The organism is Pseudomonas sp. (assembly GCF_035277045.1).
Taxonomy (GTDB): Bacteria; Pseudomonadota; Gammaproteobacteria; order Pseudomonadales; family Pseudomonadaceae; genus Aquipseudomonas.
Window position 1 is genome coordinate 284,482 of sequence record NZ_DATELE010000276.1, and the last position, 455,270, is coordinate 739,751.

The following is a 455,270-nucleotide window of genomic DNA, read 5'->3' on the forward strand; positions in this document are numbered from 1 at the left end:
ACTGGTTGCGCGGCGCCGGACTTCTGGTCATTCTCGATCATGGCAATGGTTACCTGAGCCTGTACGGCCACAATCAGAGCCTGCTCAAACGCGCCGGTGACATCGTCAAGGCTGGCGATGCCATTTCCACCGTTGGCGACAGTGGTGGGCAGGACAACGCAGGCCTGTACTTCGCAATCCGCCAGCAGGGCCGCCCCAGCGACCCCGCGCAATGGTGCCGTGCCCAGGGATAGGCACTTCCTACATTTGACGGCGTAGCGCAGTCCGTTACTGCGCCGAGGCTCCACGCGGAGCGTCTACAGGATCAGGAGTTCGTTCGACATGCTGCAATCGCCCCGCCTCACCTCACTGGCCCTGACCATCGCCCTGGTCGTCGGCGCGCCCCTGGCCATCGCGGCCGAGCCCGCCGCCGCGCCCGCGCAGGCCGCGCCGGCCGCAAGCGCCAAGGGTCCGCTGCCACTGGACGAGCTGCGCACCTTTGCCGAGGTCATGGACCGGATCAAGGCAGCCTACGTCGAACCTGTGGATGACAAGACCCTGCTCGAGAATGCCATCAAGGGCATGCTCAGCAACCTCGACCCGCACTCGGCCTACCTGGGCCCCGAGGACTTCCAGGAGCTGCAGGAGAGCACCAGCGGCGAGTTCGGCGGCCTGGGCATCGAAGTCGGCCAGGAAGACGGCTTCGTCAAGGTCGTCTCGCCCATCGACGACACCCCGGCCTCGCGAGCCGGCATCCAGGCGGGCGACCTGATCGTCAAGATCAACGGCCAGCCGACCCGCGGCCAGTCGATGACCGAAGCTGTCGACAAGATGCGCGGCAAGATCGGCGAAAAGATCACCCTGACCCTGGTGCGTGACGGCGGCCAGCCGTTCGATGTGACCCTCGCCCGCGCGGTGATCCAGGTCAAGAGCGTCAAGAGCCAGCTGCTCGAGGACAACTACGGCTACATCCGCATCACGCAGTTCCAGGTAAAGACCGGCGAAGAAGTCGGCAAGGCCCTGGCCAAGCTGCGCAAGGACAACGGCAAGAAGCTGCGCGGCCTGGTGCTCGACCTGCGCAACAACCCGGGCGGCGTGCTGCAGACCGCCGTGGAAGTGGCCGACCACTTCCTGACCAAGGGCCTGATCGTCTACACCAAGGGCCGTATCGCCAACTCCGAGCTGCGCTTCTCGGCGGACCCTGCCGACGCCAGCGAAGGCGTGCCACTGGTGGTGCTGATCAACGGCGGCAGTGCCTCGGCTTCGGAGATCGTCGCCGGTGCCCTGCAGGACCAGAAACGCGGCGTGCTGATGGGCACCGACAGCTTCGGCAAGGGCTCGGTGCAGACCGTGCTGCCGTTGAACAATGACCGTGCGCTCAAGCTCACCACCGCGTTGTACTACACCCCTAATGGCCGTTCGATCCAGGCCCAGGGCATCGTGCCGGACATCGAGGTGCGCCCGGCCAAGCTCACCGCCGAGACCGACACCGACACCTTCAAGGAAGCCGACCTGCAAGGCCACCTCGGCAATGGCAACGGCGGGGCCGAGCGCCCGACCAGCGGCGCCAAGCGCAAGGAACGTCCACAGGACGATGATTTCCAGCTCAGCCAGGCTCTGAGCCTGCTCAAGGGCCTGAGCATCACCCAGAACAAGTGATGCCAGCGATGCGTTATCTGCTGTTGCTGCTTGGCTTGTGCGCCGGCGCTGCCCTCGCGGCGCCGGTGCCGGCAACCAAGGCCTACCTGACCGTGATCATCGACGACCTTGGCCAGAGCACCGAGCGCGACAACCGCGTGCTCGCCCTGCCCGGCCCGGTCACCCTGGCGATCATGCCCGACACCCCGCACGCCAGCGACTTCGCCCGCCAGGGCCATCGCGCCGGCAAGACGGTGATTCTGCACATGCCGATGGACCCCGCCACGGGGCCCTACGCCTGGCACCCCGGCACCCCGCTGCCCGAACTCGCCAAGCGTCTCGATGCCGCCCTGGCCAAGGTGCCCTGCGCCGAGGGCATCAACAACCACATGGGCAGCCGCATGACCTCGCAGGTCGAGCCGATGGCCTGGCTGATGGCCGAGCTGCAGCGCCGTCACCTGTTCTTTGTCGACAGCCGCACCAGCGCCGCCACCGTGGCCGCGGCCCGCGCCCAGGCCATCGGCCTGGCGCAGGTATCGCGGGATGTTTTCCTTGACGACGAACGCACCCCCGAGGCCATCGCCGGGCAGTTGCGCCTGGGCATCGAGATGGCCCACCGGCAAGGCTCGGCCGTGCTGATCGGCCACCCCTATCCGCAGACCCTGGAGGTGCTGGAGCGCGAGCTGCCGCGCCTGAAGAGCCTGGGCATCGAGCTCATCGCCCTGCCCCAGATGATCGCCGAACGCAGCAACCTGGCCATGCCCGCCCATGGCGCGCATGGCCTGTACCACAATCGCTGAACACCGCTCAGTCGAACGGTATCACCCCCTCGACCTGGCTCAGGCGCAACTCACCCCGGTAGATCGCCAGCAAGTCGTGCCCGGAAACCGCCGCGCGCAGTTGCGCCTCGCGGCCAAGGGTGCGCTGCGACCACAGCTTGAGGTGGCCTTTGACGAAGCCTCGGTCAGCCGCGTCGGCCTGTGGGTAGTGAAAATGTGCTTCCCACAAACCATCACCGCGGGCCTTGCCAGTCCTTGGCACCCGGCGAACTTCATACACATCCAGAAAGTCCGTCGCCGACAGCGGCTTGCGGTGCACGGTACGGGTGACCGTGACCTGCTGTTCTTCGACCAGGAAGCGCAAGCTTGCGGCGGTCGGGTGGCTGGTCGTCAGGTAGAGGCTGGTCAGCAAGTCACGCTGGACGCCTTGCAGGCGTTCGATGTTCTCCTCCAGCTGCCCGAGCAGCTCATCACCTGAGCCCGCGCGGGCCAGGGCCTGGGAGGCTTCTCGCAGTTTGTCGATATGCCCCTCGATGATCGAAGACAGGCCGATCGGCTCGTCAGAGCGGATGTAGCGCTTGGCAAGCCGTATGACCGACTCGATCTGCGACAGGACGGTACGCCCCTTGGCGATCGCTGCCGCGGCGTCGCCTGGGTTGGGCGATGGCACCTCGGCTGGCGGCTGCGCGGCGGCCTCTTCGATCCAGCGCGAACCTTGCCGGTGAAAGGTCTTGAGCACGGTGTTGCCCGCTGCCTCGCGCTGCTGGATCACCTGGGCGCCATCAACTTCGACTTCTTCACCGATGACACTGCGCCCGCGGCTGGTCTGCACCACGCGCCGGCGTCCTGGCCGGCGCTCGTAAAGCTGGGGCCGTGGCGCGTGCGCCTGGGCCAGCTCCTGCTCGCGCACCGCCTCGGCCAGCTCGTGCTCGGCCGCCTGGGTCAATGTCGCCAGCACCTCCCGGTACTGCTGCAGCCTGCTTGCCTTGATCGCGGGTCCCGCGGTATCGGCGATATACGCCGCTCGCGCGCTGGCGATGTTGTACTCCTCGACCACATCGCCCAAGACAGCCAGGCGGTCCGCCACCGGCAAGTCGAGACCATGGAGCTCGGCCTGCGCGCTGCCCGCGCTCCTCAGCTCGGTGCCGTCAAGGTAGGACTGGTAGCTCAACAGTAGCGCCTCATCCACGCCGGACAGCCGGTCCAGGCTCAGTTCGGCGATCTCGGTCAGCAGGCGAAAACGCAGGTCGACTTCGTTGAGCTTGCGCTGGTTCATGATGCCCGTGACGATAAGCTCCTTGTTGAGCCGCGCGCCGCCGTCGTCGCGGAAAACGATCTCGGTGTCCTTGAGGGTCTGCGGAAGGATCTCATCCAGGGCTTGCGACACCTGCAACAGTTCGCTGAGCAAGCCGACCTGCTTGTCGAGGATTCGCCGCGCGGCCTGGTATTGCGCCGTTTCAGACGGGCCTTCAGGCCGTGCCGCCAGGTTGTCGAGGAGGTGATCGCGGTCCAGCTTGTTGATGAAGTCCACGACGTCGTTGTAGTACGCCACGCTGCGGTCGATCAGGTCCTGGCGAATCTTGCTGCGCTGACGCTGGATCACCGGCGCGAGCGGCTGACTGGCGAAACGGGGTTCGCTCATCCGTGCCAGCAGACTGTCGAGCCGGCTATCGGCGGCGATCTGTGCACGGTGGTCATCCAGGTACTGCTCCTTGGCCTGCTCGACCATGGCCCTGGCTTCCACGATCTTCGCCTGCAGCGATGCCTGCAAGGCTTCCCCGTTAGGCTGGTCGGCGCTGCGCTCGCGCAAGGTCTCGAGCTTGCCCAGGTGCTCGACCTGGGCTTGCACCTTCTGGGCGCTGAGGACAGAGACCCCGGCCAGGATATTGTGCTGGCCGACCGTGGCGACTTCCTGGGCCTGTAGCGCCTCGAAGTCCTTCTGGTTGCGCTGGCGGATGGCGTCCACACGGTGCTTGGGCCCGCCCCCGTGCAAGCGAAGGCCAGCATCGACCCGCCATTGCCCGTGCTCGAACGCCAGCCACGGCCCCAACTGGCCAGCAGCGCCGACGATACGCACGCCCTGCTCGCTCAACACGACCTGATAGAACTCTCCTCTGAAGGCTGCGTGGTAAGTCATGTCGACCAGGTACAGGCCCTGTGCGCGTCCTGTCGTCACCGCCTGCAGCTCATTGACGGGCGTGCTGGAGCGCAATGCGCGAAGCGCCGTGCGCTGCTGGGCACTCAGGCTGTTGAAACCCTCCCTGCCGCGCCAGGAAAAGTCCAGGTGCAGTCCGGGCTGGCCCACGAACGCGCCGGGCAAGTACACCTTGCCCTGTACCGGTGGCGGCAATGCCCCGCGCACCGCGAGCGCCGGGCGGGCAATGGAAGCGGACGGCAGCTGCGTCCTGGGCAGGCGCACGTGCAGCAGGGCCATGCCGGTATTGAGCAGCAGGTCCAGCACCGCGTGCAGCCGCTGCGTACCGGTGCCCTGGGTGAGCAAGGGCAGATCACTGTCCAGCGCGGCGATGGCCTGGACCATCCAGGCCACGTTGGCCACCGGCCCACGCAGCACCAGCGTCAGCACGTCGAACAACAGCCAGGCGCCACCGGTCAGGATCGCCCAGCGGCTCTCGGCGTTCGACACCGACTCGCGCTCGGCCAGCTCAAGCAACAGCTGCCGGTTGGCCGCGTAAAGCCGGACATCCGCATCGGTGCGCCAGAACTGCGCGGCAAAGCTCGCAGGTCCTGACCGCCCAGGCGCCTGCTGGGTGTCGTCGATCGGCTGCAACCGGTGTGGCTCGATGAAGCCGCCATGATCGTAGACACGCCGCGCCGCAGGACTCATCCAGGTCAGGACTGACGCCTGCAACGCCCCCGGCGCGCCGATTGCCGCCATCATCGCATCGAGACTGGTGAATTCGAGCAGTGGCTGGCCGGCATACAATGGCCGGTATAGCAATACAACCTGCATTTCAGCACAGAACAGCACGAACATGCCGGCCACGCCGTCCACCTCGGCGGCGGGTTCGGCCCTGAACGCCAGCGGCATGAGCATGACCGCTGGCAACCGCGGGTCGATCCTGCCCCGGCAGTAGTCCGCCAGACATCGCCATGCGGCCAGGCCAAGGGTGCCCTGCAGCCTGGCCTGCAGACCGGCGAACAGCAGGCTGCTGCGCCATTCCCGGGCAAACTTCGGCAGCCGCGCGGGACGTGCCGGCCCATCGAGCTCCTGTGCCACATAGCGTGGATAGTTGCCACCGATATCGACCGTCTCGACCAGCTGGCGGATGTAGTCCGGCGTGAGCCAGTCCATGATCAGTTGCTGCTCACGGTGGCTGATCGCGCTCAGGACAGCGCCCTGCAGCGAGGCGAGATTGCCGATGGCGAATTCGGTCAGCGTCAAGGTCCTGTGTTCAATCGTCCCGCCGCCGGGGCCGGCGCCAGCACCTCCCGGCACGCCGCGTGCGGTGCTCAGGGTAAGCAGCAGGTCGTCGGAGAAGTAATTGGCATCATCGGGATGGTCCTCGAGCAATTGTTCGCGCAAGCGCTCCCGGGCATAACCGTGGAGGTCGAGGATGCCGTCCAGTGAGCTGCCTGCGCCGGACGCTGCCTGATCCACCGCCAGATCGAGCAGGGCGCCCTGATACTCGAACATGTCAGCGGCATCCGCATCAGCCAGCCAGTCAGGAACGGTGAGCGCCTTACCGCCGGCATTCGCGGCATAGCCTTCGATAAAGACCTGCGAGGGATCGCTCAGCGCCGCGAATGCCTGCTCCAGCGACGGCAGGCTGCCCCCGGGCGTGGAGCCGGCCGGATCCAGGAGTGCGAGCATCCCATCAAGCAAGGCAGCGCTCTGCACGGCGAAGACATCGCCTTGCAGTTCAAAGCGATTCCAGCTCATCGCATCGAAACGCACGCACTCAGCCATCTCCTGCTGCAAGGCGAGCGCGAAATCTTCGATCGAGGCGAAGCCGCGCACCACGCTCGAAGGTGCGCACCAGAGGATCACCGTGCGCTCGTCCCATTCGCCCATGACCAGCAGGTTCGGGAGACGCCGGGACTGACGCGTGCCATCGGCTTCGAAGACCACCTCCACCAGGAACACTGGCGGCGCCTGCACGCCAGCGGCGACCAGCCCTCGCACGCAGGCGCGCTCCTGTTCGTCCAGAGCTTGCAACGGCAGGTTGTGCAGCAACGCCGTGCGCAGCAACTGCTGCAACCAACGGTCGCGGCTGACCTGCGCGCTGCCTGACGCGCGCCAGTAGTCGACCTGGGCCTGGCGAAACAGCTCGGGCAGCAGGGCAAGCAGGTCGTTGAAATCAGTGCTCAGGTGGTCGAGGCGGATACGCACCTGTGCCAGGTCCAGCGTCTCATCGGCAGCCGTTGCCGCGTCGAAGCGTTGCGGTGGGTTCAGGCTAAGGCGATGGTCCAGGCCATCAGTGTCGCGCAAGTCCAGCCGGTTGCCGCTGAACAGCGCCTGCAGCAGCACATCGACCAGCGGCGCCACGCTCCAGCCGCCTTGGCCATTAGGTTGCATGAGGTACAGCGGCGCGGCGCTGGTCAGTGATGGATAGGAGGTGGCGATCAGCGGGTAACGGGCAACCAGCACGTGGAGGGCCTTTTGCGCGGTGATCTGGCGCAAGGTAGGCCGCGTGGCGAATTGCCCAGCGACGGCAGTCTTGAAATCGAAGGTCGTGGTGGCCATGGTCGGAGCGCTCATCTGCGAAGGGTGCGAGACGATAGGCGCGCGCCCTGGCGATTCTGCGTTAGATAAGCAACACCTCACCGTCCGCAGGGGGCGTTTCAGGTCGCCCCTGCAGAGCCCGCGCCCCCCCTCGATCAGCTATAGACCCGGCCCAACAACTGCCGGTGGCTCTCGAACTGGTCCATCACGTCACGCACGATCTGTTCGGGCGCAAAACCCATCAGGTCGTACTCCTGGCTGCCATCGTGCAGGTACACCTCGGCGCGGTAGAAGCGCTGGCGTACTTCGGGCTCGCCCTCGACCGGTGCTTCGGCTGGCGGGGCCAGGTAGCCGTCCAGGCTCACTTCATAGACGAAGGGGTTGCCCTCTTCCATCATCACCCGCAGGCCCATGGAGGAACGCGACTGGCCGAGGCGGCTTTCCACCTCGAAGCCCAGGGTCTGCAGCTGGACGACTGCTTCTCTCAGGGCCGGGCTGACGTGCTTGTCCATGAAGCGCTGGACCACCGCCTGGGTCGGCTGCAGCTCCATCTGCGTCAGGCGCTCGCTGAAACCGCGGCGGCCACGGGCAGCAAGCTCCGCACGCTCCTGCTCGACCAGGCTGTCCTGCTTCATGGCCTTGTACAGGCCGAACATGAACAGCACCAGCACCACCGAGAACGGCAGGCCGGCCAGCACCACCATGGTCTGCATGGCTTCGAAGTTGCCGGCGAACAGCAGCCCGATGGTCACCAGGGTGATCACCACCGACCAGAAGATGCGCAGCCAGTGCGGCGCGTCCTCGTCGACGCCGCCGCCTTTGCATGACAGGTTGGCCATCATCACCGCGCCCGAGTCGGCGGGCGTCAGGAACAGCACGAAGCCGACGAACACCGCCACCCCAACGATGATCTTCGCTGCCGGGAAATACTCGAGCAATTGGTAGATCGACATCGAGGGTTGTTCAAGCGCGGTCCGGCCCAGTTCCACCGCGCCCTGGTTGATCACCAGGTCCAGCGCGGTGTTGCCGAAGATCGACAGCCACGCCAGGGTGAAGCCCAGCGGGATCAGCAGTACCCCGGCCACCAGCTCGCGCACGGTGCGGCCCTTGGAGATACGCGCGATGAACATGCCGACGAATGGCCCCCAGGAAATCCACCAGGCCCAGTAGAACACGGTCCACAGCCCCAGCCAGCGCTCGGACTTGGCGCCGTCCGCCTCATACACGTACAGGTCGAAGGTCTTGAGCACGAAGCCGTTGAGGTAGTCGCCGACGTTCTGCACGAAGCCGTTGAGCAGGTCCAGGGTCTGGCCGAACATCAGCACGAACAGCAGCAGCCCGCTGAACAGCAGGATGTTCAGGTTGGACAGGCGGCGAATGCCGTTTTCCACGCCCGATACCGCCGCGATGGTGGCCACGGTGCTCATCACCAGGATCACCACCAGCAGGTTGGTCTTGCTGTGGTCCATGCCGAACAGGTACTCGAGCCCCGAGGACACCTGCATCGAACCGATGCCAAGGTTGGTCACCAGGCCCAGCAGCGTGACGAACATGCCGAAGATATCCACGGCATGTCCCGCGCCACCCCTGACCCACCGCTCGCCCATCAGCGGGTACAGCGCCGAGCGCAGGGCCAGCGGCTGGTTGTGGCGGTAGGCGAAGTAGGCCACCGACAGGCCGACCAGCGCATAGATCGCCCAGCCGTGCAGGCCCCAGTGCAGGAAGGTCAGCTGCATGCCATGGCGCGCGGCCTCCAGGCTCGCGGACCCGCCTTCCGGCGGATTGAAGTAGTGGTCCAGCGGCTCGGAGGCGCCAAAGTAGAGTAGCGAAATACCGATGCCTGACGAGAACAGCATGCCGGCCCAGGCGCCGTAGCTGAAATCTGGCTGGTCTTCCTTGCTGCCGAGCTTGAGCTTGCCGAAGTCGGAAAAGGCCAGGGCAATGACAAATACCAGGTAGCCGCAGATCACCAGCATGTAATACCAGCCGAATGTACGCGTCAGCCAGGCCTGGGCGACACCCAGTACCTGGCCCGCGGTTTCGGGAACGGCGATCAGCAAGGCAGTCAACAACAGGATCAGCAACGCGGAGGTGTGGAACACCGTGTTGTTGACCCGGACCCTCTCTGTAGGGGTCTTGGTCAGGGAAGCAGAACTCATGGCGCAAATGCTCCGGGCAGTGCGGGAGGTGGAGGCTAATCGGTCTCTGTCCTGTGCAATCGGAGCAATAGCCCTACTGCGCAGGGTGTTATAAAGACACCTTGAAAACCGTGATCCCGAATCAGAACGTTGCAGAAAACAGCTTCCGAGGCCTCGCCCCCAAGGCAGGCCGCGCAGTCCACGGACCATTCGGCAGAAACTGTCCAACGCCTCTATCGCACCCGTCAACGCCTTGTATTCCGGGGGTTTCACGATTTTTTGGAGTGTCAATTCGGCGCCATCGAGACCGCGTCAAGCGGTGTCAATGGCGCAAATTGTCGCAGAGCATATTCTTTGTTGATTGAACGTTCAATCAAAACAAAATAGACTGGTCTTCGCCGAGTCAGCCGCACGACGGCTGCCCGAAAGGCCTGAGGAGATGCAAGAGATGCCCAAGGTCGGTATGCAACCCATTCGCCGCCAGCAGTTGATCGAAGCCACTTTGCTGGCCGTCGACCAGGTCGGACTGGGGGATGCCAGCATTGCGCTGATTGCCCGTTTGGCCGGCGTGTCGAATGGCATCATCAGTCACTACTTTCGGGACAAGAACGGCCTGATCGCAGCGACCATGCGCTACATCATGAGCATGCTCAACCAAGGTGTGGCGGCGCGTCGCCAGGCTTTGACGGACGACAGCCCGCGGGCTCACCTGGGGGTGATCATCGAAGGCAACTTCGACGCCAGCCAGGTCAACGGCCCGGCAATGAAAACCTGGCTGGCCTTCTGGGCCTCCAGCATGCATCAGCCGTCATTGCACAGGTTGCAGCGGATCAACGACCACCGCTTGTTTTCCAACCTGTGCTCGCAGTTCCGCCGGGTGTTGCCGTTGAGCGAGGCACGCACGGCAGCCCGCGGGCTGGCAGCCCTGATCGACGGCCTGTGGCTGCGCGGAGCGCTGTCGGGAGATGCCTTCGACACCGGACAGGCGATACGGATCGCCTACGAATACATGGAAATACAACTGGCGAAGCAGCGCCCGGACACCGGTCTGGATGCCTCTGAACCACCGCGCGCGGCCCTGGCCCAACAGGCAGGCGCACGGCGCGGATAGCCAAAACACACTGCACTTGCGAGGACACTATGGCCCGTTTCGAAACGCAAAAACTCTACATTGATGGCGGTTACGTCGACGCTGGCACCGATGCCACCTTCGAGGCCATCAACCCGGCCAATGGCGAAGTCCTCGCCCAGGTGCAGCGTGCCACCCAGGCAGACGTCGAGCGCGCCGTCGAAAGCGCCGAGCGTGGCCAGAAAGTCTGGGCCGCCATGACCGCCATGCAGCGTTCGCGCATCCTGCGCCGCGCCGTCGACATCCTGCGTGAGCGCAACGACGAGCTGGCCTTCCTGGAAACCCTGGACACCGGCAAGTCGTACTCCGAAACACGCTACGTCGACATCGTCACCGGCGCCGACGTGCTCGAATACTATGCGGGCCTGGTGCCGGCCATCGAAGGCGAGCAGATCCCGCTGCGCGACAGCTCGTTCGTCTACACCCGCCGCGAGCCGCTGGGCGTGACCGTGGGTATCGGCGCCTGGAACTACCCGATCCAGATCGCCCTGTGGAAGTCCGCCCCGGCCCTGGCCGCTGGCAACGCGATGATCTTCAAGCCGAGCGAAGTCACCTCGCTGACCACCCTCAAGCTGGCCGAGATCTACACCGAAGCCGGTCTGCCCGACGGCGTGTTCAACGTGTTGACCGGCAGCGGCCGCGAAGTCGGCACCTGGCTGACCGAGCACCCGCGCATCGAGAAAGTCTCGTTCACCGGCGGCACCACCACCGGCAAGAAGGTCATGGCCAGCGCCTCGAGCTCCTCGCTCAAGGAAGTCACCATGGAACTGGGCGGCAAGTCGCCGCTGATCATCTGCGACGACGCCGACCTCGACCGCGCCGCCGACATCGCCATGATGGCCAACTTCTACAGCTCGGGCCAGGTGTGCACCAACGGCACTCGCGTGTTCGTGCCAGCTTCCATGAAGGCCGCCTTCGAAGCCAAGATCGTCGAGCGCGTGGCGCGCATCCGTGCGGGCAATCCGGAGGACGAGAACACCAACTTCGGCCCACTGGTCAGCTTCGCCCACATGGAAAGCGTGCTGGGCTACATCGCCAAGGGCAAGGAACAAGGTGCCCGCGTGCTGTGCGGCGGCGAGCGCCTGACCGAGGGTGACTTCGCCAGAGGCGCGTTCGTGGCGCCGACCGTGTTCACCGACTGCCGCGACGACATGACCATCGTCCAGGAAGAAATCTTCGGCCCGGTGATGAGCATCCTGTCCTACGAGACCGAAGAAGAAGTCATCCGCCGCGCCAACGACACCGAGTACGGCCTGGCCGCGGGCGTCTGCACCAACGACATCAGCCGCGCCCACCGCATCATCCATCAGCTCGAAGCGGGTATCTGCTGGATCAATGCCTGGGGCGAGTCGCCAGCCGAGATGCCGGTCGGTGGCTACAAGCAGTCGGGCGTCGGCCGTGAAAACGGCATCAGCTCGCTGGCCCAGTACACCCGGATCAAATCGGTCCAGGTCGAGCTGGGCGGCTACGCGTCGGTGTTCTAAGCCGCACGTCGCGCGCTTCAAGCTGCAAGTGATCGCCGGACGGCCCCGCGCCGCCGGCCTTTGCAGCTTCCATCCATCCCGCGGGCTTCGCGCTGCTGCCTTTTCTTGCCGCGTGCCGCTTGAAGCCTGCCGCTGCTTTCCAGGAGAAAGCCATGGAATATGACTACATCATCGTTGGCGCAGGCTCGGCCGGTAACACCCTGGCCACTCGCCTGACCGAAGACGCCGGCGTCACCGTACTGCTGCTCGAGGCAGGCGGTCCGGACTACCGCGCCGATTTCCGCACCCAGATGCCCGCCGCCCTCGCCTTCCCGCTGCAGGGCCGCCGCTACAACTGGGCCTACGAGACCGATCCCGAGCCGCACATGGACGGCCGCCGGATGGAATGCGGCCGCGGCAAGGGCCTGGGTGGTTCCTCGCTGATCAACGGCATGTGCTACATCCGTGGCAACGCGATGGACTTCGATGGCTGGGCAAAGCTGCCAGGCCTTGAAGACTGGACCTACCTCGACTGCCTGCCGTACTTCCGCAAGGCCGAGACCCGCGACATCGGCCCCAACGACTGGCACGGCGGCGAAGGCCCGGTCAGCGTGACCACGCCCAAGGCAGGCAACAATCCGCTGTTCCATGCCATGGTCGAGGCCGGCGTGCAGGCGGGCTACCCGCGCACCGAAGACCTCAACGGCTATCAGCAGGAAGGCTTCGGTCCGATGGACCGCACCGTGACGCCCCAAGGCCGTCGCGCCAGCACCGCCCGCGGCTACCTCGACCAGGCCAAGAAGCGCTCCACCCTGACCATCGTCACCCACGCTTTGAGCGACCGGGTGCTGTTCGAAGGCAAGCGCGCCGTTGGCGTGACCTACCTGGTGGGTGACAGCGAAGAGCGTGTCGAAGCCCGGGCGCGCAAGGAAGTCATCGTTTGCAGCGGCGCCATCGCCTCGCCGCAACTGCTGCAACGTTCCGGCGTCGGCGCCCGCGCCTTGCTGGAAAGCCTTGACGTCCCAGTGGTCCACGATCTGCCAGGCGTTGGCGAGAACCTGCAGGATCACCTGGAGCTGTACCTGCAGTACTCCTGCACCCAGCCGGTTTCGCTGTACCCGTCGCTGCTGTGGTGGAACCAGCCGGCCATTGGCGCCGAGTGGATGTTCAAAGGCACCGGCATCGGCGCCAGCAACCAGTTCGAGGCCGGCGGTTTCATCCGCACCCGGCCTGAGTTCGAGTGGCCGAACATCCAGTATCACTTCCTGCCCGTGGCCATCAACTACAACGGCAGCAACGGTGTGAAGGAGCACGGTTTCCAGGCGCACATGGGCTCGATGCGCTCGCCGAGCCGTGGCCGCATCCAGGCCAAGTCCAAGGACCCGCGCCAGCACCCGAGTATCCTGTTCAACTACATGGCCTCCGAGCAGGACTGGCAGGAGTTCCGTGATGGCATCCGCCTGACCCGCGAGATCATGGCCCAGCCGGCGCTGGACCAGTACCGTGGCCGTGAGATCAGCCCGGGCGAGCACGTGCAGACCGACGAAGAGCTGGACACGTTCATCCGCGAGCACGCCGAGACCGCGTTCCACCCGTCGTGCTCTTGCAAGATGGGCAGCGACGAGATGGCCGTGGTCGACGGCGAAGGCCGCGTGCACGGCATGCAAGGCCTGCGCGTGGTCGATGCGTCGATCATGCCGATCATCATCACGGGCAACCTCAACGCCACCACGATCATGATCGCCGAGAAAATCTCCGACAAGATCCGTGGCCGCCAGCCGCTGCCGCGCAGCAAGGCCAAGTACTACATGGCCAACGGTGCGCCGGTTCGCGGCAAGCCGATGCGTGAGGTCACGCAGGGCTGATCTGCAGTGCCCCGCGATCGGGCCCGAAGGGGCCGTGGACCTTGCCGCTGCGGTGTACCTGGTACACCGCATGCACAGGTTTTACGGACCCTTCGGGCCCGATCGCGGGACAAGCCCGATCCCACAGGTACATCTGCAGAAACGCTTTACAGGCTGCCAATTCATCAGGTTAGAATCGGTTGGCACGCGACCTGCTAGCACAGGTCCTCTTTCTGCCCCGCTGTACCGGAGTACTGCCCTTGGATGCCAGCACCATCAATAGCCTGTTCTTGATCGGTGCATTGCTGGTGGGGGCAAGTATCCTGGTCAGTTCGCTGTCCTCACGCCTCGGCATCCCGATCCTGGTCATCATCCTGGCCGTGGGCATGATCGCTGGCGTCGACGGCGGCGGCATCATCTTCAACAACTACCCGACCGCCTACCTGGTGGGCAACCTCGCCCTGGCCGTGATCCTGCTCGACGGCGGCTTGCGCACGCGGGTGGCGAGCTTCCGCGTGGCCTTGTGGCCGGCGCTGTCGCTGGCCACGGCTGGCGTGCTGATCACCACCGCGCTGACCGGCATGGTCGCCGCCTGGCTGTTCGACCTGAGCCTGATCCAGGGCCTGCTGATCGGCGCCATCGTCGGCTCCACGGACGCCGCGGCAGTGTTCTCGCTGCTCGGCGGCAAGGGCCTGAACGAACGGGTCACCGCCACACTGGAAATCGAGTCGGGCAGCAACGATCCGATGGCGGTGTTCCTTACCGTGACCCTGATCGACATGATCGCCAGCGGCCAGACCGGCCTGCACTGGAGCCTGCTGACCCACCTGCTGCGCGAATTCGGCATCGGTGGCGCGCTGGGCCTGGGCGGTGGCTGGGTGATGCTGCAGCTGGTCAACCGCATCAACCTGGCGGGCGGGCTCTATCCGATCCTGGTGGTCGCCGGTGGCCTGGTGGTGTTCTCGCTGACCAACGCCCTGCACGGCAGCGGCTTCCTGGCCGTGTACCTGTGCGGCCTGGTGCTGGGCAACCGGCCGATCCGCAGCCGCCATGGCATCCTGCACATGCTCGACGGCATGGCCTGGCTGGCGCAGATCGGCATGTTCCTGGTGCTGGGCCTGCTGGTCACTCCTCACGACCTGCTGCCGATTGCAGTGCCGGCCCTCGGCCTGGCGCTGTGGATGATCCTGATCGCCCGGCCACTCTCGGTGGCGGTCAGCCTGCTGCCGTTCAAGGCGTTCCATGGCCGCGAGAAAGGCTTCATCTCGTGGGTCGGCCTGCGCGGCGCGGTGCCGATCATCCTGGCGGTGTTCCCGCTGATGGCCGGCCTGCCCGATGCCCAGCTGTTCTTCAACCTGGCGTTCTTCATCGTGCTGGTGTCACTGCTGGTGCAGGGCACCAGCCTGCCGTGGATGGCCAAGCTGCTCAAAGTCACGGTACCGCCGGATCCCGCGCCGATTTCCCGCTCCGCGCTGGAGGTGCATGTCACCAGCGAATGGGAGCTGTTCGTCTATCGCCTGGGCGCCGAAAAATGGTGCATCGGCGCTGCCCTGCGCGAGCTGAAGATGCCCGAGGGCACTCGCATCGCCGCGCTGTTCCGCGGCCAGCAACTGCTCCATCCGTCGGGAAGTACCGTGCTCGAAGTGGGCGACCTGCTGTGCGTGATCGGGCATGAACATGACCTTCCGGCGCTGGGCAAACTGTTCAGCCAGCCGCCGCAACGTGGCCTGGACCTGCGCTTCTTCGGCGACTTCGTGCTCGAGGGCGACGCTGAACTGGGCGCCGTAGCCGCCTTGTACGGCCTGCAGCTCGATGGCCAGGACGCGACGATGCCGCTGGCGCAGTTCATCCGGCAGAAAGTCGGCGGCGCGCCTATCGTCGGCGACCAGATCGAGTGGAACAACACCTTGTGGACGGTCGCCGTCATGGACGGGAACAAGATCCTCAAAGTGGGCGTCAAATTCCCCGAAGGCACTCGACCCGGTCCTGGGCTGTTCCTTTAAACTCCGTTTTTTCGCCTCAGCGTCCAAGAATTTTCGCCTATGTCCTTGCGTGTCTCTCTCTGCGCAGCCCTGCTCGGGCTGTGCATGTCCCTCTCTTTCGCCAGTTGGTCGGCCGAAGCGCCCACCAGCGCCAGCATCCAGCAAAGCCTCGACAAGATCGCCGAACGCAAGCTTCCCGAAGCCGAGCAGAAGGCCGTGCAGCAGGTCCTGGAACAGACCTTGTCGCTGCTCTCCAGCAAGGAGGACAGCGAGCGCAAGCTGGCGACGCTCAAGCAGCAGCTCAGCGATGCGCCGCGGCTGATCACCGAGAGCCAGCGCGAGCTCGCCAGGCTCAAGGGCAGCAAGAGCGTGCCAGTGGCTCAGCGCTACGCCAGCACCAACATCCCGCAGCTCGAACAGATGCTCAGCGAGCGCAGCGCCCAGCAGGGCGAGCTGCAGAAGGCGCTGTCGGAGGCCAACAGCCTGATCATCAACGCGCAGACACGCCCCGAGCGGTCCCAGGCCGAGATCAGCAACAACCAGACGCGCATCCAGCAGATCAACACCACCCTCAAGCTTGGCAAGGACAACGGCAAGACGCTGACCGCCGACCTGCGCAACCAGCTCAACGCCGAGCTGGCCGCGCTCAACGCCCAGACCCTGCTACGCCGCCAGGAACTGGCCGGCAACAGCCTGCTGCAGGACATGGGCAATGCCCAGCACGACCTGCTGATCGAGCGCGCCACGCGCCTTGAGCAAGAGATCCAGGACCTGCAGACGCTGATCAACAGCAAGCGCCTTGCCCACTCCCAGCAGACGGTCACCGAGCAGTCCATCGAGGCGCAGAAGGCCGGCGGCAGCACGCTGCTGGCCAACGAGAGCGCGGCCAATCTCAAGCTTTCGGACTACCTGCTCAAAAGCACCGACCGGCTCAATGACCTGACCCAGCAGAACCTGCGCACCAAGCAGCAGCTCGACAGCCTGACCCAGGCCGACAGCGCGCTGGACGAGCAGATCAACGTGCTCAAGGGCAGCCTGCTGCTGTCCAAGATTCTCTACAAGCAGAAGCAGTCGCTGCCGCACCTCAAGCTCGACCGCGACCTGGCCGACCAGATCGCCGATATCCGCCTGTACCAGTTCGAGGTCAACCAGCAGCGCGAGCAGATCAGCAGCCCCAGCAGCTATGTCGACAAACTGCTAGCCGACCAGCCGCAGGAAAACGTCACCCCGCAGCTGCGCAAGGCGTTGCTCGAAGTCGCCATCACCCGCAGCGATCTGCTCGAACGCCTGAACCGTGAACTGAGCGGCCTGCTCAACGAGTCCATCACCCTGCAGCTGAACCAGAAGCAGCTGCTGAGCACGGCCCAGGGCTTGCGCACCACCCTGGACGAGCAGATGTTCTGGATCCCCAGCAACAAGCCGCTGGACTGGGAATGGCTGGCCAATGTGCCGCAGCGCCTGGCCACCCAGGTGGCCAGCCTGCCGTGGGTCTCGGGCATCAAGGAACTGGCCCAGGGCCTGAGCCAGCGTCCGCTGTTGTTCCTGCCACTGCTGTTGCTGATCGGCGCGCTGTTGTGGCGGCGCAGCTACCTCTACGAACGGCTGCGCAAGGTTCACCAGGACATTGGTCATTTCAAGCGTGACAGCCAGTGGCACACGCCCCAGGCAATCCTGGTCAACATCCTCCTGGCCATGCCCCTGAGCCTTGCCCTGGCGCTGTGCAGCTACATCCTGCAAAGCGATGCGCGTGGGCAGAACGCCAACCTCAGTGCCGCGCTGTGGCAGATATCCCAGGCCTGGCTGGTGTTCTACACCGCGTACCGGATTCTTGCCCCGGGCGGGGTCGCCGAACTGCATTTCCGCTGGCACAAGCCGCAGGTGGAATTCCTGCGCGGCTGGATCCGCCGCCTGGGCACCGTGGTGCTGGCGCTGGTCGGCGTTGTCGCGGTGGCCGAGCACCAGCCTTCGGCACTGGCCGACGATGTGCTCGGCATCGGCGTGGTGCTGGCGTGCTATGCGCTGATGGCCTGGCTGCTCAGCCGCCTGCTGCTCAGCAGCCCGGCGCACCGTGACACCTCGCTGTTCCGCCGGGCGGTCGGGGTGGCCTTCACAGCCCTGCCCATCGCCTTGTTCGTGGCGGTCTGCTTTGGCTACTACTACACCGCCCTGAAGCTCACCGACCGGTTGATCTACACCTTGTACCTGCTGCTGTTCTGGCTGGTCACCGAAGCCGCCTTCGTCCGCGGCCTGGCCGTCGCGGCGCGGCGCCTGGCCTACCAGCGGGCGCTGAGCAAGCGCCAGGCGTCCAAGGAAGGCCTGGACGGCGAGGTGCTCAGCGAAGAGCCGACGCTGGACATCGAACAGGTCAACCAGCAGTCCTTGCGCCTGATCCGCCTGGCACTGCTCGGCGGGTTCATCGCCGGGCTGTACTGGGTCTGGTCGGACCTGATCAGCGTGTTCGCCTACCTCAACAACATCATTCTCTACGAGTACACCAGCGGTACGGGCGCGGCGGCGAGCATGGTGCCGATCAGCCTTGGCGACTTCCTCGGCGCCCTGGTGATCGTCGGCATCACCTTCGCCCTGGCCGGCAACCTTCCGGGCCTGCTGGAGGTGCTGGTACTCTCGCGGCTGAACCTTGCGCAGGGCAGCGCCTACGCGACCACCACGCTGCTGTCCTACGTGATCGCCGGCATCGGCTTCGTCAGCACTTTGTCCACCCTCGGCGTGAGCTGGGACAAGCTGCAATGGCTGGTCGCCGCGCTGTCGGTTGGCCTGGGCTTCGGCATGCAGGAGATCTTCGCCAACTTCATCTCGGGCATCATGATCCTGTTCGAGCGCCCGGTGCGCATCGGCGACACCATCACCATCGGCAACCTGTCGGGCACGGTGAGCAAGATCCGCATCCGCGCCACCACCATCACCGACTTCGACCGCAAGGACATCATCGTCCCCAACAAGACCTTCATCACCGGCCAGCTGATCAACTGGTCGCTGACCGACACGGTTACCCGGGTGACGCTCAAGCTGGGCATCGACTACGGCTCGGACCTGGACCTGGTGCGCGAGCTGCTTCTCAAGGCAGCCCATGAGAACCCACGGGTGCTGAAGGATCCGGAGCCGCTGGTGTACTTCCTCAACTTTGGCGAAAGCTCGCTCGACCATGAGCTGCGCATGCACGTGCGCGATCTGGGCGACCGCAATCCGGTGCTGGACGAGATCAACCGGTACATCAACAAGGAGTTCAAGGCGCGCAACATCAAGATTTCCGTGCGCCAGGTGGAGGTGTTCCTGATGGATGCGCTGGGGCACAAGGAAAAGCTGATTCCACTCGAGAAAACAGATGGCACTCCACCGGCGTAGCTGAACTCAAACGAAGCATCTTGTGAGAGCGGTCTTTGTGCCGCTCCAACAAGGAGAACGAGCCTTGTCTTTAGACCTCCATCCAGGAGACGGCCTTTGAAAGCCCTCGATGAACTGACCTTCGACAACCGTTTCGCCTTGCTGGGCGATGCGTTTTCCACCCAGGTACTGCCCGAGCCGATCGCCGAGCCGCGCCTGGTGGTGGCCAGCGAGTCGGCCATGGCGCTGATCGACCTGGACCCGGCAGAAGCGCAGACCCCGATCTTCGCGGAGATATTCGCGGGCCACAAGCTGTGGCAGGAAGCGGACCCGCGGGCGATGGTCTATTCCGGGCATCAGTTCGGTGGCTACAGCCCGCGTCTGGGCGATGGCCGCGGCCTGCTGCTGGGCGAGGTGGTCAACGATGCCGGCGAGCACTGGGATCTGCACCTCAAGGGTGCCGGGCAAACCCCGTACTCGCGCATGGGCGACGGCCGCGCCGTGCTGCGCTCGTCGATCCGCGAATTCCTCGCCTCCGAGGCCCTGCAGGCATTGGGCATCCCTAGCAGCCGTGCCTTGTGCGTGATCGGCTCCAGCACGCCGGTCTGGCGCGAGAAACGCGAAAGCGCCGCCATGCTGCTGCGCATGGCCCAGAGTCATGTCCGCTTCGGCCACTTCGAATACTTCTACTACACCCGCCAGCCCGAGCAGCAACAACTGCTGATCGACCACGTGCTGACGCTGCACTACCCCGACTGCGCCGACGCCGAGCAGCCCTACCTGGCGATGTTCCGCGCCATCGTCGAGCGCAACGCCGAACTGATCGCCCGCTGGCAGGCCTACGGTTTCTGCCATGGCGTGATGAACACCGACAACATGTCGATCCTGGGCATTACTTTCGACTTTGGCCCGTTTGCCTTCCTCGATGACTTCGACGCCCACTTCATCTGCAACCATTCCGACGACAGCGGCCGCTACAGCTACAGCAACCAGGTGCCCATCGCCCACTGGAACCTCAGCGCCCTGGCTCAGGCACTGACCCCGTTCATCGAAGTCGAGGCGCTGAAAGAGGCGCTGGGACTGTTTCTACCGCTGTATGAAGCCCAGTACCTGGACCTCATGCGCCGCCGCCTGGGGTTCACCACGGCCGAAACGGACGACAAGCAGCTGATCGAGCGCCTGCTCAAGCTGATGCAGCCAGGCGCGGTGGACTACACGTTGTTCTTCCGCAGGCTGGGCGATCAGCCGGTGAGTGAGGCACTGAACCTGGTGCGTGACGACTTCGTCGACCTGGCAGGCTTCGACCAGTGGGCCCTCGACTACCAGGCCCGCTGCACGCGCGAGCCCGGCAACGCCGATGGCCGCCGCGAACGCATGCACGCGGTCAACCCGCTGTACATCTTGCGCAACTACCTCGCCCAGCGCGCCATCGAGGCTGCCGAGCGTGGGGACTACAGTGAAGTGCGGCAATTGCATGAAGTGCTGCGCCGGCCGTTCGAGGAGCAGCCCGGCATGGAGGCCTATGCCGAACGGCCGCCGGAGTGGGGCAAGCATCTGGAGATCAGCTGCTCGTCTTGAGTGCTCGCCAATCTAGTCCCTGTCCTCGAGCAACGCATGCAACTCCACGAACTGCTGCGTGAGCTTGTGCCTGGGCTCCAGGTGAATCAGCGGGCGGCTGGCGTGGTGCGATTCGCGCATCTTCACTGAGGTGCCGAGGTACACGGGCAGTACGGGCAGGCCTTCGGCGAGTAGTTCGTCGAGCATCTGCTGGGGCAGGCTGGCGCGGGACTGGAACTGGTTGACGACGATGCCTTCGACCTGAAGTTCTTCGTTATGGTCGTCCTTGAGCTCGTCGATCTCGGCCAGCAGGCCGTACAGCGCCTGACGCGAGAAACTGTCGCAGTCGAAAGGGATCAATACGCGATCGGCGGCGATCAGCGCGGATACGGCATAGAAGTTCAGCGCGGGCGGGGTGTCGATGTAGATCCGGTCGTAGTCCTCGTCCAGCTCATCGAGCAACTTTCGCAGCTTGTTGATCTTGTGCTTGGCTTCGAGCTTGGGCTGCAGGTCGGCAAGCTCGGCGGTGGCGGTGACCACGTGGAGGTTGTCGAACGGTGTCTCGTAGATGTCGACCTTGCTCTTCTTCGAGAAGGGCCCACTGGACAGCGACTGCTTGAAGAAGTCGGCGATGCCCATGGGAATATCGTCGCCGGTCAGCCCGGTCAGGTACTGGGTAGAGTTGGCCTGGGCGTCCAGGTCGATCAGCAGGGTCCGGTAGCCTTCATTGGCGCTCACCGCCGCCAGGTTGCAAGCGATGCTCGACTTGCCCACGCCACCTTTCTGGTTGAACACAACGCGCCGCATGGAAAGACCTCCGTGTGTCAGGAGTGTCCGAGTATGTGTTCAGCGTGATGGTTTAGCCAGTCCCTTCCGGCTTCTGGCCGCCCGTCAGCAGAGCCACGAACGCGTTGGCCATCGCCGAGGCCGAACCCTGGCGCCGCACCAGCCAGACAGCGGTCATCGCACCCTCGTCAAGCAGGGTCCGGTAGACCACGCCGTCGATCCGCATGCGCTGGTAGGAGGCCGGCAACACGGAGACACCAAGCCCGGCCGAGACCAGGCTGATGATGGTCATCACCTCGGCCGCCTCCTGGGCGAAGTGCGGGTTGAAGCCGGCCTGGCGCGCCAGGCTCAACAGCTGGGCATGCAGGCCACTGCCGTAGCTGCGCGGGAAGAACACGAACGGCTCGTTGGCCAATGCCGACAGGTGAATGCCCTGCTCGTTGCCCCCGGCCAGCGGGTGGGAGGCGTTGAGCACCGCCATCAGCGGCTCGCGGGACAACTCGGTGGCCACCACCCCTTCCGGCAAGGGTAGCGGGCGCATCAGGCCGACCTCGATCGTCTCGTCGAATACCGCATCGGCCACATCGCGGCTGCTCATCTCCTTGAGATTGAGGTGCACGGCGGGGAAGCGCTGGCGAAACGCGTGGATGGCCTTGGGAATGGTCGAGTTGAACGGGGCCGACGAGGTGAAACCGATTTTCATCTCACCCAGCTCGCCCAATTGCGCCCGACGCGCGACATCCGCCGCCTTTTCAACCTGGGCCAGCACCTGCCGCGCTTCCTCGAGAAAAAGCCGCCCTGCCTCGCTGAGCTCGACCCGACGATTGGTCCGCTCGAACAGCCGCGCCCCGATCTCCTGCTCAAGGGCCTGGATCTGCTGGCTCAACGGCGGCTGGGAGATGCCCAGCTGCTGCGCGGCCCGGCCGAAATGCAGCTCTTCTGCCACGGCGATGAAATAACGCAGGTGACGCAGTTCCATGATCAACCCTCACTAGGTCGTAAAACCTCTCAAACAGGTCGAACAATATATTGGAACTTATCATTAGCCAGCTATATGATTTTTTCACTGCATGTCCGGCCGCCGTGCCAAGGTATCCTTGTGAAAACTGCTGTAGCCCCCCTCTCCGCCCATGATCAACCTGCCTCGAGCCCTGCCCTGAACGATATCTGGATTGAAAAAGGCACCCCCGCCTTCCTCAGGACCGTCCTGGCCCTGTTCAGCGGCGGCTTCGCCACCTTCGCCCTGCTTTACTGCGTGCAACCGATGATGCCGCTGCTGTCGAAGGAGTTCTCGATCAACGCCGCGCAGAGCAGCCTGGTGCTGTCGGTCTCCACCGGCCTGCTGGCCGTCGGCCTGCTGATCACCGGGCCGATCTCGGACCGCATCGGGCGCAAGCCGGTGATGGTCTTCGCCCTGGTCTGCGCGGCGCTCAGCACGCTGGCCAGCGCCGTGATGCCGACCTGGGAGTTGGTGCTCGCCACCCGCGCACTGGTGGGATTGTCGCTCAGCGGCCTGGCGGCGGTGGCCATGACCTATCTCAGCGAGGAGATACACCCCCAGCACATCGGCCTGGCCATGGGCCTGTACATCGGCGGTAACGCCATTGGCGGCATGAGCGGGCGGCTGATCACCGGGGTACTGATCGATTTCGTCAGCTGGCACACGGCGATGCTGGTGATCGGCGGCCTGGCACTGGCAGCGGCGGTGGTGTTCTGGAAAGTGCTGCCCGAGTCGCGCAACTTCCGCCCCCAGGCGATGAACCCCCGCAGCCTGCTCAACGGCTTTACCATGCATTTCCGGGATGCCGGCCTGCCATGGCTGTTCCTTGAAGCCTTCCTGCTGATGGGCGCGTTCGTGACCCTGTTCAACTACATCGGTTACCGCCTGCTGGCCGCGCCTTACCATATGGACCAGGCGTGGGTCGGCCTGCTGTCGGTGGTGTACCTGGCGGGAATCTACAGCTCGGCGCAGGTCGGCGCGCTGGCGGACAAGCTCGGCCGGCGCAAGGTGTTCTGGGCGAGCATCCTGGTGATGGCCGGCGGCATGTTCCTGACTCTCGCCACGCCGCTGGCGCTCGTGGTGGTCGGCATGCTGGTGTTCACCTTCGGCTTCTTTGGCGCGCATTCGGTGGCGAGCAGCTGGATTGGCCGACGTGCCTTGAAGGCCAAGGGGCAGGCGTCATCGTTGTACCTGTTCTGTTACTACGCGGGGTCCAGCGTCGCGGGAACGGTGGGCGGAATGTTCTGGCACTACGGCGGCTGGAATGGGATCGGGTTGTTCATCGGCAGCTTGCTGGCCGTGGCGCTGCTGGTGGCGCTGCACCTGAGCCGGTTGGCGCCGAAGGGATAAGGCGCGCCGATCCGTTTCACGTCGCGCCTGCATGAATGCAAAAAAACCGGCCAAGGCCGGTTTTTTGTGGGTCACCGGTTTACTGGTGATATTGCGCAGACAGTTCGTGCACGGCGTTGATGAACGCACCGGCATGCTCTGGATCGACTTCCGGGGTGATCCCGTGCCCCAGGTTGAACACATGGCCGCTGCCTTCGCCGTAGCTGGCCAGGATCCGGCCCACTTCGGCACGAATCGCCTCGGGCTTGGCGTAGAGCACGGTCGGGTCCATGTTGCCCTGCAGCGCGACCTTGTCGCCCACGCGGCGGCGGGCATCGCCGATGTCGCAGGTCCAGTCCAGGCCCAGCGCATCGGCGCCGGCCTCGGCGATGCTCTCGAGCCACAGGCCGCCGTTCTTGGTGAAGAGGATCACCGGCACCTTGCGCCCGTCGTGCTCGCGGATCAGGCCGCTGACGATCTTGCGCATGTAGGCCAGCGAGAACTCCTGGTACGCCGCCGCCGACAGGTTGCCGCCCCAGGTATCGAAGATCTGCACGGCCTGCGCGCCAGCCTGGATCTGCCCATTGAGATAGCTGGTGACCGACTGCGCGAGCTTGTCGAGCAGCAGGTGCATGGCCTGGGGATTGTCGTAGAGCATCGCCTTGGTCTTGCGGAAGTCCTTCGACGAGCCGCCTTCGACCATGTAGGTGGCCAGGGTCCAGGGGCTGCCGGAGAAGCCGATCAACGGCACGCGGCCATTGAGCTCGCGGCGGATAGTGCTGACCGCGTCCATGACGTAGCCCAGGTCCTTGTGCGGATCGGGGATCGGCAGGGCTTCGATGTCGGCCAGGGTGCTGACGACTTTCTTGAAGCGCGGACCTTCACCGGTCTCGAAGTACAGGCCCTGGCCCATCGCGTCGGGAATGGTGAGGATATCGGAGAACAGGATCGCAGCGTCCAGCGGGTAGCGGTCCAGTGGCTGCATCGTGACCTCGCAGGCGAACTGCGGGTTCATGCACAGGCTCATGAAGTCACCGGCCTTGGCGCGGCTGGCGCGGTACTCAGGAAGGTAGCGGCCGGCCTGGCGCATCATCCAGACAGGGGTCACGTCCACGGGCTGCTTGAGCAGCGCACGCAGGAAACGATCGTTCTTCAGGGCAGTCATGTCGGCATCCGGCAGAAAAGTGCAGGCATTTTCTCAGACACCAACGGAAAAGGCACGGCGGTTGCCGTGCCTTTTGTCTATCGAACCGATTGGATCAATAGATTAAGCCTTCAGACTTCCAGGTAATCCAGAATCCCCTCGGCCGCATTGCGCCCTTCGAAGATCGCCGTCACCACCAGGTCCGAGCCGCGCACCATATCGCCACCGGCGAAAATCTTCGGGTTGCTGGTCTGGTGCTTGAAGGCGCCCTGCTCCGGCGCCACCACACGGCCCTGGCTGTCGGTCTGGATACCGAACTGCTCGAACCATGGCGCAGGGCTTGGACGGAAACCGAAGGCGATCACCACCGCGTCGGCCGGCAGGATCTCCTCGGAACCTGGAATCGGCTCGGGACTGCGACGGCCGCGGGCATCCGGCTCGCCGAGACGGGTCTCGACCACCTTCACGCCTTCAACCTTGTCTTCACCCACGATTGCGATCGGCTGGCGGTTGTAGAGGAACTTCACGCCTTCTTCCTTGGCGTTCTTCACCTCTTTGCGCGAACCTGGCATGTTCGCCTCGTCGCGGCGGTAGGCGCAGGTGACCTGCTTGGCGCCTTGGCGAATGGAGGTGCGGTTGCAGTCCATCGCGGTGTCGCCACCGCCCAGTACCACGACCTTCTTGCCCTGCATGTCGATGAAGTCTTCAGGCGACTTCTCGAAGCCCAGGTTGCGATTGACGTTGGCGACCAGGAAATCCAGTGCGTCGTGCACCCCTGGCAGGTCTTCGCCGGGGAAACCGCCCTTCATGTAGGTGTAGGTGCCCATGCCCATGAACACGGCATCGTATTCAGCGAGCAACTGCTCCAGGGTGATGTCTTTGCCAATCTCGGTGTTGAGGCGGAACTCGATGCCCATGCCGGTGAAGACTTCGCGGCGATTGCTCAGCACGGTCTTTTCCAGCTTGAACTCCGGGATGCCGAAGGTCAGCAGGCCACCGATCTCCGGGTTGCGGTCGAACACCACCGGGGTCACCCCGGCGCGCACCAGCACATCGGCGCAACCCAGGCCGGCAGGGCCGGCGCCGATCACGGCGACGCGCTTGCCGGTCGGCTTGACCTTGGACACGTCCGGGCGCCAGCCCATGGCGAAGGCCGTGTCGGTGATGTATTTCTCCACCGAACCGATGGTCACGGCGCCGAAACCGTCGTTCAGGGTGCAGGCACCCTCGCACAAGCGGTCTTGCGGGCACACGCGGCCGCACACCTCCGGCAGGGTGTTGGTCTGGTGCGACAGCTCGGCCGCGGCCAGGATGTTGCCTTCCGACACCAGCTTGAGCCAGTTCGGAATGAAGTTGTGCACCGGGCACTTCCACTCGCAATACGGGTTGCCGCAACCCAGGCAGCGGTGGGCCTGCTCGGTCGACTGCTGGGGCTTGAAGGGCTCGTAGATCTCGACGAACTCTTTCTTGCGCTGGCGCAGCAGCTTCTTCTTCGGGTCTTTACGCCCGACCTCGATGAACTGGAAGTCGTTACTCAGACGTTCAGCCATTTTCAAAAACCTCTTAACCGCAGTTGCAAGCATCACGCTGCAAGCTGCAAGACGATCACTTAAGCCCGGCGAACTTCAGGCTGCTGTTTCCTGCAGCCTGATGCTCGCCACTTGCAGCTGTTCTTTACTGCGGGTTGGCACGGGTGCTGGACAGCAGTTGCTTGAGGTTGGCCGCCTTGGGCTTGACCAGCCAGAAGCGCCGCACGTAGTCGTCCAGGTTCTCGAAGAGCTCACGCCCCCATTCGCTGCCGGTCTCTTCCACGTATTCGCCAAGGACACGCGCCAGATGGCTGCGGTACGCCTCCATCGCTTCACCACTGATACGCTGGATTTCCACCAGCTCGTGGTTGAGCTTGTCGACGAAGCTATTGTCCATGTCGAGCACATAGGCGAAGCCGCCCGTCATGCCAGAACCGAAGTTGTAACCGGTCTTGCCCAGGACGCAGACAAAGCCACCGGTCATGTATTCACAGCAGTGATCGCCCGTGCCCTCGACGACGGCATGGGCACCCGAGTTGCGCACGGCAAAGCGCTCGCCCGCGGTACCGGCGGCGAACAGCTTGCCGCCCGTGGCGCCGTACAGGCAGGTGTTGCCGACAATGGCACTGTGCTGGGTTTCGAACGGGCTGCCGGCTGGTGGCACGATCGTCACTTTGCCACCGGTCATGCCCTTGCCGACGTAGTCGTTGGCATCGCCTTCGAGGTACAGGTTCAGACCGCCGGCGTTCCACACACCAAAGCTCTGCCCGGCCGTACCGTTGAAGCGGAAGGTGATCGGCGCCGACGCCATGCCCTGGTTGCCGTGCAAGCGTGCGATCTCGCCAGAGATGCGCGCGCCGATCGAGCGGTCGCAGTTGCAGATGTTCAGGCTGAACTCGCCACCGGACCGGTCGCGGATCGCAGGGAGGGCCATCTCGACCATCTTCTCGGCCAGCTCGCCCTTGTCGAACGGCGGGTTGCGGTCAACCTCGCAGAACTGCGGCTTGTCGGCCGGCACATGGGGACTGCCCAGCAGCGGGCTGAGGTCCAGGTGCTGCTGCTTCTCGGTTTCACCCGGCAGCATTTCCAGCAGGTCGGTGCGCCCGATCAGCTCTCCCAGGCTGCGCACGCCCAGCTTGGCCAGCCACTCACGGGTTTCCTCGGCGACGAAGGTGAAGAAGTTCACCACCATGTCGACGGTGCCGATGTAATGATCCTTGCGCAGCTTGTCGTTCTGGGTCGCGACGCCGGTGGCGCAGTTGTTCAGGTGGCAGATGCGCAGGTACTTGCAGCCCAGGGCGATCATCGGCGCGGTGCCGAAGCCGAAGCTTTCGGCGCCGAGAATGGCCGCCTTGATCACGTCGAGGCCGGTTTTCAGGCCGCCGTCGGTCTGCACCCGGACCTTGCCACGCAGGTCGTTGCCGCGCAGGGTCTGATGGGTCTCGGCCAGGCCGAGCTCCCATGGGGCCCCCGCATACTTGATCGAGGTCAGCGGCGAAGCGCCGGTGCCGCCGTCGTAGCCGGAGATGGTGATGAGGTCGGCATAAGCCTTGGCCACGCCCGCGGCAATGGTGCCGACACCGGCCTCCGCCACCAGCTTGACCGACACCAGCGCCTGCGGATTGACCTGCTTGAGGTCGTAGATCAGCTGGGCCAGGTCTTCGATCGAATAGATGTCGTGGTGCGGCGGCGGCGAGATCAGCGTCACGCCCGGCACCGCATAGCGCAGACGCGCGATCAGGCCGTTGACCTTGCCGCCCGGCAGCTGGCCGCCTTCGCCGGGCTTGGCGCCCTGGGCAACCTTGATCTGCAGCACTTCAGCGTTGACCAGGTACTCTGGGGTGACGCCAAAGCGGCCAGTGGCCACCTGCTTGATCTTCGAGCTGCGGATGGTGCCGTAGCGGGACGGGTCTTCGCCGCCCTCGCCCGAGTTGGAGCGCGCGCCCAGGCGGTTCATGGCCTCGGCCAGCGCTTCGTGAGCTTCTGGCGACAAGGCGCCCAGTGAGATACCGGCGGAATCGAAGCGTTTGAGAATGGCTTCGAGCGGCTCGACTTCTTCGACGGCCAGCGGCTGATCGGCCACCTTGACCTTGAGCAGGTCGCGGATCATCGACACCGGGCGCTGGTCGACCAGCGCTGTGTATTCCTTGAACTTGGCGAAGTCGCCCTGCTGCACGGCGGCCTGCAGGGTGTTGACCACGTCAGGGTTGTAGGCGTGATACTCGCCACCGTGCACGAACTTCAACAAGCCACCTTGCTGGATCGGCTTGCGCGCGCTCCAGGCTTCGGCGGCGAGCAGCTTCTGCTCGTTCTCGATGTCGACGAAGCGCGCGCCCTTGATGCGGCTGGCAACGCCACGGAAGCTCAGGCCGACCACTTCGTCCGACAGGCCGACGGCCTCGAACAGCTGCGCACCCCGGTAGGAAGCAACGGTGGAGATACCCATCTTCGACAGGATCTTCAGCAGTCCCTTGGAGATGCCTTTGCGGTAGTACTTGAAGACTTCGTCCAGATCGCCCAGCACTTCGCCGGTACGGATCAGGTCGGCCAGCACTTCATAGGCCAGGTACGGATACACCGCCGAGGCGCCGAAGCCGAGCAGCACGGCAAAGTGATGCGGGTCGCGGGCGGTGGCGGTCTCGACCAGGATGTTGCTGTCGCAGCGCAGGCCCTGTTCGGTCAGGCGGTGGTGAACCGCGCCAACGGCCAGCGATGCATGCACCGGCAGCTTGCCCGGGGCGATGTAGCGGTCGCTGAGCACCAGCTGGGTCTTGCCGGCACGCACAGCTTCCTCGGCCTGGTCGGCGATATTGCGAATGGCCGCTTCCAGGCCCAGGCCCTGCTCGTAGTTGAGGTCGATCAACTGGCGGTCGAAGCCTTCGCGCTCCAGGTTCATCAGCGAGCGCCACTTGGCGGGCGAGATGACCGGCGAGCTGAGGATGACCCGCGAGGCATGCTCCGGGGATTCCTGGAAGATATTGCGCTCGGCGCCCAGGCAGATTTCCAGCGACATCACGATCGCTTCGCGCAGCGGGTCGATCGGCGGGTTGGTGACCTGCGCGAACTGCTGGCGGAAATAGTCGTAGGGCGAACGCACGCGCTGGGAGAGGATCGCCATCGGCGTATCGTCGCCCATCGAACCCACGGCCTCCTGGCCCTGCTCACCCAGCGGACGCAGTACCTGGTCACGCTCCTCGAAGGTGACCTGGAACATCTTCATGTACTGCTTGAGCTGGTCAGCGTCATAGCTGGCCGGGCCCTGGTCGTCGCTCAGGGTCGCCTGGATACGCATGGCGTTCTGGCGCAACCAGCGCTTGTACGGGTGACGCGACTTGAGGCGGTTGTCGATGGCATCGGTGTCGAGGATCTGGCCGGTCTCGGTATCGACGGCGAAGATCTGGCCCGGACCCACGCGGCCCTTGGCGATCACGTCCTCGGGCTTGTAGTCCCACACGCCGATTTCCGACGCCAGGGTGATGTAGCCGTTGGTGGTGGTCACCCAGCGCGCCGGGCGCAGGCCGTTGCGGTCGAGCAGGCAGACCGCGTGGCGGCCTTCGGTCATGACCACGCCGGCCGGGCCGTCCCACGGCTCCATGTGCATGGAGTTGTATTCGTAGAAGGCGCGCAGGTCGGCGTCCATGGTCTCGACGTTCTGCCACGCCGGCGGAATGATCATCCGCACGCCGCGGAACAGGTCGATGCCACCGGTGACCATCAGCTCGAGCATGTTGTCCATGCTCGACGAGTCGGAGCCCACGCGGTTGACCAGCGGGCCGAGCTCTTCGAGGTCCGGGATCAGTTCGTTGGTGAACTTGGTGCGGCGGGCCACGGCCCAGTTGCGGTTACCGGTGATGGTGTTGATCTCGCCATTGTGGGCGAGGAAGCGGAATGGCTGAGCCAGCGGCCATTTCGGCAGAGTGTTGGTGGAGAAACGCTGGTGGAACACGCAGATCGCGGTCTGCAGGCGCTCGTCACCCAGGTCCGGATAGAAGGCGGCAAGGTCTGCCGGCATCATCAGGCCTTTGTAGATGATGGTCTTGTGCGAGAAGCTGCAGATGTAGTGGTCGCTGTCCTCGGCGTTGGCCACCGACGAACGGCGACGGGCGCTGAACAGCTTGATGGCGAATTCCTGGTCGCTCAGGCCATCGCCCGCGATGAACACCTGCTCGATCTGCGGCAGGCGCTCCAGGGCCAGGCGGCCAAGCACGCTGGTATCGATCGGCACCTTGCGCCAGCCCACCAGTTGCAGGCCGGCCGCGAGGATTTCGCGGTCCATGTTGGCGCGGGCGGCTTCGGCGCGCACCGGGTCCTGGTTGAAGAACACCATGCCGACGGCGTACTGCTTGGGCAGTTCGACGGCAAAGTGCTCCTGGGCCTTGGCCCGCAGGAACTGATCAGGCTTTTGCATCAGCAGGCCGCAGCCGTCGCCGGTCTTGCCGTCGGCGTTGATGCCACCGCGGTGGGTCATGCACGTCAACGCCTGCATGGCCGTTTGCAAAAGGTGGTGGCTCGGCTCGCCCGTCATGTGGGCAATCAGGCCGAAACCACAGTTATCCTTGAATTCTTCTGGATGGTACAGACCTGTTTTCATAGACACATTCTCACCAGGTTCGCCTCTCGATGTAGGCAAATCTCTTTTTAGTACAACCACTTACCATCCACGCCGATCAAATGCCAGCTTTTTGCGGTGGCCAATGGGAAACCATTGTTGCACAGCGTCGGGGAAGCTCACAAATTTTCATGTCGCATGACTGAAAACTTATGTCTCAATTATGAATGTTTTTAGCCGATTTCCGTGGTACGGCCTAGCTGGAGTCTGAAGCGTTTCAGCCTGGACTGCAACAGAGGCTTGTGGCCGGCAGTCTGGGACAGACAAGCCTGCCGCACGTTGGCGCAGCAGGCTTGACGAAATCAGGAGTCGCTCAGCAACTGGGCGGCGGGGGTGGTGCCGCCCGGAAGGGATCTCAGCGAGCTGTTGCCAGCTCTTGTTGGACGCTGGCGACAGTACGAGGCCAAGGTTTACCAGCCTGGACCTTGGCTGGCAAGGTTTTGATTGCAGCGAGTGCTGCATCGCGGCTGGCAAAGCTGCCGTAGGTGATCACATAGAGGGGCTTGCCCTGCAGGGTTTTCTTGAAGTAGCGGTACTCGCCGCCCTGCGCTTTGACGTAGGACTGAGCCGATGCCTCGGAGCTGGTACCCAGGATCTGCACCACATAGTTGCCCGGCTTCTGGCCCGCATACCAGCCGCCACCGGCCGTCGCTTTTTCGGCAGGCTTGGCGCTGGCAACCTGGGTCGGCGCCGGCGCAGGCTTGGCGGCAGGTGCAACCGGCTTGGCCGGTTGGATGGCGACCGGTTTTTCAACAGGTGCTACCGGCTGCGCGGGCGTCTGCGATGGCGCTGGGCCTGGTGCCATGCCTTGTGGCGGCGCGGTAGTAGTGACGGTCGGCGGCTGCAGCGCGGTCTCGCCGGCGGGGCTGCTTTCCTCGCCCTCGCCCATGCCCGCGGCCTGAGCCAACGGCTCGCGCATTACTGGCTGCGACTGCCCTACCAAAGGCAGCGGGGTTGGCTGCGAGGACCCGGAGAACTCAATGGCCGGATTGCCATTGTTTGACTGGGCATTGCCCGGCTTGCCTTCACCCAGCGGCAGCTGGGCCTGCTCGGCAGGGGCATCGGTCGGCGCGTGGTCGCCTTTCTTGGGCATCAGCACCGCTGCGGCAACAGCGACGACAACGACAGCGGACAGTGCCAGCACATGTTTCTTAGGCATATTGAACCCCATGGATGGTCGCTTGGCCGAGTTTCGGCTGGCGAGCATGGCTTCGATCAAGGTATCACGAGCGACCTGGTTGATTGCCCCAGGCCAGCCATCGGAATGTTGGTGGATCTCGGCGACCTGCTCACGAGTGAACACCTCGATCCCACGGCCAGCGCCATCCAGGCGCTGCTCGAGGTACTCGCGGGTCTCTTCCTCGCTGTAAGGGGCGAGCTCGATGACATGGATACGTTCCTGCTCCGCAGTGAGCTCATCCAGACCAGCGATCAGTGAGGGTTCGCCAAACAGGAACACGTGCGGACGCCCTTCAGGAGTGCCCGCCGCCAGCTCCAGCAACGCTTGGAGTGCCGACTCGTCGAGTTGTTCCGCATCGTCCACCAGCAAATAGACTTCCTGGCCGGTAAGCGCCAGCTGGACCACCTGGCTGAGAATCGGCGTGACTTCCGCCTGGGCAACCTTCAACGACTGGGCCACCTGACGCAGGACGCTTGCCGCATCGGTCGCGCCACGGGCGGAGACCACCACGCTCTGCACGGACTGCTTGTTGGTGCTGGCGACCAGGGCCTGGCGCAAGAGCGTCTTGCCACTGCCCAGGGGGCCTGTGACCACCAGCATCAGCTGGCTATAGCGCGCCAGGTGGTGCAACTGCCCCAGCACCGGCTTGCGCTGGGCCGGAAAGAACTTGAAGCCTGGGACTCGAGCCGCGAACGGGTCGTGGTTCAACTGGTAGTGGCCAAGGAAGGCCTCATCGGCATGCAAACTAGTCATCACGCTGTCACAACCTCAAAGCTGGGCCACAATCGCGCGGTAATCCGCGGCCAGGGTGGCCTGAAGAATCTCTTTCGGATAGTCGTCGGTGATCACGGCCTCGCCCAGCTGGCGCAACAGCACCAGGCGCAGGCGGCCATCGAGCACCTTCTTGTCGACCGCCATGTGCTCCATGAAATGCGCCGGGGTCATTTCCTGTGGGGGCACCACCGGCAGACCTGCATCCTTGAGCAGGCGAATACCGCGATCACGCGCAGGCTGGTCGATCCAGCCCAGGCGCATCGACATCTCCAGCGCCATGACCGTGCCGGCCGCCACGGCTTCACCGTGCAACCAGACGCCATAGCCCATGTGGGCCTCGATGGCATGGCCAAAGGTGTGGCCAAGGTTCAGCGTGGCCCGTACGCCCGACTCGCGCTCGTCCGCGCCCACCACCGCCGCCTTGGCGGCGCAGGAGCGACGAATGGCTTCGGTCAGCGCCGCGGTATCAAGATCGCGCAGCGCGGTCATGTTCGCTTCAAGCCAGCCCATGAAGGGCTCGTCGCAGATCAGGCCGTACTTGATGACTTCCGCCAGGCCCGCCGACAGCTCGCGCGCCGGCAAGGTGGCCAGGCTGGTGGTGTCGATCAGCACGGCGTTGGGCTGGTAGAAGGCGCCGACCATGTTCTTGCCCAGCGGGTGATTGATGCCCGTCTTGCCGCCCACCGACGAATCGACCTGGGACAGCAGGGTCGTCGGCACCTGGATGAAGTCCACGCCACGCTGGTAGCAGGCGGCCGCGAAGCCCGCCATGTCGCCGATGACGCCGCCGCCCAGGGCCACCACCGTGGTGCGCCGGTCGTGGCGCGCGGTGAGCAGTGCGTCGAAGATCAGTTGCAGGGTTTCCCAGTTCTTGTAGGCCTCGCCATCGGGGAGCACCACCGGCAGCACCGAGTAGGCGCCCAGGGTTCGGGCAAGACGCTCGAGGTAGAGAGGGGCCACGGTCTCGTTGGAGACGATGGCGACCTGCCGCCCGGCAATGTGCGGGGCCAGCAACTCTGGCTGGTCCAGCAGGCCTTCGCCAATGTAGATCGGGTAGCTACGTTCGCCCAGGTCGACCTTAAGTGTCTGCATGTATCCCCACAATGAACTAGGGCGCGGCATCGACGCTCGACCCGCGCGGTAACGTTGAGCCCCGCCTCGGCCTGGCAGGCCGCCGAGAATAGTCCCGGCTTAGCGAGGGGGCAACTGCTGCAAGCGATCCAGGATATCGAGCACCACCATGCGCGGCGGCCGTTCGTCGGTCTCCACCACCAGGTCGGCGATCTCGCGGTACAGCGGGTCGCGCGCCTCGAGCAAGGCCCGCAGCGTGGCCTCCGGGTTGGCGGTTCGCAGCAGGGGCCGGTTACGGTCGCGGGCGGTACGTCCCACCTGTTGCTCGACCGAGGCGTGCAGGTAGACCACGCGCCCGCCCGCGTGCAGCGCACGGCGATTGGCCTCGCGCATCACGGCTCCGCCACCGGTGGCCAGGACCACGCCATCGAGGCCGCACAGCTCGGCAATCATCGCCTGCTCGCGGTCGCGAAAGCCCGGTTCGCCTTCCTTGTCGAAGATCCACGGGATATTGGCGCCGGTTCGCAGTTCGATTTCCTTGTCGGAATCCTTGAACAACAGGCGCAGCTCTTTGGCCAACAGGCGCCCAATGGTGCTTTTGCCAGCCCCCATCGGCCCCACAAGTATCAAATTTCGCACAGAATCAACGACTCACAGCAATCGCCTGGTCATCCATGATACGCGGAGTCAGGAAGACCAGCAGCTCGGATTTTTTCTCTTGTAATGCATCGCGTCGAAACAGCCGCCCAACATACGGCAGATCGCCCAGAAATGGCACCTTGTCGACCACATTACTTTGCACGGTGGAGTACACGCCGCCGATCACGATGGTCTGCCCGTCGCCCACGCTGACCTTGGCGTTGACCTCGTTCTTGCGGATAGCCGGCACGTTGCCTTGGGCATTGAGGTAGTCGGGTTCGTCCTTGGTCACCTTGACCGCCATGATCACGCCATTACCGGGGGTGATCTGCGGAGTCACTTCGAGCGACAGCGAGGCCTCGCGAAAGGACACCGACGTGGCGCCGCTGCCGCTGGTCTCCTGGTAGGGCACCTCCGTGCCCTTGAGGATCCTGGCGGTTTCCTTGTCCGCCGTGACAACCTTGGGTTGGGAGATGATCTCGCCGTTGCCGCTTTTTTCCATGGCGCTGAGCTCAAGGTCGAGCAGCACGTCACTGCGCAACAGGCCCACCCCGAGGCTGGCAGTGGCTCCTTCGGCGCCGAGGTCGACGAACACATCGCCGCCCAGGCCGCTGCCGCCGGGCGCCAGTGACCGGCCCCAGCGCACACCCAGGCTGCGCTCGTAGTCGACATTGGCCTCGACGATGCGCGCCTCGATCATCACCTGGCGCAGGGGAACATCCAGGCGCGCGACCAGCTGGCGCAGTTCGGCGAGCCGCTCGGCGGGCTGGGTGGCCACCAGCGTGTTGGTGCGTGCATCGACGGTCAGGCTGCCACGCCCGGCAAGAATGCCATCGTCGGCCAGCGCGGCCAGCAGCAGCTCGGCCAGGTCACTGGCATTGGCGTGATGGATCGCCAGCAGCTCGCGCTGCAATGGCTGCGATTGCGCATCCTGCTCAACGCCGAGCCTGGCCTCGCGCGCCTGCTCGGCCAGCTCGGACGCGGGCGCCACCAACAGCACATTCCCCACCTCCCGCCTGCCAAGCCCCCTGCTGCGCAGCACCAGATCCAGCGCTTGCTCCCAGGGCACGTCCTGCAAGCGCAGGGTGATATTGCCTTGTACCGAGTCACTGGCCACCAGGTTGATCCCGGCGAAGTCAGCCAGTATCTGCAACACCGCGCGCACCTCGACGTCCTGGAAATTGAGCGACAGCGGTTCAGCCGCGGACGTCTGCGTCACCTCCATGGCCCGTACCGGCAGGATCGCCAGCAACATCAGCAGCGCGATTGCTTTCATGCTCATCCGTGATCTCCGTGACCGCCCTCTTCCTGAGGGCCAGGTACCGCGATTGTTCCAGCCAACCCTGCCCACCGACGTACGAGCGTTCGAGCACCTCGACCTGATGGTCGTCTATGCGGATCACACGCCCGTCCGCACGGCCCACGCGATCCCCTCTACGCACGCGGTGCACGGTGCCGTCCAGGCGTAGCAAGGCCTGGTGCTCGCCCTGGCTGGCCAGGCTGCCGACCATCTCCAGTTGCTCGAGCGGCACGCTGACCAGGGGATTGGCCGTGGCGCTACCGCTGCTACGCCGAAAAGGATCGATGACGGGCGCGCTGACGACCGCCCGCGCCGGTTCGGCGGCCAGTGAACGCGGAACCTCAATGGCGTCCTGGCCGGCATGGAACGTGTTTACCTGCAGGTGCATGCGCAGCAGACCGGGCTCACCCTTTACCGTGTCCAGGCGCAATTGCTGCACGCGCAACAGACGAAGCTGGCCTAGCCACTGGTCCAGCCAGACGCGCAGAGCCGGGTAGCGGCCGATGACTTGCAGCTTCAAGGGGACGGTCCGGTATCCCGGCTCGACGGTGCTCTTCAGCACATCCACCTGTTCGAACACCAGACCCTGCTCGTGACCCAGCCTGGACAGGTCCTCCAGCAGCTCAGCCATGTCGCCGCCCGCGGCTAGCCGCCAACGCGTGTCCTGAAGCTGCTGGCGCAGACGATCCAGTGAGGCCTTCACCGTGCCGAGCTGGCCCGCGCGCAGGGCTTTGCCCTCCAGCTCCTTATGCAGCCGGTGGGCATGCTCCGTGCCGCGGGCAAACTCCACACGCAAGGCATGCAGGCGCGCCACATAGCCAAGCCCGAGCACCACCAGCATCAGCAAGGCCAACAGCGAGATCCTGAAGACCGGTGGCCATCGGGACAGATGTTGCCAATCCGGGCGCCAACTCCAGTTCATGACCAGGGTGTCCGGATGTTCGCCGAGAGGCGGAAACCCTCGCCCTTGGGCTCGCTGCGCAACTGCTCCAGATCGACTTCGTGCAGCAGGCGTTCGCCCTGGAGGCCGCGTATCAGCTGAACAACCAACGTGCCCGAGGCAGCAAGGCCTTCGAGCTGGACCTGGTTACCGAGCAATTGCAGGCTGCTCAGGTACAACCCCTCCGGCATCACCTGTTCAAGCTGCGCGAGTAGCGCTGAAGCCTGTCCTTCACCCGCGCGCAGCCCGGCAAGCAGCGCCTGGTTTTCGTTCAGTTCGGCGTATGACTGCTCAAGCGCGGCTATTTCCGTTAATCGCCCGTCCATGATGACCAGCTCTGCCTGGGCGCGAGCATTGTCGCGCGCCTGCATCTGCAGGCGCTGGCGGCCGAGCTGATCGAGAAACACGACACCGCAAAGCGCCACGAGCATGGCACCGACCAGCGTGGCCTGGAACCGCCGGACCGCGGCAAGGCGCCGGCGCTCACGCCAGGGCAGCAGGTTCAGCCTCAGCATCAGCGCAGCCCTCCCAAGGCCAGCCCGCAGGCCATGGCCATCGATGCGCTCGCGGCAGCCAGGGCACCAGCATCAGGCAGGGCCGTCAGGTCCAGGCCCGCCAGCGGCTCTACCTCCCGGATACTGAGTGCCGGGCGCTCCTGCAGCAACGCCTGCACATCAATGTCCGCGGCACCGGCGCCCGCCAGCAGCAGCTCATCGACCTGCAAGCCCTGCACTGCGCATGTGAGCCAATGCTCGATGCTGCCTGGGGTCGAAGACGCCGCACCCGTACCGCCCAGCCGCAACTCCTGGCGCAACGGCAACGGCCCGTCATGCCAGGCATGTAGCGTCACGCGGTCGGCCTCCAGTTGCACCAGCACCTTCGCCGCGGCCGGCATGACGCGCCGCAGGGCCAGGCTATCGATGTCCACCAGCCGCGCCTGCAGACCGGCCGCGGCGAGCACCTGCTCCAGCGGGTCGAGGTGGCTTTGCCGACAGGCGGCGACCGCCACCTCCACACAATCCGGCTGCTCGGGGCTGGGGCCAAGCACCTGGAAATCGAGGGCGGTATCGTCGAGCGGAAAGGGAATGAACTGGTCGGCCTCGGCCAGCAATTGCGCTTCGATCTGGGTGTCATCCAGCCCCGCCGACAAACGGCGCACCTTGCTGATCACCTGCGAGCCCGGCATCGCCACGGCAACCCGCCGCTGGCTGCTGCCCGCTCGCTGGTGGGCCTTGCGCAAGGCGGCTACCACGGGCGCCGGATCGCTGATCCAGCCGTCACGAATGGCGGTCATTTCGAGTGGTTCGACGGCCCAGGCAGTGACCTGGCAACGTCCTCGCCGCCGCTGCAATTGCAGCAGTCGAATGGAATCGGGGGCTATTTCCAGCCCGAGAAGTGAACCGGCATCCCTGCCAAAGCGTCCAAGCATCGTTTTTCCCTTATTGGTTACTGCAAAATGTGGTGCCGATCGCGGGGCGTCTTGTCGACAGCCGCGATCAACGCACCTCCCCGCCGGTCACCCGGACCGAGGCAAAAATGCTTATACTGGCCAGCGTTTTTCCTTGTCCGCCGGCCCCGCGCGCAACCCACTTTTCAACCTGGACATCCCAAAGCCTTGATACGCCTGCTGAAGTTCTTCTGGTGGTCTTTCGTCGCCGTCATCTGTGCGCTCGTACTCGGTGTGAGTGGTGCGTTTCTGTATCTTAGCCCCACCCTGCCATCCGTCGATGCGCTTCGAAGCATCCAGTTGCAGATACCGCTGAGGGTCTACAGCAGTGACGGCAAGCTGATCGCCGAGTTTGGCGAGATGCGCCGCTCGCCGATCCGTTTCGCTGAAATTCCCCCACAGTTCATTCAGGCGCTTCTGTCAGCCGAAGACGACAATTTCCTCAACCACTACGGCGTCGATCCGAGCAGTCTGATGCGCGCGGCCACCCAGCTGGTGAAATCCGGGCATATCCAGAGCGGTGGCAGCACGATCACCATGCAGGTGGCGAAGAACTTCTTCCTCAGCAGCGAACGAAGCTTCTCGCGCAAGACCACGGAAATTCTCCTGGCGCTGCAGATTGAACGTCAGCTGACCAAGGACGAGATCCTTGAGCTGTACGTCAACAAGATCTACCTGGGTAACCGCGCCTACGGTATCGACGCCGCGGCGCAGGTCTACTATGGCAAGTCGATTCGCGATGTGAGCCTGGCGCAGATGGCCATGATCGCTGGCCTGCCCAAGGCGCCGTCGCGCTTCAACCCGCTGGCCAACCCGGTGCGCGCCAAAGAGCGCCGCGACTGGATCCTCGGGCGCATGTACCGCCTCGGCAAGATCGACGAGGCCAGCTACCAGGCCGCCCTGGCCGAGCCGCTGAACGCCAGCTATCACGTGCCGGCCCCTGAGGTGAATGCTCCTTACATCGCCGAGATGGCCCGTGCCGAGATGGTTGGCCGCTACGGCAGCGATGCCTATACCGAAGGTTTCCGCGTCACCACCACGGTGCCCAGCGACCTGCAGGGCATGGCCAACCGCGCCGTGCTCGACGGCCTCACCGACTATGATGAACGCCACGGCTACCGTGGCCCGGAAACGCGCTTCCCCGGCAAGACCCGCGCCGCCTGGGTGCAGGAAATGGCCCGCCAGCGTCCGCTCGGTGGCCTGGAGCCGGCCATCGTCACTCAGGTCGAAAAGACCGGCCTGACGGTTCTGACCCGCGCCGGCAAGGAAGAACAGGTTGCCTGGGACACCATGAAATGGGCGCGCCCCTACATCAACAGCAACAGCCAGGGCCGCGCGCCGCAGCAGCCTTCCGATGTTGCCCAGGTGGGCGACCTGGTGCGCCTGCAACGGCTTGAGGACGGCAGCCTCAAGTTCAGCCAGGTGCCGGGCGCGCAGAGCGCGCTGGTGACCCTCGACCCCAGGAGCGGCGCCATTCGCGCCCTGGTCGGCGGCTTCTCCTTCGAGCAGAGCAACTACAACCGCGCGATGCAGGCCAAGCGCCAGCCGGGCTCGAGCTTCAAGCCGTTCATCTATAGCGCCGCGCTGGACAGTGGCTACACCGCCTCCAGCCTGGTCAACGACGCACCGATCGTGTTCGTCGACGAGTACCTGGACAAGGTCTGGCGTCCGAAGAACGACACCAACACCTTCCTCGGCCCGATCCGCATGCGCGAAGCGCTGTACAAGTCGCGCAACCTGGTGTCGATCCGCCTGCTGCAGGCCATGGGCGTCGACCGTACCATCGACTACATCGCCAAGTTCGGCTTCAACAAGCAGGACCTGCCGCGCAACCTGTCGCTCGCCTTGGGTACCGCCACGCTGACACCGATGGAGATCGCCACCGGCTGGAGCACGTTTGCCAACGGCGGCTACAAGGTTGCGCCGTACCTGATCGATCGCATCGACAGCCGCAACGGCGAGACCCTGTTCACCGCCAATCCGCCCAGCGTGCCGCAGGGCAACCAGGACCAGGCCGGCATTGCCGCGCCGGAACAGCCCATCGACACCCACCTGCCTGGCGAGGCGCCGGACACCGGTGGCGAGGCGACTGGCGCGTTCCAGGTGCCTGCGGTCGCCGAGCGCATTATCGACGGACGCACCACCTACATCCTCACCAGCATGCTGCAGGATGTGATCAAGCGCGGCACCGGCCGCCGCGCCATGGCACTGGGCCGTGACGACCTGGCTGGCAAGACCGGTACCACCAACGAGTCCAAGGACGCCTGGTTCTCCGGCTACAACGCCGACTACGTCACCACCGTGTGGAGCGGCTTCGACCAGCCGGAGACCCTGGGTCGCCGCGAGTACGGTGGCACCGTGTCGCTGCCGATCTGGATGAACTTCATGGGCGCCGCCCTGAAGGACAAGCCCAGCCACACCCCCGCGCAGCCCGAGGGTATTCTCAGCCTGCGCGTCGACCCCATCAGCGGCCGCGCCGCCACCCCGAGCACTCCGAACGCCTACTTCGAGCTGTTCAAGGCCGAGGACTCGCCGCCGTCGGTGAACGAACTGGGCAACGGCGCGGCACCGGGCAGCCCGCTGCCAGCGGATGAAGCGGCGCCGATGGATCTGTTCTAGGCCTCACAGCGGTCACAAAAAAGCCCCGGTTCTTCAGCCGGGGCTTTTCATTTTCTGGGCATCCCCCGCTCCAGAGAGAAATGTCTTACATCCCCTTCGGAAGCGTCCGCTTTCCGCCCCTGGCCTGGAAATCCATCATCGCGAGATCGTGTAGCCGCACCGGCGCGCCTTCCCCCGGATCTGCAGGAAGCTCATCCCATGCGCTACTCATCAAGCTCGTATGCCGGCCCCGAACACCTCCAGGAGCACCAGCGCTCATGACTGGCACCGACCCTATCGCCGACCTCCTGGCCTACAGCCGCAAGGTCGCCAACAGCACCCGTAGCGATGCCGCCCCCAGCCCGGTCGTTGATTGCAAGCGCTCGATCACGCTGCTGCCCCTGCGCTACGGCATCATCGGCAGCCCGGACCCGCAAGGCGCAGCACTGCTCACTCCGGAGCTGCCACCCAACCTCGGCACCGCAGTCAGGCAGACACCGCTCGCGCACGCGCGCTACGCCGTGCGCTGCCTGCGCCAGGGCTACGTCTATGTCTTCGTCAAGCGCCGCGCCAAGGACTACGCCTGCGAAGCCACCTACCGGGTGCATCACAGCGGTCTGCTTCAGCCGGTGTTCCCTCACGAACCTGGCCAGGCTATTCCCGGGATCCAGAACCTTGGCCGCTGGACGATCACCGTGGTCGATCCCGAAGACATCGAAGAAGCCCGCCTGCTGTTCACGCACGACCCGCTAAGTCCCGACATGCTCGCTCGCTACCGCGACGTGAGTGCCTTCCGAGACCTGCTGCAGCGCTTCGACCTGCGCGTCCTGTCACACAGCTGCTCCTTCGCCGACGATGTGCTGGGACCCGACGCGCTGGACTCAACGGTCGCGGAATACCTGGCAGGCCAGAATCCCAAAGCTCGCGAGGCACTGGAGCGCCAGGCATTTCCACCCTTCCGTGATCCGCATGCGCCGGGGGAAGCCGCTCAGGACATGAGCGGTGTATTGGCCCAGTGCCGCCGCGAACTGATCGCCAGGCAGGGCTGCGCCGTCGTTCTCAACGATGCCGTGGGCATCGTTCAGGAGCTCAATGCGTGGCGAAACGACGCGATCGAGATCAACCGCGCCTGGCTACAGACGCCGGACAAGGACGGCATCACCAATGAACGCCGCTACGCCGTGGCGCAGGCGCTCGACAATATCAAGGAGGCGATGCAGAAGGGCTATATCGACAAAGCCGTCGATAACGCCGCAGCCAGGCTGAGATCGGCCCACTTCGACGCCCGGGACACCGCCCGCCTTGGAGTCAGCTTCGTTGACCTCGAACAGGAAGCGCAGCGCCATGATCCGCAGAGAGTGCGTGATCAGGCTACCCAGGAGTCACTGAACGCCTTTGATCGCTATCAGGTACTGCTCGACTGGGACGGCGCCAAGGCCAATGTCCAGGCCGAGTTCGCACGCAGGGACAAGCAGGCCCAGGCACTGATGGACCTGCGCTCGATCGATCACCTGGCCTGGCTGTCCAGCGACCTGCTCAAGGACGCGCTCGCCCTGTACGACCGACGCAATCCCGTCTGGGGCCAGGCGTTCACCGAACAGATGGGGCTGTGCCTGATCGGCATGAATGCCTGCGAGAGCGGTGCGTCCTACTTGGCGGGTTGGTGGTCGGACATCACTATCGACGAGCGCAACCTCGCCTGGCGTGCCCTGACCCGTAACAACGCGCAGATCGAGCAGGCCACCCGGCAAGCCTTGGCCAACGCGAAGGAAGACGAGCCGCTGACAGCCAGCACCATGCTCACGATGCTGGGCGCGCAGAACGCCAACTTCAAGATCGTCGCCGACCTGCTGGCCAAATCGGATGCCGCCGTCGAAGCGGCCATGGCGGACCATAGTCAGCCGTGGCTGGACCGCGCCCGGCTCACGCGCTCGCTGACCCTGTTTGCACAGGCGCATCAGTACCTGTTCAAACTGCTGCCCACCAACGCCGTTGATCGACACCTGCTGGCGCCCATGCTCGGGTTTATCCATGCCAACCTGGGCGAGGCAGTGACCCGTCTGCGGCTGCAGGACCTGGCTGCCGCGGGGGCGACCGCCAACGAAGCCCGGGTCGCGGGTCAAGTCAACTCGCACATCAACCGCGTCCGCGAAACACTGACCAACGACTTCCAGAATAGCGGCGGCGGGCAATTCTATAAGCTACGTGTGGGCGTGATCGTGGCGACCATCGAATCGGTTGTGTTGCTGACCAAGGCGGGCGGCGCGGATAAAGGTTCGAGGGAATATGCGGAGCTGACAGCCGCCGCGCTGATCACTGCAGCGGCAGGGCTTGAACTGGCAGCCACGGGAGTGGGGTATGTGGCTACCCGGTATGCGCCTTCCACCGTGGTGGGGCGTGGCGCATCCATCGTGCTGGGGGGGCTGAGACTATGGTCGGGGTCACTGACGTTGGTGTCTGGCGGTGTGTCGGCCGCTTTCTCATTCATGGACGCCGAGAATGCGTTCAGCAAACAACAATATACCCTCGCGACTGCATACCTGGCGCAAACCATCGTGACGCTGGGCATCACCGGACTGGTTAGTGCGCTCGCTTTATCTACCGCTGGCCCCTATTTGGAATGGCTATTGACTGTAACAGAAAGAAATCTGGCACGACGCGCCTTGCCATTTATCATTAGGTGGTCGGCAACTTTGGCAGCTCCCGAAATAACCGCCATCCTCGGTTTGGCGCTAGGGTGGGCCACTGTGGCGGGCGTAGTTACTGCGATTGCGATCTATATCATCGCTCCCGACGACCTCGAAAGCTGGTGTCGCCACAGTTCCTTAAGAGCACTCAGTACGAGCGGTTTATGGAAGCCTTTCACCGATCAGGAGAAAGAACTGAAAAGCCTGTACCAATCCTTCGCTACGGTTAAATAAAATGTACTTATTGGAACGCAGCATCTGGGCGGCGCAGAATGACGCGAAAGGACGGCAAGAAATGGGGCTGGATAGGGACAGCCTGCCATCTGCGCAAGACAATCTTCCTGGTATTGGTGATTGCGTGAGCGACCAACCATGTGCAAATCACTCACTCTACTCGATGAATGAAAACTACATCGAAGTCTATGCCGGCGCGCTCCAAAACAGGCGCGGCTTGATTACCTGCTTTTTTCTCCCAATTTTATTCGGCATCTGGCTTCTCGGATCCACCAGCATCCTGGCAAATACCATATGGTTCAACGGAATTCATTACTGGATGGAAATTCCCGCCACGCGAGATGACTACATTGCTACAGCTGCCCTCTCAGCCTTTGTTTGTGGAATGTGCTGGGTGGTCTATAGATTCTTATGGAAATTCATTCGCCTGGAAAATTTTGTTCAGCGCCGCTTGCTCATCCGCTTCAATCGTACTACTCGCCAGGTTTACCTTCATCGGCCACGATACGCTGGTGGAATCACAACATTGGCATGGGACCATACTTCACCCGAGCCCTTGGAGGGCAAGCCCGAGTGGCGAGGCATGGGCCTTCAACTACTTTTAACCTGGGAAAACGATAAAACAGGCCTACCCTTCTTTCATATGATGTTCGTTGGAAGGGTGGCTAATACTACCAGCGAGATCACAAACCTATGGGAATTTATCCGTCGCTACATGGAAGACGGCCCAGAGTCGGTACCCAGGCCCAAAAAGTTTGTGAGTAAGATTCCATGGCCTTGGCAGTCGCTCGAGGCTCCATGGAGCTATATGCGCCCGATATGGCGCGCGGGTCCGAAACGACAAGTATTGCTCTGGACCTTGCTCCTGGCACCCGTGATGCTCATCCATGCCACGATCCACTGGCTGTCGATGCTGCTGTGCTGGGAGCCGCGCTGGCCACGGATCATTCGCGAGGCGGGTAAACCCGGGGAACCCACGCCCCCCCTTTCGACCGCGGCGGACTGGCCGCCACCTCCTGCGCCCTTGAAACCCTTGCGAAGACGCAAGGCAAGAAAGAAAACCCCTGGGTCGCCGGAACCTGATGCTGCCAAGGGTAAACAAGTGCGTGCGAGCAAAATTCGCGAAAAAGCTGGCTCAAGCTCACAGCAAGGCAACGAGCACTCCCAATAACTAGACCCTTCATCTGTAGAACGCGCCTGTGCTGGTTCGTAAGCTGACGTCGCCACCGCGATGGTGCTCAGCGACGCGATCGCCATCGCGCTGCCAAGCAATCACGGCAAGCTGGTTCACGTCGCCATCTGCTCACTTGAAAGCGCCGAGGCGTCGCAGGCCTGACTGGAAAAAATGCACGTGAGCACGAGTGCTGGTGTTGCCGACGCAGTGCGCGCGGTCAGCATCGGTGCCGCCACCTTGCAGGGCGGCGCGGCCCACAGGATCCACAACCTCTGCATCAGCCCGGCCCATGCCCGCGCGGGCCAAGGAAGCCCTGCAGGGAATGCGCAAGCCCTTGAGCGGCCTTGGACCGGGCAAGTTCGACCTGCTGCTGAGCCTGGGCAGCTTGTGGTTCCAGCAGGACTGTTTGCGCAAGAGTTACGAGGCGCTGGCGAATGCTGCGGGAAGCGAGAAGCCCGAAGCAATTTATCATGTCGCGCCTCGCTGATCGTAATTGAAGACAAAATGGACAGGATGAGTAATAAGTGAAGACCAAGACGCCTATCCTCGACAAGCCTTGCCCTGGTTGGATTGCCGATCTTCCAAGCCCAGCAGACCAACCTACCGATACGCCAAGCTTAGGGCTAGACAATCCGAATCATCAGGATGGGGTGTTTCTCGAGATCAGAAGACAGTCATCGAAAGCACGAGGTTTTATGCTGTTTTTCCTGCCCATTATAATTTATCCGCCGATTATGGCGACATACTATACGATCTCAGGCTGGGAACACTCAAAACTTGATGACACCTTGTTATTAGTTATTCCCAGCATATTGCTTGCAGTATGGGCAACCTGTTATTTCTTAAGGCTCGAAATTTCTCCGCCACGCGACCTACCTATTCGAGTCAATCGGGCGCGCATGCGAATTTATGCTTATAACTTTAAATATCGCTGGTGGAACCCGTTCGAACGTCGTCAGGTAGTGGTGGCGGTTTATGAATGGTCCCAAGTCCGTGCTGAAAAGTGGAGGTTGCGTGGAATTAATGGCCAAGGAGGCATAACCATCATTTGGGGTGTAGAGCTCTCGATCGTCAAGCCGGGGACGAACGAAGTTATCGACCGCTTTCCACTATCTGCCATGGGTGCGGACGAGTTCGCTTGGGCGTACATCTGTACCTATATGCAACAAGGTCCAGACGCGCTACCGGTACCAGGCCCTCCTTACGACCACAATGACGTTCCCTGGTACAACCTTGCGCTACGACTAGCACCCAAAGTGCAATGGCCGAAAGAGATAGATATCGAATCGCGGACGGCACCAGAATAGAGCTGTATGACTCACTCCCAAGCACTGTAGGTTCGCTGTATGACGACTACTGCTCACCCTCGCACCTACAAAAAAGCCCCAGCTCTCACAAGCCGGGGCTTTTTCATTCACGTCACAACAGCTCAGCCGTTGAACACGTCATCCACGCTCTTGAGCGGGTAGTTCTTCGGGTACGGCAGGGTGGCCACGCCGGTCTCGATCGCGGCCTTGGCCACGGCATCGGATACCAGGGTGATCAGGCGAGCGTCCATTGGCTTCGGAATGATGTACTCACGGCCGAATTCCAGCGAATCAACGCCGTAGGCGTCGCAAACTTCCTTCGGCACCGGCAGCTTGGCCAGGTCTTTCAGGGCGTTGGCGGCGGCGATCTTCATTTCTTCGTTGATGCGCTTGGCACGTACGTCCAGGGCGCCGCGGAAGATGAAGGGGAAGCCCAGCACGTTGTTGACCTGGTTCGGGTAGTCCGAACGGCCGGTGGCCATGATCACGTCGCTGCGGGTGGCGTGGGCCAGTTCCGGGGAGATTTCCGGGTCCGGGTTGGAGCAGGCGAAGACGATCGGGTTCGGTGCCATCGACTTGAGGCCTTCGGCGCTCAGCAGGTTCGGGCCGGACAGGCCGACGAACACGTCCGCGCCGTCGAGGGCGTCAGCCAGGGTGCGCTTGTCGGTGGCGTGGGCGAACACGGCCTTGTACTGGTTCAGGTCATCGCGGCCAGCGTGGATCACGCCGCTGCGGTCGATCATGAAGATGTTCTCGACCTTGGCGCCCATGCTGACCAGCAGCTTCATGCAGGAGATGGCGGCAGCGCCAGCACCCAGGCAGACGATCTTCGCTTCTTCGAGGGTTTTGCCTGCGATTTCCAGGGCGTTGATCATGCCGGCGGCGGTGACGATCGCGGTGCCGTGCTGGTCATCGTGGAACACCGGGATGTCGCACTGCTCGATCAGGGTACGCTCGATCTCGAAGCACTCAGGTGCCTTGATGTCTTCGAGGTTGATGCCACCGAAGGTGATGGAGATGCGGCGCACGGTGTCGATGAAGGCTTGCGGGCTTTCGGACTCGACTTCGATGTCGAAGACGTCGATACCGGCGAAACGCTTGAACAGAACGCCCTTGCCTTCCATGACAGGCTTGGAGGCCAGTGGGCCGAGGTTACCCAGGCCGAGGATGGCGGTGCCATCGGAGATTACCGCGACCAGGTTGCCTTTGCCGGTGTATTTGTAGGCCAGCTCAGGGTCACGACCAATTTCGCGCACGGGCTCGGCGACGCCTGGGCTGTAGGCCAGCGACAGGTCACGGGCGGTGGAGGTCGGTTTGGTGAGCTCGACGCTCAGTTTCCCCGGGCGGGGCTGGGCGTGGTATTCGAGAGCGGCGGTTTTCAAGTCTGACATGGTGGGCATTCCGCTATTTAGCTGTTCTGACGGACCGCCGAGGATACGCAAAGTGCCGGGGAGCGACAAGACTGCCCGGTCACTAGTGTCAAGGCCTTGGACCTACGACTTTACGCTATGACCCATGCGGCGTAACGAAACCATTGTGTACAATTAAATTACATAATGTCTACATCTTTTGCGCAGCCATCACAGGAACGCGCGGCGCGGCGCAGAAGAAATCAGAACCCTAAGTCTAGTAGCGCTGAAGCATGCTGGGGTCGGTAAGTGGGAGCAGCCAGCGGCGCTGTCCGGGCTTGAGGCCTCCTTTGCGGGACCGGTCGAGCACCCAGCCACGCGCCTCCACCTGACGCCCTTTCAGCCCATCGAAGTACGCAGGCGGGAAAGCCCGCCGTAGACGCGCTGGGACCTGGAGCACCAGCGCAGTGTCGAGCTCGAGCCAGACCCCGCCCCGGTTACGCTCGATCTTTCGCACCTTGCCCGCGACCACGGCGAAACCCGACTGCCGTATGTCACCTGGCCGCTGCACCGGCGATCGCGCCCAGAGCCCTGCCCGCGCCTTGCGCGCGACCTGCTCCGCGCCATGCTGGCAGCTGGCCAGGCGCACGTTCGGCGCCACGGCCACGCGGTAGCCCAGCCCTTCGCTGAGCAGGACCGCTTCAAGATTGTCACCATTGCGCCCATAGAGATGTGCCAGGGTGCGCCCATACTTGTCCTTGGCTTCAACCCCACGCACAAGGCCGACTTTTCCATCGCTGGCCTTGACCAAGGCCTGCAATCGTCGCCGGGCGGCCTCGGCATAGGGCTCGCTGACGCGCCCCTTGCGACCGATCTCCGGGGCGTTGATACCGATCAGCCGGATACTGCGGCCATCCGTCAGGCGCACCGTGTCGCCATCGATGACCTGGCGCACGGCGACCTGCTGCGCACGCTCTGGCAGTGGGCAAAAGGCCTGGGCCGGCAGGTGCCAGATCGCGCCCACAAAAAAGGCGCCCACAAGGGGCGCCTTTTTCAGCAACAAGGCGAAGCCCGAAGGATTCGCCATGCGCATTCTTACTTCTTGGCACCGAACATGCCGAAGCGGTCGGCGAACTTCTGTACGCGGCCGCCGGTGTCCAGCACTTTCTGCTTACCGGTGTAGAACGGGTGGCACTGCGAGCACACGTCGATCGCCAGCGGCTTGGCCAGGGTCGAACGGGTTTCGAACTTGCTGCCGCAGCTGCAGGTGACTGCAACTACTTCGTAATTCGGGTGAATATTGTCTTTCATGGTCGCTTCCTCAGCTGCGTGCCGCCACCCAACACCATTGTTGAATACCGCACGTAATCAGGCGGCGAATAATACCAGAGCGTGGCGTCAGCGCAAGTTGTCGCTTGCACCGACCGTCGTCTGCTAGGCTCGCCGGGTTTCCGACAACCCTTCCAGAGAGCCTTCCGCGTGTCCGACGTCATCCTGCGACTAGCCCTGCCCTCGCCCCTGCGTCGCCTGTTCGACTATCGGGCCACGGCAAGCATGGCGCGCCAGGCCCTGACCCCGGGCATGCGCATCCGCGTGCCGTTCGGCCGCCGCGAGATGATCGGCGTGCTGGTGGAGGTCTGCACCGAGAGCGAGGTGCCGGCCGACAAGCTCAAGCCTGCGGTGGCCCTGCTCGACCCGGTCTCACCAGTGCCACCTGCCTTGTTCAAGCTGTGCCTGTGGACCGCCCAGTATTATCAGCACAGCCTGGGCGATACCTTCAGCTGGGCCTTGCCTACGCTGTTGCGCCAAGGCGAGCCGGCCGAGGCCCGGCAGGAGCGGTTCTGGCAGATCGCCCCCGGCGCGCGCATGGACGACCCCCGTATCGCACGCGCCCCGCGTCAGCGCGAGGCCCTGCAGACGCTTGCCCAGCACCCCCACGGCGTCGCCCATGCCGTGCTGACCAAGCTGGGGCTGAGCAAGGACAGCCTCGACCTGCTGCTCGCCAAGGACCTGGTGCAGGTCGAGGTGCGTCGCCACCTCCCCCAGGCCCGCCACGAGCGCTGGCTGGCCCAGCCGGAGCTGCGCCTGAACGAAGAGCAGCAGGCGGCGTTCAGCGCCGTGCGCTCAAGCTTTGGCAGCTTTCACGCCTTTCTGCTGGCAGGGGTCACGGGCAGCGGCAAGACCGAGGTCTACCTGCAGCTGATCCGCGAAACGCTGGAAGCCGGCAAGCAGGCCCTGATCCTTATCCCGGAGATCAACCTCGGCCCACAGACCCTGGCGCGCTTCGAGCAACGTTTCAACGCCCGCATCGCCCTGCTGCACTCGGCGGTCAACGACCGCGAGCGCCTGGACGCCTGGCTGGCCGCGCGCGATGGCGAGGCCGACATCATCATCGGCACCCGCTCGGCGCTGTTCACACCGATGAAAAACCCTGGGCTGATCATCATCGACGAAGAGCACGACGGCTCCTATAAACAGCAGGAAGGCCTGCGCTACCACGCCCGCGACCTGGCACTGGTACGGGCTCATCAGGAAAACATTCCGATCCTGCTGGGTTCGGCCACACCGTCGCTGGAAAGCCTGCACAATGCCCACACCGGCCGCTACGGCCTGCTGCGCATGAACCAGCGCGCCGGCGGCGCGCGCCAGCCACGCTTCCTGCGCCTGGACGTGAAGAGCCGCCCGCTGGACAGCGGCATCAGCGGCCCCTTGCAGCAGGCCATCGGCCAGACCCTGGCGGCCGGACAGCAGGTGCTGGTGTTCCTCAACCGCCGTGGCTTCGCACCGACCTTGCTGTGCCACGATTGCGGCTGGCTTTCCGAATGCCCGCGCTGCGACGCGCGCATGACCGTGCACCAGCGCTCCGGCGTGCTGCGCTGCCACCATTGCGGTTATGACGAGCGCCTGCCGCGCCAGTGCCCGCAATGCAATCATGTCGACCTGCGGCCTGTCGGCGCCGGGACCGAGCGCGCCGAAGAGCGCCTGCAGATTCTTTTTCCAGACTTCCCGGTGCTGCGCGTCGATCGTGACAGCACCTCGCGCAAGGACGCGATGCACAACCTGTTCACCACCATCCAGCGCGGCCAGCCGTGCATCCTGGTCGGCACCCAGATGCTGGCCAAGGGTCACCATTTTCCGCGGGTAACGCTCGTGGCGGTGCTGGATGCCGATGGCGGTCTGTTCTCCGGAGATTTTCGCGCCGCCGAACGCATGGCCCAGTTGATCGTCCAGGTGGCCGGCCGGGCCGGGCGCGCCGAAGAACCTGGCAAGGTGATCGTGCAGACCCATCTCGCCGACCATCCGTTGCTGGTCCAGCTGACGGAGCAGGGCTATTTCGCCTTTGCCGAGCAAGCCCTGAGCGAGCGCCGTGCCGCCGGCCTGCCGCCCTTCGCCCACCTCGCCCTGCTGCGCGCCGAGGCGCACAAGCCCGGCCAGGCCGAAAGCTTCCTGGATGAGGCCTGCGCCGCCGCCGAGCGACTGCTGGTCGAGCATGGGCTCACCGGGATCGAGTTGCTGGGGCCGGTCCCTGCACCGATGGAGCGGCGCGCCGGCAAGTTTCGCGCGCAGCTGTTGCTGCAAGCCAATGCCCGGGCTCCGCTGCATCGGCTGATCAGCGCCTGGTTGCTGCTGTTGGAGCAGTTGCCCTCTGGACGGCAGGTCCGCTGGTCGGTGGATGTGGATCCGGTGGATCTTTACTGACCGTGCGGGACCGCCGCCCGCCCTTCAAAGGTTGGCAACCCGCCCCCGGCAACGGATAATGCCCAGTTTTTCCACCTGCGCATCGAAGCGCCGCCGCGCTTGCGGTCGAAAGAGAAGCTTATGAAAGACACCATTCGCCAGCTGATCCAGCAAGCCCTCACCCAACTCGTCACCGACGGTGTGCTGCCTGAAGGGCTGACGCCGGCGATCCAGGTGGAAAACGCCCGGGACAAGACCCACGGCGACTTCGCCAGCAATATCGCGATGATGCTGGCCAAGCCGGCCGGCATGAAGCCGCGCGACCTGGCCGAGAAGCTGATCAATGCCCTGCCGGCCAGCGACGACATCACCAAGGTCGAGATCGCGGGCCCGGGCTTCCTCAACTTCTTCCAGAACACCCAGGCCCTGGCCACCCGCCTCGATGCGGTCCTGACCGATGCCACCCTGGGCGTACGCAAGGCCGGCGCGGCGCAAAAAGTGGTGGTCGACCTGTCCGCGCCAAACCTCGCCAAGGAAATGCACGTAGGTCACCTGCGTTCGACCATCATTGGCGACAGCGTCGCGCGGGTGCTGGAGTTCCTGGGTGACACGGTCATCCGCCAGAACCACGTGGGCGACTGGGGCACCCAGTTCGGCATGCTGATGGCCTACCTCGAAGAAAACCCGATCAGCAGCGACGAGCTGTCGGACCTCGAGAACTTCTACCGCGCCGCGAAAAAGCGCTTCGATGAGTCCGAGGAGTTCGCCACCCGTGCCCGTGGCCTGGTGGTCAAGCTGCAGGCCGGCGACGCGGAGTGCCTGGCCTTGTGGACGCGCTTCAAGGACATTTCCCTGTCGCACTGCCAGAAGACCTACGAGCTGCTCAACGTCAAGCTGACCATGGCCGATGTCATGGGCGAAAGCGCGTACAACGCCGACCTCGCCAATGTGGTCGCCGACCTGAAGGCCAAGGGCCTGCTGGTCGAGAGCCAGGGCGCCCAGTGCGTGTTCCTCGAAGAATTCAAGACCGCCGATGGCGAGCCGCTGCCGGTCATCGTGCAGAAGGCCGACGGCGGCTACCTGTACGCCACCACCGACCTGGCCGCCGTACGCTACCGCAGCAATGTGCTCAAGGCCGATCGCGCCCTGTACTTCGTCGACCAGCGCCAGGCCCTGCACTTCAACCAGGTGTTCGAAGTGGCCCGCCGCGCCGGTTTCGTCGGCCACCCGATGCAGATGGAGCACATGGGCTTCGGCACCATGAACGGCGCCGACGGCCGTCCCTTCAAGACCCGTGATGGCGGCACCGTCAAGCTGGTCGACCTGCTGACCGAGGCCAAGGAACGTGCCTACGCGCTGGTGAAGGAGAAAAACCCTGCGCTGGCCGAAGACGAGCTGCGTGCCATTGCTGAAGTGGTCGGCATCGGCGCCGTGAAATACGCCGACCTGTCCAAGCACCGCACCAGTGACTACAGCTTCAACTTCGAGCTGATGCTCAACTTCGAGGGCAACACCGCGCCTTATCTGCTGTACGCCTACACCCGCGTGGCCGGCGTGTTCCGCAAGCTGGGCAAGGGCTTTGACCAGGTCGACGGCCAGATCGTCCTCCAGGCTGCCCACGAGCAGGACCTGGCGGCGCGCCTGGCGCAGTTCGGCGAAGTGCTGAACAACGTTGCCGACAAAGGCACTCCGCACGTGTTGTGCACTTACCTGTACGACGTTGCCGGCCTGTTCTCGAGCTTCTATGAGAACTGCCCGATCCTGGCCGCCGAAACGCCTGAGCAACAGCAGAGCCGCCTGCGCCTGGCCGCCCTGACCGGTCGCACCCTCAAGCAAGGCCTGGAGCTGCTGGGCCTGGAAACCCTGGAGCGCATGTAAGTTGGCCGCCAAGAAGAAACCCGCTCCCAAGCGCGGCGCCAGCAGGCACCAGGCGCCCGCCAAGGCGCCGATTCCAGGATGGGTGTGGCTGGCCGTCGGTCTGAGCGTGGGCGCGTTCATTGTCTTTCTGATGAAGCTTGAGCCCGGGGGCGCCGATATCCAGCGCAGCCGGCCCGAGCAGCAAAAGGCCGAGAAGATCGCCGAGGCCAACAAGACCGCGCCCAGCCCACAGCAGCCGGTGAAGCCCAAGTACGACTTCTACACGCTGCTGCCGGAGTCCGAGGTCATCGTTCCGCCAGAAGCGGTACCGGAAAAAACCCCGCCCGTGCCTGCGCAACCGGTGACCCCGGTCACCCCGGCAGAGGCCGCGAAAATCGACACGGCGCGCGCCCAGGCAGCCCTCTCGGGCGAGACACCGCCGCCCGCGCCCCCGGTGATCAAGCCGGCCGCGACCACCCAGTTCTTCCTGCAGGCCGGCTCGTTCCGCAAGCAGGCCGATGCCGACAAGGTCCGCGCGCAGATCATCCTGCTCGGCCAGGCGGTCAAGGTGGAGTCGGGAACAGTGAAGGATGAAACCTGGTACCGCGTGCTGGTCGGCCCGTTCAGCAACCGCGAACAGCTGACCGTGGCACAGAAGCAACTGGCCGGCAGCGGCTTCAGCAACCTGTTGCTGCAGCAGCGGCAGATTCGCCAGTAAGCCTCGCGAAAAAGGCCCTGTCACCGAGAGGTGGCAGGGCCTTTTTGCATTCAGCGCCGCTCGTAGTTGCGCTCGGAAATCTGCGTGTTCAGGGTCAGGAAGTCATACAGCACGCCGACCAGGAACAGCCCGCCGGTGAACAGGTAGATCACGCCGGAGATCCACTTCGCCTGATAGAAGCGGTGCAGGCCAAAAATCCCGGTGAAGGTCAGCAGCAACCAGGCCACGTTGTAATCCAGCCGACCTGGCTGGAACCGTTTGTCGGCTTCGCGGTCCATGGCCGGGATCAGGAAAAGATCGATCAGCCAGCCAATCCCCAGCAAGCCAAGGGTGAAGAACCAGATGGTCCCGGTAACAGGCTTGCCGTAGTAGAAACGATGCGAGCCGGTGAAGCCGAAAATCCACAGCAGGTAACCGATGACCTTGCTGTGGGTATCGTGCTGCGGTGTCGCGGGTTGGTACGTATTCATCAATGCCCCTCGCGGGTTAGCTCGAAATTTTCTAACGAAAAATGTGACTTCTCACACTCAAGTCGACAGATGACTCCCGTCCAATCGACCAACGGATCATTTTTTGATCAAAAAGCTGTTATAAAGTTGCGCGCCAACAGACCAACACAACAATCAAGAGCTTTGCCTATGCCACCTTTGTTCAAGACCTGGCTGACACTCTGCCTATTATTGCCCCTGGCCGCCCACGCCACCAACCGTGAGCAACGTCTTCCCAACGGCTTCACCGGCTACAGCGTCAACGCGCCGGTCAAGCGCGCACCTGCGCAACCGATCAGCCAACGCGCTCGTCCGGCAAACGCGGCCAAGACGGCGAACCCACAGGTCGCCTCTGCCTCCGCCAAGCAAAGCAGCGCTGTGCTCAGCCGCGCCGTCAACATGCTCGGCACGCCCTACCGCTGGGGTGGCAGCACCCCGGCCAAGGGCTTCGACTGCAGCGGCCTGGTCAAGTACGCCTTCAACGACGTCCAGGACGTCGACCTGCCGCGCACCTCCAATGCCATGGCCCAAGGCCACGGCGTCAAGGTTGCACGCAAGGACCTCAAGCCCGGTGACCTGATCTTCTTCAACATCAAGAGCCGCCGGGTCAACCACGTGGCCATCTACCTGGGCAACGATCGCTTCATCCACGCCCCACGGCGCGGCAAGCGGGTCAGCATCGACACGCTGAACAAACCGTACTGGAAGAAGCACTACGTGGTCGCCAAGCGCGTGCTGCCCAAGGAGCAACCAGGCTCCCTGCGCCTGGCCAATCGCTAACCCGTCCTCAGAGCCGGGACATGCTCGGGGGCGATCAACCCCTGAGCCAGCAGGCTTTGCAAGCCTGCCTCCAGAGTCTGCATCCCTGCAGCCGCCCCGCCTTGCATCGCTGAGTGCAGCTGCGCCAGACGCCCTTCGCGGATCAGATTGCGCACGGCGGGCGTGGCCACCAGCACTTCCCTTGCCGCTAAGCGGCCTCCTCCGACACGCTTCACCAGTTGCTGCGCGACCACCATGCACAGCGACTCGGCCAGCATGGCGCGCACCAAGGCTTTTTCTTCAGCGGCAAAGACGTCGACCAGGCGATCGATGCTGCCCACCGCCGAGCGTGTGTGCACCGTCGCCAGTACCAGGTGACCGGTTTGCGCGGCACGCAGGGCCAGCCGGATGGTGTCGAGGTCGCGCAGCTCGCCGAGCATGATCACGTCAGGGTCCTGGCGCAGGGCACTGCGCAGGCCTTGGGCAAAGTCGTGGCAGTGGCGGCCGATCTCGCGCTGGTTGATCAGGCTGCGCTGCCCGCGGTGGATCATTTCAATGGGATCTTCGAGCGTGATGATGTGCAACGCGCGCTCACGGTTCAGCTGATCGACCAGCGCCGCCAGGCTGGTGCTCTTGCCGCTGCCGGTGGGGCCGCCGACCAGCACCAGGCCGCTGGCGCACCGTGCAATGAGTCGAAACACTTCTTCGAGTCCCAACTCGCTCAGCGAGGGTATCCGCGCGGGGATCACCCGCAGGCAGGCTGCCGGGCCATTGAGCTGTTCGTAGAGGTTCAGGCGAAAACGCCCAAGGCCGGGTAGCGCCAGGGCCACGTCGAGCTCCAGGGCCTGGCTGGGGCAGGATTGCCCGGCCGGTTCGAGCAATCGTCCCAGCCCCTCGCGCAGGTCGATGGCCACGAGTGGGGGCAGGTCAAGCCGCCGCAGCTCGCCATCCACGCGCAGCGTGGGTACTTCGCCTGCGGCCAGGTGCAGGTCGGAAGCCCCCGCCGCCACCGCATGGGCCAAGAGTTCGGTCACATCCATGAGACTCCCCAAAGGCTGCCAAGCAGGTAGAATGCCGCAGACTCCAGAAGCCCTTGGCGCCGATCAATGTCCACCATAGCAGACAACATTCTTGCCCTTGCCGCCCGCATCGACGCTGCGGCGTCAGCCGCCGGACGCGACCCGTCCACGGTGCGGCTGCTGGCCGTGAGCAAGACCAAACCGGCGTCCGCGGTGCGCGAGGCCTATGCTGCCGGCGTGCGCGATGTAGGCGAGAACTACCTGCAGGAAGCCCTGGCCAAGCAGGAAGAATTGTCCGACCTGGCCTTGATCTGGCACTTCATCGGCCCCATCCAGTCGAACAAGACGCGAGCGATCGCCGAACATTTCGACTGGGTGCATTCCGTGGACCGCCTGAAGATCGCTCAACGCCTCTCCGAGCAGCGCCCGGCGGGCCTTGCGCCGCTCAACATCTGCCTGCAGGTCAATGTCAGCGGCGAAGCGAGCAAGTCGGGCTGCGCGCCTGACGACCTGCCGGCACTGGCACGCAGTGTTGCGGCCCTGCCCGGCCTGCGCTTGCGGGGCCTGATGGCCATCCCGGAGCCCACCGATGACCGCGCCACCCAGGAAGCCGCGTTCGCCATCCTTCGCGAGCTGCAGGAGCGCCTCGGCCTTGGCCTGGACACGCTTTCCATGGGCATGAGCCACGACCTGGAGGCCGCCATTGCCCAAGGCGCGACCTGGGTGCGCATTGGCACCGCCCTGTTCGGTGCGCGTGACTACGGCCCGGCCTGAACCATGCTTTACTCACTCTTTCCCTCAAGGACCTGACATGAGCAAGACGCGTATTGCCTTTATCGGCGCCGGCAACATGGCCGCCAGCCTGATCGGCGGGCTGCGGGCCCAGGGCCTGGATGCCGCGCAGATCCGCGCCAGCGATCCGGGCGCCGAGACCCGTGCCAAGCTCCACGCCGAACACGGCATCGAAGTGTTCGAAGACAACGCCCAGGCCATCGACGGTGCCGATGTCATCGTCCTGGCGGTCAAGCCGCAGGTGATGAAGGCGGTGTGCCTCGCCCTGCAGCCGAACCTCGCCCCTCACCAGTTGATCGTCTCGATCGCCGCGGGTATCACCTGCGCCAGCATGAACGCCTGGCTCGGCGCGCAGCCGATCGTGCGCTGCATGCCCAACACCCCGGCGCTGCTGCGCAAGGGCGTCAGTGGCCTGTACGCCACCGCCGAGGTCAGCGAAGCCCAGCGCGAGCAGGCCGAGCAACTGCTCACGGCTGTCGGCCTGGCCCTATGGCTTGAGCAAGAGCAGCAACTGGACGCGGTCACCGCGGTTTCCGGAAGCGGCCCGGCGTATTTCTTCCTGATGATCGAGGCCATGACCGCCGCGGGCGAAAAGCTTGGGCTCCCTCGCGAGATCGCCTCGCAGTTGACCCTGCAGACGGCCCTGGGCGCTGCGAACATGGCCGTTGCCAGCGACGTCGACGCGGCCGAGCTGCGCCGCCGCGTGACCTCGCCGGCCGGCACCACGGAAGCGGCGATCAAGTCGTTCCAGGCCAACGGATTCGAACACCTGGTCGAGCAGGCACTGGGCGCTGCCGCGCAGCGCTCCGCCGAGCTGGCCGAACAACTGGGCAAATAAGGAGCTGTAGATGAATGCACTGTCTGGCGCCATGATCTTCGTGGTGCAAACCCTGGTCAGCCTCTACCTGGTAATCGTCCTGCTGCGCTTCGTGCTGCAACTGGTCAAGGCCGACTTCTACAACCCGCTGAGCCAGTTCGCCGTGCGCGCGACCCAGCCGTTGCTCAAGCCGATCCGCCGCATCGTGCCCAGCATTGCCGGCCTCGATACGTCGTCCCTGCTGCTGGCGATCATTCTCCAGGCGCTGTTGATGGCCTTTGTGCTGATGGTCACCTACGGCACCTTCGGCAATGTGCTGCCCCTGCTGATGTGGGCGATCATCGGCATCACCTCGCTGTTCCTGAAGATCTTCTGGGTGGCGATGATCGTCATGGTGATCGTCTCCTGGGTCGCGCCCAACAGCCATAATCCGGCCGCCGAGCTCGCCTACCAGATCAGCGAGCCGGTGCTGGCGCCCTTCCGCAAGCTGGTCCCCAACCTGGGCGGCATGGACATCTCGCCGATCTTCGCTTTCCTGGCGATCCAGGTCATCCAGTCGTTCGTCATGCCCCCGCTGGCCGCCTACGCCGGCATGCCGCAAGAACTGTGGCGCATGATCTGATCCTGCCTTTGCCACCGGCGGCCAGCTGTTGCTTGCCGCTGGGGGTAGCGGTCTTTAGACTTACGCCTCATTCACGCGTGAGCAGGGTCGATGTCCACTGTCTTTCCCGAAGATTCTGTCGGTCTGGTAACACCGCAACTGGCGCAGTTCGACGAGCCTCTGGCTCTGGCCTGCGGCCGTTCGCTGGCTTCCTATGAGCTGATCTACGAAACCTATGGCACCCTCAACAGCACGGCCAGCAATGCCGTGCTGATCTGTCATGCGCTGTCGGGTCACCATCATGCGGCGGGCTACCACAGCGTTACCGATCGCAAACCGGGGTGGTGGGACAGCTGCATTGGCCCGGGCAAGCCGATCGACACCAACCGCTTCTTCGTTGTCAGCCTGAACAACCTCGGCGGCTGCAACGGCAGCACCGGGCCCAGCAGCCCTAACCCGGCCACGGGCAAGGTCTACGGCGCCGACTTCCCGATACTGACGGTCGAAGACTGGGTGCACAGCCAGGCGCGCCTCGCCGACCGCCTGGGCATCGCGCAATGGGCCGCCGTGGTCGGCGGCAGCCTGGGCGGCATGCAGGCCTTGCAATGGACCATCACCTATCCCGAGCGCGTGCGCCACTGCGTCGACATCGCCTCGGCGCCAAAGCTGTCGGCCCAGAACATCGCCTTCAACGAGGTTGCCCGGCAGGCCATCCTCACCGACCCGGAGTTCCACGGCGGGTCGTTCCAGGACCAGGGCGTGATCCCCAAGCGCGGCCTGATGCTGGCGCGCATGGTGGGCCACATCACCTACCTGTCCGATGACTCGATGGGCGAAAAATTCGGCCGCGAGCTCAAGAGCGACAAGCTCAACTACGACTTCCACAGTGTCGAGTTCCAGGTCGAAAGCTACCTGCGCTACCAGGGCGAGGAGTTTTCCGGGCGTTTCGATGCCAACACCTACCTGCTGATGACCAAGGCCCTGGACTACTTCGACCCGGCCGCCAGCAACAACGGCGACCTGGCCGCGACCCTGGCCGGGGTCACGGCCCAGTACTGCATCATGTCGTTCACCACCGACTGGCGTTTCTCGCCTGCCCGCTCGCGGGAGATGGTCGATGCCTTGATGGCCGCGCGCAAGAACGTCTGCTACCTGGAGATCGACTCGCCGTATGGCCACGATGCCTTCCTGATCCCGACCCAGCGCTACATGCAGGGTTTCTCGAACTACATGAACCGCATTGCACTGTGAGGGCAGCATGAGAGCCGACCTGGAAATCATCCAACAATGGATCCCCGCCGGCAGCCGGGTCCTCGACCTTGGCTGCGGCAACGGTGAACTGCTGGCCTCGTTGCGCGACCGCAAGCAGGTCACCGGCTATGGCCTTGAGATCGACGCCGAGAACATCGCCGCCTGCGTCGCCAAGGGCGTCAACGTGATCGAGCAGGACCTGGACAAAGGGCTCGGCAATTTCGCCAGCAACAGCTTCGACGTGGTGGTCATGACCCAGGCCCTGCAAGCCGTGGAATATCCCGACCGCATTCTCGACGAGATGCTGCGCGTGGGCCGCCAGTGCATCATCACCTTCCCCAACTTCGGCCACTGGCGCTGCCGCTGGTACCTGGCGACGAAAGGCCGCATGCCGGTGTCGGACTTCATGCCGTATACCTGGTACAACACGCCGAACATTCACTTCTGCACCTTCGAGGACTTCGAGGCCCTGTGCAGCGAGCGTCACGCCCAGGTCATGGATCGCCTGGCCGTCGACCGTCTGCACCGCAGTGGGTGGGTCGGCCGGCTTTGGCCTAATCTTCTGGGAGAAATCGGCATCTATCGCGTCAGCAGCCCTGGCTTGCAGGAGCATCAGGTCGCGGTCTGACGCGCCTGACTGAGGAACCGGATCATGCGTCGCCTAGCCCTGTTTCTGTTCAGCCTGTGCCTGGCCCTGCCAGCGCTGGCGGCCGATGCCGCCCGGCCCGACCGCAAGGAAGTCTTTGGCGACGTCACGGTGCACTACAGCGCCTTTACCTCCAGCATGCTGCAACCCGAGGTGGCCACCGCCACCGGTCTGCTGCGCAGCAAGAACCAGGGCGTGCTGAACATTGCCGTGGTCAAGGACGGCAAGCCGGGCATGGCGGTGGTCAGCGGCACGGTGAAAGAGCTCACCGGGCGCAGCAGCCCACTGTCGTTCCGGCAGATTACCGACCACGGCGCCGTGTACTACATCGCCCAGTTCAAGATCGAGCAACCGCAGGTCCTGACCTTCGACCTGAACGTCGAAACCGGCGGGCTCGGCCATCAATTCAGCTTCAACCAGGAAGTCTTCCCAGGCCAATGATGAACCTTCAGCAACTCGTACTGGCCAGCCACAACGCTGGCAAGCTCAAAGAACTCCAGGCCATGCTGGGCGCGTCCGTGCAGCTGCGTTCGATTGGCGAATTCAGCGCCGTGGAGCCCGAGGAAACCGGCCTGTCGTTTGTCGAGAACGCCATCCTCAAGGCGCGCAACGCCGCGCGCATCTCCGGGCTGCCGGCGCTGGCCGATGACTCGGGGCTGGCAGTGGACTTTCTCGGCGGCGCGCCAGGCATCTACTCGGCCCGCTACGCCGATGGCCAGGGCGACGCAGCCAATAACGCCAAGCTGCTGGACGCCCTGAAGGACGTGCCCGAAGACCAGCGCGGCGCGCAGTTCGTCTGCGTGCTGGCCCTGGTGCGGCATGCCGATGACCCGCTGCCGATTCTCTGCGAAGGCCTCTGGCACGGGCGCATCCTCCATCAGGCCAGCGGCGAGCACGGTTTTGGCTACGATCCGTTGTTTTGGGTACCTGAGCGCGAGTGCTCCAGCGCCGAGCTGAGCCCGGCCGAGAAAAACCAGCTCAGCCATCGCGCTCGTGCCATGGCGCTGCTGCGCCAGCGTCTGGGCCTGGCATGACCGAACACCCTCTCATCCAGCCGCTGCACCCCGGCGCGGCTGGCTTCAGCACGCAAGCCCCGCGCGTGGCGCTGCCACAGCTGCCGCCGCTGTCGCTGTACATCCATATTCCCTGGTGCGTGCGAAAGTGTCCGTACTGCGACTTCAATTCCCACGCAGCGACGCCCGAGCTGCCGGAAGAAGCCTACGTTGATGCGCTGCTGGCCGACCTCGATCAAGAGCTGCCCGCGGTCCATGGCCGGCCAATCAGCTCGATCTTCTTTGGCGGCGGCACGCCCAGCCTGTTCAGCGCCCGCGCGCTGGGCCGGCTGCTGGCCGGTGTCGAGCAGCGCATCCCGTTCGCCCCCGATATCGAGATCACGCTGGAGGCCAATCCCGGCACGTTCGAGCAGGAAAAATTCAAGGCTTACCGCCAGCTGGGCATCAATCGCCTGTCTATCGGCGTGCAGAGTTTCCAGCAGGCCAAGCTGGAAGCCTTGGGGCGCATCCACAATGGCGATGAGGCCGTCCGCGCCGCGGGCATGGCGCGCGCTGCCGGCTTCGACAACTTCAACCTCGACCTGATGCACGGCCTGCCGGACCAGTCACTGGACGATGCGCTGGGCGACCTGCGCCAGGCCATCGACCTGGGGCCGACGCACCTGTCGTGGTACCAGCTGACCCTGGAACCGAACACGGTGTTCTGGAGCCAGCCCCCGGAGCTGCCCGAAGACGACATTCTCTGGGATATCCAGGAAGCCGGGCAGACGCTCATGGCCGAGCATGGATTCGTCCAGTACGAGGTATCGGCCTACGCCCAGCCAGGCCGCGCCGCACGGCACAACCTGAACTACTGGAGCTTTGGCGACTTCATCGGCATCGGCGCCGGGGCCCATGGCAAGCTCAGCCACCCGGACGGGCGCATCCTGCGCACCTGGAAGACCCGCCTGCCCAAGGACTATCTCAACCCGGCCAAGCCGTTCAAGGCCGGCGAGAAGCTGCTACCCGTGGACGAGCTGCCGTTCGAGTTCCTGATGAACGCCCTGCGCCTGACCCAAGGCGTGGACGCCGAGCTGTTCACCCTGCGCACCGGTCTGCCCCTGGAGCAGCTCACCGCCGCGCGCCGCGAGGCCGAACAAAGGGGCCTTTTGCAGGTCGAAGCGGATCGACTGGTGGCCACGCCGCGCGGCCAGCTGTTCCTCAATGACTTGTTGCAGTATTTCCTGACCTGAAGGATGACCCATGGACATGGTTTTTGATCTGCTCGCGACCGCCTCCCGCTGGAGCCGCGGTAACTTGTCGGAGATTTCGCTGGCGCTGGTGGGCTGTGTGCTGGTGCTGTTTGGCAGCGACATCAAGGGCTGGGCCGAGCAGCGCATGGGCGGGTTGACAGGTGCCCTGCGGGTGCCGGCGATGGCCTTGCTGGTGACGATCGGCAGCGGCGCGGCGCTGATCCATGCGACGCCGTGGGTGGTGAAGGGGCTGAGCCAGTTCAACAACTACGCGCTGGGTCCGGTGCTGCTGGTGGTGCTGGTGTTGATCGGCGTGGTAGCTGATCGGCGGGGTTGAACCCAGGCGCGCCGCCGTCGTGAATGGACGGCGGCACCCTGCGGTCGATCAGTCGACTTTCTCGAATTTCAAGTCCCACACGCCATGCCCAAGCCGTTCGCCGCGGCGTTCGAACTTGGTGTTCGGGCGCTCTTCAGGGCGCGGCACATAGGTACCGTCCGCTGACTGGTTGCGGTACCCGGGCGCTGCGTTCATCACTTCGAGCATGTGCTCGGCATACTGCTCCCAGTCGGTCGCCATGTGGAACACGCCACCTACCTTGAGCTTGCTGCGCACCAGCTCGGCAAAGCCCGGCTGGACGATGCGGCGCTTGTGGTGACGGCTCTTGTGCCATGGATCGGGGAAAAACAGCATCAGCCGGTCGAGGCTGTTGTCCGCCACGCAGCGGTTGAGCACTTCAATGGCGTCGCAGTCGTACACCCGCAGGTTTTTCAGGCCCTGGGTCAGCACGCCGTTGAGCAGCGCACCGACACCGGGACGGTGCACTTCGACACCGATGAAGTCCTGCTCGGGCGCGGCAGCGGCCATTTCCAGCAGGGAATGGCCCATGCCGAAGCCGATTTCCAGGGTGCGCGGCGCGGCGCGGCCAAACACCTGGTCGTAGTCCACCGGGCTGTCGGCCAGGGGCAGGATGTACAGGGGGCCGCCCTGGTCCAGGCCGCGTTGCTGGCCTTCGGTCATGCGCCCGGCGCGCATCACGAAACTCTTGATGCGGCGCTGCGGGCGCGCTTCGCCGTCGGGGGTGATCGGCGTTTCTTGCGATTCAGTCATCAGGGGCTCTTACTTGATCAGACCATCCAGCGGCGAAGAGGCGCTGGCATAGAGTTTCTTCGGCATGCGCCCGGCTAGGTAGGCCAGGCGGCCTGCGACGATGGCGTGCTTCATGGCCTCGGCCATCATCACCGGTTGCTGGGCGTGGGCAATGGCCGAGTTCATCAGCACGGCCTCGCAGCCCATTTCCATGGCGATGGTGGCGTCGGAGGCGGTACCCACGCCGGCATCGACCAGCACCGGCACCTTGGATTCCTCAAGGATGATCTGCAGGTTGTACGGATTGCAGATGCCCAGGCCAGTACCGATCAGGCCGGCCAGCGGCATGATCGCGATGCAGCCGGCTTCGGCCAGCTGGCGGGCGATGATCGGGTCGTCGCTGGTGTAGACCATCACGTCGAAACCGTCCTTGACCAGCACTTCGGCCGCCTTGAGGGTCTCGATCACGTTGGGGAACAGGGTCTTCTGGTCGGCCAGTACCTCGAGCTTGACCAGGTTATGGCCATCGAGCAGTTCACGGGCCAGGCGGCAGGTGCGCACGGCCTCGACCGCATCGAAGCAGCCAGCGGTGTTCGGCAGAATGGTGTAACGGTCTGGCGGCAGCACGTCGAGCAGGTTCGGCTCGCCCGGGTTCTGGCCAATGTTGGTGCGGCGCACGGCGACGGTGACGATTTCGGCGCCCGAGGCTTCGATGGCCTGGCGGGTTTCGTCCATGTCACGGTATTTGCCGGTGCCGACCAGCAGGCGCGACTGGAAAGTGCGTCCGGCCAGGGTAAAGGGCTTGTCGCTACGAACGTTGCTCATCGGTAATCCTCTGGAAGGGTGAAGGGGTTGCAGGTCGTTCGGCAGGGTCTAGCCGCCGCCGATGGCGTGAACTACTTCGACCTGGTCGCCTTCGTTCAACAGGGTGCTGTCGTGCTGGCTGCGCGGCACGATATCCAGGTTGAGCTCTACCGCCACACGGCGCCCGACCAGCTCCAGCCGGCCCAGCAACGCGGCGACGCTCTCGCCCTGGGGCACTTCGTAGGGTTCACCGTTCAGTTGAATGCGCATGCACACGGCCACCGTTGTTCTATGGGGCCCGCATTCTAGCCCCGATCACGGCTCGAACCCAAGGGCGGCCACCACCATTCGTCCCGGCATCCGCACCAGGACCGGCGAACTGCGCGGTCAGCCCAGGCGCCAGGCCGCAAGCCCGAGGCACAGCCAGCCCGCAAGAAAACACAGGCCACCGATCGGCGTGATGATGCCCAGCTTGCCGATGCCAGTCAGGGTCAACAGGTAGAGGCTACCGGAGAACAGCACGATGCCCAGCACGAACAGACCACCGGCCCAGCCGACCAGGCGGCCTGGCAGGTGCGCGGCCAGCAATGCCACGCCGAACAGCGCCAGGGCGTGCACCAGCTGGTAGGTCACGCCGGTCTGGAAGATCGCCAGGTAGTCGGCGCTCAGGCGGCCTTTGAGACCATGAGCGGCGAAGGCGCCGAGAGCGACACCGGTGAAACCGAAAAACGCGGCGAGCATCAAGAAGCTGCGAAGCATGGGACGACTCCTTGGAAGGGGTCTGTATAATGGCCCGTTCCATCAGTCCGGCCAAGCGATTGCCATGCTGTTATCCCTGATCCGCCGCCTCGTCCGTGCTTTCGCCTGGTTCGCCGCGGGCAGCATCGTTCTGGTCCTGGTGCTGCGCTGGGTGCCGCCACCCGGCACCGCGTTGATGGTCGAGCGCAAGATCGACTCCTGGTTCGACGGCCAGCCCATCGACCTGCAGCGCGACTGGGAGCCGTGGGACAAGATCTCCGATGACCTCAAGGTGGCGGTCATCGCCGGCGAGGACCAGAAGTTCGCCACGCACTGGGGCTTCGACATTCCGGCCATCCAGGCCGCTTTCGCCCACAACGAGCGCGGCGGGGCATTGCGCGGCGCCAGCACCCTCAGCCAGCAGGTGGCCAAGAACCAGTTCCTCTGGTCGGGGCGCAGCTGGCTGCGTAAGGGCCTGGAGGCCTGGTTCACCGGGCTGATCGAGCTGTTCTGGTCGAAGCAGCGGATTCTCGAGGTCTACCTCAACAGCGCCGAATGGGGTGAAGGGGTGTTCGGCGCGCAGGCGGCGGCGCAGCATCACTTTGGCATCGATGCCAGCCGCCTGAGCCGCCAGCAGGCCAGCCAGCTGGCGGCGGTGCTGCCCAGCCCGCTGAACTGGAGCGCCAGCCGGCCCAGCCCCTACGTGGCGCGGCGCGCCAGCTGGATTCGTCAGCAGATGAACCAGCTGGGCGGGACGGGCTACCTGGTGCAGCTGGAGCATGCGCGCGGCCCCTGAGAAATGAAAAAGCCGCTTGCCCCTTTCGGGGACAAGCGGCTTTTTTTGCAGCGCGACAATCAGACCGCGATCAACGCCTTCACCTTGTTCATCGCATTTTTTTCCAGCTGGCGAATACGCTCGGCCGACACGCTGTACTTGTCCGCAAGCTCATGCAGCGTGGCCTTTTCCTCGGCCAGCCAGCGCTGGTAGAGAATGTCACGGCTACGGTCGTCAAGGCCCTGCAACGCTTCGTGCAGGTTGCTGCTGGAGTTGTCGCTCCAGTCGGCATCCTCGAGCTGCAGCGCCGGGTCGTAGCGGTGGTCCTCCAGGTAATGCGCAGGCGACTGGAAGGCGCTGTCGTCGTCGGCTTCGGCAGCCGGGTCGAACGCCATGTCGTGACCGCTCAGACGGCTTTCCATCTCGCGCACTTCACGCGGCTCCACCCCCAGGCTCTCGGCCACACGATGGACTTCATCGTTGTTCAGCCAGGCCAGGCGTTTCTTCTGGCTGCGCAGGTTGAAGAACAGCTTGCGCTGCGCCTTGGTGGTCGCGACCTTGACGATGCGCCAGTTGCGCAGGATGAACTCGTGGATCTCGGCCTTGATCCAGTGCACGGCGAACGACACCAGGCGCACACCCATCTCGGGATTGAAGCGCTTGACGGCCTTCATCAGGCCAACGTTGCCTTCCTGCACCAGGTCGGCTTGCGCCAGGCCGTAGCCGGCATAGCTGCGCGCGATGTGCACGACGAAACGCAGGTGGGCCATAACCATTTGCCGAGCGGCCCCAAGATCCTGCTCGTAAAAAAGACGCTCGGCCAGATCACGCTCCTGCTCGGGCGTCAGCAATGGAATGCTGTTGACCGTGTGCACATAGGCTTCCAGGTTTGCACCGGGAACCAGGGCATAGGCAGGCTGCAACGAAGTGGTCATGCGAAAACCTCCGGACTCACTGAACTCGTGCCCTCAGGCACTGCCAACATTGACCGGGGAGCAATAGGCAAGTTCCCCAGGCGGGCCAATGCTGGCCAAAAAACATTATCGTGGCGCCAACTCGTTCAAATGACGGGCCACCGCGATCCATGCACCGATATACCCTAACAATACTGCTCCAATCAAGAGCGACAGACCATCGGACCCTGGCACACCTGCCAGTGCGAAATCACTGCCATACAGCCCCGAAAGCCCTACGACGGCATCATTGAGCCAGTTCAGGCCGAATGCCAGGATTCCCCACGCCAGCACGCCAGCGCCCAGTCCATAGAGCGCGCCCATATAGAGGAAAGGCCGGCGGACATAGCTGTCCGTGCCGCCCACCAGCTTGATCACTTCGATCTCGGTGCGGCGGTTCTCGATATGTAGACGAATCGTGTTACCAATTACCAAGAGCAATGCGGAAACCAGCAGGACGGTCAGGCCGAAGACAAACCGGTCACCGAGCTTGAGAATCGCCGCCAGGCGCTCGACCCACACCAGGTCCAGCTGCGCCATTTCCACCCGGGGCAGCTCTGCCAGGCGTTGACGCAAGGCCTCAAGCGCGGGCTTGTCGACTTCGCTCGGGGTCACCACCACCACGCCGGGCAATGGGTTGTCGGGCAGCTCACGCAGCGCCTCGCCCAGTCCCGACTGCTGCTGGAACTCCTCGAGCGCCTGTTCGCGGCTGACATAGTCCGCTTCGGCGACGCCCGGCATGCCCTTGATCTGCTCGCGTAGCGCCTCGCCGTCACGGCTGCTGGCATCGAGCTTGAGGTACAGGGAAATCTGCGCCGCGCGCTGCCAGGATCCGCCCAGGCGCTCGACGTTGTTCAGCAGCAGCGACAAGCCCATCGGCAAGCTCAGGGCCACGGCCATCACCAGGCAGGTAAAGAAGCTGCCGATCGGTTGCTTGCCCAGGCGGCGCAGGCTGTCGACCACGCTGGCACGGTGGCTTTCCACCCAGGCATTGAACAGGGTGCGGAAATCCGGGCCATCGTCATCATGACCGCCGCGCTTCTTGTGCTTCTGCGGTTGTTCATCGGCGGCCTTGGGCGCAACGCGCTCGGACACCTTGGGACTGCGTGTGCTCATTGCCCGGCCTCCCCATCGCCGATCAGTCGGCCGCGCTGCAAGGTCAGCATGCGGTGGCGCATGCGCGCGATGAGGGCCAGGTCGTGACTGGCGATCAGCACGCTGGTGCCCAGGCGGTTGATGTCTTCGAACACGCCCATGATCTCCGCGGCAAGGCGTGGATCGAGGTTACCGGTGGGCTCATCCGCCAGCAGCAGGGCTGGCCGGTGAACGATGGCGCGGGCGATGCCGACACGTTGCTGTTGACCGGTCGACAGGTCGCCGGGAAACAGCTCGGCCTTGTCGGCCAGCGACACGCGCTCGAGCGCCGAGTCGACGCGCTTGGCGATCTCGACCTTCGACAGGCCGAGGATCTGCAATGGCAGGGCGACGTTGTTGAACACTGTCCGGTCGAACAGCAGCTGGTGGTTCTGGAACACCACCCCGATCTGACGCCGCAGGAACGGGATCTGCGCGTTGCTGATCTGGCCCAGGTCCTGCCCTGCCAGCAGCAGCTTGCCGCTGGTCGGGCGTTCCATGGCCAGAAGCAAGCGCAGCAAGGTGCTCTTGCCAGCGCCGGAATGGCCGGTCACGAACAGAAATTCGCCCCGGCGCACCCGAAAACTCAGCTCATGCAGGCCTACGTGGCCATTGGGGTAGCGCTTGGCGACCTGTTCGAAGCGGATCATGGATGCTCCCGCTCGGCAAACAAGGCCTTGACGAAGGATTCGGCTTCGAACGTGCGCAGGTCATCGATACCCTCGCCCACGCCGATATAACGGATCGGCAGGCCGAACTGCTTGGCCAGGGCGAAGATCACCCCGCCCTTGGCGGTGCCGTCGAGCTTGGTCAGCGCCAGGCCGGTCAGCTCGACGCTCTGGTTGAAATGCTTGGCCTGGTTGATGGCGTTCTGCCCGGTACCGGCGTCGAGCACCAGCAGCACCTCGTGCGGCGCATCCGCATCGAGCTTGCCGATGACCCGGCGGACCTTCTTGAGCTCCTCCATCAGGTTGTCCTTGGTGTGCAGGCGACCGGCAGTGTCGGCGATCAGCACGTCGATGCCGCGGGCCTTGGCAGCCTGCACCGCGTCGAAGATGACCGACGCCGAGTCGGCGCCCGTGTGCTGGGCGATGACCGGGATCTTGTTGCGTTCACCCCAGACCTGCAGTTGCTCGACCGCGGCGGCGCGGAAGGTGTCGCCCGCCGCCAGCATGACCTTCTTGCCTTCGAGCTGCAGCTTCTTGGCCAGCTTGCCGATGGTGGTGGTCTTGCCCGCGCCGTTGACGCCGACCACAAGGATGACGAACGGCTTGGACTGGGCCTGGATCTGCAGCGGCTTCTCGACCGGGCGCAGCACGCCGGCCAGCTCGTCCTGCAACGACTTGTACAGCGCGTCGCTGTCGGCCAGCTGCTTGCGCGCGACCTTCTGGGTCAGGTTCTGGACGATGGCGGTGGTGGCCTCGACGCCAACGTCGGCGGTCAGCAGGCGGGTCTCGATCTCGTCGAGCAGGTCGTCATCGATGGCCTTCTTGCCCAGGAACAGGCTGGCCATGCCCTCGCCGATGCTGGCGCTGGTCTTGGACAGGCCCTGCTTGAGGCGGGCGAAGAAGCCGGCCTTGGTTTCCTCGGCACGAGGTGGGGCTGGGGGCTCGGCCGGAACTGGCGCGGCGACAGGGGCAGGAGCATCGACAGGGGCGGCGGCGACCACTGGGGGGGCTGCAGCGACGGGCGCAGCCGAGACCACGGCGGGCGCCACAGTCACCGGCTCGGCTGGAGCCACAGGAGGCACTGCCGGGACCACCGCAGGCGCGGCGACCGGTGCGGCACGCTCTGGAATGGCGGGCGGGGCGTGCGGCTCGAGGTCTTCCACGAACGCGACCGGCTCTTCACTGACCGGCAGCACCAGGTTGCTGACCGGCGCCGCGGCCGGCTCGATCACAGGCTCGATGACCGGTTCGGCGACGCGGGCGACGGCAGGTGATGGCGCCGGGGCAGGCGGTGGCGTCGGGGCAACAGGCGCCGGCGCCTCGGGGGCGATCACCTGCGGGGCGACAACAGGTGCCGGGGTGACGGGTGCCGGTGCAACCGGTGCAGATGGAATTGGCGCAGGAGCCGGCGCGGGCTCAGGGACTTCAGTCACCGGGCTCGGCGCCACAGGCGCGTGCACGGCTACCGGCGCGGGCGCTTCGCGCACGGCCTCGGCTGGCGCGGTCGCCTGTTCGGCAGGCACCTCGGCGGCTACCGGTTCGGGGGGCTGTGGCTGTTCGGCGACAGGTTCCTGCGGCTTCTTGCGGAACCAGCTGAACAGGCCTTTCTTCTCGCCAGCCGCGGCCGGCGCTTTCTTGTCGTCGTTGGAACCAAACATGGAGGACGGCTATCTCAGGGTAGCGATGCGCCACCAGCGGCGCACCGGGAATTCTTTCAACGCAGAACAGACTATTTCGAATCCGGCTGGTTCATGCGCAATATTTTGTCGTGAGGCCCTCGGGCCAGATCGGCGACAGGCATGGTCGCCAGGCAATCGGATCAGTATCCTAGCACCTCCAGGCCCGCCGACGCTAAACCCACGCGGGCCGTCCTACAGGTTAACAATTGTATGAATGCTCTAGCCCGCCGCGCTGCTGGCCTGCTGCTCAGCACACTTTGTCTGCCGTTCGCGGCCGTTGCCGCCGATCCGCAACCCACCCACGAGTTCATCCTCGACAACGGCCTCAAGGTGGTCGTGCGCGAAGACCATCGCGCACCCGTGGTGGTCTCGCAGATCTGGTACAAGGTCGGCTCCAGCTACGAAACCCCGGGCCAGACCGGCCTGTCCCACGCCCTGGAGCACATGATGTTCAAGGGCAGCGCCAAGGTGGGTCCCGGCGAGGGATCGCGGATATTGCGCGACCTGGGCGCCGAGGAAAACGCCTTCACCAGTGACGACTACACCGCCTATTACCAGGTCCTGGCCCGCGACCGCCTGCCGGTGGCCTTCGAGCTCGAAGCCGATCGCCTGGCCAGCCTGCGCCTGCCGGCCGACGAATTCAGCCGGGAGATCGAAGTCATCAAGGAAGAGCGCCGCCTGCGCACCGATGACAAGCCCAACCAGAAGGCTTTCGAGCTTTTCCGCGCGATGGCCTATCCGGCCAGCGGCTACCACACCCCGACCATTGGCTGGATGGCCGACCTGGAGCGCATGAAGGTCGAGGAACTGCGCCACTGGTACGAGTCATGGTATGCCCCGAACAACGCGACCCTGGTGGTGGTGGGCGACGTGACCGTCGATGAGATCAAGGGCCTTGCGCAGAAGTACTTCGGCGCCATCCCCAAACGCGCCGTACCGCCGGCCAAGCTGCCGGTGGAACTCGCCGAACCCGGTCTGCGCAAGCTCACCCTGCACGTGCAGACCCAGCTGCCGAGCCTGATCTACGGCTTCAACGTGCCAGGCCTGGCCACCGCCAAGGACCCGCGCACCGTGCACGCCCTGCGCCTGATCTCCGCACTGCTTGACGGCGGCTACAGCGCGCGCCTGCCCGCACGCCTCGAGCGCGGCCAGGAGCTGGTCGCTGGCGCCGGTTCCAGCTACGACCCCTTCACCCGTGGCGACAGCCTGTTCCTGCTCTCGGCAACCCCGAACGTGCAGAAGCAGAAAACCCTCGCCGATGTCGAGAAGGGCTTCTGGACGCTGCTCGACGAACTCAAGACCACGCCACCTTCGGCCGAAGAGCTCGAGCGGGTGCGCGCGCAAGTGATCGCCGGGCTGGTCTACGACCGCGACTCGATCAGCAGCCAGGCCACCACCATCGGCCAGCTCGAAACCGTCGGCCTGTCGTGGAAACTGATCGACAGCGAGCTGGACGAACTCAAGCAGGTCACCCCGAAAGACATCCAGGACGCCGCACGCACCTATTTCACCCGTGAACGCCTGAGCGTTGCCCACGTATTGCCCGAGGAGTCCGCTCATGAGTGACCGCCGCGCCCCACGCCATCCCCTGCTGGGCCTCGGCACCCTGGTGCCGGTGCTCGCCCTGGCCGTGTTCATGGCACGCCCTGCGCTGGCCGAGGTCGCCGCCGCCCGCCCCGCCAATACCCTGCAATCGCTGGCCGAGGTCGACGGCAAGGCGCCCAGCCGCCGCCAGCTGAACATCCAGCACTGGAACACCGCCGAAGGCGCCCGGGTGCTGTTCGTCGAGGCCCGTGAGCTGCCGATGTTCGACCTGCGCGTGACCTTTGCCGCGGGCAGCAGCCAGGACGGCACCACGCCGGGCGTCGCCACCCTGACCAACGCCATGCTCAACGAGGGCGTGGCCGGCAAGGACGTCACCGCCATCGCCCAGGGCTTCGAAGGCCTGGGCGCGGACTTTGGCAATGGCTCATACCGCGACATGGCCGTGGCCACCCTGCGCAGCCTCAGCGCTGCCGACAAGCGTGAGCCCGCGCTCAAGCTGTTCGCCGAGGTGGTGGGCAAGCCGACGTTCCCGCAAGACTCGCTCCAACGCATCAAGAACCAGTTGCAGGCAGGTTTCGAGTACGAGAAACAGAACCCGGCCAAGCTGGCGGGCAAGGCACTGTTCGCGAATCTCTACGGTGACCACCCCTACGCGAGCCCAAGCGAAGGTACCGCCCAGAGCATCCCGCCGATCACCCTCCAGCAGCTGCGCGCTTTCCATGCCAAGGCCTACGCCGCTGGCAACGCGGTCATCGCCCTGGTCGGCGACCTCAGCCGCGGCGAAGCCGAAGCCATCGCCGCGCAGGTCTCCAGCGCTCTGCCCAAGGGCCCGGCCCTGCCCAAGCCAGCGCAGCCGAGCGAACCCAAGGCAGGCAGCACGCACATCGACTTCCCGTCGAAGCAGACCCACCTGATGCTCGCCGAGCTCGGCATCGACCGCGCCGACCCGGACTACGCCGCCCTCTCGCTGGGTAACCAGATCCTCGGCGGCGGCGCCTTCGGCACTCGACTGATGAGCGAAGTCCGTGAAAAACGCGGCCTCACCTACGGCGTCTACTCGGTGTTCACCCCGATGCAGGTGCGCGGCCCGTTCATGATCAACCTGCAGACCCGCGCCGAGCTCAGCGAAGGCACGCTCAAGCTGGTGCAGGACATCCTGGCCGACTACCTCAAGACCGGCCCCACGCAGCAGGAGCTCGATGACGCCAAGCGCGAACTGGCCGGCAGCTTCCCGCTGTCCACCGCCAGCAACGCCAGCATCGTCGGCCAGCTGGGCGCGATCGGCTTCTACAACCTGCCCCTCACCTGGCTCGAAGACTTCATGCAGCAGTCCCAGAACCTCACGGTCGATCAGGTGAAGACCGCGCTCAACAAGCATTTGGCGGCCGACAAGCTGGTCATCGTCACGGCCGGCCCGAAAGTGCCGCAGAAGCCCCTGCCACCGCCTACTGAAAAACCCGCCGAGCAGCCGCTTGGCGTACCGGAGCATTAATGGCCAAGCCCTCCCAACCCGCCAGACCCAGCCAGGGCCAGGGTCACCTGCGCATCATCGCCGGGGAATGGCGCAGCCGCCGCCTGCCGGTTCCCGCCGGAGACGGCCTGCGCCCGACCCCGGACCGGGTCCGCGAAACCCTGTTCAACTGGCTCGCCCCGCACATCGAAGGCGCCCACGTGCTGGACGCCTTCACCGGTAGCGGCGCGCTCTACCTCGAGGCCCTGTCGCGCGGCGCGGCCGAAGCGGTCGCCCTCGACAGCAACCCCGCGGCCATTGCCAACCTGCGTGACAACCTCGAAGTGCTGCGCTGCCCGCGCGGCAAGGTCATCCAGAGCGACGCTCTGCGTTACCTGCAAGGTGACGTGAAGCAGCAGTTCGACCTGGTGTTCCTCGACCCGCCCTTCCACCAGGACCTGCTGGCCAACACCTGCAGCCTGCTCGAAGACCGCGGCTGGCTGCGTGACCACGCCTGGATCTACACCGAAAGCGAAGCGGCGCCTTCTTCGCTGCAAATGCCGGGAAGCTGGCGTCTGCACCGGGAAAAGAAGACCGGGCAGGTGCATTACGCGCTGTGGGAGCGTGGCTGACCGCTATCGTCTGAACGCTTGCCTGCAGCACTAAATACCTCAGGCAGGCGTCAACTTCCCTCGAGACTGCTCCGACTTTCATAACCCAGGAGCAGTCTCGTCATGCCTTCATACCCGTTGGAAAGCCAGCTCCCAGCCCCCTCCCCGCCACCCCTCCATCGCTTCACCCTCGACAACGGATTTGCCGTCTACCTGCGCGAAGACCATCGAGCACCCTTGGTCAGCGCGCAGCTGTGGTACCACGTCGGTTCAAGCTACGAACACGTCGGCCACACCGGCCTTTCCCATGCCCTGGAACACCTGATGTTCGAAGGCAGCAGCAAGCTCGGACCTGGGCAGTACTCCGCCCTGATCACTCGGCTGGGCGGTGAACCCAATGCGTTCACCAGCCGCGACGCCACGGTGTTTCCGGTCACCTTGCCCGCCAGCCGCCTGGAGATCGCGATCGAAGCCATGGCAGATACCATGGCAACCGCGAGGATGGGCCAAGTGGCCTTTGCCCGCGAGCTGGAGGTTATCAAGGCGGAACGGCGCTCGAGGATCGATGGCATGCCGTTTGCCCTGGCACAGGAACGTGGCCGGGCCCTCGCCCACGGTGATAACCGCTACGCGACGCCCATCATCGGCCACGCTGAAGACCTCGCGCAGATGACCCTCGCAGAAGTATTGATCTGGTACAAAAGCTGGTACCACCCGAACAACGCCACCCTTGTGGTGGCTGGCGACATCGGCCCTGAGCGCCTGCGGACACTGGTCGATCGCCATTTTGCCGGGCTGCAGGCCAATACCCTGCCACCCAGGGAAACGCCCAGGGAAAGCGTCTCGCTGGAGGAACGTACCCAGACCGTGACGATGTCTGGCATGCGTCCAGGCGTGATCATGACCTTCAACACCCCCAGCCTTGCCACTGCCCGCAGCGCCAGGGACGCCCATGCGCTGCGATTGCTGGCCGCGCTGCTCACGATTGGCACCAGCTCACGGCTTTACAGTCGCCTGGTGCGCGGCGAAAGAGCGCTGCTGGCGGTCAGATCCGAGTATGACTACCTGCAACGTGGCGACGGTCTGTTCACGCTCAGCGCCTTTTCCAACGGCCCGCCTCAGGACGCGGTCGCGCTGATCTGGCGCGAGCTGGAACGGCTCGGGCAGACACCGCCCAGCGAGCAGGAAATCAAGCGCGCCAAGACCGCGGTGCTGACCGCTGTGCTCTTCGCACGCGATGACATCGCCCAGCAGGCGTCGGCTATCGGGACGTGCGCCAGCAGCGGCGTGGATCCGGACCTGCTGGACACCGAGCAGCAGGCGATCGAGAACCTCACGGGCGAGGACGTGCGGCAGGCAGCATCCGGCTACCTCACCCGAAACCGTCTGACGGTCACCTACATGCAGGACAAGGAGCGTTCGCATGACTGATCCAACCCACACCGCCCAACCTTCTCAGGCCCCTGCCGCCATCGAGGCGGACGTCCTGTTCGACAACCTCGTTTCAGCCCGGGGCATCGACTTCAACCAGTTCGAACCCATCACCACAGACGTGCAATCCTGGCAAACCGAGACCGGCACCCGAGTCACGTTCGTGCAGTCGCGCGGCCTGGCGACGGTTGACCTGGCACTGCGCTTCAACGCCGGCAGTCATCTCGATGGCGAGGCCAGCGGGCTGGCGGCCCTGACCCTGCATATGCTAGGACAAGGCACCCGGCACCTGGACACGGAACAATTCGCCGAGCGCATCGAACAGTTGGGAGTGCTGATCGATAAACGCGCGCGCCTGACCCACACCACGCTCAGCCTGCGCAGCTTGAGTGATCAAGCGCTGCTCGACCCCGCCATCGAGCTATTCACTGAAATGCTCGCGTACCCGGCACTGCACGCGGCTGACCTCGCCGTCACCAAGAGCCGCCTAAGGGCGTATCACAGCGCCCGCGAAGCCCACCCCGCGGGCCGCAAGCACATCGAAGCGTACGCCCATCTCTTTGCCGGGCATCCCTATGCCAATGCCCTGGGCAGTACAAAGGAGGGGGTGGAATCCATCACCCCAGACGATCTCAGGGCATTCCACCGGCGCGCTTATTCCGCGAACAACCTGACCCTGTCCTTGGTCGGTGATGTGTCGCGCACGCACGCCGAAGCCATCGTCGAGCGGATCACCCAGGCGCTGCCCCAAGGCTGGGCCGCCGCTGAGGTGCCTCCAGCCCCGGCCGCGCAAGCCAGGACCCTTCATGTGGAACAATCCGGCATCAGCCATTCGGCGTTGTTGGCCGTGCCGATCCGGATTACCTCCGATGATCCGGACTATCCGGCCCTGATGCTGGCGAACGTGGTCCTGGGGGCAGGTTTCGAGTCGCGCCTGATGCAGGAATTGCGTCAGCGCCGCGGCCTGACGTATGGCATAAGCTCCGAGCTGGCCCCGTATCAGGGAGGTGGTGTGCTGACCCTCGACTGGGAGGTCGCCGCGCACTATTCAGCGGGATCCCGGCAGCTTGTGGCAAGCATGCTTCGTGATCTGGCCGGGCTGGGACCGACGAGAGCCGAGCTGGACCGGGCCCGGCAGCAAGTGGCGGGCACACTGCTGCGCCGCGTGGCGCGCAACCAGTCGCTCGCTGCCGAGCTGGTCCAGCTCGGTCCGCAGTCACCGCCACAATTCGATGCCTATCTGCGCCGCCTGGCCGAGATCACGCCGCAAGCGGTGCGGGGGGTGCTGCAACGCCACCTCGACCTGGAAGGCGCTGTGTTCGTCAGCGTCGGGCCCGCCGCGCAGCAGCAACCGCTGCCGGCATTACCGGCAAGCGGCGCGTAGCGCAGGTACAGGGAAGGTGTTTCCATGGCATCCTAGGTGGGTCAACACGAGCCGCCTAGCATGCCAAGCCATAGCACCCAGTTCCGCCCCGCCACCGGCCTTGCCAACCCCCACCTGCAAACCTTGTGGGGGCCTCTGTGGCGCAAGATGCCCGACCTGCCACGTACCCGCGAGCGCTTGTGGCTGACCGATGGAGACTTTCTCGACCTGGACTGGCACGGCCCGCATGAGGCCGGTGCGCCGTTGGTCCTGGTACTGCACGGGCTGACCGGTTCGTCCGGCTCGCCCTACGTCAAAGGCCTGCAGCAAGCACTGCAACAGCGCGGCTGGGCCAGCGTGGCAGTGAACTGGCGTGGCTGCTCCGGTGAGCCGAACCTGCTCCCGCGCAGCTACCACTCGGGCGCCAGCGAAGACCTTGCCGAGGTCGTCAGTCACCTGCGCGCCCAGCGCCCGCTGGCGCCGCTGTATGCGGTGGGCTATTCGCTGGGGGGCAATATCCTGCTCAAGTACCTGGGCGAGCGCGGCGCGGCCAGCCAGCTGCAGGCCGCGGTCGCCGTGTCGGTGCCGTTTCGCCTGGATGAATGCGCCGACCGCATCGGCCTGGGCTTTTCACGGGTGTACCAGGCGCATTTCATGCGGGCCATGCTGGCGTACGTGAAGGACAAGCAGCGTCATTTCCAGCACCTTGGCCACCACGAAAACCTGGCCACCCTGGCGCGCCTGGGCGAGCTGCGCAACCTGCGCAATTTCTGGGATTTCGATGGCCGGGTCACCGCGCCGCTCAACGGCTTCGAGGACGCACACGACTACTACCGGCGCTCATCGAGCCGCTACTACCTGGGCGACAACCGCACGCCGACACTGATCATCCAGTCTAGCGACGACCCGTTCGTGTTCAGCCACAGCCTGCCCAACCCCGGCGAGCTGGCAGCGCAGACACAGTTCGAGCTGCACCCGCGCGGCGGCCATGTCGGGTTTGTCGATGGCAGCCTGCGCAACCCCGGCTATTACCTGGAGCGGCGCATCCCGCAGTGGTTGGTGGACGGGGTCTGATCAGTCGCCGGTAGCCACCCCATGGGCCGGATCATTGATCCACTCGCTCCAGGAGCCTGCGTACAGGCGCGCCAGCGGGTAGCCCGCCAGGCATAGCGCAAACAGGTTATGGCAAGCCGTCACGCCCGATCCACAGTAGGCCACGAGCTGTTCGGGCGAGCGGTCGGCCAGTTTCTCGGCAAAGCGGACACGCAGTTCCCCGGCAGGCAGAAACCTGCCGTCCGGTCCGAGGTTGTCGGTGAAGGCCGCGCACTGGGCGCCCGGGATATGCCCCGCCACCGGGTCGATCGGTTCGACTTCACCGCGAAAACGCGGCAAGGCGCGGGCATCGAGCAGGGTCAGGTCCGGTTTGCCCAGGCGCTTGGCCAGCTGCTTGGCATCGACCAGCAGGTTCATGTCCGGCGTGCCGACGAACGTCCCTTCACGTTTATGCGGCGGATCCAGGCTCAACGGCAGGTGCGCGGCATGCCAGGCCTTGAGGCCGCCATCGAGGATGCTCACGCCGTCGCGCTTGCCCAGCCAGGCCAGCAACCACCAGGCCCGGGCGGCAAATGCCCCAGGGCCGTCGTCATACAGCACCACCTGGCTGTCATTGTCCAGGCCAAAGCCGCGCAGGCGCTCCGCCAGCCGCTCGGCCGCAGGCAACGGATGCCGGCCGGTATGGCCCTTGACCACGCGGCCGCTCAGGTCGCGCTCCAGATCAGCGAAATGCGCGCCGGCGATATGCCCTTCGGCATAGCTGCGCTGGCCGTAATCCACGTCTTCCAGGGCAAACCGGCAGTCGAGGATCACCTGGCCGGGCGTGTCCAGGCGCTCGGCCAACTGCTGGGGGGTGATCAATTGCGCAAGGGGCATGACAATCTCCTGATGAATGAACCTCTCCTGAGTCTATAGTGCCTTGAGTCGGCATGCCTGACTTGGCCGGGCGCAGTCGCTGCGCTACCATCCGAGTCGCCAACGCACTCCAGCCAGGATCAAGCGATGAACCGAGTGTTGTACCCGGGTACTTTCGACCCCATTACCAAAGGCCATGGCGATCTGGTCGAACGTGCCTCGCGACTGTTCGACCATGTGATCATCGCCGTGGCGGCCAGCCCCAAGAAAAACCCCTTGTTCCCCTTGGAACAGCGGGTGGCCCTGGCGCGTGAGGTCACCCAGCACCTGCCCAATGTGGAGGTCATCGGCTTCTCCAGCCTGCTGGCGCATTTCGCCAAGGAGCAAGGCGCCAACGTCCTGCTGAGGGGCCTGCGCGCGGTGTCCGACTTCGAGTACGAGTTCCAGCTGGCGAACATGAACCGCCAGCTCGCGCCCGACGTCGAGAGCCTGTTCCTCACGCCGTCAGAGCGCTATTCGTTCATTTCCTCGACCCTGGTCCGGGAAATTGCCGCGCTGGGTGGCGACATCACCAAGTTCGTCCATCCCGTGGTGGCCGACGCCCTGACCGAACGCTTCAAGAAGTAGACCGTACGCGCCAACGCGAAGCGCCCGCGTGCACTGCGGGCGCGAATGCGGCACAATTGTGGCCATTGGTATAGAAATGCCCGGGCTCCCAGCCCCGGCCGGAGTCCCCATGTCCCTGATCATCACCGACGATTGCATCAATTGCGACGTCTGCGAACCCGAGTGCCCGAACGCCGCCATTTCCCAAGGTGAAGAGATCTACGTGATCGACCCGAACCTGTGCACCCAGTGTGTCGGCCATTACGACGAGCCGCAGTGCCAGCAGGTCTGCCCTGTCGACTGCATCCCGCTCGATGAAGCCCATCCAGAGAGCGAAGAGCAGCTGATGGCCAAGTACCGGCGCATCACCGGCAAGGCCTGATCCGCGGCGCCTGCGTGGCTACCGCTGGCAGCGCGGGCAGAACACGCTGGCCCGCTGCCCCAGCTTGACGTCGCGCAGCTCGGTGCCGCACACCTTGCACGGCTGCCCGCCCCTGCCGTAGACGAACAACTCCTGCTGGAAATACCCCGGCTGGCCATCGCCGCCAAAGAAATCACGCAGCGTGGTCCCGCCGCGCTCGATGGCATGGGCCAGGATCCGCTTGATCTCGACCGCCAGCTTGAGATAGCGGGCCCGCGAGATGCCTCCCGCCGCGCGTCGTGGGTCGATGCCCGCCGCGAACAGCGCTTCGGTCGCGTAGATGTTGCCGACGCCAACCACCACCGCGTTGTCCATGATGAACGGCTTGACCGACATGGCCCGCCCACGTGACAGCTGGAACAGCCGCTCGCCATCGAACAGGTCGGTCAACGGCTCCGGCCCCAGATGCGCCAGCAGTGCGTGATTGTGCGGGTCGTGGCTCCAGAGCATGGCGCCAAAGCGCCGTGGGTCGGTGTAGCGCAGGGCCAGGCCCGATTCGAGCTCGATGTCCACATGCTCGTGCTTGGCAGGCGCCAGCCCTAGCTCGACCAGGCGCAGATTGCCCGACATGCCCAGGTGGCTGATCAGCGTGCCCGCCTCGGCATTGATCAGCAGGTACTTGGCCCGCCGCTCGACGGTCACGATGCGCTGCCCCGACAGGCGCACATCGAGATCCTCGGGGATCGGCCAGCGCAGGCGGCTGTCGCGCACGATCACGCGGTTGACACGCTGGCCCTCAAGATAAGGGGCGATGCCCCGGCGGGTGGTCTCGACTTCCGGCAACTCTGGCATATCAGTGCCCGTTCATGTCTCTAAGGGTCTGTTTGAGGCTCTCGAAGTCATATTCCGACAAGCCTATGTAGTCGAGCACACAGGAGGCCACCGCGTTCCATTCGTGATCGATGTTCTGGCTGCCCAGCACCCGGTAGGAGGCGCAGATGTGCTCGGCCATCTTCAGCACCGCCAGCAGGTTTTTCAGCTGGGTGTTGCGCGAGGAATCGTCGCGGAACACCGCCAGGGCGTTGTGATGGTTGGCGATGGCCGCCGTGATGTGCTCGGGCAGACGCCAGGACTTGGCGGTGAAATAGCCGACCACCGAATGGTTGGTGTTGAAGACCTGGTTTTCAGTATCGACCACGCGGTGGTCGGGGCCCGCGCTGGCGTAGGCGTCTTCGAGCACCCGCATGTACTCGGGGAAGCGCTTGAGCATCAGCGGCACGCCACAGTCGTGGAACAGCCCCAGGGTGTACGCCTCGTCGACCGCCTGCAGGCCGGTGCGCTTGGCCAGGGTCAGGCAGGTCTGCGCCACGTCCTGGGCGGTGTCCCAGAAGCGGTTGAGGGTGACGATGGTTTCGTCGCTCATCTCGCCCTTGATGGACTGGGCGTTGATCAGGTTGATGATCGAGCGGCTGCCCAGCAGGTTCACCGCGCGCTGGATCGAGCCGATCTTGTTGTCCAGCCCGAAGTGCGGCGAGTTCACCAGTTTGAGCAGTGCGCCGGACAGGCCCGGGTCCTGGGAGATCAGCCTGGCGATGGTTTCCAGGTCAGGATCAGGCATGTACTGCTCGAACTGCAGGTCGACCATGATCTGCGGTTGCGGTGGGATGCTGATACCTTGCAAGGCTTGCCTGATCTGTTCAGCGGTGAGTTCCTGGGACATACGTGCACGCTCGGGGATGAGCGGCGATTTTAACCCGTTCGTCCATTCGGGGACCAAGCCCGCCGGAACTTTCTTTTGTGCTTTGCGGCCTCTTTTATCAGGCCTATTCAGAAAAGGAGCACATCCCATGAGCACATCCTTGAGCGGCAAGCGCGTCGCGATCCTGGTTACCGACGGTTTCGAGCAGGCCGAACTGACCGGCCCGCGCGATGCCCTGAAGCAAAGCGGCGCGACGGTCGACATCATCAGCGAGAAGGCCGGCAAGGTGCGCGGCTGGAACCACGACAAGCCGGCTGACGAGTTCGAGGTGGACACGACCTTTGACGACGCGAGCCAGAACGTCTACGACGCCGTCGTCTTGCCAGGCGGCGTGCAGAACTCCGATACCATCCGCCTGATTCCAGGCGCCCAGCATCTGGTCAAGAGCCACGACGCGGCCGGCAAGCCGCTGGCGGTGATCTGCCATGGCGGCTGGCTGCTGGTATCCAGCGAACTGGTCAAGGGCCGTCGACTGACCAGCTACAAGACCCTCAAGGACGACCTGCGCAACGCGGGCGCCGAGTGGGTCGACGAGGAAGTGGTGGTGGACGGCAACCTGATCAGCAGTCGCCAGCCGGACGACATCCCCGCCTTCAACCAGAAGCTGATCGAGGCCCTGGCAGGCTGACCGCGCTGTTTGTCGTTGGCCGCGCCGGGCGCGCGGCCAACGCGCTATACTCCCGCTCTTTTTTCCGGAGCGACGTCATGTCCCTGCCCAGCCTTCGCCTCAAAGCCAACGCCGACCGCCGCCTGCGCGCCGGCCACCTGTGGGTCTACAGCAACGAAATCGACGTCGCCGCGACCCCGCTACAAGGCTTTCGCGCCGGTGAGCAGGCGATCCTCGAAGCCGCCAACGGCAAGCCGCTGGGCGTCGTCGCCCTGAGCCCCAACAACCTGATCTGCGCCCGCCTGCTGTCGCGCGACGCCAAGCTCGCGCTGGACAAGTCCCTGCTGGTGCACCGCCTCAACGTTGCCCTGTCGCTGCGCGAGCGCCTGTTCGACAAACCGTGCTACCGCCTGGTCTACGGTGATTCCGACCTGCTGCCGGGCCTGGTGGTCGACCGTTTCTTCGACATCCTCGTGGTGCAGCTGGCCTCGGCCACCATGGAGCAGCACAAGGACGACGTCATCGCCGCCCTGGTGCAGGTGCTCAAGCCAAGCGGCATCCTGTTCAAGAACGACTCGGCCGCCCGTGATGCCGAAGGCTTGGGCCGCTATGTGGAAACCGTCTACGGCGAAGTGCCGGACTGGGTCGCGCTGGAAGAGAACGGCGTCAAGTTCGAAGCCCCGGTACGCGAAGGCCAGAAGACCGGCTGGTTCTACGACCACCGCATGAACCGCGCGCGCCTGGCGCCGTACGTCAAAGGCAAGCGCGTGCTCGACCTGTTCAGCTACATCGGTGGCTGGGGTGTGCAGGCCGGCGCGTTCGGCGCCAGCGAAGTGTTCTGCGTTGACGGCTCGGCCTTCGCCCTTGATGGCGTCGAGCGCAACGCCGCGCTCAACGGCATCGCCGACAAGCTCACCTGCATCGAAGGCGACGTGTTCGAAGCCCTCAAGGAGCTCAAGGCCGCCGAAGAGCGCTTCGACGTCATCGTTGCCGACCCGCCCGCCTTCATCAAGCGCAAGAAAGACCTGAAGAACGGCGAAGGCGCCTACCGCCGCCTCAACGAACAGGCCATGCGCCTGCTCACCAAGGACGGCATTCTGGTCAGCGCCTCGTGCTCCATGCACCTGCCCGAGGATGACCTCAACGGCATCCTCCTCACCAGCGCCCGCCACCTGGACCGCAACCTGCAGCTGCTCGAGCGTGGCGGCCAAGGGCCGGATCATCCGGTGCACCCGGCGATTCCGGAGACGCGGTACATCAAGAGCATTACGTGCCGGTTGTTGCCCAATAGCTGATTGACCGTACCGGGCCTGCTTTGCAGGCCATCGCGGCACAAGGCCGCTCCCACAGAGTTATGTGCAGAACGGCAGATTCCACGTGCCCGCCGCTGTCCCTGTGGGAGCGGCCTTGTGCCGCGATGTCCGCAAAGCGGCTCTGAAGGCCGTTAAAAGAAGAATATTCCTACATAACAGTCAGACCGGTCCGCACCAAGTCTGTCGATGGTCAGGGCTAACGTTCGTCTTTTCCGCCATCGAAAAGAAGAACAACAATGGACCCCAGATCTGTACTCCTTCTGCTCCTCATGAGCCTGTTGGGCGTATTCCCGCTCGACGTCATCCTCCCGTCCTTTCCAGCCTTGGCTACCACCTTCAGCGTCGATATCTCGAGCATCGCGCTATCGATCAGCGGTTTCGCCCTGGGCGTCGCTCTGTCCCAATCCATCATTGGCCCGTTGTCTGATCGAATGGGACGCAAGCGTCTATTGATGGCTGGTCTGTTTATCGCCATTGCGGGCGCATTGGGCTGCCTGCTGGCGACTGACTACCCGACGTTCATCGCCAGCCGTGTGCTCCAGGCCCTGGGATGTGGATGTTTCGTCCTCGGCCAAGCACTGGTCCAGGACGTCTTCACCGGCGCGCAACGCAACCGCATGCGGATTCTTCTGACGAGTGCCAGCGGCGTGTTCATCTCGCTCTCTCCGCTGGCCGGCAGCGCACTGCAACGTGGATTCGGCTGGACCGCAAGTTTCTGGGTGTTCATCGGCCTGGCGCTGTGGGTAGCCTGGCTTGCCTGGTCCCTGCTGAAGGATGTGCCTGATCCGCCGGAAGTCGGCGGCATTCTCGAAAGCTACCGGGTGCTGCTCAACGATGGCCGATTCATGGGTTACTCGGTACTGTCGGCGATGGCGTTTGCCTGTCACTTCAGTTTTATCGTCACGTCGCCCTTGTTGCTGATGCAGACGCTCGGGCTTTCCGAGTACGCGTTTTCCCTGGTGTTCATCGGTTACGGTATTGCCTACTTCCTGGGTGGATTCATCGCCAGCGCCGTGAATGGCAAACTCACCCCACATGCACAAATCGCGTTCGGATTGGGGTTGATCGGCTTTGGAGGTCTGGTGCTCTCATGCTGGCTGATGGTTGGACGCTTGTCCGTGACATCCATCCTCCTGCCAATGGTCATTTGCACGGCCGGCACCACCATCACCCGGCCTGCGGCCACTTCCTGCGCCTTGGAGCGCCATCCATCACGTGTGGGTGCTGCGGCGGCGCTCAACAACACCATACTGTTCACGAGTGGAGGCTTGGCCAGTGGTCTGATCGCACTGGCAGACGAAAGCCTGTCCTTGCACCTGGGGCTTGGTTTCATCGGTGTGAGCTTAGCGGGAGTGTTCATGGTGAAATGGCTGTCGTCCCGGGTTCCCGCCACTATCCCCTAACCGGCTGGTCCTGCGTCCTGGCGAGGGCGGAGCCCTCGCCGGGCCACATCACTAACGCGTTGTGCGATGCCGGCAGGGGACAAAGACAGTCACTCTCATAACGCCCGATGCTGGCCGAAGGCCCGGTACGGACGACGTTGCCGTTCAACCCTGGATTAGCGCCCAAACCACCCAACCATCCACATCACCATTCCTTCACCGCGCCAGCGGTGTAGAATCGGGCTATTCATCGCCAGACATCCCCGGCGGGTTTATGAGCTCTGGCCGATCACGCGGCGATCCCGCGGTGCTTCGGCCTCATCCGTGCCAGTGGCAACCGGCCTTCGGTGCAAAGGACAAGAGAAGCTCACTCCCCTTTTTGTGACCTGATTCAGCCGCCAGGAGTGCTTCATGCCTGATTACCGTTCCAAGACCTCCACCCACGGCCGCAACATGGCCGGCGCTCGTGCCTTGTGGCGCGCCACCGGAATGAAGGACGACGATTTCAAGAAACCGATCATCGCCATCGCCAACTCGTTCACCCAGTTCGTCCCGGGGCATGTGCACCTGAAGGACCTGGGCCAGCTGGTCGCCCGCGAGATCGAACGCGCCGGTGGCGTGGCCAAGGAATTCAACACCATCGCGGTCGATGACGGCATCGCCATGGGCCACGACGGCATGCTGTATTCGTTGCCGAGCCGCGAGATCATCGCCGACTCCGTCGAGTACATGGTCAACGCCCACTGCGCCGACGCGATCGTGTGCATCTCCAACTGCGACAAGATCACTCCCGGCATGCTGATGGCCGCCCTGCGCCTGAACATCCCGGTGATCTTCGTCTCGGGCGGTCCGATGGAAGCCGGCAAGACCAAGCTGGCCAGCCATGGCCTGGACCTGGTCGATGCCATGGTCATCGCCGCCGACTCAACCGCCAGCGACGAGAAAGTCGCCGAGTACGAGCGCAGCGCCTGCCCGACCTGTGGTTCGTGCTCCGGCATGTTCACCGCCAATTCGATGAACTGCCTGACCGAGGCCCTGGGCCTGGCCCTGCCGGGCAACGGCTCGACCCTGGCCACCCACTCCGACCGCGAGCAGCTGTTCCTGCGGGCCGGGCGCACCATCGTCGAGCTGTGCAAGCGCTACTACGGCGAGAACGATGAGTCGGTGCTGCCGCGCAACATCGCCAACTTCAAGGCGTTCGAGAACGCCATGATGCTCGACATCGCCATGGGTGGCTCGACCAACACCATCCTGCACCTGCTGGCCGCCGCCCAGGAAGCGGAGATCGAGTTCGACCTGCGCGACATCGATCGCCTGTCGCGCAACGTGCCGCAGCTGTGCAAGGTGGCGCCGAACATCCAGAAGTACCACATGGAAGACGTCCACCGCGCTGGCGGCATCTTCAGCATCCTCGGCTCGCTGGCCCGCGGCGGTCTGTTGCACACCGACCTGCCGACCGTGCACAGCCGCAGCATGGAAGAAGCCATCGCCAAGTGGGACATCACCCAGACCGACGACGAAGCGGTGCACCACTTCTTCAAGGCCGGCCCGGCGGGCATTCCGACCCAGACCGCGTTCAGCCAGTCGACCCGCTGGGAAACCCTGGACGACGACCGTGAGAACGGCTGCATTCGCAGCTTCGAGCATGCCTATTCGAAAGAAGGCGGCCTGGCCGTGCTGTACGGCAACATCGCGCTGGATGGCTGCGTGGTGAAGACCGCCGGTGTCGATGAGTCGATCCACGTGTTCGAAGGCAACGCGAAGATCTTCGAGAGCCAGGACAGCGCCGTGCGCGGCATCCTCGCCGACGAAGTGCAGGCCGGCGACATCGTGATCATCCGTTACGAAGGCCCGAAAGGCGGCCCGGGCATGCAGGAAATGCTCTACCCGACGTCGTACCTGAAGTCCAAGGGCCTGGGCAAGGCCTGCGCCCTGCTGACCGATGGCCGCTTCTCGGGCGGTACCTCGGGCCTGTCGATCGGCCACGCCTCGCCTGAAGCCGCCGCGGGTGGCGCCATTGGCCTGGTGCGTGACGGTGACAAGGTGCTGATCGACATTCCTAACCGCACCATCAACCTGCTGGTGAGCGATGAAGAGCTGTCGCATCGCCGTATCGAGCAGGACAAGAAGGGCTGGAAGCCTGTTGAAGTGCGTCCGCGCAAGGTGACGACCGCGCTGAAGGCGTACGCGTTGCTGGCGACCAGTGCCGACAAGGGTGCTGTGCGGAACAAGGCGATGCTCGACGGGTTGTAAGAGCGCTTTGAGGTTGGAAAACCGGCGCCTGGAGCGCCGGTTTTTTTATGAGTCTGGAAAGTGCGCCTCATCACTTATTCCATAAAGCTATAACCAAATTCAATCTAGGTATAAATCCCTGCGTTTTCAGGCTGTTACCATTTCCGGTTCGCAATCGCCCCCAGAGGCGGTGCTCACCTTTTCTGCGTTCCCGGAGCTTCAATGACCCTGCCGTTGTTCTTCAACCTGTTCGCCTTCCTGGCCCTGTTGCTAGGCCTGGCGAAAATCCCCCGCACCGACTGGAGCCTGGCGAAGAAGGTCCTGTTGGGCCTGGCCCTGGGCGTAGTATTCGGGGCAATCCTGCATGCGATCTACGGCGCTGGTCATCCGGTGCTCAAGGCGACCATCGGCTGGCTTGACCTGGTCGGTGTCGGCTATGTGCAGCTGCTGCAGATGATCGTGATGCCGCTGATCTTCGCCTCGATCCTGAGCGCGGTCGCCCGTTTGCACAATGCCTCGTCGCTGGGACGGATCAGTGTGCTGAGCATCGGCACGCTGCTGCTGACCACCGCGATCGCCGCGCTGATCGGTATCGTGCTGACCAACCTGTTCGGCCTCAGCGCCGAGGGCCTGGTCGCCGGCACCCAGGAAATGGCGCGCATGCAGGCCATCCAGAGCGATTACGCGGGCAAGGTCGCCGACCTCAACATCCCGCAATTGCTGCTGTCGTTCCTGCCGAGCAACCCGGTGGGCGACCTGGCGCGCGCCAAACCGACCTCGATCATCAGCGTGGTGATCTTCGCGGTCTTCCTGGGCATGGCCGCGCTGCAGCTGCTCAAGGACGATGCCGAGAAGGGCAACCGCGTGCTGGCCGCCATCGACACCCTGCAAGCCTGGGTGATGCGCCTGGTGCGCCTGGTGATGAAGCTGACCCCGTACGGTGTGCTGGCGTTGATGACCAAGGTCGTGGCCAGCTCGAACCTGGACGACATCCTCAAGCTGGGCAGCTTCGTGTTGGTGTCCTACCTGGGCCTGGCGCTGATGTTCGTGGTCCATGGCGTGATCCTCGCCGCGACCGGTGTCAGCCCGCTGCGCTTCCTGCGCAAGGTCTGGCCGGTGCTGACCTTTGCCTTCACCAGCCGCTCCAGCGCCGCCAGCATCCCGCTGAACATCGAAGCACAGACCTTGCGCCTGGGCGTGCCGGCGTCGATTGCGAGCTTCTCCGCCTCCTTTGGCACAACCATCGGCCAGAACGGCTGCGCAGGGCTGTACCCGGCAATGTTGGCGGTAATGGTGGCTCCGGCCGTGGGCATCGACACGTTCGATCCGCTGTGGATCGCCACCCTCGTGGCCATCGTCACCTTGAGCTCGGCGGGTGTCGCGGGCGTGGGTGGCGGCGCGACCTTCGCCGCGCTGATCGTGCTGCCGGCCATGGGCTTGCCGGTCGAGCTGGTCGCACTGTTGATCTCGGTCGAGCCGCTGATCGACATGGGCCGTACCGCGCTGAACGTGAACGGCTCCATGACGGCGGGCGTGGTGACCAGTCAGCTGCTCAAGCAGACGGACCGTGAGGTGATGGGCTCCGAGGAGCATGCGCAGCTCAGCCGCGGTTGATCGGCTCTAGCGGGCAACACTGAATCTGTGGGAGCGCCGAACCGCGGCTCCCACGGCTACAGAGGCGACCCTAAACGATTGTCCGCTTGTCCCAGACTTCGAAATGGTAGGCAGGCCCTTGCGAAGCCTGCGCCTCGCTCGACACCAGGTGCCACGCGTTCTTGTCGAACTCGGGAAACCACGCATCCCCTTCCGGGCTCAGCTCGACGCGGGTCAGGTACATGCGGCTGACCAGCCCGCTCTCCAGCGCCTGTCCATACAGCTGCGCGCCGCCGATCAGCATCAGCTCATCGACGCCCTTCTCCTGCGCCCACTGCTCGGCGCGAACCAGCGCGCTCTCCAGCGAGTCGAACACTTCAGCGCCTTCGAGCACCAACCCCGGCTGACGGCTGACCACCAGGTTCAACCGGCCCGGCAACGGGCGGCCCAACGAGTCCCAGGTCTTGCGACCCATGATGATCGGCTTGCCCAGGGTCGTCGCTTTGAAATATTTGAAATCCCCCGGCAAATGCCAGGGCATGCTGTTGTCGATGCCGATGACGCGGTTCTCGGCGAGGGCCGCGATCAGGCTGAGGGGAAGTGATGTTTTCATGCCGCCGAGGATAGCAAAGCCCGCCCCTGGATGCCTGGGTTATGCTTTCCCCTTGAACCGCTCAACGGAAGACCCTGTGACTGGACTGACCGAACTCGACAAGCGCTGGCTCACCGAAGCGGTGCGCCTGCGTGAGGACCATGCAGGACCCTTGGAAGACCAGCAAGCCAACCGGCACGCGCGCCAGCAGGGCGGCGATCTGGCCGCGCGCATACAACACCGCGCCCTGGCGCTGGCCGAACGCGATGGCATGACCGGTGCCCTGCAACACTGGAAACAGGGCGCGCGCCTTGCCGTGCTGGCCCTGATGCTGCTCGCGCTGCTCAGTGGTGCGGGCCTGGCCTTCGCCGCGCTGGGGGATGGCCAGCGTCCCGTCAATGTCTTCTGGGCACTGGGCAGCCTGCTGGGGCTGAACCTGTCGCTGCTGCTGGGATGGGCAGTGGGTTTCTTCTTCGCGGGCGAGCACGGCAGCGGCCTGGGGAAGTTGTGGCTGTGGCTCAGCGAGCGCTTCGCCCGCGATGCCAAGGCCGTACACCTGGCCCCGGCCTTGCTGGTGCTGTTACAACGCCGTCGCCTGAACCGCTGGCTGCTCGGCCTGCTGGTGCACAGCCTGTGGGTGCTGGCCCTGGGCACGGCACTGGTGATGCTGCTGACGCTGCTCGCCACCCGGCGCTATGGCTTTGTCTGGGAAACGACCATCCTGGGCGCCGACACCTTCGTCGGCCTGACCCAGGCCCTCGGCGCCCTGCCCGCCCTGCTCGGCTTCAACGTGCCGGACGTGGCGATGATCCGCGCCAGCGGCGACAGCCTGCCCTCGCTCGACATCGCCCGCCAGGCCTGGGCCGGCTGGTTGCTGGGCGTACTGCTGGTGTACGGCATCCTGCCCCGTCTGGTCCTGGCCCTGCTGTGCCTGTGGCGCTGGCGCCGGGGCCGCGCCCGCTTGAGTCTGGACCTCGGCCTGCCCGGCTACAGCCAGCTGCGCGAAAGCCTGATGCCCAGCAGCGAACGCCTGGGCGTACAGGATGCGGCCCCCGAGACACTGCCGCACTTTCACGCCGGCCAGCATGACAACAGCAACAGCGGCGCGCTGCTGGTGGGCCTGGAACTGGACGATCAACGCCCCTGGCCGCCGGCCTTGCCAGCGTCGGTCAAGGACGCTGGCATCCTCGACAGCCGCGAGTCACGCAACCGGCTGCTGGAACAGCTCAGCCGCTTTCCTCCAGCGCGCCTGGCCATCGCCTGCGATCCTCTGCGCTCGCCCGACCGCGGTAGCCTCGCGCTGCTCGCGGAGCTGGCGCGCAATGCCGGCGCCACCCGCGTCTGGCTGTTGCAAGCGGCACCCGGCCAGGCGCTGGACCCCGCGCGCCTGGGTGACTGGCACCAGGCCCTGGAGCAACTGGGCCTTGCCCATGCCGACGTGGCTCCGCTGGGCTGGCTGGAGCATGGACATGACTGAGCCGTTGAAACTGGCCGTGGTCGGCCACACGAATGTGGGCAAGACCTCACTGCTGCGCACCCTGACCCGTGACGTCGGCTTCGGTGAGGTATCGCACCGGCCCAGCACCACCCGCCACGTCGAAGGCGCGCGGCTGTCGGTGAACGGCGAACCACTGCTGGAGCTCTACGACACGCCAGGTCTGGAGGACGCCATTGCGCTGCTCGACTACCTCGAGCGCCTGGAGCAACCCGGCGAGCGGCTCGACGGCCCCGCCCGGCTCGAGCGTTTCCTCAAGGGTAGCGAGGCGCGTCAGCGCTTCGAACAGGAAGCCAAGGTGCTACGCCAGTTGCAGGCGAGCAACGCCGGGCTGTATGTGATCGATGCGCGCGAACCGGTGCTGGCCAAGTACCGCGACGAACTTGAAGTGCTCGCCGGTTGTGGCAAGCCGCTGCTGCCGGTGCTCAATTTTGTTGCCAGCAGCCAGCACCGCGAGCCCGAATGGCGTGATGCGCTGGCGCGCCTGGGCCTGCATGCCCTGGTGCGTTTCGACAGCGTTGCCCCGCCGGAGGACGGCGAGCGACGCTTGTATGAAAGCCTGGCGCTGCTGCTGGAAAATGCCCGGCCGGCCCTGCAGCGGCTGATAGACGATCAGCAGGCCCAACGCCTGACCCGCCGCGAGGGCGGCAAGCGCCTGGTCGCCGAGCTACTGCTCGACTGCGCGGCGTGCCGCCGCAGCGTCGATACCGAATCCACAGCCGAAGCCGCCGCTGTCGAAGCCTTGCGCAGCGAAGTACGCCAGCGCGAACAGCGCTGCGTCGAAGCCTTGCTCAAGTTGCATGGTTTTCGCCGCGAAGACGCCAATGCCGGCGACCTGCCGCTGCTCGACGGCCGCTGGGGTGACGACCTGTTCAACCCGGAAACGCTAAAGCTGCTTGGCGTGCGCCTGAGCGGCGGCGTGGCGGCGGGCGCGGCGGCCGGTGCCGGGGTTGATTTGCTGGTGGGCGGGCTCACCCTCGGCGCCGCCGCGCTGGCGGGCGCGATTGCCGGTGGCGCGTTGCAGACCGCGCGCAACTACGGATCGAGATTGATGGGCAAGCTCAAGGGCCAGCGCGAGCTGACCGTGGATGATGCCGTGCTGCGCCTGCTCGCCCTGCGTCAGCAACAACTGATGCACGCCCTCGACAGCCGGGGCCATGCCGCCCAGGACAGCATCCACCTCGATGCCACGCAAGAACAGGCCTGGCGCAAGGGCAAGCTTCCCGAAGCACTGGCCAAGGCCCGCGCGCATCCACAGTGGTCCTCGCTCAACAGTGGCGCGCGGGTGAACCAGGCGCAACGGCAGGAGCAGATCGAGGCGTTGGTGGACGAGCTCTGACGCCTTTGTGGAAGATTTGCTGTGCAGTTCAGGGGACCTACTTGCGCAGCAGGCGCAGGCCGTTGAACACCACCAGCAGGCTCACGCCCATGTCGGCAAACACCGCCATCCACATGGTCGCGAGGCCCGCAAAGGTTATCCCCAGGAAAACCGCCTTTATCACCAACGCCAGAACGATGTTCTGGGTAAGGATCGACGCAGTCTGGCGCGACAACCTGACAAAAGCCGGGATCTTGCGCAGGTCGTCATCCATCAATGCCACGTCGGCGGTTTCGATGGCCGTGTCGGTGCCGGCGGCCGCCATGGCGAAGCCGATTTCGGCACGTGCCAAGGCCGGGGCATCGTTGATGCCATCACCCACCATGCCGACCCGATGCCCTTGGGCGTACAGCGCCTCGATCGCCTCCAGTTTCTCTCCCGGCAACAGGTCGCCACGCGCCTGATCGATGCCGACCTGGGCCGCGATGGCGTCGGCGGTGTGGGCGTTGTCGCCAGTGAGCATCACCGTCTTGATGCCCAAGGCGTGCAGTTCGGCGACGGCCTGGCGGCTGCTGTCCTTTACGGTGTCGGCCACGGCGAACACGGCCAGGGGACCGGAGCGGTCGAGCAGCAGTACCACGGTCTTGCCTTGGCGCTCGAGTTGATCGAGCTCGGCTTCAAGCGCGGGTGAACACAGGCCCAGCTCTTCGACCAGCCGGTGGTTGCCCAGGTGATAGTCATGGCCGGCGATCACCCCGCGCACCCCGCGACCGCCCAACGCAGCGAACTCGCTGACCTCGCTGAGGGCCACCTGCTGTTCGGCCGCAGCCACCGCGATTGCGTGCGATACCGGGTGATCTGAACGTGTGGCCAGGCTGGCCGCCAAAGCCTGCGCACGGCCTTCGAAGGCCGGGTCCAGGAGCTTGAAGTCGGTCTGCACGGGCTTGCCGTGGGTGAGCGTGCCAGTCTTGTCCAGGGCCAGGAAGTCCAGCTTGCGCCCGCCTTCCAGATACACCCCGCCCTTGATCAGGATCCCCTTGCGCGCGGCCGCGGCCAGCCCGCTGACGATGGTCACGGGTGTCGAGATCACCAGCGCGCACGGGCAGGCCACCACCAGCAGCACCAAGGCGCGGTAGATCCAGTCGAACCACGCGCCCGCCGTGAACAGCGGCGGCAGGACCGCCACCGCCAAGGCCACGGCGAACACCGCCGGGGTATAGATGCGCGAGAAGCGATCGACGAAGCGCTGGGTCGGCGCCCTCGCGCCCTGGGCCTCTTCGACCGCCTTGATGATGCGTGCCAGGGTGGAATGACCGGCCGCGGCGGTCACGCGATATTCCAGGGCACCCGCCTGGTTGATGGTACCGGCGAACAGCTTGTCGCCAATGGCTTTTTCCACGGGCAGGCTTTCACCGGTAATCGGCGCCTGATCGACACTGGATTGTCCGCTGACCACCTCTCCGTCGAGGCCGATACGTTCACCTGGACGTGCCCGCACCAGCGCGCCGAGCGCCACGTCACGCACGTCGACTTCGCGCCACTGGCCATCGCCCTGCCGCACCGTGGCCCTGTCCGGCGTCAGCTGCATCAGGCCGCCGATGGCGTTACGCGCCCGATCCAGCGAACGGGCCTCGATCAACTCGGCGACGGTAAACAGCACCATGACCATCGCCGCCTCGGGCCACTGGCCAATCAGCACGGCGCCGGTCACGGCGATGCTCATCAACGCGTTGATGTTGAGGTTGCGGTTCTTCAGGGCGATCCAGCCCTTCTTGTAGGTACCCAGGCCGCAGCCCAGGATCGCCGCCAGGGCAAGCAGCGCCACCAGCCATTCGGGCACAAGGGCGGTGAAGTGCGCCACCTCCGCGGCCACCGCCGCCACGCCCGACAGTGCCAGCGGCAACCAGCGTGCCTGGGGCGCGGGGGCCAGCGGACTGACATCGTTGTCGGCCAGCGGATCGGCCTGCATGCCCAGGTCGCCGATCGCCTGTTCGATGGCCACGGTATCGGCCAGCGTATGGCGCACGCCCAGCACGCGATTGATCAGGTTGAACTCGAGCTGCTCGATACCCGCCATCTTGCCCAGTCTGTCCTGGATAAGGGTCTGCTCGGTTGGGCAGTCCATGGCCTGGATACGGAACCGGCTCAGCCGCGCGTCGCCACTGGCGGACTCGGTCAGTTGCACCAGGGCCGGTGCGGTGTGGCTGGAACAGCAGGCATGGGCTTGATGATGCGCGTGGTCATGATCATGATCATGGGAATGCGGATCGGGGCTGACAGGCTGGTTCATGGGTTCGTCCTTAAGAGTGCCTGTTGCCAAGTGAACACCCTGTAGCCACTATAGGGTCAAGGTTCTTGATGGAGTTTCGGCATGAAGATTGGAGAACTGGCCAAGGCCACCGACTGCGCGGTCGAGACCATCCGCTACTACGAGCGTGAACAGTTGCTGCCGGAACCGGCGCGCAGCGAGGGTAACTACCGGCTGTACACCCAGACCCACGTGGAACGGCTGACGTTCATCCGCAACTGCCGGACGCTGGACATGACGCTGGACGAGATTCGCAGCCTGCTGAGGCTGCGCGACAGCCCCGACGACCAGTGCGAGAGCGTCAACGCACTGATCGACGAGCACATCGAGCATGTGCAGGCGCGGATTGATGGCTTGCTCGCGTTGCAGGCGCAGCTGGTGGAGCTACGCCAGCACTGTCACCCCAAGGAGGCGCAGTGCTCGATCCTGCAGCACCTGGAAGTCAACGGCGCCGTGACCGCGCCGGAGGCGGAGCATTCGCATGTAGGAAGAAGCCACGGGCATTGAAGGCCGCTGGCCTCTTCGCTGGCAAGCCAGCTCCCACAGGTACGGCGCCACCTCTGGATACGACCCTGTGCCTGTGGGAGCTGGCTTGCCAGCGAAGAGCCCAGCGCTGGATTCAGCGATGTTCTTCTACGTAAGCTTGTATCAAACCGCCATCGGCGCCGTCATCGGGGCGTGGTGCTCGTACCCTTCGAGGCTGAAATCGCTCGGCTCGATCTTCTCCAGCCACTCAGGCGCGTACACGCCCGTCTCGGCAAACGCCGGCACGCGGTCACTGATGACCAGCTTCGGTGCTTCCAGCGGTTCGCGCTTGAGCTGCTCGTTGAGCATGTCCAGATGATTCTCGTACACGTGCGCGTCACCAATGAAGTAGGTGAACCAGCGCGGCGTGTAGCCGGTCAGCCGGCCGAACAGCGACAGCAGCGCGGCGCCTTCGGTGAGGTTGAACGGTGTGCCCAAGCCCAGGTCGTTGGAGCGAATGTAGAGGGTCAGGGAGATTTCCTTCGTCTCGACATTGGGGTGGAACTGATACAGCAGATGGCACGGCGGCAGGGCCATTTCATCGAGCTGGGCGCAGTTCCAGCCGTGGAACAGGATGCGGCGGCTGCCCGGGTCGTTGATGATGGTATCCAGGCACTGGCGCACCTGGTCGATCGCCTTGTACAGCACGACAAAGGCTTCACCGCCCTCCTCGTCCTCGGCAATCCTGCGGAAACCCTGCTGCTCGGCCAGGGCGATCGCGGCCGGGTTGCTCAGCGGCACGCGCTTGAAACCAGGCCACTGGCGCCACTGCACGCCGTAGATCTCGCCGAGGTCGTCGTGTCCCTGGCGGAACGGGTTGGCCAGCCACTGGGCGTTTTCATTGGCGTTCTGGTCCCAGACCTTGCAGCCCAGCTCGCGGAACTCACCGGCGTTTTTCACACCGCGCAGAAAGCCGACCATCTCGCCGATCGCCGACTTGAACGCCAGCCGGCGGGTGGTGATGGCCGGAAAGCCTTTCTGCAGGTCGAAGCGCAGCATGGCGCCCGGCAGGCTGATGGTGCGCACGCCGGTACGGTTGCCCTGCAGGGTGCCGTTCTCGATGACGTCCCGGACCAGATCTAGATACTGTTTCATGACTTACCTGTAGCAAAGACGGCAGGGGGATCGCCCCTGCCGTGGAAATCAGAGGGCCGGCTTGGCCGTGGGCGTGCGGTTGTAGGCCCACCAGATCAGGCCGATGCCGCCGAGGATCATCGGCACGCAGAGCAGTTGGCCCATGGTGAGCCAACCGAAGGCAAGGTAACCGAGCTGGGCATCGGGTACCCGCACGAACTCGACGATGAACCGGAAGATGCCGTAGAACAACGCGAACATGCCGGAAACGGCCATGGTTGGCCGCGGCTTGCGCGAGTACACCCAGAGAACCAGGAATAGTGCCACACCTTCAAGGGCGAACTGGTAGAGCTGCGACGGGTGGCGTGGCAACTGGGCCGGGTCGCTGAAAGGCGGGAAGACCATGGCCCACGGTACGTCGGTGGCCTTGCCCCAGAGCTCGGCATTGATGAAGTTGCCGATGCGCCCGGCGCCCAGGCCGATCGGCACCATCGGCGCGACGAAGTCCATCAGCTCGAAGAACGACTTGTTGTTGCGCTTGCCGAACCACACCGCCGCCAGCATCACGCCGATGAAGCCGCCGTGGAACGACATGCCACCCTTCCACACCTCGAAAATCAGGGTCGGATTGGCCAGGTAGGCATGCAGGTCGTAGAACAGCACGTAGCCCAGCCGCCCGCCGACGATCACGCCCATGGACAGCCAGAACACCAGGTCGGAGAGCTTTTCGCGGCTCCATGTCGGATCAAAACGGTTGAGCCGCCGCGAGGCCAGCAGCCAGGCCCCGCCGATGCCGATCAGGTACATCAACCCGTACCAGTGGATTTTCAGCGGCCCGATGGCCAGGGCCACGGGGTCGATCTGCGGGTAAGGCAGCATGGTGATTCCTCTCGTTTAAAGCAGAAAGCTCAGGCCGACGCTGAACAGCAGCGCGGCGAACAGGCGTTTGAGCAGGCGCGGCGACAGCTTGTGCGCCAGGCGCGCGCCGTAGCGGGCAAAAAACATGCTGGTCACGGCAATGCCCACCAGCGCAGGCAGGTACACAAAGCCCAGGCTGTGCGCTGGCAACTGCGGCTCATGCCAGCCCAGGATCATGAAACTCAGGGCGCTGGCCAGGGCGATCGGCAGGCCGCAGGCCGACGAGGTCGCCACGGCCTGCTGCATTGGCAGGCTGCGCCAGGTCAGCAGCGGCACGGTCAGCGAGCCGCCGCCGATACCGAAGATGGCCGAGGCCCAGCCGACCACCACGCCAGCCAGGGTCAGCCCGGGCTTGCCGGGAATACCGCGGCTGGCCTTGGGCTTGAGGTCCAGCGCCATCTGCACGGCGACCAGCAAGGCGAATACGCCGATGATCTTCTGCAGCATCGGCCCCTGGATCAGCGACGCGGTCTTGGCGCCGATGCCCGCGCCAATGAGGATGCCCAAGGTCATCCAGGCAACGATCGGCCATTGCACCGCGCCACGGCGATGGTGCTCGATGATGGCGTTGACCGAGGTGAAGACGATGGTCGCAAGCGACGTGCCCACCGCCAGGTGCGTCAGCACCGAGGGCTCGAAACCCTGCAAGGTGAAACTGAACACCAGCACCGGCACGATGATGATGCCGCCGCCCACGCCGAAGAGCCCGGCCAGCACGCCGGCGCAGGCGCCCAACAGCACATAGAGTGCGAACTCCATACGGCATCCCCATGAAAAACGATGCGGCATGGTAACGGAAGCGAGCACCGCGGCTCTAGTGAAGAGTCGGACAGGTTATGGATGGATGTGACGGCGGTGGTAGAGTCGGGTGAAAACACAGAGGCCTACCTATGTGCCTGATCGTATTCGCCTGGCGGCCTGGGCATGCCCTGCCGCTGGTGGTCGCGGCCAACCGTGACGAGTTCTATGCCCGCCCGACCCAGGCACTGGGGCCGTGGGAGGATGCCCCCGGGGTATATGCCGGCCGCGATCTGGAAGCGGGCGGCACCTGGCTTGGCATCGGGCCGGGCAGGCGCTTTGCCGCGCTGACCAATATCCGGGATCCGCTGCAACCCCTGGGTTCACGCTCACGGGGCGAACTGGTGGCGGGCTACCTGCAGGGCGAACTGGGTATCGAGGCGTATCTCGACCAGGTTGCGAGCCGCGGTGCGCTGTATTCAGGATTCAACCTGCTGGCCGGTGACACGGACCGGCTGGGGTACCTGAGCGCCCGTGACGTGGCGCCCCGGCTGCTCGAACCTGGGGTGTACGGACTGTCCAACGCCGGGCTGGATACCCCTTGGCCCAAACTGCTCAAGGCCCGCGAAGGGTTGCGCACGGTGCTGGACGATCCCCGGCCGCCGCGCCTGCTGGAGCTGCTGGCCGAGGGAGCGCAAGCACCCGATGCCGAGCTGCCGCAGACCGGTGTTGGCATTGCCACGGAGCGGCTGCTATCGAGTGTGTTCATCGCCAGCCAGAACTACGGAACGCGCGCGAGCACGGTGCTCATCGTCGATGCCGAAGGACGCCGCCGGTTGGTGGAACGCAGCTTCGGCCCGTTCGGCGGGCATCTGGGCGAGATCGACCTGTCAGTCTGACGCAGCCTGCTATCTGTGCTCTTCCCTGTGGGAGCGGCCTTGTGCCGCGATCGGGCGCGAAGCGGCCGTAGAACCTGCGACCGGGTGGGGTCTGACCTGTCGGAAGGCTTCAGAGCGTCTTGTCCGCCCCGGGACCAATCATCCGGGCCAGGCCGAGATTCTTCAGCGCCAGCTGCAGCGAGCTGTGGATAACTTGCGGGTTGTCATGGCTCATGGCTTCGGTCAGCAAATCGCGGGCCTTGCTCATGTTGATCTGACGCAGCATCCACTTCACCTTGGGCAGGTTGGTGGAGTTCATCGACAAGCTGTCAAAACCCATGGCCATCAACAGCACGGCGGCAGCGGGATCGCCGGCCATCTCGCCGCAGATGCTCACCGGCTTGCCTTCGGCATGGGCATCGCGCACCACGGCCTGCAAGGCCTGCAGCACCGCCGGGTGCATGTAGTCGTAGAGGTCGGCGACGCGCGGGTTGTTGCGGTCGACGGCGAGCAGGTACTGGGTCAGGTCGTTGGAGCCGACCGACAGGAAGTCCACCTGGCGGGCAAGCTCGCGGGTCTGGTACACCGCGGCCGGAATCTCGACCATCACCCCGACCGGTGGCATCGGCACGTCGGTGCCTTCGTCGCGCACTTCGCCCCAGGCCCGGTGGATCAGGTGCAGCGCCTCTTCCAGCTCGTGAATGCCAGAGATCATCGGCAACAGGATGCGCAGGTTGTTCAGGCCCTCGCTGGCCTTGAGCATGGCGCGGGTCTGCACCAGGAAGATTTCCGGATGGTCGAGCGTCACGCGAATGCCACGCCAGCCGAGGAAGGGGTTGTCTTCCTTGATCGGGAAGTAGGACAACGCCTTGTCGCCGCCGATGTCCAGGCTGCGCATGGTGACCGGCAGTGGATGGAAAGCCGCCAGCTGCTCGCGGTAGATCGCCAGCTGTTCCTTCTCGCTGGGGAAGCGCTGGTTGATCATGAACGGCACTTCGGTACGGTACAGGCCAACCCCTTCGGCGCCGCGCTGCTGGGCGCGGGCCACGTCGGCGAGCAGGCCGGTGTTGACCCACAGCGGCATGCGGTGGCCGTCGGGGGTGATGCACGGCAGTTCGCGCAGGGCGTCGAGGCCCTGGGCCAGCTGGCGCTCCTCCTCGACCACTTCGCTGTACTGCTTGCGCAGCACCTCGCTGGGGTTGGTGAAGACCTCGCCCTTGTAACCGTCGACGATCATGTCGATGCCGTCGACCTTCGAGTACGGCAGGTCGACCAGGCCCATGACCGTCGGAATGCCCATGGCCCGGGCGAGGATCGCGACGTGGGAGTTGCCCGAGCCCAGGACCGACACCAGGCCGACCAGCTTGCCCTCGGGCACCTCGCCGAGCATGGCGGGCGTGAGTTCCTCGCTGATCAGGATGGAGTTGTCGGGATAGACCAGCGACAGCTGACGGGCTTCCTGCAGGTAGGCCAGCAGCCGCCGGCCCAGGTCCTTGACGTCGGAGGCGCGCTCGCGCAGGTAGTCATCGTCCATCAGCTCGAAGCGGCTGACGTGCTCGGCCACGACCTGGCGCAAGGCCCCCTGGGCCCACTGGCCGGTCTTGATGACCTCGACCACCTCGCCACCGAGGGCGGCGTCCTCCAGCATCATCAGGTAGACGTCGAACAGCGCGCGCTCTTCGGGGCGCAGCTGCGTGGCCAGCTTGGCCGACAGCTTGCGCATGTCTTCGCGCACGCCTTCAAGGGCGGTGTTGAACAGCTTGAGCTCGGCGTCGATGTCATCGACGGACTTGTCCGGCACCACATCGAGGTCGGCGGGCGGCAGCATGACCACCGCGCGGCCCACCGCTGCGCCGGGCGAACCTGGCACCCCGACGAAGCGCGCCTCCTGGATACCCTTGCCCTGGCGGCCCAGGCCGCGGATCGAGCCAGTGGCCTCGGCGTGGGCGATAACCCCGGCGAGCTGCGCGCTCATGGTCACCAGGAAGGCTTCTTCACCCTCGTCGAACTGCCGGCGTTCCTTCTGCTGGATGACCAGAACACCCACCACCCTGCGGTGATGGATGATCGGCGCGCCAAGGAAGGACGCATAACGTTCTTCGCCGGTCTCGGCGAAATAGCGATAACGGGGGTGGCTGGCCGCGTTTTCCAGGTTGAGCGGCTCTTCTCGGGTGCCCACCAGGCCCACCAGACCCTCGTTGGAGGCCATGCTGACCTTGCCGATCGAACGCTTGTTCAGGCCCTCGGACGCCATCAGCACGAAACGGTTGGTCTCGGGATCAAGCAGGTACACCGAGCAGACCTGGCTCCCCATGGCCTCTTTCACGCGCAAGACAATGATCCCCAATGCCGTCTTGAGATCTTTGGCGGAGTTCACTTCCTGGACGATCTTGCGCAGCGTATTGAGCATGGCTGGGGGTCGAACTCCGTCGTCAGTCGCGCGTCAGCAGACGCGGGGCAAGCTCTTTAAGGGCGCGACGGTAGACCTCGCGCTTGAATGTCACCACCTGGCCCAGCGGATACCAGTAGCTGACCCAGCGCCAGCCATCGAACTCGGGCTTTGGCGTCAGGTCCATTCGCACCCGCTGCTCGTTGGACACCAGGCGCAGCAGGAACCACTTCTGTTTCTGGCCGATGCACAACGGCTGGCTATGGGTGCGCACCAGACGCTGGGGTAAACGATAACGCAACCAGCCGCGGGTGCAGGCAAGAATCTCGACGTCCTCGCGCTCCAGGCCCACCTCTTCGTTCAGCTCGCGGTACAGGGCATCTTCTGGCGACTCCTCGGGGTTTATGCCCCCTTGTGGAAATTGCCAGGCATCCTGGTTGATCCGCCGAGCCCATAACACCTGTCCGGCATCATTCGTGAGAATGATCCCGACATTTGGGCGAAAACCATCCGGGTCGATCACGGCAGCAATCTCGAAAACGCATGTCACCGCATTGTTCCACAAAGCCTGCGAGCGCAGCAACGCGCCGCCACAGCTTATGTGCAGCGAGTGAAGGCAAGATGACGCGGTCGCGGCGCCCGTGGCGCAAGAAGGTCCGCGTTCGGGTTGTTCAGACCGGCTTGGCGGCCATCAGCCCGGCAATGGCAACGAAGCAAAGCCCGCTGATCACCGCCAGCGCCAGGGTAAACCGCGGCCCCAGGGCTTCCCCCCGCCGCAGCCGGTTCAACCTTGCTACCAGCCACCACACGCTGAACGCTCCGAGGCTGTACAGCACGCTCGATCCCAGGATCCACGCCTGTCCTAGTGGCCAGCCGACCAGGTGCACCAGCCACCAGCCGGTGAACGGCATGCCAATGATGCACAGACCCATCAGCAGCCACCAGTACAGCCGAGGGCGGTGCAGCAGTCTGCCCTGGACGCCGGCGGCGCCCGACCGGCGCGCGCGCCAGGTCCACAGGGCCAGGCCCAGGGCGCTGCCGAGCAACAGCACGAGGCTGAGCACGTGCAGGGTCTTCAGCGTGGTGAGCAGGTCCATGTCATCGCGTCCTCGTGCGTTGCAGCAAGCTTAGCCGCTCAGCCCAGGAACAGCCGGTACGCCGGGTTGTCGGTCTCGTCCCAGTAGGGGTAGCCGATGGCCTCCAGCGCGGCGGGCACCAGGTGGCGCTCGTCGTCGGGCACCTGCAGGCCCGCCACCACGCGCCCGTCGGCCGCGCCGTGGTTGCGGTAGTGGAACATCGAGATGTTCCAGCGCCCGCCCAACTTGTTGAGGAAGTTGAACAGCGCGCCCGGCCGCTCGGGAAACTCGAAGCGCAGCACGATCTCGTCGACCGCCCCTTCCGAATGCCCGCCCACCATATGGCGGATGTGCAGCTTGGCCAGTTCGTTGTCGGTGAGGTCGATCACCGGGAAGCCTTGTTCGGTCAGCTGCCGGACCAGCGCCACGCGTGGGTCGTTTTCCGGGTGGGTCTGCACGCCGACAAAGATGTGCGCCTCGCCCTCGGCGTGGTAGCGGTAGTTGAACTCGGTGATCTGGCGCTTGCCGATGGCCTCGCAGAAGGCCTTGAAGCTGCCGGGGCGTTCAGGGATGGTCACGGCGATGATCGCCTCGCGGCCTTCGCCCAGTTCGGCGCGCTCGGCCACGTGGCGAAGGCGGTCGAAGTTGACGTTGGCACCCGACTCGATGGCGACCAGGGTCTGCCCGCTCACGCCATGAAGCTCGACGTACTTCTTGATCCCCGCGACGCCCAGTGCGCCCGCAGGCTCGGTGATCGAGCGGGTATCGTCGTAGATGTCCTTGATGGCCGCGCAGATTTCATCGGTGCTGACGGTGATCACTTCATCCACATGGTGCTTGCAGATATCGAAGGTGTGCTGACCGATCTGCGCCACCGCCACGCCGTCCGCGAACAGCCCGACCTGCGGCAGCACCACGCGCTCGCCCGCGGCCATGGCGGCCTGCAGGCAGTTGGAGTCGTCCGGTTCGACACCGATCACCCTGATCTCGGGACGCAGGTACTTCACGTATGCCGCGATGCCGGCGATCAGGCCACCTCCCCCGACAGGCACGAAGATCGCGTCCAGCTGGCCCGGGTGCTGGCGCAGGATTTCCATGGCCACGGTGCCTTGCCCCGCGATGGTGTGCGGATCGTCGTAGGGGTGGATGTAGACGAAGCCCTTTTCCTCGACCAGCTTGAGCGAATAGGCCAGCGCCTCGGGGAACGAGTCACCGTGCAGCAGCACCTTGCCGCCGCGCGAACGCACGCCCTCGACCTTGATCTCCGGGGTGGTCTTGGGCATCACGATGGTGGCCTTGATGCCCAGTTCGCGAGCGGCCAGTGCCAGGCCCTGGGCGTGATTGCCCGCCGAGGCGGTGACCACGCCACGTGCCAGCTCCTCGGGGCTCAGCTGCGCGAGCTTGTTGTACGCCCCGCGGATCTTGAAGGAAAACACCGGCTGCAGGTCTTCGCGCTTGAGCAGCACCTGGTTGCCCAGGCGTTTGCTCAGCTGCCCGGCGGCGTGCAGCGGGGTTTCGACGGCGACGTCGTAGACGCGCGAGGTGAGGATCTTCTTGACGTACTGTTCGAGCATCGGGAAAGCATCACTGGGCCGCGGGACGAGGCTTGCGAGTCTACCCCAGCGTCACGTCGGGCGACCACAGCAAAGCCGAGGTTTTACCGGCACTTGCCGGTATACTAGGCCGCTTTCAGAACTCCCGCCCCTTCCGGAGCCCGCATGACCCAGGACCAACTCAAACAGGCTGTCGCCCAGGCCGCTGTCGACTTCATTCTGCCCAAGCTCGATGCCAAGAGCATCGTCGGCGTGGGCACCGGTTCGACCGCCAACTGCTTCATCGACGCCCTGGCCCAGCACAAGACCGCCTTCGACGGCGCGGTCGCCAGCTCCGAGGCCACCGCGGCCCGTCTCAAGGGCCACGGCATCCCGGTGTACGAGCTCAACACCGTCAGCGAGCTGGAGTTCTATGTCGACGGCGCCGATGAAAGCGACGAGCGCCTGAACCTGATCAAGGGCGGTGGCGCGGCCCTGACCCGCGAGAAGATCGTCGCCGCCGTGGCCAAGACCTTCATCTGCATCGCCGACGCCAGCAAGCTGGTGCCCGTGCTGGGCGCTTTCCCGCTGCCGGTCGAGGTCATCCCGATGGCCCGCAGCCATGTGGCCCGCGAGCTGGTCAAGCTGGGCGGTGATCCGGTGTACCGCGAAGGCGTGGTGACCGACAACGGCAACGTGATCCTGGACGTGTACAACCTGCAGATCACCGATCCGGTCGGGCTGGAAAGCCAGATCAACGGCATCGTCGGCGTGGTGACCAACGGCCTGTTCGCGGCGCGGCCGGCGGACCTGCTGTTGCTGGGGACCTCGGAAGGCGTCAGGACCCTGAAGGCCTGAGTCGGCCGGTCCCGGCCAAAGGGCCGCTTCGCGGCCCTGAAAGTCCCCAGTTCAGTCCGCAGGCTTCCTGAACACATAGAACAGGTTCGGCTCGCTCACCAGGTAGATCGTCCCCGCCTCGTCCATGGCAATGCCCTCGGCCTGGGGCACGGTTCGCTCGAGCCCTTGATACCCCTGACGCAACGACAGGGTGCTCAAGGGCCGTCCCTTCACATCCAGTTCCAGCACCAGCCGCGATTCGTCCGACAGCGCCAGCAGGTGCCCGCTGCGTTCATCGAACTGCAGGCTCGACAGATCCCTCACGAACAACCGCGAATCGCGCCTGGCGTCCTGCACCACGTTAACGGCGTAAGGCTGGTCCGGGTCGCCGTGCGGAAAACCCCGCACCTCATAGATCAGCATCGGGTCCCGCTCCTTGGCCACGAACAGGCGCTTGCCCACTGAATCATAGGCCAGGCCTTCGAAGCCCTTGTTGCCGTTGAGACCGATGCCTAGCGTAAGCTGCTCCGCATCCTTGGCATCCACCACCGCCGTGTCGTCGCGCAAATGCACGAGGATCAGCCGCTGCTGGCGCTCGTCGGTGATCACATAGGTATCGGGCGCGACATACTCGATTGCCTCGGGATCTCCGAAGCCGGTCAAGGGCACGCGGCGCAGGATGCGCCCGTCCAGGGACAGCTCGATCAGTTCGGAGCGTGCATTGGTGACGGTGAACAGGCTCTTGCGGTCCGGATCGTAGGTCAGCGCGGAAACGTCGTCATCCAGCCCTTCGATCACCTGCGCCTGTATCACCGCCTGATAGCGGTCCAGCGCCAGGCTGTTTTGCGCCGGCTGCCACCAGGTCTTGAGATTGAACCAGGCACGTTCGAACAGACGGAACTCCTGCCCCGCCACCCCGCCCAGAATCAGGCCCGACAGGGCAACGAAGAGCAGGACCAGTGGTAGACGAAACACACGACGCATAACGGCGGACTCGGGGTTGAGGGGGACGAATCTAACCACGAAAGCGCTGAAGTAAAGCTTAATGCCACTATGCGAAAAATCTGATGGCTTCGTCAGTTCTTGCGAAAACGGTAGAACAGGTTCGGCTCGCTGACCATGTAGAGGTTGCCTTGCCCGTCCATCGCCACGCCCTCGGCGCGCGGCAAGGTATCGCCCAGGCCGTTGAACCCGCCCAGCAAGGTCATGAAACTGACCTGCTCGCCCTGCTCATCAAGCTCGAGCAGCATGTTGGAGTCCGCCGACAGCACCAGCAGATGCCCGGTCCGCGGATCGACGCTCAGCGCCGAGAGATTGCGCAGGTCAAGCTCGGTGCTGGGCAGGTCACGTTTTTCACCCACCAGCGGACCGCGGCCATCGCTGTCCAGGGTATAGAGCTTGGGCGGGCGCTCTTCACCGATCACGATGCGCTGGCGTGCCGGGTCCCAGGCCGCGGCCTCGAAGCCCTTGTTCTTCTCCACCGACTCGCCCAGGTCAAAGGGCTTGTAGTCGGCGCGATTGAGCGTGGTGGTGTGGGAATCAACCTTGACCAGGGTCATGTCGTGACGGCGTTCATCGACGATCACCAGCTGGCCGTCCTCAAGCACGGCCACGCCCTCGGGATTGCTCCAGCCAACCAGCGGGATCTTGCGTAGCACCTCGCCGTCCAGGGTCAGCTCGACCAGGAAGGGGTTTTTGCCCATGACGGCGAACAGCGTGCGCGTGCGCGGGCTGTAGGCCAGGTCCGAGGCCTCGTCGTCCTCCATGCCAGGCAGCACCTTGGCGTCGATGTCGACGTGATAATCCGGCAGCCAGATGCTTTCCTTCTGCGTCACCGGGCTCTCGAAGCCCTCCTGGATCCACAGCAGCCCGCGGTCATCCCAATGCATGGCGATCGCCACGCCGTAGCCGATTACCGCAGCAGCCGTCAGCCACAGCGGCCAGCGACGAAAGCGCCGGCGCTTGGGCGCGGCGGGCGTGGATGCACTGGGGGGAAAAGCCATGATAAGGGTGTTCCTGAGAGTTCTTGCCGGTCTTTTCAGCGAACTGCGCCGGCATGGGCACGAGAAAACAGCCAGAGCATTATCCGGGTGCTTTGTGAAAAAAGTGACAAAAATCGTCAGAAGGTAGCGAAAGGGATGACAGCCGAATGGCTGTCATCCCTCGTCAGGTCAGAAAACCTTGCTTTCGAAACGGCTGGCGCCTGGCAGCTCCAGCACGAGCTCGTCGCCCGGATTCAGCGGGCCGACGCCGGCGGGGGTGCCGGTCAGGATCACATCGCCCGGCTGCAGGGAGAAATGCGTGGCCATGTGCTGGATGATCGGCACGATCGGATTGAGCATCAGCGCGCTGTTGCCATCCTGGCGCACTTCACCATTGATGGTCAGGCGGATGCCGATGTCGGTGACGTCCTCGAAGGTGCCAGCGGCGATGAAAGGCGGCAGTACGCAGGCGCCGTCAAAGCACTTGGCCAGCTCCCATGGCAGGCCCTTTTCCCGCAGGCCGGCCTGCACGTCGCGCAGGGTCAGGTCCAGCGCCGGGGCAAAGCCGGAGATCGCATCGATGACTTCTTCTTCGGTGGGGTGCTGTGACAACGGCTTGCCCAGCAACACGGCGATTTCCGCTTCGTAGTGCACCAGGCCGCGATCGGTCGGGATGGTGAAGCCGCCCTCGAGCGGCACCACGCAACTGCCCGGCTTGATGAACAGCAACGGCTCGCTGGGGATCGGGTTGTTCAGTTCCTTCGCGTGCTCGGCATAGTTGCGCCCGATGCACACCACCTTCCCCACGGGAAAGTGAATACGCGTGCCGTCTACATACTGGTGCTGATAGCTCATTGCCGACTCCTGGCGCTGTGAAAACTGTTTTTATTCGGGGGCGAAGATCTTTCCTGGGTTCATGATCCCGTTGGGGTCGAACACCTGCTTGATGGCTTTCATGTAGGCGATTTCGGCGGGCGAACGGCTGTATGCCAGGTAATCGCGCTTGGTCATGCCCACGCCGTGTTCCGCGGAAATCGAGCCGTTGTAGCGCTCGACGATCTCGAACACCCACTTGTTGACCTTCGCGCAGGTGGCGAAGAACAGGTCCTTCTCCATCTGCTCTGGCTTGAGGATGTTCAGGTGCAGGTTTCCGTCGCCGATGTGACCGTACCAGACCACCTCGAAGTCCGGGTAGTGCCGGGCGACGATCTCATCGATGTCGCGCAGGAAGGCCGGGACTTTCGATACGGTCACCGAAATGTCGTTTTTATAGGGCGTCCAGTGCGAGATGGTCTCGGAGATGTACTCGCGCAGCTTCCACAGGTTCTGCAGCTGTGTCTCGCTCTGGCTCATCACGCCATCGAGCACCCAGCCTTGCTCGACGCAGTGCTCGAAGGTGGCCAGCGCGTCGCTCGCGACCTCCTCGCTGCTGGCTTCGAATTCCAGCAAGGCATAGAAAGGGCAAGGGGTATCGAACGGCGCCGGCACGTCGCCACGACCCACGACCTTGGCCAGCGCCTTGTCGGAAAAGAACTCGAACGCCGTCAGGTCGAGCTTGCCCTGAAACGCATGCAGCACCGGCATGATCGAGTCGAAATCAGGCGTGCCCAGCACCATCGCCGTGAGATTGCGCGGCGCACGGTCAAGCCGCATGGTGGCCTCGACCACGAAGCCCAGAGTGCCTTCGGCGCCGATGAACAGCTGGCGCAGGTCGTAGCCGGTGGCGTTCTTGATCAGGTCCTTGTTCAGCTCGAGCAGGTCGCCCTTGCCGGTCACGACCTTGAGCCCGGCGACCCAGTTGCGGGTCATGCCGTAGCGGATTACCTTGATGCCGCCGGCATTGGTGCCGATATTGCCGCCAATCTGGCTGGAACCCGAGGACGCGAAGTCGACCGGGTAGTACAAGCCCTGCTCCTCGGCGAACTGCTGCAACTGCCGGGTCACGACCCCTGGCTGGCAGGCCACGGTGCGGTCGGAGGCGTTGAAATCAAGAATCCTGTTCAGGTAGTCGAAGGACACGACCACTTCGCCATTGGCGGCAACGGCGCCGGCTGACAGCCCGGTACGCCCGCCTGACGGCACCAGCGCCACGCCGTGGGCATTGGCCCAGCGGACGACGGCCTGCACCTGCTCGGTGCTCTTGGGAAACACGATCGCCAGCGGGGCCGGCGGAAAATGCTTGGTCCAGTCCTTGCCGTAGGCTTCAAGCGAAGCGGCATCGGTAAGGACCTTGCCAGGGTCGACCAGGGTCATCAGCTCATCAAGTACCGCGGTATGGGTCATCGCTTGAACTCTCGAATGATTCATAGTCACCCTGAGCAGACTTCACCTGTCGGATCAGGCGCATCAGGAGACGCCTATGCTAGCATAGCGACCCCGCTATTCGAGCCGCAGGCCGATGCCGCGCTGCTTCACTTCCCTGCCATTTTTTCTCCGGGACACAGGTTTACGCAGATGAGCAAGACTTCTCTCGACAAGAGCAAGATCAGGTTCCTTCTTCTCGAAGGCGTCCACCAGAACGCGGTGGATACCCTCAAGGCTGCCGGGTACACCAACATCGAGTACCTCACAGGTTCCGTGCCGGAAGCCCAGCTGAAGGAAAAGATCGCCGATGCCCATTTCATCGGGATCCGTTCGCGCACCCAACTGACCGAAGAGATCTTCGACTGCGCCAAGAAACTGGTGGCCGTCGGCTGTTTCTGCATCGGTACCAACCAGGTCGACCTGGATGCGGCCCGTGAGCGCGGCATCGCCGTGTTCAACGCCCCGTACTCCAACACCCGTTCGGTGGCCGAGCTGGTCCTGGCCCAGGCCATCCTGCTGCTGCGTGGCATCCCCGAGAAAAACGCCTCCTGCCACCGTGGCGGCTGGATCAAGAGCGCGGCCAACTCCTTCGAGATCCGTGGCAAGAAGCTGGGCATCGTCGGCTACGGCTCGATCGGTACCCAGCTGTCGGTACTGGCCGAAGGCTTAGGGATGCAGGTGTTCTTCTACGACACCATCACCAAGCTGCCGCTGGGCAACGCCACCCAGGTAGGCGACCTGCACGAGCTGCTGGGCATGGCCGACATCGTCTCGCTGCACGTGCCTGAGCTGCCGTCCACCCAGTGGATGATCGGCGAGAAGGAAATCCGCGCCATGAAAAAGGGCGGCATCCTGATCAACGCCGCCCGCGGCACCGTGGTCGAGCTCGACCATCTGGCCGACGCCATCAAGGACAAGCACCTGATCGGCGCCGCCATCGACGTGTTCCCGGTCGAGCCGCGTTCCAACGATGAAGAGTTCGAAAGCCCGCTGCGTGGCCTGGACAACGTCATCCTGACCCCGCACATCGGGGGTTCCACTGCCGAAGCCCAGGCCAACATCGGCCTGGAAGTGGCCGAGAAGCTGGTCAAGTACAGCGACAACGGCACCTCGGTGTCGTCGGTCAACTTCCCCGAGGTGGCCCTGCCGGCGCACCCGGGCAAGCACCGCCTGCTGCACATCCACGAGAACATTCCGGGCGTGCTGAGCGAGATCAACAAGGTCTTCGCCGAGAACGGCATCAACATCTCGGGCCAGTTCCTGCAGACCAACGAGAAAGTGGGCTATGTCGTTATCGACGTCGACGCCGACTACTCGGACCTGGCGCAAGAGAAGCTGCAACAGGTCAAGGGCACCATCCGGTCCCGCGTGCTGTTCTGATTCTGGTTGCAGCATGAAAAAAAGGGAGGCCCGTACGGGCCTCCCTTTTTTTTCGTCTTCAGCTAAACATTGTTATGGAGCCGGGGTCAGAGGCTGCGTTCGGAATCCACCCCAAGAAGAAAAAGGTACCTTCATGCGTTCCACCCTACTCCTCCTCCTCGCCCTGATCGCCAGCCCCTGGGCCCAGGCAGAGCTGATCGACGAAGTGAACGACCGTGGAGAGCTGCGCATCGCGGTGCAGGCCGACACGCCGCCCTTCAGTTTCAAGGAAAACGACCGGCTGACCGGCTTTGCGATCGAGTTGGGACAGGTACTGGCCGACGAGCTGGATGTGCGAGCGGAATTCATCGAGACACCTGCCGATGAGGTTGTACCGGGCGTCGAGAGCGGCAAGTACGACATCGCCCTGGACCAGGTGAACGCCACCGAGCAACTCGATGGCCGCGTGGATGTGAGCCAGCCCTACCAGACCCCCGAAGACGGCAAGCCGTCGCTGGTGATCCCGTTCCAGAAGGGCAACCCTGCGTTTCGCAGCGCCGTGGACAATGCCCTGCAACGTATCAAGGACGATGGCCGCCTGACGGCCCTGCAACAGAAGTGGCTGGAGAAACAGGACAACGCGCCCGCGCAACCGTAGCCTGGCCCGTCAGGCCTCGAGACACGCCTGCGCCTGGACGAGCTGCAGTTCGCTGAATACCTTGACCCCCTCGCGGCGCAGCAAGGCCGCGGTCACGCCTTCGCCCGGCACCTTGGTACCGCTGAAGCTGCCGTCATAGGTCAGGAGATTGCCGCACGACGGGCTGCCGGACTTGAGCACGGCGACGCGAATGCCATGCCGACGCACCAGCGCCAGGGCCTGGTGCGCGCCTTTCAGGAAGGCCTCGCTGACGTCCTCGCCGAGTACCGTCAGCACCTGCGCTTCACCGTCGAGCACCGGCCCGCCCTGCCCGCCCGGTATCTCGGCGGGAGGGCGTGGCGTCGGCAGGCCGCCAGCGACCTCCGGGCACAGCGGCACTACCCGGCCTTCGGCCTGCCAGCGTCTCAGCAGGTCGGGATGCCCGCTGTCACGCCCGTCATAGCGCACCCGTTGCCCCAGCAGGCAGGCGCTGACCAGGACTTTCGACTGCTCAGAAGGGTTCATTGCCACGGCGCCGGAACCAGCCGGTCAACGACAGACGATCACGCTGTGCCGGCAGCACTTCGTGGGGGACCTCGCCAGACAGGAACACCACCAGGCAACCCGCGCAGGGCTGCACATCGTGCACCACGCCACTGGCCAGGCTCATGCGCAGCTGGCCACCATCGTCGGGCCGCCAGCCTTCGTTCAGGTAGATGATCGCCGAGACCATGCGCCGGTCATCGTCGCGGAAGCGGTCCAGGTGCTGGCGATAGAAGGCGCCCGGGGGGTACATCGCGAAATGGCACTCGAAGTCCTCGAGCCCCAGGAACAGCCCGCGGTTGAGCGCCTGGCGCAGGCTCTCCATGACCTCCAGATAGCGGTCGCAGACCTCGGCCTGGCCGGGCTCGATCCACTGGATATGATCACCGCGGATACGCTCGACCACCTCCTGGGCAGCACCGCGCCCGACACTGGCCGGCGCCAGCTCGCCCTCGGCGGCGCGCTGCAGGCATTCGGCCGCGAGCGCCAGGCTCAGGGCCTGGGGCAGGAACAGGTCGTGCTGCGACCAGCCATGGGTGGCCAGGTCATCGACGATACGCAACAGCGAGGGGTGATCAGGAGAGATGTGCATGGGGCGCATAGTATCCATCCGCCACATAAACCGACAGCGCCACTTGGCCGAGAGTGTGCAATGGTATCTCGACAAAGGCAGGCCCTGTTACGGACAATGGCTGCCTGCCGACAGGAGTCTTGAATGCGCCGTTCGTTTTGCTTGCTGTTGATGCTGTGCTGCACCATGCCTGTCTGGGCAGACAGCCTTGATCAACTCTACAAGGCCGCCGGCTGGCCCGACCAGCGCGCCCACTTCATCGATGCCGTCAGCGCCGCCCAGCAGCGCTATCGCAACAGCCTGCCGCCTGCGGTCTACCAGGCGCTGGTCACCAACAGCAACCAGCGCTTCCAGGCGCAGGCAATGGACCGTCGTGCCCAGGCGCAGCTGCGCGCCAACCTCAAGGACCCGCAGCCGGCGCTGGGCTTTTTCCAGTCGCCGCTGGGCCGCAAGGTGGTCGCTGCCGAATTGCTGGCCACCCAGCGCGACCAGCTGGCCAGGCATGCCGACGGCCTGCCCAGGATTGCCGCGAGTGACAACCGCCTGCTGACCATCGGCCACCTGGCGCAGGCCCTGCCGGCCCGCGAAGCGGGTGCCGAGGTCAGCCTAGCGATCGCAGGGGTCGCGGCCGACAGCCTCAGCTCGATGATCCCGGGCCTGTTTGGCGGCGGCCAGGCCCAGGGCATGCTCGAAGGCCAGCGCAAGCGCCTGATGGAGCAGATCGGCAACGACCTGAACAACACTCTGCTGTATGTCTACCGCGAGCTTTCGGACGACGAGCTCGAGGCCTTCGCCACCTTTGCCGAGTCCGCCCAGGGCAAGGCGTACTACCAAGCCGCCCTGGCCGCGATTCGCGCAGGCCTCGCGGTCGGCCAGAACGCCGCCGACCTGAAATGATCAGCCCAGGCGCTGGTCGATGAACGAGAAATAGCGCTCACGAATGCCGGGCAATTCATTGGCCAGGTGGTGGCGTGCCTCGGGCAGCATCAGGATCTGCGGATCGGCGAACTTGGCCCGCAGCACCTTGAGGTTGTAGGGCCAGTCCACCGTGCCGTCCGCCTCGCCTTGCACGATCAAGGGCTGGCGCAGGCTGCAGGGCGCCGACTCGATCCGCCTCACCCAGTTCACCAGCGCCCCGACCCAGGCCGTCGGCAATCGACGTGGCTGCAGCGGATCGGCCTGGAGAAACGGCAGGAACTGCGGATCGTTGCTGTTCTCGGTGAACCGGCGGTCGATGCCGCTGACGAAATGACGCAGCATTCGATAGCTCAGTTTCGACCAGTGCCAGGCGCGTGGGCGTACCAGCGGCGCCAGCAGGATCGCCTGGCCATCCACCGGGCTGCGGTCGCCTTCATGCAGCAGGTGATCGACCACGATCGCCCCGCCTGTGCTCTGCCCGCACAGGTGCCAGGGCCGTGGCAAGTCAAGCAGCCGTGCTTGCTCGAACAGCGCCTGCAGCATGTGCTGATAGACGAAGAAATCATCGATGCTGGCCCGCTCGCCGCTGGACAGGCCATGCCCTGGCAAATCGCAGGCGATGACCGCGAAGCCCTGGCCCAGCGCCCATTCGATCACATGGCGGTAGAGTCCCATGTGGTCGTAGAAACCATGCAGCAGAAACAGCGTTGCCACCGGCGCCTCGGGCAGCCACACCTGCCCGGCCAGGTCGAAGCCGTCGATCCGCAGGCCGCCCAGCCAGCTATCACCCGGCAGGTTGTAATAGCGCTGGTAGTTCAGCGCCTGGATCGACAACGGCTGGCGCGCCGCCAGCGGAGCAAGGCTGGCGCGCAGCAGGTCGGGGTGGAAAGACGCAGGCATGGGTAGGATCCGGGTTGCTCGAGCGTAAATTTTCAGCTGTGAGCGCCGCCATGGCAAGCTGGCAGGCGCGCCAATGCACACCACAGTTCCCCCTAAGGATTTTGCGCATACTGGCTGACGGGCGAATATCCTGCAAACCATGGTTCGAGCTCGAATGCACAAGGAGTCCCGATGAGACGCAGCCTGATCTTCATGGCCCTGGTCGCTACCGCGGCCGCTGGCGGCGGCTACTGGTATGTCCATGGCAAGCTGCCGCAGCGTGAGGGCGAGGTGCGGGTCGCCGGCCTGCAGGCGCCGGTGAGCGTGCGTTTCGACACGCGTGGGGTGCCGCATATCGACGCGCGCAACGAGCCTGACCTGTACCGCGCACTTGGCTATGTGCATGCCCAGGACCGGCTGTTCCAGATGGAAATCGTCCGGCGCCTGGCCCAGGGCGAGCTGGCCGAGGTGCTGGGCAGCAAGCTGCTGCCCACCGACACGCTGTTTCGCAGCCTGCGCATCCGTGAACAGGCCCAGCGCATGGTCGAGCGCCAGGACAAGCAGTCGCCTGCCTGGCTGGCCCTGCAGGCCTACCTCGAGGGCATCAACGCCTGGCAGGCGAGCCATCCCAAGCCCATGGAATTCGACCTGCTGGGCATCACCGCGCGCCCGTTCACCGCCCAGGACACCCTGAGCGTCGCCGGCTACCTGGCCTACAGCTTCGCCGCCGCCTTTCGGACCGAGCCTGCGCTGACGTTCATTCGGGACCAGCTAGGGCCTCAATACCTGTCTGTCTTCGATCTGGACTGGCAACCAGACGGCGCGTTGCAGCCGATTGTCCTGGCAGACGCCGACTGGCGCGGGCTGGAACAGCTGGCGCGGCTAAGCCATCAAGCCCTGGGCGACGCCGGCGTGGCGCAGTTCGAAGGCAGCAACGCCTGGGCGGTGTCCGGCAACCGCACCCGCAGCGGCAAGCCTTTGCTCGCGGGCGACCCGCACATCGGCTTCGCCGTGCCCGCCGTGTGGTACGAGGCCGAACTGACGGCACCGGGCTTCAACCTGTACGGCTACCACCAGGCACTCAACCCCTTTGCATCGCTGGGGCACAACCGCGACTTCGGCTGGAGCCTGACGATGTTCCAGAACGACGACGTCGACCTGATCGCAGAACGCGTCAACCCCGACAATCCCGAGCAGGTATGGGTCGATGGTCAGTGGCGGAAGCTGGAGCGCGAGGAGCAGCAGATCGCGGTCAAGGGTGAGGCGCCAGTCACCATAACCCTGCGCCGCTCGCCCCACGGCCCGATCGTCAATCCGGTGATCGGCGAGACCGCCGGCCCAACGCCTGTCGCCCTGTGGTGGGCGTTCCTGGAAACCGAGAATCCGATCCTGGACGGCTTTTACCAGGTCAACCGTGCCAACACCCTGGCCAGGATGCGCGCGGCGGCGGCGAAGATCCAGGCGCCGGGGCTCAACCTGGTCTGGGCCAACGCCGCAGGCGACATCGGCTGGTGGGCGGCGGCGCAACTGCCGGTGCGTCCTGCCGGGGTCAACCCGGCGTTTATCCTCGATGGCGCCAGCGGGCAGCCACACAAGGCCGGTTTTCATCCCTTCAGCGCCAACCCGCAGCAGGAGAATCCCGCCAGCGGGTACATCGTCTCGGCCAACTTCCAGCCGTCCGCGGCCATCCCCGTGCCGGGCTACTACAACCTTCCCGACCGGGGACGCCAGCTCGACCGCCAGCTGGCCAGTCCCGACATCCGCTGGGACGTGCGCAACAGCCAGGCGCTGCAACTGGATACGAGCACCGACTATGGACCGCGCACCCTGGCCCCTTTGCTCGGTACCCTGCGCACCATCGCCCAGGGCGATCAGGAAAAACAGCTGGTCGAACAGCTTGCCACCTGGCGTGGCGACTACCCCTTGGACTCGACCAGCGCCACGCTGTTCAACCAGTTCCTGTATGACCTGGCCTACAGCGCCCTGCACGATGAGCTGGGGGACACCTGGTTTGGCGTGCTGATCAGCACCCGCGCCATCGATGCTGCCCTGCCCCGCCTGGCGGCCGACGCCGCCTCACCCTGGTGGAACCGGCAAGGCAGCGCCGAGCACGGCGACCGTACCCAGGTGGTGCGCCAGGCCTGGCAACGCAGCCTGGCCCACCTGCGCGACACCTTCGGCGACGACCCGGCGGCGTGGCAATGGGGCAAAGCCCATACCCTGACCCACAACCACCCGCTGGGCATGCAGAAGCCCCTGAACCTGCTGTTCAACGTCGGTCCCTTCGCCGCCCCGGGCAGCCATGAAGTGCCCAACAACCTGTCGGCGAAGATCGGCCCGGCGCCCTGGCCGGTCACCTACGGCCCTTCGACACGCCGGTTGATCGACTTCGCCGAGGTCTCGCAGGCGCTGACCATCAACCCCGTCGGGCAGAGCGGCGTACTGTTCGACGAGCACTATGGGGATCAGGCGCGTGACTACGTGGAAGGCAGGTACCATAAGACACAAACGGGAGCCGGCACGCGCTTGCAACTGGTACCGGCAGGGTAACGTCTCACCGGGTCTCGGTCAGCGACTTCCTGCTGCAGTGGGCGCCAAGGATGGATCGCGCAAGCATGAAAAAGCCGGCGCATGGGCGCCGGCTTTTTCATGAACACAAAAGCTACATCAGAACGCCGGCAGCACCGCGCCGCTGTACTTCTTCTCGATGAAGGCTTTCACCTCTGGGCTGGTCAGCGCCTTGGCGAGTTTCTGGATGGCTTCGCTGTTCTTGTTGTCCGGACGGGCAACCAGGAAGTTGACGTAAGGCGAGTCGCTGCCTTCGATCACCAGCGCGTCCTTGGCCGGGTTCAGGCCCGCTTCAAGCGCGTAGTTGGTGTTGATCATGTCCAGGTCGACCTGGTCCAGCACGCGTGCCAGCATGGCCGATTCCAGTTCGCGGAACTTGAGGTGCTTGGGGTTCTCGGCGATGTCTTTTGGCGTGGCCAGGGCGTTCTTCGGATCCTTCAGGGTGATCAGGCCAGCCTTCTGCAGAAGGATCAGGGCGCGGCCGCTGTTGCTGCCTTCGTTAGGAATGGCGACGGTGGCGCCGTCCTTCAGCTCGTCCAGGCTCTTGACCTTCTTCGAATAGCCACCAAACGGCTCCACGTGGACGCCGATGACGGTTTCCAGGTGAGTGCCCTTGCCTTCGTTGAAGCTGGTCAGGTACGGCAGGGTCTGGAAGTAGTTGGCGTCCAGGCGCTTCTGGTCGACCTGCACGTTAGGCTGCACGTAGTCGGTGAAAACCTTGATCTCCAGGTCGATACCTTCTTTGGCCAGGGTTGGCTTGACCAGCTCGAGGATCTCGGCGTGCGGAACCGGAGTAGCGGCGACGACAAGCTTTTCAGCCGCCTGGGCGAAACCTGCAACCGACAGCGCGGCGGCCAGGGCAGTCAACAACAGAGCCTTTTTCATGGTAATCCTTTTGAAAGCTGGGCCATCGGATGACGGCGAAGTCGGTGCCAGCCGGCGTTGCGGCGGGCGTAGCGCGGAAGATACCGGTATTTTATATACCTTAAAAATATCTTTTATTTAGCTGTTTATTCCAAAAAGAGCTATGCACCGCGTGATTTGCTTATGAGCCCTGCCCGAAGGCTCTAGCGCGCCGATTTATCCAGCCCTGCCAAGGCATTTTCCAGCACCTCACGCAGGGCCGTGCGCGACTGGGGATGACGCCCTTGACCCAGTTGCTGCAGCCGTGTGGCAAGGCTAACCAGCGGATCGGCGTCTGGCAGGTTGAGGTGCTCTGGCAGCACCTGCTCGCCTTCACTCACCAACAGCGCAAAATGGATGACGTTTTCCAGCTCACGGGTGTTGCCCGGCCAGCTGTGGGCTTCCAGCGCCAGCTGCGCCGCGTCACTGATCAGCGGCACCGGGCGATCCAGCCGTGGGCTGTAGATGCCGACGAAATACTCGGCCAGGGGCAGGATATCGCCCACCCGCTCGCGCAGCGCTGGCAACTCAAGCTCACCTTCACGCAGGTAAAGGTACAGCCGCTCGTTGAAACGCCCGGCACGCACGGCCTGGGCAAGGTCGATGCTCGAGGCCGCCACCAGGCGCACATCCACCGCTTGCGGATGCGAGGCGCCGACGCGGGTCACCTCACGGTTTTCCAGCGCGGCCAGCAACTTCACCTGGATTGCCTGGGGCAAGTCGGCGATCTCGTCCAGGTAGAGCGTTCCGCCGTTGGCTGAACCGAACCAGCCGGCCCGGCTGCTGGCCGTGCCGCTGTGGGCGCCGGCACTGTAGCCGAACAGCTCGGCGTCGGCGTAGGTCGGGCTGATGGCGGCGCAGTTGACCGAGACAAACAGCCCGCCTCGGTCACTGGCGCGGTGGATCTGCCGGGCCAGCAACTCCTTGCCGGTCCCGGTCTCACCCCGGATGAGCACTGGCAAGGGTTGCGGCGCCAGCTGTTCGAGCGCCTGGCGCAGTTGCTGCGAGCGCGGGTCGACGAACACCAGGGCCTTGGCACGGATGCTCAGCGGGCTCTTGTCCAGTTCAGGGAAAGTCAGCAAGGGCTGGCCGAAGGTGCTGTGAAAGCTCATGACATACTCCCGCCCCGTACCACGCGGGGCCGGGCGTTCTATCCAGTGATGCGGATCGGTGGCCGGCTCAAGCGCGGCGCAGCGACCGCTGCTCTATCCGTCCCTGGAGGCGGAACAGGTACGCGAAGCCCTGCTCCCAGCGCTCGTGGCCAGACTTGATGTTGATATGCCCCGCGCGGCCCAGCACGCCAGCCTCCGCGCCCCAGACACGGGCCAGGTGCATCGCGCGCGGCACGCTGACGGCCGGATCGTTGTCGGAGCTGACCACCTGGCTTGGGAACGGCAAGGCCTGTTCGGGAATCGGCGCGAAATTGCGCAGCGCCGGCGCGCAGGCCGGCCGCTCTACATCCGCAGGGGCCACCAGCAGCGCGCCGCGTACCTGGTGTAGCAACGCCTGGCTGGCCTGCGCCGCCCAGTGAGCGACCGTGATGCAGCCCAGGCTGTGCGCGATCAGAATCACCGGCGACGGCTCGGCGGCGATCGCCTGCTCGAGTGCCCGCACCCAGTCGCGTCGCTGGGGCGTGACCCAGTCGAGCTGCTCGACCCGAGCGCTGTTAGGCAGGCTGCGCTGCCAGTGACTCTGCCAATGATTGTCTGGCGATCCTTGCCAACCCGGCACAATCAGGTAACGAATGGACTCATTGCGCATGGGGACGCCTCCTTTGAGGTCTGCGTGCTTGGGAACAAGTATAGGGAGCGGGTTATATTCGTAAAGGAATAAGAAGCTATTTATTAATAACCATTTTCACATTACACACGGATCCCCTGTAGGAGCTGCCTTGTGCTGCGATCGGCCGCGTAGCGGTCGTAAATCCTGCCACCAAGGTGTGTCAGATTAATTGCGGTGGCTGGATTGCGACCGCTACGCGCTCGATCGCGCGGTTCGGCGGCCCGACACAAGGCCGCTCCCACACACATACTTTGAACGTAATCGAGCTCGAAAAAAAAAAGGGCCATCCCCCTGCCAAGGAGAAATGGCCCTAAGCACTTGCCTGAGAACTGATGCTCAACGCGCCGTGATCACCGCCAGCTTGGTGATCCCGGCCCGTTCAATGGCCGCCATGGCGCGCGCCACTTCGCCGTAATTCACGCCGTCGTCGGCCTGCAGTTGCACGCGCAGCTCGGCATCCTTGGCCTTGGCGGCCTGCAGGTTGGTTTCCAGCAGGTCAGGCTGGATCTCGTCCTTGTTGATGAACAGCTTGCCTTCGCCGTCAATGCTCACCACCAGCGGGTCCTTCTGCTCGACCGGGGCCACGGCCTCGGTCTTGGGCAGGTTGATCGGAATCGCGTTGGTCAGCAGAGGCGCGGTGACGATGAACACCACCAGCAGCACGAGCATGACGTCCACCAGGGGCGTGACGTTGATTTCACTGAGGACTTCGTCGTTGTCCTGGGTCGAGAAGGCCATGTCAGGACGCCTCTTTCACAGGCTGGGTGAAACCGGCCTGGGCCTTGTTCACCGCAGGGTGGACCAGTACGCGGAAGGCACTCTTCTGCGCCAGGCTGTAGAAATCGTGGGCGAAATCATCAAGGTCGGCGGCGGTCAGCTTGAGGCGGCGCAGGAAGTAGTTGTAGACCAGCACCGCAGGCACCGCGACGGCGATACCCACGCCGGTGGCGACCAGCGCGGCACCAATCGGGCCTGCCACGGTTTCAAGGCTCGCCGAGCCTGCCGCGCTGATGCCCTTGAGCGCTTCCATGATGCCCCAGACCGTCCCGAACAGGCCGATGAAGGGCGAGGTGCTGCCGATACTGGCGACCACGGCGAGGCCGGTTTCCAGTGAGCGGCGTTCTCGTACGATCTGCTGGCGCAACGCGCGCTCCAGGCGGTCCTGGTGGTTGATCGCATGGGCCAGGTCAGCGGCATGTCCAGGCTCGCCGACGGCGATGGCAGCGTAGCCGGACTGGGCGACGCGTGCCGCGGGACCGGGTTGCTGGTGACTGACCTCGGCGGCCGAGTCCAGGCTCGAAGCGGCCCAGAACTGCTGGTGGAAGCGCTTGTCCTGGTTCTTGAGCCGCACGAACTGGACGACCTTGACCAGGGCCAGCGCCCAGGTGACAACGGAAAAACCGATCAACAGCCAGATGACTGCGCTTTCTACGGATTCAAGTGGGGATGCCAGTAAGCTCATGATGAATACTCTCTATGTTCGGTCGTTTGTCACGAATTAACGAAGCTTGAAATCGATAGGTACGCTGACCCAACCCATCTGGGCGACATCACCCTGCTTGGCCGGAACAAAGCTCCACCGCTTGACGGCAGCCAAGGCGGCATCGTCGAGCGCGGTGCGGCCACTGCTCTTCTGGATCTCGATCTTGCCCGGCTTGCCGCTGGGCAGTACCTGCACGCGAAGCTGGACGGTGCCTTCCCAACCCCGGCGCTGGGCCAGCTGCGGGTAGTCCGGGGCCGGGTTCTTCAGATAGGCCGCATTGGCCGACGCCGGGGTCACCGGGGCAGACGCAGGTGGCGCGGGCGGCGCCGGGGCTGCTACCGGTGGCGGCGGTGGCGCCTCGACCGGCTTGGGCTGCGGCACGGGTTTGGCGACCGGCTTGGGCACTGGCTTGGGCTTGGGTTTCGGCACAGGCTTGGGCGCAGGCTTGGCGGCCAGTTCATCGACCACCGGAGGCGGCGGCGGTGGCGGCTCGACCACCGGCGGTGCCGGTGCTGGCGGCGGCGGTTCCGGCGGTGGTGGCGCGGGCGCGGCAAACTCGATGGTCATCGGCGGGATTTCTGGCGGGACCACTGGCAGCGGCGGCGTCGGCGACTGGCTGACCCAATAGGCCACCGCGCCATGCAAGGCCAGCACCAGCAGCCCGAGCACCACCTTGTCGCGACGGCGCAGGCCGCTCAGGGGTGTGCGCTGCAGGCGCAGCTGCGCCAACGGCAGACGTAACGTGCGGCCAAGGTCGACCAGATCGCCACCCGGCGCCGGGCGCCATGGCTGGTCGTAGGCCTTGACGGCCGTCTGGACATTACCCATTGATCAACTCCTGGGGGTCGTGATGCAGGTCATGGTGGGCGGTTCAACGCCCTTCGCATGGCTGAATCATCGGTGTCAGACGCTTATCTCTGAAAGTAATGTTTCTTTTTGTTGTTAGCTTTTTTGGGAATATAAGATTTTGCTGATTGTGTCCAGGCCTTGCTATTCAAGGTCTGCAGCGCTATGCGGATAACGCAATGCTCGCGCGGCATCGAAAATATTCGCGCAAGGCATGCATTCGTCCCAAGACCCCGCCAGCAGGTAAAAAAAATCCCGGGACTGGCCCGGGATTGTCTGCTTAGAGGTCGCCGACCTTTTGCCACACCTTCGGCTTGAAGAACAATGTCTCACCTCGCGCCAGTCCGGTCAGGCTGTCATGGTCCTTCACCACCTCGGCCTCGATCAGCTCGCTCTGCCCTTCCACCTTCAGCGTCACCCGCGTGGTCGCCCCCAGCGGCCGGATATCACGTACCTGCGCCGCGTGATGGCCCTCCACTTCATGCCGCGACAGCGACACCTCGTGCGGGCGGAACAGCACGTGGTTGCCCTCGCTCAGGTGCAGGCGGTTGGAATCACCCAGGAAGTGGTACACGAAGTCGTTGGCCGGCTTCTCGTACACCTCGCCTGGCGAGCCGATCTGCTCGATCACGCCCTTGTTCATCACCACGATACGGTCGGCGACTTCCATGGCCTCTTCCTGGTCATGGGTCACGAACACCGACGTCAGGTTGATGTCCTCATGCAGCCGTGCCAGCCAGCGGCGCAGCTCCTTGCGCACCTTGGCATCCAGCGCGCCGAACGGTTCGTCGAGCAGCAATACCTTCGGCTCGACCGCCAGGGCGCGGGCCAGGGCGATACGCTGGCGCTGGCCGCCGGACAGCTGCTCGGGATAACGGTCGGACAACCAGTCGAGCTGGACCATGTTCAACAGCTCATGGACCTTCTCGGCGATCTTGCTCTCGCTCGGGCGTTCGCCCTTGGGCTTCATGCGCAGGCCGAAGGCGACGTTGTCAAACACGCTCATGTGGCGGAACAGGGCGTAGTGCTGGAACACGAACCCGACATTGCGATCACGCACGTCATGCCCGGACACGTCCTCGCCATGGAACACGATGCTGCCCTGATCGGGAGTCTCAAGGCCCGCGATGATGCGCAGCAAGGTGGTCTTGCCGCAGCCCGATGGGCCCAGCAGGGCCACCAGCTCGCCGCTGTGGATATCCAGGTTGATGGTGTTCAGGGCCTGGAAGGTGTTGAAGCGCTTGCTGACGTTACGAACTTCGATCGACATGATTATTCCTCCGCTGCGCTGTGGCGCAGGCGGTTAATGCGGGATTCGCTCCACTGCTTGAGCAGCAGGATGAACAGCGCCAGGATCAGCAGCAAGCTGGCAACGCTGAAGGCCGCGACATGGTTGTACTCGTTGTAGAGGATCTCGACGTGCAGTGGCAAGGTGTTGGTGACGCCGCGGATATGCCCCGACACCACCGACACCGCGCCGAACTCGCCCATCGCCCGCGCGGTACACAGCACCACGCCGTAGATCAGGCCCCACTTGATGTTGGGAACGGTCACGTGCCAGAACATCTGCCAGCCATTGGCGCCCAGCAGGCGCGCGGCCTCTTCTTCCTGGGTACCTTGCTCTTGCATCAGCGGGATCAGCTCACGCGCCACGAACGGCACGGTGACGAAGATGGTCGCCAGCACGATGCCCGGCAAGGCGAACACGATCTGGATATCGTGGTCCTGCAGCCACGGGCCGAAAAAGCCCTGCGCACCGAACATCAGCACGTAGACCAGGCCTGCGATCACCGGCGATACCGAGAACGGCAGGTCGATCAGCGTCACCAGGATGCTCTTGCCGCGAAAATCGTACTTGCTCACGCACCAGGCCGCGCTGACGCCGAACACCAGGTTCAACGGCACCGAGATGGCCACGGCGAGCAGGGTGAGTTTCAGGGCCGACAGCGCATCGTCTTCGAAGATCGCCTCGAAGAAGGTCCCGAAGCCCATTTTCAGGGCCTGGGACACCACGATGACCAGGGGCAACAACAGGAACAGCCCGAACACCAGCCAGGCCGAAACGATCAGCACACGGCGCGAGGTGGCGCTGCCACGGCGGGCGGCGTTGGCCGAAGCGGCCACGCCCAGAGTTGACGTAGACATTCTCAGGCCTCCTTCAAGGGGTTTCGATGCGCCGCTGCAACAGGTTGATCAGCAGCAGCAGGATGAAGGAAACCACCAGCATCAGCACGCCGATGGCCGTGGCGCCGGTGTAGTCGTACTGGTCGAGCTTGACCATGATCAGCAGCGGCAAAATCTCGGTCTTCATCGGCATGTTGCCGGCGATGAAGATCACCGAACCGTACTCGCCCACGCCACGGGCGAAGGCCAGGGCAAAGCCCGTCAGCCAGGCCGGCAGCAGCGCCGGCGCCAGCACATGGCGGAACACCTGCAGGGGCTTGGCGCCCAGGCAGGCGGCCGCCTCCTCGACCTCGCGCGGGATATCGGCCAGCACCGGCTGCACCGTACGCACCACGAACGGCAAGGTGACGAAGGTCAGCGCCAGGGTGATGCCCAGCGGGGTGTAGGCGATCTTGAAGCCCAGGTCGGTGGCGAACTGCCCTACCCAGCCGCCCGGCGCGTACAGCGCGGTCAGTGCGATACCGGCCACGGCGGTGGGAAGCGCGAACGGCAGGTCGATCATCGCATCGATGATCTTGCGGCCAGGAAAGGTGTAGCGCACCAGTACCCAGGCCAGCAGCGTGCCGATCACGCCGTTGATGATGGCGGCGAACAGCGCGGTGCCGAAGCTCAGCTTGAGCGCGGCGATCACCCGGGGGGCGCTGATGATGTGCCAGAACTGATCCCAGGTCAGCTGGGCGGCATGCACGAACATGGCGGCCAGTGGAATCAGCACGATCAGGCTGAGGTACACCAAGGTGTAGCCCAGTGTCAGCCCGAAGCCGGGTATGACAGGGGAGATACGACGTGACATAGAGGTCCCTGGTTGAACGCATGAGGCCCGGGATCAAGTCCCGGGCCCATGCTGGCTACTAAAGAGTGTTAAGCCCTGGGGGGCACCCGCTCACTGCGCCGTGTAGATCTGGTCGAACACGCCGCCGTCGTTGAAGAATTTCGGCTGGGCCGTCTTCCAGCCGCCGAAGTCCTTGTCGATGGTCACCAGGTCCAGTTTCGGGAACTGCTTGCCGAACTCGGCGGCGACCTTCTCGTCACGTGGACGGTAGAAGTTTTCTGCGGCAATTTTCTGACCGGCCGGGCTGTACAGATGTTTCAAGTATTCGGTGGCGATCGCGGTGTTGCCCTTTTTCTCGGCATTCTTGTCGACCACGGCCACTGGCGGCTCGGCCAGGATCGATAGCGAAGGGACGACGATATCGAACTTGTCGTTGCCGCCATCTTCCTTCAGCGCCAGGAAGGCTTCGTTTTCCCACGCCAGCAGCACGTCGCCCTGGCCGTTGTTGACGAAGGTGATGGTCGAGCCACGCGCGCCGGTGTCCAGCACCGGCACGTGCTTGAACAGCTCCTGCACGTATTCCTGAGCCTTGGCTTCGCTGCCGCCGGCCTTCAGGCCATAGGCCCAGGCGGCGAGGAAGTTCCAGCGGGCGCCGCCGGAGGTTTTCGGGTTTGGCGTGATCACCGACACGTCTTTCTTGATCAGATCGCCCCAGTCCTTGATGCCTTTCGGGTTGCCCTTGCGCACCAGGAACACGATGGTCGAGGTGTACGGGGTGCTGGCGTCCGGCAGGCGGGTCTGCCAGTTGTCGGGCAGCGTCTTGCCCAGCTTGGCGATCTCGTCGATATCGCCGGCCAAGGCCAGGGTCACCACGTCGGCGCGCAGGCCGTCGATCACCGCACGTCCTTGCTTGCCCGAGCCGCCGTGCGACTGCTGGATCTTCACCTTGTCGTCCGGGTGAGTCGCCTGCCAGTGCTTGATGAACTCGGCGTTGTACTGCTGGTACAGCTCACGGGTCGGGTCGTAGGACACGTTCAGCAGTTCGTAGTCCTTGGCGATGGCGGAACCGGCAAAAACGGCGCTGGCCAGGGCGGCGAGCGCATAACGGCGGATGGACATGGTGAAGCTCCCGATTGGCATTTTTTCTAGTTGGAAGTGATGCAGTCTCAGCCGGACTTGTTGCCAGGTTGTTGCAGGCGGAACTTCTCCTTGCGTTCGATCTGCACGACCTGGGCGTTATGCACGGTGATTTCCACCGCGCCGAAGCGCAGGTCGCGGAGTGCGCTCTGGATTTCGCGCAGAATGGTGGCTTCGTCCTGACCGTCGATGCTACGCAGAGATGCACTCATGCTCGTTCTCCTGTGAGTAAGGGTGCCGGGCAGAGTAGGTGAGGGGATAGCGCCTGGCGTGAGAGCCATAGTAGTGATGCGCGGATATTCTTAAAAATACTGTTTAAGAATTTTTATATAACCAAATAGTTTTATGCCTGCAGCCGGTGATGTTCGTCATTCTCCCCGGTGCAATTGCGCCACGGGCACCGGCCTGCCGAACCAGTATCCCTGACCCAGCTGGCAATCATGTTCCAGCAGGAACCGCGCCTGCTCCGCCTGCTCGATCCCTTCGGCATGCACCTGCATGTTCATGCTTCGCGCCAGGGCGATGATCACCCGCACGATCGCGATGTCATCCTCATCGCACGGCAGGCCCGCGACAAAGCCCTGGTCGATCTTCAGCTTCTGCACGGGAAGGCGCTTGAGCCGCAGCAGCGACGAGTAGCCGGTGCCGAAGTCATCGATGGCAAGGCGCAGCCCCAGTTCACGCAGGCGGTGCAGTTGTTCCAGGGAAGTCTCGGGGTCTTCCATGACCGCGCTCTCGGTCACTTCAAGCTCAAGCAGGGCCGGATCCATGCCGGTGTCCTGCAGCACGTCGGCCACCTGCCGGTAAAGCGCGCGGTGGCCGAACAGCCGGCTGGAGATATTGACCGCCACGAACTCCAGCGAACGCCCCTGGGCCTGCCAGTCGACCATCTGTCCACAGGCCTGACGCAGCACCCAGGTATCAATTTCGGCGATCAGGCCGGTGCGTTCGGCAATCGGGATGAACTCACCGGGCGGCACCAGGCCGCGCTGTGGGTGCTGCCAACGCACCAGCGCCTCGACGCCAACCATCCGCCCGCTGGCGAGGTCGTGCACAGGCTGGTAGAACACCCGCAGCTCCTGGTGATCAATTGCGCGGCGCAGCTCGGCCGCGGTCTCGACCCGGTGCTGGGCGTGGGCGGTAAGCTCCTCGGTGTAGAGCGCGTACCCTGCCCGGCCATTGCCCTTGGCCTTGAACAGCGCCGAGTCGGCATTGCGCAGCAGTTGCTCGGCGCTCAGGGCGTCGCTGGGAAACAGGCTGATCCCGATACTGGCGCTGATGAACAGGCGATTGCCTTCAAGCACGAAAGGCTCGCGCATGCCCTCGATGATGCCTTGCGCCAGGGCTGCTGCCTGGCCAACCTGCTGGCAGTTCTCGGACAGCACCCCAAACTCGTCGCCGCCCAGGCGCGCCAGGGTCATGCCGCTGCCCAGAAGCGCCTGCAACCGTTCGCCCACCTGCTTGAGCAACTGGTCGCCGATGTTGTGCCCCAGGCTGTCGTTGATGCTCTGGAAGTGGTCCAGGTCCAGCAGCAGCAACGCACAACCGCGCTTGCTGTTCTGGGCGCCAGCCAGGGCCTGCTCGGCGCGATCGCTGAACAGCAGGCGGTTAGGCAGGTCGGTCAGTGGATCGTGGTGCGCCAGGTAGGCCAGTTCGCGCTCCGAATGCTTGATCGCGCTGATATCGCTGAATACCGCGACGTAATGGCTGACAGCATTCTCGTCGTCGCGAATGGCACGGATCGTCTGCCATTGCGGGTAGATTTCGCCGCTTTTGCGGCGGTTCCAGATTTCCCCGCTCCACTCTCCTGTCTCGCCCAACGTGGCGTAGATCTGCTGGTAGAAGTCGATGCCATGGCGTCCGGACTTGAACTTGTTCGGCCGGTGACCCAGCACTTCGTCCTGCCGATACCCGGTAATGCGCATGAACGCTCGGTTGACGTGGACGATCACCCCGTCAAGCCGCGTGACCAGCACCCCTTCCAAGGTGCTGTCGAACACCGCGGCAGCCATGCGCAAGCGTTCGCGGTCGCTCCTGCGCAGGCAGGCGCCGACGCCGATGGAGTTGAGCAGGCGTGCCCGCGAGACAAAAATCAGCAGGGCACTGAGCACGGCCCACACGAAGGCACTGACCTGGTGACCGATCGCCAGGGACGCTGGATCCTCTGTCAGGGCGCGCAACACCTGGTCGCAAAGGACCAGCCACAGTACCGAAAGCATCAGGTAGAGCGCAGCCATGCGCAATGCGTCGCGAACAGGAACAGACATGTCGGGTGCATCAGTCCATGAAAAGGGGTGAAGCATTATAAAGGCTGAAACATCTCGTGACTTCCCACCAACAGGGCTGACTGGTTTTATTTCCCTGTGGGAGGATAATGCCCAAGCTGTCCCCCTACCCTGCCTTCGAGGGCCCCAACGCCTATGTGGTACTACGGTTTGCTCGACCTGTCGGCCTGGCAACTGCTGGCCGTCACGCTGGTCATGACCCACGTGACCATCGTCAGTGTCACCGTCTACCTGCACCGCTATTCCGCCCATCGTTCGCTGGAGCTGAACGCGGGGCTCAAGCACTTTTTCCGTTTCTGGCTGTGGCTGACCACGGCGCAGAACACCCGCGAGTGGACCGCCATCCACCGCAAGCACCACGCCAAGTGCGAAACCGTCGACGACCCGCACAGCCCGGTCATCAAAGGCCTGTCCACGGTACTGCGCAAAGGCGCCGAGCTGTACCGCGAGGAAGCGCGCAACCCCGACACGCTGCGCATCTACGGCAAGAACTGCCCCGAAGACTGGATCGAGCGCAACCTCTATTCGCGCTACAAGCACGCCGGTATCGCCCTGATGGCCGTGATCGACCTGCTGCTGTTCGGCACCATCGGCATCACCATCTGGGCCGTGCAGATGATGTGGATTCCCTTCTGGGCGGCGGGCGTGGTCAACGGTCTGGGCCACGCGGTGGGTTATCGCAACTTCGAGTGCCGCGACGCCGCCACCAATCTCGTGCCCTGGGGCATCATCATTGGCGGTGAAGAGCTGCACAACAATCACCACACCTACCCCAACTCGGCCAAGCTCTCGGTCAAGCGCTGGGAGTTCGACATGGGCTGGGCCTGGATACGCCTGTTCTGCCTGTTGCGTCTGGCCAAGGTGCAGCGCGTGGCGCCCATCGCCCACCGGGTCGCAGGCAAGGGCAGCCTGGACATGGACACCGCCATGGCGATCCTCAACAACCGCTTCCAGATCATGGCCCAGTACCGCAAGCTGGTCATCGGCCCGCTGGTCAAGCAAGAGCTGGCGCGGGTCGATCACTCAGTACGGCACCAGTTCCGCCGTGCCAAGCGGTTGCTGTCGCGCGAGACCAGCCTGCTCGAGGATCGCCATCACGTGCGTATCGAGTCGATGCTTGCCCATAGCCAGGCGCTCAAAACCATTTACGAGAAGCGCCTGGCGCTGCAGCAGATCTGGGCACGTACCAGCGCGAACGGGCACGATCTGCTGGCGGCCATGAAGGACTGGATACACGAGGCCGAGGCCAGCGGCATCCAGTCGTTGCGCGATTTTGCCGGGCAGCTCAGAACGTATTCCCTGCGTCCAGCCAACGCCTGACTGCCGTTGATCGACATGCCCCATGGCGGGGTATGTCGCCTGGAACTTTAGACCAGGCTTTTTACTCAAATCGGTTATCGCCCGCGTGGCGGGCCGGATCGCGCCGCACGCCCCTTCGCCGTGAGAAATACCGTGCAGATGGTCAAGACCGACTCCCCCTCCTTCCCCGGCGCCCAGCCGCCCGAAGCCGCCCAGACCCTGCTCGCGCTGCTGCATGCCCAAGGCGAGGTCGCCCGCCTGAGCGAACGCGAACGGCTGTACAGCTCGCTGCTCGACAGCGTCAACGCCGTGCTCTGGGCCTTCGACTGGGAAAGCCGCAAGGTGCTCTACGTGAGCCCAGCGTACGAGCGCATCTTCGGTCGCCCCATGAGCCTGGTGCTGGCCGACTTCAACGAATGGCGCGACAGCATTTACCCCGACGACCTCGACTTCGCCGAGCGCAGCCTGGCCCAGGTGCTGGTCAAAGGCGCCGTCGAGCAGCGCGAGTACCGCATCATCACCCCCGACGGCCAGGTACGCTGGCTCAGCGACAAATGCTTCATCAACCAGCAGAACGCGCCTGGGCAGCGGGTGATCATTGTCGGCATTGCCGAGGACATCACCGAGAAGAAGCGGCTCGAAGGCGAATTGCAGCGCCTGGCCACCACCGATGTGCTGACCCAGAGCAGCAACCGCCGTCACTTCTTCGACTGCGCCCGCGAAGCGTTCGACAAGGCGCGCGAAGAGGGCGAGCCGCTGTCATTCCTGTTGCTCGATATCGATGATTTCAAGCAGATCAACGACAGCTATGGGCACCTGGAAGGGGATCATGTGCTGCAGCGCATCGCCGAGAGTGGCAAGGCGGTGTTGCGCCGGGGCGATCTGTTTGGGCGCATTGGTGGCGAAGAGTTTGCGGCGGTGTTCCCCGGCTGTACCGCCCCTGTCGCCGAGCAGATCGCCCAGCGCTTGCAGCGCGAGATCCAGCGGTTGAGCTTCAGCCATGCTCAGCAGGTGTATGGCGTGACCGTCAGCCAAGGGTTGACCGGGCTCGGCGACCAGGACGAAGACCTCGACACCCTGTTCGCCCGCGCCGATGCCGCGATGTATCGGGCCAAGCGGCAGGGGAAGAATCAGATTATTCGGGGTTGATGCGGGTGTGGTTGACCTCTTTGCGGCCAAGCCGCTGCCTCCAGGTCGTGCCCCCTCCGACCAATGAGTTGTCTGATTGACCTGCGCCCCGGTGAGGGCTTCGCCCTTGATCGAAAACATCATGGACTTCTCATTTTGATTGACGCCCCTTGCGAACGCGAATAGCCTTGTTCCTGAGCGCGAAACCAGTGGCCTTCAGCGGCTATGACTGGCGTAGGAACCCCGGCGATGGCTGAAAATCGGCGTAGGGTGAGACCTCCACACCCCTGCTTGAGGGTGTGTATATGAATATCAAGCATGTAATTTAGGGCTACTGCTATCAGTAGCCCTTTTTATTTGCTTTCACAAAAGCGTATACCGCTTGTACAGAAGCGTCCCATGCCGAGCTGCCACCTCGATAGCCCCCTCAAGCGTAGTTGCAGCAGTGACTTCACCTATCGCTTGGGTGCGAAGTTCACGAGCCATTGTACGGAGATCGGGGAGGTCGCCATCAAGCCAGGTGGTCTGGCCCTTTACTTCAGCAATTTTGGGAAAGAGAGTTTCCGTGGTCAAACTTCGCCGCTCAGTTGTCGGTAACCGAGGCGTCAGTGTGCCATGCGTCCCCAACAATGCTTGCGTTGATGCTGTAGGACAAATCTGAATCTCTTATCTAAAGCTTTAGCGGTGATTACGTTCGGAAGTATCCTACAGGCCCTTCGGAAGCTTCCGTCTTGGCAGGAAAATACCCCAGGGTTAACGTCGTCGGGTCGCCAACTTTGGCGATCGGGTGTGAGAAGCCCGGCTGACTCCGACGAAAGCTTCCAGTTATGGTAGCCGGGCACGAGCAGACTTCGGTCTGGCCGTGGTTTCGTGGGCACGGTCTTCTCACCTCGCGTCCGGCTACCACCCAATCTGTGAGAAGGGTAGGTGTGTAGCTATCCACAGTTACTCACGAAGGCTACACAATGAAAAAGATCGTCCCCGATCCACCCGCCACTCTCATCAGCACTCCTTACTTCTCCATCCACTCCGAAATGATCCCCCCGGACGCCCTGGCCCACGCCAGCGAGTTGTTGCGCGGCGTCGAAGACACCCTCGACCAGTACCGACGCGGCGACGCAGCCGAGCCTCGCCTGAACATGCTCGCCAACGTGCTGCATTCGACCGAAATGGCCCGGGTGCTCATAGAGCACGCCCTGCGCAAGATCTGACCAGGAGTGATGGAATGAATGACGATGACATGACCTGCCCCACCGCAGGCCAGGAAGCGTTCCTGGAGCTGTACCGCATCCAGCCCGGCATCCCCTTCGATCGAGCCTTCGACGAACTGTCGATGCTGGTGGGCTGCATCCGCCACCTGACCTGCGAAGCCGAGATGGAGAAAGACGCCGTCTCCCTCAGCGCAGCACGCTACCTCAGCGCCTTCGCCAAGGCACTCATCAATGACATGGAGATTGCGCGACAACAGGTGCGGTGACTCGGTACCGGCCTCTCGCGGGCTGGCCCGCGATGAGGCCGGTCCGCCTTTCAGTGAGCATCTGCCAGCTGGACCTTGATCTCGTTCAGCAACGCCTGAATCAACCCGGCCGCATAGCGCTGCGCGCTGACAAGCTCGTCCTCATCACCGCTCCCATGGAATTGCGCATAAGCGACGGCGCCGACTTTCTCGAAGCCCTCACCGTGACGGTCATCGCAGAAGCGGCGAGTCAAAGCCGCCAGGCCTTCATCGATGGCATCCTGATGCAGTCCCGAGTGGATTCGCTTTACAAAAAGCCCGGCGACTGCCTTGACCGGGCCGGAATAGCGGATGACATGAATCAGGTCGGCCGCATCTTTGTTCTCTTGTCGTTGGTCCAAGGCTATAGCCTTCAGGATCACAAAGGCGGGGACATCCGCAAAACGGATCACGTCCACGGACAAGCCTCCACCATCGAGCAACGGAGCACCCACTTCTCGCTCCTCATACCAATCGTGCACAATTCCGGCGTGCCTGATGGTGAGTGCGGATACTGACTCTCCACACACGCTTACTGTCCTGCCAGGCGCTTCATTACCGGCATCCCGAAGTAGCTCGACAACTACTTCGATATGCTCATCCACCCTTCTGCGCCATCTCCATGACGCAGCCTTGCCATCTTCTACCCAGCGCACGAACCCGCGAGCTTTAAGTTGATCGGCCAGACTGCTGTATTCGTTTCCCGAGGCCAACACCTCCAGATTCAATACGACGTCCACATCAGACGTCCCTGCATGCATCGGCACATCCGGTGGTGCCTCTGGCGTCAGGTAACGTGGTACGAGCCCTCCTACGAGGCGCAACGTGTCCTTCAGATTCCCGAACGCGCTGAGCAACGTCAAAAGCGTCCTCTCGCATGCGAGGGTCACATCAACGTCGTACCCTGCCGCTGTGCGGGGTTTCAGTTCCTTGCCCATGACAACTCCAGATGGTTTCTTATGTGCTCGGCCAGTTCCTTGTTGCGTCCTCGCCCATTCAGCAGATCGAGATAAAGAATGTAGGGACTTGCGATGTAACCTGACTGCCCGGTGGGCTGATGCCGAAAGAGCAGGCTCGCCTCCTGGCGCTCCATGAGGGTGACGTTCCCCCCCTTCGTGACAGGCTTGAGGTTTAGCAGCTTTGCCATCACCTCCATATATCCAGCAGGCACTATGATTTCGGCGCCCTGGGTACTGGTGAGCAGTGGAGCTACTGCGTTGGCAGCTGCCGCGCCAGTGAACGCCCACGGAAAGTCCACGGAATGCTCAGCGAGCTGTCCAGCGAGATGGCTGATCAGTTGTGCTGGGTTCTCGACAAACGTATGCCACTTGGTTTCCGGGCTTTTGCGCCCTTGCCAATCCGTCGCCCATGCATCCAGAAGCTGTCGAGGCTGGGCAAGTTTTCTACGTTTGGTGGGACCGCCGCCTGCTTCGGCAGTCCATTCTCGAAGCTTGAGCTCCTGCAAGACGAGTGAGCAGGTGTATGGAGACGTATGGGCAAGTTGGGCGAGTTGGGCACCCGAAAGCCATTCACCCTCATGACTCAACAGTGCATGAACCACGTTTTCACGGGCCTCTGTAAACAGGTCGAGGGCTCGGTCTTTTCCTGCAGCCCGAGTCAGCTTTTCAATGTTGATCCGCCAATGACCATGCTGGAGATATAGGCTGCCCCCCACCTCATAGAAGGCAACACCCAGCGCTTTGAGCGCATGCTTGGCGCCGGGGCTAAGGGTACGTGCTGCCACCATGCCGATTGCGTTGCCGGCGGAGCCATGGGCAACCAGGCAAAGGTCAAGCCGCGAAACAGCTTCACGGATATCCCTGGGATACCCGTTAGCGATGACTTTGATGTAGACGTCAAGCGACTTGTCAGGGGTGGTGACTCTAAGCATTCCATCGACGACCTCAGATAGCCTGGAGGTCTTCGAGACCCTCGACAGATGCTCAGCGTCAAGGGAAACCTGCGCGTCAGGCCCTATTGCCTCAACCAGGCTGGCGGCGATCTCATCCAGCACCTGCTGCTCGGGCTCCATGACCCAGTTGCGTTGCCTGTTCATAACCTCCCCGGCCTCCCTCATTGCGGCTACGCCAAAGCGTGTCCGCCCGTAACCTTAGCCGAAACCATAACATTAGCTGCACAGCTAATAACGCAATTTTAGCTAAGGATAGGCTGTTTTCTAGCCACAGCTTGTGACCGAAGTCCGGCACATGACCCTAGATAGCACCAGGTAGCTACAGCGTTATCTTCACCAACCGCGCCAAGTCCCCTGCCTCAACCTTCAACAACCGCGCCGTCTTCCCCTCCGCCAGCCTTTCAACCCCCTGCCCCTCGGGCAGCCGCGCCATCTGCCCTGCCAGGTTCATCGCCAGGATCTCTCGCGAATACACGCCCCCACCCAGCTGGTAGATCGCCGCGATCAGTTCCCGCAGGGTCAGCGGCAACCGCCAGCGGGTCCGCAAGGCCGACCCGAACGCCGCGCCGAAGTCTTCGAGCGATTTGTTGATGTCCCGCGCCTCCAGCGCGCCTCCGGCCAGTTGCCACTCCTGCAGGCAGCGCAATACCGCCAGGTCACCCAGGCAATGCAGCAGCCCCGCGCAGTAGCAGCGCTCATGGTCGAGCCCCAACTGACGAGCCAGGCCGCTGGCGAACTCGGCGGTGCGCAGCGAGAGGTTCCAGTAATGCTCGGCATGCCGCGCCAGCTCCGGATCCCTGACCCGGGCGCTGCGCTTGAGGGTCAGGCCAAGGATGAGGTTCATGCTCTGGATGCTGCCGAGCTTGTTCAGCGCCTGCAGCAACCCGGTCACCGACCCTTCCCGGTGCAGCGCCGCGCTGTTGGCGGCGGCGATCAGCACGGCGGTGATCTGCGGGTCGTTGCGCACGTCGGCCTCGAGCACCTTGAGGTCCAGCCCGTGAGGATGCAGCGCGCGCTTGAGCGCGGCCTGCACATCGGCGAACAGCGGACCTCCGTCGGCGGTGGCGCGTTTCTGCTCAAGAAAGCGCGGCAGGGTGAGGCCCGGCAGCAAGGCTTGCACGGGGCAGGCGATCTGTTCGCCCACGTGCACCAGCAAGGCTTCCAGGCGATGGCGCAGGGAGTCCATGTTGAGCGGTTTGCTCAGGTACGCCGTGGGCGCCAACGGGATCGCCTCGCGCACGCTGGCCGTGTCGCTGCGGTTGCTCATGAGGATGAAGGGAATGACGGGCTTGCGCCCTTTGGCGCGCACGTTGCGCAACAGGTCGAGGCCATCGATGCCAGGCAGCTCGCGGGCAGCAATGATCAGGTCGGGCTGGCTGGCCAGGGCCGCAAGGGCCTGGGGGCCGTCGGCGCAGACCTGCAAACGGGCATCGCAGCGCACGCTGAGCAGCATCTCGCTGAGCATGTCACGCACCCAGGGGTCGCCCTCGGCGATCAGTACACAAGGGGGGATAGGGTCCGCAGCACTCATGGGTCAATCTCCAGGCAAGCCTAAACATGCAGTCCTGTGCACTTCCAAGGTAAATCCTGCGCCAACATTACCGCCCTTGCCTTGCCTTGGGCACAAAAAAACCCGCCGAAGCGGGTTTTTTTTAACGCGTCACAGCTCAGGCCAGTTCAGCGAAGCACTCTTCGATGATTGCCAGGCCTTTGTCCAGCTGCGCGTCCGGTGCGGTCAGCGGCACCAGGATACGCAGGACGTTGCCGTAGGTACCGCACGACAGCAGGATCAGGCCCTTCTCGCGCGCCTTGGCGACAACCTGGTTGACGGCAGCGGCGTTCGGGGTCAGCGAGCCTTTCGCGTCGAAGACTTCGACCGCGATCATCGAACCCAGGCCACGCACGTCACCGATGATCGGGTGTTTGTCCTGGATCTGCTTGAGGCCGGCAATCAGGTGCTCGCCAACGGCCTTGCTGCGGTCGAGCAGGTTTTCTTCTTCGAACACTTCGATCACGGCCAGGGCCGCGGCGCAAGCGATCGGGCTACCGGCGTAGGTGCCGCCCAGGCCGCCTGGCGCGATCGCGTCCATGTATTCGGCCTTGCCGCAGACACCGGCCAGCGGGAAGCCACCAGCGATGGACTTGGCGAAGGTGGTCAGGTCAGGCGCGACGCCCATCTGTTCCATGGCGAAGAAGGTACCGGTACGGCCAGCGCCGGTCTGGACTTCGTCAGCGATCAGCAGAATGCCGTGCTGGTCGCACAGGGCGCGCAGGCGCTGCATGAAGGCTTTAGGCGCGGTGATGAAGCCGCCTTCGCCCTGTACTGGCTCGATGATGATGGCAGCGATGTCACGCGGCTCCGCATCGTTCTTGAACACGCGCTCGATGGAGGCGATCGAGTCGTCGATGCTGATGCCGTGCAGCTCGTTCGGGAACAGCGCGCGGAACACGCCACCTGGCATCAGGCCCATGCCAGCCGAGTACGGAACAACCTTGCCGGTCAGGCCCAGGGTCATCATGGTACGGCCGTGGTAGCCGCCGGTGAAGGCGATCACGCCAGCGCGGCCGGTGGCGGCACGGGCGATCTTGACGGCGTTTTCAACGGCTTCGGAGCCGGAGGTGACCAGCAGGGTCTTCTTCTCGAAGTCGCCTGGGACCTTGGCGTTGATCTTTTCGCACAGCTCGACGTACGGCTCGTAGGCCAGTACCTGGAAGCAGGTGTGGCTGACCTTGGTCAGCTGCTGCTGCACGGCGGCGACGACTTTTGGATGCAGGTGACCGGTGTTGAGCACCGCGATACCACCGGCGAAGTCGATGAACTCGCGGCCTTCAACGTCAGTGACGGTGGCGTTGGAAGCGGTATCGACGAAGATCGGGTGGATCTGGCCAACGCCACGTGGGACGGCGTTGACACGGCGTTGCATCAGGGATTCGTTGGTCTTGCTCATATAGCCCTCATTGCGCCACGGCTCGGCGGCGCTTTTATTCGGGGGTGACTGGGATCCGACTGCACGCAGCATGCGTTGATCGACCGGCGCAATGGCCCTGGCCACCAGGTGACGCGGTATAAAAAAGGCCAGCGAGGCGTCGCTCTCGCGCCCCGCTGGCAGAGGTGAAACCTTAGCGTGTGATCAGATGCTCAGGCACAGGTACTTGATCTCGAGGTAGTCCTCGATGCCGTACTTGGAACCTTCGCGACCCAGGCCCGACGCCTTGATGCCGCCGAACGGGGCAACTTCGTTGGAGATCAGGCCGGTGTTGATGCCGACCATGCCGTATTCCAGGGCCTCGGCGACGCGGAACACGCGGCTCATGTCGCGGGCATAGAAGTACGAGGCCAGGCCGAACTCGGTGTCGTTGGACATGGCGATGACTTCGGCCTCGTCCTTGAAGCGGAACAGCGGCGCCAGTGGGCCGAAGGTCTCTTCTTTAGCGACGGCGGCGGTCTTGGGCACGTCGACCAGGATGGTCGGCTCGAAGAAGTTGCCTTCGATCAGGTTGCCACCGGACAGGACCTTGGCGCCTTTGCTGACCGCGTCCTGGATGTGTTCCTGAACCTTGGCGACAGCCTTGCCATCGATCAGCGGACCGGTGGTGGTGCCGTCTTCCAGGCCGTTGCCGATCTTCAGCTTGGCCACGGCAGCTTTCAGCTTCTCGGCGAACGCGTCGTAGACACCGTCCTGCACGTAGATACGGTTGGCGCAGACGCAGGTCTGACCGTTGTTGCGGTATTTGGAGATGATCGCGCCTTCGACGGCCTTGTCCAGGTCAGCGTCGTCGAACACGATGAACGGGGCGTTGCCACCCAGCTCCAGGGACACTTTCTTGATGTCCTTGGCGCATTCTTCCATCAGCTGGCGACCGATTTCGGTCGAGCCGGTGAAGGACAGCTTGCGCACGATGGAGTTGCCGGTCAGCTCGGTGCCGATGTCGCCAGCGCTGCCAGTCACCACGCTGAACACGCCAGCCGGGATACCGGCACGGGTGGCCAGCTCGGCCAGGGCCAGGGCGGAATACGGGGTCTGCGAAGCAGGCTTGAGCACCATGGTGCAGCCAGCGGCCAGGGCCGGGCCGGCTTTACGGGTAATCATCGCCGCCGGGAAGTTCCACGGGGTGATGGCAGCCGTCACGCCGATCGGCTGCTTGATGACGATCAGGCGCTTGTCTGGCTGGTGACCTGGAATGGTATCGCCATAGACGCGCTTGGCTTCTTCGGCGAACCACTCGATGAACGAGGCGGCGTAGGCGATTTCGCCCTTGGCTTCAGCCAGTGGCTTGCCTTGCTCGGTGGTCATCAGGCGAGCCAGGTCGTCCTGGTTCTCGATCATCAGCTCGAACCAGCGGCGCAGCTTGTTCGAACGCTCCTTGGCGGTCAGCGCGCGCCAGGCCGGCAGGGCCTTGTCGGCCGCTTCGATGGCACGGCGGGTTTCGGCGGCGCCCATCTTCGGCACGGTGCCGATGACTTCACCGGTGGCCGGGTTGGTGACCTTGATGGTCTGACCGCTGTCCGCATCCAGCCATTCACCGTTGACGAAGGCTTGCTGGCGGAACAACTGAGCGTCTTTAAGCTGCATGTCGGCTACCCTTGACAGCCCCGTGCCGGCACGGAGCGAATTATAGATTGTTGAAAGTCACACACTGGGCTGAAGTGTTCAGCACCCGTTTGAAATCTCAAACGAATCCTAGGGTCTGGTGGGGTAAAGGACAATAGTCTGTTCGAAAAAAAGAACGAACGGCAGGTGGCCCCACCCCAAGCCTGTCGGCCCACCCCCGCTTTATCATGGATCGGGGTGATCGTCAGCCCGCGGGAAAAACCGTTCGGTCATCGCCGCGTCGTTCACCCGCTCGGCCCAAGCCTCACGGTCGAACGGGTCGCCGGTACGCAGGTCGTACACCGGCTCGCCTTCCGGCTTTTCCACTTCGCGCAGCCTGACCTTCACGAAGTGATAGGTCTCTCCACGCACCTGTCTGATCGATTCGATGCGGAAATAACAGCCCGGGGTGTACAACACCTCGGCCTCCACCCCATGGAATGACAGGGGCGCCACAGGCACGCCGCTGTTGACCCCCTTGACCACCAGTTCATACACCACGGACGTGTCGTCGAACAAATGGACGAACCGGTCTTCGCCGATAACGGTCCGCGGCGCGACGAATGCTCGCAGCACATAAGGGTTTTCGGTAAACGAGGTAATATCGGTGCTCACCAGCACATCGCCTGCGACCAGCTCGCCATTGCGATAGCGAATGCCGCCGGTCAGGCGATGATTGCTGCCGCCACGCCAGAGCCGTATCGCAGTGCTGCGTGGCAATGGCTCCAGCGAATCGAACAGTGTGCGCAGATAAGCATGCAGGTCGCCATCTCCTGCGCTGATGCCCAAGGCCTTGCCATGGCGGAACAGGGCGTTCACCGGCACCAGGTCATCGCTATAGAGCTCCACCAGCTGGTTGCACAGCCGGTTTCCCTGGCGGTAAGTATAAAAGCGGTGACCATCGACCTCTACATACCGGTAGCCATGCGCGTCGAACTGGGCCTGTGCATCGGCCGCGAGCGTGGGCAAGCCGGCCTTCTCCAGTACCGCTCGCTGACGTTCAAGCACGAAGGCCGACAACTCCTGGCGCAGGGCTTCATTGTCTTGCATGTAGATATCCCAGAAAGGCGAGACCACCAGATCCAGGCCTGGCGTGACCACACCAGAGGGCGCAGGCACGTCCATCAATTGCCAGCGGCCATCCTCGACGATCCGCAGAGGCACGGTGGGCAGAAACGCGAACGGGTCTTCATCGTCCACTGCCAGCCAGTGTCGGGCCTCCGGGCTATAGCGAACGCGCAAGGTGAGGTCGCTCATCTCGATCCAGGTCGCGCCATCCTCCGTGACGCTGATGCCCTCCAGATGCCCTCGCGCAGTCTGCGGCGACGGGAGTATTCGATTGCCATCGAGATCGGGCAACTCGTCACCCTGGCCTTCGACCGGCCTCAACACGTCGGGGGTGGCCAGGCGTTCATGCGGTGGCGCCCGATACAGCAGTGCCCTGGCCCCAAGCCCTGCATCGATGATGCTGAACACGGTCACCACCGCATCAGCCACGGCCGACACGATTGCGTTCTGGCGCTGCGTAACCGAACGGGCGTCGAGCGCGGTCTGAACGTCCAGTACCAGGCGGGCCACCCCGGCACCCACCAACGCCAGCCCGATCGGCCAAGCCAGCGGCGCAACACCGCCAAATACCTGAAGAAAAGCGCCAAGATAGCCACGCCACAGCTCGCGGCGCAGTTGCGCGTTGGTAACCAGCACTGCCTGCTGGGACAGCGTATCGGCCTTGGCCCAAGCCTTGAATGTCACGAACAGGTCGTCGTTGAGCAGTGTTCCCTCACCAAATGGCCAGACCGGCGCCTGGGCAGGACCACTGCGCTGGCGAAGCACGAGCAGCTCCTGTTGCAATGGTTGCGCCATGGCATGCGGGTGTGCCCGGTACCATGACTTTACCCACTCGAGCGCGTCCGGCCCGGCCAGGCACCCATGGACCCAGGCCAGAAGGCTGGGGTGATCGGTAAAACCTTTAAGTGGCTGGGGCGCGGCGGGAATGTACAAAACGACGCGGCCGTCCGGCGCCTGCAAGGTAAACAGGTGAGCACGACCGTCCAGGACGAACTTTCGCACGGCAAGGACGCCGGTCACCGCCTCGGCGTGCAAGGCGGCCTGGGTCACCGGCTGCAGGGGGGCGAGGCCCAGGTATTGGCGCAGGTGCAGGCGGTCGAGTTCCGAGAGCTCACCGGCATCGCGCGCATCATCGATCTCGGCCAGCAGGCGAACCTTGGCCAATGCGGAGAAGTCCCTGCCCTGCTCGTTCCAGAACCGCTCCGTGCGCTGGCGGACGATGCCCGCGAAATCCAGTGCCCAGAAGTCGCTCATGACGTTGACCGCGTCGAGCGCCACCTGGTTGTGTTCGCCATACTGGCTGCCCCCTGCCCCTTGGGTATAGAACCCCGCGTACACCGGAAGCTCATCTGACGCTTGTTCGAAACCGCCCGCGAAGCGCTGGACTAGCAGCTCGGTGAACGTGATCGATTTCAGCGGCGGGCCCGCGTGCCGCCAGCCAGTGAACGTGGGCGCGCCGACCGCCGTTTCGAAGACATTCCACCAGACCTGGTCCGGGTCCAGGTGCCGGCCTGTGTGTTCCAGCAGATAGGCCTTTGCTGTGCTACGCGCCAGCCCATACAGGTCGGGCCACGCTTCCAGATACCGCCGCGCCATGTCCAGCACCGCCCGCGCCTCGCCCAACGAGCCCAGACTGCGCTCAAGCTGTTCCAGGTCAATCGCCATGGTAGAAGATCCTTTTCTTGGAATGGACCTGCATTGGGCAACGGCGGCCTGGAACGGTGGTGGTAGATAGGCGCTACCTAACTGCGGGCTTGCCAACGATCGCGATTACCCTCCTGGCCCCGTGACAAAAACGCCTACAGTTCAAGGCGATGGACGCCACCTTCCGAGATGGGTATCATTGCGCCCCGTTGCACTCGTAGCTCAGCTGGATAGAGTACTGCCCTCCGAAGGCAGGGGTCGTGGGTTCGAATCCCGCCGAGTGCGCCATATCGATGAAAAAGCCCAGGCATATGCCTGGGCTTTTTTGTTTGCACCGTTGTGACCTCAACGCCCGCCTCCCAGATCGATAAAGGTACCGGTGGCATACGACGCCTTGTCCGACAGCAACCACATGATCGCTTCGGCCACTTCCTCAGGCTGGCCGCCGCGGCCGAGGGGAATGCCCGGTTCCAGCTTGCTGACACGGTCGGGGTCGCCGCTCAGCGCATGAAAGCCGGTGTGGATGTAGCCGGGGCGCACGGCATTGACGCGGATGCCTTCGCCGGCAACCTCCTTGGACAATCCCAGCGTGAAAGTATCCAGGGCGCCCTTCGACGCGGCGTAGTCCACGTATTCGGCAGGTGAGCCCAGGCGCGCGGCGACCGACGAGACGTTGACGATGCTGCCGCCCTGCCCGCCATGGCGCTGTGACATGCGCCGCACGGCATGCTTGGCGCAAAGCATGGGGCCGACGACATTGGTCTTCATCATCTTGAGCAGGCGAAATTCCGACATGTCCTCGACCCGGCTCTGCTGGGCGATGGTGCCCGCATTGTTGACCAACGCGGTTAGCGGGCCGAGCTCATGATCGATGCGCTGGAACAGCTGCACGACCTCGTCCTCGACGCTGGCATCGGCGCGCACGACGATGGCCTCCGCGCCCAGTTCGCGAACCTGCGCCAGCACCTGCTGGGCCGCGGCGTCGTCAGCGTGGTAGTTGATGCAGATGCGATAGCCCTGGCGCGCCGCCAGCAATGCGGTGGCGGCGCCAATGCCCCGGCTGGCGCCAGTGATGAGGATGACCTTGTCCATCGACTTCCCCTTGGAAAGAGATGAAGCAAGGCTAGCGCCAGGGTGGCGGGTTGTACAACGGGTGGCCGTTCAACTTCAGCAAGACCGACCAGTGCTTCGCTGCCCTGTTGGTTGCTGTCGGGATCGCGAAGCGATCCCTTGTGGAGCGTGACCAGATCAGTAGAAAACAGAGTCTCCCATAGGCCCCGCTGAGCCGGGCCGGGGGTGGCGTGATGTATAAGAGGAAGGAATGGTTTTCTTGCCCGGCGCAGCCGGGCACTGTAGGAGCTGGCCTCGTGCCGCGAAACGAGGGCGAAGCCCTCGCCGGGGCACAGGACTACAAGATTGTGCAATTCTGGCAGGGGGCAAAGACAGTTGCTCAGGCCCCAAACCTGAACCGTGATACCGCGTAACAGCCCAGCTGTTTGACAGCAGCCGGGCTCGATGACGTTTTTCAATCGCCTCGATGCCGCTTTCATTCTTGCCGAGCCGCTGTCGTTGCACGATTCTGTATGCATGTGCCGTTACCCCGCACCCACCGCTTGCAGAGGCCTGTATGAAAAACGTGGAAGAACTGCTCAAGACCAAATCCCAGCACCACGAGGTCTACACCATCAGCCCGGACGACTCGGTGCTCGATGCGCTGAAACTGCTGGCCGAGGTCAATATCGGGGCCTTGCCTGTCATCGAGGATGGCCAGGTGGTGGGCATCGTCAGTGAACGCGACTACGCGCGTAAACTGGTGCTCAAGGGCCGCTCGTCCGCCGCGACGCCGGTGCGGGAAATCATGAGCGCGCCGGTGGTGACGGTCGAACCCAAGCACAACCTCGAGTACTGCATGAACCTGATGACCAACCGGCACCTGCGCCACTTGCCAGTGGTGAAGAACGGCGAGCTGATCGGCCTGCTGTCGATCGGTGACCTGGTCAAGGAAACCATCGCCGAACAGGCCAACCTGATCCTGCAACTGGAGCAGTACATCCGCGGCGAGTGATCAGTGGTATTGGCGCTCCAGTTCGTCGAGCTGGTGGTCGAAGGTGCGCAGCCGGGCCGACCAGGTGTACACGAGCACCTCAAGGTCGCGGTTGAGCACCGCGGTGCCGTGGCCGCCGCTTTGCTGTGAGTCGCACAGGTCCAGCTGATAGCGCTCGCGGGCCATTGCCGTGGCGACGTTGGACAGCTCACGGGCATTGCCGACCCAGCGGTGGTGATGGTCGTGGATCTTGCGGTCGAGCTCGCGGCACTGGCGTTTGAGAGCGTCCAGGCTCTGCTCCAGGGGCGTGCCTTGCAGCTCGCCCATGACTTCCTGGAAGGTGCGCCCGGGTTGCCAGTAACTGCCCCAGAAATACCGGTCGAACACCGTCTCGACCCGGCGCAGGGCGACCTTGGTGTTCCAGATCGCCACGAGGGTGCGGCCCTGAACCACTTCGCGTCGGTTCAGGTGCAGCTGTTGCCAGGCTATCCACGTCAGAATCGCCAGCGACGCGGCCGCGACCAGCGCGGCGGCGGCGTAGAGAAACTGCAGCGCCTGGCCCATCTGATGGGTGTGCCGGATACCGTAGAAGTAGCCGGTGGTCAGGGTGCCCAGGATCGTCACGGAGCACCAGAACGCGGGTGCATAGGGATCTTTCATTGCGCTATCCCCTTTGGTTTTCCTGAGCATAGCTGCGCCGAAATCACCCATCAGGTGCCGCTCGGCGATTATTTCCTGGGACGTCTCAACGCCTCGTTGAGCTGATCGAAAGGGATGGCCCAGTCAGAGTCTTCAATGATGGCTTCCTTGAGAAAAGCCCGCTGGCCTTCGGACCAGAAAGACGCGTCCACCAGCTTGATCTCGTTCTTGAGCGGCGAGTGGCTGGTGATGAACTGATCGATGCTGGTCGCGTCGTCAGGCAGGCCCAGTTGCTTGAACAGGTCGGAAAACTCGTGTTTCGTTGGTTCCATGATTCACTCCTCGGGCCAGGCCGGGCGTCCACGACGCCGGCCCGGCAGGTGGTTGACGATCATCAGCAGAGTTCGCGCACTTCGGCGTGGGGCACCAGCTTCAGGTACTGCTCCATGCTCATGTGGATCAGGTGATCGTGATCACCCGCCTCAAGGTAGACATCACCTTGACGGGTCAAGGTCGGGTCAAGGAGCATTTTTATTTTGCTGGCGTCGCCAAGCGGCGGAATGGCGCCTCGTTCACAGCCGTCGAACAGCTGTGGCAGGCCGCTTTCATGGGTCAGCTGCCACGCGCCGGTCATGCGCACCTTGCTCATGTCCAGATGGCGATTGGCCGGCAGGACGGCCATCAGGTAGTTGCCGCGCCGGTCGTCGAGCATCACGGACTTGGCGACGCGGTCGGCGGGCACCCCGGCCGTGCGCGCCGACTCAAGGCTGGTGGCCGAGTGCGGATGAGGAACGATGTCGTAGTCGCAGCGCGCCTGGTCCAGGCGCTGCTGCAGGTTGCTTGCGATTCGCATGATGCACCTCCAGTTTGCCCCCTCATGAAGTTTAGGCCGTTCGTGGCGCCGCACGGCTAAACTTCAGGGACAGCCTACTGACCGGTACCCCCAGGTGATCGCGCGCTGCTGCTGTCTGTTGCTGATGCTTGTGCTCGGCGCCGTGCCGGGTGGCCATGCAGCGCCCGGTGGCAGCGTGTGGGTGCTGGCCATCGACGATGCGATCGGCCCGGCCAGCGCGGACTACCTGGTGCGCGGCCTCGAACAGGCAGCGCAGCAGAACGCACAGCTGGTGGTGATCCGCATGGACACCCCCGGTGGGCTGGACACCTCCATGCGCCAGATCGTCAAGGCGATCCTGGCGAGCCCGGTGCCGGTGGCGAGCTACGTGGCGCCAGGCGGTGCGCGGGCCGCCAGCGCCGGCACCTATATCCTCTACGCGAGCCACGTGGCGGCGATGGCACCCGGCACCAACCTGGGGGCGGCGACGCCCGTGCAGGTGGGCGGACCGGGGACCAGGCCCGGCGCGCCCGAAGCACCTTCCTCCGATAAACAGACCATGCCGGAAAGCCAGGACACGATGACCCGCAAGCAGGTCAATGATGCCGCAGCCTATATCCGCGGACTGGCGCAGCTGCGCGGGCGCAATGCCGAATGGGCCGAGCAGGCGGTGCGTGAATCGGTCAGCGTGCCCGCCAGCGAGGCCCTGCGCCTGAAGGTAATCGACCAGATTGCCGCGGACCTGCCCGAGTTGCTGCGCCAGCTCGACGGCAAGACCCTGGTCGCGGCCGGCCAGCCGCGCCAGCTGCAGACGAGCGGCGCGGCATTGGTGGAATACGCGCCGGACTGGCGCACTCGCCTGCTCGCGGTGATCACCAATCCCAGCGTGGCACTGATCCTCATCATGATCGGCATCTACGGCCTGCTGTTCGAATTCATGAACCCGGGCTCCAGCGTCGGTGGCGTGGTCGGCGGCATCTGCCTGCTGCTGGCGCTCTATGCCTTGCAACTGCTACCGGTGAGCTATGCAGGGGTCGCGTTGATCTTGCTCGGGGTAGCGTTCATGGTCGCCGAGGCGTTCTTGCCGAGCTTTGGCGTGGTCGGCTTTGGCGGCATCGTGGCCTTCGTGGTCGGCGCGGTGATTCTGATCGACACCGACGTGCCGGGCTACGGCATTCCGTTGCCGCTGATCATCACCCTGGCGGCGCTGTCGGCGCTGCTGCTGGGCGGCGTGCTCGGCATGGCGCTGAAGGCGCGCAAGCGCGCCCTGGTCAGCGGCGACGCGGGTCTGGTCGGCAGTCTGGTGACCGTCACCGATGTGCTGCCCGGCAATCCGTTCTGCGGCTCGGTCCAGGCCCAGGGCGAACAATGGCAAGTCCAGTGCGCGACACCACTGCAGCCTGGCCAGCACGTGCGGGTGGTCGCCCGCCGCGGCGTGCTGCTGGACGTCAGCGCCTCATCGTCCGCGGTGTCGCAAGGAGAGTGAAATGTTCATGCAATTCGGTTTCGGCGCCGTGCTCGTGCTGCTCGGCATACTGCTGCTGTCGGCGTTTCGCATCCTGCGCGAGTACGAGCGGGGGGTGGTCTTCCAGCTGGGCCGGTTCTGGCAGGTGAAGGGACCAGGGCTGATCCTGCTGATCCCGGTCATCCAGCAAATGGTCCGGGTAGACCTGCGCACGGTGGTGCTCGACGTGCCGCCACAGGATGTGATCACCCGTGACAACGTCTCGGTCAAGGTCAACGCCGTGGTGTACTTCCGCGTGCTTGACCCGCAGAAGGCAATCATCCAGGTCGAGGACTTTCTCAACGCGACCAGCCAGCTGGCCCAGACCACGCTGCGGGCGGTGCTGGGCAAGCACGAGCTGGACGAGCTGCTGGCCGAGCGCGAGCGTCTGAACCTGGATATCCGGCAGGTGCTGGATGCCCAGACCGGTGCCTGGGGGATCAAGGTCGCCAACGTCGAGATCAAGCATGTCGACCTCAACGAATCAATGATCCGCGCCATTGCCCGCCAGGCCGAAGCCGAGCGTGAGCGGCGGGCCAAGGTGATTCATGCCGAGGGCGAGCTGCAAGCGTCGGAAAAACTGATGCAGGCCGCGCAGATGCTGGGCAAGGAACCTGGGGCGATGCAGCTGCGGTACATGCAGACGCTGGGCAGCATCGCCAGCGACAAGACCACGACCATCGTGTTTCCGTTGCCGGTGGATTTGCTGAAGGGGTTTGGAGAGAAGTAGCGGCAGAGGCGCGCCGGTGAAGACGCGCCTTGTCTTAGACCGGTGCGCGGCGAATGGTGGCCAGCAGCGTGGCGGCGCCGATGAACAGGCCGGCGAAGGTGCGGTTCATGCGGCGTTGCTGGCGAGGCGTGCGCAGCAGGCGCAGCACGCGGGCGGCAAGGCCGGTGTAGCCGGCCATCACCAGAAGATCGACAGCGACCATGGTGGCCGCGATGGTCAGGTACTGGGGCAGCAGCGCGGCATGCGGGTTGATGAACTGAGGCAGCACCGCGAGCATGAAGATCAGTGCCTTGGGGTTGCTGACGTTGACCAGGAAGCCACGGAACACCAGGCTCAACGGCTTGCCGATCGGGCGCACGGCCGTCTCGTCGGTCACGTCGGCTGGCAACGCGCGCCATTGCTTGACGGCCAGGTAGACCAGGTAGGCAACGCCGAACCATTTGATGAACTGGAAGGCGGTGGCCGAGGCGGCGAGGATGGCGCCCACGCCGGCGGCGATGATGGCAATCTGCAGGAGCAAGCCCAGTTGCAGGCCCAGGGCATTCCAGTAACCGCGCCAGAAGCCGTATTGCAGCCCGCAGGACATCGAAGCGATGGCCCCCGCGCCCGGTGACAGGCTGATGACCCAGCACGCGGCAAAGAAGGCCAACCAGGTTTCAAAAGACATCGCACACCCCGCCCAGTAAATATCTCGAAAAATATTAAGCCAGTGCGGGGGTGATGGCTAGCACGTGTATCCAGCGAGGAGGGTCACACCCCTCAGGACAACGCCTCAAGCTCCGCCTGCATCGCTTCGAGCGTTTCCAGCGCCTCCATCCAGCTTTCCTCAAGCGCCCCTTCACGCACCTTCAACTTGCTCTGGCGCCCCAGCAGGTCACGCAGCTCGTCCTTGCGCGCGGCTTCATACAGCCCGCTGTCGCCCAGCGCCGTCTCAATCTGCGCGAGCTGCACATGCACCTCACCCAGCTCGCGCTCGAGCTTGTCGGCCTCGCGCTTGTGCGGCGCCAACTGCTGGCGCAGCGCGGCGGCGGCCTGGCGCTGAGCCTTCTTGTCGGTCTTGTCGGGGTTGACCGTTGTAGTGCTCACCGGCGCGTTACGCTGGCGGTAGTCGATCAGCCAGCGGCTGTAGTCTTCAAGGTCGCCGTCGAACGTTTCAACCTTGCCGTCCGCTACCAGCAGGAAGTCGTCGGTGGTGCTCTTGAGCAGGTGACGGTCGTGGGAAACCACCACCACCGCGCCACTGAACTCCTGCAGGGCCATGGTCAGGGCCAGGCGCATCTCCAGGTCCAGGTGGTTGGTGGGTTCGTCGAGCAGCAGCAGGTTCGGCCGCTCCCAGGCGATCAGCGCCAACGCCAGCCGGGCCTTTTCCCCACCGGAGAAATTCAGTACTGGCTCGTCAATGCGATTGCCACGGAAGTCGAAACCGCCCAGGAAATCGCGCAAGGTCTGCTCGCGCTCCGCCGGCGCCAGGCGCTGCAGGTGCAACAGCGGGCTTGCCTTGTCGTCCAGCGAGTCGAGCTGATGCTGGGCGAAGTAGCCGACAGCAAGGTTCTCGCCGCGTACGAGGCGCCCGGAGATAGGCTCCAGCTCACCGGCAAGGTTTTTGATCAGGGTCGACTTGCCCGCGCCGTTAGGGCCAAGCAAGCCGATCCGCGCACCTGGGGTGAGCTGCAGCTTGACCTTTTCCAGGATGGCTTTGTCGCCGTAGCCCAGGCGCCCTTCGGACAAGTCGAGCAGCGGGCTGGAGATTTTCTGCGACTCGCGGAAGACGAAATCGAACGGCGAATCGACATGCGCCGCCGACAACTCTTCCATGCGCTCCAGGGCCTTGATCCGGCTCTGCGCCTGACGGGCCTTGGTGGCCTGGGCCTTGAAGCGGGCGATGTACTTTTCCATGTGGGCGCGCTGCGCCTGCTGCTTCTCGTACGCCTGCTGCTGCTGCGCCAGGCGTTCGGCGCGGGTGCGCTCGAAGGCGCTGTAGCCGCCGCGGTAGACGTTCAGCTTGCACTGTTCGACATGCACCACATGGTCGACCACGGCATCGAGGAAGTCGCGGTCGTGGGAAATCAGCAGCAAGGTGCCGGGATAGCCCTTGAGCCAGTCTTCGAGCCAGAGGATAGCGTCCAGGTCGAGGTGGTTGGTGGGCTCGTCGAGCAGCAGCAGGTCGGAGGGGCACATCAGGGCCTGCGCCAGGTTCAGGCGCATCCGCCAGCCGCCCGAGAAGTCGCCGACGCGGCGGTCCATCTGCTCGTTGGAAAAGCCAAGGCCGGCCAGCAGCTTGCGGGCGCGGGCGTCCGCGGTGTAGCCGTCGGCGCTATCGAGCTCGATGTGCAGGCGCGCCAGGGCGCTGCCGTCGTGGGCGGACTCGGCGGCGGCAAGCTCGGCCTGGACCTTGCGCAGGCGGATATCGCCGTCGAGCACATAGTCGACCGCCAGGCGATCAAGGGTCTCGATCTCCTGGCGCATGTGGGCGATGCGCCAGTCAGCGGGCAGCTTGCAGTCGCCGCCGTCAGGCACGAGCTCACCGCGCAGCATGGCGAACAGGCTGGATTTGCCGGCGCCATTGGCACCGATCAGGCCGGCCTTGTGGCCAGCGTGCAGGGTCATCTCGGCGCCGTCTAGCAAGCGCTGTGGACCACGCTGTAAAGTGAGGTTCGATAGTCTGATCATAATGGCCGCGGAGTCTACCAGCTTCCTCGGTCACTGGCGCGAGTTGAACCATGCACACCGACCTGTGGAATTACGCCTTGGCCTTGTACGCCCAGCCGGGTGTCGAGGCCGCCTGCCTGCGTTTGCAGGACGAGGGCGGAGATGTCTGCCTGCTGCTCTGCGGCGCGTGGCTGCAGGCCAGGCAGGTGACCGCCAGCGAGCCGCGTGTAGCGGCCTTGTTGGCGCTGGCGGGACCCTGGCAGCGTGACGTCATTGCCCCGCTACGCCAGTTGCGCCAGCAATGGCGCAAGCAAGCGGAAGACGACCCGCAACTGGCAGCGCTGCGCGCACGCGTGAAAGGGCTGGAACTCGAGGCGGAGCGCGGCCTGTTAGGCCGGCTTGAACAGCAAGCGGCCGAATGGCCCGGGGAGAGAAAGAGGTGCAGCGAGGATTGGCTGGCCCGGCTCATGCCGGGCGCTGCCATGGCCGAGGACGCGCTGCAGCATCTGCGCGTCTCGGCCCAGGCGCTTCAGGACGGCGAGGACGTCGACTGAGCCGCGGCGCTGGCGGGCGTAGCGCCGGTGGCGGTGGAGGCCGGTGTGGCCTCGCTGGTGTTCGTCGCTGCCGCGTTCGGAGCTGCAGGTTTGGCTGCTCGGGCGGTCGCACGCCTGGCCGGTGCCTTGGCGGCAGCTGGCTTGGCGGCAGGGTTTGTCGCGGCGGCTTTGGCCGGCGCCTTCGCCGCTGCAGGTTTGGCGGCGGATTTTGCAGCGGTGGTCCTGGCGGGCGCCTTTTGCCCAGCCGGCTTGTCAGCAGCCGAACTGGCCGGGGCCTTGGCAGCAGTAGACTTGGCAGCAGCGGCGCGGGACGAAGCCGGTTTCGCGGCGGGCTTGGCAGCGGCAGCCTTGGCCGACGCAGCGGGCTTGGCCGCAGTCCTGGTGGTTGACCTGGCAGCTCTGGCAGGCTTGGTCGCTGGTGCGTCAGCGGCCGCCTTGGCAGGTGCCTTGGCCGTGCGCTGCTCCAGCGCCTTGACCGTCGCTTCGCGCACCTTGCCAATGCCCTGGGCCAGCTTCAGGCTTTCCTGGGCATCGCTCTTGAGCTGCTGAATGTAGGTGCGGGTCTGCGACTGACGCTCCTTGAGCGAATCAAGCAACGTTTCGAGTTCATCCACCGTGGTCTTGGCCTTGGCCTGCGCCTTGGCTTTGCCAGCGGTGGCGGCATCCTGCACTTTCGTTCGGGACTTGTGCAGTTTTTCCTGAGCCTTGCCGCGTTGCTTTTCCAGCTTGGCCAGCAGTTTCTCTGCATCAGCCAGCGCTTGCGAGCAGGCCTCTTCCAGATGTTCGAGCAGGCTGCCCGACAGTTGCTGAAGCAGGTGCAACGGCGTACTTACTGGCTTCTTCTTGGCCGACATGGTTTACCTCCTGGCTGACGAGAATGCGGGTCATACTATGCTTGTGCAGCGGCCGCCGCTAGGGCATGGGACAGTGTTCGCAGCCCGGCGTTGCATGCCTGGGCAAAGTTGCTATCGTGCTGACTGCACGAACAGTTGCCGTGTCCCGCCATCGTCGTACCGGAGTTGACAGTGATCCGTTTCCTGCTAGTCGGCATCACCCTGATCGCGCCAGTTGCCATGGCTGAAACGCAGCCGGCGCCTGCCAATGGCCATGATCTTTCCTACAGTGTCGGCGCCAGCCTGGGCGAGCGCCTGCGCGAAGAAGTGCCGGGACTCGAGCTCGATGCGCTGGTCGAGGGCCTGCGCGAGGCGTACCGCCAGGAGCCGCTGAAAATCGACGCGGCGCGCCGGCAGGCCCTGCTCGATCAACATGACGAGCAAGCCAGCGCCGCTGCCACGCACGCTCAGGTCGAAAAGATGCGCGGCGAAGAAACGCGCTTCCTGGCCAACGAGCGCGCCCGCGCGGGCGTGCATGAATTGCCGGAAGGCCTCCTCTACAGCGAGCTGGCGAGCGGCAACGGCGCGCAGCCACGGGCCAAAGGCAGGGTGCAGGTGAGGTACGTGGGCAGATTGCCGGACGGCACGGTGTTCGATCAGAACCAGCAACCACAATGGTTCAGGCTGGACTCTGTGATCGAGGGATGGCAGGTGGCGCTGGAGCAGATGAAGACCGGCGCGAAGTGGCGGGTGGTCATCCCGTCGGCGCAAGCCTATGGTGCCGAGGGCGCAGGAGACCTGATCGCGCCCTATACCCCGCTGGTGTTCGAGATAGAACTGCTCGCCGTGGCCGACTGAAGCCGCTGTCAGGCCTCGACAGCGCCTTCTTCCTTGTGCGCGTTGTGCAGCACTTCGATCAGGCAGTCTTCGAGTTCGAAGCGTTCGTGCAGCAGGCTGCCCAGCTTGTTCAGCTTTTCGGCGAAGCGCTCGGCGTCGTTGCAATCACCCTTGTCGCAATGATCGTTGAAGGCCAGGGCGATCTGGGTGATTTCATGGATTCGCGGGCTGATCTGGTTGGCAAGCTCAAGGCCGCGCTGGTCGCCGAAAGACTTGGCCTCGCTGACCAACTGCTCGCTGATCTCGAAATGCCAGGCGGACACGTAGTCGACCAGGACCGCGCAGAAGTCACGGCTCTTGTCCTTGTCGGCGAAAGCGGTCCTGGCGTCGCGCAGAGTGCCAAATGCCTGCACCAGTTCTTCGCGCTCCTCCAGCCAGCGATCGATCAGTTCATGAACCCCACCCCAGCGTTCCTGTGCATTCTGGCAACTATCGAGCATGGCAATCTCTTCCCTTCTGGGTAATGCCGCCGCACCTCGCGCCACAACACTGCGGCCCAGAGGAAACGTGCGCGAAACGGCATCGAGCAGCTGTGTTTTTGGTATCCGTGCAGGGAGAGTATTCCCGCGCGCCGTGGCCTTCAAGGTACGCAGAGGACTAAGTTCATACAAGCGTTTAATACCTTCATCGGGCACCGCTTGTCGTGAGATGCCCGGCGGGGTTGAGCCAGGTCAGCCTTTGCCCGGATGCGCCAGAGCGCTGAATCGATACGCCAGCAGGCGCGACACGGGGAGGATCGCCAGCATCAGGAATGCCAGCAGGGTCCATTCGGGCAGGGTAAGGTCCAGAAAGCTCCAGTGAATAGACATGCACTCGGGACTGCCGACCAGCATCGCCTTTATGGCCTGGCACCACGGCAGGCTGTCGAGCACATGGCCGAACGCCGGCGTGCAGGTGTCTGCCATCGGCAGCGCCCCCTGCAACCACACCTGACGGGCCGCGACCAGCGCGCCAGCCGCGGCGAGCAGCAAGGACAACACCGTGTAGAGCCGTATGCCGAGCGCGCCAGGCGCATGGCAGACCGCGCACAGGCTGACCAGCGAAAAGGCCGCGAGGAAGAACCGCTGGCTGTAGCCGAGCGGGCATGGCGCCAGCCCGAAGCCGAGTTCGATGGCCCAGACCACGGCCAGGATAGCTGTCGAGGCCAGGAAAGCGGGAAGAAACGGTGAGTGGAAGCGCGCCGAGTGCATAAGGTGTCCCGGTCAGGTTGACATGGCTAGAGACGGTAGTGGAAAGCCAGGCTTTGTTTCAAGGCACTACAACCGAGACACGTCCTTATCTGAAAGGGGAAAAGGCTGAGGAGTTTGTAGGACGTTTCTGCCCTGAATACGGGCTTTTGTCAAAGCACAGAATCACCGGGCTTCGGGACAGGCCAGCCCGCGCCAAGGACGCGGGCTCGGGCCGTTCAGGCAGGGGTACCGTCAGGCAATGGCAGCGCCAGCAGGCGCTCGTCGAGCAGGCCGAGGCCTTCCTGGAACAACTGGTTGCTGCGCTGGGTATCGCCAAGGCTCGCGAGCAGGCGGGCGAGCTCGGCACAGGTCTCGGGATCACGTTGCAGGCGCAGACTGCTTTCGAGGTAGTCACGGGCCTTGCCCCACAGCCGGTTCTGCAGGCTCAGGCGGCCCAGCGTGAGCAACAGGCTAGGGTCATTGCCATGGTCCTTGAGCCATCCCTCGGCCGCTTGCAGCTGGCGCGCGGGGTCGTTGCCGCGAACCAGGCCGTAGAGGCGCGCGAGGTGGCTCTCGAACTGCTTCTTGAGCGCGGTGCGCAATACCTCTTCGGCTTCGCCCTGCGCGCCGAGCTGGCGCAGTTGCTCGGCATAGGCCAGCACCAGCTGGGGCTCCTGGCGCTGGGCCGAGGTGAGCTGCTGCCAGGCCCGCTCCAGCGACTGGCGAGCGCTCTGCCGATCCTCGCCCCGGGTCGAGGCCAGGTTCAGGTTTTCGCCCCAGGCGCGCTGCTCGAGCGCGGTGAGTTCGCCGGCCGAGAGCACCTTGCCCTTGCGCAGCTCGGGCAGCAGGCGGATCAGCGCAGGCCATTCGCCGCGCTCACGGTGCAAGCGCTGCAGCAGCCGCAGCACCTGGGTGTTATGTGGATACCGCTCCTGCATGGCCTGCAGGGTCTCCAGCGCCGCATCCATGTCGCCACGGTCCATCTGCAGCTGGGCATGGGTCAACGCCACTGCGAGCTCGGCCTGGGGCTGACGCTCCAGCGCACGCTCGAGCAACTGGTCGCTGTCTTCGGTACGCCCCTGCTCGTTGGCCGCGCGAGCGGCGCCGAGGTAGTACAAAAGGGGATGGCGCTCATGCTCCGCCGCGCGCTGCAAGTGCTTCTGGGCACTGGCCCAGCGGCCTTCGGCGAGGTCCAGCTGGCCTTGCTCGATGGCGATCCGCGTGCGACGGCTGCGATTGCGGCGCGACCATGGATTGACCGCGCCGGTGGAGGTCAGCACCAGGCCGATCAGGTAACGCGCGAGCAACAGGCACAGGACGACGGCCACCAGCGCACCCAGCGCCGCCCACAGACCGGACTGATAGCGAAAACCGCCGTAGGCGATCAGCACGTAGCCGCTGTGCTTGGCGATGGCGATCCCCAGTGCGGCAGCCACGGCGATCGCCACCACCGCCAGGAGGTACACGCGCTTCATGGCTTGGTCCCCTCTTCGACCCGCAGGTGGCGGCGCTCGATATAGGCCTGCACCGCGGTCAGGCTCTCGCTCAGGTCAGGCACCACCACCGAGACCGGTTCCTGGGCCAGGGCGTTGAGGCTGTCGAGCATGGCCTTGCTCTGCGGATTATCAGCGTTGAAGTTGGTCAGCAACACGCTGCGCGCATCATCCAGGGCCTGGGTGTAGACCTTGGCTTCACCATTGAGCGCGGCCCACTGGGCCTGCTCGATGGTCAGGCTCAAGGCCAGGCGCAGCTGGTTCAGCGACTGCCCGGACAGCAATGGACGGACATTTTCGTCGGCGTTGAAATCAATCTCGAAGTACTTGGAGATCTCGGCCCACCACTGCGACAAGCGGCTGGCGACGTCGCCATCGGCGGTCAGCGCGCCCACGGCATCGGCATTGGTGTCGAACTCGGGCGCCACGGCGCTGAGCTGCTGCACTTGCTCGCGCTGGGCGGCGAGCCTGAGGAACAGGCCGGTACGGTCGGGCTGCTTGACGCTATTGAGGGTAGCCAGGCTGCGGGCCAGCTGTTCACGCGCGGCGAAGGAAGCGGGGTCGCTCTGCTCGCGCAGGATCTCGTCGGCGCCCTCGACCAGCGCACGGGCGCTGCTGATGTCTTGCAGCGCCGAAAGGCGCAAGGTCGCAAGTCGCAGGAGGTGTTCGGCCTCGGCCAGGCGCCAGTCCTTGCGGCTGGCACCAAGAACGGTTTCCAGACGCTGGCTTAGGCGCTGCTGATCGCCCTGAAGCTGCGCCACCAGGCGGCGGCGGTCTTCGAGTTCGCTGGCCGGTGGCAGCGAGGACAGCTGCGCGGTCATCTGCTGCTCGCGCTGCTGCAGCGATTCGGTGCGCTCGTTGAGCACTTGCAGGTGCTGACCCTGCCCCTGCTCGCTGCCCTGCAGCTGGCGTACCTGCCAGACACCCCAGCCGCCGACCGCGACGCCGGCGGCGCCCAGCAGCAGTGCAAGCATTGCCAGGCCGTTGCCCGAGCGCCTGGCGGGCGCGGCAGAGGTCGGTTCTGACGCCTCGGGCGTCGTTTGCTGTTCATTGTTGGACAAGACAGTCTCGCTCACGTATCCATCCTTTGCATTGGGCGCCCGCTCTGGGCCCGGCGCCTTAAGGGGCAGGTGCAGCAGTCTGCTGCACGGCTGCCAGCAAGGCCGTGGCACTGGCACCACGGCAATCCACAACATGCTGCGCGCCAATGGCCCGAGCCTGGTCGGCGACTCGTCCACTGGGCACGAACAGCGGCAATCGCGCCAGCCGTGGCCAATCGGCGCCAGCCAATTGTTGCAAGTGTTCAAGACCTTGCCCACTGCTGACCACCAGGCCGTTCAGGCGTTCCGCCTCGATGGTGCGCACCAGGGCGTGGGCCGGGTAGCTTGGCAGTCGACGGCGATACAGTTCCAGATAATCGACCCTAGCACCTTGCTCGGCAAGACGCTCGGCGAGCCATTCGCGACCTCCCTCCCCGCGCACGATCAGCACGCGTGCGCCAGGACCGGCAATCGCCTGTCCCAGCGCAGGTAACGCCAGCAAGGCCTCGCTGTCATCGCCGCCTTCGGGAAAACGTGCTTCAAGGCCGCGCTCGGCCAGCACCTGGGCAGACGCTGCGCCCACGGTGAACCACGCCAACCCCGGCGCGTGCGGGCACAGGCGTGCCAGCAGGTCGAGCAAGGCCCGCGCCGCCGGCTTGCTGATCACGATGGCCGCCTGGTAGCGATCGAGCTGGCGGACCGCGTCGAGCTCGTGCTCGGCCAGTGGCCGGGGCTCGATTTCCAGCAACGGCAGGCTGCTGCTCTGGATCCCGGCATCAGCCAGGGTCTGGGCAAGCGCCGCGCAATCCTGGGCCGGCCGGGTCAGCAGCAGGCGCCAGCCGCTCACGGATGACCGGCCTCGCCGTAGACTTCCTTGAGGATGGCCTCGGCGCCTTGTGCCAGCAGGTCCTCGGCGACCTGCACGCCCAAGGCCTGGGCCTCGCCGCGCGGTGCGCGGGCCTGGGCCACCAGCACGGTGCCGCCGCTGGGCTGGCCGACCAGGCCGCGCAACCACAGCTGGTCGCCTTCAAGCACCGCGTAGCAGGCGATCGGCACCTGGCAGCCGCCGTTCAGGCGCTTGTTGAGCGCACGCTCGGCCACCACGCGGTCGGCAGAGTCGACATGGTGCAACGGCGCCAGCAAGGCATGGATTTCGGTATCGGCGGTGCGGCACTCGATGCCCACGGCACCCTGCCCGCCCGCGGGCAGGCTGTCATCGACGCTGAGGCTGTCGGTGATACGGTCCTCGAAACCCAGGCGAATCAGCCCCGCCGCCGCCAGAATGATCGCGTCGTACTCACCGGCATCGAGCTTGGCCAGGCGGGTGTTGACGTTGCCACGCAGAAAGCGGATCTGCAGGTCGGGCCGGCGCGCCAGCAGCTGGGTCTGGCGGCGCAGGCTGGAGGTCCCGACGACGCTGCCCGCAGGCAGGGCGGCCAGGTTCGGAAAGTGGTTGGAAACAAACGCATCGCGCGGGTCTTCGCGCTCGCAGATGCAGAACAGCCCCAGGCCTTCGGGAAAGTCCATCGGCACATCCTTCATCGAATGCACGGCGATGTCGGCCTGCTGCTCGAGCAGCGCGGTTTCAAGCTCTTTGACGAACAGACCCTTGCCGCCGATTTTCGACAACGGCGAATCGAGCAGCTTGTCGCCCCGGCTGACCATGGGCACCAGGCTCACCTTGAGGCCGGGATGTGCCTGCTCCAGACGGGCCTTGACGTATTCGGCCTGCCACAGGGCCAGGGCACTTTTGCGGGTGGCAATACGGATTTCACGAGTGGACATGAACAGCCCCGAACGAGAGAAATGCCGCCGATGATAACAGCTCCAAGGGCGTGCTCAGCAGATCCAGGTCAGGTGACGGCCATCCGTGGTCCGTCGTGGGCGATCACTCAGAGCCCTTGCATCATCTTGCGCACACCCGCCACGTGGCGCCGGCTGACGGTGAGAGCATCGCCTTCCAGGCCCCTGAGAAACAGCTGAAAGTGGCCCAGCGGGGTGCGTTGCAGGCGCTCGATGCGCTCGCGGGCGACCAGGGCGTTGCGGTGAATACGCACGAAGCGGTCGCCAAACTCGTCTTCCAGCGCCTTGAGCGGCTCGTCCAGCAGCACCTCGCCCGCCTCGTGGCGCAGGGTGACGTACTTGTGGTCGGCGATGAAATAGATGACCTGGGGCAAGGGAATCAGCTCGATGCCCTTGCGTGTTCGCGCACTGATGTGGCTGCGCGGCCCGGCGCCGCTTTCGACTGCCGGACGGGTGAGCGCCGCCAGTTGCGTGCGGTTGGGGCGTTCTGCCTTGCGCAGCGCGTCGCGCAGATGCTGGGGCTGGGCCTGCTTGGCTACATGGCTCATGGTGCTGTCCTTGAAGGACTCGTCGGTAAATTCGTCACCGGTACAAAACACCACCGCTGGCGGTGCTTCGCGCTCGCACAGCCGCGCGGCGACCTGCAGACCATCGAGCCCGGGCATGACGATGTCCAGCAGGACCACGTCGGGCTTGAGACTGTCGATCAGGGCCAGGGCTTCTTCACCGTTGGTAGCGCTTGGCTCCAGCACGGTGTAGCCCTCCAGCTCGCCGAGCAGGCGGCTCAGGCGCTCACGGACTTGGGGTTCGTCATCAACGATCAGGACATTCATATTGCGCTGGATTCCTGAGTGAGTCTCGCACAAGGTTAGCGTAGACAGATGAGGGTTCGACGCTCACGGCGATCCACGCTGAGACTCGTACGATGGCTAAAGATTCACTGGCGCGGCGGCAAATACCGCTGAGCCTCTGTCCAACTGTAGACGGTTGCCAGAGCGCTGCCGTTCAATCGGTAAATATCCTTTTGCAGAGCCCTCGCTTGTGTCACGCACCTGCCCTCGGCCTGCATTTCTCTCGACCGGCGTCCTGCGGCAAGCCGTGCAACCCTGCTATTATCGGCGCCACTTTTTTCTCACGCCTTCAACGAGTGAACCCATGAGCACCGACAAGACCAATCAGTCCTGGGGCGGCCGCTTCAGTGAACCCGTCGACGCCTTCGTCGCCCGCTTCACCGCTTCGGTCAACTTCGACCAGCGCCTGTACCGCCACGACATCATGGGTTCGATCGCCCACGCCACCATGCTGGCCAAGGTCGGCGTGCTCACCGATGCCGAGCGCGACACCATCATCGATGGCCTCAAGACCATCCAGGGCGAGATCGAGGCCGGCAACTTCGACTGGCGCGTCGACCTTGAAGACGTGCACATGAACATCGAAGCGCGCCTCACCGACCGCATCGGCATCACCGGCAAGAAGCTGCACACCGGCCGCAGCCGCAACGACCAGGTGGCCACCGACATCCGCCTGTGGCTGCGCGACGAGATCGACCTGATCCTGGCCGAGATCACCCGCCTGCAGCAGGGCCTGCTGGAGCAGGCCGAGCGCGAAGCCGAAACCATCATGCCCGGCTTCACTCACCTGCAGACCGCGCAACCCGTGACCTTCGGCCACCACCTGCTGGCCTGGTTCGAGATGCTCAGCCGTGATCACGAGCGTCTGGTCGACTGCCGCAAGCGCACCAACCGCATGCCCCTGGGCAGCGCCGCGCTGGCGGGCACCACCTACCCGATCGACCGCGAGCTGACCTGTCAGCTGCTGGGCTTCGAGGCCGTGGCCGGCAACTCGCTGGACGGTGTTTCGGACCGGGACTTCGCCATCGAGTTCTGCGCCGCCGCCAGCATCGCGATGATGCACCTGTCGCGCTTCTCCGAGGAGCTGGTGCTGTGGACCAGCGCGCAGTTCCAGTTCGTCGACCTGCCTGACCGTTTCTGCACCGGCAGCTCGATCATGCCGCAGAAGAAGAACCCGGACGTGCCCGAGCTGGTGCGTGGCAAGAGCGGCCGTGTGTTCGGCGCCCTGACTGGCCTGCTGACCCTGATGAAGGGCCAGCCGCTGGCCTACAACAAGGACAACCAGGAAGACAAGGAGCCGCTGTTCGACGCCGCCGACACCCTGCGTGACTCGCTGCGTGCCTTTGCCGACATGATCCCGGCGATCAAGCCGCGCCATGCCATCATGCGCGAGGCCGCGCTGCGTGGTTTCTCCACCGCCACCGACCTGGCCGACTACCTGGTCCGCCGTGGCCTGCCGTTCCGTGATTGCCACGAGATCGTCGGGCATGCCGTGAAATATGGCGTGGACACTGGCAAGGACCTGGCCGAGATGAGCCTGGACGAGCTGCGCCAGTTCAGCGACCAGATCGAACAGGATGTGTTCGCGGTGCTGACGCTGGAAGGCTCGGTGAACGCGCGTGACCACATTGGCGGGACCGCACCGGCGCAAGTGCGGGCAGCCGTGGTACGGGGCCGGGAGTTGCTCGGTTCGCGTTGAGCTTGCTGGGGCTGCGTTGCAGCCCATCGCGGCACGAGGCCGCTCCCACAGGTCCAGGCATCGACTGCGATACAAACTGTGGGAGCGGCCTCGAGCCGCGATGGGCCGCTTAGCGGCCCCCCGACCCCGATCAGCCGTATTTACGGCGCATCATTTCCAGAAACTGCGGCATCAGCGCTTCCTTGTCCGCCAGAATCGTCTTCATGTGCGGATTATCCCCAAGCCGCTTGAGCAACGCTTGCGCCTCCGGGAACCCGTCCAGCAGGTCGATCCCCAGCACCTTCTTGCCAACGGCACTCGCAAGGTCCACCGAGAAGCCGAACATCAGGTCTGCGAGGGTCAGCGCCTCTCCCGCCACATAAGGCGCGAATTTCCCATTGCGCTTGAGCGTGGCGAACCCCGCCAGCAGCTCGGTGCGAGCCTTCTCCTTCACCAGCGGTTCGACCTGCAGGCCAAAGAACGCCTCCGCATAGCAGGTACGCGCTGGCAGCTCGATGTACAACTCGATTTCCTTGAGCAGCTCACGCACCTTGGCCTGGCCAAAGGCGTCAGCGGGCAGCAGCGGCTTGCCGCCCTGGGTCTGCTCGATGTAATCGAGGATCACGCTGGTTTCACTGAGAAAACCGTGCTCGGTCTCCAGCACGGGGACCTTGCCGCGCGGGCTGACGGCCAGCGCTTGGGGGGTCTGCTCGGCGAAAAACAGTACCTCTTCGAAAGGCACGCCTTTTTCCAGCAGCGCCAGCTTGACCATGTTGTAGTAATTGCTGACCGCGAATCCGTGAAGCTTGAGCATGTAGACAGCCTCCAGGCCGTAAGGGGATGGCCGGGCAGTTATAGACCGGTTGCCCCTGCCCTGGCCAGCGTCATGCGCGCGGTCAATGGCGAGGCATTGACGAGCAAGGCGTGGCAAACTGTGCGTCCACCCACAGGAGTAGCGCCATGAGCGAGCCCACCGATATCGACAACGACGATGAAGAAGCCTTCGCCGAGGCAACCCTGACCGAGGCGATCGAGAACCAGATCGAGAGCGACAACCCGCCTGCCGCCAAGGCCACGTTCAACAAGCTCACCCTGGTCGGCTACGAAAAAGAGGACATCATCAACCTGATGGCCCACGTGCTGGCGTTCGAGATCGACGCAATGCTCAAGGAAGACCGGGCATTCAACACCGAGTGGTACGAAGCCGCGCTGCGCAACCTGCCAGAGCTTCCACCTGAGGAAGATCAAGGCAACGCCTGAAAACCCTGACTACACTGCAAGACCAGGCACCGGCACCGGTGCCCCGTCCTTGTCTGGAAGTCAGGAGTCATCATGTCCTTCACCCCCGATCTGATTGCCGAACTCGAAGTGCTTGCCCTGTTCAACCTGGACAACCACCAGGAGGGCATCAAGGTGCACACCACCGCCTCACCCGAGCTGGTGGCCGCTGCCCGGCGGCTGTACGAGAAAGAACTGACCGACCAGCCCGATGGCGGCTATCTGACCAGCCTGGGCCAGGACGCGGCCGAGCAGGCGCAGAAGCTGCTGATCATCCTCAACGTCGCCGAACGGAGCGAGCCCGCCGGCGCTTGAAAATTGGCGTCAATAAACAAATACCGCTTAATCCGACCGCGCCACTCAGGCTAAACTCGCCAGAGCTTTTCCGCCCTGCCTGAGTGCGCGATGACACACCCCCACGAAATCTGTCCCGACCTGGATGAAGGCATCGACCGCAAGGTGCTCACGCAACTGCGCGGGCGCTTCCTGCAGCTCAACCGGGGCCGGCTTGCGCGAGCGATGGCCGGGTTGTCGAGCCGGCAACAGCAGGTGCTGACCCTGCTGCCGCTGTTTTTTCACGTCAATCACCCGCTGCTGCCAGGCTATGTGTCTGGCGCTACACCCGCCGGCCTGTCGGGGTTTGAACCCGACCCCGGCATGCTGGCCGAAGCCCAGCGCCTGACGCGCTCGTTTTCCTACAAACCCCGTCACGGCCCGAGGCCGATCCATGGCCTGTACCTGATGGGCAGCCTCGGTACCCTGGCACAGGCCGAGCAGAGCGACATGGACCTGTGGGTCTGCCATGCCCACGACCTGGCCGACACCGAGCAAGCGGAGCTGCGCCGCAAGTGCCAGCTGCTCGAGACGTGGGCCGCGAGCCAAGGCACCGAGGCTCATCTTCACCTGATCGAGTCACGAGGCTTCGTGCAGGGTGAGCGCGATGGCGCTCTGGGCTCGGACGATTGCGGCAGCACCCAGCACTACCTGCTGCTCGACGAGTTCTATCGCACCGCCATCTGGCTGGCGGGGCGCACGCCACTGTGGTGGCTGGTGCCGGTGTCGCAGGAGGTGAACTACCACGCCTACACCCAGACCCTGCTGTCCAAGCGCTTCATTCGCGCCGAGGACAACCTCGACCTGGGGCACCTGGCACACATCCCGCCGGGCGAGTTCGTCGGCGCAGGGCTCTGGCAGCTGTTCAAGGGCATCGACTCGCCCTACAAGTCAGTGCTCAAGCTGCTGCTGACCGAGGTCTATGCCAGCGAGCATCCCCACGTGCGCTGCCTGAGCCTGACGTTCAAAGAAGCTGTTTTCGCCAACCAGCTCGACCTGGACGCGCTCGACCCCTACATCATGGTCTACCGGCGCATCGAGCAGTACCTCAAGCAGCGCGGCCAGCTCGAACGCCTCGAACTGGTGCGGCGCAGCCTGTACCTGAAGGTCGGCAAGAAACTCGTCGAGCCGGGCCGGCAGCGCGACGATTGCTGGCAGCGCAGCCTGCTACGGAGTCTGACCACCGAGTGGGGATGGGACGACAGCCAGCTGGCCATGCTCGACAGCCGCAGCCAGTGGAAGGTGCGTCAGGTGGCCAGCGAGCGCGGTGAACTGGTGGCCGAGCTCAACCACAGCTACCGTTTCCTCAACCAGTTCGCCCGTAACCTCAACGCCAGCAACCGCGCTGCCCAGCGCGACCTGAACGTGCTGGGCCGGCGCCTGTACGCAGCGTTCGAGCGGCGCGCGGGCAAGATCGAGGTTGTCAATCCTGGCATCGCTCCCGACCTTGCCGAAGACACCCTCACGCTGGTCCACTCGCCCAACCGCAAGGAACCGGGCTCGCATCACTGGGGGTTGTACAACGGCAACCTGGCGGTCCATGAGTGGGAGCACTCTCCTGCGCTCAAGCGCTGCCGCGAGCTGCTGGAACTGCTGGTCTGGGCCCACCGTAACGGGGTCATCGACAGCAGCACGCGCCTGGCGCTGCACCCCGGCGAGAGCGACCTGAGCGAGGTCGAGCTGTTCAACCTGCTGGGCAGCCTGCAACAGACCGTGCCGCTGCCACTGGCCACGGTCAGCGAGATCCGCCTGCTGCAACCCAGCGTACCCGTGGAGATTCTGCTGCTGGTCAACGTCGGCCTCGACCCGCTGCGCCATCATCGGGAACAGAACATCCTGATGACGACCGAGCGCACCGACTCGCTGAGCTATGCGGGGGTGCGCGAGAACCTGGTGCTGAGCCTCGACCAGGTTACCCTCAACAGCTGGAACGAAGTGCTGGTGCAGCGCTATGACGGCGAGCACGCGCTGATGCGCTGCGTGCGCGATTTTCTCAACGGCCTGGGCCGGCGCCCGCAGCGTCCGCGCCTGCGCGTGCGCTGCTTCTGCCACAACCGCGCGCAGGCCATCAGTGACCGCGTGGAGGAAGTTTTCGACACGGTGCAACTGCTGCACGACCAGGGGCTGAACTATCGCTACCTGCTGCAGGTGCAGCAGTACACCCACGTGCTGGAGCTGCAGCCCGGACAGGTAAGCCTGGTGACGCTAGAGGACCAGGAGGCCCTGTTGGCCTGCCTGGGTGAGGAACGCGGCGAGTACAGCCCGCTGTATCTCGATGCCAACGCCCTGCAGGACGGCGACCTGCCAGTGTTGCTGGAACAGGGCCAGCCGCAGTGCATCCAGGTGTTCTACCGGTTGCTGGACGGCTACGCCGATGTCCATGTGCTCGATGAGCACAACGCCTTGTGGCAGCAACGCGTGGTGCTGCACGACGAGCCCAGCCTGCTGTTGCCACTGCACCGGTTCCTGCTGTCGGTGGTGTTCCGCCACGACGCCCGGCAGGCCGTAGACAGCCTGCAGCAACGGTCGCTGGATATCCTGTACTACCAGTTGCTGCCGTCAGGCAACGGCAGGGCGCGCCGCCTGGAGCCGCGCCCGTCGCCGGGCACCCAGGCCGGTCAGCCCTTCTATGAGGTGCAGGCGATCGTGCAGGCGGGCGCGGATGATGAGGTGCACGTGACCTTGTACTGCAACCAGCAGGAGTTTTCGCAGCTGGAGCATGGCGACCAGCTATATGCCGTGGTCGCTCGCAAGATCATCGGGCAACGCCGGAGCGCGGAGCGTTACCGGTGCTACATCACGGACCTGGACCTGTCGGAGGTGCTGGGCGAGGACCAGGGTTCGACCGTGCTCTACCTGCGCTACAAGCAGCACCTGGAGCAGGCGCTCAACGAAGGTCTGGAGCAGGTATTGTCAGCCTGAGCGGGCGGTGATGCCGATACGCGGGGGCGGCGTCTTCAGAGGTCGAAATCACCGGCGGCTTCGGGCTGGTACTCGACCTCCAGCAACTTGAGCTTCAGGGTCTTGCCACCCGGTGCCGGCCAGTCGATCTGCTCGCCTACCGACAACCCCAGCAGGGCGCAGCCGATCGGGGCCAGGATCGAGACCTTGCCCTCGCCGCCCGCATCCTTCGGGTACACCAGGGTCAGGTGGTAGTCCTTGCCGCTGGCCTCTTCGCGGCAGTGCACGCGCGAGTTCATGGTCACCACGCCAGCCGGCACCTCTTCGTGACCGACCACCTGTTCGGCGCGGTCCAGCTCATCCTGCAGGGCGAGCACGCCCGGCGTCTGCTCGTCGAGGTTTTCGATCAGGCGCTCAAGACGCTGTACATCCAGTCGGGTGAGGATAAGGGAAGGCTTGGTGCTCATGATCCAGTCAGGCTCCTTTGCGGTGCAGGAAATGTCCCGGGCAGATAAAGCAAAACCCCGCCCAAGGGCGGGGTTTGCGTGGCAATCGGCGGCGCCGATGCAGGCTCGACACTACCACAGCACCGCAAATACACAAGGGGCTGGGGGGTCAGTGCAGCGCGGCTTCGCTGCGCCTGGCCCGCGCCTGCTGGCAGATCTCGCGGCGGCGCTGGTCATCGGCCGAACGCCACTCGCGAATGTGCTCCACCGGGCGTTGGCAGCCCGTGCAGACCTTGTGCTCGTCCAGCCGGCAGACATTGATGCACGGCGATGGCACCGCAGGGCTGACATTGCTGTAGAGCGGCTTGGGTGGCCGTGGCGTGGTGGTCATCTCAGATCTCGTCGAAGTCCAGCTTGGCCCCGGCGCGCTCCCAGACGATGCGCTCGAGCATCTCGCCCAGCAATTCCTCGCTCTTCTCGCAGGTCCACTTGCCGCTTTCTTCATCGAAGTCGAAGTGAAAACCACCGGAACGATCGGCCAGCCACAGCTGGCGCAGCGGCTCCTGCCGGCTGAAGATCAGCTGGCTGCCGTTCTCGAACCTGACGGTCAGCACGCCAGCGGAAATTTCCATGTCCAGGTCCAGGTCACTCTCATCGAACAGGTCTTCGAGGGCCTGTTGGGTCGCGTCGACCAGGTCGTGAAAACGCGCTTCGCTCAAACTCATTGCAAGAACCTCGAAAATGACTGCATACACGCAAGCCCGGCACGATACGAGCGCCAGGCCACGAATGCAAAGGATAACACCCGCCGCCCGGCGGGCCGGTGGCTGCATAGGCAAGCAGGCAGGCGCTCGGTATACTCGGGCGCAATACTGCTTATTTCAAAGGATTTCGCCATGAAGCGCCTGATTTCCTCCCTCGCGGCGCTGGTCGCGGTTGCCTGCCTTGTCTCGGCCTGCGGCCAGAAGGGCCCCCTGTACCTGCCCGACGACAGCAAGGACGGCAAGACGTCGCAACAGCACCAGCACTGATAAGGGATACACATGGACGCTTTCAACCACCGCGGCGGTCAACTGTTCGCGGAAGGCGTGGCCTTGTCGGCCATCGCCGAACAATTCGGCACGCCAACCTACGTCTACTCGCGCGCTCACATCGAAGCCCAGTACCGCAGCTATGCCGATGCCCTGCAGGGTGTTTCGCACCTGGTGTGCTTTGCCGTCAAGGCCAACTCCAACCTCGGCGTGCTGAACCTGCTGGCCCGTCTGGGCGCAGGCTTCGACATCGTCTCGGGCGGTGAGCTCGAGCGCGTGCTGGCCGCGGGCGGACGCGCCGACCGCGTGGTGTTCTCCGGCGTCGGCAAGACCCGCGAAGACATGCGCCGCGCCCTGGAAGTGGGCGTGCACTGTTTCAACGTCGAGTCCACCGACGAGCTCGAGCGCCTGCAAGTGGTGGCCGCCGAGATGGGCCTGCGCGCCCCGGTCTCGCTGCGCGTCAACCCGGATGTCGATGCCGGCACGCACCCGTATATTTCCACAGGTCTGAAAGAGAACAAGTTCGGCATCGCCATCGCCGACGCCGAAGAAGTGTACATCCGCGCCGCGCAGCTGCCGAACCTGGAAGTGGTCGGTGTCGACTGCCACATCGGCTCGCAGCTGACCACCCTCGATCCGTTCCTCGATGCGCTCGACCGCCTGCTCGACCTGATCGACCGTCTCGGCGATTGCGGCATCCACCTGCGCCACTTGGACCTGGGTGGTGGTGTCGGCGTGCGCTATCGCGACGAAGAGCCGCCGCTGGCAGGCGACTACATCAAGGCCATCCGCGAGCGCGTCGGCGACCGTGACCTGGCGCTGGTGTTCGAACCGGGCCGCTACATCGTGGCCAACGCCGGCGTCCTGCTGACCCGCGTGGAATACCTCAAGCACACCGAGCACAAGGACTTCGCCATCGTCGACGCGGCGATGAACGACCTGATCCGCCCCGCGCTGTACCAGGCCTGGATGGACGTCAGCGCCGTGCAGCCACGCGAAGGCGAAGGCCGCAGCTATGACGTCGTCGGCCCGATCTGCGAGACCGGCGACTTCCTGGCCAAGGACCGCGTGCTGAACCTGGCCGAAGGCGACCTGCTGGCCGTGCATTCGGCCGGTGCCTACGGCTTTGTCATGAGTTCGAACTACAACACCCGTGGCCGCTGCGCCGAAGTGCTGGTCGATGGCGACCAGGCCTTCGAAGTGCGTCGCCGCGAGACCGTGGCCGAGCTGTACGCTGGCGAAAGCCTGCTGCCGGAGTGAGTCCATGCTGCTGCGTTTTACCAAGATGCACGGGCTGGGCAACGACTTCATGGTCCTTGACCTGGTCAGCCAGCACGCGCACATCCAGCCCAAGCACGCCAAGCAATGGGGCGACCGTCATACCGGCATAGGTTTCGACCAGCTGCTGATCGTCGAGGCGCCGAGCAATCCGGAGGTGGATTTCCGCTACCGGATCTTCAACTCCGATGGCTCGGAAGTCGAGCAGTGCGGCAACGGCGCGCGCTGCTTCGCGCGCTTCGTGCTCGACAAGCGCCTGACCGCGAAGAAGCGCATCCGCGTGGAAACCAAGGGCGGCATCATCGAGCTGGACGTGCGCAACGATGGCCAGGTCTGCGTCGACATGGGCCCTCCGCGCCTGGTCCCTGCAGAGATACCCTTCGAGGCGCCCGCCCAGGCCTTGAGCTATCCCCTGGACGTCGCCGGGCAACGCGTCGACCTGGCCGCCGTGTCCATGGGCAACCCCCATGCCGTGCTGCGCGTCGATAACATCGCCACGGCACCGGTGCACGAGCTCGGGCCGAAGATCGAGCACCACCCGCGTTTTCCGCAGCGGGTCAATGTCGGCTTCCTGCAGGTGATCGACCGTCATCGCGCCAACCTGCGTGTGTGGGAACGTGGCGCCGGTGAGACCCAGGCGTGCGGCACCGGCGCCTGCGCGGCAGCCGTGGCCGCGATCAGCCAGGGCTGGATGGATTCGCCGGTGTCGCTCGACCTGCCAGGTGGCCGCCTGTCCATCGAGTGGGGTGGTCCGGGCAAGCCGGTGCTGATGACAGGCCCTGCGGTACGCGTGTTCGAAGGACAGGTCCGACTCTAGACGAGGCTCCGCCATGACCGACCAGCACCAGGCTACAAACGCGCAGGCCAGCGACCTCGATGATGAGGCGGTGGCACGCTACCTGCGCGCCAACCCGACCTTTTTCGCCGCGCGTGACGAGCTGCTTGGCGAGTTGCACATTCCCCATCAGCGCGGCGACAGCGTGTCGCTGGTGGAACGCCAGCTCAAGCTGCTGCGCGATCGCAACATCGAGATGCGTCATCGGCTGTCGCAACTGATGGACGTGGCCCGGGACAACGACCGGCTGTTCGACAAGACCCGCCGGCTGATCCTCGACCTGCTCGACGCAGGCACTCTCGAAGAGGTGGTGATGGCGGTCGAGGACAGCCTGCGCCAGGAGTTCAAGGTCCCCTTCGTCAGCCTGATCCTGTTCGGTGAAAACGCCACGCCCGTGGGCCGCTGGGTCAACAGTGCCGAGGCGCACCAGGCGATCGGCGGGCTGTTGGGCAACGGCAAGACGGTCAGCGGCAACCTGCGCGATCACGAGCTCGACTTTCTGTTTGGCGCCGACCAACGCAAGGAAGTCGGCTCGAGCGCCGTCGCGACCCTGGATCACCAAGGCCTGCACGGCGTACTGGCGATCGGCAGCCGCGACCCGCAGCACTATAAAAGCAGCGTCGGCACGCTGTTTCTGAGCTACATCGCCGAAGTCCTCGGCCGCGTGGTGCCGCGCTTTACCCAGACCCTGCGATCGGTGCGCTGATGAAGGGCCAGCTGGAGGCTTATTGCGCGCACCTGCGCAATGAGCGCCAGGTGTCCGTGCACACGCAGCTGGGTTACCGCCGCGACCTCGACAAGGTGCTGGAGTACTGCGCCAGCCAAGGCATCGGCAGCTGGAATGACCTGCAGGTGCAGCAGCTGCGCCAGCTGGTGGCGCGCCAGCACCATCACGGCCAGTCCTCGCGCAGCCTCGCCAGGCTTCTGTCGGCGGTGCGGGGCCTCTACCGCTACCTCAATCGCGAAGGGCATTGCCAGCACGACCCGGCCAACGGCCTGTCGCCGCCAAAGGGCGAGCGGCGCCTGCCCAAGACCCTGGACACCGACCGCGCCCTGCAGCTGCTCGACGGCGGCGTGGACGATGACTTCATCGCCCGTCGCGACCACGCCATCCTCGAGCTGTTCTATTCATCGGGCCTGCGCCTGTCGGAGCTGACCAGCCTCGACCTGGACCAGCTCGACCTCGCCGCCGGCCTGGTCCAGGTGCACGGCAAGGGCAGCAAGACCCGTGTCCTGCCGGTGGGCCGCAAGGCCCGCGAGGCCCTGGAGCAGTGGCTCAGGCTGCGCGGCATCAGCGCTCCGCTCGACAAGGCGGTGTTCGTCAGCCGCCAGGGCCGCCGCCTGGGGCCACGCGCCATCCAGCTGCGCGTGCAGACCGCCGGCGAGCGCGAGCTCGGGCAGCACCTGCACCCGCACATGCTCCGCCATTCCTTCGCCAGCCATTTGCTCGAGTCGTCCCAGGACCTGCGCGCCGTGCAAGAGATGCTCGGCCACGCCGACATCGCCACCACGCAGATCTACACTCACCTGGACTTCCAGCACCTGGCGGCGGTGTACGACAGCGCCCATCCACGGGCCAAACGCAGCAAAGGCAGCGACTCATGACCATCAAGCTGATCACCTTCGACCTGGACGATACCCTGTGGGACACCGCGCCAGTGATAGCCAGCGCCGAGGTCGTCCTGCGCGACTGGCTGGAGGCCAATGCACCGACCCTGGGCGGCGTGCCGGTCGAGCACCTGTATGCCATTCGCGAACGCCTCGTGCAGGCCGAGCCCGGGCTCAAGCACCGCATCAGCGCCTTGCGCCGGCGTGTGCTGTTTCAAGCGCTTGAAGAGGTCGGATACAGCGAGAAGCACGCGCAAGAGCTGGCCAACGAAGGTTTCGAGGTGTTCCTGCATGCCCGTCATCAGGTCGAAGTGTTCCCCGAGGTGCAGCCGGTGCTGGAGATCCTGCGCCACCACTACATCCTGGGCGTGGTCACCAATGGCAATGCCGATGTAGGCCGGCTGGGGCTGGCGGATTATTTCAGGTTTGCCCTGTGCGCCGAGGACCTGGGGATCGGCAAGCCCGATCCCGCGCCGTTCCTCGAGGCCCTGCGGCGTGCCGAGGTAGAGGCTGGCGCCGCCGTGCACATCGGTGATCACCCGGGCGACGACATTGCTGGCGCCCAGCGCGCCGGACTGCGCGCGGTGTGGTTCAACCCGCAAGGCAAGCCCTGGACCACCGACACCCCGCCTGATGCCGAGATCCAGCGGCTCTCGCAACTGCCTGACGTCCTCGCCCGCTGGCGCTGATACGGCCTGTGGGAGAGGGTGAGCCCGCTCCCACAGTGAAAAAACCACCGCGCCACCCACAAAAAAGCCCGCAGCGACGGCGGGCTTTTCTGCTCACGGCACCACTCAGATAGGGCGGCTGCCGTACTTGTTGTCCGGCTTCTTGGGCGGATCGGCGACCACGTTGGCCTCGACTTCCTGCACCTTGCCGCCGCGGGAAAGAAACTCTTCCATCGCCTTGGCCAGTGCATCGCGCTCCTTCTGCTTGGCTTCCATGCTGGGCATGTCGTCAACCGACACCGCAGCCTTGGCCTTGCCTTTGGCAACCGGGGTGGGGCTATCGTCGTCGCCAGCACCAGACTCTACGTCGTCAGCCGCGGTTTCGAGACCCTCGTCACCATCGTCTTCGTCGCCTACTTCGAGGTCATCATTTTCCAGATCGTCGTCGCTCATGTTCTACCTCATGACTTGCGAAAAGCAGATTAGTTATAGACCAGTGTTGCCGTAGACCGACAGTCACCAGCGAAAATTCAAAGGCCGTGGGTTGGCCACCGCCTGGGGCGCCCCTGCAGTGAGTGCAGAGGCACCGTGCAGGCCCCGCTCCTGGCAAGGCCCGACGAAAAAATATCAGCGCCACCGTGCCGGAATCGCGCCATGGCAACGCGCTTCCCGGCAAGCCTAGCAAAGGGTGGCGAAGTGTGCGGACAGGTCATCAGCACCCTTCGGCGCGCATTCTAGCGCGCCCGTGGAAAAAGCAAAGTCCCTAAAACGCCCGTCCGCCTGTAAGTTTTCTGCCCACAGTCGCGAAGCCCGTCGCGCCCCGCATGAACACTCGCTGCAAACCGCTTGCAGCCGGCCCTGCGGGTAAAATCCAGGCAAAAAAATGCCCGGCGAACCGGGCACATTTTCCAATGATGCTTACAGGTTGTAGCCACGCTCGTTGTGCTGAGCCAGGTCGAGACCCACCGACTCTTCTTCGTCGCTGACCCGCAGGCCCATCACCTTGTCCAGCACCTTGAGGATCACGTAGGTTACGATCGCGGTGTAGACCACGGTGAAGAGGACGCCCTTGGTCTGGATCCAGACCTGCGCGCCGATGTCCTGTACCTCGCCAAAGCCGCCCAGGGCGGGGGCCGCGAACACGCCGGTGAGGATCGCGCCGACGATACCGCCGACACCGTGCACCCCGAAGGCATCGAGCGAGTCGTCATAGCCAAGCTTGCGCTTGAGGCTGGTGGCGCAGAAGTAGCAGATGACTCCCGACGACAGGCCGATCACCAGGGCGCCCATGGGCCCGACGGTACCGGCGGCCGGCGTGATGGCGACCAGACCGGCGACCACACCCGAGGCAATGCCCAGTGCGCTTGGCTTGCCGTGGCCGATCCACTCGGCGAACATCCAGCCCAGGGCAGCGGCGGCGGTGGCGATCTGGGTGACCAGCATGGCCATGCCCGCGGTGCCGTTGGCCGCTGCGGCGGAACCTGCGTTGAAGCCGAACCAGCCGATCCACAGCATGGCGGCGCCCATCAGGGTGTAGCCCAGGTTGTGCGGAGCCATCGGGGTGGTCGGGTAGCCTTTGCGCTTGCCCAGCACCACGCACGCCACCAGGCCCGCGATACCGGCATTGATGTGCACCACGGTGCCACCGGCGAAGTCCAGCACGCCCCAGTCCCACATCAGGGCACCATCGCCGCTCCAGACCATGTGCGCGATCGGCGCATAGACCAGGGTGAACCAGACGGCCATGAAGATCAGCATCGCCGAGAACTTCATGCGTTCGGCGAAGGCACCGACGATCAGCGCCGGGGTGATGATGGCGAAGGTCATCTGGAAGGTGATGAACACCGCTTCAGGGAAGGCGGCGGTCAGGCTGTCCGGCGTAACGCCGCTCAGGAAGGCCTTGGAGAGGCCGCCCACGAAGGAATTGAGGTTGATCACGCCCTGTTCCATACCGGTGGTATCGAACGCCAGGCTGTAGCCGTAGACCACCCACAGGATACTCATCAGGCCGGTGATGGCGAAGCACTGCATCATCACCGAAAGCACGTTCTTGGAACGCACCATGCCGCCGTAGAACAGGGCAAGGCCCGGGATCGTCATGAACAGCACCAGTGCTGTCGCGGTCAGCATCCAGGCGGTATCGCCGGAGTTCAGCACAGGGGTTGCCTCCTCTGCCAGGGCAAGGCCGGGCACTGCGAGGGACAATAGGGCTCCTAGCCCTGCGAGCTTGCGCAGAGTCATGTTGTTTTCTCCTGGGGCTTTGGGGTTTGGTGAGGCTGTGTTGTCAGATCGCGTCGGTATCGGTTTCGCCGGTACGGATGCGGATCGCCTGCTCCAGATTGACCACGAAGATCTTGCCGTCACCGATCTTGCCGGTGTTGGCTGCCTTGGTGATGGCCTCGATCACCCGGTCCAGGTCCTTGTCGTCGATGGCGACATCGATCTTGACCTTGGGCAGGAAGTCGACCACGTACTCGGCGCCGCGATACAGCTCGGTGTGGCCCTTCTGCCGACCGAAGCCTTTGACCTCGGTGACGGTGATGCCTTGCACGCCGATTTCCGACAGCGACTCGCGCACGTCGTCCAGCTTGAACGGCTTGATGATGGCAGTGACTAGCTTCATGAAACTCTCTCCCGAAATGGTGGACTTGCCCCAGGAAAACAAACCCGTCTCAAGTCTAAGCGCAGCGCCTGGCTTTGTAACGCATCGTCGGCCGCAATCCCTGACCGACGCCGCAATCCGGCTGTGGCAAATGAACGTCCGGCTCCACCCGAGCACTGCCTGGTCACGACGGACTGCATCAGTGCATGGCTCGCAGAGGTCATTGCAGAATCCTTGCCAGGTTCCATAAAGCTCGATAAAACAGCGCGTTGCAGGATTTCCACAGGCTTGGCAAGACGCCAGCATGCAGACCATGCACAACTTCGGTGCGCCGCCGCCCCGCACCGTGCGCAAAAAGCGTGCAGCCCTGGGCACAATCACGCCCGTGCTACAATCCGGAGCCTTTCACTGATTACCGGAATGCCCGCACATGCTCGCGCCCAAAGCCCTACTCGACGCCCTGAGCGACCAGGCGTCGCGCCTGTTCAGTGGCGACACCGCCCAACCGCGTGCCGAGCTCGAAGGCCAGTTCAAGGCCCTGATGCAAAGCGCCTTCAGCAAGCTCGACCTGGTAAGCCGCGAAGAATTCGACAGCCAGATGGTCGTCCTGGCGCGCACCCGCGCTCGCCTCGAGGCGCTTGAAGCCCAGGTGGCCGAGCTGGATGCGCGGATGAACCCGCCTGCCACCGCGACGTCTCCCTCCCCTGTTGTCCCGCCCACAACCCCGTTTGCCTCGGAGTGATCCCCATGCAAGCGTCGCGCGACTATCCCGTGCTGCTGTTTTCCTACGGCACCTTGCAGGACAAGGCCGTGCAGCTGGCAAGCTTCGGCCGCGAGCTGACCGGCCAGGCCGACCGCATGCCCGGCTACCGCCAGGACTGGGTCGAGATCACCGATCCGGCCGTGCTGGCCACCAGCGGCAAGCGCCATCACCCCATCGTGTCGCCGAGCAGCGATGCGGGTGACAGTGTTGACGGGATGGTGTTTCAGATTAGTGAAGAAGAGCTGGCGGCGGCTGACCGGTACGAGGTGGCTGACTACGCGCGCGTGGCCGTGGAGCTCGCGTCCGGCCTGACGGCCTGGGTGTACGTCAAGGCCTGAAGCCGGCAGCCTGCGAAAGAACAATTGATCACACGGAGCGGTTGAACATGAAAGTCAGTGCACGCAATGTTTTCGAAGGGACCGTCAGCAGCGTCCAGCCGGGGGCGGTGAACGCCGAGGTCGAGCTGACCCTCGCGGGTGGCGAGAAGCTGGTGGCCGTGGTCACCATGGCCAGCCTGCACAACCTCGGTATCAATGTCGGCAAAACCGCCGTGGCCTTGGTCAAGGCGCCCTGGGTGGTGCTGATGACCGATGCGGCCGGCTACACGCTGTCGGCCCGCAACAGCCTGCCGGGCACGGTGGTGCGGGTCGGCGATGGGGCGGTCAACGCGGAAGTCGTGCTTCAGCTCGCAGGCGGCACCGAAGTGTTCGCCATAGTGACCCGCGACGCGGTGCAAGAGCTCGGCCTGGCGCCGGGGGCAGCGGCGACCGCGTTGATAAAGGCTTCGCATATCATTTTGGGTGTGAAGCACTGAGTGGGGCCATGCTCGTCTGCTATCGGTAAGCTGAGCGGAAATCAGCTGGCGGCGGGCCATAGCTGCCGGGCGATGGGATATGTAGAATCGAAAAATCGCTGAAATTCAGACCAAAAAAACCCGCCGGTGAAGGCGGGTTTTTTCTAGGCGTCAAACGCACTAGGTGAAGCAAAGGGCTCAGAGGCCAGTGAGCGGATCTTATCAAATCCTATCTCGATGTCAATGAAGCGACTCATCTTGCTACCATCACTCAAACCGCATCCGTATCCGCCTTGGCAGCCCTGGATTCAGCAGACAGCGGTGTTTCCAAAAGCGCCGCTGCGCTGATCGCCTTGATCACGGCTCTTTGAATCTCTGTGACTTTGGGTCTAGGCAGGTAGGTCGGAATGGGCTTGCCACGGTCCTTGATCTGGGAAAGCCTGTCCTTTGACACATGCGTTATGCACTCCGCCAATGCCCAGCGCTCACGTGTGTCGTAAAAACTTGTGATCGTAAAAAGTTCGCAGGGCACGGACACATGGACACCGCGATCTACGGCGTTTTTGTTACCGGACGAGGAAATAGGCACCACCAAAGTGCAGCCGTTAGGCAAGCGTCCATTAAGAACCACGACCATGCGACGCTTCCGGATTTCTGGTGAGATCAACCCGTTGTAAATCGGCGCAACTGGAGGCTGCGAGAAATCGCCAAAATCGCACTCCAGTACTTCTCCGACTTTCGGTGTGTACAACAGCCCCATGCGCACGCTTTCCATTCGATGACGCGATATTTTGCCAGACACGGGCACACCGCAGCGCAAATGCCGCATAAGGAAATACAAAGTTTGCCCATCTCGATGAGCGCTTTTCGGTTGAGCGAATCAAGACCGTCCCATTGCGCAGATCGACAGAAGCCGACCCAGTTGCCGGTCGTGAAGATGTGAGGACGGGATGAAAGATCCAGACGCAGTCTTTCCATTACGCCAAGCAATCTTTCCCCTACGCTCTCAGAGCCGCAGGACGCGGCCCTTTCCTCGATCATGGAGTGTTCATGTCCCTCGCCCTTGTTCACAGCCGCGCCCAGGTGGGCGTGCTGGCCCCGGCTGTCAGCGTTGAAACCCATCTGGCCAACGGCCTGCCTCACCTGACCCTGGTCGGCCTGCCGGAAACCACGGTCAAGGAGAGCAAGGACCGGGTGCGCAGCGCCATCATCAACTCAGGTCTGAATTACCCGGCGCGGCGCATCACGCAGAACCTGGCGCCCGCGGACCTGCCCAAGGACGGCGGGCGGTATGACCTGGCCATTGCCCTGGGGATTCTCGCGGCCAGCGGCCAGGTGCCGGTCAGCACGCTGAGCGAGTTCGAGTGCCTGGGTGAGTTGGCGCTGTCCGGTGGGCTACGGCCCGTGCAGGGGGTGTTGCCGGCGGCTTTGGCGGCGCGCGAGGCAGGGCGAGCCCTGGTGGTGCCCAGGGAAAATGCCGAAGAGGCGTGCCTGGCGTCGGGCCTGGTGGTGTATGCCGTGGGGCATTTGCTGGAACTGGTCGCCCACCTTGATGGACGCACGCCCCTGCCACCCTACTCGGCCAACGGGCTGATCCTGCGAAGCCGCCCTTACCCCGACCTCAGCGAAGTCCAGGGCCAGTTCGCCGCCAAGCGCGCACTGCTGGTGGCTGCGGCAGGCGCGCATAATCTGCTGTTCACGGGCCCGCCTGGCACCGGCAAGACGCTGCTCGCCAGTCGCCTGCCGGGGCTGCTGCCGCCGCTGAGCGAGGGCGAGGCGCTCGAAGTCGCGGCGATCCAGTCGGTCAGTGGGCATGCGCCGCTGAACAGCTGGCCACAGCGGCCATTTCGCCATCCCCATCATTCGGCATCGGGCGCGGCGCTGGTGGGCGGGGGCGGTCGCCCACAACCTGGCGAAATCACCTTGGCGCACCATGGCGTGCTATTTCTCGATGAGCTGCCCGAGTTTGAGCGGCGCGTCCTGGAAGTGCTTCGCGAACCCCTGGAGAACGGTGGATGGTATTCTCACACTTTCTCAGGTGCGACAGGAGGCCCGCGATGGCCACGGCATACGCCTATATTCGTTACTCGTCCAAAGCCCAAGGCGAGGCTGGCAAAGACTCCGTAGACCGTCAAATGGCCTCAATTCAGGCCATTACCAAGCAACAGGGCATTGAGCTGCTGCCGGAGAACATTTTTTCTGATACGGGGATTTCTGCCCATGATGGTAGCAACACAAGGAAAGGCAAGTTAAAGCACATAATCGAAATGCTTAATGACGTTCACATTAAGCCGGGTGATTTTATCTTTGTCGAAAGTATTGATCGGTTAAGCCGCCAAAGACTGTTACAAGCAAAAGAGCTTGTTAACGGCATATTAGAAAAAGGCGTGATATTAATCACGACAATTGACGGCCAAAGATATGAAAAGCCCAACGAAACCAACCGAATCGACGATTTACAGCAAGATATATTGCTCAGCGTAATAGCCAAGCGAGCGCACGAAGAAAGCCGCACAAAGTCTATACGCCGTAAATCCGCATGGAATAGAGCGAAGAAATTAGCTCAGGATGAAAAGGAAATTTTCAACGGACATAACCCACCCTATGGCATCCGATTCAATAGCGAGGAAAATAAATTCGAGATCATCGAAGAAGAGGCCAAAGAAATACGGGATATTTTTGAGAGCTTGCAGCATGTAGGTGTTTCGTTAACGATTAAAAAACTCAACGAATATTCAAAACGAAAATGGACTAACAAAAACGTCCAGCACCTTCTGCAAACCAAATACCCCCTTGGCGCTTATATGGCGCAGCGTCGGGACGAAAACAAAAGAAAAGTATTTGAGCGTTATGTAGAAAACTATTATCCACAAATCGTCTCATACGAGCTTTTTAACAGTGCCGTTCAGGCTATGAAAAAACGGGCCGATAGAAAGCATTATGGCAATCAAACAGTCGGAAGTCTGAACATTTTCAGGCATGTTATTAAATGCCAATGCTGCAATGCCTCAATGCTTTTTGAAAAACAGAGGAATCCCAAGGGAATAATTTACCCGTATTTTCACTGTTTCACCCGAAAAGAATTGAAGAATGGTTGTGATCAACCACGCTTCCGTTTCGACTTGGCTTTTGGCCTGCTACTGGAACTGATCTATCAAACGACCACCAGAGAAGACTTTGATCCGCATCCTTGGCAGTTACAGATACCCGACGGTGAGCCTCTAATGACCGAAGAACGAGCCATTGAGGAAGAAGACGCAACCACAAATTTCAGAGGTCTATTATTCAAGCTACTATCCAGCAAAACCAGCAAAGCCGCTGACAATAAAAAAGCCTACGAGCTAAATAATCTGCTATTGGAGCAAAAAAGCTACAAAGAGAACCTGCTCAAATCATTTTCGAGCTTTACCAGCGGAGTTATTCCGGCAGAGTTTTTAGAAGTAGTCAGTAAAACAGAACTGAAAATTAGCGAAACAGAATTAGCGCTATCAAAACTGCAAGCAGAGATAAATACCAAAAGAACAGCTATAAACATCTATTCCGAAAATGACATTATTGACCTTTATAGAACTGAACAGGGCAGACTGCGACTAAATCAGTTTTTCACAAACAACGATATCGTGTTCAAACTTCAATTTGAAAAGTCAACAAGGACGCTTTATGGAAAAATCTACCACGAAGGGAAATTCGTCGATTTAATTGCCAAGCAATTCAAATTGCACAACCCACTAAAAGAATATGGCATAGACAACCTGAACCAATACTTCAACTAAACTAAAAATATTATTGCGCCTAATGCGAAATTATTTTAAGGTCGTGTGACCGTAGACAAGGGAGCAAATGATGCGACAAAAAATTATCGAAATTCACAGCATTTCATCGGTTCAGGATTGGTATTTCGATTTGGACAATGGGAATGACCCGAATGATTACGAAGGCATTGTTTGCTTGGCATTAGTGACTACAATGGATCTCGACGATGAGAACCATAGAATAGAGAAGAAAGTTGTTCCGGTTGAATCACAAGACTTTTACAGCTTCCGAGTCGGAGAGATCTATAACCTGAAATGCGAGGCTTTGGTAAGGGGTAATCATATCCGTATGCGAAAGCCTAAATGATAGAGGTTTGCGCCGTGTTGGTTTAAATACCCATGGCGCTTTTTCGAGAAGTTATAGCTGCATATCTGAAAAGCCTTCGCTAAGTTGCCCCCCTACGGGGCTATTATCCCTGATATAGTAAAACTCCAACTTTTCGTCCGCACTTCATAAAGATGATGGTTTGCCAAGCTCATACCATTTAGTCCTACCTATACCTAACTTTTGCCATGGCTTTTCATTCGCCAAAATTATTCGCTCTTTTTTCTTTGCTCTGTAATAGTAAGTTGATTCAGGTATTCCCTCTTTTTCCCACGGCTTCCCATCCACATATATGAGATTGGCAGAGCTTTTCTGCCTTGACTGCTTTGCTCTTTCGCTTTTCAACTCGTTAAGTCTCTCCATCGAGAAGTTACGGTTTATAAAACGATAGACACTATCAGCGATGGTATCGACCTCTCTGCGTCCTAACTGGCATTCAAATTTGTTAAATTGCTCTGCCTGCTCATGAATCACTGACTGCAACTCTGCGGGATGATAGTGCTGCCAATTATTATATGCCCAGATTCGTAGGTTCTCGAACAGAGTGCAGTTCCTGCCAGATGCAAAACCATCCTCTATGTTTTTCTTCTTTTTGGCTTCGCGTTGTTTTTTGACGAGGTCTTTATCTACAAATTCATTAAGGTAGTCCAGGTCATAAGGTTGATCAGCGAATGATAGAACCTTAAAGGCAGATGAGTTGAATGGGTTCTTGGTCAGCAAGCCATTGTAATTCATGTCTGCGCCCACCCTGACAGCAAGTCCATGCTCTACATCCGAACAGTATTTAAGGGGTTTTAAACGCCCGCTCACGTCGATTTTGACCGATGTTTTTAGGATGTAGGTCATGTGAGAACGACCATTATCTATGTTTCTGACTATCAGGTGCGGCGCTGGCAAGCCTTTGTCAGTCCAGTCCATCACACTGGTATCGCTGTCCAAGTCCAGTATTATGAAATACTTATGAGTCAGAGAGTTCGGTTGTAAATAGGTAGATTTAAGGGCTGACTTTAAAGAACCAACGCGCTTACCAAAAGTATAGTTATTTGTGTGGTAGGGCTTGGCTGGAAGTTTCGACCTGTAAAGTTCAAGTGCTGTTTCGGTATCACGCATTTTCTCCTCTAAAATTATTATTATTTTAGGAGAAGATTACTTTTTACTCTTGCTACTTGATTCTTAAATGTTAAACTGAATAAGCAAACTGAAAATGTAGAAATTCAATAGCTTGGCGGCCTGCAATCTCTACTCCTTTATATAAACTAACATTTACCCCTTAAAGTGCAAATTTAAGGGGTTTGTTTTTATAAGCGGGTTAAAAACTGAGTAACTGATCATAGATCCAGCCTGATCAAATTCTCAGTTAAATGTCCGATGAAAAGCAGTCAATCGGGTTTGCCTTGCAGATCAGAGATAGGTATGATTGCTCACACTCTCTGGTTACCGGATTTTTGAAAATGGCTGTTGGACTCAACAAAAAAGAGATTAGTGGATCTGCTTCTCTCCGTGCCGTAACTTGCGAGCTTTCGCCTGCTCTCCCACCGAGTGGCGCACGCGTTACACTGAGCTATCCCGGAAAAATGGATGAATCTGTTATTCTGGAACATCGGCCTACTAAATATTTAAAGCTCAGCGAGAACAGCATAGATAATACTGATCTTATTCTGCCTAATAGTTTTATCTGGTCAGACAATTGGCTTGCATTGAGCCGCCTTGTGGCTGATCGACAGAAGGCAAAGCTAATTTACCTCGACCCTCCCTACGCGACGGGCATGGGATTTTCCAGTAGAACCAATGAGCATGCGTATGATGACTGCTTAACGGAAGCAGCATATTTGGAGTTTATGCGCAGACGCTTAATCATGATGCGTGAAATATTAGACGATGACGGGACAATCTACATTCACATAGGCCACCAAATGGTTGGCGAACTTAAATTCTTGCTGGATGAAATTTTCGGGCGCGATAAATTTATAAATCTTATCACTCGCAGAAAATGCAGCAGCAAGAACTCAACCAAAAACAACTTTGCCAACTTGAATGATTACATTCTATGTTACAGCAAAAGTAAAAATTACATCTGGAACAGACCGGTAAAAACACCAGATGCTGATTGGCTTGCCAAAGAATACCCCAAGGTAGATACAAAAGGTCAGTATAAACTTGTGCCAATTCACGCTCCCGGAGTTCGTCACGGCGCTACGGGTGGCGAATGGCGTGGAATGATGCCGCCTCCCGGTAAGCACTGGCAATACACACCTGAGAAGTTAGATATTTTAGATGCGGCTGGTGACATTCACTGGTCTAAAACTGGCAACCCTCGGCGCAAAGTATACCTTACGAGTGATAAATCTATTGGCTATACTGATTATTGGGAAGAGTTCCGGGATGCTCACCATCAGTCGGTTTTAGTGACAGGCTACCCAACAGAAAAAAATTTCAATATGATGAAACTAATAGTTGGAGCCAGCAGTAATCCGGGCGACTTGGTGATTGATCCATTCTGTGGTTCAGGATCAACTCTTCATGCCGCAAGTGTTATGCAGCGAGATTGGATTGGAATGGATGAATCGCTCTTCGCTGCGAAAACTGTTTTGAAAAGATTTTCCGCAGGTCGCGCGCCTATGGGGGACTTTATAAATTCCACCAGCAATGCTCAGGCAGAGCTGCCGTTATTCAATAACGAAACAGCCCGCCATGAGCTTGTATCAAACGAATTCAACTTCTATGTTGAAGCATTAACTGCGATAAACTCTAAAACCGAAGTGGCGGAGCTACAACAGGCGTATCGCGGCCTAAAAGCCAGTCAGGAGTGATCCTGGATGGTGCGGTTTTGAGTGTCGTGACTCTTACCGCACCGTCCCAAGAGTTATCTAAACGACAAGCCTCTATCCAAGTATCCTTGTGTGCCAAACCGGGGCCATCAGACAAGAAAATGATTCTAAATCTGTGGCCGAATTGGTTGCAAAAAGCTGATGCCTTGGAAACCTTATCTGCGTTTCCTCCCGTCCGGTCATCTGACTGAGCGCCCCCGCGTGTTGCGTCGTAGCGAGCAAAACCAATAGCGCAAACATTGTTACTATTGTCAGTGATTACGAAGTCACACGGGAAGTCGCCTTCGTACGTATCGTATAAGGTTCGCAGTTCAATATCTCTCCCCGCTCCTCTTGGCCCGCTAATATTAAAACGGCCTGAATAATACTCATTAAACCAGTCAAAGAACCAGCCTGTAAGTATGTATCCAGACTGACCGCGAGTATCGTATTCGCCTACGAGAGCGGCCAATGCCGATTCCTCTGCGGTCGAAAAACTGTTAAATTGTGCCTTAACTACATTAATGTCTTTGAAATATTGCCCATAATTCAAGACAAGCGTAGATGTCGCAACTTTTAACTTCTTCGCCATTTCGGTATCAACGATAGGGCAAACACATCGTCGGAAAATTTTCAGCAACGTCATTCGTTGCTTGGCATTATATCGTCCACCTCTGATACGTTCTAATAGTTCATCACTACTATTAGACGCGTTCGCCAACTGGCGGAATAGATCTATATCAGAGTGATACCGCCCAATTGAAATATTCAAGACCTCTGGAAATCTCGTTGCCAAATCAATTGGAGTAATGATTTGATGCGGATCTTGAGAGTAGTCGGACAGACTAAAAGCGTTGTTGATCATCCCTGCCTCCTTCAATGGAGGCAGCAGGATACCAAGCGCATCAAAATTTGTACAATCAAGTGTTTTTAGGATGCGAATGACCGAAGAGTGATTGATTGGGACTTCGGAAATGGATTATTTTTTCAATACCAAGAAAAGAAGCAAAAACAAACATCACTCCAAAGGGAGTGTGTTTGAAAAAATTAATGGTAGGTGACTGTTAAACTACTACCACGAGTTTTTAAATGGTCTGGTTATTGACCGTTTGACCTCCTCAGACTTAGGAAGGTCGGGAAAAGCATCCTTATACTCGTCTAATATTTTCAGCTGTTTATCTACCTCATCTTCGGCGTTTTTTGTATAGATTCTGTCTTCCGTCTGGTCGTTTGTGCTAACTCGTTCAAAGGCTTTTCGAGCCTGCTCCAAAAATTTGTCTTGTATGTCTTGCCTGCGCTTTGAAAAACACTCATCAATCCAGTTAACTACGCCTTCAACCAAGTCAGATAAATTGGCCTTGAATAGTTTCAATTGCGCTATTTGGGATGTGATCTGTGCTTGGATTCGTATCGACTCCGCATTATTTTTTGCGATGGTCTGCTGGCTCATTGACGAGCTACGGCGATAGGCTGCGGCTTGCTCATGTTCTTCGGCTGTGGACTGTTCTGCCAGCCTCTGGCGCTCTTGCGCGTTCTTGGCAGACTCATTTGCCTTAATAGCATAATCTCGGGCTTTGAAAGCCTGTTGTTTTGCCATTTCAGCATTTTTCAATGCCACATCTCTTTTCTCTTTTACCTGCTGATATAGGCTAAATTCACGCTCTGATTTAGGTTTTCTTGCTTCTCCGTTGATATACCTGAGCTTGCTCATATGCTCCTGAGTTTTTTCGTGTTTTTGGGCACGATAAAGCGTGTTTTTCAAAAGTTTGTTGTTGGTATGTGCATAAAACATATCTTGCAAATAGCCAAATAAAAGTTGGGATTCTAAATAGTCAGGCTTTTCGCTGATGTGATCTGTTCCTGGTCGAACCCTATCAAGGTAGGCATTCACCAATTTGATTTGTGTTTCACGTAAATCATAACGCCCGGTTTTACTGTTTTTCGTTGAGATGAAAAGGTGCGGGTGGTCGCTGTGCTCTGTTAGCTCTGAATCTTCATCGCCATGCAGAACGATAAAATGGATCGGGTAATTTGGAAAAGCGGCTTGATAAAAGTCCTTAATCAGATCAATGCGCTTTTCTGGGCTTATACCCTTCACCTCGTTTCGAGCAGGGAACTTGAAGAACGCTTCTTGGATGACTGCCTGATTTTTCTTGATCAGTGGTTTAGGGCCACGCTCTATCTCGTTATGGCAGTCGAGAAACTGCCTCGCTGTGTCGAGTTTCTGGCTTTTGCGCTTAATGTCGAACTGGTCAAGGTCGGATAAAAGCTGTCCCGTGTCTGCAACGCCTTGGACGTTTAGAATATTCTGAAAGGCTAATATGCTGCCTTCGTCAGTTTCCTTTTTACTGGCATTCTTGACTTTATTTTTTAGCTTTGTGCGCGTTTCTAATAGTTCAGTTCTATTATTCTTAACGACAGTTGGCGCTTCTGCTTCGTCTGCTATTGTGGCAAGAAGTGCCTCTCTCTTTTCCTTCGGATAATCGTCGAGCTTTATCGTTCCGGTTTCTGGTAGCCAGATTAGATTTAAGTGAGATTGTTCATCGAACCATTCCAGCTTCTTGGGCTGGCTTACAGGAATGCGCAGAGAGTGACGCAGACTTTTGAACAACTGGCGACGACCACCATGCCCATTGGTGGATTTTTTCTTGATCTCATTCGTGTAGTTCAGCGTTTTGAAAATCATTGAAGTTATTTTTTTGCCATTCATTTTATCCTCATGTTGATAGTTAATTTTGGAGTCCGCGCTGCTTTTGCTTCTGCCCTTCCGGCAAGGAACCCGTGCTTACTACCGCAAGCGAAGCGTCTTAACGAAGTTAAGTGTGGTGGTAAGCCCAACGGGTTAACCATATGCGGACTTAATCAGTTTAACATTTCAAAAATGGATCTCGGTCTGCTTTTGCTTTTAGCCGGACTTGTTCGGCTGGCCCTGACTTGTTAGGGCTGCTTTGGGCTGGATTTGTCCAGCCTGCACGAATGTGTTCGTGCTGCTTTGCTTTAAGGCGGAGCCGCAAAAGGTGCCCAAGCTCCGCTTGGGCGCGTTTTGGGGCTGAATCTATAAATGTGTGATATTCACCCCTACCATTGGAATCCGGTGAGATTGTCATCGCCCGAGCCAGGGACAAGGTCCGCTTTCCGGCGCGTTTCCAGCTGGTCGCTGCCATGAACCCGTGCCCTTGCGGTTACCTGGGCGATCCCACGGGACGCTGCCGCTGCAGCAACGAACAGGTGCAGCGCTATCGCAACAAACTCTCCGGCCCCCTGCTGGACCGTATCGACCTGCACCTGACCGTAGCGCGGGAAAGCACCGTGCTGTCCGAGCAGCCCAGCGGCGATACCAGCAGCAGCGTCGCTGAGGTGGTGGCCGCGGCGCGGGCGCTGCAGCAGAAAAGACAAGGCTGCGCCAATGCCTTTCTCGATCTCAAGGGGCTGCGTCGTCATTGCCCGCTGGGGGCCGACGATCAGCAATGGCTGGAGACGGCTTGCGAGCGCCTGACGCTATCCTTGCGCGCGGCCCATCGCCTGCTTAAGGTGGCCCGCACCCTGGCGGACCTGGAGCAGGTCGAGGCGATTGCCCGGCCGCATCTGGCCGAAGCCCTCCAGTACCGTCCAAGCGCCTGACGACCCCAGTGGTGCCGGTGGAAACAGGCAAACCAATTTCAACCCACGCTAGCCACCGGTTCGACGGCCAGTTCAGCGGCCAGGAAATCCAGGAATGCACGGGTTTTCAGCGGCACCCGGCGTGCCGAGGGATACACGGCGTTGATCGAGATCGGCGGTGCTTCCCAGTCGGCCAGCACCTGTACCAGTCGCCCCTCACGCAACGCCTTCTCGACGATGAACAGTGGCAGCAACGCAACGCCCATGCCCGCCTCGGCACCTTGGGCCAACAGGTCGCCGTTGTTGGCATGCAGCGGCCCGGTGACGTGCACGCGCTGGGTCTCGCTGCCTTTGCTCAGCTGCAAGCTGGCGCCGCCTTGCAGGTAGCCGTAGTTCAGGCACTGGTGGCGGATGAGGTCGCGCGGCGTTTCGGGCACCCCTGCGCGGTCGAGGTACGCGGGCGAGGCGACCATGACCCGAGGCGCTGGCGACAAGTGCCGCGCCACCAGGGACGAGTCCGCCAGGCTGGCGATACGCAAGGTGACATCAAAGCCGCCCTTGATCGGGTCGACCTGCTGGTCGCTTAGCACCAGCTGCAGTTCTACCTTGGGGTACAGGCCATGAAATCGCGGCAACAACGGGCCGAGGCGGCACAGTCCGAACGACATCGGGGCGTTCACCCGCAACACCCCATGCACCTCGGCCAAACCACTGCGGGCACGTTGCTCGGCCTCTTCGACCGACGCGATCACATCACGGCAGGCTTCGTAATATTCGCAGCCAGCTTCGGTCAGGTGCAGGCTGCGCGTCGTGCGCAGCAGCAACTGCACGCCCAAGACGTCTTCAAGCGCCTGGATCTGCTTGCTGACTTTCGAGCGAGGCACGTGCAGGTTGCGGGCTGCCGCGGCAAAGCCGTTGGCGTCGACAGTGGCGACAAAGGCGCGCATGCAGTCGATTCGGTCCATGAAGTGTTCCTTTTTGCGCCACTTGTGCGCGGCTGAATCAATAGTCGGAAAACGCGGCCTCGACCGCCTCGATCAATACTTCTTCGCTGAACGGCTTGCCCAGGCACGCCACCGCGCCGTAACGCAGCGACTCGCCCATCAGGGCGTCATCCCAGTGCGCCGACATGCAGATCACCGGCAAACGGCTGCCCCTGCGGGCAAGCTCACGCTGGACCTCCACGCCAGTCACCCCCGGCATGCGCAGGTCAACCACGGCGCAGCCGGCCAGGCGCGCCGGGGCCGAGGCCAGAAAATCCTCGCCCGACTCGAAAAGAAGGGTTTCGTAGCCCGCGGATCGCAGCAGGTTGGCCAGGCTTTTGCGAACAGACGCATCATCATCGACGATACACACCCGAAAGCGGTCTGGGGAGCCGGGTGTGTTCATGCAGTGCCCTGACCCTCGCGGGCATCGATCAGGCGGTGCATGGCGAGTAGCTCGACAAGCGACCGGGACTGCAGCTTGTTCATGATGTTTTTCTTGTGCACCTTGGTGGTCACTTCGCTGGTGCCGATCGCGTTGGCGATCTGCTTGTGCGACAGGCCCGTGACAACCAGGTCGAACACCTCCCGTTCACGCGGGGTGAGGCGAGCGTACTTTTCCCTGACCTGCCGCGCGTGCCGCCAGGCCTTGCCCGCGGCGACGGCACGCGGCCTGACCGTGTCGAGCAGCTCCAGCAGTCGCTGTTCGTCGAAGGGCTTGGTGAGAAATTCGACGGCACCGGCGCGCATGGCCTGCACGGTCATGGGGATGGTCGCGTAGCCGGTCATGAACACGATGGGCCACGGCCGGTCGAGCGTGCCCAGCACATGCTGCAGCTCCAGGCCGGTCGCGGCCGGCAGGTTGATGTCCAGCAGCAGGCAGGCGAAGGGATTGTCCCACTGCCCCTCGATCAGCTCTTCAGCGGACGCATACAAGCGATGAGGGATACCCTGCGACCGGAACAACCGGCCCAGCGCACCGCGCACCGACGGGTCATCATCGACCACCAGCACATGCACGGACGCGCCATCCTCGTCAGGCTCGATCGCTTCGGTATCAAGCGGCAATGGCTCGGGGAGGCCCTGGGCCATTGGCGACTGCCCAGGCGAAAGATCGGCGGCGAGGCGATAGCCGCGGCGCGCGACCGTCTGGATGACCTTCTTGTCGCCGAGCGTCTTGCGCAGGATCGAGATCTGCACCTGGAGGTTGTTGTCCTCCACCACGGTGCCCGACCAGACCTGACTGAACAACTCGTCCTTGGTGACCACCCTGCCCCTGGCGCGAACCAGCGTGGCGAGCACTTCGAAAGCGCGCCCGCCCAACGGCAGCGGCTTGCCGTCGAGAAACGCCTCGCGACGCTCCAGGGACACCAGTGCATTGCCTAATCGGATCATGATCTTCTCGGTTTCGCGGGCCAAAGCGGTAGCGCAGCCCCGTGCACTCTAGGCCAGCCTGGCGCTGCGTACAATTATGCCGAGGGATAGGTCCCCCTGGGCCCCGCATACGGCGTGGCCCGGGGCCGATTACGGTCACAATGGGGTCCGTTTCTGCCAAGCCGGCCGGGGCAGGGTCTGGCTGCAAACCCGATGGGTATACTCGCCCCCAGGATGTCGGCCGCAGGAGGAACCAGGATGTTGAACGAATGCCTCGTTTCCGGACCCGTTGATAATGATCCGTCGATCAACGAAGCCTGGTTGGCCCGCTGCACCATCGCCCCGCTCGCTCGCGAGGGTGATCTCAGCTACTTCCACTTGTGGGACGCACAGGTCGACAGAACCTGGATCGCGGTCAGGGCGCCGGTCGAATCCCCCGCCGCCTGCCAGCGGCTGGAGCGTGATTCACTGGTACGCCTGCACCCCGCCTGGGCAGTGATCCCTTCGGCACTGCTTCGCTCGGCGGAGGGCCCGTTGCTGATCTACCCGGCAGGCCGTTCGGTGGCTGACATCATCGACGGCGAATGCCCGCCCCTGCACACTTTCCTGCAACTGGCCACAAGCGCGGCCAACGCGCTGGCGCTGGCCCACCAGGGAAATGTTCTGCATGGCGCACTGCAGCCTCGGCACCTGTTCATCGAGGCGTCCAACCGGGTGAAGCTGGGCGGCTTCCGTGCCGATACTTCCGAACTGATCAGCGCCCACGGCTCACCACAGGTGGATTGGGCCTACCTGGCGCCCGAGCAGGTCTGCCCGCACGGCTCGGTCACCGAGCGCCGCAGCGACATCTACGCCCTTGGCGCCATCCTGTACCGAATGCTGGTGGGCGAGTTGCCATTGTCGGGACGTGACATCCAGCACTGGCGCCAACTGCATGCCGGGGTGCAGCCCAGAACGGCGGCCGAGGCCGCGCCCGAGGTGCCCGAAGCGATCAGCCGGGTTCTGGCCAAAGCGCTGGCCAAGGAACCCGATGCCCGCTACCAGAGCGCCCAGGCGTTGGCGGTGGACCTGAGCCACTGCCTGCGGCAATGGTCCGCCAACCAGGCCATCGAGGTGTTCAAGCCGGGCTGCGCCGACCCCACGCCGCCTACCAGCGAGCGGCTGCATGGCCGCAGTGGCGAGCTGAGAACCCTTGCGCAGATCTTCAAGGCCCAGCGTCGGGACAGCACCCCGCAGGCCGTGTTCGTCAGCGGCGCGACCGGCATGGGCAAGTCGAGCCTGGTGACCGCCGCGCTGCGCGAGCATGCCAATGGCTACTGGGCGGCGGGCAAGTGCAACAGCCTGGCGCAGGCAATCCCCTATGGCCCGTGGATCTCGATTCTTGAATCGCTGACGACGCAGTTGCTGGCCAGGGACAGCGCGGAGCTGGATGCGATCAGCCAGCAGATCCGCCAGCGCCGCGGCGGTACCAGCCGGCTGCTCGGCAAACTGGCGCCTGAGCTCAGACTGATCACCGGTCCCATGGCCGATTTTCCGGAAAAGCTCTCGCGGGTCGCGCTGGAGAAAGAGCTGCGGGCCGTGGTCGATTTTCTGCAGGTTTTCAGCGCCCCCGGGCAACCCTTGGTGCTGTTCTTCGACGATGTGCAGTGGGCCGATGACGCCACGGTGCACCTGTTGCGTGAGCTGATCGCCCGTCCACCGAAAAACCTGCTGCTGATATTCGCTCACCGCGATAACGCTGCGGATGTCGGCTGGCAACCCCACGTCGAGCTGGCCGCGTTGCCCGCGCCAGCGGTCCTGCGCCAACACACGCTGGACCTGCCGCCGCTGCCTGTCAGCGCGGTCGCGCAACTGATCTGCGAGCGCTACCACGTCGCACCCGACGAGGCGCGCCAGGTCGCCGGGCTGGTCCACGCGAAGACCGCCGGAAACCCTTTTTTCGTGATGCAGATCCTCACCGCCATGGTCGAGGACCAGCTTTTGAGCTTCGATACCCTGGCCATGCGCTGGTCCTGGTCGCTGGACGCTGTCGCCCAGCACCGCTATGCCGACAACGTCGCGGACCTGATGGTGCATCGCCTGGCGCGCCTGCCGGCCATCCAGCGTGATGTGCTGCGAATCGCTGGCGCCATCGGTGGCCGTTTCGAGGAGGGGCTGCTGCGGCGCATTCACACGCAAGGAAAGGAGGCCCTGAGCAGTCACTTGAAAGCCTTGGTGGACGCGGGCTTTCTGTCGGTTCGCCAGACCACCTTGAGCTTTACCCACGACCGCGTGCAGGAAGCCGCCTACCAGATCACACCAGAGCACGACCGTGCGCGGTTGCATGCGCGGATCGCACGGGCGATGCAACAGCCCCATGCCCGTGGCCTGCATGAGGCGGCGTTCGAGATCGCCAACCAGTTGCAGCATGCCGCGGGCGCGGGCTTCAGCGCCGAAGAGTGCGAGACGTTCATTGTCGTGCTGCAAGATGCCGCCGCGCAGGCTCGCGAGTCGGGCTCCTGTGAGCAGGCGGCTGGCTACCTTCAGACGGCCGAAGCCCTGATGCGCCTGGGCGCCGCGCCGTCGACCCGAAGCACGCACGCGTTCACGCTCGCCTGCCTCGCGGCGGAGTGCGAGATGCAACGCTCGCGAATGCACACAGCGCATACCTGGATCGAGGAGTGCCTGCAGCGGGCAGACTCCACGCTCGACCGCGCCAAGGCCTTGAAGCTTCGCGCACGCCTGGAAACCTTGAATTCCCGCTACGAGGGTGCGATCGCGGCCGCGCTCGAAGGCTTGAGCCTGCTGGGAATAACCCTTGCGCGCGGAAACGACCCGCAGCGGATCGAGGCTGAATACCGCAAGGTGCAAGCCTTGATCGAGCAGCGTGGTCACCACTGCCTCGAGTCGCTGCCCAAGGCCGAGTCCCAGGAGGTCATTGTTGCCATTGGACTGCTCGCGACCCTGTCATCCTCATTCTTCGTCCACGACGACATCCGCTTCCTGCACCTGACCAGGATCCTCGAGCTGTCCCTGACCCACGGGGTTGCGCCCGGCAGCACCTACGCGCTGGCCTGGTTTGGCGTGATGGGTGCCGAACATTTCGCGGCCTACCATGACGGGCATTCCTGCTGCCTGGCCGCGCTGAAGCTGATCGAGCGCCACGGTTTCGAGAGTGATCTCACCAGCGCCCTGCTGGCGCTCGACCAGGTCAGTGCCTGGACCGCGCCCATGGCATTCGCCAGGCGCACCGCGCAGGACGCCCTCGACTCGGCCCGCATGAGCGGTGACCTGGCGATGGGCTGTTATGCCTGCAATCACCTGGTTTCCGATTCGCTGGTCATGGGCCAGCCCTTGCAGGAGGTCGCCGGAGAAATCGTTCGTGGCTTGAGCAGGGTTCAGGGCCTGGGCTATCGGGACATCGAGGCGATATTGCTGGCCCAGCAAGCCTTTGTCCTGGCCATGGCCGACGGCGCAACCGCCCGTCGTGACCGCGGCCCACGGCAAGGGACCGTCAAAGATGCCGTATCGTCACCGACCACCGCGTTTTTCAGCGCGCTGTTCGCGGGCATGTCCGATTTCTACCTGGGCAATATCAACGAGGCCATGCGCTGCCTCGACCGCGCCCGTGCACTGGCGTGGGCCGCCCCGGCGCATATCAACCTCGCCGACTGCCACCTGTTCAGCGGCCTGACCCTGGGCAGCCCGGAAGCGCCAGGCACGCGTGAAGAAAAGCTCGAAAAACTCGCCCGGCTTCGCGCACGCTTCGCCCAGTGGGCGCACTTCAATCCGGTGACCTTCCGCAACAAGCTGCTGTTGATCGAGGGCGTCATTGCCAAGCTCGAGGGCGACGGGCTGGCGGCGATTCGCTGCTTCGATCAGGCGCAGATCGCCGCCAGCGCGGCGGGTTTCATCCATGAACAAGCCCTGGCCCACGAGCAGCTGGCCGAAGTCTGCATCCCCAGCGGGCTAATCTCGGGCGCCAACCTGCACCTGCGCATCGCGCGGGACTGTTTTCACCTCTGGGGCGCGGCGGGCAAGGTGCGCCAGCTCGAAGCCTTGCACCCCTTCCTGCGCACGCAGCCAATCCAGGAAACCTGCCGTTCCACCTCCCAGGCGAACCTGGACCTGGAGGCCGGTATCGAAGCCGCGCGTGCCATGTCCGAGGAGGTCCTGCTCGAACGGCTGATCGAAACCCTCATGGGGCAGTTGACCCAGCACTCCGGCGCCGACCATGGGGCGCTGCTGATTGTCAGTGGTGCCGAATTCCAGATGGGAGCCGTTGCCTACATCGATGATGCCGGCCTGCACGTCAGCATGGAGAACTGCCAGAAGTTCATGATCCAGGCGCCGCTGTCGATCATCAATACGACCATGCGCACCAAGAAACCGCTGCTGCTGCATGATGCGCTGTCCGAGTGCCCGGAAGCCTTCCGCCATGACCTGCGCGAGCGCAACGCCCGCTCGGTGCTGTGCCTGCCGCTGGTGATCCAGGGCGTGCTGATCGGCCTGGTGTACCTGGAAAACCGCCTGGTGCCGAACCTGTTTGGCAGCCAGCGCCTGGCCATGCTGGAGATCCTCGCGTCGCAGGCGGCGGTTTCGCTGCAGACGGCCAAGGTCTACACCCGGCTGGCCGAGGACAACCAGGCCCGTGCGCAGATGGAAGCGGAACTGCGGCGATCGCGCGCGGAACTGGCGCGAAGTTCGCACTTGCAAGTAATGAACGAGCTGTCCGCGTCGATTGCCCACGAGATCAGCCAGCCATTGCTCGGCATCAGCTCCAACGCCGCGGCCAGCCTGCGCTGGCTAAAGCGCGACCGGCCTGACCTCGACGAAGCCATCGCCGGGCTTGAGGACATCCGTGCCGACAGCGAACGCGCGGCCAGCATCGTCCGGGCCTTGCGCTCGCTGGCCAAGCAGTCGCCGATGCAGCTCGAGCTCATCAAGCTGGACGAGGTGGTGCTGGAGGTTGTGCGCCTGACGTCTTCAGATGCGCTGAGGTGCAAGGTGAAGGTGCAGACCGATCTGGAGCCCGGGCTCACGGTCATGGCCGACCCGGTGCAACTGCAGCAACTGGTCTTCAACCTCATCACCAATGCCCTGGAGGCGCTCGCCGGCTTTCGCGGCGACGGCGTGCTCCGGGTTTCGGCAGCCACCATCGACGGTGCCGTGGAGATTTGCGTGGATGACAACGGGCCAGGGATAGCCCCTGAAGAGCAGGAAAGGATGGTCGACGCGTTCTACACGACCAAGCCTCACGGGCTGGGAATGGGTCTGGCGATTTGTTGCTCCGTGGTGCAGGCCCATGGTGGAAGCTTGCAGCCGCAGGCATCGGACCTGGGAGGGTGCCGCATCCGCGTTGTGCTGCCCGTAGGGCCGGCTGCCTGAAAACGGGGCCGCCTGGCGGCCCCGTCATCATCAACGCGACGTCAGCGCCGAGTAGCTGTTCATCAGGTTGCGGTAGTTAGGGATGCGCTGCGACAGCAGGTTCCCCAGTCCTTCGATGTCGTTGCGCCAGTCGCGGTGCAGCTCACAGGCCACCGAGAACCAGTTCATCATCTGCGCCCCGGCCTGGGTCATGCGTGCCCAGGCGGCCTGCTGCACGGTTTCGTTGAAGGTGCCCGAGGCATCGGTGACCACGAAGACCTCGAAACCTTCAGCCAGTGCCGACAGCGTCGGGAACGCCACGCACACGTCGGTGACCACGCCCGCGATGATCAGCTGCTTGCGACCGGTCGCCTTGATCGCCTTGACGAAATCTTCGTTGTCCCAGGCGTTGATCTGGCCTGGACGGGCGATGTACGGCGCGTCCGGGAACATCTCCTTGAGCTCGGGCACCAGCGGCCCGTTGGGACCTTGCTCGAAGCTGGTGGTGAGGATGGTGGGGAGGCCGAAGAACTTGGCCAGATCGCCCAGCGCCAGCACGTTGTTCTTGAATTCGTTGGGCGAGAAGTCCTGCACCAGCGAGATCAGGCCGGTCTGGTGGTCGACCAGCAGCACGACGGCATCATCTTTGTTCAGGCGTTTGTAGTCTGGATTGCTCACGAGGGTGTCTCCTTGGTTTCAGATCAGTGCGAGTGTGTATCGTTATCCGTAGGTGCTATACCCAAGGATAGAAGAGGCTTAAGAATGGCCAGCGGCCGCCTCTGACCGTACGGCGAGTCGCCATGCCCTGGGGGGTTGACCCATGAGCCGGCTGAACGCGCGGGTGAAATGGGACTGGTCGAAAAATCCGCATTCAAGGCTGACATGGGTGATGGGTGCCTCGGTCGCCAGCAGCCGCTTGGCTTTCTCCATCCGCGCGCGCAGGCGCCACTCCTGGGGCGGCAGGCCGGTGGTGGCCTTGAAGGCCCGGGAGAAATGGCTGCGGGTAAGGTTGCACAGGCTCGCAATGCCGATGATCGGCAGGTCGCTGTGCAGCAACAGCTCCTTGGCCTGGCGAAGCCGGGCGGATGTCAGCGCGCCGGGCGCGGTGTGGCCATCTGCACAAGCGGCCCGGATGGGTTGCGGTGCCGGGTCATGGATCGCCTGAGGACGCATGTCGACTCTCCTGTTTCGTTGGAGTCAGTCTCGCTTCGGCGACATGACAATGTCCTGAGCCAATCCTTAAAAGTTCTTAAAGCCCTGCAGTGCCCGTAATCAGGGAGTTTTGTCCATGATCGAAGGGTATTTCGCGAAATGCTGGCCCAGCTGACTACTCCGCTAAATTAAGCTGCGCAAATTATTAACGCACTAGCTATCTCGAGCGATCAGGATTCAAGGCGGACGGTTATGGAGCAAGGTCACGCTCAAAAAACAGTGGTACTGGTTGTTTTCGATGATGTCCTGATGCTCGACCTGACAGGGCCGATGGACGCCTTCGCGATCGCCAACCGCTTTCTGCCCGAAGCCAGGCACTACCGCCTTCTCACCCTGGCGAGCCGTGACGGCACGATTCGCAGTTCATGCGGATTGAGGATGGTGGCCGACCTGTGTCTGGATGACGTGCCGCCGACGGTCGATCTGCTCCTGGTGCCTGGCGGCCCGGGCGCCTATGGCGTGGCGCTTGCCGAGATCGAGCGCTGGCTGCCCGCTGCCGCGCGCGGGGCGGCGCGGTTCGGCGCCATCTGCACCGGCGTGTTCGTGCTAGGGCGTGCCGGGCTGCTCGGCGGGTATCGCTGCACCACCCACTGGAACTATGTGGAGCGCTTGGCTCGACAGTTTCCCGAAGCCAAGGTTGAAACAGAGCAGATCTATGTGGTTGATCGAAACCTGATCACCTCCGGAGGGATTACCGCAGGCATCGACCTGGCGCTTGCCGTGGTGGCCGAGGACCACGGCCGGGCCCTTGCCCTTGAAGTGGCCAAGGTGTTGCTGGTCGCCAGGCATCGCCAAGGCGGGCAGACGCCTTATGGGCCATTGCTTGCGGCGGTACCCCGCGACGGGTCGCCCATCGCCCGGGTTCAGGCCTACATCGTCGACCACATCGACGAGGCCTTCACCGTGCGGAAAATGGCCGACCTGGTGGCGATGAGCAGCCGCAACTTCGCCAGGGCCTTTCAGCGGGACGTCGGCCTGACGCCGTTGCAGTACCTGCAGAATGCCCGTATCGACCATGCCCGCAAGTTGCTGGAAGCAGGCGATCAGCCCCTGAAGGTGGTGGCGGCACGTTGCGGTTTTGGCAGCGACCGACACATGCGCAAGGTGTTCTGCGAGCGGATCGGGATGACGCCCAATCAGTACCGGTCGCAGTTTGGCGGCAGCTGAAGGCAGTCAAGGCGTGGCCTGCGATTGTCTTCATTTGCGAATCAATGTTTCCCGGGACCGCTGGATTGTCCTTCATGCATGGCCACCGCAGACTAGCGGCCAGACGAACAACGCTGCCCACGCAGCTCATGGAGTACGAGCGATGCCACATGACGGCAGTCTTTTGCAAACCGCGGTGATCTTTCTGCTTGCCGCAGTCATCACGGTCCCGCTGGCCAAGCGCTTGCAGCTAGGCGCGGTCATCGGCTATCTGCTGGCGGGCGTGGCCATCGGGCCCCAGGCGCTGGGGCTGGTCCGCGATACCCAGAGCGTCGCGCGCATTTCCGAGCTGGGCGTGGTGCTGCTGCTGTTCATCATTGGCCTGGAGCTGTCGCCGCGACGCTTGTGGCTGATGCGCAAGTCGGTGTTCGGCGTCGGTCTGGCCCAGGTGCTGCTGACCGGCGGGGTGATCGGCGCGATCGCGCTGTTCGGTTTCGGCCAGTCGGTTCCCGCCGCCGTAGTCGTCGGCCTGGGGCTGGCCCTGTCCTCCACCGCGCTCGGGCTGCAGAGCCTTGCTGAAAGCAAGCAGCTCAACGCGCCGCACGGGCGTCTGGCGTTCGCCATCCTGCTGTTCCAGGACATCGCCGCGATCCCGCTGATCGCCTTGGTGCCCTTGTTGGCCGCCACTGGCCCGGACATCAGCCATGGCGACAGCCTGGAGCATGCCCTGAAGGTGTTCGCGAGCATCGCCTTGGTGATTGTCGGGGGCCGCTACCTGCTGCGCCCGGTGTTTCGCGCGGTGGCTCGCAGTGGTCTGCCGGAAGTATCCACCGCCACCGCCCTGCTGGTGGTGATCGGCACGGCCTGGCTCATGGAACAGGCCGGCATTTCCATGGCCTTGGGCGCCTTCCTGGCGGGCTTGCTGCTGGCCGATTCCGAATACCGGCATGAGCTCGAGTCGCAGATCGAACCGTTCAAGGGTTTGCTGCTGGGGCTGTTCTTCATGAGCGTCGGCATGGGCGCCAACCTGGGCCTGCTACTGGAAATGCCGGGTTTTCTGCTGGGCATGACGCTGTTGCTGGTGGCGGTGAAGCTGCCACTGCTGATGCTGGTAGGACGCCTGGGCGGTGGCCTGACGGCTGCCAGTGCGTTGCGCCTGGGCGTGGTGCTGGCGGCCGGCGGCGAATTTGCCTTCGTGGTCTTCAAGCTGGGCAAGGACCAGCAGCTGTTCGATGCCCAGACCTACGACCTGCTGTTGATGGCCATCACCCTGTCGATGGCCGTGACGCCGCTGCTGCTGCTTGGCTGCGCCCTCCTGCTGAAGCGTCCGCAGGCCGGCCGTGAAGTGCCCGAGCAGTACAAGGCCATCCAGGCCGATACCCCGCGCGTGGTGATTGTCGGCATGGGCCGCATGGGCCAGATCGTCTCACGCATCCTGCGCGCGCAGAAAATCCCCTTTGTCGCGCTGGATACCTCGGTCGATGCCATCGAAATGACCCGCAGCTTTGAAAAAGTACCGGTGTTCTACGGTGACCCGATGCGTCCCGAGGTGCTGCATGCCGCCAAGGCCGGTGAAGCCGAGTACTTTGTGATCACCATCGACGACCCCGACACCGCCATTCACATTGCCGAGCGGGTCAAGCGCCTGTATCCGCACCTCAAGGTCGTCGCCCGCGCGCGCAACCGCCAGCACGTGCACAAGCTGATGGACGTTGGCGCCGAGCCCATCCGCGAGACCTTCCATTCCAGCCTCGAGATGACCCGCCGCACCCTCGTCGGACTCGGCCTGAGCAAGGCCCAGGCCGCCGACCGCATCCAGCGCTTCACCCAGCACGACGAGGAAGTGCTCGAAGCCCAAGGCCGCGTACGCGACGACCGCGCCAAAGTACTGCAGACCACCCAGGAAGCGCGCGTCGAGCTGGCGCGGCTGTTCGAGGCGGATGCGCCGTAAACCTTCGCCGGGCCTCCCCGGCGCCGACAGACGGGGAGTTCGCAAAAATTTGCAGAGAACGACTTACGCAGGAGGGAGGGCCCATCAACCCATGCGATAACGAGTTGCCGTAAACTCCCCGCCTTGCCCTGCCGCTCGGTGAACGCCCCATGGAAGACCTCAACTCCCTCTATTACTTCACCCAGGTGGTCGAGCATGGCGGCTTTGCGCCGGCCGGGCGGGCGCTGGACATGCCGAAGTCGAAGCTGAGCCGACGTATCGCGGAGCTGGAGGAGCGGCTTGGGGTGCGTTTGCTGCACCGTACCAGCCGGCATTGTTCGTTGACCGAGATTGGCCAGTCCTATTACCAGCGCTGCCTGGCCATGCGGGTGGAGGCCGAGGGGGCGGCAGAGATCATCGAGCGCAACCTCAGCGAGCCGCGGGGCCTGGTGCGGATCAGTTGCCCGACAACCCTGCTCAACGCCTGGGTCGGGCCGATGCTGACGCGCTACATGCTCAAGTATCCGCGGGTGGAGCTGTTCATCGAGAGCACCAACCGCCGGGTCGATCTGCTGCACGAGGGCTTCGACGTCGCCCTGCGGGTACGCTTTCCGCCGCTGGAAAACACCGACATGGTCATGCGGGTGCTGAGCAACAGCACCCAGTGCCTGGTCGGCCAGCCGGCGCTGCTTGAACAGCTGCCCGAGGGCTTTGAGCCGCGACAGCTTGGGCAACTGCCCAGCGTGCACTGGGGCGGCGCCCAGCGCGAATACCAGTGGGAGCTGTTCCAGGGTGAAGACATGAGCACCAGCATCGTGATCCCGCACACGCCGCGCATGGTCACCGACGACCTGTTCGCCCTGCGCCACTTCGTGATTGCCGGCGTAGGCATCGCGCACTTGCCGCGCGTGGCGGTGCGCGAGGACCTGGCCGCGGGCCGGCTGGTGGAACTGCTGCCCGGCTGGCACCCGCGCTGTGGCATCGTCCATGCGATCTTTCCTTCGCGGCGGGGCTTGCTGCCCTCGGTCCGCTCGCTGATCGATCACCTGGCGGAGGAGTTCTCGGTCAGCGACATGGCCTGAGGCGCGACCGCCAGCACACCCATGCAAGACCCGGCCAGGTGCCTGGCGCAGAGTGCGCGCTCAACCGTCCCGGAGCGCTCATGTCTTTCGCACCATGCAGGCCACGCCACGCCTTGCTCGCCACCCTTGCCGCCCTCGGCCCGATGCAGGTCCTCGCCGATGAGCCTGGCTGGTCGCTGCTCAGCCGCAACTACTGGCTGCACAGCGACTACCGCACGCCCTCCGCCAGCGGGCAGAGCTACCGCCAGGAATGGGCCCAGGGCTTTCTGGGCGAGTTGCGCTCCGGCTTCACCGAGGGTCTGCTGGGCATTGGCGTGGACGCCCATGGATTCGTAGGCCTCAAGCTCGACGGCGGCCGCGGACACGCCGGTACCGGACTGCTGCCCCGCGACAGCGACGGCCGCGCCGAAACCGACTATTCGAGCGCTGGCGCCGCACTGAAGGTGCGCTTGGGCGAAACCCTGCTACGCCTCGGCGAAATGACCGTCGAAACGCCCGTGTTCGACACCGCCGACAAGCGTCTGCATCCGGAATACGCCACAGGCTGGCTGCTGGAAAACACCTCGCTGCAGGATCTGCGCGTGCAGGCCGGACGCTTCACCCGGTTCAGCAACCAGGACAGCAGCTCGGCCCACGAAGATTTCGACGGTTACGGGGCCAGCACGCGCGGGCATGCCATCAGCCTGGCAGGTGCCACCTATGCACCCACCGGCCCGGTCGGCGGTGCGCTGTTCGTCTCGCAACTTGACGACACCTGGCGCCAGGCCTACCTCAACCTGAACCTTGCCCAAGGCAACTGGCGCCTGGACGGCAATCTCTATCACACCCGCGACACCGGCAGCGCCAGCGCGGGTGAAATAGACACCCTGGCCTACAGCCTTGCGGCCAGATACATTCGCGGCGCCCAGGCGATTACCCTCGGCTATCAGCGGGTCGAGGGCGACACGCCGTTCGACTTTGTCGGCGGGGACTCGATCTACCTCGCCAATTCGATCAAGTACGCCGACTTCAATGGCCCCCAGGAACATTCCTGGCAGCTTCGCTACGACCTGAACATGGCCAGCCTCGGCGTGCCCGGCCTGAGCCTCATGACGCGCTATGTGAGTGGCCGGGGCATCGATGGCACCCATGCGCCGGTGCAGGGCGTGTACAGCGAAAACCAAGGCAAGAACGGCCGCCATTGGGAGCGCGACCTCGACCTGAAATACGTCGTCCAGCAAGGCGCCGCCAAGGACCTGAGCCTGTCGCTCTCCCACGTCAGCCATCGGGCCAACACCGCACAGGCGGGAGATGACATCGATCGTCTGTACGTGATCATCGAATACCCGCTCAAGGGCCGGTTCTGATCGCGCAATAAAAAGGGGCCTTGGAGGCCCCCTTCGTGGATCAGAACGCGAAACAGGAACAGCCCATCGTCCCCCAGAACCCCTGGAAGTCGCTGACCGGCACACTGGACTGGCGTGCCTTCTCATGGCTGTGGGCATGCACCCCGCACGGCCCGGAGCACTGGTGCACGGCCGCCGCCATCGGCGCGCCCGCGCGCCAGTGCCCCGGCACAAGGGCGACCGGCGACCACTCAGGCAATACCGGCACCGCCGCAGGCCCCAGCTTGTCGAACTCCGCGGCGCCGTAGACGACCTTGCCATCGACCACGGTCAGCACCGATTCAATGCTCTTGATCGCTTCCTCGTCGACGCTGAAATAATCCAGCGACAGCGCAGCCAGGTCCGCCAGCTGGCCTGCCTTGATCTGCCCTTTCTTGCCCTGCTCGCTGGAGAACCAGGCGCTGCCATGGGTAAACAGCTGCAGCGCGATTTCGCGGCTCAGGCCTTCGGGGTACAGCTCCATGCCGCCCACGGTCTTGCCGCTGACCAGCCAGTACAGCGAGGTCCACGGGTTGTAGCTGGACACCCGCGTGGCATCGGTGCCCGCGCCTACCGGCACGCCCTCGGCGAGCATGCGCTGGATCGGCGGGGTCTTTTCAGCCGCCTTGGCGCCGTAACGGTCGACGAAATACTCACCCTGGAACGCCATGCGGTCCTGGATGGCGATACCGCCGCCGAGGGCACGCACGCGCTCGATGTTCTTCGGGGTGATGGTCTCGGCGTGGTCGAAGAACCACGGCAGGCCATTGAACGGAATGTCGCGGTCGACCTTCTCGAACACGTCGAGCATGCGCGAGATGGACTCGTCATAGGTGGCATGCAGGCGGAACGGCCAGCGCTGCTCGACCAGGTGACGGACCACCGGCTCCAGTTCTTCTTCCATGGTCTGCGGCAGGTCCGGGCGCGGCTCGAGGAAGTCCTCGAAGTCGGCGGCGGAGAACACCAGCATCTCGCCAGCGCCATTGTGACGCAGGAAATCGGTGCCGCTGTGCAGCTTGACGCTGGACGTCCACTTCCTGAAGTCGTCCAGCTCTTCCTTGGGCTTCTGGGTGAACAGGTTGTAGGCGATGCGCACGGTCAACTGGCCGTTGTCGGCCAGCTCCTGGATCACCGAGTAGTCGTCGGGAAAATTCTGGTAGCCGCCACCGGCGTCGATGGCGCTGGTCAGGCCTAGGCGGTTGAGCTCGCGCATGAACTGGCGGGTCGAGTTGACCTGGTATTCCAGCGGCAGCGTCGGTCCCTTGGCCAGCGTGGCATAGAGAATCATCGCGTTGGGGCGGGCGATAAGCATGCCAGTCGGCTCGCCGCGGCCATCGCGCTGGATCTCGCCGCCCGGCGGGTTAGGCGTGTCCTTGGTGTAGCCCGCCGCCTTGAGCGCGGCGCGGTTGAGCAGCGCACGGTCGTACAGGTGAAGGATGAATACCGGAGTGTCCGGCGCGGCGCGGTTGATTTCTTCCAGCGTTGGCAGGCGTCGTTCGGCAAACTGGAACTCGTTCCAGCCACCCACCACCCTCACCCATTGCGGGGTTGGCGTGCGGTCGGCTTGTTCCTTGAGCATGCGCAGGGCATCGGCGAGCGACGGCACGCCTTCCCAGCGCAGTTCAAGGTTGTAGTTCAGGCCACCACGGATCAGGTGCAGGTGCGAGTCGTTCAGGCCCGGAATGACGGTGCGCTGCTTGAGGTCGATCACCTGGGTGGCGTCGCTGCGATGGGCCATGGCCTCGGCATCGGTGCCCACGGCCAGGAAGCGCCCGTCCTTGATGGCGACGGCGCTGGCCTTGGGGTTTTCGCGGTCGACCGTGTGCAGGCGGCCGTTGAACAGGATGAGGTCGGCGGTCATGGAACCTCCTTGTGTGGATGCATGGGCGGAACCGGCGGAGCCGGTGAAAGGCAGGGCTGACCAGAGCGCACCAGCGGCGCCGAGCACCGTGCTGGTGGCCAGGAACTCACGACGGCTCTTGCCGTTGGGATCCTGGCTCATGGTCACTGCGCCAGGAACGCGAGCAGGTCCTCGTTCAACTGCTGCGCATGGGTGACGGCGAAGCCGTGCGGGGCTCCGGCGTACACCTTCAGCTCGGCCCCCGGAATCAGCTCCGCGGCCTTCTTGCCAGTGGTCTCGAAGGGCACGATCTGGTCGTCATCGCCATGGATCACCAAGGTCGGTACGTCGATCCTGGCCATGTCCGGGCGGAAGTCGGTCTCGGAAAATGCCGTGACGCAGTCGATGGTGGCCTTGAGCGATGCCATCAGGGCAATGTTCAGGGTCTGGGTCTGGATGCCCTGGGACACGGTCTGGCCATGGTTCAGGCCATAGAACGGGCTGGCGAAATCGGCGATGAACTGCGCCCGGTCGGCGCGCAGGCCGGCCTTGATACCGTCGAATACTGAGGTGTCTACGCCTTCGGGATAGTCCGCTCGCTTGCCGAACATTGGCGTGACCGCACCGAGCAGCACCAGCCCGGCAACGCGCTCGCTGCCATGCCGGGCGATATAGCGGCTGACGTCGCCGCCGCCCATGGAGAAGCCCACCAGGGTGACGTCACGCAGGTCGAGGTGCTCGATCAGCTGGGCGATGTCATCGGCGAAGGTGTCGTAGTCGTAACCGGTCCATGGCTGGCTGGAGCGCCCGAAACCGCGGCGGTCGAAGGCGATGGCGCGGTAGCCGCGGCTGGCCAGGAACTCCATCTGCACATCCCACATGTCGGCATCCAGCGGCCAGCCGTGGCTGAACAGCACGGGCTTGCCGCTGCCCCAGTCCTTGTAATAGATCGAGGTGCCATCAGGGGTGATGAAGCTGCTCATATCGGTATCTCCTGAAAAAGAGGGAAATCTGATTCTAGTCACGGCGGCGCCCGGTCAGGCCCGCAGCCAGTTGGCGCAGCGGCGCGTCAGCCAAGGCATGATGTAGAACACCACGGGGAGGATGACGAACAGGTTGACGATCAGGTTGCCGGTCAGCATCCCGCCCAGCTGCGGGAAGCGTGCGAACAGCGGGGCCAGCAGGGGCGGGATCAGCAAGGTCATGGGGCAGATCACCAGGTAGGTCAGCACCGCTTGTTTCCAGCGCGGCGGTGGCGCGCTGTTGCCCGGCGGGGTGAACCAGAACTCGGGGTCGTTGTGCACCTGGGTGTGGTCGCCGTCCTCGAGCAGCGGCAGCACCTCGGCCACCAGCGCCTGGCGCTCGGCGGAGTTGACCCAGGCCTGCAGCTGGCCCGCATCGGCGAACCGCACCACCGTGGTGAAATGGCGGCCGGCGTCGTCCGGACGAATCACGTTGACGTCCAGGTGGCCCGGCTGCTGGCGTGCGGCATGCACCGCGTGCCTGAGCCACTGCTCGTAGGGGCCCAGCGCGCCAGGGCGCACCTTGTGCTGGATGACCAGGGTGACCACGTTGCGGTTGTCTTGAGTACTGGTGTTCATCTGCGTTTCCTGGGGCAGGTGCTGGCCAGTGCCCACTGTGCAGCAGCGGGCAGGCGCTGGATTGGACGGGTGTGCTGTTCAGGTCCGGCTTAGCGGCCGGCGGTCAGCGCGTTGTAGCTGGACATCAGGTTGCGGTAGTCCGGGATGTGGTTCGAGCACAGCGCGGCCAGGCCTTCGACGTCGTTGCGCCAGTCGCGGTGCAGCTCGCAGGCCACGCCGAACCAGGTCATCAACTGGGCGCCTGCGGCGCTCATGCGGTCATGGGCGGCGTCACGGGTCATGGCGTTGAAGGTGCCGGAGGCGTCGGTCACCACGAACACTTCGAACTCTTCTTCAAGGGCGGACAGCGCCGGGAAGGCCACGCACACCTCGGTAACGACGCCGGCGATGATCAGCTGCTTCTTGCCGGTGGCCTTGACTGCCTTGACGAAGTCTTCGTTGTCCCAGGCATTGATCTGGCCAGGGCGGGCGATGTAGGGCGCGTCCGGGAACAGCGCCTTGAGCTCGGGCACCAGTGGGCCGTTGGGGCCGGTCTCGAAGCTGGTGGTGAGAATGGTCGGCAGCTTGAAGAACTTGGCCAGGTCGGCCAGGGCCAGGACGTTGTTCTTGAACGCGTCGGGCTCGATGTCACGGACCAGGGACAGCAGGCCAGCCTGGTGGTCGACCAGCAGGACAGCGGCGTTGTTGATGTCGAGGCGGTTGTATTTGAACGAGGTCATGGTGTGGCTCCTGAGGTGGTGTTTCGCTGTGCTTGATTGCATGGGCACAGATTAGAAACTTCACCTTTGGAGCACTAGATAGCTGAATTTGCCTTTAGCGTTCTGTTTTTGGAACGATCAGAACGCCGCAGCTGGACGTGTGGCGCTCATCGCAGGATGAGCCCGCATCCAACAGAGGGGCGTGCCCAGTCAGAGCACCACGCGCAGGCACTGGCCGGCGTGGTACAGCGAGAAGCCGGTTTCATAGAAACCGGTTCGCAGCCCGGCTATGGAGACCGCCTTCATGGGCGAGAACGGAATCGGCAGGCTGTCTGGCTGGTCGTTGAGCAGAAACTGCGCGAAGGCCTTGCCGATCACGGTGCCGGTGGTATTGCCGCGCCCGTTGTAGCCGGTGACCGCGACCAGTCCCGGTGCCGGCTCGAACAGGCGCATGAGGTGATCAGGGGTGAAGTCGATGCAGCCGGTCCAGTGCATCTGCCAGTCGACCTTGCCCAGTTTCGGGAAATAGTGGCTCTGGATTCGGTCGGCCCAGCTGCGCACGAACCACGCCGGCTTGTTGTCGACGCGCCCGAGACTGCCCAGCAGCAGCCGGCCCTGGTCGTCGCGGCGGATGCTGCTGAGCACGGTGCGGGTATCCCAGGAGCCTTGGCCGTGGGGCAATACCTTGTCAGCGGCGGCGCCCGACAACGGTGCCGACGCCACCTGGTAGTAGTAACCGCGGAAATAGTGCTTCTGCAGGTTGCTCCATTCGCCCTCGGTATAGGCCCCGGTGGAGATCACCACCTTGTCGGCCTTCACCGAGCCGCGCGCGGTGTTTACCCGCCAGGCATCGCTCTCGCGCGTCAGGCCTTGCACCGCGGACTGCTGGAACAGCTGTCCGCCCAGGCGCACCACGGCGGCAGCCAGACCCTGGGTGTAGGCCATGGGGTTGATGGTGCCCGCGCGGCGGTCGAGCAGCGCGGCGGAAATCTTGTCGGTACCACAGTACTCCTGGCACTGGGCGCCGGTCAGCAGCTCGACATCGGCCCCACGCCGGCTCCACTGCTCGTGGCGTGCCTGCAGGTCGGCAAGGCCGGTGGCGTTGTGCGCCATGTGCAGGGTGCCCTTGTGCTGCGCCTGGCAGTCGATGCCCAGGCGCTCGATCATCGCGAACACCTCGCCCGGCGCCTCGCCGAGCACCTTGTTCAGGCGGCTGCCCTGCTGCTGGCCCAGGGTCGTCTCGACATCGTCGGGACGAATCCAGGTGCCCGCGTTGACCAGCCCGACGTTGCGCCCCGAGCCACCATGGCCAACCTTCCATGCCTCCAGCACGATGACCGACTTGCCCTGTTCGAGCAGGTGAATGGCGGCCGACAGGCCGGTAATACCGCCGCCGATGATGCACACATCGGCCCTGTGCTCGCCGGCCAGCGCCAGGCTGGCGATGGACGGTTTGGTGACGTGTTCCCACAGACATTCTTGTCGCAGTTCGGGCATGACCGGCTCCAGCTGTTGTTCTTTTTTAGCGGGTACATCCAGGCATCGGGTCGCCCCTTTTCGCGGGCAAGCCCGCTCCCACAGGTGCAAGGGTGGCTCGGAGCGCACCCGGTCTCTGTGGGAGCGGGCTTGCCCGCGAAAAGAGCGACGCGGTCAATCAGTCAAACACAATCCCCTGCGCCAGCGGCAGCTCGCGCGAGTAGTTGACGGTGTTGGTCTGACGGCGCATGTAGCCTTTCCAGGCATCGGAGCCGGACTCACGGCCGCCGCCGGTTTCCTTCTCGCCACCAAAGGCGCCACCGATCTCGGCGCCGCTGGTGCCGATATTGACGTTGGCGATGCCGCAGTCGCTGCCCGAGGCGCTCTGGAAGCGCTCAGCCTCACGCAGGTCGGTGGTGAAGATGCACGAGGACAGGCCTTGTGGCACTTCATTGTTCAGGCGAAGGGCTTCTTCGAAGTCGTCATAGGCCAGCACGTAGAGAATCGGCGCGAAGGTCTCGTGACGCACCACGTCGCTCTGCGCGGGCATCTCGGCGATGGCTGGGGACACGTAGTAGGCGTTCGGGTATTCCGAAGCCAGCTGGCGCTCACCGCCAAACACCTGGCCGCCTTCGTCGCGGGCCTTGGCCAGCGCACCTTGCATGGCATCGAACGACTGCTTGTCGATCAGCGGGCCGACGAGGTTGTCCTTGCGCGGGTCACCGATGCGCACCTTGGCGTAGGCCGCTTTCACGCGGGCAACCACTTCGTCCTTGATCGAGCGGTGCGCGATCAGGCGACGCAGGGTGGTGCAGCGCTGGCCGGCGGTGCCGACAGCCGAGAACAGGATGCCGCGCACGGCCAGGTCCAGGTCAGCGCTCGGGGCGAGGATCATGGCATTGTTGCCGCCCAGTTCGAGGATGCTGCGACCGAAGCGCGCCGCCACACGCGGACCCACTTCACGGCCCATGCGGGTGCTGCCCGTGGCGCTGACCAGTGCCACGCGAGCGTCGTCGACCAGCGCTTCACCCGCTTCGCGGCCGCCGATCACCAGCTGGGCCAGGCCTTCTGGCGCTTCACCAAATGTCTTCAGGGCTTTTTCGAACAGCGCCTGGCAGGCCAGCGCGGTCAGCGGGGTTTTTTCCGATGGCTTCCACACCACGGCGTTGCCGGTGACCAGCGCCAGGGCGGTGTTCCACGCCCATACGGCAACCGGGAAGTTGAAGGCGCTGATCACGCCGACCACGCCCAGCGGGTGCCAGGTCTCACGCATGTGGTGGCCAGGGCGCTCGGAGGCGATGGTCAGGCCGTACAGCTGGCGCGACAGGCCAACGGCGAAGTCGCAGATGTCGATCATTTCCTGCACTTCACCCAGGCCTTCCTGAGTGATCTTGCCGGCTTCGACCGACACCAGCTCACCGAGATCGGCCTTGTGCGCACGCAGCACTTCGCCGAACAGGCGCACCAGTTCGCCCCGGCGAGGCGCCGGCACGGTGCGCCAGGCTTCAAAGGCTTGCTGGGCCTGGGCAATGCGAGCGACCACCTGGGCCTTGTCTTCCAGCTTCACCGAGGCGATCTGGCTGCCGTCGATCGGGGTGTGTACAGGGTAGTCGCCCTGGGTGAAGGCCTGGGCCGGTACACCAAGGCGCTCGAGCAGTGCCGCAACCATGTTCGTCTCCTACATCGTGGGAATAAGTGAAATCCTGATGGGGATCAGTATTAATCCGATCACTCTGGCGCAACAAACGACCTTTATTCCGCATATCATTCCGCCAGGTAATGACTTTTTCCATCCGAGAGACCGCTATGTCCAAACGCCTGGTACCGTCGATGGCCGCCCTGCAGTGCTTCGAGGCCGCAGCGCGCCACCTGAGCTTCACCCGCGCCGCCGAAGAGCTGCACCTGACCCAGAGCGCCGTGAGCAAACAGGTCGCGCAGCTCGAAGAGATGCTGCGCCATCACCTGTTCCTGCGCATCCGCCGCCGCCTGCAACTGACGCCTGCAGGCGCCCTGTACCTGGCCGAGGTCAACAAGATTCTCACCCAAGTCGACATGTCCAGCCGTTACATCCTTTCCTACGGTGAACAGACCGAAGTACTGAAGGTAGCCACTCAGCCGAGTTTTGGCGTGCGCTGGCTGATCCCGCACCTCAAGGGCTTTGGCAAGCGTTTCCCGAACATCCACCTGGACATCCGCAACGAGATGGAGCCGTTCGCCCTGCTCCAGGCCACGGCCGACGTGGTGTTCTTTCATGGCCAGGGGACATGGCCCGGCGCGACCTGCATCGAGCTGTTCCGCGAGGAGGTGGTGCCGGTGTGCGCGCCGGAGCTGCTGCAGGCCCGCGCGTTGCAAGGACCCAGCGAGGTCGCCGAACTGGTGTTGCTGCAGAGCACTTCCCGCCCGGAGGCGTGGCATGAGTGGTTCCTCGAGCAGGACCTGCACACCGCCAACAGCTATCACGGGCCGCGCTTCGACACCTTCTACATGGCCCTGAGCGCAGCCCAGGCTGGATGCGGCGTGGCGCTGGTGCCGCGTTACCTGGTGGCGCGCGAGCTGGCGGATGGCAGCCTGGTGGTGCCGTGGAATCATGCGATGCGCAGCAGCGGTGCCCACTACCTGGCCTTCGCCGAGCATGCGGCAGAGGTGCCGAAAGTACGGGCACTGGTGGAATGGGTGAGGGAGCAACTGGCGATTGGCTGATAATTGATAAAAAAAGGAATGACACCTCTACTTTTTTTCGCTTGTGCGTCAAGTGCATTCCTCGCTTTCATGTAGTGGTCCCATTTACTTCAGGAAGCTTGCGATGCCCGCTCATGATTTCGTCAGCCCCGACAGCATTCGCGCGCAGTTCTCTGCCGCCATGTCGCTCATGTACAAACAGGAAGTGCCGCTCTACGGCACGTTGCTGGAGCTGGTGAGCGAAATCAACCAGCAGGTCATGGCGCAGCAACCCGAGGTCGCGCAGGCCTTGCGCTGGACCGGCGAAATCGAGCGCCTTGACCAGGAACGCCACGGTGCCATCCGCGTCGGCACCGCCGAGGAGCTGGCGACCATCGCGCGGCTGTTCGCGGTCATGGGCATGCAGCCGGTGGGCTACTACGACCTGAGTTCGGCGGGGGTGCCCGTGCATTCCACCGCGTTTCGCGCGATTCACGAGCGCTCGCTGCACATCAGCCCGTTTCGGGTGTTCACTTCGCTGCTGCGCCTGGAGCTGATCGACAACCTGCCACTGCGCGAGCTGGCCCGCGAGATCCTGGCCAAACGGCAGATCTTCACCCCCACGGCGCTCGAGCTGATCGCCCAGTGCGAGCGCGAGGGCGGCCTGGGCGCGGCAGATGCCGAGCGCTTCGTGGTCGAGGCGCTGCACACCTTCCGCTGGCACCAGGACGCCACGGTGACCGCCGCCCAGTATCAGCAATTGCACGACCAGCACCGCCTGATCGCCGACGTGGTGGCCTTCAAGGGCCCGCACATCAACCACCTCACCCCACGTACCCTGGACATCGACGCGATCCAGCGTGGCATGCCCGCCAAAGGCATCCCACCCAAGGCCGTGGTCGAAGGCCCGCCCACCCGCCGTCACCCGATCCTGCTGCGCCAGACCAGCTTCAAGGCCCTGCAGGAAAAGGTCGCGTTCAGTGATCAGCAGGGCAGCGCGGGCAGCCATACCGCGCGTTTCGGCGAGATCGAGCAGCGCGGCGCGGCGCTGACGCCCAAGGGCCGCGCGCTGTATGACCGGTTGCTCGATGCCACGCGGGTGAGCCTGGGCGGCGCGCCGACCGAGGCCAATGCCGAACGGTACATGGCGCTGCTCAAGGAGCACTTCGCGGCATTCGCGGATGATCTCGCGCAGATGCGTGAGCAGGGGCTGGCGTACTTCCGCTACTTCGCCACCGACAAGGGGCTGGACGCGCGTGAGCTGGCCGACCGTCCAGACAGCCTGGAAGGGCTGATCGAGGCCGGGCATGTGCATTACGAAGCGCTGGTGTACGAGGACTTCTTGCCGGTGAGCGCGGCAGGGATCTTCCAGTCCAACCTGGGCGGCGAGGCGCATGACTATGGCAGCAATGCCAACCGCGATGCCTTCGAGCAGGCGCTGGGGTTGAAGGTGCAGGATGAGCTCGCGCTGTATGCGCAGAGCGAGCGGCGGTCGCTTGAGGCGTGCGGTGAGGCGTTGGGGGTGGTTTTGGGTTGAGGCCAGGGGCCGCGTTGCGGCCCATCGCGGGACAAGCCCGCTCCCACAGGACTTGAGGCGCGGTACTGGACCTGTGGCAGCTGTCTTGTTCCCTGCCGGGATTGCACAACGCGACAGTGGTGTGGCCCGGCGAGGGCTTCGCACTCGCCGGGGCGCAGGGTCATCAGGGTGTGCGATGGTGGCAGGGGACAAGGACAGGGCCCCGGAAAACCTTCTAGCCTACCCGAAACCGGTCCACTTCCTGCCTCAGCTGCCCCGCCAACCCTTCCAGCTCACGCGCCGTGGTTGCCAGCTCATTGGCTACGTCACGCTGTTCACTGTTGGCCTGGGCAATGCTCTGCAGGTTACGGCTGAGCACCGTCGCTGTGCTGCTCTGCTCCTGGGTCGCGGTGCTGATCGCGGCGAACTGCTCACCCGCCGAGCGGCTCTGCTCGTCAATGCTGGCCAGCGCGGCGGCGACCTTGGCGTTGCGGTCGAGGCCTTCCTGCATCAGGCGGTTGCCCTGCTCCATGGTGCTGATGGCATGGCCCGTCTGCTCCTGGATGCTGGCGATCATGCCGGAGATTTCCTCGGTCGCCTGGCGGGTACGCGCGGCCAGGCTGCGCACTTCATCGGCGACCACTGCAAAACCACGGCCCTGCTCGCCAGCGCGGGCGGCCTCGATGGCAGCGTTGAGCGCCAGCAGGTTGGTCTGGTCGGCAATCGCCGTGATCACCCCGACGATGCCGCCGATCTCCTGCGACCGCGCACCCAGGGTGTCCATCACCTCGGCCGTGCCGCCCAAGGCCTTGGCGATCTGCTGAAGCGAGGCCGATGCTTCGTCCATGGCGCTACGGCCGATGCGGGTCTGCTGGACGTTGTCGCGGGCCATGCGCTCGGTGCTGCCCATGTTGTCGGCGATGTTCATCGAGGTGGCACTGAACTCCTCGACTGCGCCGGCCATGCTGGTGATCTCGCCAGACTGCTGCTCCATGCCCTCGCACGCGCCCAACGACAGGCCGGACAATGATCGCGCCCGCCCGCTCACTTGCTCGGAGGCGCCGCGGATATGCTCGACCATGGTCGCCAGGGCATCGCCCATCTGGTTGAAGCTGCGCGCCAGCTGGCCGATCTCGTCATTGCTGGTGACCGCCAGGCGCGCCTGCAGGTCGCCAGCGCCAAGCGCCTCGGCCTGGCGCACCAGGTCGCCCAACGGGCGCAGCTTGCGCCGGAGCAGCCAGAGGGTCGCCGCCACGGCCAGCAACATCGCCAGCAGGCTTCCGATGGCCAGGCGCAGGCCGACGCTCCACGTCACCGCACGGATCTGCGCCTCGGGCATGCTCGCCACCACCGTCCAGGGGCCTTCGGCGAACGGCATGGCGACGCTGTACAAGGTCGTGCCGGCGTTGTCCCAGAAGCTGCCGTGCCCTGGCCGATCGGCCAGGCCTGCGACCGAGCGCGCCGCTGCCGCCGCGTCGCTTGCCCCTGCGGGGGCGACCAGCCAATGTCCTTGCTCGTCGAGCAGCGCCAGCGAGCCGGTGTGGCCGATCCGGAAGCGCTGCAGGTTGGCCAACTGCGCGTTCTGCGCGTCGGTGTAGTCGAAGCCGACGAAGAGCACGGCGATCACTCGCCCGCCGCCATCGCGCACCGGCACGTAGCGGGTCATGTAGTTGCGCTCGAACAGCAGCGCACGGCCCACGTAGGCCTGCCCCGCTATCAGCCGTGCGTAGGCCGGGTGCTGGCGATCCAGCTGGGTGCCGATGGCGCGGCTGCCGTCCTGCTTGGTGAGCGAGGTGCTGATACGGATGAAGTCATCGCCGCTGCGCACGAACAGCGTCGCCACGCCCGCGGTCATCTGCTGGAATTCGTCAACCTGCTCGAAGACGTTGTTGAGCAGATGATCGCCCAGGTACAGGGCCGGGGTCGGCACGCCGGCCACCGTCACGCGCTGGCTGGGGTCCACCCGCAGGTTCGAGGCGAAACGCCGCTCGAACAGGCCGCTCAGGCGCTGGGTGTTGTCCTTGAGCGAGGTGTGGAAGGTGTCGAGCTGGTCGGCCAGCAACCTGGCTTCGCTGGCCAGGTGCTCCTGGCGGGTGGCGAGGTTGGCGCTGTCGAGCGAGCGCAGGGCGAACAGGGTGCTGCCGGTGATGACCACCGCGAGCACGGCGGCAAGGGCGATACCGAGCTGCGAGGCGATGCGGGCACGGGGTTGAGGCATGAAGGCTCCAGGCTGATTGCGCCTTCTTGGGGGGCGCTGGTGTCTTTGATTCGGCCTTGCAGGGGAATACTTGAGTGGCGGGTGCGGTTATTTGTGATAAGCCCCACCCGCAATGAGGCGCCACGATTGATGTTTGTGAATACCTGACCGAAGCCCCAGAATCGACGTCTCCCTCTGCCCACAGACAAGGTCCGTCCGTCCATGCATGTCGCCCCTGCCACCGAACTCAAGGCCCTGCTGCGCCTGGCCGGGCCGCTGATCGCCTCGCAGCTGGCGCACATGCTGATGCTGCTGACCGATACGCTGATGATGGCGCGCATCAGCCCGCAGGCCCTGGCCGGTGGCGGGCTGGGGGCGGCGAGCTATTCGTTCGTGTCGATCTTCTGTCTGGGCGTGATCGCCGCGGTCGGCACCCTGGTGGCGATTCGCAAGGGCTCGGGCGATCGCGACGGCGCGACCCGGCTGACCCAGGCGGGGCTGTGGCTGGCCTGGGGGCTGGCGGTCGGCGCGGGGCTTGTGCTGTGGAACATCCAGCCGGTGCTGCTGCACCTGGGGCAGAGCCCGGAAAACGTCGAGCTGGCGGGCCAGTTCCTGACCCTGTTGCCGCTGGCCCTGCCCGGCTACCTCAGCTTCATGGCCCTGCGCGGCTTCACCAGCGCATTGGGGCGCTCGACGCCGGTCATGGTCATCAGCCTGGTGGGCACGGTGCTCAACTACCTGTTCAACCATGCGCTGATCGAGGGGATGTTCGGCCTGCCCAAGCTGGGGCTGGTGGGCATCGGCCTGGTCACGGCGCTGGTCTCGACCGGCATGGCGATCGCGCTGGCGCTGCATATCCGCTGGCACCCGGCCTACGCGCCCTACCCGCTGCGCCAGGGCCTGAGCCGCCCCGACTGGCCGGCGCTGCGCGAACTCTGGCGCCTGGGCCTGCCGATCGGCGGCACTTACATGGTGGAGGTCGGCCTGTTCGCCTTCGCCGCGCTGCTCATGGGCGTGCTCGGCAGCACGGAGCTTGCGGCGCACCAGATCGCGCTGCAGATCGTCTCGACCGCCTTCATGGTGCCGACGGGGCTGTCCTACGCCGTGACCATGCGTGTCGGCCTGTACTACGGCGCGGGCAAGCTGCTGGCGGCGCGTAGCGCGGGACGGGTCGGCATTGCGTTCGGCGCGCTGGTGATGTCGGCGTTCGCCGCGCTGTTCTGGCTGCGGCCCGAAGCGCTGGTGGGAGTGTTCCTTGACCTGGACGATCCCGCTTTCGCCGACATCGTCACCCTGGCCGTGGGCCTGATCATGGTCGCGGCCTGGTTCGAACTCTTCGATGGTATCCAGAGCATCGCCATGGGCTCGATCCGCGGGCTGCAGGATGCCAAGACCACCTTCGTGATCGGCCTGGGCTGCTACTGGCTGATCGGCGCGCCCTGTGCGTGGCTGTTCGCCTTCAACCTGGGCGGCGGTGCGGTCGGGGTATGGTGGGGCCTTGCGCTGGGCCTGGCCTGCGCCGCGGTGAGCCTGACGCTGGCGTTCGAGTGGCGGATGCGCCGGTTGCTGGCGCGGGAATAGGGACTGGGGCTTGGGATCACGCCATACCTGTGGGAGCTGGCTTGCCAGCGAAGAGGCCGGAACAGACAGCACATCAGCCAGATCAGTGCTGGCTTATCGATTCGCTGGCAAGCCAGCTCCCACAGGTACAGCGTCGCCTGTCACAGGTTCATCACCCGCTGCTGCGCGTCGGCCTGCAAGAAGGCCAGTAGTTCCTCCACCGGCAGCGCCCGGCTGATCAGGAAGCCTTGCACCTGGTCACAACCATAGGCCCGTAGCAACGCCATCTGCTCGGGGGTCTCCACGCCCTCGGCCACCACCTGCAGGTTGAGGTTGTGGGCCAGGTTGATCATGGCGTGCACCAGCTTGCGGTTCTCTTCGCGCTTCTCCATGCCGCCGACAAAGCTGCGGTCCACCTTGAGCAAGGTGATCGGCAAGCTGTCCAGGTGCACGAAGGACGAAAAACCGGTACCGAAGTCATCCAGCGAAAACCGCACACCCAGGCGGCTCAAGGCATCCATGGTCTGCTGGACCAGGTCGTTGCGGCGCATCACCGCGGTCTCGGTAAGCTCGAACTCCAGCCAGCGGGCATCGACGCCGTTCTCGATGATCAATCGGCTCAGGGTCGCCAGCAGCTGGCTGTCCTGGAACTGGCGGAAACTCAGGTTCACCGCCATGTGCAGCGGCGCCAGCCCGCGTTCGCGCAGGGTCTGCATGTCGCGCAGGGCGCGGGCGATGACCCAGTAGCCCAGCGGCACGATCAGGCCGCTCTGCTCGGCAAGGGGCACGAACTCGCACGGCGGCAGGAGCCCGCGCTCGGGGTGGCACCATCGCACCAGCGCTTCGAGGCCGACGATGCGCCCCGTGGCCAGGTCAAGGCGCGGCTGGTAGTGCAGCTCCAGCTCGTCGCGCCGCAGCGCCCGGCGCAACTCGCTCTCCAGGTCCGCCAGGCTGCGCGCGCTGTGATTGATACGCTCATTGAACATGTGAAAGGTGCAGCCCTCGACGCCCTTGGCCTGCCGCATGGCGATATGCGCATGCCACATCAGCGGGTCGGCGCCGCATTGCGCGCGGGCATGGGCCACGCCGAGGCTGCAGCCCAGCAGCAGGCTCTCGCCATCGATCCAGTAGGGCTCGCCCAGGGCCTCGGTAATGCGCTCGGCCATCCACTCGGCCCGCTGCGGGTCGCGGCGGGTGTCGATCAGCAGGGCGAATTCGTCACTGCCCAGACGCGCGATCTGGTCACCCGCCTCCAGCTGACTCTTCAGTCGCCCCACCACCTGCAGGATCAGCCGGTCCCCGGCCTGGTGCCCGAGGGCGTCATTGGCATGACGAAAGTTGTCCAGGTCCAGGTGGCCCAGTGCAACGCCGCGCCCGTCGTGATCGGCCAGGCGCGCGGCGAGCAGGGTCTGGAAGCCCTGTCGGTTGGCAATGCCGGTCAGCGGGTCCTGCTCGGCCAGGCGCTGCAAGGTTGCCTCCAGCACGCCGCGCTCACGCACGTGGCGCAGGCAGCGTCGCACCACGTCGGTGCTCAACTGGGAACGCACCAGCCAGTCGCTCGCACCAGGCGGCGAGTGCTCAGGCTCGTGCTCGAGCAGCAGCACCATTGGCAGCACGCAACGCTCCGGCGCCGGTTGCAGCGCCGGCGTGGCCAGCACGATCGCCTGCCGGTCGTGGGCAAACAGGCTGTCGACCGCGTCCCAGCTGGGCGCGGTCAGCAGGACCGTGTTGCCGCCAAGGGGCAACAGGCACTCGCGCAGCACGGCAGCCCACGCCGGCTCATCGGCCAACAGCAGCAAACGCAACGGTTCGACGGGCGTTGACAAACAAGCTCCTTAGGACGTCTACACAGTCAGGATGACATTACGGGACCAAGGCAGAGCATCGTACCGCATGATTGCAAATGATTCTCACATTCATGCCATCCCAATGCCAGTACCTACGACAGATCATGTCGTGCATCCTGATCGAAAGTTGCCTGTCCGGCAAATCCGGATGTGCCTGCGACACGCGGTCAGACGGTTACGCCATAACAGGCCCATGCCTGCTAAAATGCCCGGCTATTTTCTGCACACCCCGGTTTTCAGCATGTCCCGACTCAATCCCCGGCAGCAAGAAGCCGTGAGCTACGTCGGCGGCCCTCTTTTGGTGCTCGCCGGTGCAGGCTCCGGCAAGACCAGCGTGATTACCCGCAAGATCGCGCACCTGGTCCAGAACTGCGGCATCCGCGCCCAGTACATCGTGGCCATGACCTTCACCAACAAGGCCGCGCGGGAGATGAAGGAACGGGTCGGCACCCTGCTGCGTGCCGGTGAAGGCCGTGGGCTGACGGTCTGCACGTTCCACAACCTGGGCCTGAACATCATCCGCAAGGAGCACCAGCGCCTGGGTTACAAGCCGGGGTTCTCGATTTTCGACGAGACCGACATCAAGGCCTTGCTGACCGACATCATGCAGAAGGAGTACTCGGGCGACGACGGCGTCGACGAGATCAAGAACATGATCGGCGCCTGGAAGAACGACCTGATCCTGCCGCCCGAGGCCCTCGAGAACGCCCGCAACCCGCGCGAGCAGACCGCCGCCATCGTCTACACCCATTACCAGCGCACGCTCAAGGCGTTCAACGCGGTGGACTTCGACGACCTGATCCTGCTGCCGGTGAAGCTGTTCGACGAGCACCCTGACATTCTCGAGAAGTGGCAGAACCGCGTGCGCTACCTGCTGGTCGACGAATACCAGGACACCAACGCCAGCCAGTACCTGCTGGTGAAGATGCTGATCGGCAAGCGCAACCAGTTCACCGTGGTCGGTGATGACGACCAGTCGATCTATGCCTGGCGGGGCGCGCGCCCCGAAAACCTGATGCTGCTCAAGGACGACTACCCCTCCTTGAAAGTGGTGATGCTGGAGCAGAACTACCGCTCCACCAGCCGCATCCTGCGCTGCGCCAACGTGCTGATCGCCAACAACCCGCATGCCTTCGAGAAACAGCTGTGGAGCGACATGGGCCATGGCGACGAGATCCGCGTGATCCGCTGCAAGAACGAGGATTCCGAAGCCGAGCGCGTGGCCATGGAAATCCTCAGCCTGCACCTGCGCACCGACCGGCCCTACAGCGACTTTGCGATTCTCTACCGGGGCAACTACCAGGCCAAGCTGATCGAGCTCAAGCTGCAGCACCACCAGGTGCCCTATCGCCTCTCGGGCGGCAACAGCTTCTTCGGCCGCCAGGAAGTGAAGGACCTGATGGCCTACCTGCGCCTGCTGGTCAACCCGGACGACGACAACGCCTACCTGCGCGTGATCAACGTGCCACGCCGGGAAATCGGCTCGACCACCCTTGAGAAACTCGGCAACTACGCCACCGAGCGTGGGGTGTCGATGTACGCCGCCAGTGAAGAGCTGGGCCTGGGCGAGTTTCTCGACAGCCGCTTCACCGAACGCCTGCAGCGCTTCAAGCACTGGCTCGACGGGGTGCGCCAGCGCGTCGCCCTGGAAGACCCGATTGCCGCGCTGCGCGGCATGGTCGCCGACATCGACTACGAAAACTGGATCCGCCAGAACACCTCCAGCGACAAGGCCGCCGATTTCCGGATCAGCAACGTCTGGTTCCTGATCGATGCCTTGAAGAACACCCTCGAGAAAGACGAAGAGGGTGACATGACCATCGAGGACGCCATCGGCAAGCTGGTGCTGCGCGACATGCTCGAGCGCCAGCAGGAAGAGGAAGAAAACGCCGAAGGCGTGCAGATGATGACGCTGCATGCCTCCAAGGGCCTGGAATTTCCCTACGTGTTCATCATGGGCATGGAGGAGGAAATCCTCCCGCACCGCTCCAGCATCGAGGCCGACACCATCGAGGAAGAACGCCGCCTGGCCTACGTGGGCATCACCCGCGCGCGCCAGACCCTGGCGTTCACCTTTGCCGCCAAGCGCAAGCAGTACGGCGAGATCATCGACTGCTCTCCCAGCCGTTTTCTCGACGAATTGCCGCCGGACGACCTGGCGTGGGAAGGCCTCGACGATGCACCGGTCGAAGTAAAGGCCGCACGCGGCAACAATGCACTGGCCGATATCCGCGCCATGCTCAAACGCTAGAACATCAACCTTTGCCGCGGTCCTGTGCCGTGGCCACCTTTGCTACATCGAGGAAATACCACAGTGGAAGCACTGCACCAGAAGATTCGCGAAGAAGGCATCGTGCTTTCCGATCAGGTTCTCAAAGTCGATGCGTTTCTCAACCACCAGATCGATCCGGCGCTGATGCAGCTGATCGGCGACGAATTCGCCCGCCTGTACGCCGACTCGGGCGTGACCAAGATCGTCACCATCGAGGCCTCCGGCATTGCCCCGGCGGTGATGGCCGGGCTCAAGCTTGGCGTGCCGGTGATCTTCGCCCGCAAACACCAGTCGTTGACCCTGACCGAGAACCTGCTGACCGCCTCGGTGTATTCCTTCACCAAGCAGACCGAGAACACCATCGCCATTTCGCCGCGTCACCTGAACAGCAGCGACCGCGTGCTGGTGATCGACGACTTCCTGGCCAACGGCAAGGCGTCCCAGGCGCTGATTTCGATCATCAAGCAGGCCGGCGCTACCGTTGCCGGCCTTGGCATCGTCATCGAGAAGTCGTTCCAGGGCGGCCGCGCCGAGCTGGATGCCCAGGGCTATCGCGTCGAATCGCTAGCCCGGGTGAAGTCGCTGGTGGGCGGGCAGGTCACGTTCATCGAGTGATGGGTGAGACAGGCAGCCCTGTGGGGGATTCATGGTCTAGTGCAAGCCTGCACTGAACCATGGAATCCCCCACACGTCAGCGCGTTGCCTGCAGGCCTGCCAGCAGCAGGCGCTGGTACAGCTCTTCCTTTAGCCCTTGCGGCTGCCACAGGCCCATGCGCGCCAGCTGCCGGGAGTACTCCTCGGGCGCTGGCGCATCCAGCGCGGCCTTGCCCAGTTCCAGCATTTCACTGAGCTTGAACTTGCTCTTGAGCCAGTTCAGCGCTCGCAACAGGTCGCGCTCTTCCTCGGTGAAATCACTCCCTAGCGGATATTCGGCAAACAGCCGTGGATGCGCCGTGCGCAACGCTTCCAGCCGCTGGGACGTATTGTCGGTGAAGCGTGCGTCGAGCGCGAAGTCGCGTGGCAGCTTGCCGGCCTCCTTGGCCTGGTCCATCAGCCCTTTCTGAAAACGTGAATCGCTGATCGCCAGCAATCGGGCGATCACCTCGCTGTCGGTCTGCCCGCGCAGGTCGGCGATGCCGTATTCGGTAATGACGATGTCGCGCAGGTGCCGTGGGATGGTGCAGTGGCCGTAGTTCCAGAGCAGGTTGGAACTGACTTCGCCGCCGGCCTCGCGCCAGCTGCGCAGCAGCAGGATCGAGCGTGCGCCCTCCAGGGCATGGCCCTGGGCGACGAAGTTGTACTGCCCGCCCACTCCGCTGAGCACGCGGCCATCTTCAAGCTGGTCGGCCACCCCGGCGCCCAGCAATGTCATGCTGAACACCGTGTTGAGAAAGCGCGCATCGCGGCGCTGGCGGCGCTTGAGGCGTTCCTGCCCGTACAGCTCGTTGATGAAGCTGATGCCGGTCATGGCGAACACGCGACGTTTCTCCAGTGGCATCTCGCGCAGTCGCTGGTAGAACGCGCGGGGCCCAAGGAAGAAGCCGCCATGCACCAGCACGCCCTGCTCGTCCACGGCCCGGCGCACCACGCCTGCCTCGGCCAGGGCCAGCAAGCCGTTGACGAACATTTCACTGCAGCCGTAGAGGCCTTGGGCGAATGCATCCACGCCGCCTTCCTGTTCGACCAGCGCTCGCCAGGGGCCCAGGTCCATGTCGTCGAGCAAGGCACGATAGCCCTGGTTGTCACCCTGGCGCGCGAGCAGCGCCGCCGCCACCGCATCGCCCATGGCGCCAATGCCGATCTGCAGCGTGCCGCCATCGCGTATCAGGGCGCTGGCGTGCAGGCCGATGAAATGGTCCTGGGTGCTGACGGGCATGTTCGGGGTGGAGAACAGGCGGCGCTGCTCGGGCGTGTCGATCAGGATGTCGAAGTCGTCGCGCGGCAGTTCCGAATCGCCCGGCATGTAGGGCAGTTCGGCATGCACCTGGCCGAGCACCAGGATGGTCTCGCCGGCCGCGCGGCGACGGGCGAGCATGGGCAGCAGGTCAAGGGTGATATCGGGGTTGCAGCTCAGGCTCAGGTGGTCAGGGCGCTCGGGGGTGTCGGCGACCAGCTGGGCGACCAGGTTCAGGCCTTTGGCGTTGATGTCACGGGCGGCGTGGCTGTAGTTGCTGCTGACATAGTCCTGCTGCGCTGCCGGACTGTTAAGCAGGCTGCCCGGTTGCATGAAGAACTGCTCGACGCGGATGTTCGCCGGCAGCGTGCCGCGCTGGAGGTCGGCGAGGTAGTCGAGTTCTTCATAGTCGGCGAAGACCCGCTCGACGAAGGGCTCCAGGAACCGCCGCTGCAGGCCGTCGCCCAGCGCGGGGCGTCCCAGACTCAAGGCGGTGTAGATCGTCAGGCGCCGCTCGGGCAGTGCGCGGATGCGGGCGTACAGGGCGTTGACGAAGGCGTTGGGCTTGCCCAGGCCAAGCGGCAGGCCCATGTGGACATGCGCAGGCAGACGCGCCAGCACCTCATCTACCGCAAGTTCGATCGAGCAGCTCTGGGCCATCTTGGTCTCCCGTGACATCCATGCGTGCAGGGGTTGGACCGGGGTGATGCCGGTTTTACTGCAATGGCGGAAAACGTCAGGCGGGTGCTGAACCTGTGGGGGATTTCAGGGTGCATGGCAAGCCTGTGGGAGCCTGGCTTGCCAGCGAACCCGGCGAAGCCGGGCCAGTCAACTCCGGTGTGAGCACTGGCCGCTTCGCTGTACTGGATCGGTCTTGCGAAACCGACCCCAGTTCAAAGCCCGGACATCTTCTGGATCGCGGCCTTCAGGTCTTCGTCCGAACAGTCCGCGCAGGTCCCTTTGGGCGGCATGGCGTTGATGCCGGTAATGGCCTTGGCCAGGATGCCATCGAGTCCGCCCTGATGATCGGCACGCTCTTTCCAGGCGGCGGTATCGCCTACCTTTGGCGCTCCGAGCAGCCCTGGGCCGTGGCAGGCCTGGCAGTGTTTGGCGATGATGTCATCCGGCGTCCTGGCACCCCCGGCAGCGGCCGTGGCGGTCACCGCCATGCCTTTGCATTCCTGCCCCTGGACACACACCTGGCCCACTGGCTCCAGGCGCTTGGCAAGCTCGTCGTTGGTCGCTGCGTGTGCGTTGAAAGCCCATAGGGCTACTAGCGCTGCTGGTAGGGCCAGCATGTTCTTGATCTGGTTCACGCGTACACCCTCATGGTGGCTAATCACGCCCGCGACCGCGGGTTTGCGGGCGTTGAGAAGTATAGCGAGAAGCCGGAAGCGGCGACACAACCACACACTTGCAATGGTTATTAGCGACAATCCGTCGCGCCGTGGTTCAGAAGTTGGCAGGCGTCGCGGCGCTGATCAGCCGGGCGGGCTCATCGAAGGGATTGCGAAAGCGATGCGGGCGCGAGCTTTCGAAGTAATAGCTGTCGCCTGCCTCGAGAATGAAGGTCTCCAGGCCCACGACCAGCTCAAGCCGCCCTTCGAGCACGATCCCGGTCTCCTCGCCATCATGGGTAAGCATCTCTTCCCCCGTGTCGGCGCCGGGTGGGTAGGTCTCGTTGAGAAAGGCGATGGCGCGGCTCGGGTGGGCCTTGCCGACCAGTTTCATGGTTACGGCGCCGTGCGAAATGTCGATCAGCTCGTGGGCCTTGTACACCACCTGGGCGGCGCTCTCGGGCTCGATCTCGGCGGAAAAGAATTCGACCATGGACATCGGAATCCCGCTCAGCACCTTGCGCAGGGAGCTGATCGAGGGGCTCACGCTGTTCTTCTCGATCATCGAGATGGTGCTGTTGGTCACCCCCGCCCGCTTGGCGAGTTCGCGCTGGGACAGGCCCTTCAGCTTGCGGATGGCGTGTAGTCGTTCACCGACGTCCAAAGCATGAGCCTCCTGATACGAACGGGTGGGGTCGAATGTGAACGATATCATGGCAATAGCGTTCAGAATTTACAACACACGCGGGCCCCAGCCCATTCGTCCTGCTGCGTTCAGTCGCCGCAGTAGTCCAGAGGTACTCGCTTGAGGTTGCAGAACATCTGGTAAGGGATCATGCCGGCCTGGAGAGCAACGTCGCTGGCCAGCACGTGCTTGCCCCAGAGCTCCACCGGGCTGCCGAGGCCGGCTTCGGGCACATCGGTCAGGTCGATGCAGAGCATGTCCATCGACACCCGGCCGATCAGCGGCGCGCGCTTGCCCGCCACCATCACCGGCGTGCCGGTCGGCGCCTGGCGCGGATAGCCATCGGCGTAGCCCATGGCGACCACGCCCACGCGCGTCGGCCGCGGGCTGACGAACCTGGCCCCATAACCGACGGGCTCGCCAGCAGGCAATTCGCGAACGCTGATGACCCGCGACTGCAGGGTCATCACCGGTTGCAGCCGCGCGGCCTGGGCCTGCGGTACTTCAAAGGGGGTGGCGCCGTACAGCATGATGCCAGGGCGCACCCAATCGCTGGGCACCTGCGGCCAGCCAAGCACGGCCGGCGAGTTGCGCAGGCTGCATTCGGCGGCAAGGCCCTGGCGCGCGGCCTCGAACACCGCCAGTTGCTCTTCGCTTGCGGGGCTGTCGAGCTCATCGGCGCGCGCGAAGTGGCTCATCAGCACGGTGCGCGCCACCTTGCCGCTGGCCAGCAAGCGCTGGTAGGCGTCGTGGTAGTCCTTGGGGTGCAGGCCGACGCGGTGCATGCCGGTGTCGAGCTTGAGCCAGACAGTCAGGGGCTTGTGCAACTGCGCTTGCTCGATCGCCTCGAGCTGCCACAACGCGTGCACCACGCACCACAGGTCGTGCTGGGCGATCTGCGGCAGCTCGCTGGCCTCGAAGAACCCTTCAAGCAGCAATACCGGCGACTTGATGCCCGCCGCGCGCAGCTCCAGCGCCTCCTCGATGCAGGCCACGGCAAAGCCGTCGGCCTCGGCTTCCAGCGCCAGTGCGCAACGCACCGCGCCATGGCCGTAGGCATCGGCCTTGATCACGGCGAGGGCCTTGGCATGGGTCAGTTCACGGGCAAGACGGTAGTTGTGGCGCAGGGCCTGGAGGTCGATGAGGGCACGGGCGGGGCGCATGGAGGCGGCCTTCTGGCAGTCTGGTCAGGGATGGAGACCCGGTACGGGCGGGCTAGTGCCCGCCGTACCGGACGAAAAAGCGTTTCTACATGCCGCCAGCGAGGCTCACGCGGTCGCTGGGCTGGCCTGCCTGGAGGGCTCCGGGTGTTGGCCGTAGCGATAGATATCGAGCCCCTCGGCACTGATCTCCGGCTTGCGGCGGGCAATCAGGTCGGCCAGCAGGCGGCCGGAGCCACAAGCCATGGTCCAGCCCAGCGTCCCGTGGCCTGTGTTGAGGAACAGGTTACGCAACGGTGTGGCCCCGACGATCGGCGTGCCGTCGGGTGTTGCCGGACGCAGGCCGGTCCAGAAACTGGCCGCGCTCAGGTCACCGCCGTGAGGATAAAGATCGTTGACGATCATCTCCAGTGTTTCGCGCCGACGCGGGTTCAGCGACAGGTCGAAACCGGCGATTTCGGCCATGCCGCCCACGCGGATGCGATTGTCGAAACGGGTGATGGCCACCTTGTAGGTTTCGTCGAGGATGGTCGAGGTCGGCGCCATGGCGGCGTCAGTGATCGGCACGGTCAGCGAGTAGCCCTTGAGCGGGTAAACCGGAGCCTTGATGCCCAGCGGCTTGAGCAACTGCGGCGAATAGCTGCCCAAGGCGAGCACATAGCGATCGGCGGTTTCCAGCTTGCCGTCGATCCACACGCCATTGACGCGGTCGCCGGCAAAATCCAGACGCTCGATGTTCTGGCCGAAGCGGAACTCGACGCCCAGCTGCAGCGCCATCTCGGCCAGGCGGGTGGTGAACAGCTGGCAGTCGCCGGTCTGGTCGTTGGGCAGGCGCAACGCACCGGCAAGGATGTCCTTCACCCCCGCCAGCGCCGGTTCGACGCGGGCGATGCCGTCACGGTCGAGCAGCTCATAGGGCACGCCGGACTGTTCGAGCACGGCGATGTCCTTGGCCGCGGCATCCACCTGCGCCTGGGTGCGGAAAATCTGCGTGGTGCCCAGGGTGCGGCTTTCGTAGGCGATACCGGTCTCGGCGCGCAGCTCGTCGAGGCAGTCGCGGCTGTACTCGGACAACCTGACCATGCGCTCCTTGTTCACGGCATAGCGGCTGGCGGTGCAGTTGCGCAGCATCTGCGCCATCCACAGGTACTGGTCGACGTCGCCGGTGGCCTTGATGGCCAGCGGGGCATGGCGTTCGAGCAGCCACTTGATGGCCTTGAGCGGCACGCCCGGGGCGGCCCAGGGCGAGGCATAGCCCGGCGAGATCTGGCCGGCGTTGGCAAAGCTGGTTTCCATGGCGACCGCTGGCTGGCGGTCCACCACGACGACTTCAAAACCTTGCCGCGCCAGGTAATAGGCACTGGCGGTACCGATCACACCGCTACCAAGCACCAGAACTCGCATGTTGTATCCCTCGCACGCGGCGCACCGCAGACTTTTATTGAAATGGCATGGATGGGCGCAGTATAAGGACGGTGCGCCAGTGCTTTTCACTATATAAAAGCCTATATTTGGCGAGAATTCTCGGCAGAATTGCCTTTTATGGAGGTGCATCCCCTATGAGAACCCAGCATCAAAGCAAGCGGGAACTGGACAAGATCGACCGCAACATCCTGCGTATCCTGCAGGCGGATGGCCGTATTTCGTTCACCGAGCTGGGCGAGAAAGTCGGGCTGTCGACCACCCCTTGCACTGAACGCGTCCGGCGACTGGAGCGTGAAGGCATCATCATGGGCTACAACGCCCGGCTCAATCCGCAGCACCTGAAGGGCAGCCTGCTGGTGTTCGTCGAGATCAGCCTGGACTACAAGTCCGGGGATACCTTCGAGGAGTTTCGCCGGGCGGTGCTCAAGCTGCCCCATGTGCTGGAGTGCCATCTGGTGTCGGGGGACTTCGACTACCTGGTGAAGGCGCGGATCTCGGAGATGGCGTCCTACCGCAAGCTGCTGGGCGACATCCTGCTCAAGCTGCCGCATGTGCGCGAATCGAAAAGCTATATCGTGATGGAGGAGGTGAAGGAAAGCCTCAACCTGCCGATTCCCGACTGAACCTCAGACCAGGACCTGCCGCGTGGTGGCGATGAACTGGTGCACCAGATGTTCCGCCGCGGGCTCGATCATCTGCACCGGCCGCTGGCCGCGCGGGCATGGCAGGCGCGGCGTGGTGCCAAACAGGCGGCAGATCATCGGGCGTTCCTCGTACACCGTGCAGCCTTGCGGGCCCAGATGAACGCAGTCCAGGTGATCCATCGCCTGCTGCTGCTCGGCCTCGGTCTTGCGCGGCAGGCGAGCCATTTCCTCGGTCGAGGTGGTGACCGGACCGCAGCAGTCATGGCAGCCGGGCACGCAGTCGAACGACGGGATGAGTTCACGCAGGAAGTGGATCTTGTGGCGGTTGCAGGACATGAAGGCGCTTGGTCGGAGGGTCGAGCCCTATTCTGCCTGAGTATCACTTGGCATAAAAACCTCGGTTAGAAACTGCGTGGCAACTGTCATGTCCCCTGCCGATAACGCACAACGCGGTAAGCCCATTTGCCCTGAATCAGACAGCCGCCTTATCCTGCATCGAATTTTCCCCAGGCCCCAGGATCCCTCATGACCCCACACGCCGCGTCCTACTACGCCGCCAGCAGCGTCCCGCAACCGGACTACCCGACCTTGCAGGGCGAGCTCGTCTGCGACGTGTGCGTCATCGGCGGCGGCTATTCGGGGCTCAATACCGCCATCGAGCTGGCCGAGCGCGGCTTCAAGGTCGTTCTGCTCGAAGCACACAAGGTCGGCTGGGGCGCGAGCGGCCGCAATGGCGGCCAGCTGATCCGCGGGGTGGGCCATGGCGTGGAGCAGTTCCTGCCGGTGATCGGCGAAGAGGGTGTCCGCGGCCTCAAGCTGATGGGACTGGAGGCGGTGGATATCGTCCGCGAACGCGTCGCGCGCCATGCCATCGCCTGCGACCTCACCTGGGGCTATTGCGACCTGGCCAACAAGCCGGACGAACTGCAGGGCTTCGCCGAGGACGCCGAGGCGTTGCGCGGTCTGGGCTATCGCCACGAATTGCGCCTGGTGCCCGCCGAACAGATCCGCAGCGTGGTCGGGTCGGACCGCTATGTCGGGGGCCTGGTCGACATGGGCTCGGGCCATCTGCACCCGCTCAACCTGGCCTTGGGCGAAGCGGCCGTGGCGAGCAGCCTGGGCGTGCAGCTGTTCGAGCACTCGGCTGTCACCCGAATCGACTACGGCGCCCAGGTGCAGGTCCACACCGCCCAGGGGCGGGTCCGCGCCGGGACGCTGGTGCTGGGCTGCAACGCCTACCTCAACGACCTCAACCGCGAGATCGGCGGCAAGGTGCTGCCCGCGGGCAGCTACATCATCGCCACCGAGCCCCTGGACGAAGCCCTCGCGCATCAGTTGCTGCCGCAGAACATGGCGGTCTGCGACCAGCGCGTGGCCCTGGACTACTACCGCCTTTCGGCAGACCGCCGGCTGCTGTTCGGCGGCGCCTGCCACTACTCCGGGCGAGATCCCAAGGACATCGCCGCCTACATGCGGCCAAAGATGCTCAAGGTATTTCCGCAGCTGGCCAATGCACGCATCGACTACCAATGGGGCGGCATGATCGGCATCGGTGCCAACCGCCTGCCGCAGATCGGCCGGCTCGCCAGCCAACCCAATGTCTATTACGCCCAGGCCTATTCAGGACACGGGCTCAACGCCACGCACCTGGCCGGGCGCCTGCTCGGCGAGGCGATCAGCGGGCGGGCCGGCGGGCGTTTTGACCTGTTCGCCAAGGTGCCGCACATGACCTTCCCGGGCGGCAAGCACCTGCGCTCGCCGCTGTTGGCGCTTGGCATGCTGTGGCATCGGCTGAAGGAACTGGTCTAGCCCCTCCAGAAAGGCTTGTCCCCTTCCCGGCGGGCTTGCAGGCGGGTCATGCCGATATCGCGCAGCTGCGCATCGTCGAGCGTCAGCAGGACACGGCGGGTTTTCCAGCGCCGCAGCATCACCGCCCAGCGGCCTGAAACGGGTTGCGGGCGAGTGTCCAGACTGTCGGCGGGCAAAGGAAGACGAAGGTCAGTCACGCTGTTCATGCACGGTGTCTCCAGGCAGTTTGTTTCTGGAGCCATGATGCTCGCCGCTGCCGCGCTCAATACAGATTCAACGCGGGCTTATTATTCCCATACAGAAGTGGCGTCCCAAGCGCTGAATGGAGTATTTTCGCCTTATCTGTACTGGTCCCTGGCTGAATGAAAACAGGAGTATGCCGTGACGCTCTACCTCAACCTGGCCGAACTGCTGGGTGCCCGCATCGAGCAGGGCTTGTACCGCCCGGGACAGCGCCTGCCCTCGGTGCGGGCGCTGAGCGTGGAGCACGGCGTCAGCCTGAGCACCGTCCAACAGGCGTATCGCCTGCTGGAAGACAACGGCCTGGTCTCGCCCCGGCCGAAATCCGGCTACTTCGTGCTCGAACCGCGCCATCTGCCCGCCTTGCCGGAGATCAGCCGCCCGGCGCAACGTCCTGTGGATATCTCGCAATGGGAGCAGGTGCTGGAGCTGGTGCGCAGCACGCCGCGGGCGGACGTGATCCAGCTTGGGCGCGGCATGCCCGACATCGACACCCCGACCCTCAAGCCGTTGCTGCGCAGCCTGGCCCAGCTCAGCCGGCGCCAGGACATGCCCGGCCTGTACTACGACAATATCCACGGCACCACGGCCTTGCGCGAACAGATCGCCCGGCTGATGCTCGACTCGGGCTGTCACCTGGCACCCGCCGACCTGGTGGTCACCACCGGCTGCCACGAGGCACTGTCCACCAGTGTTCGCGCGGTGTGCCAGCCGGGCGACATCGTCGCGGTTGACTCGCCAAGCTTTCATGGCGCCATGCAGACGCTCAAGGGCCTGGGCATGAAGGCGATGGAAATACCCACCGACCCGATCACCGGCATCAGCCTCGAAGCCTTGGAACTGGCGCTGGAGCAGTGGCCGATCAAGCTGATCCAGATCACCCCCAACTGCAACAACCCACTCGGCTACATCATGCCTGAGGCCCGCAAGAAGGCATTGCTCACCCTGGCCCAGCGCTTCGACGTGGCGATCATCGAGGACGATGTCTACGGCGACCTGGCCTACACCTACCCGCGGCCACGCACCATCAAGTCGTTCGACGACGATGGCCGCGTGCTCCTCTGCAGTTCGTTCTCCAAGACCCTGGCACCGGGCCTGCGCATCGGCTGGGTAGCGCCTGGGCGCTACCTGGAGCGGGTGCTGCACATGAAGTACATCAGCACCGGCTGCACCGCCAGCCAGCCGCAACTGGCGATCGCCGACTTCATCAAGGGCGGTCACTACCAGCCCCACCTGCGGCGCATGCGCACCCAGTACCAGCGCGGCCGCGACCAGATGAGCGACTGGGTGGCGCGCTACTTCCCCCCAGGCACGCGCGCCAGCCGCCCGCAGGGTGGATTCCTGCTGTGGGTCGAGCTGCCGGAAAGTTTCGACACCTTGCGCCTGAACCGGGCTTTACTGGGTCAAGGGGTGCAGATCGCGGTGGGCAGCATCTTCTCGGCCTCGGGCAAATACCGTAACTGCCTGCGCATGAACTATGCCGCTCAGCCAACGGCGGATATCGAAGCGGCGGTGCGCAAGGTCGGGGAAGCCGCTGTTCGTCTGTTGGCCGAAGCTGAAGACGCCGGGTAACTTTGCGCGGCCCCGCATGGTCCATATCCCAACGCTTTGCCCCACAGGACACCCCACCCTTGAGATTCCAGCGAGCTCTGCCCCTGCTGCTGGCGCTTGTGCTCGGCCTCACCGGCTGCGCCAGCGTCAGTGGCCCCCGCGACGTCAGCCAGGCCCTGCCCGCCAGCGAATCCGCCTTTGGCCGTTCGGTGCAACGCCAGGCCGAGCCCCACGAGGGCCGCTCCGGCTTTCGCCTGCTGCCCAACAGCAACGAGGCCTTTCGTGCCCGGGCCGAGCTGATCCGCCACGCGCAGACGAGCATCGATGTGCAGTACTACATCGTCCACGACGGCCTGAGCACTCGCGCCCTGGTGCATGAGCTGCTGGGTGCGGCCGACCGCGGCGTGCGCGTGCGCGTCCTGCTCGATGACACCACCAGTGACGGCCTGGATACCCTGATCGGCACCCTGGCCGTGCACCCGAACATCGAGATCCGGGTGTTCAATCCGCTGCACCTGGGCCGCAGCACCGGCGCGACCCGCGCCATGGGGCGGCTGTTCAACCTGTCGCGCCAGCACCGGCGCATGCACAACAAGCTGTTCCTGGTCGACAACAGCCTGTCGATTGTCGGCGGGCGCAACCTGGGCGACGAGTATTTCGACGCCGAGCCCAACCTCAACTTCACCGACATCGACCTTCTGGGGATCGGTCCCGTGGCGCAGCAGCTGGGCCACAGTTTCGACCAGTACTGGAACAGCGCGCTGAGCCGGCCGATCGGCGATTTCCTCTGGCGCCAGCCCGATGCGCGCGACCTGCGTGAAAGCCGCGCGCGCCTGGAGAACTCCCTGGCCGAGGCGCGGGTCAAGCACAAGGCCTTGTATGACCGGCTGATGGCCTATCAGACGCAGCCGCGCCTGGATGTGTGGCGCAAGGAGCTGATCTGGGCGCATGGCCAGGCGCTCTGGGATGCGCCCAGCAAGGTCCTGGCCCGCGACGAGCCCGATCCGCGGTTGCTGATGACCACGCAACTGGCGCCCGACCTCGACGCCGTCGAGCACGAGCTGATCCTGGTATCGGCGTACTTCGTACCCGGCCAGCCGGGCCTGCTGTACCTGACCCGCCATGCCGACGCCGGCATCTCGGTCAAATTGCTGACCAACTCCCTGGAAGCCACCGATGTGCCGGCGGTGCACGGCGGCTACGCACCGTATCGCAGGGCATTGCTGGAGCATGGGGTGCAGCTGTTCGAGCTGCGTCGCCAGCCCGGCGATCCCAGCGCCGGCAACCTCAACTTCCAGGGCGGCTCCGACTCGAGCCTGCACAGCAAGGCCATCGTGCTGGACCGGCGCAAGACGTTCATCGGCTCGTTCAACTTCGACCCGCGCTCGGTGCTGTGGAACACCGAAGTGGGCGTGCTGGTGGACAGTCCGAAGCTGTCCGAATACACCCGCGAGCTGGCGCTCCAGGGCATGGCCCCGCCGCTGAGCTACCAGCCGAAGCTGGTGAACGACCGGCTGGTATGGGTGACCGAAGACAACGAGCAGATGCACACCCTCACCACCGAGCCCGGCGGGCTGTGGCGCCGCTTCAACGCCTGGGTGAGCAAGGCGGTGGGGCTGGAGAAGATGCTCTGACCCCTGCCCCGTCGCGGCTACAGGGTCGCGGGCTCGAAGGCATCCCGCCGGCGTGTCAGCAGCACCAGCCCGAACGCCCCCGCCGCCATCACCAGCGGCAACGCATGCCCGCTGACCCACTGGCTGCCCGCCCCGGCCAGCAACGGCCCAAGCAGGCAGCCAATGCCCCACAGCTGCGCCACATGGGCATTGGCCCGCACCAGCGCATCGTCGCGATAGCGTTCACCGATCAGCACCAGCGACAAGGTGAACAGCCCTCCGGCACTCGCCCCGAACAGCACCCACAGCGGCCAGATGCCGGGCGTGTGCAGCAATACCGGGATCATCAGGCTGGAGCCGAGCAACATCAGCGCGCAGCCACTGAACAGCGTGCGCCGCGACATGTGGTCGGCCAGCGCGCCGATGGGCAACTGCAACACCGCATCGCCCACCACGACGGTGCTGACCATGAACAGCGCCACCTCGGTGGTGAACCCTTGCCGCAGACAGTACACGGGCAACAGTGTCAGGATCATTGCCTCGAAGGCCGCGAACAGCGCGATGGCCCAGGCGATCACTGGCAAGCGCCGGCAAAACCCGACCAGGTCGACGAGCGTCACGCTGCAGGCATCGGTCGTCGGGGCGCCGCCGCGTCCCAACAGCAGCAACGGCGCGCAGACCAGCAGGCTGGTTGCCGCCCAGAAGCCGAAATCGTCCTCCGAGCCGAGAAAGCCCAGCACCAGCGGACCTGCCAGCTGGCTCAGGGCGTAGCTGCTGCCATACAGCGCCACCAGCCGCCCGCGCCAATGCTCCACCACCAGCTGGTTGATCCAGCTTTCACCCAGGATGAACACCACCGTCAGCGACATGCCGATCAACAGGCGCAGACACAGCCACAAGGGATAGCTGGGCAGCAGCGCCAACAGGCCGATCGATAGCGCACCCCCCCACAGGCAGATGCGCATGGCGTTGGGCACGCCAACCCAACCGGCCAGGCGGCTGGAAAGGCTCGCTCCCACTAGCACACCGATGGCGGGCATCGCCGCCATCACGCCGATCGCGAAACTGCCATACCCCCAGTCTTCCAGGCGCAACGACACCAGCGGCATGCTCACGCCCAGCGCCAGACCGACGCTGAGCACCGAGGCCAGCACGGCAAAATAGGTTCCCCAACGCATCAAAGCCTCCCAGACCTTGCGCCGCAGAAATAAAACAGCCGGGACGGCAAATGCCGGCCCGGCTGTGTCAGCCTCGATCGGTCAGTCTTACAGCTTGATCCAGGTAGCCTTGAGCTCGGTGTACTTGTCGAGCGCATGCAGCGACTTGTCGCGGCCGTTGCCCGACTGCTTGAACCCGCCGAACGGCGCGGTCATGTCGCCACCGTCATACTGGTTGACCCAGACACTGCCGGCCCGCAGGGCACGCGCGGTCAGGTGGGCCTTGGAGATATCGGCGGTCCAGACGCCGGCGGCCAGGCCATACGGGGTGTCGTTGGCGATGGCAATGGCTTCCTCGGCGGTATCGAACGTCAGTACCGAGAGAACCGGGCCGAAGATTTCTTCCTGGGCGATCTTCATGGCGTTGCTCACGCCGTCGAAGATGGTCGGCTCGACATAGGTGCCGCCGGTTTCCTCAAGAATACGCTTGCCGCCGATCAGCAGCTTGGCGCCGTCGCTGTGGCCGGCCTCGATGTAGGAAAGAACAGTGTTCATCTGCTGGGTATCGACCAGCGCACCGACGGTGGTGGACGGGTCCAGCGGGTTGCCGGGCTTCCAGGCCTTCAGGGCCTCGACCACCATCGGCAGGAACTGCGCCTTGATCGAGCGCTCGACCAGCAGGCGCGAACCGGCGGTGCAGACCTCGCCCTGGTTGAAGGCAATGGCGCTGGCGGCAGCTTCGGCGGCAGCTTTGAGGTCGGGCGCATCGGCGAAGACGATGTTCGGGCTCTTGCCACCCGCTTCGAGCCAGACGCGCTTCATGTTCGACTCACCCGCGTAGATCATCAACTGCTTGGCGATTTTGGTGGAACCGGTGAACACCAGGGTATCGACATCCATGTGCAGGGCCAGGGCCTTGCCGACGGTGTGACCATGGCCTGGCAGCACGTTGAGCACGCCCGCCGGGATGCCGGCCTCGATCGCCAGCTGGGCGATGCGGATGGCGGTCAGCGGCGATTTTTCGGACGGTTTGAGCACCACCGAGTTACCGGTCGCCAGGGCCGGGCCGAGCTTCCAGCTGGCCATCAGCAGCGGGAAGTTCCATGGCACGATGGCGGCGACGACGCCCACGGGTTCACGGGTAACCAGGCCCAGCTGGTCGTGCGGGGTCGGGGCGACCTCGTCGTAGACCTTGTCGATGGCCTCGGCGGTCCAGCGCAGGGCGTTGGCCGCGCCTGGGATGTCGATGCCCGAGGAGTCGCCGATCGGCTTGCCCATGTCCAGGGTTTCGAGCAGGGCGAGCTCTTCGACATTCTGGCGCAGCAGGTCGGAGAAGCGGATCAGCACGGCCTTGCGCTTGGCCGGGGCCAGGCGCGACCAGACACCGGAGTCGAAGGTCGCGCGGGCATTTTCAACCGCGCGCTGGGCGTCGGCGGCGTCACAGCTGGCGACCTTGGCCAGGAAGCGGCCATCGACCGGGCTCAGGCACTCGAAGGTTTCACCGGAGGCGGCGGCGGTGTATTCGCCATTGATGAAAGCACGGCCTTCGATGTTCAATTGCTGGGCACGCTGTTCCCAGTCCGCACGCGTCAGGGTGGTCATACGAAACTCCTCGATTGTGTTGGTGCAACGCCGCACTGAGGACTCACGGGCGTTGTCGGAATTCGGGCCGTGCGACGAACGCGCACAAGCAAATGCCACCCTAAACCACCCGGCCTGAACTATCAATATATTTGACACAAACGGCTTAAAAGCCTACTCATGTGCATTTTATTAAACAATCAAGGCGGCGCCACCCATGAGCATCGACACCATCATAGACTTTGCCCACGCACTCACCGAGGCCGAACGCTACCGGCCGGCGGCGGAAAAGATCCTCAAGGGCGAGCCCGACCAGGTTGTGTATAACCATTACGCCAGCCCGTGTGGCCAGTTTGCCGCGGGCGTGTGGGAAGGCGCCGTCGGCCAATGGACCGTCAACTACACCGAACACGAGTACTGCGAAATCGTCCAGGGCGTTTCGGTGCTGCGCGATGAGGCCGGCGGTGCCAAGACCCTGCGCAGTGGCGACCGCTTCGTCATCCCGGCGGGCTTCAAGGGCACCTGGGAGGTGCTGGAGCCGTGCCGCAAGATCTATGCGATGTTCGAGCCGAAATGATCCTCGCGCGGGCATAAAAAAACCCGCATCCAATGGATGCGGGTTTTTTTCGGTCGCCAGATCAATTACTTGATCTTGGCTTCCTTGTACGCCACGTGCTTGCGGACGACCGGATCGTATTTCTTGATCTCGATCTTGTCCGGAGTAGTGCGCTTGTTCTTGTCGGTGGTGTAGAAGTGGCCAGTGCCAGCACTCGATACCAGACGGATCAATTCACGCATGATTGTCTCCCTTAAACCTTGGCGCCGTTACGGCGAATTTCGACCAGTACGACATCAATGCCGCGCTTGTCGATGATACGCATGCCCTTGGCGGAAACGCGCAGACGCACGAAACGCTTCTCAGACTCGACCCAGAAGCGATGATGCTGCAGGTTCGGCAGGAAACGACGACGGGTTTTGTTGTTTGCGTGGGAAATATTGTTCCCAGTTACCGGACCCTTACCGGTAACTTGACAGACTCTCGACATGCCTCAGCCCTCTAAAACCACATGCCCAACCCGGCATGGGTTGGCCGCTTAATCTCTCAGTCTTTGGCGCCAGGCGCCGTGTTTCGTTGGGGTCTTATCGACCGGATTCGCACAAGCGACAGGCCGAGCCCCTAGAAAAGAGCGCTGCTTTATACCAGAAAGACTACGCCACAACAACAGAAGATGTGTTTTGCCCCAAGGCAGAATGCGCGCGGCCAGCATAGCGACAAGGCCAGCGGACTGTCGACCGCTCGTCGCATGATTTGTAAAAAAGGGTGTGGTCATTTGCCGATCGGCACTCTAGGGTAGGACGTTTCCAGACTGCACTGGCAGATGGGCCATTGATCAGCCAAGGAGCCACCATGCGTGCCGCCGCCCTTCCCCTCTTGTTCACCACCCTGTTCGCCTCGGCGGCTGCCATGGCCGGTCCTTTGAGCGTGTGCACCGAAGCCAGTCCCGAAGGCTTCGACGTTGTCCAGTACAACTCGCTGACCACCACCAATGCTTCGGCCGACGTGCTGATGAACCGTCTGGTCGAGTTCGACGCCGCGCAGGGCAAGGTCGTGCCCAGCCTGGCGGAAAGCTGGGAGGTTTCGGCCGACGGCCTGGTCTACGACTTCAAGCTGCGCCCCGGGGTGAAGTTCCACACCACCAAGTACTTCAAGCCGACCCGCGCTCTCGACGCCGACGATGTGCTGTTCAGCTTCGAACGCATGCTGTTTCCGGCCCACGCCTGGCACAAGCTCGCGCCGGGCGGCTACCCGCACGCCCAGTCCCTGCAGTTGCCCGGCCTGATCAAATCGGTCGAGGCGCCCGACCCGCAAAGCGTGCGCTTCACCCTGGACCATGCCGACGCGACCTTCCTTGCCACCCTGAGCATGGGCTTTGCCTCGATCTATTCCGCCGAGTACGCCGACCAGTTGCTCAAGGCCGGTACCCCGGAAAAACTCAACAGCCAGCCGATCGGCACAGGCCCGTTCGTGTTTCAGCGGTTCCAGAAGGATGCCGTGGTGCGCTACCGCGCCAACCCGGACTACTTTGCCGGCAAGCCTGCGGTCGACCCGCTCATCTTCGCCATCACCCCGGACGCCAACGTGCGCCTGCAGAAGCTCAAGCGCAACGAGTGCCAGATCGCCCTCTCGCCCAAGCCGCTGGATATCGCCGAGGCAGGCAAGGACAGCAACCTGAAGGTCGAGAGCACCCCCGCCTTCATGACCGCCTTCGTCGCCATCAACAGCCAGCACCCGCCGCTGGACAAGCCTGAGGTGCGCCAGGCGATCAACCTGGCGTTTGACAGGCCGAACTACCTCAAGGCCGTGTTCGAGGACACCGGTACCGCGGCCACCGGCCCTTATCCGCCGAACACCTGGAGCTACGCCAAGGACCTGCCCGGCTACCCCACCGACCTGAAAAAGGCCCAGGCGCTGCTGGCCAAGGCCGGCCTGCCCGAGGGTTTCAGCACCACCATCTGGACCCGTCCCTCGGGCAGCCTGCTCAACCCCAACCCCAACCTGGGCGCGCAGATGCTTCAGGCGGACCTTGCCAAGGTCGGCATCAAGGCAGAGATCCGCGTGATCGAATGGGGCGAGCTGATCCGCCGCGCCAAGGCCGGCGAGCACGACTTGCTGTTCATGGGCTGGGCAGGCGACAACGGCGACCCGGACAACTTCCTCACCCCGCAATTCGCCTGTTCGGCCGTCAAGTCCGGGACCAACTTCGCCCGCTATTGCGACAACCGCCTTGACCAGCTGATCAGCGCCGGGCGCACCACCAACGACCAGAGCGTGCGCAGCCGCCTGTACCAGCAGGCCCAGGCGCTGATCCAGCAGCAGGCCCTGTGGCTGCCACTGGCGCACCCGACCGCCGCTGTCCTGACGCGTCAGGGCGTGGAGGGATACCAGGTGAACCCGTTTGGCCGCCAGGACTTCGCTACGGTCACGACGCCACGCTGAAACACCCCCGCTCGGCCATCGACAACGGCTCGCCCTCGCCGATGATGATGTGGTCGAGCACCCGCACATCAATGATGCTCAAGGCCTTCTTGAGCACCAGAGTGATGTTGATGTCGGCCGGACTGGGCTCGGTGTTGCCCGAGGGGTGGTTGTGGCAGTTATGTAACATGTAACGCAAAACGTTGCATGAGGCATGCGTATGCACCATAGACATCACCCTTCGTACGAAATACGTCGTTTTGTCCGTAACGATGAAATGTGCCCCTACCTCCTAAGAGATGGGGTACCACTCATTCTCCCCAGCCTATGGGTGGAGGAGCTCAGAATTTCGGTGCGGCCAAATACTGTCGAAAGCTATTTGAGAGACCTTTCAATAATCTACAGATGGGCAGGATCCGAATCTGTTGATATTGAAGAACGCTTCGGGAGCTTCAGAGGACTCACAACTTCAGAGCTAACTTCCGTTGCTCGAGAGCTCTGCTTCACAAAGCTCGGAGTGGCCAGCCGCTCAACATGCCTCCGGCGACTAGAGGCCGTAAGAAACTATATCAGATTCGTTTACAACTACAACATCGAAATCACAAAAATCTCGATTTTAGAGCAAGCTCAAGTAGAAAAAAATTGTGCTAATCAGATAAGAAACCTGACCAAGCGGGTGATACGTAATTCAAATCTGTCTCCTGAGGCTGGATGCTCTAATGACCTCACCCCATCAGAGCTGCAGGTCATTCTCCGCGCCATAAATCCCGGATCTCCCAACAATTGTTTTAAAGAAGAAAGGATAAAAGTCAGAAATTATGTACTTATTCTTCTTGCGTTAGAGACATTTGCCCGGCGCAGTGAGCTTGTTCTGCTCGAAACAACAGACCTAGATATAGGATTTGAGCCTACCGTAACGATCAAGAAGCCCTCGGCTACGAATCAGCTCAAAAGAAGAGATGGTGCGAGCATGAAAACACGGGGTCGAGTGATTCCAATTTCGTTGGATCTGGCGAACGCCTTGAGGTTTTATATCGACCACGTGAGAGATGACTTTCTCGTCCCTAAACGACCGACAACATCTCTGTTTTTAAGCGCTCGGGACGGAAGGCGAATGGCAGCGATGACTTTCAATCATATTCTGAAAAAGATCGCACAGATCCCAGAAATTGTTGAGTTAGGAACGCGAGTTCATCCTCATGGTCTGCGATCAACAGGTGCAACTAATACGAGGCGAAAAATCGATGAGCGAGGTGTGGCTTCCGGCATCGAAGTAGAAGAAGTAATGAGCTATTTGGGGGGGTGGGTTCAAGGTAGTCCGATGGTGCGACGCTACACACAGGCCGCTCTCTCAGAGAAGCTAGGAGCGATCGTTAGAGGTAATAAAAGCCTTTTGGATAGAGCACCTAAGCAATGAGTGATTTGATACTAAACCCAATAACATTGGTCGAGTGTGTTGCACTAACACATGGCTTCGAACCTGAAGACTTTCCGAAAACATTGATAACAGTCTATGGCCAGGTCGTAGATCTCATAGACGGTGCTGGCAACTGGACCGAAAATCTGCATTTCGAACACGTAGGCTATGTTTCTCGAAAAATCAAGTGGGCTGATCGTTTCCATCATAACGATTACGTGGAATGGATTATCCGTGGGTGGACAATAGATCGCTTGGAGCACAATCTAAACATTAAGGCTATCACAGCAATACACTCAAACATAGACACACTTAACATTAGCGGAACTACCAGCGATGAAATTGCTGAGCAATTATTTCAATGGTGCGAAAAATTGGTTATTGGCGGTGCCTTAAAGCTTGACCAAGTCCCAGCAGCAGCCGCAAGATCGTTGTATGAATGGGGCCTCGAAGAGGATCTATCAGGTTTCAGCGAACATCGCTTATTTTCTTTGTCTCAAGTTCGAAAGTTTCGAAACAGTACAGGAACTTTAGTTACTATACGAGACTCCCGGTTCGGCCCGTTCACTAGAACTGAGCTATCCTTCATAGAAGCAGCAATGAATGACTATGTCGAAGTCACAGCTACCGAAAGAGCAGCCTACTACCTGGCAAGAGATTGGGGGCTTCGACCAATTCAGATGGCGCTATTACATGTGTCAGACTACGGGACGGACGAACTCGGACCATTTATTTCTGTCCCATGCGTAAAGGGAACTAAGCGATCAATTCTCAGAAGAGCTAAGAGTAACTTTGTCAAGAGGTACATTGCTGACGACACTGCCGAGGCGATCCAATCTCAGATTCCAGTCGCCCATGAAGTTGCAGCTAGTATGCGAGCGAGAATTGGAAAGTTTTCCGGTGAAGAACAAGCAGCAAAATTGGAAACTCCTCTATTTCCAGCGAAAGGGCGCAGCGATTTGAGACTAGAGCGTTACTGCCGCGACCCAAAGGTTTTCAAATATTCTCTGCACTGCGATTCACATACTATTTCCAAACTGATGAGAGACCTAACGTGGAAGCTTCGCATCCCAAAAACTAAAACCGAAAAAGTAGAAAGCGATGACTACTATTTGAACATTACCGCTTATCGATTTAGGCGGACCAAAGGAACCAGCATGGTACTTGCCGGAGCTACGCCTGAAGACGTTGCGGAAGCACTAGACCACGTCAGCGTCGACTCCATAAAGTACTATTTTCGATACAACTTAGAACTTCATGACTTTATAAACCGCGCTCACTCTGAAAGTCCCGACATTGTGAGAGCGGTAGAGGCCTGGGGCGGCCGCTTGGACAACATGGGAGATCTCTTACCCAACGAAATAAAAATCGGCAGCCTTGGTAAATGCACGCGCGGATCGGCATGCCCTTATCACCCCACCGTGAGTTGCTATTCCTGTCAGAATTTCAAACCATCCAAAAATGCCGATCACAGACAGGCCCTGATTGACATCCAGAACTTTAAAAACATGATTAGGGATACGTCAACTGGTCCTATCAACCAACAATTAGAGACCGCAATACACGGTGCAAAATCAGTGATACTAGCCATTAAACATGAAGATCGGAGCACAGATGCAGCCTCTCGAAATTCTTGATAATCTACTTCGCAGCGCAGAATCAAACTTCTTGCATCTATCCAATAACGGTATTGTCTCAGGATCATTCAGCGACGAATTTTGGGGTTACAAAGGGCATCGGCTATTGTTCACAGAGATCGGATCAGGCCGAGTGACAAAGGACGCAAGTTATCCTTTGACAAAAGTCGCTGGACGGATAGCTCGATGTTATACAATTCGAAACATCCTTAACCAAATTTCACCTAGCTCAGCTATCTGCCATCTCAATAGCTTTCGATGGCTAGCACGCACGATTGGGAACAATGACCAAAGCTGGATAAACTTTACGCGAGCGAATCTAAATTCCACTGTACTTAGAATCAAGGCAGAACACAGCCTAGCCACGGCCTATAACCGAGCGTGCAGCCTTACAAATTTTGTTAACTATTTAAATAACTTAGTATATTGCCATAACGGCCGCGACTATCGTTTCATTGAAAGAATAATCCATTGGCGTCACGGAATAGAGAATCCTATACGCTCCACATTAGATATTACTTCAAAGGAGCACATGCTTAAAAGGGAAGCGCTTTACGAGGAGAACCTTCATTTGGCAATTTCTAAGGCCCGCTCATCAATTAAAGCGAACCCGCAATTAGAGCCTGCACCTGGATACGATCGGATACGGTTAGAATCCCTGTGCTTCGCTATGGCACTAGGACTGCGCATCGGCGAGGTGTGTAGTTTGCCGGAACGAACACTGACCAAGGATGACGAATCCGGACTTCATTATGCTTTGATAGCTACCGAAAAAGGAGCTTTACCCTCGGCGACGGCTTTGGCGGATATCTGGGTAGAGCCCATTAATGAGGCCTTTGGTTATCTACTGGATGCTTGCGAGGGGCCAAGAGCTCGAGCAAAAGAGATCGAGGTCTCAGGATTTTCTTTTGTGAAACGAATGCTGCTAAATTATCGAATACACAATCCCTTAACTATTAATAGAATCGCTCAACTCGAGACAGCTGAACTTTCTCAAACCGAGCACTTTTTCATCGATGAACTGGTAGCAACGTTTTCGGTATCGGCCAAAGAACTCTCAAGCGGCGGACGGAGATACAGTTGTGCTGTACCGCTACCACGAGAGGGGGCAGCCAAACTCATCGCATGGCTAGATAAACGCTTCGTCAACTGGGATTGGGCGAATTACTCAACATATTTTGGCGGATACAAGTTATTATGGAGTAGTATCTCAAAGTTCTCAGGCGCATCTAAATCATCTATCAATAAAGCAGACTGGTTTATCTCAGACCTACGGATCTTGCTAGATAAGATGACCGAACAGAGTATTTTTGACCCAGACCACCTGGTTAGTGACCGGGCCATGTGGTGCCACCAATGGCATGAGATAAAGCGAACCGCCCTTCAAAACACTGGCGGAAAATCATGCGTGGCGATAAATATCGATGTACTTACTGAGCAGCTAAAGACTCGATATGCAGGCTTTTTGTCCTCCCACTTCAAAGAAGAATTTGACAGTGAAGGAAACAAGTCATCTGAAGGGTATCAGGGGAACAACGTTCGATTGGGTATGGAAAAAAAATTAAGTGATCACCTAATCGTTGTCTGGGAAAATCACTTCTCGGGCAACTCTGAATTGGGAATTATCCCTCGGCCGATATTGCGATCAGACTACTACAACTACTTATCTGACAAAAGCGCAAAACTCACGGCATTTCAACGTCTTGGTATTTTAGATGAACAGGGTAAGACCTATTCATTTAGCCCTCACGCGATAAGAAGATGGGTTACTACAGCTATTTTACGATCAGGCCCATCTGAGACCGCAGTCGATTTATGGATGGGACGCGCACCGCGACAGACGAGGCATTATGATTATCGCACTGCCAAAGAGCGAGCTGAGTATGCCAGAAGTAAATATATGAGACTCAATGATTTGCCGAATGATTTCCTGGGCAGATCAGTGACCAAATGGCGAGAAAGTAAGATAGACGAGGAACAAATCGAGTTCCTCATCAACGACAAACTTAGAGCCCTCCACTACACGCCATGGGGCACATGCTCTCGCGAACTATATATATCCCCATGCGACAAAGGCCTAATGTGCGTCAGAGGATACGGCACCTCGAGTGCTTGTGCTTCCTTCCAAATAGATTACAACGACTTAGAGGCGAAAAACTCTATCATCGCGCTTCGAAGAAAATATGCTTCAATACTCAACTCGCTAGATGAAAATTATACCAACCTAACCACCTCGATTTTGACTGAGCTCAATAGTGCTGAACCTCTAGATCAGCATATTTCATTTGCGGCCGACATGGTCAGAAGCTGCAACACAATACTAGCCGAATATACAGAACGCGATTGAAATGACGACAGACAAAGACTGGCGAAAAAAAGCTCACACGATTTTAGACGAAGGCTTGGCGAGAAGGTCAACTTTTCGCATGACTCAAGACTCCTTTTCGAAAGAGTTAGGAATATCTCGACAAACCCTTTGGCGCGATAAATCCGTGATGGAAAAGTTTGAGCGATACAGGTTAGCATCAAGAGCGAAACCTCACAAAAAAGATAAGGATTCACGTATTGCTGAACTTGAATATATCGTTACTCAATTGAAAAACGAGAATGGAGTGCTGCTTTTGAACTTTGTTCTTGCATGCACAAAGCTTAGAGAGAACAATCATGATCCACGCTTATTTTTCAGCGAGGTAGCGATTGACATTCAGAAATATTTTCCTTCGCTCACGCCCGCTCAGCTATATGAGCGATTCAAACAAGACCCTTCGTAACTGCATTGTCCCTTACTTGAGCAAGATACAAGCGCGGCTTACCTATGAGTTCGTCTGGGCGAACAAAATTCCTCCGACGCCCTAAGTCGCGCTGGAGAGGATAACATTTGTCAAGCGGACATCAACCAACACATACTATAATTCTAGATTTTCCCATAGCCCTGAGGAGACAGTTCAGATGAAAAAAGCTTACGAGGTGCGCCAAACGGTATGCGGGGGCGAAGGCGAAATCGAGACCGAGGCTGGACCTCAGGCTCTTCATCCAGTTGAAATCGATATTAGGCTTGCAATCGCCGACTATCTTATCCGCCGAATTGCAGGAACAGGTGCAGGAAAAGAGGTATTCGACGCTCTGATACCTCGCTATGAAAGCAGATTCCCACATCATAAAATTCTCTCGAATTATTTGCTAACTCAAGAATATTTTGATGCTGTGGATGATAGTAGTACTTCTGAAACGCCTTAATGCTAGGTCCCACCCCAAGTGCTGATAGATCTCGAATCATTGCACCCCCACCAAGTCAGAGACTTTCTGGGTTTACACAGGGTGGCACAGGGATAACTCCAAGCAAAACTGCTAATCTAGCTTTAGATCTATAGGACTACAGCGAGCTCCATCTTCCTTTTTTGGGTTGAAGGTTTAAGCCGGGCTCGACGGGATGGGCAGGTCGCTGGTGGTTGATAGTAGTGACTCGCAGCAGCGTGCACTGCTCTGCGGCCTAATCGCCGAAGCGGCGACCCACACGGCTGACAGGGCCTGGATCTACAGCTATCTATAAGGTCAGGCAGGGCCTAGATGTCAAATAGCTACGTGGCGGCTGTCTACCGCAATTGGACTTCTGCCCTGGAACCTAGCCAAAGTTCCACCGTGGAACTTTTAGGTTGCCTGATGAGATGCCTCTACAGAAGCACCTCAGCGCTGGTCACCGGCGATGGATTACAGCGGTTGCGAGTTCTCGATCGGCTTACGGAGTAACCTTGGCGTTCTATAACAGCTTGTACATCATCTGAGTAGGTGACGATGAAGCGACCTGCATTGGGATGGCTGAGGCCGGCTAGTCACTGATACGGCAGTCCATTGAAACTACGTGGCAGACCAGTGAACGGCAAAATATTGATCTATTACTCATAGCCGCTCGACAGTCTCGAACTCCGGTCCGCGTGAAAGAGTCCAGTCCATAAATCGCTGAATTTTAAGGTCCGCATGAGTAGACAGCTCTTGCTAGGCTACACAACCACTCTCCCCTATAGGCCCGAAATTACGCTTAGCTTCTATTAACTTATATACTTACCACGTGTACGAGAAACAGCAGTAGCACAGTCAATGAGTTGCTTTTTTATCCGATTCCTTCTGCACATTAGCCCTATAAGCAAGCGAAGTTTTACCCCAAGTAGAACGCCATTCGACTAACCCGTATCCATGAGGCGTCGATTTTACGAATGCCGGCTCACACACCCGACCCTCGTCCTCATCTAGACCGACTCTAGGGCCTACAGCCAGCCCACATGGTTGCTCACTTTTTTTCAACTTCTCAACCATCGACAAGCTACTAGCAATTAGAAATCTGGCCTGCGAGATGGCGCTGAGCTCATACGCACGTTGATGAGCCCAGCGTTCTGTTGCCGTTCCCCAATCCATAATGGGCACGAATACCCAGTCAGGTTGGTAATTCCGAAGTAGATCTGAGGCTAACGGATTGGATTGAATATCCTGACAAATCAATATGATGCAGCGTCCCAAGCTATCGATGTCTGCCACAACAACCTCAGACCCTGCGTGATTTTTCTCCATAAGCAATCCTGTAGGGCCGGGCGTTAGACCAAGATCTTTAGCGCGGGTGATATCGAGGCCGGCCTGCCATATTTTCTTTTGCCGCCAAAGCTCGACGCCTAACCCATTAAGTACCCTAGCTTCGTTCCAGGGCAAATCATCTTGTGTCTCAACAGAATTGCCTGAACCAGCCATTAACAGTCGTGTCCGCACAGGTTTTGCAGCAACTAATTTTTCCAAGCGATCCGCTGCGGCGGAGTCAACCATTAATTCGCCTGACATGACAATATCCGCATAGCCAATCTCATCGAGAACGTTATCAATAATAGTCGCCGCGTCTAGACCTTCGGGAAGATTGAAATCTATATACGCACAGCCATTTGATTCCGTTTGAGTAACGATTAGGTGCTCATCTAATTGCGCGACAGGTATAAAGGCGACCCTTTCAGATCCTTGTGAACCGGGTGCTAGGCCTGCACCTTGGCTAAGAGATCTATCTATAACTCGTGTGCAGACCTGGATAGGCCTCTCGTCTATTGACATCTGTCTCGTTACAACTGAGAGAAATGCAAACTGATCAGGAAATGAATATCCACTGGAAGCAAAATCTTCCCGGGCAGAACGAAGCAATGGCCCTCTAGGCACTAACTGATGCATTTGAGTGCAGCAAAACACACCCTGCTCAGCTCTCGCATATACGAGTTTTCTTAACCAGTGATTAAGCGGTAGCTTCCCTAGCAGTTTCGCACGACTCAGCGTTCGAGGATGTATAGTTTCGAAAAAACTGTCTATCGCCCTCAAAATGGCAAAAATTCTGCCATTTTGAATTTTGTTGCTCTCGCCTTTCTGTAGATTCAGAAGGGCTTTATACGACTCCGCTCCGTCAGGCAAGTGAAGGCTTTCTTGTACTGAAACTTCAAACTCTGCACATGGAATTACAAAATTCTGTACCTCGGGGCCACTCCATTTACGTCCATGATCCCAATTTTCAATAAACAAGTCAGCGGGCGATAGCATTTAATTATTCATCCTCTTCCGGAGGTCGACCCAGATGCATATTCCGCATAAACAAGCGATTTTCCAACTCACTAGTATGGGTCTCAACATGCACACCAGCTCGATCGAATAGCCCAGTCAGAAGTTCAAATTCGTATTCTAAAGCGTTCCAATTTTTATCTTTTACCGTGCGACGACGACGAATTAATCCCTTTCGCACATTCGATGCCGCTTCGGAAAATGATGAACAAATAGGATAAGATCGCCCTCTGTCTTCATGCTTGCTAACAATAACCACAAGATCGCGAACAATTTTAAAAAACTCTAAAGCTTGTTCAGGGTATCGGCCATAATAGTTACCTAACTGTAAGCTTACTCGGCTATCGGTATTGAACAAAGCCTCACAAAATCGTACGGCCAAAGACTCACAGGAGCTTAGCAGGACAATACGGCTAAGAGATATGAAACGGATAATCAGATGCTGGGATAACCATGAATTTGAAGCTGCAGCCACAGCGTGCTCAGCTGCCTCGCGAGCACTCATGTATGGCCTGGGGAACTCCGCCAATTTCATATGAATGCTAAAGTTCATTCTTGACAGCAGGCCTGACACGTTTGCTGCCGACGAACTTTCAATAAGATCCAAGGCACCTATAAGCTCGCTACGGGCCGACTGATAAGACTTTTTCTGAATTTCGATTTCAGCCTTCAGACGCAGTATATCGGCATCAGCCGCGATAGCCTCCCCCATTTGATCTTCAGCTAGTTTAAGCCCAGATAAATCTTTTCTTAGCGCACTGACTTCTCCAATGGTACGCTTGAGAGCATCAGTGTTTTTAGTTTCAACATAAACCCATGCAGCCTTCCTTCTGAATTCAATTCTACGCAACTTTAGATTTATGGTAGATGATCCAGCTAACAAAATATCTAGCTCTTCAAGAAGCTCTAGTTGTGACTCGTGTTCTAAGCTATATCCGTAGAAATCCACCATATCCGCAAGTTTATCAACAAATAGCAAGCTCCATGCGGGGGGATTAGCTAGGACCAGCGCTCTGAGCAAGTCAACAGCCGACATCTTTATCGAAATAATTTCAGCCAGATCACCTAGGTTATCGGCTAGCCCATCACACGCTTTAACAAGTGCTTTAACGTAGTCTGGATCGATGTACTCTTCGTTAACTACAGACTCTACTGCGCTTTGAATTAATTGCTGAAGATCGGTAACTGCGGACTCTGGCTCACGTGCTTGCAAATTTTCTAGATATTCTTCGGTCGCGTGACGCGGTAGCAGCCTACGCTTAACCAGCTCGATAGCTTTATTCGTCAGTTCAGGAACCGGCAGCACTTGCCCCACAAGCTTGCTAGCAAGTTGGACGTAGTTCAATGTCAATTGATCGAACTTTGGATCGGACGCAACGAATGGGGCTAGGGTTTCATATGACGGGATATTATCAACAGCAAGAATTGCTAGATTTTTGAAATCATCCTGCACAGCAATGCTCGAGAACCCTCCTACTCTTACTAATTCGCTAACCGCACGGGCTTTTGCATCGCTAATTTCAGAAGAATCTCCGGCACCTCCTGTCACGCGCATAGGGACCGCCCGAAGAATGATTTCCTCGTTACGGCGCTCTCTAATTGCCGATGCCACCCTCGCAACACCGTCGATATTCTGGCGATTAAGCACAAAACATAAAGCGACTTCATCAGGCATTTGCATCGTACATATGCCAGCCACATCAGCAAAACCAGTTCGACTATCTATTAGAACCAAGTCATACTCGGATTTTGCCCAGAGTTTCAACCGCTCAAGCAGGGCGCCTCCAGCATATCTGTCGAAAAAATTCCCCCAGGAAAATCTCGAGAGCGCGTCTTCATAAAGTAGCTTGTCTTTTCCAACCCTTAGTCCACCAGCACTAAAGTAGTCTAACTTTAGTTTTCTATTGAACAGCCCTGGCCCTACCAATGGTCGCACACATTCAGCAAAGAGATTTCCCGTCTCAGCCTTGTTGAATAATCTTTGAACATCGTCGTTGCTTTCAGCTTGTTCGGCCTCAGCACTCCAGTCCCAAAATAAGTCCAACAGCCCGCGCGTATCTTTTAGTGACTTCGCTTCCGCAGCATCGTGGAGCCCACGAAAATAATATGCTAAGCCAGGCGCCTCCATATCCCAATCCATTACTAAAACGCGGAGACCATCCAGTGCGGACAAGAAAGCCACATTAGCAAGGCTCATCGTACGACCTACTCCACCTTTATAAGAGTAAAACGTAACGATTTTTGGCTTTACCATCCAAAGGCCCTCTCTGTGCGGCTGAATCCCGGCTGATCCTGCATATAAGGAGACGCGGAAAGCTTTATACTCTCAAATGCATGATTGACAGCTGCCCTAGACTTATTACGCTGCTCAGTTTCAAAAGCTTGAAGCATGCCAAGCTCCTCCAGCGACTGCTTACCGGGGGCGGTGATTGAATTTATTACAGCAGTGCCTACTTTCTTGGAATATACAATGCCTAACTCTCTTAGCCGCTTGAGCTTTCTGCTCACGGTTTCCTCAGCCTGTCCAACAGTAATGGATAACTCCTTATTTGTTTTAGGAGCTTCCAATAATGCTTTCAAATAAGACTCATGAGCTCTGTCAGTGAGAGCTTCAGTGAATTCAGAACTCACGCGTCGATCTAGGGATTGGGCAGCCAATAGCTGAGCTAGGTTAAGTTGGCCTATTTGATAAACTTCTTTAAGCAAAAAATCTGCCTTGCTGTTCGAGAGAATTACCTTTTTTGCCTCGTCTGAGCACTGTGCTAGAGCGCTCTGAAAGGCTTCCATAATGGCGTCATGAATTTCGCCAGCCTTCTGATTTGAGGCGCTTAGCAAGGCTTCTTCCAGCCAATCGGCAAGAATCGTTCCGGTTTGTCGGCTAAGGCCCAGAGCCTCTCTCGGATTGTGAAGCAGTTCCATAAGAACTTTACCGGCCGTCATAGCGCATTCCTCTTGGTCTAGAGCCACTATAGGCAAAAATCAACTAGCGATCAACGATGCAGGGCTGCTGGAGCTACCCTTTGATCCGAAGTCACCAGTGAGCCTGCATTTATGCCAAGAAACCCCTCAGCCTCTTGGGGTTCGTCGGGATTTTGACGCCGAATCGTTGATTCGTACTTGACATGACTATTTATTGTTTTGAAAGTTGTAAATACATCTTTCTACCAGGAAATGGCGGTAGCCCTTTTGAATCACCATGTGTCATCGCAGCGCTTTCGGACGCTGCCACGTCGAAAAAATGCAACATCGCCAGATGTTACAGTGCTCAGCCTCATGGGCGTGGAAGCCACGTCTATTGCCGCCCGGCAGATGTGCAACAATTTTCTTGACATATAACCTTTGAGGATCACCGCCGCGGCGTTGTGCGCAAGCGAGCGCCGCACCACCTCGCGCGGGTGGACGCTGGCGTGGTTGATGGTGCCGCGAAACAGGGTCTCGAAACCCAGTGGCTGGTGCTTGTTGTCCAGGAACAGGCAGCCAAAGACCTCGCTGGGCTCATGGCGCAGCATGGACTTGAGGTAGCGCCGTACCGCACTGGCGCTTTCCAGCGCGGGCTCCTTCACGATGATCGCATCCAGATGCCGCCGCCCGATCTCCAGCACCGCCTGCAACTGGCTGTACTTCACCGGCCCTACCCCCGGCTCGCGCAACACCTCGGCCCGGTCGGCCTCCAGAAACTGCCTCAGGCCGCCGAACCGCGCCAGCAGACCGCGAGCTAGGTCCACCACGTTCAGCCCCGCGACCCCTGACCCCAGGAACACCGCCAACAGCTCGGCATCCGACAGGCTTGCCGCCCCGCGCTTCATCAATTTCTCTCTCGGCCGTTCCGACGAAGGCCATTCCCTGATCTGCATTGCTGCTCCTTTTGGGTTACTGCGGCGCGTTTGAGCGCTGTGTTAATCTATTTCGTCCCGTTTACAGCGACGATCTGCCGCAGGCAGTCCTCGTCGCCGCGTGCTTTCACTGAACAAAAGGCAAAGCCTATGCAGCGGCTGTATCGCAAGCGCATCGTTCTCGGCGTGGGGGGCGGCATTGCCGCCTACAAGAGCGCCGAGCTGATTCGCCGACTCCTGGAGCACGGCGCGCAAGTGCGCGTCGTCATGACCCGTGGCGGCGCGGAATTCATCACCCCGCTGACCCTGCAGGCGCTGTCCGGCCACCCGGTGCACATGGACCTGCTCGACCCCGCCGCCGAAGCGGCGATGGGCCATATCGAGCTGGCCAAGTGGGCCGACCTGGTGCTGATCGCCCCGGCCACCGCCGACCTCATGGCGCGCATGGCGCAAGGCATGGCGGACGACCTGCTGACCACCCTGGTGCTGGCCACCGACGCCACCGTAGCCGTCGCCCCGGCCATGAACCAGGCCATGTGGCGCGACCCGGCCACCCAGGCCAACCTGACGCTGCTGCAGAGCCGTGGCATCAAGGTGTTCGGCCCGGCCTCCGGCAGCCAGGCCTGTGGCGACGTCGGCCTGGGCCGCATGCTCGAGGCCACCGACCTGGCCTGGTGCGCGGCCGAAAGCTTCAAGCGCCAGTCGCTGACCGGCAAGCACGTGCTGATTACCGCGGGGCCGACCCAGGAAAACATCGATCCGGTGCGCTACATCACCAATCATAGCTCCGGGAAGATGGGTTTCGCGCTGGCCGAGGCGGCGGCCGAAGCCGGTGCTCGGGTGACCCTCGTGACGGGTCCGGTACACCTGCCGACCCCCGACCGGGTCAACCGTATCGACGTGGTGAGCGCGCGGGACATGCTCGCGGCCTGCGAAGCGGCCATGCCGTGCGATCTGCTGATCGCCTCCGCCGCGGTCGCGGACTACCGTCCGGAAGTCGTCGCCGCGCAGAAACTCAAGAAAGACCCTACGACCGGCGACGGCTTGCTGCTGCAGATGGTGCGTAATCCGGATATCCTTGCCACCATTGCCGGTCGCCCCGACCGCCCGTTCAGTGTCGGCTTTGCCGCCGAGACCGAACACCTGCTCGATTACGCCACGCGCAAGCTCAAGGACAAGAACCTCGACCTGATCGTCGCCAATGATGTGGCCAACCCCAGCATCGGCTTCAACAGCGAGGAAAACGCCCTGACCGTGATCGACCGCCAGCAGCACGAAACCCTCTTTGCGCAGACCAGCAAGGGCAAGATCGCCCGCCAGCTGGTCGCCTTCATTGCCGAACGGCTCAACCAGGTCTGACACGTTTACATGCACGCTCTACAAGCCAAGATCCTCGACCCCCGCATCGGCGGCGACTTCCCGCTGCCGCAGTACGCCACCCCCGGCTCCGCCGGCCTCGACCTGCGCGCCATGCTGCAGCAGGACACCGTCCTTGAGCCGGGCCAGACCCTGCTCATCCCTACCGGGCTGTCGATCTACATCGGCGACCCGGGCCTTGCCGCGATGATCCTGCCGCGCTCGGGCCTGGGCCATAAACACGGCATCGTGCTGGGCAACCTGGTCGGCCTGATCGACTCGGACTACCAGGGCGAGCTGATGGTCTCCTGCTGGAACCGCGGCCAGACCCCGTTCACCATCGCCGTTGGCGAACGCATCGCGCAGCTGGTGCTGGTGCCTGTGGTACAGGCGCATTTCGACATCGTCGAGGCCTTCGACGAGAGCCAGCGCGGTGCTGGCGGCTTTGGCCATTCGGGCAGCCACTGAGCAGATCACACGACCGTTCGCGCCATGGATGGCGAACTCTCTGGGCAAACCGCCGTCCAAGCGTTCAGTTTTTGTCCGTCCAGACAGCCCTTGACCCTTGGAGCACCCAGAGATGAACGACATGGCCCAACTGCCTTCCGTGCTGCCTGACAGTATCTTTCGCGCCTACGATATCCGTGGCGTTGTGGGCAAGACCCTGACAGGGGAAACCGCCTACTGGATCGGCCGCGCCATCGGCGCGCAGAGCCTGGCCCAGGGTGAACCCAACGTCTCGGTCGGCCGCGATGGCCGCCTCTCCGGCCCCATGCTGGTCGAGCAGCTCATCAAGGGCCTGGCCGAGGCCGGCTGCCAGGTCAGCGACGTGGGCCTGGTGCCCACGCCTGCGCTGTACTACGCCGCCAACGTCCTGGCCGGCAAGTCCGGGGTGATGCTGACCGGCAGCCATAACCCGCCTGACTACAATGGTTTCAAGATCGTCATCGCTGGCGATACCCTGGCCAACGAGCAGATCCAGGCCCTGTTGACCCGCCTGCGCACCAACGACCTTACCCGCGGCGAAGGCCGTGTCGAAAAGGTCGAGATCCTCGAGCGCTACTTCCAGCAGATCACCGCCGACATCAAGCTGGCCAAGCCGCTGAAGGTGGTGGTCGACTGCGGCAACGGCGCTGCCGGGGTGATCGCGCCCCAGCTGATCGAGGCCCTGGGTTGCGAGGTCATCCCGCTGTTCTGCGACGTCGATGGCAACTTCCCCAACCACCACCCGGACCCGGGCAAGCCTGAAAACCTCGTCGACCTGATCGCCAAGGTCAAGGAAACCGGCGCGGACATCGGCCTGGCCTTCGACGGCGACGGCGACCGCGTGGGCGTGGTGACCAACACCGGCAACATCGTCTACCCCGACCGCCTGCTGATGCTGTTCGCCCAGGACGTGCTGTCGCGCAACCCCGGCGCCGAGATCATCTTCGACGTCAAGTGCACCCGCCGCCTGACCCCGCTGATCGAGCAGTACGGCGGCCGCGCCCTGATGTGGAAGACCGGTCACTCGCTGATCAAGAAGAAGATGAAGCAGACCGGCTCGCTGCTGGCCGGTGAAATGAGCGGGCACATCTTCATCAAGGAGCGCTGGTACGGTTTCGACGACGGCATCTACAGCGCCGTGCGCCTGCTGGAAATCCTCAGCAAGGCCGGCCAGGACGCCGAAACCCTGTTTGCCGCGTTCCCCAATGATATTTCCACGCCTGAAATCAACATTGATGTGACCGACGAGGGTAAATTCAGCATCATTGATGCGCTGCAACGCGACGCCGCCTGGGGCGATGCCAGCCTGACCACCATCGACGGTGTGCGGGTCGACTACGCCAACGGCTGGGGCCTGGTCCGCGCCTCCAACACCACACCGGTGCTGGTGCTGCGATTCGAGGCCGACAGCGACGCCGAGCTGCAACGTATCAAGGATGTTTTCCGCGAACAGTTGCTCAAGGTTTCCCCTGAGCTGCAACTGCCGTTCTGACCGTTTATCTGTTCCTTACAGGAGCCCTGCATGACCCTCGATCGCAATGCCGCTTCCCATGTAGCCGAGGTTTTGTCCGAAGCGCTGCCTTACATTCGCCGCTTCGTCGGCAAGACCCTGGTGATCAAGTACGGCGGCAACGCGATGGAGAGCGAGGAGCTCAAGACGGGCTTTGCCCGTGACATCGTGCTGATGAAGGCCGTGGGCATCAACCCGGTGGTGGTTCACGGCGGTGGCCCGCAGATCGGCGACCTGCTCAAGCGCCTGTCGATCGAGAGCCATTTCATCGACGGCATGCGCGTCACCGATTCGCAGACCATGGACGTCGTCGAGATGGTCCTCGGTGGCCAGGTCAACAAGGACATCGTCAACCTGATCAACCGCCACGGCGGCAGCGCCATCGGCCTGACCGGCAAGGACGCTGAGCTGATCCGCGCCAAGAAGCTCACCGTCTCGCGCCAGACCCCGGAAATGACCACGCCGGAAATCATCGACATCGGCCACGTTGGCGAAGTCGTCGGGGTCAATACCGATCTGCTGAACATGCTGGTCAAGGGCGATTTCATTCCGGTGATCGCGCCGATTGGCGTTGGTGCCAACGGCGAGTCGTACAACATCAACGCCGACCTGGTCGCCGGCAAGGTCGCCGAGGCGCTGAAGGCCGAGAAGCTGATGCTGCTCACCAACATCGCCGGCCTGATGGACAAGCAGGGCCAGGTACTGACCGGCCTGACCACCGAGCAGGTCAACGAGCTGATCGCCGACGGCACCATCTACGGTGGCATGCTTCCCAAGATCAAGTGCGCCCTGGAAGCGGTACAAGGTGGCGTGCAGAGCTCGCACATCATCGACGGCCGCGTGCCCAATGCGGTGCTGCTGGAGATCTTCACCGACAGCGGTGTGGGCACCCTCATCACCAATTGCAAACGCCACATCTGACAGTCGGGCCGCTCCGCGCAGGAGCTCCTGCCAGACAAAAAAAAGGCGACCCGCAAAGGTCGCCTTTTCTGCATTTCAGGCCGGTCAGATCCCGTACCGGGCCCGATACGCCTCCACAGCGGGCAGATGCTGCTTGAGCTGCGGGTCATCGGCGAGGAACTCCAGCACCTGGGTCAGTGAAATGATGCTGACCACCGGGATGCCGAAGTCGCGCTCGACTTCCTGGATCGCCGACAGTTCGCCATTGCCGCGTTCTTCGCGGTTCAGCGCGATCAGCACGCCAGCGGCCGTGGCCTGCTGCGCACCGATTATCTGCATGACTTCGCGAATGGCGGTACCGGCGGTGATCACGTCGTCGATGATCAGCACATTGCCTTCCAGCGGCGCGCCAACCAGGCTGCCGCCTTCGCCGTGGGCCTTGGCTTCCTTGCGGTTGAAGCACCACGGCAGGTCGAGATCATGGTGCTCGGCCAGGGCCACGGCAGTGGCCGCGGCCAGGGGAATGCCTTTGTAGGCCGGGCCGAACAGCACGTCGAAGGGGATCTTGCTGTCGACGATCGCCGCCGCATAGAAACGCCCGAGCTGGGCCAGGGCCGAGCCGCTGTTGAACAGGCCGGCATTGAAGAAGTACGGGCTGGTGCGGCCCGACTTGAGGGTGAACTCACCGAAACGCAGAACACCGCGATCGATGGCAAAACGAATGAAGTCGCGCTGATACGGCTGCATGAGAAGTCCCGAATACCACGGATTTAGCTAAATGAGTTGAGCTCGGGTATCATACACGCACGTGATTTTTGGGGCCATTTATGCGGATCATCAGTGTGAACGTAAATGGCATTCAGGCTGCGGCCGAGCGTGGTTTGCTCAGCTGGTTACAAGCCCAGAATGCCGACGTCATCTGTCTTCAGGATACCCGCGCCTCGGCCTTTGAACTCGACGACCCAGCTTTTCAGCTAGATGGCTATTTCCTTTATGCCTGCGATGCGGAAGTCCCTGCCCAAGGGGGCGTGGCTCTGTATTCGCGGTTGCAGCCCAAGGCAGTCATCACAGGCCTGGGCTTCGAGACAGCCGACCGTTACGGGCGTTACCTGCAGGCCGATTTCGACAAGGTAAGCATCGCGACATTGCTGCTGCCATCGGGAATGAACGGCGACGAGGACTTGAACCAGAAGTTCAAGTTGATGGACGACTTCGCCAAGTACCTCGACAAGCAACGCCGCAAGCGTCGCGAATATATCTATTGCGGCTCGCTTTATGTGGCGCAACAGAAGCTCGACATCAAGAACTGGCGCGACAGCCAGCAGTCGCCAGGCTTCCTGCCGCCAGAGCGTGCCTGGATGGACGCGATCATTGGCGACATGGGCTATGTCGATGCCCTGCGCGAAGTCAGCCGTGAAGGCGACCAGTACAGCTGGTGGCCGGACAACGAGCAGGCCGAGATGCTCAACCTGGGCTATCGCTTCGACTACCAGGTGCTCACGCCAGGCCTGCGCCGCTTCGTGCGCAGCGCCCGGTTGCCGCGCCAGCCGCGCTTCTCCCAGCACGCGCCGCTGATCGTGGACTACGACTGGACGCTGACCATCTGACGATGATCAACGGATACAAAAAAGCCGACTTCGCGTCGGCTTTCTTGTGTCTGGCGCAGGCTGACCGGTCAGTCGGCCAGCGATACGTTCTGCAGCTCGAACAGGTCGGTCATGCCTTTCTGCGCCAGCGCCAGCATGGCGTTGAGCTCTTCAGGCTGGAACGGCGCGCCTTCGGCGGTGCCCTGGACTTCGATGAAACCGCCAGCGCTGGTCATGACCACGTTCAGGTCGGTTTCGGCAGCCGAGTCCTCCAGGTAGTCGAGGTCCAGGACCGCTTCGCCCTGGTACATGCCCACCGAGACGGCCGCGATCATGTGCTTGAGCGGATCGCCGCCTTTCAGGCCACCACGTTTCTTGACCACGCGCAGGGCGTCGACCAGAGCGACCATGGCGCCGGTGATCGAGGCGGTGCGGGTGCCGCCGTCGGCCTGGATCACGTCGCAGTCGACGTACAGGGTGATCTCGCCCAGCTTGCTCATGTCGAGCGCGGCGCGCAGTGCACGGCCGATCAGGCGCTGGATCTCGAGGGTGCGACCACCCTGCTTGCCACGGCTGGCTTCGCGCTGGTTACGCTCGCCGGTGGAGCGCGGCAGCATGCCATACTCGGCAGTCAGCCAGCCTTGGCCCTTGCCTTTGAGGAAGCGGGGAACACCATTTTCGACGCTGACCGTGCAGACGACCTTGGTGTCGCCGAACTCGACCAGTACCGACCCCTCGGCGTGCTTGGTGTAGTTGCGGGTGATGCGGATCGAGCGGAGCTGATCGGCGGCGCGACCACTTGGACGTTTCATCTGGGATACCTGTACTGGGACTTGAATCTGCCGGGCATTATAAAGCCCCGCGTGCCGTGAGGACATGCCTATTGTCGCAGGGCCGTGCCCGACGGGGCCGTTGCGCAGCCTTTCGGCAGGTTTGTGGGCCCCCGCGATTGGGCGCTGGCACCGCACTGCGCTACAATCCTGCGCCTTGCAGCCCGACGGGCTCACCCTGTTCATCCGACTTCGCGAGGTAATCCCCCATGGTGCACAGCATGACCGCTTTTGCTCGTGTCGAGCGCGCTGGCAGCCAAGGCACCCTGGTCTGGGAGCTGCGCTCGGTCAACCACCGCTACCTCGAGCCGCACCTGCGCCTGCCCGAGTCGCTGCGCGAACTCGAAGGCCCGGTCCGTGAAGGCCTGCGCCAAGGAATCTCGCGCGGCAAGGTGGAATGCACCCTGCGCCTGAGCGAAGACAGCACCGGCAAGCCGCTGCAGGTCGACCGCGAGCGCGCCGCGCAACTGGTCGCCGCCGCCGAGACCGTGGCCAGCCTGATCCGCCAGCCCGCGCCGCTCAACCCGCTGGAAGTCCTGGCCTGGCCAGGCGTGCTGGTGGCTGATGCAAGCGATCCGCAGGCGCTCAACGCCGAGGCGGTCGCGCTGTTCGAGGAAGCACTCAAGGAGCTCAAGGCCGGCCGCAGCCGCGAAGGCGCGGAGCTGGCCCGGCTGATCAACGAACGCCTGGACAACATGGCCACCGAGGTCACTACCCTGCGCGCCCTGGTGCCGCAGATGCTGGCGGCCCAGCGGCAGAAGATCATCGACCGCTTCGGCGACCTGCAGGCCGAGCTCGACCCGCAGCGCCTGGAGCAGGAGATGGTGCTGCTCGCGCAGAAGAGCGATGTCGCCGAAGAGCTCGACCGCCTCAGCACCCACGTCACCGAGGTGCGCCGGGTGCTCAAGTCCGGCGGCGCGGCCGGTCGGCGCCTCGACTTCCTGATGCAAGAGCTCAACCGCGAAGCGAATACGCTCGGTTCCAAGGCCTTTGACCCACGCAGCACGCAGGCGGCGGTCAACCTCAAGGTACTGATCGAACAAATGCGTGAACAAGTACAGAACATCGAGTAAGGCCACCCCCACATGAATCACAGCAGCGGTACCCTCTACATCGTCTCCGCGCCTTCGGGCGCCGGCAAGACCAGCCTGGTCAAGGCCCTCACGGACGCCGACCAGAACATCCGCGTCTCGGTTTCGCACACCACCCGCGCCATGCGCCCGGGTGAGGCGCACGGGGTGAACTACCACTTCGTCGAGCACGTGGAGTTCAAGTCGCTGATCGCGATGGGCGATTTCCTCGAGCACGCCGAGGTGTTCGGCAACTTCTACGGCACCTCGCGCAGTGCCCTGCAGCAGACCCTGGACCAGGGCGTCGACCTGATCCTGGAGATCGACTGGCAAGGCGCCCAGCAGGTGCGCAAGCTGATGCCCCAGGCCCGCTCTATCTTCATCCTGCCGCCCAGCCAGCAGGCCCTGCGCCAGCGCCTGAACAACCGCGGCCAGGACAGCGACGAGATCATCGAAGGGCGCATGAAGGAAGCGGTCAGCGAGATGGCCCATTTTGATGAGTATGACTACCTGATCATCAATGATGAGTTCGCCGAGGCGCTGGAAGACCTCAAGGCGATCTTCCGGGCCAATCGGCTGGATCACAAAGTGCAGCAGCAGCGGCATCGCGCGCTGCTGGACCAGCTGCTGGCCTGATCCAGACAACATCGCGTTGCCCCTTTCGCTGGCAAGCCAGCTCCCACAGGTACAGCGCCACCATGGAAGGCGACGCAGTATCTGTGGGAGCTGGCTTGCCAGCGAAGGGGCAACGCGGTATTCGAGGCCTACACCCGCACCGGCACCGTCGCCTGCTGATGCAACGTGGCCCCGAGGAAGTACGCCGGCGCCCGCCACCGCGACAGCACCATCAGCACGATCCCCAACAGCGAAATGATCAGCGCGATCACGAACACCAGCCCCAGTCCGCCCACATGCGAGCCGCTGCCAAAGTCAGGTGAAGCGCTGTCGAGCGCCGTCTGCAGGAAGATCACCGACAGGATCGCGCCGCCCACCAGCGGGCACACGCCGCGCATCAGGAAATGCCGGACACTGTCGAACAGGCTGCGGCGGAAGTACCACACGCAGGCAAACGCCGTCAGCGAGTAGTAGAAGCAGATCATCATTCCCAACGCCGTGATGGTATCCGCCAGCACGTTCTCGCTGAGTGTACGCATGGTCACGTAGAACAGCGCGGCCGCGACGCCCGCGCAGATGGTGGCGTAGCGTGGCGTCTGCGAACGCGGGCAGATCCTCGCGAAGCGCTGCGGCACGGCGCCGTAATACCCCATGGCGAGCAGCGTGCGGGCGGGCGATACGAAGGTCGACTGCAACGAAGCGGCGGTACTGGCAAGCACGGCGATCGACATCAGGATCGCCAGCGGCCCCATCACCGGGCCGGCCAGGTGCGCGAACACGTTTTCCTGAATACGCGGATTGCCCAGCCCCAGGCCGATGTCACCAATGCCGGCGAATTGCAGCGTGGCAATGCCGGTCACCAGATACAGCCCGAGGATCAGCAACACTGTCATGGTCGCCGCCTTGCCCGGTACCTCCTCGCTGCCCACCGACTCTTCGCTGACGGTCAGGCATACGTCCCAGCCCCAGAAAATGAAGATCGACAGCGAAAGACCCGCGGTAAAGGCCGAGAACGACTCGACGCCGAAGGGGTTGAACCAGTCCAGGTCGAACTGCAACGGCGGCGGCGCGGTGGACTCGCCGAACGCCGCCATGGCGAACCCGATCAATACCACCAGCTGCAGCGCCACCAGGCCGTACTGCACCGTCATCGTCGTGCCCATGCCCCTACAGCAGATCCACACCGCCAGGGCGATGAACACGCAACAGGTGCTGATGTTGACAAGCAGGTTGTCGCTTAGCGCAGCCACCTCGTGGCTGCCCGTTATCTGCCCCAGAAACAGATAGAAAAAGTCGACCGCGACCCCGGCCAGGTTCGACAGCACGATGGTGGTGGCCGTCACCAGCCCCCACCCGCCGATCCAGCCGATCATGGGCCCGAAGGCCCGCGCCGACCAGGTAAAGGACGTGCCGCTGTCGGGCTCCGCCGCGTTGAGCTCGCGGTAGCCCAAGGCAACCAGCAGCATCGGCAGGAAGCCGACGATGAACACCGCCGGCAGATGGGCGCCGACCTCTCGTACGGTCGGGCCAAGGGCGCCGGTCAGGGTGTAGACCGGCGCGATGGTCGAAATGCCCAGCACCACGCTGGCCAGCAGGCCCAGGCGGCCCTTGGCCAGGCCTTTGCCGGAGGCCGTGCCGGTACTGCCCGCCTGCCCGTCCACATCGGGAGGGCGTGCGGCTTCAGTGTATTCGCTCATGAGTAGTTGCCATCGATATTGGTATTGTTTTGAAGGGCCTCCCGGGGGAGGCGCTTTCACTCATTGAAAGCTTGCTGCAAAAGGTCGAGTCTTCCCAGACCTTCGGGCGATGTCGGAATTCCTGCTGGTCGATTGCAATGAAGCGGCAAAGGGTAGGCCGAGGCGCGTCACGAGCGCTGGCGGCTGATGCTGTTGTCTTGGGAGATGTCCATCGTGGAGCGTGCGCGGGGGCCGAAGGCCTGCGCAGACCTGTGACATCCGGATGAATTGATTACCGGGTGCGGTTTCACTATAAAATGGCCCCAACGCAACAGACATTGGCATTTCGGCAAGCAGAGCGTGCGCCCATGCAATATCAGATCACCCATGCCGACCTCTCCCTGGTTCTCGCCCTTGAGCGCGGCCGATCCCTGGCCAAGGCCGCCGAGCTGCTCAAGGTCGATGTCTCGACGGTTTTCCGCTCGATCAGGCGGCTGGAGTCGGCGCTGGGCACGGCGCTATTCGTCAAGAGCCGCAAGGGCTACCTGCCCACCGATACCGCCAAGGCGCTGGCAGAGCAGGCCGAACGCGCCGAGCAGGCCCTGGACGCCGCACGCATCGCACTGACCTGCGGCGAGCAGGTGGTGAGCGGCACGGTCCGGGTGACCTGCACCGAAGCCGTGCTGCATAGCCTGCTGCTGCCCGCGCTGGCGAGCTTCATGCCGAGCTATCCTGCGCTGTCGCTGGAAATGGGCACCTCCAATACCTTCGCCAACCTCAGCCGGCGCGACGCCGACATCGCCCTGCGCCTGACCAATACTCCGCCGGAGCATCTGGTCGGCCGCTGCCTGGGCTCGACGTCCTATGTGATCTGCGGCCGCCCGGAGTTTCGCCAGCGCCTGGCCGAGTCGCCCACCAGCGTGCCGTGGATCGGTCCGGATGACGCCATGCAGGACCACCCGACGGTGATCTGGCGCAACCAGCAGTTTCCCGGCTTGACGCCGCGCTATCACTGCAGCGGCATGTCAACCATCGCCCAGCTCGTGACCACCGGGATGGGCGTGGCGGCATTGGCCGACTACATGGTGCAGGGCCTGCCAGGCGTGGAAGCGCTGAGCGGCCCGCTGCCCGGCTGCGATACCCAGCTGTGGTTGCTGACGCGCCCGGACTGCCGCGCACTGCGCTCGGTGCAGACCTTGTTCGAAGAACTGACCCCACGGCTGCGCGAGGCCATGTCGCGATAGGCCATCGCCGGTGGTTGTGCTGCAGGCCTCTAAGCCGGTATTGTCGGCCTCACGCTTATTGCAGCGCGGCCTGTGGCGACGGCGGAATTGAAATCAGTCCTTCCCTAATGGCTGGTGATTTTTTAAACTATCGAGTCCGCCCGCCCATCCTGGGCACTGCGCATATTGTATTTGCTACGAGGAAGACCATGGCCCGCGTAACCGTTGAAGATTGCCTAGAACACGTGGATAACCGCTTTGAGCTGGTCATGCTGTCTACCAAGCGTGCCCGTCAGCTGGCCACCGGTGGTAAAGAGCCACGCGTGGCATGGGAAAACGACAAGCCTACCGTCGTCGCCCTGCGCGAGATCGCCGAAGGCATCGTGACCCCCGAGTTCATCGCTGCTGAAGACATCGTCACCGAAGATCCGGTATTTGCCGCGTTCGAGGACGAGGCCAACGAGGCCGTCTGAGCCCATGCCTGGTCGACGTTGTGCGGCGCGGGTCCCCGTTCCTCGGCTGGAGGTGATCCTGTGCCGAGCATAGATGTCCTCGCCGATCGTCTGTCGGCCTATCTCGGCGCTGATCAGGTCAACCTGGTGCGCCGGGCCTATTTCTACGCCGAGCAAGCCCACGACGGCCAACGCCGTCGCAGCGGCGAACCCTATGTGACCCACCCGCTCGCGGTGGCCAGCATCCTCGCCGACATGCACATGGACCATCAGAGCCTGATGGCCGCCATGTTGCACGATGTAATCGAAGACACCGGCATCGCCAAGGAAGCGCTCAGCTCCCAGTTTGGCGAAACCGTCGCCGAACTGGTCGACGGGGTCAGCAAGCTGACCCAGATGAACTTCGAGACCAAGGCCGAGGCCCAGGCCGAGAACTTCCAGAAGATGGCCATGGCCATGGCCCGCGACATCCGCGTGATCCTGGTCAAGCTGGCCGACCGCCTGCACAACATGCGTACCCTTGAAGTGCTGTCGGGCGAGAAACGCCGGCGCATCGCCAAGGAAACCCTCGAGATCTACGCCCCCATCGCCAACCGCCTGGGGATGCACAGCGTGCGTGTCGAATTCGAGGACCTGGGCTTCAAGGCCATGCACCCGATGCGCTCCGCGCGCATCTATCAGGCCGTCAAACGGGCCCGCGGCAATCGCAAGGAAATCGTCAACAAGATCGAGCAGTCCCTGGCCCATTGCCTGGCCGTGGACAACATCGAAGGCGAGGTCAGCGGCCGGCAGAAGCACCTCTATGGCATCTACAAGAAGATGCGCGGCAAGCGCCGCGCCTTCAACGAGATCATGGACGTGTATGCGTTTCGCATCATCGTCGACAAGGTCGATACCTGCTATCGCGTGCTAGGCGCCGTGCACAACCTGTACAAGCCGCTGCCGGGGCGTTTCAAGGACTACATCGCGATCCCCAAGGCCAACGGCTACCAGTCGCTGCATACCACGCTGTTCGGCATGCACGGCGTGCCCATCGAAATCCAGATCCGCACCCGCGAGATGGAAGAGATGGCCAACAACGGCATCGCCGCGCACTGGCTGTACAAGTCCAGCGACGACGAGCAGCCCAAGGGCAGCCATGCCCGCGCCCGCCAGTGGGTCAAGGGCGTGCTCGAGATGCAGCAGCGCGCGGGCAATTCGCTCGAATTCATTGAAAGCGTGAAGATCGACCTGTTCCCGGACGAGGTCTACGTGTTCACGCCCAAAGGGCGGATCATGGAGCTGCCCAAGGGCTCCACCGCCGTCGACTTTGCCTACGCGGTGCACACCGACGTCGGCAACAGCTGCATCGCCTGCCGCATCAACCGGCGCCTGGCGCCGTTGTCCGAAGCCCTGCAAAGCGGCTCGACGGTCGAGATCGTCAGCGCACCGGGCGCGCGCCCGAATCCGGCCTGGCTCAACTTCGTGGTCACCGGCAAGGCGCGCACGCATATTCGCCATGCGCTCAAGCAGCAACGGCGTTCGGAGTCGATCAACCTGGGCGAGCGCTTGCTCAACAAGGTGCTCACCGGCTTCGACAGCAACCTGGACAACATCCCGTACGAGCGCATCCAGGCCATTCTGGTCGAATACCGCCTGGAGCTGGTCGAAGACCTGCTCGAGGACATCGGCCTGGGCAACCGCATGGCCTACGTGGTCGCCCGCCGCCTGCTGTCGGCCGAAGGCGAGCAGTTGCCCAGCCCCGAGAGCCCGCTGGCGATCCGCGGCACCGAGGGCCTGGTGCTCAGCTACGCCAAGTGCTGCACGCCGATTCCGGGGGATCCGATCGTCGGCCACCTATCGGCGGGCAAAGGCATGGTGGTGCACCTCGAGAACTGCCGCAACATCAGTGAAATCCGGCATAACCCCGAGAAGTGCTTGCAGCTCTCGTGGGCCAAGGATGTGACCGGCGAATTCAATGTCGAGCTGCGCGTCGAACTCGAACACCAGCGGGGACTGATCGCCCTGCTGGCGAGCAGCGTCAATGCGGCCGACGGCAATATCGAGAAAATCAGCATGGACGAGCGCGATGGCCGCATCAGCGTGGTCCAGCTGGTGGTCAATGTACACGACCGCGTGCACCTGGCCCGCGTGATCAAGAAACTGCGTACGTTGACCGGCGTGATCCGCATCACCCGGATGCGCACGTAGCCCGCCCACCGCAAGGAGTCATCATGACCAAGACCGTCATCACCAGCGACAAGGCACCCGCCGCCATCGGCACCTACTCCCAGGCGATCAAGGCCGGCAACACCGTGTACATGTCTGGCCAGATCCCGCTGGACCCCAAGACCATGGAACTGGTCGAAGGCTTCGAGGCCCAGACCGTGCAGGTCTTCGAAAACCTCAAGGCGGTGGCCGAGGCCGCGGGCGGCTCGTTCAAGGACATCGTCAAGCTGAACATCTTCCTGACCGACCTTGGCCACTTCGCCAAGGTCAACGAAGTCATGGGCCGCTACTTCGAGCAGCCTTACCCGGCGCGCGCCGCCATTGGCGTGGCCGCCCTGCCACGTGGCTCGCAAGTCGAGATGGACGCCATCCTGGTCCTCGAGTAAAGCCCCAGGTGGCGGGTTCGATGCCCGCCACCGACCTCTCCTAAGGCCTCTTCATGCGACAAGCACTGACCCTCTCGCTGGCAGCCCTTGTATTGGGTGGTTGCGCCAGCCATAAACCCGAAGACTACAACGGCACCTGGATCAACCAGGGCGCCATCGACGCAGCCGCCAAAGGCGTAGGCCTGCGCCAGGCCCTGGCCAGCAATGGCCCGAATTTCGAGTGGAACGTCGATACCGCCAACCAGCGCGCCATCTTCAGCAATGGCTTCGAGGTGGTTGAAGGCCGGCTCAGCGCCGTCGATGAACAATGGAACGTGGCGTTCGGCGGTGATCACAGCGAACAGCTCGGACTCGACGGTGATGAGCTGGTACAGGCCGCCGGGCAGGACACGCCCGAGCAACAGTTCGAGAAAGCCCGGGCACCGGCACCTGCGGGCGCTCCGGTCGGCAGCAGCTTCGAGAAAGCCCTCTACGGTGCCTACCTCGGGGGTGACTGGAAGATCGTCGAGGGACCGGGCAAGGGTGGCGTGGTGCGGTTCGCCGACAATGGCGGCGTCGACGGCCTGCCGAACCTGACGCGCTACGCGCTGTGCCTGGCAGGCGACTGCGCCAGCATCAGCGGCCAGTACGACAGCCTCTGGCTGGAGCGTAACCAGCAAGGCAACCCCTGGATCTTCACCCGTGATGGCGACACCCTGGAGATCTTCCAGGCGCTCAACAGCGCGCAGCCCAATGAGATGCCCCAGCTGAAGCCGGGTGCGCGGCAGTGGGTGCTGGAGCGCGATTGAGCTGGGCCGGGGCCCGCCGCAGCAGCTGTGAGGTCCGGCCCACGCCTGCTGCGCCCTGGACCGCTACTTACTTCCCGCCAAGAATCGCCGCGTAACCTTCCTTGAAGGTCGGATACCGCGGCACCCATCCCAATGCCCGCGCCCGCGCGTTGCTGCAGCGCTTGCTGCCGGTACGGCGGACACGCTGCTGATCCGACCACTGGGTAACGCCCATATGGCCGCGCAGCCAGTCCACCACCTCGGCGAGCGGTGCCGGCGCATCATCCACACCGATATAGCAGTCCTGCAACGCCACGCCCTGGGCATCCGCATGCAGCAGGAAAGACAGCAACCCCGCGGCGTCCTCGGCATGGATGCGGTTGCCATACAGCGGCGGCTCCTGCGCCACGCGATAGCCCTGGCGCACCTGGTTCAGCAAGAACTCGCGGCCCGGCCCATAGATGCCCGTCAAGCGGACCCGGGTCGCCGGCACGCCGCTCTGCACCGCCAGCCGCTCCGCCTCCAGCATCAGCCGGCCCGAATATCCCGCAGGCTCGGTCGCCGCGGTTTCATCGACCCACTCACCACCCTGTTGCGCATAGACACTGCTGCTGGATACGAACAGCAGGCGCCGCGGCCGCTGGCCATGTTCGTCCAGCCATCGCAGCACATTGCGCAGCCCATCGACATACGCCACCTGGTATCCCGCCTCATCGTGCTGGCTCGCGGCCACGCAGTAGACGACATAGTCAGGACAACGCTGCGGCCAGTCAGCCGGGCAAGCGGGGTCGGCAAGGTCCGCGGCAACCGGCAGCACACCTTCAGGCAGGTGCTCGACCGAGCGGCGCAAGCCGCTGACTTGCCAGTGACTGGCCAGCAACTGCCTGGCCAAGCGACCGCCAACATCACCACATCCGACGATCAACGCAGAAAGGTCCGACATTCAAATGCTCCCAAACCAAAGGTTCAGCCTAGCCGGACGGGGGGATGAACGGCCAGAAATGGTAAAAAAAAGTAACTTAATTGCTTCTGCTAACAAGAATTAATTGCAATAATGGCCGCCTCAATTTGTTCTCGGCCTGCCTCGAGGCCTGGAAGGACACCCTCTCTTCTTTTCATCAGGTCGGGCCAGCATGACACGCATTCAACCCTCCGCTTCGCCAACCACACCACGCGCCTGGCGCGCCATTGCCGCGCTCATGTTCAGCCTGGTGCTGGCCCCCGCCGCGATGGCCGATGAGCCTGTCGCGCCGGCAGCCAACTCGCCGACCGTGGCAGCCGCGCCTGCCGCGCCGGCCACCGATGCTGCCACCCCTGCTGCTGCCCCTGCTGACGCAGCCGCCCCTGCGGCACCAGTCGAAGGCGCAGCGCCAGCGGCCGACGAAAACGTGCAGGCCCTGGTCGAAGACACCTCCCTGGGCATGGCCCACGACCTGTCCCCATGGGGCATGTACAAGAACGCTGACATCATCGTCAAGATCGTGATGATCGGCCTGGCAATCGCCTCGATCATCACCTGGACCATCTGGATCGCCAAGGGCTTCGAGCTGCTGGGCGCCAAGCGCCGCCTGCGTGGCGAGATCGCGGTCCTGAAGAAGTCCGCGAGCCTCAAGCAGGCCAGCGAAGTCTCCAACAAGGAAGGCACCCTGGCCCACCTGCTGGTCCACGACGCCCTCGAGGAAATGCGTCTCTCGGCCAATGCCCGTGAGAAGGAAGGCATCAAGGAACGCGTGAGCTTCCGCCTGGAACGCCTGGTTGCCGCCAGCGGCCGTAACATGAGCAATGGCACCGGCGTGCTGGCCACCATCGGCTCCACCGCACCGTTTGTCGGCCTGTTCGGCACCGTGTGGGGCATCATGAACAGCTTCATCGGCATCGCCAAGACCCAGACCACCAACCTGGCCGTGGTCGCCCCCGGCATCGCCGAAGCCCTGCTGGCCACTGCCCTGGGCCTGGTCGCCGCGATTCCTGCGGTGGTCATCTACAACGTCTTCGCCCGCTCCATCGCCGGCTACAAGGCGCAGGTATCCGACGCTTCGGCGCAGGTGCTGCTGCTGGTCAGCCGCGACCTGGACCATCAGTCCAGCGAGCGCTCCGCTCCGCACATGGTGAAAGTGGGGTAAGCCATGGGCCTGCATCTTAACGAAGGTGGCGATGACCTCGCCGAAAACCACGAGATCAACGTCACGCCCTTCATCGATGTGATGCTGGTGCTGTTGATCATCTTCATGGTCGCGGCTCCCCTGGCGACGGTCGACATCAAGGTCGACCTCCCCGCCTCCACGGCCAAGCCCGCGCAGCGGCCGGACAAGCCGGTGTTCGTCAGCGTCAAGGCCGACCAGAAGCTGTACGTTGGCGATGACCAGGTTGCGCAAGCCAGCCAGCTCGGCGCGATGCTCGACGCCAGAACCAAGGGCGACAAGGAAACCACCATCTTCTTCCAGGCCGACAAGGGCGTGGATTACGGTGACCTCATGGAAGTGATGAACACCATGCGTGCGGCCGGCTACCTCAAGGTCGGCCTGGTCGGACTCGAGACGGCAGCCAAGAAATGACAAAGTCGCGGCATAATCTGGCGCGTTACAGCGGCAGCCTGGCGATCGTGCTGGGTCTTCATGCCGTCGCTGTGGTGCTCGCGCTCAACTGGTCGGTGCCCCAGGCCGTCGAGCTGCCTCCGGCGGCGATGATGGTCGAACTGGCACCGGTGCCTGAGCCAGCGCCGCCGCCACCCCCCAAGGTCGTCACGCCCCAGCCGCCTGCACCGGTCGAAGAGCCGCCGCTGCCCAAGCTGGTCGAGGCCCCCAAGCCAAAGATCGCGGTCGCCAAGCCGGTCAAGCCCAAGCCCAAACCGCAGCCGCCCAAGCCTGAGAAAAAGCCTGAGCCGCCGCAGGAAAAGCCCCCGGCCGAAGAAGTGGTCGATACGCCGCCAAGCACCGCGCCACCGCAGAAGTCCCAGGCACCGGCGCCTAGCATCGCGTCCAACAGCAAGGCGTTGCCGACCTGGCAGAGCGACCTGCTGCGCCACCTGAGCAAGTACAAGCGTTATCCCGAGGATGCGCGCCGCCGCGGCCTGCAGGGCATCAACCGCCTGCGCTTCGTGGTCGACGCCGAGGGCAAGATCCTGTCCTACTCCCTGGCTGGAGGCTCGGGCAGCGCGGCACTTGACCGGGCTACCCTGGAGATGATTCGCAAGGCCCAGCCGGTACCCAAACCGCCGCAGGAGTTGTTGAACAACGGCAGTATCGAAGTAGTAGCACCCTTCGTCTACTCGCTGGACAGACGCTGATACTTTGCTTCTGTCACGTCACAACAAGTCTGATAACGTGCGTCTATCGATTGCAGCCGCTATGCTGGGGCCGCAACTTCATGGACGCACGTTATGACCCTCACAGAATTACGCTACATCGTCACCCTCGCCCAGGAGCAACACTTCGGCCATGCCGCCGAGCGCTGCCACGTCAGCCAGCCGACCCTGTCGGTCGGGGTGAAGAAGCTTGAGGACGAGCTTGGCGTACTGATCTTCGAACGCAGCAAGAGCGCGGTTCGCCTGACGCCGGTCGGCGAAGGCATCGTTGCCCAGGCGCAGAAGGTGCTTGAGCAGGCCCAGGGTATCCGCGAACTGGCCCAGGCCGGCAAGAACCAGCTGACCGCCCCGCTGAAAGTCGGCGCTATCTATACCGTCGGCCCCTACCTCTTCCCGCACCTGATCCCGCAGCTGCACCGGGTCGCCCCGCAGATGCCGCTGTACATCGAAGAAAACTTCACCCACGTGCTGCGCGAGAAGCTGCGCAACGGCGAACTGGACGCGGTGATCATCGCCCTGCCGTTCAACGAAGCCGATGTCCTGACGCTACCGCTCTACGACGAGCCTTTCTACGTGCTGATGCCGAGCGAGCATCCGTGGACCCGGAAAGACAGCATCGACACGGCCCTGCTCAACGACAAGAGCCTGCTGCTGCTCGGCGAAGGCCACTGCTTCCGCGATCAGGTGCTCGAAGCCTGCCCGACCCTCACCAAGGGCAGCGAAGGCGCGCGGCACACCACGGTCGAGTCCAGCTCCCTGGAGACTATCCGTCACATGGTCGCATCCGGCCTTGGCGTGTCGATCCTGCCGCTGTCCGCCGTGCACAGCCACCACTATGCCCCGGGGGTGATCGAGGTGCGTCCACTGACGTCGCCCGCGCCGTTTCGCACCGTGGCCATTGCCTGGCGCGCCAGCTTCCCGCGGCCGAAGGCGATCGAGATCCTCGCCGACTCGATCCGCCTGTGCTCGGTCGCCAAATCACCGGCAGACCAGTAGGCCGGCCCCATGACCGAGTTGTCGAAGGTCGCCGTCACCGAACTCAAGGGTGTTGGCGAGGCCATGGCCGAAAAGCTTGCCAAGGTAGGCCTGGAGAATCTCCAGGACCTGCTGTTCCATTTGCCACTGCGTTATCAGGACCGCACCCGCGTGGTCCCCATCGGCGCGCTGAGCCCGGGGCAGGACGCGGTGATCGAGGGCGTGGTGAGTGGCGCCGACGTGGTCATGGGCAAGCGCCGCAGCCTCGTCGTGCGGCTGGGCGATGGCACCGGAGTGCTGAGCCTGCGCTTCTACCACTTCAGCACCGCGCAAAAAGACAGTCTCAAGCGCGACACGCATGTGCGCTGTTATGGTGAAGCGCGCCCAGGGGCGTCAGGACTCGAGATCTATCATCCCGAGTACCGTGTTCTCAATGGCGATGAACCGGCGCCGCCGGTCGACCAGACCCTGACGCCGATCTACCCGACCACCGAAGGCCTGACCCAGCAACGCTTGCGCGTGTTGTGCCAGCAAAGCCTGGCCATGCTAGGCCCCCGCAGCCTGCCCGACTGGCTACCGGCCGAAATGGCCAGCGACTACCAGCTGGCCCCGCTGGATGACGCCATCCGCTACCTGCACAACCCGCCTGCCGACGCCGACGTCGACGAACTCGCCGAAGGCCAGCACTGGGCACAGTACCGCCTGGCCTTCGAAGAACTGCTGACCCATCAGCTGTCGCAACAGCGCCTGCGCGAGAGCCTGCGCAGCCTGCGTGCGCCCGTGCTGCCCAAGGCCAGCCGCCTGCCGGGCCAGTACCTGGCCAACCTCGGCTTCAGCCCCACCGGGGCGCAGCAACGGGTCGGCGACGAGATTGCCTACGACCTCAGCCAGCAGGAGCCTATGATGCGGCTGGTGCAGGGCGACGTGGGCGCCGGCAAGACCGTGGTTGCCGCCCTGGCGGCCCTGCAGGCACTGGAGGCGGGCTACCAGGTGGCGCTGATGGCGCCCACCGAGATCCTCGCCGAACAACACTACATCACCTTCAAGCGCTGGCTCGAGCCCTTGGGCCTTGAGGTCGCATGGCTGGCCGGCAAGCTCAAGGGCAAGGCCCGTGTCAGTGCGCTGGAGCAGATCGCCGGTGGCGTGCCCATGGTCGTGGGTACCCACGCGCTGTTCCAGGAAGAGGTGAAATTCAAGCGCCTGGCCCTGGCGATCATCGACGAACAACACCGCTTTGGCGTGCAGCAGCGCCTGGCCCTGCGCCAGAAGGGTGTCGATGGCCGGCTCTGCCCGCACCAGCTGATCATGACGGCGACGCCCATCCCGCGCACCCTGGCCATGAGCGCCTACGCCGACCTGGACACCTCGGTGCTCGACGAGCTGCCGCCTGGGCGCACGCCGGTGAACACCGTGCTGGTCGCCGACAGCCGCCGCTTCGAAGTGGTCGAGCGGGTACGCGCCGCCTGCGCCGAAGGACGCCAGGCCTACTGGGTGTGCACGCTGATCGAGGAATCCGAGGAACTGACCTGCCAGGCGGCCGAGAGCACCTTCGAAGAGCTCGGCAGCGCGCTGGGCGAGCTGCGCGTCGGCTTGATCCATGGGCGCATGAAACCGGCTGAAAAGGCCGCCATCATGGCTGAGTTCAAGGCGGGTCAATTGCAGTTGCTGGTGGCCACCACGGTGATCGAGGTGGGCGTGGACGTGCCCAACTCCAGCCTGATGATCATCGAGAACCCCGAGCGCCTGGGCCTTGCACAGCTGCACCAGTTGCGCGGACGCGTGGGCCGGGGCAGCGCGGTGAGCCATTGCGTGCTGCTCTACCACCCGCCGCTGTCGCAGATCGGCCGTGAACGCCTGGGGATCATGCGTGAAACCAACGATGGTTTCGTCATTGCCGAGAAAGACCTGCAATTGCGCGGTCCGGGTGAAATGCTCGGAACACGCCAGACCGGCCTGCTACAGTTCAAGGTCGCTGACCTGATGCGCGATGCCGACCTGCTCCCCGCTGTGCGCGATGCCGCCCAGGCCCTGCTGGCCCGCTGGCCGGAGCACGTCAGCCCGCTGCTCGACCGCTGGCTGCGCCATGGCCAGCAATACGGCCAGGTGTGATGCCTGCCCTCGAACGGACCCAGCTCCCCGGCGGAGCTGATACCACTTTGCGATTGTTGGAATTTTTGGATACAGACCATGACTGAAGTTGCCTTTGACACCGCAACCCCACACGCTCCGTCTGTCATCCGGTTGCTGCTCGAAAAGCTGGGGATCGCCTACCGCGAGGTGCCCGAGCATGCGCAACTGCCCGCGGCCGCCAAGGTGCAGGCAGTGCTGCTGGACGACACGGTGGGGGCCTTGATGGTGCTCTTCCCGCAGAGCCAGTTGCTGGACCTCAAGCGCCTGGCCGAACTGACCGGTCGCTCGTTGGTGGCGGTGCCGCTGGCACGCTTGAAGCAAATGCTCGACAAACACGGGCTCAAGAGCCTGCCGGCCATTCCGGCGCTCACCAGCTCGCCTTGCCTGTACGAAGAAACCCTGCTCCGGGCCGACAAGCTGCTGATCCAGTCGGGCCAGACCGGCCTGTTGCTCGAGATCGAGCGCGACCCCTTCAAGAAGATGCTGAGCAAGGCCAGCGCGGGTGTCTTTGGCGAGAAGGTCGTGGACATCCGTCCCAACCTGGACCGACCGCACGATGACCGCGCGGAAATCACCCAGGCGGTCCGCGCCTTCACCGCGCGGCGCATCCAGCAGCGCCTGGAACAGACCATCGAGATCCCGCCGCTGGCCGACACCGCGCAGAAGATCATCAAGCTGCGCGTCGATCCCAACGCCAGCATCGACGACATCACCAGCGTGGTCGAAACCGACCCGGCCCTGGCGGCCCAGGTGGTGAGCTGGGCGGCGTCCCCCTACTATGCGTCACCGGGCAAGATCCGCTCGGTGGAGGACGCGATCGTGCGGGTGCTCGGGTTCGACCTGGTGATCAACCTGGCACTGGGCCTGGCACTGGGCAAGACCTTGAGCCTGCCCAAGGATCATCCGCAACAGGCCACGCCCTACTGGCACCAGTCGATCTACACCGCCGCGGTAATCGAGGGCCTCACCCGCGCCATCCCGCGCGCCGAACGTCCCGAGGCAGGCCTGACCTACCTCGCCGGCCTGCTGCACAACTTTGGCTACCTGTTGCTGGCACATGTGTTTCCACCGCATTTTTCGCTGATCTGCCGTCATCTGGAGGTCAACCCGCACCTGAACCACAGCTATGTGGAGCAGCACCTGCTGGGCATCAGCCGCGAACAGATCGGCGCCTGGCTGATGGGCCTTTGGGACATGCCCCAGGAGCTCACCACTGCCCTGCGCTTCCAGCATGATCCGTCCTACGATGGCGAGCACGCCGCCTTCCCCAACCTGGTCTGCCTGGCCGTGAGCCTCCTGCGTTCGCGTGGCGTGGGCTCAGGTCCCGAGATGCCGATTCCCGATGAGCTGCTCGAGCGCCTGAACCTGACCCGCGAAAAGGCAGAGAGTGTCGTCGACAAGGTGCTCGAGGCCGAAACGCTGCTGCGCGAGCTGGCCTCGCAATTCAATTCGCACTGAGGGCGATCAGGCCTTCTTTCTTGGCTTGAGATGCTTCATCAGGCCCTGGAACCAGATCACCAGGGCCGGGTTGCCCTTGATCTGGATATGCTTGTCCTGGATGCCCTGCATGAACGCCAGCTGCTTGTTGCTGGACTGCAGTGTGGCGAAGCCGTAGGCGGGATCCCTGAACGCGATGGCGAAGGCAGGCTGCGGATGCAGGCCGCTCTTGCTGGTGACACGCAGGTTGCGCACGAAAAAGTGCCGGGCAATCTTGCCGTCAAGCGTCTGCATCTGGAAGACCAGATCCTTGTCCTGCAACTGCTGCTGGAATGCCGGGTTGTTGCGGCTGGCCCGGGCCATCAGCAGACCCATGGCCCAGAGGAGAAAGCGAAACTTCATGCACGCGCCTCGACGAAAAAGTGACTGAGGCTGGCAGTCTATCCTGTTGTCGAACGGTTGCTAGCGCCTCATGGCACGACGGGCACGCAAGGTGCCCGTTCGGTATCAGGGTAAGGTCAGGAATTACTTCGCGCTTTTCTTCCTGGCGGCAGGCGTGGCGGCGCCGACGCTGTCCTTGAGGAACTTGCCCGGTTTGAAAGCGACGGTATTGGAGGCACGGATCTGCACGGGTTCACCGGTTTGCGGGTTCTTGCCAGTGCGCGCCCCGCGGTGGCGCCCGACGAAGGTGCCGAAACCGACCAGGGTGACGCTGTCCTTGTTGCCGAGCGCGCCGGTGATTTCATCAAGGATGGCATTGAGTACGGCGTTGGCCTTTTCCTTGGTGAGATCGGCCTTTTCAGCGATGGCTGCGGCGAGTTCTGGTTTACGCATGAGTGAAGCCTCTTGGACGGGATTTTTTGTTGTTATTGCCGTGCTGCCCAGCAGGACAGCGCTCAGGCACCGCAGGCTCTAAACTGCGGCAGACCGGAGTGAGAATGGCATGCCGCCAAGGGCCGCGCCAGTCTCTGGCCGGCCAATGTCGCGCCCAGAACAGAGTAAATCCGACAGAACGCCCGCCAATCAGGTCATCAGTGGCGGCAGCTGGCGATTCAACGCCAGCTTTTCCAGGACCGCAGTGCCGGTCAGCGCATAGCCGAGCAACCTGCCCTCGGCGTCATGGCACAGGACCTTGAGGTCCGCGCCCTCGCCCTCGACCTGCCAGGTACCGTCGTGCCCCTGGGCGGGCGGCGACACCACCAGCGGGCATGCCGGGGTTTTCACGGTGACCGGCATCGGCCCATAGGCCACGGTGCCCGGATTGCCGGCGAGGCTTTGCGCGAGGGCCCGCGCGCAGCCCATCAGTGGCATCACGTACAGCAGGTTCAGGCCATCGACCTCGGCGCAATCGCCCAAGGCGAAGATATTGGCGTGCGAGGTGCGCAGCTGGCGGTCGACGACGATGCCGCGATTGACCTGCAAGCCCGCGGCCGCCGCCAGCTCGGTACGTGGGCGCAGGCCGATGGCCGAAACCACCAGGTCGCAATCGACCACGCTGCCATCGGACAGGTGCGCCTCCAGGCCCTTGGCCACGCGCTGCAGACGGGTCAGCACCGGGCCCAGGTACAGGCGCACGCCCAGGCTTTCCAGGGCTCGCTGCACGGCGGCCGCGGCCGCGGGGTGCAGCAAGGTCGGCATGACCTGCTCGCACGGCGCCACCATCCGGACCTGGTAGCCGCCCAGGCTCAGGTCGTTGGCGAACTCGCAGCCAATCAGGCCAGCGCCCAGAATCAGCACCCGCTGCTTGCCGGCCGCTGCCGCCCGGAAGCGTGCGTAGTCTTCCAGATCGTTGATCGGGAACACCGCATCGGCGGCATCGCCCTCGAGGGGCACCTGCACGGTCTGCGCGCCCAGCGCCAGGACCAGGTCGCGATACGGCACGGCTTCTTCGCCAATCCACAGGCGCTTGTGGCCAGGATCGATGCCGCTGATGCGGGTATGGGTGCGGATCTCGGCCTTGAGCTGCTCGGCCATCGCGCCAGGCTCGGCCATGCACAGGCTGTCGGCATCCTTGTGTTTGGCGAAGCCGGTGGAGAGCATGGGCTTGGAGTAGGAGCGACCGTCGTCGGAGGTGATCAGCAGCAGCGGCGTTTCGCCATCGAGCTTGCGAAACTCGCGGGCCAGGTTGTAGCCCGCAAGGCCGGTACCGATGATTACCACGGGGGACGTCATGTCGTGCTTCCTCTGTACGGTTGGAGGCGATCAGCCGATGGCGATCATTTCGAAATCACTCTTGCCGACGCCGCAATCCGGGCACAGCCAGTCCTCGGGTACGTCTTCCCAGCGGGTGCCAGGCGCGATGCCGTCGTCCGGCCACCCTTCGGCCTCGTCATAGATCAGGCCACAGACAATGCACTGCCACTTCTTCATCACAGGTTCCTCGAACGACTCAGGCTTTGGGCGTGACCGCTCTACCGGGGGGCCATCACCAAGGGCTTTGTACTGGCCCTGCCAGCAGTATGCAAGCACTCGGGGCAACATGCTAAGCTCGCCGCCTCTCTGGCCTGTAACAGCATACCTAACGTGCCGTACGAAACCCCGCAAGCAGCCGCTGACGCGTGGCTGGCGTATCCACAGCTGGCTACCGACATCGACCAGCCGACCCGCGACTGGCTTTTCGACGAGGGCTCCCTGACCCGTCGCCTGACGCGCCTGTCCAACGATGACTTCTCGGTCACCCCGCTTTATGAGGGCTGGCAGCCGCTGCGCGATGACGAATGCCTGGCGCTCGGTCTGCCACCGGGCGAGCAAGGCTGGGTGCGCGAGGTGTATCTGCGCGGCCACGGCCAACCCTGGGTCTTCGCCCGCAGCGTGGCGGCCCGTGCTGCCCTGCTGCGTGGCGGCCTGGACCTCGAAGCGCTGGGCAGCCGCTCGCTGGGTGAACTGCTGTTCTGCGACCACGCCTTTACCCGCCACCCCATCGAGGTGTGCCGTTATCCACAGCCTTGGCTGCCCGCCGACGCGTCGCATGACGGGTTGTGGGGCCGGCGTTCGCGATTCGAGCGCGAAGGCCTGAGCCTGCTGGTGGCGGAGGTGTTCCTGCCCGCCCTCTGGCAGGCGGCGTGTGTTCCGGAGAGCCGCTGATGTACGTGCAACTGCTCAAGTCGCTCAACCGCCTGCATCCCCGGGCGTGGGACTTCATCCAGCTGAGCCGCATGGACCGGCCGATTGGTATCTACCTGTTGCTGTGGCCGACACTGTCGGCGGTGTGGATTGCCGCCTCCGGCGCGCCGACCCTGGCCAATGTGCTGATTTTCGGGCTTGGTGTGGTGTTGATGCGCGCCGCCGGCTGCGCCATCAACGATTTCGCCGACCGCAAGGTCGACGGGCACGTCAAGCGCACCGCCGACCGGCCCCTGGCCAGCGGCCGGGTCAAGCCCCGCGAGGCCCTGGCGCTGTTCGCGCTGCTGGTCGGGGTGAGTTTCCTGCTGGTGTTATGCACCAACAGCCGCACCGTGCTGCTTTCGTTCGGCGCCGTGGCGCTGGCCGCGTGCTACCCCTTCATGAAGCGCTATACCTACTACCCGCAGGTGGTGCTGGGCGCCGCGTATTCGTGGGGCATCCCCATGGCCTTCACCGCGGCGGGCAGTGAGCTTGCGCCCAGCGCCTGGCTGCTGTACCTCGCCAACCTGCTGTGGACGGTGGGGTACGACACGTACTACGCGATGGTCGACCGCGATGACGACCTGAAGATCGGTGTGAAATCCACGGCGATCCTGTTTGGCAAGGCTGACCGCAAGATCATACTTGGCTTGCAGATGCTGTCGCTCGCGTGCCTGCTGCTGGCGGGCAGCCAGTTCGAGCTGGGGGGCTGGTTCCACCTGGGGTTGCTGGCGGCGGCCGCGTGCTTTGCCTGGGAATTCTGGTCGACACGCCGGCTGGACCGGGACTCGTGCTTCAAGGCATTCCTGCACAATCACTGGGCGGGATTGCTGATTTTCGCGGGCGTGGTGCTCGACTACGCACTGCGGTGAATGCTGGGGCCGCGGAGCGGCCCCCACGGCCTCACCTCAAGGCTTGGCTACGTGCCATACGTCCTTCATGCCGTCCCCGGTCATGTCGCCTGCCTTCTTGTCCTTGATGAAGGTGTACAACGGCTTGCCGCCGTAAGCCCATTGCATCGCCCCATCATCGCGCTTCACCTGGGTCCACTTGCCCTTGGCGGCCTCGTCTCCGGGCTTGACCAGCAACGGCGGCCAGTTCTTGGCGCATTCGGCGTTGCACACCGACTTGTTCTGCATGTCCTTGTCGAAGGTATACAGGGTCATGCCCGCGTGATCGATCCACATGCCGTTCTTCTCTTCGGCGTGGTGGGCAGAGGCCACCCCCGGTAGTGCCAGCACAGCGAAAAGAGCCATCCAGTTCAACGTTTTTCGAGTCATTGGATTCACCGTTTTCTCGGGAGGTGGGATTTGAAGCCTAGCCTAGTCACCGATTGTTGCTACAACGGCCCCGTACCTGTCACACGACTGCAATAATTCCGTTATCTAATGCGGGCCAAGTCCCAGTTTCCAGGAGAGGTATCGAGCATGGTAGGCAGGAACATTCTGATCGTCGACGACGAAGCGCCCATTCGCGAAATGATCGCCGTCGCGTTGGAAATGGCCGGCTATGACTGCCTGGAAGCCGAGAACTCGCAACAGGCCCACGCCATCATCGTCGACCGCAAGCCCGACCTGATCCTGCTCGACTGGATGCTGCCAGGCACCTCGGGCATCGAGCTGGCCCGCCGCCTGAAACGCGACGAACTGACCGGCGATATCCCGATCATCATGCTCACCGCCAAGGGTGAGGAAGACAACAAGATCCAGGGCCTTGAGGTCGGCGCCGACGACTACATCACCAAGCCCTTCTCGCCCCGCGAGCTGGTGGCCCGGCTCAAGGCCGTGCTGCGCCGCGCGGGCCCCAGTGACACCGAAGCGCCGATCGAGGTGGGTGGCCTGCTGCTAGACCCGATCAGCCACCGCGTGACCATCGACGGCAAGCCGGCCGAGATGGGGCCTACCGAATACCGCCTGCTGCAGTTCTTCATGACCCATCAGGAACGCGCCTACACCCGCGGACAGCTGCTTGACCAGGTCTGGGGTGGCAACGTGTATGTCGAGGAACGCACCGTCGACGTGCATATCCGGCGTCTGCGCAAAGCGTTGGGTGAAGCGTACGAGAATCTGGTACAAACCGTCCGGGGCACCGGTTACCGGTTCTCCACCAAAAGCTGACCGCAGCCACGAGCGAGACGCTGCACGCCGCTGTACAAGGACCGTAAATTGAACCAGAACTGGCATGCGACCCTGATTCGTCACCTGTTACTGCTGATCGCTGCCTGCCTGCTCTGCGGCTTGATCACTGGCCATTACGGCTGGGCCCTGGCCGCGGGACTGGCGCTCTACCTGGGTTGGACCCTCAAGCAGCTGCTGCGCCTGCATGACTGGCTGCGCCACCACAAGCCCGACCAGCCCCCGCCCGACGGCTATGGCCTGTGGGGCGAAGTATTCGACAGCATCTACCACCTGCAGCGACGCGACCAACGCGTGCGCGGGCGCCTGCAGGCAGTGATCGACCGCGTTCAGGAGTCCACCGCCGCCCTGCGCGATGCCGTGATCATGCTCGACAGCGACGGCAACCTTGAGTGGTGGAACCGCGCCGCGGAAACCCTGCTGGGCCTCAAGACCCCCCAGGATGGCGGCCAGCCTGTGACCAACCTGGTACGCCACCCGCGCTTCAAGGAATATTTCGAGCAGGAAAACTACGTCGAGCCGCTGGAAATCCCCTCGCCAATCAACGACCGCCTGCGGGTGCAGCTGCATATCACCCGCTACGGTAACAACGAGCACCTGATGCTGGTGCGCGATGTCACCCGTATCCACCAGCTCGAGCAGATGCGCAAGGACTTCGTCGCCAACGTGTCCCACGAGCTGCGTACGCCGCTGACGGTGATCACCGGCTACCTGGAGACCTTGCTCGACAACGTCGAAGCGGTCAATCCGCGCTGGGTCCGCGCCCTTCAGCAGATGCACCAGCAGGGCGACCGCATGCAGACCCTGCTCAACGACCTGTTGCTGCTGGCCAAGCTCGAGGCCACCGACTATCCCTCGGACAACCAGCCCGTGGCCATCGACGCCTTGCTGCAGTCGGTCACCAGCGACGCCCAGGCCCTGTCCGGGCCACGCGACCAGCGCATCAGTCTGGACATGGAGCCAGGGGTACGTCTGAAAGGCAGCGAGGCAGAGCTGCGCAGCGCTTTCTCGAACCTGGTCTTCAACGCCGTGAAGTACACCCAAAACGGCGGGCAGATCCGTATCCGCTGGTGGACCGATGGCCAGGGCGCGCACCTGAGCGTGCAGGATACGGGCATGGGCATCGACGCCAAGCACCTGTCGCGCCTGACCGAGCGCTTCTACCGGGTCGATTCGAGCCGCGCCTCCAACACCGGCGGCACGGGCCTGGGCCTGGCGATCGTCAAGCATGTATTGCTGCGCCATCGCGCGCGCCTGGAAATCAGCAGCGTGCCCGGCCACGGCAGCACCTTCACCTGCCACTTCCCCCCGGTGCAGATCGCAAGCCGCCAGACCACCTGATCCACAGCCCTTTGCAATTGCGGCGCCAGCCGCTACATTGACGCTCTTGTGCCAGCGGATGCTGGCACCGCTTTTTTCCTTTTCCTGAAGACGGACCCCGTAAAACTCCATCATGGACCCTTCCCCTGGTATCAGCTTCTCCTCGCTTTTTGCCGATTTCGGCATGATTCTCTTTGCACTCTTCCTCGTGCTGCTCAACGGCTTCTTCGTTGCGGCCGAGTTCGCCATGGTCAAGCTGCGCTCGACCCGTGTCGACTCGATCGCCGAGCTGCACGGCTGGCGCGGCAGTATCCTGCGCAAGGTCCACAACCAGCTCGATGCCTATCTCTCGGCCTGCCAGCTGGGTATCACCCTCGCCTCCCTGGGCCTGGGCTGGGTGGGCGAGCCGGCCTTCGCCCACCTGCTCGAGCCGCTGCTCGCGGCGCTGGGCGTGAACACCCCCGAGGTGATCAAGGCGGTGTCGTTCTTTACCGCGTTCTTCGTGATCTCCTACCTGCACATCGTGGTGGGTGAGCTGGCGCCCAAGTCGTGGGCGATCCGCAAGCCCGAGCTGCTGTCGCTGTGGACGGCCGTGCCGCTGTACCTGTTCTACTGGGCGATGTACCCGGCCATCTACCTGCTCAACGCCAGTGCCAACGCTATCCTGCGCATTGCCGGGCAAGGCGAGCCAGGGCCGCATCACGAGCACCACTACAGCCGCGAGGAGCTCAAGCTGATCCTGCATTCGAGCCGTGGCCAGGACCCCAGCGACCAAGGCATGCGCGTGCTTGCCTCGGCCGTCGAGATGGGCGAGCTCGAGGTGGTCGACTGGGCCAACTCTCGCGAGGACATGATCAGCCTCGACGCCCATGCCCCGCTCAAGGAAATCCTCGCGATGTTCCGCCGGCACAAATTCAGCCGTTACCCGGTGTTCGACAACGTACGCGGCGAGTACACCGGTCTTCTGCACATCAAGGACCTGCTGCTGGAGCTGGCCGAACCCGACCATGTTCCCCAGAGCCTGGACCTGGCCGAGCTGATCCGCCCGCTCGAGCGTGTGTCCCGGCATATGCCGCTGTCGCAGTTGCTGGAGCAGTTCCGCAAGGGCGGCGCGCACTTCGTGCTGGTCGAGGAAGCCGACGGCAAGGTGATCGGCTACCTGACCATGGAGGACGTGCTCGAAGTGCTGGTGGGCGACATCCAGGACGAGCACCGCAAGGCCGAGCGCGGCATCCTGGCCTACCAGCCGGGCAAGCTCCTGGTGCGCGGCGATACCCCGCTGTTCAAGGTGGAGCGCCTGCTTGGCGTGGACCTGGACCATATCGAGGCCGAAACCCTCGCGGGGCTGGTCTACGAGACGCTCAAGCGCGTGCCTGAGGAAGAGGAAGTGCTGGAGGTCGAGGGCCTGCGCATCATCATCAAGAAGATGAAAGGGCCGAAGATCGTGCTGGCCAAGGTACTCAAGCTCGATTGACCTAAGGATTGCCGGCGGTGAAGTCCGGCAACGCGTCCAGGGGCCGCTCGAACTGGAACGGAATCGATTCCATCGCCAGCCCGACAGCGCGCTGCACCACGAAATGCAGGTGCGGCCCGCTGCTGCGGCCCGTATTGCCCGACCTGCCCAGCAACGCTCCTTGCGTCACCCGTTGGCCATCGTCCACCACTACCGAACGGTGCATCAGGTGCAGGTACACGGCCATGGTGCCGTCGGGGTGCAGGATTCTCACGAAATTGCCCGAAGGGTGCGTACCGCGCCCGACCTGGCGATTCTCGGTCTTGATCACCACGCCACCACGCGCCGCGATGATCGGCGTGCCTTCAGGCATGGCGATATCCATCGCATAGCGGCCTTCGCGAGTGAAATGGCTGTAGCCGCCCAGGGGGCCCTGGGACAGGCGGAACGGCCCGCCACGCCAAGGGTAGCGATAACGGAAGGCCTGTGGCTGCCGGGTTGATCCGGTCGCGGTGGCGGTGCGTGGAGAGAGCGCCTTGGCCCTTGAAGGAGGCTGATCGGAGTACGTCACCACGCCCCGCGCGTCGGTGGTCTTGTAAATGGTCACGGCGAGGCTTGGCGCCGAGGCCATGAGCAAGGCACAGAACAGCAGCGGATGGGCTGGCATGGTCTTGGCTGCCTGTTGGAGCCGGTTCGTCGAAGACTAGCAGGCAAGCCCAAGCAGGAAAGGCAGCTGGTCGGATCTTCAGAAGAGTGATGTGGCCCGGCGAGGGCTTCGCCCTCGATCGCGGGACAAGCCCGCTCCCACAAGGTGCCTGGCCTGGCAGCGCCGGGCCCTGTGGGAGCGGGCTTGTCCCGCGATCGGCCGCGAAGCGGCCGTGCCAGGCACAAGATTCAATCAGAGGTACGTCTACGCCCCAGGCACGAAGTGCTTCTGCGCGGTACCGCGGGCGATCAGGCGCGAGAGGTAGTCGAGCTTCTGCGCATCCTGGTCGACGAACTTGAAGGTCAGTTGCAACCAGTCGCTGTCAGGCTTGGGCTCGAGCGCGGCGACCGCATGCAGGTAGCCGTTGAGCCGGGCGATTTCCGCCTGCTCGCCCTGCTCGAGGTCCAGCACGGCGCCTTCCAGCACCTGTGGCAGCACTTCACCACGACGCACCACCAGCAGCGCCTCCTTGAGGCTCAGGGCCTTGATCACGCACGCCTGGGTGCCGCTGGACAGGCGCAGCTGCCCCTGGCCCCTGCCGGTTGGCGCAGCCGCTGGCGGCTTGGCCGCAGGGCGTGGGGCCGCAGCGGCCGGGCTCGCCTTGACCGACTCGGCGCGGCCACCGGTAAGCGCATTGAGCGAGTCGTTGGCGAACGCCGAGTTGACCCGTGCCGGGCCGTGGGCCATCAGGCTGTCGAGCTTGCCCGCGCGCGCCAGGGCTTTCTTGACCTTGGTCAGCAGCTGCTCATTGGTGAACGGCTTGCCGACAAAGTCCGAAACGCCGGCCTGGATGGCCTGGACCACGTTCTCCTTGTCGCCGCGGCTGGTCACCATGATGAACTGCAGCGCTTTCGTCGAGGGCTGTTCGCGGCACCAGGTCAACAGCTCAAGGCCGGACATCTCTGGCATTTCCCAGTCGCACAGGACCAGGTCGAAGCTTTCGCGCGCCAGCAGGGCCTGGGCCTTGCGGCCATTGACCGCGTCCTCGATCGCCATGCCCGGAAAGGCATTGCGCAGGCACTTCTTCACCAGGTCGCGAATGAAAGGCGCATCATCCACAACCAGCACATTGACTTTACTCATCGCCACTCCTCTTGAATCCCGGCTTCAATGCAAACGAAAACGCCCGGCCAGGGGCCGGGCGTCGAAGCTCGGGGGGCAGCTCTATTTATCGTCCGGAGACGCCGGAACATTAGCGATTTCGGCACCTGTTTCGCGATTGCCTTCGACCTCGGCCTTCATCCGCTTCAAACCCATGTGACGCACATCGGTACCGCGCACCAGGTAGATCACCAGTTCCGAGATATTGCGCGCGTGGTCGCCGATCCGTTCGAGCGAGCGCAGCGCCCAGATCACGCTGAGGACCCGCGAGATCGAGCGCGGATCTTCCATCATGTAGGTCACCAGCTCGCGCAGGGCGGTCTTGTACTCGCGGTCGATGGTCTTGTCGTACTGGGCCACCGACAGGGCCAGGTCGGCGTCGAAGCGGGCAAAGGCGTCCAGCGCATCACGGACCATGTTACGGACCTGATCGCCGATATGCCGTACCTCGACGTAACCACGCGGCGACTCGCCTTCCTCGCAAAGCTGGATGGCGCGGCGGGCGATCTTGGTCGACTCGTCGCCGATGCGCTCCAGGTCGATGACCGACTTGGAAATGCTGATGATCAGGCGCAGGTCGGAGGCCGCAGGCTGGCGGCGGGCGAGGATGCGCAGGCATTCCTCGTCGATGTTGCGCTCCATCTGGTTGATCTGCTCATCGACATCACGCACCTGCTGGGCCAGGCCCGAGTCGGCCTCGATCAGCGCGGTGACCGCGTCGTTGACCTGCTTCTCGACCAGCCCACCCATCGCAAGGAGGTGACTGCGCACCTCTTCGAGCTCGGCGTTGAACTGCTGGGAGATGTGGTGGGTAAGGCTGTCTTTGTTGATCATGCGTTCGCTCCGCGAAGAAGCTTCAAGCTTCAAGTTTGTCCGTGTCGTGCCTGGAGTTCATGCTCGCCGCCGTGCTTGCAGCTTGCCGCCCAAAGCTTGCCGCCGCCACTAGCCGTAGCGACCGGTGATGTAGTCTTCGGTCTGCTTCCTGGCCGGATTGGTGAACAGCGTGTCGGTGTCGCCGAACTCGATCAGTTTGCCCATGTACATGAACGCGGTGTAGTCCGAGACGCGCGCCGCCTGCTGCATGTTGTGGGTCACAATGACGATGGTGTACTTGGATTTCAACTCGTAGATCAGCTCTTCGACTTTCAGGGTCGATATCGGGTCGAGCGCCGAGCATGGCTCGTCGAGCAGCAGCACCTCGGGCTCGACGGCAATCGTGCGGGCGATCACCAGACGCTGCTGCTGGCCGCCGGACAGGCCGAGCGCCGACTCGTGCAGGCGGTCCTTGACCTCGTCCCACAGCGCAGCGCCCCTGAGCGCCCATTCCACGGCTTCATCAAGCACGCGCTTCTTGTTGATGCCCTGGATGCGCAGACCATAGACCACGTTCTCGTAGATGGTCTTGGGGAACGGGTTGGGCTTCTGGAACACCATCCCCACCCGGCGACGCAGCTCGGCCACGTCCTCGCCCTTGCGGTAGATATCGTGGCCGTACAGGTTGATCGCGCCGTCGACGCGGCAGCCATCGACCAGGTCGTTCATGCGGTTGAAGGTGCGCAGCAGGGTCGACTTGCCGCAGCCGGACGGGCCGATGAAAGCCGTCACGCGCTGCTTGGGAATGTTCATGCTGACGTCGAACAGCGCTTGCTTGTCGCCGTAGTACAGGTTCAGGCCAGGCACTTCGATGGCCACGGTTTCTTCGGCAAGGCGCAGGCTCTGCTTGTCGCGGCCCAGGGCAGACATGTCGATGCCATGGGTATGAGTATCGTGTTGCATCGTCTTACTCCGTTCGTAGCTGCAGGGCGAGCGCTGCATGCTGCAAATGTGGGCCAAGCGGCGCGCAGCGTGCCGCTTGTGGCTTATGCCATGTGGGTCAGTTGTCCAGCGCCTTGTACTTCTCGCGCAGGTGGTTACGCATCCAGACCGCCGAAAGGTTGAGCGTGGCGATGACCATCACCAGCAGCAACGCGGTGGCATACACCAGCGGCCGCGCGGCCTCGACGTTCGGGCTCTGGAAGCCGACATCGTAGATGTGGAAGCCCAGGTGCATGATCTTCTGGTCAAGGTGCAGGTACGGGTAATTGCCGTCCAGCGGCAGCGACGGCGCCAGCTTGACCACGCCAACCAGCATCAGCGGGGCAACTTCGCCCGCGGCGCGGGCCACGGCGAGGATCATGCCGGTCATCATCGCCGGGCTGGCCATCGGCAGCACGATCTTCCACAGCGTCTCGGCCTTGGTCGCGCCCAGGGCCAGGGAGCCTTCGCGCAAGGTCCGCGGGATCCGTGCCAGGCCTTCCTCGGTGGCGACGATCACCACTGGTACCGCCAGCAGCGCCAGGGTCAGCGAGGCCCACAGCAGGCCCGGGGTGCCGAGGGTCGGTGCCGGCAAGGCTTCCGGGAAGAACAGCCGGTCGAGCGAGCCACCCAACACATAGACGAAGAAGCCCAGGCCGAACACGCCATAGACGATCGCCGGCACGCCGGCCAGGTTGTTCACCGCGATGCGGATCAGGCGGGTAACCGGGCCCTGACGGGCATATTCGCGCAAGTAGACCGCCGCCAGCACGCCGAACGGGGTGACGATCACGGCCATGATCAGGGTCATCATCACGGTACCGAAGATGGCCGGGAAGATACCGCCCTCGGTGTTCGCTTCACGCGGGTCGTCGCTCAGGAACTCCCAGACCTTGGCGAAGTAGGTGCCAAGCTTGGTGACGGTGCCCATGGCGTTCGGCTGGTAGGCGTGGACGACCTTGTCGAGGTTGATCTCGATCTCGCGGCCGTTGCCGTCGCGCGCCACCAGGCTGTCGCGGCTGAAGTCGCGGTGCAGGCCACCCAGGCGCTCTTCGATCGCCTTGTAGCGGGCATTCAACGCTGCGCGCTCGGCCTCGATGTCAGCCTGCGCGGCGGCATCCAGCTTGCCGTCCAGCTCAAGCTTGCGGGTCTGCAGGCGCAGGCGTTCGAGGCCGTGGTTGATGGCGCCGATGTCTTTTTTCTCGAGGGTCTGCAGGTCACTGGCAAGCTTGCTGGTGCGCGCCAGGCGCGTCTTCAGTTCGGCCCAGGCGGCCTGGCCTTCGGCAACCACCTGGCCATTCTGCTTCACGCTGACCAGGTAGCCGTAGAAGTTGCCCCACTCCCGGCGCTCAAGCGCGATCAGATCAGCCGGTGTCTGCTGGTCGACCAGCCAGTCGCCGACCACCCAGCTGAAGTCGCTGCCGTTGAGGTCACGGTTGCCGACCTTGATCAGCTCGCGGGTCATGAATTCAGGGCCGTCGGCCGGCACCGGCAGGCCGGCGCCCTTCAGGCGCGCCAGCGGTACCTGTTCCTGCTGCACCACTTCGCCGACAACCACGTGGTCCGCCTGGCCGGGCACCTTGTAGGTGGCCTGGATCAGGTCGGCAGGCCAGAAGTGACCCAGGCCGCGGACGGCGATCACGGAAAGCAGGCCCACGGTCATGATGACGGCGATAGCGACCGCGCCACCGCTCATCCAGACACCGGGTGCGCCGCTCTTGAACCAGCCCTTGAGGGAATCCTTTTTCACGGATCTCTACCTTTCTATCAAAGCGACGAGTATTTCTTGCGCAGACGCTGGCGAATCAGCTCGGCCAAGGTGTTCATCACGAAGGTGAACATCAGCAGCACCAGCGCTGCGAGGAACAGCACGCGGTAGTGGCTGCCGCCGACTTCCGACTCAGGCATTTCCACCGCCACGTTGGCGGCCAGGGTGCGCATGCCTTCGAACAGGTTCATCTCCATGACCGGGGTATTGCCGGTGGCCATCAGCACGATCATGGTTTCACCGACGGCGCGGCCCATGCCGATCATCAGGGCCGAGAAGATGCCTGGGCTCGCGGTCAGGATGACCACGCGGGTCAGGGTCTGCCACGGCGTGGCGCCCAAGGCCAGGGAACCCAGGGTGAGGCTGCGCGGCACGCTGAACACGGCGTCCTCGGCGATGGAGTAGATGTTCGGGATCACCGCGAAGCCCATCGCGATACCGACCACTAGGGCGTTGCGCTGGTCGTAGGTGATCCCCAGGTCATTGGTGATCCACAGGCGCATGTCGCCGCCAAACAACCAGTTTTCCAGCAACGGGCTCATGGTCAGCGCGAACCAGCCGGTGAACAGGATCACCGGGATCAGGATCGCCGCTTCCCAGCCATCCGGCACCCGCAGGCGGATCGACTCGGGCAGGCGGCTCCAGGCAAAGCCCGCCACCAGGATGCCGATCGGCATCAGCAAGAACAGGCTGAACACGCCCGGCAGGTGGCCTTCGAGGAAGGGCGCCAGGAACAGACCGGCGAAGAAGCCCAGGATGACCGTGGGCATCGCCTCCATCAGCTCGATCACCGGCTTGACCTTGCGGCGCATGCCCGGCGCCATGAAGTAGGCGGTGTAGATGGCGGCGGCGATGGCCAGCGGGGCGGCCAGGATCATCGCGTAGAACGCGGCCTTGAGCGTGCCGAAGGTCAGTGGCGAGAGGCTCAGCTTGGGCTCGAAGTCGGTGTTCGAAGCGGTCGACTGCCAGACGTACTTGGGCTCGTCGTAGTTCTCGTACCAGACCTTGCTCCACAGCGCGCTCCACGACACCTCTGGGTGCGGGTTGCGCAGGCTCAACGGCTGCAGCTTGCCCCCTTCCTCGATGAGGATGCGGTTGGCACGCGGCGAGAACGCCAGCACACCGGCGCCTTCGGTGGCCTGCTCGACCAGCAGGGTACGGTGCGCGGTGCTGTGGAACACGCCGAGCTTGCCGTCGTTGTCCAGGGCGATGAAGCCCTTGCGGCGCTCCTCGGCGTCGATCTGGGCGATCGGCGCGCTGCCCATCTGGAACGAGCGGATGTGCTTGAAGCGCTGCTCGCCGTCCGGGTCGCGGGCCATGAACCACTGCTGCAGGCCACCCTTGGAGTCACCGAAGATCAGCGAGATACCGCCAACCAGCTGGGCGCTGGCAGTGATTTCGGTCTGGCCGTCTTCCATCAGTTTGTAGCGGCCATTGAGGCTCTTGTCGCGCAGGCTGTACACATCGGCCTGGGCGCGGCCGTTGATCACGTACAGCCACTGCTGGCGAGGATCGATGAAGATCGACTTCACGGCCTCGGTCATCTGCGGCAGATCGATACGATTCTGCTCGGTGCTGACCTCGCCGGTCATCATGTTCTCTTCGCGTGCGAGCGACATCACCTGCAGGTGCGACCCGGTGGAACCCGCGACCACCAGGGTCTCGCCGTTGACGTTCAGGCTCACGTGATCGAGCGGGCGGCCCTGGTCGTCCAGGTTGAAGAGTTCCTGGCCGTAGGGGAATCCGATGTTGGCGGTGATGGTCTTCTTGTTGTCCGGGTAGGTGATCTTGTAGGTGTGGTTGAACACCAGTGCCTGGCCATTGGTCAGGCCCACGACCACCAGCGGGCTGCCCGGCTGGTCGGTGCCGATCGAGCTGACCTGGGTGCCCGGGGGCAGCGGCAGGTCGACGCGCTTGAGCTCGGCGGCGGTCTTGGTATCGAAGAACAACGCCTGGCCCTTGTCGGACACACGCATCCCCACCAGGTTCTGCTCCTCAAGCGCAATCAGCAGTGGCTTGCCGGCATCCTGCTGCAGCCAGGCCGGCTCCATCACCTTCTTGCTGGTCAGCTCGGCGCCCTGGAACAGCGGGAGCACGACGTAGGCCAGGTAGAAGAAGATCAGGGTGATGGCTGCCAGCACGGCAAGGCCCCCCACCAGCACATACCAGCGGGTGAAGCGGTCCTTGAGCGCACGCATGCGACGCTTGCGTTGAAGCTCCGGCGTGTTGAAATCAATCCGCGCAGGAGGAGAGGTTTGGGTCATGGTGGAGTTGGCCAGATCATTCATGCGCACACCCTAGCGGTCCCGTATTACAAAAACATGACAATGCAGTGACGCACGAAAGCCCGCAGCACAGGGGACCTGGCCACGGACTGCATTATGTAAACGGTGGCCGGTTTCAACCAGCCACCGTCCTGTGACGCTTACTGCTTGGCGACGTTCGAAGACTGCTCCAGACCCAGGTCAGCCATTGCCTTGGCGGCAACCTTGGCTGGCAGTGGGATGTAGCCGTCTTTCACAACCACTTGCTGGCCGGCCTGGGACAGGACCAGCTTCACGAACTCGGCTTCCAGCGGGGCCAGAGGCTTGTTCGGCGCCTTGTTGACGTACACATAGAGGAAGCGCGACAGCGGGTAGGTGCCGTTCAGGGCGTTGGCTTCGTTGTCTTCAACGAACTCGGCGCCTTCCTTCTTGGCCAGTGGCACGGTCTTGACGCTGGCGGTCTTGTAGCCAATGCCCGAGTAGCCAATGCCGTTGAGCGAGCTGCTGATCGACTGCACGACCGAGGCCGAGCCAGGCTGTTCGTTGACGTTAGGCTTGAAGTCGCCTTTGCACAGGGCTTCTTCCTTGAAGTAGCCGTAGGTGCCCGACACCGAGTTGCGGCCGAACAGCTGCACGGGCTTGTTGGCCAGGTCACCGGTCACGCCCAGGTCGCCCCAGGTCTTGACGTCAGCCTTGGCGCCGCACAGGCGGGTCGAGGAGAAGATCGCATCGACCTGGGCCATGGTCAGGCCCTTGATCGGGTTGTCCTTGTGCACGAATACGGCCAGGGCATCGACGGCAACCGGAATGGCGGTTGGCTTGTAGCCGTACTTCTGCTCGAACGCCTGCAGCTCGACGTCCTTCATCTTGCGGCTCATCGGGCCCAGGTTGGCGGTGCCTTCGGTCAGCGCGGGTGGCGCGGTGGAGGAGCCGGCGGCCTGGATCTGGATGTTTACGTTCGGGTATTCCTTCTTGTACGCCTCGGCCCAGAGGGTCATCAGGTTGGCCAAGGTGTCGGAACCGACGCTGGAGAGGTTGCCCGATACACCGGTGGTCTTGGTGTAGGTCGGGATGGCTGGGTCGACAGCGGCTACCGCATTGGCGGCAGCAACGCCAGCGGCGGCGAAGGTCAGGGCCGCCATCAAACGCTTCAGTTTCATGCCTTGCTCCTAGCACAGATAGTTGGGTGTGTGATGAATCGGGGCCAAGTATCTGCAGGCCGCATGAAGACTCTATGTCTCAAATGTGACAATTGGATGAAAGGCCATCACCAGGAAAGTGGGTGGCCTTCACAGCCTGTCGCGAGGACCGATGGCAGAGGGATCTCAGCGTTTCCTGGCCAGCAGATAGAAGCCCACAAGCAGACCAATGGTGCAAATTCCGGCGACATAATAAGCCGGCGCCATCGGGCTGAACTTGAGCAGCGCCGTCACCACCATCGGCGTCAGGCCGCCGAAGATCGCGTAGGCCAGGTTGTAGGAAAACGAAAGTCCGCTGAAGCGCACCACCGGGGGGAAGGCCTTGACCATCACGTACGGCACGGCGCCGACGATGCCCACGCACAGGCCGGTCAGCGCGTACATCGGGAACAGCAGTTCGGGATGGCTTCCCAGGGTGTGGTAGAAGGTCCACGAGGTGGCCAGCAGCGCCAGGCTGCCGCCCACGAAGATCCGGCCCGCGCCGAAGCGGTCAGCCAGGGAGCCGGCAAGGATGCACCCGATGCTCAGCAGCACGATGGCCAGGCTGTTGGCGAGCAGCGAATCGGTCGGGCTCACCTTGTAGAGGGTCTGCAGCAGCGCCGGGGTCATCAGGATGATCACCACGATGCCTGCCGACAGCAGCCAGGTCAGCAGCATCGACAGCACGATCGCGCCGCGGTGGTCACGCAGCACCGCGCGCAGCGGCACTTCGTCGGCCAGGGCCTTGCGCGCCTGCATCTCGGCGAACACTGGGGTCTCGTGCAGCCAGCGGCGCAGGTAGACCGCGAACAGGCCGAACACCCCGCCGAGCAGGAACGGGATACGCCAGGCGTAGTCGGCGACCTCTTCGGCGCTGTAGACCGAGTTGATCAGCGTGGCGACCAGCGAGCCGAGCAGGATGCCCGAGGTGAGTCCCGCGGTGAGCGTGCCGCAGGCATACCCCGTGTTGCGTGCCGGCACGTGCTCGGACACGAACACCCAGGCGCCGGGCACTTCGCCGCCGATCGCCGCGCCCTGGATGACGCGCATCACCAGCAGCAGCACCGGCGCCCACAGGCCGATCTGCGCGTATGTCGGCAGCAGACCCATGATCAAGGTGGGCACAGCCATCATGAAGATGCTCAAGGTGAACATTTTCTTGCGCCCCAGCAGGTCGCCGAAGTGCGCCATGACGATGCCGCCGAGCGGGCGCGCCAGGTAGCCGGCGGCGAAGATGCCGAAGGTTTGCATCAGGCGTAGCCATTCGGGCATGTCCGCCGGGAAGAACAGCTTGCCGACCACGGTTGCGAAGAAGACGAAGATGATGAAGTCGTAAAACTCAAGCGCACCGCCAAGGGCGGACAACGACAACGTCTTGTAGTCACTGCGGGTCAGCGGCCGCGATGGCTGTTCGGTACTGCTGGGCACGGAGGTCATCGGTCTTCTCTTATGGTCATGCGGGCCGCCTGGGACGCGGCTTCTGGCGTGGGGACGGATGAAGATAGCAAATTGCGGCACGGCCCTCATAGCGGTACAAACCGTGCAGTTATTCATCCAGCCACGGTCGTCGCTGCCGATAGTGGTCTATATACTGGCCTCCGGCAGGAAAGGTTACGTCCCACGTGGGATGTTGTGCGCAAACGCCGGTCGGTATGCTCAGGCGATCTCGCCGCGTTTACCTCGGCCATCTGGCAGAAGGAAAACAGCGTAGTATGGTGCGGCTGAATCGTTTTTCACGGCGTGACTCCAGCGCCAACCCAAAAAGCGTCACGGGTCAGAGGCCCCTCGGCATGATTGAACTCGAACAAGAAGATCCTATCCCGCAAGGCGACCTGGCCTTGCAGATCACCGCGTTGCCTCGTGAAACCAATGGTTTCGGCGATATCTTCGGGGGTTGGCTGGTCGCCCAGATGGACCTCGCCGGCACCGCGATGGCCAGCCGCGTAGCCGGTGGCCGGGTGGCGACGGTGGCCATTGACCGCATGGCGTTCCTGGTGCCGGTAGCGGTGGGCGCGCAGTTGTCCTTCTATACCCAGACCGTGGAGATCGGCCGCAGCTCGATCCAGATGATGGTCGAGGTGTGGAGCGACGACCCGCTGTCCAGCGAATGGCGCAAGGTCACCGAGGCGGTATTCGTCTTCGTCGCCATCGACGGCAGTGGCCGCACCCGTTCCGTCCCTCGTCGCTGAGCGGCCCGCGCGCTAAACTCGTTGCCAGGCACAAGGTCCAAGGCCCCACGTCAAACCAACGAGAAAAGCGCATGGCTACCCCCAAGGTCGAAACGGAAAAACACGGCGAACTGAACTGCTGGCGCATCACCAGCGATCACGCCGAACTGCTGATTGCCCAACAAGGTGCTCAGGTGCTGAGCTATCAGCGCCTGGGCGAGCCACCGCTGCTGTGGCTGAGCGACCAGGCCCTCTTCAGGCAGGGCAGCGCCATGCGCGCCGGCGTGCCGGTATGCTGGCCGTGGTTCGGTAACTTGCAGCGCAATCCCCAGGCGGTGCAGGCCATGTTCCACGGCGAGCAGGCGCCGGCCCATGGCCTGGCGCGCTGCCGTGACTGGCAGTTGCTGGGCATTGAAGGTGACGGTGAGACGCTGCGTATCGAGTTTGGTCTTCCTGAGGCCCAGGCCGACCTGCCCGGCTGGCCGCACAATGTCGAGCTCAAGTTCGTCATCGAACTGGGCGAGACGCTGACGCTGACCCTTTCCAGCTACAACCTTGGCAATGACCTCGTGACCATCAGCCAGGCGCTGCACAGCTACTTTGCTGTCAGCGACGTACGTCAGGCGCGGGTCGAGGGTGTTGACGGGCTTGGCTATATCGAGACCCTGGCCGACTGGGAGCAGCGCCAGCAGCAAGGCGACCTGGGCTTTATCGGGGAAACCGACCGGATCTACCTGCAGGCGCCGCAGCGCCTGTCGATCGTCGATCCGCACTGGAAACGCCGTATCACCCTGCAGACCCGCGGCTCGCGCTCGGCGGTGATCTGGAACCCGTGGGCCGATCGGGCCCGCGAGCTGGTGGACATGGCGGACGATGGCTGGCAGCGCATGCTGTGCATCGAGACGGCGAACGTATGGGATGACGTGGTGACGCTCAAGCCTGGAGCGACGCATGCGCTGAGTGTGACCATCGGCAGCGAGGCGCTCTGACTGTCCAGGACGGCATCGCTAGCTATGCGAGCACTGCTACCTGTGGGAGCACTGCTACCTGTGGGAGCGGCCTTGTGCCGCGATCGGGCGCGAAGCGGCCGTAGGCATTACAAATCCGCCTCTTCCACCACTCTCACCTTACCTGCATCCAGCGCGTACGCCGCATCGGCCAGGTCATTGCTGACCTTCTCCACCTTGAGCGTGCCAATGACCCACAGCGGGGTGTAGATATCGTCGATCTTCAGCCCTTTCGGGTACCGCACCAGCACCAGCTGGTTCGGCGGCGGTGGCGGAACGTGGATGCAGGCGCCTGGGTACGGCACCAGGAAAAACAGCGTGCTGTTGCCCTTGGCATCGCTTTCCAGCGGCACGGGATAACCGCCCAGGCGGATCTGCCTGCCGTTCATGGCCGCCACGGTCTTGGTGGAATACATCACAGCCGGCAGGCCTTTGCTCTGCTTCAGGCCGCCCTTGTCGGTGAAGGTGCCCAGGGCTTCCGGGGAGTTGTGGTCGATTTCTGGCATCTGCTCCAGCGCACGCTGGTCCGACTTGGGCATCAACGCCAGCCAGTCGGTTTCAGGAAGCTCGGCGCGGGCCAGGCTGCTGGCCAATAGCAGGGGAACAAGGAAAAACGCACGCATGAAAAATGCTCGGCAACACAGGAAGGTTACCGAGCATTCTAGCGTGCAATCAGCGTTTCTTGATCAGCCCGTAGATCACCAGAAGCACGATGGCGCCGATCAGGGCCCCTAGGAAACTGGCGCCTTCGCCCGCCTGGTAGATACCCAGCGCCTGTCCACCATAGGTCGCGACCAGCGAGCCGCCAATCCCCAGCAGGATGGTCATGATCCAGCCCATGCTGTCGTCGCCTGGCTTCAGGAAACGCGCAAGCAGGCCGACGATGAGGCCGATGAAGATGGTTCCGATGATTCCCATGGGTATCCCTCTGAATGGAAGTGGACCGTGCCAAAGCCTGGTTAGCGCTTTGCCATACTGCCATTCAGAGGGCCCGCCAGGGCCAGAGGTTCAATCAGCCTGCGATCAGGCCTTCGACCTCGGCGATCTTCCGCTCGAGACTGGCCATGTCGGCGCAGCGCAGGGTCGCGTGGCCCACCTTGCGGCCGACCTTGAAGGCCTTGCCATAGTGGTGCAGATGGCATTCGTCGATGGACACGACCTTGTCCACCGCTGGCACTTCACCGATGAAGTTGAGCATGGCGCTCTCGCCGACCTTGGCGGTCGAGCCCAGCGGCAGGCCGGCAACGGCGCGCAGGTGGTTCTCGAACTGGCTGCACTCGGCGCCCTCGATGGTCCAGTGCCCGGAGTTGTGAACCCGCGGGGCGATTTCATTGGCCTTCAGGCCGCCGTCGACCTCAAAGAACTCGAAGGCCATCACGCCTACGTAGTTCAGCTGGTCGAGCACACGGGCGGCGTAGTCTTCGGCCAGGGCCTGCAGCGAATGCCCCTGGCTGGCCACCGACAGGCGCAGGACGCCGCTCTCGTGGGTGTTGTGCACCAATGGGTAGAAGCGGGTTTCGCCATCACGGGCGCGCACCGAGATCAGCGAGACTTCGCCGGTGAAGGGCACGAAGCCTTCGAGCAGGCACGGGACGCTGCCCAGCTCGGCGAAGGTGTCGACCACGTCCTCGGGAGTGCGCAGAACCTTCTGGCCCTTGCCGTCATACCCCAGGGTGCGGGTCTTGAGCACGGCCGGCAGGCCGATGCTGGCCACGGCGGCATCAAGGCCGTCCTGGGACTGGATGTCGGCGAACGCCGGGGTCGGAATCCCCAGGTCCTTGAACATGCTCTTCTCGAACCAGCGGTCACGAGCGATGCGCAAGGCCTCGGCGCTTGGGTAGACAGGCACGAACTGCGACAGGAAGGCCACGGTCTCGGCCGGGACGCTCTCGAACTCGAAGGTGACCAGGTCGACTTCGTCGGCCAGCTGGCGCAGGTGGTCCTGATCGCCGTAGTCGGCACGCAGGTGCTCGCCCAGGGGCGCCGCGCAGGCATCAGGCGCCGGATCGAGAAAAGCGAAGTTCATGCCCAGCGGGGTGCCCGCCAGGGCCAGCATGCGGCCCAGCTGGCCGCCACCGATTACACCGATTTTCATGCTCTTGACCTCAGGCCTGACGCGGATCTGGATTGTCCAGGACGGTATCGGTCTGCTCAGTGCGGAACTGCTTGAGCGCGGCGTGATACTCGGGGTACTTGGCGCCCAGGATGCTCGCCGAGAGCAAGGCGGCGTTGATCGCGCCCGCGCGGCCGATGGCCAGGGTGGCAACCGGCACGCCTGCTGGCATCTGCACGATCGACAGCAGCGAATCGACGCCCGACAGCATGGACGACTGCACCGGCACGCCCAGCACCGGCAGGTGGGTCTTGGCGGCGCACATGCCTGGCAGGTGGGCAGCGCCACCGGCACCGGCGATTATCACCTCGATGCCGCGCCCTTCGGCCTCTTCGGCGTACTGGAACAGCAGGTCCGGGGTACGGTGGGCGGAAACCACCTTCACCTCGTAGGGAATGCCGAGTTTTTCCAGCATATCGGCGGTGTGGCTAAGGGTGGACCAATCGGACTTGGAGCCCATGATCACGCCAACCAGTGCACTCATCGTCGAGCCTCTTCGCTTGTGCGCCCGCGGGCGCGTCAAAAAACAACAAGCCACGCGGGAGGACCGGCGTGGCTTGTTAGCTGATTCGGGGTCGGACGAGCCGACCGAAGGCCGCGCAGTATAACGTAACACGGTGCGCTTGAGGCCCCCCCGGCGACCAACTGTCAGGCCTTATTTTTCGGGGCTTTGGCTGACTTTCGAGTCAGGCGCCGTGGCGGTGTTGCCTTCGAGCTTGCGCCACAGCAAGCGCACGTTTGCCTTGCGCACAAGCGCGCAGCGGTAAAGGCGGATCTCCAGGGGCACATGCCACTGGCTGCCTCCGCAAATCACCAGCTCGCCGCGCTCCAGCTCACCGCGCAGCGACAGCCGTGGCACCCAGGCAATGCCCAGGCCTTCGAGCGCCATGCTCTTGAGGCTGTCGGCCATGGCGGTCTCGTAGACGGTGGTGTAGCGCAGGTTGCGCTGGCGCACCAGCAGGTTGACCGAGCGGCCGAGGAACGCCCCAGCGCTGTAGGCCAGCAGCGGCACGCTGCCCTCGCCCTCCAGGTCGAACAGCGGCCGGCCCTCGTCATCGGCCGCGCACACCGGCACCATCTCGGTGTGGCCCATGTGCAGCGACGGGAAGATTTCCGAGTCCATCTGCAAGGCCGCGTCAGGGTCATAGAACGCAAGCATCAAGTCGCAGCCGCCTTCGCGCAGGGCATGCACGGCGTCCCCGACGTTGGTCGCCACCAGGCGCGTGGCCAGGTTCATGCCGTCGTTGCGCAACTGCGCGACCCAGCGCGGGAAAAAGCCCAGTGCCAGGGAGTGGGCTGCGGCAACTTGGATCACCTCGCCCTGCCCGCCTTCAAGATGATGCAAGTGGCGCAGAACTTCGCCCAACTGGTCGACAACGGTCCGGGCAGTGACCAGGAAGAGCTGTCCTGCCTCGGTCAGCTCGATGGGCGTGCGGGAACGATTCACCAGCGTCAGCCCCAGGGCCGCCTCCAGGCTGCGGATACGACGGCTGAACGCCGGTTGGGTCACGAAGCGGCGCTCCGCCGCCTGGGAAAAACTGCGGGTCGCGGCCAAGGCGCTGAAATCTTCCAGCCATTTGCTTTCAAGGTTCACTGCACTCTCCCAGCGTGCACCAAAATGGAACACGCACGAATGTCGATTGGCGTCACATGAATCATTATGCCGTTTATGCATAGGTTAGTGACTAACAGCATTGGCCGCAAAATGGGCTCAGGCCTAGCATTGGCGGCATTCCGGCGTGTGCCGGGCCAAAACCGAGATGATATCCGTCATGTCCTCCGCTGCATCGTTCCGCGTCGAAAAAGACCTGCTTGGTACCCTTGAAGTCCCTGCCGATGCCTACTTCGGCATCCAGACTCTGCGCGCTGCCAACAACTTCCACCTCTCCGGTGTGCCGCTGTCGCACTACCCCAAGCTGGTCGTGGCCCTTGCCATGGTCAAGCAGGCGGCTGCCGACGCCAACCGTGAGCTGGGCCACCTGAGCGATGCCAAGCACGCTGCCATCAGCGAGGCCTGTGCCCGTCTGATCCGGGGCGACTACCACGAGCAGTTCGTGGTCGACATGATCCAGGGCGGTGCTGGTACTTCAACCAACATGAACGCCAACGAAGTCATCGCCAACATCGCGCTGGAGGCCATGGGCCATCAGAAGGGCGAGTACCAGTACCTGCACCCTAACAACGACGTGAACATGGCGCAGTCGACCAACGACGCCTACCCGACCGCGATCCGCCTGGGTCTGCTGCTCGGTCACGACGCCTTGCTGGCCAGCCTCGACAGCCTGATCCAGGCCTTCGCTGCCAAGGGCAAGGAATTCGACCACGTACTGAAGATGGGCCGTACCCAGCTGCAGGACGCGGTGCCGATGACCCTGGGCCAGGAATTCCGCGCCTTCGCCACCACCATGACCGAAGACCTGAACCGCCTGCGCAGCCTGGCGCCAGAGCTGCTGACCGAGATCAACCTGGGCGGCACCGCCATCGGCACCGGCATCAACGCCGACCCTGGCTACCAGATGCTGGCCGTGCAGCGCCTGGCCCTGATCAGCGGGCAGCCACTGGTTCCAGCCGCCGACCTGATCGAAGCCACCTCCGACATGGGCGCCTTCGTGCTGTTCTCGGGCATGCTCAAGCGCACCGCGGTCAAGCTGTCGAAGATCTGCAACGACCTGCGCCTGCTGTCCAGCGGCCCGCGCACCGGCATCAACGAGATCAACCTGCCGGCACGCCAGCCGGGCAGCTCGATCATGCCAGGCAAGGTCAACCCGGTGATCCCGGAGGCCGTCAACCAGGTCGCCTTCGCGATCATGGGCAACGACCTGGCCCTGACCGTCGCCGCCGAAGGTGGCCAGCTGCAGCTGAACGTGATGGAGCCGCTGATCGCCTACAAGATCTTCGACTCGATCCGCCTGCTGCAACGCGCCATGGACATGCTGCGCGAGCACTGCATCGTCGGCATCACCGCCAACGAACAGCGCTGCCGTGAACTGGTCGAGCACTCGATCGGCCTGGTCACCGCCCTGAACCCGTACATCGGCTATGAGAACGCCACCCGTATCGCCCGTATCGCGCTGGAAAGCGGCCGCGGCGTGCTGGAACTGGTGCGCGAGGAAGGCCTGCTGGACGAAGCGATGCTCAACGACATCCTGCGTCCGGAAAACATGATCGCTCCCCGTCTGGTTCCGCTGAAGGCGTAACCCACGGTTTGTTGCACCGCTCACCAGGTTTGAGGGACTAGACACCTCTCGACCCTTTGAGGCCCGAAGCGCATGCTTCGGGCCTTTTTTTTGGTGTCGCGCCGGCACTTGCGCGGGGGCGGGCCTCGTCGGCGCGTCGAAGCGCCGCGATCATGGGCAGCGCCGGTGCTACAGACGAGCGCCGCTTTGGTGCGTATAGTGCCCGCCCTCTCGCCCAGGCGGCGCCGTCCATGGCGCATGCCACGCCGGGCAGACGCACACTTCTATGCACTCAAGCGGCGAACCACGCCGTTCGCCAGCGGTTAAAGCGAGGAAAATTCCATGCTTGAAGTCATCAACGACTTCCTCTCGGGCAAGGTACTGATCGTGCTCATTGTCGGTCTGGGCAGCTACTTCACGATCCGCTCGCGTTTCGTACAATTGCGTCACTTTGTCCATATGTTCGCGGTATTTCGCAACAGCCTGCGCAGCGGCAACGGCCAGTTGAGCTCGTTCCAGGCCTTGATGCTCAGCCTGGCAGGCCGGGTCGGCGCGGGCAATATCGCAGGGGTGGGCATTGCCGTGACCCTGGGCGGGCCCGGGGCGGTGTTCTGGATGTGGGTCACCGCACTGGTGGGGATGTCCAGCAGCCTGTTCGAATGCACGCTGGGGCAGCTCTACAAGCGCTGCGACAGCGACGGTCAGTTCCGTGGCGGCCCTTCGTTCTATATCCAGCATGGCCTGGGCAAGCGCTGGCTGGGCATGATCATGGCCTTCCTGCTGCTGATGACCTTCGGCCTGGCCTTCAACGGCTTGCAAGCTCATGCGGTCACTCACTCGCTGAACGACGCCTTTGGTGTGTCCACCACCTACGCAGGCCTGGCCATGGCCGCGCTGCTGGGCATCGTGTTCATCGGTGGCATCAAGCGAATCGCCGCCGTGGCTGACCTGCTGGTGCCGATCAAGACCCTGGCCTACATCGCCGTGACCCTGTACGTCATCGTGCTGCAGTTCGATCAGGTGCCGGCCATGCTCATGACCATCGTCAAGAGCGCCTTCGGCCTCGACCAGGCCTTTGGCGGGCTGATCGGCACCGCGATCGTCATGGGCGTGAAGCGTGGCGTGTTCGCCAACGAAGCAGGCCTTGGCGGCGCCCCGAACGTCGCCGCGGTGGCCCAGGTCGACCACCCCGTCGCCCAGGGCGTGGTGCAAGCCTTCAGCGTGTTCCTCGACACCTTCCTCATCTGCACCTGCACGGCGCTGCTGATCCTGCTGTCAGGCTTCTACACCCCAGGCTTCGAAGGTGACGGCATTGCCCTGACCCAGAACTCGCTCGCCGCGGTGGTGGGTGACTGGGGCCGTATCTTCATCAGCGTGGCGTTGTCGTTGTTCGTGTTTACCTCGATCCTCTACAACTACTACCTGGGCGAGAGCAACCTGCGCTTTTTGATCGGCGAGAACCGCAAGGTGCTGGTGGGTTATCGAGTGCTGGTGCTGGTGTTGATCTTCTGGGGCGCCGTGGAAGACCTCGGCACGGTGTTCGCCTTCGCCGACATCACCATGACGATGCTGGCCTTCGTCAACCTGATGGCCCTGGCGTTGCTGTTCGGCATTGCCATGCGCGTGCTGCGTGACTATGACAACCAGCGTGCCGCGGGCATCGCGGAGCCGGTATTCGACGCCGCCAAGTTCCGCGACCTCGACCTCGACAATCGCGCCTGGCCGGAGCGCGACGCGCGCTGAGCCTGACCTGACCTGACCGCAAGACCGCCCCCAGAAATCACTTTGCGGGGGCGGCCTTGGGTTCCCTGAGAAAAGAGCCTTGATTTCCTGTAGGGGCGGCTTATGTCCCTGTGGGAGCGGGCTGGTCCCGCGATCGGCGGCGCAGCCGTCGTAAACCCGGCAACCGTGTTTCGTCTGATACAACGCGCAGTCAGGCTTTTACGACCGCTTCGCGGCCGATCGCGGGACTAGCCCGCTCCCACACTGCACCCCCACACGCCTGAACCCCCACCCCTCTTAGGCTTCAGGCGCTGATTTGGCCTTCCTCCTCCCCGCCTCCACATCGTCGGCGATCGCCTTGGCAAAGGCGCTCAGGAAATACGCTGACCAGAGCATGTCGCCATCGTTATCCACCATTCCGGCATGGATCAAGGTGTGCACGCACCCTGTCAGTGTCGAAAGCTGCTCCATGGCATAGTCGCCGGGCACCCCCGGATTGATGCGAAACAAGTCCATGGGCGGATTCTCGGTCGTGATGAAGCTCGTTTTCCCCGCAGTCCTGATGTCGTCGCTCATGCCGTCGCCTCCATGCACGTACATGCGTTGAGCTTGACCAGTGCATGCTCGATCAACGCCTTGGCCGTCTCTGCCGAATGCAGCACGTTCACCAGCATGCCCTGGCCTGGTTCGTTGAAATGCGAACGGCAGTATTCGTCGGTGGTTTCGTAGACGCCACGCAGGAGTTCGCTGGCGTAGGCCAGGGAATCGGGTGGGGTGAGGTCGCTGTGGATGGTGAAGTGAGGGGTGGTGATGATTTTGCGGGGTGGGTCGGGGACGATTTTTTTCATTGCGTAGTTCCTGATTTCGTTAGGAAGCTGCCACTTCACCATCTCACGGGTGAGGGTGGCAGCCGTACGCAGGGTGAGAAACCGAGGGAATCAGGAAAACTCGGCCAGACCGAGGTCTGCCCGCGCACGGCCGCCATTACAGACTTGCCGTTGATTCATCTACGGGTTCTCACACCCGGTCGTCGAAAAGTGACGACCCAGCGAAACTAGACCCGAAGAATGAGCCAGACAATCGGAAACGTCCGAAGCGCACGTAGGATACTTCCGAGAGCATTGAGAGCTAGAAACTTTTAGCACCGAAGCCTATGAAGCAAAGCTTCGGTTTCGGAGGGTGGCAGCCATACGCGGGGTGAGAGACCGGGGATCTTGGAACCCAGCCAGACCGAAATCTGCCCGCGCACGGCTGCCATGCAGCAGCCAAGAGACACTAGTTTCACCGTAGTGACTGATACAGCAGAAATTTCAGCAGGGTATCTCGGACATTTCCCAAGATTTGCAGCGCCCATGCGATTTCTGGGGCCGGGAGAAGCCGGGCCGGGGGCTGTGAGCACGTCGGTGGAAGGCAGAATCTCCCCAAAATGCCTTGGCTGCGCTGGGCAGGGCTTCCATAACCGAGCTGGCCGCGCCAGCTCTTGTGGGAGCACGCCTTGTGCTGCGATTCGAGGGCAGAGCCCTCGCCGGGGCGCAAAAAGATGGGTTGTTGCGGTACTGGCAGGAAACCCTGAACAAATCAGGTACTACCGCCAGGCTTTACGTAAACGCATCAACGCATCCGCGATCTGGGCTTCAGGCACGGCAGCGAAACCAAGCACCAGCCCCGCGCGGTTATCCACAGGCGTATCGCAGTCATCCAGCCAGTAGCTGCTCAGTGGATTCACCTCTACACCCGCCGCCTCAGCCCGAGCGACCAACTCCTGCTCACGCGCATAGTTATCCACAACCACTTTTACATGCAATCCGGCTTCAACAGCAGGCATTTCACCCAGCCCAGAGATATCCACAGGCCAGCCGGCCTTGAGCACATTGCGTCGGCTCAACGCGGCCCGTCGCATGCGGCGGATGTGTCGCTGGAAATGCCCTTGGGCCATGAACCGAGCCATGACGTGCTGGCTGCTGACCTCCGAATGCCGATCCGCAAGCGCCCGCGCCTGCGAGAACGCTTGCGCCAGCTGCGCGGGCAGTACCAGATAGCCCAGGCGCAACCCAGGGAAGGCAATCTTGCCAAACGTGCCGATGTAGATCACCCGCCCCTGCCGGTCGAGCGCGGCCAGAGGCGCCAGCGGGGCACCGCTGTAGCGGTACTCGCCATCGTAATCGTCCTCTATGACCCAGCTGTCGTTGCGCTCGGCCCAGTCAAGCAATGACAAGCGCCGAGCCAGGCTCATGGTCACGCCAGTCGGATACTGGTGCGCGGGTGTGACATATGCCAGGCGGCAATTCTCGAGATCTGCCAGTCGTCCACAGTCAAGACCGTCTTTATCCACAGGCACGCCCACCACATGGGCACCCGTCATCGCCAAGGCATGACCCGCCGCTCGATACCCAGGATTTTCCACAGCCACCCTGTCGCCTGGTGCCAACAGCAGCTGTGCACAAAGGCTGATGGCCTGCTGCGCTCCACTGGTGATCACAATTTGTTCAGCGCTGCAGGACAGCCCTCGAGACCTGCGCATGTAAGCAGCAACAAGCGCTCGCAGCTGAGGCTCACCCGCTGGATCACCATAGCCCAGATGCGCGGGATCCGGGTTACGCCAGAAACCCGCTTGCAGCTTGGCCCAGATCTGAAAAGGAAACAGATCAAAGGCGGGTACTCCTACTCGAAACGCCCGGGGGGCACCGGCTTTAGGTGACGCCAATTGATGTTTTTTCAAACGATCAAAAGGTGCGCTCATGACTCTATCACTGGATAAATCATCAGTGTTATCCAACGGAAATGTGGATAACACTGTTGATAAACCCAGGGATAACCCTGTGGACAGGTGTGTGGATAGTTTTGGGAGCTGACTCACATAAGTGCCGTCGCCGACTCGGCTTTCGATATAGCCTTCGGCGTACAGCTGGTCGTAGGCCCGCACCACGCTATTGCGGGACAGCATGAGAATCGCTGCGAGGTCCCGACTCGCCGGCAACCGGGTGCCGCTGCTCAGGCGCCCATCCAGAACCCGGACCCTCAGGGCCTGGTAGAGCTGGTCACTCAGTCCTCGGCGACGGTCAAGGACAATGCCCGCAGGGTCGAAAGGCAACGCAGTGGAACGTTCACTCATGAATTGGACCTGTCAAACGAGCACTGAATGGATCTTAACCTGAACCAATAGCCTGCCTAGCATGGAGCCATTCAACAAGAGACGCGGCCATGTACAACGCCAGACCCCATCAGGAACACGACCTGGAAAACCTCCACCGCCAGATGCTGCAGACGCGGCTCGCCGTGCTGGTCACCCACGGACAGCAGGGGCTGCTGGCCAGCCACATCCCCGTGCTGCTTGATCCCGCGGAAGGACCAAATGGCACGATTTACGCTCACCTGGCGCGTGCCAACCGGCAATGGCAGGACTTGGGCAATGGTGGCGAAACGCTGCTGGTGTTCCCAGGCCCCGATGCCTATGTCAGCCCCGGCTATTACCCAAGCAAGGCGCAGGACCCACGCACGGTGCCCACCTGGAATTACCTCGCCGTGCATGCCTATGGCCAGGCCGAGGTCATTCAGGAAGGACCCCGCCTGCTGGAGATCGTCAGCCGCCTGACCGATCGTCACGAAACAGGTCGCAACGATCCTTGGCAGGTCGCCGACGCGCCTGCCGACTACATTGAAGGAATGCTGCGCGCCATCGTCGGTGTGCGCCTGCCTGTCGACCGCCTGCAGGGCGCGCGCAAGCTCAGCCAGAACCGCTCGGCGGCCGACATCGAAGGCGTGCGCACGGGGCTGGCCGCCAGCGCCGATCCACTGGACAACCAACTCTCGGCGCACATGCGCCCGCTGTGAAGGAACCACCCCATGCCAGAAGTCACCATTCGCCCAGTCGGTCTCAATGATCACGCCGCCTGGCTGCCGCTGTGGCAAGCCTACCTGCGTTTCTATGAAGCTCGCCTGGCGGACGAGGTCAGCGCCAGCACCTGGCAGCGCCTGCTCGATCCCACCGAACCGACCCATTCCGCGCTGGCCTGGGTCGATGGCAAGGCGGTGGGCATGGTCAACTGGATCTATCATCGTTCCAACTGGAGCATCGAGAATTCCTGCTACCTGCAAGACCTGTACGTCGACAGCCAGACGCGGGGCCTGGGCATCGGCCGCCGGCTGATCGAACATGTGTATGCACAGGCCAAGGACCTGGGGTGCACCAAGGTGCATTGGCTGACCCATGAGACCAATGCCACGGCCATCGGCTTGTATGAACAGGTCGCCGAACGCCCAGGCTTCATCCAGTTTCGCAAAGCCATCTGAGCCAGGAGCCAATCATGAGTGATGCGTTACAGTGGAAACCCGCGAAGGTGCCGCAGCCCCAGACCCTCGCCGGCCGTTTCATCCGCCTTGAAAAGCTCGACCCGCGACGCGACATCGATGCGCTGTGGGAAGTGTTCCAGGGCGAGGAGGCGGATCCCGCCCTGTGGAAGTACCTGGCCTACGGGCCCTTCACCGACCGGGAAGGCTTTGGCGACTGGATCGACAGCAATGCCGCCAGCCGTGATCCGCTGTTCTTCAGCGTCATCGACCTGGCGAGCGGCAAGGCCCAGGGCATACTCAGCCTGATGTCGATCGTGCCGGAGCAGGGCCGGATCGAGATCGGTCATGTCACCTTTGGCGCGGCCATGCAGCGCACTCCCAAGGGGACCGAAGCCATCTACTTGCTGGGCAAGCTGGCCTTCGAGCTGGGCAACCGGCGCCTGGAGTGGAAATGCAACAACGACAATCTCCGCTCCAAGCGCGCGGCCGAGCGGTGTGGATTCACCTTGGAAGGGGTGTTTCGCAAGCACATGGTCATCAAGGACCTTAACCGCGACACCGCGTGGTACTCGATCACCGATGATGAGTGGCCCGCGATCGCGGCAGGCTTCGAGCGGTGGTTGAGTGAAGACAATCAGCGCCCGAGCGGGCAGCTGAGTACCCTGGAAAGCTGCCGCGCACTCTAGAAAAAAGGGGGAGCATTTGCTCCCCAGAGGTCAATCACTTCCAGACAAGAGCTTCGATCAGCCCTCGATTTCGATGAGGATTTCGCCCGGGTTCACCCGGTCGCCCTTGGCCACGTGAATGGCGGTGACCTTGCCGGAAATCGCCGCCTGCACTTCGGTTTCCATCTTCATCGCCTCGGTGATCAGCACCGCCTGGCCGACCTTGACCGTGTCGCCTTCCTTGACCAGCACATCGACGATGTTGCCGGGCATGGTGGTGCTGACATGGCCCGGGGCGCTGGCCTGCTTGCGCTTGCTGCTGCCGCCGCTGACGAACTCGTTGAGCGGCTCGAACACCACCTCTTCAGGCATGCCGTCGATCGACAGGTAGAAGTGACGCTTGCCCTCGGCCTTGACGCCGACACCAGTGATGTCGACGCGGTAGGTTTCACCGTGCACGTCGATGACGAACTCGGTCGGCACGCCTTCGCCACCGGCCGAAGCCACGGCGCCCGCCTCGGGAATCGGCAGCAGCACTTCAGGGGTCAGGGTGCCGGCCTCACGCTCCTCGAGGAACTTGCGCCCGATATCCGGGAACATGGCGTAGGTCAGCACGTCTTCTTCGCTCCGGGCCAGGGCGCCGATGTCGGCACGCAGCTTGGTCATCTCCGGCTTGAGAAGATCGGCCGGACGCACGTCGATCACCTCTTCGCTGCCGATGGCCTGGCGGCGCAGCTTCTCGTTGACCACGCCCGGCGCCTTGCCGTAGCCGCCTTGCAGGTACAGCTTCACCTCGTTGGTGATGGTCTTGTAGCGCTCGCCGGCCAGCACGTTGAAAAACGCCTGGGTGCCGACGATCTGCGAGGTCGGGGTCACCAGCGGCGGGAAGCCAAGGTCTTCACGCACCCGCGGGATCTCTGCCATCACTTCGGCCATGCGGTTGAGCGCGCCCTGCTCCTTGAGCTGGTTGGCGAGGTTGGAGATCATCCCGCCGGGCACCTGGTTGACCTGCACGCGGGTGTCGACCGCGGTGAACTCGCTTTCGAACTGGTGGTACTTCTTGCGCACGGCGTAGAAATACAGGCCGATCTCCTGCAGCAGCTCCAGGTCCAGGCCGGTGTCGAATTCGCTGCCCTTGAGGGCCGCGACCATCGACTCGGTACCGGGGTGGCTGGTGCCCGAGGCGAAGCTCGAGATCGCAGTGTCGATATGATCGGCACCGTTCTCGATTGCCTTGAGCTGGCACATGGCAGCCAGGCCGGCGGTGTCGTGCGAATGGATGAACACGGGCAACGACTGCTCGGACTTCAGGGCCTTGACCAGTTCGCCAGTGGCGTACGGGGTCAGCAGGCCGGCCATGTCCTTGATCGCCACCGAGTCGCACCCCATGGCCTCCATGGTCTTGGCCTGGGCGACGAAGGCGTCGATGGTGTGCACCGGGCTGGTGGTGTAGGCGATGGTGCCCTGGGCGTGCTTGCCGGAGGCCTTGACCGCTTCGATGGCCACGCGCAGGTTACGCACGTCGTTCATCGCGTCGAAGATACGGAACACGTCGATGCCGTTGACCGCCGCCTTGGCCACAAAGGCCCGGACCACGTCGTCGCTGTAGTGGCGGTAGCCCAGCAGGTTCTGGCCGCGCAGGAGCATCTGCAGGCGGGTATTGGGCAACGCGGCGCGCAGCTTGCGCAGGCGCTCCCACGGGTCTTCCTTGAGGAAGCGCACGCAGGCGTCGAAGGTCGCGCCGCCCCAGCATTCCAGGGACCAGTAGCCGACCTTGTCGAGCTTGTCGCAGATCGGCAGCATGTCTTCGGTACGCATGCGGGTAGCCAGCAGGGACTGGTGGGCGTCGCGCAGGATTGTGTCGGTTACGAAAATTTTCTTGGACATTATGGGTTCCTCACAGGCCTGCGTGGGCGGCAATGGCGGCGGCGATGGCCAGGGCCAGCTCTTCGGGTTTGCGCTTGATCGAGTAGTTGGTCAGTTCGGGATGGCTTTCGACAAAGCTGGTATTGAACTGCCCGCTACGGAATTCCGGGTTGCGCAGGATTTCCTGGTAATAGGCGGCGGTGGTCTTCACGCCTTGCACGCGCATGTCGTCCAGGGCCCGCAGGCCGCGGTCCATGGCTTCTTCCCAGGTCAGCGCCCAGACCACCAGCTTCAGGCACATGGAGTCGTAGAACGGCGGGATGGTGTAGCCGGTGTAGATCGCCGTGTCGGTCCGCACCCCGGGGCCGCCGGGCGCGTAGTAGCGGGTGATCTTGCCGAAGCTGGGCAGGAAGTTGTTTTTCGGGTCTTCAGCGTTGATACGGAACTGCAGCGCGAAACCGCGGTGCTGGATATCTTCCTGCTTGATCGACAGCGCCAGGCCCGAGGCGATGCGGATCTGCTCGCGAACGATATCGATGCCGGTGATTTCCTCGGTGATGGTGTGCTCCACCTGCACCCGGGTGTTCATCTCCATGAAATACACCTCGCCATCGGCGAGCAGGAACTCCACGGTACCGGCGTTCTCGTAGCCCACGGCCTTCGCCGCGCGCACCGACAGGTCGCCAATGTAGGCGCGCTGTTCGGGGGTCAGCTGAGGGCTTGGGGCGATCTCGATGAGCTTCTGGTTGCGGCGCTGGATCGAGCAGTCGCGCTCGAACAGGTGCACCACGTTGCCAAAGCTGTCGCCGAGGATCTGCGCCTCGATATGCTTGGGATTGACGATGCATTTCTCGAGGAAGACTTCCGCCGAGCCAAAGGCCTTGGTGGCCTCGGAAATCACTCGCGGGAAGGCTTGTTCGAGTTCCTCGCGGCTGTTGCACCGGCGAATGCCGCGTCCGCCGCCGCCGGAGGTGGCCTTGAGCATCACCGGGTAGCCGATGCGCTCGCCTTCCTGCAGGGCTTCATGAATGTCGGCCACGTTGCCTTCGGTACCTGGGGTGACCGGTACGCCAGCCTTGATCATGCTGCGGCGGGCTTCGGTCTTGTCGCCCATGCGGCGGATCACTTCGGCAGCCGGGCCGATGAACTTGACCCCGCGCTCTACGCAGATTTCCGCCAGCTCGGCGTTTTCCGACAGAAAACCATACCCCGGGTGCAGTGCGTCGCAACCGGTTTCCACCGCCAGGTTCACCAGCTTGCGCGGGTTGAGGTAGCCAGCCAGCGGCTCCGCCCCAATGCTGTAGGCCTCATCGGCACGCTTGACGTGCAGGGCGTGACGGTCGGCGTCGGAATAGATCGCAACAGAGCGAATGCCCATCTCGGCGCATGCACGCACGATCCGAACTGCAATTTCACCCCGGTTGGCGATCAGGATTTTTTTTATCACTTGGATTCTTCCCAAACCGATGGAACACACGAGCCGGTCATGCCGGTCGGCGCGTGGCCAGACGTCGCTGGCCAGTCGCATATTCACCCTAGCGCTGAAGAGAGATAAACAAAAATCAATATTTATTAGAGACTGCATAAGTAAAAACTTATACTTCTGTTACAAGGCATTGCCAGAGGGCTTGTTAAATGCGTAAGTCATTGATGCGTATGACATTACGTCAGTTGCAGATCTTCAATGAGGTTTGCGATCTGAGGTCGTATAGCCGCGCCGCCGAAGAAATGTCGCTGACGCAACCCGCTGTCAGCCTGCAGATCCGCCAGCTCGAAGAGCTGATCGGGCAGCCCCTTTTCGACTATGTCGGCAAGAAACTCTACCTCACCGAGGCAGCCGAAGCGCTGCAACGCGCCAGCCGGGATGTGTTCGGGCGTCTCGAGAACCTCGACATGCAGTTGTCGGACATGCAGGGCTCACTGCAGGGGCAGCTGAAACTGGCGATCGAGTCCAGTGCCAAGTACTTCGTGCCACACCTGTTCGCCGCCTTCAAGCAGCGTCACCCGGAGGTCAACCTGACGTTGACGGTGGTCAACCGCGCGCAGGTCATCCGCAGGCTCTCGGACAACCGCGATGACCTGATCATCATGTCGATGGTGCCCCAGGACATGGGCCTGGAGTTCCTGCCCTTCCTGAACAACCCGATCGTCGCGGTGGCACCACCGGATCATCCGCTGTGCAAGCTCGAGCGCTTGCGCTTGCAGGATCTGGAGCCTCATACCTTGCTGGTCCGCGAGCAAGGATCGGGAACGCGCAAGGCCTGTGAAGAGTATTTCAAGGAAAAGCGCGTGCATTTCACCCAGACGCTGGAGGTGGCGTCGGCTGACGCGCAGCGCGAGTGCGTGATCGCAGGGCTGGGCATTGCCTTGCTGACGCGCCATGCGCTGAACCTTGAGCTGGCCACTGGCATGCTGCGCGAGCTGCCTGTCGAGGAGCTGCCGCTGTACCGCAGCTGGTGCATGGTGCAGTCCAAGGCCAAGCGGCAGTCGCCGGTGGCCTTGGCGTTCCTGGCGTTCATTCGCAACGAACGGGCGCAGATCAGTGGGCTGGGCGAGCGTTTTTCAGGGATTTTGCCGCCGATACCTGCCACACCGTGATCGCCTGGAGATCGGGGTAGTCGGCGAGGTCCTGCAGCAGCTGGCGCTGCTCGCAGTAGCTTTCGATCGCGCGGCGGTATTCCATGCGGCGCTGGTCTTTTTCCTGCTGCTTGCGCGCCTTGGCGCCGGGTTGGTACGAGCCATCGAATTCACGAGCCATTGCCTGTCTCCCTGGTCGAGTGCGGGAGCTTCAGACTGGCGCGGGTATCTTACGGTTTAGTGCAAACGGGATGACAAGTCGGTGAAAATTGCAGGCAACGTGCCGGATCAGTCGTCCATCGCCTTGATCGACTTGGGCGACAGGCGAAGGCTGCGCAGGCTGCGCTTGACGCTTTTCAGGTGATTGACCAGGCTCGGACCGCGGGCCATGGCCACCCCCATCGCCAGCACGTCGATCACCACCAGGTGGGCGATACGCGAGGTCAGCGGGGTATAGATCTCGGTGTCTTCGTGCACATCGATCGCCAGGTTGACCGTCGAGAGCTCCGCCAGCGGCGTCTGGCTTGGGCACAGCGTGATCAGCGTGGCGCCGCTTTCACGCACCAGGTTGGCCGTGATCAGCAGGTCCTTGGAGCGGCCGGACTGGGAAATGCACACCGCCACGTCGCCTGGCTTCAAGGTCACGGCCGACATGGCCTGCATGTGCGGGTCGGAGTAGGCAGCGGCGGTGAGCAACAGCCGGAAGAACTTGTGCTGCGCATCGGCCGCCACCGCGCCAGAGGCGCCAAAGCCATAGAACTCGACCCGCTGGGCCTGAGCCATGGCGGTCACCGCACGTTGCAGGGCAGCGGCATCGAGCTGCTCGCGCACCTCCATCAGCGTGTGCAACGTGGTGTCGAAGATCTTCAGGCTGTAGTCGGCGACCGAGTCGTCTTCATGAATGGCGAACTGCCCGAAACTGGCTCCCGCGGCCAGGCTCTGGGCCAGCTTGAGCTTGAGGTCCTGGAAGCCGGAACAGCCAATGGCGCGGCAGAAGCGCACGATGGTCGGCTCGCTGATACCGACATTGTGGGCAAGATCAGCCATGGAACTGTGCATGACCGCAGCCGGGTCCAACAGCACATGATCGGCGACTTTGAGTTCCGATTTGCGCAGCAGGTGGCGCGATTGGGTGATGTGTTGCAACAGGTTCACGTGCTGGACTCGGTAATGATCGGCTGGCCGGGTGTAGCTTTCTTGTAGTTATACTACATGAGCGTCGACCCGCCCAGTTAAACGAGGAGCAACCCCTCGGTGACGCCATCTGGACCGGGCCCCGTGCAAATAATGCCCTGCGCGGAAATGCTTCTGAATGCTCATGTCCTCATCACCTGAGGATGATGAATATGCAGCATGTGCTGCCTATCACGTCACACAGGTACCCAAAGATGATAATTGAATCCAAAAACTGGACCGCGCAAATCGATCGCATGCCAAGCACCGAGGGCGGCACGTTCCGCATCCACGGAACCGTCGTCGTCGCACATCCAGGCATCGTCCCAGTGCTGTCGATGAGCAAGATCCAGGACAAATCTCTTGCATTGAACATTGACCTGAACCTGGAAACCCAGGACGGGAGCTTCTTGCAGGTTGTGACTGAAAAGGAAGTGGTGTTCGAGCTCAAAGTCGGTTACGACAACGTTCCGTATGCGACAGTGTTCCACGATGGCCAGATACTGGTCAGGATCATGGACATCAAGACCACTCACTGATGTGCTTGGTCGGCTTGCCTGGCGCCGTGCCAGTCAAGCCGATGAGCGGCCTGCCGGTACCGCAGGTTTTTCGCGAACGATGTTTGCCCCTGCACTGCCCCGCGCCCTAGAATGGCCGAATGCGCGAAGACGACCTTTCCCTACTGCTTAACTCCCTCAACGATGCCCAACGCCAGGCCGTAGCTGCCAAGGTGGGGCGTCAGTTGGTCCTGGCTGGTGCTGGCTCCGGCAAAACCCGTGTGCTTGTCCACCGAATCGCCTGGTTGATCCAGGTCGAGCATGCCTCTCCCCATTCGATCCTGTCGGTGACCTTCACCAACAAGGCCGCGGCCGAGATGCGCCACCGGATCGAACAACTGTTGGGCATCAATCCGGCCGGCATGTGGGTGGGTACGTTCCACGGCCTGGCCCACCGCCTGTTGCGGGCGCACTGGCAGGAAGCCGGCCTGAGCCAGAACTTCCAGATCCTCGACAGCGACGACCAGCAGCGCCTGGTCAAGCGGGTAATGCGCGAGCTGGGCCTTGATGAGCAGCGCTGGCCAGCCCGCCAGGCTCAGTGGTTCATCAACGGGCAGAAGGACGAGGGCCTGCGCCCGAAACATATCCAGGTGAACGGCGACCTGTTCCTGGGCACCATGCGCAGTGTCTACGAAGCCTACGAAGACGCCTGCCAGCGCGCCGGGGTCATCGATTTTTCCGAGCTGCTGCTGCGCGCGCTGGACCTGTGGCGCGACCAGCCTGACCTGCTCAGGCACTACCAGCGGCGCTTCCGTCACCTGCTGGTAGACGAGTTCCAGGACACCAACGCCGTGCAGTACGCCTGGTTGCGCCTGCTCGCCGCCGGGGGCGACAGCCTGATGGCCGTGGGCGACGACGACCAGTCCATCTATGGCTGGCGCGGCGCCAAGATCGAGAACATCCACCAGTACACCGCCGACTTCCCCGACGCCGAGCTGATCCGCCTGGAGCAGAACTACCGCTCCACCGCCGGCATCCTCAAGGCCGCCAACGCCCTGATCGTTAACAACAGCGGGCGCCTGGGCAAGGAGCTGTGGACCGACGTCGGCGAGGGCGAGCCCCTGAGCCTCTACGCGGCCTACAACGAACACGACGAAGCGCGCTACGTGGTGGAAACCATCGAAAGCGTGATCAAGGCCGGCGCCGCGCGTAACGAAGTCGCCATTCTGTATCGCTCCAACGCCCAGTCGCGGGTGCTTGAAGAGGCCCTGCTGCGCGAACGCATTCCATACCGTATCTATGGCGGCCAGCGCTTCTTCGAGCGCGCCGAAATCAAGAACGCCATGGCCTACCTGCGCCTGCTCGAGGGGCGCGGCAACGACGCTGCCCTGGAGCGGGTGATCAACGTGCCGCCGCGCGGCATTGGCGAGAAAACCGTCGAAGCCCTGCGCGAACACGCCCGCCACAGCCGCCTGTCGATGTGGGAAGCCATGTCCCAGCTCCTGGCCAACAAGGCGCTCAAGGGCCGGGCCGCCAGCGCCCTGGGCGCGTTCATCGAGCTGATCGAGAACCTCTCGGCCAAGGTCACTGACATGCCCTTGCACCTGATGACCCAGACCGTCATCGAGCAATCGGGCCTGATCCCCTATCACCAGGAAGAAAAAGGTGAAAAGGGCCAGGCACGGGTAGAAAACCTTGAGGAACTGGTCAGCGCCGCGCGCAACTTCGAGTCCGCCGAGGAAGACAGCGACCTGACACCGCTGTCGGCATTCCTGGGCCACGCCTCGCTCGAAGCCGGTGATACCCAGGCTGACGAGCACGAAGACAGTGTCCAGCTGATGACCCTGCACAGCGCCAAGGGGCTGGAATTCCCCCATGTGTTCCTGGTCGGCATGGAAGAAGGCCTGTTCCCGCACAAGATGAGCCTTGAAGAGCCAGGCCGCCTTGAAGAGGAACGGCGCCTGGCTTATGTGGGCATCACCCGCGCCATGCGCCAGCTGGTGATGACCTACGCCGAGACACGCCGGCTGTATGGCAGCGAGACCTACAACAAGGTGTCGCGTTTCGTGCGTGAGATCCCGCCTGGCCTGGTACAAGAGGTGCGCCTGTCGAACAGCGTCAGCCGGCCGTTCGGCAACACCGCGACCAAGGCCAGCAGCCTGTTCGCCAACGCCAGCATTCCCGAGACGCCCTTCAGCCTCGGCCAGCGCGTGCAGCATTCGCTGTTCGGCGAAGGCGTGATCCTCAACTTCGAAGGCTCGGGTGCCCAGGCGCGGGTGCAGGTGAACTTCGACGAGGGCAGCAAGTGGCTGATGCTCGGCTACGCCAAGCTCGAAGCCATCTGACCTTTCCTGGTCTCTGTCAGGCCTTTCCTACAGCCACTGAGGAAAGGCCTTCAGCATTTCCAGCACTATCCAGGCAAAAGCTGGAAACATTATGTTGCTGGTCATGCGTCCTGCAACCTGTGCACCATGACGCGCGTGCAATCCACAAAATGGGAATACCCTTCTATGCAACGTTTTCTTAGCATCGCCATGGCGCTGTGCATCGGCTTGACGCTGAGCATCGACGCCAATGCCAAACGCTTCGGCGGCGGCAAGAGCTCGGGCGCTGCCCCGACACACCAGACGCGCCAGGCCGCACCGGCCTCTCCGGCCGCAGCCCCGAACGCGCCAGGCCGCGCCCCTGCCGCCGCCAGCGGTGCTTCGCGCTGGCTGGGCCCACTGGCAGGCATCGCCGCCGGTGGCCTGCTTGCCTCCATGTTCATGGGTGACGGTTTCGAGGGCATGCAGATCCTCGACATCCTGATCATGGCGCTGATTGCCTTCCTGGTGTTCCGCTTCATTGCCGCCCGCCGCCGCCAGCAGCAGCCAAACGTGGCCGCTGCCGGTCATGCGCCGTTCCAGCGTGAAGCCCATGCCCAACCGGCCCAGCCTTCGATCTTCGGTGGCTCGGCCGCGGCCTCCGCCGCCCCGGTGATCAACGCCCCGGCCTGGTTCAACGAGCAGAACTTCCTGGCTGCCGCGCGCAACCACTTCCAGTCGCTGCAGCAGCACTGGGACGCCAACGAGATGGACAAGATCTCCGAGTTCGTAACCCCGCAGATGCTTGAATTCCTCAAGCGCGAGCGCGCCGAACTGGGTGACGGCTTCCAGTCCACCTACATCGACAATCTCCAGGTGCAACTGGAAGGCGTCGATGACCGCGCCGACAAGACCATTGCAACCTTGACCTTCCATGGCGTGTCGAAGACCTCGCGCTTCGACCAGGGCGAGCCGTTCAGCGAAAGCTGGAACATGGAACGTGCACAGGGTGAGAATCAGCCCTGGATGCTTGCAGGTATCCGCCAGAACGGCTGATCCTGAGACGTTGCACAAAAAACCCCGGGCCTGCCCGGGGTTTTGCTTTTAGCAGACCGGGCTACTAGGGTATAACCCGCACCGTGTGAACCAGGCAGAGAGGATGTGAACCGTGGAAGAAGTGATCGAACAACTGCGTGAAGCCAATGAACCCGTGCCGGTTCCCCTTGAGCTTCCTGACGAAGACCAGCTGGTAGAAATCGAAGAGCAGCTGTTCATCAATATTCCTTTCGTCTTCAAGGAATACCTGCTGACCGTCAGCGACGTGGTCTATGGCAGCCTGGAGCCGGTAACCGTCACCGACCCACAGTCCCATACCTACCTGCCTGACGTGGCGGCCAACGCCTGGGATGCAGGCGTGCCGCGCGACCTGATCCCGATCTGCCAGGACGGCGACGACTATTACTGCGTCGAAGAAGACGGCACCGTGGTGCTGTGGTCCGGCGAGGAAGAGATCGTCACCGAGGAAAGCTGGGAGTCGGTCTGGCACTGGGTGCGGGATGTGTGGCTGGAAAGCTGAGCGCGTTGCCAGTTGCTCGGTGGCCAGCGCCCGCATGCCTGGCCACCTGTTCCAGGGACTGGGTCAGTGACCCTGCTCCCGGTTGTTCTCGAGCGTCTCCAGCAAGGCGATCTGCATGCGCGTGTGCACGCGGATGAACCAGCGCCACAGAAGCGCCACCACGCCCGCCGCCACGACGGCGATCAGCAGCAGCAGCTCGTTGGTCGGCAGGATGCTCGCGGACAGCGCCGACAGCAGCAGGAAGATCACCAGCAGCGACAGCACCGGTATCACTTCGGCGATCACCCGCCGGACACGCTGGGTGTGGCGGCCCGCCATTTCCGGCTTGACCCCCATCTCGGCCAGCAACATCGACAGCGCCTTGAGCTTGCGGTAGGCCGCGATCAAAAACGGTAGCGACAGCAGCAGCGCCGCGCCCCAGATCAGCGCCTTCTGCTGGCTGATATCGGTTACCCACTCATTCAGGTAGGTGCCGATACGCTCCGCAAAGTACCCCCCACTGAAGAAGATCGCCACCACCAGCGCCAGGTTGACCCCGACCTGCAACAGGATGCGCCGGATCATCGACGCCAGCATGGCGCCCTCTCCGTGCGGCTGGATACTGCGCAACCACTCCCCGTACAGCGAAAGCACCCGCGACAGACGCCCTGGCATGACCCGGCCGAGCTTGATCGAAAGCGGGTCTGCCGCACGGATCAGGTAGGGCGTCAGCAAGGTGGTGATCGCCGACACCGCCACCGCGACGGGGTAGAGGAAATCGCTGGTCACCTGCAGGGTCATCCCCAATGCCGCAATGATGAACGAAAATTCGCCAATCTGTGAAAGCCCCATGCCAACCCGGAGCGAGGTACGTCCGTCGTTACCCGCGATGAACGCCCCCACGCCGCAGGAAAACATCTTGCCCAGCACCACCGCGAGGGTGATCACCACGATCGGCCAGGCGTAGTCGACCAGTACCTGCGGGTCGATCATCAAGCCGATGGCGACGAAGAAGATAGCGCTGAACAGGTCGCGGACCGGCTCGATCAGGCTTTCGATCTTTAGCAGCTGGCGCGATTCGGCCATGATCGCGCCGATCAGGAAGGCGCCCAGCACCATGCTGTACTCGAGCTTGACCACCAGCAGGCAGAAGCCGAAGCACAGGCCTAGCACGGTGATCAGCAGCATTTCATTGCTTTCGAACTTTGCCACGTAGGCCAGCAGCCTTGGCACCAGCAGGATGCCGATGACCAGCGCGACGATCATGAACAGCGACAGCTTGCCGACCGTCGAGAACACCTCGCCAGAGCTGACCGTGCCGCTGACGGCGATTCCCGAGAGCAGGGCAATGATGCCGATGCCCAGGATGTCCTCGACGATCAGCACGCCGAAGATCAGCTGGGCAAAGCGCTCGTTCTTCATCTTGAGGTCGTTGAGCGCCTTGACGATGATGGTTGTCGAGGAAATCGCCAGGATCGCGCCGAGGAACAGCGAGTCCATGGTGCTCCATTCGAACCAGCGGCCGATCTCGAAGCCGATCCAGATCATCAGGATGATTTCCAGGAACGCCGCGATGAATGCCGTGGCGCCGACCTTGAACAGCTTGCGCAGGCTGAACTCCAGCCCCAGACAGAACATCAGGAAGATCACGCCGAGCTCGGCGAGGGTCTTGATCGTGTCCTCGTCGTGGATCAGGCCAAACGGCGGGGTATGCGGGCCGATGATGAAGCCGGCCACGATGTAGCCAAGCACCACTGGCTGCTTGAAGCGGTGAAACACGATGGTGACCACCCCGGCGACCAGCATGATCACTGCCAGGTCCTGGATAAAACTGATGGCATGCACGGTGTGGTACTCCTTGTCTCAATGCACGGGAAAGACCGCTCCTCTGTAAGCCAGATCCTCGGCTGCCAGCGAGTACATACTGTTTTGAATGTAGGAAAGGCCCTACTACAAGGCCGTACTCAGGTTAACATCGCGACCCACCGCAAACGCCCGGTGCAATATGTAGAAACAGATCGGCCGTCCGGCACCCGGCAATGGCGCGATTCAAGTGACGGCAAGGCGCTGATCGGCGTCCCGTTTCAGGGTGCACCTATTCAGATGCATCCATCAGCAAGGGGAACAGAAGTGTCCGCAGATACCGGCCCCGTAACCGCGCAACCCTACCGTGAGCACACTATGGAACCTGGAAACGCCCAGTTGTCGATGACCGTCCTGATGACCCCGGACATGGCCAACTTTTCTGGCAACGTACACGGTGGCACGCTGCTCAAATACCTCGACGAGGTGGCCTACGCCTGTGCCAGCCGCTATGCCGGCACCTACGTGGTGACCTTGTCGGTGGACCAGGTGATCTTTCGAGAGCCGGTGCATGTCGGCGAGCTGGTGACGTTTCTGGCATCGGTCAACTACACCGGCACCACCTCGATGGAGGTAGGCATCAAGGTGGTGACCGAGAATATCCGCGAGCGCTCGGTCCGCCATTCCAACAGCTGCTTCTTCACCATGGTGGCCGTGGACGACAACCGCAAGCCGGTGCCGGTACCGTCGCGCCAACCCGAATCCAGTGAGGAAAAGCGTCGGTTCCTGCAAGGCAAGCAGCGCCGCCTGATCCGCCAGGAGCTGGAAAAACGTTACCAGGACCTCAAGACCGACGCGCTTTAAAGCGCCAGCCGCTGGGCCTCGAAACGCACCCGCGGGTGCGCGATGCGGTCCTGGGCGCGCACCAGCTGCAGCTCATAGCTGGCGCACGCCTGGGTTTCGAGCAGCACCTCATGGACCGCCGCCGCGGCGAATTCGAACGCCTGCAGCCAGGTGTCACCCAGTAGCACGCGCGCCAGGAACAGCCCCGACGTGAGATCGCCCACGCCCACCGGCTGACGTGGGAAAGCCAGCAACGGGCGGCGCAGGTGCCAGCTGCCTTCGCCAGTCACCAGCAGCATCTCGAAGGCGTCGGCGGCGCGCCCCGGGTAGGCCAGGTGCTTGACCAGCACGGCCTGGGGCCCGCGGGCAAGCACGCTGCGCGCCATGGCCACGCAGTCCTCGAGCGATTCGGCCTGCCTGCCGCAGAAGCTGTCCAGCTCCAGCTGGTTGGGGCACAGGATATCGGCCACCGCCGCCGCCTGCTGCAACAGGAAATCACTGACCTCGGCCGGGACGATGCAGCCCTTCTCGGCATGCCCCATGACCGGGTCGCACAGGTAGAGCGCCCGCGGATTGGCCTGCTTGATGCGCTTGACCCCCGCCAGTATCGCCCGCCCCTGCTCTGCACTGCCCAGGTAGCCGGAAAGGATTGCATCGCAGTCGCCCAACTCGCCAATGGTGGCGATCCCTTCGACCAGCGCAGGAATCTGCGCGGGAGCAAGCACCTCCCCCGCCCACTGGCCATACTGGGTGTGATTGGAGAACTGCACGGTATTGAGCGGCCAGACATTTACGCCTATCCGCTGCATGGGAAACACCGCGGCGCTGTTTCCGGCGTGGCCAAACACCACATGGGACTGGATTGAGAGCAGGTGCGGTGTACGTTTCATGCGTGATACCCGAAGCTGTAGGAAAATGTGCGGTGCGCAGTATGGCGTCAAACATGGCCTGTACGACAGGCCAGCAAGCCAGTTAAGCTGGATCGACCTGGTGGGAGCCTATGCAAATGTTGACCCTTGAGAACCTCTTCGTGCTGATGGTGCTGGCGACGGCGGGTGCGTGGCTATGGCACAGCCATGGATTGCGGGAGAAAGCGCTGGAGAGGGTCAAGCAGCACTGTGCCAAGCTCGAGCTTGAACTGCTCGACGGCAACGTGGCGCTCAAGCGCATCGGCCTGGTGCGCGATGCCAATGGCCGCAAGCGCCTGGCGCGGGTCTACGGCTTCGAGTTCACCGTGACCGGCGAGCAACGCCACCCGGGGACGGTGACCCAGTTCGGCGCTCATACGATGCAGATAGAACTGGCGCCCTACCCCTTTGAGATCAAGACACCACCCCACGCCGGCAACGTGATCGAGATGAACCAGTGGCGCCAGGAACACAACCGCTGGCGTCATTGATCAATCCGCGAGGCAGTCCTGCAAGCCCCGCCGCAGAGCCTCTGGCGTCCGCGGTTGATCGAAGATCAACTCGATTCGCGAGTCGCGGCGCCATGCACTTTGTTGCCAGGGGGTCGCCTGCCCATCCAGGGCGTTGAGCGATTGCCATCCCTGGCAGCTGTGGATAACCAGCTTGGCCCGCTTCCACTTCCACTGCCCCAAAAACTTATCCACAGAAGCTCGATCGAATTGTCGTGAAGGATGCCATTGCCAACCAATGCTCCAACCGCCGTCCCCGAGCTGTGAAATACAGACTGGAACCGCAGGATTTATCCACAGGGTGCCGGACGGGGCTGTATCCATTGAGGCCAAGGACTTATCAACAGGTGCGCGCATGTCCTGTTGATATCTTTTCAGCGGCATATTTTCCAGATTCATCCACCCTTGGTTTGTCCACAGGGTAGAAATATCGGGCAATGACTGACTTATCAACGCCCTCGCATAGTTATCCACAGACTCCGCTTTGTTGATAACTATCAGGGCCGCCATCTCCAGCGCCGCCCGCTGGGCGTCCGGCAATTGCTGGCCCGCTGCCAAGGCCGCGCCATCGAGCACTATGACCAAGGGCTGCACATCAAGAACCCCCGTCCACGGCGATTTTCCCAACTGCGCGATCAGTTCGGCGGGATGTCCCAGGCCGGAAGGTTCGATCAACAGGCGATCCGGGCGGGCCTTGCGCAACAAACGCCCCAATCCGACCTGAAAAGGCACGCCGTTGATGCAACACAGGCATCCGCCTGCGACCTCGCTGATGGCAACGCCGTCGTCAACGCCGCTCAGCAGCGCTGCGTCGAGACCGATTTGTCCAAACTCGTTGACCAAAACCGCCCAGCGCTCGCCCGCGGGTCGTTGAGCCAGCAGCTGCCGGATGAGACTGGTCTTGCCCGCGCCCAGGGGGCCGGCGAAGACGTGCGTGGGGATGTTCTGCAGCATGGGATGAATTCTTCGGGATTTTCCCCACTATGGCGCCTCAGGCCAGCCAGTCAAGGCTCAATAACAAGCGCCGCTCGCCCGCCTGCGACGGGGGCGAGCGATGGATCAATCCCGCGCCTTCATTACCTAGCCACTTCTCACCCTTGAGCAGAGCGACGTCACCCGCCTGCAAGCGGTGAATGTTATCCACAGGCTCCGGCATCGATGCCAGGCATTCAGGATCCACGGCCCCCGCCTGGAGCCATTCGCTGCCGCGGCCCGCATAGGTGCACAGCAGCCGCACCGGTACCTGGTCGACGTGAAAACGCGGGCACATCGGGTTGTCCAGCACACGCAAGCGCAGCCCCACACGCCTGGCGCCGAGCAAGCAGGCAAAAGCGTCGACGAGCCAGGCGACATCGGCGCAAAAGCCTTCATGGCCCTGCAGGTCCGTCGCGCCGGGAAGCACCCCTTGCAGCACCAGGGGTTGCGCTTCGTCGACCTTGATCACACGGTGGTCGGCCAGCGGCTTGCCCAGGCTCAGGGCAAGCAGGGCGAAGTCTTCGATCTGCGCAGGGAGGTGCCGCTGCCACACGGCCAGGTTGACGTCATCCTGGAGGATTTCGGTCATCACCTGAGTGGATTCGCCCGTCACCTGTCGACGCTGGGTCCCTCGCGCCACCACCCGCATCAGGCAGCATCCTCGTGTTGCCAAGCCTCGAAGGGATCGGCCAGCGTTTCCCAGCCCTGGCTACCCAAGGCCATCTCGCTATCAGTCAGCAGGCAGGCATCGAGATCATCGTAGAGTGACGGGAACACGATACCCTGGCCGATGAACACCAGCTCCTGTCTGCAATCACTGCCGTCATCTGCCCAGCGTCCAGCGAAGCCATGACGCATCATCCCGCCGGCCTGGGACCAGCTACCCGCCTCTTGAGGCTTGCTGGCAAGCCAGAAAAAACCCTTGGAGCGCAGCAGTCGGCCATTGACCCATGGCCTGTGGATAAAATCGAAGAAGCGCTGAGGGTGCAGCGGCCTTCGCGCCTGCCAGGTACCGGCTGCTATCCCGTATTCGTCGGTCTCGGCCACATGTTCGCCGCGCAGCACCTGTAGCCATCCTGGCGCCTGGGCTGCGTGCTCGAAGTCAAACAGCCCGGTATCGATAATCCGTTCCAGCGCTACCTCGCCCATCACCATGGGCACGATCTGGGCCTTGGCGTTGAGCCCGCGCAAGATCGCCATGAGCTCTTCCCGGTCGTGCTGGCTGATCAGGTCGATCTTGCTCAGCAGGATCACGTCTGCGAATTCGACCTGCTCGATGAGCAGGTCGCTGATCGAGCGCTCATCGTCCTCGCCCAGCGTTTCGCCGTGACTGGCGAGGCTATCGGCTGCCTGGTAGTCATGCAGGAAGTTCAGCCCATCGACCACCGTGACCATCGTGTCCAGGCGCGCCAGGTCTGACAGGCTACGTCCTAGCTCGTCACGAAAGGTGAACGTCTCGGCAACCGGCAACGGTTCGGATATGCCGGTGGATTCGATCAGCAGGTAGTCGAAGCGGCCCTCCTGGGCCAGTCGGGCAACTTCTGCGAGCAGGTCTTCTCGCAAGGTGCAGCAGATGCAGCCGTTGCTCATTTCGATCAGCTTTTCCTCGGCGCGGTTCAGGCTGACATTGCGCTGGACTTCACTGGCGTCGATGTTGATCTCGCTCATGTCGTTGACGATCACGGCTACCCGAAGGTCATCGCGGTTGCGTAATACATGGTTGAGCAACGTGCTTTTACCAGCGCCGAGAAATCCGGAGAGCACGGTAACGGGTAGGCGGTCTGGCATGGCGGTTCCTCATCGTGGCGACGCATTCGAACGATGCGATTGGCAATGTTATATTATAACGAAGCTATAACGCCAAGCAGTATTGGTCAAATCAGATGAAGGGCCACACCATGACAAATTTGCATCTCCCTGATATCGCTGTTCAGCCTGGTCGAATCGCGACGCCGCTGGACTGGGTAGGCATGCGCGGAATTGCCTTGCCCCTCCGCTTTCAGTCGGACACCGTTGCTGGGCATGCGGATGCGGCCGTGGACCTGGATGACAGCGGAGCACGTGGCATTCATATGTCGCGCTTATACCTCGCCCTTGAGGCACTCGAGCATCAGGAGCTGAGCCCTGCATTGCTGCGTCGGCTGCTGGAGAACTTTTTGGAGGGACATCAAGGGCTGTCGAGTTGCGCTTTTCTCGATCTATCCTTCAACCTGATGCTCAAGCGGCCAGCCTTGGTCAGCCCACTGGCGGGCTGGAAAAGCTATCCGGTCCGAGTAAAAGCACGTTTGGAACGCAAAGTGTTCCACGTGGAACTATTTGTGGAATTGCCCTATTCATCCACATGCCCGTGCTCGGCGGCACTGGCCCGTCAGTTGATCCAGCAACAGTTTTTGCAGGATTTCGCCAACCGCGCCCTGGACCATGAGTCGCTTCTAAAATGGCTGGGGACAAGCGAAGGAATTGTTGCCACGCCCCACAGCCAGCGCAGCAAGGCGTGCCTGGGCATTCGCCTGACTCACGCCCAAGACTCATTCCCCGTGGAAGAATTGATCAACCTGGCTGAAGCATCTCTTGCAACCGCGGTGCAGACCGCCGTGAAGCGTGCCGATGAACAGGCCTTCGCGCTCGCCAACGGGCAGAACCTGATGTTCTGCGAAGATGCTGCTCGACGACTGCATCAGGCGATACGCTCCCAACCGTGGATCGACGGGTTCAGTGTTCGCGTGGAACATGCCGAGAGCCTGCATGCCCATGATGCCGTCGCAAGCAGCCTGTGGAACTGGTAAGCGCAGACTCAGGTGCGTGGCTTGATCGAACCGCAGTCTGCACCTAGCCAGACTGCACGGGTATTCATGCTGCCCTGCTGCTGAACGCCTGACACGTTGAAGGTGCCGTTGACCCGTGTATTGAACTCGCGATCATTAAGGAAAGTCGCCTCGCCGTTTCCCTGAGCCTTGGGACAGCTGAACTCGAATTTCCAGACGTCGCCGTTACGCTCGGTGATGCGCTGGGTACATCCCGACTGTGGATCCTGCAGAGGGATGTCGTTGCTTTGGACCTGCTCGGGGGTCAGGCATGAACGCACGCCATTGCCCGCCAGGGTGATGCCCTGCCTGGACAGGACGCTCTCCATCTTGGCCCGCTGTTCGGGAGGCAGGTTCTTCAATTGGCCCAGCATGAACGCCATGTCCGGCAAAGGCTTGCCGTCCACTTCCATATTGCTGGTGGTCAATTCCCATAACCCCGGCTGCAGCATCTGCGCACTTGCCAATGGGCTGCAGAGAGCAATCATCAAGGCGAACACTGGCCGGCGAATATTCATCTGAAGCTCCTCGTAGTCCGGCCCCGCGCCGGTCACGAGGTTAGACGAGTATTTTCGCTTTCGGTTGCAACGGGTAGCAGGAACATGCTCTGTTAGCGGCAGTGCTCATCGACAGCAGGAAGTGTATGGATTATCACAGCCCCTACTTCTTTGGTTACCTCGTAGGCCTGGTACACCTGCTGGGCGGCATCGCCGCCCTGCATGCGGTGTTCACCGTACGGACCGCCCAAGGCGCGATTGCCTGGGCCCTGTCGCTGCTGTTCATTCCTTACCTGACGCTGGTCCCTTACCTGGTCTTCGGCGCCCGCTCATTCAATGCCTATATCAAGGCCAGGCGCCAGGCAAACCAGGAAATGCATGTAGCCATGGCCAGCCTTAACTGGCGGCCTTGGGTTGAGGAAGCCCTGGCGGCCAGGCAATCCGACTCTTACGCAGCGTTGCGGGCGTTACCCAAGCTGGGACGCATGCCGTGCCTGGCCAACAACCAGGTGCAACTGCTGATAGACGGCGACGCGACATTCAACGCGATTTTTGAGGCGATCGCGGGGGCACGCCAAATCGTTCTGGTGCAGTTCTTCATCATTCATGACGATGCGATCGGCCGTGAGCTGCAACGCTTGCTGCTGCGCAAGGCGGCCGAGGGCGTTCGTGTCTATGTCCTCTATGACAGCATCGGCAGCCATGCCCTTCCCGGTCGCTATGTCCAGGCGCTGCGCGATGGCGGTGTCGAGGCGCGAGCCTTTTCCACACGCCGGGGCTGGTTCAACCGGTTCCAGGTGAATTTTCGCAATCACCGAAAGATCGTGGTGACCGACGGACTGGTGGGGTTTCTCGGTGGGCTGAACGTGGGTGATGAGTACCTCGGTGGCAATCCCAGGTTATCGCCGTGGCGCGATACCCACCTGCAAGTCAGCGGTCCCGTGCTGGCGTGTCTGCAGGAATCCTTCGCTGAAGACTGGTACTGGGCCACGCGGCAATTGCCGCCGTTGATCCTTCAGGACACCTACCCCGACGATGGCGTGCTTTGCCAAGTGCTGGCCAGTGGTCCGGCCGATCCGCAGGAAACCTGCGCGCTGTTCTTCCTCGAAGCGATACACTCGGCCACCACGCGCATCTGGATCACCAGCCCGTATTTCATCCCCGATGAAGCGGTGTTCGCTGCGCTGCGCCTTGCGGTGCTGCGGGGGGTGGACGTACGGGTCCTGATTCCCTCGCGTCCTGACCACCGGATTGTCTATGCCGCCTCCAGCCTCTTCGCATTCGAGGCGGTGCGCGCCGGGGTACGCCTGTTCAGGTACGGGCCCGGCTTCCTGCACCAGAAGGTCGTGCTCATCGATGATGAAGTCAGCGCCATTGGCAGTGCCAACCTGGACAACCGCTCGTTTCGCCTCAACTTCGAAATCATGCTGCTGACCGTCGACCGGGCATTTGCCGATCAGGTCGAAGCCATGCTCCTGCACGACTTCGACCAGTCACGGGAAATCACCCATGAGGACAGCCGGGATACCCATCGTTTGCAGCAACTGGGGATGCGCATTGCCCGGCTCATTTCACCGATCCTCTAGGCGACCTATCGGTAGAGGTCTTCGCGGGTCCATGGCAGGTCATGGCGCCCATCGGGATAGGCCTTGACGGCCAGGATCTGGTGCAGGTTGATCCAGCCCTTGGAGAAGGCATAGGCGCAGCCGGCGAGGTACAGCCTCCAGATGCGCAGGGTTTTGTCAGGCACCATCGCCGACGCCTTGTGAAGCTGGTTTTCCAGCCGCTCGCTCCAGTGGTTCAAGGTCTTGGCGTAGTGCAGCCGCAGGCTCTCGACATCGACCACCTCAAGACCTGCTTCGCTCAGCTGCGCGCTGATCATCGACAGATGAGGCAGCTCGCCGTGGGGGAAGACATAGCTGTTGATGAACTCGCCCCCTCCCCGCCCCACGGGACGACCATCCACATGCCGGGCGGTAATCCCGTGGTTCATCACCAGGCCACCTTCGCGAACAGCCCCGAACAGGCGCTGGCAGTACAGCGCCAGGTTGGCATGGCCCACGTGCTCGAACATGCCGACACTGACGACCTTGTCGAAGCGGCCATCCTGCGGCAGATCCCGGTAGTCGAGAATCTGCAGCTCGACCTTGTCGGCCAGTTTTTCCTCCTTCACCCGCTGGCCCGCCAGCTTCAGCTGCTCCTTGCTGAGGGTGATCCCGAACACCTTGACGCCGTACTCGCGAGCAGCAAACCGCGCCAGGCCGCCCCAACCACAGCCCACATCCAGCAGGTACTCCCCGCCCTGCAAGCGCAGCTTGCGGCACAGGTGATCGAACTTGTCCTGCTGGGCCTCATCCAGGGTGTTGTCGGGTTCCTTGAAATAGGCACAGGAGTAAGCCATGTCCTGGTCGAGCCAGAGCTGATAGAACTCATTGGAGAGGTCGTAGTGATAAGCGATGGCCTCGGCGTCCGTCTGCTTGTCATGTGCCAGTCGCTCGGGATTTTCATCAACTTCATCAGTGAGCAAGGCTTCGCTGAGTTCATCGCACACCCGGATGGCCTCGCCAATACTGCCCTCCAGTTCAAGCTTGCCCTCGACGAACGCGGCCCCCAGCTCGTTCAGGCTCGGATGGGTCAACTGCTGGATGAGTTGTGGCTCCTTTATCAGGATGGTTACCAGCGGGCTGGGGCCCAGGTCGAAGTGATTGCCATCCCAAAGCTTGAGTCGCAATGGCAGTTGCAGGCTCTGCAACGCAGGTGGAATTTGCGCAAGCATGAACGAACCCTCCCAACGATCTCGGACGTATGCAGCAATGGTAGTTCATCCGTAAACGCTTTCCGGTGAGACACAAGCGATGAAATTCGTTTGAACCGATCCGCCGGCAGGCCACTCAGCTCTATAGCAGCCGCGATTCATCAAAGGTAACGAGTGGTTTATGGAGAGCTTCAACGCGCCGCCTGGCGACGACACGATCCCGGTTCTGGAAGAAGTCGCGAACGTTGTGAAACGCACTGTCACGACAGGTGTCACCACCGTCGAGAAGCAGGTGCATTCCCAGGACCATGTGGTGTCCGAAAGCCTGAAAACCTGCAATGCGTCCGTTGAAAGAGTGCCGGTCGGCACCGAGGTGGATGCTGCCAATCCTCCTCAGGTCCGCACCGAAAACGGCCTCACCATCATTCCTGTCCTTGAAGAAGTCCTTGTCGTCGAGAAACGCCTGGTTCTGAAGGAAGAGCTGCACATCAGGCAACACGTGGACGAAGCGCCCTCTACCGAGCACGTGACCTTGCGGTCGGAAACGGTAGTGCTCAAGCACCGCGCATTCACTGCCGCTGACCGGACAACAGAGCGTGCCGCCCTCCACGATCACCCTATTCCTACTAGCAACGAGAGAGAAAGATCCATGACTCATACACTGGTTGCAGCATTCGATACGTTGGCCGAAGCCCAGGCCGCCCAATCCCAGCTTCTGGCCCAGCGGGTGCCGCAAAGCGACATCGAACTGTCGTCGTCCGAGCTGCATGCCTCGGGCACCACCACTGGAGCAGCAGGTCATAGCGAGCCGCATGACGACTCGTTCGGGCACAAGGTCAGTCATTTTTTCCGCTCGCTGTTTGGCAGTGACGAAACGGATAGCGACAAACCCCATCGCTATGCCGAAGCCTACCCTGAGGCTTACCGCCGAGGCGCCGCCGTGCTGACCGTGACTGCCGCCACCGAGGTACAGGCAGAACTCGTTGAAGAAATCCTGGAGCATAATGGCGCGATCGATATCGACGAACGCGTGGCGGCCTGGAGCAGTGATGGGACCGGTTACCCTTCCCAAGGCGTGACGGCACACATCGCCGGTACCCATCTAGGGGCCGATCGCGCCGAAGTAGTGGATCGCCAGACCGATGGGCTCGCAGGCCGCACCTCCATTCCGGTGATTGAAGAACAGGTTCGCGTCGGTAAGCGTGAGCTCAATACCGGCCGTGTCCGGGTTGTCTCACGCATCACCGAGCGTCCGGTTGAAGAAACCGTGAACCTGCACGAGGAACATGCTGACATTCAGCGTCGCCCGGTTGATCGTCCAGCAACGGCAGGCGAGCTGAACAGCTTCAAGGCGGGTTCGATCGAGATCCAGGAAACCGCTGAAGAGGCCGTTGTGGAGAAGTCCGCACGGGTAGTCGAAGAAGTCACCGTGGGCAAACAGTCGTCCGATCACAAGGAGACAGTGCGCGAGACGGTGCGCCGTACTGATGTAGACGTTCAAAGCGAACCAGGATCGCTGCCTCACCAGGACACCCTGGGCAAGAATGATCCGCTTAAAAATCGTTGATTGCTGGACCCGGCAAGTGGCCGCGTGTCACACCGTGACAGGTGGCCAGACTCAACCAATCACTACGAGGAATCACCATGAGCCTTTTCGGTACCATCTTGGAAAAACTGGGCATTGGACATAAAGCCAAGGCCGACACCACAACGCCGGCCAGCACTCCTGATGCCGGCTCCGCCCCTGCCGCTCCAGCCGCCCCTACGGCGGCACCTGCGCCAACAGCGTCCGCCGCCGCGCCGGTGGATGTCGGCGCCAAGCTCGACGGCCTGGCCGCGCAAAGCGGTGAAAAACTGAACTGGAAGACCTCGATCGTCGACCTGCTCAAGCTGCTGGACATCGACAGCAGCCTGTCCAACCGCAAGGACCTGGCCAAGGAGCTTGGCTACACGGGCTCGACCGAGGACTCCGCCGCCATGAACATCTGGCTGCACAAGGCCGTGCTGACCAAGCTCTCGCAAAATGGCGGGCAGGTACCTGCTGATCTGCTGGACTGAATACGCGGTTTGCATAAACAAAACGCCCCGCAATTGCGGGGCGTTTTGTTTTGCCCAAGGTGCGGGCATTCGTCGATCAGGCGCTCGCCGGATGGATCGAACGCCAATGCTGGATCTGCTGCTGGATATTCCAGTGGATGATCTGCCCGAACAATGCCTCGATGAATTGCGGGTCGAACCCGGCGCTGGCCGCCCACTCAAGCCGTTCCTCAAGCATCGCGGCGACCCGCTCAGGGGCCGGGATGGCCTGTTCGTTGGCCTTGAATTGCACGGCGGCCTTGACGTAGCCCAGACGTTTTTCCAGCGCCTCGAAGATCTGGCGATCGTGAAAGTCGATACCAGCCCGGATGTCGGCAAGGCTGGTACAGGCTTCAGGCGATTTGAGTTGCGACATGATGATGGTCTCGAATCAGCTCAGCAATGGTGAAGGTCGGAAATGAAGGTGTCAGATAACGTCAAAACGCGGATGGACGATCCGTGCCGGCGTCTGGTGCTGTTGCGCCCTCCAGCGCTCGTCATCCAGGCGCTTGACCCGCCAGGGTTCTGGCTGCGACTCGGCAATGACCTCATCGATCAGAGCATCGAGCATGCTGTTGTCCTGATGATGCGGCGTGGTGATCAAGTGCGCGGTCTTGCCAGAAGTCGCCAGGCAATACTTGGTGGCGATCCTCGCCGACGGACACGGGAAAACCACGGTGATGGAATTGTCATTGCGCCAGGCAGGGATGCCAGCGGCTTGCATCCGGTCGACCGAATATTGCGCGGCGTCCAGGCTGTGCCTGACCCGACCGCGCCACTGGGCTAGCGAGTGAGTGCGCAGCGCCGCCCACATGATCAGAGGAGTATGGCCGTTGCGGGATCCGCTGATGGTCTTGTCCTTGGCCGAGATATAGTCGACCTCCACCGAGATGCGCTCGACGTTCTCGCGCTTGGCCACCACGATACCGCAGGGAATGGGCGAGCCGATCATCTTGTGCCCGGAGACGCAGATGGAGTCGATGCCATCAGCAAAGGTAAAGGCCTGGGGCTCGTCGACAAAGGGCAGGATCATCCCGCTAAGCGCGGCATCGGCATGCAGGTAGTAGTTCTGGCGGGCGATGCCCGCTTGCTGCAGACGCTGTTGAATAAGGGTGATGTTATCCACCGCGCCGCGCATCGTCGTGCCGATGTTGGCAAAGATGATCGGGTGGCGTTCCTGGTCCGCGGCGATCTTTGCCAGCAGATCGTCGTAATCGATCTCGCCGTTGGGCAATGATTCGACTGCCCGGCACTTGATGCGTAGCAGCTTGACGATTTTCGCCACCGAGTAGTGAGTGTCCTTCGAATAGTACAGGGTGCCATCGGGAAACAGTTCCCGCGCCAGGTAGCACCCGAACATGTTGCCCTCGGTACCGCCGTTGGTGACGTAGCCCCAGCTGTCTTCGTGACGGATGTTGAACAGCTTCGAGAAGTACGCCATGACGTCCTTTTCGAAGTCGAAGGAATTGAGCAGGTAGTTGCTGTGCTCGCCCCAGTCCCCGCAGTTGTTGATGGAGAAGCGCAGGAAGCGATGCAGGTCGGAGTAGTCGAAGTCGGCGTTTTCCGGGTAGCCGATATTGAAATACTGGTTCTTCAGGCAATGCTGCCAGAACTCATCCAGCCGCGTTTGATCGGCAGAAGACAATGTCATATCCAACTCCTTGTAAATCGACATGGCGGGCCGAGCCTGTTCCGGCACGGCCCGCGGCGGTGGGTCAGGCGGCCTTCTGGCGCGACTCCACGAGTGACCACCAGCTGGCCAGGGTTGGCGAACCGGCCAGCTCTTCAAAGCTCACCGCTACGCTGCGTGCCTTCAGCTCGGCGGCCAGCTTCATCACGTGCAGCGAGTCGAGGCCGTAGAAAATCAGGTTTTCCTCTGGATCGAGCTCTTCACCGTCCTCGATCAATTGCAGCAAGCGGGTCTGCAACCAGGTTCGGGTGGTTTCCACCGCCAGCAGGTGGCGCAGTTGCTTCTTGTCGATCTTGCCCACTGCCGTGAGCGGCATGACGTCGATCAGGCGAATGCGGTCGGGGAGCTTGTACTCGGCGATCCCCAGTTCCAGCAGATGGCGCCTGAGCGCCGGCGCCTTGAGTGCCGGGTTGCGCGACACGACGTAAGCGCAGCTTTTTTCACCCAGTGCCTCGTCAGGCATGGCGACAATGCCCGCGTGGGTGACATCAGGGTGCAGGACGATCAGGTTTTCGATCTCTTCCGAGGCGACTTTTTCGCCGCCGCGGTTGACCTGGTCCTTGATCCTGCCAACGACGCGCAGGTCCCCCGTGGGGGTCAGTTGCACGAGGTCGCCAGAGTAGTAGAAGCCGTCCTCGTCGAAGGCCTGGGCATTCTGCTCCGGGCTTTTGTAATAGCCGCAGAACGTATACGGGCCGCGCGTGGCAATCATGCCGGTCTCGCCGACCGGCACGGCCTGGCCGTGTTCGTCGACAATCTTGATCTCGTCGTCCGGGCTGATCGGCCGGCCCTGGGTGGTGAAGATCTGCTCGTCGCTGTCGTCCAGGCGGGTGTAGTTGATCAGCCCCTCGGCCATGCCGAATACCTGCTGCAGCTGGCAGCCGAGCACACCGGGCACCTGCCGGGCCAGGGAATCAGCGAACACCGCGCCGCCTACCTGGAGGTACTCGAGCGATTGCAATTGCTCACGGCGTTCTGGCGCCGCCTGCAGCCACAGGGCGACGGCGCTTGGCACCAGGGCAACGGTATTGATCTCATGACGCTGGACCAGCTCGAAGCAGCTCAGCGGCTCTGGATTGGCGGCCATGATCACGCAGCCGCCGGCATGGAACACGCCCAGGGCGCCCGGTGAGCTGAGCAGGAAGTTGTGCGCCGCGGGAACTGCGCAAAGGAAACGCGTATGGGCTGTCAGCGCGCAGATCTCGGCGCAGGCGCGGGCATTGTAGTGGTAGTCGTTGTGGGTACGCGGAATCAGTTTCGGCGTGCCGGTACTCCCCCCCGAGAGCTGGAACAATGCGACCTGGTCGGCAGCGGTCGGGGCAAACTCGACCGTCCGGCTGACCGGTTGCCCGATCCACTGCGCAAGACTGTTGCCAGCGCGAGACTCGCCCATCAGCAAGGTGACCCGCGGGCTCGAGCCAACCTGCTCGAAGAGCGGGACGTAGCTGTCATCGCGGAACAGCTCATGTTCACGCGAGGCGATCAGCACCTTGGGCAGGATTTGCCGGGCGTAGCCCGTGAGCTCCAGCTTGCGGTGGCTGAAGAGCGCATTGAGCGGCGCGATGCCGGCCTTGAGCAGGGCAAACAGCACGATGTAGAACTCGGCGACATTGGGCAGCTGCACCAGCGCCGTGTCGCCCTGCCCCAGCCCCTGCTCGGCCAGGCGCGAGGCCAGGTTTGACGACAGCTTGTCGAGCTCGCCATAGGTGAAGCGTCGCTCACCGCAGATGATCGCCAGCGCCTGCGGCTGGGCATGGCTGCGGTCGTGGAGAATCTGGGTCAGCGGCTGGTCGACCCAGTAGCCCTTGTCGCGATAGCGTTGGGCTCGATCTTGTGGCCAGTGGTTGAATTCAAGGGTCATGGTTTCACACGTCGATAGTTTCGGGTTGATGGAGCAATCCGCAGGCACGCAGCATGGTGCCCAGCTTGGTCTGGACTTCCGCCCATTCGGCGTCGGGCTGCGAGGCCTCGACGATGCCGGCGCCGGCGAACAACCTCACACGGTTGCGCTTGACCGTGCCGCAGCGGATGGTCACCACCCACTCGCCATTGCCCTGGGCATCGCACCAACCCACCATGCCGGTGAACAGGCCGCGCTCGGAAGGCTCGACAAAACGGATCAGCCGTCGCGCCAGTTCGGTCGGGAAACCGCATACGGCAGGCGTCGGGTGCAGGCGGCAGGCCAGTTGCAGGGCTGATACCGTCGGATCGGACAAGGTGCCTTCGATACGCGTCGACAGATGCCACAGCGCAGCGGTGCTGATCAGCGAGGGCCGCTGGGGCACATCGAGCTGCGTGCACAGTTCGCCAACGCGGGCGGCAATGTCCTGGGTGACGAACCCATGCTCGTAGTGATCCTTTTCCGACGCGGCGAGCCACTGGGCATTGCGCCGGTCGTCCTCGGCATCGGCCATGCGCCTGGCGGACCCTGCCAGCGGATTGGAGACGAAGCTCAAGCCGTCCTTGCGCACCAGCAGCTCCGGGCTGACGCCCAGCAACGTGGCGCCGTCGGCCATTGGCACGCGGAAGTGGTAGCCGCTGCTGTTCTGAGCGCGCAGGTTGCGCTGCATGACGTCCACGTCCACGTCCTGCGCGAACACCAGTTCACGTTGCACCGACAGCACCGCCTTGCGGACGTCGCTGTGGCGGAAGTTGACGATGGCATGCTCGACCGAACGCTTGAAGGCATGTTCGCCAGGAATGTTCCGCTGCTCGACCACCGCCGGCAGAGCGCCAGCGGTGCCTGGCTCGGCCCCGGCAGGGACACGCCACTGCGCGTGCTCCGGGACATACAGGCAAGAGGCCTCGGCGGGATCGAACGGGATGGCACCCACGATGACCGGGTTGCCCTGCCCTGCTCTTCGAGCCCGCTCAAAGGCTTGTTCGACAGTTTTCTGGAACAGGCTGCCGGCCTCGGCGCCATTGACCGCAGGTATGTCGACTCGCTGTAGCACACCGCTGGCGATCAACTCGCGATCACCCGAGGTGAAGGAAAAAAACCTTTCTCTATCAGGGGATTGGACTTCAGCCACGTCCTCGTCCCTAAGGATACCCGTTCTCATCTTGAGTGCAGTCTCCATGCGCGCTTGCAGAATTAAAAAGTGTAAATCTTAATCATTATCGTTTCTAATAGGGGACGACATTATGTTTGTCTTGTCAATCATGAGAGACGAGTGAGCCATGAGAGAGTTAACTTCAATGCAAGCCGCCTGCTGGATCGGGCGCACTGCTCATGCGGATCTAGGGAAGGTTTCAGCTCATCTGTACGCTGAGTTCGATGGTCGCGCCCTTGACCTTGAGCGGCTGCGCGAATCCCTCGAAAAGGTGTGCCTGCTTCATCCGATGCTGCGCCTGCGGCTCAGTCCCGAAGGGCTGCAAAGCGTTGTGCCCATGGATCAGTCGCCCGGGCTGGAGGTCGACGATCTACGCGCGATGAATGCCCAGGAGGTTGCGCAGCATCTGCTGCGCAAGCGCGACGAGTGGAGCCACCAACAACTGGACTTGCGCCACCGCCCGGGAGCTCGCTTCGGTGTCAGCCTTCTGACAGGCGACACATTCCGCCTGCATGTCGATACCGACATGATCGTCGTCGATCCCTCCAGCATGCGCACCGTGATCGAAGACCTCGCGGCGTTCTACGAAGCGCCCGAAACGCCACTGGCGGCGACGCCGACATTCTTCGACTGGTGGGACAAGGCACGTACCGACACCGCGCTGAAGGCAGCGCAGGAGCGTGACAGGCAGTGGTGGCGTGAGCGCCTGGACACTATCGCCCCGGCTCCCACCCTGCCGTTTCTCGATGAACAGCCCGCGCAGGCACGCAGCCACCGCCTGAACACCTGGCTCGGACCGGAGCAGCGCCAGGCACTGCAACGGCTGGCGCGAGAACGCAGGATGACCCTGTCGAACCTCATGCTAGGTCTGTTTGCAGCGGTGCTCGGCGCGCACACTGGTGATCGCCGGTTTCGCCTCAATGTCCCAAGCTTCTGGCGCTCGCCGCTGGTGGCGGGAGTGGAGCGTACCGTCGGCGATTTCGCCAATGTGCTGATGCTCGACGTGGACCTCGACACCGCTGGCCACCCTGCGGCGCTGTGCTCGCAACTGGCCGGTAAAATGATCGATCTGCTGGAGCATTGCGCCTATCCAGGCGTGAACCTGATGCGTGACCTGTCTCGTCATCACGGCTCGGCCCAACTGGCGCCGGTGGTGTTCACCGCGGCACTCGACATCCCGGGCGGCGACCTGTTCTCCGATCGCGTGCGGCGGGTCTTCGGGCCCCTGGAGTGGGTGATTTCACAAGGTCCGCAGGTCGCTCTGGATGCGCAGATCGCCTGCGCCGACGGCGGCATCCTGATCAACTGGGACATTCGCCTCGATGCCCTTCCCCTGGCCTGGGTATCCAGGCTGTTCGACAACTTCGTGGCGTTGGTGGGCGATGTTGCCAGGCATCCCGCGACACTCGACCAGCCACTTGCCTGTTCCACTGGCGAGCAGCCGCTGACCACGTTGCAGCAAGCCTATCTGCTCGGGCGCGGCACGCAGGTTCCACTCGGTGGCGTGGCCATGCAAGAGTTTCGCGAGTACCGCGGGCGCATGGACATCGCCTTGCTGCGCAGCCGCCTGGGCGAGCTGGTGCGACGCCACCCCAGCCTTCGCCTGCGCATCGATGCGCACAAGCGGATGCAGTACATCAGTGACCAGATGCAGGTGAACCTGGATGAGGTCGACCTGCGCGACCACCGCGTGGAAGACGCGTTGCGCGACATCGCGGGTCGCCGTGAACACTACGCGCACGCGATCTTCGAGCTTGATCGCGCGCCGTGGAATGTCACCGCGTTTCGCCTGGCGGATGGGCAGCTGGTGGTCTTCGCGCGGCTGGACGCGCTGATCCTTGACGGGCGCTCGATTGCCACCCTGATGCTGGAACTGTTCAGCAATAGCGGCAGCGAAGAGGCAGCTGACGACAGCGACGCTGCGCCAACGGACCTTGCCGTTCAACGCAAGGCGGACGCCGCCTACTGGAGCGCCAAGCTGGAACCCGTATCCGGTGCGCCACGCCTGCCCTGGACAACGCCACTGCATCAGGCCGGCACCTCCCGCTACGAACGCCAGAGCGTGCAAGTGCCCAGGCAGACCTTCGCGGCGCTGTGCAAGCTGGGGGCACGCCAAGGCCTGTTCAAGAACTCGGTGCTCATGGCCGTGGTGCTGGACGTGCTTTCGCACTGGGTCAACGAAGGCAGTCTCTGCGTAGCGGTGCCTGTTGCGCCGCAGACCAGCGCGGCATTCGCCAATCGCTCAAGCTTTATCGCGGTCAACTGGTTGCCGGGTGACGACACCTTTGCCCAGCGCGCGGCCAGGCTGCAGGTGGATGTTCTGGAAGGCTTGCAGCACCTGGCATTTTCCGGCGTCGACCTGGCGCGCCTGCTGTTCGAGAAACACGGTCCCGGCCCGGTGTTGCCCGTGGTGATCACCAACGGCTTCTCCTGGCCGGTGGTGCCGTCGGACAACCCCATGCGCCTGCACGGCGGACTGACCCAGACACCCCAGGTGGCCATGGATATCCGCTTCTCCACCGACCCCGAAGGGTCGTTGCTGCTCGACATCGATTTCGCACGCGAGGTCCTGGCTCCACGGCTGGCCCGCGACATCCTCCAGGCGCTGGACAAGGCGATCCGGCAAGCCGCCGCCAGCGAGAACCTGACCATCGACGCCGCGGCAATCATCGACACCGAGCACTACCGCCTGAACAGCCCGGCCAGCGACGCGTGCCGCGACGGCTTCCTCGCGCGGATCGCGAACAACCTGTTCGACCCCGGCAACAGCAAGACCGCGCTGATCAGTGGCGACCGTCACATCAGCTATGCCGCGCTCGGCGACGGCGTGGGCCGGATCATCGCGGCGCTCCAGGCGCGTGGGCTTGGGCAAGGCAATGTGGTCGCCATCTGCCTGCCGCGCAGCCCTGAGCACACCATGCTCACCCTGGCCTGCGCGCTGACAGGCGTGATCTGGGTGCCGATCGATGCATCGGCACCGGCGCAACGGCGGCAATACCTGCTGGATAACTGTCGGCCCGACCTGGTGGTACTGGCCGAGCCCGAGCCGATCGAGCATCCAGCGGCAACCTGCGCGGCGCTGCTCGCCGGACAAGCCGCGCGCCCGCACGACTTGACTGACCTGTCGCTGAGCGACGCCGCGGCCTACTACCTGTACACCTCGGGCACCACGGGCAAACCCAAATGCGTGGTCCTGAGCAACCGCGCCACGGCCAACGTGATCGGCAGCACCTTGGCGCACTGGGCGGTCAGCGAGCGCGACGTGTTCATGTCGGTCACCCCGCTGCACCACGACATGTCGGTGTTCGATGTCCTCGGATGCCTGACAGCCGGGGCCACGCTGGTCCTGCCCGGAGCGGGCGAGGAAAAGGACGCGGTGCGCTGGAACCAGCTGATCGCCCAGCATCAGGTGACACTGTGGTGCTCGGTCCCGGCAATCCTCGAAATGCTGCTGGCCTGCCGAGGCAGCAACCGCCTGGAGAGCGTGCGCCTGATTGCCCAAGGGGGCGACTACATCAAGCCGGCGACGGTTGCCGAACTGCGTGGACTACTGCCAGACGCGAGGCTGATTTCCCTGGGTGGGCCGACCGAGACCACCATCTGGAGCATCTGGCATGACATCACCGGCGATGACCAGACGCTGATCCCCTATGGCCGGCCTCTGCCTGGCAACCGTTACCTCGTGCTTGATGCGCGGGGAAACCATTGCCCGGCGGGCGTGGTGGGCCGCATTCACACCGCCGGGGTCAACCTGGCCCTGGGTTACCTGGAGGACGGCGAGCTGCTGCAGAACGATTTCATCACCGTCGACGATGAGCAGGGCCAAGCGGTCCGGGCGTTTCGTACCGGTGATTGCGGGCGGTACCGCGACGACGGCGTGCTGCTCTTCGACAGCCGGGTGAATGGCTACGTGAAGGTACGCGGCGTGCGCGTCTCGCTGCCGGATATCGAGATGGCGCTGAGCACGCATCCGGCGCTGCGCCAGGTACTGGTGGTCGATTACGTCGATCCGCGCCACGGCGAAGTGTCCCTTGGCGCGCTCTACGTCAACGCCCCGGGCGCAGCCGCGCCAGGCGTTGGCGAACTGCGCGAGCATGCCCGCCAGCATCTGCCGCAAACGCATGTGCCTTCGCGCCTGCTCTGCGTGGACGAGTTGCCGCTTTCGCAAAATGGCAAGGCTGATCGTCAGCGTGCGCGCGACATGCTCAGCGCACCCGCACAGGAAGATCGTGCGACCGCCACGGCGCCCAGCAAGGTGCTGGGCATCTACCTGAATGTTCTGGGCCGCCCGCCAGCCGATGGGGTTGATGCAGCGGTGGACTTCATCAGCCTGGGCCTGCGGCCGCAACACCTGAAAGCCATCTCGGCGCAGGTGCAGGAGCAGTTCGCCATCGCGCTGTCACCCGGGCAGCTGCTGCGCTGCCGCAACGCCCGGGACGTCGAGCAACTGCTCGCCGCCGCAGGCGCCTGAGCGCTCGCCCCGCTCGCCATGAACCCGGCGCGGTGCCGTCCAGTGCAACCGCGCCCCACTAAAATAGACGGCCCAAGGAGATGGATCGGATGAAGGACATACCCACTGTAGACATCGCTGGCATCGGCACCGGCCCGTTCAACCTCGGCCTGGCCGCCTTGCTGGGCAGGCACGAGGGCGTGAGCTCTGTGTTCCTCGACCGCAAGGCCGAATTCCGCTGGCATGAGGGGCTACTGTTGCCCGGCACCACGCTGCAGGTGCCGTTTCTCGCCGACCTGGTATCGATGGCCGACCCTACCCACCCATTGAGCTATCTGAATTACCTGCATCAGCATGATCGGCTTTACCAGTTCTACTACTACGATAACTTCCAGGTCCCGCGCCGCGAATACGATCATTACTGCCGCTGGGCCTCCGAGCAGTTGGCCGCCTGCCACTTCGGCGAAGAGGTCTGCGATGTCCGCTACGACCCCAGCGCCGGGCGCTTTTTGATCGAGAGCCAGTCTGTCTCTGGCTTCAGACGCCACTATCACAGCCAGCACCTGGCCGTCGGCGTCGGCACCACGCCCCTGCTGCCGCAATGGGCGCAGATCAGGACGTCGGCGCCGATCATGCATTCGGCGGAGTTCGGCAAGCGCCAGGCGCAACTGGCGCAGTGCCAGCAAGTCACGGTGATCGGTTCCGGACAAAGCGCCGCCGAGTGCGTGCTGGCCCTGTTCAACGAGCTGACGCCAGAGCGGGTCGCGGCGGGCGCATCGATTCGCTGGATCACCCGCTCGCCGGGCTTCCACCCAATGGAATACTCCAAGCTCGGCCAGGAGTGCTTCACCCCTTCCTACATGGAGTACTTCCACAGCATTCCACGCGAGCGGCGCCGCGACATCGTCGCCGGGCAAGGGCTGCTGTACAAAGGCATCAGTTTCTCGACCATCGGCGACATCTACGACCTGATCTACGAGCGCTCGATTGGCGGCGCCGACCCAGGCCTGACGCTATTGTCGAACTGCGAGGTCGAGCGCGTCGAGGATATCGGCGGGAGCCTGCGCATCGGCTATCGGCATCGCGAGCTGGATCAGACCAGCAGTTTGGGCGCGGATGCGATCGTTGCGGCGACGGGTTACGGGCATGCCTGGCCGGCGTGGTTCGAGCGCCTCAAGGGCAGTGTGCTGGCCACCGATGAGCAGGGCGACTGCATCGTGCAGGAGGACTTCACCGCGCGCCGTTGCGACGGCGGTGCCGGGCAGGTGTTCGTGCAGAACGCAGAGATCTTCCAGCATGGCGTCGGCTCGCCGGACCTGGGGATCGCTGCCATTCGCAACGCGACGATCATCAATCAGCTGCTGGGCCGCTCGCACTATCGCCTGCCCAAACGCTCGGCGTTCCAGCGCTACGGCATGCATGAAGCTTGAGCAGAGGGGGCTCTGAGCGAGCGTAGGCGCTGTTACCCTTCTCGTTGGCCGGCAGACCTCTGCCGGCCAACGAGGGCATGAACCGCCTCAGGTACGAATGTGTTCGACCCTCACAGCGGCTGCATCGCCGCTGGCGAACAAGGCCATCACCTGCTCGATCGCCCCACCCATGCGCGCCATCTGCTCCGAGCTGTAGCGATCGGTGAGGTAGGTGATTACCAGGCGCAACGAGCGTTTGCCCTCGATCAGGTTTTCCATGATCTCGAACTGGATACCGAACATGGACTGGTTCTTGTCCGGGTCGATCTGCCGGTAACGGATCCTGCCCGCTTCCGGCGTATCCAGGGCGCCGTTCAGCGCATTGTTGGCGTGGATCTGGATGTACACATCGAACAGCAGGCCGTCCTCGGGCGACATGCCCAATGCCTGCTGGATCTGCTCCATTGGCACATCGGCATAGGCCATGGAATCGTTGATCAGGCTGCTGACCTGCTCGATCAGCGCGCCAACCGCCTGCTGGGGATCGAACTGCACACGGTGCGCCACCATGGTGGTGAAGTAGCCGACCGTATCGTAATACGCAGGGTCGGTACGCCCCGAGGCCGAGGTGCCGATCACCAGGTCCTGCAGGTCGCCCATCTTGTGCAGGGCCAGCGCGATGGCGGTGTAAAGCACGCCAAACAGCGACGAGCGGTTCTGCCGGGCGAAACTGTAGAGGTTGTCGGTGAGGGCCTGGTCCGGCTTGATCTCGAACCATTGGGCCTTGGTGGACGAGGACGAGGCAGGCACGCTGGACGCGGGCCCGGCGGCCGGCAGCGCCAGGCCACGGGTGGCATCGCGCAGCATGCCGGTCCAGTAGGCAAGGTTTTGCTGGTTGATGCCGGCGGCCTGTGCCTGCACCGCGTACTCATGGAACGAACGCGCCGGGGCGGCCCAGATGGGGGCCTTGTCGGCGGCGCGGGCCTGGTAGGCCTGGGCCAGTTCTTCCATCATCACGTTCAGCGACCATTCATCGATGGCCATGTGGTGGACCAGCAACGACAGGGTTTGCCGCTGGCGGCGCGGGTCATGGAAGAAGCGCACGCGCAGCGGCAGCTCGCGGGTCAGGTCGAAGCGGTGGCTGGCTTCTGAGGCCAGGGTCGCGCCCTGGCTGTCGTGGCCGGACCAGAACCACTTGTACTGCCCCAGCTGCGCTACCGGGACAAGCTGCTGACAGGCTTCGCCGTCCTCGAAGTGAAAGGTGGTGCGCAGGCTGGCATGCCGCTCCACCAGGTCGCGAAGCGCCTGCTCGAAGACCGCTTCATCGACAGGATCAAGAAACTCCACGGCAAAGGGCAGGTTGAAGATGGTGCCGAAGTCGAAGGCGGCATAGGCGCGGCCAAGTGAAGCCTGGGCCAGGGCGAACGGCGCCTTTTGCAGCGCCTGCGTCGGCAGGCCGGCCGTCGGCGCCGCCTGGCCATGAACCTGCGCACGCGCGGCGAGCGCCGCGGCCGAGGAGGCACTGAAGAAATCGTTGAACTGCACGTCGATGCCATGGTTCGCCGACAGCTTGCCGATGATCCGCGTGGCCAGCAGCGAGTGGCCGCCAAAGTCGAAGAAATCATCGGTCAGGCGCATGCCCGACTCGCCCAGGGCCGCACGAAACTCGCCCAGGATGACGGCCGCGATGCCATCGCTGTTGCCAGACTCCTGAGCGGCCGCTACCGGTGCAGTCGCTGCCGCGGCCTTGTCGCCCTGCTCCGCCGTGCGCTGCAGCCAGGGCAGATGCGGGTCGCCGAGCGGGCGGCCCGCATAGGCGTCCATGGTCAGCCGGTAGAGATCGTCCTCCCGGCAGGTCTGGTCAAGCACCTGATGCAGCACGAAGGCCAGGATCAGGTCGCGCCCAGCGTGGATGACGAGCATGTTCAGCGGCGCCTGCTGCTCTGCGTCCCAAGGCTGGCGTTGCAGCGCCAGCAATTGCTCGGTGGCATCGTCGTCGGACAAAACCCGCAGTACCTCGATACAGGCCTGGGCATCGCTGCCGTGTACCTTGCGCAGTTCGCCATCGTCATCGAACCGATACAGCGCGGTGAGCGACGGCAGGTGGCCAATGACCGTCCTGAGCGCCATTTCGAGCCTGTGCGGATCGAAATCGGCCGCCAGTCGCCACGCGCTGAAATGTTTGAGCACTCGTTCGGGATAGTGCTGCTGCAGTAACCAGGCTTGTTCTTCGTGATGCGTGAGAGACAACTGCGACGCCGTATCTGGCTTGAGTTCCATCATGGAAAATTTCCCACCTTGAGAAGCTGAACAGTAAGAAGTAGGACGGCATCGGTGCCGACAGACCCATCCTCGGTCTAGGGATACGCCCGGGATCAATGAGCGGGAGGAGCTACCAGGGAGGCGCATTGCACGAGGTTCGCGAACGCCGTATGATCTAAATGGTAATCATACATATTCGCATTAGTCAAAATCTGCTCGCAGGTGCTGATGTGGGGAGAGGTGTCGTGGACAACGGATCGTTCGCGCTCAAGCAGCAACTGGAGCAGCTGTATATCGACCATCACAGCTGGCTGAACAGCCTGTTGCGGCGCAAGCTGGGCAACTCATCGGATGCGGCTGACCTGGCCCACGACATTTACCTGAATCTCATCAGGAAGGGCCGTGTGCCGTCGGCTCAGGACTGCCGTTGCCATCTCACGCAGATCGCCAAGGGCATGGTGATCGACCTGTACCGTCGCCGGCGCCTGGAGGCGGGCCATCTCGAGGAACTCAGGGAACAGGCGGAGCCCTTGGCGCCTTCGGAGGAGGTACGCGCACTGGCCGTGGAGACGCTGACCCAGGTCGACGCCGCCTTGCACAACCAGCCGGCCAAGGCGCGCCAGGCACTGCTGCTGCACAAATTGAGCGGCATGGGCCACCGTGACATCGCGGCCGAGCTGAAGGTATCGGTGTCTTCGGTCGAGAAATACATCGCCTCGGGCCTGCGGGCCTGCATGCCGTTCGTCCCCGGCCCTGGTCCGCGGAGCTAGCCCATTGAGGGTTTTGCCGCGTTGTTCGTAATACACAGTAAGCACCCCGTAACACGCCCGGACGCAAGGACATCAGGCATGCCCATGGCTGCCTGCCGGAGTTATTCAGGAGATTCGATGAGCGTTAACGATGCGAGCGAGGCGAAACCCGTGGCCAGTGCCACGGTATCTCAGGTATTGCAGCCGATTCGCGGGCGCCTGATGGTCGCCGGCACCCTGGCGGCCATCGGCGCCATGCTGACCATGGTGCCCTTGGCCGGCATCGCCCGGATATTCCAGCTTGCGCTGGGCCAGGGTGAGGTCCAGGGTCTCTGGGCACAGATCCACGACCAGGTCTGGCAAATGGTTGTGGTCAGCCTGGCCTGCCTGTTTTTGGGCATGACCCTGATCTCGCTGGGCGAGATGCTTGCCCACCTGGCCGACAACCGGATTACCGGCCATCTGCGGCTGGCCATCACCCGGCGCCTGGCCAAGGTGCCGCTGGGCTGGTTCACCAGCAGGGTGTCGGGGGAGGTCAAGCAGGCGATGCAGGACGACATCGACACCCTGCACAGCCTGACCGCGCATTTCTATACCACGCTGGGGCGGACCATCGGCGCGGTACTGATCGCCGTCGTGTACCTGTTCGCCATGGACTGGCGCATGGCGATTGTCTCGCTACTGCCCTTCCCGCTGTTTTTCCTGTTCGTCTCCCGGGCCACCAAGGCCAGTGCCGCGCACATGCAGGCATTCGGGGCGGGCATGGCGCGGATCAACAACGCGGTGGTCGAGTTCGTCGAGGGCATCCCGGTGGTCAAGGCCTTTGGGGTCGAGGGCAAGGCCCATGGCAGCTACCGTGAGGCAGTGGATGCCTTCGCGGCGGCATTCACTGACTTCACCCGGCCTCTGGTCAGCGCCATGGCCAACGCCCACGCGCTGATCACCCCCGTGGCCGTGCTCGGCGTGGTGCTTGCCTTCGGCACCTTGTTCGCCAGCCTGGGCTGGATCACCCCGGTGGAGATACTGCCGTTCGCCCTGGTCGCGCCCGGCATGTGCGCGCCGCTGCTGCTGATGAGCTATCTCACCCATGACCTGCACAACGCCACCGGCGCCGCCCAGCGTGTGCACGGCCTGCTGCACACGCCGGTGCTGGAAACCCTGCCCGCCAGCGCCTCGGCGATCCCCAGGGACGCCGAAATCCGGGTGGAACACCTGGACTACAGCTATGACAGCGGTACCGCGGTGCTCAACGACGTGAGCTTCACGCTCCGGCCCGGCACTGTGACGGCGATTGTCGGCGCTTCCGGCGCTGGCAAGTCGACGCTGGCGCGGCTGTTGCTGCGCTTTTTCGATCCGAGCGCCGGGCGCATCACCCTGGGCGGCGTCGACCTGCGACAAATCGATACCACGCAGCTGTACCGGCAGATCGGTTTCGTGCTCCAGGAAGTGCGCCTGATCCATGCCAGCCTGCGCGAGAACATCGCCTTGGGCCGTCCGTCGGCCAGCCAGGACGCGATCGAGGACGCGGCGCGCACGGCCAATATCCATCAACGGATCCTCGCCCTGCCTCGAGGGTATGACTCGGTGGTGGGAGAAGACGCGCAGCTTTCTGGCGGCGAGCTGCAGCGGGTGAGCATCGCCCGCGCGGTGCTCCTCGATCCGCCCGTGCTGGTGCTCGATGAGGCCACCGCGGCAGCCGATGCCGAAAACGAGGTGCAGATCCAGCACGCGCTGTCGCGCTTCGCCCAGGGCCGCACCGTGCTGGTGATCGCCCACCGCCTGGATACGGTCATGCACGCCGACCAGATCATCCTGATCGACAACGGCAGCATTCGTGAACAGGGCAATCACCTGCAGTTGCTCGCGCGTAACGGCCACTATGCCCGCCTGTGGGCCTTGGGTGGCTACCAACAGGCCAAGGAAAAGGCGCAATCCCCATGCTGAACACCTTCATCCACTTGCTGGGCGATGACGCACCCGTGCTGCGCCGCTATCTGGGGCTGACCCTGGCCTATGGCCTGCTCTGCGGACTGACCATCATCATCCTGATGCCGCTGCTCGGCAGCCTGCTGGGCGAGGATGCGCGCGGTGCCGGGCAATGGTTGTGCGTGTTGCTGGTCGGCGTGTTGCTGTGCTGGGCACTCCGGCGCACAGTGGAAAAAGCCGGCATCCGGGTCGGTATCGCCGTGCTCCAGCGTGGCCGTCATCGCCTCGGTGACCATGTCGCGCAGCTACCGGTCGGGTGGTTCAACGCGCACAACACCGCGCGCCTGAGCCATGTCACCTCCCAGGGCATGATGGCCCTGGCCCAGCTTCCAGCCCATGTGTTCACGCCATTGATCACTGGGGTGGTCACACCCGTGGTGGTGGTTGCGGCGCTGTTTGCCCTGAATGTGCAGATGGGCGTGATCGCCCTGCTGGCGCTGCCGATCCTGTTCGGTGTGTTTTTCCTGACCGCGCGCCTGGGACAGCGCGCAGACGAGCGCTTTCACGCGCACACCGCGCAAACCAGCCGGCGCATGGTCGAATTCGCCCAGGCGCAGTCGGTGCTGCGTGCATTCAACGGCGAGGACGGCGGCACGCATTTTCTCGAGCAGGCGATCACGCGCCAGCAACAGTCGGCCAGGCACCTGATTCATGTCTCCGCCATGTCGGTGGTCTCCAACACCTGGGCGGTGCAGGCGGTATTCGCCGCGCTGCTGGTTGCCGCCGCGCTGTGGCTCGGCGACCTGGCAGGCAGCGACCTGCCGGCCAGTTCAATGGTCGCGGTCATGCTGGCGCTGCTGCTGGCAAGCCGCTTCATCGATCCGCTGCTGGAGGTGGCCAGCTACAGCGAGGTGTTGCGCGGGGCACGCAGCCAGCTGGCAGTGGTGCGTGAGCTGTTCGCTGTCGAGCCGCTGCCGCAGCCGCAAGACCCGCAAGCGCCGGTCGATGGCGCGGTCGAGCTGCGTGAAGTGAGCTTGCGCTACGGCGATGACCTGCCTGAAGTGCTGCGCAAGGTGAGCCTGCGTATCGCCCCTGGCAGCATGACCGCCCTGGTCGGGGCTTCGGGCTCGGGCAAGACCAGCCTGATGCGGCTGATCGCGCGTTTCTTCGATGCCAGCCACGGCAGTGTCAGGGTCGGAGGCGTGGATGTGCGGCAGATGAGCAGCGCACAGCTGGCGGCGCAGATCAGCCAGATTTTCCAGGATGCCTACCTGTTCCAGGGCAGCATCGCCGACAACATCCGCATCGGCAAAGCCGACGCCAGTGATGCGCAGGTGATGGAAGCGGCGCGCCAGGCGGGCGTGCTGGAGATCATCGAGCGCCTGCCACAGGGCCTGGATACGCCGGTTGGCGAAGGCGGCGCCCGGCTCTCCGGTGGCGAGCGCCAGCGGATCTCCATTGCCCGGGCGCTGATCAAGGATGCGCCGATCCTGCTGGTCGACGAGGCCACCGCGGCGCTCGACGCCGAGAACCAGGCCGCGATTGCCGAGGCCCTGGCGCGTTTGCGCGGCAAGCGCACGCTGATCGTGATTGCCCACCAGTTGTCCACAGTGGCCATGGCCGACCAGATCGTGGTGCTCGACCAAGGCCAGGTTCGCGAACAAGGCTCGCACGCGCAGTTGAGCAGCAAGCCTGGCCTGTATGCGCACTTTCTTGCCCAGCGCCGCGCCGCGAAGGGCTGGCGGATCGGCGCCGGTCTTGCCAGCGAGGACCCTGCTTGAGACGTGCAGCCTTGCCGGTCCTGTTCACGCTGTTGTGCTGCCTGTCGCTGATGGTGGGGGTCAAGCAGGTCTCGTGGAGCGCCCTGCTCAGCTTTTCCGACGATGCCTGGCTGACCCTCACCGCCAGCCGCCTTCCACGCCTGGCCGCGCTGGTGCTGACCGGCGTCGGGCTGGCGATGTGCGGGGTGATCCTGCAGCAGATCGTGCGCAACCGCTTCGTCGAGCCGGCCACCTCTGGCGGGCTGGACGCGGCAAAGCTGGGCATCCTGGTGTCCCTGACCATGGTGCCGGCGATCGGAACCACGGGAAAGATGCTGTTCGCCCTGGCCTTCTGCTTTGTCGCCAGCCTGCTGTACGTGGCCATCATCCGGCATATCAAGCACAAGGGCACCGTGCTGATACCGGTGGTGGGCCTGATGTATGGCAGCGTGCTCAGCGCCATTGCCGAGTTCTATGCCTATCGCCACAACTTCCTGCAGAGCATGCAGGGCTGGCTGCTGGGGGACTTCTCCCGGGTCGTCCAGGGCAACTACGAGATCATCTACCTGATCCTGCCGATCGTCGTGCTGGTGTACCTGTTCGCCCAGCGCTTCACCGTGCTCGGCATGGGCGAGGGAATGGCCAGCAGCCTGGGCTTGAATTACACGGCCAACGCGGCGCTGGGCCTGATCCTGGTGGCGGTGACCGTGTCGGCCACGGTGATCACGGTGGGCGCGATTCCTTTCGTGGGCCTGGTGATTCCCAACCTGGTGGCGATGTATTTCGGGGAGAACCTGGCGCGCACGCTACCGATCGTGGCCGTGTGCGGCGCCTCGCTGCTACTGGCCTGTGACATCCTGGGCCGCCTGCTGATCTACCCGTTCGAAGTGCCCATCGGCCTCACCGCTGGCAGCGTCGGTGGCGTGTTGTTCCTTGTGCTGCTGATCAGGAAGTACACATGAGCGGCAGGGCAACCCGATACGGCATCTGGCTGCTGGTTCTGGCGCTGGCGCTGGGCTTCCTGCTGCTCGGCTCCGGCATGGACTTTTCCTACGTGATCCCCAAGCGCCTGACCCGCCTGGCGGCCATGGGCATTGCGGGGGTGTGCATTGCCTACGCGTCGGTGATCTTCCAGACCATTGCCGGCAACCGCATCCTGACCCCGGCGATCATGGGCTACGAGGCCATCTACCTGCTGTTCCAGGCGCTGCTGATACTGGTGCTGGGCACCCAGAGCCTGGTGCTGCTGGGCCGCAACGGCAATGTGCTGCTGTCCATCCTGCTCATGCTTGGGTATTCCTGGCTGATCCATCGGTGGCTGTTCCGTGACGGACGCAACAACGTCTACCTGCTGCTGTTGATAGGCCTGGTGCTGAGCATGGTGATGGCGACCTTCACCCAGTTCATCCAGCTGAAGATCAGCCCGGGCGAGTTCTCGATTTTCCAGGGCTTCAACTATGCCTCGTTCAACAAGGCGCAACCCGCGCAAGTGATCTACTCGGGCGTGCTGGTGGGGGCCGTGTGCCTGATCGCGCGACGCACCCTGCCGCTGCTCGATGTGCTGTCGCTGGGGCGTGACCAGGCAACGTCCCTGGGGGTCGACTACGTGCGCAGCGTGAGCCTTCAACTGGCGCTTATCGCCATCCTGGTCGCGGTGTCCACCAGCCTGGTGGGGCCGACCGCGTTCATGGGCGTGTTCGTTGCCAACATCACCTACGCGCTGGCACGCACCAACCGCCACCGGGTCACGCTGCCGATGGCCAGTGCCATCGCCATCGGCCTCTTCATCATCGCCCAGTACCTGGTCGAGCAGATGTTCAACTACCACACCTCCGTCAGCATTCTCATCAACCTGGTATGTGGCGTGTACTTTCTCGCGCTGATGGTACGCACACGAGGCATCGCATGATCTCCCTTAGCCATGTCTACAAGGCCTACGGCAACAAGCAGGTGCTGAACGACGTCAGCGTCCGGTTCCCGCAGGGGCAGGTGACGTCGCTGATTGGCCCCAACGGCGCTGGCAAGACCACCTTGCTGATGCTGATAGCCCGCCTGCAGAGCGCCACGCGTGGCGAGCTGGACCTGGGCGGGCGCAGCATCGCGTCGATCGCCCTCCGCGACTATGCCAAGCGCGTGGCAACCCTGCGCCAGGCACCGGAGTTCAACCTGCGCCTGACCGTCGAGGAGCTGGTCGCGTTCGGACGCTTCCCCTACAGCCGGGGCAACCTGACCGCCGAGGACCACCAGGCCATCGACCACGCCATCGCGTTTCTCTCACTCGAGCGCCTGCGCCTGTCCTACATCGACGAGCTCAGCGGCGGACAGCGCCAGATGGCGTTCCTGGCGATGACCATCGCCCAGCAGACCGACTACCTGCTGCTGGACGAGCCGCTCAACAACCTCGACATGAAGCACGCCGTGCTGATCATGCGTGCCCTGCGCCGCTTGTGCGACGAGCAAGGCCGAACGGTGATCCTGGTGGTTCACGACATCAACTTCGCCGCCAACTACTCGGACCATATCGTCGCCATGAAAAACGGCGCGGTGCATTGCTGCGGGCCGGTGAAACAGGTGGTCAACGAAACGCGCCTGCGCGAGCTGTTCGACCTGGATTTCGAGATCCTGCACAGCGAACAAGGCTTCGTCTGCAATTACTTCAATCCATCAACGTCAAGGGAGCTGATATGAGTGCTGGAACGATGAACAAGACCGCTGGCCTGCTGCTGGCAATGGCCATGACGGCAGCGTTGCAAGGCTGCGACAAACCGGTCGCCGAGGCCACCGCGCAGGTTGCGCCAGCGGCGCCTTACGAGCCCGTGAACATCAAGCATCCGCTGGGCACCACGGCGATCGACAAGCTGCCAGAGCGTGTCGTGGCGTTCGACATGAGTGAACTGGACAGCCTCGACCAGCTGGGCGCCCCGGTCGTCGGCATCGCCAAGGACTACGTGGCCGATTTTCTGGTCAAGTACCGTGACGACCCCAAGGTCGCCGATGTCGGCACCACCATCCAGCCCAACCTGGAGCGCCTGCATGCCCTCAAGCCCGACCTGATCCTGATCTCGCCATTGCAGGCGCAGAGCTACGCCGAACTGAGCCAGATTGCGCCGACGGTGTATGACGATGTCGACCTGACCAACAAGCAGGGCAACTTCATCGACACGGCGAAAAACCACCTGACCACCCTCGGGCGCATCTTCGGCAAGGAGGAACTGGCTCGCGAGAAAGTGGCGCAGATGGATGCCAAGGTCGAACAGACCCGGAAAGTGACGGAAGGCCGGCCTGAAAAGGCGCTGATCGTGCTGCATAACAATGGCGCGTTCACCTCGTATGGCGTGAAGTCGCGCTACGGCTTTGTCTTCGACACCTTGGGCGTGAAGCCGGCCAGCACCGATATCGAGGCTGGATTGCACGGCCAGCCGATTTCCAACGAGTTCATCCAGCAGGCTGACCCCGACATTCTGTATGTCATCGACCGCACGGCCGTGATGGAACGGCGTCCGGCGCTGAACCTGCAAACCCTGGAAAACCCCCTGCTGCGCCAGACCAAGGCCTGGAACAACGGCAAGGTGGTCTTCGTCGATGCCCAGACCTGGTACCTGTGCACCGCCAGCGTGACCTGCCTGAATCGCATGGCGGACGAAGTGGTGCAGGGCTACCAGGGCTGATCTGCCAAGCTAGGGTTGTCGCTGAAAGGGCCGGTGCCATCATGGTGCTGGCCTTTTTTTCAAATGCTAATGGTTTGCATTGAGGATTTAATACTTTGGTTCGGAAACCCTAGTGAACACTTTCACTACTTTGCGAATCGGAAGGAATCCAGCATGTCGGAACGCTGCAACCCAGGGCGTGTCAGCCAACAACCAGAAAAGACCGCGCCACATTTTGCGTTCAATCGCACGTTCACTGCCGTACACATGGCGCTGGTGCTCGGCCTGAGCGGAGCCTCCATGGCCGTGAGTGCAGCGCAACCCGACGAGCCGACCGAGCAGAACAGCCAGGAGGCTGGCCAGACCACCCTGGAACTCACTGAAACCCGGGTCGACAGCACCGCCATCGCCACCGACAACCTGACGCCGGAATACGCCGGTGGCCAGGTCGCCACCGGCGGCCGCGTCGGGCTGCTGGGCAACAAGGACTTCATGGAGACCCCGTTCAGCACGGTCAGCTACACGGACAAGTACATCCAGGACCTTCAGGCCAAGGACATCACCGATGTGATCGCCGCCACCGACCCCTCGGTGTTCACCAACGGCCTGAGCGGCACGCACGCCGAGAGCTATGCCATCCGCGGCTTCGCCTCCAGCGTCAGCGACATGACCGTCGATGGCCTGTTCGGCATGGCGCCTTTCTACCGCGCTTCGCCCGAGATGTACGAACGCATCGAAGTGCTCAAGGGGCCGTCGGCCCTGCTCAACGGCATGCCGCCCGGCGGTTCGGTGGGCGGCACGGTCAACCTTATCCCCAAGCGCGCGGGTGACACACCCCTGACCCGCCTGACTGGCACCTTCGAGTCCGACTCTCAGTTCGGCGGGCACATCGACGTGGGTCGGCGCTTTGGCGAGGACAATCAGTTCGGCGTGCGATTCAACGGCGTCTACCGGGATGGCGATACCGCCACCGAGCACCAGAGCAAGCGCAACGAGCTGGGCTCCCTGGCCCTGGACTGGCGTGGCGAGCGCGCCCGGCTTTCGCTCGACCTGTACAACAGCGACGATTTCATCAAGGGTCAGAACCGCGGGCTCAGCCTGGCACCCGGGTTGTCGGTGCCCAAGCCACCGAAGTCGGACACCCTGCTCAACCCCGACTGGGCCACTGTCGAGAGCAAGGACAAGGGCGCGATCCTGCGCGGCGAGTTTGACCTCAATGACTACGTGATGGCCTATGGCGCCATCGGCACCAGCAAGACCAACTACCAGTACAACGGTGCCATGTCCGCCCAGGTGATCAATAACGCGGGCGACATCACCACCACCATGGGCCAGCTGAAGTTCGAGATCGAGAAGACCTCCGCCGAGGTGGGGCTGCGCGGGCATTTCGACACGTTCGGCATCAACCACCAATGGTCGGTCAACGCCACCCAGTACACCGACAAGGAAAAGGACTGGGGGCGCAGGTCGATACCTGGCGCGGAGTGGACGACCAACATGTACCATCCGACCTGGGGGCCCAAGGCGCCGAAGTCCTGGCCGCTGATCATCCACTCGGAAAACAAGCTCAAGAGCTACGGCGTCGCCGACACCATGTCCATCCTGGACGATCGCATCCAGCTGACCCTCGGCGTACGCCGCCAGGAAGTGGTCACCGACACGTTCGACGTCACCACGGGTGCGCGCAACAAGCCCAACTACGATACCCACGCGACCTCCCCTGCGGGCGCGGTGCTGTTCAAGCTCACCGACAACCTCTCGCTCTATGCCAACTACATTGAAGGCCTGAGCAAGGGCGGCTCGGCGCCATTGACGGCTGCGAACGCAGGTGAAGTGTTCGCGCCCTTCAAGTCCAAGCAGAAAGAAGTCGGTCTCAAGCTGGACCTTGGTACCTTCAGCCATACCCTGGCGCTGTACGAAATCAAACGCCCGAGCAGCTATACCGACCCTGTCACCAATATCTATTCGTTTGGCGGCGAGCAGCGCAACCGCGGGGTCGAATGGGGCTTCTTCGGCTCGCCGCTGCCCGATGTACGCCTGATGGGCGGTGTCGCCTACGTCGATCCCGAACTGACCAAGACCGCAGGCGGTGTCAACGAAGGCAAGACCGCGACCGCCTATCCCAAGCTGCAAGGCAAGCTCGGCGTGGAATGGGACACCCCAGTGCTGGACGGCCTGACCCTCACCGCCAACGCAAACTCCCTGTCCAAGCAGTACATCAGTGCTGACAACAGCCTGTCGATTCCTGGCTACACCATCTTCGACGTCGGTGCTCGCTACGCCATGAAGGTCGCGAGCCGTCCTGTAACTCTGCGGGCCAATGTCAGCAACCTGACCGACAAGGACTACTGGGGCGTCCCATCGACCTCCACTCTCGGGCTTGGCGCGCCCCGGACGTATGAGCTGTCGGCTACTGTCGACTTCTGAGGCGTTGCCTGAGCACCCTGCGCGGAGGAGCACCGCGCAGGGCAATTGTTAATTGTCCTCGATCTGGAAACAGTGAAATCAAAATTAGCTATATTGTTGCCAAAAAGATGAACTCTTATTATTTCTCCATCGAACGCCACTTTGGCAAATGCTGGAATCAGGAGAAATAAGATGAACACTTTGAAAGATACAACCGCGGTAATGGGCCGTGTATTGCTGGCCGTTCTTTTCCTGCTCAGCGGCTTCAGCAAGCTGGCCTCTCCAGAGGGCACCATTGCCTATATCGAATCGAGTGGCCTGCCCTTCCCTGTCCTGAGCTACCTGGCAGCGCTTGGCGTTGAACTTGGCCTTGCGGCCCTGCTTGTCATCGGGTTTCAAACGCGCATCGTCGCTGGGGTCATGGCTCTGTTCACGGTGATGGCCGCTTTCGCATTCCATAACAACCTGGCGGACCAGGGGCAGTTCATCAACTTCTTCAAGAACATCTCCATCGCCGGCGGCCTGTTGCAGATCGTCGCGTTTGGTGGCGGTGCGCTTAGCGTGGATGCACTTGTGGCCAACTTCAAAGGCCGGGCCAAGGTAACAACAGTCCTGAAAACGGCCTGATCGCTCTGGAATCGATGCGGGGTGGCCTGAGTGCCACCCTTGGCCGCCTGGAAGCTGAAGCGGCGACTGATGTGCGTGACGACGTACTGCTCAACGCCGATTCTGGGTGGGTCGCCACGGGAAACAGATCAAGCCAAGGCAGCTGCGGAGCTACTTGCTGACTGGTACGATTACAGCCACACGCAGGTTCGATGCAACAGCCGGCGTTTCACGGACGAAACAAGGAACCTGTCATGGCCAAGACGCCATCTTCAGCGGGGGGCGACCTGCTCCGCGCGGTGATTTTTCTTCCGCTGGGCCTGTGCCTGCTGTACCTCACCCTATGGCTGGTGCAAGACCGGCTGGGCTTCCTGAGCCAGGCGCAACGCGCCCAAGGCCATGTCAGCGTTCTCAACGCGGGCGGCAGCCACCCCCAGATTGACTTCATCGACGCCGCCGGCAAGGCGGTCAGCTACCCCCAGAACGGTTTGATCTTCGGCTACGAGGTGGGCGATCCGGTGACCGTGTGGTATCGCGCCGCAGCGCCGCTCAGCACGGCCGTCATCGGCGATCGTGGCGCGCTGTGGGGCGAGAGCCTGTTCGCGGGCCTGTTCGCCGTCGCGGCTACCGCAGCGGGCAGTTATCACCTTGTCGCCTGGATTCGCCGACGCCGCGCCCCGCGGCCTGAATAAGGATATTCATATGCAACTCTCATTACCTGTCACCACCAGCAACTGGACCTACAAGACCGCCAGCGGTGGTGGATTGACCGTGGTCTTCGCGGCCGCCGCCGGCGGCGCGCTGACCCTGACCGACCCGAACGGGGTCGACCAGCAGTTTCGCTACGGCTCGGTCGGCGTCGGCTTTGGCGCCGGCGCCCGCTTGCCGCGGTTCGGCAAGGTCAACTTGCATGTGCGTGGCAAAAGCGTTGGAGCCGCAGGCGCCAGCGAAGACTTTCCGGCGGTGGGAAGGGTGCTGGTGGCTGAATCGATCGCGGCACGCGGGCTCGTCCGCGAGGACTTCGAAGGCCCCTGCGTGTTCCTCGAAGGCGGTATAGGACTGATTGGCGGGGGCAGCGCGTCGGCCATGCTGTTCGGCCTGGACGCGAAGCTGTTGGCCATGACCGCTGCCACGCTGACGCCGGTGGGCAACATGCTGCTGCCCCACGACAGTGCCATGCGCCTGGTGCGTTCGGCCAAGGGCGTGATCATCGCCGCCGGCGTCAACGCGGGGCTGCAGGCTGGGGGCGGCGTGACGATTTCATTGGGCGGGTTGTTCTGATCGTCAGCTGGTGCGGACGTTAACGATCGGCAGGGATGTTTACGCATGGGCTGGGAGCCGGCTTTGAGCCAGGGTCAACGCAGGAGGCGGAAAGACAGACCTTACCGGCTCCTGCAACTGGTAGGGTTCTCTGGATACAGCTGAATTTAGAGAATAAAAACTGTCGCAGTGAGACCCCATTTCACGGGGCCGACAGCTGCCTCTGGAGAAAACGCAAAACTGTCGCAAAGTGCAAAGATCGCGCTCCACGTGATCGCGCTAGAGAATTAAAACTGTCGAACCCATGAACGGTAGGGCTTTGCGCGGTATTTCAGCGTATGCGTAGTGACAATTCTCGCTCTCTGGAGCCGCAGCGTTATGCTCTGCGGTCTGATAAGGGGCCCTATCCCTTCGACGCTGGCGGGAATCGCTTCGATTTCCTCGAATCGCTTTCTCTATCGGCACCGGATTTCAGCTGCGGAGAGTTTCACTCCACAGCACTCCCAATTTTTTTGCAAAACACTCAAGTTCTGAGCTTTTCAGACCGTATATATAACTAAGTTGTAGCTGATCACCGGCTGCATTCCGACAGGTCGTGAAATCCTCGATGAAGAAAGCATTGCTGTTCGTTGTTGCCCTTTCCGCTATTTCTGCCTCGATCGCTCAAGCAGCCGACAGGCTCCAGATCAATACGGTGCTGACCCTCGATGGCAAAGCCATCGAACACAGGACGGCCTACATCGATAACGGAGAGACCGTTCACTACCTTTCTGACCATACACTGGAGGCGATGAAGGCCAAGGATCCGAACGTCAAAATCGAAGACAACGAAAAGCGCGCGGTCGGTTTGGAAGCTCACCTCACCGCGCGTCTCAACTCGGATGGGAAAATCCTCCTCACCTCCAAGGCAAGCTATGTCGGCTTCTACGGTTACCAGGATTCACCAATCCCTGGAGTCGAGAATGCTGAATTCTGGACTCGCGAACTGAGCGGTACGCGCACTATTAATCTCGCAGAGCCGGCTCGCTACTACGACGCTAGGCAGTTGAAAGACAAGCACGACGCATTCATCACTGTGACCGTTACGCGCATCTGACCTGGCTTGGGGCAATTTCCGTTGCTTGCTCCAATCTATTGCCGCTGACTGAAAACTGAGCCAGGTGTTCCAGTGCACCTGCTCATTTTTTGGGCAGGTGCACACAGGGTGTCGTCGCTGTTGCGATTTGGACGCAGGCTGCCGGAACTCATTACCTACCCGAAGACCCAGCAAACGATGACCTTGCGCGGGATTTCAGAGGCAACATATGGGGCAGCCATAATCAGCGGCCCCGGTCAAAATAGCATCAGCGCCGCGACGGACCAACAACAGAGAGATGACAAATAATTGAAGGGCGTATAGAACCAAAAAGCCCATATCACCGAGCCATTACGTAAGCATGCTGAGTTGCGGCAGCCGAAAGCTCGCATCAGCGATGCCTTGTGCTTTAAAGCAAAATCATCAACCCATAAATCGCAGCTACATACGAGCGTTAATCCACGTCCAAACTTCCTGAGCAAGCCAGCCCTGATGATTTTCAGACGTAACTTGGGAGATGAAAAGACGATCGCTATTATCCAACTTAGTCAGCAAATCCTTTTGTATCTGGTCAGGTGTCCACGAAGTACTGATCCAACGAACCGATTCCAGACCAGTGTCCTTCGTATGGTCAAAGCGCTCCAAGTGCTGGAGGAACGCACGCCGTGCAGCGTCATAATTTGCACGCTCTTTGTTCAAGTTCCAAGTAACAATAAAGACAGCCATGTGAAGCTCCCATTATTTAGAAATTTGCCTAAAATATTCAAAGGCGGATTATATGTCGATGGTATGCGTCCAGACCGGACGCCAGCCCTTAGCCAGGTAGTTCACCAGGTTGCGATCACCATGGAATTGAATCCGTCCGCCAGATGAGTACGCAAGCGCCGACTGATCGACCCTTAAGCCATTCCCTCGGGCCTTAGCCGTGAGCTGAGAAAGTAGTTTATCGTTCTCGCCCGTAGTAGATTTTGCGTCAAAGACGGCAACATGGATCCATCCACCACCTGCTGCTCGCTCACGCAGGTGAGCCATATTGATCTTCATTAAATCCTCCTGGTGCAATCTCAAAGTCCAGCGGTACGCCGTGCTATGGAGTGCACATTACCTATCACTCCGTGAGCATTTGAGCCCCTTTAAAATCGGATCCATTCACGAATGAGGATTGAAAATCTCAAACCTGATCGTTTGCAACGGTTCGAGAAATAATTCACCTGAACGTGAGTAAACCCTCACGCCGATCCTCACACCTCGAACCACAGCCTCTGGTATTCTGGCGAGGTGACCAACCTGGATACAGACCATGAAAAAAATAGCCGTTATTGAAGATTCTATAGAGGTCAGTGACGCCCTAGCTGACTTCTGCAGGCAATTAGGCGCCGACATTGAAGTTGATCAATATTTCGATAGAGAGAGCGCTGAAGCTGCCATTATAAAAACAAATTACAACCTGCTTGTTTTAGACATTGAACTTCCCCCAGAAAAAAACGCTGGCTTCGGAATAATCTATACAAACGTTAACAACCACAAAAGCCCCGTAATGATCGTTTCCGGGCTTGATCAAACCGTATACAAAAATGTTATGCAGCAATTGGACGTTTGGGATTATCTAGAAAAACCCATACCTGCAGATGGAAGTGACTTCATCAGCTCAGCACTGAAAGTTCTGCGTGCAAAAAATAGTGATGGCACTCAAAATAACGCGCCAAATACAGGCCTACTAGTGCACGACAGTTCCACGGGTAAAATCACCTATGACGGAAAGCGCCTGAATCTACCACAAACGGCAAAGCTAATTCTCATTAGAATTTATGAAAATCGTGGGAAACTGGTTCCGTACGAGGATCTGTACGACCTAGTGAAAACCGGGAAGAACTCAGAGGCGGTGAGGCAGCACGTTAAGACTATTCGCGACGCATTCTCTGAAGCCGATTTCGGTTCAGATCACATCGCTACGATAAGGTTTAAAGGATTCCAGTGGTTGGTTTGATCGGATCTATATCAAGTCTGTGCAAAAATCTAGCAAAAGCGAAAGCTAGGGTTTTGGTAATTGGCATCCTACTAGCGATTATCACCGTGGTCATTGCCGGGACTTTCTTCGTCCTAAGGCTCAGCTATTCACCTGTTGTAAGGCAGTATCAGTCCGGAATTCAACGGACACTACAGCGGGTAAGCGCTGAATTCGAAGACTTTGAGGGACGTACCGCTTTTCGAAACATGAACAGATCGAATCCCAACGGGTTGGGCGTACCAGTGTTTCATCTCCCGCTGGACTACCTTAATGCAGTGCCAGGTCACATCGAGGACCTCCGCCAACTATCAGCCTGCAGCTATCCGTACAAAACTCAGCCCCACTCTGAAATCTGTGCTGCTGTGCTAGATAGCAGGAAGCTGGGTGCAATGCTCTACATTCAAGGCTCATTCGACCTTGATGAAGAACTCACCACGCCTACTTACGCTAAATCTCCGACCACCGGGCATTATTTCTTGGTTTCCTTGGACGCCCGAGGAACACATCAGACCTTCATTATTACATTTGACCCTTTGCGCTTGCAGAATCCTGCGTCAAGGTCAGCTTTCTCTCCAACTTGGAGCATGAATGGGTTCAAGTATCTGGGCTCACCCCAGAAAGCATTTACAAGGGAGCCTGAAATAAAGGGACGTATACTGCTGTCAGAATCTTCGAATAATCATTACAGATATATCTTACAGATTCCCATTCAGGCCTTCGCGGCAGACGCAGTCAGGGACGACAAGCCTTGGCCACCAACTGATTTGGATAGCCTGAAGGTTAATGTCCAAATCGCTTCACCCGATAACGCCTACCCAGGCCGCATTGTCACGGACACCGCCGATATTGCCGACTCGCCGAAATTCGCTTTTGGAGCAATGTCTGAGCACCTTGCTTCAGGGGAGACGCTGACCTTCAGGGCTCCAGGAGCAGCCGGGGAGAGCTCGGTGATAGTCGAGAGCTCGCAGACAGCCAACAAAATGCTACACCGAAGCACCTTCCGAACAACCTTCGAACAAGTAGCCGATGCTTTTATTAGAATGGTCGTTCCCACCATCGCCACGCAGAAGCTACATAGCTTTCCGGATGGTAGCTCCGTAGAGTTAAATGGCAACGCGTCGCTCGTGCTAAGTGGCTGGCGAGCGGCTGCCCAAGGTATCATCGGCTTTGCTCTGCTCTTGTGCGTGAGCATCGTACTGGCCGGCTTTGTGCTATACCGTTTCCTTCTAAAGCCTTTGAACAACGTCAGACGTAACACGTTGTACTTACGCGGGAAATTCCAAGATGAAGATCATTTCAAATTCCCGTATGTCATCAGCAATGAAAAGGATGAGATCGGCGTGCTCTGGGAGAGCATTCTTGACCTCCACAATTCGATCTCTTCCTACGGGCGTGAAGCGCTGGAAAAAACCAACAAACAAGCCGCATTTCTCCGGGCCTTGGGTCATGAGATTAAATCTCCTCTGCAAGAGCTCACAATGCGGCACCGCGACCCGGAAGACGCTAGCTATAAAAGCATTAAGCGCATCACCCACGCTCTCAAGATACTGTCAGCCCCACCAGCGGGATCAGAGTCCAACACTACGCCTATAAGCCCTAAAGAAGCGATTAAGGCTTTTCAAGGTACTATGACCAGAGAAAATGTGTCAGAGTACTTGCAAAATGCGGCTGAAGTTTATTCCAACCTAATATATGCTCCGCCTTCGACACCACTTATTGTCAGTGCCGATGGTGATATGCTCGAAGCTGCGCTTACCGCGATTCTTAACAACGCTAACGACTTCAGGTCCGCAGGCACGTCAATCAAGATTACTACATACACAGATTCAAACTGGGTAGTGATCTACATCATGAACTACGGCCCACACATTCTCAACCAGTTCCCTGATGAAATCTTCGAATACGGAGTAAGCAGCCGTGAAGGTGAGTATGAGCATCAAGGGCTTGGTCTTTATATGGCAAGACAGAACGTGCAAAATATGGGCGGAGATCTAGTGGTAAAAAACGTTAAAGCTGGCGTGCGATTCGATATGAAACTTGTGAGAGCGAAGTAGCACTACCAAGCGATTTTAGTTTTTTGAAACCGCCGCAGTGTTGTCACTAACGCTAGCGAAGCACTCATACCCGCGACCAACGCGTAAGGATGGAAGCCCGAAGTCTAGAATTCCGGGCTCCTCATCAGCTCACTGATAGCAGTCATGCCGGATGACTGGCCTCGCTCCAAATTTACCTTGACCAGCTGTAAGAAAGCAGCGCGATTCCGAGTGCGAGCAACCTAATGTATTCGCTGATCTTACGGGGGTATCGCCCCGCGCTTCCTTGCCGAGTAACCGGCCAAACTCTATTTTCTGTCGCTGTCATACCCCCTCAGAAGCTTATCCAGGCGGATTGCCTCGTGCCATTCATGCAGTCGCCGCCGAAGGAATGTCGAAGTGTTATGCCGAAAGGAATCGATGCGTTTGGGGTCTTCACATCTGGCCGTCATTTCAATAACCCGCGCTTCAATTCGCACATGAGCAGTCTCAAAATATGTATATCTACTCAGCACCACCTCGCGAAGGTCGCTGAGCGTAAACCTGCCTCGCATCAGTCGCCGCACCCGCGATTCGACCTCCCTTTGATTCCACTGTCCCCCATCTCGACCGGCAAATAGTAGCGAATCTGGCAGTCTCCCACTGGTGAGCAGGTGGACGCGCAGCAGATTAAGGTGCAGCAGGTGAAGGCGCATTACTTGCATCATGGGCGGCGTCAGCGGCAGCACTTCACCGCTAGGCAGTCGCCACACTTTTGCACTCAGGTCGAATTGCTGCCAACGCGCTGCTAGGATACTTGCCAATGGCAGGCCATAAGCCAGTGCCAGCAGTGCGACCAGCATTGCGGGACGATCAGAGCCCCCTGTATCGACAAGCAACTCCACCGGCTCATAATCCACAGTATCCAGCCCAATCTTTCTACTCATGGAACCTCCGTCAAAAGTCTATACCTGTGCAGCGACCGGTGCAGTGGCCGCTGGAACCCTGCATCCTGTACAGGTTTGTAGCCCGATTGCGCTTCATATTTCATGATTATGTCAGTCCGTGATGTGCTGGACAGAAATATTGGATCGTTATATAGCGAATGCCCGCGTTGCTGATTTTTCGTTTTATTTTCGTGTTGATCAACGTGCCGCTAAGCGCTTGCTGGCCAGGGATGTACCGCAATTTTTCCTCAATCAATCTGCTTCAGTACGCTTGATGGGGCACGGACCTGCTCCCGGTTGAGCAGCCACACTGGCTGCCAGCTAACCGGGGCGGTGCCCCCTGCAAATTACTTCACCCTTTCGAATCAGTCCCAATCGGACGTATCCCCTCGTTGATGCTTTTCCAGTGCTTGGCCTACCAGCTCGACAGCCTTTTTGGCCTGCGCATCCAACATGTCTTGCTGTACTTGGCTCATCCAGCCTCGACAAGCCTCGATTCCGAGCAATTTGTCTAGCGTAGAGCTCCGAATTGAGTAATTTTCAGGGACGGCATCGCCCGCATACTGCGTGGTTTTAACCACTACGGACCGGGCAAAGAGAATAAAACGCTCAAGAGTAGTGACTTGGCGCTTAACCCATTGGCTTCCCGCCCCCTCCGCTATAGCGTTCAGCCGATAGGCGAACAACACGAAATTTTGATGCTCAAGGGTAAGCGAGCGGGGAACACACCCTGCGCAGATCAGGCATGCATCCATTGATGCGGAAGCAGTTGCTAAATCTCACTCGCCCGCTGGGTCGGTAGCCGCGTCAGCACATCTTTAAGATAGGCAGACGGATCGTGCCCATTCATACGCGCCAACTGGATCAGACTCATGATCGCCGCTGCCCGTTTGCCGCTGCGAAGCGATCCGGCGAACAACCAGTTGGAACGACCAAGTGCCCACGGCCGAATCTGATTTTCGACTGCATTATTGTCTATGGGTACAGCCCCATCTTCCAGGTAGCGCGTCAGCGCTACCCAGCGTTTTAGACTGTAATCCAAGGCTTTGGCCGTCGCTGATCCATCAGGCACAAGATCCCGCTGGGTCAACATCCAGTCGTGCAGTGCTTTTGCCAATGGTGCTGACTGTTCTCGACGTATTCGCCAGCGATCTTCATCACCTAGGTCGCGCGCCAGACGTTCAACTTCGTACAGGCCGCCAATCGAATGCAGTGCCTGTTCGGCCAACTGACTCTTGTTCGCCACGTGCAGGTCGAAGAACTTGCGGCGGGCGTGAGCCATGCAGCCGATTTCGGTCATGCCTTTCTCGAAGCCGGCCTTGTAGCCCGCGAAGTCGTCGCACACCAGCTTGCCGTTCCAGGAGCCGAGGAAGTTACGTGCATGCTCACCCGCGCGGCTTGGGCTGAAGTCGTAGACCACTGCTTTAAGCGCCGAGAACGGCGTGGTGCAGTAAGCCCAGACATACGCGCGGTGAGTTTTCTTCTGGCCGGGCGCTAGCATCTGCACCGGCGTCTCATCAGCATGCACAACCTGCTGCGCCAGCACGACCTCTCGCAGCGCATCAACCAAAGGCTGAAGCTGCACGCCGGTTTGCCCGACCCATTGAGCCAGCGTGGAGCGCGGAGTCGCCAAACCGGCGCGGCCGAAGATTTTTTCCTGCCGGTACAGCGGCAGGTGAGTGGCGCAGGGGAGTCTCACCCCTGCGCTCTCCCAGAACCGGACATGAACCTCTCGACTCATCCGGCTCCTATCGTCCAGCCATTCGTATCGCTGCACCCCAATGAGGAAATAACGTGGGGGCACGTTGCTGAAGATCAGACAACCACCGCCATGCCCTTGAGACATGGCCGCGAAGCTTCTTGTACTTGCGCTGCGCCCATCGCACCAGATGAAAGTCCAGTGTCTTCAGGGAGCGTTGCAAAGTCGATGGATGGAAGAGCCCGTAATAACGCACCCAGCCAACAATTTTCCGGCGAATCAGCGCGAGCAGCTCACCCAAATCATATCGGCTCAGGCGCGAAAGGCCCCAATTACGCATCTCACGTCGCATAGCTTTTGCCGCTTTGTCGCTAACGGCCGGTGAGAAGCTGGTGAACAGCTTCCCCTTCCGATTTATCGACTTCCGGGGCTTAAACGTATAGCCCAGAAAGTCGAATCGCTTCACGCCATAGTCGCCACGTCGATTGGCATCGACGCAGTGCACCACCTGAGTTTTCTCCGGATGCAACTCTAACTGACACTCCGCCATTCTGACCTTCAGGTCAGCCCATAAAGACTGAGCTTCGGCTTCGCTGTCACAGTGGCAGATAACGTCATCCGCGTAGCGCTCAAACAGCACTGTGGGGTGGTGCCGACCCATCCATTTATCGAACGCATAATGCAGAAAGAGATTAGCCAGCAATGGGCTGATAACACCACCCTGTGGCGTCCCTCGATCTCGCATTTGCCGAGTACCATCCGGCAACACCACGTCCGTGGTTAGCCAGCGCTTGATATATAGCGCTGTCCACCGGCAGTCGGTATGTCGCTGCACAGCCTTCATCAGCAGGTCATGATCAATGTTGTCAAAGAACCCTTTGATGTCGAGATCAAGCACCCAAGAATGCCGCCAACTCCGACCTCGGGCGACGCGCAAGGCATCATGTGCAGAGCGCCCCGGTCGGTATCCATAAGAGTCTCTATGGAATATCGGCTCCAGCAACGGCTCAAGCCGCTGCCGAACGACCATCTGTGCAATCCGGTCAGCAATCGTAGGAATCCCCAGAGGACGCGTGTTGCCATCACCCTTTGGAATGTCCACGCGTTTGACCGGTGACGGAAAGTAGCTACCCGAAGCCATTCGATTCCAGATCCGGTACAGATTTCTACCTAAATCTTGATCGAACTTATCAATACTGACTTCGTCAACTCCAGCTGCGCCACGATTAGCTTTGACACGCTTGTACGCGTCCCAAACTTCAAGCTTTGCGATATCGAACGACTTTGCTTCAGACATAGACGTCATCCCCTTTCAGGTTGTGACTATGCTGAGGCCGAACGACGGTGCCCCTTCGATCCAGCCCCATTACAGGGCCTTCAACCCTACTACGAGCACCTCCGTCCCTGTGCCCCGCATCGGTACTCTCGCTCTTGCAGAGGCTATCTGCTTGAACTTCTCCCTTAACATCGGGACGACAGGTTCTCACGTTCCTTACTGAAGCCTGGTACAGAGTCACGCCGCCTTCATGCCGGGCGCCGGTCGAGCAGTCGGCAGGCATCCCTCGACCTTCATCCCGGGCCAACCACCAAAGCCCGGTTTCGACACCATCTGAATACGTTTCGACACCACATCGACGGTTCATTTTCATTCGTCTCTCTGTACCGCACCTGACGCGGTCAATGCCGCGCCTTTTCCTCAACGCTCACCACCAAGGCTCTTTACCCCAGCAGCTTGAGGTGGTTTGGAGCCTGCTCCTGCAAACCGACTCCGAGGGGCCCACCCTCATCTTCAATAAAGCACCACAACTCTCCGTTCAGCTATGGAGGTTGTGTTCGTGACACACAGTGGTCGGCGAACTTCGCCACCATCACGTGAGCGAGCAGGCCTGCGGTGGGTATTCCCTTATCGATTACTTGAGCCGGCACTGGTGCCTGGATCAGGGTTTCGCACTGACGGCAGGCCCATTTTCCACGCACATGCTGCTCGACCGTGAACACGCCCGGCGTGTAATTCAGCTTTTCGCTGACGTCCTCGCCAATGCGCTGAAGTTGGCAACCGCAAGCTCACTGGGTGTCATCCGGTTCACGGCGGATCACGGTGCGTGGGAACTGCGGCGGCAGAGGCGCCCGCTTTATTCCACTGCTGTTATGGGTAACGCTGTGGATTAGAGCCTAAAGAATGACCAAAACAACACGGGCCAGCCCTAAGGCCAGCCCGTTAAGCGATCGGCACACCCAGATTCAGGCAGCCTTTGGTTTTACCAGTATGTCAATTTCCAGATCAGCGTTGGCCAGCATGTTCACCAGAGCATCCAGGGAAAACTTATCGATCTTCCCGTTCAGCAAGTCACTCAGCCGAGGCTGCGTCACGTGCAGCTGTCGCGCTGCTTCTTTCTGCGGCAGATCCCAGGCCTTCACGGTCCGGGTAATCGCCCGCATCAACTTAGAGCGCAGGCGAAGGTTTTCGGCTTCTTCTGGCGAATCAACCAACGCATCCCACACGGAGGTAGAGCGTTCGTTTGCCATTCAAGATTTCCTCAGTTACATCATGAATTAGAGATTAGATCGTTATCTACAGCGAGCGTGCTACAGGTAGAAGCTCACCCCTTCAACCAGCGGCGAAGGGGTTAGTCCGAAGCCTCCCTTCACCCGGCAAGGTGAAGGATGGTCTGTCTGTCAGCCCAGCGATTTGAACCTGGCTTTCCCCAGGTCGATATCGCGCTTTTCCGTCTTTTCAGTGGTCTTGCGGAACACATGCAGGATGTAGATAGCATCCGGCAGATTTGCCACATAAAACACGCGAAAAGCCCCGTCATCACACTTGATGCGGATCTCACACACCCCAGCCCCTACACTTGGCATGGGCTTCCAGCTGCTGGGTTCATCGCCGTCCTGAACAAGCTCCAACTGATACCCGACCCGCTGTATTGCTTCCCGTGGCAGATCCCGCAGGTCTTGCTTAGTACTACCGACCCACTCGATTGGTTTTTGCTGGTCCTGCATGGATGGTGCTCCTTAGACGTTTCCGCCGTGAATAATCGTATTGTTTGGTCATAGGTATTGCCCCTGTCTGGTCATTTGGTGTGCTGAGTACCCGCTGCCTACATACGACGTGCCGGGGTTTGCGACATCAGCAAGACGGATATTATATCCGTTCTGATATAAAGTCAATCGAATGTCGAGTTTTTTTATCGGAATCGATATACGACAGAAAAGCATCACAAAAAAGGTCCCGTCTATCTGTCAGGCGGAAGCCTCGATTTGGGACCGTTATTCGCGTCTGCCCTAGCCCTTGGTCAGGGTCACGCCTCTGGGCACGTCGGCTTCGGTAACCAGCGCCTGCGTCAGCTGGGCCAGCTCGACTAGCGCCTGTTTATGGGCGACCAGCGCCTGCTCCGCGAGGTCGATGTATTCATCACCCTCCGCGTTCACCATCAGCTCAATCGCCGTGCGGGCCGCCGTGGCGTATATCTCGACCCTCTGCAGACACGGCAGGAGGGGTATGGCATCAATCATCAGCGGCATTGGTCTTGCTCCTTAGAAATCGACGCCGCTACCCAGGGCCGGCTTGGAGGCCCTAGGGCTACAAGCGAGACAGTTTTTAATATTCAGAGACAGACTTTAACCTTTACGATCATTTGTTGTTTCCTAAATAAGCTTGTAACAGAACCTACTGCCTTTTGCTGGCCTGCTCGAAATCTGTCGACGAAAAATTGCGAAATAACAAGGTAACAGAAGCGTTGGCGCTCGTTTTTTTCTGAACCAAGTTTTCCTAAAAAACGAAGTAACAACACCGCTTCCCCCTCCCCGGTTCGCAGCCTAGGCGGGGAAAAAGCTAGTGAAAGCCACTTTGGCAAAGCGGCACCTCGCCCTCCTCGAGCTTACTCAGATGTAATCCACGGCTAACGTGTATGACAGCTGCAGAGCCTTAAGCTTGCATCATGTCTCTTGGAGTGATTGAAATGAAAATCGTCAAAAGCATCATCGCCATCCTGGCCATTGTGGTCTCCTCAGCCGCGCTCGCCGAAGGAGGATCCGACCGTCTACACGGGAAAATGATTCAGGCCAATGAGCAAGCTATGCGAGCTTATGCAGCCGCCAATGATAAGAAGCCACCGGAGGTCATCCATTATCGATACGGGATGCGGCTCGACGTGGCGAAGGTGATCAGCATGACATCGACCAAGGCGAGCTGTGACGTGATGCCAGCGCAGATGAACTACGAGGATTCCAGCGGAGACCTGAAAATCCTTGAGTACCGGACCGCTGGTATAGGTTGCCGGGGCCAGAACTGAGCACGGACCGAGCGGGCAGGACTTGCGCTGATAAAATGCCGGATTGAAGCGTCAGTTCCGGCGATTGATCGCCTGGTTACCGGCTCTCATGACTGGTGGAGTACGATGAGGATTGGTAGCTCAGGAGGAGAGCACAATGACTGAATCAGCGCGCACCACGGTGAAGTGCCTTGATCCCGGCGACGGCTCCGGCGATGTGATTGTGGAATTACCCGACGACATTCTGCGCGAGCTCAGGGTCACGACGGGCGACAGACTCTCCCTCGAGCTTATCAACGGCGAGATCGTACTCAAGCCAGTCCGCGAGCGCCGTGAATCTGATTAGCTACGCTTTGCAGGCCCTCTATGTCGTCGTGTTGAGCTGATGACGCTTTCGAGCGGGGATATATGGGACGGCAGTCAGCCCTACTGCCGTCCTTCTGGTCGGTGCGTTATTTGGCTGGATAGCTGGCGACTACTAGGTCCTCGCCGCTTTTGGTTAACCCAATGACTTGGTAGGCATGGCTTACGCCATCAACCTCCATGCCTGGGGAACCAGCTGGCATTCCTGGTACGGCGATCCCGACCAGATCGTTCCGCCCCCTGAGTTCTCGAACCTGCTCAGCTGGCACGTGGCCTTCAACAAACTTTCCGTCGATCACAGCCGTGTGGCAGGACGCTAACCGTGGCGCCACGCCCAGCTTCTGTTTCACTGCGCTCATGTCCGTCTCAACATGGTCGGTCACTTTGAAACCATTGGCTTCCAGGTGCGCGATCCATTTCTTGCAGCAACCGCAGTTCGCGTCTCGGTGAACGTCGATGGACAATGGCTCGGCAGCGTAGGTCGCCGAGGTCACCAGCAGCCCAGCGATAGCGGCTAGACGAACGAGTATCCGGTTAGTTGGCATGAGTGTGCTCCTTACCGTCTTTGTGAACATGCGTCTTTGTCGACGATTTCGGGTGGGCGTCCGAATGGGCTTCGGCCGCATTGTGGTCACCGTGATGATCTGCCGCTTGGGCGGCGCCTGCGGGTGCAGCTCCATGGTCGTGAGCTGCCTGGGCATGATCGTCGTCTGCCGCTTCGTCGTGATCGCCATGCTCGGCATGCCCGCTCCCGCCGTGCTGGCCCTCATGGTTATGCATATCGCTTTCACCGCCGCCGTGCTGATGGCCGCCGCTCGTGGCCACCAAGGACTGGTACTGCTCAGGATTCATTTGGGGCAGTTGATCCAGGAACGCGACGATTCCCCAGATGTACTCATCACCCATGCTCTTGCCCCAAGCGGGCATGCCGGTGGCTTTGATGCCGTGCTTGATCGTCCAGAATGCGGCAGCCGGATCGCCTCCGACACCCACCTTGGTGAGGTCAGGTGGCGACGGGTATAGCGCTTGGCTAAGTTCTGTCTTCCCAACGCCAGGGGCGAGGTGACACCCAATGCACATGGCGTTGTAGTTGCCTGCGCCTGCCTTGATCAACGCGGCGTCCTTCAGGTCAGGCACTTCAATGTCTCGCGCTCGAACCTCAATCGAACGGTCGCGAGCCATGGCGAGAAACGAATGGACAGCCGGGAAGTGAGGATCATCGGCGCCGACATTCACCAAGCCGAAATACGCCGTGCCCAGTACCGCAGCACTTCCGACAGCACCGGCCACAAGCAGCGTTGTAATTGTTCTTTTCATGTTGGAATTCTCAGAACCACATCCTGATACCGGCAACGAAGCGTGCCTCATCAACATCTCCACCCTCGTCTCGGATGAAGTCAGCGGTGTTGCCGTAGGAGCGGCTCCAGGTAACGCCTATGTACGGGGCAAACTGGCGGACAATTTCATACCGTAGACGCAGCCCGACTTCGGTATTGGCCAGACCCGAGCCAACACCGCGCTCAGGATCGTTCTTGCCATAGAAGTTCGCCTCAGCCGTGGGCTGCAAAATCAAGCGATTGGTCAGCAGGATGTCGTATTCGCCTTCAAGACGCGCAGCAGTCTGGCCGTTCTCGCCGATGAACGCCGTAGCTTCGGCCTCGAAGTCATACAAGGCCATGCCCTGAATACCAAAGGCTGCCCAGGTCTGCGGTGATTCCGGTTTGAAATCCTGACGGACCCCGGCGACCACATCCCACCAGGGACTGACCGAGCGCCCGTACAGCAATTGCAGCTCAGCGTCTTCGGTTACCCCGTTGGTGCGCTCGCCTTCCGAGCGAACCCAGAGTCGATTGATGTCGCCGCCTGCCCAGCCTGATGCGTCCCAGGCCAGGGTGCTGCCCTCATCGGCGTCCTGGTATTCGAGCTGGTCCAACAGGAAGAAGCTGTTGATTCCGCTGTCGTGCACTTGGTGGCCACCCAAAGGCGGAAAAGCTGCCTCGCGGTCGGCATCCGTGAGCACTGGAATCGGCGTGCGGCTCGTTGGGGTTGGAGAAGTCGCTGAACCATGGTTCATCTGGGAATGATCCATGCCCTTCATCGAACCGTGATCCATGCCCTTCATGTTTCCATGGCCCATTTTGCTGTGGTCCATCTTGCTATGGTCCACCGGGCTGGATTTGCTTTGGCTTTGAGCATGCCCCATCTGGCTGTGATCAACAGGGGCAGGCTGTTTCTGCTGTTTGCTCATCCCCATCTTGCTGTGATCCATCGCCGGCATCGATTCGGACGGAGCAGTATCCATTTGCATGGAACCGTGCCCCATTTTCGAATGATCCATGCCCGAGTGATCCATTTCTTCAGCGGCGAAGCTGGGCGTTACGCCCAGCATGCCGATTGAAACAGTCAGGGCCAGCAGCGAAGGCCGCCCAAGGCTATTGACCATCTTTCCCTGCCTTAGCTTTGTCGCTGCCATGCGATTCCATCATTTTGTCGTGGTCCATGCCTTCCATCGAGCCATGGTCCATCCCCTTCATCGAGCCGTGGTCCATACCTTCCATTGACCCATGGTCCATGCCTTCATGGTTCATGCCCTGGCCCTGCTTGTCCTGCGAACCTTTGGCTTTGCCGGCCTCGGTGGTTTTCTGGGAATGCTGATCATGGTTGTCGCTGGACCACGACGACGGGGCATAAACAGCCAGCATGCCTACCATCGCAGCAGAAAGGAAAAAGGCGCTTCGTTTCATTGGTTTGCTCATCTCAGATCTCCAGTTCATTCGTCCACACGGACTTCTCGGAACATGCCCATTTCCATGTGGAACAGTAGGTGACAGTGATAGGCCCAACGTCCCAAGGCATCTGCGGTGACGCGATAGCTTCGTTTTGAGCCAGGTGGCATGTCGATGGTGTGCTTGCGAACCATGAAGTTGCCGTTCTCGTCCTCCAGATCACTCCACATACCGTGGAGATGGATGGGGTGAGTCATCATGGTGTCGTTGACCAAGGTGATGCGAAGACGCTCGCCATATTTCAACCGCAGCGGTTCAGCGTCGGAGAATTTGATACCGTCGAACGACCATGCGAACTTCTCCATGTGGCCGGTAAGGTGCAGTTCGATTGTGCGTCCAGGCTCTCGACCATCGGGATCGATGAAGGTGCTCCGCAAATCGGCGTAGGTCAGCACTCGGCGCCCGTTGTTGCGCAGGCCAATTCCCGGATCGTTCAGCTTCGGGGTCGGCGACATGGTCTGCATATCGACCAACGGGTTGTTGGTCTCAGAAGCCGGATGGCTCTGCATTGCACCGCTCATGCCGGCCATGCCCTCATGACCCATCCCAGCCATCTTGCTGTGATCCATGCCGGCCATGTTGCCGTGGTCCATTCCAGCCATCTTGCTGTGGTCCATGCCGGCCATGCTGCCATGGTCCATTCCAGCCATCTTGCTGTGGTCCATGCCGGCCATGCTGCCGTGATCCATTCCGCCCATGTTGCCGTGGTCCATGCCCATATCGCTCATGGCGATGATCGGGCGCGGATCTACCTCGGGCAAGGGCGCTTGCAAGCCTTCACGAACTGCCAGGGTGCCTCGGGAGTACCCGGTACGGTCCATGGACTGCGCGAAGATCGTATAGGCCTGCTCGTTTTCAGGTTCGACGATGACATCGTAGGTTTCCGCAACGGCAATCCGGAACTCATCGACCGATACGGGTTTGACGTACTGGCCGTCAGCAGCCACAACCGTCATCTTGAGCCCAGGAATCCGGACATCGAAATAGGTCATGGCCGAGCCGTTGATAAAGCGCAGGCGGATCTTCTCGCCGGGCTTGAAGATTCCCGTCCAGTTGCCGTTCGGAGCCTGGCCGTTCATGAGGTAGGTGTAGGTATACCCGCTCACATCAGCGAGGTCGGTGGGGCTCATCTTCATTTCAGCCCACATCTTCCGATCCGCTACAGCGGCCGACCAGCCTTTCTCGCTCACGTCGTCAACGAAGTCGCTAACTGTGCGTTTGTGGAAGTTGTAGTAGTCAGATTGCTTCTTGAGTTTGGAGAGCACCCGCGCCGGGTCTTCATCCGTCCAATCGCTGAGCATGACGACGTAATCACGGTCGTACACAAACGGCTCCGGATCCTTGGCATCGATCACCAACGCCCCATAGACCCCGGACTGTTCCTGGAAGCCTGAGTGGCTGTGATACCAGTAGGTGCCGTTCTGGTGGACCTTGAACTTGTATTCATACATGCCATCGGGAGCGATGCCGTGGAAGCTCAAGCCCGGTACACCGTCCATGTTGGCGGGCAGGATGATGCCGTGCCAGTGAATGGAGGTGTCCTGTTTCAGCCGGTTGCGTACGCGCAGCGTCACGGTGTCGCCTTCGCGCCATCGCAGAATCGGCCCTGGCACGGAGCCGTTGATGGCCATGGCGGTACGAGCTGCACCCGTGATGTTGACGGGCAGTTCGCCGATATACAGATCGAAGTCCGTGCCGCTGAGCACGTTCGGTTGGCCAGGGCTGGTCACGGCCCAGACCGGCGCGCGCCACATGCCGAGCCCACCCAGAATTCCGGTAGCGGCCAGGCCTTTGACGAAAGATCGTCTCGTGGTTTTGCTTTGCATGCCGTTGCGTCCAGTCAGGTAGATCGCTGATATCCAGGCTGCTCGATGGCGCAGCCCTTGGGTTCATTGGAGCTCTCACCAGTCTCGTAGACTTTCGCCACTGCGCGAGGCTGATGAGAGGCCGTAGTCTGAAACTGCCATAGTTCAGATTCCGGGGTGATTACATTTCTGTAAGCTCGGATCAGCAGCTTTCGTGGCCCGCGTGCTTGCTGGACTGGGCGGCGACTGGGGCCTGCTCTTTCTTCTCCTGCGCAACTTGGTAGGCCTGCATGGAGCTTTGGCGCGCCGCTTCCATCCGCGCAAAGGTCCGGTCCGCGCCGCCCTCTGCCAGGGCGATGCCTGCCATGCCGAAGGTAACGACCATCACAATTGCTTTGACCATGTTCATCTGGAGATCCTCAGTGGGTTCTGCGCCTCATGGCGTCAGGTACAGGGTCAAGTTAGCCTCGCGGTGCTGTCAGAAAACTGATCTCGACATTACTTTTCCGTCAGCTTCTGGTTGGGCGTCTTTTTTCCTGCAAACTGGAGATGCACACCACGTGGATGAGAGCAGATGAAATTACTCGTAGCCGAAGATGAGCCGAAAACCGGTGTCTACCTCCAGCAAGGGCTGACAGAAGCTGGCTTCACCGTTGACCGGGTGATGACAGGCACTGACGCCCTGCAACAGGCGCAGAGCGAAGCGTATGACTTGCTGATCCTCGACGTGATGATGCCGGGGCTCGATGGCTGGGAGGTCCTGCGCAAGATCCGTGCAGCGGGTCAGGATGTACCGGTCCTTTTCTTGACGGCCCGTGATGGCGTAGACGATCGCGTGAAAGGTTTGGAGCTGGGCGCTGATGATTACCTGGTGAAGCCCTTTGCGTTCTCGGAGCTGCTGGCTCGGGTTCGCACGTTGCTGCGCAGAGGCAACGGTGGTTCTGCTCAAACCACCATGAAGATGGCAGACCTTGAGGTAGACCTGCTCAAGCGTCGCGCTACGCGAAACGGCAAGCGGATCGACCTTACTGCCAAGGAGTTTTCCCTGTTGGAGCTGCTCATGCGCCGACGCGGCGAGGTGCTCCCCAAGTCGCTGATCGCTTCTCAGGTCTGGGACATGAATTTCGACAGTGACACCAACGTGATCGAGGTCGCGATTCGCAGACTGCGGGCCAAGATTGATGACGACTTCGCGCCAAAGCTCATCCATACCGCCCGAGGCATGGGCTACATGATGGATGTGCCCGAGTGATGCGCCCGCAATCATCGCTCGTCAAGCGACTGACCCTGATGTTAATGTTCGCGGTGACTGCTGTCTTGGTGGTTGCTGGCGTGGCTTTCTACGGACTCAGTCAGCACCATTTCCGGATGCTGGATGAGCAGGCGCTTTCCGAAAAGCTGGAGTCAACGCGTCATATCCTGTCCATCTCAGCAGCGCGAGGCGGGCTCGACGATCAGGGGCAGCAGCTGCGGGCATTGCTCGGCGCACATCAGGATCTATCGGCGAAAATCACCAAGGCTGACGGAACGATCCTTTTTTCAGATCCCAAGGCTTCGCAAATTCCTAAGCAGTTCGAGCAGGCGCACCGGGGCGCAGTTTGGGAATGGCAGGATGAAGCGCAAAACTTTCGCGGCATTACCGCCCAGCTGACCATTGCAGGCGAGCCGGAACCGGTGACGGCCGTGCTGATGCTCGATGTCACCACTCACGCCCATTTCTTTGTCACCCTGCAATGGTGGTTCGGAATTGGCCTGATTATCAGCGCGATTGTGAGCGCAGGCTTGGGCTGGGTCGTGGCCAAGAGTGGGCTTCGGCCTGTTGGACAAATCACCAAAGTGGCCACCGGGATGTCGGCAAGATCGCTCCGCGAGCGCATTCCCCTGGAGCCCGTGCCGCTGGAGCTTCAGGAGCTCATCCTGTCTTTCAACGGGATGCTGGGACGGTTGGAGGATGCATTCGTTCGGTTGTCCAACTTCTCTGCCGATATCGCTCATGAGTTGAGAACGCCGGTCAGCAACCTTCTGACCCATACCGAAGTGGTGCTTACCAAGAAGCGTGACCTGGATGCCTATGAGGAGAACCTCTATTCGAACCTGGAAGACCTCAAGCGCATGTCGCGCATGATCGATGACATGCTGTTCCTCGCCAAGGCGGATAACGGTTTGATCGTGCCCGAGCAGATCGACGTGGAGCTCTCCGAGCTCGTATCCAAGCTGTTCGAGTACTACCAGTTCCTGGCTGAGGATCAAGGCATCCAGCTGACCCTGCACGGACAGGGTAAGGTTCGTGGCGATCGCCTGATGATTGACCGAGCGTTTTCCAACCTTCTATCCAACGCGTTGCGCTACACCCCGGAAGGCAACGAGATATCAGTGCAGATCGAGCAGACGCCTGAAAGCGTGACGCTTTCCGTGCGTAACACCGGGGTAACCATCGATCCCCAGCACATTGGCAAGATCTTCGACCGATTCTATCGAGCCGATCCAGCCAGGCGCGAAGGCGGCCCAAGCAATGCAGGCCTGGGTCTGTCGATAACCCGCTCTATCATCGAGGCTCATAGCGGACGAATCTGGTGTACTTCAGCGGAGGGTGTCACAACCTTCTTCATCAGTCTCCCAGCCTCCAAGCGGTTGGTTAGTGCAGCCCCAACCCCTTAATGCTGAACTCATCCCGGTAACCTATACTCGCCCATCATGAATCGGTTCATTCGACTGCTCACCATCCTGATGCTTATCGTGGCGCTTCCGCTTAACGGGATGGCGGGCATCGATTCGGCGACTGAACCTTGCCCAATGCAGGGCATGGAAATGATGGCGGGCATGGACCATGACTGCTGCCAGGACCAAGACCTGGGTAAGACTGGCGACCATGCCAAATCCTGCAAGGTCGGCCAGGAGTGCAGGACTGCCAGTACCGTACAGCTCAGCTTCCTGACGCCTGGGCTGACCTTCGCCAAGCCACGACCTGCCGATACCTACGCGGTAGGCATAGCGACAGGCTCTTCCCCCGATCCATGGCGGCCTCCCCGCGTCTGATCCCCTCTTAATTTCACACCGTCGTTCCGCCTAGCAGCGGGGCGATGGCACGCGCCTGGGCGCTGATCTTTCGAGGAATCATTTTTCATGACTCCCCAACGTTTTCAGGGACGGATAACCATGGCCGTCCTGTTCGTACTGCTGCCGGCTGTCTCAGCACAGGCTGCAACGCTGTCGCTGGATGATGCGCTGCAACTGGCTGAACGCAACGCTCCCTCTCTACAGGCCCGCCAGGAGCAAGCATCAGCTGCGCGCAGCGCAGTCATTCCAGCGGGCGAACTACCCGATCCGCGCCTGAATCTCGGGGTACAAAACCTGCCGATTGAAGGCACCGATCGCTGGAGCATGAACAGAGACTTCATGACCATGCAGGTGGTTGGCCTGTCCCAAGAAGTACCGAACCGGGACAAGCGCAAAGCTCGCATAGAGACAGCGCAGGCCACCGTCGAGCGAGCCGATGCCGAGGCGATCTTCGAACGCTTGAAGGTTAGGGCGGCAACCGCACAGGCTTGGGTTACTGCGTACACCGTGCAGCGAAAGCTTGAACAGTTCGACGCCTTCTACAAAGAAAACCAGCTGCTGGCTGCCACGGTGCGGGCCCGCCTGGCCGGAGGCGCAGGCTCCACCGCCGATACGCTGGCTCCCAAGCAAGAAGCCGCGCAGTTGGACGAGCAGAAAGACATTCTGTTGAGTCAGTCAGCTCAAGCGCGAGCCGCGCTGAAGCGATGGATTGGGCAGGACGCTGAAGTAGGCGCGCCGACATTCCCTGCTGCCCTGTAGATGTAGATGAATACTTGCACTCCGTCCATGCCCATCCGGAGCTCAATACCTACAACGCCATGACACGCGAGGCTCAAGCCCAGGTACACCAGGCTCAGGCGGAAAAGAAATCGGATTGGTCCTGGGGGGTGGATTATCAGCGCCGTGGTCCGGACTTCAGCAACATGGTCAGGCGAACTGGACGGCCTCGGTGAAGCTGTAGGAGGTGTGGTGATCCTGCGCAGCGGGAAGAATGCTCGTGAGGCCATCGAGCACGTCAAGACCAAGCTAGAACCCCTGAAGAAAGGCCTGCCAGCCGGGGTGGAGCTTGTCACCGTCTACGACCGTAGCCAGTTGATCGACCGTGCCGTGGAGAACCTCAGTCACAAGCTGATCGAGGAATTCGTGGTAGTGGCGCTAGTATGCGCAGCCTTTCTCTGGCACCTGCGCTCGTCATTGGTGGCTATCGTTTCGCTGCCCGTGGGAATCCTGATAGCGCTGATCGTCATGCGTCATCAGGGCATCAACGCCAACATCATGTCACTCGGCGGTATAGCAATTGCCATCGGCGCGATGGTGGATGCTGCCGTGGTCATGATCGAGAACGCCCACAAACGTGTTGAGGCCTGGCATGTCCGGCATCCTGGTCAACCTTTGCGGGGCGAAGCGCATTGGAGGGTAATGACAGAGGCGGCCGTCGAGGTAGGACCGGCACTGTTCTTCAGCCTGATGATCATCACGCTATCGTTCATTCCGGTGTTCACGCTGCAAGCCCAGGAAGGACGCCTCTTTGCACCCCTGGCCTTTACCAAGACCTACGCGATGGCAGCGGCGGCTGCGCTATCGGTGACCCTGATTCCGGTCCTGATGGGGTACTGGATCAGAGGGCCACTGCCTGCGGAACAGCGCAACCCGCTCAACCGGGGCCTCATCCGGCTGTACCGTCCGGCATTGGAGGTCGTCCTGCGCCGGCCTCTGGTTACCCTCGCTGGAGCATTGCTCATCCTGCTCAGCAGTCTGTGGCCCTTGAATCATCTCGGGGGCGAGTTCCTTCCTCCGCTCGATGAAGGTGATCTGCTCTACATGCCTTCAGCCTTGCCTGGACTCTCGGCGCAGAAAGCTTCAGAGCTGTTGCAGCGAACGGATCGTCTGATTCGAACCGTACCCGAAGTGGCCAGTGTCTTTGGTAAAGCCGGCCGCGCCGAGTCCGCTACCGACCCGGCACCACTTGTAGATAACCCGCTCTCTTAGTGAGAAAACTCCACCAGAGAGCGGGCAATTTGAGCTTTCTTCACGCTACCTTTCCAAACGTACACGCAACCGTCTGGCCCGCTCCTGAAATGCAGTATCGCCACCCTCCAGGATTTCACACACAGCTGTGCGGACTTCACTGTTCTCAAGCCCACCTGATACATACGTAATCGGCGGTAAGCCGCCTGGCGTGTTTGGCCCCGAAGATGCCACGATGATCTGATCAGCGTCAGTGTTGATCACCAGGTTGGCGTTGTGCGTCACCATGATCACCTGACGTTTCGCTTTTGCCGCGATAAATAGGTCGACCAGCTCATCGAAGACCGATTTGGGATCGAGGTTTTCCTCCGGCTGGTCAATGATCAGGGGGCGATCATCCGCATCATCGAGCGCGAGATAGAGCAGTAGCAGTACGATCCCGCGCGTGCCAGGTGAAAGCTTTCTAATATCGATACCGTCGTATAGGATCTCGTAACTGACAGTCATGTGGTCGGTGCTATAGAGCCAGGTAGCGAACTTCTTGGACCAGGCGCGGAACTCCGCCTGCTGGGTTTGTGCAACCGGAGCATGATCAATGAAGTACTTGCGATACTTGTCCATGAAGGCAGCCATCGCCGCCTGGATGTCCTGAGCCGAACCAGTCTCCCAAGCTGCTTTCAGATCCTTCGTAGCCGCGGTGATCAGCGACCCGCGCCCGTTGAACGGTCCTGCCTTGCGCCGATCAAGCAGCTTCTCTTCACCAATTTCACCCCAAGCGGCGACGTCGGCAGTCCGTCGAACCAAGATGCCTAGTTTTTTCAAGGTCCCTGAAGATTCGCCAAGACGAGCCATTAAAGGTGCATAGAGTTCGGCCAAGGCATCTTGCTCATTGATGATCGCCTCAAACACCCGGCCGTACGTCTCACTGCGTTCAGCCTGCAGTGCTTTGCGGCGGGCTTCGGCCCCTTGAGCATCTTTGAGCTTGGTTTCGAGAGCATTGAGCGTCGCGTTTTCCTGCGTAATACGGTCGGTCAACGCCTTGAATTGCTCTTGAATAAGCTTGTCTGCGCTGAATAACGCTTCGAGGCGGGTCATTTCAGCAGCGATAGGCGCCAGAGGAAGCGTTGCAAGATCCACGGTGTCGGCAATCAACGGGACCAGAGGGTCACCGGGTACCGGCGGTACTCCACGTAGCTTGATGACCTCCTGATCAGACCACTGAATGTATCCGGCAAGACTCTGGTCGACATCCCCCTTGTAGACCAGAAGAAACTGTTCCCATTGCTCCTGTCCTAAACCACTATTGGCATGTCTGGCTTGAACCTGCCGGAGCATTTCGGGCGCTCCAGTGGCTCGCATACTCTTGACCTCGTCTTGCAGGGCCACGAAGGTCCGCCGCTGACTGCTGTAGGCCTGAATCCGACTGCGCATCTTCTCTGCGGCCGCGCTAAGCTGCGCATGCCGTGTCGCATGAGCCTCTGTGCCCTGAACGACGAGCTTTGCCAAGTCGACAGAATATCCAGCGATCTTCTGTTTTTTCTGCGCAACCTGAAAGCCTAACGAGGCAACCGAACTCTCTTTCTCAAACTCAGTGGCGATTCGCTCCGAGATATCATCTATCGCGGCAGCCTCTCGATCCCTCGACTGCTGAAAACGGCTTGTCAGCTGTTCTCGCAGCTGTTCAAAGTCAATTGCCCCGTCTCGACTGTCGGGGCTATGTGAATCAAAGATTACCCGCTGGATCTCATCAACGAGGCCGTCTGACATGCCCTTCGCGGAGCACAACTCCTCGACGAACTGCTGCGAGAGGTAGCGAGCTCGCGGGAAGGTCATATGCCCGTTGGCATCTCGCCCATCTAAAGCGCGCTCAACCGACGCCCCACCTCCCCAGGTTAAGGTCGTAGAAGCGTTGCCGATCAACCTACGAGCACGGGCCAGAAACGACGCGCTACTATTTTCGTCTGCGTCCCAGCTCTCTTGGGTAATCGCATCGCAGCCCGCAGCGATAATGTCCGCCAGCGCTGTCTTCCCTGAACCTCTCGCCCCAATGATGGCAACAAGGCCTGGATTGAGCGGTATATCTGGGGTTGCCGCCCAGTCCGCGCGGTTTATCCTCACGTGAGAAATGACCTGGGACGGCAGCGCCGATCGAGGCGGCAACTCGCCTACATAGGCTCGTCCCTCTGGATCGATGCATGCTTGGCGAAGAGAGTCAAAATCCAGCGCACCTTTGATCCATGAAAACCGGTTATCCACCGGCTGACCAATTGATTTCTGGTCATGTGAATCACTGCCATGAAGGCATGGCTTGCAGCCACCATAACGAAGGCGCAGGTCCTCAGCCGTCATGGCAGGTCGCTGGCCGAGCCAGAATTCACGCTGGGCCGGATGGCTGGAAAAGATGATGTGAGCACACTTCTCGATTTCTTGCCGCAGGGTCGCATCGGCCGCCTGTCTAACCCCGGACGTACCGTCACTCGCGTTACCCGCCACAGCGACCAACGTATTTTTTTTGGCCCAGTCGCTTTCCCCAAGCACCTTTCGTAGCTGGTCAAAATTGACCTTGAACTGCGTCGCCCCATGCCGCAACGCCGCGAGCTCATCCACAATTGAGGGATCTGCACACTTACCGAGCTTGATCAGCTCTTCTCGCGTGCAATCGAAGCGGTCACCGAAGGCCTGGAACTGGAGCCGCTTGAGGATGCGCTTGATCTCACCTATGTGATTGGGATCTTCAGGACTGACGAGAAGGTGAAGGTTCACATAACCCGTTTTGGCGAATACATCCAGACGAAGCTCGATGTTGGGAAAGATGAGCTGAACTCCCGGCAAACGGCCGGCTTCTTTGTGCTTGAGGATTTGCTCGTAGGTGTCCGTGACATAGTAGTCAGTCACAGCGATCGCTTCGACGGCAGGCTGTAGCCCTTCAAGGGAGCTCAGGTAGGCCTCCCACGGATCGTTTGAGCCAAACCGGTTATTAAGAACCGTACCAGGAGCGTGGATATGCGGCTCCCACCGATGCCATTCAGATCCCCTGCTAATCATCTGAAGCCCCCATTGCCGTAGTCTCCATACCTGGACCGCGAAGGTTTTTTCGGAGCTTAAACGAGAGCCATGGATGTTTCCTATGGCTATTTGAAGGCGCTGCGCCATGCCCTTCCCGCATTGTGCTCTAGCTGGTCGCTTTTTAGATGAGACGGACTAGTGAGCAAATGATCGGGAGCTTATGCTTTGAACAACGGTTCGCGGAATGTGAATTGCGCCTGGCATATCAGTCCCATGCGCCATGGTCCGGAGCGACATCGACGACAAAAGAGGCGGTTTTCAGTGGCGATCTCAAGTGAGCTCACTCATGATCAACAGGCAGTAGGCTTAAAAACCGCGCTGCGAGTGCTCGAGGAGTGGAATGCCACTCATGGTCAGGTGTGTAGCATCCTCCGCATCTCGCCGTCTTCGCGAAATCGTATCGCCCACCACCCTGACGCCGTGCTGCGCCTCGACGCTGACCAGTTGCAGCGTGTCAGCTTGGTGCTGAACATTCACGCCGCCTTACGGAATACCTTTGACAACCAAGCGAACGTGAAGGGGTTTCCTTCCATGAAGAACGACAATGACTTTTTCCAAGGTCGTTCACCCTTGGAGGTGATGTCGAAAGGAAGCCTCATCACACTGTACGAAACCTATAAGCGGCTCGATCACCTCCATTGGGGTGGCTAATACCCAGCGCACGCTTTCGCGGGTAGCAGGCCGCAGATCCATCGAAGGGGATGCTGAGGCCCCAATTGAGGTGATCCCAAATCGCCGCGGAAGTCACTGATGTACTATCTCCCATCTACCTTTCTCAAGAGAGTGTTGCTTGCTACCAAAAAATTCACCGGTCACAGAGCCATTCGATGAGGAATACTTTGCGTCGACCATCCTAAGAAACAATGAACTCCGCGGGATAGTCGAAAACGAGTCCCGGTATCTTGAGATCACCGATTTCGAGCTGAATGTATTGAAGCTAGGAGACGCCAGGGCATTTCGCGGAATCTTTGGCCCTGATGCCTTGAGCAGGCATACTCTCTATCCGATAGCTATATTGTTCGATAGGGTCCGATACCGATCCGCGTCTGTACTGCCCAGGGGACCATTTAGGGTATGCGCTCAATGTGTCATTGAAGATGTGCAGCACCTAGGTACCGCCTATATACACCGTACCCATGTAACTCCAGGGCCGCTGGGCGTCGAAGTATGCCATCGACACGCATCGCCCTTGCTGGAGAATTGCCCTACCTGCAAAGTAACTTTCCAGCGGCACAAGATTACGAGGCTAAGTTCATGCCTGACCCCCGAGCGCTATGGCAAAGCGCATGCGGTGCAAAGCTCATCCGAACATAATTATTCCAAATTCGTTTATGACGTACTGAATTTACAATCCCCCGAAAAATTTCGAGTTTTTTCCATCCCCGCCATAAACCGTTCTCTGGAGGTTCACGGTTATGAAACCCCATCAATTAGTAGCTATTTCCAGTTTTGTATCAATGAAGACCCTACCACGGCGATTGATGAACGGATTTACTTGCAAGCTGACGCCGCCATAAAAAGTTCGCCTCGTACACCTATGCAGTTATTCACTCGGGTCGCATATCTCCTGTACGGCAACCTAGACAATTTCATGACCGCTATGAATGCCTGTCGCGCCGACAATGATTGACGCAACTTCACTCTCTGCTAGATGCAATACTCTGATGTTAGCCTGCCTGAATAGGCTGGACCTAGTAATATTTACATTTGTCCCAGCTAGGAAGCGAGCGGCCCAGTGCAGCTTTCTGAGCTGATGATCATGCCGGCTTTCCAAACACGCCTTGATGAACGCCGTAGACCTGGGCAGCTTCCGCTGCTGTCGAAACGCATCAGGAGGTACAGATAAGACGCGACACAAAGCCGCTAGTGAAATAAGAACTGGCCTACCTGGCAACGCGTACAGATCATCTAAAGCGCGTGACAACCTTGCGACTAGCTCACGGTCCCTCCCGCCCCAGTCAGTGTTATGGTTAACTGCCAAACGCTTCGCATGACAAGAAATATAGTTTCGTAGCCAGGCCCGGTCGTGACGATATAGCCAAGTATAATTTCGCGCCTTCTTAGCTGGACCCGTAGCGTAGCTTGAAGCAAAGGATTGTCGTCTAGCCACCAGCTCAGAGTGGGGCGCAGGCGACGCTCGACACACGGCTTTGAGTAACGGAGCAGGGCAAAATTTCACACTTTCGGCATAGTCTTGGATTAGGCATTGAAGGTCTACACCAAACGAATTGAGGAAAACATAGAAAAAAATGGGGTGATGGCTTGAGGCGCGTGCCCGTAGCAAATTGAATGGCCAAACTACTTTTTCACCGTGGAGCTCGAACAACCTGCGAAATTCGTCTCGTGGCGGATATAGCTCAGTAGCTTCGAGAAAATGCTCTGCAAGCATGCCAGCACGCACCCTCCCACGCGAAATATACCCAGCTCTGTCTAAAACAAAAAAAAGATAGCGGGCCTGAAGCAGGCTGGAGATCGCTCGAGGGTGCGACCTACCCCAATCCACGATGTCTGCAAGCTTCGCAAGCCGGCAGAAATACGCAGCAGGCGCAGACTCGGTCTCCCCACGTCCCCGAAGCCGAATCACATCTGAGGGAAGAAAAAACTGGTTGAAATAGCCTAACCTTGGGTCGGATAAAACGCGCTGCAGGGAGCAATGATGGACCGGGCAGACATGAACGCCAGTGGCTTGGTGACCGATATGCCAGTAAGACACCCCATTTACCGAAACGTCCACGGCGACACATCGGGGGCAGTATTGCCGGACGCGGAACCGCTCAAATCCAGCTGCTGTGATACCCAACGTCATCTTGAGCCCTTCAGACTGGGCCGACTGCATCAGCTTCCTGGCCCGCCTGGCTATCCCAGGGGAAAGAAAAGGCTCGAAGTATGGAAGTAGCGTATGGTTGTCCGCCAGGCCGCCAAAGCCTGACGAAGCTTCAAGGCGGCTCAGGTAACACGGCAGGTCAGATGCGTAGCTGCGAGTGACGCTCCCAAACAGATCAGTCAGCGTCCGCCGTACCCCGACACCTCCTGAGATCTGATGGTAACGGGTTACCAGGCTGGTGATAGTTTCATCTGGAAGGGGCGTAGGGAAGTTCAGCACAGAAGCCATATCATCCCGCTCCCTACCATCACCAGAGATCTATTTTGCCGTCCAAGGTAGTAAAGCCCTTCTCGGCAGCAGTGGCTTCCCAGTCATCGGATTCCGCGATCTTCTGCGCGTCGCTAACTACCGAAGGATCAGCCACTGCAGCCAAATGGCCGCGTCTGCGACCGGCAGATTTCTCGGTTGTGTCAATCGACAGAGGGTCGGCCAAAGGGGTGAGGTGGATAAGCGATCCAGCTCGCCGTGCCTGGCGCAGACGAGCCGCAGCGAGCATCTGCGCCACCTGTTCACGGGCCGGCATCATGTCTTCGAAATCGCCAATTTGTAGTGGATCATGGCTGCGTAGAGCCTCTATCGGCTTATGCAGGATGATCATCTGCCGTTCATAGACTTTTCGGTAAAGGGCGGGGGTAATTTTCTCGTCGTTCGATAGTGCGTACCACTGGGTCAGCATCATCAATTTCGCCAGGAAATCAGTATTGCCCTGGCTCAGGTCGTACAATGTTTCGTTAAGCTCGGGCGTGAATTGGACCTGCTCCCTTGTCCAATTGTAGACAAGGAAGGTTTGAACCAAGGCACTCCATTCGTCATCTTGGATTTGAAACCGATCAAAGTAATAGTCGCTCATGCCAAGGGCACGCCTTGCATTTCGAACAACCTTAGAAAAAAGTTTGAAGGTAGAGTTCGTGCCGGAATAAACTAGCGGTATGCCCGAATCATTAGATAAAGTCAGGAAAAAGTTGAGAATGCGCTGCTTTGCTTCAGTATCAGCTAACAAATTTAGATTCTGTAACTCGTCAATAATTAGAACACCGACATTGAAACTGCGGCTGAGCTGACTGACATGCTGAAGCAGCATACTGACACTCGCTCTGGGCTTCATGTACCTATCAGTATAATCACTACCGATTGCTGCATCGAGCGCAGCGAAAAAAGCAGCACACATACCGCGCGGGGAACCATCGTGAGGACAATCAATTTTTAGCCAGACAACCTGTGTCCTATTCAAGGTCTTACCGGCATATCGCTTGTGGACAATCACTTGAGGATAGGTCTTGACCACGCTGTTTAGCATTGTAGTTTTCCCCATGCCACTCAGCCCAAAAATTGCGAGGGAGGATGCAGAGGATTTGAAGCCGCAATGCCGTAGTTGAGAATCGTCAGCTGCGTGAAGCATGGCCACAGCGTCCCGATCGAAGGGGTTTCGAGCAGTGTAGCCTGCCCTAATCAGTTGGCTTAGGGACGCTTCGAATTGAAGATGCAGTTCCATAGGTACAACAATGTCGCTAATACGGCTAACGCAGTGCGCTCTGAGCTTTGCACTCAATGCCATCTCTGCCGCGCTGGGAAATTCGGGAAAATTGCAGAGAAGTTCGCCTATAGCCTCATCTTCATGGATGGCGGGAAGCGCTTCTATCAGAGGGTTGCCGTCATAATGAGCGAGCCCGGTCGGGGTATAGATCGCAGCAGATGAGCGAAGCATTATTCAGGCCTTTTGAGCTTGGAGGAGATTAAACTCAAAACGACCTTCTTGCGCGCTGTGGGCTCGCGCGTCGGGACGTCTTGATCCGATGGCTCAGCGGAAGGTGACGCTGAGAGCGCCAAATCGTCGGTCGTCAATCGCGATAGATCTGCACTGTCTGCTGCGCGAAGCACCACTACCTCTGAATGGCGATTAGCTAACTTATTGGCCTTTGCCGCAGCTTTGGATGGCGGAGCGGGCGAGGCCTGTTTCATTTTTTTCGCTTGCTGGGATATTTCATCGTTGGCGTCTCTTGTCCGAGCTGCTTTGTTAAGCCGGTCGTACTCCTTGTCAGGTGATACTTGCTTCAAGATCGCAATTCGGTCTTCAACCTCCTCAAGCCGAAAACCGCTAAATTTTTCCTTCAGGTACTCAACTACATTTAAGCGAACGAAGCCCGCCCCATCACGGATCCAAACATTATCAACGCTATTTGGGTCGTACCAAACTTTCAACCGCTGGACGCCGAAGTTATGGGCTTTGGCAAACCATTCCTCGCGCTGAGCCAGGGCGCAGGTGTAATACACCCCTTTAAAGTAAATACCCGCTCGGCGTACAGTTGCTAGCGCGGAGGGTAATAGACCGATCTTAATCTCCGTATCCGTGCGAGTCTTTAGCCTCAGGAGATTATTCTCCATCCCCCACTTCCAAATATCGATCGGATAGAGTTCTATCTCATCCCGGACCATATCGTTAGTGGCGAGATGTGGTAAATGTAGGGTTGAGTTGTGGTAAAGGATTTCATTAATAATGATTGACGTGAATTGATCTAGATCGTACTGAGCATCCAGCTGATAATCGCGATCCCCACGCTCGTTTCTTCGAGCGTCGACGCCACCCGGCATGAACTTAAGGCTAAGCCCTTGATTAATGAGCTTGAAACGACTCTCTACGATCGACTTCCAATCAGGTCTGTAAGGGGGCGCAATTTTCAAAATCACATCAAGGGTGTTGGAAAACTCCTCGCCTGCATGACTAAGCAGCTCCGCCCGGTCTGCTGAAACCTCAGCCGGGATGTGATGGCACGGCCACTCATTCTCATCGATTGTTATGCCATAGCGCTTGCAATAATCCACTTTGCTTGTAAATGCGTTGTATAATGCATGGCGAGCACCCTCCCAGCTTGGACCTTCGAGTCCGACGTGTACTCCCACAATCATGCGCGAATAGGCATCCACTACAATATAAAGTACTGGCCTGCCTATGATCCAATTTCTATTCACACGATGGACGAGATAAATATCTGCGATAGTGGCGTCTATCTCATATCGATGAGCCGGGCCGGAAACACCATCTACAGCAGTACCTTTAATGGCGCGATGGTCTTTCAGCCAACGAATCTCACCGGCGTGAGACTTCAGTATAGACAAACGATCGAAGTATTGCCCCGAGTATCGTCTGAACTGGGTTATGGTCGGATGCTTACCGCGTTTGACATCTCCGACAGTTCCATCTGAATGAATCTCTCGATAGTAATTTTGGATCATCCAGTCGAAAGCCTTCCTAACTGAAGACTCCTGTTTGTTGACATATCTTAGGAAGGACGTCTCAATGCACGTCAAGTCAAAGTCATTGATTCGTATCGCTCGATCTTTCTTGACGATTCCACGGTAGAGCGGCGGTCTCCCTGGGTAAGCGCCCTCCTTGTAGACCTTCCGTTTTCCTGGGGCGCCCCACTTAGTCGATTGCCAAAGGAATACGTTTTTGGACTGACCATGCGCCCAATATCTATAGAGTAGCCTGTAGATCATCACTCGCGAAACGTTCAGCCTAGCCGCATGGTCAGCTACGAGCTTACCGAAGCCACCATCCACAAACATATCGCCGGCGTTTTTATCTACGACGATGTCTTTAATAAGCTTCCATGCTTTTTCGCGTGACAATTTCTCTTTATCACTGAGCTCGTCCTCATCCTTAAGCATGTATGCCGCAGGGAGGTCCTGCTCAACCCGGAGAATTCCCTGCTCCATCTCGTAGGAAATCTCCTCTACGCCGATCACGCCTGGCTTCTTTAAGGGGTACTCAAGCCCAATGATCAGCGCCTGCCCGGTACTATGGTTAATATCTATAATCCTTGAGACCGACTTTATTAAGGCGGATTCGAGCACCGGGACTAAGACATAATTAATGGGCAATTTCACAACGTGACCTCACCGAAATATACCGTTGCGGAGGGCACTGTTAGCCCCATCAGTGGCTTGGATATGCCGAGTTCGTACTCATCTAAATTAACTATAATTCGTTTATGCCAGATGAGATAGAAAACCAGTTCTTTTACGACCGAGTATTCTATGTAAACTTGCTGACTGATAAGCCGCAACAATCGTCTCAATGAAATACGCTCGATTTCGACCGGGTCGGCAGCACTCAGAAAGTGTAGAACCTTCTGAACGTTGTTGTCAGATGCAACAGACAAAGGCAAGTTAGCATAGCTTCGAATGATAATGAGATTCTTGATCTTCATGTGTGGAAGATCTTCGAAGAAGCATAGCTGAGATTCGACTCCACGCCGCGCCCAATACTCCTTCTCGATTTCTTGCTTTTCAAAGATGCGCTTTCGCTTTTCGACAGAAGCGTTAGCTATTTCACTTCGATATTTAAGTGAAATTGCGACAAGCGTCGTCGCATCAGATCCAGCGCGGGTGTAGCTAAGCATGAAGTCTGCGGTGTGAACGAAAGGCACATCCGTACCGATATACCGGGCGGGCTTGATATTTTTTTGCAACGCGATGGAGTAAGTTTCATCGTAATCAATCAGCGGGAACTGCTCACGGATGTCCGTGATGTCTGGATTGAACTCCATCAGAACGAAGAAACTGAATTCGCCATTGGACAAGCAGTGATGCCCGCGAGCGACCCGTACTCCGGGCACGACTCTGGACGTTCCCCTGGAGGGTACCGAGCGGATTTTTAGCCAAGGCCGGTAGGACTCACGTTCACCGCTGCCGACGCCTTTTTTGATCAACTTCCCGAGGTAATCCCTACTCACTAGCAGTCCCCGACGCGGATTGAAGGCCGCGGGAGGCTTCGGATTTGGCTGGGAGGGATTCATAGCGGTGCCAGCCTCGGAGCGCAAGATCGCTTGAAATCGACGATGCGGCCGCTAGACAGCCGCTTGAATCCCGATTTTACGCCTCCGAGGGGCTTGTTACCTACTTAATTTCGCTTGTTACCTACTTAATTTTTTTTGTTACTCCCTTTTTTAGGAAGCAACATCATTAGTTGCCCCAAACCCAACCCTTACTCCACCGTCACCGACTTCGCCAGATTCCGCGGCTGGTCAACGTCAGTCCCCTTCAACACCGCCACGTAGTACGACAGCAGCTGCAGCGGGATGGTGTAGAGGATCGGCGCGAGGGCATCGCTGATGTGCGGCACCTTGATGACGTAGGTGCCTTCGCCATTGGAAAGGCCGGCGTGCTCGTCAGCGAACACCACCAGCTGACCGCCACGAGCGCGGACTTCCTGCAGGTTCGACTTGAGCTTTTCCAGCAGCTCGTTGTTTGGCGCCACCGTCACGACCGGCATGTCGTTGTCGACCAGGGCCAGCGGGCCATGCTTGAGCTCGCCGGCGGGGTAGGCTTCGGCGTGGATGTAGGAGATTTCCTTGAGCTTGAGGGCCCCTTCCATCGCCACCGGGAACTGCGCGCCACGGCCCAGGAACAGGGTGTGGTGCTTGTCGGCGAACAGCTCGGCGGTTTTCTCGACCGTGGTGTCCATTGCCAGCGCTTCACCCAGGCGGGTCGGCAGACGGCGCAGTTCATCGACCAGCTCGGCTTCGACGCCAGCGCCGAGGGTGCCACGCACCTGGCCCAGCGCCAGGGTCAGCAGCATCAGGGACACCAGCTGGGTGGTGAAGGCCTTGGTCGAGGCGACGCCGATTTCCGGGCCGGCCAAGGTCAGCAGGGTCAGGTCGGACTCGCGCACCAGCGAGCTGATGCCGACGTTGCAGATCGCCAGGCTGCCCAGGAAGCCCAGCTCCTTGGCGTTGCGCAGGGCGGCCAGGGTATCGGCGGTTTCACCGGACTGGGAGATGGACACGAACAGCGTGTCGGGCTGCACGACTACCTTGCGGTAGCGGAACTCGCTGGCCACTTCCACCTGGCAGGGTATGCCGGCCAGGCTTTCGAGCCAGTAACGGGCGACCATGCCGGCGTGGTAGCTGGTGCCGCAGGCGACGATCTGCACGTTGCGCACCTTGGCGAACAGTTCGGCAGCCTGTGGGCCGAAGGCCTGGACCAGTACATGGTCCTTGCCCAGGCGCCCTTCCAGGGTGCGCTGGACAACGGCGGGCTGCTCGTGGATTTCCTTGAGCATGAAGTGACGGTAGGCGCCCTTGTCGGCGGCTTCCGCGCCTTCGTGGTACTGCACGGTTTCGCGCTGGACGGGCTGGCCGGCCTGGTCCCAGATGGTCACCTGGTCACGGCGGATCTCGGCGATGTCGCCCTCCTCCAGGTACATGAACCGGTCGGTGACCTGGCGCAGGGCCAGCTGGTCGGAGGCCAGGAAGTTCTCGCCATGGCCCAGGCCGATCACCAGCGGGCTGCCGCTGCGGGCGGCGACCAGGCGGTCTGGCTGCTCCAGGTTGATGACTGCCAGGCCGTAGGCGCCGTGCAGCTGCTTGACGGCTGCCTTCAAGGCCTCGGTCAGGTCCGGTACGGTCTTGAGGGTGTGGTGCAGCAGGTGAACGATGACCTCGGTGTCAGTCTCGGAGCTGAACACATAACCGAGGTCCTTGAGCTCGTGGCGCAGGGCTTCGTGGTTCTCGATGATGCCGTTGTGCACCACCGCGACCTGGTCGCCGGAGAAATGCGGGTGGGCGTTGTGCTCGCTCGGGGCGCCGTGGGTGGCCCAACGGGTGTGGGCGATGCCCAGCTGGCCCACCAGCGGGTCGGCGGTGACGGCGGCTTCCAGCTCGCTGACCTTGCCGATGCGGCGGCGGCGTTCCAGCTCGCCATGCTGGCTGAAGACCGCCAGGCCGGCGCTGTCGTAACCGCGATACTCCAGGCGCTTGAGGCCTTCGATCAGGATGCTTGTGATATTGCGCTCGGCAACTGCACCAACGATTCCACACATATGATGTTGCTCCTAGCTGATAGCGGCACAGATCAGGTTGATGCCGCGGGCTTGAATGTGTTCGCGCGCCTCGGTGGGCAGGCGGTCATCTGTAATCAAGGTGTTCACGCTGCTCCAGGGCAGCTCGAGGTTGGGTATCTTGCGCCCGACCTTGTCCGACTCGACCATGACGATCACTTCGCGGGCCACTTCCGCCATCACGCGGGACAGGCCCAGCAGCTCGTTGAAGGTGGTGGTCCCGCGTTCGAGATCGATGCCGTCGGCACCGATGAACAGCTGGTCGAAGTCGTACGAACGCAACACCTGCTCGGCCACTTGCCCCTGGAACGACTCCGAATGCGGGTCCCAGGTGCCGCCGGTCATCAGCAGCACGGGCTCGTGCTCCAGATCGCCGAGTGCCCGTGCGACATTCAGCGAGTTGGTCATGACCACCAGCCCTGGCTGGTGGCCCAGCTCGGGAATCATGGCGGCGGTGGTACTGCCGCTGTCGACGATGATCCGCGCATGCTCACGGATGCGCCCCACCGCGGCCCTGGCGATGGCCTGCTTGTAGAGGGACACAGGCTGGGCCGCGTCACCAATCAGTTCCTGTGGCATGGTCACCGCGCCACCGTAGCGGCGCAGCAGCAGCCCATTGGTTTCAAGGGCCGCCAGGTCCTTGCGGATGGTGACCTCCGAGGTTTCGAAGCGCTTGGCCAGGGCGTCGACGCTTACCTCGCCCTGTTCATTGAGCAAGGCCAGGATGTTGTGACGACGCTGGGGGGTGTTACGCTTCGACATGGCGCGCTAAGTTTCGTTTCGAAAGTTAATAGTTGCAATCAAAACCTATGAAGGGCGTTTCGTCAAGTCGGCTCAGGAATCGCGCCCATGAAAAAGCCGGCTCATCTGCATGAGCCGGCTTTTTTTGCCTGTGGATAACCTTAGTCTTTCTTGATCTTCACAGGTCGTGCCCAGCCATCGATATTGCGCTGACGCGCCCGCGCCACCGCCAGTTGCTTCGCATCGACATTCTGCGTGATGGTCGAGCCCGCGGCAGTAGTCGCCCCCGCCTGGATATCCACAGGTGCTACCAGCGAATTGTTCGACCCGATGAACACGTCCTCACCCAGGACCGTCCTGAACTTGTTGGCTCCATCGTAGTTGCAGGTGATGGTACCGGCGCCGATGTTGGAGCGCGCGCCGATCTCGGCATCGCCCAGGTAGGTCAGGTGACCCGCTTTGGCACCCTCGCCCAGGTGGGCATTCTTCAGCTCGACAAAGTTACCCACATGGGCACGGGCCTCCAGCACGGTGCCCGGACGAATACGCGCGAACGGACCCGCATCGCTGCCCTCTCCCAGCACGGCACCGTCGAGATGGCTGTTGGCCTTCACTACCGCGCCCTTGCGCAGGGTGCTGTCCTTGATCACGCAGTTCGGGCCGATCTGGACGTCGTCCTCGATCACTACCTTGCCTTCGAGAATGACGTTGACATCGATCAGCACATCACGGCCCACGGTCACCTCCCCCCGCACGTCGAAGCGTGCCGGATCGCGCAAGGTCACGCCTTGGGCCATCAGGCGGCGGCCTTCACGCAGCTGGTAGTGGCGTTCAAGCTCGGCCAGCTGGCGGCGGTCATTGGCACCCTGCACTTCCATCGGGTCGAGCGGCTGCTCGGTCGCCACCACCAGGCCATCGGCCACGGCCATGGCGATCACGTCGGTCAGGTAGTACTCGCCCTGGGCGTTGTTGTTGGACAAGCGGCCCAACCAGTCACTCAGGCGCGCGGCCGGCACGGCGAGGATGCCGGTGTTGCCTTCCTGGATGGCCTTCTGCGCATCGCTGGCGTCCTTGTGCTCGACGATCGCCTGCACCTTGCCCTGTCCGTCCCGCACGATACGGCCATAGCCGGTCGGGTCGGCGAGCGTGACGGTCAGCAGGCCCAGCTGTTCATCGTTGACCTTGGCCAGCAAGCGCTCAAGGGTCTCGACCTCAATCAGCGGGACATCCCCGTACAGAATCAGCACCGTCTCGGCACTCAGCGCCGGCAGTGCCTGGGCCACGGCATGGCCGGTACCCAGCTGCTGGTCCTGCAGGACGAAGTTCAGGTCATCGGCGCTCAGCTGCTCGCGTACCCGTTCGGCGCCATGGCCGATCACCACGTGGATACCCTGAGGCTGAAGCTGGCGCGCGCTGTGGATAACATGACCCAGCATGGAGTTGCCGGCGACAGGGTGCAGCACCTTGGGCAGCGCCGAGCGCATGCGGGTCCCTTGGCCAGCGGCAAGAATAACGATATCGAGTGACATTGACTGGCTACCAATCCTGGGCGGTCAGTGGAATGACCGGATGAGAAATTCGGAAAAAGAAAAAGGGTAGCCGAGGCTACCCTTTTACTCAATCGCAACGAAAGTATCCGACCTGGGCCAGATTACTTGCCCTTGCGCATTTGCTGGACGGTACGCAGCTGGGCTGCGGCCTCGGCCAGTCGCGCGGCAGCGGCGCCGTAATCGAACTCCGCGCCTTTCGCGTTCAGGGCGTTCTCGGCAGCCTTGAGGGCTTCCTGAGCCTGAGCTTCGTCCAGGTCTGCAGCACGTTGCACGGTATCGGCAAGCACCTTGACCATGTTCGGCTGGACCTCGAGGAAACCACCAGAGATGTAGAACACCTCTTGGGCGCCACCCTGCTTGGTCAGCGTGATCGGACCAGGCTTGAGATTGGTGATCAACGGCGCGTGGCCCGGAGCGATACCAAGATCACCCAGGTTACCGTGCGCAACCACCATCTCGACCAGACCGGAGAAGATTTCCCCTTCCGCGCTGACGATATCGCAATGGACTGTCATAGCCATCTGCTTGCCTCAACCTGATAGCGCCCCTCGCGGGGCGCCGGGATTACAGTTTCTTGGCTTTCTCGACCGCTTCTTCGATGCTGCCGACCATGTAGAACGCTTGTTCTGGCAAGTGGTCGTAGTCACCTTTGAGGATGCCGCTGAAGCCTGCGATGGTGTCTTTCAGGGAAACGTATTTGCCTGGAGAACCGGTGAAGACTTCTGCCACGAAGAACGGCTGGGACAGGAAACGCTGGATCTTACGAGCGCGGGATACCAGCTGCTTGTCGGCTTCGGACAGTTCGTCCATACCGAGGATCGCAATGATGTCCTTCAGCTCTTTGTAGCGCTGCAGCACGTACTGGACGCCGCGAGCGGTGTCGTAGTGCTCGTTGCCGATCACGTTCGGGTCCAGCTGGCGCGAAGTCGAGTCCAGTGGATCGACCGCTGGGTAGATACCCAGGGAGGCGATGTCACGGGACAGTACGACGGTGGCGTCCAAGTGGGCGAAGGTGGTCGCCGGCGACGGGTCGGTCAGGTCGTCCGCAGGTACGTATACGGCCTGGACGGAGGTGATCGAACCTTCCTTGGTGGAGGTGATGCGCTCTTGCAGAACGCCCATCTCTTCAGCCAGGGTCGGCTGGTAACCTACTGCCGAAGGCATACGGCCCAGCAGTGCGGATACTTCGGTACCGGCCAGGGTGTAACGATAGATGTTGTCGACGAACAGCAGAACGTCGTTACCTTCGTCACGGAACTTCTCGGCCATGGTCAGGCCGGTCAGCGCTACGCGCAGACGGTTTCCTGGTGGCTCGTTCATCTGACCGTAGACCAGCGCTACCTTGTCGAGAACGTTGGAGTCCTTCATCTCGTGGTAGAAGTCGTTACCCTCACGAGTACGCTCACCCACACCAGCGAACACGGAGTAACCGCTGTGTTCCATGGCGATGTTACGGATCAGTTCCATCATGTTTACGGTCTTGCCGACACCGGCACCACCGAACAGACCAACCTTGCCACCCTTGGCGAACGGGCAAACCAGGTCGATGACCTTGATGCCGGTTTCCAGCAGGTCGTTGCCGCCTGCCTGATCAGCGAACGAAGGCGCTGGCTGGTGGATACCGCGACGCTCTTCTTCGCCGATCGGGCCGGCTTCGTCGATCGGGTTGCCCAGTACGTCCATGATACGGCCGAGAGTGGCCTTACCAACCGGAACGGAAATGGCAGCGCCAGTGTCGACGACATCCAGACCGCGCTTCAAGCCTTCGGTCGAACCCATGGCAATGGTACGAACCACGCCGTCGCCCAGCTGCTGCTGGACTTCGAGGGTGGTTTCCGCGCCTTGTACTTTCAGCGCGTTGTAGACACTCGGAACGACGTCACGTGGAAATTCCACGTCGATGACGGCGCCGATGATTTGAACGATACGTCCGCTACTCATAGCTGGATCCTCTGAATATTTGAACCGTTAAACCGCGGCTGCGCCGCCGACGATTTCCGAGATCTCCTGGGTGATCGCAGCCTGACGCGCCTTGTTGTAGATCAGCTGGAGCTCTTTGATCAAATCACCGGCGTTATCTGTGGCGTTCTTCATGGCGATCATCCGGGCCGCTTGCTCAGCAGCGTTGTTCTCGACCACCGCCTGGTAGACCTGCGACTCCACGTAACGCACCATCAAGCCGTCAAGCAGCTCCTTGGCATCGGGTTCGTAGAGGTAGTCCCAGTGGTGCTTGAGTTCCTGATCCGGGGTTGCCACCAACGGTACCAGCTGCTCTACCGTCGGTTGTTGCGTCATGGTATTGATAAACTTGTTCGACACCACGGACAGACGGTCGATACGACCATCCAGGTAGGCATCCAGCATGACCTTGACGCTGCCGATCAGATCGTTGATCGATGGCTCTTCGCCCAGGTGGCTGATTGCCGCGACGACGTTACCGCCGAAGCTGCGGAAAAACGCCGCACCTTTGCTGCCGATCACGCACAGGTCGATTTCGACGGCCTGTTCGCGGTTGGCGTTCATGTCCTTGACCAGGGCCTTGAACAGGTTGGTGTTCAAGCCACCGCACAGACCACGGTCACTGCTCACCACGACATAACCGACGCGCTTTACTTCGCGATCGATCATGAACGGGTGGCGGTATTCCGGGTTGGCGTTGGCCAGATGACCGATAACCTGGCGGATACGCTCCGCATAAGGACGGCTAGCAGCCATGCGCATTTGAGCCTTGCGCATTTTGCTGACCGCCACTTTTTCCATGGCGCTGGTAATTTTTTGCGTGCTTTTGATGCTCGCAATCTTACTGCGAATCTCTTTTGCGCCTGCCATGTATCACCTATGAGGTTAGCAAGCGGGGGCCTGGGCCCCCGCTGCGGCTTACCAGGTCTGGGTGGCCTTGAACTTCTCGATACCGGCTTTCAGGCCTGCGTCGATTTCGTCGTTGAAGTCACCCTTCACGTTGATCTTCGCCATCAGTTCAGCGTGATCACGGTTGAAGAAGGCGATCAGTGCTTGCTCGAAGCTGCCGATCTTGGAGACTTCTACGTCAGTCAGGAAGCCACGCTCAGCGGCGTACAGCGACAGGGCCATGTCCGCGATGGACATCGGCGCGTACTGCTTCTGCTTCATCAGCTCGGTAACGCGCTGACCATGCTCCAGCTGCTTGCGGGTCGCTTCGTCCAGATCGGACGCGAACTGGGCGAATGCAGCCAGTTCACGGTACTGAGCCAGTGCGGTACGAATACCACCGGACAGCTTCTTGATGATCTTGGTCTGAGCGGCACCACCTACACGCGATACCGAAACACCGGCGTTCACTGCAGGGCGGATGCCCGAGTTGAACATGGCCGATTCCAGGAAGATCTGACCGTCGGTGATCGAGATCACGTTGGTCGGAACGAACGCCGAAACGTCGCCAGCCTGGGTTTCGATGATCGGCAGAGCGGTCAGGGAACCGGTCTTGCCAGTCACGGCGCCATTGGTGAACTTCTCTACGTACTCTTCCGAAACGCGCGATGCACGCTCCAGCAGACGGGAGTGGAGATAGAACACGTCGCCTGGGTACGCTTCACGTCCTGGTGGACGGCGCAGCAGCAGGGAGATCTGACGGTACGCAACGGCCTGCTTGGACAGGTCATCGTAGACGATCAGTGCGTCTTCACCGCGGTCACGGAAGAACTCGCCCATGGTGCAACCGGCGTATGGCGCCAGGAATTGCAACGCGGCGGATTCCGAAGCACTGGCAACCACCACGATGGTGTTGGCCATTGCGCCGTTTTCTTCCAGCTTGCGAACGATGTTGGCAACGGTGGAGCGCTTCTGGCCGACGGCAACATAAACACAGAAAATACCGCTGTCTTTCTGGTTGATGATGGCGTCGATCGCCATGGCGGTCTTGCCGATCTGACGGTCACCGATGATCAGCTCACGCTGGCCACGGCCGACAGGGATCATGGCGTCGACGGATTTGTAACCAGTCTGTACAGGCTGGTCTACCGACTTACGCCAGATCACGCCCGGAGCAACTTTCTCGACCGCATCGGTCTCGGTGTTGCCCAGAGGGCCTTTGCCGTCGATCGGGTTGCCCAGTGCGTCGACAACGCGACCCAGCAGTTCCTTACCAACCGGAACCTCGAGGATGCGGCCGGTGCACTTGGCGCTCATGCCTTCGGCGAGGGTGTCGTATGCGCCCAGTACTACCGCACCAACGGAGTCTTGCTCCAGGTTGAGGGCCATACCGAACACGCCACCCGGAAACTCGATCATTTCGCCGTACATGACGTCGGCCAGACCGTGAATCCGCACGATACCGTCAGAAACGCTGACGACGGTACCTTCGTTGCGGGCTTGAGAGGTGACATCGAGTTTCTCGATGCGACCCTTGATGATTTCACTTATTTCGGAAGGATTGAGTTGCTGCATTGCTCTGCTGCCCCTTCAAACTCAAGATTTCAATGCTTCGGCCAGTTTCGCGATTTTGCCGCGAACAGAGCCATCGATTACCAGGTCACCGGCGCGGATAACGACGCCGCCGATCAGGCTGGCATCCTCCGTCGCATGCAGGCGCACTTCCCGGCTGAGCCGTGCACTGAGAACCTTGGCGAGTTTGTCTTGCTGTTCTTGGTTCAACGCAAAAGCACTGGTGACTTCCACGTCCACGGATTTTTCCTGCTCGGCCTTGTACAGGTCGAACAAGGCGGCAATCTCCGGCAACAGCAGGAGACGGTCGTTTTCCGCGGCAACATGAATGAAATTCTGTGCCTCTACATCAAACTTGTCACCGCACACGTCAATAAACGCGGCGGCCTTTTCTGCGCTCGTCAGTCGCGGGGCCTTGAGCAGGCGCTGCATGGTGCCGTCTTGCGACACCGCAGCAGCCAGGCCGAGCATGGCTGACCAATTGGCCAGTTGCTGATGGGCCTGGGCGTGCTCGAAGGCTGCCTTAGCGTAAGGTCGGGCCAACGTGGTCAGTTCTGCCATGATCGCCCTCGCTTAAATTTCAGCGGCCAGTTTGTCAACCAGCTCCGCATGCGCGTTTCGATCGATTGTGGCGCCCAGGATCTTCTCGGCACCGCCGACGGCCAGGCTACCCACTTGGGCGCGCAGCGCGTCTTTGACGCTGTTGATTTCCTGTTCGATCTCGGCTTGAGCCTGAGCCTTCACACGGTCAGCTTCGACGCGGGCCTGGTCACGGGCTTCCTCGACGATCTGAGCACCGCGTTTCTTGGCTTGCTCAATGATTTCGGCTGCCTGAGCTTTAGCTTCGCGCAGTTGCTGACCCACTTTATCTTGGGCCAGCTCCAGGTCGCGAGCTGCTCGGTTGGCAGCGTCCAGTCCATCCGCGATCTTTTTCTGGCGTTCTTGCAGAGCCGCGATGACCGGAGGCCACACGAACTTCATGCAGAACAGCACAAAGATAAAGAACGCAACGGACTGGCCAATCAGGGTTGCATTAATGTTCACGCCAACACCTCGCTCGTTCTTAGTCCATCACACCGCAAATCAACTCGTTGAAAACGAGTGATTAGCCAGCGATTTGACCGACGAAGGGGTTCGCGAAGGTGAAGAACAGTGCGATACCAACACCGATCATGGTTACGGCGTCGAGCAGACCGGCAACGATGAACATCTTGACCTGCAGCATCGGAACCATTTCTGGCTGACGAGCAGCGCCTTCCAGGAACTTGCCGCCCAGCAGGCCGAAACCAATGGCGGTGCCCAGAGCACCCAGACCGATCAGCAGAGCAACAGCGATAGCGGTAAGACCAACTACAGTTTCCATCTTTCCTCCCGACTTTTACGTCGTATTGGTTAGGTTTTTTAATTTGAAGCGGTAAAACAAATCGTTTCGTACAACTGCCCTTGCGGACTTTTTAAGCCCTCCCCCATGCCGGCGGGAAGGCTATCAGACACGCCAGGCGGTCTTAATGGTTATCTTCGTGAGCCATCGACAGGTAGACGATGGTAAGCATCATGAAGATGAAAGCTTGCAGGGTGATGATCAGGATGTGGAACACCGCCCACGCCCATTGCAGCACCACACCCAGGCCGCTGAGCCACAACAGGCCCGAGCCGAACATGACCGCGATCAGGATGAACACCAGTTCGCCGGCGTACATGTTGCCGAACAGACGCAGTGCCAGCGAGATCGGCTTGGCGATCAGGGTGACGAACTCGAGCAGGAAGTTGACCGGGATCAGCAGGATCTGCACGAAGATGTTCTTGCTGCCGAACGGGTGCAGGGTCAGTTCACCCAGGAAGCCGCCCAGGCCCTTGATCTTGATGCTGTAGAAGATGATCAGGGCGAACACGCAGAAGGCCATGGCCAGAGTCGCGTTCGGGTCGGTGGTCGATACCGCGCGGAACGGAATGTGCGAATCGCCAGTGATCATGATCGCCAGCTGGGGAATCCAGTCGACCGGTACCAGGTCGACGGCGTTCATCAGGAACACCCAGACGAAGATGGTCAGCGCCAGCGGGGCGATGACCGCGCTGCGGCCATGGAACGAGTCCTTGACGCTGCCGTGGACGAATTCGACCAGCACCTCGACGAAGTTCTGCAGGCCGCCAGGCTGACCGGAGGTCGCCTTCTTCGCCGCCATGCGGAACAACAGGATGAAGATCAGACCCAGTGCAACGGACCAGCCCAGGGTGTCCACGTGGAACGCCCAGAAGCCCATTGCCTTGGCTTCCGCAGCCGAATGGGCAAAGCCCCAGCCGCCGTCTGGTAGTTGACCGTAGGTCAGGTTCTGCAAGTGGTGCTGGATATAGCCCGAAGCGGTTTCTTCTGCCATGGTTGCCTCAAACGCCCTAAGGTCTCGAAAGTCTTTTATTCATCAGCAGGGGCGCGAACCAGCTGACCAATAGGGTCAGCACGAAGACGCCGAAGACTGCTAACGGCGCCAGTGGCTTCACTCCTGCGAAGGTCAGTGCGAACAGCACTGCCGTCAAAATCAATTTGCCTGCCTCGCCTGCGTAGAACGACCTGACGATGGCCTGTGCCGCCCTGGCCCCGCTGAAGCGAAATGCCTTCCAGGCGAAATACACATTGGGCAGCCAGGCAATCAGCCCTCCGCAGAGACCTGAATATCCACTGACCACCCCTTGCCACTGCCACAACACCAAAGTTGCCAGCAGAAATACCACGCATTGAGCCAGCAGTACCGGGAAAACTGCCCAGCGATGGAAAGGCAGGCGGTTTGGCGTGCGGGTTTCCATCACTACTGCTCCTCGTGAGTCGACCGCCCAGTCAGCAATGACTTGGCATAATTTGTGCCGACAAAATGCGCGCAGAGTATAGGGGTGGATTAACCCCTATTCAACTATTGGGTAGTGATTTCCGACTGCGCGCTACAACGGGAATTGTTTCAGCGGATGTGAGCGAGGACGCCTTGCAACTCATCGAGCGAGTTGTAGCGGATAACCAGCTGACCCTTGCCCTTGTTTCCGTGACGAATCTGTACAGCCGAGCCCAGGCGCTCTGCGAGACGCTGTTCAAGGCGTGTGATATCCGGATCAGGTTTGCCCGGTTCGACCGGCTCAGGCTTGCCGTTGAGCCACTGGCGAACCAGTGCTTCAGTCTGGCGCACGGTCAGTCCGCGTGCGACAACATGACGCGCCCCTTCGACCTGCTGATCTTCGCCCAGACCGAGCAAAGCACGCGCATGACCCATCTCGAGGTCACCATGGGCGAGCAGGATCTTGATCTCTTCTGGCAGCGAAATCAGACGCAACAGGTTGGCGACGGTCACCCGCGACTTGCCCACGGCATCGGCCACCTGCTGCTGGGTCAGTTCGAACTCCTGCTGCAGGCGCTGCAAGGCCATGGCCTCTTCCAGCGGGTTGAGGTCCTCGCGCTGGATGTTCTCGATCAGGGCCATGGCGATGGCGGCCTCGTCGGGCACCTCGCGGACCATGGCCGGGACGGTATCCAGGCCGGCCAGCTGGGTGGCGCGCCAGCGGCGCTCGCCAGCGATGATCTCGAAGCGGTCGTCGCCAATCGGCCGGACCACGATCGGTTGCATGACGCCCTGAGAGCGGATCGAATTCGCCAGCTCCTCGAGCGCCTCCTGATCCATGTCGCGGCGTGGCTGGTACTTGCCACGCTGGATCAGCTCGACCGGCACGTGTTGCAGCTCGTTCTGGGCGACCTTGACAGCCTGCTCTTCGAGCGCGCTGACGGTAGGACCACTGAGCAGTGCATCCAACCCACGTCCGAGACCTCGTTTCTTAACGGCCATGCGGATTCCTTAAGTTGTCTGCGCAGCGCGCGCGGGTCGGCGCTGACGGCGTACCAGCTCACTGGCCAGGGCCAGGTAGGCCAGCGCGCCACGTGATTGCTTGTCGTAGGCCAGGGCCGGCATGCCGAAGCTCGGTGCCTCTGCCAGGCGGATGTTGCGCGGAATCACCGTGTCATAGAGCTGATCGCCGAAATGCTGCTTGAGCTGCGCCGACACGTCGTTGTTCAGGCTCAGGCGCGGGTCGAACATGGTCCGCAGCAAGCCTTCGATCTTGAGCTCGGGGTTGAGCCGGTCACCGATTCGCTTGATGTTGTCCACCAGGTCGCTCAAGCCCTCAAGCGCGTAATACTCGCACTGCATCGGGATGATCACGCCGTCGGAGGCGACCAGGCCGTTGAGGGTCAGCATCGACATCGACGGCGGGCAGTCGATGAGAATGAAATCGTAGTTCTCGCGGATAGGCGCCAGCGCCGTGCGCAGGCGGCTTTCCTTCATCTGCATTTCCAGCAGCACCACTTCCGCGGCCGTGAGGTCGCGGTTGGCGGGCAGCAGCTGGTAGCCACCGTGCTCGGAAACGTGCATGGCCTGGGCGAGATCGCATTCACCGATCAGCAGGTCATAGACCGAATGCTCCAGGTCGTGCTTGTCCACGCCACTACCCGTAGTGGCGTTGCCCTGTGGATCGAGATCGATCAGCAGCACGCGTCGCTTGGTCGCGACCAGCGATGCGGCGAGATTGATACAGGTGGTGGTCTTGCCCACACCACCTTTCTGGTTCGCTATTGCGAATACCTTAGCCATTGTTGCGTGTGTTCCCCATCAAGCCGTGCGGCGCAGTATCAGCAGATGGCGCTGGCCTTGGCAACCCGGAACGGTCAAGGCACGCTCGCTCTCTACTGTGAAGTCTGCCGGCAATGCTACCAGTTCGTCGGCAGGATGGAGGCCTTTCATTGCAAGCCATGCTGTTTGGGTATCGCCCAGGTGGCGCGTCCAGTTGGTGAAGTTCTCCATGCTGCTGAACGCTCGGGAGACAATGCCGCTGAACGGCTGCTCCGGGCGGAACTCCTCGACCCGTTTGTGGATAACCTGCAGGTTGTCCAGCTTGAGCTCCATCTTCACCTGGGTGAGGAAGCGGGTCTTCTTGCCGTTGCTGTCCAGCACGGTCACCTGCTTGTCCCGATGCAGGATAGCCAATGGAATCCCGGGCATGCCACCGCCACTGCCCACATCCAGCCAACTTTCGCTGCCGCTGTGGATAAACGGCATGACGCTGAGACTGTCGAGCAGGTGCCGCGAGACCATCTCGTCGGGATCGCGGACCGCGGTCAGGTTGTAGGCCTTGTTCCATTTGATCAACAGGGCCAGGTAGGCCAGCAGTTGCTCATGCTGCGCCACGCTCAGCTCGACGCCAAGCTGGCGCGCGCCTGTGGACAACTCTTCTGCGTGTTGCGGGGTGACCAGGGAACTCAAGCGGTGTGCTCCAACTCGCGGCCAGCGCCGCGCTTTTTCAGGTGAATCAGCAACAGGGAAATGGCCGCCGGGGTGACGCCTGGAATACGCGAGGCCTGGCCCAGGGTTTCCGGGCGGGTCTGCCCGAGCTTGCCCTGGATCTCCTTGGAGAGCCCCGAAATCCCGCTGTAGTCGATATCCACAGGCAGGCGAGTGTCCTCGCTGGCGCGCAGCCGGGCGATCTCGTCCTGCTGGCGGTCGATGTAACCGGCGTACTTGGTCTTGATCTCCACCTGTTCGGCCACCTGGGGATCGGCGGACTGACCGCCGGTCGCCTCGATCAGCCCGGCATAGTCGACTTCCGGGCGGGTCAGCAGGCTGAGCAGATTGTACTCATGGGTGAGCGGCGTGCCGAATTTCTCGGTAATCGCCAGGCCATGGGCAGTACCCGGGCGAACCCAGGTGGATTTCAGGCGCTGTTCCTCGCGCTCGATACCCTCGCGCTTGGCGCAGAACGCCGCCCAGCGCTGGTCGTCGATCAGGCCGAGCTCGCGGCCCTTTTCGGTCAGGCGCAGGTCGGCGTTGTCTTCGCGCAGGATCAGCCGGTACTCGGCTCGCGAGGTGAACATGCGATACGGCTCCTGGGTACCCAGGGTGATCAGGTCGTCGACCAGCACGCCGATGTACGCCTCGTCACGCCGCGGGCACCAGCTGTCACGGCCCTGGGCGCGCAGCGCCGCGTTGGTGCCGGCCAGCAGGCCCTGGGCGCCGGCTTCTTCGTAACCGGTGGTGCCGTTGATCTGGCCGGCGAAGAACAGGCCGCCGATGACCTTGGTCTCGAGGCTGTACTTCAGGTCCCGCGGATCGAAGTAGTCGTATTCGATGGCATAACCCGGGCGCACGATGTGTGCGTTTTCCATGCCCTGGATCGACCGGACGATTTGCAGTTGCACATCGAACGGGAGGGAAGTGGAAATGCCGTTGGGGTACAGCTCATGGGTATTCAGCCCCTCAGGCTCGATGAATACCTGGTGGCTCTGCTTGTCGGCGAAGCGGTGGATCTTGTCTTCGATCGACGGGCAATAACGTGGGCCCACGCCCTCGATCACACCGGAGTACATCGGCGAACGGTCGAGGTTGGAGGCGATGATCTCGTGGGTCCGCGCGTTCGTGTGGGTGATCCAGCAGCTGACCTGACGCGGATGCATCTCCTTGGAGCCCATGAACGACATCACCGGGATGGGGGTATCGCCTGGCTGTTCGGTCATGACCGAGAAATCCACCGAGCGGCCATCGATGCGCGGGGGGGTACCGGTCTTCAGGCGGCCTACGCGCAGCGGCAGTTCACGCATGCGGTGGGCCAGGGCGATCGCGGGGGGATCGCCCGCGCGGCCGCCGGAATAGTTCTGCATGCCGATGTGGATAAGTCCGGCCAGGAAGGTCCCGGTGGTCAGTACCACGGAATCGGCGAGAAAACGCAGGCCCATCTGGGTAACGACACCACGGACCTGATCCTGCTCGACGATCAGGTCGTCGCAGGACTGCTGGAATATCCACAGATTGGGCTGGTTTTCCAGAATCTCCCGCACCACTGCCTTGTAGATGGCGCGGTCTGCCTGCGCACGGGTGGCGCGCACCGCGGGGCCCTTGCGGTTGTTCAACACGCGGAACTGGATGCCGCTCTTGTCGGTGGCCAGCGCCATGGCGCCGCCGAGCGCATCGATCTCCTTGACCAGATGGCTCTTGCCGATGCCGCCGATGGCCGGGTTGCAGCTCATGTGACCGAGGGTTTCCACGTTATGGGTCAGCAGCAGGGTTTTTACCCCCATGCGTGCGGACGCAAGCGCAGCCTCGGTACCGGCATGGCCGCCGCCGATGACGATCACTTCAAAACGGGAAGGGAAATCCACCACGCACCTCGTGCCTGTTTTTGCGAATAGAGAAAGGTAAGCCGACAAGTATAGGGACTTACCCCCCTCCAAAGGAACCTTTTGCGCAAAATTTGACCAGCCTGTGGATGAGTGGCGCAATAGAAACAAAAAGAGAGAAATTTATAAAAGCTTTGTTTTTATGTTTATTCTTACACAGCCTGGTTTCTGTGGATAAAGCTCTGCAGGCCTTGTTTTACATGATGTACAGAGATTCAAAACCCTGTGCAGCACCGGCAATGAGGGTTCTGGATAAGCGATTTAAACCTGTGGATTAAATGCCTATTTACCCACAGGCCGATTTATCTCCATTTTCGAAGGCGGGTTATCAACTGACCTCAGATGGACTTTTCCACAGGGCTTATCCTGTCCACAGGCAGCCGAATGCGCGCTCGGAAAGCGTGCCTTAGGGAAAAAAGAGGTTGGGAAGGCCAGGCGGGCAATACACCTGTGGATGAAACGCGCGAAAACGGTCTGACACCGCTTGGGGAGAGGTTATCCACCGGCAGGATGTGCCGGTGGATGGGAGAGGCTATTTTCCGATACAGAAGCTGGAGAAGATCCGCCCGAGCAGATCATCGGAGCTGAAGGCACCCGTGATCTCGCCAAGCGCGTGTTGAGCTTGGCGCAAATCCTCCGCCAGCAGCTCGCCGGCACCCGCCAGGGTAAGCTGCGCCCGGCCGTGTTCCAGGTGCATGCTGGCCTGGCGCAGTGCCTCCAGGTGCCGTCGGCGCGCACTGAAGCTGCTTTCCGCGGTCTGCTCGAAGCCCATGCAGGCCTTGAGGTGGTCTCGCAGCAACTCCAGCCCCGTGTCCGCATCCCTAGCGCTCAGGGTGATCGTGACATGACCGTCCGCGCTCTGTTCCAGCGCGACCTGTTCGCCACTGAGGTCTGCCTTGTTGCGGATCAGGGTGACCTTGGAGGGGTCCGGGCGCTGGTCGAGGAATTCTGGCCACAGGGCAAACGGATCGGACGCCTCGGGTGCGGTCGAGTCGACCACCAGCAACACCCGGTCCGCTTCACCAATCGCCTTGAGCGCACGCTCGACACCGATCTTTTCCACATGGTCCTCGGTGTCACGCAGCCCGGCCGTGTCCACGACGTGCAACGGCATGCCGTCGATGTGGATATGTTCGCGCAGGATATCCCGAGTGGTCCCGGCGATGTCGGTGACGATGGCCGCTTCCCGCCCCGCCAGCACGTTGAGCAGACTCGACTTGCCCGCATTCGGACGACCGGCGATGACCACCGTCATGCCGTCTCGCAGCAAGGCCCCCTGCCCGGCTTCCCGTTGCACTGTGGACAAGTCGCTGCGCACGGCGTCGAGCATGCTCAGCACGTGGCCGTCCGCAAGAAAGTCGATTTCCTCTTCCGGGAAGTCGATCGCGGCCTCCACATAGATCCGCAGGGCAATCAGCGCTTCGGTAAGGTTATCCACACGTCGCGAGAATGCCCCCTGCAGCGAGCGCAACGCGTTGCGGGCCGCCTGTGCGGAGCTAGCTTCGATAAGGTCGGCGATGGCTTCGGCCTGCGCCAGGTCGAGCTTGTCGTTGAGAAACGCCCGTTCGCTGAACTCGCCAGGGCGCGCCAGCCGGCAGCCCAGCTGGACGCACTGCTGCAGCAGCATGTCCATGACTACCGGCCCGCCGTGTCCTTGCAACTCAAGCACGTCTTCGCCGGTAAAGGAGTTGGGTCCAGGGAAGAACAGCGCGATGCCTTCGTCCACCACACGCCCGGCCTCGTCCCGGAACGGGCCATAGTGGGCATGACGGGGGGTAAGCGTACGTCCGGTGAGGGCAAGGCCCGCCTGGCGCGCCAGAGGGCCGGACAGACGCACGATACCCACGCCTCCACGTCCCTGGGCGGTAGCGATGGCGGCAATGGTTTCACGCACAGTGGTCATGCTGGAAAGCCTCTACAGAAAAAACGACAGATAGCAAAAACGCCCCACTAGGGGGCGTTTTTATACACAGGCTAGTGGATCAGCCCGTCATGCAGCAGCTTTTTTGTTCGCTGCCACGATACCGCGGGTGATGTACCACTGCTGGGTGATCGACAAGCAGTTGTTCACAACCCAGTACAGCACCAGGCCAGCCGGGAACCACAGGAAGAAGAAGGTGAAGATGATCGGCATCAGCTTCATCACCTTGGCCTGCATCGGATCCGGCGGAGTCGGGTTCAGACGCTGCTGGATGAACATGGTCGCGCCCATGATGATCGGCAGGATGAAGAACGGATCCTTGATCGACAGGTCGGTGATCCAGAACATCCACGGCGCCTGGCGCATCTCGACGCTTTCCAGCAGTACCCAGTACAGCGCCAGGAAGACCGGCATCTGCACCAGGATCGGCAGGCAGCCGCCCAGCGGGTTGATCTTCTCTTTCTTGTACAGCTCCATCATCGCCTGGGACATCTTCTGGCGATCGTCACCGTACTGCTCTTTGAGCGAGGCGACTTTTGGCGCGACGGAGCGCATGCGCGCCATCGAACGGTAGCTGGCAGCCGACAGCGGGAAGAACAGGCCCTTGATGAGCATGGTCAGCACGATGATCGACCAGCCCCAGTTACCCAGCAGGCTGTGGATATGTTGCAGCAGCCAGAAGATCGGCTGGGCAATGAACCAGAGGATGCCGTAATCGACGGTCAGTTCCAGGCCTGGGGACAACTCTTTCAGCTTGGCCTGGCTCTTGGGGCCAGCGTACAGCATGGCACTGGTTTCGGCCGTGGCGCCTGCCGCGACGTTCAGCGCAGGACCGGTATAGCCGATGATGTAGTTGCCCTGGCTGTCCTTGCGGGTCTGGACAACGTTGTTATCCGAGCTTTTCGGGATCCAGGCCGTCACGAAGTAGTGCTGCAGCCAGGCGACCCAACCGCCGGAAACATTTTCTTTCAAACTACCTTTGTCGATGTCCTTCATGGACACCTTCTTGTACGGCTCCGAACTTGTCCACAGGGCCGCGCCCAGGTAAGTGGCGGTACCGGTGGCCGTGCTCGAGGACGGATCGGAGCTGGCGTCGCGCTTGAGCTGGGCAAACAGGTTGCCGGTCCAGGCCTGGCCGCTCTGGTTGTCGATCAGGTAGGACACGGTCAGGTCATATTCACCGCGCTTGAAGGCAAAGCGCTTGATGTAGTTGACGCCGTTGTCGCTGAACTTCAGGTCGACGACCAGTTGCTCCTGGCCATCGGCCAGCTGATAGCTGCGCTGCTCGGTGGCGTACAGCGGGCGGCCACTGGCACGGGCATCCGGACCGTTGACACCGGTCAGGCCGCTTTGCGCAAGGTAGGTACGCTCGTTGCCGTTGTCGAACAACTGGAACGGAATGTCCGGATGGTCCTGCCGGCGTGGATACTTGGGCAGGTTCAGCTGGACGATGTCACCGCCGACAGGGTCGATAGCCAGGTCCAGGACATCGGTCTTGATCCGGATCAGGTCCTTGCTGATGGCGACGGGCGCAAGTTCCGCCGCGCTCGAATCAGCATTGGCGCTCGGCACATCGGCGTTTGCACCGGAATTGCCGGCGCGCGCGGTGTCCGGCAATGCCGGGGCAGCGTTGCTGGCGGCAGCATGCTGAGTCGGCAAGGCAGCCTGGCCATAGTCCTGGTTCCACTTGAGGACCATGACGTAGGACACGATTGCCAGGGCGACGATCAGGATCGTGCGTTTAATATCCATGATTACTCGGCTATCGAAGAATTTCGGGAGGAAGGCGCTGGCGGAACCGGATCGAAACCGCCGGGGTTCCACGGATGGCAACGCCCAAGGCGACGAACGGCTAGCCACCCGCCACGCAACAGGCCATGCGATTCGATGGCTTCTTGAGCGTAACAGGAGCAACTGGGGTAGAAACGACAGTGACTGGCCATCAGAGGACTAATGGCGTAACGGTAAAACTGGATCGGAACGAGTGCCAGTTTACGCATCGTGACTGTCTACCCCTGCAGATTCGGCATTAACCGCTGGAGAGGGCCGACTGCGAGCGAGCCGTTTCCAGAGCTTGCCAAAATGTTGGTGCAATTCTGGGTTTTCAATCTCGCCCAACCCCTTGCGCGCGACGATCACGATATCCCAACCGGCAAGCATTTGCTGGTGCAGGCGAAAGGAATCGCGCATCAAACGTTTAAGGCGATTGCGTTGAACGGAGAGCTTGACGCTCTTCTTGCCGATCACCAACCCGAGGCGGGGATGATCAAGACCGTTCTCGCGGGCAAGGATAAGCAGGTTTTTCCCTGGAACCTTGCCGGTTGGGGAGTCGAAGACCGCTTTGAAATGCCGGGGTGTAAGCAGACGCTTATCCCGACTGAAGTCCTGACTCACCACCTGTGCCGAAAAATCAAATGGCCAGACGCTTACGGCCTTTGGCACGACGACGCGACAGTACGGCGCGGCCGTTCTTGGTAGCCATACGAGCACGGAAACCGTGAGTGCGCGCGCGCTTGATGGTGCTTGGTTGGAAAGTACGTTTCATGGCGTGTTACCTGGTTCGTCGACAACGGGCCGGAATGGCCCCCGTTTTAAGAGATCGGCGATTCTAGAGAAAGCAAGCCGATAGGTCAATTTCCAACCAGCGTTTCCTTATGGATGGACATGCACCGGGGCGAGCCCGAGGACAGGTGGGTCAGGTTCACGCCGGCAGATAAACATAGAAAAAAAGAAGAAGGATTTTATAAAGCTTTTCTAAAGATCTTATAAAGCTTATGTGGACAACCTTCTGTGGATAAACGGCTGTAGCCCTTTATACATAGGCTGTACAGAGAATCAAAACCCTGTCGGTAACAGGTGCTGCGCCTGTGCCGCGTCCTCGGAAAAGGTGTGGATAGAACGCCTGTTTATCCACAGAGGAATTATCCACAGTTTTCAGGTAGGGGTTGTGCATAGAGCTCAAGGGTTGTTATCCACAGAGCTTATGCACATGTGGATGGTGTCTTTTCAGGCACTAAATTGCTGATTTGGCACGCTTCGGGTCGCACCTGCATGTGGATAACTGAGCGTACGCTCGGTACAATGGCTGCTTGTTTTTGCCTCACCGGCGTTCAAACTCAGGGGATATCCGTGTCAGTGGAACTTTGGCAGCAGTGCGTGGAGCTTTTGCGCGATGAGCTGCCTGCCCAGCAATTCAACACCTGGATCCGTCCGCTACAGGTCGAAGCCGAAGGCGACGAGTTGCGCGTCTATGCGCCTAACCGTTTCGTTCTCGATTGGGTCAACGAAAAGTACCTTGGCCGACTGCTCGAGCTGTTGGGCGAGAAAGGCAACGGGATGGCGCCTGCGCTTTCCTTGTTAATAGGCAGCCGCCGCAGTTCGGCAGCGCGTGCCGCGCCTACCGCCCCGGTCAGCGCCGCGATGGCGGCGTCCCAGGCCCAGGCCGCGCAGGTGGTGGCACCGGCTGAACCGGTCGCCACGCCCGTCGCGGCCTCCGCTCCGGCCAGCATCATCGAGCAAGCGCCTTCGCGTGAAAGCTTCGACGCCATGGGTGATTCGTCTCCGGCGCCTGTCGCCGCCAGCCGCGCCGAACAGCGCACCGTGCAGGTGGAAGGCGCGCTCAAGCACACCAGCTACCTGAACCGCACCTTTACCTTCGAGACGTTTGTCGAAGGTAAATCCAACCAGCTGGCCAGGGCAGCGGCCTGGCAGGTGGCGGATAACCCGAAGCATGGCTATAACCCGCTGTTCCTTTATGGTGGCGTAGGCCTGGGTAAGACTCACCTGATGCATGCTGTGGGTAACCACCTGCTGAAGAAGAACCCCAACGCCAAGGTTGTGTACCTGCATTCCGAGCGCTTCGTCGCTGACATGGTCAAGGCGCTGCAGCTCAACGCGATCAACGAGTTCAAGCGCTTCTACCGTTCGGTGGACGCCCTGCTGATCGATGACATCCAGTTCTTCGCCCGCAAGGAGCGTTCGCAGGAAGAGTTTTTCCACACCTTCAATGCCCTGCTTGAGGGTGGACAGCAGGTCATCTTGACCAGCGATCGCTACCCGAAGGAAATCGAAGGCCTGGAAGAGCGTCTCAAGTCGCGCTTCGGCTGGGGCCTGACCGTCGCGGTGGAGCCGCCAGAACTCGAGACTCGGGTGGCCATCCTCATGAAGAAAGCGGATCAGGCCAAGGTCGATCTGCCCCACGACGCCGCGTTCTTCATTGCCCAGCGCATCCGTTCCAACGTGCGTGAGCTCGAAGGTGCCTTGAAGCGTGTCATCGCGCACTCTCACTTCATGGGCCGCGATATCACGATCGAGCTGATCCGCGAGTCGCTCAAGGACCTGTTGGCGCTGCAGGACAAGCTGGTCAGTGTGGATAACATCCAGCGCACTGTGGCCGAGTACTACAAGATCAAGATCTCCGATCTGCTGTCCAAGCGACGCTCTCGCTCGGTGGCCCGGCCACGTCAGGTGGCCATGGCCCTGTCCAAGGAGCTGACCAACCACAGTCTGCCGGAGATTGGCGACGTGTTCGGCGGCCGCGACCACACGACCGTGCTGCACGCCTGCCGCAAGATCAACGAACTCAAGGAGTCCGACGCGGACATCCGCGAGGACTACAAGAACCTGCTGCGCACGCTCACGACCTGATGGGCGTCGGCGCACCCTTTATGAAGGCAAGGGACTAGACCATGCATTTCACCATTCAACGCGAAGCCCTGTTGAAACCCCTGCAACTGGTCGCAGGTGTCGTAGAGCGCCGCCAGACCTTGCCGGTACTGTCCAACGTGCTGCTGGTCGTGCAAGGCCAGCAGCTGTCGTTGACCGGCACCGACCTGGAAGTCGAACTGGTCGGCCGCGTACAGCTCGAAGAGCCGGCTGAGCCCGGCGAGATCACGGTTCCTGCGCGCAAGCTCATGGACATCTGCAAGAGCCTGCCCAGCGACGTGCTGATCGACATCAGGCTCGACGAGCAGAAGCTGGTGGTCAAGGCGGGGCGCAGCCGTTTCACCCTGTCGACGCTTCCAGCCAACGACTTCCCCACGGTGGAAGAAGGCCCTGGCTCGCTGACCTGCAGCCTGGAGCAAAGCCGGCTGCGTCGTCTGATCGAACGTACCAGCTTTGCAATGGCCCAACAGGACGTACGCTACTACCTCAACGGGATGCTGCTTGAAGTATCGACCGATACCCTGCGCGCTGTTGCCACCGACGGTCACCGTCTGGCCATGTGCTCGATGCAAGCGGCTATCGGTCAGGCCGACCGTCACCAGGTGATCGTGCCGCGCAAGGGCATCCTCGAGCTGGCGCGCCTGCTCACCGATCCCGAGGGCATGGTCAGCATCGTCCTGGGCCAGCACCATATCCGTGCAACCACGGGCGAGTTCACCTTCACCTCCAAGCTGGTGGATGGCAAGTTCCCCGACTACGAGCGCGTCCTGCCGAAGGGTGGCGACAAGCTGGTGATTGGCGACCGTCAGTCGCTGCGCGAAGCGTTCAGCCGTACGGCTATCCTCTCCAACGAGAAGTACCGTGGCATTCGCCTGCAGTTGGCTGCCGGCCAGCTCAAGATCCAGGCGAACAACCCTGAGCAGGAAGAGGCTGAGGAAGAAATCGGCGTCGACTACAACGGTGGTTCGCTGGAAATCGGTTTCAACGTCAGCTACCTGTTGGACGTGCTAGGTGTGATGACGACAGAGCAGGTGCGCCTGATCCTGTCTGACTCCAACAGCAGCGCCCTGTTGCAGGAAGCCGGCAATGACGATTCGGCCTACGTTGTCATGCCGATGCGCCTGTAACGTACAGCTGAATCTCGATGTCCCTTCGAAGTGTCTCTGTCACCGCGGTGCGCAATCTGCACCCGGTGACCTTTAAACCCTCCCCCCGCATCAACATCCTCTACGGCGCCAATGGCAGTGGCAAAACCAGCGTGCTGGAAGCCGTGCACCTGCTCGGTCTGGCTCGTTCGTTTCGCAGCACGCGACTGACACCCGTCATCCAGTACGAGCAGGCCAACTGTACGGTTTTCGGTCAGGTCGACACAGGCGAAGGCGGCACCAGCAACCTTGGTGTTTCTCGTGAGCGCCAAGGGGACTTCACCATCCGCATCGATGGCCAGAATGCCCGTAGCGCTGCCCAGCTGGCGGAGCTGCTTCCGCTCCAGCTGATCAACCCTGACAGTTTTCGTTTGCTGGAAGGCGCACCCAAGGTCCGGCGTCAGTTTCTGGATTGGGGAGTGTTCCACGTGGAACCTCGTTTCATGGCCACTTGGCAGCGCCTGCAGAAGGCGCTGCGGCAGCGAAACTCGTGGTTGCGGCATGGTACACTTGACGCTGTTTCGCAAGCCGCCTGGGACCGGGAATTAGCCTTGGCGAGCGCGGAAATAGATGAATACCGCCGCAACTACATCAAGGCCTTGAAGCCTGTCTTTGAGCGAACCCTGAGCGAGTTGGTCGAGCTGGAAGGCTTGACCCTCAGCTACTACCGCGGCTGGGACAAGGATCGCGAGCTGAGCGAAGTACTCGCTGCGTCGTTACTGCGTGATCAGCAAATGGGACATACCCAGGCTGGCCCGCAGCGCGCCGATCTGCGTCTGCGACTGGGTGCGAACAACGCTGCTGACATCCTCTCGCGTGGCCAGCAGAAGCTTGTAGTCTGCGCCCTGCGCATCGCCCAAGGGCATCTCGTCAGCCAGGTGCGTCGCGGCCAATGTATTTATCTCGTCGATGACTTGCCCTCCGAACTGGACGAGCAACATCGCCGCGCACTGTGTCGCTTGTTAGAAGAATTGAACTGCCAGGTATTTATCACCTGTGTAGACCACGAATTACTGAGGGATTGCTGGCGCACGGATACGCCAGTCGCTTTGTTCCACGTGGAACAAGGCCGTATCACCCAGACCCACGACCATCGGGAGTGAAGGCATGAGCGAAAATCAAACGTACGACTCTTCCAGCATCAAGGTGCTGAAAGGTCTGGATGCCGTGCGTAAGCGCCCTGGCATGTACATTGGCGACACCGATGATGGCAGCGGCCTGCACCACATGGTGTTCGAGGTGCTCGACAACTCGATCGACGAAGCCCTCGCCGGTCACTGCGATGACATCACCGTCATCATTCACCCGGATGAATCCATCAGTGTCCGCGACAACGGTCGTGGCATTCCGGTTGATGTGCATAAGGAAGAAGGCGTCTCCGCAGCTGAGGTCATCATGACCGTGCTGCACGCTGGCGGTAAATTCGACGACAACTCCTATAAAGTTTCCGGCGGTCTGCACGGCGTTGGTGTTTCCGTAGTGAACGCACTGTCCGAGAAGCTGGTGCTGACCGTACGCCGCAGTGGCAAGATCTGGGAGCAAACCTACGTTCATGGTGTTCCGCAGGCACCCATGGCTATCGTGGGCGACAGCGAAACCACCGGTACGCATATCCTGTTCATGCCGTCGGCTGAGACCTTCAAGAACATCCACTTCAGCTGGGACATTCTGGCCAAGCGCATCCGTGAGCTGTCCTTCCTCAACTCCGGCGTCGGCATCCTGCTCAAGGATGAACGTAGCGGCAAAGAGGAGTACTTCAAGTACGAAGGCGGTCTGCGCGCCTTCGTGGACTACCTGAACACCAACAAGACGCCGGTGAACTCGCAGGTATTCCACTTCAACGTCCAGCGTGACGACGGCGTGGGTGTCGAGATTGCCCTGCAGTGGAACGACAGCTTCAACGAGAATCTGTTGTGCTTCACCAACAACATTCCCCAGCGTGACGGCGGTACTCACCTGGTGGGCTTCCGTTCGGCGCTGACCCGCAATCTGAACAACTACATCGAGCAGGAAGGGCTGGCCAAGAAGAACAAGGTTTCGACGACTGGCGACGATGCCCGCGAAGGCCTGACCGCAATTATCTCGGTCAAGGTCCCGGACCCGAAGTTCAGCTCGCAGACCAAGGACAAGCTGGTTTCGTCCGAAGTCAAAACCGCGGTCGAGCAAGAGATGGGCAAGTACTTCTCTGACTTCCTGCTGGAGAACCCGGCAGAAGCCAAGGCCGTCGTTGGCAAGATGATCGACGCTGCCCGTGCGCGTGAGGCAGCTCGCAAGGCGCGGGAGATGACCCGTCGCAAGGGCGCCCTGGACATCGCCGGTCTGCCTGGCAAGCTTGCCGACTGCCAGGAGAAAGACCCTGCCCTCTCCGAACTGTACCTGGTGGAGGGTGACTCCGCAGGTGGTTCGGCCAAGCAAGGTCGTAACCGCAAGACCCAGGCCATCCTGCCGCTGAAGGGCAAGATCCTCAACGTCGAAAAGGCACGCTTCGACAAGATGATCTCGTCCCAGGAAGTGGGCACGCTGATCACTGCCCTGGGCTGTGGCATCGGCCGCGAAGAATACAACATCGACAAGTTGCGTTATCACAACATCATCATCATGACCGATGCTGACGTTGACGGTTCGCACATCCGCACCCTGTTGCTGACCTTCTTCTTCCGTCAGCTGCCAGAGCTGGTCGAGCGTGGTTATATCTACATCGCTCAACCGCCGCTGTACAAGGTCAAGCGTGGCAAGCAGGAGCAGTACATCAAGGACGACGACGCCATGGAAGAATACATGACGCAGTCGGCCCTTGAGGATGCCAGCCTGCACCTGGACGAAGACGCACCGCCAGTGTCGGGCGTGGAGCTCGAGCGCTTGGTGAATGACTTCCGTTCGGTGATGAAGACCCTCAAGCGTCTGTCGCGCCTGTACCCGCAGGAACTGACCGAGCACTTCATCTACCTGCCGGAAGTAGCACTGGAGCAGCTGGGCGATCACAGCGTCATGCAAGGCTGGCTGGACAAGCTGCAGGCGCGCCTCAGCACCAGCGAGAAGTCGGGCCTGGCGTACAAGGTCAGCCTGCGTGAAGACAAGGAGCGCAGCGTCTGGTTGCCTGAAGTGGAGATCACCTCCCACGGCCTGGCGAGCTACATCACCTTCAACCGTGACTTCTTCGGCAGCAACGACTACCGCACCGTGACCGCCCTGGGCTCGAAGCTCAGTACGCTGTTGGGTGAAGGTGCCTACGTGCAGCGTGGCGAGCGCAAGAAAGCCGTGGTCGAGTTCAAGGAAGCCCTTGAGTGGCTGATGAATGAAACCGCCAAGCGTCATACCATCCAGCGATACAAAGGGCTGGGCGAGATGAACCCCGACCAGTTGTGGGAAACCACCATGGACCCGACCGTACGCCGGATGCTGAAGGTGACGATCGAGGATGCGATCGGTGCCGACCAGATCTTCAACACCCTGATGGGCGATGCGGTGGAACCACGCCGTGAGTTCATCGAAAGCAACGCATTGTCGGTGTCCAATCTGGACTTCTGATACGCGCTGTAAAAACAAAGACCCCGGCCTAGGCCGGGGTTTTTCGTTCTGGGGGCCTGACCTTCACCAACCCGAGGCACTAGACTGGAATCAGGCAACAGGAGACTGACAATGATCATCGGCCGCAACATGCAGGTGGAAGCCCTGTTCGACAAGGCGACCTCGACCATCAGCTACCTGGTCATGGACCGTGCCTCGAAACACTGCGCGCTCATCGACAGTGTGCTCGGCTTCGATGCAAAGTCGGGACGCACGGATACAGCGTCTGCTGACAACCTGATCGAACGGGTCAAGCAACTGGACGCCAAGGTGGAATGGATTCTCGAAACCCATGTGCATGCCGATCACCTGTCGGCGGGCGCTTACCTCAAAGCGCAACTGGGAGGCGAGATTGCCATCGGCAACCGTATCACCCAGGTCCAGAAGGTATTCGGCGCGTTGTTCAATGCTGAGGCAGGCTTCGCTCGCGATGGCAGCCAGTTCGATGTGTTGTTCAACGACCAGCAGACATTCAGCATCGGCAGCTTGCAGGCTCGCGCCATGCATACGCCCGGCCATACGCCGGCCTGCATCACCTACCTGATTGAAGACGCCGGCGAGCAGGCTGCCTTTGTCGGCGACACGTTGTTCATGCCAGATTACGGCACAGCGCGATGTGACTTCCCGGGTGCTGATGCGCGTACCCTGTATCGATCGATCCGGCGCATCCTTGCCCTCCCCCCTGACACCCGGTTGTTCATGTGCCATGACTACCTGCCGGGTGGCCGCGAGATGCGCTATGTGACGACCGTTGCCGAGCAGCGTGCGAGCAATATCCACATCCATGACGGCATCAGCGAAGACAGCTTCGTTGCCATGCGAGAGGCGCGTGACGCCACTCTGGAAATGCCAGTGTTGATACTGCCCTCGGTGCAAGTCAACATGCGCAGCGGCCAGCTGCCGGAGCCAGAAGCCAACGGCGTGCGTTACCTGAAAATCCCGCTCAATATGCTGTAGGACGAATGGGATGACAGGCTATTCCGCGAGCAGGTCGTCCTGCTCCTGGGCGCACAAGCCCAGCAGGTAATCCCAGACCACGCGCAGACGTACCGACTTGTGCAGCTCCCGACGCGTGCAGATCCAGTAGCTGCGCTGGATCGTCTCGCTGGGCAACACTCGCACCAGCTGCGGATCGTTCCGGGCCATGTAGTTGGGTAGCACGGCAATACCCAGCCCTGCCCTCGCCGCCTGCTGCTGGGCGATCACGCTGGTGCTGCGAAACACCACGCTTGGGGTACGGCAGAAGCTGTTGAGAAACAGCAGCTCCTGGCTGAACAGCAGGTCATCGACATAACCGATCCAGCTGTGCCGGGCTAGGTCTTCGCGCTGTTGCAGCGGCGGCGCCTTGGCCAGGTACTCGCGGCTGGCGTAGAGGGCCAGCCGGTAGTCGGTGAGCTTTCGGGTAATCAGCAGGTCCGCGTTGGGGCGTTCCAGGTGAATGCTGATCTCGGCCTCGCGGTTGAGAATGCTGACAAACCGCGGCACCGCCACCAGCTCCACTTCAAGCCCTGGATACCGTTCGAACAGCGCATTCATGCGCGGCGTAAAGAACATGATGCCGATGCCTTCAGTCACCCCAAGGCGGATCTTGCCCAGTGGCGTGATGGCCTGGGTGATCTCCTCCTGCGCCAACAGGGCGACGTTCTCCATCGCTTCGGCATGCTTGAGCAAGGCCTGGCCCGAAGGCGTCAGTTCGTAGCCCTGGGCGTGCTGGACGAACAACGCCGTGCCCAGGCTCTGCTCGATATTCTCGATATGGCGGGCGACAGTACTGTGGGTGGTATTGAGACGCTTGGCTGCAGCCAGAAGCCGGCCGCTGCGCTGCAACTCGAGGAAAAACCGCAGATCATTCCAGTCGAACATGCTTTTCCTTGTGAATCAGGCGTCCACGAGCGGTGTGCTAAAACGCACAACGGTTGCGCGAAAACTAACGTTTCCTTCGCGAAAATAATCAATAACATGGACCGGGACAAGAACAATAATCAGGCGCGAGGTTGCATATGCCATCAGCCGATTCTGTCTTCGACTACGTGATCGTTGGCGCGGGCCCCGCTGGGTGCCTGTTGGCTAATCGCTTGTCGGCAGACCCCTCCTCCCGTGTCCTGCTGCTTGAAGCGGGCGGACGCGACAACTACCACTGGATTCACATTCCTGTCGGTTACCTCTATTGCATCAACAACCCCCGCACGGACTGGTGCCTGAAAACCGAGGCGCAGCCGGGCCTGGGTGGACGAAGCCTGGGATATCCTCGCGGCAAGGTGCTCGGTGGTTGCTCGTCGATCAACGGCATGATCTACATGCGGGGTCAGGCCGCGGACTATGACCGCTGGGCCGAACAGGGCAACGCGGGCTGGAGCTGGAACGAGGTCCTGCCGCTGTTCAGGTCTTGCGAGAACCACTACGGCGGTGCCAACGAGAGCCATGGTGCCGAGGGCGAATGGCGCGTCGAGCAGCAGCGCTACGCATGGCCGATCCTGGATGCGTTCCGTGAAGCCGCGGCGCAGTCGGGCATCGCCAGCATTCCCGACTTCAATACCGGGGACAACGAGGGCTGTGGATATTTTCAGGTCAACCAGCGCAGTGGAATTCGCTGGAACTCGGCCAAGGCTTTTCTGCGGCCTGTGGCCAACCGGCCCAACCTGACCGTGCTGACCGGCGTCGAGGTCGACCAGGTGCTGCTGGACAACACCCGGGCCTGCGCCGTGAAGGCGCGCTGGCAAGGTGGCTGGCAAGAGTTCGGAGCGCGCCGGGAGATCATTCTTTGCGCTGGCGCCGTCGGCTCGCCAGGTGTTCTGCAACGTTCGGGCATTGGTCCGCGCAAACTGCTTGAAAGTCTTGGCATCGGCGTTCGCCACGAGCTGCCCGGTGTCGGCGGCAACCTGCAGGATCACCTGCAATTGCGCCTCATCTATCAGATCCGCAACGCCCGTACGCTCAACCAGATGGCCAACAGCCTGTGGGGCAAGATGGGCATGGGCCTGCGCTATCTCTATGACCGCAGTGGGCCGCTGGCCATGGCGCCCAGCCAGCTGGGCGCCTTCGTGCGCTCCGATCCGGAGCAAGCGACGGCCAATCTGCAGTACCACGTGCAGCCCCTGTCGCTCGAGCGCTTTGGCGAGCCGTTGCATCAGTTTCCAGCCTTCACCGCTTCGGTGTGCAACCTGCGGCCGCGCAGCCGTGGGCGAATCGACATCCGCTCCGCCGACATGGCCGATGCGCCAATCATCGATCCCAACTACCTGAGCGACCCGGAAGACCTGCGGGTCGCGGCCCAGTCGATCCGTATCACCCGGCGCATTGTCCAGGCCCCTGCCCTGGCGGCATACGCGCCAGAGGAATACCTGCCCGGCCCTGCCTTGCAAAGCGAGGAACAGCTCCGTGACGCGGCGGGCAAGATCGGCACCACGATCTTCCACCCCGTGGGCACCTGCCGGATGGGCAACGGCGCGCTGGACGTGGTCGACGACCAGCTGCGGGTCCATGGCGTGCCGGGATTGCGCGTGGCCGATGCTTCGATCATGCCGCAGATCGTCTCGGGCAATACCTGTTCACCCACGCTGATGATCGCCGCGAAAGCGGCGCAACTAATCCTCAAGGGGGCAGCCACCCACATCAACCTCAACGACACAAACGCCCTACCGACGCCCTGACCAAGGGCGTGCAGTACCGGCAGCCCCAGCGGTCAGCGGCTGCCGACAGTGGAACAAAAAGAATAATCACTGTGGCCCGCGGGCCGAGGACAGCAACGATGTCGGACTACATCCAGGAACAAGGCGCGGCGGCCACGACCAACAGCCGTCGCGAAGAGCGCAAGATCATTTTCGCGTCATCCCTCGGGACTGTGTTCGAGTGGTATGACTTTTTTCTCTATGGGGCGCTGGCCGCGGTCATCAGCAAGCAGTTCTTTGCCGGGGTCAACGACACCACTGCCTTCATCTTCGCCTTGATGGCGTTTGCGGCGGGCTTCCTGGTGCGTCCCTTCGGCGCCCTGGTGTTCGGGCGCCTGGGCGACATGATCGGGCGCAAGTACACCTTCCTGATCACCATCGTGCTGATGGGCCTTTCTACCTTCGCGGTGGGTCTGCTGCCCACCTACGCCAGCATCGGCATCGCGGCGCCCATCATCCTCGTGGTGCTGCGGATGCTCCAGGGCCTGGCGCTGGGTGGTGAGTATGGCGGTGCGGCCACCTACGTGGCCGAACACGCTCCGCCCGGCAAGCGCGGTTTCCACACCGGCTTCATCCAGTCCACCGCTACCCTTGGCTTGCTGCTGTCGCTGGTGGTGGTATTGGGTAGCCGCTATATCAGCGGTGATGAGTTCGAAACCTGGGGCTGGCGCCTGCCGTTCCTGCTGTCGATCGTGCTGCTGGGCATCTCCACCTGGATCCGCATGAGCATGCACGAGTCGCCGGCATTCGTGAAAATGAAGGCCCAAGGCAAGATCAGCAAGTCTCCGATTCGCGAGTCCTTCACCTCCTGGCCCAACCTGAAGGTGGTCCTTACCGCCCTTTTCAGCATCAACGCCGGGCAAGCGGTGACCTTCTACACCGCGCAATTCTACGTGCTGTTCTTCATGACACAGATGCTCAAGGTCGATCCGGCCCAGGCCAATACCCTGCTAATCATCAGCGTGGTGATAGGCGCACCGTTCTTCGTGTTCTTTGGCTGGTTGTCCGACCGTATCGGGCGCAAGCCGATCCTGATGGTTGGCCTGCTGCTGGCGACCGTGTGCTACTTCCCGATGTTCAAGGCCCTGAGCCATTACGCCAACCCGCAGATCGACGCCGCCAGCCGTGAGGCGCCGATTGTCGTCGTCGCCGATCCGCAGAGCTGCACCTTCCAGTTCGACCCTGTGGGCAAGGCACGCTTCGACAGCCCGTGCGACAAGGTCAAGACGTTCCTGGTCAAGCAAGGCCTGCCGTACAGCTCGGTGAGCGCGGCCAGCGGCAGCAATGTCGTGGTGAACATTGGCGCGCAGAAGATCGACGGCTTCAACGAAGCGGCGATGCGCACGGCCATCGACCAGGCTGGCTATCCGGCCAAGGCTGATCCGGCACAGGTCAACCAGTTCATGGTGGTGGTGCTGATCGTCGCGATGATCCTGATCGCTACCATGACCTATGGACCGCTGGCCGCGGTCATGGTCGAGCTGTTCCCGACGCGCATCCGCTATACCTCGATGTCCCTGCCCTACCACATCGGCAACGGCTGGTTCGGGGGCTTCCTGCCTACCGTGTCGTTCGCGTTGGTGGTGTACACCGGGGATATCTTTTATGGCTTGTGGTACCCGGTACTGATCACGGGCGTGAGCCTGGTGGTGGGACTTTTCTGCCTGAAAGAAACCCGCGATGTGGACATCGACAAGGTGTGATTCACAGGCATGAAAAAACCGGCTTAAAAGCCGGTTTTTTTATGCTCTGAAAAAACTTATGCACGATTTTCAAGAAACGGTCATACAGAGAAATAAAACTTAAAATCAATCACTTACGGGCGTTTTAGAACAGTAATCCAAAAACTGCCCACAAGTTATCCACAAAAGCCTCAGGCAGCGCCTTCCGACGGATTTTCCGCAGTGGCAGGCAACGAACCCAGCTCGCGCTGGGTCTGCGCATTCCATGCCGCGACGCGGTCATTGAGCTCGGCAACCGCTCGCGGACCGGTGCCTTGGGCGTACATGGGGGCGCCGATCACCAGGTCGATGGTCCCCGAGCGCTTGCCCCAGCCTTCCTTGGGCCAGAACTTGCCAGCGTTGTGCGCGATCGGCAGTACAGGCATTTCGGCATTGACCGCCAAGGCGCTGCCGCTGCGCGAGAACTTGCCGATCTGGCCAAACGGCACCCGGGTGCCCTCGGGGAAAATCAACACCCATACCTTTTCCTTGAGCAGCTTGTCGCCCTTGCTGGCCACCTGGCGCAGGGCTTCCTTCGGATTCTCGCGGTCAATGGCGATCGGCCGCAGCATGGCCATGGCCCAGCCGAAGAACGGCACGTACAGCAGCTCGCGCTTCAACACCTGGCTCAGCGGCTGGAAGTGCGCTGAAAGATAGAACGTCTCCCAGGTGCTCTGATGGTTCGAGACGATCACGCAAGGCTGGGCAGGCACGTTTTCAGCGCCAGTGACCCTGACCTTGATCCCCAGGAACACCCGCGTCAGCAGCAGGGCGAAGCGGCACCAGTAGACGTTGATGAAACGGTAGCGCCCGCGAAACGACAGGAAAGGCGCGATAAAGAAGCTCAGGGTGCACCACAGCAGCGAACTGGTACCCAACAGCAGGTAAAAAAGAAAAATTCTGATCGCCTGCAGCATCGACATAGTGGCATGTACCATTGCGGGTCGTGCCCGCTTAGAAAGAGTGCGCCCGCGAGGCGCACTATTGTTGAATAAGGTGTCTGGCAAGGGCTGCCAGATCATCGAACACCAAGGTGTTTTCCGGAATCCCCTTGCTCAGGGTCCGTTCGCCTTTTCCGGTTTTTACCAGAACAGGTTGTGCATCGACGGCCCGCGCGGCCTCCAGGTCACCAGAACTGTCACCGACAAACCATACGCCGGCCAGACTGACCTGATACTGCTCGGCGATCGCCCGCAGCATTCCGGGCTTGGGCTTGCGGCATTCGCAGCCCTCGTCCGGCCCGTGCGGGCAATACACGATCAAGCCCACTTCGCCGCCCGCCTCGGCCACCAGCTCGCGCAGGCGCGCGTGCATGGCGTTGAGGGTGGCCAGCGGATAGTAACCGCGGGCAATGCCGGACTGGTTGGTGGCCACCGCCACCGTCCAGCCCGCCTTGCTCAACTGCGCGATGGCCTCGATCGAGCCGGGAATGGGAATCCATTCTTCCAGCGACTTGATGTAGGCGTCGGAGTCGTGATTGATCACGCCGTCCCGATCAAGAATCAGCAGTTTCAAGGCTTACCCCAGCAACGAGATGTCGGCCACGCCCAGGAACAGACCGCGCAGGCGGCTGAGCAGGGCATAACGGTTGGCGCGCACGCTGGCGTCCTCGGCATTGACCATCACCGCCTCGAAGAAGGCATCGACCGGCTCGCGCAGTGCTGCCAGACGGGCCAGCGCTTCGCTGTACTGACGCGCCGCCGCCATCGGCACCACGGCCTGGTCGGCCTGCTGGATCGCCGAGTACAGGGAGAACTCGTTGGCGTTGTCGAAGTACTTCGGCTCGACCTGGGCAGCGATGGCGCCTTCAGCCTTGCCCAGCAGGTTCGACACGCGCTTGTTCACCGCCGCCAGCGCCTCGGCTTCCGGCAGCTTGCGGAAAGCCTGGACGGCCTGCACGCGCTGGTCGAAGTCCAGCGCAGAGCCAGGCTTCAGGGCACGCACCGAAAGGTAGGTGGCAACGTCGATGCCTTCGTCTTCGTAGCGTGCACGCAGGCGGTCGAAGATGAACTCCAGCACCAGGTCGGCCAGGCCGGCGGACTTGACGTTGTTGCCGAACTGCACCACGGCGAAGCTCACGGCGTCGGTCAGGTCAAGGTCCAGCTGCTTGTCGATCAGGATACGCAGGATGCCCAGTGCGGCACGGCGCAAGGCATACGGGTCCTTGCTGCCGGTCGGCAGCATGCCGATGCCGAAGATGCCGACCAGGGTGTCGAGCTTGTCGGCGATGGCCACGGCAGCACCGGTGAGGGTCTGCGGCAACTCGGCGCCAGCACCACGCGGCATGTACTGCTCGTTCAGCGCCAGCGCGACGTCTTCTGGCTCACCGTCGTTGAGGGCGTAGTAGTAACCGGCCACGCCTTGCATCTCGGGGAACTCGCCGACCATCTCGGTGGCCAGGTCGCACTTGGACAGCAGGCCGGCGCGCGCCGCGCGCTGGGCGTCGCCACCGATGTGCGGGGCGATGAACGCCGCCAGCCGGGAGACGCGCTCGGCCTTGTCGAAGACGCTGCCCAGCTGCGCCTGGAACACCACGTTCTGCAGGCGCTCGTTGAAGCTTTCGAGCGGCTGCTTCTTGTCCTGCTTGAAGAAGAACTCGGCGTCGGTCAGGCGGGGGCGCACGACCTTCTCGTTGCCCAGCACGATCTGCCGCGGGTCGCGGCTCTCGACGTTGGCCACGGTGATGAAGCGCGGCAGCAGCTTGCCTTCGCTGTCGAGCAGGCAGAAGTACTTCTGGTTGTCCTGCATGGTGGTGATCAGGGCTTCCTGCGGCACCTCCAGGAAACGCTCCTCGAAGGAGCACACCAGCGGCACGGGCCATTCGACCAGCGCGGTCACTTCGTCGAGCAGCGCGGGCGGCACGATCGCGGTGCCTTCCTGCTGCAGGGCCAGTTCGGCGGTACGCTTGCCGATCAGCTCGCGGCGCTCGGCGAAGTCAGCCAGCACGTAGGCCTTGCGCAGGTCTTCGGCGTAGTTGGCCGGGGCGGTGATGGTGACGTCTTCCGGGTGGTGGAAACGGTGACCACGGGACACGCGACCGGACTTCTGCGCCAGCAGCGTGCAGTCGATGACCTCGTCGCCCAGCAGCATCACCAGCCACTGGGTCGGACGCACGAACTCTTCCTTGCGGGCACCCCAGCGCATGCGCTTGGGGATCGGCAGGTCGTTGAGCGAGTCCTCGACGATGGTCGGCAGCAGGCTCGCGGTGGCCTTGCCCGGGATGTGCTGGGAGAAACGCAGCTTGGCGCCGGTCTGGTCGATCTCCGACAGGTCGACGCCACACTTCTTGGCGAAGCCCAGGGCGGCCTGGGTCGGATTGCCCTCGGCGTCGAAGGCCGCCTGGCGAGGCGGGCCGTCGACGTTGATGCTGCGGTCAGGCTGCTGGGTATCGAGCGCGGTGAGCAGCACGGCCAGGCGGCGAGGCGCGGCATAGACCCGCTTGCCGGTGTAGTTCAGGCCAGCGGCCTGCAAGCCTTTCTCGATGCCCGCCAGGAAGGCGTCGCCGAGGCTGGCGAGGGCCTTGGGTGGCAGCTCTTCGGTGCCCAGTTCAACCAGGAAATCTTGAGCACTCATTGTGCAGCCTCCAGCTTAGCCAACACTTCATCACGCAGTTCAGGGGTTGCCATCGGGAAGCCCAGCTTGGCGCGGGCCTGCAGGTAGCTTTGCGCCACGGCCCGGGCCAGGGTCCGCACGCGCAGGATGTAGCGCTGGCGCTCGGTCACCGAGATGGCGCGGCGGGCGTCGAGCAGGTTGAAGGTGTGCGAGGCCTTGAGGACCATTTCATAGGTCGGCAGCGGCAGCTCGAGCTCGATCAGGCGATTGGCTTCGCTTTCGTAGAAATCGAACAGTTCGAACAGCTTCTCGACGTTGGCGTGCTCGAAGTTGTAGGTGGACTGCTCCACTTCGTTCTGGTGGAACACATCGCCGTAGGTCACCTTGCCGAACGGGCCATCGGTCCAGACCAGGTCGTAGACCGAATCCACGCCCTGCAGATACATCGCCAGGCGCTCGAGGCCGTAGGTGATTTCGCCGGTGACTGGCATGCACTCGATGCCGCCGACTTGCTGGAAGTAGGTGAACTGCGTGACTTCCATGCCGTTGAGCCAGATCTCCCAGCCCAGGCCCCAGGCGCCCAGGGTCGGCGATTCCCAGTTGTCTTCGACGAAGCGCACGTCGTGCACCAGCGGGTCGAGGCCGATGGCCTTGAGCGAGCCCAGGTACAGCTCCTGGAAGTTGGCCGGGTTCGGCTTGAGGACGACCTGGAACTGGTAGTAATGCTGCAGGCGGTTCGGGTTTTCGCCGTAGCGGCCGTCAGCGGGACGGCGGCTAGGCTGCACGTAGGCGGCGTTCCAGTTTTCTGGACCGATCGCGCGCAGGAATGTAGCGGTATGGAAAGTGCCGGCGCCTACTTCCATATCGTAGGGCTGAAGTACCACACAACCTTGCTCCGCCCAGTACTGTTGCAGGGCGAGGATCAGGTCTTGGAAGGTACGCACGGCTGGCGTAGGCTGGCTCACGAAATTCACCTGTATCTAGGGCTGCGAATGTAAAGAGCGGGAGTATAACCCGATTCGCGCGGCCCTCTACCCTTGGAGCCTTATGCCACGCTGCTTTTGGTGTACCGACGATCCGCTTTACCAGGCCTACCATGATCAGGAGTGGGGCACCCCGCAGCGCGACCCGGCGGCGCTGTTCGAGATGCTGCTTCTGGAAGGGTTTCAGGCGGGATTGTCCTGGATCACCGTGCTGAAAAAGCGTGAGCGCTACCGTGAGGTGCTGCATGGCTTCGACCCGGTGCGCCTGGCCCGGATCAGTGACGAGCGGATCGAGGAACTGATGCTCGACGCGGGGATCATCCGCAACCGGCTCAAGCTCAATGCCGTGCGCCGTAACGCGCGGGCCTGGCTGGCCCTGGACAACCCGGCCGACTGGCTGTGGTCGTTCGTGGGCGGCGCTCCCATCGTCAATCACTTCAGTGCGCGCAGCGATGTGCCCGCGGTGACCGATGAGGCCAAGGCCATGAGCAAGGCGCTGCAGAAGGCGGGGTTCACCTTTGTCGGTCCGACCATCTGCTACGCCTTCATGCAGGCCACCGGCATGGTCATGGACCACACCACCGATTGCGATCGTTACGCCGCACTGCTGCGCTGAAGGTTTACAATGCGCGCCTTGCAATAAAAGGAATCAGCCTGTGGAAAAGTTCAAGGGCGCCCTGATGGTCGGAGCGCTGCGATTGTTCGCCAAGCTTCCCTGGGGGGCCGTGCAGCGAGTCGGTGCAGGCATCGGCTGGCTGATGTGGAAACTCCCCAACGGTTCGCGCAACGTGGTGCGGATCAACCTGGCCAAGTGTTTTCCCGAAATGGACCCGGTTGCCCGTGAGCAGCTGGTGGGCCGTGCCCTGATGGACATCGGCAAGTCGTTCACCGAAAGCGCCTGCGCCTGGATCTGGCCGGCCCAGCGCTCGCTGGCGCTGGTGCGCGAAGTACAAGGCCTCGAGGTGCTGGAGCAGGCGCTGGCCTCGGGCAAGGGCGTGGTCGGCATCACCAGCCACCTGGGCAACTGGGAAGTGCTCAATCACTTCTACTGCAACCAGTGCAAGCCGATCATTTTCTACCGTCCGCCCAAGCTCAAGGCCGTGGACGACCTGTTGCGCGAGCAGCGGGTCCAGATGGGCAATCGTGTCGCGCCATCGACCAAGGAAGGCATCCTCAGCATCATCAAGGAGGTGCGCAAGGGTGGTCAGGTGGGTATTCCCGCGGATCCGGAGCCAGCCGAGTCGGCCGGTTTCTTCGTGCCCTTCCTCGGCACCCAGGCGCTGACCAGCAAGTTCGTGCCGAATATGCTGGCGGGCGGCAAGGCGGTGGGCGTGTTCCTGCATGCGCTGCGACTGCCGGATGGCTCGGGGTTCAAGGTGATCCTCGAAGCGGCGCCAGAGGCCATGTACAGCGAAGATGCCGCGACCGCGACGGCGGCCATGAGCCAGGTGGTGGAGCGTTACGTGCGTGAGTATCCGAGCCAGTACATGTGGAGCATGAAGCGCTTCAAGAAACGGCCGGCCGGGGAAGCGCGCTGGTATTGAAGGGCTTTGGGCCGTTTCAAGCCTGCCTGGCCATGGACTTGCGGTGGCCCCTTCGCTGGCAAGCCAGCTCCCACAGGTACAGCGCCTTCCTTGAGATCAGCGCAGCTCCTGTGGGAGTTGGCTTGCCAGCGAAGGGGCCCGAGATGGCCCTGCTTAAGTATCAGGCTTTATCCAGCTTCCGCAAAAAAACCACCATCTCCTTCTCCGCCTGCTTGTCCCCATGGGCACGCGCCGCTTCCAGGCCGTGCTCCCAAGCTTCACGGGCGCCTGCTGCATCACCCTGCACCTGATACGCCTTGCCCAACAGCTTCCACGCCGCCGAGTATTTCGGGTCGAGCTGCACGCACTTGCTCAAGTGCACCGCGGCCTCGGCACCGTTGCCTTCATCCAGCCAGGCCTTGCCCAGCCCAAAGCGCAGCAGGGAGTTATCCACACCCTTGGCCAGCATCTTCTCAAGCGATTCGCGCATCTCGGGTTCTCCTAGAAAAAGCTCAGGCCCACGTGGAACAGCTTCTCGACGTCGCGGATGTACTTTTTATCCACAACGAACAGGATCACATGGTCGCCTGCCTCGATCACCGTATCGTCGTGGGCGATCAGCACCTCGTCGGCACGGATGATCGCACCGATGGTGGTGCCCTGGGGCAAGGCGATCTCGCCGATGGCCTTGCCGATCACCTTGCTCGACTTGGAGTCGCCGTGGGCGATCGCTTCAATGGCCTCGGCCGCCCCGCGGCGCAGTGAGTGCACGCTGACGATATCGCCACGGCGCACGTGGGCCAGCAAGGTGCCAATGGTCGCCAGCTGTGGACTGATGGCGATGTCGATCTCGCCGCCCTGCACCAGGTCGACGTAGGCCGGGTTGTTGATCAGCGTCATCACCTTGCGCGCGCCCAGGCGTTTGGCCAGCAGCGAGGACATGATATTGGCCTCGTCATCGTTGGTCAGGGCCAGGAAGATATCGGCCTCGGCAATGTTCTCTTCGAGCATCAGGTCCTTGTCGGAGGCGCTGCCCTGCAATACCACGGTGCTTTCCAGGTTGTCCGAGAGGTGCCGGCAACGGGCCGGGTTCATCTCGATGATCTTGACCTGGTAGCGGCTTTCGATGGCTTCGGCCAGGCGTTCGCCGATCTGCCCACCGCCCGCGATGACCACGCGCTTGTTGGTTTCATCGATGCTGCGCAACTCGCCCATCACGGCGCGGATGTGCGCCTTGGCGGCGATGAAGAACACCTCGTCATCGGCTTCGATGACGGTGTCGCCCTGGGGCTTGATCGGCCGGTCACGGCGGAAGATCGCCGCCACCCGGGTGTCAACGTTGGGCATGTGCGAGCGCAGCTGGCGCAGCTGTTGGCCGACCAGCGGGCCGCCGTGATAGGCCTTGACCGCCACCAGCTGCGCCTTGCCGTCGGCGAAGTCGATCACCTGCAAAGCGCCGGGATGTTCGATCAGGCGCTTGATGTAGTGGGTAACGACCTGCTCCGGGCTGATCAGCACATCCACCGGGATGGCCTCGTTGTCGAACAGACCGGCGCGCGTCAGGTACGCCGCCTCGCGCACCCGGGCGATCTTGGTCGGGGTGTGGAACAGCGTGTAGGCGACCTGGCAGGCCACCATGTTGGTCTCGTCGCTGTTGGTCACCGCCACCAGCATGTCGGCGTCGTCGGCGCCGGCCTGGCGCAGCACCGTGGGAAACGACCCACGGCCCTGCACGGTGCGGATATCGAGGCGGTCGCCCAGGTCCCGCAGGCGGTCGCCGTCGGTGTCGACCACCGTGATGTCATTGGCCTCACTGGCCAGGTGCTCGGCTAGCGTGCCGCCGACCTGCCCCGCACCGAGGATGATGATCTTCATCCGCTACTCCTACCGTTAGCCGCGCGTGGCGGCGATCTTGATCAGCTTGGCATAGTAGAAGCCATCGTGACCGCCTTCCTGGGCCAGCAACTGGCGGCCATGGGGCTGGTGCAGGCCGGCCTCGATGGCCATGTCCAGCTCACGGGCACCTGGGGTGCGGGCAAGAAACGCTTCGATCACCTCGGTGTTTTCCGTGGGCAGGCTGGAGCAGGTGGCATAGAGCAGCACGCCACCCACCGCCAGGGTCGGCCACAAGGCATCGAGCAACTCGCCTTGCAGGCTGGCCAGGGCCGGGATGTCGTCGGCCTGCCGGGTCAGCTTGATGTCCGGGTGACGGCGGATCACGCCGGTCGCCGAGCACGGGGCATCGAGCAGGACGCGCTGGAATGGCTTGCCGTCCCACCAGGTGGCGGTCTCGCGGGCATCGCAGGCGATCAGCTCGGCGTCCAGGCCCAGGCGGTCGAGGTTTTCACGAACCCGCGTCAGGCGCTTGGCTTCCAGGTCGATGGCCACGACCTGGTCCAGGCCGCTCTGGGCTTCGAGCAGGTGGCAGGTTTTTCCGCCAGGGGCGCAGCAGGCATCCAGCACGCGCTGGCCCGGGGCGAGGTCGAGCAGGTCGGCCGCCAGTTGCGCGGCTTCGTCCTGCACGCTGACCCAACCCTCGGCAAAGCCTGGGAGCGTGCGCACATCGCAGGCCTCGGCCAGCACGATGCCGTCCTGGCTGAAGCGGCACGCACTGGCGCCGACACCCGCGTCGGCCAGCAGCGCCAGGTAGGCATCGCGGGCGTGATGCCGGCGGTTGACCCGCAGGATCATCGGTGGATGCGCATTGTTGGCGGCGCAGATGGCTTCCCATTGCTCCGGCCAGAAGGCCTTGAGCGACTTCTGCAGCCAGCGCGGGTGAGCCGTGCGGACCACCGGGTCGCGCTCCATGCCGTCCAGCAGCGCCTGGCCTTCAGCTTGTGCGCGGCGCAGCACGGCATTGAGCAGGCCCTTGGCCCAGGGCTTTCTCAGTTTCTCGGCGCAGCCGACGGTCTCGCCGATGGCGGCATGGGCCGGGATACGTGTGTAGAACAACTGGTAAAGCCCCACCAGCAACAGCGCCTGCACGTCGCTGTCGGCACGCTTGAACGGCTTCTGCAGCAGTTGCTCGGCCAGCAGCGCCAGGCGTGGCTCCCAACGGGCGGTACCGAAGGCCAGGTCCTGGGTCAGGCCGCGGTCGCGCTCCTCGACCTTGTCCAGTTGCGCGGGCAATGCGCTGTTGAGCGAAGCCTTGCCGCTGAGCACGGAGGCCAGGGCGCGGGCGGCAGCCAGACGTGAGTTCATTGGCCAAGCACCGTGCCGGTGGCGAATTTCTCGCGGCGGCTGTTGAACAGGTCGCTGAAGTTCAGCGGCTTGCCGCCTGGCAATTGCAGGCGGGTCAGGCACAACGCCTGCTCGCCACAGGCGACCACCAGGCCGTCCTTGCTGGCGCCAAGGATCTCGCCAGGCACGCCCTGCCCTGTGGACAGGTTCGCGGCCAGCACCTTCACGCTTTCACCCCCCAGGGTGCTATGGCACACCGGCCATGGATTGAAGGCCCGCACCAGGCGCTCCAGCTCGTCGGCCGGGCGGCTCCAGTCGATGCGCGCTTCGTCCTTGTTCAGCTTGTGCGCATACGTGGCCAGCGCGTCGTCCTGCACTTCGCCTTCCAGGGTGCCTGCGGCCAGGCCCGCGATGGCCTCGAGCACCGCAGGCGGGCCCATTTCGGCGAGGCGGTCGTGGAGGCTGCCGCCGGTGTCACCGGCGCTGATCGGCGTGCTGACCTTGAGCAGCATCGGCCCGGTATCCAGGCCGGCTTCCATGCGCATCACAGTGACGCCGCTTTCGGCATCACCCGCTTGCACGGCGCGCTGGATCGGCGCGGCACCGCGCCAGCGAGGCAGCAGCGAGGCGTGACTGTTGATGCAGCCCAGGCGAGGAATATCGAGTACCGCTTGAGGCAGGATCAGGCCGTAGGCGACCACCACCATCAGGTCCGGTCGCAACGCGGCGAGTTCGGCCTGGGCCTCGGCGTTGCGCAAGGTCGGCGGTTGCAGCACCGGGATGTCGTGAGCGGCGGCCAGTTGCTTGACCGGGCTTGGCATGAGCTTTTGCCCGCGGCCCGCCGGACGGTCTGGCTGGGTGTAGACGGCCACGATCTCGTAGGGGCTGTCGAGCAGGGCTTTGAGGTGTTCGGCGGCAAACTCTGGGGTGCCTGCGAAGACAATGCGCATGGAGTTCTCGCTGGAAAAGAAAAAGGCTTGCCGGAGCAAGCCTTGGGAGGCGGCGGGATCAGGCTTGCTGGCGGTGCTGCTTTTCCAGTTTTTTCTTGATCCGGTCGCGTTTCAGCTGGGACAGGTAGTCGACGAACAGCTTGCCGTTGAGGTGATCGCATTCGTGCTGGATGCACACCGCGAGCAGGCCTTCGGCGACCAGTTCGTATGGCTTGCCGTCGCGGTCCAGGGCCTTGACCCGGACCTGCAGCGGACGGTCGACGTTCTCGTAGAAGCCAGGCACCGACAGGCAGCCTTCCTGGTACTGGCCCATGTCGTGGGTCAGTTCTTCGATCTCGGGGTTGATGAACACCCGGGGCTCGCTGCGATCTTCGCTCAGGTCCATCACCACCACACGCAGGTGCACGTTGACCTGGGTCGCGGCCAGGCCGATGCCAGGCGCTTCGTACATGGTTTCAAACATGTCATCGATCAGCTGGCGCAGGGCGTCGTCGACTTCCGTCACCGGCTTGGCGAGGGTACGAAGGCGCGGGTCCGGGAATTCGAGGATGTTCAGGATAGCCATAGTGTCCGAGCAGTACTGTGCGTTTGGTTGCAAACATGGACTCACATAATAAAGGGATTCGCTGCGTTCGGCACCTGCCAAAGCTTGGCTAGGGTATGAATGGATGCCTGGAAGCCGGTTCGATGGACAGGTTGTCAAACTATTATCAACACAGTTATCCACAGGTTGTGCCACGTGGATGACCGCCTGCCGATCAAGGATGAATCTGCATGTCGACCCCCTGCTACCCCGCCTGCCCACCCGCCGAACTCGAAGCCCGATTGCGTCTTCACCGCCTACCGCAGATCGGTGGCCAGCGGTTTCACAAGCTGATCCAGGCTTTTGGCAGTGCCTCCTGCGCGCTCGATGCACCCGCTGCTGCCTGGCGGTCGCTAGGCATTCCGGCAGCCAGCAGCGAGGCCCGGCGCAGCCCTGAAGTGCGTGAAGGCGCCGCTGCCGCCAGAGCCTGGATAGAGCGCCCGCACCAGCATTTGCTGATGTGGGACAGTCCTGGATATCCCGCGTTGCTCGCGGAAATAGACGACGCGCCGCCGCTGCTCTTCGTCGCTGGCAACCCCGCCATTCTCGACCAGCCGCAGCTTGCCATCATCGGCAGCCGCCGTGCCTCCCCTCCGGCGCTCGACAGCGCCGCAGGTTTTTCACGTTGTCTCGCCCAGGCCGGATTCACCATCACCAGCGGTCTTGCGCTAGGGGTCGATGGCGCTGCTCATCGGGCGGCGCTGGAGGCAGGCGGGCAAACAATTGGGGTGGTGGGTACCGGGCTGCAAAAACTTTATCCACAGAGTCATCGCGCACTGGCCCGGACTATGGTGGACAGCGGCAGCGCGCTGGTTTCGGAGTTTCCGCTCGACGCGGGGCCCTTGCCTGGCAACTTCCCCAGGCGCAACCGCATCATCAGCGGGCTGTCCGTGGGCGTGCTGGTGGTCGAAGCAGGCCTGGCCAGCGGATCGCTGATCACCGCCCGCCTCGCGGCCGAGCAAGGCCGCGAGGTGTATGCCATTCCGGGATCTATCCACCACCCAGGCGCCAAGGGTTGCCATCAACTGATCCGCGACGGGGCCCTGCTGGTCGAGAGCGTCGGGCAGATCATAGAAAGCCTGCGCGGCTGGCAGAACCTGCCACCGGCACCGGTCGCCCGCGTCGATCATCCATTGCTGGCATTGCTCCTCGCGGCCCCTCTGACCAGCGAAGGCCTGGCACGCAGCAGTGGCCAGCCGTTGGCCCAGGTACTGGCCAGCCTGACCGAGCTTGAGCTTGAAGGCCGCGTCAGCAATGCAGCTGGGCGTTGGTTTGCCCGTTGCGGCTAAGTACACTGCTCACAGCCTTTATGCGGAGAAACAGCAATGGTGAGCAGTTGGCGTGTGCAACAAGCCGCGCGTGAAATTCGGGCGGGCGCGGTGATCGCCTACCCTACCGAAGCGGTCTGGGGCCTGGGCTGTGACCCATGGAACGAAGAGGCGGTGGATCGCCTGCTGGCGATCAAGTCGCGCTCGGTGGACAAGGGGCTGATCCTGATCGCCGACAACATCCGTCAGTTCGACTTTCTGTTCGAGGATTTTCCCCAGGACTGGCTCGATCGCATGGCCAGCACCTGGCCGGGGCCGAACACGTGGCTGGTGCCTCATCAGGGCCTCCTGCCCGAGTGGGTGACCGGCGTGCATGACACAGTGGCCTTGCGGGTCAGCGATCATCCCGTGGTACGCGACCTGTGCGCCCTGGTGGGCCCGCTGATCTCGACCTCGGCCAATCCCCAGGGCCGGCCAGCGGCGAAGTCGCGGTTGCGGGTGGAGCAGTATTTCCGCGGGCAGGTGGACCTGGTGCTGGGCGGGGCGTTGGGTGGGCGCAGAAATCCGAGCGTGATCCGCAACCTGGCCACGGGGGAGACCGTCCGGCCGGGATAGCACTTGAAGAAATCACTGCACCCGCCAACCTGTGGGAGCGCGGGCTCCCAGAGGTTGGCGGGAACACGGCCTGTCAGGGCAGCAGGATGGTCGAGCCCACCGTCCGCCGTGCCGACAATTCGGTCTGCGCCTTGGCCGCTTCGGCCAGCGGATAGCGCTGCTGGATATCCACCTCCAGCTTGCCGCTGCTGATCATGGCGAACAGGTCATCCGCCATCGCCTGGGTGTTTTCGGCGTTGTTGGCGTAGGTGGCCAAGGTCGGACGGGTCACGTACAACGAACCCTTCTGCGACAGAATGCCAAGGTTCACGCCACTCACCGCGCCCGAGGCGTTGCCGAAGCTGACCATCAGGCCGCGGGGCTGCAGGCAGTCCAGCGAGGTCAGCCAGGTGTCGGCCCCCACCCCGTCATATACAACCGGGCACTTCTTGCCATCGGTCAGCTCCAGCACCCGCTGGGCCACATCTTCACGGCTGTAGTCGATGGTCTCCCACGCGCCCAGCGCCTTGGCGCGCTCGGCTTTTTCGGCCGAACTGACGGTACCGATCAACCGCGCGCCCAGCGCCTTGGCCCACTGGCACGCAAGCGAGCCGACACCACCGGCAGCGGCGTGGAACAGAATCGTGTCGCCCGGCTGCACGGCGTAGGTCTGCTTGAACAGGTACTGCACCGTCAGCCCTTTGAGCATCACCGCGGCGGCCTGCTCGAAGCTGATGCTGTCGGGCAGCTTGACCAGATTGGCCTCAGGCAGCGTATGCACCTCGCTATAGGCGCCCAGCGGACCTCCGCCATAGGCGACACGGTCACCGACCTTGAGCCGGGTGACCTGCTCGCCGACAGCCTCGACCACGCCCGCGCCCTCGGTGCCCAGGCCCGATGGCAGGGCCGGCGGCGGGTAAAGCCCGCTGCGGAAGTAGGTGTCGATGAAATTCAGGCCGATCGCCTGGTTGCGCACGCGGACCTGTTGCGGGCCCGGTGCCGCAGGTTCGAAATCGACGAGTTGCAACACTTCAGGGCCGCCGTGCTGGCTGAACTGGATACGCTTGGCCATCTCTCACTCCTGTTGTCGACAATAGGGCAAACGCCTATCGGACGCCTTTGCTCGATTGCCGTCAACTGCGGCGTGCCGGTTGCCGGTGGTATGCTACCCGGCGAAATCTGCCCAGCCCCACCCAGGTGACCTGATGACTAGCCGCACCGAGGCCGTGAAAGCCTACCTGCTCGACCTGCAAGACCGCATCTGCAACGCCCTCGAGACCGAGGACGGCGGCGCCCGCTTCGTCGAGGATGCCTGGGTGCGCGAAGCGGGCGGTGGTGGACGCACGCGGGTGATCGGCGAAGGCAAGCTGATCGAGAAAGGTGGCGTGAACTTCTCCCATGTCTTCGGCAAGGGGCTGCCGCCCTCGGCCAGCGCCCACCGCCCGGAGCTCGCAGGTCGCGGCTTCGAGGCGCTTGGCGTGTCGCTGGTGATCCACCCGCATAACCCTCACGTGCCGACGTCCCACGCCAACGTGCGCTTCTTCATCGCCGAAAAGGAAGGCGAGGAAGCGGTCTGGTGGTTCGGCGGTGGCTTCGACCTCACGCCCTACTACGGTAACGAGGAAGACTGCGTGCACTGGCACCGGGTGGCCGAGCGCGCCTGCGCGCCTTTCGGCGCCGATGTCTATCCCCGCTACAAGGCCTGGTGCGACCGCTATTTCCACCTCAAGCACCGCGGCGAGCCGCGCGGCATTGGCGGGCTGTTCTTCGATGACCTGAACGCGTGGGACTTCGACACCTGCTTTGCATTCATCCGCGCCATCGGCGACGCCTTCGTCGATGCCTACCTGCCCATCGTCCAGCGCCGCAAGCACACCCCGTTCACCGCCGAACAGCGCGAGTTCCAGGAATACCGCCGCGGGCGTTACGTCGAGTTCAACCTGGTCTATGACCGCGGCACGCTGTTCGGCCTGCAATCGGGCGGGCGTACCGAGTCGATCCTGATGTCGCTACCGCCGCAGGTGCGCTGGGGCTACGATTGGAAGGCCGCTCCCGGCAGCGAGGAAGCGCGCCTGACCGAGTACTACCTGCAAGACCGCGACTGGCTAGGCCAGGCCGGCAACCCTACGCTGTGATCTGAAACGCTCAGGAGCCCTTTCCATGGACCAGTACGTTGTTTTCGGCAACCCGATCGGCCACAGCAAGTCGCCGTTGATCCATCGCCTGTTCGCTGACCAGACCGGCGAAGACATCGAGTACAACACCCTGCTCGCGCCGCTGGACAATTTCAGTGACTGCGCGCGGGGTTTCTTCAAGCAGGGCCACGGCGCCAACGTGACCGTGCCGTTCAAGGAAGAGGCGTTTCGCCTGGCCGATACCCTGACCCCACGCGCGCGGCGCGCGGGGGCGGTCAACACCCTGACGGAGCTCGACGACGGCACCCTGGAAGGCGATAACACCGATGGCGCGGGGCTGGTGCGCGACCTGATGGTCAACGCCGGCGTGGCGCTCGCTGGCAAACGAATCCTTATCCTGGGAGCCGGCGGCGCGGTGCGCGGCGTGCTGGAGCCGATCCTGGCGCAGAGACCGCAGACGCTGGTGATCGCCAACCGCACGGTGGAAAAGGCCGAACAGCTGGCACGCGAGTTCGCCGACCTGGGCCCGGTGGCCGCCAGCGGTTTTGCCTGGTTGCAGGAGCCGGTGGACCTGATCATCAACGCCACGTCGGCCAGCCTGGCAGGCGAGATGCCACCGATCGCCGACAGTCTGGTGCAGCCTGGGCTGACCGTGTGCTACGACATGATGTACGCCAAGGAACCCACCCCGTTCTGCGCATGGGCCAGCAAGCTGGGTGCCGCCAAGGTGCTCGATGGCCTGGGCATGCTCGCCGAGCAGGCTGCCGAAGCCTTCTACATCTGGCGTGACGTGCGCCCGGACACCGCGCCGGTGCTGGCCGAGCTGCGCCGTCAATTGGCTCGCTAGTCCTCGAAACGGATCGGGCACTGCGCTGCCCCTTCCAGCTTGTGCAATTCCTCGATCACCTGGGGCCTGGCGCGTTGCAGCGTCAGGCTGCCGCCGGTGCGCGCCAGGCGGCGAGCCTCGCGGTGCAGCATGTCGACGCCTGAATAGTCGATGAAATTGATCTGCCGCGCATCGATCACCACATGCGGGCCCTGGCAGCGTTGCAGTCGCACCTGCATGTAGTGGCTGGCGCCAAAGAAGATCGATCCGCCGACCCGCAGCACGTCTGCGTCCCCTTCGCGTGACTGTTGCACCCTGGGCCGCGAGGTGCGCTTGAGGTAGAAGAACAGCGAGGCCAGGACACCTGCATAGATAGCGGTCTGCAGTTCCAGCAGCAAGGTCGCGGCAGCGGTCAGGGCCATTACCAGGAACTCCGAGCGGCTGACCCGGAACAGCGCCCGGATACCCCGATGATCGACCAGCCCCCAGCAGATCAGCAGGATACCGCCCGCCATGGCCGGGATCGGCAGCTGTGCGATCAGGCCGGCGCCGGTCACCGCGAACAGCGCGACCCACAGCGCCGAAAAGACCCCCGCCAGCGGCGAGTGGGCACCGGCGTCATGGCTCAGCCCCGAGCGGGTGAACGACCCCGAGGACAAGTAGCCCGAAAACACTGCGCCCACCATGTTCGACAGGCCTTGGGCGCGGACCTCCTGGTTGGCATCGATCAACTGCTCGGACCGGGCAGAGAGCGAGCGGGCGATCGACAGGCTGGTGACCAGCCCCAGCATTCCCACTGCCACGGCACTGGGCAGCAGGCGCAGGATCGCCTCCAGGTCCAGCAGCGGCAAGGGACTAAGCGGCGGCAACTGGCCGACGAACCCCGGTACTCGCTGGACCTGGCCAAAATAGCCCGGCAGCAGCAAGGCCAGCAGACTGACGCCGACCAGACTTATCAACAGCCCCGGCCAGCGCGGACGCCACGACTTGAGCGCCACGCCGCAGGCGAGCGTGGCCAGGCCCAGCACGAGCGACGGAGTGTCCACGTCCCTTGCGTGGCCGATCAGATCCTGCAGTGTCTTGAGCGCGGTGGCTTGGCTGGGCAGGTGCATGCCGAGCAGGTTGGGCATCTGGCCCAGGGCAATCACCACGGCCGCGCCGAGGGTGAAGCCAAGCACCACGGAATGGGAAACGAAGTTGACCAGGGCGCCGAAGCGCAGCAGGCCGAGCAACAGCTGGAACACGCCTGCCAGGAACGTCAGCAGCAGGACCAGCGTGACGTAGTCATCGCTGCCGCTGACCGCCAGGGGGCTGACGCTGGTGTAGAGCACGATGGAGATGGCGGCGGTCGGGCCGCAGATCAGGTGCCAGGACGAGCCCCAGAGGCAGGCGATCAGCACCGGCACGATGGCGGCGTAAAGGCCGTATTCGGCGGGCAGGCCGGCGATCAGGGCGTAGGCGATGGACTGCGGCAGGGCCAGGATCGCACCGCTCAGGCCCACCAGCAGATCGCGGCGCATGGTGGTGCGGGTCTGGCGCGGGAGCCACGTGAGAAATGGCAGGAGTTGATCAAGCCTGGGCATGCGGGTTCTCAGCGATGACACACCATCCTTCTGCATGACGGCGAGATACCTGTGGGAGATTCCAGAGTGTATGGCAACCCCTGTGGGAGATCCTATGTTGGTGAGCAAACCTGTGGGAGCGGGCTGGTCCCACAGGCGTCTCGCCATTTATAACCTGGCGGCTACCGCGGTCTTGGCATCGGCACCCTCGTGGGTGGTGACACCGCTCAGCCATTCGTCCAGCACCTCGGGATGCGCCTTCACCCACGCCTTGGCCGCTGCATCGAAGCTCACCTTCTTATCCACAACCTCGGCCATGATGGCGTTTTCCATGTCCAGGGTAAAACGCAGATTGCCGAGCAGCTTCGCCGCATTCGGGCAGGCCTGTGGATAATCCTTGCGCGTCAGGGTGAACACCTCGCCCTTGCTGCCGAACCATTTTTCTCCCCCGGCAAGGTAATGCATCTTCAGCTTCACGTTCATCGGGTGCGGGGTCCAGCCCAGGAATGTGATGAACTGTTTTTTCTGGGCGGCGCGCTGCACCTGCGCCAGCATCGCCTGCTCGCTGGACTCGACCAGCTTCCAGTCGCCGAGCGCGAATTCGTTCTTGTCGATGATCTCCTGGAGCGACAGGTTGGCGGGGGCGCCGGAGCCGATGCCATAGATCTTCTTGTCGAACTCGCCGGCATGTTTTTGCAGGTCGGCGAACGACCTGACCCCGGCATCCCATACGTAATCCGGAACCGCGAGCGTGAACTCGGTGCCTTCCAGGTTGCGGCTCAACTGCCTGACGTCCCCGGTGGCGATGAACTTGTCATGGAAACTTTGCTGGGCCGGCATCCAGTTGCCGAGGAAGGCGTCGACCTTGCCATCCTTGAGGCCGCCATAAATGATCGGCACCGCCAGGCTCTCGATCTTCACCTGATAGCCCAGGTTTTCCAGCAGCAAACGGGCAACAGCATTGGTGGACGCGATGTCGCTCCAGCCAGGGTCGGCCATCTTCACGGTACTGCAACTGGCGTCTTCGGCGCTGGCCGAGGCGCCAGCCAGGCTCAGGACCAGGGTAATCGCGGCTGTGGACAAGTGTTTCATCGCGCTCTCTCTGCTCAATTACGGGGCGGGCTGTGGATAACGGGCCTTGCGCTCGAGGTCGTCGAGGTCGATGTGATTGCGCATGTACTGTTGGCTGGCATCCACCATGGGTTGGTGGTCCCAGCTTTTCAGCGTGCCGATGGACAGCGCCTCGGCCACCAGGCGGCGGCGGCGCTGGCTGGCCAGGACGTGCTGGCGCAGGCTGGGGATATCCCAGCGCTGGCGGGCTTCATCGGCGAATGCCTGCAGCAGCGCCTGGTGATCGGGGCTGCTGGCGAGGTTCTCCCGCTCGTGCGGGTCACGGCTCAGGTCATAGAGTAGCCAAGGGTCATCCTCGCTGTACACGAACTTGTAGGCGCCCCGGCGAATCATCATCAGCGGCCCGACCGTGCCCTCGGCCATGTATTCGCCGATCACCTCGTCATGGCCACCCTGCCCTTGCAGATGCCCGAGCAGCGAGCGGCCATCGAGCGGCAGGCCGGCCTCGACGCGGCCACCGGCCAGCGCCACCAGCGTCGGCAACAGGTCGCAGGTCGACACCGCCGCGCTCACCCTGCCCGGCTCGAACTGTCCCGGCGCATGTACCAGCAGGGGTACCCGGGCCGCCATCTCGAACCAGTGCATCTTGTACCAGAGGCCCCGTTCGCCAAGCATGTCGCCGTGATCGCCCGAGAACACGATGATGGTGTCATCGGCCAGGCCGGTTTCCTCCAGCGTCTCCAGCAACTTGCCGATGTTGTTGTCGATATAGCTGCAGGCGCCGAAGTAGGCGCGCCGGGCATCGCGGATCTTTTCGGCGGGCAGCGGCTTGTCCCACAGGTCGTAGACCTTGAGCAGGCGTTGCGCGTGCGGGTCCTGCTCGTGCTGGGCCAGCGGATGGGACGGCATCGGGATCTCGACGTCCTGGTACAGGTCCCACCAGCGCTTGGGAATGGTGTAGGGATCATGCGGGTGGGTCATCGACACGGTCAGGCAGAACGGCCTGCCATCGGCCTCGCGTACATGGTCGTAGAGGTACTGGCGAGCCTTGAACACCACTTCTTCGTCGAAATCCAGCTGGTTGGTGCGTACGCAAGGACCGGCCTGCAGCACCGAGGACATGTTGTGGTACCAGCTTGGGCGCTCGTCCGGCGCATCCCAGTTCACTGCCCAGCCATAGTCGGCGGGATAGATGTCGCTGGTCAGGCGCTCCTCGTAGCCGTGCAACTGGTCGGGGCCGCAGAAGTGCATCTTGCCTGACAGTGCGGTGCGGTAGCCAAGGCGGCGCAAGTAATGGGCATAGGTGGGCGTGTCGGCCGGGAAATCGGCCGCGTTGTCATAGGCGCCGATGCGGCTGGGCAACTGCCCACTGACCAGGGTGAAGCGCGACGGCGCGCAGAGCGGGCTGTTGCAGTACGCGGCATCGAACACCACCGCCTGCTCGGCGAGGCGGCTGAGGTGAGGCATCCTGATGGGCGACGGGCCATGGATCGGCAGCAAGGGGGCAGCCATCTGGTCGGCCATGATAAAGAGGATGTTCTTGCGCTTCATGGAGGCGATTTCCATCTTCGAGGTTTATGTGAGGCTCTTGCCATCGAGGATGGAGCTGTGGATAACATGGGTAAAGCCCACGCCGGGCAATGACTGGGATTAGCCACACTTATGCTTGAGTCGCTGGGGGACGTGTCGCTGGACAGCCTGCGGGTGTTCGAGGCCGCGGCTCGCCTGCGTGGCTTTACCGCGGCGGCGCTGGAGCTGGGTACCACGCAGCCGGCCATCAGCCAGCAGGTCAAGCGCCTGGAAGCGCAACTGGGGACCCGACTGTTCGACCGGATCTACCGCGGCATCGAACTGACCGAGGCGGGCCTGTTGCTGTTCGAGCAGGTTCATCAAGGGTTGCAGGTCATCGACGAGGGCATCGTGCAGGCGTGCGGGCACGACCAGCGCGAGGTGCTGCAGGTCGCCACCGACTTCGCCTTCGCCGCCTTCTGGCTGATGCCCCGGCTACAGCGTTTCCATGAGGCCAATCCGCAGGTGGATGTCAGCCTGGTCACCGGCGAGCGCAGCCAGGCGATGCTGCGTCCTGACATCGACGTGGCGGTGTTGTTCGGCGATGGGCGCTTTCATCAGGGTGAAAGCCTGCGGCTGTTCGACGAAGAGGTCTTCCCGGTGTGCAGCCCACGGCTGACGCAGGGCCAGGCCTTGTCGCCCGAGCGTTTGCAGCGCATGCCCCTGCTGCACTTGCGCGGCGAACAGGCCAGCCGCTGGTTCGACTGGACGGGCGTGTTCCGCGCCCTCGGGCTCGACAGCCCGCCCGCGCCAGGGCAGCTGCGCTTCGACAACTACACGTTGCTGATCCAGGCGGCGATTGCCGGGCAAGGGGTGGCGATTGGTTGGGGGCATCTGGTCGATGCGTTGGTTGAGCAAGGCCTGCTGTGCCGACCCATGGAAGGAAGCTTGCGCTCGGCACGGGGCTATTATGTGGTCTTGCCGCCGCGCAAGCGCCGAGGGGCGCTGATCCAGCGCTTCGTCGACTGGCTGGGCGAAGAGCGGCAGCGTCAGGGTTAATTCATTTCAGGAGTGATTGTGCAAAGGATCAAGGGGTATCACGCTCACGTCTACTATGACGCCAGCACCCTGGAGCAGGCCCGAGAGCTGTGCGAGGAGGCAGCGCGGCTGTTTCCGGTGACCATGGGGCGCATGTACCAGAAGCCGGTAGGCCCGCACCCGGACTGGAGCTGCCAGCTGGCGTTCGCGCCGGAGGTGGTGGGGGTGGTGTTGCCGTGGCTGGCGCTGTATCGGCGCGGGCTGGTGGTGTTCCTGCATCCGCTGACCGGCGATGAACTGGCTGATCATCGGGATCATGCGATCTGGATGGGGGCGGTGCGGCCGTTGAAGCTGGAGCTGTTTGGAGGCTGAAGTGGTTTCAGATGACTCTCTGTGATCTGAAACATCGGGCTGGGGATCACCGCGGCTCCCACAGGGCACCGCGGCGACTTCAGGGTGTTTTACCCAAGCTTCAGCCCTTGCGTGCGCCGCGCACACCTTCGGCCAGGGCCGAGCACAGCGCGAGCACATCGCTTACCGCCTGGTCGGCGCTCTTGGCCTGGGCGATCTTGTCGATCAGCGCCGAACCCACCACCACGCCATCGGCCAACCGGGCAATCGCCGCGGCCTGCTCGGGGGTGCGGATGCCAAAGCCGACGCTTACCGGCAGATCGGTATGGCGGCGCAGGCGGGCGATCGCTTCGCCGACATGCTCGGTGGTCGCCGAGCCCGCGCCGGTGACGCCGGCCACGGACACGTAGTAGACGAACCCGGAGCTGCGCTCGAGCACCCGCGGCAGACGCACGTCATCGGTGGTCGGGGTGGTCAGGCGGATGAAGTCGATGCCGGCGGCCTGGGCCGGGGTGGCCAGCTCGCCATCATGCTCGGGCGGCAGGTCAACGATGATCAGGCCATCGACGCCGGCTTCCTTGGCCTGGGCAACAAAGTTATCCACACCAAAGCGATGGATCGGGTTGTAGTAGCCCATCAGCACGATCGGCGTGACCTGGTCGTCGACCCGGAACTCGCGAACCATCTGCAGGGTTTTCGCCAGGGTCTGACCGGCTTCCAGCGCACGCAGCGTGGCCAGCTGGATGGCCACGCCGTCGGCCATCGGATCGGTGAAGGGCATGCCCAGCTCGATCACGTCGGCGCCAGCTGCCGGCAAACCCTTGAGGATCGCCAGCGAGGCGTCATAGCCCGGGTCGCCCGCGGTGATGAAGGTCACCAGCGCGGAGCGGCCTTCGGCTTTCAGGTCGGCGAAACGTTGTTCAAGACGGCTCATGCCTGTTTCTCCTGGGCAGCCATGTGGTTCATCACGGTTTGCATGTCTTTGTCGCCGCGCCCGGACAGGCACACCACCATCAGGTGGTCCTTGGGCAGGTTCGGCGCGCGCTTGATCGCCTCGGCCAGGGCGTGGGAGGTTTCCAGCGCCGGGATGATGCCTTCGAGGCGGCAGGTGGCGTGGAAGGCGTCCAGCGCCTCGTCATCGGTGATGCTGACGTACTCGACGCGCTTCACTTCGTGCAGGTGGGCGTGCTCGGGGCCGATGCCGGGGTAGTCAAGGCCGGCGGAGATGGAGTGGGCATCGGTGATCTGACCGTCTTCATCCTGCAGCAGGTAGGTGCGGTTGCCGTGCAGCACGCCTGGCACGCCGCCATTGAGGCTGGCGGCATGCTTGTCGGTGTCCACGCCATGGCCGCCGGCCTCGACGCCAATGATCTGCACGCTGGCATCATCGAGGAACTCGTGGAACAGGCCCATGGCATTGGAGCCGCCACCGACGCAGGCGATCAGGCTGTCGGGCAGGCGACCTTCCTTTTCCTGCAACTGGGCGCGGGTTTCCTTGCCGATGATCGACTGGAAGTCGCGGACCATCGCGGGATACGGGTGCGGGCCGGCCACAGTGCCGATCAGATAGAAGGTGTCGTCGACGTTGGTGACCCAGTCGCGCAACGCCTCGTTCATGGCGTCCTTCAGGGTGCCGGTGCCCGCGGTCACCGGGACGATCTCGGCGCCCAGCAGCTTCATGCGGAACACGTTGGCCTGTTGGCGCTCGATATCGGTGGCGCCCATGTAGATCACGCAGGGCAGGCCGAAGCGCGCGGCAACGGTGGCGGTGGCCACGCCGTGCATGCCGGCGCCGGTCTCGGCGATCAGGCGTTTCTTGCCCATGCGCCGGGCCAGCAGCACCTGGCCGATGCAGTTGTTCACCTTGTGCGCGCCCGTGTGGTTGAGCTCTTCGCGCTTGAAGAAGATCTTCGCGCCGCCGCAGTGCTCGGTCAGGCGTTCGGCGAAGTACAGCGGGTTAGGGCGGCCGATGTAGTCGCGCTGGAAGTACGCCAGCTCTTCAAGAAATTGCGGGTCGGCCTTGGCGGCTTCGTATTCGCGGGCCAGGTCGAGCACCAATGGCATCAGGGTTTCTGCGACGTAGCGGCCGCCGAAAGAGCCGAACAGGCCATTGGCATCGGGGCCGGCGCGGAAGTTGGTCTGGGTCATGGGTCGCTCCAGGGCGTGACGGATAAGGTATGGGCTTTACTCTACCCACGACGAGCACGTCTGAAAACCGATAAGATTGCTTAAACCTGTCAGGAAAACTCACACGTCTCATGCGCCAGGATCTCCCTCCCCTTAATGCCCTGCGAGCCTTCGAGGCTGCGGCCAGGCTCAACAGCATCAGCCAGGCGGCCGAGCAATTGCACGTTACCCATGGCGCCGTCAGTCGACAGATCAAGGTGTTGGAGGAGCACTTGGGGATCAGCCTGTTCGTCAAGGACGGGCGTGGCGTGAAACTCACAGATTCCGGTGTGCGCCTGCGCGACGCAACGGGCGAGGCGTTCGAGCGGTTGCGCGGGGTGTGCGGCGAGTTGAGCCGTGACAGCAGCGATGCGCCGTTCGTGCTGGGCTGCTCGGGAAGCTTGCTGGCGCGCTGGTTCATCCCGCGGCTGGGCCGGCTGAAGGCTGACCTGCCCGAGCTGCGCCTGCATCTGTCGGCGGGGGAAGGCGATCTCGATCCACGTCGGCCGGGGCTCGACGCCTTGCTGGTATTCGCCGAGCCGCCGTGGCCGACGGACATGCAGGTGCATGTCCTGGCCGAGGAGTGCATCGGGCCTGTGCTCAGCCCGCACTTCGCAGGCTTCGCGCGGCTGCAGGCCGCGCCTGCCAGAGCCTTGATGGACGAAACCCTGCTGCAGACCACCTCGCGGCCACAGGCATGGCCGACATGGGCCCACGAGCAGGGCCTGGACCCGGCGGACCTGACGTTCGGCCAGGATTTCGAACATTTGTATTACTTGCTGGAGGCGGCCGTGGCGGGCCTGGGGGTGGCCATCGCGCCGCAACCCCTGGTTGCCGACGACCTGCGCGCAGGACGGCTGACCGCCCCGTGGGGTTTCAGCCCGACGCCAGCAGCGCTGGCGCTGTGGGTGCCACGGCGCGCCGCGGACGGGCGCGCCGAGCAGCTGGCGCGATGGCTACGTGAAGAGCTCGCGCGCCAGACCGCTTAGTGGTTGCGCTTGCACAGCAGCCAGGCAGCGACCAGGCCAAGTGCGCCGACGGCGACACCTGCGGTGGTCCAAGGATGGTCCTGGGCGTAGTCGCGGGTAGCGATGCCGGTCTGCTTGGTGCGGGTCTTGACCTCTGCATAGGCATCGGTCAGCAGGCTGCGCGAATGCTGAAGAGCATTTTCGGCGTTGCTCTTGAGTGCCTTGAGGGACTTGGTCGACTCGTCCGAGGCATCGCCCTTCATGGACTCCAGTGTCTTGAGCAGGCTAACGATCTCGGCTTCCATGCTTTCCAGCGACGTCTTGCGCAGCGGGTTATGGGCCATGGTGTCTCTCCTTCGCAGTGGGATGGGCTATGTAAGGATGCGACTGTGGGTTGGCGGGAAAGTGCAATCGAACTTTGTGCGGCCCGGGCCGCTCGCAGGTAAATCGGCACTGCGCTGCTAGGCTCTATTCCACCGCTAAAAACAGGAGAGTACCCATGAGTGATCATCGCACCTACAAGCAGATCGAACTGGTTGGTTCCTCGGCCACCAGCATCGACGATGCCATCCGCAACGCCATCGCCGAAGCGGGCAAGACCATCAAGCTTCTGGAGTGGTTCGAAGTGGTCGAGACGCGTGGCCACATCGAAAACAATCAGGTCGCACATTTCCAGGTGACCCTGAAGGTAGGCTTCCGCATCGCCAACAGCTGATTCCAGTGGATTGAAATCTGAACAAGGAATGCGTTCGATGAAAAAAACCGTATTGGCCTTCGGCCTGATGACAATGGCGGGCTCGGTGCTGGCTGCTGGCACGCCTTGCGAAGAAATCAAGGCAGAGATTGCCGGCAAGCTCGATGCCAAGGGGGTGCAGGGCTACACCCTGGAGGTTGTCGACCAAGGCACCCCGGCCGGGAAAGTAATCGGCAGCTGTGAGGCCGGTACCAAGGAGATTGTCTACCGGCGCGAATGAAGGACCGCCTGCCTTTCAGTCTCCCTGTCGGGCTGTGGGAGGTCACCCTCCCACAGGTTGCCCCGATCAGTCCTGACGCAGTGCCTGCGCCAGCAGCTCGTACGACTTCACCCGGTCCGCATGCTCATACAGGTCACAGGTGAAGATCAGCTCGTCAGCCCCCGTCTGCTCCAGCAGCACCTCAACCTTGGCCCGCACTTTCTGTGGGCTGCCAATCATCGCCAGCCCCAGGAAACTGCTTACCGCATCGCGCTCGTGGGGCAGCCACAGGCCATCCATGCTTTGCACCGGCGGGCGTTGCATCAGGCTCTGGCCACGAATCAGGGCGAGGATGCGCTGGTATACCGAAGTGGCCAGGTAGTTGGCCTGCTCGTCGGTCTCGGCGACAACCATGGGCACACCCAGCATCACATAGGGCTTGTCGAGTACCGCCGATGGCTGGAAGTGATCGCGGTAGATCCGGATCGCCTCATGCATGTAGCGCGGCGCGAAATGCGAGGCAAAGGCGTAGGGCAAGCCGCGCATGCCTGCCAGTTGGGCGCTGAACAGGCTTGAGCCGAGCAGCCAGACCGGCACCTCGGTGCCATGCCCCGGTACTGCGATGACGCGCTGGTCCGGGGTGCGGGGGCCCAGGTAGCGCACCAGTTCCTCGACATCGTCCGGGAAATCGTCGGCGCTGCCGGAGCGCTCGCGGCGCAGGGCGCGTGCGGTCATCTGGTCGGAGCCTGGGGCCCGGCCGAGGCCCAGGTCGATACGCCCGGGGTACAGGCTGGCCAAGGTACCGAACTGCTCGGCGATCACCAGCGGGGCGTGGTTGGGCAGCATCACGCCCCCCGCGCCCACGCGAATGGTCGATGTGCCCCCGGCAAGATAACCCAGCAGTACCGATGTGGCCGAACTGGCAATACCATCCATGTTGTGGTGTTCGGCCACCCAGAAACGGTTATAGCCCAGGCGTTCGGCATGTTGCGCCAGGTCGAGCGAATTGCGCAGCGACTGGGCAGGCCCGGAGTCGTCGCGCACGGGCACCAGGTCGAGGGTCGAAATTTTCAGATCGCGCAAATGCGTCATGGGCGTGCAGCCTCCAGGAAGTGGGTCGGCCATCGGCCTTTATGCTTCTGTATGGGCACATTCGAAGGATTCAATGGCGACGGACAGATTGCTCTGAACTTGCCGTAGGCCATGTCCTCTGAATTTTGTGTATCTATCCATAAGCCCGGAGGCAATATGAAAAAGACAGCATCGGCGATCTGGCAAGGCGGTCTCAAGGATGGCAAAGGCCTGCTTTCCACCGAGAGTGGCGCGCTCAAGCAGAATCCCTACGGTTTCAACACCCGCTTCGAAGGCGTGCCGGGCACCAACCCGGAAGAGCTGATCGGCGCCGCGCACGCTGGCTGCTTCTCCATGGCGCTGTCGATGATCCTCGGTGAGGCTGGCTTGACGCCCGACCGCATCGACACCATTGCCGAAGTGACCCTCGACAAACAGCCCGACGGCTTCGCCATCACGGCGGTTCACCTGATTCTCAAGGCCAAGGTTCCCGGTGCCAGCGAGGCGCAGTTCATCGAACTCGCCAATAAGGCCAAGGCAGGCTGCCCTGTTTCCAAGGTGTTGAAGGCCGACATCACCCTCGACGCAACGCTGGTGTCCTGACGCAACGGGCCGGGGCGTTTGTAGTCAAACAGGGGTGACAGACCGAATGCCGTCACGAGGAGTTTCCCATGATTCGTATTGCCGTGGCCCTTGCCGGCACCCTGATGACAACGGCTGCCCTGGCCGCCCCCAAGCCCTGCGAAGAGCTCAAGGCCGAGATCGAAGCCAAGATCCAGGCCAGCGGCGTGACCGCCTACACGCTGGAAATCGTGCCCAATGCCGAAGTCCGGGACCAGAACATGGTCGTGGGCAGTTGCGAAGGCGGCACGAAGAAGATCATCTATCAGAAAAATGATCGCTAGCCGTCAGGGAATGCAGAACACATTGCTCGGCTCGTCTACCACCAGGGTGCGCTGCGCATCGTAGAGGTAGACAGTCGGCTGCATGACCGGAGCCCGTGCTTCCAGGCGGTAGCGTTGTCCTGCCTGGAAATTGTCGTACTTCACAGTCAGATAGCAGGTGCGCTCGGTGGGGTCGGTGGTGAAACCACCGGAATAGACTTCGAAATCAAAACGCACCACCAGCTCGTGCTTTCCGGGGCTGACCTGGAAGTAGCGGCCATCGTCTAGGCGTTTGCCATCAAGCCTGTCGGCCATGACCAGCCTGCCGGGGGTGATGGTGTAGAGGTCGATCCACGCCTGCTTCGGGTCGGAGGGCGGCAAGGGGCTGGCGCAGGCCCCCAGGGCACTAAGGGCGATCAGCATCATCGGCTGGCGCATGGCGAAACTCCCGCTGCGAACTACACGCTACAAGCATAGCGCCGATCGAGCCTGTCAGGTGCGCTGGCAGCCCGCTGGCAAGCCTTGGCCCACGAGTTGGCGTTTGTCGTCATAGAGCTTGAGCCACGGCCTGAAGCCGATGCTGCCCGCCTGCAGCTGGTAGCGCTGGCCGGCATCGAAGTCTTTGAATTTCACGTTGAGCTGGCAATCGCGCCACAGCGGCTCGCTGCTTGGGCCGATATTGGTGGAGGCGACCTCGAACAGATAGCGCACGGTCAGCTCGTGGCTGCCTGGAGTGACTTCGAAGTAGCGCTTGTCGGCCCAGTCGCGATCATCGACTTGCACCGCGTGCAGCGCGGTGTCCTGGCGGGGCGCGAGGTCGATCCAGGCCTGGCCCGGGTCCGGGTCCGGCAGGCTGGAGCAGCCCGCCAGCAAACCCGCCGATAAACCCAAAGTACCGACCACAAACAGTGTACGCATGGCGAAAGTCCCTCCTGGCAAGATAGTCTTGGAGTGCACCGGCACTTGAGCGAGATGAATCTTCCCGATGTTCCGACTTTATCCTTTGCTGCGCTCAAGCCAGGCACTCGACCGTTTTTTCAGGGGTTTTGTTCCCGTGTTGGGCGCCCTCCTGCTGAACGGTTGCGCAAGCCTGGGCTACTACGGGCAGCTGGCCGAAGGCCAGTGGCAACTGTTGCGAGCGCGCGCACCGGTGGCCGCGCTGGTGGACGATCCGGCAACCGATCCGGCGCTGCGCCAGCGTCTACGGCAAGCCGAGCAGGCGCGGGTGTTTGCGAGCGCCCGGTTGAAGCTGCCCGACAACCGCAGCTACCGGGTGTACGCCGACCTCGGTCGGCCCTACGTGGTGTGGAACGTGTTCGCCACCCCGGAGCTTTCCCTCGAGCCCCAGACTCACTGCTTCCCTGTCGCGGGGTGCGTGGCGTATCGCGGGTACTACCGTCAGGGCGCCGCGCGCGGCGCGGCGGCGTTGCTGCGCCAGGACGGGCTGGATGTGTATGTCGGCGGCGTGGAGGCGTATTCCACGCTTGGCTGGTTCGACGATCCGCTGCTGGCACCGATGCTGGCGTGGGGTGAGGAACGGCTGGCATCGCTGATCTTCCACGAGCTGGCGCACCAACGGTTTTATGTGAAGGACGACACCGCCTTCAACGAGTCCTTTGCCACCTTTGTCGAGCAGGAAGGCACCCGGCAGTGGCGCGCCGCGCGCGGGCTGCCGGCGGCGGCCGATGACAGCTTGCGCCAGCGGGACCAGTTCATCCGCCTGGTGATGGCCAGTCGGGAGCGGCTTGGGGTGATCTATGCCGGGCCTTTGAGCGTTGAGGCCAAGCGTGCGGCGAAGCAGGCGGAATTCGGGCGGTTGCGGGCTGAGTATCGGCAATTGCGGGAGGGTGAATGGGGTGGAGTTGGCCGGTATGACGCCTGGGTGAACGGGCCGTTGAACAACGCCAAGCTGTTGCCGTTTGGTTTGTATGACCAGTGGGTGCCGGCGTTTGCGCAGGTGTTCAGGCAGGTGGGTGAGGACTGGGAACGGTTTTATGAGCGGGTGGAGGCGCTTGGGAAGTTACCGGTGGTTCAGCGCAAAGCTGCGCTGTCTGAGCTGGCCTCTTCGCTGGCAAGCCAGCTCCCACAGGGTCAGCGCTGAGCTCAAGTACAGCGCTTACCTTGTGGGAGCTGGCTTGCCAGCGAAAAGGGCCTTCAGCCTTGCACAAACGCCCGGTGCATCTCGTCCAGGGTCGGGAAATGGAAGGCTGGCGCTTCGGCCATCAGCTCTTCCTCGCTGCCGAACCCATACCCCACCGCCACGGCCTGCACCCCGTTGCTGCGCGCGCCGATCAGGTCGTGCTTGCGGTCGCCGATCATCAGCGTCTGCGCGGGGTCCAGGCCCTCGATCTCAAGCAGGTGGCGGATCAGCTCGACCTTGTTGGTGCGCGTGCCGTCCAGCTCGCTGCCGTAGATCACCTTGAAGTGCTGGTCGAAGGCAAAGTGACGTGCGATCTCGCGGGCGAACTCCCACGGCTTGGACGTGGCGATGTACAGCGTGCGCCCTTGGGCATTGAGCGCTTCGAGCAACTCAGGCACGCCCTCGAACACTTGGTTTTCGTACAGCCCGGTCACCTTGAACCGCTCCCGGTAGAAATTCACCGCGTCCCACGCCTTGGCTTCATCGAAGCCGTAGAACTGCATGAAGGCTTGCAGCAACGGCGGGCCGATGAAGTGCTCCAGCTTCGCAAGGTCGGGCTCGTCGATGCCCAGCTTGGCCAAGGCGTACTGGATCGAACGGGTGATGCCAAGGCGTGGATCGGTCAGGGTGCCGTCGAGGTCGAAAAGGATGTTCTGATGGTGCATGGCAGTCTCTGAAAACAGTGGGCGGAATTACTCGGGGCGATCGTAGCCTTCGGCCAGGTGCTGGTCCTTGAGCTTGACGTAGTTGCCAGCGGAATAGGAGAAGAAGGCGCGTTCCTTGTCGGTCAGGGGGCGGATCTGCTTCACCGGGCTGCCTACGTAGAGAAAGCCGCTTTGCAGGCGCTTGCCGGGCGGCACCAGGCTACCGGCGCCAATGATGACCTCATCCTCGACCACCGCGCCGTCCATGACGGTGCTGCCCATGCCGACCAGGATGCGGTTGCCCAGGGTGCAGCCATGCAGCATCACCTTGTGGCCGATGGTTACCTCGTCGCCGATCAGCAAGGGGAAGCCTTCGGGATTGAACGGCCCGGCATGGGTGATGTGCAGCACGCTGGCATCCTGCACGCTGGTGCGCGCGCCGATGCGGATGCGGTGCATGTCGCCGCGGATCACCGTGAGCGGCCAGACCGAGCTGTCCTCACCGATCTCGACATCGCCCAGGACCACCGCGGAACGGTCGACAAAGGCGCGTTCACCTAGCGTGGGAGTGTGTTGCTGGAAGTTGCGGATGGCCATGATAGCGCCCCTCTTGGGTACGGATAGGCAGGCTGCTTGCTGCGGACGGCGTCGATTGTAATTAAGATGGTCACGTGTTTCTTCTGCCAAGGTGTCTAACCGTGAGTGCGAACAACCCGCTTCTGCAAGCCTACGATCTGCCGCCCTTCTCGGCGATCCGTGCCGAACACGTGCTGCCGGCCATCGAACAGATCCTGGCCGACAACCGCAAAGCCATTGCCGAAATCCTCCAGACCCAGGGCAAGAACCCTACCTGGGCAGGCCTGGTGCTGGCGATGGACGAGCTCAATGACCGCCTGGGCGCCGCCTGGAGCCCGGTCAGCCACCTCAATGCCGTGTGCAACAGCGCCGAGCTGCGCGAAGCCTACGAGTCCTGCCTGCCGGCCCTGAGCGCCTACTCCACCGAGCTCGGGCAGAACCGCGAGCTGTTCCAAGCCTACCAGGCCCTGGCCAACAGCCCTGAGGCCGCGGGTTTCGACGTCGCGCAAAAAACCATTCTCGAGCATGCCCTGCGTGATTTCCGCCTGTCGGGTATCGACCTGCCGGCCGACAAGCAGCAGCGCTATGCCGAAGTGCAGAGCAAGCTGAGCGAGCTGGGCAGCCGCTTCTCCAATCAGTTGCTCGACGCCACCCAGGCCTGGACCAAGCTGATCACCGACGAAGCCGGGCTTGCCGGGCTCACCGATTCGGCCAAGGCGCAGATGGCCGCCGCTGCTCAGGCCAAGGGCCTTGAGGGCTGGCTGGTATCGCTGGAGTTCCCCAGCTACTACGCCGTGATGACCTACGCCGAGGACCGCGCCCTGCGCGAGGAAATCTACGCCGCCTACTGCACCCGCGCCTCGGACCAGGGCCCCAATGCCGGCCAGAACGACAACGGCCCGGTCATGCACGAGATCCTCGACCTGCGCCAGGAGCTGGCCCAGCTGCTTGGCTACGCCAACTTCGCCGAGCTGAGCCTGGCCACCAAGATGGCCGAGTCCGGCGACCAGGTGCTGAGCTTCCTGCGCGATCTTGCCAAGCGCAGCAAGCCGTTCGCCACCCAGGACCTGGCCCAGCTCAAGGCCTACGCCGCCGAGCAGGGTTGCCCGGACCTGAAAAGCTGGGACAGCGGTTTCTTCGGCGAAAAACTGCGTGAGCAGCGCTACAGCGTTTCGCAGGAAACCCTGCGTGCCTACTTCCCGATCGACAAGGTGCTCTCGGGCCTGTTCGCCATCGTCCAGCGCCTGTACGGCATCGAGATCGCCGAGCTCAAGGGCTTCGACACCTGGCACCCTGATGTGCGCCTGTTCGAGATCAAGGAAAACGGCCAGCACGTTGGCCGCTTCTTCTTCGACCTTTATGCCCGCGCCAACAAGCGTGGCGGTGCCTGGATGGATGGCGCCCGCGACCGTCGTCGCACCGCTGGCGGTGTATTGCAAAGCCCGGTGGCAAACCTGGTGTGCAACTTCACCCCGGCCGACAGCGGCAAGCCGGCATTGTTGACCCATGACGAAGTCACCACCCTGTTTCACGAATTCGGTCACGGCCTGCATCACCTGCTGACCCGTGTCGAGCATGCCGGCGTGTCCGGCATCAACGGCGTGGCCTGGGATGCCGTCGAACTGCCAAGCCAGTTCATGGAAAACTGGTGCTGGGAGCCGGAAGGCCTGGCGCTGATTTCCGGTCATTATGAAACCGGCGAACCGCTGCCTCAGGACTTGCTCGGGAAAATGCTCGCGGCGAAAAACTTCCAGTCTGGCCTGATGATGGTCCGCCAACTGGAGTTCTCGCTGTTCGACTTCGAACTGCACGCCACACACGGCGACGGCCGCGGCGTACTGCAAGTACTCGAAAGCGTGCGTGACGAGGTTTCGGTGATGCGTCCGCCGGCTTACAACCGCTTCCCCAACAGCTTTGCGCACATTTTCGCTGGCGGTTATGCCGCGGGCTACTACAGCTACAAATGGGCTGAAGTGCTCTCGGCCGATGCGTTTTCGAAGTTCGAAGAGGAAGGTGTGCTCAACGCTGATACTGGCCGTGCGTTCCGCGAAGCGATTCTGGCACGTGGCGGTTCTCAGGAGCCGATGGTGCTGTTCGTCGACTTCCGTGGCCGGGAGCCATCGATTGACGCACTCTTGCGCCACAGCGGCCTGAGTGAGGACGCGGCAGCATGAGCGAGGGGCCTGTGATTACGAAAAAACGCTTTATCGCCGGGGCGGTCTGCCCGGCATGCAGCGAGTCGGACAAGTTGATGATGTGGAGTGAAGACAACGTGCCGCATCGCGAGTGCGTGGCGTGCGGTTACTCCGACACACTCAATGAGCAAGGGCTGTCGGTGCCCAAGGAGCTCGGCACGCGGGTCAATACGACCGTGCCCAAAGCCCCGGATACCAAGGTTCAGGCCGTGCAGTTTTTCCCGAACCCGAAGCTGAAGAAAAAGCCTGAGTGAAATAAAGCCCCCGTAGCGCCATGCCACGGGGGCTTTTTTATTCGATATGAGCGGACTTGAACCAGCTCTTCATCGAGCACGCGGCGAACGGGCTGGTGCTGCAATCGCCATTGGCCAGGGCCGTGCGCAGCTTTTCCACGTCAGCCTGCATCATGTAACGAATGCCATCCTTGAAATGGGTACTGTCACCAAAGCCGCCCTGGGTCATTTCGTTCAGGGCCTCTTCCTTGCTCCAGCCCTGGATGACAACCCGGTACATGGCCGCCATAAGACCGGTGCGGTCAGAACCGTGTTTGCAGTGCATCAGCACCGGGCCTTTGGCTTCGGCAGACTTGATGGCGCGCAAGGCCTTGAGCACATCGGCGTCATCCACATGGTTGGTACGATAAGGCAGCTGTACTTGCGTGATACCTGGCGTGGACAGCCAGCTGGCGTCCGCTTCAGGCAGGAAGTTGATCACCGTGCCGACCTTTAGTTTCTCCAACAGTGGCACGGCATCTTTGTCCGGCAAGGCGCTGCGATAGAGCGTCGGCGACATCTGGAAGAGGTTGTACTGCTTCTCGACCGGTTGAGCCCATTCCGCTGGGCGCGGCGGGGTAGCGTCGTCAGCGAAGACCGGTGTCAGCGTGAGAAAGGCGACCAGTGACAGGCACATTGCCGGGATAAAACGCGGTAAGGACATGCAGGGTTAACCGTTCTGGAAGAGGCAGGATGTTGGCGTTCAGCTTCAACCTTGAGCGGTCAAAGGGCTGTGAGGCAGGTGTCAATGAAATGTGAAATGGCGCTGGTTATCTGAAATCAGTTCGTGGCGCCTTTACAGTTTCAATATGTAGAAAGCTTTGGCCAGATTTTCCAGGTCGGGTATTACATCGTTACCGAAGCCTGTTGAGTAACCTCCCCTTACCGCAAAACTATTACCCTCATCAAATGATTTGCCGTAGTAGTAAGCTCTGAGTTCCAATTCCTCCTCCTCCTCCTCCTCCTCCTCCTCCTCCTCCTCATACATATACAGCGCTTCAATTCGCAGGGTATGTATCAGGGGAGGCAATGGTTCAACAGGTTTTGTTGGATCAAAAACATCTACATCGTCGACCGGGCCCCGCGAAATGTAAACAAGAAGGTCCGGGTCAATTACTGATTGATGGTAGAAGGCAAGGGCGAGCTGATTAATTGCATTTATATCTTTTTCATCAATGCTGCCGTCGCGGATTACATTTATATCTGACCATGGATCAAAATCGAGGCTGTGTTGCCTGGTTTCATTATTTATATGCAGCGTCATGGTTGTTATGGCGCTGAAACGATCATCATATTGCCGGTTGGCAACATCGACCGTGTTTTCTCTCACCAGTTTTATAATCACTTTATCACTTTCCGGTGAGTCTATTCGACGTAGAAATACACCTGGATTACTGGGTTTCCACATGATTTTTATCCTTGTTAGTCAACTTTGTCGCGCATGGGTTATATGCGCGGCAGGTCATTGATATTGCTGTCGCAATCGATGTTTATAATGATGTTTCCGAGGATTTAAGAATAAAATAATCAGTTCCTTTAAATGTATCCATGTTTATGTTTGCTGCAAAAATAGTAGCGCTACTGTCCGAGCCTGAACCAGGTTTTATATGTATCTCATGGTTACTTTGCAGAAACTCAAGATACAAAAAAGAGAAAGTGCCGAACGGCTCTGGTGTGGTGAATGCTGATAATGTACTGTACATGCATACAGTTAAAAGGTTCCCCCCATGCACACGCCATTGCCCCCACGTGGCCGCGGCACAGCGACCAATCCGCACAACCGCTTCTCCATCAGCCGCTCGGTGGCCGAAGACGACGGCTGGTACCAGGAAGTCCCGCTCACCCAAGGCACCGAGGTGCGCATTGAAACGGCGAAAACCATCATTACCCGCAACACGTCGCCGGATTTGCCCTTCGATCGCTCGATCAATCCTTATCGCGGGTGTGAACATGGCTGTATTTACTGCTACGCAAGGCCGAGCCATGCCTATTGGGACATGTCGCCAGGGCTCGATTTCGAAACGAAACTGATCGCCAAGACCAACGCTGTGCAGGTGCTGGAAGAACAACTGTCCCGGCGTGGCTATCAATGCGCGCCGATCAACCTCGGCTCCAACACCGACCCGTATCAGCCGATCGAGCGTGAATACAGGATCACCCGGCAAACCCTCGAAGTACTGCTGCGTTATCGGCACCCGGTGACCATCGTCACCAAGGGCTCGCTGATTCTTCGCGACCTGGACCTGCTGACCGAACTTGCCCGGCACAGGCTGGTGGCGGTAATGATCAGCCTGACCACCCTGGACGACGAACTCAAGCGCATCCTCGAGCCCCGTGCAGCAGCGCCAAAGGCCCGCCTGCGAGCGATCCGGGTCATGCGCGATGCCGGAATTCCGGTGGGCGTGCTGTGTTCACCGATGATCCCCATGATCAACGACAGCGAACTCGAAAGCCTGCTCTGCGAGGCTCATGCGGCCGGAGCGCAAAGCGCCGCCTACATGATGTTGCGATTGCCGCTGGAGGTGGCGCCGCTGTTCGAAGAATGGCTTGGCGCTCATTATCCGCAACGGGCCGCGCATGTGCTTAGCCTGATTCGCCAGAGCCGTGGCGGTGAACTCTATGACAGCCGCTTTGGCGCTCGAATGCGCGGCGAAGGTCCGTTTGCGGATTTGCTGGCGCAGCGCTTTGCCAAAGCGATCAAACGGCTGGGAATCGATCGCCGGGAGGGGTTCAATCTGGATTGCGAAGCCTTTTGTCCGCCGGGTCGCCAAATGTCGTTGATTTGAGGACAATTGGCCTATGGTGAGTACTGAAGAGCGCGTTCATATACTGTGAAGGTCACATTTTTGTGACCTGGAACGCGCGTTCTAGAGCGTTTCATTCAGTTTCAATTAAGATTCGGCCGCTACCTTGTTCATCGAGTGACTGATGGGTCGAGATGCTCGGCCTGGATGTTTTTTAACCAGCCACTGGCTCCACACCGGACCCCACGGGATGACTTTCCGAGCCCGCCAATGAGGATGAATTCATGAGTGACAAGGATAAACAGCCGTTGGCTGCGTCGGCTTCAGCCCAACCCGAGGCCGAAACCGCCGATGCAGCGTTGCAGCACATCGTTGACGGTTTTTTGCATTTTCATCATGAGGTCTTTCCCCAACAGGAAGAGCTCTTCAAGAAACTCGCCACGGCCCAGCGGCCAAGAGCGATGTTCATTGCCTGCGCCGATTCGCGCATCGTTCCCGAATTGATCACTCAAAGCTCCCCCGGGGATCTGTTCGTGACCCGCAATGTCGGTAACGTCGTACCGCCTTACGGGCAAATGAACGGCGGTGTTTCCACGGCCATCGAATACGCCGTACTCGCTCTGGGTGTGCATCACATTATCATTTGCGGGCACTCCGATTGTGGCGCCATGCGCGCGGTGCTCAACCCGGACAGTCTGGAAAAAATGCCGACGGTCAAAGCCTGGCTGCGTCATGCCGAAGTGGCCAAGACCATGGTGCAGGAGAACTGCAACTGCTCTAACGAAAGTGAAAGCATGCACATTCTCACCGAAGAGAATGTGATCGCCCAGTTGCAGCATTTGCGCACCCATCCGTCGGTGGCCTCGCGTATGGCCAACGGTCAGCTGTTTATCCACGGCTGGGTCTACAACATCGAAACCAGCGAAATCAAAGCCTACGACGCCGATCAAGGCTGTTTCCTGCCGCTCAATGGCAGCCTGCCAATTCCCGTGGCGACGCCCAAAGCGCGCTTCTAGATCCTCCTAAATCGTTGTGTGGTTCAGCCGGGGCTGCCGTTCAGGCAGCCTGGCTTTGCCATGCCTGAAGAAAACTTCGGGAGACTCACCATGCGTGCTGTTCGACTCAAAGCTGTTCTGCCACGGGAGCTACTGGCTTCGGTGGTTGTGTTTCTGGTCGCCCTGCCCCTGTGCATGGGTATCGCGATTGCCTCGGGGCTGCCGCCGGCAAAAGGTCTGATAACCGGCATCATCGGTGGTCTGGTCGTCGGCTGGCTGGCCGGCTCGCCGCTGCAGGTCAGCGGCCCGGCGGCGGGGCTGGCTGTTCTGGTGTTCGAACTGGTCCGCCAGCATGGTGTCGCCATGCTCGGACCCATTTTGTTGCTGGCGGGATTTCTGCAACTGGTGGCCGGTCGCTTGAAGTTGGGCTGCTGGTTTCGGGTGACGGCACCGGCGGTGGTTTACGGCATGCTGGCCGGGATTGGCGTGTTGATTGTCCTGTCGCAGGTGCATGTCATGCTGGATGCCGTGCCCAAAGCTTCGGGGCTGGATAATCTGTCAGCCTTCCCGGAAGCGCTGGCTCAGGCTTTGCCCACGTTTGGCTGGCAAGCCGGCTTGCTGGGTTTGTCGACCATTGCCGTCATGTGGCTGTGGGAAAAACTCCGTCCACAATCCCTGCGCTTCGTTCCCGGGGCGCTACTGGGCGTCGGTCTGGCCACGTTTACCAGCCTGATACTGACGTTGCAGGTCAAACGGGTCCAGGTGCCGGACAACCTGGCGCAAGCCATCGACTGGCTGAAGCCGGCGGATCTGCTCAACCTGGCCGATCCGACCCTGCTGATTGCCGCATTTGCCGTGGCCTTCATTGCCAGCGCCGAAACCCTGCTCTCAGCCGCAGCGGTGGATCGCATGCACAGCGGCCAGCGTTCGGACTTTGACCGCGAACTGTCGGCGCAAGGCATCGGCAATATGCTGTGTGGCCTGCTTGGGGCGTTGCCGATGACGGGCGTTATCGTGCGCAGTTCGGCGAATGTTCAGGCCGGAGCAACCACGCGCTTTTCAACCATTTTCCACGGCCTGTGGCTGCTGGCGTTCGTGCTGTTGCTGTCCAGCGTGCTGCAAAGCATTCCGGTGGCAAGCCTGGCGGGCGTACTGGTGTACACCGGCTTCAAGTTGGTGGATCTCAAGGTCTTTCGTGGTTTGGGTCGGTATGGTCTTGCGCCGATGGTCACTTACGCGGCAACCGCGCTCGCCATCGTTTTCACGGACTTGTTGACCGGCGTGCTGATTGGCTTTGGCCTGACGCTGGTGAAGCTGGCGCTGAAAGCCTCTCGATTGAAAATCAGCCTGGTCGACCTGCCTCAGGAAGGGCAAGTGGAATTGCGCCTGGCAGGGGCGGCGACCTTCCTCAAGGTGCCGGCGCTGACCCGGATGCTGGGTCGTATCGCTCCGGGCACGACCGTGCATGTGCCGCTCAACAACCTGAGCTACATCGATCACTCGTGCCTGGAGTTGCTGGAGGAGTGGGGGCGGGCCAATGCAGCCAAGGGTTCAAGGTTGGTGATTGAACCGCGGGGATTGAAGCGCAGGCTCGAGGGGCGGGTGCGGACGAACATTGGCTTGGGCGCGGCTGGCTGAGGCTCCTGTGTGGGAGCGAGCTGGTTCGCGATGGCGGCGTATCACTCAACATTGATGTTGAATGACGTGGCCTCATCGCGAGCAGGTTCGCTCCTACAGGGAGATTGTGTTTACCGCTGGATCAAGCCGCCGGCTGATCCAGCGCCAGGTCTACGCCCAGTCGGCGGGACATGCACGGCCAGCGTTTCCACGCGGCGCCGGTGTCCGGGCTTTTGAGCTTCTCACGGTAGGCTTCTACCGATTCCAGGGCGAAGCTTTCGTCGTTGAGCATCTCGTCGATGGCGTGATGTACCGCTTCGTCCAGTTGGTTGGCGAACGACTCACCGATCAATTGGTGAGCAATCAGGTTGGCGACAGTCATGTCCAGGGGGATCAGTGGCTGGCCGAAATGCTTGATGTACAGGTCGTTGACCTCTTCGACGAACCGATGCGCCAGATAGGCTTCATCCAGCAGGCTGTCGAGCCCGACGTGGCCAGCCATGATGGCTGGCGGCTGGAGGAAGTACTGCTCGGCGATTTTCAGCACCGGTTTGATCTGTGACTCAATGCCCGCTTCCCTTGCGACTTCATTGGCTGCATCCAGCAGATCGGGCACTTCTTCGATGTAGGCGGCGACAAATCGCGTCAGTACGCCGTTGGTATCGGTCTCCGGCAATTGGATCGACGGGTGTAGATGAGGCAGTTTGCTTTCCAGCTGACGCGTCAGCAGGCGGGTTTCGGCTTCGTGTTGTTGGGCTTTTTGGATCTGCTCGCGCAATGCGGCGGTGTTCATGAAAACTCCAGGAAACAAGGCAATGAAATAGGGAAGACATAACTTAGCTGGCTTACGAAAAATGCTAAGACGCATTTGTCATAATTACTTCATCCTTGAGACGCACCTGTTATATCGGCGTGCCACCACTCGCCTGCATCCTTCTCCATTCGTGCCCTGCAATGCAAGTTAATGCTGTTTCATCCGATTTACGCCTTCGCGTTGCGAGGTCGGAGGTGCTGTCTATACTCGGGGTGGAATGGAGTTAGCTGATGACGCCCGACTGCATATGCAGCAAGGCCCGGCAATTCAAGTTCGTAGTCTGATGCAGCCGCTCCCTTGCCGCAGGTGAAAGCCGGCGGGATAACAAGAACGATAAGGGGAACCCGCAATGATGCGACATCCACATGTCTGGATGGGCCTCCTGTTGTGGTCGATTTTCAGTCAGGCGCAAGCGGCCTGGACTGTGAATATGGCGCCTGGAGCGACCGAAATCAGTCACGCAGTATTCGACCTGCACATGACCATTTTCTGGATCTGTGTGGTGATCGGCATCATCGTTTTTGGTGCCATGTTCTGGTCGATGATTCTCCACCGCCGCTCGACCGGGCAGGTGGCCGCCAAATTTCAT

At 62.2% G+C, this 455,270-nt stretch carries 406 protein-coding genes, 1 tRNA gene and 10 pseudogenes (1 of these 417 running past the window's edge); 191 read left to right on the forward strand and 226 right to left on the reverse strand.

Annotation, left to right across the window (positions count from 1 at the left end):
• The 3 genes from VJS90_RS17345 to VJS90_RS17355 form a co-directional block, all read left to right on the forward strand.
• A protein-coding gene (locus tag VJS90_RS17345) for a murein hydrolase activator EnvC (RefSeq protein ID WP_324122873.1) crosses the window boundary here: on the forward strand, window positions 1-233 show its 3' portion. 1,057 nt of this gene lie to the left of the window's left edge; the window shows 233 of its 1,290 coding nt (coding positions 1,058-1,290); its start codon lies off the left edge, out of view; it ends in the stop codon at window positions 231-233.
• An 88-nt stretch (window positions 234-321) separates the two neighbouring features.
• Entirely contained in the window at window positions 322-1,638 is a 1,317-nt protein-coding gene (locus VJS90_RS17350) for a S41 family peptidase (protein WP_324122874.1), read from the forward strand.
• Between the two features lie 8 nt (window positions 1,639-1,646).
• Window positions 1,647-2,417, forward strand: coding sequence for a divergent polysaccharide deacetylase family protein (locus VJS90_RS17355; RefSeq protein ID WP_324123243.1), 771 nt, complete (start codon window positions 1,647-1,649; stop codon window positions 2,415-2,417).
• A 7-nt stretch (window positions 2,418-2,424) separates the two neighbouring features.
• Here VJS90_RS17355 and VJS90_RS17360 read toward each other — a convergent pair whose 3' ends face one another.
• Both VJS90_RS17360 and VJS90_RS17365 read right to left on the reverse strand, forming a co-directional pair.
• On the reverse strand, window positions 2,425-7,101 hold the full coding sequence (locus VJS90_RS17360; protein ID WP_324122875.1) for a hypothetical protein: 4,677 nt from the start codon (window positions 7,099-7,101) through the stop codon (window positions 2,425-2,427).
• 134 nt (window positions 7,102-7,235) lie between these two features.
• Window positions 7,236-9,239 (reverse strand): BCCT family transporter, encoded by a 2,004-nt coding sequence (locus VJS90_RS17365; RefSeq protein WP_324122876.1) that lies wholly within the window; start codon window positions 9,237-9,239, stop codon window positions 7,236-7,238.
• A gap of 427 nt (window positions 9,240-9,666) precedes the next feature.
• Between VJS90_RS17365 and betI the strand changes: the two genes are divergently transcribed.
• The 6 genes from betI to selO all read left to right on the forward strand — a co-directional run bounded on the left by betI (window position 9,667) and on the right by selO (window position 20,556).
• Complete coding sequence (gene betI / locus VJS90_RS17370; RefSeq protein WP_324122877.1) at window positions 9,667-10,329, forward strand: transcriptional regulator BetI; 663 nt, start codon at window positions 9,667-9,669, stop codon at window positions 10,327-10,329.
• Between the two features lie 29 nt (window positions 10,330-10,358).
• Complete coding sequence (gene betB, locus VJS90_RS17375) at window positions 10,359-11,831, forward strand: betaine-aldehyde dehydrogenase (RefSeq protein ID WP_324122878.1); 1,473 nt, start codon at window positions 10,359-10,361, stop codon at window positions 11,829-11,831.
• A gap of 152 nt (window positions 11,832-11,983) precedes the next feature.
• The gene (betA, locus tag VJS90_RS17380) at window positions 11,984-13,675 is read left to right on the forward strand and encodes a choline dehydrogenase (RefSeq protein WP_324122879.1); all 1,692 of its coding nucleotides are present in this window, start codon (window positions 11,984-11,986) and stop codon (window positions 13,673-13,675) included.
• Between the two features lie 239 nt (window positions 13,676-13,914).
• A complete protein-coding gene (locus tag VJS90_RS17385) occupies window positions 13,915-15,657 on the forward strand; it encodes a potassium/proton antiporter (protein ID WP_324122880.1) in 1,743 nt (580 codons plus the stop codon).
• Between the two features lie 39 nt (window positions 15,658-15,696).
• Window positions 15,697-18,999, forward strand: coding sequence for a mechanosensitive channel MscK (gene mscK / locus VJS90_RS17390; RefSeq protein ID WP_324122881.1), 3,303 nt, complete (start codon window positions 15,697-15,699; stop codon window positions 18,997-18,999).
• A 96-nt stretch (window positions 19,000-19,095) separates the two neighbouring features.
• The gene (gene selO, locus VJS90_RS17395; protein ID WP_324122882.1) at window positions 19,096-20,556 is read left to right on the forward strand and encodes a protein adenylyltransferase SelO; all 1,461 of its coding nucleotides are present in this window, start codon (window positions 19,096-19,098) and stop codon (window positions 20,554-20,556) included.
• Window positions 20,557-20,568: 12 nt separating this feature from the next.
• On the opposite strand, the gene VJS90_RS17400 is transcribed toward selO, so the two are convergent.
• Window positions 20,569-21,342, reverse strand: a complete 774-nt coding sequence (locus VJS90_RS17400) for a ParA family protein (protein WP_324122883.1) — start codon at window positions 21,340-21,342, stop codon at window positions 20,569-20,571.
• Between the two features lie 52 nt (window positions 21,343-21,394).
• Complete coding sequence (locus VJS90_RS17405; protein WP_324122884.1) at window positions 21,395-22,300, reverse strand: LysR family transcriptional regulator; 906 nt, start codon at window positions 22,298-22,300, stop codon at window positions 21,395-21,397.
• A gap of 120 nt (window positions 22,301-22,420) precedes the next feature.
• Between VJS90_RS17405 and VJS90_RS17410 the strand changes: the two genes are divergently transcribed.
• A complete protein-coding gene (locus tag VJS90_RS17410) occupies window positions 22,421-23,671 on the forward strand; it encodes an MFS transporter (RefSeq protein ID WP_324122885.1) in 1,251 nt (416 codons plus the stop codon).
• Window positions 23,672-23,750: 79 nt separating this feature from the next.
• On the opposite strand, the gene hemE is transcribed toward VJS90_RS17410, so the two are convergent.
• The 10 genes from hemE to pilM form a co-directional block, all read right to left on the reverse strand.
• Window positions 23,751-24,815, reverse strand: coding sequence for a uroporphyrinogen decarboxylase (hemE, locus tag VJS90_RS17415; protein WP_324122886.1), 1,065 nt, complete (start codon window positions 24,813-24,815; stop codon window positions 23,751-23,753).
• Window positions 24,816-24,925: 110 nt separating this feature from the next.
• A complete protein-coding gene (locus tag VJS90_RS17420) occupies window positions 24,926-26,344 on the reverse strand; it encodes an FAD-dependent oxidoreductase (protein ID WP_324122887.1) in 1,419 nt (472 codons plus the stop codon).
• 124 nt (window positions 26,345-26,468) lie between these two features.
• The gene (gltB, locus tag VJS90_RS17425) at window positions 26,469-30,914 is read right to left on the reverse strand and encodes a glutamate synthase large subunit (RefSeq protein WP_324122888.1); all 4,446 of its coding nucleotides are present in this window, start codon (window positions 30,912-30,914) and stop codon (window positions 26,469-26,471) included.
• A 373-nt stretch (window positions 30,915-31,287) separates the two neighbouring features.
• Window positions 31,288-32,865 (reverse strand): SPOR domain-containing protein, encoded by a 1,578-nt coding sequence (locus tag VJS90_RS17430; RefSeq protein ID WP_324122889.1) that lies wholly within the window; start codon window positions 32,863-32,865, stop codon window positions 31,288-31,290.
• Between the two features lie 15 nt (window positions 32,866-32,880).
• Window positions 32,881-33,978: a 3-dehydroquinate synthase gene (aroB, locus tag VJS90_RS17435; RefSeq protein ID WP_324122890.1), complete on the reverse strand. Its 1,098-nt coding sequence runs from the start codon at window positions 33,976-33,978 to the stop codon at window positions 32,881-32,883.
• Between the two features lie 99 nt (window positions 33,979-34,077).
• Entirely contained in the window at window positions 34,078-34,596 is a 519-nt protein-coding gene (gene aroK / locus VJS90_RS17440) for a shikimate kinase AroK (RefSeq protein WP_324122891.1), read from the reverse strand.
• 4 nt (window positions 34,597-34,600) lie between these two features.
• A complete protein-coding gene (locus VJS90_RS17445) occupies window positions 34,601-35,851 on the reverse strand; it encodes a type IV pilus secretin PilQ (protein WP_324123244.1) in 1,251 nt (416 codons plus the stop codon).
• Window positions 35,793-36,749, reverse strand: a complete 957-nt coding sequence (locus VJS90_RS17450; protein ID WP_324122892.1) for a pilus assembly protein PilP — start codon at window positions 36,747-36,749, stop codon at window positions 35,793-35,795. The genes VJS90_RS17445 and VJS90_RS17450 overlap by 59 nt, the downstream gene beginning before the upstream one ends.
• A 65-nt stretch (window positions 36,750-36,814) precedes the next feature.
• Complete coding sequence (locus VJS90_RS17455) at window positions 36,815-37,351, reverse strand: PilN domain-containing protein (protein WP_324122893.1); 537 nt, start codon at window positions 37,349-37,351, stop codon at window positions 36,815-36,817.
• Window positions 37,351-38,265 (reverse strand): type IV pilus assembly protein PilM, encoded by a 915-nt coding sequence (gene pilM, locus VJS90_RS17460; RefSeq protein WP_324122894.1) that lies wholly within the window; start codon window positions 38,263-38,265, stop codon window positions 37,351-37,353. Before pilM ends, VJS90_RS17455 begins: the two co-directional genes overlap by 1 nt.
• A 189-nt stretch (window positions 38,266-38,454) precedes the next feature.
• On the opposite strand from pilM, the gene VJS90_RS17465 reads away from it, so the two are divergent.
• The 5 genes from VJS90_RS17465 to VJS90_RS17485 all read left to right on the forward strand — a co-directional run bounded on the left by VJS90_RS17465 (window position 38,455) and on the right by VJS90_RS17485 (window position 46,283).
• The gene (locus VJS90_RS17465) at window positions 38,455-40,902 is read left to right on the forward strand and encodes a penicillin-binding protein 1A (protein WP_414704954.1); all 2,448 of its coding nucleotides are present in this window, start codon (window positions 38,455-38,457) and stop codon (window positions 40,900-40,902) included.
• Between the two features lie 257 nt (window positions 40,903-41,159).
• Window positions 41,160-43,802 (forward strand): T6SS effector BTH_I2691 family protein, encoded by a 2,643-nt coding sequence (locus tag VJS90_RS17470; protein WP_324122896.1) that lies wholly within the window; start codon window positions 41,160-41,162, stop codon window positions 43,800-43,802.
• Between the two features lies 1 nt (window position 43,803).
• Complete coding sequence (locus VJS90_RS17475) at window positions 43,804-44,973, forward strand: DUF6708 domain-containing protein (protein ID WP_324122897.1); 1,170 nt, start codon at window positions 43,804-43,806, stop codon at window positions 44,971-44,973.
• Between the two features lie 325 nt (window positions 44,974-45,298).
• Window positions 45,299-45,463 carry a hypothetical protein gene (locus tag VJS90_RS17480; protein WP_324122898.1) on the forward strand — a complete coding sequence of 55 codons (165 nt, stop codon included), beginning with the start codon at window positions 45,299-45,301 and terminating at the stop codon, window positions 45,461-45,463.
• Between the two features lie 37 nt (window positions 45,464-45,500).
• Window positions 45,501-46,283, forward strand: coding sequence for a DUF6708 domain-containing protein (locus VJS90_RS17485; RefSeq protein WP_324122899.1), 783 nt, complete (start codon window positions 45,501-45,503; stop codon window positions 46,281-46,283).
• Window positions 46,284-46,405: 122 nt separating this feature from the next.
• On the opposite strand, the gene VJS90_RS17490 is transcribed toward VJS90_RS17485, so the two are convergent.
• The 3 genes from VJS90_RS17490 to rpmE form a co-directional block, all read right to left on the reverse strand.
• Window positions 46,406-47,674: a malic enzyme-like NAD(P)-binding protein gene (locus VJS90_RS17490; protein WP_324122900.1), complete on the reverse strand. Its 1,269-nt coding sequence runs from the start codon at window positions 47,672-47,674 to the stop codon at window positions 46,406-46,408.
• Between the two features lie 235 nt (window positions 47,675-47,909).
• Complete coding sequence (locus tag VJS90_RS17495) at window positions 47,910-48,725, reverse strand: thermonuclease family protein (RefSeq protein WP_324122901.1); 816 nt, start codon at window positions 48,723-48,725, stop codon at window positions 47,910-47,912.
• Window positions 48,726-48,727: 2 nt separating this feature from the next.
• Complete coding sequence (gene rpmE / locus VJS90_RS17500; protein ID WP_324122902.1) at window positions 48,728-48,943, reverse strand: 50S ribosomal protein L31; 216 nt, start codon at window positions 48,941-48,943, stop codon at window positions 48,728-48,730.
• A gap of 168 nt (window positions 48,944-49,111) precedes the next feature.
• On the opposite strand from rpmE, the gene VJS90_RS17505 reads away from it, so the two are divergent.
• From VJS90_RS17505 to VJS90_RS17515, 3 genes are all read left to right on the forward strand, one after another.
• Window positions 49,112-51,331, forward strand: coding sequence for a primosomal protein N' (locus tag VJS90_RS17505; protein ID WP_324122903.1), 2,220 nt, complete (start codon window positions 49,112-49,114; stop codon window positions 51,329-51,331).
• A gap of 120 nt (window positions 51,332-51,451) precedes the next feature.
• On the forward strand, window positions 51,452-53,188 hold the full coding sequence (argS, locus tag VJS90_RS17510) for an arginine--tRNA ligase (protein ID WP_324122904.1): 1,737 nt from the start codon (window positions 51,452-51,454) through the stop codon (window positions 53,186-53,188).
• A gap of 1 nt (window position 53,189) precedes the next feature.
• On the forward strand, window positions 53,190-53,885 hold the full coding sequence (locus VJS90_RS17515; RefSeq protein ID WP_324122905.1) for an SPOR domain-containing protein: 696 nt from the start codon (window positions 53,190-53,192) through the stop codon (window positions 53,883-53,885).
• A gap of 50 nt (window positions 53,886-53,935) precedes the next feature.
• On the opposite strand, the gene VJS90_RS17520 is transcribed toward VJS90_RS17515, so the two are convergent.
• Window positions 53,936-54,355 (reverse strand): TM2 domain-containing protein, encoded by a 420-nt coding sequence (locus VJS90_RS17520; RefSeq protein WP_324122906.1) that lies wholly within the window; start codon window positions 54,353-54,355, stop codon window positions 53,936-53,938.
• A 168-nt stretch (window positions 54,356-54,523) separates the two neighbouring features.
• Here VJS90_RS17520 and VJS90_RS17525 point away from each other — a divergent pair, with 168 nt between their 5' ends.
• A complete protein-coding gene (locus VJS90_RS17525) occupies window positions 54,524-55,153 on the forward strand; it encodes a C40 family peptidase (protein ID WP_324122907.1) in 630 nt (209 codons plus the stop codon).
• Here the strand turns inward: VJS90_RS17525 and VJS90_RS17530 are convergent.
• The gene (locus tag VJS90_RS17530; RefSeq protein ID WP_324122908.1) at window positions 55,150-56,172 is read right to left on the reverse strand and encodes a type IV pilus twitching motility protein PilT; all 1,023 of its coding nucleotides are present in this window, start codon (window positions 56,170-56,172) and stop codon (window positions 55,150-55,152) included. The genes VJS90_RS17525 and VJS90_RS17530 overlap by 4 nt on opposite strands.
• Window positions 56,173-56,238: 66 nt before the next feature.
• Here VJS90_RS17530 and VJS90_RS17535 point away from each other — a divergent pair, with 66 nt between their 5' ends.
• The 9 genes from VJS90_RS17535 (at window position 56,239) to VJS90_RS17575 (ending at window position 62,840) form a co-directional block, all read left to right on the forward strand.
• Window positions 56,239-56,925 carry a YggS family pyridoxal phosphate-dependent enzyme gene (locus tag VJS90_RS17535; protein WP_324122909.1) on the forward strand — a complete coding sequence of 229 codons (687 nt, stop codon included), beginning with the start codon at window positions 56,239-56,241 and terminating at the stop codon, window positions 56,923-56,925.
• A 37-nt stretch (window positions 56,926-56,962) separates the two neighbouring features.
• Window positions 56,963-57,781, forward strand: coding sequence for a pyrroline-5-carboxylate reductase (gene proC, locus VJS90_RS17540; RefSeq protein ID WP_324122910.1), 819 nt, complete (start codon window positions 56,963-56,965; stop codon window positions 57,779-57,781).
• Between the two features lie 10 nt (window positions 57,782-57,791).
• Window positions 57,792-58,382: a YggT family protein gene (locus VJS90_RS17545; RefSeq protein ID WP_324122911.1), complete on the forward strand. Its 591-nt coding sequence runs from the start codon at window positions 57,792-57,794 to the stop codon at window positions 58,380-58,382.
• Between the two features lie 90 nt (window positions 58,383-58,472).
• Entirely contained in the window at window positions 58,473-59,612 is a 1,140-nt protein-coding gene (gene metX / locus VJS90_RS17550; RefSeq protein WP_324122912.1) for a homoserine O-succinyltransferase MetX, read from the forward strand.
• A gap of 7 nt (window positions 59,613-59,619) precedes the next feature.
• Window positions 59,620-60,240 (forward strand): methionine biosynthesis protein MetW, encoded by a 621-nt coding sequence (gene metW / locus VJS90_RS17555; protein ID WP_324122913.1) that lies wholly within the window; start codon window positions 59,620-59,622, stop codon window positions 60,238-60,240.
• Between the two features lie 24 nt (window positions 60,241-60,264).
• Window positions 60,265-60,699 (forward strand): DUF4426 domain-containing protein, encoded by a 435-nt coding sequence (locus VJS90_RS17560; RefSeq protein ID WP_324122914.1) that lies wholly within the window; start codon window positions 60,265-60,267, stop codon window positions 60,697-60,699.
• Window positions 60,696-61,292, forward strand: a complete 597-nt coding sequence (gene rdgB, locus VJS90_RS17565) for an RdgB/HAM1 family non-canonical purine NTP pyrophosphatase (protein WP_324122915.1) — start codon at window positions 60,696-60,698, stop codon at window positions 61,290-61,292. The genes VJS90_RS17560 and rdgB overlap by 4 nt, the downstream gene beginning before the upstream one ends.
• Window positions 61,289-62,503, forward strand: a complete 1,215-nt coding sequence (gene hemW / locus VJS90_RS17570; RefSeq protein ID WP_324122916.1) for a radical SAM family heme chaperone HemW — start codon at window positions 61,289-61,291, stop codon at window positions 62,501-62,503. Before rdgB ends, hemW begins: the two co-directional genes overlap by 4 nt.
• A gap of 10 nt (window positions 62,504-62,513) precedes the next feature.
• Complete coding sequence (locus VJS90_RS17575) at window positions 62,514-62,840, forward strand: DUF3392 family protein (protein WP_324122917.1); 327 nt, start codon at window positions 62,514-62,516, stop codon at window positions 62,838-62,840.
• Window positions 62,841-62,888: 48 nt separating this feature from the next.
• On the opposite strand, the gene trmB is transcribed toward VJS90_RS17575, so the two are convergent.
• The 4 genes from trmB to VJS90_RS17595 all read right to left on the reverse strand — a co-directional run bounded on the left by trmB (window position 62,889) and on the right by VJS90_RS17595 (window position 65,153).
• Window positions 62,889-63,611 (reverse strand): tRNA (guanosine(46)-N7)-methyltransferase TrmB, encoded by a 723-nt coding sequence (gene trmB / locus VJS90_RS17580; RefSeq protein ID WP_324122918.1) that lies wholly within the window; start codon window positions 63,609-63,611, stop codon window positions 62,889-62,891.
• Between the two features lie 9 nt (window positions 63,612-63,620).
• A complete protein-coding gene (locus VJS90_RS17585) occupies window positions 63,621-64,415 on the reverse strand; it encodes a thiazole synthase (protein WP_324122919.1) in 795 nt (264 codons plus the stop codon).
• Window positions 64,416-64,463: 48 nt separating this feature from the next.
• Complete coding sequence (gene thiS / locus VJS90_RS17590; protein WP_324122920.1) at window positions 64,464-64,664, reverse strand: sulfur carrier protein ThiS; 201 nt, start codon at window positions 64,662-64,664, stop codon at window positions 64,464-64,466.
• Between the two features lie 117 nt (window positions 64,665-64,781).
• Window positions 64,782-65,153, reverse strand: a complete 372-nt coding sequence (locus tag VJS90_RS17595) for a DUF423 domain-containing protein (RefSeq protein ID WP_324122921.1) — start codon at window positions 65,151-65,153, stop codon at window positions 64,782-64,784.
• Between the two features lie 64 nt (window positions 65,154-65,217).
• Between VJS90_RS17595 and mtgA the strand changes: the two genes are divergently transcribed.
• Window positions 65,218-65,928, forward strand: coding sequence for a monofunctional biosynthetic peptidoglycan transglycosylase (gene mtgA / locus VJS90_RS17600; RefSeq protein WP_324122922.1), 711 nt, complete (start codon window positions 65,218-65,220; stop codon window positions 65,926-65,928).
• Between the two features lie 59 nt (window positions 65,929-65,987).
• On the opposite strand, the gene rpoH is transcribed toward mtgA, so the two are convergent.
• The 4 genes from rpoH to ftsY form a co-directional block, all read right to left on the reverse strand.
• Entirely contained in the window at window positions 65,988-66,842 is an 855-nt protein-coding gene (rpoH, locus tag VJS90_RS17605; RefSeq protein WP_324122923.1) for an RNA polymerase sigma factor RpoH, read from the reverse strand.
• Between the two features lie 105 nt (window positions 66,843-66,947).
• Complete coding sequence (gene ftsX, locus VJS90_RS17610) at window positions 66,948-67,976, reverse strand: permease-like cell division protein FtsX (protein ID WP_324122924.1); 1,029 nt, start codon at window positions 67,974-67,976, stop codon at window positions 66,948-66,950.
• The gene (gene ftsE / locus VJS90_RS17615; RefSeq protein ID WP_158458715.1) at window positions 67,973-68,644 is read right to left on the reverse strand and encodes a cell division ATP-binding protein FtsE; all 672 of its coding nucleotides are present in this window, start codon (window positions 68,642-68,644) and stop codon (window positions 67,973-67,975) included. The genes ftsX and ftsE overlap by 4 nt, the downstream gene beginning before the upstream one ends.
• Complete coding sequence (gene ftsY / locus VJS90_RS17620; protein WP_324122925.1) at window positions 68,641-70,320, reverse strand: signal recognition particle-docking protein FtsY; 1,680 nt, start codon at window positions 70,318-70,320, stop codon at window positions 68,641-68,643. The genes ftsE and ftsY overlap by 4 nt, the downstream gene beginning before the upstream one ends.
• Window positions 70,321-70,551: 231 nt before the next feature.
• Between ftsY and VJS90_RS17625 the strand changes: the two genes are divergently transcribed.
• The 6 genes from VJS90_RS17625 (at window position 70,552) to VJS90_RS17650 (ending at window position 77,815) form a co-directional block, all read left to right on the forward strand.
• On the forward strand, window positions 70,552-71,907 hold the full coding sequence (locus VJS90_RS17625) for a pitrilysin family protein (protein WP_324122926.1): 1,356 nt from the start codon (window positions 70,552-70,554) through the stop codon (window positions 71,905-71,907).
• On the forward strand, window positions 71,900-73,378 hold the full coding sequence (locus VJS90_RS17630; protein WP_324122927.1) for a pitrilysin family protein: 1,479 nt from the start codon (window positions 71,900-71,902) through the stop codon (window positions 73,376-73,378). Before VJS90_RS17625 ends, VJS90_RS17630 begins: the two co-directional genes overlap by 8 nt.
• Window positions 73,378-73,968 (forward strand): 16S rRNA (guanine(966)-N(2))-methyltransferase RsmD, encoded by a 591-nt coding sequence (gene rsmD, locus VJS90_RS17635; protein WP_324122928.1) that lies wholly within the window; start codon window positions 73,378-73,380, stop codon window positions 73,966-73,968. Before VJS90_RS17630 ends, rsmD begins: the two co-directional genes overlap by 1 nt.
• Window positions 73,969-74,070: 102 nt before the next feature.
• Window positions 74,071-75,378, forward strand: coding sequence for a pitrilysin family protein (locus VJS90_RS17640; RefSeq protein WP_324122929.1), 1,308 nt, complete (start codon window positions 74,071-74,073; stop codon window positions 75,376-75,378).
• Complete coding sequence (locus tag VJS90_RS17645; protein ID WP_324122930.1) at window positions 75,371-76,762, forward strand: pitrilysin family protein; 1,392 nt, start codon at window positions 75,371-75,373, stop codon at window positions 76,760-76,762. Before VJS90_RS17640 ends, VJS90_RS17645 begins: the two co-directional genes overlap by 8 nt.
• A gap of 60 nt (window positions 76,763-76,822) precedes the next feature.
• Window positions 76,823-77,815 carry a hydrolase gene (locus VJS90_RS17650; protein WP_324122931.1) on the forward strand — a complete coding sequence of 331 codons (993 nt, stop codon included), beginning with the start codon at window positions 76,823-76,825 and terminating at the stop codon, window positions 77,813-77,815.
• Here the strand turns inward: VJS90_RS17650 and VJS90_RS17655 are convergent, their stop codons facing one another.
• Complete coding sequence (locus VJS90_RS17655; RefSeq protein ID WP_324122932.1) at window positions 77,816-78,670, reverse strand: sulfurtransferase; 855 nt, start codon at window positions 78,668-78,670, stop codon at window positions 77,816-77,818.
• Between the two features lie 126 nt (window positions 78,671-78,796).
• On the opposite strand from VJS90_RS17655, the gene coaD reads away from it, so the two are divergent.
• Together coaD and VJS90_RS17665 are read left to right on the forward strand one after the other, a co-directional pair.
• A complete protein-coding gene (gene coaD, locus VJS90_RS17660; protein WP_324122933.1) occupies window positions 78,797-79,276 on the forward strand; it encodes a pantetheine-phosphate adenylyltransferase in 480 nt (159 codons plus the stop codon).
• A gap of 109 nt (window positions 79,277-79,385) precedes the next feature.
• Entirely contained in the window at window positions 79,386-79,637 is a 252-nt protein-coding gene (locus VJS90_RS17665; protein ID WP_028693370.1) for a YfhL family 4Fe-4S dicluster ferredoxin, read from the forward strand.
• 18 nt (window positions 79,638-79,655) lie between these two features.
• Here VJS90_RS17665 and mutM read toward each other — a convergent pair whose 3' ends face one another.
• Window positions 79,656-80,468, reverse strand: coding sequence for a bifunctional DNA-formamidopyrimidine glycosylase/DNA-(apurinic or apyrimidinic site) lyase (gene mutM / locus VJS90_RS17670; RefSeq protein ID WP_324122934.1), 813 nt, complete (start codon window positions 80,466-80,468; stop codon window positions 79,656-79,658).
• A gap of 1 nt (window position 80,469) precedes the next feature.
• A complete protein-coding gene (locus VJS90_RS17675) occupies window positions 80,470-81,282 on the reverse strand; it encodes an HDOD domain-containing protein (RefSeq protein ID WP_324123245.1) in 813 nt (270 codons plus the stop codon).
• A gap of 181 nt (window positions 81,283-81,463) precedes the next feature.
• On the opposite strand from VJS90_RS17675, the gene VJS90_RS17680 reads away from it, so the two are divergent.
• The 5 genes from VJS90_RS17680 (at window position 81,464) to VJS90_RS17700 (ending at window position 88,523) form a co-directional block, all read left to right on the forward strand.
• Complete coding sequence (locus VJS90_RS17680; protein ID WP_324122935.1) at window positions 81,464-82,003, forward strand: type 1 glutamine amidotransferase domain-containing protein; 540 nt, start codon at window positions 81,464-81,466, stop codon at window positions 82,001-82,003.
• A gap of 77 nt (window positions 82,004-82,080) precedes the next feature.
• Window positions 82,081-83,277 (forward strand): class I SAM-dependent rRNA methyltransferase, encoded by a 1,197-nt coding sequence (locus VJS90_RS17685; RefSeq protein WP_324122936.1) that lies wholly within the window; start codon window positions 82,081-82,083, stop codon window positions 83,275-83,277.
• Between the two features lie 254 nt (window positions 83,278-83,531).
• Window positions 83,532-84,698, forward strand: coding sequence for an MFS transporter (locus tag VJS90_RS17690; protein ID WP_324122937.1), 1,167 nt, complete (start codon window positions 83,532-83,534; stop codon window positions 84,696-84,698).
• 390 nt (window positions 84,699-85,088) lie between these two features.
• Window positions 85,089-86,930 (forward strand): dihydroxy-acid dehydratase, encoded by a 1,842-nt coding sequence (gene ilvD, locus VJS90_RS17695; RefSeq protein WP_158458731.1) that lies wholly within the window; start codon window positions 85,089-85,091, stop codon window positions 86,928-86,930.
• A 201-nt stretch (window positions 86,931-87,131) separates the two neighbouring features.
• Window positions 87,132-88,523, forward strand: coding sequence for an L-cystine transporter (locus VJS90_RS17700; RefSeq protein ID WP_324122938.1), 1,392 nt, complete (start codon window positions 87,132-87,134; stop codon window positions 88,521-88,523).
• 70 nt (window positions 88,524-88,593) lie between these two features.
• Here VJS90_RS17700 and VJS90_RS17705 read toward each other — a convergent pair whose 3' ends face one another.
• Window positions 88,594-89,115 carry a dihydrofolate reductase gene (locus VJS90_RS17705; protein ID WP_324122939.1) on the reverse strand — a complete coding sequence of 174 codons (522 nt, stop codon included), beginning with the start codon at window positions 89,113-89,115 and terminating at the stop codon, window positions 88,594-88,596.
• Between the two features lie 76 nt (window positions 89,116-89,191).
• Here VJS90_RS17705 and VJS90_RS17710 point away from each other — a divergent pair, with 76 nt between their 5' ends.
• Together VJS90_RS17710 and VJS90_RS17715 are read left to right on the forward strand one after the other, a co-directional pair.
• Window positions 89,192-90,571 (forward strand): DUF2868 domain-containing protein, encoded by a 1,380-nt coding sequence (locus VJS90_RS17710; RefSeq protein ID WP_324122940.1) that lies wholly within the window; start codon window positions 89,192-89,194, stop codon window positions 90,569-90,571.
• Entirely contained in the window at window positions 90,564-91,928 is a 1,365-nt protein-coding gene (locus tag VJS90_RS17715) for a GTPase/DUF3482 domain-containing protein (RefSeq protein WP_324122941.1), read from the forward strand. The genes VJS90_RS17710 and VJS90_RS17715 overlap by 8 nt, the downstream gene beginning before the upstream one ends.
• A gap of 37 nt (window positions 91,929-91,965) precedes the next feature.
• On the opposite strand, the gene VJS90_RS17720 is transcribed toward VJS90_RS17715, so the two are convergent.
• Complete coding sequence (locus VJS90_RS17720) at window positions 91,966-94,197, reverse strand: heavy metal translocating P-type ATPase (protein ID WP_324122942.1); 2,232 nt, start codon at window positions 94,195-94,197, stop codon at window positions 91,966-91,968.
• Window positions 94,198-94,278: 81 nt separating this feature from the next.
• Here VJS90_RS17720 and cadR point away from each other — a divergent pair, with 81 nt between their 5' ends.
• The gene (cadR, locus tag VJS90_RS17725; protein ID WP_324122943.1) at window positions 94,279-94,722 is read left to right on the forward strand and encodes a Cd(II)/Pb(II)-responsive transcriptional regulator; all 444 of its coding nucleotides are present in this window, start codon (window positions 94,279-94,281) and stop codon (window positions 94,720-94,722) included.
• A 141-nt stretch (window positions 94,723-94,863) separates the two neighbouring features.
• On the opposite strand, the gene VJS90_RS17730 is transcribed toward cadR, so the two are convergent.
• The 3 genes from VJS90_RS17730 to VJS90_RS17740 are packed head-to-tail and all read right to left on the reverse strand — an operon-like array spanning window position 94,864 to window position 97,491.
• Window positions 94,864-95,835, reverse strand: coding sequence for a thymidylate synthase (locus VJS90_RS17730; protein WP_324122944.1), 972 nt, complete (start codon window positions 95,833-95,835; stop codon window positions 94,864-94,866).
• Between the two features lie 48 nt (window positions 95,836-95,883).
• Window positions 95,884-96,693, reverse strand: coding sequence for a prolipoprotein diacylglyceryl transferase (gene lgt / locus VJS90_RS17735; protein WP_324122945.1), 810 nt, complete (start codon window positions 96,691-96,693; stop codon window positions 95,884-95,886).
• 15 nt (window positions 96,694-96,708) lie between these two features.
• The gene (locus tag VJS90_RS17740; protein ID WP_324122946.1) at window positions 96,709-97,491 is read right to left on the reverse strand and encodes a sulfite exporter TauE/SafE family protein; all 783 of its coding nucleotides are present in this window, start codon (window positions 97,489-97,491) and stop codon (window positions 96,709-96,711) included.
• A 131-nt stretch (window positions 97,492-97,622) separates the two neighbouring features.
• Here VJS90_RS17740 and VJS90_RS17745 point away from each other — a divergent pair, with 131 nt between their 5' ends.
• Window positions 97,623-98,369 carry an NRDE family protein gene (locus VJS90_RS17745; protein WP_324122947.1) on the forward strand — a complete coding sequence of 249 codons (747 nt, stop codon included), beginning with the start codon at window positions 97,623-97,625 and terminating at the stop codon, window positions 98,367-98,369.
• A gap of 109 nt (window positions 98,370-98,478) precedes the next feature.
• Here VJS90_RS17745 and ptsP read toward each other — a convergent pair whose 3' ends face one another.
• The 4 genes from ptsP to ilvA form a co-directional block, all read right to left on the reverse strand.
• Window positions 98,479-100,758: a phosphoenolpyruvate--protein phosphotransferase gene (gene ptsP, locus VJS90_RS17750; protein ID WP_324122948.1), complete on the reverse strand. Its 2,280-nt coding sequence runs from the start codon at window positions 100,756-100,758 to the stop codon at window positions 98,479-98,481.
• A gap of 22 nt (window positions 100,759-100,780) precedes the next feature.
• On the reverse strand, window positions 100,781-101,260 hold the full coding sequence (locus tag VJS90_RS17755; protein ID WP_158458847.1) for an RNA pyrophosphohydrolase: 480 nt from the start codon (window positions 101,258-101,260) through the stop codon (window positions 100,781-100,783).
• A gap of 148 nt (window positions 101,261-101,408) precedes the next feature.
• Window positions 101,409-101,834, reverse strand: coding sequence for a DUF2269 family protein (locus VJS90_RS17760; RefSeq protein WP_324122949.1), 426 nt, complete (start codon window positions 101,832-101,834; stop codon window positions 101,409-101,411).
• 38 nt (window positions 101,835-101,872) lie between these two features.
• The gene (ilvA, locus tag VJS90_RS17765) at window positions 101,873-103,387 is read right to left on the reverse strand and encodes a threonine ammonia-lyase, biosynthetic (RefSeq protein ID WP_324122950.1); all 1,515 of its coding nucleotides are present in this window, start codon (window positions 103,385-103,387) and stop codon (window positions 101,873-101,875) included.
• A 144-nt stretch (window positions 103,388-103,531) separates the two neighbouring features.
• Here ilvA and rpiA point away from each other — a divergent pair, with 144 nt between their 5' ends.
• Window positions 103,532-104,203, forward strand: coding sequence for a ribose-5-phosphate isomerase RpiA (gene rpiA, locus VJS90_RS17770; protein WP_324122951.1), 672 nt, complete (start codon window positions 103,532-103,534; stop codon window positions 104,201-104,203).
• A gap of 51 nt (window positions 104,204-104,254) precedes the next feature.
• Here rpiA and VJS90_RS17775 read toward each other — a convergent pair whose 3' ends face one another.
• The 4 genes from VJS90_RS17775 to VJS90_RS17790 form a co-directional block, all read right to left on the reverse strand.
• Entirely contained in the window at window positions 104,255-105,166 is a 912-nt protein-coding gene (locus VJS90_RS17775) for an SdiA-regulated domain-containing protein (protein ID WP_324122952.1), read from the reverse strand.
• Window positions 105,167-105,258: 92 nt separating this feature from the next.
• On the reverse strand, window positions 105,259-106,185 hold the full coding sequence (locus VJS90_RS17780; RefSeq protein ID WP_324122953.1) for an SdiA-regulated domain-containing protein: 927 nt from the start codon (window positions 106,183-106,185) through the stop codon (window positions 105,259-105,261).
• Window positions 106,186-106,353: 168 nt separating this feature from the next.
• Window positions 106,354-107,019, reverse strand: coding sequence for a fumarylacetoacetate hydrolase family protein (locus VJS90_RS17785; RefSeq protein ID WP_324122954.1), 666 nt, complete (start codon window positions 107,017-107,019; stop codon window positions 106,354-106,356).
• A 30-nt stretch (window positions 107,020-107,049) separates the two neighbouring features.
• Window positions 107,050-108,447, reverse strand: a complete 1,398-nt coding sequence (locus VJS90_RS17790; protein ID WP_324122955.1) for an FAD-binding oxidoreductase — start codon at window positions 108,445-108,447, stop codon at window positions 107,050-107,052.
• 171 nt (window positions 108,448-108,618) lie between these two features.
• On the opposite strand from VJS90_RS17790, the gene serA reads away from it, so the two are divergent.
• The gene (gene serA, locus VJS90_RS17795) at window positions 108,619-109,848 is read left to right on the forward strand and encodes a phosphoglycerate dehydrogenase (RefSeq protein ID WP_324122956.1); all 1,230 of its coding nucleotides are present in this window, start codon (window positions 108,619-108,621) and stop codon (window positions 109,846-109,848) included.
• 133 nt (window positions 109,849-109,981) lie between these two features.
• On the forward strand, window positions 109,982-110,485 hold the full coding sequence (locus tag VJS90_RS17800) for a transporter substrate-binding domain-containing protein (RefSeq protein WP_324122957.1): 504 nt from the start codon (window positions 109,982-109,984) through the stop codon (window positions 110,483-110,485).
• 9 nt (window positions 110,486-110,494) lie between these two features.
• On the opposite strand, the gene VJS90_RS17805 is transcribed toward VJS90_RS17800, so the two are convergent.
• Complete coding sequence (locus VJS90_RS17805; protein ID WP_324122958.1) at window positions 110,495-110,989, reverse strand: DUF523 domain-containing protein; 495 nt, start codon at window positions 110,987-110,989, stop codon at window positions 110,495-110,497.
• On the reverse strand, window positions 110,976-111,608 hold the full coding sequence (locus VJS90_RS17810; protein ID WP_324122959.1) for a 2OG-Fe(II) oxygenase: 633 nt from the start codon (window positions 111,606-111,608) through the stop codon (window positions 110,976-110,978). Before VJS90_RS17810 ends, VJS90_RS17805 begins: the two co-directional genes overlap by 14 nt.
• Before the next feature lie 114 nt (window positions 111,609-111,722).
• Between VJS90_RS17810 and VJS90_RS17815 the strand changes: the two genes are divergently transcribed.
• Window positions 111,723-112,475, forward strand: a complete 753-nt coding sequence (locus VJS90_RS17815) for a hypothetical protein (RefSeq protein WP_324122960.1) — start codon at window positions 111,723-111,725, stop codon at window positions 112,473-112,475.
• On the opposite strand, the gene VJS90_RS17820 is transcribed toward VJS90_RS17815, so the two are convergent.
• A complete protein-coding gene (locus VJS90_RS17820) occupies window positions 112,476-113,396 on the reverse strand; it encodes an alpha/beta hydrolase (RefSeq protein WP_324122961.1) in 921 nt (306 codons plus the stop codon).
• 171 nt (window positions 113,397-113,567) lie between these two features.
• On the opposite strand from VJS90_RS17820, the gene VJS90_RS17825 reads away from it, so the two are divergent.
• Complete coding sequence (locus tag VJS90_RS17825) at window positions 113,568-115,925, forward strand: penicillin acylase family protein (RefSeq protein ID WP_324122962.1); 2,358 nt, start codon at window positions 113,568-113,570, stop codon at window positions 115,923-115,925.
• Between the two features lie 117 nt (window positions 115,926-116,042).
• Here the strand turns inward: VJS90_RS17825 and VJS90_RS17830 are convergent, their stop codons facing one another.
• The 12 genes from VJS90_RS17830 to dibA form a co-directional block, all read right to left on the reverse strand.
• Window positions 116,043-116,828: a MetQ/NlpA family ABC transporter substrate-binding protein gene (locus VJS90_RS17830; protein ID WP_324122963.1), complete on the reverse strand. Its 786-nt coding sequence runs from the start codon at window positions 116,826-116,828 to the stop codon at window positions 116,043-116,045.
• 182 nt (window positions 116,829-117,010) lie between these two features.
• Complete coding sequence (locus VJS90_RS17835; protein WP_324122964.1) at window positions 117,011-117,958, reverse strand: sigma 54-interacting transcriptional regulator; 948 nt, start codon at window positions 117,956-117,958, stop codon at window positions 117,011-117,013.
• Window positions 117,959-118,025: 67 nt separating this feature from the next.
• The gene (locus tag VJS90_RS17840) at window positions 118,026-118,607 is read right to left on the reverse strand and encodes an alpha/beta hydrolase (RefSeq protein WP_324122965.1); all 582 of its coding nucleotides are present in this window, start codon (window positions 118,605-118,607) and stop codon (window positions 118,026-118,028) included.
• A gap of 357 nt (window positions 118,608-118,964) precedes the next feature.
• Window positions 118,965-119,366 (reverse strand): biopolymer transporter ExbD, encoded by a 402-nt coding sequence (locus tag VJS90_RS17845; protein WP_324122966.1) that lies wholly within the window; start codon window positions 119,364-119,366, stop codon window positions 118,965-118,967.
• Window position 119,367: 1 nt separating this feature from the next.
• The gene (locus VJS90_RS17850; RefSeq protein ID WP_324122967.1) at window positions 119,368-120,090 is read right to left on the reverse strand and encodes a MotA/TolQ/ExbB proton channel family protein; all 723 of its coding nucleotides are present in this window, start codon (window positions 120,088-120,090) and stop codon (window positions 119,368-119,370) included.
• 36 nt (window positions 120,091-120,126) lie between these two features.
• Window positions 120,127-120,939, reverse strand: a complete 813-nt coding sequence (locus tag VJS90_RS17855; protein WP_324122968.1) for an energy transducer TonB — start codon at window positions 120,937-120,939, stop codon at window positions 120,127-120,129.
• A 298-nt stretch (window positions 120,940-121,237) separates the two neighbouring features.
• Window positions 121,238-122,227, reverse strand: coding sequence for a sulfate ABC transporter ATP-binding protein (locus tag VJS90_RS17860; protein WP_324122969.1), 990 nt, complete (start codon window positions 122,225-122,227; stop codon window positions 121,238-121,240).
• Window positions 122,228-122,229: 2 nt separating this feature from the next.
• Window positions 122,230-123,102 carry a sulfate ABC transporter permease subunit CysW gene (gene cysW / locus VJS90_RS17865; RefSeq protein ID WP_324122970.1) on the reverse strand — a complete coding sequence of 291 codons (873 nt, stop codon included), beginning with the start codon at window positions 123,100-123,102 and terminating at the stop codon, window positions 122,230-122,232.
• A 13-nt stretch (window positions 123,103-123,115) separates the two neighbouring features.
• Entirely contained in the window at window positions 123,116-123,934 is an 819-nt protein-coding gene (cysT, locus tag VJS90_RS17870) for a sulfate ABC transporter permease subunit CysT (protein WP_324122971.1), read from the reverse strand.
• 90 nt (window positions 123,935-124,024) lie between these two features.
• Window positions 124,025-125,032, reverse strand: a complete 1,008-nt coding sequence (locus tag VJS90_RS17875) for a sulfate ABC transporter substrate-binding protein (protein WP_324122972.1) — start codon at window positions 125,030-125,032, stop codon at window positions 124,025-124,027.
• Between the two features lie 47 nt (window positions 125,033-125,079).
• Complete coding sequence (oscA, locus tag VJS90_RS17880; RefSeq protein WP_016489716.1) at window positions 125,080-125,262, reverse strand: sulfur starvation response protein OscA; 183 nt, start codon at window positions 125,260-125,262, stop codon at window positions 125,080-125,082.
• Between the two features lie 156 nt (window positions 125,263-125,418).
• A complete protein-coding gene (gene dibA, locus VJS90_RS17885) occupies window positions 125,419-127,317 on the reverse strand; it encodes a phosphodiesterase DibA (RefSeq protein WP_324122973.1) in 1,899 nt (632 codons plus the stop codon).
• Window positions 127,318-127,470: 153 nt separating this feature from the next.
• On the opposite strand from dibA, the gene desA reads away from it, so the two are divergent.
• The 4 genes from desA to VJS90_RS17905 all read left to right on the forward strand — a co-directional run bounded on the left by desA (window position 127,471) and on the right by VJS90_RS17905 (window position 131,239).
• Entirely contained in the window at window positions 127,471-128,655 is a 1,185-nt protein-coding gene (gene desA / locus VJS90_RS17890) for a delta-9 fatty acid desaturase DesA (RefSeq protein ID WP_324122974.1), read from the forward strand.
• A 138-nt stretch (window positions 128,656-128,793) separates the two neighbouring features.
• Window positions 128,794-129,783: a sensor domain-containing diguanylate cyclase gene (locus VJS90_RS17895; protein ID WP_324123246.1), complete on the forward strand. Its 990-nt coding sequence runs from the start codon at window positions 128,794-128,796 to the stop codon at window positions 129,781-129,783.
• A gap of 944 nt (window positions 129,784-130,727) precedes the next feature.
• On the forward strand, window positions 130,728-130,973 hold the full coding sequence (locus VJS90_RS17900) for a hypothetical protein (protein ID WP_324122975.1): 246 nt from the start codon (window positions 130,728-130,730) through the stop codon (window positions 130,971-130,973).
• A 14-nt stretch (window positions 130,974-130,987) separates the two neighbouring features.
• Window positions 130,988-131,239 carry a DUF3077 domain-containing protein gene (locus tag VJS90_RS17905; protein ID WP_324122976.1) on the forward strand — a complete coding sequence of 84 codons (252 nt, stop codon included), beginning with the start codon at window positions 130,988-130,990 and terminating at the stop codon, window positions 131,237-131,239.
• A 50-nt stretch (window positions 131,240-131,289) separates the two neighbouring features.
• On the opposite strand, the gene VJS90_RS17910 is transcribed toward VJS90_RS17905, so the two are convergent.
• The 6 genes from VJS90_RS17910 to VJS90_RS17935 form a co-directional block, all read right to left on the reverse strand.
• Entirely contained in the window at window positions 131,290-132,195 is a 906-nt protein-coding gene (locus VJS90_RS17910; protein ID WP_324122977.1) for a hypothetical protein, read from the reverse strand.
• Complete coding sequence (locus VJS90_RS17915; protein ID WP_324122978.1) at window positions 132,180-133,313, reverse strand: type IV toxin-antitoxin system AbiEi family antitoxin; 1,134 nt, start codon at window positions 133,311-133,313, stop codon at window positions 132,180-132,182. Before VJS90_RS17915 ends, VJS90_RS17910 begins: the two co-directional genes overlap by 16 nt.
• A gap of 175 nt (window positions 133,314-133,488) precedes the next feature.
• Window positions 133,489-134,700, reverse strand: a complete 1,212-nt coding sequence (locus VJS90_RS17920; protein WP_324122979.1) for an HDOD domain-containing protein — start codon at window positions 134,698-134,700, stop codon at window positions 133,489-133,491.
• Window positions 134,701-134,836: 136 nt separating this feature from the next.
• On the reverse strand, window positions 134,837-136,117 hold the full coding sequence (gene gabT, locus VJS90_RS17925; RefSeq protein ID WP_324122980.1) for a 4-aminobutyrate--2-oxoglutarate transaminase: 1,281 nt from the start codon (window positions 136,115-136,117) through the stop codon (window positions 134,837-134,839).
• Window positions 136,118-136,300: 183 nt separating this feature from the next.
• A complete protein-coding gene (gabD, locus tag VJS90_RS17930) occupies window positions 136,301-137,743 on the reverse strand; it encodes an NADP-dependent succinate-semialdehyde dehydrogenase (RefSeq protein ID WP_324122981.1) in 1,443 nt (480 codons plus the stop codon).
• 204 nt (window positions 137,744-137,947) lie between these two features.
• Window positions 137,948-140,494, reverse strand: coding sequence for a dermonecrotic toxin domain-containing protein (locus tag VJS90_RS17935; RefSeq protein ID WP_324122982.1), 2,547 nt, complete (start codon window positions 140,492-140,494; stop codon window positions 137,948-137,950).
• 190 nt (window positions 140,495-140,684) lie between these two features.
• On the opposite strand from VJS90_RS17935, the gene VJS90_RS17940 reads away from it, so the two are divergent.
• Window positions 140,685-140,761, forward strand: a tRNA-Arg gene (locus VJS90_RS17940).
• Between the two features lie 57 nt (window positions 140,762-140,818).
• On the opposite strand, the gene VJS90_RS17945 is transcribed toward VJS90_RS17940, so the two are convergent.
• Complete coding sequence (locus VJS90_RS17945; RefSeq protein ID WP_324122983.1) at window positions 140,819-141,565, reverse strand: SDR family oxidoreductase; 747 nt, start codon at window positions 141,563-141,565, stop codon at window positions 140,819-140,821.
• A gap of 535 nt (window positions 141,566-142,100) precedes the next feature.
• Between VJS90_RS17945 and VJS90_RS17950 the strand changes: the two genes are divergently transcribed.
• Window positions 142,101-142,538: a CBS domain-containing protein gene (locus VJS90_RS17950; protein WP_324122984.1), complete on the forward strand. Its 438-nt coding sequence runs from the start codon at window positions 142,101-142,103 to the stop codon at window positions 142,536-142,538.
• Here the strand turns inward: VJS90_RS17950 and VJS90_RS17955 are convergent, their stop codons facing one another.
• The 3 genes from VJS90_RS17955 to VJS90_RS17965 form a co-directional block, all read right to left on the reverse strand.
• A complete protein-coding gene (locus VJS90_RS17955) occupies window positions 142,539-143,177 on the reverse strand; it encodes an NADH:ubiquinone oxidoreductase subunit N (protein ID WP_324122985.1) in 639 nt (212 codons plus the stop codon).
• A gap of 68 nt (window positions 143,178-143,245) precedes the next feature.
• Entirely contained in the window at window positions 143,246-143,488 is a 243-nt protein-coding gene (locus VJS90_RS17960) for a DUF2789 domain-containing protein (RefSeq protein WP_324122986.1), read from the reverse strand.
• 62 nt (window positions 143,489-143,550) lie between these two features.
• Window positions 143,551-144,009: a YbaK/EbsC family protein gene (locus tag VJS90_RS17965; RefSeq protein WP_324122987.1), complete on the reverse strand. Its 459-nt coding sequence runs from the start codon at window positions 144,007-144,009 to the stop codon at window positions 143,551-143,553.
• 94 nt (window positions 144,010-144,103) lie between these two features.
• Here VJS90_RS17965 and VJS90_RS17970 point away from each other — a divergent pair, with 94 nt between their 5' ends.
• On the forward strand, window positions 144,104-145,474 hold the full coding sequence (locus VJS90_RS17970) for a nodulation protein NfeD (protein WP_324122988.1): 1,371 nt from the start codon (window positions 144,104-144,106) through the stop codon (window positions 145,472-145,474).
• A gap of 1 nt (window position 145,475) precedes the next feature.
• Complete coding sequence (locus tag VJS90_RS17975; protein WP_324122989.1) at window positions 145,476-146,222, forward strand: slipin family protein; 747 nt, start codon at window positions 145,476-145,478, stop codon at window positions 146,220-146,222.
• A 34-nt stretch (window positions 146,223-146,256) separates the two neighbouring features.
• On the opposite strand, the gene VJS90_RS17980 is transcribed toward VJS90_RS17975, so the two are convergent.
• Both VJS90_RS17980 and VJS90_RS17985 read right to left on the reverse strand, forming a co-directional pair.
• Entirely contained in the window at window positions 146,257-146,889 is a 633-nt protein-coding gene (locus tag VJS90_RS17980; RefSeq protein ID WP_324122990.1) for a LysE family transporter, read from the reverse strand.
• Between the two features lie 92 nt (window positions 146,890-146,981).
• On the reverse strand, window positions 146,982-148,892 hold the full coding sequence (locus tag VJS90_RS17985) for an ATP-binding cassette domain-containing protein (RefSeq protein WP_324122991.1): 1,911 nt from the start codon (window positions 148,890-148,892) through the stop codon (window positions 146,982-146,984).
• A gap of 50 nt (window positions 148,893-148,942) precedes the next feature.
• Between VJS90_RS17985 and VJS90_RS17990 the strand changes: the two genes are divergently transcribed.
• Complete coding sequence (locus VJS90_RS17990) at window positions 148,943-149,425, forward strand: TIGR02444 family protein (RefSeq protein WP_324122992.1); 483 nt, start codon at window positions 148,943-148,945, stop codon at window positions 149,423-149,425.
• Here the strand turns inward: VJS90_RS17990 and VJS90_RS17995 are convergent.
• Window positions 149,401-150,279 (reverse strand): AlgP family protein, encoded by an 879-nt coding sequence (locus VJS90_RS17995; RefSeq protein ID WP_324122993.1) that lies wholly within the window; start codon window positions 150,277-150,279, stop codon window positions 149,401-149,403. The two genes, VJS90_RS17990 and VJS90_RS17995, sit on opposite strands and share 25 nt — an antisense overlap.
• Window positions 150,280-150,450: 171 nt before the next feature.
• Between VJS90_RS17995 and VJS90_RS18000 the strand changes: the two genes are divergently transcribed.
• Entirely contained in the window at window positions 150,451-151,116 is a 666-nt protein-coding gene (locus VJS90_RS18000; protein ID WP_324122994.1) for an FKBP-type peptidyl-prolyl cis-trans isomerase, read from the forward strand.
• Window positions 151,117-151,124: 8 nt separating this feature from the next.
• Here VJS90_RS18000 and rsd read toward each other — a convergent pair whose 3' ends face one another.
• The 7 genes from rsd to VJS90_RS18035 form a co-directional block, all read right to left on the reverse strand.
• Window positions 151,125-151,595 (reverse strand): sigma D regulator, encoded by a 471-nt coding sequence (rsd, locus tag VJS90_RS18005; RefSeq protein WP_324122995.1) that lies wholly within the window; start codon window positions 151,593-151,595, stop codon window positions 151,125-151,127.
• Window positions 151,596-151,826: 231 nt separating this feature from the next.
• Window positions 151,827-152,345, reverse strand: coding sequence for a disulfide bond formation protein B (locus VJS90_RS18010; protein ID WP_324122996.1), 519 nt, complete (start codon window positions 152,343-152,345; stop codon window positions 151,827-151,829).
• Between the two features lie 215 nt (window positions 152,346-152,560).
• Window positions 152,561-153,799: a heme biosynthesis protein HemY gene (locus VJS90_RS18015; protein ID WP_324122997.1), complete on the reverse strand. Its 1,239-nt coding sequence runs from the start codon at window positions 153,797-153,799 to the stop codon at window positions 152,561-152,563.
• Entirely contained in the window at window positions 153,796-154,893 is a 1,098-nt protein-coding gene (locus VJS90_RS18020) for a uroporphyrinogen-III C-methyltransferase (RefSeq protein ID WP_324122998.1), read from the reverse strand. The genes VJS90_RS18015 and VJS90_RS18020 overlap by 4 nt, the downstream gene beginning before the upstream one ends.
• A gap of 43 nt (window positions 154,894-154,936) precedes the next feature.
• Window positions 154,937-155,704: a uroporphyrinogen-III synthase gene (locus VJS90_RS18025; protein ID WP_324122999.1), complete on the reverse strand. Its 768-nt coding sequence runs from the start codon at window positions 155,702-155,704 to the stop codon at window positions 154,937-154,939.
• On the reverse strand, window positions 155,701-156,642 hold the full coding sequence (gene hemC / locus VJS90_RS18030) for a hydroxymethylbilane synthase (protein WP_324123000.1): 942 nt from the start codon (window positions 156,640-156,642) through the stop codon (window positions 155,701-155,703). Before hemC ends, VJS90_RS18025 begins: the two co-directional genes overlap by 4 nt.
• A gap of 107 nt (window positions 156,643-156,749) precedes the next feature.
• A complete protein-coding gene (locus VJS90_RS18035) occupies window positions 156,750-157,493 on the reverse strand; it encodes a LytTR family DNA-binding domain-containing protein (RefSeq protein ID WP_324123001.1) in 744 nt (247 codons plus the stop codon).
• Window positions 157,494-157,815: 322 nt separating this feature from the next.
• Here VJS90_RS18035 and argH point away from each other — a divergent pair, with 322 nt between their 5' ends.
• Window positions 157,816-159,210 carry an argininosuccinate lyase gene (gene argH / locus VJS90_RS18040; RefSeq protein ID WP_324123002.1) on the forward strand — a complete coding sequence of 465 codons (1,395 nt, stop codon included), beginning with the start codon at window positions 157,816-157,818 and terminating at the stop codon, window positions 159,208-159,210.
• Window positions 159,211-159,340: 130 nt separating this feature from the next.
• Here the strand turns inward: argH and VJS90_RS18045 are convergent, their stop codons facing one another.
• Window positions 159,341-160,003, reverse strand: a complete 663-nt coding sequence (locus VJS90_RS18045; RefSeq protein WP_324123003.1) for a glutathione S-transferase — start codon at window positions 160,001-160,003, stop codon at window positions 159,341-159,343.
• Window positions 160,004-160,149: 146 nt separating this feature from the next.
• Between VJS90_RS18045 and VJS90_RS18050 the strand changes: the two genes are divergently transcribed.
• The 3 genes from VJS90_RS18050 to VJS90_RS18060 all read left to right on the forward strand — a co-directional run bounded on the left by VJS90_RS18050 (window position 160,150) and on the right by VJS90_RS18060 (window position 163,722).
• Complete coding sequence (locus VJS90_RS18050; protein WP_158458804.1) at window positions 160,150-160,449, forward strand: hypothetical protein; 300 nt, start codon at window positions 160,150-160,152, stop codon at window positions 160,447-160,449.
• A 72-nt stretch (window positions 160,450-160,521) separates the two neighbouring features.
• Entirely contained in the window at window positions 160,522-160,782 is a 261-nt protein-coding gene (locus VJS90_RS18055) for a TIGR02647 family protein (RefSeq protein ID WP_324123004.1), read from the forward strand.
• Between the two features lie 90 nt (window positions 160,783-160,872).
• Window positions 160,873-163,722 (forward strand): class I adenylate cyclase, encoded by a 2,850-nt coding sequence (locus VJS90_RS18060; protein ID WP_324123005.1) that lies wholly within the window; start codon window positions 160,873-160,875, stop codon window positions 163,720-163,722.
• Between the two features lie 35 nt (window positions 163,723-163,757).
• On the opposite strand, the gene rnk is transcribed toward VJS90_RS18060, so the two are convergent.
• From rnk to cyaY, 3 genes are all read right to left on the reverse strand, one after another.
• Window positions 163,758-164,168: a nucleoside diphosphate kinase regulator gene (rnk, locus tag VJS90_RS18065; protein ID WP_324123006.1), complete on the reverse strand. Its 411-nt coding sequence runs from the start codon at window positions 164,166-164,168 to the stop codon at window positions 163,758-163,760.
• A 148-nt stretch (window positions 164,169-164,316) separates the two neighbouring features.
• A complete protein-coding gene (locus tag VJS90_RS18070) occupies window positions 164,317-164,538 on the reverse strand; it encodes a DUF1289 domain-containing protein (protein ID WP_324123007.1) in 222 nt (73 codons plus the stop codon).
• A gap of 1 nt (window position 164,539) precedes the next feature.
• Complete coding sequence (cyaY, locus tag VJS90_RS18075; protein WP_324123008.1) at window positions 164,540-164,872, reverse strand: iron donor protein CyaY; 333 nt, start codon at window positions 164,870-164,872, stop codon at window positions 164,540-164,542.
• A gap of 171 nt (window positions 164,873-165,043) precedes the next feature.
• Here cyaY and lptM point away from each other — a divergent pair.
• The 6 genes and pseudogenes from lptM to VJS90_RS18105 form a co-directional block, all read left to right on the forward strand.
• Window positions 165,044-165,175 (forward strand): annotated as a pseudogene (gene lptM / locus VJS90_RS18080) (LPS translocon maturation chaperone LptM); the annotation flags it as partial.
• 15 nt (window positions 165,176-165,190) lie between these two features.
• Window positions 165,191-166,438, forward strand: a complete 1,248-nt coding sequence (gene lysA / locus VJS90_RS18085) for a diaminopimelate decarboxylase (protein ID WP_324123010.1) — start codon at window positions 165,191-165,193, stop codon at window positions 166,436-166,438.
• Between the two features lie 4 nt (window positions 166,439-166,442).
• A complete protein-coding gene (gene dapF, locus VJS90_RS18090) occupies window positions 166,443-167,273 on the forward strand; it encodes a diaminopimelate epimerase (protein ID WP_324123011.1) in 831 nt (276 codons plus the stop codon).
• 13 nt (window positions 167,274-167,286) lie between these two features.
• Complete coding sequence (locus tag VJS90_RS18095; protein ID WP_324123012.1) at window positions 167,287-167,997, forward strand: DUF484 family protein; 711 nt, start codon at window positions 167,287-167,289, stop codon at window positions 167,995-167,997.
• Window positions 167,997-168,896: a tyrosine recombinase XerC gene (gene xerC / locus VJS90_RS18100; protein WP_324123013.1), complete on the forward strand. Its 900-nt coding sequence runs from the start codon at window positions 167,997-167,999 to the stop codon at window positions 168,894-168,896. The genes VJS90_RS18095 and xerC overlap by 1 nt, the downstream gene beginning before the upstream one ends.
• Window positions 168,893-169,588 (forward strand): HAD-IA family hydrolase, encoded by a 696-nt coding sequence (locus VJS90_RS18105; protein ID WP_324123014.1) that lies wholly within the window; start codon window positions 168,893-168,895, stop codon window positions 169,586-169,588. The genes xerC and VJS90_RS18105 overlap by 4 nt, the downstream gene beginning before the upstream one ends.
• A 105-nt stretch (window positions 169,589-169,693) precedes the next feature.
• On the opposite strand, the gene sutA is transcribed toward VJS90_RS18105, so the two are convergent.
• The 3 genes from sutA to glnK form a co-directional block, all read right to left on the reverse strand.
• Complete coding sequence (gene sutA / locus VJS90_RS18110; RefSeq protein WP_324123015.1) at window positions 169,694-170,020, reverse strand: transcriptional regulator SutA; 327 nt, start codon at window positions 170,018-170,020, stop codon at window positions 169,694-169,696.
• A gap of 465 nt (window positions 170,021-170,485) precedes the next feature.
• Window positions 170,486-171,808, reverse strand: coding sequence for an ammonium transporter (locus VJS90_RS18115; protein ID WP_324123016.1), 1,323 nt, complete (start codon window positions 171,806-171,808; stop codon window positions 170,486-170,488).
• 43 nt (window positions 171,809-171,851) lie between these two features.
• Window positions 171,852-172,190 carry a P-II family nitrogen regulator gene (glnK, locus tag VJS90_RS18120; RefSeq protein WP_002555808.1) on the reverse strand — a complete coding sequence of 113 codons (339 nt, stop codon included), beginning with the start codon at window positions 172,188-172,190 and terminating at the stop codon, window positions 171,852-171,854.
• 409 nt (window positions 172,191-172,599) lie between these two features.
• Between glnK and VJS90_RS18125 the strand changes: the two genes are divergently transcribed.
• Genes VJS90_RS18125 through VJS90_RS18135 form a run of 3 tightly spaced genes read left to right on the forward strand, consistent with a single transcriptional unit; the run spans window position 172,600 to window position 173,746 of the window.
• The gene (locus VJS90_RS18125; RefSeq protein WP_324123017.1) at window positions 172,600-172,911 is read left to right on the forward strand and encodes an accessory factor UbiK family protein; all 312 of its coding nucleotides are present in this window, start codon (window positions 172,600-172,602) and stop codon (window positions 172,909-172,911) included.
• 5 nt (window positions 172,912-172,916) lie between these two features.
• Entirely contained in the window at window positions 172,917-173,270 is a 354-nt protein-coding gene (locus tag VJS90_RS18130; RefSeq protein WP_324123018.1) for a gamma-glutamylcyclotransferase family protein, read from the forward strand.
• Between the two features lie 47 nt (window positions 173,271-173,317).
• Window positions 173,318-173,746: a TOBE domain-containing protein gene (locus tag VJS90_RS18135; RefSeq protein ID WP_324123019.1), complete on the forward strand. Its 429-nt coding sequence runs from the start codon at window positions 173,318-173,320 to the stop codon at window positions 173,744-173,746.
• Between the two features lie 250 nt (window positions 173,747-173,996).
• On the opposite strand, the gene VJS90_RS18140 is transcribed toward VJS90_RS18135, so the two are convergent.
• Complete coding sequence (locus tag VJS90_RS18140) at window positions 173,997-174,500, reverse strand: type II toxin-antitoxin system PemK/MazF family toxin (protein ID WP_324123020.1); 504 nt, start codon at window positions 174,498-174,500, stop codon at window positions 173,997-173,999.
• 275 nt (window positions 174,501-174,775) lie between these two features.
• On the opposite strand from VJS90_RS18140, the pseudogene VJS90_RS18145 reads away from it, so the two are divergent.
• Both VJS90_RS18145 and VJS90_RS18150 read left to right on the forward strand, forming a co-directional pair.
• Window positions 174,776-175,789 (forward strand): annotated as a pseudogene (locus VJS90_RS18145) (YifB family Mg chelatase-like AAA ATPase); the annotation flags it as partial.
• Complete coding sequence (locus tag VJS90_RS18150; protein ID WP_324123021.1) at window positions 175,783-177,498, forward strand: recombinase family protein; 1,716 nt, start codon at window positions 175,783-175,785, stop codon at window positions 177,496-177,498. The pseudogene VJS90_RS18145 and the gene VJS90_RS18150, both read left to right, overlap by 7 nt.
• A gap of 490 nt (window positions 177,499-177,988) precedes the next feature.
• On the opposite strand, the gene VJS90_RS18155 is transcribed toward VJS90_RS18150, so the two are convergent.
• Window positions 177,989-178,972: a replication initiation protein gene (locus VJS90_RS18155; RefSeq protein WP_324123022.1), complete on the reverse strand. Its 984-nt coding sequence runs from the start codon at window positions 178,970-178,972 to the stop codon at window positions 177,989-177,991.
• 251 nt (window positions 178,973-179,223) lie between these two features.
• Between VJS90_RS18155 and VJS90_RS18160 the strand changes: the two genes are divergently transcribed.
• Window positions 179,224-180,672 carry a site-specific DNA-methyltransferase gene (locus VJS90_RS18160; RefSeq protein WP_324123023.1) on the forward strand — a complete coding sequence of 483 codons (1,449 nt, stop codon included), beginning with the start codon at window positions 179,224-179,226 and terminating at the stop codon, window positions 180,670-180,672.
• Here the strand turns inward: VJS90_RS18160 and VJS90_RS18165 are convergent.
• Entirely contained in the window at window positions 180,611-181,534 is a 924-nt protein-coding gene (locus VJS90_RS18165) for a hypothetical protein (RefSeq protein WP_324123024.1), read from the reverse strand. The two genes, VJS90_RS18160 and VJS90_RS18165, sit on opposite strands and share 62 nt — an antisense overlap.
• A 207-nt stretch (window positions 181,535-181,741) precedes the next feature.
• The gene (locus tag VJS90_RS18170) at window positions 181,742-183,379 is read right to left on the reverse strand and encodes a hypothetical protein (RefSeq protein WP_324123025.1); all 1,638 of its coding nucleotides are present in this window, start codon (window positions 183,377-183,379) and stop codon (window positions 181,742-181,744) included.
• Window positions 183,380-183,750: 371 nt separating this feature from the next.
• On the opposite strand from VJS90_RS18170, the pseudogene VJS90_RS18175 reads away from it, so the two are divergent.
• A pseudogene (locus VJS90_RS18175) lies at window positions 183,751-184,290 on the forward strand (ATP-binding protein); the annotation flags it as partial.
• 38 nt (window positions 184,291-184,328) lie between these two features.
• Here VJS90_RS18175 and VJS90_RS18180 read toward each other — a convergent pair.
• From VJS90_RS18180 to VJS90_RS18190, 3 genes are read right to left on the reverse strand one after another with little or no spacing between them, the layout of a single operon-like run.
• Window positions 184,329-185,234: a LysR family transcriptional regulator gene (locus tag VJS90_RS18180; RefSeq protein ID WP_324123026.1), complete on the reverse strand. Its 906-nt coding sequence runs from the start codon at window positions 185,232-185,234 to the stop codon at window positions 184,329-184,331.
• Between the two features lie 37 nt (window positions 185,235-185,271).
• Window positions 185,272-185,658: a response regulator gene (locus tag VJS90_RS18185; RefSeq protein WP_324123027.1), complete on the reverse strand. Its 387-nt coding sequence runs from the start codon at window positions 185,656-185,658 to the stop codon at window positions 185,272-185,274.
• The gene (locus VJS90_RS18190) at window positions 185,655-186,647 is read right to left on the reverse strand and encodes a response regulator (RefSeq protein ID WP_324123028.1); all 993 of its coding nucleotides are present in this window, start codon (window positions 186,645-186,647) and stop codon (window positions 185,655-185,657) included. Before VJS90_RS18190 ends, VJS90_RS18185 begins: the two co-directional genes overlap by 4 nt.
• Window positions 186,648-186,884: 237 nt before the next feature.
• Between VJS90_RS18190 and VJS90_RS18195 the strand changes: the two genes are divergently transcribed.
• Window positions 186,885-191,993, forward strand: a complete 5,109-nt coding sequence (locus VJS90_RS18195) for a trifunctional serine/threonine-protein kinase/ATP-binding protein/sensor histidine kinase (protein WP_324123029.1) — start codon at window positions 186,885-186,887, stop codon at window positions 191,991-191,993.
• Between the two features lie 30 nt (window positions 191,994-192,023).
• Here the strand turns inward: VJS90_RS18195 and ycaC (VJS90_RS18200) are convergent, their stop codons facing one another.
• Both ycaC (VJS90_RS18200) and VJS90_RS18205 read right to left on the reverse strand, forming a co-directional pair.
• Window positions 192,024-192,650, reverse strand: a complete 627-nt coding sequence (ycaC, locus tag VJS90_RS18200) for an isochorismate family cysteine hydrolase YcaC (protein ID WP_324123030.1) — start codon at window positions 192,648-192,650, stop codon at window positions 192,024-192,026.
• Window positions 192,651-192,728: 78 nt separating this feature from the next.
• Entirely contained in the window at window positions 192,729-193,145 is a 417-nt protein-coding gene (locus tag VJS90_RS18205; protein WP_324123031.1) for an AraC family transcriptional regulator, read from the reverse strand.
• A 231-nt stretch (window positions 193,146-193,376) separates the two neighbouring features.
• Here VJS90_RS18205 and VJS90_RS18210 point away from each other — a divergent pair, with 231 nt between their 5' ends.
• The 4 genes from VJS90_RS18210 to VJS90_RS18225 all read left to right on the forward strand — a co-directional run bounded on the left by VJS90_RS18210 (window position 193,377) and on the right by VJS90_RS18225 (window position 198,688).
• Window positions 193,377-194,351, forward strand: coding sequence for a GlxA family transcriptional regulator (locus VJS90_RS18210; protein ID WP_324123032.1), 975 nt, complete (start codon window positions 193,377-193,379; stop codon window positions 194,349-194,351).
• Window positions 194,352-194,493: 142 nt separating this feature from the next.
• Window positions 194,494-196,281 (forward strand): monovalent cation:proton antiporter-2 (CPA2) family protein, encoded by a 1,788-nt coding sequence (locus VJS90_RS18215; RefSeq protein ID WP_324123033.1) that lies wholly within the window; start codon window positions 194,494-194,496, stop codon window positions 196,279-196,281.
• Window positions 196,282-196,430: 149 nt separating this feature from the next.
• Complete coding sequence (locus VJS90_RS18220; protein WP_324123034.1) at window positions 196,431-197,342, forward strand: LysR substrate-binding domain-containing protein; 912 nt, start codon at window positions 196,431-196,433, stop codon at window positions 197,340-197,342.
• Window positions 197,343-197,422: 80 nt separating this feature from the next.
• On the forward strand, window positions 197,423-198,688 hold the full coding sequence (locus tag VJS90_RS18225; protein WP_324123035.1) for an OprD family porin: 1,266 nt from the start codon (window positions 197,423-197,425) through the stop codon (window positions 198,686-198,688).
• 40 nt (window positions 198,689-198,728) lie between these two features.
• Here VJS90_RS18225 and VJS90_RS18230 read toward each other — a convergent pair whose 3' ends face one another.
• The 6 genes from VJS90_RS18230 to VJS90_RS18255 form a co-directional block, all read right to left on the reverse strand.
• The gene (locus tag VJS90_RS18230) at window positions 198,729-200,567 is read right to left on the reverse strand and encodes an amidohydrolase (RefSeq protein ID WP_324123247.1); all 1,839 of its coding nucleotides are present in this window, start codon (window positions 200,565-200,567) and stop codon (window positions 198,729-198,731) included.
• A gap of 143 nt (window positions 200,568-200,710) precedes the next feature.
• Entirely contained in the window at window positions 200,711-201,529 is an 819-nt protein-coding gene (locus VJS90_RS18235) for an alpha/beta hydrolase (RefSeq protein ID WP_324123036.1), read from the reverse strand.
• A gap of 54 nt (window positions 201,530-201,583) precedes the next feature.
• On the reverse strand, window positions 201,584-202,147 hold the full coding sequence (locus tag VJS90_RS18240; protein WP_324123037.1) for an antibiotic biosynthesis monooxygenase: 564 nt from the start codon (window positions 202,145-202,147) through the stop codon (window positions 201,584-201,586).
• Between the two features lie 89 nt (window positions 202,148-202,236).
• Window positions 202,237-202,866 (reverse strand): isochorismate family cysteine hydrolase YcaC, encoded by a 630-nt coding sequence (gene ycaC / locus VJS90_RS18245; protein ID WP_324123038.1) that lies wholly within the window; start codon window positions 202,864-202,866, stop codon window positions 202,237-202,239.
• Window positions 202,867-203,055: 189 nt separating this feature from the next.
• On the reverse strand, window positions 203,056-204,342 hold the full coding sequence (locus tag VJS90_RS18250) for an FAD-binding oxidoreductase (RefSeq protein WP_324123039.1): 1,287 nt from the start codon (window positions 204,340-204,342) through the stop codon (window positions 203,056-203,058).
• Between the two features lie 157 nt (window positions 204,343-204,499).
• Complete coding sequence (locus VJS90_RS18255) at window positions 204,500-205,990, reverse strand: aldehyde dehydrogenase family protein (RefSeq protein WP_324123040.1); 1,491 nt, start codon at window positions 205,988-205,990, stop codon at window positions 204,500-204,502.
• A gap of 137 nt (window positions 205,991-206,127) precedes the next feature.
• On the opposite strand from VJS90_RS18255, the gene VJS90_RS18260 reads away from it, so the two are divergent.
• Complete coding sequence (locus VJS90_RS18260; RefSeq protein ID WP_324123041.1) at window positions 206,128-207,021, forward strand: LysR family transcriptional regulator; 894 nt, start codon at window positions 206,128-206,130, stop codon at window positions 207,019-207,021.
• 103 nt (window positions 207,022-207,124) lie between these two features.
• Entirely contained in the window at window positions 207,125-208,516 is a 1,392-nt protein-coding gene (gene hglS / locus VJS90_RS18265; protein WP_324123042.1) for a 2-oxoadipate dioxygenase/decarboxylase HglS, read from the forward strand.
• A gap of 214 nt (window positions 208,517-208,730) precedes the next feature.
• On the opposite strand, the gene VJS90_RS18270 is transcribed toward hglS, so the two are convergent.
• The gene (locus VJS90_RS18270; protein WP_324123043.1) at window positions 208,731-210,713 is read right to left on the reverse strand and encodes a methyl-accepting chemotaxis protein; all 1,983 of its coding nucleotides are present in this window, start codon (window positions 210,711-210,713) and stop codon (window positions 208,731-208,733) included.
• Window positions 210,714-210,914: 201 nt separating this feature from the next.
• On the opposite strand from VJS90_RS18270, the gene VJS90_RS18275 reads away from it, so the two are divergent.
• On the forward strand, window positions 210,915-212,273 hold the full coding sequence (locus tag VJS90_RS18275) for a NorM family multidrug efflux MATE transporter (RefSeq protein WP_324123044.1): 1,359 nt from the start codon (window positions 210,915-210,917) through the stop codon (window positions 212,271-212,273).
• Between the two features lie 140 nt (window positions 212,274-212,413).
• Here the strand turns inward: VJS90_RS18275 and VJS90_RS18280 are convergent, their stop codons facing one another.
• Window positions 212,414-214,078, reverse strand: coding sequence for a bifunctional diguanylate cyclase/phosphodiesterase (locus VJS90_RS18280; protein ID WP_324123045.1), 1,665 nt, complete (start codon window positions 214,076-214,078; stop codon window positions 212,414-212,416).
• Window positions 214,079-214,340: 262 nt separating this feature from the next.
• Between VJS90_RS18280 and rep the strand changes: the two genes are divergently transcribed.
• On the forward strand, window positions 214,341-216,350 hold the full coding sequence (rep, locus tag VJS90_RS18285) for a DNA helicase Rep (RefSeq protein WP_324123046.1): 2,010 nt from the start codon (window positions 214,341-214,343) through the stop codon (window positions 216,348-216,350).
• A gap of 63 nt (window positions 216,351-216,413) precedes the next feature.
• On the forward strand, window positions 216,414-216,986 hold the full coding sequence (locus VJS90_RS18290) for a xanthine phosphoribosyltransferase (RefSeq protein WP_324123047.1): 573 nt from the start codon (window positions 216,414-216,416) through the stop codon (window positions 216,984-216,986).
• Window positions 216,987-217,062: 76 nt separating this feature from the next.
• Here VJS90_RS18290 and VJS90_RS18295 read toward each other — a convergent pair whose 3' ends face one another.
• The 5 genes from VJS90_RS18295 to dadA form a co-directional block, all read right to left on the reverse strand.
• Window positions 217,063-218,925, reverse strand: a complete 1,863-nt coding sequence (locus VJS90_RS18295; RefSeq protein ID WP_324123048.1) for an acetyl-CoA hydrolase/transferase C-terminal domain-containing protein — start codon at window positions 218,923-218,925, stop codon at window positions 217,063-217,065.
• Window positions 218,926-219,158: 233 nt separating this feature from the next.
• On the reverse strand, window positions 219,159-219,563 hold the full coding sequence (locus VJS90_RS18300) for a c-type cytochrome (RefSeq protein ID WP_324123248.1): 405 nt from the start codon (window positions 219,561-219,563) through the stop codon (window positions 219,159-219,161).
• A gap of 154 nt (window positions 219,564-219,717) precedes the next feature.
• On the reverse strand, window positions 219,718-220,266 hold the full coding sequence (locus VJS90_RS18305) for a cupin domain-containing protein (protein ID WP_324123049.1): 549 nt from the start codon (window positions 220,264-220,266) through the stop codon (window positions 219,718-219,720).
• 110 nt (window positions 220,267-220,376) lie between these two features.
• A complete protein-coding gene (gene alr, locus VJS90_RS18310) occupies window positions 220,377-221,450 on the reverse strand; it encodes an alanine racemase (protein ID WP_324123050.1) in 1,074 nt (357 codons plus the stop codon).
• A gap of 105 nt (window positions 221,451-221,555) precedes the next feature.
• Window positions 221,556-222,851 carry a D-amino acid dehydrogenase gene (gene dadA / locus VJS90_RS18315; RefSeq protein ID WP_324123051.1) on the reverse strand — a complete coding sequence of 432 codons (1,296 nt, stop codon included), beginning with the start codon at window positions 222,849-222,851 and terminating at the stop codon, window positions 221,556-221,558.
• Window positions 222,852-223,006: 155 nt separating this feature from the next.
• Here dadA and dadR point away from each other — a divergent pair, with 155 nt between their 5' ends.
• Window positions 223,007-223,495 (forward strand): transcriptional regulator DadR, encoded by a 489-nt coding sequence (dadR, locus tag VJS90_RS18320; protein ID WP_008366790.1) that lies wholly within the window; start codon window positions 223,007-223,009, stop codon window positions 223,493-223,495.
• 3 nt (window positions 223,496-223,498) lie between these two features.
• Here the strand turns inward: dadR and VJS90_RS18325 are convergent, their stop codons facing one another.
• Window positions 223,499-223,852: a YkgJ family cysteine cluster protein gene (locus tag VJS90_RS18325; protein WP_324123052.1), complete on the reverse strand. Its 354-nt coding sequence runs from the start codon at window positions 223,850-223,852 to the stop codon at window positions 223,499-223,501.
• A 189-nt stretch (window positions 223,853-224,041) separates the two neighbouring features.
• Here VJS90_RS18325 and VJS90_RS18330 point away from each other — a divergent pair, with 189 nt between their 5' ends.
• Complete coding sequence (locus tag VJS90_RS18330; protein WP_324123053.1) at window positions 224,042-225,325, forward strand: FAD-binding oxidoreductase; 1,284 nt, start codon at window positions 224,042-224,044, stop codon at window positions 225,323-225,325.
• Here VJS90_RS18330 and VJS90_RS18335 read toward each other — a convergent pair.
• A complete protein-coding gene (locus VJS90_RS18335) occupies window positions 225,322-225,531 on the reverse strand; it encodes a DUF1127 domain-containing protein (protein WP_324123054.1) in 210 nt (69 codons plus the stop codon). The two genes, VJS90_RS18330 and VJS90_RS18335, sit on opposite strands and share 4 nt — an antisense overlap.
• Before the next feature lie 175 nt (window positions 225,532-225,706).
• Between VJS90_RS18335 and VJS90_RS18340 the strand changes: the two genes are divergently transcribed.
• Window positions 225,707-227,137: a PLP-dependent aminotransferase family protein gene (locus VJS90_RS18340; protein ID WP_324123055.1), complete on the forward strand. Its 1,431-nt coding sequence runs from the start codon at window positions 225,707-225,709 to the stop codon at window positions 227,135-227,137.
• A gap of 59 nt (window positions 227,138-227,196) precedes the next feature.
• Window positions 227,197-228,750 carry a phospholipase D family protein gene (locus VJS90_RS18345; protein ID WP_324123056.1) on the forward strand — a complete coding sequence of 518 codons (1,554 nt, stop codon included), beginning with the start codon at window positions 227,197-227,199 and terminating at the stop codon, window positions 228,748-228,750.
• A gap of 17 nt (window positions 228,751-228,767) precedes the next feature.
• On the opposite strand, the gene VJS90_RS18350 is transcribed toward VJS90_RS18345, so the two are convergent.
• Window positions 228,768-229,934, reverse strand: coding sequence for an MFS transporter (locus VJS90_RS18350; protein ID WP_324123249.1), 1,167 nt, complete (start codon window positions 229,932-229,934; stop codon window positions 228,768-228,770).
• Between the two features lie 60 nt (window positions 229,935-229,994).
• The gene (locus tag VJS90_RS18355; RefSeq protein WP_324123057.1) at window positions 229,995-231,488 is read right to left on the reverse strand and encodes an aldehyde dehydrogenase; all 1,494 of its coding nucleotides are present in this window, start codon (window positions 231,486-231,488) and stop codon (window positions 229,995-229,997) included.
• Window positions 231,489-231,684: 196 nt separating this feature from the next.
• Here VJS90_RS18355 and VJS90_RS18360 point away from each other — a divergent pair, with 196 nt between their 5' ends.
• Window positions 231,685-232,044, forward strand: coding sequence for a cupin domain-containing protein (locus tag VJS90_RS18360; RefSeq protein ID WP_324123059.1), 360 nt, complete (start codon window positions 231,685-231,687; stop codon window positions 232,042-232,044).
• A 65-nt stretch (window positions 232,045-232,109) separates the two neighbouring features.
• Here VJS90_RS18360 and rpmG read toward each other — a convergent pair whose 3' ends face one another.
• Together rpmG and rpmB are read right to left on the reverse strand one after the other, a co-directional pair.
• Window positions 232,110-232,265, reverse strand: coding sequence for a 50S ribosomal protein L33 (rpmG, locus tag VJS90_RS18365; protein WP_013793373.1), 156 nt, complete (start codon window positions 232,263-232,265; stop codon window positions 232,110-232,112).
• An 11-nt stretch (window positions 232,266-232,276) separates the two neighbouring features.
• Complete coding sequence (gene rpmB / locus VJS90_RS18370; RefSeq protein ID WP_150803776.1) at window positions 232,277-232,513, reverse strand: 50S ribosomal protein L28; 237 nt, start codon at window positions 232,511-232,513, stop codon at window positions 232,277-232,279.
• 362 nt (window positions 232,514-232,875) lie between these two features.
• Here rpmB and VJS90_RS18375 point away from each other — a divergent pair, with 362 nt between their 5' ends.
• The gene (locus VJS90_RS18375; RefSeq protein WP_324123060.1) at window positions 232,876-234,465 is read left to right on the forward strand and encodes an ABC transporter substrate-binding protein; all 1,590 of its coding nucleotides are present in this window, start codon (window positions 232,876-232,878) and stop codon (window positions 234,463-234,465) included.
• On the opposite strand, the pseudogene VJS90_RS18380 reads toward VJS90_RS18375, so the two are convergent.
• Window positions 234,449-234,622 (reverse strand): annotated as a pseudogene (locus VJS90_RS18380) (JAB domain-containing protein); the annotation flags it as partial. The gene VJS90_RS18375 and the pseudogene VJS90_RS18380 sit on opposite strands and share 17 nt — an antisense overlap.
• Before the next feature lie 339 nt (window positions 234,623-234,961).
• Here VJS90_RS18380 and VJS90_RS18385 point away from each other — a divergent pair.
• The 5 genes from VJS90_RS18385 to VJS90_RS18405 all read left to right on the forward strand — a co-directional run bounded on the left by VJS90_RS18385 (window position 234,962) and on the right by VJS90_RS18405 (window position 240,735).
• Window positions 234,962-235,861: a site-specific integrase gene (locus tag VJS90_RS18385; protein WP_324123061.1), complete on the forward strand. Its 900-nt coding sequence runs from the start codon at window positions 234,962-234,964 to the stop codon at window positions 235,859-235,861.
• Window positions 235,858-237,498 carry a site-specific integrase gene (locus tag VJS90_RS18390; protein WP_324123062.1) on the forward strand — a complete coding sequence of 547 codons (1,641 nt, stop codon included), beginning with the start codon at window positions 235,858-235,860 and terminating at the stop codon, window positions 237,496-237,498. Before VJS90_RS18385 ends, VJS90_RS18390 begins: the two co-directional genes overlap by 4 nt.
• Window positions 237,499-238,030: 532 nt before the next feature.
• Window positions 238,031-239,845 carry a hypothetical protein gene (locus VJS90_RS18395; protein ID WP_324123063.1) on the forward strand — a complete coding sequence of 605 codons (1,815 nt, stop codon included), beginning with the start codon at window positions 238,031-238,033 and terminating at the stop codon, window positions 239,843-239,845.
• 1 nt (window position 239,846) lies between these two features.
• Window positions 239,847-240,269: a hypothetical protein gene (locus VJS90_RS18400; protein WP_324123064.1), complete on the forward strand. Its 423-nt coding sequence runs from the start codon at window positions 239,847-239,849 to the stop codon at window positions 240,267-240,269.
• 178 nt (window positions 240,270-240,447) lie between these two features.
• Window positions 240,448-240,735 (forward strand): hypothetical protein, encoded by a 288-nt coding sequence (locus VJS90_RS18405; RefSeq protein WP_324123065.1) that lies wholly within the window; start codon window positions 240,448-240,450, stop codon window positions 240,733-240,735.
• A gap of 855 nt (window positions 240,736-241,590) precedes the next feature.
• Here the strand turns inward: VJS90_RS18405 and VJS90_RS18410 are convergent.
• The 4 genes from VJS90_RS18410 to VJS90_RS18425 all read right to left on the reverse strand — a co-directional run bounded on the left by VJS90_RS18410 (window position 241,591) and on the right by VJS90_RS18425 (window position 246,929).
• Entirely contained in the window at window positions 241,591-243,057 is a 1,467-nt protein-coding gene (locus tag VJS90_RS18410; RefSeq protein WP_324123066.1) for a hypothetical protein, read from the reverse strand.
• 4 nt (window positions 243,058-243,061) lie between these two features.
• Window positions 243,062-245,329 carry a KGGVGR-motif variant AAA ATPase gene (locus VJS90_RS18415; RefSeq protein WP_324123067.1) on the reverse strand — a complete coding sequence of 756 codons (2,268 nt, stop codon included), beginning with the start codon at window positions 245,327-245,329 and terminating at the stop codon, window positions 243,062-243,064.
• Entirely contained in the window at window positions 245,323-246,015 is a 693-nt protein-coding gene (locus VJS90_RS18420; RefSeq protein WP_324123068.1) for a helix-turn-helix domain-containing protein, read from the reverse strand. Before VJS90_RS18420 ends, VJS90_RS18415 begins: the two co-directional genes overlap by 7 nt.
• Before the next feature lie 251 nt (window positions 246,016-246,266).
• Window positions 246,267-246,929, reverse strand: coding sequence for a JAB domain-containing protein (locus VJS90_RS18425; RefSeq protein WP_324123069.1), 663 nt, complete (start codon window positions 246,927-246,929; stop codon window positions 246,267-246,269).
• A 129-nt stretch (window positions 246,930-247,058) separates the two neighbouring features.
• Here VJS90_RS18425 and coaBC point away from each other — a divergent pair, with 129 nt between their 5' ends.
• From coaBC to argB, 4 genes and pseudogenes are all read left to right on the forward strand, one after another.
• The gene (gene coaBC, locus VJS90_RS18430; RefSeq protein ID WP_324123070.1) at window positions 247,059-248,267 is read left to right on the forward strand and encodes a bifunctional phosphopantothenoylcysteine decarboxylase/phosphopantothenate--cysteine ligase CoaBC; all 1,209 of its coding nucleotides are present in this window, start codon (window positions 247,059-247,061) and stop codon (window positions 248,265-248,267) included.
• A gap of 9 nt (window positions 248,268-248,276) precedes the next feature.
• Window positions 248,277-248,732, forward strand: coding sequence for a dUTP diphosphatase (dut, locus tag VJS90_RS18435; RefSeq protein WP_324123071.1), 456 nt, complete (start codon window positions 248,277-248,279; stop codon window positions 248,730-248,732).
• 142 nt (window positions 248,733-248,874) lie between these two features.
• Window positions 248,875-250,242 (forward strand): annotated as a pseudogene (locus VJS90_RS18440) (phosphomannomutase/phosphoglucomutase); the annotation flags it as partial.
• A gap of 30 nt (window positions 250,243-250,272) precedes the next feature.
• The gene (argB, locus tag VJS90_RS18445; protein WP_324123072.1) at window positions 250,273-251,181 is read left to right on the forward strand and encodes an acetylglutamate kinase; all 909 of its coding nucleotides are present in this window, start codon (window positions 250,273-250,275) and stop codon (window positions 251,179-251,181) included.
• Window positions 251,182-251,265: 84 nt separating this feature from the next.
• Here argB and pyrE read toward each other — a convergent pair whose 3' ends face one another.
• A complete protein-coding gene (pyrE, locus tag VJS90_RS18450) occupies window positions 251,266-251,907 on the reverse strand; it encodes an orotate phosphoribosyltransferase (RefSeq protein ID WP_324123073.1) in 642 nt (213 codons plus the stop codon).
• An 80-nt stretch (window positions 251,908-251,987) separates the two neighbouring features.
• Between pyrE and VJS90_RS18455 the strand changes: the two genes are divergently transcribed.
• Window positions 251,988-252,767, forward strand: coding sequence for an exodeoxyribonuclease III (locus VJS90_RS18455; RefSeq protein ID WP_324123074.1), 780 nt, complete (start codon window positions 251,988-251,990; stop codon window positions 252,765-252,767).
• Between the two features lie 68 nt (window positions 252,768-252,835).
• On the opposite strand, the gene rph is transcribed toward VJS90_RS18455, so the two are convergent.
• Complete coding sequence (gene rph, locus VJS90_RS18460) at window positions 252,836-253,558, reverse strand: ribonuclease PH (protein ID WP_324123075.1); 723 nt, start codon at window positions 253,556-253,558, stop codon at window positions 252,836-252,838.
• 227 nt (window positions 253,559-253,785) lie between these two features.
• Here rph and VJS90_RS18465 point away from each other — a divergent pair, with 227 nt between their 5' ends.
• Window positions 253,786-254,649, forward strand: a complete 864-nt coding sequence (locus tag VJS90_RS18465; RefSeq protein ID WP_324123076.1) for a YicC/YloC family endoribonuclease — start codon at window positions 253,786-253,788, stop codon at window positions 254,647-254,649.
• Between the two features lie 12 nt (window positions 254,650-254,661).
• Entirely contained in the window at window positions 254,662-255,282 is a 621-nt protein-coding gene (gmk, locus tag VJS90_RS18470; RefSeq protein WP_324123077.1) for a guanylate kinase, read from the forward strand.
• Window positions 255,283-255,410: 128 nt separating this feature from the next.
• Here gmk and VJS90_RS18475 read toward each other — a convergent pair whose 3' ends face one another.
• Entirely contained in the window at window positions 255,411-256,958 is a 1,548-nt protein-coding gene (locus VJS90_RS18475; RefSeq protein WP_324123078.1) for an APC family permease, read from the reverse strand.
• 347 nt (window positions 256,959-257,305) lie between these two features.
• Between VJS90_RS18475 and VJS90_RS18480 the strand changes: the two genes are divergently transcribed.
• The 5 genes from VJS90_RS18480 (at window position 257,306) to VJS90_RS18500 (ending at window position 261,994) form a co-directional block, all read left to right on the forward strand.
• The gene (locus VJS90_RS18480; protein ID WP_324123079.1) at window positions 257,306-258,181 is read left to right on the forward strand and encodes a LysR family transcriptional regulator; all 876 of its coding nucleotides are present in this window, start codon (window positions 257,306-257,308) and stop codon (window positions 258,179-258,181) included.
• A gap of 188 nt (window positions 258,182-258,369) precedes the next feature.
• Window positions 258,370-258,633 (forward strand): DNA-directed RNA polymerase subunit omega, encoded by a 264-nt coding sequence (gene rpoZ / locus VJS90_RS18485; RefSeq protein ID WP_324123080.1) that lies wholly within the window; start codon window positions 258,370-258,372, stop codon window positions 258,631-258,633.
• A 60-nt stretch (window positions 258,634-258,693) separates the two neighbouring features.
• Window positions 258,694-260,802 (forward strand): bifunctional GTP diphosphokinase/guanosine-3',5'-bis pyrophosphate 3'-pyrophosphohydrolase, encoded by a 2,109-nt coding sequence (spoT, locus tag VJS90_RS18490; protein ID WP_324123081.1) that lies wholly within the window; start codon window positions 258,694-258,696, stop codon window positions 260,800-260,802.
• Window positions 260,803-260,825: 23 nt separating this feature from the next.
• The gene (locus VJS90_RS18495) at window positions 260,826-261,206 is read left to right on the forward strand and encodes a RidA family protein (protein ID WP_158461007.1); all 381 of its coding nucleotides are present in this window, start codon (window positions 260,826-260,828) and stop codon (window positions 261,204-261,206) included.
• A gap of 53 nt (window positions 261,207-261,259) precedes the next feature.
• Entirely contained in the window at window positions 261,260-261,994 is a 735-nt protein-coding gene (locus VJS90_RS18500; protein ID WP_324123082.1) for a hypothetical protein, read from the forward strand.
• 67 nt (window positions 261,995-262,061) lie between these two features.
• On the opposite strand, the gene VJS90_RS18505 is transcribed toward VJS90_RS18500, so the two are convergent.
• Window positions 262,062-262,916, reverse strand: a complete 855-nt coding sequence (locus VJS90_RS18505; RefSeq protein WP_324123083.1) for an NAD-dependent epimerase/dehydratase family protein — start codon at window positions 262,914-262,916, stop codon at window positions 262,062-262,064.
• A 190-nt stretch (window positions 262,917-263,106) separates the two neighbouring features.
• Here VJS90_RS18505 and exbB point away from each other — a divergent pair, with 190 nt between their 5' ends.
• The 6 genes from exbB to VJS90_RS18535 all read left to right on the forward strand — a co-directional run bounded on the left by exbB (window position 263,107) and on the right by VJS90_RS18535 (window position 269,840).
• Window positions 263,107-264,096: a tonB-system energizer ExbB gene (gene exbB / locus VJS90_RS18510; RefSeq protein ID WP_324123084.1), complete on the forward strand. Its 990-nt coding sequence runs from the start codon at window positions 263,107-263,109 to the stop codon at window positions 264,094-264,096.
• Between the two features lie 3 nt (window positions 264,097-264,099).
• Window positions 264,100-264,528, forward strand: a complete 429-nt coding sequence (exbD, locus tag VJS90_RS18515) for a TonB system transport protein ExbD (RefSeq protein ID WP_324123085.1) — start codon at window positions 264,100-264,102, stop codon at window positions 264,526-264,528.
• The gene (locus VJS90_RS18520) at window positions 264,525-265,259 is read left to right on the forward strand and encodes an energy transducer TonB (RefSeq protein ID WP_324123086.1); all 735 of its coding nucleotides are present in this window, start codon (window positions 264,525-264,527) and stop codon (window positions 265,257-265,259) included. The genes exbD and VJS90_RS18520 overlap by 4 nt, the downstream gene beginning before the upstream one ends.
• 93 nt (window positions 265,260-265,352) lie before the next feature.
• A complete protein-coding gene (locus VJS90_RS18525) occupies window positions 265,353-266,273 on the forward strand; it encodes a hydrogen peroxide-inducible genes activator (RefSeq protein WP_324123087.1) in 921 nt (306 codons plus the stop codon).
• A 9-nt stretch (window positions 266,274-266,282) separates the two neighbouring features.
• The gene (gene recG / locus VJS90_RS18530) at window positions 266,283-268,361 is read left to right on the forward strand and encodes an ATP-dependent DNA helicase RecG (RefSeq protein WP_324123088.1); all 2,079 of its coding nucleotides are present in this window, start codon (window positions 266,283-266,285) and stop codon (window positions 268,359-268,361) included.
• Window positions 268,362-268,439: 78 nt separating this feature from the next.
• Window positions 268,440-269,840: an aminoacyl-tRNA deacylase and HDOD domain-containing protein gene (locus tag VJS90_RS18535; protein WP_324123089.1), complete on the forward strand. Its 1,401-nt coding sequence runs from the start codon at window positions 268,440-268,442 to the stop codon at window positions 269,838-269,840.
• Window positions 269,841-269,846: 6 nt separating this feature from the next.
• Here the strand turns inward: VJS90_RS18535 and VJS90_RS18540 are convergent, their stop codons facing one another.
• The 4 genes from VJS90_RS18540 to VJS90_RS18555 form a co-directional block, all read right to left on the reverse strand.
• The gene (locus tag VJS90_RS18540) at window positions 269,847-270,221 is read right to left on the reverse strand and encodes a helicase (RefSeq protein ID WP_324123090.1); all 375 of its coding nucleotides are present in this window, start codon (window positions 270,219-270,221) and stop codon (window positions 269,847-269,849) included.
• A 123-nt stretch (window positions 270,222-270,344) separates the two neighbouring features.
• Window positions 270,345-270,653 (reverse strand): HU family DNA-binding protein, encoded by a 309-nt coding sequence (locus VJS90_RS18545; protein ID WP_324123091.1) that lies wholly within the window; start codon window positions 270,651-270,653, stop codon window positions 270,345-270,347.
• Window positions 270,654-270,842: 189 nt separating this feature from the next.
• Window positions 270,843-271,991 (reverse strand): NAD(P)/FAD-dependent oxidoreductase, encoded by a 1,149-nt coding sequence (locus VJS90_RS18550; RefSeq protein ID WP_324123092.1) that lies wholly within the window; start codon window positions 271,989-271,991, stop codon window positions 270,843-270,845.
• A gap of 30 nt (window positions 271,992-272,021) precedes the next feature.
• Window positions 272,022-272,189, reverse strand: a complete 168-nt coding sequence (locus VJS90_RS18555) for a rubredoxin (protein ID WP_011536423.1) — start codon at window positions 272,187-272,189, stop codon at window positions 272,022-272,024.
• Window positions 272,190-272,342: 153 nt separating this feature from the next.
• On the opposite strand from VJS90_RS18555, the gene VJS90_RS18560 reads away from it, so the two are divergent.
• Together VJS90_RS18560 and ubiA are read left to right on the forward strand one after the other, a co-directional pair.
• Window positions 272,343-272,903 (forward strand): chorismate--pyruvate lyase family protein, encoded by a 561-nt coding sequence (locus VJS90_RS18560; protein ID WP_324123093.1) that lies wholly within the window; start codon window positions 272,343-272,345, stop codon window positions 272,901-272,903.
• Window positions 272,903-273,793 (forward strand): 4-hydroxybenzoate octaprenyltransferase, encoded by an 891-nt coding sequence (ubiA, locus tag VJS90_RS18565; RefSeq protein WP_324123094.1) that lies wholly within the window; start codon window positions 272,903-272,905, stop codon window positions 273,791-273,793. The genes VJS90_RS18560 and ubiA overlap by 1 nt, the downstream gene beginning before the upstream one ends.
• A gap of 36 nt (window positions 273,794-273,829) precedes the next feature.
• Here ubiA and VJS90_RS18570 read toward each other — a convergent pair whose 3' ends face one another.
• Window positions 273,830-274,201: a hypothetical protein gene (locus VJS90_RS18570; RefSeq protein ID WP_324123095.1), complete on the reverse strand. Its 372-nt coding sequence runs from the start codon at window positions 274,199-274,201 to the stop codon at window positions 273,830-273,832.
• 147 nt (window positions 274,202-274,348) lie between these two features.
• On the opposite strand from VJS90_RS18570, the gene phoB reads away from it, so the two are divergent.
• From phoB to VJS90_RS18585, 3 genes are all read left to right on the forward strand, one after another.
• Window positions 274,349-275,038, forward strand: a complete 690-nt coding sequence (gene phoB / locus VJS90_RS18575) for a phosphate regulon transcriptional regulator PhoB (protein WP_324123096.1) — start codon at window positions 274,349-274,351, stop codon at window positions 275,036-275,038.
• Window positions 275,039-275,086: 48 nt separating this feature from the next.
• A complete protein-coding gene (gene phoR, locus VJS90_RS18580; RefSeq protein WP_324123097.1) occupies window positions 275,087-276,397 on the forward strand; it encodes a phosphate regulon sensor histidine kinase PhoR in 1,311 nt (436 codons plus the stop codon).
• Window positions 276,398-276,509: 112 nt separating this feature from the next.
• Window positions 276,510-277,850 carry a hemolysin family protein gene (locus VJS90_RS18585; RefSeq protein ID WP_324123098.1) on the forward strand — a complete coding sequence of 447 codons (1,341 nt, stop codon included), beginning with the start codon at window positions 276,510-276,512 and terminating at the stop codon, window positions 277,848-277,850.
• A 1-nt stretch (window position 277,851) separates the two neighbouring features.
• On the opposite strand, the gene VJS90_RS18590 is transcribed toward VJS90_RS18585, so the two are convergent.
• The 8 genes from VJS90_RS18590 to VJS90_RS18625 all read right to left on the reverse strand — a co-directional run bounded on the left by VJS90_RS18590 (window position 277,852) and on the right by VJS90_RS18625 (window position 288,077).
• On the reverse strand, window positions 277,852-278,496 hold the full coding sequence (locus VJS90_RS18590) for a M23 family metallopeptidase (RefSeq protein ID WP_324123099.1): 645 nt from the start codon (window positions 278,494-278,496) through the stop codon (window positions 277,852-277,854).
• A gap of 243 nt (window positions 278,497-278,739) precedes the next feature.
• Window positions 278,740-279,618: a response regulator gene (locus tag VJS90_RS18595; protein ID WP_324123100.1), complete on the reverse strand. Its 879-nt coding sequence runs from the start codon at window positions 279,616-279,618 to the stop codon at window positions 278,740-278,742.
• A gap of 81 nt (window positions 279,619-279,699) precedes the next feature.
• On the reverse strand, window positions 279,700-280,470 hold the full coding sequence (gene phoU, locus VJS90_RS18600) for a phosphate signaling complex protein PhoU (RefSeq protein WP_324123101.1): 771 nt from the start codon (window positions 280,468-280,470) through the stop codon (window positions 279,700-279,702).
• A 108-nt stretch (window positions 280,471-280,578) separates the two neighbouring features.
• Window positions 280,579-281,412 (reverse strand): phosphate ABC transporter ATP-binding protein PstB, encoded by an 834-nt coding sequence (pstB, locus tag VJS90_RS18605; RefSeq protein ID WP_324123102.1) that lies wholly within the window; start codon window positions 281,410-281,412, stop codon window positions 280,579-280,581.
• Between the two features lie 97 nt (window positions 281,413-281,509).
• Entirely contained in the window at window positions 281,510-283,126 is a 1,617-nt protein-coding gene (gene pstA, locus VJS90_RS18610) for a phosphate ABC transporter permease PstA (protein WP_324123250.1), read from the reverse strand.
• Between the two features lie 71 nt (window positions 283,127-283,197).
• Complete coding sequence (locus VJS90_RS18615) at window positions 283,198-285,486, reverse strand: phosphate ABC transporter permease (RefSeq protein ID WP_324123103.1); 2,289 nt, start codon at window positions 285,484-285,486, stop codon at window positions 283,198-283,200.
• A gap of 137 nt (window positions 285,487-285,623) precedes the next feature.
• Window positions 285,624-286,622, reverse strand: coding sequence for a phosphate ABC transporter substrate-binding protein PstS (locus VJS90_RS18620; protein WP_324123104.1), 999 nt, complete (start codon window positions 286,620-286,622; stop codon window positions 285,624-285,626).
• 165 nt (window positions 286,623-286,787) lie between these two features.
• A complete protein-coding gene (locus VJS90_RS18625) occupies window positions 286,788-288,077 on the reverse strand; it encodes an MFS transporter (RefSeq protein ID WP_324123105.1) in 1,290 nt (429 codons plus the stop codon).
• Between the two features lie 353 nt (window positions 288,078-288,430).
• Here VJS90_RS18625 and VJS90_RS18630 point away from each other — a divergent pair, with 353 nt between their 5' ends.
• Window positions 288,431-288,829, forward strand: a complete 399-nt coding sequence (locus VJS90_RS18630) for an acyl-CoA thioesterase (RefSeq protein WP_101322846.1) — start codon at window positions 288,431-288,433, stop codon at window positions 288,827-288,829.
• A gap of 71 nt (window positions 288,830-288,900) precedes the next feature.
• Window positions 288,901-289,797, forward strand: coding sequence for a D-hexose-6-phosphate mutarotase (locus VJS90_RS18635; protein ID WP_324123106.1), 897 nt, complete (start codon window positions 288,901-288,903; stop codon window positions 289,795-289,797).
• A gap of 107 nt (window positions 289,798-289,904) precedes the next feature.
• On the opposite strand, the gene VJS90_RS18640 is transcribed toward VJS90_RS18635, so the two are convergent.
• The 5 genes from VJS90_RS18640 to VJS90_RS18660 all read right to left on the reverse strand — a co-directional run bounded on the left by VJS90_RS18640 (window position 289,905) and on the right by VJS90_RS18660 (window position 293,522).
• Window positions 289,905-290,438 carry a DUF3299 domain-containing protein gene (locus VJS90_RS18640; protein WP_324123107.1) on the reverse strand — a complete coding sequence of 178 codons (534 nt, stop codon included), beginning with the start codon at window positions 290,436-290,438 and terminating at the stop codon, window positions 289,905-289,907.
• A gap of 49 nt (window positions 290,439-290,487) precedes the next feature.
• On the reverse strand, window positions 290,488-290,733 hold the full coding sequence (locus tag VJS90_RS18645; protein WP_324123108.1) for a GlsB/YeaQ/YmgE family stress response membrane protein: 246 nt from the start codon (window positions 290,731-290,733) through the stop codon (window positions 290,488-290,490).
• 94 nt (window positions 290,734-290,827) lie between these two features.
• The gene (locus tag VJS90_RS18650) at window positions 290,828-291,910 is read right to left on the reverse strand and encodes a 5-(carboxyamino)imidazole ribonucleotide synthase (protein ID WP_324123109.1); all 1,083 of its coding nucleotides are present in this window, start codon (window positions 291,908-291,910) and stop codon (window positions 290,828-290,830) included.
• A 10-nt stretch (window positions 291,911-291,920) separates the two neighbouring features.
• Window positions 291,921-292,412, reverse strand: a complete 492-nt coding sequence (gene purE, locus VJS90_RS18655; RefSeq protein ID WP_324123110.1) for a 5-(carboxyamino)imidazole ribonucleotide mutase — start codon at window positions 292,410-292,412, stop codon at window positions 291,921-291,923.
• Window positions 292,413-292,583: 171 nt separating this feature from the next.
• Entirely contained in the window at window positions 292,584-293,522 is a 939-nt protein-coding gene (locus VJS90_RS18660) for a LysR substrate-binding domain-containing protein (protein WP_324123111.1), read from the reverse strand.
• Between the two features lie 178 nt (window positions 293,523-293,700).
• Here VJS90_RS18660 and aspA point away from each other — a divergent pair, with 178 nt between their 5' ends.
• Window positions 293,701-295,125, forward strand: a complete 1,425-nt coding sequence (aspA, locus tag VJS90_RS18665; RefSeq protein WP_324123112.1) for an aspartate ammonia-lyase — start codon at window positions 293,701-293,703, stop codon at window positions 295,123-295,125.
• A gap of 321 nt (window positions 295,126-295,446) precedes the next feature.
• The gene (locus tag VJS90_RS18670) at window positions 295,447-296,847 is read left to right on the forward strand and encodes an alanine/glycine:cation symporter family protein (protein ID WP_324123113.1); all 1,401 of its coding nucleotides are present in this window, start codon (window positions 295,447-295,449) and stop codon (window positions 296,845-296,847) included.
• A gap of 276 nt (window positions 296,848-297,123) precedes the next feature.
• Here the strand turns inward: VJS90_RS18670 and VJS90_RS18675 are convergent, their stop codons facing one another.
• The 3 genes from VJS90_RS18675 to VJS90_RS18685 all read right to left on the reverse strand — a co-directional run bounded on the left by VJS90_RS18675 (window position 297,124) and on the right by VJS90_RS18685 (window position 299,938).
• Window positions 297,124-297,402, reverse strand: a complete 279-nt coding sequence (locus VJS90_RS18675) for a DUF3077 domain-containing protein (RefSeq protein ID WP_324123114.1) — start codon at window positions 297,400-297,402, stop codon at window positions 297,124-297,126.
• Window positions 297,399-297,674, reverse strand: a complete 276-nt coding sequence (locus VJS90_RS18680) for a hypothetical protein (protein ID WP_324123115.1) — start codon at window positions 297,672-297,674, stop codon at window positions 297,399-297,401. Before VJS90_RS18680 ends, VJS90_RS18675 begins: the two co-directional genes overlap by 4 nt.
• 737 nt (window positions 297,675-298,411) lie before the next feature.
• A complete protein-coding gene (locus VJS90_RS18685) occupies window positions 298,412-299,938 on the reverse strand; it encodes a PLP-dependent aminotransferase family protein (protein ID WP_324123116.1) in 1,527 nt (508 codons plus the stop codon).
• An 89-nt stretch (window positions 299,939-300,027) separates the two neighbouring features.
• Here VJS90_RS18685 and VJS90_RS18690 point away from each other — a divergent pair, with 89 nt between their 5' ends.
• The 3 genes from VJS90_RS18690 to VJS90_RS18700 are packed head-to-tail and all read left to right on the forward strand — an operon-like array spanning window position 300,028 to window position 301,802.
• Entirely contained in the window at window positions 300,028-300,657 is a 630-nt protein-coding gene (locus VJS90_RS18690) for an FMN-binding negative transcriptional regulator (RefSeq protein ID WP_324123117.1), read from the forward strand.
• A 12-nt stretch (window positions 300,658-300,669) separates the two neighbouring features.
• Window positions 300,670-301,116, forward strand: coding sequence for a GNAT family N-acetyltransferase (locus VJS90_RS18695; RefSeq protein ID WP_324123118.1), 447 nt, complete (start codon window positions 300,670-300,672; stop codon window positions 301,114-301,116).
• 14 nt (window positions 301,117-301,130) lie between these two features.
• Window positions 301,131-301,802 carry a GNAT family protein gene (locus VJS90_RS18700; protein WP_324123119.1) on the forward strand — a complete coding sequence of 224 codons (672 nt, stop codon included), beginning with the start codon at window positions 301,131-301,133 and terminating at the stop codon, window positions 301,800-301,802.
• A 57-nt stretch (window positions 301,803-301,859) separates the two neighbouring features.
• Here the strand turns inward: VJS90_RS18700 and oadA are convergent, their stop codons facing one another.
• A complete protein-coding gene (gene oadA / locus VJS90_RS18705; RefSeq protein WP_324123120.1) occupies window positions 301,860-303,668 on the reverse strand; it encodes a sodium-extruding oxaloacetate decarboxylase subunit alpha in 1,809 nt (602 codons plus the stop codon).
• 10 nt (window positions 303,669-303,678) lie between these two features.
• Window positions 303,679-305,094: an acetyl-CoA carboxylase biotin carboxylase subunit gene (locus VJS90_RS18710; RefSeq protein WP_324123121.1), complete on the reverse strand. Its 1,416-nt coding sequence runs from the start codon at window positions 305,092-305,094 to the stop codon at window positions 303,679-303,681.
• Window positions 305,095-305,282: 188 nt separating this feature from the next.
• Here VJS90_RS18710 and VJS90_RS18715 point away from each other — a divergent pair, with 188 nt between their 5' ends.
• Entirely contained in the window at window positions 305,283-306,245 is a 963-nt protein-coding gene (locus VJS90_RS18715) for a LysR family transcriptional regulator (protein WP_324123122.1), read from the forward strand.
• Here the strand turns inward: VJS90_RS18715 and VJS90_RS18720 are convergent.
• Both VJS90_RS18720 and hexR read right to left on the reverse strand, forming a co-directional pair.
• Window positions 306,187-306,405: a PA3496 family putative envelope integrity protein gene (locus tag VJS90_RS18720; protein ID WP_324123123.1), complete on the reverse strand. Its 219-nt coding sequence runs from the start codon at window positions 306,403-306,405 to the stop codon at window positions 306,187-306,189. The two genes, VJS90_RS18715 and VJS90_RS18720, sit on opposite strands and share 59 nt — an antisense overlap.
• A gap of 107 nt (window positions 306,406-306,512) precedes the next feature.
• The gene (gene hexR, locus VJS90_RS18725) at window positions 306,513-307,379 is read right to left on the reverse strand and encodes a transcriptional regulator HexR (protein ID WP_324123124.1); all 867 of its coding nucleotides are present in this window, start codon (window positions 307,377-307,379) and stop codon (window positions 306,513-306,515) included.
• Between the two features lie 233 nt (window positions 307,380-307,612).
• Here hexR and VJS90_RS18730 point away from each other — a divergent pair, with 233 nt between their 5' ends.
• The 4 genes from VJS90_RS18730 (at window position 307,613) to VJS90_RS18745 (ending at window position 311,773) form a co-directional block, all read left to right on the forward strand.
• A complete protein-coding gene (locus tag VJS90_RS18730; RefSeq protein WP_324123125.1) occupies window positions 307,613-307,936 on the forward strand; it encodes a hypothetical protein in 324 nt (107 codons plus the stop codon).
• 119 nt (window positions 307,937-308,055) lie between these two features.
• Window positions 308,056-310,239: a DNA helicase II gene (uvrD, locus tag VJS90_RS18735; RefSeq protein WP_324123126.1), complete on the forward strand. Its 2,184-nt coding sequence runs from the start codon at window positions 308,056-308,058 to the stop codon at window positions 310,237-310,239.
• Window positions 310,240-310,404: 165 nt separating this feature from the next.
• Complete coding sequence (locus VJS90_RS18740) at window positions 310,405-311,253, forward strand: Tim44 domain-containing protein (RefSeq protein WP_324123127.1); 849 nt, start codon at window positions 310,405-310,407, stop codon at window positions 311,251-311,253.
• A gap of 112 nt (window positions 311,254-311,365) precedes the next feature.
• Window positions 311,366-311,773, forward strand: a complete 408-nt coding sequence (locus VJS90_RS18745; RefSeq protein WP_324123128.1) for an SMI1/KNR4 family protein — start codon at window positions 311,366-311,368, stop codon at window positions 311,771-311,773.
• Window positions 311,774-311,836: 63 nt separating this feature from the next.
• Here VJS90_RS18745 and VJS90_RS18750 read toward each other — a convergent pair whose 3' ends face one another.
• Complete coding sequence (locus VJS90_RS18750; RefSeq protein ID WP_324123129.1) at window positions 311,837-313,597, reverse strand: cation:proton antiporter; 1,761 nt, start codon at window positions 313,595-313,597, stop codon at window positions 311,837-311,839.
• A 336-nt stretch (window positions 313,598-313,933) separates the two neighbouring features.
• Between VJS90_RS18750 and VJS90_RS18755 the strand changes: the two genes are divergently transcribed.
• Window positions 313,934-314,419, forward strand: coding sequence for an acyl-CoA thioesterase (locus VJS90_RS18755; protein WP_324123130.1), 486 nt, complete (start codon window positions 313,934-313,936; stop codon window positions 314,417-314,419).
• On the opposite strand, the gene pdxY is transcribed toward VJS90_RS18755, so the two are convergent.
• Entirely contained in the window at window positions 314,416-315,288 is an 873-nt protein-coding gene (gene pdxY / locus VJS90_RS18760) for a pyridoxal kinase PdxY (protein ID WP_324123131.1), read from the reverse strand. The two genes, VJS90_RS18755 and pdxY, sit on opposite strands and share 4 nt — an antisense overlap.
• A gap of 116 nt (window positions 315,289-315,404) precedes the next feature.
• On the opposite strand from pdxY, the gene VJS90_RS18765 reads away from it, so the two are divergent.
• Window positions 315,405-315,797 carry a DUF3301 domain-containing protein gene (locus VJS90_RS18765; protein ID WP_324123251.1) on the forward strand — a complete coding sequence of 131 codons (393 nt, stop codon included), beginning with the start codon at window positions 315,405-315,407 and terminating at the stop codon, window positions 315,795-315,797.
• Here VJS90_RS18765 and VJS90_RS18770 read toward each other — a convergent pair whose 3' ends face one another.
• Genes VJS90_RS18770 through VJS90_RS18780 form a run of 3 tightly spaced genes read right to left on the reverse strand, consistent with a single transcriptional unit; the run spans window position 315,798 to window position 318,578 of the window.
• A complete protein-coding gene (locus tag VJS90_RS18770) occupies window positions 315,798-316,769 on the reverse strand; it encodes a CobW-like GTP-binding protein (RefSeq protein WP_324123132.1) in 972 nt (323 codons plus the stop codon).
• 37 nt (window positions 316,770-316,806) lie between these two features.
• Window positions 316,807-317,439, reverse strand: coding sequence for a DUF1826 domain-containing protein (locus VJS90_RS18775; RefSeq protein ID WP_324123133.1), 633 nt, complete (start codon window positions 317,437-317,439; stop codon window positions 316,807-316,809).
• On the reverse strand, window positions 317,439-318,578 hold the full coding sequence (locus tag VJS90_RS18780) for a GTP-binding protein (protein ID WP_324123134.1): 1,140 nt from the start codon (window positions 318,576-318,578) through the stop codon (window positions 317,439-317,441). The genes VJS90_RS18775 and VJS90_RS18780 overlap by 1 nt, the downstream gene beginning before the upstream one ends.
• Window positions 318,579-318,688: 110 nt before the next feature.
• Between VJS90_RS18780 and folE2 the strand changes: the two genes are divergently transcribed.
• Window positions 318,689-319,576: a GTP cyclohydrolase FolE2 gene (gene folE2 / locus VJS90_RS18785; RefSeq protein ID WP_324123252.1), complete on the forward strand. Its 888-nt coding sequence runs from the start codon at window positions 318,689-318,691 to the stop codon at window positions 319,574-319,576.
• A gap of 8 nt (window positions 319,577-319,584) precedes the next feature.
• Here the strand turns inward: folE2 and VJS90_RS18790 are convergent, their stop codons facing one another.
• A complete protein-coding gene (locus tag VJS90_RS18790; RefSeq protein ID WP_324123135.1) occupies window positions 319,585-320,112 on the reverse strand; it encodes a DUF3617 domain-containing protein in 528 nt (175 codons plus the stop codon).
• 125 nt (window positions 320,113-320,237) lie between these two features.
• On the opposite strand from VJS90_RS18790, the gene cls reads away from it, so the two are divergent.
• Window positions 320,238-321,677 carry a cardiolipin synthase gene (cls, locus tag VJS90_RS18795; protein WP_324123136.1) on the forward strand — a complete coding sequence of 480 codons (1,440 nt, stop codon included), beginning with the start codon at window positions 320,238-320,240 and terminating at the stop codon, window positions 321,675-321,677.
• Window positions 321,678-321,682: 5 nt separating this feature from the next.
• Here cls and cfaB read toward each other — a convergent pair whose 3' ends face one another.
• On the reverse strand, window positions 321,683-322,867 hold the full coding sequence (gene cfaB / locus VJS90_RS18800; protein WP_324123137.1) for a C17 cyclopropane fatty acid synthase CfaB: 1,185 nt from the start codon (window positions 322,865-322,867) through the stop codon (window positions 321,683-321,685).
• A gap of 160 nt (window positions 322,868-323,027) precedes the next feature.
• Here cfaB and VJS90_RS18805 point away from each other — a divergent pair, with 160 nt between their 5' ends.
• Together VJS90_RS18805 and VJS90_RS18810 are read left to right on the forward strand one after the other, a co-directional pair.
• Window positions 323,028-324,413: a DUF2382 domain-containing protein gene (locus VJS90_RS18805; RefSeq protein WP_324123138.1), complete on the forward strand. Its 1,386-nt coding sequence runs from the start codon at window positions 323,028-323,030 to the stop codon at window positions 324,411-324,413.
• 77 nt (window positions 324,414-324,490) lie between these two features.
• Complete coding sequence (locus VJS90_RS18810; RefSeq protein WP_324123139.1) at window positions 324,491-324,904, forward strand: DUF3597 domain-containing protein; 414 nt, start codon at window positions 324,491-324,493, stop codon at window positions 324,902-324,904.
• Window positions 324,905-324,980: 76 nt separating this feature from the next.
• Here VJS90_RS18810 and VJS90_RS18815 read toward each other — a convergent pair whose 3' ends face one another.
• From VJS90_RS18815 to VJS90_RS18830, 4 genes are all read right to left on the reverse strand, one after another.
• Window positions 324,981-325,298, reverse strand: coding sequence for an isochorismate lyase (locus tag VJS90_RS18815; protein ID WP_324123140.1), 318 nt, complete (start codon window positions 325,296-325,298; stop codon window positions 324,981-324,983).
• A 51-nt stretch (window positions 325,299-325,349) separates the two neighbouring features.
• Window positions 325,350-326,573 carry a histidine decarboxylase gene (locus VJS90_RS18820; protein ID WP_324123141.1) on the reverse strand — a complete coding sequence of 408 codons (1,224 nt, stop codon included), beginning with the start codon at window positions 326,571-326,573 and terminating at the stop codon, window positions 325,350-325,352.
• A 64-nt stretch (window positions 326,574-326,637) separates the two neighbouring features.
• Complete coding sequence (locus VJS90_RS18825; RefSeq protein WP_324123142.1) at window positions 326,638-328,473, reverse strand: (2,3-dihydroxybenzoyl)adenylate synthase; 1,836 nt, start codon at window positions 328,471-328,473, stop codon at window positions 326,638-326,640.
• Between the two features lie 4 nt (window positions 328,474-328,477).
• The gene (locus tag VJS90_RS18830; RefSeq protein WP_414704952.1) at window positions 328,478-329,674 is read right to left on the reverse strand and encodes an isochorismate synthase; all 1,197 of its coding nucleotides are present in this window, start codon (window positions 329,672-329,674) and stop codon (window positions 328,478-328,480) included.
• A gap of 136 nt (window positions 329,675-329,810) precedes the next feature.
• Between VJS90_RS18830 and VJS90_RS18835 the strand changes: the two genes are divergently transcribed.
• Both VJS90_RS18835 and basC read left to right on the forward strand, forming a co-directional pair.
• Window positions 329,811-334,136, forward strand: coding sequence for an amino acid adenylation domain-containing protein (locus tag VJS90_RS18835; RefSeq protein ID WP_324123144.1), 4,326 nt, complete (start codon window positions 329,811-329,813; stop codon window positions 334,134-334,136).
• Window positions 334,137-334,225: 89 nt separating this feature from the next.
• Window positions 334,226-335,545 carry a putative histamine N-monooxygenase gene (basC, locus tag VJS90_RS18840; protein WP_324123145.1) on the forward strand — a complete coding sequence of 440 codons (1,320 nt, stop codon included), beginning with the start codon at window positions 334,226-334,228 and terminating at the stop codon, window positions 335,543-335,545.
• Between the two features lie 87 nt (window positions 335,546-335,632).
• On the opposite strand, the gene VJS90_RS18845 is transcribed toward basC, so the two are convergent.
• Window positions 335,633-337,807, reverse strand: coding sequence for a condensation domain-containing protein (locus tag VJS90_RS18845; protein ID WP_324123146.1), 2,175 nt, complete (start codon window positions 337,805-337,807; stop codon window positions 335,633-335,635).
• 224 nt (window positions 337,808-338,031) lie between these two features.
• On the opposite strand from VJS90_RS18845, the gene VJS90_RS18850 reads away from it, so the two are divergent.
• The 12 genes from VJS90_RS18850 to VJS90_RS18905 all read left to right on the forward strand — a co-directional run bounded on the left by VJS90_RS18850 (window position 338,032) and on the right by VJS90_RS18905 (window position 351,236).
• Window positions 338,032-338,556 carry a sigma-70 family RNA polymerase sigma factor gene (locus tag VJS90_RS18850; protein WP_324123147.1) on the forward strand — a complete coding sequence of 175 codons (525 nt, stop codon included), beginning with the start codon at window positions 338,032-338,034 and terminating at the stop codon, window positions 338,554-338,556.
• Between the two features lie 117 nt (window positions 338,557-338,673).
• On the forward strand, window positions 338,674-340,479 hold the full coding sequence (locus VJS90_RS18855; RefSeq protein WP_324123148.1) for an ABC transporter ATP-binding protein: 1,806 nt from the start codon (window positions 338,674-338,676) through the stop codon (window positions 340,477-340,479).
• Window positions 340,473-342,242, forward strand: a complete 1,770-nt coding sequence (locus VJS90_RS18860) for an ABC transporter ATP-binding protein (RefSeq protein WP_324123149.1) — start codon at window positions 340,473-340,475, stop codon at window positions 342,240-342,242. The genes VJS90_RS18855 and VJS90_RS18860 overlap by 7 nt, the downstream gene beginning before the upstream one ends.
• A complete protein-coding gene (locus tag VJS90_RS18865; protein ID WP_324123150.1) occupies window positions 342,239-343,183 on the forward strand; it encodes an ABC transporter permease in 945 nt (314 codons plus the stop codon). Before VJS90_RS18860 ends, VJS90_RS18865 begins: the two co-directional genes overlap by 4 nt.
• Window positions 343,180-344,130, forward strand: a complete 951-nt coding sequence (locus VJS90_RS18870; RefSeq protein ID WP_324123151.1) for an iron chelate uptake ABC transporter family permease subunit — start codon at window positions 343,180-343,182, stop codon at window positions 344,128-344,130. Before VJS90_RS18865 ends, VJS90_RS18870 begins: the two co-directional genes overlap by 4 nt.
• Entirely contained in the window at window positions 344,127-344,909 is a 783-nt protein-coding gene (locus tag VJS90_RS18875) for an ABC transporter ATP-binding protein (protein ID WP_324123152.1), read from the forward strand. The genes VJS90_RS18870 and VJS90_RS18875 overlap by 4 nt, the downstream gene beginning before the upstream one ends.
• Complete coding sequence (locus VJS90_RS18880) at window positions 344,906-345,889, forward strand: siderophore ABC transporter substrate-binding protein (protein WP_324123153.1); 984 nt, start codon at window positions 344,906-344,908, stop codon at window positions 345,887-345,889. The genes VJS90_RS18875 and VJS90_RS18880 overlap by 4 nt, the downstream gene beginning before the upstream one ends.
• A gap of 153 nt (window positions 345,890-346,042) precedes the next feature.
• A complete protein-coding gene (locus VJS90_RS18885) occupies window positions 346,043-348,295 on the forward strand; it encodes a TonB-dependent siderophore receptor (RefSeq protein WP_324123154.1) in 2,253 nt (750 codons plus the stop codon).
• Window positions 348,296-348,466: 171 nt separating this feature from the next.
• Window positions 348,467-348,901: a DoxX family protein gene (locus tag VJS90_RS18890; protein ID WP_324123155.1), complete on the forward strand. Its 435-nt coding sequence runs from the start codon at window positions 348,467-348,469 to the stop codon at window positions 348,899-348,901.
• 233 nt (window positions 348,902-349,134) lie between these two features.
• Window positions 349,135-349,572, forward strand: coding sequence for a DUF3592 domain-containing protein (locus tag VJS90_RS18895; RefSeq protein ID WP_324123156.1), 438 nt, complete (start codon window positions 349,135-349,137; stop codon window positions 349,570-349,572).
• A gap of 10 nt (window positions 349,573-349,582) precedes the next feature.
• Window positions 349,583-350,161: a hypothetical protein gene (locus tag VJS90_RS18900; protein WP_324123157.1), complete on the forward strand. Its 579-nt coding sequence runs from the start codon at window positions 349,583-349,585 to the stop codon at window positions 350,159-350,161.
• Window positions 350,162-350,747: 586 nt separating this feature from the next.
• Window positions 350,748-351,236 (forward strand): hypothetical protein, encoded by a 489-nt coding sequence (locus VJS90_RS18905; RefSeq protein WP_324123158.1) that lies wholly within the window; start codon window positions 350,748-350,750, stop codon window positions 351,234-351,236.
• Between the two features lie 420 nt (window positions 351,237-351,656).
• Here the strand turns inward: VJS90_RS18905 and VJS90_RS18910 are convergent, their stop codons facing one another.
• Both VJS90_RS18910 and VJS90_RS18915 read right to left on the reverse strand, forming a co-directional pair.
• Complete coding sequence (locus VJS90_RS18910) at window positions 351,657-351,941, reverse strand: hypothetical protein (RefSeq protein WP_324123159.1); 285 nt, start codon at window positions 351,939-351,941, stop codon at window positions 351,657-351,659.
• Window positions 351,942-351,989: 48 nt separating this feature from the next.
• On the reverse strand, window positions 351,990-352,259 hold the full coding sequence (locus tag VJS90_RS18915; RefSeq protein ID WP_324123160.1) for a hypothetical protein: 270 nt from the start codon (window positions 352,257-352,259) through the stop codon (window positions 351,990-351,992).
• Window positions 352,260-352,515: 256 nt separating this feature from the next.
• Here VJS90_RS18915 and VJS90_RS18920 point away from each other — a divergent pair, with 256 nt between their 5' ends.
• Window positions 352,516-353,202, forward strand: a complete 687-nt coding sequence (locus tag VJS90_RS18920; protein WP_324123161.1) for a response regulator transcription factor — start codon at window positions 352,516-352,518, stop codon at window positions 353,200-353,202.
• A gap of 410 nt (window positions 353,203-353,612) precedes the next feature.
• A complete protein-coding gene (locus VJS90_RS18925; RefSeq protein ID WP_324123162.1) occupies window positions 353,613-355,277 on the forward strand; it encodes a HAMP domain-containing sensor histidine kinase in 1,665 nt (554 codons plus the stop codon).
• A gap of 287 nt (window positions 355,278-355,564) precedes the next feature.
• On the opposite strand, the gene VJS90_RS18930 is transcribed toward VJS90_RS18925, so the two are convergent.
• From VJS90_RS18930 to VJS90_RS18965, 8 genes and pseudogenes are all read right to left on the reverse strand, one after another.
• Entirely contained in the window at window positions 355,565-356,182 is a 618-nt protein-coding gene (locus VJS90_RS18930) for a hypothetical protein (protein ID WP_324123163.1), read from the reverse strand.
• Window positions 356,183-356,547: 365 nt separating this feature from the next.
• Complete coding sequence (locus tag VJS90_RS18935; RefSeq protein WP_324123164.1) at window positions 356,548-356,871, reverse strand: hypothetical protein; 324 nt, start codon at window positions 356,869-356,871, stop codon at window positions 356,548-356,550.
• 83 nt (window positions 356,872-356,954) lie between these two features.
• Window positions 356,955-357,866, reverse strand: a pseudogene (gene tnpC, locus VJS90_RS18940) (IS66 family transposase); the annotation flags it as partial.
• Between the two features lie 64 nt (window positions 357,867-357,930).
• Window positions 357,931-359,178, reverse strand: a complete 1,248-nt coding sequence (gene ltrA / locus VJS90_RS18945) for a group II intron reverse transcriptase/maturase (RefSeq protein ID WP_349254730.1) — start codon at window positions 359,176-359,178, stop codon at window positions 357,931-357,933.
• A gap of 548 nt (window positions 359,179-359,726) precedes the next feature.
• A pseudogene (locus VJS90_RS18950) lies at window positions 359,727-360,014 on the reverse strand (IS66 family transposase zinc-finger binding domain-containing protein); the annotation flags it as partial.
• Between the two features lie 108 nt (window positions 360,015-360,122).
• A complete protein-coding gene (locus tag VJS90_RS18955; protein ID WP_324123166.1) occupies window positions 360,123-360,407 on the reverse strand; it encodes a helix-turn-helix domain-containing protein in 285 nt (94 codons plus the stop codon).
• A gap of 150 nt (window positions 360,408-360,557) precedes the next feature.
• Window positions 360,558-360,884 carry a type II toxin-antitoxin system RelE/ParE family toxin gene (locus VJS90_RS18960; protein WP_324123167.1) on the reverse strand — a complete coding sequence of 109 codons (327 nt, stop codon included), beginning with the start codon at window positions 360,882-360,884 and terminating at the stop codon, window positions 360,558-360,560.
• Between the two features lie 282 nt (window positions 360,885-361,166).
• Window positions 361,167-361,406, reverse strand: coding sequence for a hypothetical protein (locus VJS90_RS18965; RefSeq protein ID WP_324123168.1), 240 nt, complete (start codon window positions 361,404-361,406; stop codon window positions 361,167-361,169).
• A gap of 437 nt (window positions 361,407-361,843) precedes the next feature.
• Here VJS90_RS18965 and VJS90_RS18970 point away from each other — a divergent pair, with 437 nt between their 5' ends.
• Both VJS90_RS18970 and VJS90_RS18975 read left to right on the forward strand, forming a co-directional pair.
• The gene (locus VJS90_RS18970; RefSeq protein ID WP_207072828.1) at window positions 361,844-362,176 is read left to right on the forward strand and encodes a DUF2790 domain-containing protein; all 333 of its coding nucleotides are present in this window, start codon (window positions 361,844-361,846) and stop codon (window positions 362,174-362,176) included.
• 136 nt (window positions 362,177-362,312) lie between these two features.
• Window positions 362,313-362,501 (forward strand): AbrB/MazE/SpoVT family DNA-binding domain-containing protein, encoded by a 189-nt coding sequence (locus VJS90_RS18975; protein ID WP_207072827.1) that lies wholly within the window; start codon window positions 362,313-362,315, stop codon window positions 362,499-362,501.
• 106 nt (window positions 362,502-362,607) lie between these two features.
• On the opposite strand, the gene VJS90_RS18980 is transcribed toward VJS90_RS18975, so the two are convergent.
• The 6 genes from VJS90_RS18980 to VJS90_RS19005 all read right to left on the reverse strand — a co-directional run bounded on the left by VJS90_RS18980 (window position 362,608) and on the right by VJS90_RS19005 (window position 367,518).
• Window positions 362,608-363,063 carry a DUF411 domain-containing protein gene (locus VJS90_RS18980; protein ID WP_207072826.1) on the reverse strand — a complete coding sequence of 152 codons (456 nt, stop codon included), beginning with the start codon at window positions 363,061-363,063 and terminating at the stop codon, window positions 362,608-362,610.
• Window positions 363,053-363,835 (reverse strand): c-type cytochrome, encoded by a 783-nt coding sequence (locus VJS90_RS18985; RefSeq protein WP_207072825.1) that lies wholly within the window; start codon window positions 363,833-363,835, stop codon window positions 363,053-363,055. The genes VJS90_RS18980 and VJS90_RS18985 overlap by 11 nt, the downstream gene beginning before the upstream one ends.
• A gap of 10 nt (window positions 363,836-363,845) precedes the next feature.
• Window positions 363,846-364,961, reverse strand: coding sequence for a copper resistance protein B (locus tag VJS90_RS18990; protein ID WP_207072824.1), 1,116 nt, complete (start codon window positions 364,959-364,961; stop codon window positions 363,846-363,848).
• Window positions 364,951-365,274, reverse strand: a complete 324-nt coding sequence (locus tag VJS90_RS18995) for a hypothetical protein (RefSeq protein ID WP_207072823.1) — start codon at window positions 365,272-365,274, stop codon at window positions 364,951-364,953. The genes VJS90_RS18990 and VJS90_RS18995 overlap by 11 nt, the downstream gene beginning before the upstream one ends.
• 14 nt (window positions 365,275-365,288) lie before the next feature.
• The gene (locus VJS90_RS19000) at window positions 365,289-367,130 is read right to left on the reverse strand and encodes a copper resistance system multicopper oxidase (protein WP_324123169.1); all 1,842 of its coding nucleotides are present in this window, start codon (window positions 367,128-367,130) and stop codon (window positions 365,289-365,291) included.
• Between the two features lie 181 nt (window positions 367,131-367,311).
• Window positions 367,312-367,518 carry a co-regulatory protein PtrA N-terminal domain-containing protein gene (locus VJS90_RS19005; protein ID WP_019470284.1) on the reverse strand — a complete coding sequence of 69 codons (207 nt, stop codon included), beginning with the start codon at window positions 367,516-367,518 and terminating at the stop codon, window positions 367,312-367,314.
• Window positions 367,519-367,683: 165 nt separating this feature from the next.
• Here VJS90_RS19005 and VJS90_RS19010 point away from each other — a divergent pair, with 165 nt between their 5' ends.
• From VJS90_RS19010 to VJS90_RS19030, 5 genes and pseudogenes are all read left to right on the forward strand, one after another.
• Window positions 367,684-368,361 carry a heavy metal response regulator transcription factor gene (locus tag VJS90_RS19010; protein ID WP_129931848.1) on the forward strand — a complete coding sequence of 226 codons (678 nt, stop codon included), beginning with the start codon at window positions 367,684-367,686 and terminating at the stop codon, window positions 368,359-368,361.
• On the forward strand, window positions 368,361-369,767 hold the full coding sequence (locus tag VJS90_RS19015) for a heavy metal sensor histidine kinase (protein WP_324123253.1): 1,407 nt from the start codon (window positions 368,361-368,363) through the stop codon (window positions 369,765-369,767). Before VJS90_RS19010 ends, VJS90_RS19015 begins: the two co-directional genes overlap by 1 nt.
• 36 nt (window positions 369,768-369,803) lie before the next feature.
• Complete coding sequence (locus VJS90_RS19020; protein WP_242548537.1) at window positions 369,804-370,145, forward strand: hypothetical protein; 342 nt, start codon at window positions 369,804-369,806, stop codon at window positions 370,143-370,145.
• An 87-nt stretch (window positions 370,146-370,232) separates the two neighbouring features.
• Window positions 370,233-371,095 (forward strand): annotated as a pseudogene (locus VJS90_RS19025) (TolC family protein); the annotation flags it as partial.
• Window position 371,096: 1 nt separating this feature from the next.
• Window positions 371,097-372,134: pseudogene (locus VJS90_RS19030) on the forward strand (efflux RND transporter permease subunit); the annotation flags it as partial.
• Between the two features lie 66 nt (window positions 372,135-372,200).
• On the opposite strand, the gene VJS90_RS19035 reads toward VJS90_RS19030, so the two are convergent.
• Window positions 372,201-375,179, reverse strand: a complete 2,979-nt coding sequence (locus tag VJS90_RS19035) for a TrlF family AAA-like ATPase (protein ID WP_207072957.1) — start codon at window positions 375,177-375,179, stop codon at window positions 372,201-372,203.
• A gap of 282 nt (window positions 375,180-375,461) precedes the next feature.
• Between VJS90_RS19035 and VJS90_RS19040 the strand changes: the two genes are divergently transcribed.
• On the forward strand, window positions 375,462-375,851 hold the full coding sequence (locus tag VJS90_RS19040) for an antitoxin Xre-like helix-turn-helix domain-containing protein (RefSeq protein ID WP_207072821.1): 390 nt from the start codon (window positions 375,462-375,464) through the stop codon (window positions 375,849-375,851).
• A gap of 928 nt (window positions 375,852-376,779) precedes the next feature.
• Here VJS90_RS19040 and VJS90_RS21895 read toward each other — a convergent pair.
• From VJS90_RS21895 to rpmH, 25 genes are all read right to left on the reverse strand, one after another.
• Entirely contained in the window at window positions 376,780-378,312 is a 1,533-nt protein-coding gene (locus tag VJS90_RS21895; protein ID WP_207072820.1) for a TnsD family Tn7-like transposition protein, read from the reverse strand.
• A gap of 19 nt (window positions 378,313-378,331) precedes the next feature.
• A complete protein-coding gene (locus VJS90_RS19045) occupies window positions 378,332-379,789 on the reverse strand; it encodes an ATP-binding protein (RefSeq protein ID WP_207072819.1) in 1,458 nt (485 codons plus the stop codon).
• Window positions 379,789-381,969 carry a Mu transposase C-terminal domain-containing protein gene (locus VJS90_RS19050; protein WP_207072818.1) on the reverse strand — a complete coding sequence of 727 codons (2,181 nt, stop codon included), beginning with the start codon at window positions 381,967-381,969 and terminating at the stop codon, window positions 379,789-379,791. The genes VJS90_RS19045 and VJS90_RS19050 overlap by 1 nt, the downstream gene beginning before the upstream one ends.
• Window positions 381,966-382,880 (reverse strand): TnsA endonuclease N-terminal domain-containing protein, encoded by a 915-nt coding sequence (locus VJS90_RS19055; RefSeq protein ID WP_207072817.1) that lies wholly within the window; start codon window positions 382,878-382,880, stop codon window positions 381,966-381,968. Before VJS90_RS19055 ends, VJS90_RS19050 begins: the two co-directional genes overlap by 4 nt.
• A gap of 188 nt (window positions 382,881-383,068) precedes the next feature.
• Window positions 383,069-384,904 carry a glutamine--fructose-6-phosphate transaminase (isomerizing) gene (gene glmS / locus VJS90_RS19060; protein ID WP_324123170.1) on the reverse strand — a complete coding sequence of 612 codons (1,836 nt, stop codon included), beginning with the start codon at window positions 384,902-384,904 and terminating at the stop codon, window positions 383,069-383,071.
• 12 nt (window positions 384,905-384,916) lie between these two features.
• Window positions 384,917-385,684 (reverse strand): DeoR/GlpR family DNA-binding transcription regulator, encoded by a 768-nt coding sequence (locus VJS90_RS19065; RefSeq protein WP_324123171.1) that lies wholly within the window; start codon window positions 385,682-385,684, stop codon window positions 384,917-384,919.
• A gap of 140 nt (window positions 385,685-385,824) precedes the next feature.
• On the reverse strand, window positions 385,825-387,192 hold the full coding sequence (glmU, locus tag VJS90_RS19070; RefSeq protein WP_324123172.1) for a bifunctional UDP-N-acetylglucosamine diphosphorylase/glucosamine-1-phosphate N-acetyltransferase GlmU: 1,368 nt from the start codon (window positions 387,190-387,192) through the stop codon (window positions 385,825-385,827).
• A gap of 122 nt (window positions 387,193-387,314) precedes the next feature.
• A complete protein-coding gene (locus tag VJS90_RS19075; protein ID WP_158460823.1) occupies window positions 387,315-387,734 on the reverse strand; it encodes a F0F1 ATP synthase subunit epsilon in 420 nt (139 codons plus the stop codon).
• 43 nt (window positions 387,735-387,777) lie between these two features.
• On the reverse strand, window positions 387,778-389,154 hold the full coding sequence (gene atpD, locus VJS90_RS19080) for a F0F1 ATP synthase subunit beta (protein ID WP_324123173.1): 1,377 nt from the start codon (window positions 389,152-389,154) through the stop codon (window positions 387,778-387,780).
• Between the two features lie 27 nt (window positions 389,155-389,181).
• Window positions 389,182-390,042: a F0F1 ATP synthase subunit gamma gene (gene atpG / locus VJS90_RS19085; RefSeq protein ID WP_324123174.1), complete on the reverse strand. Its 861-nt coding sequence runs from the start codon at window positions 390,040-390,042 to the stop codon at window positions 389,182-389,184.
• A 48-nt stretch (window positions 390,043-390,090) separates the two neighbouring features.
• Complete coding sequence (atpA, locus tag VJS90_RS19090) at window positions 390,091-391,635, reverse strand: F0F1 ATP synthase subunit alpha (RefSeq protein WP_324123175.1); 1,545 nt, start codon at window positions 391,633-391,635, stop codon at window positions 390,091-390,093.
• 21 nt (window positions 391,636-391,656) lie between these two features.
• A complete protein-coding gene (locus VJS90_RS19095) occupies window positions 391,657-392,193 on the reverse strand; it encodes a F0F1 ATP synthase subunit delta (protein ID WP_324123176.1) in 537 nt (178 codons plus the stop codon).
• A gap of 12 nt (window positions 392,194-392,205) precedes the next feature.
• The gene (locus VJS90_RS19100) at window positions 392,206-392,676 is read right to left on the reverse strand and encodes a F0F1 ATP synthase subunit B (RefSeq protein WP_324123177.1); all 471 of its coding nucleotides are present in this window, start codon (window positions 392,674-392,676) and stop codon (window positions 392,206-392,208) included.
• A gap of 61 nt (window positions 392,677-392,737) precedes the next feature.
• Entirely contained in the window at window positions 392,738-392,995 is a 258-nt protein-coding gene (atpE, locus tag VJS90_RS19105; protein ID WP_003097235.1) for a F0F1 ATP synthase subunit C, read from the reverse strand.
• A 142-nt stretch (window positions 392,996-393,137) separates the two neighbouring features.
• A complete protein-coding gene (gene atpB / locus VJS90_RS19110) occupies window positions 393,138-394,007 on the reverse strand; it encodes a F0F1 ATP synthase subunit A (RefSeq protein ID WP_324123178.1) in 870 nt (289 codons plus the stop codon).
• A gap of 16 nt (window positions 394,008-394,023) precedes the next feature.
• Window positions 394,024-394,431 carry a F0F1 ATP synthase subunit I gene (locus VJS90_RS19115; RefSeq protein WP_324123179.1) on the reverse strand — a complete coding sequence of 136 codons (408 nt, stop codon included), beginning with the start codon at window positions 394,429-394,431 and terminating at the stop codon, window positions 394,024-394,026.
• 149 nt (window positions 394,432-394,580) lie between these two features.
• Window positions 394,581-395,453, reverse strand: coding sequence for a ParB/RepB/Spo0J family partition protein (locus VJS90_RS19120; protein ID WP_324123180.1), 873 nt, complete (start codon window positions 395,451-395,453; stop codon window positions 394,581-394,583).
• A 9-nt stretch (window positions 395,454-395,462) separates the two neighbouring features.
• Window positions 395,463-396,254 carry a ParA family protein gene (locus VJS90_RS19125; RefSeq protein WP_324123181.1) on the reverse strand — a complete coding sequence of 264 codons (792 nt, stop codon included), beginning with the start codon at window positions 396,252-396,254 and terminating at the stop codon, window positions 395,463-395,465.
• A gap of 18 nt (window positions 396,255-396,272) precedes the next feature.
• The gene (rsmG, locus tag VJS90_RS19130; protein ID WP_324123182.1) at window positions 396,273-396,923 is read right to left on the reverse strand and encodes a 16S rRNA (guanine(527)-N(7))-methyltransferase RsmG; all 651 of its coding nucleotides are present in this window, start codon (window positions 396,921-396,923) and stop codon (window positions 396,273-396,275) included.
• Window positions 396,920-398,812: a tRNA uridine-5-carboxymethylaminomethyl(34) synthesis enzyme MnmG gene (gene mnmG / locus VJS90_RS19135; protein WP_324123183.1), complete on the reverse strand. Its 1,893-nt coding sequence runs from the start codon at window positions 398,810-398,812 to the stop codon at window positions 396,920-396,922. The genes rsmG and mnmG overlap by 4 nt, the downstream gene beginning before the upstream one ends.
• 550 nt (window positions 398,813-399,362) lie before the next feature.
• Window positions 399,363-400,733 carry a tRNA uridine-5-carboxymethylaminomethyl(34) synthesis GTPase MnmE gene (gene mnmE / locus VJS90_RS19140; protein ID WP_324123184.1) on the reverse strand — a complete coding sequence of 457 codons (1,371 nt, stop codon included), beginning with the start codon at window positions 400,731-400,733 and terminating at the stop codon, window positions 399,363-399,365.
• Between the two features lie 87 nt (window positions 400,734-400,820).
• The gene (gene yidC / locus VJS90_RS19145) at window positions 400,821-402,503 is read right to left on the reverse strand and encodes a membrane protein insertase YidC (RefSeq protein WP_324123185.1); all 1,683 of its coding nucleotides are present in this window, start codon (window positions 402,501-402,503) and stop codon (window positions 400,821-400,823) included.
• A 2-nt stretch (window positions 402,504-402,505) separates the two neighbouring features.
• Window positions 402,506-402,751: a membrane protein insertion efficiency factor YidD gene (yidD, locus tag VJS90_RS19150; RefSeq protein ID WP_324123186.1), complete on the reverse strand. Its 246-nt coding sequence runs from the start codon at window positions 402,749-402,751 to the stop codon at window positions 402,506-402,508.
• Window positions 402,744-403,148, reverse strand: a complete 405-nt coding sequence (gene rnpA, locus VJS90_RS19155; RefSeq protein WP_324123254.1) for a ribonuclease P protein component — start codon at window positions 403,146-403,148, stop codon at window positions 402,744-402,746. The genes yidD and rnpA overlap by 8 nt, the downstream gene beginning before the upstream one ends.
• A gap of 13 nt (window positions 403,149-403,161) precedes the next feature.
• The gene (rpmH, locus tag VJS90_RS19160; RefSeq protein WP_003253163.1) at window positions 403,162-403,296 is read right to left on the reverse strand and encodes a 50S ribosomal protein L34; all 135 of its coding nucleotides are present in this window, start codon (window positions 403,294-403,296) and stop codon (window positions 403,162-403,164) included.
• Window positions 403,297-403,880: 584 nt separating this feature from the next.
• Between rpmH and dnaA the strand changes: the two genes are divergently transcribed.
• From dnaA to VJS90_RS19185, 5 genes are all read left to right on the forward strand, one after another.
• Window positions 403,881-405,398 (forward strand): chromosomal replication initiator protein DnaA, encoded by a 1,518-nt coding sequence (dnaA, locus tag VJS90_RS19165; protein ID WP_324123187.1) that lies wholly within the window; start codon window positions 403,881-403,883, stop codon window positions 405,396-405,398.
• 41 nt (window positions 405,399-405,439) lie between these two features.
• Window positions 405,440-406,543 carry a DNA polymerase III subunit beta gene (dnaN, locus tag VJS90_RS19170; protein WP_324123188.1) on the forward strand — a complete coding sequence of 368 codons (1,104 nt, stop codon included), beginning with the start codon at window positions 405,440-405,442 and terminating at the stop codon, window positions 406,541-406,543.
• A gap of 17 nt (window positions 406,544-406,560) precedes the next feature.
• Window positions 406,561-407,664 (forward strand): DNA replication/repair protein RecF, encoded by a 1,104-nt coding sequence (gene recF, locus VJS90_RS19175; protein WP_324123189.1) that lies wholly within the window; start codon window positions 406,561-406,563, stop codon window positions 407,662-407,664.
• A 4-nt stretch (window positions 407,665-407,668) separates the two neighbouring features.
• Window positions 407,669-410,089, forward strand: coding sequence for a DNA topoisomerase (ATP-hydrolyzing) subunit B (gene gyrB / locus VJS90_RS19180; protein ID WP_324123190.1), 2,421 nt, complete (start codon window positions 407,669-407,671; stop codon window positions 410,087-410,089).
• 111 nt (window positions 410,090-410,200) lie between these two features.
• Complete coding sequence (locus tag VJS90_RS19185) at window positions 410,201-411,085, forward strand: MBL fold metallo-hydrolase (RefSeq protein ID WP_324123191.1); 885 nt, start codon at window positions 410,201-410,203, stop codon at window positions 411,083-411,085.
• An 18-nt stretch (window positions 411,086-411,103) separates the two neighbouring features.
• Here the strand turns inward: VJS90_RS19185 and VJS90_RS19190 are convergent, their stop codons facing one another.
• On the reverse strand, window positions 411,104-411,991 hold the full coding sequence (locus VJS90_RS19190) for a LysR family transcriptional regulator (RefSeq protein WP_324123192.1): 888 nt from the start codon (window positions 411,989-411,991) through the stop codon (window positions 411,104-411,106).
• A 137-nt stretch (window positions 411,992-412,128) separates the two neighbouring features.
• Here VJS90_RS19190 and VJS90_RS19195 point away from each other — a divergent pair, with 137 nt between their 5' ends.
• Together VJS90_RS19195 and VJS90_RS19200 are read left to right on the forward strand one after the other, a co-directional pair.
• Complete coding sequence (locus VJS90_RS19195) at window positions 412,129-413,778, forward strand: GMC family oxidoreductase (protein WP_324123193.1); 1,650 nt, start codon at window positions 412,129-412,131, stop codon at window positions 413,776-413,778.
• A gap of 98 nt (window positions 413,779-413,876) precedes the next feature.
• On the forward strand, window positions 413,877-415,499 hold the full coding sequence (locus VJS90_RS19200; RefSeq protein ID WP_324123194.1) for an MFS transporter: 1,623 nt from the start codon (window positions 413,877-413,879) through the stop codon (window positions 415,497-415,499).
• Window positions 415,500-415,669: 170 nt separating this feature from the next.
• On the opposite strand, the gene VJS90_RS19205 is transcribed toward VJS90_RS19200, so the two are convergent.
• Genes VJS90_RS19205 through glyQ form a run of 4 tightly spaced genes read right to left on the reverse strand, consistent with a single transcriptional unit; the run spans window position 415,670 to window position 420,034 of the window.
• Window positions 415,670-416,455, reverse strand: coding sequence for a lysophospholipid acyltransferase family protein (locus VJS90_RS19205; RefSeq protein ID WP_324123195.1), 786 nt, complete (start codon window positions 416,453-416,455; stop codon window positions 415,670-415,672).
• Window positions 416,456-416,498: 43 nt separating this feature from the next.
• Window positions 416,499-417,032: a D-glycero-beta-D-manno-heptose 1,7-bisphosphate 7-phosphatase gene (gene gmhB, locus VJS90_RS19210; RefSeq protein ID WP_324123196.1), complete on the reverse strand. Its 534-nt coding sequence runs from the start codon at window positions 417,030-417,032 to the stop codon at window positions 416,499-416,501.
• A 3-nt stretch (window positions 417,033-417,035) separates the two neighbouring features.
• Window positions 417,036-419,090, reverse strand: coding sequence for a glycine--tRNA ligase subunit beta (gene glyS, locus VJS90_RS19215; RefSeq protein ID WP_324123197.1), 2,055 nt, complete (start codon window positions 419,088-419,090; stop codon window positions 417,036-417,038).
• Window positions 419,087-420,034, reverse strand: coding sequence for a glycine--tRNA ligase subunit alpha (gene glyQ / locus VJS90_RS19220; protein ID WP_324123198.1), 948 nt, complete (start codon window positions 420,032-420,034; stop codon window positions 419,087-419,089). Before glyQ ends, glyS begins: the two co-directional genes overlap by 4 nt.
• Before the next feature lie 82 nt (window positions 420,035-420,116).
• On the opposite strand from glyQ, the gene VJS90_RS19225 reads away from it, so the two are divergent.
• Window positions 420,117-420,668 carry a DNA-3-methyladenine glycosylase I gene (locus VJS90_RS19225; RefSeq protein WP_324123199.1) on the forward strand — a complete coding sequence of 184 codons (552 nt, stop codon included), beginning with the start codon at window positions 420,117-420,119 and terminating at the stop codon, window positions 420,666-420,668.
• A gap of 40 nt (window positions 420,669-420,708) precedes the next feature.
• Window positions 420,709-421,596, forward strand: a complete 888-nt coding sequence (locus tag VJS90_RS19230; RefSeq protein WP_324123200.1) for a lysophospholipid acyltransferase — start codon at window positions 420,709-420,711, stop codon at window positions 421,594-421,596.
• A gap of 160 nt (window positions 421,597-421,756) precedes the next feature.
• On the opposite strand, the gene VJS90_RS19235 is transcribed toward VJS90_RS19230, so the two are convergent.
• Genes VJS90_RS19235 through def form a run of 5 tightly spaced genes read right to left on the reverse strand, consistent with a single transcriptional unit; the run spans window position 421,757 to window position 426,270 of the window.
• A complete protein-coding gene (locus tag VJS90_RS19235; RefSeq protein ID WP_324123201.1) occupies window positions 421,757-422,065 on the reverse strand; it encodes a tetratricopeptide repeat protein in 309 nt (102 codons plus the stop codon).
• Between the two features lie 11 nt (window positions 422,066-422,076).
• Window positions 422,077-423,450: a Trk system potassium transporter TrkA gene (gene trkA / locus VJS90_RS19240; protein WP_324123202.1), complete on the reverse strand. Its 1,374-nt coding sequence runs from the start codon at window positions 423,448-423,450 to the stop codon at window positions 422,077-422,079.
• 15 nt (window positions 423,451-423,465) lie between these two features.
• Entirely contained in the window at window positions 423,466-424,776 is a 1,311-nt protein-coding gene (rsmB, locus tag VJS90_RS19245) for a 16S rRNA (cytosine(967)-C(5))-methyltransferase RsmB (protein WP_324123203.1), read from the reverse strand.
• Window positions 424,773-425,705: a methionyl-tRNA formyltransferase gene (gene fmt / locus VJS90_RS19250; RefSeq protein ID WP_324123204.1), complete on the reverse strand. Its 933-nt coding sequence runs from the start codon at window positions 425,703-425,705 to the stop codon at window positions 424,773-424,775. The genes rsmB and fmt overlap by 4 nt, the downstream gene beginning before the upstream one ends.
• A gap of 58 nt (window positions 425,706-425,763) precedes the next feature.
• Complete coding sequence (gene def, locus VJS90_RS19255) at window positions 425,764-426,270, reverse strand: peptide deformylase (RefSeq protein WP_324123205.1); 507 nt, start codon at window positions 426,268-426,270, stop codon at window positions 425,764-425,766.
• 209 nt (window positions 426,271-426,479) lie between these two features.
• Between def and dprA the strand changes: the two genes are divergently transcribed.
• Window positions 426,480-427,577, forward strand: coding sequence for a DNA-processing protein DprA (dprA, locus tag VJS90_RS19260; protein ID WP_324123206.1), 1,098 nt, complete (start codon window positions 426,480-426,482; stop codon window positions 427,575-427,577).
• 36 nt (window positions 427,578-427,613) lie between these two features.
• A complete protein-coding gene (locus VJS90_RS19265) occupies window positions 427,614-428,171 on the forward strand; it encodes an L-threonylcarbamoyladenylate synthase (RefSeq protein WP_324123207.1) in 558 nt (185 codons plus the stop codon).
• Window positions 428,172-428,244: 73 nt separating this feature from the next.
• Here VJS90_RS19265 and VJS90_RS19270 read toward each other — a convergent pair whose 3' ends face one another.
• Window positions 428,245-429,222 carry an NADPH:quinone reductase gene (locus VJS90_RS19270; protein WP_324123208.1) on the reverse strand — a complete coding sequence of 326 codons (978 nt, stop codon included), beginning with the start codon at window positions 429,220-429,222 and terminating at the stop codon, window positions 428,245-428,247.
• Window positions 429,223-429,355: 133 nt separating this feature from the next.
• Here VJS90_RS19270 and hemF point away from each other — a divergent pair, with 133 nt between their 5' ends.
• Both hemF and aroE read left to right on the forward strand, forming a co-directional pair.
• Entirely contained in the window at window positions 429,356-430,285 is a 930-nt protein-coding gene (gene hemF / locus VJS90_RS19275) for an oxygen-dependent coproporphyrinogen oxidase (RefSeq protein WP_324123209.1), read from the forward strand.
• 25 nt (window positions 430,286-430,310) lie between these two features.
• On the forward strand, window positions 430,311-431,132 hold the full coding sequence (aroE, locus tag VJS90_RS19280) for a shikimate dehydrogenase (protein WP_324123210.1): 822 nt from the start codon (window positions 430,311-430,313) through the stop codon (window positions 431,130-431,132).
• On the opposite strand, the gene VJS90_RS19285 is transcribed toward aroE, so the two are convergent.
• From VJS90_RS19285 to betC, 3 genes are all read right to left on the reverse strand, one after another.
• Window positions 431,129-432,694, reverse strand: a complete 1,566-nt coding sequence (locus VJS90_RS19285; RefSeq protein WP_324123211.1) for a SulP family inorganic anion transporter — start codon at window positions 432,692-432,694, stop codon at window positions 431,129-431,131. The two genes, aroE and VJS90_RS19285, sit on opposite strands and share 4 nt — an antisense overlap.
• Window positions 432,695-432,841: 147 nt before the next feature.
• Window positions 432,842-433,765: a choline ABC transporter substrate-binding protein gene (choX, locus tag VJS90_RS19290; RefSeq protein ID WP_324123212.1), complete on the reverse strand. Its 924-nt coding sequence runs from the start codon at window positions 433,763-433,765 to the stop codon at window positions 432,842-432,844.
• 18 nt (window positions 433,766-433,783) lie between these two features.
• On the reverse strand, window positions 433,784-435,295 hold the full coding sequence (gene betC, locus VJS90_RS19295; RefSeq protein WP_324123213.1) for a choline-sulfatase: 1,512 nt from the start codon (window positions 435,293-435,295) through the stop codon (window positions 433,784-433,786).
• A gap of 111 nt (window positions 435,296-435,406) precedes the next feature.
• Here betC and VJS90_RS19300 point away from each other — a divergent pair, with 111 nt between their 5' ends.
• Together VJS90_RS19300 and VJS90_RS19305 are read left to right on the forward strand one after the other, a co-directional pair.
• Entirely contained in the window at window positions 435,407-436,312 is a 906-nt protein-coding gene (locus VJS90_RS19300) for a choline sulfate utilization transcriptional regulator (RefSeq protein ID WP_324123214.1), read from the forward strand.
• An 18-nt stretch (window positions 436,313-436,330) separates the two neighbouring features.
• Complete coding sequence (locus tag VJS90_RS19305; protein WP_324123215.1) at window positions 436,331-436,663, forward strand: DOPA 4,5-dioxygenase family protein; 333 nt, start codon at window positions 436,331-436,333, stop codon at window positions 436,661-436,663.
• A gap of 100 nt (window positions 436,664-436,763) precedes the next feature.
• On the opposite strand, the gene trpA is transcribed toward VJS90_RS19305, so the two are convergent.
• Together trpA and trpB are read right to left on the reverse strand one after the other, a co-directional pair.
• Complete coding sequence (gene trpA, locus VJS90_RS19310) at window positions 436,764-437,576, reverse strand: tryptophan synthase subunit alpha (protein WP_324123216.1); 813 nt, start codon at window positions 437,574-437,576, stop codon at window positions 436,764-436,766.
• Window positions 437,573-438,790 carry a tryptophan synthase subunit beta gene (gene trpB, locus VJS90_RS19315; protein ID WP_324123217.1) on the reverse strand — a complete coding sequence of 406 codons (1,218 nt, stop codon included), beginning with the start codon at window positions 438,788-438,790 and terminating at the stop codon, window positions 437,573-437,575. The genes trpA and trpB overlap by 4 nt, the downstream gene beginning before the upstream one ends.
• 110 nt (window positions 438,791-438,900) lie before the next feature.
• Here trpB and VJS90_RS19320 point away from each other — a divergent pair, with 110 nt between their 5' ends.
• Window positions 438,901-439,797, forward strand: coding sequence for a LysR family transcriptional regulator (locus VJS90_RS19320; RefSeq protein WP_324123218.1), 897 nt, complete (start codon window positions 438,901-438,903; stop codon window positions 439,795-439,797).
• Here the strand turns inward: VJS90_RS19320 and VJS90_RS19325 are convergent.
• Window positions 439,794-440,120, reverse strand: coding sequence for a DUF883 family protein (locus tag VJS90_RS19325; RefSeq protein WP_158460872.1), 327 nt, complete (start codon window positions 440,118-440,120; stop codon window positions 439,794-439,796). The genes VJS90_RS19320 and VJS90_RS19325 overlap by 4 nt on opposite strands.
• 155 nt (window positions 440,121-440,275) lie before the next feature.
• Here VJS90_RS19325 and VJS90_RS19330 point away from each other — a divergent pair, with 155 nt between their 5' ends.
• A complete protein-coding gene (locus VJS90_RS19330) occupies window positions 440,276-440,491 on the forward strand; it encodes a dodecin (protein WP_324123219.1) in 216 nt (71 codons plus the stop codon).
• A gap of 37 nt (window positions 440,492-440,528) precedes the next feature.
• Window positions 440,529-440,750, forward strand: a complete 222-nt coding sequence (locus VJS90_RS19335) for a DUF1161 domain-containing protein (protein ID WP_324123220.1) — start codon at window positions 440,529-440,531, stop codon at window positions 440,748-440,750.
• Window positions 440,751-440,816: 66 nt separating this feature from the next.
• Here VJS90_RS19335 and VJS90_RS19340 read toward each other — a convergent pair whose 3' ends face one another.
• Window positions 440,817-441,821 carry an LLM class flavin-dependent oxidoreductase gene (locus tag VJS90_RS19340; protein WP_324123221.1) on the reverse strand — a complete coding sequence of 335 codons (1,005 nt, stop codon included), beginning with the start codon at window positions 441,819-441,821 and terminating at the stop codon, window positions 440,817-440,819.
• Between the two features lie 156 nt (window positions 441,822-441,977).
• Between VJS90_RS19340 and VJS90_RS19345 the strand changes: the two genes are divergently transcribed.
• Together VJS90_RS19345 and VJS90_RS19350 are read left to right on the forward strand one after the other, a co-directional pair.
• Complete coding sequence (locus VJS90_RS19345) at window positions 441,978-442,403, forward strand: OsmC family protein (RefSeq protein WP_324123222.1); 426 nt, start codon at window positions 441,978-441,980, stop codon at window positions 442,401-442,403.
• A gap of 68 nt (window positions 442,404-442,471) precedes the next feature.
• The gene (locus VJS90_RS19350; RefSeq protein ID WP_324123223.1) at window positions 442,472-442,705 is read left to right on the forward strand and encodes a DUF1161 domain-containing protein; all 234 of its coding nucleotides are present in this window, start codon (window positions 442,472-442,474) and stop codon (window positions 442,703-442,705) included.
• 3 nt (window positions 442,706-442,708) lie between these two features.
• On the opposite strand, the gene VJS90_RS19355 is transcribed toward VJS90_RS19350, so the two are convergent.
• Window positions 442,709-443,122, reverse strand: coding sequence for a hypothetical protein (locus VJS90_RS19355; RefSeq protein WP_324123224.1), 414 nt, complete (start codon window positions 443,120-443,122; stop codon window positions 442,709-442,711).
• 54 nt (window positions 443,123-443,176) lie between these two features.
• A complete protein-coding gene (locus VJS90_RS19360; RefSeq protein WP_324123225.1) occupies window positions 443,177-443,602 on the reverse strand; it encodes a hypothetical protein in 426 nt (141 codons plus the stop codon).
• Window positions 443,603-443,669: 67 nt separating this feature from the next.
• On the opposite strand from VJS90_RS19360, the gene VJS90_RS19365 reads away from it, so the two are divergent.
• The gene (locus VJS90_RS19365) at window positions 443,670-444,785 is read left to right on the forward strand and encodes an aminopeptidase (protein ID WP_324123226.1); all 1,116 of its coding nucleotides are present in this window, start codon (window positions 443,670-443,672) and stop codon (window positions 444,783-444,785) included.
• A gap of 53 nt (window positions 444,786-444,838) precedes the next feature.
• On the opposite strand, the gene VJS90_RS19370 is transcribed toward VJS90_RS19365, so the two are convergent.
• A complete protein-coding gene (locus VJS90_RS19370) occupies window positions 444,839-445,489 on the reverse strand; it encodes an HAD family hydrolase (protein WP_324123227.1) in 651 nt (216 codons plus the stop codon).
• Between the two features lie 27 nt (window positions 445,490-445,516).
• Window positions 445,517-446,065 carry a gamma carbonic anhydrase family protein gene (locus tag VJS90_RS19375; protein WP_324123228.1) on the reverse strand — a complete coding sequence of 183 codons (549 nt, stop codon included), beginning with the start codon at window positions 446,063-446,065 and terminating at the stop codon, window positions 445,517-445,519.
• A gap of 101 nt (window positions 446,066-446,166) precedes the next feature.
• Between VJS90_RS19375 and prlC the strand changes: the two genes are divergently transcribed.
• Both prlC and VJS90_RS19385 read left to right on the forward strand, forming a co-directional pair.
• The gene (gene prlC, locus VJS90_RS19380; protein ID WP_324123229.1) at window positions 446,167-448,218 is read left to right on the forward strand and encodes an oligopeptidase A; all 2,052 of its coding nucleotides are present in this window, start codon (window positions 446,167-446,169) and stop codon (window positions 448,216-448,218) included.
• Window positions 448,215-448,493, forward strand: a complete 279-nt coding sequence (locus tag VJS90_RS19385; protein WP_324123230.1) for a YheV family putative zinc ribbon protein — start codon at window positions 448,215-448,217, stop codon at window positions 448,491-448,493. Before prlC ends, VJS90_RS19385 begins: the two co-directional genes overlap by 4 nt.
• 37 nt (window positions 448,494-448,530) lie before the next feature.
• On the opposite strand, the gene VJS90_RS19390 is transcribed toward VJS90_RS19385, so the two are convergent.
• Window positions 448,531-449,175, reverse strand: a complete 645-nt coding sequence (locus VJS90_RS19390) for a dual specificity protein phosphatase family protein (protein ID WP_085723506.1) — start codon at window positions 449,173-449,175, stop codon at window positions 448,531-448,533.
• 132 nt (window positions 449,176-449,307) lie between these two features.
• A complete protein-coding gene (locus tag VJS90_RS19395; protein WP_324123231.1) occupies window positions 449,308-449,919 on the reverse strand; it encodes a hypothetical protein in 612 nt (203 codons plus the stop codon).
• A gap of 319 nt (window positions 449,920-450,238) precedes the next feature.
• On the opposite strand from VJS90_RS19395, the gene VJS90_RS19400 reads away from it, so the two are divergent.
• From VJS90_RS19400 to VJS90_RS19410, 3 genes are all read left to right on the forward strand, one after another.
• On the forward strand, window positions 450,239-451,297 hold the full coding sequence (locus VJS90_RS19400; protein WP_324123232.1) for a PA0069 family radical SAM protein: 1,059 nt from the start codon (window positions 450,239-450,241) through the stop codon (window positions 451,295-451,297).
• A 242-nt stretch (window positions 451,298-451,539) separates the two neighbouring features.
• On the forward strand, window positions 451,540-452,271 hold the full coding sequence (locus VJS90_RS19405; RefSeq protein WP_085723503.1) for a carbonic anhydrase: 732 nt from the start codon (window positions 451,540-451,542) through the stop codon (window positions 452,269-452,271).
• Between the two features lie 90 nt (window positions 452,272-452,361).
• Entirely contained in the window at window positions 452,362-453,888 is a 1,527-nt protein-coding gene (locus tag VJS90_RS19410; RefSeq protein ID WP_324123255.1) for a SulP family inorganic anion transporter, read from the forward strand.
• 121 nt (window positions 453,889-454,009) lie between these two features.
• On the opposite strand, the gene VJS90_RS19415 is transcribed toward VJS90_RS19410, so the two are convergent.
• The gene (locus VJS90_RS19415) at window positions 454,010-454,660 is read right to left on the reverse strand and encodes a hypothetical protein (protein WP_085723501.1); all 651 of its coding nucleotides are present in this window, start codon (window positions 454,658-454,660) and stop codon (window positions 454,010-454,012) included.
• A gap of 370 nt (window positions 454,661-455,030) precedes the next feature.
• Between VJS90_RS19415 and VJS90_RS19420 the strand changes: the two are divergent.
• Window positions 455,031-455,270, forward strand: a pseudogene (locus VJS90_RS19420) (cytochrome c oxidase subunit II); the annotation flags it as partial.

Excerpts from the sequence above, each read along its gene's own strand:
- VJS90_RS17350 (WP_324122874.1), top strand. The coding sequence starts at position 322 with ATGCTGCAATCGCCCCGCCTCACCTCACTGGCCCTGACCATCGCCCTG.
- VJS90_RS17355 (WP_324123243.1), top strand. The coding sequence starts at position 1,647 with ATGCGTTATCTGCTGTTGCTGCTTGGCTTGTGCGCCGGCGCTGCCCTC.
- VJS90_RS17360 (WP_324122875.1), bottom strand. The coding sequence starts at position 7,101 with ATGGCCACCACGACCTTCGATTTCAAGACTGCCGTCGCTGGGCAATTC.
- VJS90_RS17365 (WP_324122876.1), bottom strand. The coding sequence starts at position 9,239 with ATGAGTTCTGCTTCCCTGACCAAGACCCCTACAGAGAGGGTCCGGGTC.
- betI (WP_324122877.1), top strand. The coding sequence starts at position 9,667 with ATGCCCAAGGTCGGTATGCAACCCATTCGCCGCCAGCAGTTGATCGAA.
- betB (WP_324122878.1), top strand. The coding sequence starts at position 10,359 with ATGGCCCGTTTCGAAACGCAAAAACTCTACATTGATGGCGGTTACGTC.
- betA (WP_324122879.1), top strand. The coding sequence starts at position 11,984 with ATGGAATATGACTACATCATCGTTGGCGCAGGCTCGGCCGGTAACACC.
- mscK (WP_324122881.1), top strand. The coding sequence starts at position 15,697 with ATGTCCTTGCGTGTCTCTCTCTGCGCAGCCCTGCTCGGGCTGTGCATG.
- VJS90_RS17400 (WP_324122883.1), bottom strand. The coding sequence starts at position 21,342 with ATGCGGCGCGTTGTGTTCAACCAGAAAGGTGGCGTGGGCAAGTCGAGC.
- VJS90_RS17405 (WP_324122884.1), bottom strand. The coding sequence starts at position 22,300 with ATGGAACTGCGTCACCTGCGTTATTTCATCGCCGTGGCAGAAGAGCTG.
- hemE (WP_324122886.1), bottom strand. The coding sequence starts at position 24,815 with ATGACTGCCCTGAAGAACGATCGTTTCCTGCGTGCGCTGCTCAAGCAG.
- VJS90_RS17420 (WP_324122887.1), bottom strand. The coding sequence starts at position 26,344 with ATGGCTGAACGTCTGAGTAACGACTTCCAGTTCATCGAGGTCGGGCGT.
- gltB (WP_324122888.1), bottom strand. The coding sequence starts at position 30,914 with ATGAAAACAGGTCTGTACCATCCAGAAGAATTCAAGGATAACTGTGGT.
- VJS90_RS17430 (WP_324122889.1), bottom strand. The coding sequence starts at position 32,865 with ATGACTAGTTTGCATGCCGATGAGGCCTTCCTTGGCCACTACCAGTTG.
- aroB (WP_324122890.1), bottom strand. The coding sequence starts at position 33,978 with ATGCAGACACTTAAGGTCGACCTGGGCGAACGTAGCTACCCGATCTAC.
- VJS90_RS17445 (WP_324123244.1), bottom strand. The coding sequence starts at position 35,851 with ATGTTGCTGGCGATCCTGCCGGTACGGGCCATGGAGGTGACGCAGACG.
- VJS90_RS17455 (WP_324122893.1), bottom strand. The coding sequence starts at position 37,351 with ATGCTGAGGCTGAACCTGCTGCCCTGGCGTGAGCGCCGGCGCCTTGCC.
- pilM (WP_324122894.1), bottom strand. The coding sequence starts at position 38,265 with ATGCTTGGACGCTTTGGCAGGGATGCCGGTTCACTTCTCGGGCTGGAA.
- VJS90_RS17470 (WP_324122896.1), top strand. The coding sequence starts at position 41,160 with ATGACTGGCACCGACCCTATCGCCGACCTCCTGGCCTACAGCCGCAAG.
- VJS90_RS17475 (WP_324122897.1), top strand. The coding sequence starts at position 43,804 with ATGTACTTATTGGAACGCAGCATCTGGGCGGCGCAGAATGACGCGAAA.
- VJS90_RS17480 (WP_324122898.1), top strand. The coding sequence starts at position 45,299 with ATGCGCAAGCCCTTGAGCGGCCTTGGACCGGGCAAGTTCGACCTGCTG.
- VJS90_RS17490 (WP_324122900.1), bottom strand. The coding sequence starts at position 47,674 with ATGTCAGACTTGAAAACCGCCGCTCTCGAATACCACGCCCAGCCCCGC.
- VJS90_RS17495 (WP_324122901.1), bottom strand. The coding sequence starts at position 48,725 with ATGCGCATGGCGAATCCTTCGGGCTTCGCCTTGTTGCTGAAAAAGGCG.
- rpmE (WP_324122902.1), bottom strand. The coding sequence starts at position 48,943 with ATGAAAGACAATATTCACCCGAATTACGAAGTAGTTGCAGTCACCTGC.
- argS (WP_324122904.1), top strand. The coding sequence starts at position 51,452 with ATGAAAGACACCATTCGCCAGCTGATCCAGCAAGCCCTCACCCAACTC.
- VJS90_RS17520 (WP_324122906.1), bottom strand. The coding sequence starts at position 54,355 with ATGAATACGTACCAACCCGCGACACCGCAGCACGATACCCACAGCAAG.
- VJS90_RS17525 (WP_324122907.1), top strand. The coding sequence starts at position 54,524 with ATGCCACCTTTGTTCAAGACCTGGCTGACACTCTGCCTATTATTGCCC.
- VJS90_RS17530 (WP_324122908.1), bottom strand. The coding sequence starts at position 56,172 with ATGGATGTGACCGAACTCTTGGCCCATGCGGTGGCGGCGGGGGCTTCC.
- VJS90_RS17535 (WP_324122909.1), top strand. The coding sequence starts at position 56,239 with ATGTCCACCATAGCAGACAACATTCTTGCCCTTGCCGCCCGCATCGAC.
- proC (WP_324122910.1), top strand. The coding sequence starts at position 56,963 with ATGAGCAAGACGCGTATTGCCTTTATCGGCGCCGGCAACATGGCCGCC.
- VJS90_RS17545 (WP_324122911.1), top strand. The coding sequence starts at position 57,792 with ATGAATGCACTGTCTGGCGCCATGATCTTCGTGGTGCAAACCCTGGTC.
- metX (WP_324122912.1), top strand. The coding sequence starts at position 58,473 with ATGTCCACTGTCTTTCCCGAAGATTCTGTCGGTCTGGTAACACCGCAA.
- metW (WP_324122913.1), top strand. The coding sequence starts at position 59,620 with ATGAGAGCCGACCTGGAAATCATCCAACAATGGATCCCCGCCGGCAGC.
- VJS90_RS17560 (WP_324122914.1), top strand. The coding sequence starts at position 60,265 with ATGCGTCGCCTAGCCCTGTTTCTGTTCAGCCTGTGCCTGGCCCTGCCA.
- rdgB (WP_324122915.1), top strand. The coding sequence starts at position 60,696 with ATGATGAACCTTCAGCAACTCGTACTGGCCAGCCACAACGCTGGCAAG.
- hemW (WP_324122916.1), top strand. The coding sequence starts at position 61,289 with ATGACCGAACACCCTCTCATCCAGCCGCTGCACCCCGGCGCGGCTGGC.
- VJS90_RS17575 (WP_324122917.1), top strand. The coding sequence starts at position 62,514 with ATGGACATGGTTTTTGATCTGCTCGCGACCGCCTCCCGCTGGAGCCGC.
- trmB (WP_324122918.1), bottom strand. The coding sequence starts at position 63,611 with ATGACTGAATCGCAAGAAACGCCGATCACCCCCGACGGCGAAGCGCGC.
- VJS90_RS17585 (WP_324122919.1), bottom strand. The coding sequence starts at position 64,415 with ATGAGCAACGTTCGTAGCGACAAGCCCTTTACCCTGGCCGGACGCACT.
- thiS (WP_324122920.1), bottom strand. The coding sequence starts at position 64,664 with ATGCGCATTCAACTGAACGGTGAACCCTACGAAGTGCCCCAGGGCGAG.
- VJS90_RS17595 (WP_324122921.1), bottom strand. The coding sequence starts at position 65,153 with ATGCTTCGCAGCTTCTTGATGCTCGCCGCGTTTTTCGGTTTCACCGGT.
- mtgA (WP_324122922.1), top strand. The coding sequence starts at position 65,218 with ATGCTGTTATCCCTGATCCGCCGCCTCGTCCGTGCTTTCGCCTGGTTC.
- rpoH (WP_324122923.1), bottom strand. The coding sequence starts at position 66,842 with ATGACCACTTCGTTGCAGCCTGCCTATGCCCTGGTTCCCGGTGCAAAC.
- ftsX (WP_324122924.1), bottom strand. The coding sequence starts at position 67,976 with ATGAGCACACGCAGTCCCAAGGTGTCCGAGCGCGTTGCGCCCAAGGCC.
- ftsE (WP_158458715.1), bottom strand. The coding sequence starts at position 68,644 with ATGATCCGCTTCGAACAGGTCGCCAAGCGCTACCCCAATGGCCACGTA.
- ftsY (WP_324122925.1), bottom strand. The coding sequence starts at position 70,320 with ATGTTTGGTTCCAACGACGACAAGAAAGCGCCGGCCGCGGCTGGCGAG.
- VJS90_RS17625 (WP_324122926.1), top strand. The coding sequence starts at position 70,552 with ATGAATGCTCTAGCCCGCCGCGCTGCTGGCCTGCTGCTCAGCACACTT.
- VJS90_RS17630 (WP_324122927.1), top strand. The coding sequence starts at position 71,900 with ATGAGTGACCGCCGCGCCCCACGCCATCCCCTGCTGGGCCTCGGCACC.
- rsmD (WP_324122928.1), top strand. The coding sequence starts at position 73,378 with ATGGCCAAGCCCTCCCAACCCGCCAGACCCAGCCAGGGCCAGGGTCAC.
- VJS90_RS17640 (WP_324122929.1), top strand. The coding sequence starts at position 74,071 with ATGCCTTCATACCCGTTGGAAAGCCAGCTCCCAGCCCCCTCCCCGCCA.
- VJS90_RS17645 (WP_324122930.1), top strand. The coding sequence starts at position 75,371 with ATGACTGATCCAACCCACACCGCCCAACCTTCTCAGGCCCCTGCCGCC.
- VJS90_RS17650 (WP_324122931.1), top strand. The coding sequence starts at position 76,823 with ATGCCAAGCCATAGCACCCAGTTCCGCCCCGCCACCGGCCTTGCCAAC.
- VJS90_RS17655 (WP_324122932.1), bottom strand. The coding sequence starts at position 78,670 with ATGCCCCTTGCGCAATTGATCACCCCCCAGCAGTTGGCCGAGCGCCTG.
- coaD (WP_324122933.1), top strand. The coding sequence starts at position 78,797 with ATGAACCGAGTGTTGTACCCGGGTACTTTCGACCCCATTACCAAAGGC.
- VJS90_RS17665 (WP_028693370.1), top strand. The coding sequence starts at position 79,386 with ATGTCCCTGATCATCACCGACGATTGCATCAATTGCGACGTCTGCGAA.
- mutM (WP_324122934.1), bottom strand. The coding sequence starts at position 80,468 with ATGCCAGAGTTGCCGGAAGTCGAGACCACCCGCCGGGGCATCGCCCCT.
- VJS90_RS17680 (WP_324122935.1), top strand. The coding sequence starts at position 81,464 with ATGAGCACATCCTTGAGCGGCAAGCGCGTCGCGATCCTGGTTACCGAC.
- VJS90_RS17685 (WP_324122936.1), top strand. The coding sequence starts at position 82,081 with ATGTCCCTGCCCAGCCTTCGCCTCAAAGCCAACGCCGACCGCCGCCTG.
- VJS90_RS17690 (WP_324122937.1), top strand. The coding sequence starts at position 83,532 with ATGGACCCCAGATCTGTACTCCTTCTGCTCCTCATGAGCCTGTTGGGC.
- ilvD (WP_158458731.1), top strand. The coding sequence starts at position 85,089 with ATGCCTGATTACCGTTCCAAGACCTCCACCCACGGCCGCAACATGGCC.
- VJS90_RS17700 (WP_324122938.1), top strand. The coding sequence starts at position 87,132 with ATGACCCTGCCGTTGTTCTTCAACCTGTTCGCCTTCCTGGCCCTGTTG.
- VJS90_RS17705 (WP_324122939.1), bottom strand. The coding sequence starts at position 89,115 with ATGAAAACATCACTTCCCCTCAGCCTGATCGCGGCCCTCGCCGAGAAC.
- VJS90_RS17715 (WP_324122941.1), top strand. The coding sequence starts at position 90,564 with ATGACTGAGCCGTTGAAACTGGCCGTGGTCGGCCACACGAATGTGGGC.
- VJS90_RS17720 (WP_324122942.1), bottom strand. The coding sequence starts at position 94,197 with ATGAACCAGCCTGTCAGCCCCGATCCGCATTCCCATGATCATGATCAT.
- cadR (WP_324122943.1), top strand. The coding sequence starts at position 94,279 with ATGAAGATTGGAGAACTGGCCAAGGCCACCGACTGCGCGGTCGAGACC.
- VJS90_RS17730 (WP_324122944.1), bottom strand. The coding sequence starts at position 95,835 with ATGAAACAGTATCTAGATCTGGTCCGGGACGTCATCGAGAACGGCACC.
- lgt (WP_324122945.1), bottom strand. The coding sequence starts at position 96,693 with ATGCTGCCTTACCCGCAGATCGACCCCGTGGCCCTGGCCATCGGGCCG.
- VJS90_RS17740 (WP_324122946.1), bottom strand. The coding sequence starts at position 97,491 with ATGGAGTTCGCACTCTATGTGCTGTTGGGCGCCTGCGCCGGCGTGCTG.
- VJS90_RS17745 (WP_324122947.1), top strand. The coding sequence starts at position 97,623 with ATGTGCCTGATCGTATTCGCCTGGCGGCCTGGGCATGCCCTGCCGCTG.
- ptsP (WP_324122948.1), bottom strand. The coding sequence starts at position 100,758 with ATGCTCAATACGCTGCGCAAGATCGTCCAGGAAGTGAACTCCGCCAAA.
- VJS90_RS17760 (WP_324122949.1), bottom strand. The coding sequence starts at position 101,834 with ATGGACCTGCTCACCACGCTGAAGACCCTGCACGTGCTCAGCCTCGTG.
- ilvA (WP_324122950.1), bottom strand. The coding sequence starts at position 103,387 with ATGCTCGAACAGTACGTCAAGAAGATCCTCACCTCGCGCGTCTACGAC.
- rpiA (WP_324122951.1), top strand. The coding sequence starts at position 103,532 with ATGACCCAGGACCAACTCAAACAGGCTGTCGCCCAGGCCGCTGTCGAC.
- VJS90_RS17775 (WP_324122952.1), bottom strand. The coding sequence starts at position 105,166 with ATGCGTCGTGTGTTTCGTCTACCACTGGTCCTGCTCTTCGTTGCCCTG.
- VJS90_RS17780 (WP_324122953.1), bottom strand. The coding sequence starts at position 106,185 with ATGGCTTTTCCCCCCAGTGCATCCACGCCCGCCGCGCCCAAGCGCCGG.
- VJS90_RS17785 (WP_324122954.1), bottom strand. The coding sequence starts at position 107,019 with ATGAGCTATCAGCACCAGTATGTAGACGGCACGCGTATTCACTTTCCC.
- VJS90_RS17790 (WP_324122955.1), bottom strand. The coding sequence starts at position 108,447 with ATGACCCATACCGCGGTACTTGATGAGCTGATGACCCTGGTCGACCCT.
- serA (WP_324122956.1), top strand. The coding sequence starts at position 108,619 with ATGAGCAAGACTTCTCTCGACAAGAGCAAGATCAGGTTCCTTCTTCTC.
- VJS90_RS17800 (WP_324122957.1), top strand. The coding sequence starts at position 109,982 with ATGCGTTCCACCCTACTCCTCCTCCTCGCCCTGATCGCCAGCCCCTGG.
- VJS90_RS17805 (WP_324122958.1), bottom strand. The coding sequence starts at position 110,989 with ATGAACCCTTCTGAGCAGTCGAAAGTCCTGGTCAGCGCCTGCCTGCTG.
- VJS90_RS17810 (WP_324122959.1), bottom strand. The coding sequence starts at position 111,608 with ATGCGCCCCATGCACATCTCTCCTGATCACCCCTCGCTGTTGCGTATC.
- VJS90_RS17815 (WP_324122960.1), top strand. The coding sequence starts at position 111,723 with ATGCGCCGTTCGTTTTGCTTGCTGTTGATGCTGTGCTGCACCATGCCT.
- VJS90_RS17820 (WP_324122961.1), bottom strand. The coding sequence starts at position 113,396 with ATGCCTGCGTCTTTCCACCCCGACCTGCTGCGCGCCAGCCTTGCTCCG.
- VJS90_RS17825 (WP_324122962.1), top strand. The coding sequence starts at position 113,568 with ATGAGACGCAGCCTGATCTTCATGGCCCTGGTCGCTACCGCGGCCGCT.
- VJS90_RS17830 (WP_324122963.1), bottom strand. The coding sequence starts at position 116,828 with ATGAAAAAGGCTCTGTTGTTGACTGCCCTGGCCGCCGCGCTGTCGGTT.
- VJS90_RS17835 (WP_324122964.1), bottom strand. The coding sequence starts at position 117,958 with ATGAGCTTTCACAGCACCTTCGGCCAGCCCTTGCTGACTTTCCCTGAA.
- VJS90_RS17840 (WP_324122965.1), bottom strand. The coding sequence starts at position 118,607 with ATGCGCAATGAGTCCATTCGTTACCTGATTGTGCCGGGTTGGCAAGGA.
- VJS90_RS17845 (WP_324122966.1), bottom strand. The coding sequence starts at position 119,366 with ATGGCCTTCTCGACCCAGGACAACGACGAAGTCCTCAGTGAAATCAAC.
- VJS90_RS17850 (WP_324122967.1), bottom strand. The coding sequence starts at position 120,090 with ATGAGCTTACTGGCATCCCCACTTGAATCCGTAGAAAGCGCAGTCATC.
- VJS90_RS17855 (WP_324122968.1), bottom strand. The coding sequence starts at position 120,939 with ATGGGTAATGTCCAGACGGCCGTCAAGGCCTACGACCAGCCATGGCGC.
- VJS90_RS17860 (WP_324122969.1), bottom strand. The coding sequence starts at position 122,227 with ATGTCGATCGAAGTTCGTAACGTCAGCAAGCGCTTCAACACCTTCCAG.
- cysW (WP_324122970.1), bottom strand. The coding sequence starts at position 123,102 with ATGTCTACGTCAACTCTGGGCGTGGCCGCTTCGGCCAACGCCGCCCGC.
- cysT (WP_324122971.1), bottom strand. The coding sequence starts at position 123,934 with ATGTCACGTCGTATCTCCCCTGTCATACCCGGCTTCGGGCTGACACTG.
- VJS90_RS17875 (WP_324122972.1), bottom strand. The coding sequence starts at position 125,032 with ATGTCCATCCGCCGTTATGCGCTCGCCGCCCTGGCCAGCGCCGTTTTT.
- oscA (WP_016489716.1), bottom strand. The coding sequence starts at position 125,262 with ATGAGTGCATCTCTGCGTAGCATCGACGGTCAGGACGAAGCCACCATT.
- dibA (WP_324122973.1), bottom strand. The coding sequence starts at position 127,317 with ATGTCTGTTCCTGTTCGCGACGCATTGCGCATGGCTGCGCTCTACCTG.
- desA (WP_324122974.1), top strand. The coding sequence starts at position 127,471 with ATGTGGTACTACGGTTTGCTCGACCTGTCGGCCTGGCAACTGCTGGCC.
- VJS90_RS17895 (WP_324123246.1), top strand. The coding sequence starts at position 128,794 with ATGGTCAAGACCGACTCCCCCTCCTTCCCCGGCGCCCAGCCGCCCGAA.
- VJS90_RS17900 (WP_324122975.1), top strand. The coding sequence starts at position 130,728 with ATGAAAAAGATCGTCCCCGATCCACCCGCCACTCTCATCAGCACTCCT.
- VJS90_RS17905 (WP_324122976.1), top strand. The coding sequence starts at position 130,988 with ATGAATGACGATGACATGACCTGCCCCACCGCAGGCCAGGAAGCGTTC.
- VJS90_RS17910 (WP_324122977.1), bottom strand. The coding sequence starts at position 132,195 with ATGGGCAAGGAACTGAAACCCCGCACAGCGGCAGGGTACGACGTTGAT.
- VJS90_RS17915 (WP_324122978.1), bottom strand. The coding sequence starts at position 133,313 with ATGAACAGGCAACGCAACTGGGTCATGGAGCCCGAGCAGCAGGTGCTG.
- VJS90_RS17920 (WP_324122979.1), bottom strand. The coding sequence starts at position 134,700 with ATGAGTGCTGCGGACCCTATCCCCCCTTGTGTACTGATCGCCGAGGGC.
- gabT (WP_324122980.1), bottom strand. The coding sequence starts at position 136,117 with ATGAGCAAGACCAACGAATCCCTGATGCAACGCCGTGTCAACGCCGTC.
- gabD (WP_324122981.1), bottom strand. The coding sequence starts at position 137,743 with ATGCAGCTTAAAGACGCTCAGTTGTTCCGCCAGCAAGCCTTCGTCAAC.
- VJS90_RS17935 (WP_324122982.1), bottom strand. The coding sequence starts at position 140,494 with ATGGCGATTGACCTGGAACAGCTTGAGCGCAGTCTGGGCTCGTTGGGC.
- VJS90_RS17945 (WP_324122983.1), bottom strand. The coding sequence starts at position 141,565 with ATGGACAAGGTCATCCTCATCACTGGCGCCAGCCGGGGCATTGGCGCC.
- VJS90_RS17950 (WP_324122984.1), top strand. The coding sequence starts at position 142,101 with ATGAAAAACGTGGAAGAACTGCTCAAGACCAAATCCCAGCACCACGAG.
- VJS90_RS17955 (WP_324122985.1), bottom strand. The coding sequence starts at position 143,177 with ATGAAAGATCCCTATGCACCCGCGTTCTGGTGCTCCGTGACGATCCTG.
- VJS90_RS17960 (WP_324122986.1), bottom strand. The coding sequence starts at position 143,488 with ATGGAACCAACGAAACACGAGTTTTCCGACCTGTTCAAGCAACTGGGC.
- VJS90_RS17965 (WP_324122987.1), bottom strand. The coding sequence starts at position 144,009 with ATGCGAATCGCAAGCAACCTGCAGCAGCGCCTGGACCAGGCGCGCTGC.
- VJS90_RS17975 (WP_324122989.1), top strand. The coding sequence starts at position 145,476 with ATGTTCATGCAATTCGGTTTCGGCGCCGTGCTCGTGCTGCTCGGCATA.
- VJS90_RS17980 (WP_324122990.1), bottom strand. The coding sequence starts at position 146,889 with ATGTCTTTTGAAACCTGGTTGGCCTTCTTTGCCGCGTGCTGGGTCATC.
- VJS90_RS17985 (WP_324122991.1), bottom strand. The coding sequence starts at position 148,892 with ATGATCAGACTATCGAACCTCACTTTACAGCGTGGTCCACAGCGCTTG.
- VJS90_RS17990 (WP_324122992.1), top strand. The coding sequence starts at position 148,943 with ATGCACACCGACCTGTGGAATTACGCCTTGGCCTTGTACGCCCAGCCG.
- VJS90_RS17995 (WP_324122993.1), bottom strand. The coding sequence starts at position 150,279 with ATGTCGGCCAAGAAGAAGCCAGTAAGTACGCCGTTGCACCTGCTTCAG.
- rsd (WP_324122995.1), bottom strand. The coding sequence starts at position 151,595 with ATGCTCGATAGTTGCCAGAATGCACAGGAACGCTGGGGTGGGGTTCAT.
- VJS90_RS18010 (WP_324122996.1), bottom strand. The coding sequence starts at position 152,345 with ATGCACTCGGCGCGCTTCCACTCACCGTTTCTTCCCGCTTTCCTGGCC.
- VJS90_RS18015 (WP_324122997.1), bottom strand. The coding sequence starts at position 153,799 with ATGAAGCGCGTGTACCTCCTGGCGGTGGTGGCGATCGCCGTGGCTGCC.
- hemC (WP_324123000.1), bottom strand. The coding sequence starts at position 156,642 with ATGTCCACTCGTGAAATCCGTATTGCCACCCGCAAAAGTGCCCTGGCC.
- VJS90_RS18035 (WP_324123001.1), bottom strand. The coding sequence starts at position 157,493 with ATGAATGTCCTGATCGTTGATGACGAACCCCAAGTCCGTGAGCGCCTG.
- argH (WP_324123002.1), top strand. The coding sequence starts at position 157,816 with ATGAGCACCGACAAGACCAATCAGTCCTGGGGCGGCCGCTTCAGTGAA.
- VJS90_RS18045 (WP_324123003.1), bottom strand. The coding sequence starts at position 160,003 with ATGCTCAAGCTTCACGGATTCGCGGTCAGCAATTACTACAACATGGTC.
- VJS90_RS18050 (WP_158458804.1), top strand. The coding sequence starts at position 160,150 with ATGAGCGAGCCCACCGATATCGACAACGACGATGAAGAAGCCTTCGCC.
- VJS90_RS18055 (WP_324123004.1), top strand. The coding sequence starts at position 160,522 with ATGTCCTTCACCCCCGATCTGATTGCCGAACTCGAAGTGCTTGCCCTG.
- VJS90_RS18060 (WP_324123005.1), top strand. The coding sequence starts at position 160,873 with ATGACACACCCCCACGAAATCTGTCCCGACCTGGATGAAGGCATCGAC.
- rnk (WP_324123006.1), bottom strand. The coding sequence starts at position 164,168 with ATGAGCACCAAGCCTTCCCTTATCCTCACCCGACTGGATGTACAGCGT.
- VJS90_RS18070 (WP_324123007.1), bottom strand. The coding sequence starts at position 164,538 with ATGACCACCACGCCACGGCCACCCAAGCCGCTCTACAGCAATGTCAGC.
- cyaY (WP_324123008.1), bottom strand. The coding sequence starts at position 164,872 with ATGAGTTTGAGCGAAGCGCGTTTTCACGACCTGGTCGACGCGACCCAA.
- lysA (WP_324123010.1), top strand. The coding sequence starts at position 165,191 with ATGGACGCTTTCAACCACCGCGGCGGTCAACTGTTCGCGGAAGGCGTG.
- dapF (WP_324123011.1), top strand. The coding sequence starts at position 166,443 with ATGCTGCTGCGTTTTACCAAGATGCACGGGCTGGGCAACGACTTCATG.
- VJS90_RS18095 (WP_324123012.1), top strand. The coding sequence starts at position 167,287 with ATGACCGACCAGCACCAGGCTACAAACGCGCAGGCCAGCGACCTCGAT.
- xerC (WP_324123013.1), top strand. The coding sequence starts at position 167,997 with ATGAAGGGCCAGCTGGAGGCTTATTGCGCGCACCTGCGCAATGAGCGC.
- VJS90_RS18105 (WP_324123014.1), top strand. The coding sequence starts at position 168,893 with ATGACCATCAAGCTGATCACCTTCGACCTGGACGATACCCTGTGGGAC.
- sutA (WP_324123015.1), bottom strand. The coding sequence starts at position 170,020 with ATGAGCGACGACGATCTGGAAAATGATGACCTCGAAGTAGGCGACGAA.
- VJS90_RS18115 (WP_324123016.1), bottom strand. The coding sequence starts at position 171,808 with ATGACTCTGCGCAAGCTCGCAGGGCTAGGAGCCCTATTGTCCCTCGCA.
- glnK (WP_002555808.1), bottom strand. The coding sequence starts at position 172,190 with ATGAAGCTAGTCACTGCCATCATCAAGCCGTTCAAGCTGGACGACGTG.
- VJS90_RS18125 (WP_324123017.1), top strand. The coding sequence starts at position 172,600 with ATGCTCGCGCCCAAAGCCCTACTCGACGCCCTGAGCGACCAGGCGTCG.
- VJS90_RS18130 (WP_324123018.1), top strand. The coding sequence starts at position 172,917 with ATGCAAGCGTCGCGCGACTATCCCGTGCTGCTGTTTTCCTACGGCACC.
- VJS90_RS18135 (WP_324123019.1), top strand. The coding sequence starts at position 173,318 with ATGAAAGTCAGTGCACGCAATGTTTTCGAAGGGACCGTCAGCAGCGTC.
- VJS90_RS18140 (WP_324123020.1), bottom strand. The coding sequence starts at position 174,500 with ATGGAAAGCGTGCGCATGGGGCTGTTGTACACACCGAAAGTCGGAGAA.
- VJS90_RS18150 (WP_324123021.1), top strand. The coding sequence starts at position 175,783 with ATGGCCACGGCATACGCCTATATTCGTTACTCGTCCAAAGCCCAAGGC.
- VJS90_RS18155 (WP_324123022.1), bottom strand. The coding sequence starts at position 178,972 with ATGCGTGATACCGAAACAGCACTTGAACTTTACAGGTCGAAACTTCCA.
- VJS90_RS18160 (WP_324123023.1), top strand. The coding sequence starts at position 179,224 with ATGTCCGATGAAAAGCAGTCAATCGGGTTTGCCTTGCAGATCAGAGAT.
- VJS90_RS18165 (WP_324123024.1), bottom strand. The coding sequence starts at position 181,534 with ATGATCAACAACGCTTTTAGTCTGTCCGACTACTCTCAAGATCCGCAT.
- VJS90_RS18170 (WP_324123025.1), bottom strand. The coding sequence starts at position 183,379 with ATGAATGGCAAAAAAATAACTTCAATGATTTTCAAAACGCTGAACTAC.
- VJS90_RS18180 (WP_324123026.1), bottom strand. The coding sequence starts at position 185,234 with ATGGACCGAATCGACTGCATGCGCGCCTTTGTCGCCACTGTCGACGCC.
- VJS90_RS18185 (WP_324123027.1), bottom strand. The coding sequence starts at position 185,658 with ATGAACACACCCGGCTCCCCAGACCGCTTTCGGGTGTGTATCGTCGAT.
- VJS90_RS18190 (WP_324123028.1), bottom strand. The coding sequence starts at position 186,647 with ATGATCCGATTAGGCAATGCACTGGTGTCCCTGGAGCGTCGCGAGGCG.
- VJS90_RS18195 (WP_324123029.1), top strand. The coding sequence starts at position 186,885 with ATGTTGAACGAATGCCTCGTTTCCGGACCCGTTGATAATGATCCGTCG.
- VJS90_RS18205 (WP_324123031.1), bottom strand. The coding sequence starts at position 193,145 with ATGCGTCCTCAGGCGATCCATGACCCGGCACCGCAACCCATCCGGGCC.
- VJS90_RS18210 (WP_324123032.1), top strand. The coding sequence starts at position 193,377 with ATGGAGCAAGGTCACGCTCAAAAAACAGTGGTACTGGTTGTTTTCGAT.
- VJS90_RS18215 (WP_324123033.1), top strand. The coding sequence starts at position 194,494 with ATGCCACATGACGGCAGTCTTTTGCAAACCGCGGTGATCTTTCTGCTT.
- VJS90_RS18220 (WP_324123034.1), top strand. The coding sequence starts at position 196,431 with ATGGAAGACCTCAACTCCCTCTATTACTTCACCCAGGTGGTCGAGCAT.
- VJS90_RS18225 (WP_324123035.1), top strand. The coding sequence starts at position 197,423 with ATGTCTTTCGCACCATGCAGGCCACGCCACGCCTTGCTCGCCACCCTT.
- VJS90_RS18230 (WP_324123247.1), bottom strand. The coding sequence starts at position 200,567 with ATGACCGCCGACCTCATCCTGTTCAACGGCCGCCTGCACACGGTCGAC.
- VJS90_RS18235 (WP_324123036.1), bottom strand. The coding sequence starts at position 201,529 with ATGAGCAGCTTCATCACCCCTGATGGCACCTCGATCTATTACAAGGAC.
- VJS90_RS18240 (WP_324123037.1), bottom strand. The coding sequence starts at position 202,147 with ATGAACACCAGTACTCAAGACAACCGCAACGTGGTCACCCTGGTCATC.
- ycaC (WP_324123038.1), bottom strand. The coding sequence starts at position 202,866 with ATGACCTCGTTCAAATACAACCGCCTCGACATCAACAACGCCGCTGTC.
- VJS90_RS18250 (WP_324123039.1), bottom strand. The coding sequence starts at position 204,342 with ATGCCCGAACTGCGACAAGAATGTCTGTGGGAACACGTCACCAAACCG.
- VJS90_RS18255 (WP_324123040.1), bottom strand. The coding sequence starts at position 205,990 with ATGGTTGCGGCACTGCTCGAGCGCCTTGGTGTACCGGCCCAGGCCTTC.
- VJS90_RS18260 (WP_324123041.1), top strand. The coding sequence starts at position 206,128 with ATGTCCAAACGCCTGGTACCGTCGATGGCCGCCCTGCAGTGCTTCGAG.
- hglS (WP_324123042.1), top strand. The coding sequence starts at position 207,125 with ATGCCCGCTCATGATTTCGTCAGCCCCGACAGCATTCGCGCGCAGTTC.
- VJS90_RS18270 (WP_324123043.1), bottom strand. The coding sequence starts at position 210,713 with ATGCCTCAACCCCGTGCCCGCATCGCCTCGCAGCTCGGTATCGCCCTT.
- VJS90_RS18275 (WP_324123044.1), top strand. The coding sequence starts at position 210,915 with ATGCATGTCGCCCCTGCCACCGAACTCAAGGCCCTGCTGCGCCTGGCC.
- rep (WP_324123046.1), top strand. The coding sequence starts at position 214,341 with ATGTCCCGACTCAATCCCCGGCAGCAAGAAGCCGTGAGCTACGTCGGC.
- VJS90_RS18295 (WP_324123048.1), bottom strand. The coding sequence starts at position 218,925 with ATGGCCCAGAGCTGCTCGATCGAACTTGCGGTAGATGAGGTGCTGGCG.
- VJS90_RS18300 (WP_324123248.1), bottom strand. The coding sequence starts at position 219,563 with ATGCTGGCCCTACCAGCAGCGCTAGTAGCCCTATGGGCTTTCAACGCA.
- alr (WP_324123050.1), bottom strand. The coding sequence starts at position 221,450 with ATGCGCCCCGCCCGTGCCCTCATCGACCTCCAGGCCCTGCGCCACAAC.
- dadA (WP_324123051.1), bottom strand. The coding sequence starts at position 222,851 with ATGCGAGTTCTGGTGCTTGGTAGCGGTGTGATCGGTACCGCCAGTGCC.
- dadR (WP_008366790.1), top strand. The coding sequence starts at position 223,007 with ATGAGAACCCAGCATCAAAGCAAGCGGGAACTGGACAAGATCGACCGC.
- VJS90_RS18325 (WP_324123052.1), bottom strand. The coding sequence starts at position 223,852 with ATGTCCTGCAACCGCCACAAGATCCACTTCCTGCGTGAACTCATCCCG.
- VJS90_RS18330 (WP_324123053.1), top strand. The coding sequence starts at position 224,042 with ATGACCCCACACGCCGCGTCCTACTACGCCGCCAGCAGCGTCCCGCAA.
- VJS90_RS18335 (WP_324123054.1), bottom strand. The coding sequence starts at position 225,531 with ATGAACAGCGTGACTGACCTTCGTCTTCCTTTGCCCGCCGACAGTCTG.
- VJS90_RS18355 (WP_324123057.1), bottom strand. The coding sequence starts at position 231,488 with ATGACCACCCTGACGCGTGCGGACTGGGAACAGCGTGCCCAGCAATTG.
- VJS90_RS18360 (WP_324123059.1), top strand. The coding sequence starts at position 231,685 with ATGAGCATCGACACCATCATAGACTTTGCCCACGCACTCACCGAGGCC.
- rpmG (WP_013793373.1), bottom strand. The coding sequence starts at position 232,265 with ATGCGTGAATTGATCCGTCTGGTATCGAGTGCTGGCACTGGCCACTTC.
- rpmB (WP_150803776.1), bottom strand. The coding sequence starts at position 232,513 with ATGTCGAGAGTCTGTCAAGTTACCGGTAAGGGTCCGGTAACTGGGAAC.
- VJS90_RS18375 (WP_324123060.1), top strand. The coding sequence starts at position 232,876 with ATGCGTGCCGCCGCCCTTCCCCTCTTGTTCACCACCCTGTTCGCCTCG.
- VJS90_RS18390 (WP_324123062.1), top strand. The coding sequence starts at position 235,858 with ATGAGTGATTTGATACTAAACCCAATAACATTGGTCGAGTGTGTTGCA.
- VJS90_RS18395 (WP_324123063.1), top strand. The coding sequence starts at position 238,031 with ATGCTTAAAAGGGAAGCGCTTTACGAGGAGAACCTTCATTTGGCAATT.
- VJS90_RS18400 (WP_324123064.1), top strand. The coding sequence starts at position 239,847 with ATGACGACAGACAAAGACTGGCGAAAAAAAGCTCACACGATTTTAGAC.
- VJS90_RS18405 (WP_324123065.1), top strand. The coding sequence starts at position 240,448 with ATGAAAAAAGCTTACGAGGTGCGCCAAACGGTATGCGGGGGCGAAGGC.
- VJS90_RS18410 (WP_324123066.1), bottom strand. The coding sequence starts at position 243,057 with ATGCTATCGCCCGCTGACTTGTTTATTGAAAATTGGGATCATGGACGT.
- VJS90_RS18415 (WP_324123067.1), bottom strand. The coding sequence starts at position 245,329 with ATGGTAAAGCCAAAAATCGTTACGTTTTACTCTTATAAAGGTGGAGTA.
- VJS90_RS18420 (WP_324123068.1), bottom strand. The coding sequence starts at position 246,015 with ATGACGGCCGGTAAAGTTCTTATGGAACTGCTTCACAATCCGAGAGAG.
- VJS90_RS18425 (WP_324123069.1), bottom strand. The coding sequence starts at position 246,929 with ATGCAGATCAGGGAATGGCCTTCGTCGGAACGGCCGAGAGAGAAATTG.
- coaBC (WP_324123070.1), top strand. The coding sequence starts at position 247,059 with ATGCAGCGGCTGTATCGCAAGCGCATCGTTCTCGGCGTGGGGGGCGGC.
- dut (WP_324123071.1), top strand. The coding sequence starts at position 248,277 with ATGCACGCTCTACAAGCCAAGATCCTCGACCCCCGCATCGGCGGCGAC.
- argB (WP_324123072.1), top strand. The coding sequence starts at position 250,273 with ATGACCCTCGATCGCAATGCCGCTTCCCATGTAGCCGAGGTTTTGTCC.
- pyrE (WP_324123073.1), bottom strand. The coding sequence starts at position 251,907 with ATGCAGCCGTATCAGCGCGACTTCATTCGTTTTGCCATCGATCGCGGT.
- VJS90_RS18455 (WP_324123074.1), top strand. The coding sequence starts at position 251,988 with ATGCGGATCATCAGTGTGAACGTAAATGGCATTCAGGCTGCGGCCGAG.
- rph (WP_324123075.1), bottom strand. The coding sequence starts at position 253,558 with ATGAAACGTCCAAGTGGTCGCGCCGCCGATCAGCTCCGCTCGATCCGC.
- VJS90_RS18465 (WP_324123076.1), top strand. The coding sequence starts at position 253,786 with ATGGTGCACAGCATGACCGCTTTTGCTCGTGTCGAGCGCGCTGGCAGC.
- gmk (WP_324123077.1), top strand. The coding sequence starts at position 254,662 with ATGAATCACAGCAGCGGTACCCTCTACATCGTCTCCGCGCCTTCGGGC.
- VJS90_RS18475 (WP_324123078.1), bottom strand. The coding sequence starts at position 256,958 with ATGAGCGAATACACTGAAGCCGCACGCCCTCCCGATGTGGACGGGCAG.
- VJS90_RS18480 (WP_324123079.1), top strand. The coding sequence starts at position 257,306 with ATGCAATATCAGATCACCCATGCCGACCTCTCCCTGGTTCTCGCCCTT.
- rpoZ (WP_324123080.1), top strand. The coding sequence starts at position 258,370 with ATGGCCCGCGTAACCGTTGAAGATTGCCTAGAACACGTGGATAACCGC.
- VJS90_RS18495 (WP_158461007.1), top strand. The coding sequence starts at position 260,826 with ATGACCAAGACCGTCATCACCAGCGACAAGGCACCCGCCGCCATCGGC.
- VJS90_RS18500 (WP_324123082.1), top strand. The coding sequence starts at position 261,260 with ATGCGACAAGCACTGACCCTCTCGCTGGCAGCCCTTGTATTGGGTGGT.
- VJS90_RS18505 (WP_324123083.1), bottom strand. The coding sequence starts at position 262,916 with ATGTCGGACCTTTCTGCGTTGATCGTCGGATGTGGTGATGTTGGCGGT.
- exbB (WP_324123084.1), top strand. The coding sequence starts at position 263,107 with ATGACACGCATTCAACCCTCCGCTTCGCCAACCACACCACGCGCCTGG.
- exbD (WP_324123085.1), top strand. The coding sequence starts at position 264,100 with ATGGGCCTGCATCTTAACGAAGGTGGCGATGACCTCGCCGAAAACCAC.
- VJS90_RS18520 (WP_324123086.1), top strand. The coding sequence starts at position 264,525 with ATGACAAAGTCGCGGCATAATCTGGCGCGTTACAGCGGCAGCCTGGCG.
- VJS90_RS18525 (WP_324123087.1), top strand. The coding sequence starts at position 265,353 with ATGACCCTCACAGAATTACGCTACATCGTCACCCTCGCCCAGGAGCAA.
- recG (WP_324123088.1), top strand. The coding sequence starts at position 266,283 with ATGACCGAGTTGTCGAAGGTCGCCGTCACCGAACTCAAGGGTGTTGGC.
- VJS90_RS18535 (WP_324123089.1), top strand. The coding sequence starts at position 268,440 with ATGACTGAAGTTGCCTTTGACACCGCAACCCCACACGCTCCGTCTGTC.
- VJS90_RS18540 (WP_324123090.1), bottom strand. The coding sequence starts at position 270,221 with ATGAAGTTTCGCTTTCTCCTCTGGGCCATGGGTCTGCTGATGGCCCGG.
- VJS90_RS18545 (WP_324123091.1), bottom strand. The coding sequence starts at position 270,653 with ATGCGTAAACCAGAACTCGCCGCAGCCATCGCTGAAAAGGCCGATCTC.
- VJS90_RS18550 (WP_324123092.1), bottom strand. The coding sequence starts at position 271,991 with ATGACGTCCCCCGTGGTAATCATCGGTACCGGCCTTGCGGGCTACAAC.
- VJS90_RS18555 (WP_011536423.1), bottom strand. The coding sequence starts at position 272,189 with ATGAAGAAGTGGCAGTGCATTGTCTGTGGCCTGATCTATGACGAGGCC.
- ubiA (WP_324123094.1), top strand. The coding sequence starts at position 272,903 with ATGTACGTGCAACTGCTCAAGTCGCTCAACCGCCTGCATCCCCGGGCG.
- VJS90_RS18570 (WP_324123095.1), bottom strand. The coding sequence starts at position 274,201 with ATGACTCGAAAAACGTTGAACTGGATGGCTCTTTTCGCTGTGCTGGCA.
- phoB (WP_324123096.1), top strand. The coding sequence starts at position 274,349 with ATGGTAGGCAGGAACATTCTGATCGTCGACGACGAAGCGCCCATTCGC.
- VJS90_RS18585 (WP_324123098.1), top strand. The coding sequence starts at position 276,510 with ATGGACCCTTCCCCTGGTATCAGCTTCTCCTCGCTTTTTGCCGATTTC.
- VJS90_RS18590 (WP_324123099.1), bottom strand. The coding sequence starts at position 278,496 with ATGCCAGCCCATCCGCTGCTGTTCTGTGCCTTGCTCATGGCCTCGGCG.
- VJS90_RS18595 (WP_324123100.1), bottom strand. The coding sequence starts at position 279,618 with ATGAGTAAAGTCAATGTGCTGGTTGTGGATGATGCGCCTTTCATTCGC.
- phoU (WP_324123101.1), bottom strand. The coding sequence starts at position 280,470 with ATGATCAACAAAGACAGCCTTACCCACCACATCTCCCAGCAGTTCAAC.
- pstB (WP_324123102.1), bottom strand. The coding sequence starts at position 281,412 with ATGCAACACGATACTCATACCCATGGCATCGACATGTCTGCCCTGGGC.
- pstA (WP_324123250.1), bottom strand. The coding sequence starts at position 283,126 with ATGAGCGGTGGCGCGGTCGCTATCGCCGTCATCATGACCGTGGGCCTG.
- VJS90_RS18615 (WP_324123103.1), bottom strand. The coding sequence starts at position 285,486 with ATGAATGATCTGGCCAACTCCACCATGACCCAAACCTCTCCTCCTGCG.
- VJS90_RS18620 (WP_324123104.1), bottom strand. The coding sequence starts at position 286,622 with ATGAAACTGAAGCGTTTGATGGCGGCCCTGACCTTCGCCGCCGCTGGC.
- VJS90_RS18625 (WP_324123105.1), bottom strand. The coding sequence starts at position 288,077 with ATGACCTCCGTGCCCAGCAGTACCGAACAGCCATCGCGGCCGCTGACC.
- VJS90_RS18630 (WP_101322846.1), top strand. The coding sequence starts at position 288,431 with ATGATTGAACTCGAACAAGAAGATCCTATCCCGCAAGGCGACCTGGCC.
- VJS90_RS18635 (WP_324123106.1), top strand. The coding sequence starts at position 288,901 with ATGGCTACCCCCAAGGTCGAAACGGAAAAACACGGCGAACTGAACTGC.
- VJS90_RS18640 (WP_324123107.1), bottom strand. The coding sequence starts at position 290,438 with ATGCGTGCGTTTTTCCTTGTTCCCCTGCTATTGGCCAGCAGCCTGGCC.
- VJS90_RS18645 (WP_324123108.1), bottom strand. The coding sequence starts at position 290,733 with ATGGGAATCATCGGAACCATCTTCATCGGCCTCATCGTCGGCCTGCTT.
- VJS90_RS18650 (WP_324123109.1), bottom strand. The coding sequence starts at position 291,910 with ATGAAAATCGGTGTAATCGGTGGCGGCCAGCTGGGCCGCATGCTGGCC.
- purE (WP_324123110.1), bottom strand. The coding sequence starts at position 292,412 with ATGAGTGCACTGGTTGGCGTGATCATGGGCTCCAAGTCCGATTGGTCC.
- aspA (WP_324123112.1), top strand. The coding sequence starts at position 293,701 with ATGTCCTCCGCTGCATCGTTCCGCGTCGAAAAAGACCTGCTTGGTACC.
- VJS90_RS18670 (WP_324123113.1), top strand. The coding sequence starts at position 295,447 with ATGCTTGAAGTCATCAACGACTTCCTCTCGGGCAAGGTACTGATCGTG.
- VJS90_RS18675 (WP_324123114.1), bottom strand. The coding sequence starts at position 297,402 with ATGAGCGACGACATCAGGACTGCGGGGAAAACGAGCTTCATCACGACC.
- VJS90_RS18680 (WP_324123115.1), bottom strand. The coding sequence starts at position 297,674 with ATGAAAAAAATCGTCCCCGACCCACCCCGCAAAATCATCACCACCCCT.
- VJS90_RS18685 (WP_324123116.1), bottom strand. The coding sequence starts at position 299,938 with ATGAGTGAACGTTCCACTGCGTTGCCTTTCGACCCTGCGGGCATTGTC.
- VJS90_RS18690 (WP_324123117.1), top strand. The coding sequence starts at position 300,028 with ATGTACAACGCCAGACCCCATCAGGAACACGACCTGGAAAACCTCCAC.
- VJS90_RS18695 (WP_324123118.1), top strand. The coding sequence starts at position 300,670 with ATGCCAGAAGTCACCATTCGCCCAGTCGGTCTCAATGATCACGCCGCC.
- VJS90_RS18700 (WP_324123119.1), top strand. The coding sequence starts at position 301,131 with ATGAGTGATGCGTTACAGTGGAAACCCGCGAAGGTGCCGCAGCCCCAG.
- oadA (WP_324123120.1), bottom strand. The coding sequence starts at position 303,668 with ATGTCCAAGAAAATTTTCGTAACCGACACAATCCTGCGCGACGCCCAC.
- VJS90_RS18715 (WP_324123122.1), top strand. The coding sequence starts at position 305,283 with ATGCGTAAGTCATTGATGCGTATGACATTACGTCAGTTGCAGATCTTC.
- VJS90_RS18720 (WP_324123123.1), bottom strand. The coding sequence starts at position 306,405 with ATGGCTCGTGAATTCGATGGCTCGTACCAACCCGGCGCCAAGGCGCGC.
- VJS90_RS18730 (WP_324123125.1), top strand. The coding sequence starts at position 307,613 with ATGATAATTGAATCCAAAAACTGGACCGCGCAAATCGATCGCATGCCA.
- uvrD (WP_324123126.1), top strand. The coding sequence starts at position 308,056 with ATGCGCGAAGACGACCTTTCCCTACTGCTTAACTCCCTCAACGATGCC.
- VJS90_RS18740 (WP_324123127.1), top strand. The coding sequence starts at position 310,405 with ATGCAACGTTTTCTTAGCATCGCCATGGCGCTGTGCATCGGCTTGACG.
- VJS90_RS18755 (WP_324123130.1), top strand. The coding sequence starts at position 313,934 with ATGGAACCTGGAAACGCCCAGTTGTCGATGACCGTCCTGATGACCCCG.
- pdxY (WP_324123131.1), bottom strand. The coding sequence starts at position 315,288 with ATGAAACGTACACCGCACCTGCTCTCAATCCAGTCCCATGTGGTGTTT.
- VJS90_RS18765 (WP_324123251.1), top strand. The coding sequence starts at position 315,405 with ATGTTGACCCTTGAGAACCTCTTCGTGCTGATGGTGCTGGCGACGGCG.
- VJS90_RS18770 (WP_324123132.1), bottom strand. The coding sequence starts at position 316,769 with ATGCTGCAGAACATCCCCACGCACGTCTTCGCCGGCCCCCTGGGCGCG.
- VJS90_RS18775 (WP_324123133.1), bottom strand. The coding sequence starts at position 317,439 with ATGCGGGTGGTGGCGCGAGGGACCCAGCGTCGACAGGTGACGGGCGAA.
- VJS90_RS18780 (WP_324123134.1), bottom strand. The coding sequence starts at position 318,578 with ATGCCAGACCGCCTACCCGTTACCGTGCTCTCCGGATTTCTCGGCGCT.
- folE2 (WP_324123252.1), top strand. The coding sequence starts at position 318,689 with ATGACAAATTTGCATCTCCCTGATATCGCTGTTCAGCCTGGTCGAATC.
- VJS90_RS18790 (WP_324123135.1), bottom strand. The coding sequence starts at position 320,112 with ATGAATATTCGCCGGCCAGTGTTCGCCTTGATGATTGCTCTCTGCAGC.
- cls (WP_324123136.1), top strand. The coding sequence starts at position 320,238 with ATGGATTATCACAGCCCCTACTTCTTTGGTTACCTCGTAGGCCTGGTA.
- cfaB (WP_324123137.1), bottom strand. The coding sequence starts at position 322,867 with ATGCTTGCGCAAATTCCACCTGCGTTGCAGAGCCTGCAACTGCCATTG.
- VJS90_RS18805 (WP_324123138.1), top strand. The coding sequence starts at position 323,028 with ATGGAGAGCTTCAACGCGCCGCCTGGCGACGACACGATCCCGGTTCTG.
- VJS90_RS18810 (WP_324123139.1), top strand. The coding sequence starts at position 324,491 with ATGAGCCTTTTCGGTACCATCTTGGAAAAACTGGGCATTGGACATAAA.
- VJS90_RS18815 (WP_324123140.1), bottom strand. The coding sequence starts at position 325,298 with ATGTCGCAACTCAAATCGCCTGAAGCCTGTACCAGCCTTGCCGACATC.
- VJS90_RS18820 (WP_324123141.1), bottom strand. The coding sequence starts at position 326,573 with ATGACATTGTCTTCTGCCGATCAAACGCGGCTGGATGAGTTCTGGCAG.
- VJS90_RS18825 (WP_324123142.1), bottom strand. The coding sequence starts at position 328,473 with ATGACCCTTGAATTCAACCACTGGCCACAAGATCGAGCCCAACGCTAT.
- VJS90_RS18830 (WP_414704952.1), bottom strand. The coding sequence starts at position 329,674 with ATGAGAACGGGTATCCTTAGGGACGAGGACGTGGCTGAAGTCCAATCC.
- VJS90_RS18835 (WP_324123144.1), top strand. The coding sequence starts at position 329,811 with ATGCAAGCCGCCTGCTGGATCGGGCGCACTGCTCATGCGGATCTAGGG.
- basC (WP_324123145.1), top strand. The coding sequence starts at position 334,226 with ATGAAGGACATACCCACTGTAGACATCGCTGGCATCGGCACCGGCCCG.
- VJS90_RS18845 (WP_324123146.1), bottom strand. The coding sequence starts at position 337,807 with ATGATGGAACTCAAGCCAGATACGGCGTCGCAGTTGTCTCTCACGCAT.
- VJS90_RS18855 (WP_324123148.1), top strand. The coding sequence starts at position 338,674 with ATGAGCGTTAACGATGCGAGCGAGGCGAAACCCGTGGCCAGTGCCACG.
- VJS90_RS18860 (WP_324123149.1), top strand. The coding sequence starts at position 340,473 with ATGCTGAACACCTTCATCCACTTGCTGGGCGATGACGCACCCGTGCTG.
- VJS90_RS18870 (WP_324123151.1), top strand. The coding sequence starts at position 343,180 with ATGAGCGGCAGGGCAACCCGATACGGCATCTGGCTGCTGGTTCTGGCG.
- VJS90_RS18875 (WP_324123152.1), top strand. The coding sequence starts at position 344,127 with ATGATCTCCCTTAGCCATGTCTACAAGGCCTACGGCAACAAGCAGGTG.
- VJS90_RS18880 (WP_324123153.1), top strand. The coding sequence starts at position 344,906 with ATGAGTGCTGGAACGATGAACAAGACCGCTGGCCTGCTGCTGGCAATG.
- VJS90_RS18885 (WP_324123154.1), top strand. The coding sequence starts at position 346,043 with ATGTCGGAACGCTGCAACCCAGGGCGTGTCAGCCAACAACCAGAAAAG.
- VJS90_RS18890 (WP_324123155.1), top strand. The coding sequence starts at position 348,467 with ATGAACACTTTGAAAGATACAACCGCGGTAATGGGCCGTGTATTGCTG.
- VJS90_RS18895 (WP_324123156.1), top strand. The coding sequence starts at position 349,135 with ATGGCCAAGACGCCATCTTCAGCGGGGGGCGACCTGCTCCGCGCGGTG.
- VJS90_RS18900 (WP_324123157.1), top strand. The coding sequence starts at position 349,583 with ATGCAACTCTCATTACCTGTCACCACCAGCAACTGGACCTACAAGACC.
- VJS90_RS18905 (WP_324123158.1), top strand. The coding sequence starts at position 350,748 with ATGAAGAAAGCATTGCTGTTCGTTGTTGCCCTTTCCGCTATTTCTGCC.
- VJS90_RS18910 (WP_324123159.1), bottom strand. The coding sequence starts at position 351,941 with ATGGCTGTCTTTATTGTTACTTGGAACTTGAACAAAGAGCGTGCAAAT.
- VJS90_RS18915 (WP_324123160.1), bottom strand. The coding sequence starts at position 352,259 with ATGAAGATCAATATGGCTCACCTGCGTGAGCGAGCAGCAGGTGGTGGA.
- VJS90_RS18920 (WP_324123161.1), top strand. The coding sequence starts at position 352,516 with ATGAAAAAAATAGCCGTTATTGAAGATTCTATAGAGGTCAGTGACGCC.
- VJS90_RS18925 (WP_324123162.1), top strand. The coding sequence starts at position 353,613 with ATGCTCTACATTCAAGGCTCATTCGACCTTGATGAAGAACTCACCACG.
- VJS90_RS18930 (WP_324123163.1), bottom strand. The coding sequence starts at position 356,182 with ATGAGTAGAAAGATTGGGCTGGATACTGTGGATTATGAGCCGGTGGAG.
- ltrA (WP_349254730.1), bottom strand. The coding sequence starts at position 359,178 with ATGTCTGAAGCAAAGTCGTTCGATATCGCAAAGCTTGAAGTTTGGGAC.
- VJS90_RS18955 (WP_324123166.1), bottom strand. The coding sequence starts at position 360,407 with ATGGCAAACGAACGCTCTACCTCCGTGTGGGATGCGTTGGTTGATTCG.
- VJS90_RS18960 (WP_324123167.1), bottom strand. The coding sequence starts at position 360,884 with ATGCAGGACCAGCAAAAACCAATCGAGTGGGTCGGTAGTACTAAGCAA.
- VJS90_RS18965 (WP_324123168.1), bottom strand. The coding sequence starts at position 361,406 with ATGCCGCTGATGATTGATGCCATACCCCTCCTGCCGTGTCTGCAGAGG.
- VJS90_RS18970 (WP_207072828.1), top strand. The coding sequence starts at position 361,844 with ATGAAAATCGTCAAAAGCATCATCGCCATCCTGGCCATTGTGGTCTCC.
- VJS90_RS18975 (WP_207072827.1), top strand. The coding sequence starts at position 362,313 with ATGACTGAATCAGCGCGCACCACGGTGAAGTGCCTTGATCCCGGCGAC.
- VJS90_RS18980 (WP_207072826.1), bottom strand. The coding sequence starts at position 363,063 with ATGCCAACTAACCGGATACTCGTTCGTCTAGCCGCTATCGCTGGGCTG.
- VJS90_RS18985 (WP_207072825.1), bottom strand. The coding sequence starts at position 363,835 with ATGAAAAGAACAATTACAACGCTGCTTGTGGCCGGTGCTGTCGGAAGT.
- VJS90_RS18990 (WP_207072824.1), bottom strand. The coding sequence starts at position 364,961 with ATGGTCAATAGCCTTGGGCGGCCTTCGCTGCTGGCCCTGACTGTTTCA.
- VJS90_RS18995 (WP_207072823.1), bottom strand. The coding sequence starts at position 365,274 with ATGAGCAAACCAATGAAACGAAGCGCCTTTTTCCTTTCTGCTGCGATG.
- VJS90_RS19000 (WP_324123169.1), bottom strand. The coding sequence starts at position 367,130 with ATGCAAAGCAAAACCACGAGACGATCTTTCGTCAAAGGCCTGGCCGCT.
- VJS90_RS19005 (WP_019470284.1), bottom strand. The coding sequence starts at position 367,518 with ATGAACATGGTCAAAGCAATTGTGATGGTCGTTACCTTCGGCATGGCA.
- VJS90_RS19010 (WP_129931848.1), top strand. The coding sequence starts at position 367,684 with ATGAAATTACTCGTAGCCGAAGATGAGCCGAAAACCGGTGTCTACCTC.
- VJS90_RS19015 (WP_324123253.1), top strand. The coding sequence starts at position 368,361 with ATGCGCCCGCAATCATCGCTCGTCAAGCGACTGACCCTGATGTTAATG.
- VJS90_RS19020 (WP_242548537.1), top strand. The coding sequence starts at position 369,804 with ATGAATCGGTTCATTCGACTGCTCACCATCCTGATGCTTATCGTGGCG.
- VJS90_RS19035 (WP_207072957.1), bottom strand. The coding sequence starts at position 375,179 with ATGATTAGCAGGGGATCTGAATGGCATCGGTGGGAGCCGCATATCCAC.
- VJS90_RS21895 (WP_207072820.1), bottom strand. The coding sequence starts at position 378,312 with ATGGCTTCTGTGCTGAACTTCCCTACGCCCCTTCCAGATGAAACTATC.
- VJS90_RS19045 (WP_207072819.1), bottom strand. The coding sequence starts at position 379,789 with ATGCTTCGCTCATCTGCTGCGATCTATACCCCGACCGGGCTCGCTCAT.
- VJS90_RS19055 (WP_207072817.1), bottom strand. The coding sequence starts at position 382,880 with ATGAATCCCTCCCAGCCAAATCCGAAGCCTCCCGCGGCCTTCAATCCG.
- glmS (WP_324123170.1), bottom strand. The coding sequence starts at position 384,904 with ATGTGTGGAATCGTTGGTGCAGTTGCCGAGCGCAATATCACAAGCATC.
- VJS90_RS19065 (WP_324123171.1), bottom strand. The coding sequence starts at position 385,684 with ATGTCGAAGCGTAACACCCCCCAGCGTCGTCACAACATCCTGGCCTTG.
- glmU (WP_324123172.1), bottom strand. The coding sequence starts at position 387,192 with ATGTCACTCGATATCGTTATTCTTGCCGCTGGCCAAGGGACCCGCATG.
- VJS90_RS19075 (WP_158460823.1), bottom strand. The coding sequence starts at position 387,734 with ATGGCTATGACAGTCCATTGCGATATCGTCAGCGCGGAAGGGGAAATC.
- atpD (WP_324123173.1), bottom strand. The coding sequence starts at position 389,154 with ATGAGTAGCGGACGTATCGTTCAAATCATCGGCGCCGTCATCGACGTG.
- atpG (WP_324123174.1), bottom strand. The coding sequence starts at position 390,042 with ATGGCAGGCGCAAAAGAGATTCGCAGTAAGATTGCGAGCATCAAAAGC.
- atpA (WP_324123175.1), bottom strand. The coding sequence starts at position 391,635 with ATGCAGCAACTCAATCCTTCCGAAATAAGTGAAATCATCAAGGGTCGC.
- VJS90_RS19095 (WP_324123176.1), bottom strand. The coding sequence starts at position 392,193 with ATGGCAGAACTGACCACGTTGGCCCGACCTTACGCTAAGGCAGCCTTC.
- atpE (WP_003097235.1), bottom strand. The coding sequence starts at position 392,995 with ATGGAAACTGTAGTTGGTCTTACCGCTATCGCTGTTGCTCTGCTGATC.
- atpB (WP_324123178.1), bottom strand. The coding sequence starts at position 394,007 with ATGGCAGAAGAAACCGCTTCGGGCTATATCCAGCACCACTTGCAGAAC.
- VJS90_RS19115 (WP_324123179.1), bottom strand. The coding sequence starts at position 394,431 with ATGGAAACCCGCACGCCAAACCGCCTGCCTTTCCATCGCTGGGCAGTT.
- VJS90_RS19120 (WP_324123180.1), bottom strand. The coding sequence starts at position 395,453 with ATGGCCGTTAAGAAACGAGGTCTCGGACGTGGGTTGGATGCACTGCTC.
- VJS90_RS19125 (WP_324123181.1), bottom strand. The coding sequence starts at position 396,254 with ATGGCTAAGGTATTCGCAATAGCGAACCAGAAAGGTGGTGTGGGCAAG.
- mnmE (WP_324123184.1), bottom strand. The coding sequence starts at position 400,733 with ATGACCACTGTGCGTGAAACCATTGCCGCCATCGCTACCGCCCAGGGA.
- yidC (WP_324123185.1), bottom strand. The coding sequence starts at position 402,503 with ATGGATATTAAACGCACGATCCTGATCGTCGCCCTGGCAATCGTGTCC.
- yidD (WP_324123186.1), bottom strand. The coding sequence starts at position 402,751 with ATGCGTAAACTGGCACTCGTTCCGATCCAGTTTTACCGTTACGCCATT.
- rpmH (WP_003253163.1), bottom strand. The coding sequence starts at position 403,296 with ATGAAACGTACTTTCCAACCAAGCACCATCAAGCGCGCGCGCACTCAC.
- dnaN (WP_324123188.1), top strand. The coding sequence starts at position 405,440 with ATGCATTTCACCATTCAACGCGAAGCCCTGTTGAAACCCCTGCAACTG.
- recF (WP_324123189.1), top strand. The coding sequence starts at position 406,561 with ATGTCCCTTCGAAGTGTCTCTGTCACCGCGGTGCGCAATCTGCACCCG.
- gyrB (WP_324123190.1), top strand. The coding sequence starts at position 407,669 with ATGAGCGAAAATCAAACGTACGACTCTTCCAGCATCAAGGTGCTGAAA.
- VJS90_RS19185 (WP_324123191.1), top strand. The coding sequence starts at position 410,201 with ATGATCATCGGCCGCAACATGCAGGTGGAAGCCCTGTTCGACAAGGCG.
- VJS90_RS19190 (WP_324123192.1), bottom strand. The coding sequence starts at position 411,991 with ATGTTCGACTGGAATGATCTGCGGTTTTTCCTCGAGTTGCAGCGCAGC.
- VJS90_RS19195 (WP_324123193.1), top strand. The coding sequence starts at position 412,129 with ATGCCATCAGCCGATTCTGTCTTCGACTACGTGATCGTTGGCGCGGGC.
- VJS90_RS19200 (WP_324123194.1), top strand. The coding sequence starts at position 413,877 with ATGTCGGACTACATCCAGGAACAAGGCGCGGCGGCCACGACCAACAGC.
- VJS90_RS19205 (WP_324123195.1), bottom strand. The coding sequence starts at position 416,455 with ATGGTACATGCCACTATGTCGATGCTGCAGGCGATCAGAATTTTTCTT.
- glyS (WP_324123197.1), bottom strand. The coding sequence starts at position 419,090 with ATGAGTGCTCAAGATTTCCTGGTTGAACTGGGCACCGAAGAGCTGCCA.
- VJS90_RS19225 (WP_324123199.1), top strand. The coding sequence starts at position 420,117 with ATGCCACGCTGCTTTTGGTGTACCGACGATCCGCTTTACCAGGCCTAC.
- VJS90_RS19235 (WP_324123201.1), bottom strand. The coding sequence starts at position 422,065 with ATGCGCGAATCGCTTGAGAAGATGCTGGCCAAGGGTGTGGATAACTCC.
- trkA (WP_324123202.1), bottom strand. The coding sequence starts at position 423,450 with ATGAAGATCATCATCCTCGGTGCGGGGCAGGTCGGCGGCACGCTAGCC.
- rsmB (WP_324123203.1), bottom strand. The coding sequence starts at position 424,776 with ATGAACTCACGTCTGGCTGCCGCCCGCGCCCTGGCCTCCGTGCTCAGC.
- fmt (WP_324123204.1), bottom strand. The coding sequence starts at position 425,705 with ATGCGCATTGTCTTCGCAGGCACCCCAGAGTTTGCCGCCGAACACCTC.
- def (WP_324123205.1), bottom strand. The coding sequence starts at position 426,270 with ATGGCTATCCTGAACATCCTCGAATTCCCGGACCCGCGCCTTCGTACC.
- dprA (WP_324123206.1), top strand. The coding sequence starts at position 426,480 with ATGTCGACCCCCTGCTACCCCGCCTGCCCACCCGCCGAACTCGAAGCC.
- VJS90_RS19265 (WP_324123207.1), top strand. The coding sequence starts at position 427,614 with ATGGTGAGCAGTTGGCGTGTGCAACAAGCCGCGCGTGAAATTCGGGCG.
- VJS90_RS19270 (WP_324123208.1), bottom strand. The coding sequence starts at position 429,222 with ATGGCCAAGCGTATCCAGTTCAGCCAGCACGGCGGCCCTGAAGTGTTG.
- hemF (WP_324123209.1), top strand. The coding sequence starts at position 429,356 with ATGACTAGCCGCACCGAGGCCGTGAAAGCCTACCTGCTCGACCTGCAA.
- aroE (WP_324123210.1), top strand. The coding sequence starts at position 430,311 with ATGGACCAGTACGTTGTTTTCGGCAACCCGATCGGCCACAGCAAGTCG.
- VJS90_RS19285 (WP_324123211.1), bottom strand. The coding sequence starts at position 432,694 with ATGCCCAGGCTTGATCAACTCCTGCCATTTCTCACGTGGCTCCCGCGC.
- choX (WP_324123212.1), bottom strand. The coding sequence starts at position 433,765 with ATGAAACACTTGTCCACAGCCGCGATTACCCTGGTCCTGAGCCTGGCT.
- betC (WP_324123213.1), bottom strand. The coding sequence starts at position 435,295 with ATGAAGCGCAAGAACATCCTCTTTATCATGGCCGACCAGATGGCTGCC.
- VJS90_RS19300 (WP_324123214.1), top strand. The coding sequence starts at position 435,407 with ATGCTTGAGTCGCTGGGGGACGTGTCGCTGGACAGCCTGCGGGTGTTC.
- trpA (WP_324123216.1), bottom strand. The coding sequence starts at position 437,576 with ATGAGCCGTCTTGAACAACGTTTCGCCGACCTGAAAGCCGAAGGCCGC.
- trpB (WP_324123217.1), bottom strand. The coding sequence starts at position 438,790 with ATGACCCAGACCAACTTCCGCGCCGGCCCCGATGCCAATGGCCTGTTC.
- VJS90_RS19320 (WP_324123218.1), top strand. The coding sequence starts at position 438,901 with ATGCGCCAGGATCTCCCTCCCCTTAATGCCCTGCGAGCCTTCGAGGCT.
- VJS90_RS19325 (WP_158460872.1), bottom strand. The coding sequence starts at position 440,120 with ATGGCCCATAACCCGCTGCGCAAGACGTCGCTGGAAAGCATGGAAGCC.
- VJS90_RS19330 (WP_324123219.1), top strand. The coding sequence starts at position 440,276 with ATGAGTGATCATCGCACCTACAAGCAGATCGAACTGGTTGGTTCCTCG.
- VJS90_RS19335 (WP_324123220.1), top strand. The coding sequence starts at position 440,529 with ATGAAAAAAACCGTATTGGCCTTCGGCCTGATGACAATGGCGGGCTCG.
- VJS90_RS19340 (WP_324123221.1), bottom strand. The coding sequence starts at position 441,821 with ATGACGCATTTGCGCGATCTGAAAATTTCGACCCTCGACCTGGTGCCC.
- VJS90_RS19345 (WP_324123222.1), top strand. The coding sequence starts at position 441,978 with ATGAAAAAGACAGCATCGGCGATCTGGCAAGGCGGTCTCAAGGATGGC.
- VJS90_RS19350 (WP_324123223.1), top strand. The coding sequence starts at position 442,472 with ATGATTCGTATTGCCGTGGCCCTTGCCGGCACCCTGATGACAACGGCT.
- VJS90_RS19355 (WP_324123224.1), bottom strand. The coding sequence starts at position 443,122 with ATGCGCCAGCCGATGATGCTGATCGCCCTTAGTGCCCTGGGGGCCTGC.
- VJS90_RS19360 (WP_324123225.1), bottom strand. The coding sequence starts at position 443,602 with ATGCGTACACTGTTTGTGGTCGGTACTTTGGGTTTATCGGCGGGTTTG.
- VJS90_RS19365 (WP_324123226.1), top strand. The coding sequence starts at position 443,670 with ATGTTCCGACTTTATCCTTTGCTGCGCTCAAGCCAGGCACTCGACCGT.
- VJS90_RS19370 (WP_324123227.1), bottom strand. The coding sequence starts at position 445,489 with ATGCACCATCAGAACATCCTTTTCGACCTCGACGGCACCCTGACCGAT.
- VJS90_RS19375 (WP_324123228.1), bottom strand. The coding sequence starts at position 446,065 with ATGGCCATCCGCAACTTCCAGCAACACACTCCCACGCTAGGTGAACGC.
- VJS90_RS19385 (WP_324123230.1), top strand. The coding sequence starts at position 448,215 with ATGAGCGAGGGGCCTGTGATTACGAAAAAACGCTTTATCGCCGGGGCG.
- VJS90_RS19390 (WP_085723506.1), bottom strand. The coding sequence starts at position 449,175 with ATGTCCTTACCGCGTTTTATCCCGGCAATGTGCCTGTCACTGGTCGCC.
- VJS90_RS19395 (WP_324123231.1), bottom strand. The coding sequence starts at position 449,919 with ATGTGGAAACCCAGTAATCCAGGTGTATTTCTACGTCGAATAGACTCA.
- VJS90_RS19400 (WP_324123232.1), top strand. The coding sequence starts at position 450,239 with ATGCACACGCCATTGCCCCCACGTGGCCGCGGCACAGCGACCAATCCG.
- VJS90_RS19405 (WP_085723503.1), top strand. The coding sequence starts at position 451,540 with ATGAGTGACAAGGATAAACAGCCGTTGGCTGCGTCGGCTTCAGCCCAA.
- VJS90_RS19410 (WP_324123255.1), top strand. The coding sequence starts at position 452,362 with ATGCGTGCTGTTCGACTCAAAGCTGTTCTGCCACGGGAGCTACTGGCT.
- VJS90_RS19415 (WP_085723501.1), bottom strand. The coding sequence starts at position 454,660 with ATGAACACCGCCGCATTGCGCGAGCAGATCCAAAAAGCCCAACAACAC.